General features: G+C 63.7%; 418 protein-coding genes, 1 tRNA gene, 17 pseudogenes and 2 riboswitches (1 of these 438 only partly in view). Of the genes and pseudogenes, 182 read left to right on the top strand and 254 right to left on the bottom strand.

Annotated features, from left to right (window positions below):
• The 6 genes from allB to BACI348_RS19560 all read right to left on the bottom strand — a co-directional run.
• Positions 1-869, bottom strand: the 5' portion of a protein-coding gene (gene allB / locus BACI348_RS19585; RefSeq protein WP_159829358.1) for an allantoinase AllB. It extends 475 nt beyond the left edge of the window; the window shows 869 of its 1,344 coding nt (coding positions 1-869); its start codon is at positions 867-869; its stop codon lies beyond the left edge, outside the window.
• Positions 862-2,076 (bottom strand): glycerate kinase, encoded by a 1,215-nt coding sequence (locus BACI348_RS19580; protein WP_159829357.1) that lies wholly within the window; start codon positions 2,074-2,076, stop codon positions 862-864. The genes allB and BACI348_RS19580 overlap by 8 nt, the downstream gene beginning before the upstream one ends.
• A 31-nt stretch (positions 2,077-2,107) precedes the next feature.
• A complete protein-coding gene (gene gcl / locus BACI348_RS19575) occupies positions 2,108-3,886 on the bottom strand; it encodes a glyoxylate carboligase (RefSeq protein WP_159829356.1) in 1,779 nt (592 codons plus the stop codon).
• A gap of 131 nt (positions 3,887-4,017) precedes the next feature.
• Positions 4,018-4,896, bottom strand: a complete 879-nt coding sequence (locus BACI348_RS19570; RefSeq protein WP_159829355.1) for a 2-hydroxy-3-oxopropionate reductase — start codon at positions 4,894-4,896, stop codon at positions 4,018-4,020.
• 69 nt (positions 4,897-4,965) lie between these two features.
• Positions 4,966-5,766, bottom strand: a complete 801-nt coding sequence (locus BACI348_RS19565; protein ID WP_159829354.1) for a hydroxypyruvate isomerase family protein — start codon at positions 5,764-5,766, stop codon at positions 4,966-4,968.
• Between the two features lie 245 nt (positions 5,767-6,011).
• Positions 6,012-6,503: a hypothetical protein gene (locus tag BACI348_RS19560; protein ID WP_159829353.1), complete on the bottom strand. Its 492-nt coding sequence runs from the start codon at positions 6,501-6,503 to the stop codon at positions 6,012-6,014.
• A 460-nt stretch (positions 6,504-6,963) separates the two neighbouring features.
• Here BACI348_RS19560 and BACI348_RS19555 point away from each other — a divergent pair, with 460 nt between their 5' ends.
• The 4 genes from BACI348_RS19555 (at position 6,964) to BACI348_RS19540 (ending at position 10,663) form a co-directional block, all read left to right on the top strand.
• Positions 6,964-7,362, top strand: a complete 399-nt coding sequence (locus tag BACI348_RS19555; protein ID WP_159829352.1) for a cupin domain-containing protein — start codon at positions 6,964-6,966, stop codon at positions 7,360-7,362.
• A 341-nt stretch (positions 7,363-7,703) separates the two neighbouring features.
• The gene (locus tag BACI348_RS19550; protein ID WP_159829351.1) at positions 7,704-9,167 is read left to right on the top strand and encodes a cation:dicarboxylate symporter family transporter; all 1,464 of its coding nucleotides are present in this window, start codon (positions 7,704-7,706) and stop codon (positions 9,165-9,167) included.
• Between the two features lie 39 nt (positions 9,168-9,206).
• On the top strand, positions 9,207-9,506 hold the full coding sequence (locus BACI348_RS19545) for a putative quinol monooxygenase (RefSeq protein ID WP_159829350.1): 300 nt from the start codon (positions 9,207-9,209) through the stop codon (positions 9,504-9,506).
• 215 nt (positions 9,507-9,721) lie between these two features.
• Positions 9,722-10,663: a Rieske (2Fe-2S) protein gene (locus BACI348_RS19540; protein ID WP_159829349.1), complete on the top strand. Its 942-nt coding sequence runs from the start codon at positions 9,722-9,724 to the stop codon at positions 10,661-10,663.
• 68 nt (positions 10,664-10,731) lie between these two features.
• Here the strand turns inward: BACI348_RS19540 and BACI348_RS19535 are convergent.
• Positions 10,732-11,427: pseudogene (locus BACI348_RS19535) on the bottom strand (HNH endonuclease signature motif containing protein); the annotation flags it as partial.
• Between the two features lie 2 nt (positions 11,428-11,429).
• Here BACI348_RS19535 and BACI348_RS20855 point away from each other — a divergent pair.
• Positions 11,430-11,543 (top strand): annotated as a pseudogene (locus BACI348_RS20855) (IS481 family transposase); the annotation flags it as partial.
• A 277-nt stretch (positions 11,544-11,820) separates the two neighbouring features.
• On the opposite strand, the gene BACI348_RS19530 reads toward BACI348_RS20855, so the two are convergent.
• The 10 genes from BACI348_RS19530 to BACI348_RS19485 all read right to left on the bottom strand — a co-directional run bounded on the left by BACI348_RS19530 (position 11,821) and on the right by BACI348_RS19485 (position 21,083).
• The gene (locus BACI348_RS19530) at positions 11,821-12,837 is read right to left on the bottom strand and encodes an IolE/MocC family protein (protein ID WP_159829348.1); all 1,017 of its coding nucleotides are present in this window, start codon (positions 12,835-12,837) and stop codon (positions 11,821-11,823) included.
• Positions 12,838-12,984: 147 nt separating this feature from the next.
• Complete coding sequence (locus tag BACI348_RS19525; RefSeq protein ID WP_159829347.1) at positions 12,985-14,007, bottom strand: Gfo/Idh/MocA family protein; 1,023 nt, start codon at positions 14,005-14,007, stop codon at positions 12,985-12,987.
• Positions 14,008-14,056: 49 nt separating this feature from the next.
• Positions 14,057-15,196 (bottom strand): alpha/beta hydrolase family protein, encoded by a 1,140-nt coding sequence (locus BACI348_RS19520; protein WP_159829346.1) that lies wholly within the window; start codon positions 15,194-15,196, stop codon positions 14,057-14,059.
• A gap of 46 nt (positions 15,197-15,242) precedes the next feature.
• The gene (locus BACI348_RS19515) at positions 15,243-16,289 is read right to left on the bottom strand and encodes a sugar phosphate isomerase/epimerase family protein (RefSeq protein WP_159829345.1); all 1,047 of its coding nucleotides are present in this window, start codon (positions 16,287-16,289) and stop codon (positions 15,243-15,245) included.
• Positions 16,289-16,690 (bottom strand): C-glycoside deglycosidase beta subunit domain-containing protein, encoded by a 402-nt coding sequence (locus BACI348_RS19510; protein WP_159829344.1) that lies wholly within the window; start codon positions 16,688-16,690, stop codon positions 16,289-16,291. The genes BACI348_RS19515 and BACI348_RS19510 overlap by 1 nt, the downstream gene beginning before the upstream one ends.
• Positions 16,691-16,806: 116 nt before the next feature.
• On the bottom strand, positions 16,807-17,634 hold the full coding sequence (locus tag BACI348_RS19505; RefSeq protein ID WP_159829343.1) for a beta-keto acid cleavage family enzyme: 828 nt from the start codon (positions 17,632-17,634) through the stop codon (positions 16,807-16,809).
• A complete protein-coding gene (locus BACI348_RS19500; RefSeq protein ID WP_159829342.1) occupies positions 17,631-18,089 on the bottom strand; it encodes a nuclear transport factor 2 family protein in 459 nt (152 codons plus the stop codon). Before BACI348_RS19500 ends, BACI348_RS19505 begins: the two co-directional genes overlap by 4 nt.
• A complete protein-coding gene (locus BACI348_RS19495; protein WP_159829341.1) occupies positions 18,086-18,862 on the bottom strand; it encodes a cyclase family protein in 777 nt (258 codons plus the stop codon). The genes BACI348_RS19500 and BACI348_RS19495 overlap by 4 nt, the downstream gene beginning before the upstream one ends.
• A complete protein-coding gene (locus tag BACI348_RS19490) occupies positions 18,859-19,896 on the bottom strand; it encodes a VOC family protein (RefSeq protein WP_159829340.1) in 1,038 nt (345 codons plus the stop codon). The genes BACI348_RS19495 and BACI348_RS19490 overlap by 4 nt, the downstream gene beginning before the upstream one ends.
• Before the next feature lie 17 nt (positions 19,897-19,913).
• A complete protein-coding gene (locus tag BACI348_RS19485; protein WP_159829339.1) occupies positions 19,914-21,083 on the bottom strand; it encodes an FAD-dependent monooxygenase in 1,170 nt (389 codons plus the stop codon).
• A 146-nt stretch (positions 21,084-21,229) separates the two neighbouring features.
• On the opposite strand from BACI348_RS19485, the gene BACI348_RS19480 reads away from it, so the two are divergent.
• The 11 genes from BACI348_RS19480 to BACI348_RS19430 all read left to right on the top strand — a co-directional run bounded on the left by BACI348_RS19480 (position 21,230) and on the right by BACI348_RS19430 (position 31,333).
• Complete coding sequence (locus BACI348_RS19480; protein ID WP_236557650.1) at positions 21,230-22,138, top strand: LysR family transcriptional regulator; 909 nt, start codon at positions 21,230-21,232, stop codon at positions 22,136-22,138.
• 150 nt (positions 22,139-22,288) lie between these two features.
• On the top strand, positions 22,289-23,599 hold the full coding sequence (locus BACI348_RS19475; protein WP_159829337.1) for an ABC transporter substrate-binding protein: 1,311 nt from the start codon (positions 22,289-22,291) through the stop codon (positions 23,597-23,599).
• Positions 23,600-23,741: 142 nt separating this feature from the next.
• A complete protein-coding gene (locus BACI348_RS19470) occupies positions 23,742-24,605 on the top strand; it encodes a carbohydrate ABC transporter permease (RefSeq protein WP_201298464.1) in 864 nt (287 codons plus the stop codon).
• 1 nt (position 24,606) lies between these two features.
• On the top strand, positions 24,607-25,443 hold the full coding sequence (locus tag BACI348_RS19465) for a carbohydrate ABC transporter permease (protein ID WP_159829336.1): 837 nt from the start codon (positions 24,607-24,609) through the stop codon (positions 25,441-25,443).
• A 342-nt stretch (positions 25,444-25,785) separates the two neighbouring features.
• Positions 25,786-26,088 carry a thioredoxin domain-containing protein gene (locus tag BACI348_RS19460; RefSeq protein WP_159829335.1) on the top strand — a complete coding sequence of 101 codons (303 nt, stop codon included), beginning with the start codon at positions 25,786-25,788 and terminating at the stop codon, positions 26,086-26,088.
• Positions 26,063-26,401 (top strand): DF family (seleno)protein, encoded by a 339-nt coding sequence (locus tag BACI348_RS19455; RefSeq protein ID WP_159829334.1) that lies wholly within the window; start codon positions 26,063-26,065, stop codon positions 26,399-26,401. Before BACI348_RS19460 ends, BACI348_RS19455 begins: the two co-directional genes overlap by 26 nt.
• Positions 26,398-27,933, top strand: a complete 1,536-nt coding sequence (locus BACI348_RS19450) for a GMC oxidoreductase (RefSeq protein WP_159829333.1) — start codon at positions 26,398-26,400, stop codon at positions 27,931-27,933. Before BACI348_RS19455 ends, BACI348_RS19450 begins: the two co-directional genes overlap by 4 nt.
• Positions 27,934-27,936: 3 nt before the next feature.
• Complete coding sequence (locus tag BACI348_RS19445) at positions 27,937-28,338, top strand: C-glycoside deglycosidase beta subunit domain-containing protein (RefSeq protein ID WP_159829332.1); 402 nt, start codon at positions 27,937-27,939, stop codon at positions 28,336-28,338.
• Positions 28,335-29,432 carry a sugar phosphate isomerase/epimerase family protein gene (locus tag BACI348_RS19440; RefSeq protein ID WP_159829331.1) on the top strand — a complete coding sequence of 366 codons (1,098 nt, stop codon included), beginning with the start codon at positions 28,335-28,337 and terminating at the stop codon, positions 29,430-29,432. The genes BACI348_RS19445 and BACI348_RS19440 overlap by 4 nt, the downstream gene beginning before the upstream one ends.
• A 246-nt stretch (positions 29,433-29,678) precedes the next feature.
• Entirely contained in the window at positions 29,679-30,848 is a 1,170-nt protein-coding gene (locus tag BACI348_RS19435; RefSeq protein ID WP_159829330.1) for an acetyl-CoA C-acyltransferase, read from the top strand.
• Positions 30,849-30,931: 83 nt separating this feature from the next.
• Positions 30,932-31,333 carry a hypothetical protein gene (locus BACI348_RS19430; protein WP_159829329.1) on the top strand — a complete coding sequence of 134 codons (402 nt, stop codon included), beginning with the start codon at positions 30,932-30,934 and terminating at the stop codon, positions 31,331-31,333.
• A 276-nt stretch (positions 31,334-31,609) separates the two neighbouring features.
• Here the strand turns inward: BACI348_RS19430 and BACI348_RS19425 are convergent, their stop codons facing one another.
• The 3 genes from BACI348_RS19425 to BACI348_RS19415 all read right to left on the bottom strand — a co-directional run bounded on the left by BACI348_RS19425 (position 31,610) and on the right by BACI348_RS19415 (position 34,573).
• Positions 31,610-32,434 (bottom strand): alpha/beta fold hydrolase, encoded by an 825-nt coding sequence (locus tag BACI348_RS19425; RefSeq protein WP_159830347.1) that lies wholly within the window; start codon positions 32,432-32,434, stop codon positions 31,610-31,612.
• A 177-nt stretch (positions 32,435-32,611) separates the two neighbouring features.
• On the bottom strand, positions 32,612-33,238 hold the full coding sequence (locus BACI348_RS19420; protein ID WP_159829328.1) for a MarR family winged helix-turn-helix transcriptional regulator: 627 nt from the start codon (positions 33,236-33,238) through the stop codon (positions 32,612-32,614).
• Between the two features lie 27 nt (positions 33,239-33,265).
• On the bottom strand, positions 33,266-34,573 hold the full coding sequence (locus BACI348_RS19415) for an MFS transporter (RefSeq protein ID WP_159829327.1): 1,308 nt from the start codon (positions 34,571-34,573) through the stop codon (positions 33,266-33,268).
• Between the two features lie 132 nt (positions 34,574-34,705).
• On the opposite strand from BACI348_RS19415, the gene BACI348_RS19410 reads away from it, so the two are divergent.
• The 3 genes from BACI348_RS19410 (at position 34,706) to BACI348_RS19400 (ending at position 40,009) form a co-directional block, all read left to right on the top strand.
• Positions 34,706-37,771, top strand: a complete 3,066-nt coding sequence (locus BACI348_RS19410; protein ID WP_159829326.1) for a glycosyl hydrolase — start codon at positions 34,706-34,708, stop codon at positions 37,769-37,771.
• 337 nt (positions 37,772-38,108) lie between these two features.
• Positions 38,109-38,591, top strand: a complete 483-nt coding sequence (locus tag BACI348_RS20960) for a LacI family DNA-binding transcriptional regulator (protein WP_159829325.1) — start codon at positions 38,109-38,111, stop codon at positions 38,589-38,591.
• Positions 38,592-39,703: 1,112 nt separating this feature from the next.
• A complete protein-coding gene (locus tag BACI348_RS19400) occupies positions 39,704-40,009 on the top strand; it encodes an 8-oxoguanine DNA glycosylase OGG fold protein (protein WP_159829324.1) in 306 nt (101 codons plus the stop codon).
• Positions 40,010-40,187: 178 nt separating this feature from the next.
• On the opposite strand, the gene BACI348_RS19395 is transcribed toward BACI348_RS19400, so the two are convergent.
• Both BACI348_RS19395 and BACI348_RS19390 read right to left on the bottom strand, forming a co-directional pair.
• On the bottom strand, positions 40,188-41,624 hold the full coding sequence (locus BACI348_RS19395; RefSeq protein ID WP_159829323.1) for a hypothetical protein: 1,437 nt from the start codon (positions 41,622-41,624) through the stop codon (positions 40,188-40,190).
• 9 nt (positions 41,625-41,633) lie between these two features.
• Positions 41,634-41,972, bottom strand: coding sequence for a hypothetical protein (locus BACI348_RS19390; protein ID WP_159829322.1), 339 nt, complete (start codon positions 41,970-41,972; stop codon positions 41,634-41,636).
• Between the two features lie 465 nt (positions 41,973-42,437).
• Between BACI348_RS19390 and BACI348_RS19385 the strand changes: the two genes are divergently transcribed.
• Positions 42,438-42,818, top strand: coding sequence for a hypothetical protein (locus BACI348_RS19385; RefSeq protein WP_159829321.1), 381 nt, complete (start codon positions 42,438-42,440; stop codon positions 42,816-42,818).
• 53 nt (positions 42,819-42,871) lie between these two features.
• On the top strand, positions 42,872-43,864 hold the full coding sequence (locus BACI348_RS19380; protein ID WP_159829320.1) for a hypothetical protein: 993 nt from the start codon (positions 42,872-42,874) through the stop codon (positions 43,862-43,864).
• A 219-nt stretch (positions 43,865-44,083) separates the two neighbouring features.
• Here BACI348_RS19380 and BACI348_RS19375 read toward each other — a convergent pair whose 3' ends face one another.
• Positions 44,084-45,169 carry an ATP-binding protein gene (locus tag BACI348_RS19375; protein ID WP_159829319.1) on the bottom strand — a complete coding sequence of 362 codons (1,086 nt, stop codon included), beginning with the start codon at positions 45,167-45,169 and terminating at the stop codon, positions 44,084-44,086.
• A 969-nt stretch (positions 45,170-46,138) separates the two neighbouring features.
• Here BACI348_RS19375 and BACI348_RS19370 point away from each other — a divergent pair.
• Positions 46,139-47,179: an alpha/beta hydrolase gene (locus BACI348_RS19370; RefSeq protein WP_236557648.1), complete on the top strand. Its 1,041-nt coding sequence runs from the start codon at positions 46,139-46,141 to the stop codon at positions 47,177-47,179.
• Positions 47,180-47,388: 209 nt separating this feature from the next.
• Here BACI348_RS19370 and BACI348_RS19365 read toward each other — a convergent pair whose 3' ends face one another.
• Positions 47,389-47,808: a hypothetical protein gene (locus BACI348_RS19365; RefSeq protein WP_159829317.1), complete on the bottom strand. Its 420-nt coding sequence runs from the start codon at positions 47,806-47,808 to the stop codon at positions 47,389-47,391.
• Between the two features lie 416 nt (positions 47,809-48,224).
• On the opposite strand from BACI348_RS19365, the gene BACI348_RS19360 reads away from it, so the two are divergent.
• Complete coding sequence (locus BACI348_RS19360; RefSeq protein ID WP_159829315.1) at positions 48,225-48,905, top strand: hypothetical protein; 681 nt, start codon at positions 48,225-48,227, stop codon at positions 48,903-48,905.
• Between the two features lie 131 nt (positions 48,906-49,036).
• Here BACI348_RS19360 and BACI348_RS19355 read toward each other — a convergent pair whose 3' ends face one another.
• Positions 49,037-50,092, bottom strand: coding sequence for a zinc-dependent alcohol dehydrogenase family protein (locus tag BACI348_RS19355; protein ID WP_159829313.1), 1,056 nt, complete (start codon positions 50,090-50,092; stop codon positions 49,037-49,039).
• Positions 50,093-50,243: 151 nt separating this feature from the next.
• Between BACI348_RS19355 and BACI348_RS21180 the strand changes: the two genes are divergently transcribed.
• On the top strand, positions 50,244-50,759 hold the full coding sequence (locus BACI348_RS21180) for a DUF6920 family protein (RefSeq protein WP_442858518.1): 516 nt from the start codon (positions 50,244-50,246) through the stop codon (positions 50,757-50,759).
• A gap of 53 nt (positions 50,760-50,812) precedes the next feature.
• On the opposite strand, the gene BACI348_RS21205 is transcribed toward BACI348_RS21180, so the two are convergent.
• From BACI348_RS21205 to BACI348_RS19340, 3 genes are all read right to left on the bottom strand, one after another.
• The gene (locus BACI348_RS21205) at positions 50,813-51,907 is read right to left on the bottom strand and encodes a PspC domain-containing protein (protein WP_503487634.1); all 1,095 of its coding nucleotides are present in this window, start codon (positions 51,905-51,907) and stop codon (positions 50,813-50,815) included.
• Between the two features lie 548 nt (positions 51,908-52,455).
• Entirely contained in the window at positions 52,456-53,061 is a 606-nt protein-coding gene (locus tag BACI348_RS19345; protein WP_159829309.1) for a hypothetical protein, read from the bottom strand.
• Between the two features lie 52 nt (positions 53,062-53,113).
• The gene (locus BACI348_RS19340) at positions 53,114-54,019 is read right to left on the bottom strand and encodes a universal stress protein (protein WP_159829307.1); all 906 of its coding nucleotides are present in this window, start codon (positions 54,017-54,019) and stop codon (positions 53,114-53,116) included.
• Between the two features lie 177 nt (positions 54,020-54,196).
• Here BACI348_RS19340 and BACI348_RS19335 point away from each other — a divergent pair, with 177 nt between their 5' ends.
• Together BACI348_RS19335 and BACI348_RS19330 are read left to right on the top strand one after the other, a co-directional pair.
• A complete protein-coding gene (locus tag BACI348_RS19335; RefSeq protein WP_159829305.1) occupies positions 54,197-54,967 on the top strand; it encodes an SDR family NAD(P)-dependent oxidoreductase in 771 nt (256 codons plus the stop codon).
• Between the two features lie 73 nt (positions 54,968-55,040).
• Entirely contained in the window at positions 55,041-56,450 is a 1,410-nt protein-coding gene (locus BACI348_RS19330; RefSeq protein ID WP_236557730.1) for a DUF5129 domain-containing protein, read from the top strand.
• 201 nt (positions 56,451-56,651) lie between these two features.
• On the opposite strand, the gene BACI348_RS19325 is transcribed toward BACI348_RS19330, so the two are convergent.
• The 4 genes from BACI348_RS19325 to BACI348_RS19310 are packed head-to-tail and all read right to left on the bottom strand — an operon-like array spanning position 56,652 to position 60,238.
• On the bottom strand, positions 56,652-57,818 hold the full coding sequence (locus BACI348_RS19325; RefSeq protein ID WP_159829301.1) for an ABC transporter permease: 1,167 nt from the start codon (positions 57,816-57,818) through the stop codon (positions 56,652-56,654).
• On the bottom strand, positions 57,815-58,987 hold the full coding sequence (locus tag BACI348_RS19320) for an ABC transporter permease (protein WP_236557647.1): 1,173 nt from the start codon (positions 58,985-58,987) through the stop codon (positions 57,815-57,817). Before BACI348_RS19320 ends, BACI348_RS19325 begins: the two co-directional genes overlap by 4 nt.
• A 1-nt stretch (position 58,988) precedes the next feature.
• The gene (locus BACI348_RS19315; protein ID WP_159829299.1) at positions 58,989-59,951 is read right to left on the bottom strand and encodes an ABC transporter ATP-binding protein; all 963 of its coding nucleotides are present in this window, start codon (positions 59,949-59,951) and stop codon (positions 58,989-58,991) included.
• On the bottom strand, positions 59,948-60,238 hold the full coding sequence (locus BACI348_RS19310) for a YegP family protein (RefSeq protein ID WP_159829297.1): 291 nt from the start codon (positions 60,236-60,238) through the stop codon (positions 59,948-59,950). The genes BACI348_RS19315 and BACI348_RS19310 overlap by 4 nt, the downstream gene beginning before the upstream one ends.
• 254 nt (positions 60,239-60,492) lie before the next feature.
• On the opposite strand from BACI348_RS19310, the gene BACI348_RS19305 reads away from it, so the two are divergent.
• Together BACI348_RS19305 and BACI348_RS19300 are read left to right on the top strand one after the other, a co-directional pair.
• The gene (locus BACI348_RS19305) at positions 60,493-61,005 is read left to right on the top strand and encodes a DUF1003 domain-containing protein (protein WP_159829295.1); all 513 of its coding nucleotides are present in this window, start codon (positions 60,493-60,495) and stop codon (positions 61,003-61,005) included.
• Positions 61,006-61,204: 199 nt separating this feature from the next.
• Positions 61,205-62,011 carry a hypothetical protein gene (locus BACI348_RS19300; protein ID WP_159829293.1) on the top strand — a complete coding sequence of 269 codons (807 nt, stop codon included), beginning with the start codon at positions 61,205-61,207 and terminating at the stop codon, positions 62,009-62,011.
• Here BACI348_RS19300 and BACI348_RS19295 read toward each other — a convergent pair.
• Entirely contained in the window at positions 61,914-62,696 is a 783-nt protein-coding gene (locus BACI348_RS19295) for a DUF4386 family protein (protein ID WP_159829291.1), read from the bottom strand. The two genes, BACI348_RS19300 and BACI348_RS19295, sit on opposite strands and share 98 nt — an antisense overlap.
• A 478-nt stretch (positions 62,697-63,174) precedes the next feature.
• Between BACI348_RS19295 and BACI348_RS19290 the strand changes: the two genes are divergently transcribed.
• Positions 63,175-63,747, top strand: coding sequence for a flavodoxin domain-containing protein (locus tag BACI348_RS19290; protein ID WP_159829290.1), 573 nt, complete (start codon positions 63,175-63,177; stop codon positions 63,745-63,747).
• 42 nt (positions 63,748-63,789) lie between these two features.
• Here BACI348_RS19290 and BACI348_RS19285 read toward each other — a convergent pair whose 3' ends face one another.
• The 4 genes from BACI348_RS19285 to BACI348_RS19275 all read right to left on the bottom strand — a co-directional run bounded on the left by BACI348_RS19285 (position 63,790) and on the right by BACI348_RS19275 (position 65,722).
• Positions 63,790-64,263 carry a GyrI-like domain-containing protein gene (locus BACI348_RS19285; RefSeq protein WP_159829288.1) on the bottom strand — a complete coding sequence of 158 codons (474 nt, stop codon included), beginning with the start codon at positions 64,261-64,263 and terminating at the stop codon, positions 63,790-63,792.
• 72 nt (positions 64,264-64,335) lie between these two features.
• Positions 64,336-64,422, bottom strand: a complete 87-nt coding sequence (locus BACI348_RS20955; protein WP_268892384.1) for a hypothetical protein — start codon at positions 64,420-64,422, stop codon at positions 64,336-64,338.
• Positions 64,423-64,720: 298 nt separating this feature from the next.
• On the bottom strand, positions 64,721-65,191 hold the full coding sequence (locus tag BACI348_RS19280) for a pyridoxamine 5'-phosphate oxidase family protein (RefSeq protein ID WP_159829286.1): 471 nt from the start codon (positions 65,189-65,191) through the stop codon (positions 64,721-64,723).
• A 66-nt stretch (positions 65,192-65,257) separates the two neighbouring features.
• Positions 65,258-65,722: a flavodoxin family protein gene (locus BACI348_RS19275; protein WP_159829284.1), complete on the bottom strand. Its 465-nt coding sequence runs from the start codon at positions 65,720-65,722 to the stop codon at positions 65,258-65,260.
• Positions 65,723-65,886: 164 nt separating this feature from the next.
• Here BACI348_RS19275 and BACI348_RS19270 point away from each other — a divergent pair, with 164 nt between their 5' ends.
• From BACI348_RS19270 to BACI348_RS19240, 7 genes are all read left to right on the top strand, one after another.
• A complete protein-coding gene (locus BACI348_RS19270; protein ID WP_159829282.1) occupies positions 65,887-66,342 on the top strand; it encodes a pyridoxamine 5'-phosphate oxidase family protein in 456 nt (151 codons plus the stop codon).
• 65 nt (positions 66,343-66,407) lie between these two features.
• Positions 66,408-68,354: a heavy metal translocating P-type ATPase gene (locus BACI348_RS19265; RefSeq protein ID WP_236557646.1), complete on the top strand. Its 1,947-nt coding sequence runs from the start codon at positions 66,408-66,410 to the stop codon at positions 68,352-68,354.
• Positions 68,355-68,400: 46 nt separating this feature from the next.
• The gene (locus tag BACI348_RS19260; protein WP_159829278.1) at positions 68,401-68,862 is read left to right on the top strand and encodes a universal stress protein; all 462 of its coding nucleotides are present in this window, start codon (positions 68,401-68,403) and stop codon (positions 68,860-68,862) included.
• Positions 68,862-71,417 (top strand): cation-translocating P-type ATPase, encoded by a 2,556-nt coding sequence (locus tag BACI348_RS19255; protein WP_159829276.1) that lies wholly within the window; start codon positions 68,862-68,864, stop codon positions 71,415-71,417. The genes BACI348_RS19260 and BACI348_RS19255 overlap by 1 nt, the downstream gene beginning before the upstream one ends.
• Before the next feature lie 80 nt (positions 71,418-71,497).
• Positions 71,498-73,912, top strand: coding sequence for a phosphoenolpyruvate synthase (gene ppsA, locus BACI348_RS19250; protein WP_159829274.1), 2,415 nt, complete (start codon positions 71,498-71,500; stop codon positions 73,910-73,912).
• A 42-nt stretch (positions 73,913-73,954) separates the two neighbouring features.
• The gene (locus BACI348_RS19245) at positions 73,955-77,146 is read left to right on the top strand and encodes an HAD-IA family hydrolase (RefSeq protein ID WP_159829272.1); all 3,192 of its coding nucleotides are present in this window, start codon (positions 73,955-73,957) and stop codon (positions 77,144-77,146) included.
• The gene (locus tag BACI348_RS19240; protein ID WP_159829270.1) at positions 77,143-78,168 is read left to right on the top strand and encodes a 6-phosphofructokinase; all 1,026 of its coding nucleotides are present in this window, start codon (positions 77,143-77,145) and stop codon (positions 78,166-78,168) included. The genes BACI348_RS19245 and BACI348_RS19240 overlap by 4 nt, the downstream gene beginning before the upstream one ends.
• A gap of 3 nt (positions 78,169-78,171) precedes the next feature.
• On the opposite strand, the gene BACI348_RS19235 is transcribed toward BACI348_RS19240, so the two are convergent.
• The 4 genes and pseudogenes from BACI348_RS19235 to BACI348_RS19225 all read right to left on the bottom strand — a co-directional run bounded on the left by BACI348_RS19235 (position 78,172) and on the right by BACI348_RS19225 (position 82,480).
• Positions 78,172-78,894 carry a zinc-binding alcohol dehydrogenase family protein gene (locus BACI348_RS19235; protein ID WP_442858517.1) on the bottom strand — a complete coding sequence of 241 codons (723 nt, stop codon included), beginning with the start codon at positions 78,892-78,894 and terminating at the stop codon, positions 78,172-78,174.
• 17 nt (positions 78,895-78,911) lie between these two features.
• Positions 78,912-79,142 (bottom strand): annotated as a pseudogene (locus BACI348_RS21175) (alcohol dehydrogenase catalytic domain-containing protein); the annotation flags it as partial.
• 103 nt (positions 79,143-79,245) lie between these two features.
• Positions 79,246-81,702 (bottom strand): HAD-IC family P-type ATPase, encoded by a 2,457-nt coding sequence (locus BACI348_RS19230; RefSeq protein WP_159829268.1) that lies wholly within the window; start codon positions 81,700-81,702, stop codon positions 79,246-79,248.
• A 316-nt stretch (positions 81,703-82,018) separates the two neighbouring features.
• Positions 82,019-82,480, bottom strand: a complete 462-nt coding sequence (locus BACI348_RS19225) for a pyridoxamine 5'-phosphate oxidase family protein (RefSeq protein ID WP_159829266.1) — start codon at positions 82,478-82,480, stop codon at positions 82,019-82,021.
• 254 nt (positions 82,481-82,734) lie between these two features.
• Here BACI348_RS19225 and BACI348_RS19220 point away from each other — a divergent pair, with 254 nt between their 5' ends.
• Positions 82,735-84,390: a GAF domain-containing sensor histidine kinase gene (locus tag BACI348_RS19220; RefSeq protein WP_159830343.1), complete on the top strand. Its 1,656-nt coding sequence runs from the start codon at positions 82,735-82,737 to the stop codon at positions 84,388-84,390.
• Positions 84,391-84,433: 43 nt separating this feature from the next.
• On the opposite strand, the gene BACI348_RS19215 is transcribed toward BACI348_RS19220, so the two are convergent.
• Positions 84,434-85,114: a response regulator gene (locus BACI348_RS19215; protein WP_159829264.1), complete on the bottom strand. Its 681-nt coding sequence runs from the start codon at positions 85,112-85,114 to the stop codon at positions 84,434-84,436.
• A 258-nt stretch (positions 85,115-85,372) separates the two neighbouring features.
• On the opposite strand from BACI348_RS19215, the gene BACI348_RS19210 reads away from it, so the two are divergent.
• Positions 85,373-85,813, top strand: a complete 441-nt coding sequence (locus BACI348_RS19210; RefSeq protein ID WP_159829262.1) for a universal stress protein — start codon at positions 85,373-85,375, stop codon at positions 85,811-85,813.
• A gap of 18 nt (positions 85,814-85,831) precedes the next feature.
• Here BACI348_RS19210 and BACI348_RS19205 read toward each other — a convergent pair whose 3' ends face one another.
• The 3 genes from BACI348_RS19205 to BACI348_RS19195 form a co-directional block, all read right to left on the bottom strand.
• A complete protein-coding gene (locus BACI348_RS19205) occupies positions 85,832-86,359 on the bottom strand; it encodes a hemerythrin domain-containing protein (protein WP_159829260.1) in 528 nt (175 codons plus the stop codon).
• Entirely contained in the window at positions 86,356-86,604 is a 249-nt protein-coding gene (locus BACI348_RS19200) for a DUF3040 domain-containing protein (protein ID WP_159829258.1), read from the bottom strand. Before BACI348_RS19200 ends, BACI348_RS19205 begins: the two co-directional genes overlap by 4 nt.
• Before the next feature lie 112 nt (positions 86,605-86,716).
• Positions 86,717-86,974, bottom strand: a complete 258-nt coding sequence (locus BACI348_RS19195; protein ID WP_159829256.1) for an SHOCT domain-containing protein — start codon at positions 86,972-86,974, stop codon at positions 86,717-86,719.
• A 194-nt stretch (positions 86,975-87,168) separates the two neighbouring features.
• Between BACI348_RS19195 and BACI348_RS19190 the strand changes: the two genes are divergently transcribed.
• Complete coding sequence (locus BACI348_RS19190) at positions 87,169-87,810, top strand: hypothetical protein (protein WP_236557645.1); 642 nt, start codon at positions 87,169-87,171, stop codon at positions 87,808-87,810.
• 45 nt (positions 87,811-87,855) lie between these two features.
• Here BACI348_RS19190 and BACI348_RS19185 read toward each other — a convergent pair whose 3' ends face one another.
• From BACI348_RS19185 to BACI348_RS19175, 3 genes are all read right to left on the bottom strand, one after another.
• Positions 87,856-90,528, bottom strand: a complete 2,673-nt coding sequence (locus tag BACI348_RS19185; protein ID WP_236557644.1) for an HAD-IC family P-type ATPase — start codon at positions 90,526-90,528, stop codon at positions 87,856-87,858.
• Between the two features lie 109 nt (positions 90,529-90,637).
• A complete protein-coding gene (locus BACI348_RS20835; RefSeq protein WP_236557643.1) occupies positions 90,638-91,243 on the bottom strand; it encodes a polysaccharide deacetylase family protein in 606 nt (201 codons plus the stop codon).
• A 401-nt stretch (positions 91,244-91,644) separates the two neighbouring features.
• On the bottom strand, positions 91,645-92,103 hold the full coding sequence (locus tag BACI348_RS19175) for a universal stress protein (protein WP_159829252.1): 459 nt from the start codon (positions 92,101-92,103) through the stop codon (positions 91,645-91,647).
• Positions 92,104-92,331: 228 nt separating this feature from the next.
• On the opposite strand from BACI348_RS19175, the gene BACI348_RS19170 reads away from it, so the two are divergent.
• A complete protein-coding gene (locus BACI348_RS19170; protein WP_159829250.1) occupies positions 92,332-92,799 on the top strand; it encodes a hypothetical protein in 468 nt (155 codons plus the stop codon).
• On the opposite strand, the gene BACI348_RS19165 is transcribed toward BACI348_RS19170, so the two are convergent.
• From BACI348_RS19165 to BACI348_RS19150, 4 genes are all read right to left on the bottom strand, one after another.
• The gene (locus BACI348_RS19165; protein WP_159829248.1) at positions 92,789-93,145 is read right to left on the bottom strand and encodes a hypothetical protein; all 357 of its coding nucleotides are present in this window, start codon (positions 93,143-93,145) and stop codon (positions 92,789-92,791) included. The two genes, BACI348_RS19170 and BACI348_RS19165, sit on opposite strands and share 11 nt — an antisense overlap.
• On the bottom strand, positions 93,142-94,674 hold the full coding sequence (locus BACI348_RS19160; protein WP_159829246.1) for a DUF4389 domain-containing protein: 1,533 nt from the start codon (positions 94,672-94,674) through the stop codon (positions 93,142-93,144). Before BACI348_RS19160 ends, BACI348_RS19165 begins: the two co-directional genes overlap by 4 nt.
• A 116-nt stretch (positions 94,675-94,790) precedes the next feature.
• Positions 94,791-95,255, bottom strand: a complete 465-nt coding sequence (locus BACI348_RS19155; protein WP_159829244.1) for a pyridoxamine 5'-phosphate oxidase family protein — start codon at positions 95,253-95,255, stop codon at positions 94,791-94,793.
• A 35-nt stretch (positions 95,256-95,290) separates the two neighbouring features.
• Positions 95,291-96,175 (bottom strand): universal stress protein, encoded by an 885-nt coding sequence (locus BACI348_RS19150; RefSeq protein WP_159829242.1) that lies wholly within the window; start codon positions 96,173-96,175, stop codon positions 95,291-95,293.
• A 231-nt stretch (positions 96,176-96,406) separates the two neighbouring features.
• Here BACI348_RS19150 and BACI348_RS19145 point away from each other — a divergent pair, with 231 nt between their 5' ends.
• Both BACI348_RS19145 and BACI348_RS19140 read left to right on the top strand, forming a co-directional pair.
• Positions 96,407-97,237, top strand: coding sequence for a hypothetical protein (locus BACI348_RS19145; protein ID WP_159829240.1), 831 nt, complete (start codon positions 96,407-96,409; stop codon positions 97,235-97,237).
• The gene (locus BACI348_RS19140; RefSeq protein WP_201298462.1) at positions 97,234-97,872 is read left to right on the top strand and encodes a hypothetical protein; all 639 of its coding nucleotides are present in this window, start codon (positions 97,234-97,236) and stop codon (positions 97,870-97,872) included. The genes BACI348_RS19145 and BACI348_RS19140 overlap by 4 nt, the downstream gene beginning before the upstream one ends.
• A gap of 210 nt (positions 97,873-98,082) precedes the next feature.
• On the opposite strand, the gene BACI348_RS19135 is transcribed toward BACI348_RS19140, so the two are convergent.
• From BACI348_RS19135 to BACI348_RS19125, 3 genes are all read right to left on the bottom strand, one after another.
• Positions 98,083-98,553, bottom strand: coding sequence for a pyridoxamine 5'-phosphate oxidase family protein (locus BACI348_RS19135; protein WP_159829238.1), 471 nt, complete (start codon positions 98,551-98,553; stop codon positions 98,083-98,085).
• Between the two features lie 58 nt (positions 98,554-98,611).
• Positions 98,612-99,112, bottom strand: coding sequence for a pyridoxamine 5'-phosphate oxidase family protein (locus BACI348_RS19130; protein WP_159829236.1), 501 nt, complete (start codon positions 99,110-99,112; stop codon positions 98,612-98,614).
• A 254-nt stretch (positions 99,113-99,366) separates the two neighbouring features.
• A complete protein-coding gene (locus BACI348_RS19125; RefSeq protein WP_236557642.1) occupies positions 99,367-100,359 on the bottom strand; it encodes an alpha/beta hydrolase in 993 nt (330 codons plus the stop codon).
• Between the two features lie 334 nt (positions 100,360-100,693).
• Here BACI348_RS19125 and BACI348_RS19120 point away from each other — a divergent pair, with 334 nt between their 5' ends.
• The 3 genes from BACI348_RS19120 to BACI348_RS19115 all read left to right on the top strand — a co-directional run bounded on the left by BACI348_RS19120 (position 100,694) and on the right by BACI348_RS19115 (position 102,728).
• Positions 100,694-101,089, top strand: a complete 396-nt coding sequence (locus tag BACI348_RS19120; protein ID WP_159829234.1) for a hypothetical protein — start codon at positions 100,694-100,696, stop codon at positions 101,087-101,089.
• 171 nt (positions 101,090-101,260) lie between these two features.
• Positions 101,261-101,392: a hypothetical protein gene (locus BACI348_RS20950; protein WP_268892369.1), complete on the top strand. Its 132-nt coding sequence runs from the start codon at positions 101,261-101,263 to the stop codon at positions 101,390-101,392.
• A gap of 502 nt (positions 101,393-101,894) precedes the next feature.
• Positions 101,895-102,728 carry a DUF998 domain-containing protein gene (locus tag BACI348_RS19115; protein ID WP_159829232.1) on the top strand — a complete coding sequence of 278 codons (834 nt, stop codon included), beginning with the start codon at positions 101,895-101,897 and terminating at the stop codon, positions 102,726-102,728.
• 402 nt (positions 102,729-103,130) lie between these two features.
• On the opposite strand, the gene BACI348_RS19110 is transcribed toward BACI348_RS19115, so the two are convergent.
• From BACI348_RS19110 to BACI348_RS19100, 3 genes and pseudogenes are all read right to left on the bottom strand, one after another.
• Positions 103,131-103,640 carry a hypothetical protein gene (locus BACI348_RS19110; protein ID WP_159829230.1) on the bottom strand — a complete coding sequence of 170 codons (510 nt, stop codon included), beginning with the start codon at positions 103,638-103,640 and terminating at the stop codon, positions 103,131-103,133.
• 499 nt (positions 103,641-104,139) lie between these two features.
• A pseudogene (locus tag BACI348_RS19105) lies at positions 104,140-105,095 on the bottom strand (IS481 family transposase).
• 156 nt (positions 105,096-105,251) lie between these two features.
• Entirely contained in the window at positions 105,252-106,280 is a 1,029-nt protein-coding gene (locus BACI348_RS19100; RefSeq protein WP_159829228.1) for a DUF4192 domain-containing protein, read from the bottom strand.
• Positions 106,281-106,796: 516 nt separating this feature from the next.
• Here BACI348_RS19100 and BACI348_RS19095 point away from each other — a divergent pair.
• The 4 genes from BACI348_RS19095 (at position 106,797) to BACI348_RS19080 (ending at position 112,589) form a co-directional block, all read left to right on the top strand.
• On the top strand, positions 106,797-108,125 hold the full coding sequence (locus tag BACI348_RS19095; RefSeq protein ID WP_159829226.1) for a 3'-5' exonuclease: 1,329 nt from the start codon (positions 106,797-106,799) through the stop codon (positions 108,123-108,125).
• Between the two features lie 479 nt (positions 108,126-108,604).
• The gene (locus BACI348_RS19090; RefSeq protein ID WP_159829224.1) at positions 108,605-109,024 is read left to right on the top strand and encodes a hypothetical protein; all 420 of its coding nucleotides are present in this window, start codon (positions 108,605-108,607) and stop codon (positions 109,022-109,024) included.
• Positions 109,025-109,996: 972 nt separating this feature from the next.
• Complete coding sequence (locus BACI348_RS19085) at positions 109,997-111,319, top strand: hypothetical protein (RefSeq protein ID WP_159829222.1); 1,323 nt, start codon at positions 109,997-109,999, stop codon at positions 111,317-111,319.
• Between the two features lie 709 nt (positions 111,320-112,028).
• Entirely contained in the window at positions 112,029-112,589 is a 561-nt protein-coding gene (locus tag BACI348_RS19080) for a hypothetical protein (protein WP_201298461.1), read from the top strand.
• 229 nt (positions 112,590-112,818) lie between these two features.
• On the opposite strand, the gene BACI348_RS19075 is transcribed toward BACI348_RS19080, so the two are convergent.
• Entirely contained in the window at positions 112,819-113,475 is a 657-nt protein-coding gene (locus BACI348_RS19075) for a hypothetical protein (protein WP_159829220.1), read from the bottom strand.
• Between the two features lie 279 nt (positions 113,476-113,754).
• On the opposite strand from BACI348_RS19075, the gene BACI348_RS19070 reads away from it, so the two are divergent.
• Positions 113,755-115,044 (top strand): lipase family alpha/beta hydrolase, encoded by a 1,290-nt coding sequence (locus BACI348_RS19070; RefSeq protein ID WP_159829218.1) that lies wholly within the window; start codon positions 113,755-113,757, stop codon positions 115,042-115,044.
• A 380-nt stretch (positions 115,045-115,424) separates the two neighbouring features.
• Here BACI348_RS19070 and BACI348_RS19065 read toward each other — a convergent pair whose 3' ends face one another.
• The 5 genes from BACI348_RS19065 to BACI348_RS19045 all read right to left on the bottom strand — a co-directional run bounded on the left by BACI348_RS19065 (position 115,425) and on the right by BACI348_RS19045 (position 119,056).
• Positions 115,425-116,186 carry a DUF922 domain-containing protein gene (locus BACI348_RS19065; RefSeq protein WP_159829216.1) on the bottom strand — a complete coding sequence of 254 codons (762 nt, stop codon included), beginning with the start codon at positions 116,184-116,186 and terminating at the stop codon, positions 115,425-115,427.
• Between the two features lie 622 nt (positions 116,187-116,808).
• Complete coding sequence (locus tag BACI348_RS19060; protein WP_159829214.1) at positions 116,809-117,423, bottom strand: DUF6789 family protein; 615 nt, start codon at positions 117,421-117,423, stop codon at positions 116,809-116,811.
• 140 nt (positions 117,424-117,563) lie between these two features.
• The gene (locus BACI348_RS19055; RefSeq protein ID WP_159829212.1) at positions 117,564-118,265 is read right to left on the bottom strand and encodes a PASTA domain-containing protein; all 702 of its coding nucleotides are present in this window, start codon (positions 118,263-118,265) and stop codon (positions 117,564-117,566) included.
• Between the two features lie 431 nt (positions 118,266-118,696).
• Complete coding sequence (locus tag BACI348_RS20830) at positions 118,697-118,750, bottom strand: hypothetical protein (RefSeq protein ID WP_236557728.1); 54 nt, start codon at positions 118,748-118,750, stop codon at positions 118,697-118,699.
• 114 nt (positions 118,751-118,864) lie between these two features.
• Complete coding sequence (locus tag BACI348_RS19045; protein ID WP_159829210.1) at positions 118,865-119,056, bottom strand: hypothetical protein; 192 nt, start codon at positions 119,054-119,056, stop codon at positions 118,865-118,867.
• Between the two features lie 424 nt (positions 119,057-119,480).
• Between BACI348_RS19045 and BACI348_RS19040 the strand changes: the two genes are divergently transcribed.
• The 4 genes and pseudogenes from BACI348_RS19040 (at position 119,481) to BACI348_RS19025 (ending at position 128,237) form a co-directional block, all read left to right on the top strand.
• Entirely contained in the window at positions 119,481-122,939 is a 3,459-nt protein-coding gene (locus BACI348_RS19040; RefSeq protein ID WP_236557641.1) for an IPT/TIG domain-containing protein, read from the top strand.
• Between the two features lie 899 nt (positions 122,940-123,838).
• Complete coding sequence (locus BACI348_RS19035) at positions 123,839-126,352, top strand: 3-keto-alpha-glucoside-1,2-lyase-like domain-containing protein (protein WP_159829206.1); 2,514 nt, start codon at positions 123,839-123,841, stop codon at positions 126,350-126,352.
• 89 nt (positions 126,353-126,441) lie between these two features.
• Positions 126,442-127,077, top strand: coding sequence for a DUF4913 domain-containing protein (locus BACI348_RS21170; protein ID WP_442858516.1), 636 nt, complete (start codon positions 126,442-126,444; stop codon positions 127,075-127,077).
• Between the two features lie 577 nt (positions 127,078-127,654).
• Positions 127,655-128,237 (top strand): annotated as a pseudogene (locus BACI348_RS19025) (recombinase family protein).
• 87 nt (positions 128,238-128,324) lie between these two features.
• Here BACI348_RS19025 and BACI348_RS19020 read toward each other — a convergent pair.
• Positions 128,325-129,437, bottom strand: coding sequence for an FAD-dependent oxidoreductase (locus BACI348_RS19020; protein WP_159829202.1), 1,113 nt, complete (start codon positions 129,435-129,437; stop codon positions 128,325-128,327).
• Positions 129,438-129,807: 370 nt separating this feature from the next.
• Between BACI348_RS19020 and dprA the strand changes: the two genes are divergently transcribed.
• The 3 genes from dprA to BACI348_RS21165 all read left to right on the top strand — a co-directional run bounded on the left by dprA (position 129,808) and on the right by BACI348_RS21165 (position 132,595).
• The gene (gene dprA / locus BACI348_RS19015; protein ID WP_159829200.1) at positions 129,808-130,722 is read left to right on the top strand and encodes a DNA-processing protein DprA; all 915 of its coding nucleotides are present in this window, start codon (positions 129,808-129,810) and stop codon (positions 130,720-130,722) included.
• Between the two features lie 325 nt (positions 130,723-131,047).
• Entirely contained in the window at positions 131,048-131,296 is a 249-nt protein-coding gene (locus tag BACI348_RS19010; protein WP_442858515.1) for a DUF7793 family protein, read from the top strand.
• A gap of 834 nt (positions 131,297-132,130) precedes the next feature.
• The gene (locus BACI348_RS21165; protein ID WP_442858514.1) at positions 132,131-132,595 is read left to right on the top strand and encodes a GNAT family N-acetyltransferase; all 465 of its coding nucleotides are present in this window, start codon (positions 132,131-132,133) and stop codon (positions 132,593-132,595) included.
• A gap of 46 nt (positions 132,596-132,641) precedes the next feature.
• Here BACI348_RS21165 and BACI348_RS20945 read toward each other — a convergent pair whose 3' ends face one another.
• From BACI348_RS20945 to BACI348_RS18990, 3 genes and pseudogenes are all read right to left on the bottom strand, one after another.
• Positions 132,642-132,827: an EAL domain-containing protein gene (locus BACI348_RS20945; protein WP_159829194.1), complete on the bottom strand. Its 186-nt coding sequence runs from the start codon at positions 132,825-132,827 to the stop codon at positions 132,642-132,644.
• Complete coding sequence (locus BACI348_RS20940; protein WP_268892368.1) at positions 132,824-133,612, bottom strand: EAL domain-containing protein; 789 nt, start codon at positions 133,610-133,612, stop codon at positions 132,824-132,826. The genes BACI348_RS20945 and BACI348_RS20940 overlap by 4 nt, the downstream gene beginning before the upstream one ends.
• Positions 133,613-133,849: 237 nt before the next feature.
• A pseudogene (locus tag BACI348_RS18990) lies at positions 133,850-134,118 on the bottom strand (IS3 family transposase); the annotation flags it as partial.
• A gap of 234 nt (positions 134,119-134,352) precedes the next feature.
• Between BACI348_RS18990 and BACI348_RS18985 the strand changes: the two are divergent.
• Entirely contained in the window at positions 134,353-134,943 is a 591-nt protein-coding gene (locus BACI348_RS18985) for a hypothetical protein (RefSeq protein ID WP_159829190.1), read from the top strand.
• Positions 134,944-135,865: 922 nt separating this feature from the next.
• On the opposite strand, the gene BACI348_RS18980 is transcribed toward BACI348_RS18985, so the two are convergent.
• The 6 genes from BACI348_RS18980 to BACI348_RS18955 form a co-directional block, all read right to left on the bottom strand.
• A complete protein-coding gene (locus BACI348_RS18980) occupies positions 135,866-137,005 on the bottom strand; it encodes an aryl-sulfate sulfotransferase (protein WP_159829188.1) in 1,140 nt (379 codons plus the stop codon).
• A 273-nt stretch (positions 137,006-137,278) separates the two neighbouring features.
• Complete coding sequence (locus tag BACI348_RS18975) at positions 137,279-138,661, bottom strand: amidohydrolase family protein (protein ID WP_159829186.1); 1,383 nt, start codon at positions 138,659-138,661, stop codon at positions 137,279-137,281.
• 19 nt (positions 138,662-138,680) lie between these two features.
• Positions 138,681-140,318 carry an ABC transporter permease gene (locus tag BACI348_RS18970; RefSeq protein ID WP_159829184.1) on the bottom strand — a complete coding sequence of 546 codons (1,638 nt, stop codon included), beginning with the start codon at positions 140,316-140,318 and terminating at the stop codon, positions 138,681-138,683.
• Positions 140,315-141,118 (bottom strand): ABC transporter ATP-binding protein, encoded by an 804-nt coding sequence (locus BACI348_RS18965; protein ID WP_201298460.1) that lies wholly within the window; start codon positions 141,116-141,118, stop codon positions 140,315-140,317. Before BACI348_RS18965 ends, BACI348_RS18970 begins: the two co-directional genes overlap by 4 nt.
• On the bottom strand, positions 141,102-142,151 hold the full coding sequence (locus BACI348_RS18960; RefSeq protein WP_159829180.1) for an ABC transporter substrate-binding protein: 1,050 nt from the start codon (positions 142,149-142,151) through the stop codon (positions 141,102-141,104). Before BACI348_RS18960 ends, BACI348_RS18965 begins: the two co-directional genes overlap by 17 nt.
• A gap of 17 nt (positions 142,152-142,168) precedes the next feature.
• Complete coding sequence (locus tag BACI348_RS18955) at positions 142,169-143,080, bottom strand: nucleoside hydrolase (protein WP_159829178.1); 912 nt, start codon at positions 143,078-143,080, stop codon at positions 142,169-142,171.
• A gap of 171 nt (positions 143,081-143,251) precedes the next feature.
• On the opposite strand from BACI348_RS18955, the gene BACI348_RS18950 reads away from it, so the two are divergent.
• Positions 143,252-144,268 (top strand): substrate-binding domain-containing protein, encoded by a 1,017-nt coding sequence (locus BACI348_RS18950; protein WP_159829176.1) that lies wholly within the window; start codon positions 143,252-143,254, stop codon positions 144,266-144,268.
• Positions 144,269-144,564: 296 nt separating this feature from the next.
• Here BACI348_RS18950 and BACI348_RS18945 read toward each other — a convergent pair whose 3' ends face one another.
• The 6 genes and pseudogenes from BACI348_RS18945 to BACI348_RS21160 form a co-directional block, all read right to left on the bottom strand.
• Complete coding sequence (locus tag BACI348_RS18945) at positions 144,565-144,789, bottom strand: hypothetical protein (RefSeq protein ID WP_159829174.1); 225 nt, start codon at positions 144,787-144,789, stop codon at positions 144,565-144,567.
• Positions 144,790-145,423: 634 nt separating this feature from the next.
• Entirely contained in the window at positions 145,424-145,642 is a 219-nt protein-coding gene (locus tag BACI348_RS18940; protein WP_159829172.1) for a hypothetical protein, read from the bottom strand.
• Positions 145,643-145,986: 344 nt separating this feature from the next.
• Positions 145,987-146,169, bottom strand: a complete 183-nt coding sequence (locus BACI348_RS18935) for a hypothetical protein (RefSeq protein ID WP_236557639.1) — start codon at positions 146,167-146,169, stop codon at positions 145,987-145,989.
• Positions 146,166-146,804, bottom strand: coding sequence for a hypothetical protein (locus BACI348_RS18930; protein WP_159829170.1), 639 nt, complete (start codon positions 146,802-146,804; stop codon positions 146,166-146,168). The genes BACI348_RS18935 and BACI348_RS18930 overlap by 4 nt, the downstream gene beginning before the upstream one ends.
• 133 nt (positions 146,805-146,937) lie before the next feature.
• On the bottom strand, positions 146,938-147,669 hold the full coding sequence (locus tag BACI348_RS18925; protein ID WP_159829168.1) for an SDR family NAD(P)-dependent oxidoreductase: 732 nt from the start codon (positions 147,667-147,669) through the stop codon (positions 146,938-146,940).
• Between the two features lie 238 nt (positions 147,670-147,907).
• Positions 147,908-148,467, bottom strand: a pseudogene (locus BACI348_RS21160) (AMIN-like domain-containing (lipo)protein).
• 970 nt (positions 148,468-149,437) lie between these two features.
• On the opposite strand from BACI348_RS21160, the gene BACI348_RS18915 reads away from it, so the two are divergent.
• A complete protein-coding gene (locus tag BACI348_RS18915) occupies positions 149,438-149,665 on the top strand; it encodes a hypothetical protein (protein ID WP_236557638.1) in 228 nt (75 codons plus the stop codon).
• Between the two features lie 40 nt (positions 149,666-149,705).
• Here the strand turns inward: BACI348_RS18915 and BACI348_RS21155 are convergent.
• Together BACI348_RS21155 and BACI348_RS18905 are read right to left on the bottom strand one after the other, a co-directional pair.
• Positions 149,706-149,780: pseudogene (locus BACI348_RS21155) on the bottom strand (DUF2510 domain-containing protein); the annotation flags it as partial.
• A 271-nt stretch (positions 149,781-150,051) separates the two neighbouring features.
• The gene (locus BACI348_RS18905) at positions 150,052-150,975 is read right to left on the bottom strand and encodes a phosphotransferase family protein (RefSeq protein WP_159829166.1); all 924 of its coding nucleotides are present in this window, start codon (positions 150,973-150,975) and stop codon (positions 150,052-150,054) included.
• A gap of 596 nt (positions 150,976-151,571) precedes the next feature.
• Here BACI348_RS18905 and BACI348_RS21035 point away from each other — a divergent pair.
• Positions 151,572-151,748 (top strand): annotated as a pseudogene (locus BACI348_RS21035) (IS1096 element passenger TnpR family protein); the annotation flags it as partial.
• 347 nt (positions 151,749-152,095) lie between these two features.
• Here BACI348_RS21035 and BACI348_RS18895 read toward each other — a convergent pair.
• Both BACI348_RS18895 and catA read right to left on the bottom strand, forming a co-directional pair.
• Positions 152,096-152,656: pseudogene (locus BACI348_RS18895) on the bottom strand (sugar phosphate isomerase/epimerase family protein); the annotation flags it as partial.
• A gap of 3 nt (positions 152,657-152,659) precedes the next feature.
• Positions 152,660-153,541, bottom strand: a complete 882-nt coding sequence (gene catA, locus BACI348_RS18890; RefSeq protein ID WP_201298459.1) for a catechol 1,2-dioxygenase — start codon at positions 153,539-153,541, stop codon at positions 152,660-152,662.
• A gap of 326 nt (positions 153,542-153,867) precedes the next feature.
• Here catA and benA point away from each other — a divergent pair, with 326 nt between their 5' ends.
• The 5 genes from benA to BACI348_RS18865 all read left to right on the top strand — a co-directional run bounded on the left by benA (position 153,868) and on the right by BACI348_RS18865 (position 161,237).
• On the top strand, positions 153,868-155,253 hold the full coding sequence (benA, locus tag BACI348_RS18885) for a benzoate 1,2-dioxygenase large subunit (RefSeq protein ID WP_159829162.1): 1,386 nt from the start codon (positions 153,868-153,870) through the stop codon (positions 155,251-155,253).
• A gap of 35 nt (positions 155,254-155,288) precedes the next feature.
• Positions 155,289-155,825, top strand: a complete 537-nt coding sequence (gene benB / locus BACI348_RS18880; protein ID WP_159829160.1) for a benzoate 1,2-dioxygenase small subunit — start codon at positions 155,289-155,291, stop codon at positions 155,823-155,825.
• 121 nt (positions 155,826-155,946) lie between these two features.
• Positions 155,947-157,518 carry a benzoate 1,2-dioxygenase electron transfer component BenC gene (benC, locus tag BACI348_RS18875; RefSeq protein ID WP_159829158.1) on the top strand — a complete coding sequence of 524 codons (1,572 nt, stop codon included), beginning with the start codon at positions 155,947-155,949 and terminating at the stop codon, positions 157,516-157,518.
• A complete protein-coding gene (locus BACI348_RS18870) occupies positions 157,518-158,345 on the top strand; it encodes a 1,6-dihydroxycyclohexa-2,4-diene-1-carboxylate dehydrogenase (protein ID WP_159829156.1) in 828 nt (275 codons plus the stop codon). Before benC ends, BACI348_RS18870 begins: the two co-directional genes overlap by 1 nt.
• 60 nt (positions 158,346-158,405) lie before the next feature.
• Positions 158,406-161,237: an AAA family ATPase gene (locus tag BACI348_RS18865; RefSeq protein ID WP_159829154.1), complete on the top strand. Its 2,832-nt coding sequence runs from the start codon at positions 158,406-158,408 to the stop codon at positions 161,235-161,237.
• Positions 161,238-161,242: 5 nt separating this feature from the next.
• On the opposite strand, the gene catC is transcribed toward BACI348_RS18865, so the two are convergent.
• From catC to BACI348_RS18845, 4 genes are all read right to left on the bottom strand, one after another.
• Positions 161,243-161,521: a muconolactone Delta-isomerase gene (gene catC, locus BACI348_RS18860; RefSeq protein ID WP_159829152.1), complete on the bottom strand. Its 279-nt coding sequence runs from the start codon at positions 161,519-161,521 to the stop codon at positions 161,243-161,245.
• A 28-nt stretch (positions 161,522-161,549) separates the two neighbouring features.
• Positions 161,550-162,650: a mandelate racemase/muconate lactonizing enzyme family protein gene (locus BACI348_RS18855; RefSeq protein WP_159829150.1), complete on the bottom strand. Its 1,101-nt coding sequence runs from the start codon at positions 162,648-162,650 to the stop codon at positions 161,550-161,552.
• Positions 162,647-163,567: a LysR substrate-binding domain-containing protein gene (locus tag BACI348_RS18850; protein ID WP_159829148.1), complete on the bottom strand. Its 921-nt coding sequence runs from the start codon at positions 163,565-163,567 to the stop codon at positions 162,647-162,649. The genes BACI348_RS18855 and BACI348_RS18850 overlap by 4 nt, the downstream gene beginning before the upstream one ends.
• 76 nt (positions 163,568-163,643) lie before the next feature.
• Positions 163,644-165,017, bottom strand: a complete 1,374-nt coding sequence (locus BACI348_RS18845; RefSeq protein WP_159829146.1) for an MFS transporter — start codon at positions 165,015-165,017, stop codon at positions 163,644-163,646.
• A gap of 329 nt (positions 165,018-165,346) precedes the next feature.
• Between BACI348_RS18845 and BACI348_RS18840 the strand changes: the two genes are divergently transcribed.
• Positions 165,347-166,045 carry a maleylpyruvate isomerase family mycothiol-dependent enzyme gene (locus tag BACI348_RS18840; protein WP_159829144.1) on the top strand — a complete coding sequence of 233 codons (699 nt, stop codon included), beginning with the start codon at positions 165,347-165,349 and terminating at the stop codon, positions 166,043-166,045.
• 644 nt (positions 166,046-166,689) lie between these two features.
• Here the strand turns inward: BACI348_RS18840 and BACI348_RS18835 are convergent.
• The 6 genes from BACI348_RS18835 to BACI348_RS18810 all read right to left on the bottom strand — a co-directional run bounded on the left by BACI348_RS18835 (position 166,690) and on the right by BACI348_RS18810 (position 172,506).
• Positions 166,690-167,148: a sensor histidine kinase gene (locus BACI348_RS18835; protein ID WP_236557637.1), complete on the bottom strand. Its 459-nt coding sequence runs from the start codon at positions 167,146-167,148 to the stop codon at positions 166,690-166,692.
• A gap of 23 nt (positions 167,149-167,171) precedes the next feature.
• Complete coding sequence (locus BACI348_RS20810; protein ID WP_236557636.1) at positions 167,172-168,356, bottom strand: 13E12 repeat family protein; 1,185 nt, start codon at positions 168,354-168,356, stop codon at positions 167,172-167,174.
• Between the two features lie 51 nt (positions 168,357-168,407).
• Positions 168,408-169,679, bottom strand: a complete 1,272-nt coding sequence (locus tag BACI348_RS18825) for an N-acetylglucosamine-6-phosphate deacetylase (RefSeq protein WP_159829142.1) — start codon at positions 169,677-169,679, stop codon at positions 168,408-168,410.
• Positions 169,679-170,413: a copper homeostasis protein CutC gene (locus tag BACI348_RS18820; protein WP_159829132.1), complete on the bottom strand. Its 735-nt coding sequence runs from the start codon at positions 170,411-170,413 to the stop codon at positions 169,679-169,681. The genes BACI348_RS18825 and BACI348_RS18820 overlap by 1 nt, the downstream gene beginning before the upstream one ends.
• A 2-nt stretch (positions 170,414-170,415) precedes the next feature.
• On the bottom strand, positions 170,416-171,192 hold the full coding sequence (gene nagB, locus BACI348_RS18815) for a glucosamine-6-phosphate deaminase (protein ID WP_159829130.1): 777 nt from the start codon (positions 171,190-171,192) through the stop codon (positions 170,416-170,418).
• A gap of 63 nt (positions 171,193-171,255) precedes the next feature.
• The gene (locus BACI348_RS18810; protein ID WP_159829128.1) at positions 171,256-172,506 is read right to left on the bottom strand and encodes a PTS transporter subunit EIIC; all 1,251 of its coding nucleotides are present in this window, start codon (positions 172,504-172,506) and stop codon (positions 171,256-171,258) included.
• A gap of 228 nt (positions 172,507-172,734) precedes the next feature.
• Between BACI348_RS18810 and BACI348_RS18805 the strand changes: the two genes are divergently transcribed.
• Both BACI348_RS18805 and BACI348_RS18800 read left to right on the top strand, forming a co-directional pair.
• Positions 172,735-172,965, top strand: a complete 231-nt coding sequence (locus tag BACI348_RS18805; RefSeq protein WP_159829126.1) for a PTS sugar transporter subunit IIB — start codon at positions 172,735-172,737, stop codon at positions 172,963-172,965.
• Complete coding sequence (locus tag BACI348_RS18800) at positions 172,965-173,429, top strand: PTS sugar transporter subunit IIA (protein WP_159829124.1); 465 nt, start codon at positions 172,965-172,967, stop codon at positions 173,427-173,429. The genes BACI348_RS18805 and BACI348_RS18800 overlap by 1 nt, the downstream gene beginning before the upstream one ends.
• On the opposite strand, the gene BACI348_RS18795 is transcribed toward BACI348_RS18800, so the two are convergent.
• Complete coding sequence (locus BACI348_RS18795; RefSeq protein WP_159829122.1) at positions 173,430-174,188, bottom strand: GntR family transcriptional regulator; 759 nt, start codon at positions 174,186-174,188, stop codon at positions 173,430-173,432.
• A gap of 291 nt (positions 174,189-174,479) precedes the next feature.
• Between BACI348_RS18795 and BACI348_RS18790 the strand changes: the two genes are divergently transcribed.
• The 3 genes from BACI348_RS18790 to BACI348_RS18780 all read left to right on the top strand — a co-directional run bounded on the left by BACI348_RS18790 (position 174,480) and on the right by BACI348_RS18780 (position 176,733).
• On the top strand, positions 174,480-175,340 hold the full coding sequence (locus BACI348_RS18790) for a hypothetical protein (protein WP_236557635.1): 861 nt from the start codon (positions 174,480-174,482) through the stop codon (positions 175,338-175,340).
• Positions 175,341-175,538: 198 nt separating this feature from the next.
• Positions 175,539-175,799: a hypothetical protein gene (locus BACI348_RS18785; RefSeq protein ID WP_159829121.1), complete on the top strand. Its 261-nt coding sequence runs from the start codon at positions 175,539-175,541 to the stop codon at positions 175,797-175,799.
• 1 nt (position 175,800) lies between these two features.
• Positions 175,801-176,733, top strand: coding sequence for a threonine/serine dehydratase (locus tag BACI348_RS18780; protein ID WP_159829119.1), 933 nt, complete (start codon positions 175,801-175,803; stop codon positions 176,731-176,733).
• Positions 176,734-176,769: 36 nt separating this feature from the next.
• On the opposite strand, the gene BACI348_RS18775 is transcribed toward BACI348_RS18780, so the two are convergent.
• A complete protein-coding gene (locus BACI348_RS18775) occupies positions 176,770-177,108 on the bottom strand; it encodes a hypothetical protein (protein WP_159829117.1) in 339 nt (112 codons plus the stop codon).
• A 199-nt stretch (positions 177,109-177,307) separates the two neighbouring features.
• On the opposite strand from BACI348_RS18775, the gene BACI348_RS18770 reads away from it, so the two are divergent.
• The gene (locus BACI348_RS18770; protein ID WP_159829115.1) at positions 177,308-178,246 is read left to right on the top strand and encodes an SMP-30/gluconolactonase/LRE family protein; all 939 of its coding nucleotides are present in this window, start codon (positions 177,308-177,310) and stop codon (positions 178,244-178,246) included.
• Between the two features lie 130 nt (positions 178,247-178,376).
• Here BACI348_RS18770 and BACI348_RS18765 read toward each other — a convergent pair.
• Positions 178,377-179,017, bottom strand: a pseudogene (locus BACI348_RS18765) (NADPH-dependent F420 reductase).
• A 225-nt stretch (positions 179,018-179,242) separates the two neighbouring features.
• Between BACI348_RS18765 and BACI348_RS18760 the strand changes: the two are divergent.
• Positions 179,243-179,443 (top strand): annotated as a pseudogene (locus tag BACI348_RS18760) (rhamnogalacturonan lyase family protein); the annotation flags it as partial.
• Positions 179,444-179,579: 136 nt separating this feature from the next.
• Here BACI348_RS18760 and BACI348_RS18755 read toward each other — a convergent pair.
• From BACI348_RS18755 to BACI348_RS18740, 5 genes are all read right to left on the bottom strand, one after another.
• Positions 179,580-180,533: an SRPBCC family protein gene (locus tag BACI348_RS18755; RefSeq protein ID WP_159829113.1), complete on the bottom strand. Its 954-nt coding sequence runs from the start codon at positions 180,531-180,533 to the stop codon at positions 179,580-179,582.
• 164 nt (positions 180,534-180,697) lie between these two features.
• The gene (locus tag BACI348_RS18750) at positions 180,698-181,129 is read right to left on the bottom strand and encodes an SRPBCC family protein (RefSeq protein WP_328699999.1); all 432 of its coding nucleotides are present in this window, start codon (positions 181,127-181,129) and stop codon (positions 180,698-180,700) included.
• Positions 181,042-181,341 carry an SRPBCC family protein gene (locus tag BACI348_RS21030; protein ID WP_328699998.1) on the bottom strand — a complete coding sequence of 100 codons (300 nt, stop codon included), beginning with the start codon at positions 181,339-181,341 and terminating at the stop codon, positions 181,042-181,044. Before BACI348_RS21030 ends, BACI348_RS18750 begins: the two co-directional genes overlap by 88 nt.
• A 159-nt stretch (positions 181,342-181,500) precedes the next feature.
• Complete coding sequence (locus BACI348_RS18745; protein WP_159829111.1) at positions 181,501-184,155, bottom strand: exo-rhamnogalacturonan lyase family protein; 2,655 nt, start codon at positions 184,153-184,155, stop codon at positions 181,501-181,503.
• A 207-nt stretch (positions 184,156-184,362) separates the two neighbouring features.
• On the bottom strand, positions 184,363-184,512 hold the full coding sequence (locus tag BACI348_RS18740; RefSeq protein WP_201298458.1) for a hypothetical protein: 150 nt from the start codon (positions 184,510-184,512) through the stop codon (positions 184,363-184,365).
• A 213-nt stretch (positions 184,513-184,725) separates the two neighbouring features.
• Here BACI348_RS18740 and BACI348_RS18735 point away from each other — a divergent pair, with 213 nt between their 5' ends.
• Positions 184,726-185,337: an NADPH-dependent FMN reductase gene (locus tag BACI348_RS18735; protein WP_159829109.1), complete on the top strand. Its 612-nt coding sequence runs from the start codon at positions 184,726-184,728 to the stop codon at positions 185,335-185,337.
• Positions 185,338-185,409: 72 nt separating this feature from the next.
• Here the strand turns inward: BACI348_RS18735 and BACI348_RS18730 are convergent, their stop codons facing one another.
• Complete coding sequence (locus tag BACI348_RS18730) at positions 185,410-185,883, bottom strand: sensor histidine kinase (protein WP_159829107.1); 474 nt, start codon at positions 185,881-185,883, stop codon at positions 185,410-185,412.
• Between the two features lie 229 nt (positions 185,884-186,112).
• Here BACI348_RS18730 and BACI348_RS18725 point away from each other — a divergent pair, with 229 nt between their 5' ends.
• From BACI348_RS18725 to BACI348_RS18710, 4 genes are all read left to right on the top strand, one after another.
• Positions 186,113-186,868, top strand: a complete 756-nt coding sequence (locus BACI348_RS18725) for a ZIP family metal transporter (protein WP_159829105.1) — start codon at positions 186,113-186,115, stop codon at positions 186,866-186,868.
• Positions 186,869-186,966: 98 nt separating this feature from the next.
• Positions 186,967-187,119: a VOC family protein gene (locus BACI348_RS18720; protein WP_236557634.1), complete on the top strand. Its 153-nt coding sequence runs from the start codon at positions 186,967-186,969 to the stop codon at positions 187,117-187,119.
• Between the two features lie 140 nt (positions 187,120-187,259).
• Complete coding sequence (locus tag BACI348_RS18715; protein WP_159829103.1) at positions 187,260-187,448, top strand: hypothetical protein; 189 nt, start codon at positions 187,260-187,262, stop codon at positions 187,446-187,448.
• A gap of 764 nt (positions 187,449-188,212) precedes the next feature.
• Positions 188,213-188,968, top strand: a complete 756-nt coding sequence (locus BACI348_RS18710; RefSeq protein WP_159829101.1) for a hypothetical protein — start codon at positions 188,213-188,215, stop codon at positions 188,966-188,968.
• Here the strand turns inward: BACI348_RS18710 and BACI348_RS18705 are convergent.
• The 5 genes from BACI348_RS18705 to BACI348_RS18690 form a co-directional block, all read right to left on the bottom strand.
• On the bottom strand, positions 188,943-189,515 hold the full coding sequence (locus BACI348_RS18705; protein WP_159829099.1) for a GNAT family N-acetyltransferase: 573 nt from the start codon (positions 189,513-189,515) through the stop codon (positions 188,943-188,945). The two genes, BACI348_RS18710 and BACI348_RS18705, sit on opposite strands and share 26 nt — an antisense overlap.
• Positions 189,516-189,560: 45 nt before the next feature.
• The gene (gene bsaP, locus BACI348_RS21150; RefSeq protein WP_442858513.1) at positions 189,561-189,830 is read right to left on the bottom strand and encodes a biotin synthase auxiliary protein BsaP; all 270 of its coding nucleotides are present in this window, start codon (positions 189,828-189,830) and stop codon (positions 189,561-189,563) included.
• Positions 189,827-190,879: a biotin synthase BioB gene (gene bioB / locus BACI348_RS18700; RefSeq protein ID WP_159829097.1), complete on the bottom strand. Its 1,053-nt coding sequence runs from the start codon at positions 190,877-190,879 to the stop codon at positions 189,827-189,829. The genes bsaP and bioB overlap by 4 nt, the downstream gene beginning before the upstream one ends.
• A gap of 97 nt (positions 190,880-190,976) precedes the next feature.
• A complete protein-coding gene (locus BACI348_RS18695) occupies positions 190,977-191,981 on the bottom strand; it encodes a LacI family DNA-binding transcriptional regulator (RefSeq protein WP_159829095.1) in 1,005 nt (334 codons plus the stop codon).
• A gap of 146 nt (positions 191,982-192,127) precedes the next feature.
• Complete coding sequence (locus tag BACI348_RS18690; protein WP_201298457.1) at positions 192,128-193,480, bottom strand: MFS transporter; 1,353 nt, start codon at positions 193,478-193,480, stop codon at positions 192,128-192,130.
• A 203-nt stretch (positions 193,481-193,683) separates the two neighbouring features.
• Between BACI348_RS18690 and hisD the strand changes: the two genes are divergently transcribed.
• From hisD to BACI348_RS18675, 3 genes are read left to right on the top strand one after another with little or no spacing between them, the layout of a single operon-like run.
• Positions 193,684-195,030, top strand: a complete 1,347-nt coding sequence (hisD, locus tag BACI348_RS18685; protein ID WP_236557633.1) for a histidinol dehydrogenase — start codon at positions 193,684-193,686, stop codon at positions 195,028-195,030.
• A gap of 10 nt (positions 195,031-195,040) precedes the next feature.
• Positions 195,041-195,787, top strand: a complete 747-nt coding sequence (locus BACI348_RS18680; protein ID WP_159829093.1) for an SDR family NAD(P)-dependent oxidoreductase — start codon at positions 195,041-195,043, stop codon at positions 195,785-195,787.
• Positions 195,788-195,839: 52 nt separating this feature from the next.
• Positions 195,840-196,829, top strand: coding sequence for a 3-hydroxyacyl-CoA dehydrogenase family protein (locus BACI348_RS18675; protein WP_159829091.1), 990 nt, complete (start codon positions 195,840-195,842; stop codon positions 196,827-196,829).
• Positions 196,830-196,849: 20 nt separating this feature from the next.
• Here the strand turns inward: BACI348_RS18675 and BACI348_RS18670 are convergent, their stop codons facing one another.
• The gene (locus tag BACI348_RS18670) at positions 196,850-197,356 is read right to left on the bottom strand and encodes a methyltransferase family protein (RefSeq protein WP_159829089.1); all 507 of its coding nucleotides are present in this window, start codon (positions 197,354-197,356) and stop codon (positions 196,850-196,852) included.
• A 122-nt stretch (positions 197,357-197,478) separates the two neighbouring features.
• Positions 197,479-199,770 (bottom strand): catalase/peroxidase HPI, encoded by a 2,292-nt coding sequence (gene katG / locus BACI348_RS18665; protein WP_159829087.1) that lies wholly within the window; start codon positions 199,768-199,770, stop codon positions 197,479-197,481.
• Positions 199,771-200,117: 347 nt separating this feature from the next.
• On the opposite strand from katG, the gene BACI348_RS18660 reads away from it, so the two are divergent.
• Positions 200,118-201,473 carry an MFS transporter gene (locus tag BACI348_RS18660; RefSeq protein WP_159829085.1) on the top strand — a complete coding sequence of 452 codons (1,356 nt, stop codon included), beginning with the start codon at positions 200,118-200,120 and terminating at the stop codon, positions 201,471-201,473.
• Positions 201,474-201,564: 91 nt separating this feature from the next.
• Here BACI348_RS18660 and BACI348_RS18655 read toward each other — a convergent pair whose 3' ends face one another.
• From BACI348_RS18655 to BACI348_RS18610, 10 genes are all read right to left on the bottom strand, one after another.
• Positions 201,565-202,851, bottom strand: coding sequence for a metal-dependent hydrolase family protein (locus BACI348_RS18655; protein WP_159829083.1), 1,287 nt, complete (start codon positions 202,849-202,851; stop codon positions 201,565-201,567).
• 33 nt (positions 202,852-202,884) lie between these two features.
• A complete protein-coding gene (locus BACI348_RS18650) occupies positions 202,885-203,340 on the bottom strand; it encodes a GAF domain-containing protein (protein WP_159829071.1) in 456 nt (151 codons plus the stop codon).
• Positions 203,324-204,871: a PucR family transcriptional regulator gene (locus BACI348_RS18645; protein WP_236557632.1), complete on the bottom strand. Its 1,548-nt coding sequence runs from the start codon at positions 204,869-204,871 to the stop codon at positions 203,324-203,326. The genes BACI348_RS18650 and BACI348_RS18645 overlap by 17 nt, the downstream gene beginning before the upstream one ends.
• A complete protein-coding gene (locus BACI348_RS18640; protein ID WP_159829068.1) occupies positions 204,864-205,946 on the bottom strand; it encodes a DUF917 domain-containing protein in 1,083 nt (360 codons plus the stop codon). Before BACI348_RS18640 ends, BACI348_RS18645 begins: the two co-directional genes overlap by 8 nt.
• Positions 205,943-207,262: a hydantoinase/oxoprolinase N-terminal domain-containing protein gene (locus BACI348_RS18635; protein ID WP_159829065.1), complete on the bottom strand. Its 1,320-nt coding sequence runs from the start codon at positions 207,260-207,262 to the stop codon at positions 205,943-205,945. The genes BACI348_RS18640 and BACI348_RS18635 overlap by 4 nt, the downstream gene beginning before the upstream one ends.
• Before the next feature lie 83 nt (positions 207,263-207,345).
• A complete protein-coding gene (locus BACI348_RS18630) occupies positions 207,346-208,329 on the bottom strand; it encodes an ABC transporter permease (RefSeq protein WP_159829062.1) in 984 nt (327 codons plus the stop codon).
• Between the two features lie 10 nt (positions 208,330-208,339).
• Entirely contained in the window at positions 208,340-209,866 is a 1,527-nt protein-coding gene (locus BACI348_RS18625; protein WP_159829059.1) for a sugar ABC transporter ATP-binding protein, read from the bottom strand.
• A 97-nt stretch (positions 209,867-209,963) separates the two neighbouring features.
• A complete protein-coding gene (locus tag BACI348_RS18620; protein ID WP_159829056.1) occupies positions 209,964-210,986 on the bottom strand; it encodes a sugar ABC transporter substrate-binding protein in 1,023 nt (340 codons plus the stop codon).
• 23 nt (positions 210,987-211,009) lie between these two features.
• Positions 211,010-212,683, bottom strand: a complete 1,674-nt coding sequence (locus tag BACI348_RS18615) for a hydantoinase B/oxoprolinase family protein (RefSeq protein WP_159829053.1) — start codon at positions 212,681-212,683, stop codon at positions 211,010-211,012.
• Between the two features lie 10 nt (positions 212,684-212,693).
• A complete protein-coding gene (locus tag BACI348_RS18610; protein ID WP_159829050.1) occupies positions 212,694-214,745 on the bottom strand; it encodes a hydantoinase/oxoprolinase family protein in 2,052 nt (683 codons plus the stop codon).
• Between the two features lie 408 nt (positions 214,746-215,153).
• Here BACI348_RS18610 and BACI348_RS18605 point away from each other — a divergent pair, with 408 nt between their 5' ends.
• Together BACI348_RS18605 and BACI348_RS18600 are read left to right on the top strand one after the other, a co-directional pair.
• The gene (locus BACI348_RS18605; protein WP_159829047.1) at positions 215,154-216,887 is read left to right on the top strand and encodes an ABC transporter ATP-binding protein; all 1,734 of its coding nucleotides are present in this window, start codon (positions 215,154-215,156) and stop codon (positions 216,885-216,887) included.
• Entirely contained in the window at positions 216,884-218,902 is a 2,019-nt protein-coding gene (locus BACI348_RS18600; protein WP_159829044.1) for an ABC transporter ATP-binding protein, read from the top strand. The genes BACI348_RS18605 and BACI348_RS18600 overlap by 4 nt, the downstream gene beginning before the upstream one ends.
• Positions 218,903-219,221: 319 nt before the next feature.
• On the opposite strand, the gene BACI348_RS18595 is transcribed toward BACI348_RS18600, so the two are convergent.
• The 8 genes from BACI348_RS18595 to BACI348_RS18560 form a co-directional block, all read right to left on the bottom strand.
• Positions 219,222-220,058: an alpha/beta fold hydrolase gene (locus BACI348_RS18595; RefSeq protein ID WP_159829041.1), complete on the bottom strand. Its 837-nt coding sequence runs from the start codon at positions 220,056-220,058 to the stop codon at positions 219,222-219,224.
• Positions 220,059-220,935: 877 nt separating this feature from the next.
• Positions 220,936-221,928, bottom strand: coding sequence for a DUF4862 family protein (locus BACI348_RS18590; RefSeq protein WP_159829038.1), 993 nt, complete (start codon positions 221,926-221,928; stop codon positions 220,936-220,938).
• Positions 221,925-222,719 carry a fumarylacetoacetate hydrolase family protein gene (locus tag BACI348_RS18585; RefSeq protein WP_159829035.1) on the bottom strand — a complete coding sequence of 265 codons (795 nt, stop codon included), beginning with the start codon at positions 222,717-222,719 and terminating at the stop codon, positions 221,925-221,927. Before BACI348_RS18585 ends, BACI348_RS18590 begins: the two co-directional genes overlap by 4 nt.
• On the bottom strand, positions 222,720-223,469 hold the full coding sequence (locus tag BACI348_RS18580; protein WP_159829032.1) for an amino acid ABC transporter ATP-binding protein: 750 nt from the start codon (positions 223,467-223,469) through the stop codon (positions 222,720-222,722). It lies immediately after the preceding gene.
• On the bottom strand, positions 223,466-224,167 hold the full coding sequence (locus tag BACI348_RS18575; RefSeq protein WP_159829029.1) for an amino acid ABC transporter permease: 702 nt from the start codon (positions 224,165-224,167) through the stop codon (positions 223,466-223,468). The genes BACI348_RS18580 and BACI348_RS18575 overlap by 4 nt, the downstream gene beginning before the upstream one ends.
• A 6-nt stretch (positions 224,168-224,173) precedes the next feature.
• Positions 224,174-224,974 carry a transporter substrate-binding domain-containing protein gene (locus BACI348_RS18570; protein ID WP_159829026.1) on the bottom strand — a complete coding sequence of 267 codons (801 nt, stop codon included), beginning with the start codon at positions 224,972-224,974 and terminating at the stop codon, positions 224,174-224,176.
• Between the two features lie 169 nt (positions 224,975-225,143).
• Positions 225,144-226,568 (bottom strand): amidase, encoded by a 1,425-nt coding sequence (locus BACI348_RS18565; RefSeq protein WP_159829024.1) that lies wholly within the window; start codon positions 226,566-226,568, stop codon positions 225,144-225,146.
• Positions 226,565-227,236, bottom strand: a complete 672-nt coding sequence (locus BACI348_RS18560) for a GntR family transcriptional regulator (RefSeq protein ID WP_159829021.1) — start codon at positions 227,234-227,236, stop codon at positions 226,565-226,567. The genes BACI348_RS18565 and BACI348_RS18560 overlap by 4 nt, the downstream gene beginning before the upstream one ends.
• Positions 227,237-227,369: 133 nt before the next feature.
• Between BACI348_RS18560 and BACI348_RS18555 the strand changes: the two genes are divergently transcribed.
• Complete coding sequence (locus BACI348_RS18555) at positions 227,370-228,395, top strand: bile acid:sodium symporter family protein (protein WP_159829019.1); 1,026 nt, start codon at positions 227,370-227,372, stop codon at positions 228,393-228,395.
• Between the two features lie 410 nt (positions 228,396-228,805).
• Here BACI348_RS18555 and BACI348_RS18550 read toward each other — a convergent pair whose 3' ends face one another.
• A complete protein-coding gene (locus BACI348_RS18550) occupies positions 228,806-229,246 on the bottom strand; it encodes an SRPBCC family protein (RefSeq protein ID WP_159829016.1) in 441 nt (146 codons plus the stop codon).
• A 366-nt stretch (positions 229,247-229,612) separates the two neighbouring features.
• Positions 229,613-229,828, bottom strand: coding sequence for a hypothetical protein (locus BACI348_RS18545; RefSeq protein ID WP_159829013.1), 216 nt, complete (start codon positions 229,826-229,828; stop codon positions 229,613-229,615).
• Between the two features lie 1,004 nt (positions 229,829-230,832).
• Here BACI348_RS18545 and BACI348_RS18540 point away from each other — a divergent pair.
• The 6 genes from BACI348_RS18540 to BACI348_RS18515 all read left to right on the top strand — a co-directional run bounded on the left by BACI348_RS18540 (position 230,833) and on the right by BACI348_RS18515 (position 234,707).
• Entirely contained in the window at positions 230,833-231,636 is an 804-nt protein-coding gene (locus BACI348_RS18540) for a hypothetical protein (protein WP_236557631.1), read from the top strand.
• Positions 231,633-232,064 carry a phage holin family protein gene (locus tag BACI348_RS18535; RefSeq protein WP_159829010.1) on the top strand — a complete coding sequence of 144 codons (432 nt, stop codon included), beginning with the start codon at positions 231,633-231,635 and terminating at the stop codon, positions 232,062-232,064. Before BACI348_RS18540 ends, BACI348_RS18535 begins: the two co-directional genes overlap by 4 nt.
• Complete coding sequence (locus tag BACI348_RS18530; protein ID WP_159829007.1) at positions 232,061-232,756, top strand: DUF3618 domain-containing protein; 696 nt, start codon at positions 232,061-232,063, stop codon at positions 232,754-232,756. The genes BACI348_RS18535 and BACI348_RS18530 overlap by 4 nt, the downstream gene beginning before the upstream one ends.
• Before the next feature lie 95 nt (positions 232,757-232,851).
• Positions 232,852-233,457, top strand: coding sequence for a MarR family winged helix-turn-helix transcriptional regulator (locus BACI348_RS18525; RefSeq protein WP_159829004.1), 606 nt, complete (start codon positions 232,852-232,854; stop codon positions 233,455-233,457).
• Complete coding sequence (locus BACI348_RS18520) at positions 233,394-233,855, top strand: DUF4383 domain-containing protein (protein WP_159829001.1); 462 nt, start codon at positions 233,394-233,396, stop codon at positions 233,853-233,855. The genes BACI348_RS18525 and BACI348_RS18520 overlap by 64 nt, the downstream gene beginning before the upstream one ends.
• Positions 233,856-233,906: 51 nt before the next feature.
• Positions 233,907-234,707 (top strand): YsnF/AvaK domain-containing protein, encoded by an 801-nt coding sequence (locus tag BACI348_RS18515; protein ID WP_159828998.1) that lies wholly within the window; start codon positions 233,907-233,909, stop codon positions 234,705-234,707.
• 772 nt (positions 234,708-235,479) lie between these two features.
• Here BACI348_RS18515 and BACI348_RS18510 read toward each other — a convergent pair.
• Positions 235,480-235,725: a hypothetical protein gene (locus BACI348_RS18510; RefSeq protein ID WP_159828995.1), complete on the bottom strand. Its 246-nt coding sequence runs from the start codon at positions 235,723-235,725 to the stop codon at positions 235,480-235,482.
• Between the two features lie 164 nt (positions 235,726-235,889).
• Between BACI348_RS18510 and BACI348_RS18505 the strand changes: the two genes are divergently transcribed.
• A complete protein-coding gene (locus BACI348_RS18505; RefSeq protein ID WP_328699993.1) occupies positions 235,890-236,837 on the top strand; it encodes a GAF and ANTAR domain-containing protein in 948 nt (315 codons plus the stop codon).
• A gap of 568 nt (positions 236,838-237,405) precedes the next feature.
• On the opposite strand, the gene BACI348_RS18500 is transcribed toward BACI348_RS18505, so the two are convergent.
• The 10 genes from BACI348_RS18500 to BACI348_RS18455 all read right to left on the bottom strand — a co-directional run bounded on the left by BACI348_RS18500 (position 237,406) and on the right by BACI348_RS18455 (position 245,620).
• Complete coding sequence (locus BACI348_RS18500; RefSeq protein WP_159828992.1) at positions 237,406-237,876, bottom strand: DUF4870 domain-containing protein; 471 nt, start codon at positions 237,874-237,876, stop codon at positions 237,406-237,408.
• 87 nt (positions 237,877-237,963) lie between these two features.
• Complete coding sequence (locus BACI348_RS18495; RefSeq protein ID WP_159828989.1) at positions 237,964-238,755, bottom strand: hypothetical protein; 792 nt, start codon at positions 238,753-238,755, stop codon at positions 237,964-237,966.
• A 126-nt stretch (positions 238,756-238,881) separates the two neighbouring features.
• On the bottom strand, positions 238,882-240,354 hold the full coding sequence (locus tag BACI348_RS18490; RefSeq protein WP_159828986.1) for an esterase/lipase family protein: 1,473 nt from the start codon (positions 240,352-240,354) through the stop codon (positions 238,882-238,884).
• A gap of 624 nt (positions 240,355-240,978) precedes the next feature.
• Positions 240,979-241,236: a hypothetical protein gene (locus tag BACI348_RS18485; RefSeq protein ID WP_159828983.1), complete on the bottom strand. Its 258-nt coding sequence runs from the start codon at positions 241,234-241,236 to the stop codon at positions 240,979-240,981.
• Between the two features lie 111 nt (positions 241,237-241,347).
• Entirely contained in the window at positions 241,348-241,515 is a 168-nt protein-coding gene (locus BACI348_RS18480; protein ID WP_159828980.1) for a hypothetical protein, read from the bottom strand.
• A gap of 20 nt (positions 241,516-241,535) precedes the next feature.
• Positions 241,536-242,273: a hypothetical protein gene (locus BACI348_RS18475; RefSeq protein ID WP_159828977.1), complete on the bottom strand. Its 738-nt coding sequence runs from the start codon at positions 242,271-242,273 to the stop codon at positions 241,536-241,538.
• A gap of 13 nt (positions 242,274-242,286) precedes the next feature.
• Positions 242,287-242,550, bottom strand: a complete 264-nt coding sequence (locus tag BACI348_RS18470) for a hypothetical protein (protein ID WP_159828974.1) — start codon at positions 242,548-242,550, stop codon at positions 242,287-242,289.
• A gap of 200 nt (positions 242,551-242,750) precedes the next feature.
• The gene (locus BACI348_RS18465; protein WP_159828971.1) at positions 242,751-243,752 is read right to left on the bottom strand and encodes a DUF8320 family protein; all 1,002 of its coding nucleotides are present in this window, start codon (positions 243,750-243,752) and stop codon (positions 242,751-242,753) included.
• Positions 243,749-244,894 (bottom strand): sensor histidine kinase, encoded by a 1,146-nt coding sequence (locus tag BACI348_RS18460; RefSeq protein WP_159828968.1) that lies wholly within the window; start codon positions 244,892-244,894, stop codon positions 243,749-243,751. Before BACI348_RS18460 ends, BACI348_RS18465 begins: the two co-directional genes overlap by 4 nt.
• Before the next feature lie 54 nt (positions 244,895-244,948).
• Positions 244,949-245,620: a LuxR C-terminal-related transcriptional regulator gene (locus BACI348_RS18455; protein ID WP_159828965.1), complete on the bottom strand. Its 672-nt coding sequence runs from the start codon at positions 245,618-245,620 to the stop codon at positions 244,949-244,951.
• A 262-nt stretch (positions 245,621-245,882) separates the two neighbouring features.
• On the opposite strand from BACI348_RS18455, the gene BACI348_RS18450 reads away from it, so the two are divergent.
• Together BACI348_RS18450 and BACI348_RS18445 are read left to right on the top strand one after the other, a co-directional pair.
• Entirely contained in the window at positions 245,883-246,227 is a 345-nt protein-coding gene (locus BACI348_RS18450; RefSeq protein WP_159828962.1) for a hypothetical protein, read from the top strand.
• Positions 246,228-246,622: 395 nt separating this feature from the next.
• Positions 246,623-247,459 carry a hypothetical protein gene (locus tag BACI348_RS18445; RefSeq protein WP_159828959.1) on the top strand — a complete coding sequence of 279 codons (837 nt, stop codon included), beginning with the start codon at positions 246,623-246,625 and terminating at the stop codon, positions 247,457-247,459.
• 231 nt (positions 247,460-247,690) lie between these two features.
• Here BACI348_RS18445 and BACI348_RS18440 read toward each other — a convergent pair whose 3' ends face one another.
• Positions 247,691-248,461 carry a hypothetical protein gene (locus BACI348_RS18440; protein ID WP_159828956.1) on the bottom strand — a complete coding sequence of 257 codons (771 nt, stop codon included), beginning with the start codon at positions 248,459-248,461 and terminating at the stop codon, positions 247,691-247,693.
• Positions 248,462-250,088: 1,627 nt separating this feature from the next.
• On the opposite strand from BACI348_RS18440, the gene BACI348_RS20805 reads away from it, so the two are divergent.
• A complete protein-coding gene (locus BACI348_RS20805; RefSeq protein WP_236557630.1) occupies positions 250,089-250,430 on the top strand; it encodes a DUF7793 family protein in 342 nt (113 codons plus the stop codon).
• A 323-nt stretch (positions 250,431-250,753) separates the two neighbouring features.
• Positions 250,754-250,912 carry a hypothetical protein gene (locus tag BACI348_RS18430; protein WP_159828950.1) on the top strand — a complete coding sequence of 53 codons (159 nt, stop codon included), beginning with the start codon at positions 250,754-250,756 and terminating at the stop codon, positions 250,910-250,912.
• Positions 250,913-251,625: 713 nt separating this feature from the next.
• Here BACI348_RS18430 and BACI348_RS18425 read toward each other — a convergent pair.
• The 4 genes from BACI348_RS18425 to BACI348_RS18410 form a co-directional block, all read right to left on the bottom strand.
• The gene (locus tag BACI348_RS18425; RefSeq protein WP_159828947.1) at positions 251,626-253,473 is read right to left on the bottom strand and encodes a hypothetical protein; all 1,848 of its coding nucleotides are present in this window, start codon (positions 253,471-253,473) and stop codon (positions 251,626-251,628) included.
• A 57-nt stretch (positions 253,474-253,530) separates the two neighbouring features.
• The gene (locus BACI348_RS18420; RefSeq protein ID WP_201298456.1) at positions 253,531-254,481 is read right to left on the bottom strand and encodes a carbohydrate ABC transporter permease; all 951 of its coding nucleotides are present in this window, start codon (positions 254,479-254,481) and stop codon (positions 253,531-253,533) included.
• A 2-nt stretch (positions 254,482-254,483) separates the two neighbouring features.
• A complete protein-coding gene (locus BACI348_RS18415; RefSeq protein WP_159828944.1) occupies positions 254,484-255,353 on the bottom strand; it encodes a carbohydrate ABC transporter permease in 870 nt (289 codons plus the stop codon).
• Positions 255,354-255,539: 186 nt separating this feature from the next.
• Positions 255,540-256,910, bottom strand: coding sequence for an ABC transporter substrate-binding protein (locus BACI348_RS18410; RefSeq protein WP_159828941.1), 1,371 nt, complete (start codon positions 256,908-256,910; stop codon positions 255,540-255,542).
• 364 nt (positions 256,911-257,274) lie between these two features.
• Between BACI348_RS18410 and BACI348_RS18405 the strand changes: the two genes are divergently transcribed.
• The 6 genes and pseudogenes from BACI348_RS18405 to BACI348_RS20790 all read left to right on the top strand — a co-directional run bounded on the left by BACI348_RS18405 (position 257,275) and on the right by BACI348_RS20790 (position 263,578).
• Complete coding sequence (locus BACI348_RS18405; RefSeq protein ID WP_159828938.1) at positions 257,275-258,348, top strand: LacI family DNA-binding transcriptional regulator; 1,074 nt, start codon at positions 257,275-257,277, stop codon at positions 258,346-258,348.
• 172 nt (positions 258,349-258,520) lie between these two features.
• Positions 258,521-259,414: a sugar phosphate isomerase/epimerase family protein gene (locus BACI348_RS18400; RefSeq protein ID WP_159828935.1), complete on the top strand. Its 894-nt coding sequence runs from the start codon at positions 258,521-258,523 to the stop codon at positions 259,412-259,414.
• Complete coding sequence (locus tag BACI348_RS18395) at positions 259,407-260,462, top strand: Gfo/Idh/MocA family protein (protein ID WP_159828932.1); 1,056 nt, start codon at positions 259,407-259,409, stop codon at positions 260,460-260,462. Before BACI348_RS18400 ends, BACI348_RS18395 begins: the two co-directional genes overlap by 8 nt.
• Positions 260,459-262,771, top strand: a complete 2,313-nt coding sequence (gene yicI, locus BACI348_RS18390; RefSeq protein WP_159828929.1) for an alpha-xylosidase — start codon at positions 260,459-260,461, stop codon at positions 262,769-262,771. Before BACI348_RS18395 ends, yicI begins: the two co-directional genes overlap by 4 nt.
• 222 nt (positions 262,772-262,993) lie before the next feature.
• A pseudogene (locus BACI348_RS20935) lies at positions 262,994-263,134 on the top strand (LacI family DNA-binding transcriptional regulator); the annotation flags it as partial.
• Positions 263,135-263,401: 267 nt separating this feature from the next.
• Complete coding sequence (locus BACI348_RS20790; protein ID WP_236557734.1) at positions 263,402-263,578, top strand: hypothetical protein; 177 nt, start codon at positions 263,402-263,404, stop codon at positions 263,576-263,578.
• Between the two features lie 802 nt (positions 263,579-264,380).
• On the opposite strand, the gene BACI348_RS18380 is transcribed toward BACI348_RS20790, so the two are convergent.
• Complete coding sequence (locus BACI348_RS18380) at positions 264,381-265,244, bottom strand: fumarylacetoacetate hydrolase family protein (protein ID WP_201298455.1); 864 nt, start codon at positions 265,242-265,244, stop codon at positions 264,381-264,383.
• Between the two features lie 137 nt (positions 265,245-265,381).
• On the opposite strand from BACI348_RS18380, the gene BACI348_RS18375 reads away from it, so the two are divergent.
• Both BACI348_RS18375 and BACI348_RS21145 read left to right on the top strand, forming a co-directional pair.
• Complete coding sequence (locus tag BACI348_RS18375; RefSeq protein ID WP_159828926.1) at positions 265,382-265,756, top strand: dienelactone hydrolase family protein; 375 nt, start codon at positions 265,382-265,384, stop codon at positions 265,754-265,756.
• Positions 265,705-265,953, top strand: coding sequence for a dienelactone hydrolase family protein (locus BACI348_RS21145; protein ID WP_442858512.1), 249 nt, complete (start codon positions 265,705-265,707; stop codon positions 265,951-265,953). The genes BACI348_RS18375 and BACI348_RS21145 overlap by 52 nt, the downstream gene beginning before the upstream one ends.
• Positions 265,954-266,023: 70 nt before the next feature.
• On the opposite strand, the gene BACI348_RS18365 is transcribed toward BACI348_RS21145, so the two are convergent.
• The 12 genes from BACI348_RS18365 to BACI348_RS18310 all read right to left on the bottom strand — a co-directional run bounded on the left by BACI348_RS18365 (position 266,024) and on the right by BACI348_RS18310 (position 276,979).
• On the bottom strand, positions 266,024-266,290 hold the full coding sequence (locus tag BACI348_RS18365; RefSeq protein WP_201298454.1) for a hypothetical protein: 267 nt from the start codon (positions 266,288-266,290) through the stop codon (positions 266,024-266,026).
• A 67-nt stretch (positions 266,291-266,357) separates the two neighbouring features.
• Positions 266,358-267,104, bottom strand: a complete 747-nt coding sequence (locus tag BACI348_RS18360) for an SDR family NAD(P)-dependent oxidoreductase (protein WP_201298453.1) — start codon at positions 267,102-267,104, stop codon at positions 266,358-266,360.
• Positions 267,101-267,874, bottom strand: coding sequence for an SDR family NAD(P)-dependent oxidoreductase (locus BACI348_RS18355; protein ID WP_159828917.1), 774 nt, complete (start codon positions 267,872-267,874; stop codon positions 267,101-267,103). Before BACI348_RS18355 ends, BACI348_RS18360 begins: the two co-directional genes overlap by 4 nt.
• A 4-nt stretch (positions 267,875-267,878) precedes the next feature.
• The gene (locus tag BACI348_RS18350; RefSeq protein ID WP_159828914.1) at positions 267,879-269,354 is read right to left on the bottom strand and encodes a gamma-aminobutyraldehyde dehydrogenase; all 1,476 of its coding nucleotides are present in this window, start codon (positions 269,352-269,354) and stop codon (positions 267,879-267,881) included.
• 58 nt (positions 269,355-269,412) lie between these two features.
• Positions 269,413-270,489: a proline racemase family protein gene (locus BACI348_RS18345; RefSeq protein ID WP_159828911.1), complete on the bottom strand. Its 1,077-nt coding sequence runs from the start codon at positions 270,487-270,489 to the stop codon at positions 269,413-269,415.
• Positions 270,486-271,403, bottom strand: coding sequence for a dihydrodipicolinate synthase family protein (locus BACI348_RS18340; RefSeq protein WP_159828908.1), 918 nt, complete (start codon positions 271,401-271,403; stop codon positions 270,486-270,488). The genes BACI348_RS18345 and BACI348_RS18340 overlap by 4 nt, the downstream gene beginning before the upstream one ends.
• 63 nt (positions 271,404-271,466) lie before the next feature.
• Positions 271,467-272,729, bottom strand: a complete 1,263-nt coding sequence (locus tag BACI348_RS18335; protein ID WP_159828905.1) for an NAD(P)/FAD-dependent oxidoreductase — start codon at positions 272,727-272,729, stop codon at positions 271,467-271,469.
• Between the two features lie 48 nt (positions 272,730-272,777).
• Positions 272,778-273,650, bottom strand: coding sequence for an amino acid ABC transporter ATP-binding protein (locus BACI348_RS18330; RefSeq protein ID WP_159828902.1), 873 nt, complete (start codon positions 273,648-273,650; stop codon positions 272,778-272,780).
• Positions 273,647-274,390, bottom strand: coding sequence for an amino acid ABC transporter permease (locus tag BACI348_RS18325; protein ID WP_159828880.1), 744 nt, complete (start codon positions 274,388-274,390; stop codon positions 273,647-273,649). Before BACI348_RS18325 ends, BACI348_RS18330 begins: the two co-directional genes overlap by 4 nt.
• Positions 274,391-274,411: 21 nt before the next feature.
• Positions 274,412-275,260: a substrate-binding periplasmic protein gene (locus tag BACI348_RS18320; RefSeq protein ID WP_159828877.1), complete on the bottom strand. Its 849-nt coding sequence runs from the start codon at positions 275,258-275,260 to the stop codon at positions 274,412-274,414.
• A gap of 452 nt (positions 275,261-275,712) precedes the next feature.
• Positions 275,713-276,306 (bottom strand): short chain dehydrogenase, encoded by a 594-nt coding sequence (locus BACI348_RS18315; protein ID WP_159828874.1) that lies wholly within the window; start codon positions 276,304-276,306, stop codon positions 275,713-275,715.
• Positions 276,307-276,313: 7 nt separating this feature from the next.
• Positions 276,314-276,979: a GntR family transcriptional regulator gene (locus tag BACI348_RS18310; protein WP_236557629.1), complete on the bottom strand. Its 666-nt coding sequence runs from the start codon at positions 276,977-276,979 to the stop codon at positions 276,314-276,316.
• A gap of 588 nt (positions 276,980-277,567) precedes the next feature.
• Between BACI348_RS18310 and BACI348_RS18305 the strand changes: the two genes are divergently transcribed.
• Positions 277,568-279,073 carry a CoA-acylating methylmalonate-semialdehyde dehydrogenase gene (locus BACI348_RS18305; RefSeq protein ID WP_201298451.1) on the top strand — a complete coding sequence of 502 codons (1,506 nt, stop codon included), beginning with the start codon at positions 277,568-277,570 and terminating at the stop codon, positions 279,071-279,073.
• Between the two features lie 78 nt (positions 279,074-279,151).
• On the opposite strand, the gene BACI348_RS18300 is transcribed toward BACI348_RS18305, so the two are convergent.
• Positions 279,152-280,750: a PucR family transcriptional regulator gene (locus BACI348_RS18300; RefSeq protein WP_159828871.1), complete on the bottom strand. Its 1,599-nt coding sequence runs from the start codon at positions 280,748-280,750 to the stop codon at positions 279,152-279,154.
• Positions 280,751-280,878: 128 nt separating this feature from the next.
• Between BACI348_RS18300 and BACI348_RS18295 the strand changes: the two genes are divergently transcribed.
• The 3 genes from BACI348_RS18295 to BACI348_RS18290 all read left to right on the top strand — a co-directional run bounded on the left by BACI348_RS18295 (position 280,879) and on the right by BACI348_RS18290 (position 283,438).
• Positions 280,879-282,225: an aspartate aminotransferase family protein gene (locus BACI348_RS18295; RefSeq protein WP_159828868.1), complete on the top strand. Its 1,347-nt coding sequence runs from the start codon at positions 280,879-280,881 to the stop codon at positions 282,223-282,225.
• A gap of 104 nt (positions 282,226-282,329) precedes the next feature.
• Positions 282,330-282,722: a CBU_0592 family membrane protein gene (locus BACI348_RS21140; RefSeq protein ID WP_236557628.1), complete on the top strand. Its 393-nt coding sequence runs from the start codon at positions 282,330-282,332 to the stop codon at positions 282,720-282,722.
• 71 nt (positions 282,723-282,793) lie between these two features.
• On the top strand, positions 282,794-283,438 hold the full coding sequence (locus tag BACI348_RS18290; protein WP_328699990.1) for a LysE family translocator: 645 nt from the start codon (positions 282,794-282,796) through the stop codon (positions 283,436-283,438).
• Positions 283,439-284,130: 692 nt separating this feature from the next.
• Here BACI348_RS18290 and BACI348_RS18285 read toward each other — a convergent pair.
• From BACI348_RS18285 to BACI348_RS18240, 10 genes are all read right to left on the bottom strand, one after another.
• The gene (locus BACI348_RS18285; protein WP_159828862.1) at positions 284,131-284,328 is read right to left on the bottom strand and encodes a hypothetical protein; all 198 of its coding nucleotides are present in this window, start codon (positions 284,326-284,328) and stop codon (positions 284,131-284,133) included.
• A gap of 51 nt (positions 284,329-284,379) precedes the next feature.
• Positions 284,380-284,640 carry an RES domain-containing protein gene (locus tag BACI348_RS20930; RefSeq protein WP_159830308.1) on the bottom strand — a complete coding sequence of 87 codons (261 nt, stop codon included), beginning with the start codon at positions 284,638-284,640 and terminating at the stop codon, positions 284,380-284,382.
• A 51-nt stretch (positions 284,641-284,691) separates the two neighbouring features.
• Positions 284,692-285,666 (bottom strand): alpha/beta fold hydrolase, encoded by a 975-nt coding sequence (locus tag BACI348_RS18275; protein ID WP_159828859.1) that lies wholly within the window; start codon positions 285,664-285,666, stop codon positions 284,692-284,694.
• Between the two features lie 66 nt (positions 285,667-285,732).
• Positions 285,733-286,044 (bottom strand): Dabb family protein, encoded by a 312-nt coding sequence (locus BACI348_RS18270; RefSeq protein ID WP_159828856.1) that lies wholly within the window; start codon positions 286,042-286,044, stop codon positions 285,733-285,735.
• Between the two features lie 38 nt (positions 286,045-286,082).
• Positions 286,083-286,850 carry an SDR family NAD(P)-dependent oxidoreductase gene (locus tag BACI348_RS18265; protein WP_159828853.1) on the bottom strand — a complete coding sequence of 256 codons (768 nt, stop codon included), beginning with the start codon at positions 286,848-286,850 and terminating at the stop codon, positions 286,083-286,085.
• 40 nt (positions 286,851-286,890) lie between these two features.
• Positions 286,891-287,211 (bottom strand): 2Fe-2S iron-sulfur cluster-binding protein, encoded by a 321-nt coding sequence (locus tag BACI348_RS18260; protein ID WP_159828850.1) that lies wholly within the window; start codon positions 287,209-287,211, stop codon positions 286,891-286,893.
• An 11-nt stretch (positions 287,212-287,222) separates the two neighbouring features.
• Entirely contained in the window at positions 287,223-288,482 is a 1,260-nt protein-coding gene (locus BACI348_RS18255) for an NAD(P)/FAD-dependent oxidoreductase (protein ID WP_159828847.1), read from the bottom strand.
• Positions 288,475-288,660 carry a hypothetical protein gene (locus BACI348_RS18250; protein WP_328699988.1) on the bottom strand — a complete coding sequence of 62 codons (186 nt, stop codon included), beginning with the start codon at positions 288,658-288,660 and terminating at the stop codon, positions 288,475-288,477. The genes BACI348_RS18255 and BACI348_RS18250 overlap by 8 nt, the downstream gene beginning before the upstream one ends.
• Positions 288,661-288,712: 52 nt before the next feature.
• A complete protein-coding gene (locus tag BACI348_RS18245) occupies positions 288,713-289,738 on the bottom strand; it encodes a cytochrome P450 (RefSeq protein WP_201298450.1) in 1,026 nt (341 codons plus the stop codon).
• Between the two features lie 196 nt (positions 289,739-289,934).
• A complete protein-coding gene (locus BACI348_RS18240; protein WP_159828845.1) occupies positions 289,935-290,723 on the bottom strand; it encodes an IclR family transcriptional regulator in 789 nt (262 codons plus the stop codon).
• 209 nt (positions 290,724-290,932) lie between these two features.
• Between BACI348_RS18240 and BACI348_RS18235 the strand changes: the two genes are divergently transcribed.
• A complete protein-coding gene (locus BACI348_RS18235) occupies positions 290,933-292,249 on the top strand; it encodes an MFS transporter (RefSeq protein WP_159828843.1) in 1,317 nt (438 codons plus the stop codon).
• A 400-nt stretch (positions 292,250-292,649) separates the two neighbouring features.
• Positions 292,650-293,664: pseudogene (locus tag BACI348_RS18230) on the top strand (ABC transporter ATP-binding protein); the annotation flags it as partial.
• 91 nt (positions 293,665-293,755) lie between these two features.
• Here BACI348_RS18230 and BACI348_RS21135 read toward each other — a convergent pair.
• The 4 genes from BACI348_RS21135 to BACI348_RS18210 are packed head-to-tail and all read right to left on the bottom strand — an operon-like array spanning position 293,756 to position 298,662.
• Positions 293,756-294,898, bottom strand: a complete 1,143-nt coding sequence (locus BACI348_RS21135) for an N-6 DNA methylase (protein WP_159828842.1) — start codon at positions 294,896-294,898, stop codon at positions 293,756-293,758.
• An 8-nt stretch (positions 294,899-294,906) separates the two neighbouring features.
• Entirely contained in the window at positions 294,907-295,881 is a 975-nt protein-coding gene (locus BACI348_RS18220) for a hypothetical protein (protein WP_159828840.1), read from the bottom strand.
• Positions 295,871-297,796, bottom strand: a complete 1,926-nt coding sequence (locus BACI348_RS18215; protein WP_159828838.1) for an ORC-CDC6 family AAA ATPase — start codon at positions 297,794-297,796, stop codon at positions 295,871-295,873. Before BACI348_RS18215 ends, BACI348_RS18220 begins: the two co-directional genes overlap by 11 nt.
• Positions 297,769-298,662 carry a phosphoribosyltransferase-like protein gene (locus BACI348_RS18210; RefSeq protein ID WP_159828836.1) on the bottom strand — a complete coding sequence of 298 codons (894 nt, stop codon included), beginning with the start codon at positions 298,660-298,662 and terminating at the stop codon, positions 297,769-297,771. Before BACI348_RS18210 ends, BACI348_RS18215 begins: the two co-directional genes overlap by 28 nt.
• 469 nt (positions 298,663-299,131) lie before the next feature.
• Here BACI348_RS18210 and metH point away from each other — a divergent pair, with 469 nt between their 5' ends.
• Positions 299,132-302,773, top strand: a complete 3,642-nt coding sequence (gene metH / locus BACI348_RS18205) for a methionine synthase (RefSeq protein WP_159828834.1) — start codon at positions 299,132-299,134, stop codon at positions 302,771-302,773.
• Between the two features lie 21 nt (positions 302,774-302,794).
• On the opposite strand, the gene BACI348_RS18200 is transcribed toward metH, so the two are convergent.
• Positions 302,795-303,916, bottom strand: coding sequence for an L-dopachrome tautomerase-related protein (locus BACI348_RS18200; protein WP_159828832.1), 1,122 nt, complete (start codon positions 303,914-303,916; stop codon positions 302,795-302,797).
• 309 nt (positions 303,917-304,225) lie between these two features.
• Between BACI348_RS18200 and BACI348_RS21130 the strand changes: the two are divergent.
• Positions 304,226-304,426, top strand: a pseudogene (locus BACI348_RS21130) (vitamin B12 dependent-methionine synthase activation domain-containing protein); the annotation flags it as partial.
• Between the two features lie 12 nt (positions 304,427-304,438).
• Here BACI348_RS21130 and BACI348_RS18190 read toward each other — a convergent pair.
• The 3 genes from BACI348_RS18190 to BACI348_RS18180 form a co-directional block, all read right to left on the bottom strand.
• Entirely contained in the window at positions 304,439-306,142 is a 1,704-nt protein-coding gene (locus tag BACI348_RS18190) for a S8 family peptidase (protein ID WP_201298449.1), read from the bottom strand.
• A 213-nt stretch (positions 306,143-306,355) separates the two neighbouring features.
• A complete protein-coding gene (locus tag BACI348_RS18185; RefSeq protein ID WP_159828830.1) occupies positions 306,356-309,211 on the bottom strand; it encodes an ATP-binding cassette domain-containing protein in 2,856 nt (951 codons plus the stop codon).
• A complete protein-coding gene (locus BACI348_RS18180) occupies positions 309,208-309,768 on the bottom strand; it encodes a hypothetical protein (RefSeq protein ID WP_159828811.1) in 561 nt (186 codons plus the stop codon). The genes BACI348_RS18185 and BACI348_RS18180 overlap by 4 nt, the downstream gene beginning before the upstream one ends.
• A 225-nt stretch (positions 309,769-309,993) precedes the next feature.
• Here BACI348_RS18180 and BACI348_RS18175 point away from each other — a divergent pair, with 225 nt between their 5' ends.
• The gene (locus tag BACI348_RS18175) at positions 309,994-310,467 is read left to right on the top strand and encodes an SRPBCC family protein (protein WP_159828808.1); all 474 of its coding nucleotides are present in this window, start codon (positions 309,994-309,996) and stop codon (positions 310,465-310,467) included.
• Positions 310,468-310,575: 108 nt separating this feature from the next.
• On the opposite strand, the gene BACI348_RS18170 is transcribed toward BACI348_RS18175, so the two are convergent.
• The 5 genes from BACI348_RS18170 to tcuA all read right to left on the bottom strand — a co-directional run bounded on the left by BACI348_RS18170 (position 310,576) and on the right by tcuA (position 316,702).
• Positions 310,576-311,562 carry an aldo/keto reductase gene (locus BACI348_RS18170; RefSeq protein WP_159828805.1) on the bottom strand — a complete coding sequence of 329 codons (987 nt, stop codon included), beginning with the start codon at positions 311,560-311,562 and terminating at the stop codon, positions 310,576-310,578.
• A gap of 135 nt (positions 311,563-311,697) precedes the next feature.
• Positions 311,698-312,471: a matrixin family metalloprotease gene (locus BACI348_RS18165; RefSeq protein WP_236557627.1), complete on the bottom strand. Its 774-nt coding sequence runs from the start codon at positions 312,469-312,471 to the stop codon at positions 311,698-311,700.
• Positions 312,472-312,738: 267 nt separating this feature from the next.
• Positions 312,739-313,842: a type I restriction endonuclease gene (locus BACI348_RS18160; protein WP_159828802.1), complete on the bottom strand. Its 1,104-nt coding sequence runs from the start codon at positions 313,840-313,842 to the stop codon at positions 312,739-312,741.
• A gap of 601 nt (positions 313,843-314,443) precedes the next feature.
• Entirely contained in the window at positions 314,444-315,136 is a 693-nt protein-coding gene (locus BACI348_RS18155; RefSeq protein ID WP_159828799.1) for a GntR family transcriptional regulator, read from the bottom strand.
• 72 nt (positions 315,137-315,208) lie between these two features.
• On the bottom strand, positions 315,209-316,702 hold the full coding sequence (gene tcuA, locus BACI348_RS18150; RefSeq protein WP_201298448.1) for an FAD-dependent tricarballylate dehydrogenase TcuA: 1,494 nt from the start codon (positions 316,700-316,702) through the stop codon (positions 315,209-315,211).
• A 233-nt stretch (positions 316,703-316,935) separates the two neighbouring features.
• Between tcuA and BACI348_RS18145 the strand changes: the two genes are divergently transcribed.
• The 3 genes from BACI348_RS18145 to BACI348_RS18135 are packed head-to-tail and all read left to right on the top strand — an operon-like array spanning position 316,936 to position 320,068.
• The gene (locus tag BACI348_RS18145) at positions 316,936-317,916 is read left to right on the top strand and encodes a Bug family tripartite tricarboxylate transporter substrate binding protein (RefSeq protein ID WP_159828796.1); all 981 of its coding nucleotides are present in this window, start codon (positions 316,936-316,938) and stop codon (positions 317,914-317,916) included.
• Positions 317,913-318,560, top strand: coding sequence for a tripartite tricarboxylate transporter TctB family protein (locus BACI348_RS18140; RefSeq protein WP_159828793.1), 648 nt, complete (start codon positions 317,913-317,915; stop codon positions 318,558-318,560). Before BACI348_RS18145 ends, BACI348_RS18140 begins: the two co-directional genes overlap by 4 nt.
• Positions 318,560-320,068 carry a tripartite tricarboxylate transporter permease gene (locus BACI348_RS18135; protein ID WP_159828790.1) on the top strand — a complete coding sequence of 503 codons (1,509 nt, stop codon included), beginning with the start codon at positions 318,560-318,562 and terminating at the stop codon, positions 320,066-320,068. The genes BACI348_RS18140 and BACI348_RS18135 overlap by 1 nt, the downstream gene beginning before the upstream one ends.
• Before the next feature lie 119 nt (positions 320,069-320,187).
• On the opposite strand, the gene BACI348_RS18130 is transcribed toward BACI348_RS18135, so the two are convergent.
• Positions 320,188-321,660, bottom strand: a complete 1,473-nt coding sequence (locus BACI348_RS18130; protein ID WP_236557626.1) for a phospholipase D family protein — start codon at positions 321,658-321,660, stop codon at positions 320,188-320,190.
• Between the two features lie 359 nt (positions 321,661-322,019).
• Here BACI348_RS18130 and BACI348_RS18125 point away from each other — a divergent pair, with 359 nt between their 5' ends.
• Positions 322,020-322,454 (top strand): PI-PLC domain-containing protein, encoded by a 435-nt coding sequence (locus BACI348_RS18125; RefSeq protein ID WP_442858511.1) that lies wholly within the window; start codon positions 322,020-322,022, stop codon positions 322,452-322,454.
• Positions 322,455-322,546: 92 nt separating this feature from the next.
• On the opposite strand, the gene BACI348_RS18120 is transcribed toward BACI348_RS18125, so the two are convergent.
• A complete protein-coding gene (locus BACI348_RS18120) occupies positions 322,547-323,053 on the bottom strand; it encodes a GNAT family N-acetyltransferase (RefSeq protein WP_159828784.1) in 507 nt (168 codons plus the stop codon).
• 189 nt (positions 323,054-323,242) lie between these two features.
• Between BACI348_RS18120 and BACI348_RS18115 the strand changes: the two genes are divergently transcribed.
• Positions 323,243-324,163 (top strand): patatin-like phospholipase family protein, encoded by a 921-nt coding sequence (locus BACI348_RS18115; protein WP_159828781.1) that lies wholly within the window; start codon positions 323,243-323,245, stop codon positions 324,161-324,163.
• Positions 324,164-324,329: 166 nt separating this feature from the next.
• Here BACI348_RS18115 and BACI348_RS18110 read toward each other — a convergent pair whose 3' ends face one another.
• Positions 324,330-324,650 carry a hypothetical protein gene (locus BACI348_RS18110; protein WP_159828778.1) on the bottom strand — a complete coding sequence of 107 codons (321 nt, stop codon included), beginning with the start codon at positions 324,648-324,650 and terminating at the stop codon, positions 324,330-324,332.
• A gap of 122 nt (positions 324,651-324,772) precedes the next feature.
• On the opposite strand from BACI348_RS18110, the gene BACI348_RS18105 reads away from it, so the two are divergent.
• Positions 324,773-325,498 carry a GOLPH3/VPS74 family protein gene (locus BACI348_RS18105; RefSeq protein WP_159828775.1) on the top strand — a complete coding sequence of 242 codons (726 nt, stop codon included), beginning with the start codon at positions 324,773-324,775 and terminating at the stop codon, positions 325,496-325,498.
• Positions 325,499-325,658: 160 nt separating this feature from the next.
• A complete protein-coding gene (locus tag BACI348_RS18100) occupies positions 325,659-326,042 on the top strand; it encodes a DUF2267 domain-containing protein (protein ID WP_159828772.1) in 384 nt (127 codons plus the stop codon).
• A 99-nt stretch (positions 326,043-326,141) separates the two neighbouring features.
• Here BACI348_RS18100 and BACI348_RS18095 read toward each other — a convergent pair whose 3' ends face one another.
• Positions 326,142-326,426 carry a DUF427 domain-containing protein gene (locus tag BACI348_RS18095; RefSeq protein ID WP_159828769.1) on the bottom strand — a complete coding sequence of 95 codons (285 nt, stop codon included), beginning with the start codon at positions 326,424-326,426 and terminating at the stop codon, positions 326,142-326,144.
• A gap of 167 nt (positions 326,427-326,593) precedes the next feature.
• Complete coding sequence (locus BACI348_RS18090; RefSeq protein ID WP_159828765.1) at positions 326,594-326,953, bottom strand: VOC family protein; 360 nt, start codon at positions 326,951-326,953, stop codon at positions 326,594-326,596.
• A gap of 47 nt (positions 326,954-327,000) precedes the next feature.
• On the opposite strand from BACI348_RS18090, the gene BACI348_RS18085 reads away from it, so the two are divergent.
• Entirely contained in the window at positions 327,001-327,312 is a 312-nt protein-coding gene (locus BACI348_RS18085; RefSeq protein ID WP_159828762.1) for a hypothetical protein, read from the top strand.
• A 65-nt stretch (positions 327,313-327,377) separates the two neighbouring features.
• On the opposite strand, the gene BACI348_RS18080 is transcribed toward BACI348_RS18085, so the two are convergent.
• A complete protein-coding gene (locus BACI348_RS18080) occupies positions 327,378-329,252 on the bottom strand; it encodes a Na+/H+ antiporter (RefSeq protein WP_159828760.1) in 1,875 nt (624 codons plus the stop codon).
• Between the two features lie 211 nt (positions 329,253-329,463).
• A riboswitch (glycine riboswitch) is annotated at positions 329,464-329,561 on the top strand.
• A 1-nt stretch (position 329,562) separates the two neighbouring features.
• Positions 329,563-329,666: riboswitch (glycine riboswitch) on the top strand.
• Positions 329,667-329,718: 52 nt separating this feature from the next.
• Between BACI348_RS18080 and gcvP the strand changes: the two genes are divergently transcribed.
• The 8 genes and pseudogenes from gcvP (at position 329,719) to BACI348_RS18040 (ending at position 337,851) form a co-directional block, all read left to right on the top strand.
• Complete coding sequence (gene gcvP, locus BACI348_RS18075) at positions 329,719-332,580, top strand: aminomethyl-transferring glycine dehydrogenase (protein ID WP_159828758.1); 2,862 nt, start codon at positions 329,719-329,721, stop codon at positions 332,578-332,580.
• A 10-nt stretch (positions 332,581-332,590) separates the two neighbouring features.
• Positions 332,591-333,712 carry a glycine cleavage system aminomethyltransferase GcvT gene (gene gcvT, locus BACI348_RS18070; RefSeq protein ID WP_159828756.1) on the top strand — a complete coding sequence of 374 codons (1,122 nt, stop codon included), beginning with the start codon at positions 332,591-332,593 and terminating at the stop codon, positions 333,710-333,712.
• Positions 333,713-333,817: 105 nt separating this feature from the next.
• Positions 333,818-334,201 carry a glycine cleavage system protein GcvH gene (gene gcvH, locus BACI348_RS18065; protein ID WP_159828754.1) on the top strand — a complete coding sequence of 128 codons (384 nt, stop codon included), beginning with the start codon at positions 333,818-333,820 and terminating at the stop codon, positions 334,199-334,201.
• Positions 334,198-335,520 (top strand): serine hydroxymethyltransferase, encoded by a 1,323-nt coding sequence (glyA, locus tag BACI348_RS18060; protein WP_159828752.1) that lies wholly within the window; start codon positions 334,198-334,200, stop codon positions 335,518-335,520. Before gcvH ends, glyA begins: the two co-directional genes overlap by 4 nt.
• A 99-nt stretch (positions 335,521-335,619) precedes the next feature.
• A pseudogene (locus tag BACI348_RS18055) lies at positions 335,620-336,033 on the top strand (serine dehydratase beta chain); the annotation flags it as partial.
• Position 336,034: 1 nt separating this feature from the next.
• The coding region (locus tag BACI348_RS18050) for an SDR family oxidoreductase (RefSeq protein ID WP_159830300.1) at positions 336,035-336,263 on the top strand (229 nt) is incomplete at its 5' end.
• The gene (locus BACI348_RS18045) at positions 336,263-337,330 is read left to right on the top strand and encodes an L-idonate 5-dehydrogenase (protein WP_201298447.1); all 1,068 of its coding nucleotides are present in this window, start codon (positions 336,263-336,265) and stop codon (positions 337,328-337,330) included. The genes BACI348_RS18050 and BACI348_RS18045, both read left to right, overlap by 1 nt.
• Positions 337,327-337,851, top strand: coding sequence for a gluconokinase (locus BACI348_RS18040; RefSeq protein WP_159828750.1), 525 nt, complete (start codon positions 337,327-337,329; stop codon positions 337,849-337,851). Before BACI348_RS18045 ends, BACI348_RS18040 begins: the two co-directional genes overlap by 4 nt.
• A gap of 6 nt (positions 337,852-337,857) precedes the next feature.
• On the opposite strand, the gene BACI348_RS18035 is transcribed toward BACI348_RS18040, so the two are convergent.
• Both BACI348_RS18035 and BACI348_RS18030 read right to left on the bottom strand, forming a co-directional pair.
• Positions 337,858-338,061 (bottom strand): helix-turn-helix transcriptional regulator, encoded by a 204-nt coding sequence (locus BACI348_RS18035; protein ID WP_159828748.1) that lies wholly within the window; start codon positions 338,059-338,061, stop codon positions 337,858-337,860.
• Positions 338,062-338,544, bottom strand: a complete 483-nt coding sequence (locus BACI348_RS18030; RefSeq protein WP_159828746.1) for a hypothetical protein — start codon at positions 338,542-338,544, stop codon at positions 338,062-338,064.
• Positions 338,545-338,873: 329 nt separating this feature from the next.
• On the opposite strand from BACI348_RS18030, the gene BACI348_RS18025 reads away from it, so the two are divergent.
• Positions 338,874-339,668 (top strand): oxygenase MpaB family protein, encoded by a 795-nt coding sequence (locus BACI348_RS18025; RefSeq protein WP_159828744.1) that lies wholly within the window; start codon positions 338,874-338,876, stop codon positions 339,666-339,668.
• A 114-nt stretch (positions 339,669-339,782) separates the two neighbouring features.
• A complete protein-coding gene (locus tag BACI348_RS18020; protein ID WP_159828741.1) occupies positions 339,783-340,595 on the top strand; it encodes a phosphatase PAP2 family protein in 813 nt (270 codons plus the stop codon).
• 18 nt (positions 340,596-340,613) lie between these two features.
• Here the strand turns inward: BACI348_RS18020 and BACI348_RS18015 are convergent, their stop codons facing one another.
• From BACI348_RS18015 to BACI348_RS17985, 7 genes are all read right to left on the bottom strand, one after another.
• Entirely contained in the window at positions 340,614-341,645 is a 1,032-nt protein-coding gene (locus BACI348_RS18015; RefSeq protein ID WP_159828738.1) for an aldo/keto reductase, read from the bottom strand.
• Entirely contained in the window at positions 341,642-343,012 is a 1,371-nt protein-coding gene (locus tag BACI348_RS18010) for an LLM class flavin-dependent oxidoreductase (RefSeq protein WP_159828735.1), read from the bottom strand. Before BACI348_RS18010 ends, BACI348_RS18015 begins: the two co-directional genes overlap by 4 nt.
• Positions 343,012-344,403 carry an LLM class flavin-dependent oxidoreductase gene (locus BACI348_RS18005; protein ID WP_159828732.1) on the bottom strand — a complete coding sequence of 464 codons (1,392 nt, stop codon included), beginning with the start codon at positions 344,401-344,403 and terminating at the stop codon, positions 343,012-343,014. Before BACI348_RS18005 ends, BACI348_RS18010 begins: the two co-directional genes overlap by 1 nt.
• Before the next feature lie 91 nt (positions 344,404-344,494).
• Positions 344,495-345,274: an ABC transporter ATP-binding protein gene (locus tag BACI348_RS18000; RefSeq protein WP_159828729.1), complete on the bottom strand. Its 780-nt coding sequence runs from the start codon at positions 345,272-345,274 to the stop codon at positions 344,495-344,497.
• Positions 345,250-346,113 carry an ABC transporter permease gene (locus tag BACI348_RS17995; RefSeq protein WP_159828726.1) on the bottom strand — a complete coding sequence of 288 codons (864 nt, stop codon included), beginning with the start codon at positions 346,111-346,113 and terminating at the stop codon, positions 345,250-345,252. The genes BACI348_RS18000 and BACI348_RS17995 overlap by 25 nt, the downstream gene beginning before the upstream one ends.
• Complete coding sequence (locus BACI348_RS17990; RefSeq protein ID WP_159828723.1) at positions 346,110-347,234, bottom strand: ABC transporter substrate-binding protein; 1,125 nt, start codon at positions 347,232-347,234, stop codon at positions 346,110-346,112. Before BACI348_RS17990 ends, BACI348_RS17995 begins: the two co-directional genes overlap by 4 nt.
• Positions 347,235-347,783: 549 nt before the next feature.
• Positions 347,784-348,665: a helix-turn-helix transcriptional regulator gene (locus BACI348_RS17985; protein ID WP_159828720.1), complete on the bottom strand. Its 882-nt coding sequence runs from the start codon at positions 348,663-348,665 to the stop codon at positions 347,784-347,786.
• A gap of 307 nt (positions 348,666-348,972) precedes the next feature.
• Between BACI348_RS17985 and BACI348_RS17980 the strand changes: the two genes are divergently transcribed.
• Entirely contained in the window at positions 348,973-350,013 is a 1,041-nt protein-coding gene (locus tag BACI348_RS17980) for an NAD(P)-dependent alcohol dehydrogenase (protein WP_159828717.1), read from the top strand.
• A 78-nt stretch (positions 350,014-350,091) separates the two neighbouring features.
• Here BACI348_RS17980 and BACI348_RS17975 read toward each other — a convergent pair whose 3' ends face one another.
• The 7 genes from BACI348_RS17975 to BACI348_RS17945 all read right to left on the bottom strand — a co-directional run bounded on the left by BACI348_RS17975 (position 350,092) and on the right by BACI348_RS17945 (position 356,353).
• Positions 350,092-351,495: an MBL fold metallo-hydrolase gene (locus tag BACI348_RS17975; protein WP_159828714.1), complete on the bottom strand. Its 1,404-nt coding sequence runs from the start codon at positions 351,493-351,495 to the stop codon at positions 350,092-350,094.
• A gap of 68 nt (positions 351,496-351,563) precedes the next feature.
• Positions 351,564-352,169 carry a GNAT family N-acetyltransferase gene (locus tag BACI348_RS17970; protein WP_159828711.1) on the bottom strand — a complete coding sequence of 202 codons (606 nt, stop codon included), beginning with the start codon at positions 352,167-352,169 and terminating at the stop codon, positions 351,564-351,566.
• Entirely contained in the window at positions 352,159-354,270 is a 2,112-nt protein-coding gene (locus tag BACI348_RS17965; RefSeq protein ID WP_236557625.1) for a penicillin acylase family protein, read from the bottom strand. The genes BACI348_RS17970 and BACI348_RS17965 overlap by 11 nt, the downstream gene beginning before the upstream one ends.
• A 129-nt stretch (positions 354,271-354,399) precedes the next feature.
• Positions 354,400-354,825 (bottom strand): nuclear transport factor 2 family protein, encoded by a 426-nt coding sequence (locus tag BACI348_RS17960; protein WP_159828708.1) that lies wholly within the window; start codon positions 354,823-354,825, stop codon positions 354,400-354,402.
• Between the two features lie 12 nt (positions 354,826-354,837).
• Positions 354,838-355,113, bottom strand: coding sequence for a hypothetical protein (locus tag BACI348_RS17955; protein ID WP_159828705.1), 276 nt, complete (start codon positions 355,111-355,113; stop codon positions 354,838-354,840).
• Between the two features lie 47 nt (positions 355,114-355,160).
• The gene (locus tag BACI348_RS17950; protein WP_442858533.1) at positions 355,161-355,976 is read right to left on the bottom strand and encodes a CPBP family glutamic-type intramembrane protease; all 816 of its coding nucleotides are present in this window, start codon (positions 355,974-355,976) and stop codon (positions 355,161-355,163) included.
• Between the two features lie 26 nt (positions 355,977-356,002).
• Positions 356,003-356,353, bottom strand: coding sequence for an ArsR/SmtB family transcription factor (locus BACI348_RS17945; RefSeq protein ID WP_159828702.1), 351 nt, complete (start codon positions 356,351-356,353; stop codon positions 356,003-356,005).
• A gap of 96 nt (positions 356,354-356,449) precedes the next feature.
• On the opposite strand from BACI348_RS17945, the gene trxB reads away from it, so the two are divergent.
• On the top strand, positions 356,450-357,454 hold the full coding sequence (gene trxB, locus BACI348_RS17940; protein WP_159828699.1) for a thioredoxin-disulfide reductase: 1,005 nt from the start codon (positions 356,450-356,452) through the stop codon (positions 357,452-357,454).
• Between the two features lie 98 nt (positions 357,455-357,552).
• Here trxB and BACI348_RS17935 read toward each other — a convergent pair whose 3' ends face one another.
• From BACI348_RS17935 to BACI348_RS17915, 5 genes are all read right to left on the bottom strand, one after another.
• Entirely contained in the window at positions 357,553-357,750 is a 198-nt protein-coding gene (locus tag BACI348_RS17935; protein ID WP_159828696.1) for a hypothetical protein, read from the bottom strand.
• Between the two features lie 333 nt (positions 357,751-358,083).
• A complete protein-coding gene (locus BACI348_RS17930) occupies positions 358,084-358,851 on the bottom strand; it encodes a GAF and ANTAR domain-containing protein (RefSeq protein WP_159828693.1) in 768 nt (255 codons plus the stop codon).
• 249 nt (positions 358,852-359,100) lie between these two features.
• Entirely contained in the window at positions 359,101-359,820 is a 720-nt protein-coding gene (locus BACI348_RS17925) for a GAF and ANTAR domain-containing protein (RefSeq protein WP_159828690.1), read from the bottom strand.
• A gap of 155 nt (positions 359,821-359,975) precedes the next feature.
• Positions 359,976-360,305, bottom strand: coding sequence for a hypothetical protein (locus BACI348_RS17920; RefSeq protein WP_159828687.1), 330 nt, complete (start codon positions 360,303-360,305; stop codon positions 359,976-359,978).
• A gap of 8 nt (positions 360,306-360,313) precedes the next feature.
• Positions 360,314-361,033 carry a GAF and ANTAR domain-containing protein gene (locus tag BACI348_RS17915; RefSeq protein WP_159828684.1) on the bottom strand — a complete coding sequence of 240 codons (720 nt, stop codon included), beginning with the start codon at positions 361,031-361,033 and terminating at the stop codon, positions 360,314-360,316.
• Between the two features lie 239 nt (positions 361,034-361,272).
• On the opposite strand from BACI348_RS17915, the gene BACI348_RS17910 reads away from it, so the two are divergent.
• Complete coding sequence (locus BACI348_RS17910) at positions 361,273-362,007, top strand: GAF and ANTAR domain-containing protein (protein WP_159828681.1); 735 nt, start codon at positions 361,273-361,275, stop codon at positions 362,005-362,007.
• A 65-nt stretch (positions 362,008-362,072) separates the two neighbouring features.
• Here the strand turns inward: BACI348_RS17910 and BACI348_RS17905 are convergent, their stop codons facing one another.
• Complete coding sequence (locus BACI348_RS17905) at positions 362,073-362,801, bottom strand: Type 1 glutamine amidotransferase-like domain-containing protein (protein WP_159828678.1); 729 nt, start codon at positions 362,799-362,801, stop codon at positions 362,073-362,075.
• Positions 362,802-362,892: 91 nt separating this feature from the next.
• Between BACI348_RS17905 and BACI348_RS17900 the strand changes: the two genes are divergently transcribed.
• The 3 genes from BACI348_RS17900 (at position 362,893) to BACI348_RS17890 (ending at position 364,497) form a co-directional block, all read left to right on the top strand.
• Positions 362,893-363,225: an ArsR/SmtB family transcription factor gene (locus BACI348_RS17900; protein ID WP_159828675.1), complete on the top strand. Its 333-nt coding sequence runs from the start codon at positions 362,893-362,895 to the stop codon at positions 363,223-363,225.
• Between the two features lie 14 nt (positions 363,226-363,239).
• Positions 363,240-363,737, top strand: a complete 498-nt coding sequence (locus BACI348_RS17895; protein ID WP_159828672.1) for an SRPBCC family protein — start codon at positions 363,240-363,242, stop codon at positions 363,735-363,737.
• Between the two features lie 163 nt (positions 363,738-363,900).
• Positions 363,901-364,497: a DnaJ family domain-containing protein gene (locus BACI348_RS17890; RefSeq protein ID WP_159830292.1), complete on the top strand. Its 597-nt coding sequence runs from the start codon at positions 363,901-363,903 to the stop codon at positions 364,495-364,497.
• Here BACI348_RS17890 and BACI348_RS17885 read toward each other — a convergent pair.
• Both BACI348_RS17885 and BACI348_RS17880 read right to left on the bottom strand, forming a co-directional pair.
• Entirely contained in the window at positions 364,494-365,060 is a 567-nt protein-coding gene (locus tag BACI348_RS17885) for a GNAT family N-acetyltransferase (RefSeq protein WP_159828669.1), read from the bottom strand. The genes BACI348_RS17890 and BACI348_RS17885 overlap by 4 nt on opposite strands.
• Before the next feature lie 121 nt (positions 365,061-365,181).
• A complete protein-coding gene (locus tag BACI348_RS17880) occupies positions 365,182-367,356 on the bottom strand; it encodes a transglycosylase domain-containing protein (RefSeq protein WP_159830290.1) in 2,175 nt (724 codons plus the stop codon).
• Positions 367,357-367,534: 178 nt separating this feature from the next.
• Here BACI348_RS17880 and BACI348_RS17875 point away from each other — a divergent pair, with 178 nt between their 5' ends.
• Positions 367,535-368,158: a PadR family transcriptional regulator gene (locus tag BACI348_RS17875; RefSeq protein ID WP_159828666.1), complete on the top strand. Its 624-nt coding sequence runs from the start codon at positions 367,535-367,537 to the stop codon at positions 368,156-368,158.
• Between the two features lie 86 nt (positions 368,159-368,244).
• On the opposite strand, the gene BACI348_RS17870 is transcribed toward BACI348_RS17875, so the two are convergent.
• The 3 genes from BACI348_RS17870 to BACI348_RS17860 all read right to left on the bottom strand — a co-directional run bounded on the left by BACI348_RS17870 (position 368,245) and on the right by BACI348_RS17860 (position 371,152).
• On the bottom strand, positions 368,245-369,588 hold the full coding sequence (locus tag BACI348_RS17870; RefSeq protein ID WP_159828663.1) for an ammonium transporter: 1,344 nt from the start codon (positions 369,586-369,588) through the stop codon (positions 368,245-368,247).
• Positions 369,589-370,031: 443 nt separating this feature from the next.
• Positions 370,032-370,826, bottom strand: coding sequence for a carbon-nitrogen hydrolase family protein (locus BACI348_RS17865; protein WP_159828660.1), 795 nt, complete (start codon positions 370,824-370,826; stop codon positions 370,032-370,034).
• Positions 370,827-370,915: 89 nt separating this feature from the next.
• The gene (locus tag BACI348_RS17860; protein ID WP_159828657.1) at positions 370,916-371,152 is read right to left on the bottom strand and encodes a DUF2630 family protein; all 237 of its coding nucleotides are present in this window, start codon (positions 371,150-371,152) and stop codon (positions 370,916-370,918) included.
• Positions 371,153-371,207: 55 nt separating this feature from the next.
• Between BACI348_RS17860 and BACI348_RS17855 the strand changes: the two genes are divergently transcribed.
• On the top strand, positions 371,208-371,606 hold the full coding sequence (locus tag BACI348_RS17855; protein WP_159828654.1) for a hypothetical protein: 399 nt from the start codon (positions 371,208-371,210) through the stop codon (positions 371,604-371,606).
• An 11-nt stretch (positions 371,607-371,617) separates the two neighbouring features.
• On the opposite strand, the gene BACI348_RS17850 is transcribed toward BACI348_RS17855, so the two are convergent.
• From BACI348_RS17850 to lhgD, 3 genes are read right to left on the bottom strand one after another with little or no spacing between them, the layout of a single operon-like run.
• Positions 371,618-371,953, bottom strand: a complete 336-nt coding sequence (locus tag BACI348_RS17850) for a DUF202 domain-containing protein (RefSeq protein WP_159828651.1) — start codon at positions 371,951-371,953, stop codon at positions 371,618-371,620.
• A gap of 4 nt (positions 371,954-371,957) precedes the next feature.
• Complete coding sequence (locus BACI348_RS17845; protein WP_159828648.1) at positions 371,958-372,362, bottom strand: YidH family protein; 405 nt, start codon at positions 372,360-372,362, stop codon at positions 371,958-371,960.
• 29 nt (positions 372,363-372,391) lie between these two features.
• On the bottom strand, positions 372,392-373,594 hold the full coding sequence (lhgD, locus tag BACI348_RS17840; RefSeq protein ID WP_236557624.1) for an L-2-hydroxyglutarate dehydrogenase: 1,203 nt from the start codon (positions 373,592-373,594) through the stop codon (positions 372,392-372,394).
• Positions 373,595-373,787: 193 nt separating this feature from the next.
• Here lhgD and BACI348_RS17835 point away from each other — a divergent pair, with 193 nt between their 5' ends.
• The 5 genes from BACI348_RS17835 (at position 373,788) to BACI348_RS17815 (ending at position 378,722) form a co-directional block, all read left to right on the top strand.
• Positions 373,788-374,822 carry an LLM class flavin-dependent oxidoreductase gene (locus BACI348_RS17835; RefSeq protein WP_159828642.1) on the top strand — a complete coding sequence of 345 codons (1,035 nt, stop codon included), beginning with the start codon at positions 373,788-373,790 and terminating at the stop codon, positions 374,820-374,822.
• A gap of 235 nt (positions 374,823-375,057) precedes the next feature.
• Positions 375,058-376,155 (top strand): ferredoxin reductase, encoded by a 1,098-nt coding sequence (locus tag BACI348_RS17830; RefSeq protein ID WP_159828639.1) that lies wholly within the window; start codon positions 375,058-375,060, stop codon positions 376,153-376,155.
• A 13-nt stretch (positions 376,156-376,168) separates the two neighbouring features.
• Positions 376,169-377,350, top strand: coding sequence for a fatty acid desaturase family protein (locus BACI348_RS17825; RefSeq protein ID WP_159828636.1), 1,182 nt, complete (start codon positions 376,169-376,171; stop codon positions 377,348-377,350).
• 244 nt (positions 377,351-377,594) lie between these two features.
• A complete protein-coding gene (locus BACI348_RS17820) occupies positions 377,595-377,792 on the top strand; it encodes a hypothetical protein (protein ID WP_159828633.1) in 198 nt (65 codons plus the stop codon).
• A 93-nt stretch (positions 377,793-377,885) separates the two neighbouring features.
• Positions 377,886-378,722, top strand: coding sequence for an alpha/beta fold hydrolase (locus tag BACI348_RS17815; protein WP_159828630.1), 837 nt, complete (start codon positions 377,886-377,888; stop codon positions 378,720-378,722).
• A 137-nt stretch (positions 378,723-378,859) separates the two neighbouring features.
• On the opposite strand, the gene BACI348_RS17810 is transcribed toward BACI348_RS17815, so the two are convergent.
• The 7 genes from BACI348_RS17810 to BACI348_RS17780 all read right to left on the bottom strand — a co-directional run bounded on the left by BACI348_RS17810 (position 378,860) and on the right by BACI348_RS17780 (position 385,428).
• Positions 378,860-380,461, bottom strand: coding sequence for a carbohydrate-binding domain-containing protein (locus BACI348_RS17810; RefSeq protein ID WP_159828627.1), 1,602 nt, complete (start codon positions 380,459-380,461; stop codon positions 378,860-378,862).
• Between the two features lie 66 nt (positions 380,462-380,527).
• Complete coding sequence (locus tag BACI348_RS17805) at positions 380,528-381,313, bottom strand: polyphosphate polymerase domain-containing protein (protein WP_159828624.1); 786 nt, start codon at positions 381,311-381,313, stop codon at positions 380,528-380,530.
• Entirely contained in the window at positions 381,310-381,984 is a 675-nt protein-coding gene (locus BACI348_RS17800; protein WP_159828621.1) for a DUF4956 domain-containing protein, read from the bottom strand. The genes BACI348_RS17805 and BACI348_RS17800 overlap by 4 nt, the downstream gene beginning before the upstream one ends.
• A gap of 76 nt (positions 381,985-382,060) precedes the next feature.
• Positions 382,061-383,155: a bifunctional glycosyltransferase family 2/GtrA family protein gene (locus tag BACI348_RS17795; RefSeq protein WP_159828618.1), complete on the bottom strand. Its 1,095-nt coding sequence runs from the start codon at positions 383,153-383,155 to the stop codon at positions 382,061-382,063.
• A gap of 7 nt (positions 383,156-383,162) precedes the next feature.
• A complete protein-coding gene (locus tag BACI348_RS17790; protein WP_159828615.1) occupies positions 383,163-384,146 on the bottom strand; it encodes a phosphodiester glycosidase family protein in 984 nt (327 codons plus the stop codon).
• A gap of 22 nt (positions 384,147-384,168) precedes the next feature.
• The gene (locus BACI348_RS17785) at positions 384,169-384,591 is read right to left on the bottom strand and encodes a response regulator transcription factor (protein ID WP_159828612.1); all 423 of its coding nucleotides are present in this window, start codon (positions 384,589-384,591) and stop codon (positions 384,169-384,171) included.
• Between the two features lie 93 nt (positions 384,592-384,684).
• Positions 384,685-385,428: a GAF and ANTAR domain-containing protein gene (locus tag BACI348_RS17780; protein WP_159828609.1), complete on the bottom strand. Its 744-nt coding sequence runs from the start codon at positions 385,426-385,428 to the stop codon at positions 384,685-384,687.
• Positions 385,429-385,831: 403 nt separating this feature from the next.
• Between BACI348_RS17780 and BACI348_RS17775 the strand changes: the two genes are divergently transcribed.
• The 8 genes from BACI348_RS17775 (at position 385,832) to BACI348_RS20770 (ending at position 392,600) form a co-directional block, all read left to right on the top strand.
• Positions 385,832-386,290: a hypothetical protein gene (locus tag BACI348_RS17775; protein WP_159828606.1), complete on the top strand. Its 459-nt coding sequence runs from the start codon at positions 385,832-385,834 to the stop codon at positions 386,288-386,290.
• An 85-nt stretch (positions 386,291-386,375) separates the two neighbouring features.
• Positions 386,376-387,215: a COG1470 family protein gene (locus BACI348_RS17770; RefSeq protein WP_236557623.1), complete on the top strand. Its 840-nt coding sequence runs from the start codon at positions 386,376-386,378 to the stop codon at positions 387,213-387,215.
• Position 387,216: 1 nt separating this feature from the next.
• The gene (locus BACI348_RS17765; protein ID WP_159828603.1) at positions 387,217-387,720 is read left to right on the top strand and encodes a hypothetical protein; all 504 of its coding nucleotides are present in this window, start codon (positions 387,217-387,219) and stop codon (positions 387,718-387,720) included.
• Positions 387,717-388,982, top strand: coding sequence for a hypothetical protein (locus BACI348_RS17760; RefSeq protein WP_236557622.1), 1,266 nt, complete (start codon positions 387,717-387,719; stop codon positions 388,980-388,982). The genes BACI348_RS17765 and BACI348_RS17760 overlap by 4 nt, the downstream gene beginning before the upstream one ends.
• Positions 388,983-389,128: 146 nt before the next feature.
• Positions 389,129-389,722: an adenylate kinase gene (locus BACI348_RS17755; protein ID WP_159828600.1), complete on the top strand. Its 594-nt coding sequence runs from the start codon at positions 389,129-389,131 to the stop codon at positions 389,720-389,722.
• Entirely contained in the window at positions 389,719-390,591 is an 873-nt protein-coding gene (locus BACI348_RS17750; RefSeq protein WP_159828597.1) for an NAD-dependent epimerase/dehydratase family protein, read from the top strand. The genes BACI348_RS17755 and BACI348_RS17750 overlap by 4 nt, the downstream gene beginning before the upstream one ends.
• 168 nt (positions 390,592-390,759) lie before the next feature.
• Positions 390,760-391,983, top strand: a complete 1,224-nt coding sequence (locus BACI348_RS20775) for a S8 family peptidase (RefSeq protein ID WP_236557621.1) — start codon at positions 390,760-390,762, stop codon at positions 391,981-391,983.
• Entirely contained in the window at positions 391,980-392,600 is a 621-nt protein-coding gene (locus BACI348_RS20770) for an Ig-like domain-containing domain (protein ID WP_236557620.1), read from the top strand. The genes BACI348_RS20775 and BACI348_RS20770 overlap by 4 nt, the downstream gene beginning before the upstream one ends.
• Before the next feature lie 6 nt (positions 392,601-392,606).
• On the opposite strand, the gene BACI348_RS17740 is transcribed toward BACI348_RS20770, so the two are convergent.
• Positions 392,607-393,017 carry a YhaZ family DNA alkylation repair protein gene (locus BACI348_RS17740; RefSeq protein WP_159828594.1) on the bottom strand — a complete coding sequence of 137 codons (411 nt, stop codon included), beginning with the start codon at positions 393,015-393,017 and terminating at the stop codon, positions 392,607-392,609.
• 138 nt (positions 393,018-393,155) lie between these two features.
• On the opposite strand from BACI348_RS17740, the gene BACI348_RS17735 reads away from it, so the two are divergent.
• On the top strand, positions 393,156-393,968 hold the full coding sequence (locus BACI348_RS17735) for a phosphatase PAP2 family protein (RefSeq protein WP_159828591.1): 813 nt from the start codon (positions 393,156-393,158) through the stop codon (positions 393,966-393,968).
• Positions 393,969-393,987: 19 nt separating this feature from the next.
• Here the strand turns inward: BACI348_RS17735 and BACI348_RS17730 are convergent, their stop codons facing one another.
• Complete coding sequence (locus tag BACI348_RS17730; protein ID WP_159828588.1) at positions 393,988-394,308, bottom strand: MerR family transcriptional regulator; 321 nt, start codon at positions 394,306-394,308, stop codon at positions 393,988-393,990.
• A gap of 137 nt (positions 394,309-394,445) precedes the next feature.
• Between BACI348_RS17730 and BACI348_RS17725 the strand changes: the two genes are divergently transcribed.
• The 4 genes from BACI348_RS17725 (at position 394,446) to BACI348_RS17710 (ending at position 397,478) form a co-directional block, all read left to right on the top strand.
• The gene (locus BACI348_RS17725) at positions 394,446-394,871 is read left to right on the top strand and encodes an Hsp20/alpha crystallin family protein (RefSeq protein ID WP_159830284.1); all 426 of its coding nucleotides are present in this window, start codon (positions 394,446-394,448) and stop codon (positions 394,869-394,871) included.
• A 78-nt stretch (positions 394,872-394,949) separates the two neighbouring features.
• The gene (locus BACI348_RS17720; RefSeq protein ID WP_159828585.1) at positions 394,950-395,339 is read left to right on the top strand and encodes a J domain-containing protein; all 390 of its coding nucleotides are present in this window, start codon (positions 394,950-394,952) and stop codon (positions 395,337-395,339) included.
• A gap of 36 nt (positions 395,340-395,375) precedes the next feature.
• Positions 395,376-395,753, top strand: a complete 378-nt coding sequence (locus BACI348_RS17715; protein WP_159828582.1) for a hypothetical protein — start codon at positions 395,376-395,378, stop codon at positions 395,751-395,753.
• Positions 395,754-395,915: 162 nt separating this feature from the next.
• Positions 395,916-397,478, top strand: coding sequence for a glycoside hydrolase family 1 protein (locus BACI348_RS17710; RefSeq protein ID WP_159828579.1), 1,563 nt, complete (start codon positions 395,916-395,918; stop codon positions 397,476-397,478).
• Positions 397,479-397,568: 90 nt separating this feature from the next.
• Here BACI348_RS17710 and BACI348_RS17705 read toward each other — a convergent pair whose 3' ends face one another.
• Together BACI348_RS17705 and BACI348_RS17700 are read right to left on the bottom strand one after the other, a co-directional pair.
• Positions 397,569-398,660, bottom strand: coding sequence for an App1 family protein phosphatidate phosphatase (locus BACI348_RS17705; RefSeq protein ID WP_159828576.1), 1,092 nt, complete (start codon positions 398,658-398,660; stop codon positions 397,569-397,571).
• A 67-nt stretch (positions 398,661-398,727) separates the two neighbouring features.
• Positions 398,728-399,459, bottom strand: coding sequence for a DUF72 domain-containing protein (locus BACI348_RS17700; protein WP_159828573.1), 732 nt, complete (start codon positions 399,457-399,459; stop codon positions 398,728-398,730).
• 78 nt (positions 399,460-399,537) lie between these two features.
• On the opposite strand from BACI348_RS17700, the gene BACI348_RS17695 reads away from it, so the two are divergent.
• From BACI348_RS17695 to BACI348_RS17685, 3 genes are all read left to right on the top strand, one after another.
• Complete coding sequence (locus BACI348_RS17695) at positions 399,538-401,346, top strand: glycoside hydrolase family 15 protein (protein ID WP_159828570.1); 1,809 nt, start codon at positions 399,538-399,540, stop codon at positions 401,344-401,346.
• 116 nt (positions 401,347-401,462) lie between these two features.
• On the top strand, positions 401,463-401,753 hold the full coding sequence (locus BACI348_RS17690; protein ID WP_159828567.1) for a hypothetical protein: 291 nt from the start codon (positions 401,463-401,465) through the stop codon (positions 401,751-401,753).
• The gene (locus tag BACI348_RS17685) at positions 401,753-402,460 is read left to right on the top strand and encodes an HAD family hydrolase (RefSeq protein ID WP_159828564.1); all 708 of its coding nucleotides are present in this window, start codon (positions 401,753-401,755) and stop codon (positions 402,458-402,460) included. Before BACI348_RS17690 ends, BACI348_RS17685 begins: the two co-directional genes overlap by 1 nt.
• 6 nt (positions 402,461-402,466) lie before the next feature.
• On the opposite strand, the gene BACI348_RS17680 is transcribed toward BACI348_RS17685, so the two are convergent.
• Positions 402,467-402,715 carry a hypothetical protein gene (locus tag BACI348_RS17680; RefSeq protein ID WP_159828561.1) on the bottom strand — a complete coding sequence of 83 codons (249 nt, stop codon included), beginning with the start codon at positions 402,713-402,715 and terminating at the stop codon, positions 402,467-402,469.
• 162 nt (positions 402,716-402,877) lie between these two features.
• Between BACI348_RS17680 and BACI348_RS17675 the strand changes: the two genes are divergently transcribed.
• The gene (locus BACI348_RS17675) at positions 402,878-404,053 is read left to right on the top strand and encodes a zinc-dependent alcohol dehydrogenase (protein ID WP_159828558.1); all 1,176 of its coding nucleotides are present in this window, start codon (positions 402,878-402,880) and stop codon (positions 404,051-404,053) included.
• Here BACI348_RS17675 and BACI348_RS17670 read toward each other — a convergent pair.
• From BACI348_RS17670 to BACI348_RS17650, 5 genes are all read right to left on the bottom strand, one after another.
• Positions 404,050-405,201 carry a serine hydrolase domain-containing protein gene (locus tag BACI348_RS17670; RefSeq protein ID WP_159828555.1) on the bottom strand — a complete coding sequence of 384 codons (1,152 nt, stop codon included), beginning with the start codon at positions 405,199-405,201 and terminating at the stop codon, positions 404,050-404,052. The two genes, BACI348_RS17675 and BACI348_RS17670, sit on opposite strands and share 4 nt — an antisense overlap.
• A gap of 88 nt (positions 405,202-405,289) precedes the next feature.
• Entirely contained in the window at positions 405,290-406,102 is an 813-nt protein-coding gene (locus BACI348_RS17665; protein ID WP_159828552.1) for a bifunctional allantoicase/(S)-ureidoglycine aminohydrolase, read from the bottom strand.
• Between the two features lie 13 nt (positions 406,103-406,115).
• Positions 406,116-407,393: a DUF6986 family protein gene (locus tag BACI348_RS17660; protein ID WP_159828549.1), complete on the bottom strand. Its 1,278-nt coding sequence runs from the start codon at positions 407,391-407,393 to the stop codon at positions 406,116-406,118.
• Positions 407,394-407,396: 3 nt separating this feature from the next.
• Positions 407,397-408,995, bottom strand: coding sequence for a malate synthase A (gene aceB / locus BACI348_RS17655; RefSeq protein ID WP_159828546.1), 1,599 nt, complete (start codon positions 408,993-408,995; stop codon positions 407,397-407,399).
• A gap of 37 nt (positions 408,996-409,032) precedes the next feature.
• The gene (locus BACI348_RS17650; protein ID WP_159828543.1) at positions 409,033-410,475 is read right to left on the bottom strand and encodes an NAD-dependent malic enzyme; all 1,443 of its coding nucleotides are present in this window, start codon (positions 410,473-410,475) and stop codon (positions 409,033-409,035) included.
• A 234-nt stretch (positions 410,476-410,709) separates the two neighbouring features.
• On the opposite strand from BACI348_RS17650, the gene BACI348_RS17645 reads away from it, so the two are divergent.
• Positions 410,710-411,465, top strand: coding sequence for an IclR family transcriptional regulator (locus BACI348_RS17645; protein WP_159828540.1), 756 nt, complete (start codon positions 410,710-410,712; stop codon positions 411,463-411,465).
• A gap of 149 nt (positions 411,466-411,614) precedes the next feature.
• On the opposite strand, the gene BACI348_RS17640 is transcribed toward BACI348_RS17645, so the two are convergent.
• Together BACI348_RS17640 and pucL are read right to left on the bottom strand one after the other, a co-directional pair.
• Positions 411,615-413,120 (bottom strand): nucleobase:cation symporter-2 family protein, encoded by a 1,506-nt coding sequence (locus tag BACI348_RS17640; RefSeq protein ID WP_159828537.1) that lies wholly within the window; start codon positions 413,118-413,120, stop codon positions 411,615-411,617.
• 174 nt (positions 413,121-413,294) lie between these two features.
• Positions 413,295-414,203, bottom strand: coding sequence for a factor-independent urate hydroxylase (gene pucL / locus BACI348_RS17635; RefSeq protein ID WP_159828534.1), 909 nt, complete (start codon positions 414,201-414,203; stop codon positions 413,295-413,297).
• 351 nt (positions 414,204-414,554) lie between these two features.
• Here pucL and BACI348_RS17630 point away from each other — a divergent pair, with 351 nt between their 5' ends.
• The gene (locus BACI348_RS17630; RefSeq protein ID WP_159828531.1) at positions 414,555-414,740 is read left to right on the top strand and encodes a hypothetical protein; all 186 of its coding nucleotides are present in this window, start codon (positions 414,555-414,557) and stop codon (positions 414,738-414,740) included.
• A 117-nt stretch (positions 414,741-414,857) separates the two neighbouring features.
• Here BACI348_RS17630 and BACI348_RS17625 read toward each other — a convergent pair whose 3' ends face one another.
• Positions 414,858-416,216 carry an 8-oxoguanine deaminase gene (locus tag BACI348_RS17625; RefSeq protein ID WP_159828528.1) on the bottom strand — a complete coding sequence of 453 codons (1,359 nt, stop codon included), beginning with the start codon at positions 416,214-416,216 and terminating at the stop codon, positions 414,858-414,860.
• A 408-nt stretch (positions 416,217-416,624) separates the two neighbouring features.
• Here BACI348_RS17625 and BACI348_RS17620 point away from each other — a divergent pair, with 408 nt between their 5' ends.
• From BACI348_RS17620 to BACI348_RS17590, 7 genes are all read left to right on the top strand, one after another.
• Positions 416,625-417,119 carry a nucleoside deaminase gene (locus tag BACI348_RS17620; RefSeq protein ID WP_159828495.1) on the top strand — a complete coding sequence of 165 codons (495 nt, stop codon included), beginning with the start codon at positions 416,625-416,627 and terminating at the stop codon, positions 417,117-417,119.
• Between the two features lie 9 nt (positions 417,120-417,128).
• The gene (locus BACI348_RS17615) at positions 417,129-418,649 is read left to right on the top strand and encodes an NCS2 family permease (RefSeq protein ID WP_159828492.1); all 1,521 of its coding nucleotides are present in this window, start codon (positions 417,129-417,131) and stop codon (positions 418,647-418,649) included.
• A gap of 101 nt (positions 418,650-418,750) precedes the next feature.
• Positions 418,751-419,974, top strand: coding sequence for an XdhC family protein (locus BACI348_RS17610; protein ID WP_159828489.1), 1,224 nt, complete (start codon positions 418,751-418,753; stop codon positions 419,972-419,974).
• Entirely contained in the window at positions 419,965-420,915 is a 951-nt protein-coding gene (locus tag BACI348_RS17605) for an FAD binding domain-containing protein (protein ID WP_159828486.1), read from the top strand. The genes BACI348_RS17610 and BACI348_RS17605 overlap by 10 nt, the downstream gene beginning before the upstream one ends.
• A gap of 2 nt (positions 420,916-420,917) precedes the next feature.
• Positions 420,918-423,764, top strand: coding sequence for a molybdopterin-dependent oxidoreductase (locus BACI348_RS17600; RefSeq protein ID WP_159828483.1), 2,847 nt, complete (start codon positions 420,918-420,920; stop codon positions 423,762-423,764).
• 82 nt (positions 423,765-423,846) lie between these two features.
• Entirely contained in the window at positions 423,847-424,827 is a 981-nt protein-coding gene (locus tag BACI348_RS17595) for an aldo/keto reductase (protein ID WP_159828480.1), read from the top strand.
• Between the two features lie 79 nt (positions 424,828-424,906).
• Positions 424,907-425,413, top strand: a complete 507-nt coding sequence (locus BACI348_RS17590) for a uracil-DNA glycosylase family protein (RefSeq protein WP_159828477.1) — start codon at positions 424,907-424,909, stop codon at positions 425,411-425,413.
• Here the strand turns inward: BACI348_RS17590 and nboR are convergent.
• From nboR to BACI348_RS21200, 4 genes and pseudogenes are all read right to left on the bottom strand, one after another.
• Positions 425,410-426,063: a nicotine blue oxidoreductase gene (gene nboR, locus BACI348_RS17585; RefSeq protein WP_442858532.1), complete on the bottom strand. Its 654-nt coding sequence runs from the start codon at positions 426,061-426,063 to the stop codon at positions 425,410-425,412. The genes BACI348_RS17590 and nboR overlap by 4 nt on opposite strands.
• 91 nt (positions 426,064-426,154) lie before the next feature.
• Entirely contained in the window at positions 426,155-427,630 is a 1,476-nt protein-coding gene (locus BACI348_RS17580; RefSeq protein ID WP_159828471.1) for a transketolase-like TK C-terminal-containing protein, read from the bottom strand.
• Between the two features lie 100 nt (positions 427,631-427,730).
• Positions 427,731-430,199: pseudogene (gene aceE / locus BACI348_RS17575) on the bottom strand (pyruvate dehydrogenase (acetyl-transferring), homodimeric type); the annotation flags it as partial.
• Positions 430,153-430,326 (bottom strand): pyruvate dehydrogenase E1 component-related protein, encoded by a 174-nt coding sequence (locus BACI348_RS21200; RefSeq protein ID WP_503487629.1) that lies wholly within the window; start codon positions 430,324-430,326, stop codon positions 430,153-430,155. The gene BACI348_RS21200 and the pseudogene aceE, both read right to left, overlap by 47 nt.
• Positions 430,327-430,640: 314 nt before the next feature.
• Here BACI348_RS21200 and BACI348_RS17570 point away from each other — a divergent pair, with 314 nt between their 5' ends.
• The 4 genes from BACI348_RS17570 to BACI348_RS17555 all read left to right on the top strand — a co-directional run bounded on the left by BACI348_RS17570 (position 430,641) and on the right by BACI348_RS17555 (position 434,930).
• Positions 430,641-432,209, top strand: a complete 1,569-nt coding sequence (locus BACI348_RS17570) for an NCS1 family nucleobase:cation symporter-1 (protein WP_159828468.1) — start codon at positions 430,641-430,643, stop codon at positions 432,207-432,209.
• A 24-nt stretch (positions 432,210-432,233) separates the two neighbouring features.
• A complete protein-coding gene (locus tag BACI348_RS17565) occupies positions 432,234-432,977 on the top strand; it encodes an aspartate/glutamate racemase family protein (RefSeq protein ID WP_159828465.1) in 744 nt (247 codons plus the stop codon).
• A 43-nt stretch (positions 432,978-433,020) separates the two neighbouring features.
• Entirely contained in the window at positions 433,021-433,782 is a 762-nt protein-coding gene (locus BACI348_RS17560; protein ID WP_159828462.1) for an SDR family oxidoreductase, read from the top strand.
• A gap of 302 nt (positions 433,783-434,084) precedes the next feature.
• Positions 434,085-434,930 carry an endonuclease domain-containing protein gene (locus BACI348_RS17555; RefSeq protein WP_236557618.1) on the top strand — a complete coding sequence of 282 codons (846 nt, stop codon included), beginning with the start codon at positions 434,085-434,087 and terminating at the stop codon, positions 434,928-434,930.
• Positions 434,931-434,990: 60 nt separating this feature from the next.
• On the opposite strand, the gene BACI348_RS17550 is transcribed toward BACI348_RS17555, so the two are convergent.
• On the bottom strand, positions 434,991-435,371 hold the full coding sequence (locus tag BACI348_RS17550; RefSeq protein WP_159828459.1) for a sterol carrier family protein: 381 nt from the start codon (positions 435,369-435,371) through the stop codon (positions 434,991-434,993).
• Between the two features lie 105 nt (positions 435,372-435,476).
• Between BACI348_RS17550 and BACI348_RS17545 the strand changes: the two genes are divergently transcribed.
• Positions 435,477-435,875 (top strand): VOC family protein, encoded by a 399-nt coding sequence (locus BACI348_RS17545; RefSeq protein ID WP_236557617.1) that lies wholly within the window; start codon positions 435,477-435,479, stop codon positions 435,873-435,875.
• Positions 435,876-435,911: 36 nt separating this feature from the next.
• On the opposite strand, the gene BACI348_RS17540 is transcribed toward BACI348_RS17545, so the two are convergent.
• Positions 435,912-436,928, bottom strand: coding sequence for an asparaginase (locus BACI348_RS17540; protein ID WP_159828453.1), 1,017 nt, complete (start codon positions 436,926-436,928; stop codon positions 435,912-435,914).
• 36 nt (positions 436,929-436,964) lie between these two features.
• Complete coding sequence (locus tag BACI348_RS17535; RefSeq protein WP_159828450.1) at positions 436,965-438,542, bottom strand: molybdopterin-dependent oxidoreductase; 1,578 nt, start codon at positions 438,540-438,542, stop codon at positions 436,965-436,967.
• A gap of 93 nt (positions 438,543-438,635) precedes the next feature.
• Between BACI348_RS17535 and purD the strand changes: the two genes are divergently transcribed.
• Entirely contained in the window at positions 438,636-439,952 is a 1,317-nt protein-coding gene (gene purD, locus BACI348_RS17530; protein WP_159830280.1) for a phosphoribosylamine--glycine ligase, read from the top strand.
• A 1-nt stretch (position 439,953) separates the two neighbouring features.
• Positions 439,954-440,919 carry a phosphoribosylaminoimidazolesuccinocarboxamide synthase gene (locus BACI348_RS17525; RefSeq protein WP_159828447.1) on the top strand — a complete coding sequence of 322 codons (966 nt, stop codon included), beginning with the start codon at positions 439,954-439,956 and terminating at the stop codon, positions 440,917-440,919.
• Between the two features lie 51 nt (positions 440,920-440,970).
• Here the strand turns inward: BACI348_RS17525 and BACI348_RS17520 are convergent, their stop codons facing one another.
• Positions 440,971-442,236 (bottom strand): helix-turn-helix domain-containing protein, encoded by a 1,266-nt coding sequence (locus tag BACI348_RS17520; RefSeq protein ID WP_159828444.1) that lies wholly within the window; start codon positions 442,234-442,236, stop codon positions 440,971-440,973.
• A gap of 131 nt (positions 442,237-442,367) precedes the next feature.
• Here BACI348_RS17520 and BACI348_RS17515 point away from each other — a divergent pair, with 131 nt between their 5' ends.
• A complete protein-coding gene (locus BACI348_RS17515; protein ID WP_159828441.1) occupies positions 442,368-442,616 on the top strand; it encodes a hypothetical protein in 249 nt (82 codons plus the stop codon).
• Positions 442,617-442,761: 145 nt separating this feature from the next.
• Here the strand turns inward: BACI348_RS17515 and BACI348_RS17510 are convergent.
• From BACI348_RS17510 to BACI348_RS17490, 5 genes are all read right to left on the bottom strand, one after another.
• Positions 442,762-442,838, bottom strand: a tRNA-Pro gene (locus BACI348_RS17510).
• 84 nt (positions 442,839-442,922) lie between these two features.
• Entirely contained in the window at positions 442,923-444,749 is a 1,827-nt protein-coding gene (locus BACI348_RS17505) for an ABC transporter ATP-binding protein (RefSeq protein WP_159828438.1), read from the bottom strand.
• Positions 444,746-446,554 carry an ABC transporter ATP-binding protein gene (locus BACI348_RS17500; RefSeq protein WP_159828435.1) on the bottom strand — a complete coding sequence of 603 codons (1,809 nt, stop codon included), beginning with the start codon at positions 446,552-446,554 and terminating at the stop codon, positions 444,746-444,748. The genes BACI348_RS17505 and BACI348_RS17500 overlap by 4 nt, the downstream gene beginning before the upstream one ends.
• A gap of 139 nt (positions 446,555-446,693) precedes the next feature.
• Entirely contained in the window at positions 446,694-447,638 is a 945-nt protein-coding gene (locus tag BACI348_RS17495) for a metallophosphoesterase (protein WP_442858531.1), read from the bottom strand.
• A 9-nt stretch (positions 447,639-447,647) separates the two neighbouring features.
• Positions 447,648-449,963, bottom strand: coding sequence for a transglycosylase domain-containing protein (locus tag BACI348_RS17490; protein ID WP_159828429.1), 2,316 nt, complete (start codon positions 449,961-449,963; stop codon positions 447,648-447,650).
• 37 nt (positions 449,964-450,000) lie between these two features.
• On the opposite strand from BACI348_RS17490, the gene sp36 reads away from it, so the two are divergent.
• From sp36 to BACI348_RS17475, 3 genes are read left to right on the top strand one after another with little or no spacing between them, the layout of a single operon-like run.
• Positions 450,001-450,156 (top strand): Sp36 family protein, encoded by a 156-nt coding sequence (gene sp36 / locus BACI348_RS17485; protein ID WP_159828426.1) that lies wholly within the window; start codon positions 450,001-450,003, stop codon positions 450,154-450,156.
• Position 450,157: 1 nt separating this feature from the next.
• On the top strand, positions 450,158-450,691 hold the full coding sequence (locus tag BACI348_RS17480; RefSeq protein WP_159828423.1) for a RidA family protein: 534 nt from the start codon (positions 450,158-450,160) through the stop codon (positions 450,689-450,691).
• A 15-nt stretch (positions 450,692-450,706) separates the two neighbouring features.
• Positions 450,707-451,618, top strand: coding sequence for an NUDIX hydrolase (locus BACI348_RS17475; RefSeq protein WP_159828420.1), 912 nt, complete (start codon positions 450,707-450,709; stop codon positions 451,616-451,618).
• Between the two features lie 10 nt (positions 451,619-451,628).
• Here BACI348_RS17475 and BACI348_RS17470 read toward each other — a convergent pair whose 3' ends face one another.
• Together BACI348_RS17470 and BACI348_RS17465 are read right to left on the bottom strand one after the other, a co-directional pair.
• The gene (locus BACI348_RS17470) at positions 451,629-451,811 is read right to left on the bottom strand and encodes a hypothetical protein (RefSeq protein ID WP_236557616.1); all 183 of its coding nucleotides are present in this window, start codon (positions 451,809-451,811) and stop codon (positions 451,629-451,631) included.
• Positions 451,812-452,119: 308 nt separating this feature from the next.
• The gene (locus BACI348_RS17465) at positions 452,120-452,797 is read right to left on the bottom strand and encodes a Crp/Fnr family transcriptional regulator (protein ID WP_009359192.1); all 678 of its coding nucleotides are present in this window, start codon (positions 452,795-452,797) and stop codon (positions 452,120-452,122) included.
• Positions 452,798-452,835: the final 38 nt, after the last annotated feature.

Here is a 452,835-nt window from a genome sequence, read left to right as displayed (position 1 = left end):
CGGATGGGCGGGCAGCACTTGTAGGCGGTGGCGCCGTCCGGGATTTCCTCTGCCATCAGGGTGAGGTAGTGCGGGCACGTTTCCACGGTGAGCTTTACGCCGTCGCGCTTTGCGGAAGCGATCATGGGCAGCGCGTCCGACGACGAGAGGTGCAGGATGTGCGCCCGCGCACCGGTCCAGCGGGCCCGTTCGATGACCTCGGCGATCGCCTTGTTCTCGGCGCCGCGGGGGCGGGAGGCCAGGAACGTTGAGTAATGTGCGCCGCCGGGGTGGGGCGCGTGGTCGATCGCGTGCGAGTCCTCGGCGTGGACGATCATGAGGGAATCGAAGGACTTCAGCTCTGCCATGTCCTCCTCCATCTCGTCCGCTTCCAGGTGCGGGAACTCGTCCACGCCGGAGTGCAGGAGGAAGCACTTGAAGCCGAAGACGCCCTCGTCGTGGAGGGCCCGAAGGTCGCCTTTGTTGCCGGGGATGGCACCGCCCCAGAACCCGACGTCGATGAACGCCTGGTCCTCGGCCACTTCGCGCTTGAGCTTCAGGTTCTCCACAGTGGTGGTGGGCGGGACGGAGTTCAGGGGCATGTCGATGATGGTGGTGACGCCGCCGGCTGCCGCGGCCCGGGTGGCGGAGGCAAAGCCCTCCCACTCGGTGCGGCCGGGCTCGTTGACGTGGACGTGGGTGTCCACGAGGCCGGGGATCAGGGTTTCGTCGTCGGCGAGTTCGATGACCTCGGCGCCGGCCAGGCCGTTGCCCAGCGGCTCGAGGGCCACGATCTTGCCGCCGCGGACGCCCACTTCGCGGGGTGCCAGGCCGGCGGTGGTGAGGATGCGCTGGCCGCGGATGACCAGGTCAAAACGTTCTTCAGACATGGAGGTCCTCCTTGGTGGTGGCGGTGCGCGGCAGCCCACTGGCTGCCAGTCGTCCGCTGATCTGGGTGCCCAACTGCTCCAGAAGCTGCGCTGCCTCTGTTATGCACCTGTTTACATTGCTTTCGAGTCCGGTCAAAGCGTAGACGTCCTCGAATCCGGCGGCGGTGGCCTGGCCTTGGCCGAGGGTGGTCCGGCCGCACACCGCGATCACGGGGATGCCTTGGGCTGCTGCTGCCCGGGCGACGCCCATGGGGGTTTTGCCGAGCAGGCTTTGCTCGTCCAGGCTGCCTTCGCCGGTGATCACCAGGTCCGCGCCGGCCAGCCGGTCTGCCAGTCCAGTGAATTCGAGGACGACGTCGATGCCCGGCCGACGCGTGGCGGCGAGGACGGCGATGGCTGCGTAGCCAACGCCTCCCGCGGCTCCGGCGCCGGGGGCCTCCGCCGCTTTGATGGCCCTGTTGCGGGGGCCTTCAGGTCCGATTTCCCTGGCCAGGACTTCGACAAACCTGGCCAGGGCGGCGTCGAGCAGGTCGACGTCTTGTTGTGTGGCGCCCTTCTGCGGGCCGAAAATCGCCGCGGCGCCCTGGGTGCCCAGCAGGGGATTGTCGACGTCGGACGCCAGCACAAAGCGTGTGTCCTTCAGCCGGGGTTCGAAGCCGCTGAAGTCGATCCGGTCCAGGTGGGCCAAAGCGGCGCCCCCGGGCGGAAGTTCGTTGCCCCCGTTGTCGAGGAACCTGGCGCCGAGGCCCTGCAGGACTCCGGCGCCGCCATCGGTGTTGGCACTGCCGCCCACGCCGAGGACGATGCGGTTGCAGCCGGCGTCCAGGGCCGCCCGGATGAGCTGCCCGGTGCCCAGACTCGTGGCGGTGCGGGCCGCCGTCGGGCCTGGCCGTCCCCCAACCAGTGCTCCGGCCGGGAGCAGGGCCAGGCCCGAGGCGGCCCCCATTTCGATGACGGCCTCATTGCCCCGGACGGCGAAGTCGGCCGTGACCCGTACGCCTGTTGGCCCGGCCACCACCGCACTGCGGCGGGTGAAGCCGGAGCCGATCGCGGCGTCGAGGGTGCCCTCTCCGCCGTCGGCTACCGGGATCCGGAGGACTTCAAGGTTGCCGCCGGCCCCGCGCTGCAGCCCCTTTTCCAGGTGGCTGCAGACTTCGGGGGCGGACAGGGACCCTTTGAACTTGTCCGGGGCAATGACGATCCGCATGGTTGTCTTTCCTGTTCTGGGCGGGCAGGTTTTAGGCCTGCAGCGCCAGGATGGCGGTGGGGGCGTCGGCTGCGGATGCGGCGAGTTCCTCGAACTCGTTGATGGCGTTGATTTCCACGCCCATGGAGATGTTGGTGATCTTTTCCAGGATCACTTCCACCACCACGGGAACCTGGAATTCGCCCATCAGTGCCTTGGCCTTGTCGAAGGCTGCGGCGAGGTCGTTGGGGTCTTCCACGCGGACGGCCTTGCAGCCCAGGCCCTCGGCCACCTTGAGGTGGTCCACGCCGTAGCCGTTTGTCTCGGGGGAGTTGATGTTGTCGAACGCCAGGGACACGTTCTGTTCCATGTTAAAGCCCCGCTGGGACTGGCGGATCAGGCCCAGGTAGGAGTTGTTCACCACCACGTGGATGTATGGGAGGTTGAACTGGGCACCCACGGCCAGTTCCTCGATCATGAACTGGAAGTCGTAGTCGCCGGAGAGGGCCACCACGGTCTGCTCCGGGTTGGCGCGGACCACGCCGAGGGCTGCCGGGGCGGTCCAGCCCAAGGGGCCTGCCTGGCCGGCGTTGATCCACTTGCGCGGGCCGAACACGTGCAGCATCTGCGCACCGGCGATCTGGGACAGGCCGATGGTGGACACGTAGGTGGTGTCGCGGCCGAAGGACTTGTTCATCTCCTCATACACGCGCTGCGGCTTGATGGGGATGTTCTCGAAGTGGGTCTTGCGGTGCAGGGAGGCCTTTCGTTCGGCGCATTCGGCGACCCAGGCGCTGTAGTCCGGCAGGGACCCTGCTGCCTTGCGCTCCTTGGCGAGCTCAACCAGCCCGGCCAGCGCCGCACCGGCGTCGGACGTGATGCCCAGGTCAGGCGAGAACACGCGGCCGATCTGCGTGGGCTCGATGTCGATGTGCACGAACTTGCGGCCGGCCGTGTAGGTGTCCAGGCCGCCGGTGTGGCGGTTGGCCCAGCGGTTGCCGATGCCGATCACGAAGTCGCTCTGCAGGTAGTTCTCGTTGCCGTAGCGGTGCGAGGTCTGCAGGCCCACCATGCCGGCCATGAGCCGGTGGTCGTCCGGAATGGTGCCCCAGCCCATCAGGGTGGGGATGACCGGGATGTTCAGGGTCTCGGCCAGTTCCACCAGCTGCGCGGAGGCGCCGGCGTTGATGATGCCGCCGCCCGCCACGATCAGCGGGTGCTTGGCCGCGGTGAGCATGTCCAGGGCTTTTTCCAGCTGCTTGCGGGAGGCGTTGGGCTTTTCGACGGGCAGCGGCTCGTAGGTGTCGATGTCGAATTCGATCTCGGCCAGCTGCACATCGATGGGCAGGTCCAGCAGCACGGGACCGGGGCGGCCGGAACGCATCAGCTGGAAGGCTTTCTGGAAGGCGCCCGGAACCTGGCCGGGCTCCAGGATGGTCATGGCCATCTTGGTGACGGGCTTGGCGATGGACTCGATGTCCACAGCCTGGAAGTCTTCCTTGTGCAGCTTGGCCACGGGGGCCTGGCCGGTGATGCAGAGCATGGGGATGGAGTCTGCCCAGGCGGCGTAGAGGCCGGTGATCATGTCGGTGCCGGCGGGGCCGGATGTGCCGATGCAGATGCCGATGTTGCCGTCCTTGGCGCGGCTGAAGCCGTCGGCCATGTGGCTGGCGCCTTCCACGTGGCGGGCCAGCGTGTGGCGGATGCCGCCGTGGGCGCGCATTGCGGAATAGAAGGGGTTGATCGCGGCGCCTGGCAGGCCGAACGCCTCGATGGCGCCTTCCTTTTCCAGGATGGCCACCGCTGCATCAACGGTACGCATCTTGCTCATGGTGTGCTCCTTGTTGCGCCCCTTTGGGGCGAAGTCTGGTGTTTTTGGGTGTGGTGAGGGGGCCGCCGTCGTTTTCATGTACGACGGCGGGTGGCCTGCTCGTGTTTCTTGGGCGCCTTGGGCGCTGGTGTCTATTTCCTGCCGCTGAGCTGGAGGACCTGCTTGAAGAGTCCGGAGTGGTCCAGGCCGCCGTCGCCCTGGTTGACGGTGGCGGCGACGAGTTGTGCGACGACGGCGCCGAGGGGGACGGCGACGTTGGCTTCGCGGGCGGCGGAGGTGACGATGCCCAGGTCCTTGTGGTGCAGGGCGAGGCGGAAGCCGGGGTCGAAGTTGCGGTCGAGCATCTTCTGGCCCTTTTGGTCCAGGACCTTGGAGCCGGCCAGGCCGCCGCCGAGGACCTTGAGGGCGGCGTCGGTGTCCACGCCGTACGCCTCGAGGAAGGCGATGGCCTCGCCCAGGACTTCGATGTTGACGGCGACGATCAGCTGGTTGGCTGCCTTGACGGTCTGGCCGGAACCGGAGGGGCCGACGTGGACGATGGTTTTGCCGACGGCGTTCAGGACGTCCGAGGCTACTTCGAAGTCGTCTTTGTCGCCGCCCACCATGATGGAAAGGACGGCGTCGATGGCGCCCTGTTCGCCGCCGGAGACCGGTGCGTCGAGGGGGCGGATGCCGGCTTCGCGGGCGTCGTCAGAGAGGCGCTTGGCGACGTCGGGGCGGATGCTGGAGGCATCGATCCACAAAGTGCCCTGCTTCGCGTTGGCGAAGACGCCGTCGGGGCCACTGACGACGCCCTCGACGTCGGGGGAGTCCGGCACCATGGTGATGACGACGTCGGCATCCTTCACGGCATCAGCGATGCTGGTGGCGCCCTTGCCGCCTTCGGAGACGAGCTTGTCGATCTTGTCCTGGCTGCGGTTGAAGCCGGTGACGGTGTGGCCGGCCTTGACCAGGTTGATGGCCATGGGCAGGCCCATGATTCCGAGTCCGATAACTGCAACGTTGCTCATGATGGTTCTCTTTCTAAGTCTGGTGGTGGTGCCGGTGGTTGAGCGGATTTCGACGGGCTCAACCACCGGTCAGCGGGAAGCGTGTTCGCGGATGGCCCAGCTGAAGGCCGTTTCCTGCGGTTCCTTGTATTCGAGGCCGATGTAGCCCTCGTAGCCGAGTTCGCGGCTCCGGGCGATCCATTCGCCAAGCGGGAGGGTGCCGGTGCCGGGGGCGCCGCGGCCAGGGTTGTCGGCGATCTGGATGTGGCCGAAGTCCTTGGCATGGTTCCCGATGACGGACTCGACGTCGTCGCCGTTGATGGACAGGTGGTAGAAGTCCGCGAGGAGTTTGATGTTCCCGACGCCTGCCTCCGCCTTCACGCGGGCGATAACCTTGAGTGCGTCGTCGGCGGTGAGGAGCGGGTACTTGGGTGCGCCGCTGACGGGTTCCAGGAGGACCGTGCCGCCGATCCGGGCAACGCCTTCAGCTGCTGCGGCCAGGTTCCGGGCTGCCAGTTCGTCCTGCTCTTCAGGGGTGGAGCCGTCCTGCCGGTTGCCGTAGAGGGCGTTGAAGGCCTTGCAGCCCAGGCGCTCCCCGATGCCGGCGACGACGTCGATGTTGTCCTTGAACTCGGACTCCCGTCCCGTCCAAGAGACCAGGCCGCGGTCACCGCCGGGCATGTTGCCGGCATTGAAGTTCAGGCCTGTGAGCTGAACGCCGGCGTCCTTGATGGCATTCTCGAACTTCGTGATCTCGGAGTCGGCCGGAACGGAGGCCTCAAAGGGCCACCAGAACTCGACGGCGTCAAAGCCTGCTGCCTTGGCTGCGGCCGGGCGCTCCAGCAGGGGCAGCTCCGTGAGGAGGATAGAGCAGTTCACTGTGTACGTCATCGTAGGTCCTTCCAAGGAGGGCTTTGATCTATCTTCCCCTGCTTCCCGGTTTACTACCGTTTCCGCTTTGTGGAATTTAGATTCTGCTTTATGAAAAGTGTAGGGAAGGTGCGGGGCAGGAGTCAAGGGGAACGGTCGAGGCCGCTGGCAAACGAGCGGCGGGTGGCTGCGGAACAGGTGGCTGGGGAACAAGAAGAGCCAGGGGTGTGTACCCCTGGCTCTTCCGGGCGAACGCTGGTGAGCGCCTAGTAGTGCACGTTAACGTTCCTCAGGACCTCGCTTGTCTTCCATTCAGACCAGCGGGACAGACGGCCATTGTCATTCTCAACGGCGAACGAGATCTTGTGATAAACCTCTTCGCTGCCGTGCCGGTCGAGGTTCTTCTTGACCTGGTCGAGGCTGTCTATGACCTTGTAGCGGTCGTGGCGGTCGAGGTGGCGCACGAAGTAGCTGTCGCCCAGGAATGTATCGCGGCCGCGGTCAGCCTCGAAGCGTACCTGCCTGATGTGCACGGTCCTCTTTCCGTCTTCACATTTCACACTGATCTTGAAGTTGACCCAGTTGCCTCGCTCGTCGGTCGGCTTCAAGGGTGTGACGGTACAGCCTCTGATGGACTCGTCATATGCCTGGGCCGGGGCAGCGACTGCCACGGAACCCACGAGGAGACCCAATGAGAGGAGCGGAACCAGGGCGATCCTTGACCTGGTTGAACGGGTTTTCATTGTCGGGGTGGACATTTTTTTGCTCCTGTAAGGATGCGATTCACCATTTTCTGAGGGTGCGGTTTCCCATTTTTGGCAGCCTGAGGCCGACGGGCTGAGTATCGTCGCAGTTGATCAGTGTGGCGGCCCGCAGCCTGCCAGTCCCATTTTTCGATCAGCGCACCCCCGGTTGGACGGGGGCGTGACAATCCGGATCCATGCTGATGTGGGATCCGATAGTTCAATCCTGCGCCTGCTGTTCGCCCGGGCGCTAGGGCCCAAACTACCTATTACCGGCGGGTTTTCGCCATTGACTTCGGGGGCCGTAGGGCTACGGTTAGAGATACGCCAGCAACGTCTGGTGAACGCGTGTGCGCCGGAGGCAGGGGCGCATACGGCTGATGGTCTCAACTATTCTTAGCCGCTTGTCGGTACCCGAACCCATCGTCTGGTTCGCAGCCAGGCGTCCGCATATTGATCAACAGGCTGTGTCCATATGAGCGCAAATTTCATCCGAGCGTTGGCAGTCAAGTCCTTCGATGATCCAGACAGAAAGCGCTGCCCGGACAAGGCGGAGTTCGACCTTGTCACGGTTGATGACTACTCGGTGGCGCGGTTAATCCTGGCGCCCGGCTGGCGATGGTCGGTGTCCGCCAAGCCCGCCGAGTTGACTGCCTCCTGTGAGCACCACCATCTCGGCTACTGCATCTCCGGGCAGTTGGAGATTGAAACGGTCGACGGCGGGAGGTCAACCATCCATGCCAACGATACCTATGCGCTTCCTCCCGGGCATGATGAGTGGGTGGTGGGCGATGACCCGTTCGTCGCCGTCGAGTTCCTCGGTGCCGCCTCCTTCGGCAGGCCCCGCAGCTTCGGTCTGCACGCGCTGATCTGAGCTATTCCCCGGCAGCGAGGGTCGCCTTGCCTGTGGCTCTGTCCCGGAGCCTCCGGCGTACTTGGAGCGCGCCGTTCCGGCCAGGCCAACGGCCACCGCCAGCGCAGCGAGGGGTCCTGCTCCACCGTCCGGTCCGCGGGTGGCTGCCAGCATCTGGCGCGCCATCATGGCCATCTCGTCAAAGTCGCCCAGGTGGACGCAGGTCCCCAGGACATAGTTTTCGATCGACTTAATAGTTCCGCATTACGGATTTATCTTTCCGGAAACATGTTTTTCCTAGCGTTGCTCCTGACCTTGCGGCATCCAGCGTGCCGTCCGTCCTTCAACGAACAGGCACTGGCATGAATGTCACCGTCACTGCAGCACCCTCCCCGCAACCGGACCCCGCGACGAAAAGGAGACCCGTCTACAGATCCCTCTTCTTCCAGATTCTGGTGGCGGTGCTGGCCGGGATACTGATCGGCCACTTCTGGCCCGACGCCGGCGCGGCGCTCCGGCCGCTCGGGGACGGGTTCATCCAGCTCATCAAAATGATCATCGCGCCCCTGATTTTCCTGGTGATTGTCACCGGCATCGCTGCGGTCAGCGACGTCAAGGCCGTGGGCCGGGTGGGAATCAAAGCCCTGGTGTACTTCACCGGGGCCACGCTCTTCGCCCTGGTGTTCGGACTGGTGGTGGGGAACCTGGTCCAGCCAGGCGCCGGACTGAACGTCGATCCGGCGTCGCTCTCCCAGGACGCCCTGAACGCAAAAACCACCACTGCGCCGCCCAAGGATGCCGGTGCTTTCCTCCTCGGGATCATCCCCACCAGCGTGGTGGGGGCCTTTGCCAGCAACAGCCTCCTGCAGGTGTTGTGCTTCGCGGTGTTCTTCGGTGCGGCAATCGTCGTCGTGGGACGCGACCGTTGCCTCCCGGTGATCACGCTGATGGACACGGTCCTGGAACTGTTTTTCAAGATCATGGCGTGGGTAATGCGGGTGGCCCCGGTGGGTGCGTTCGGTGCCATGGCCTTCATCATTGGCCAGTACGGGTTGGAATCGCTGGGGACGTATGCCCTGCTGATCGCTGCCTGCTATGGTGCCGCCCTGGTGTTCATCGGGCTGCTGTTTGTGGTGGCCTGGGCGTATCCGCGGGTGCCGCTCTGGCAGTTCATGAAGTACACGCGGGAGGAATTCCTCCTCGCTCTGGGCACCGCCTCTACCGAATCGGTGTTGCCGCGCATCATGACCAAGCTGACGAATGCCGGCTGCTCCCGTGCCACCACCGGTCTGGTGGTCCCCACCGGATACTCCTTCAACCTGGACGGCGCCGCGCTGTACCTGTCCATTTCGCTGCTGTTCCTGGCACAGGCTTTCGGCCACAACCTGGATATTGGCCAGCAGTTGGCTGCCCTGGGAGTGCTGATGTTGACGTCGAAGGGTATGGCCGGGGTGCCGGGTTCCGCCTTCCTGGCGCTCTCCGCGACGGCGGCTGCGTTGGGGATCTTCCCCGTGGCGGGCGTTGCACTCCTCCTTGGTGCCGACCGGCTTATGGACTCCATGCGCGTAGTAGTAAACCTGTTGGGGAACTGTGTGGCCACGTTCGTTGTGGCCAAGTGGGAAGGCCAGTTCGACCGGGAGGCCATGGTCCGCGCCTTTGCCGGTGAGGGCGCTGGCGATGGTGAGGGCAAGGCCGCCGTCGAGGGCTCTGCCGGCGCTGAAGTCCCGACGTCGGACGCGGCCGGCGAGGTGATCGGCACCAAGGTGCCGTCCGGCGTTGCCGCGGGGCCCGCCGTCGAAACCTCACCCACGGCGGCCACGCGGTAGGTTCACGATTGTGTGGCTCCCGTGCTGCACACTGTCCCCATGACCTTTGCGAATGTGGGAAGCCTCGGGACCAAGCCCGGCCATCGTGACACCGTTGTATCCATCCTTCTTCGGCCCATGCCGGGGCTGAAGGAAGCCGGTTGCCTGCTGTACGAGGTGGGTGTAAATGACGAGGCCCCGGACACGGTGTTCGTGTGCGAACTGTGGGAATCGCCAGCGGCGCACAAGTCCTCGCTGCAGCTCGACAGTGTCCGGGCAGCCATCGCCGAGGCGATGCCCATGCTCTCCGGTGAGATGGGCGGGAACCAGTTCACGGTGCTGGGGTCGCCGCTGCGCTGACCTGCTCCCTTGCCGCGGCTGGACCGCTGGCCCTGTGCCTCCCGTCCGCCAGCGGCTAGGCTGACCGGCATCGAGTGGAGAGTGCCGACTGCGCAGTTTCGGAGCACCGATTCGGAGCACTGTTTCGGAGCACTGTTTCGGGTGCGGACTTTCGACTGCACTGGTTCGGCTTCACTGGTTCGACTGGGCACCGACGAACGGGGTAAGGGAGACACATGAAACCGCTGCCTGCACTTGAGCTTGTTACCCGGCTGGAGGATGCCGACTGGCTGGATCCCCTGGCCAAGAAGGTCCGAAAGCTGGTCAAACGCACCATCCGACCGCAGTGGGCCCGGGACGTCCTGCACGGAGTCCCCATCGGTCACCCGGTTCATCCACTGGCCGTGCAGGTGCCGCTGGGTGCCTGGATTTCTGCTGCGGTCCTCGATGCGCTTCCTGGGAACGGCAAGGCATCCGCTGTGCTGATCGGCGTGGGAAGCGCCTCCGCTGTGCCGTCCGCCGTGGCCGGGTTTATGGATTGGTCGCAGCTGCACCCCCAGCAGCAGCGCGTGGGATTGGTCCATGCGACAGCCAACATCACCGCTGTGGGCCTCTACACGGCGTCGTTGGTGGCGCGTACCCGGGGGCGGCAGGATGCGGGCAAGGCGCTGGCTTATCTGGGCCTGGGAGTGGTCAGCTTTGGCGGCTTCCTGGGCGGGCACCTCAGCTACCGGCAGGCTGCCGGCGCAAACCACACCGAGGATGTCCCGCACCGGTTCCCGAGTGGGTGGCAGCCCCTCGGGCCGTTGGAGGACCTGCCGGACGGGAAGCTCCACCAGCGCGTTGTGGCAGGGATTCCGCTGCTGGTGTTCCGCGAGTCGGAGTCGGTGAGTGTCCTGTCCGACGTCTGCAGCCACCTCTCCGGCCCACTGCACGAGGGCAAGCTCAAGGGCGGCAGCCTGGCAGCGGGCAGCCCGGCGCATGGCTCAGGCAGCGGTGGCGGTGGTGCCGATGGTGCCGGTGGTGGCGAACCTTGTGTGGTGTGTCCTTGGCACGGCAGCACCTTCTCCCTGCGATCGGGCGAGGTACAGGCAGGTCCGGCCACCTCCCGGCAGCCCCGGTTCGAAACCCGTGTCACCGGCGGCCTCGTGGAAGTGAACCTTCCCGGAGCCGATTGAGTGTTCGGCGGCGTAGATGTCCCGTTGGGCCGGTTTGTACCCTGAACCCGGAGTGTGCTCCGGCCCTCTTAGACGGGCGCCAGGTTCCACTCCCATTCTTTGAGCGGGTCCTGGGGCAGGTTCGGGGGCGTGGCGTAGAAGTCGTCCCAGATGGGGTGGTCGGGTGGGAAGTCGTGGGGGTCTTCGAGGTTGTCGTCGAGGAGCCAGGGCGGTGGTTCCGCTTCCACGAAGCCGGGTGTTTCGTTTGTGGGGAGGAGTCCGGGTGGCCAGTGTGGTGGTTCCCGGTCGGGGTGTTCGGCTGTGTAGTGGCGGCCGGTGGGTGAGGTCCAGCCGGGTGGTTCGGCGTGGCTGGCGGGGGTGGGTTCCCAGTGGCTGTTGTGTTTGAGGTGGTGGTGTTTGGGGCAGAGTTGGGCGAGGTTGGTGATGCCGGTGGTGCCGCCGTGTTCCCACGCGTGGAGGTGGTCTGTTTCGTTGTCGGGGGAGGGGTTGTTGCAGCCGGGGAAGATGCATCTGCCATCCCTGAGCTGCAGGGTCTTTTTCATGGCCTGGGTGAGCCGGTAGCTGGTGCGGCCGATTTCCAGCGGGGCACCGTCGCGAGGGTCAACGAGGACCCGGTGGAAGGAGCTGGCGCCGTTGGTGATGAGTTTTCTTGCCATGGAGGCGGGGATGGGCCCGTAACCGTCCAGGTGGGCGGTTTCGTTGGTGAGGCCGAGCAGGGCGAACACCGGGACGGTGACGAGGACGTCGGCCTTGGGGGCCGGGACTCACCAGCAGCACCCACCGCCAAACAGCACTTGCGCCCTGGCTCCAGCACTACAACACTGAACGAATCCACACAGGCATCGGAACCACACCCCTCACCCGGGTGTCACCAACCTGATGGCGCAGTACACCTAGGTTCCTTTGGAACGCCGATAATGGAGATTCCGTCAAGCGAAACTGCCGGTGTCACGTTGGGTGCAGCCAACGTGGCGCAGAAGGTCGAGGCCGTTGCTGCCTAAGGCTCCTAAGGTTCCTAAGGAACTGATGATGGCGACATTGGCAGTCCTTCGGTCAGGTGCATGGCAAAGGAGACGAACTCGGACTCCTCCCCAAATTTTGTAGACGGGACAAAGTGGCCCAGCACTGGAAGTGGCCGGCAGGATTACAGGGAGAAACTAGTCCGTGGCGAACAGAGATGCGTCGTACAGGGCACGATGCCCTAGGGACATTTCGATTGGGGTACCGTCTTCAGGGCTGGACCATTCGTGGCCGCCCCATTCGCTTGTGACAATCCCTTTATAGTTAATCGCTCCGAACTCACGCCGTAAGTCGGCTATGGGCTTGGAGACCCGATGGTCTTCATCGAACAAGTCCCAGTACTTCAGATGAATGGCGCTGAATCGGCCGAGGTGTTCCCGCCAGTCGCTGACCTGGGAATGCCCGAACCTGCCAAAAGGCATCCCAAGGCGTGCCATGGTGGCCGCGTTGAGGTTCAGATCTGCTGTCAGACGCTCCAGGCGTTCCTGTACTCGTGCTGCCGGTTCCGTGTGCCATGCCTGTTCCAGGTAGGTGACGACGTTTGTGGGGATACCCTCACGGCGAAGACTTTCAAGGTAGGTCACGGGAAGGCCCGCCATGCAGGCGCTGAGGTCGAAAACGAATCCGAGTTTGTCGCTACCGATTTGATCGAGGGTTTCAATTTGCCGTACAAATTCGGGCGAATCTGGCCTGATCACGCCCTGGACCTCCTGCAGGACCGGTAAGCCGTAGCTTTCGGCATGAACTGCGATCCGTTTCAGGAGGGGGGCGTCCACGCCGAACATGATGCGGGTGGCCCTGAAGCCCATTTCCGAGGCTGCACGGATCTGATCCGCCAAATACGCCTCTGCTTGGTCGAGCGTGAAACGGTAGTCTTTTCTGCTGCCTGCATCGTTGTATATCCCTAATATGCTCAAGCGGGCCTGACGGCGTTCCATGAGTCGGCGCAATTCCGAGGCTTCTGTGGCATTGATGCGGGGGTAGCTGACAAAGTGCTGCGGAGCATCAATTTCAATCTGGTCGGTGACCTGTGCATCGAGCAGTGCTTCGACGAGCTGCAGAGGGGTTCGCTCTCCTCGTATGAGCTCATTAGTGAAGGAGAACATGGTGACAGCCCAATCCGGGGCTGCCAAGGTGTTCGGGGTCGGAGTCATCGGTCCTCCTGGAACAAGGGTTTGTTGTAGCTCGAAGGCGCGCGCCCCGAACTTTGAAGGCGGCCGGGTATGCGGTCAGTGCAAGGGCGTTCAATGGCAGGGGATAAGCGGTGGCTGGTCGGACTGGTGTAGAGGAGGCGCCGGGACTCAGACGCTCACGACTTGACGGGTTCGCTCGGACAAGGCCCCCGCTTCCAGGACTTCCAGCGAATGGACGACTTCGCTCGGATCCACGAGGAGCGAATGATCCCCTTCAAGGGCGCCGACCAACCCTACATAGAATTGACGCCAATCACCGTGCTCGGAGGGAAGCAGGGTCCTCTTCCCGTCAATGGTCAGGTGGCCCCAACAGTCTTTCGCCTCCTGGCCCCAATTCTTACTCAGCGGATCCCTGCCCTGCATGAGGGACTCCTGCTGACCGTCAAAGCCGAATTTGGTGAAGGATCCCCGCGTGCCTTGGAGCATGAAACGCGGGCGTTCACCGCTCAGGGCAGTGCCCATGATCAGGTGGCTGCTAACTCCACTGGCGTGGCGGAGGGCGAGAAAGACATCATCGTTGACAAGGGACTGCCGGTGCCGTGCAGCAACCTCGCCGTAGACGTGCTCGACCCGGCCGAACGCGGCAATCATCTGGTCCACCAGGTGGCTGCCAAAGCCGCCGAGGCTTCCTGCCAGCACCCCATCGGTTGGTCTTCCCCGCCAGGTGGAGGCATCCGGCACGAACCAGCGGGCCAAGCTCGATTCGACCCGGGTGATGTCTCCGAGGACCCCGCTGTTGATGACCTTCAGAACCGTCCGGTAATCGGAGTCCCACCGGCGGTTCTGGAAGGAGGTAAGCAGGACCCCTGCGGCCGCTGCTGCGTCTACCAACCGTCGCCCGGCAGCGGCCGACGTCGCCAAGGGTTTGTCGACGACGACGCCGAGTCCACGCTCAATGAGGACCGCCGCCAGCGTTGAATGGGTTGCGTCCGGGGTTGCGACTACGCCGAGCACAGCCCCGGAAGCCTGGAGCTCATCGATGTTTGAAACAACCGTGACCTCCGGATGCTCTGCCTTTGCTTGAGCTGCGGCGTCTGGGGTCCGGGTCATGATGGCGCACAGCGTCAGACCCTTCGTCGCCTTAATGAGGGGAACATGAAAACGTCGCCCGCTCATCCCGTAACCGATCACCCCTACGGGGACTGTCATGGGAAACTGATCTTCGGCTGTGTTTTCGTTGTCATAGCCGGGCGGCGACCCAGTCAGCGATGATCGAGGAGGCAGCCAGCATGTTGTCCCCGCCGACGTGCTCTATGCCGCCTTCGCGTTCCGTGAGGATCTTCAGCTCACGGTCAGGGCTTTTCACGGCCCCCTCATACTGGGCGTAGGCGTATTCGAGCGGGATCTGCCGGTCCCCGGAGCCATGGGTGACGAGGAATGGAACCGTGATTTCGGATACGACGCCCTCGAGTGTCACAGCCGGTGCGAACTTCATGAAGTCCTCGAAGGAGCCTTTGCCCCAGACCCACTGGACGTGCTCCCAATAGTGGGGTACAGGGTTTTCACCTTCGCGTTCGGCCCGCCTGCGCTGCAGTTCGCCCCAGTTATAGTTGGCTCCCCAGCATGCGCACAGTTTGAAGCGTTTCTCGAAGGCTGCGGCGCGCGGCGCGTAGTACCCGCCCAGGGACCAGCCTACGATTCCAATCCGTTCCGGATCAACGTCACGGCGTGACTCAAGGTAGTCAACGCACGCCCCGCCCCATGCTTCGCTTTCCACTTGGGCGGTCAAGCCGCGCAGGCGGAGGGCTTCCCCGGTACCCGGGTGATCGACCATGAGCATCGAGATTCCGCGCCGGGCAAGTTCGTTCCGTAGCGGTGCGCCATAGATCATTTCCTTGGTCGAGTCCAGACCGTTGACATGCACGATAACGGGGGAGCGGTCCCCGGCCAGCGGTGAGCGGTAGAAGATGCCTGGGAATGCTGTGTCGCCGAAGGGGATTTCCACACGTTCGGCCGGGGCGTCGGTGTGGGCGAGGAACGCATCGAAGGAACTGAGCATCTTGTCGTAAACCCGTTCGCGTGGTGCGTAGCCGATCCGCTGCATGCGTTCACCGGTGAGGTAGTAAACGGCGGCACGCTCGTATTTGTCCGAGGCTGACAAGGCGTTTCCGGCGAGCAGGTCTTCGTCGGCGAGTTCGGCGATTCGATCGCCGAGCCGCTCGTAGGCCTCAAGGTAAGCCTCGGTGGCGTCGTCCCCCTCGGATGCCCGCTCGATGACAGGACGGATCGCATCCAGTACTTCGTTGAGTTGCGCTCCGGTATTTAGCGCGATATTGGTTGACAGGTTCCAGACATAGTTTCCGGGGAACGGTTCAAACACGGTGGTGCCCTTCGGGTTGGTTTCAGTCGTTGGACGACGTGGTCTCCTAGGCGGAGACCTGGTGTTTTTGCTGCTTTTGCAGTGCCGCTTCGATGCCGCGGCGTTCAAGGCGGTGGTGTCGTTGGATCAGTTCGATCGGATCGACCTCGTTGGCCTCGCGGAAGACGTGGCCTTCCCACTCGCTGGAGACGTAGCCGGTGTAGCCACCGTCTACGAGGAGCTCCATGATGCGGGGGACATCGATGGAAGGCTCGTTTCCGGCTTCGTCGATTTCGTAGAACTTGCTGTGTACGTGCACGACCTGGGGCAGGATGTCCTGCCAGGATTCGACAGCTTCCCGCCCGAACATGTTGAAGCCCATTTGGACGTGGGCGATTGAGTTGCGGCGATAACCTTTTGCGGCGGCTGCCTCGGCGAAGAACTCGAACCTGTCCAGCGGTGTTCCTTCCAGGCGCCACGCAGCGTTCAGATCTGCAACGAGTTCGCGCGCCATGCCGTCGCGGATGAACGCTTCGATTTGCCCTGGCGGCAATGAGTGCATGGTTGAACTGAAGTCGGGAGTGAATCCGAGCACGGGCGAGCCGATCTTCTCGTAGGCCTCGCGGACGCGCAAAACGCTCGGGCTGGCGGCGCCTTCAGGTGCGTGGATTTCCATGCCCATCTTGATCCCGTACTTCTCAGCAGTGGGGACGACCTTGGCAATGACTCCGGGTGTTGCGCCCATCTGGGTCCGAACCGTTGGGAACCCCAGCTTATGGGCGGATTCAAGCTGGCGGAGCAGATAGTCTGCCGCCTCGTCCTCGGTCAGCATCCGGTCCCGTCGCAGGGCACTGTCGATGTTGATTGCCAGGCACGATGGCTCCAGCTCGTACTTGTCCAGGAGATCACGCCAGGATTTGACGAAATCGCTGGACACTTCGGGGAAGCTGCGGATCGTGGCGAAGCCGACAATTTCCACACCTGGGCCGATGCCGGCCTCAGCGACTCTCTTGACGAGGGACTCAAGATCGTACTTCCCGCTGACCCATTCGTTGGTCAGGGAATAGAAGGTCAAGCCGAGCTTTGGCTGCTGGGGGGGCTGGGTGGTGGCCATCAGTTGGCTCCCTTCACCGGGAAGGTGGTGGTGACGTCAGTGTTGGTGATCAGGGGCTGGTCCGGGGCAACCATGATGTACGGGCTGCGCAGGTTGATCCGGGTCCGAACCTCGACAGCGTCGCCGAGTGCGGGATGTCCCTCAATGAGGATGGTGGCGTTGTCCTGGACGAACCAGTATTCGTCCCAGAGCGGCTCGAATTCCTCCAGGGATAGAATCTTGCCGTTCAGTTCCACTCGGAGGTTTTTGCTGTCGACGGGGACTCCGTCGAGTCCGACCTCAAGGTTGGTGACGGAGGACAGCGGAAGGCTCCGGTACCAGGGCAGGCGGATCTTGTATTTCAGTTTCTGATCGTCGGCCTGGAGCGAGTCCTCGACGATGAAGGTGCCAGCGAACGTCATGGGCGCCGTCCTTTCGGGTAGGTGGAACTGCAGAGGTCTGTGGGCCGTGCCCCTGTTCACCATCCGGGCCCCGGTCCCACAGGTTGGTTGGGGCCGGATGGTGAAAGTGGCGGTGGTCAGACTTCCGCCGGGGTGCGGTTTTCGAGAAGCGTGACGGTGGCTTCTTCGACGGTGGATACCTCCCGGTCCAGTGCACGGACCAAGGTTGCGGCGCGTTCGATCAGGGGATTGTTTCCGTCCGCGAGTTGCCGGTGACCCACGTGGAGGGTGTCTTCCAGCCCGGCGCGTGCATTTCCACCCAGGGCCAGGCCCATGGCCGTCAGCTCAAGGTTTTTCCTGCCGATGGCGATGACCTGCCAGATTGCGTCGTTGGGGAGCCGGTTGACCATCGTGACAAGGTTCTCGGCGGTGGCGGCCATCCCGCCGCGCACTCCGAGGACGATGCTGAACTGGGGGCGGCCGCTGATCAGCCCACGGTCACGTAACCGCAGACACTCCTCCAAGTGGCCTGTGTCGTAAATTTCCAGTTCGGGCTTGATGTCCAGTTCCTGCATCCGGCGGGCCAGGTTCTCAACATCTTTGGGTGGGTTACGGAACTCCGCTGCCCCGAAGGACATGGAGCATGGGTTCAGGGTGGCCATGGCTGGCCGCAATTCGACAAGCCCTGCCCTGTCTTCAAACGGCACCGACAGGCCAACGCCTGTGGAGAGCTGGATGAGGATGGGACAACGTTCCTGGATCAGGTCTATGACCCGCCGGGCGATGGCCGGATCAGCGGTGGGCCGGTCCTGGGCGTCGCGCACGTGGATGTGGGCCACGGCGGCGCCGCGTTCGTAGGCCGCGGCTACCGCGTTGGCGATCTCCTCGGGCTGTGTGGGCAACGCTGGATTGTCGGCTTTGGTCGCAATCGGGCCTGTGGTTGCCACTGTCAGGATGACGCTCATTGTGATTCTTCCTGTTCTGTGGTGGGGGAGGTATCAAACCGCCAAGTTGGGTGGATCTCCACGACCCGGAGTTTCCAGGCACCGTCTATGCGTTTGAGGTTTATGTCGTAGTGGCCTCCGACGCTCCAGAACTCGGTGCCCGTGTCATTCGTGACGTGGGTGGCCAGCAGCGTCGCGCGTACTTGGGCGGTATCACCGTCGACGTCGATGGAGTGGCCTGCGCTGACATGGTGCAGACCCTCATACTTGCCGAGGTCGCGGCGGACGTGCTCGGCCAGGCCTTCACGGCCGCTGTGTCCGCCCCAGGGGGTGCGGAGCTCACCATCTGCGGCGTACAGTTCGGCGTACTTTTCAAAGTTCTTTGTGTCGATGCAGCGGGAGAACCTGATAAGCAGACGGGAGATTTCCCGTTCGTCCAAGAGCAGCTTGAACAGTTTTTCGTCGTGCTGGTTCATGCTGTTTCCTCCACAATGGCGACAGCCCGGGTCCAACCCGCGGAAGCCCGCTTGAGCTTCGCGGGAAAGCAGGACACGGTGAAGCCGGTTGCTGGCAGTTGCTCCAGGTTGTGCAGCTTTTCGATCTGGCAGTAGCCCGCTTCCATTCCGGCTTTGTGGCCTTCCCAGATGATCGAGGGGTCCTTTGTTTCGGCGTATCGGGCAGCGGTGAAGCTGAAGGGTGCATCCCAGCTCCAGGCGTCCGTGCCGACAACGCGGATGCCGCGTTCGGTCAGGAACAGCGTGGCCTCACGCCCGAAACCGCAGCCACGGTTGATGTAGTCATCGTCGCCGTAAGCAGCTCCTGCGGCGGTGTTCATCAGGACGATGTCGTACGGTTTGAGCTGGTAGCCGATCCGGTCGAGCTCGCGCTGCAGGTCTTCGCCGGTGACGACGTACCCGTCGGGCATGCTGCGGAAATCGAGTTTGACGCCGGGACGGTAGAACCAGTCCAGCGGGAGTTCATCGATGGTGGCGGCAGGTTCGCCGCCATTCATCGTCGGGTGATAGTGCCAGGGTGCGTCGACATGGGTGCCGTTGTGCGTCGAAAGGGTCACTTTCTCCACGGCCCAGCCGAGTGCGTCCGGAAGGTCGGTCGTCTCCAGCCCGGGGAAGAGGCCGGCGATGGCCTCGGCCCCTTCCTTGTGGTGGGTGTACTCGATGTTCAGCCGCTGGAACGGCGGGTCTGCCGGGATCTCGTTGTCCATGGAGATGGACAGGTCAATCAGTTTCATCGGTGGGTCACTTTGGCATCCGTTGTCGTCGACCAGGGGTTGAGGAGTTCTTCGGTGAGTTCGGGGGAGGCACCCTGTTCGGTTGCCGTCTTGCCCGCGGCGGCCGGGAAGGCTTCCATCATGGAGTCGGGCATGTTCCAGTTGCGGAAGAAGTTGTTCGATCCCTGTGAGGGCTTCCATGTGCGGGCTTCCCAGTCGGGAACATAGTTGCGGTAGCCGCCGGAGTTCAGTTCCACGCGCAGGGTGCTGGGGTCACGGAAGTAGAGGTAGTGCTGTTCGCCGATGCCGTGGATGGAGGGACCGTATTCGATAGGCACGCCGTTTTCGGTCATCAGGTCGGCAGTACGGACCAGGTCCTCGGGGTGGTCGACCCAGAATGCGATGTGGTGCACGCGCCCGGCTGTGTCGGAGGTATCCAGCACGATGCCCAGGTCGTGGGACTTTTCGTTGGTCGTGAGGACACCGAACACTGTGATGGGTGCTTCTTCCAGTTCGGTGAACGCCATGATGCGGAAGCCGAGGGCCTTCGAGTACCACTCGGCGAAACGCTTTACGTCGGTGGCGGCGATGGTGACGTGGTCCAGGAACCGGGGGGCTGCGCCGTGGCTGCTGCGCTTTTCGGGACGGTCGGGGAAGACCGACCGGTGCTCTTCGTCGGCCTCGTAAACTTCGAAATCCCAGAGCAGGGTCATGTTGTGCCCGAGGGGGCCATTGAAGCTGTAGGAACGACCGTGGCTGACGCCGGCGTCCGACCACTGGCCTGTGACGTCGCCCATGGCTTCGATGCGTTCAACGGCTTCGTCCAAAGCAGCGGCGCTGGTGGTCCGCCACGCCATGGTCTTCAGAGCAGCGTCTTCGCCGGGGCTGATGACGAGGCTGTAGCGGTGGTGGTCTCCCCAGCACCGGAGGTAGTACGTGTCGTCGATTTGGTCGACGATGCGCATTCCGAACTTCTCGGTGTAGAAACGTGCGGAAAGTGAAGTGTCCGGGCTCGCAATTTCAAGGTACGCGATCTGGCTCAGCGGGGTGTTCATGGTCTTGGGTGCTCTTTCTACTGGTGTTGTAAAGCGCGGAACGGCTGGTTCAAGACGGCTTCCACATGGGCGGTCTGTTCCGCAAGGTGGGCCCGCATGCCATCAATGGCAAACGGAAGTGTCTCGGCTGTGATGGTTTGCTCCTGGGCCAAAATGCCGTGGGATGCCTGGAACACGAGTTCGGTGCGCGGGTGGCGAAGCTGTTCTATGACCTGCAGGGATTCTTCGAGGGGCCGGTCCCGCTGCAGTTCATCGGCGAGTACGACGGCGTCCTCGACAGCCATCGCAGCGCCCTGTGTCAGGTGCGGGACAGCGGCGTGGACGGCGTCGCCCAGGACGATGACCCGTCCCCGGTGCCATGGGAGTGGAACATTCATTTCAACGAGGGGGCTATAGACGATTCCGTCCGGATCTTCATCGAGCGAGTCACGGATGTCTCCCAGCAAGCCCTTGAACCCGCTCAGGCGCTGTTTGAGCAGCGGGGCCAGGTCCTGCTCCGGATGCCGGACATCACTCGGCTCGACGGTCACCAGAAGCATGTACATGTGGGTTTCCGACAGCGGAATGACTCCGCCCTTGACTCCCTCACCCTGCCAAAGCATGGTACGAGTAACGCTTGCCGGACGCGGGACCTGCTTACGCCAGACTGCACTTCCGGTGTAGCTGGGCACTAGTTCCTGGCCAAGGACCCGGCGGCGCATGGGGGAGCGGATGCCGTCGAAAGCAACGACGAGATCGTAGCGGCCGTTCTCTCCGTTGCTGAACGTGGCGTCCACCCCATCAGCGTCTTCACTGAAATCGGCAACTTCAGCTCCGTATTGGATGGTGGCCCCCGCGCTTTCGGCGGCCTTCAGCAGGATCGCGTGCAGGTCTTTTCGGGTCAGGCCGCAATTCGCCGGCACATCGTCCTGTCCCAGGGACGAGGGCACCAGCACGATGCGTTCGTCGTCGGCGTCGCGGTAGTCGTTGCCGTCGAAGGTGAACCCGGCCGCCAGGACCTCGTCGAGGACGCCCAGCTCGCGCAAGGCGCGCAGCGAGTTGCCCGGCTGATTGATTCCTACTCCCAGCACGGTGGCCGTTTCACGGATCTCTACTACGTCGACTTCAACACCGCGCTGTCCCAGGGCCGCTGCTGCTGCCAGGCCGCCTATGCCGGCTCCCACGATGAGGACCTTGTTGATCGTCATGCTGACTCCTTCGTCGCTTCTCGGAACGACACCGTCCCGGGTGGACCACTGTTCGTCCGGATTTCAGACTATGGTTTCCGCTTTGGTTGATCGACCCCCTAATACGCATACAATTCATCGACCAGATCGATAGAAGGGAGCGGGCCTTGGAACTCGCTAGTTTTGACATGAACCTGCTGGTCGCGTTGGACGCGCTGCTCGCGGAAGAAAGCGTTAGCCGGGCCGCAGAGCGCCTGCACATCGGCCAACCTGCCATGAGCGCAACGCTGTCGCGGTTGCGCACATCCTTTCGGGACCCCTTGCTTGTGCGGTCGGGCCGGGGACTGCGCAAAACGGCGTTCGCCGAGTCCCTTCAGGAGCCCCTTACCCAAGCTCTCAGGGATGTCGAACAGTTGCTTCATTCGACGGCAGAGTTTGATCCCGGGAGGTCGCAGCGGGTCTTCTCCATCGTCACGAGCGACTACGTCTCGCTGGTCCTGTTGCGCAAACTCATTGAACGGCTTGCCGTTGTGGCGCCGACGGTGAGCGTCCGGGTGTCACCTATTGGAGCTGAGTTTCTGGAGCAGTTACGTCAAGGGTTAGTCGACCTTGCGATCTACCCCGCAGAGCTGCTCCCAATAAACGCCCCGTTCCACCGGGAACGTCTTTTTGAAGACGACTTCGTATGTGCCACGGATATCGGAAATAAGGAAGTGGGCGATTCTCTGACAGCCGATCAGCTAAGCACGTTGCCTTACCTGGCCGCGAGCCAGGGGGCGCTGCCGTCGCTGGCAGACCAGCGCCTGGACGAGGCCCATATTCCCCGCAACACATCCATGGTTGCCCAATCCTTCGTGGTGGCGCCCTTCCTGCTGCCGGGGACACGCATGTACACCATCATCCAGCGGAGGCTCGCGGATCTGCTCCTACCGGACGCCCACTTCAAGATTCTCCAGCCACCCGTCCACATCGCTTCCATTCACGAACTGATGATCTGGTCGCCCCGAGGCGGCGCGGACGCCGGCCACACCTGGCTCCGCAGCCAGTTGAGGATAACCGCCCAACAGCTGAGTTGAGTCATATCGACCCGATCGATACTTCCTATCGTTGTTCGGCAATGGACGCGGTGGTCCTCATCACAGGAAGCTGATCTGGACGGCCCGCTCAGTTCAGCCGGCCCTTCGGTCCCAGATGACCGTGACAACGAAGTCTCGAAAGGCATTCTCATGACACAGCCAACCTTGGGCCGGTTTTGGCGGCAGGCCGCAGCCATCGCCGCCATTCCGGTCGCCGGATCAATCCTTCTCACCGGCTGCTCCTCAGGTAGCAGCGCTGGCTCAGGAGCAAACGGGGGGCCCGTTACCCTCAAAATCGCCGTCCAGACACAGACAAACGAAACCAAGCCGTACAGCACGATTGTCGACGAATTCAACAAGCAAAGCGACGACATCAAAGTAGAGCTGACGGAATACCCGAACGAGCAGTACGCGCAGACGATTAAGACCCAGCTGCAGGCCGGCAACGCCCCTGACCTGATCTATGGTTCTCCCGGAACGGGCAACCCGAACTCCCTTGGCCTGTATGCACAGGCCGGGCAGCTCGTCGACCTCTCCGGAGAAGATTGGGCTGCCGCAGCTGTTCCCGACAGCGCCAAGAACATCTACTACGTCGACAACCAGCTCGTCGGAGTCCCGTTGGATGTGGCACCGATCCCGTCTATCATCAACGAAACCGCGTACCAGGAGCTCGGTTTGGAGCCGGCGACGACGTTCGCCGACGTTCTCAAACAGTGCAAAACCGTGCGCGATGCCGGTAAGAACAGCCTGATCACCCTCTCGGGAACGACACCTCCCAACACGGGCATCATGGCCCTTCAATTGGCCGCGACCCGCGTCTACGCGCAGGACCCTGACTGGAACACCAAACGAACTGATGGCAAGGTGAGCTTCGCTGACACCCAGGGTTGGAAGGACACGCTGCAGGCCATCCTCGACTTGAAGACGAACGAATGCTTCCAGGACGGGGCTGAGGGCGGCACGTTCGACACGCTCTTCAATGAAGTGTCCTCCGGAAAGTCGTTGTCCTTCTTCGGCCCTGGCGGCTCAGCCGCGGACCTGGCAAGCATCAACCCCAACGCGGAATTTGGTACCGCTGCATTCCCGGGGAAATCCGCCTCCGATGAATTCGTTTTCGCTTCACCCACCAACGCGCTCGGCATCAACGCGGCCAGCAAGAACGTTGATGCAGCCAAGACCTTCCTCAAGTTCTGGGAGCAGAAGGACCAGCTCAACAAGTTCGCATCCTTGACCGGCAACGTGTCCCTGGCCAGCGTCCAGTCCGGCGAAGCTGTCAGCAATGAGCGCTATTCCCGAATTGAGGAGTACCTGACTGACCCCAAGAAGAACGCGCCGCTGGCCAACCTGTTTTGGCCGAACGGAGACGTCTACACCGCGCTCGGCGTCGGTGTACAGGGGCTGCTGACTGGGCAGGCGTCCATCGACCAGGTCCTGCAGTCCATGGACTCAGCCTGGGGCTAAGCACCAACTCCTTTCAACGCAGTAGGGAATACTTCACGTGTCTGCTCCAGAAATAACCAAGAAGCAAGGCCCTGCCAGCGGCCTGCCCGGATCGACGAATCGGTCCGGGCAGGCGCCCCGGCCTGCAACCCGCCGTCCCCGCATGGGACGCGTCGCAGTATGGTGGTGGGCAGCCCCCGCCGTCCTCCTGGTCCTCGGAATGCACTACGGGGGAATCGCCGCAGGATCGATTTACGCCTTCACGGATTGGCGCGGCATAGGACCCTTCAAGTTCGTGGGCCTGGACAACTTCATCAATATTTTCCGTAATCCCAAGGCAAGCCAGGCCCTCTGGAACACGCTCTTGCTCGCCGGCGGGTTCCTCGTTCTGACCAACGTCATCGGTATGGCGTTCGCCGTGGCTCTGAACCGGCAGCTCAAGTCCCGCCATTTGCTGCGCACCCTGCTCTTTATGCCGGTCGTGCTGAGCCCGCTGGCGGTCTCCTACATCTGGAAGTTCATCTTCCAGCCGCAGGGCCCGCTCAACGACCTGCTTCGGGCGGTCGGGCTCGAGGACCAGACCCGCGCCTGGTTGGGGGACCCCTCCTCAGCGATCTGGACGATCCTGATCGTGATGGTATGGCAGCACATTGGACTGACGATGGTGCTCTACCTTGCCGGCCTGGCCAACGTTCCCATGGAGCTCGAAGAAGCATCAGCGGTGGACGGCGCGGGAGCTTGGCGCCGATTCTTCCACATTGTGTTGCCGCTGCTGCGGCCCACCATCGTGGTCGCTTCGACCCTGATCCTTGTTCAGGGTCTCCGGGTGTTCGACCAGGTGCAGGCGATGACCGCAGGCGGCCCCTTCAACGCCACAGAGACGCTGTCCACCCTCGTCTACAAAGAAACCTTCGTCAGTGGCCGCTACGGATACGGTGCTGCCCTGTCGCTCCTGCTGACAGTGCTCATCGCGGTATTCGCAGTGCTGCAGATCGTGCTGTTGCGCGGAAAAAAGGAAGAGAACTGACATGAATCGCTACGACAAGAAGACCCTGGCCAGAGAAGGCCTGGTAGTTCTCGCCGCCCTGCTGTTGATGCTGCCCTTCTACTTCCTGGTCAACACCGCATTGAAAAGCGACGTGGACGCGCTTAATACCTCGGCAATGGCTCTTCCGCCCCAGCTCTCAATGGAGGGCATCGAAGCGGCGTGGTCAGGTTCGCCGACCCGGAACATCCCCGCCGGCGTGCTCAACAGCATCATCATCACCGGCGGCAGCCTGCTGACACTCATCGCGTTCGGATCGATCGCCGCCTACACGATCACCCGTATTCCCGGACGCATCACCGGACTGCTCTATGGCATGTTCGTCCTGGGAATTATCCTCCCCTTCCAGCTCGGTATGGTTCCGATCTATGTAGTGATGCGCAATTTCGGTCTCGTCGGGACGCATCTGGGGATGATCCTTCTGTACAGCGGACTCCTGATGCCGTTGTCGGTCTTCCTCTACACCGGCTTCACTAAAGCATTGCCAAGGGAATACGAAGAAGCCGCTCAAATGGACGGCAGCACCCCGTTCCAGACGTTCCGGCGGATTGTCTTCCCTTTGCTGAGCCCTGCCACCGGAACCGTCGCGATCCTGTGCGGAATGATCATCTGGAACGACTTTTTCACGTCGTTGATTTTCCTGAGCGGGTCCCAAAACGCCCCACTCCCGGTTGTCGTGTACGGGTTTGTGGGGGAGCAGGTTTCCAAATGGAACGTCATCTTCGGTGCAGTGATTCTTTCCATGATTCCAATCCTGGCGTTCTACCTGGTTGCGCAGAAAAAGTTCATCCAGGGCTTTGCCGGCGGGATCAAGAGCTAATTATCGACGCAATGCGGCCGGCGGGTCTGCGACCGTTCGTCCCCGCCCGTCCCGCATGGAGAGTGCATTAATGACTTCCAATGAAGTGACGTACCGCCATTACCAGGTCGGGGAGACCGTCCAGCCGTTCACCCTTCCCCGTGCAGGGGGCGGGAACGTGACGCTCGACCCCTCCGCGGCGCCGGCAACGGTCCTGGTGTGGACATGCAACCCCTGTCCCTACGCACTGGCATGGCACGACCGCATCCAAACAGTTATTGGGGATTACTCCCCTGTGGGGTCACCTTCCTGCAAATCAATGCCAATGATTCTGAAAAGTACCCGGCCGATTCTCTCGCCGCAATGGACAAGAGGGTCGTCGCCGGCGAGATGGCCAGCCACTACCTGCGCGATAAAGACCAGATGGTTTCGAAAGACTGGGGAGCCAAAGTCACCCCTGACGTCTTCGTTCTCGACGGCTCCGGCACCCTGGTCTACCGCGGTGCACCCGACGCCGACCACGAAGTTCCCGAACAGAATGCCCAATGGCTCAGGGACGCCCTCGACGACGTCCTGGCAGGGCACCGGGTGCGCCGTTCATGGACACGATCGCTCGGTTGCTCCGTGAAATGGAAAATCAATGACCAACCCAACCCTCATGAGTGAGCGCCTGGAGCTGCTGAGCTGGTCAGGATGTCCGTCCCACCACGCAGCCCTCACACGGCTCGGCGAAATCCTGACTGACATCGGGCATCAGTCTGAGCCAATACATGTTCGATGGATCGAAACAGAAGAAGACGCCAAGGAATACCGCTTTATAGGCTCACCCTCAATCCGGGTGGACGGACTTGAAGTCATACCCGCCTCTGACCCGACTGGCTTTGGGCTGGGCTGCCGTGTCTACCGCACACGCGAGGGCAGGTTTTCGCCGCTGCCTGACCGCGATGAACTGCGCGAACAACTGGAGAAGATGCTATGAATGCCATAACTGAATACGACGTGGTCATCGTCGGAAGCGGTCCCGCCGGATCGACGTTTGCCCGCGTACTTCATGACGAGGTCCCGGGAATCAGGCTCGCGATGTTCGAGTCGGGCCCGCTCATTGCGGAGCCGGCGGGGCGCCATGTGAAAACGATCAGCGACCCTGAGGAATTCAAGGCAGCACAGCTGGCCTCTCAAGGCGGCAACACCGGACCCACCGGTGTCATGTCTCCCTTGGCAAACACCTCGGACGCCGAACCGGCCATTGAGGCAAGGCCGGGGACATTCCTGGTCGGCGGCGGCAGTCCTTTAGAGGACATGCCGGCTGCTGCCATGTCCACCAACGTGGGCGGAATGGGAGCCCATTGGACATGCGCGTGCCCGGTCCCGGGGGACGGGGAACGTATCGAATTCATCCCCCGTGATGAATTCGACAAAGTCTTTGCAGACGCCTGGAGGCTACTTCACGTCACCCAGGATGCCTTCAAGGGTGCTCCCCTCGGTGAGGAGGTCCGCGCCGTCCTCGCCCGGGAGGTGGATGCCGGCCGCGCCCCTGATCGCAAGGTTCAGCCGATGCCGCTGGGAATCCGGGTCGGCGAAGACGGGAACCGGTACTGGACAGGCACCGACGTAATCCTCGAAGGAGTAGGCGATGGATTCGAACTGCACCCGGGACACACGGCCCTGCGAATACTCGTCGAAAATGGCAGGGCATGCGGCATCGAGGTCCGGGATGAAACGACAGGCCAGGTTCGGCAAGTGCACGCAAAAGCAGTCGTGGTTGCCGCAGACTCTTTCAGGACCCCGCGGCTGCTGCACGTCTCCGGTGTCCGGCCCTCTGCACTCGGACACTACCTCAACGATCACCCCCAGATCCTTGGACTGGCCCGTCTGGATGAGCGGTTCGTACCGGACGCTGCCCGCGCACGGCGCACCCAGGGGCCCGCACTGGACCAGTTGAGCGGGGTCAGTTGGATCCCCTACGACCAGGAAAGGTTCCCTTTCCACGGCCAGATCATGCAACTGGACACCTCCCCGGTGCCCTTGGAAGGAACTCCCGAACCATGGCCAGGATCCATCGTCGGTGTCGGTCTGTTCACGTGCAAGGACATTCAATTCGAAGACCGGGTCGAATTTGACGACACTGTCTTGGATGGAAGCGGGTTTCCTGCCATGCGGATCCACTATCAACTGACAAGCAAAGACCGGCAGGCACTTGCCGAGGGCGTAACGGCCGTTAAGTCCCTGGTGGCAGCACTTGGTGAGCCGGTGAACGGACGGCCTCCAGTGATCATGCCCAACGGCAGTTCCCTCCACTACATGGGCACGGTCCGCATGGGACCGGCCGATGACGGCACATCCGTATGCGATACGTACTCCGCCGTGTGGGGACTCGACGGACTCTACGTCGCAGGCAACGGGGTCATTCCCACCGCTACAGCATGCAACCCCACCGCCACCTCTGTTGCCCTTGCCATCCGGTCGGCACGCGCCATCGCTCGGCGCCTTCGATCCATTGATGAAAGCTGAAAAATGTTAGCCAGCCAAATTATTGAACCCGGCACCCTGGTCGCCACCAACGACCGCGTGTCCGTATCTGTGCGAATGCCGTGGTACCGCTCCTTGCCCTTGTCCTCGCTGACGGGCATTGCACTTTCAATCGACGGCGTGGACGTACCCCGGGAATCGATCACCTGGAAAACTACAGACGGCGGCTCATATCTGCTGGACGAGCTCGCGCCACGGCACGACAAATGGTGGTTCGTCCTTGACTCAGCACGCATTGAAGGCGACCTGCCGGATCTTCCCCACGGGACGGAATACGAGGTCCACGTCCACATCGGGCTGCACATCCCCTATCTCCCGGTCGGGGAAGGTTTCATCACGATCGAGGAACAGGACAAGAAAACAATGGAAATGCAGATGGCCTTATGAGTGACACGACACTGGGCACGCCCATTCAGGGAACAACCCTTTACTCTTTCACCCGATTCTGGCACGGGCGCCAGATGACCTTCGAGGATCTCGTCCGGGAAGTTGCCCGGCGCGGCCTCGGCCCGGGACTCGAAATCGTCGGCTTCCAGTCGATTCGCAACTTCCCGGACGTTGACGAAGCGTTCGTGAACCAGTTCAAGACCCTCATCGATGAGACGGGGCTGATGCCGACAGCGCTCGGCGCCAACGCCGACCAAGGCCTGCGCCGCGACCGGCGACTCACCAACGACGAACTGGTCGAATACATGGCCGCACAGATCGACGTCGCCCGCCGCCTGGGCTTCCCCATCGTCCGGGTCCAGTACTCACTGACCCCCGATGACATGGAACGCCTGCTTCCCATTGCCGAGCGCGCCAACGTCACCCTCGGCATGGAGATCCACGCCCACCACACGCCGTGTCACCCCGTCATGCAGGCACTGCTGGAACGGTACGAGAAGTTAGGGTCTCCCCGGCTCGGCTTCATCCCCGACTGGGGCGCCACTATGGTTCAGGTCCCTCGCACGCTCCTGGATACCTACCGCCGCCGGGGCATCGCTCCTGAGCTGATCGCTGCTGTGGACGACTACTGGCACTCACAGCACGGCAACGGCGGCCCCGACGATGCGGCCCAACACAAGCAATTCGAGGAGTTCGTGGAACTCGCACGACGTCACGGTGCGGAGGACATCGCCGTTGAACTGGCCGTCAACGCGACAGGGCTGTTCGGCCACGGCGAGATCGAGGAATGGACCGAAATCCTGCCATGGGCCGTCCATACCCACGGCAAGTTCTACGAGCTCGACTCCGATGGAGAAGAACCCTCCGTGCCGATCCGGAGCATCATCAGCGCTTACGTCAACGGCGGCTATTCACGGACGATTTCCAGTGAATGGGAAGGATTCCACTGGAACGACTGGGAAAACTCCTTCGACGTTATCGCCGCCCAACAGAAACTGTTGCGGGACTCGGCCGCCAAGAGCGGTTCCCGCATGGTCACTGACCTCTCCGAGGCCCGGGCTCTCCTTGGCAGCCAAAGCGTAGTAGCCCGATAGACCACGACGTCCCGGCCGGACATTGAATGACCGGGCCCGGGACCCCGGTCTGACGGCTCCATCCGGTCTCCCAACTGCACCTTGGTTGTCCGCCCTTGGAACCACCCGTTCCGCGCCCAAACCTACTAACGCCGTGGTTGTGCCGCCCCTGTACGAAATCCATCCACGTAACCGTCACCGTCCGAAGGAGCCTGACATGCCCCCGTCCACACTCTTCACCAGCCAGTGGGCTGACCTCCCCTTCGCATGAGCGCGCTGATCGCCGGCTACGCCCGCACACCCTTCTCCCGCTTCAACGGACGCTTCACAGGCATCCCCGCCACATCCTTGGGCGCCCACGTCATCACCGCGGCCCTCCAACGGGCCGGAGTGACACCATCGCAAGTCCAAAACGTCATAGCCGGACACGTCCTGCAGGGCGGTGCCGGCCAGAACCCTGCAAGGCAGTCCGCTGTCAGTGCCGGCATCCCATTAACCGTCCCTGCACTAACACTCAACGCGGTGTGCCTCTCTGGAATGGAAGCCGTCGTCGCCGCGGAACGCTTGATTGACCGTGGCGACGCCGACGTAGTTGTGGCCCTCGGGCAAGAGTCAATGTCCTTGGCCCCTCATGTCTTCAACGCGCGCGCCGGGCAGAAATACGGTGCACTGGAAGTTGTCGACACGTTGGAGATTGACGGTCTCACCGACGCATTTGCAAGGCAGTCGATGGGCGCTTCAACGGAAGGCGGTAATCGAGACCTTGGGCTGGACCGGGAAAGCCAGGATGCGTGGGCCGCTTTGTCCCACCAGCGCGCGCAGGAGCACGCTACCTTTCATGCGGGGGAGATTGCGCCCTACACGCTTGTCTCCCGCGGTGGAACAACCGTGATCGCCGACGATGACGGGATACGGGCTGGGACGACGAAAGAATCACTCGCCGGCCTCCGGCCAGCTTTCAGCAAGGACGGCACAATTACCGCCGGTAACTCCTCACAGATTACCGACGGGGCCGCGGCATTGGTGCTGGTAAGCCCTGCCGCTGCAGAGAAATTGGGGCTCACCCCAATCGCCGTAGTGCAGTCCCACGCCCTCGTGGCCGGACCCGACGTGCGCCTGCATGACCAGCCCGCTAACGCCATCCTCGCCGCGCTCAAGAAAATCGGTGCCACAGTGGAGGATCTGGACGCCGTGGAAATTAATGAGGCCTTTGCCGCCGTATCCGTACAATCAGCTCGGACCCTGGGTATCAGCCCGGACATCATCAACGTCCACGGCGGGGCAATCGCTCTTGGCCACCCCATTGGCGCCTCAGGAGCACGCATCGTCGGCACACTGGCCCGGCAACTCGCTGAAATAGGACCCGGCAAACTTGGCGCCGCAGGAATTTGCGGCGGCGGGGGACAAGGATCTGCGGTCGTCATCCAGTCGCTGTAGGAAGTAGGCCCAGGGCTGCCCCATGCAAGCTAACCCGAGCACAGCTGAATAGGCCCACCCAGTACGGATACCGACGATCAATCGTGGAAAACTGGATCGAACTTATCCCGAGTGACACCGTGGTGTTAATCAATCAGGAAACCTCGGAAAGACACAAGGGGAACGTGGACGCGGTATCCGATGACGGTTCCAGCCTGTGGTTGATCCTTGAGAACGCAAGAGGACGCAAGAGAACGCAAGAGGACGCCAGCTCCTTCTGCACTCTGACGGATACCAGACCTTCGCCGATCACCAGGCCAACGATGAAAGCCGAGTGGGTGGCGGAGATGACCGGTTCGGCTGAGCCACTTGATCCCGCCGTTGGATATTCCAGTCGTAAACCAGGCGCTGGCTTCGCTTTTCTGACCTCCAAGTTCAGAGCGAAATGCCATCACATCAGGGTGGGGGAGCAGCCCCTTTCGGGGCTTCTCCCCCGCCAATATTGAAGAGCCGATAATGGTGATTCCGTCACTCTGTTCGGCCGGGTAAACCCATGCTTGCTATCACGCGGGGCCTGTACTGATAGTGACTTTGGTCCATCTGGCTGGGGGGGCAGTTTGGGTTATCCGCGCTGGAAGTGGGAGCTGTTGGGGTAAGCCTTGCAGCCGACGAAGGTCGTTGACGGCGCTTTTGCGGCCCTCATCATCTGTTGTCAGGCACCTGCGGGGTGCTCGATGAAAGAAGGCTTCAAAATCGGGCGGGGGAGAGGCTGGCGGCGTCTGTCACGAGCGGGTGTCGAGGTAGCGCAGTATCGCCCGGGCCGTTTCCTCCGGGGCGCTGACGTGGGGGCAGTGTCCGGTGGCCTGAAGTTGCACCAGGGTGCTGTGTTCCACATTCTTGTGCAGGTAGGCGCCCACTTCCGGCGGGGCAAGCCGATCGTTGGAGCACTGCAGAATCAGGCAGTTGGTGCGTAACTTTGTCAGTTTAGGGCGGGTGTCAGAGAAGAAAGTTACCCCGGCGAAGTGCCGTGCGATGGACGGATTTGTCCGGCAGAAACTGACGCGCAGGTCCTCCGCTAATTCCGGCTCCTGCGGGTTGCCCATAACCATGGGCGCCACGGCCGCGGCCCAGGCGAAATAGTTGCTGTCCAGAGATGCCAGCATGCCCTCGATGTCTTCCCGCGAAAACCCGCCCACGTAGCCGTCGTACGGGTCATCAGTGTGACGGGGTGAAGGAGCAAGCAGGATCAGGTGGGCAAAACGGTGGGGGTCCTGCACTGCGGCTATCACGGCGATCATCGTGCTGACACTGTGGCCCACTAGGATGACGTCCTCAAGGTCAAGGGCGGCGCAAATCTCCAGCAGGTCCGACGCGTACCCATCCAGGGACCCATACTTCTCCCAGTCATAGGCGCTGATGTCGGAGTCTCCTGCGCCAACATGATCAAAAAGCACCAGCCGGTAATCATCAACGAAATAGGGCAGCAGCTTCCGCCACATAGTCTGATCGCAGCCAAAACCGTGAGCAAACATCATCACAGGACCATCGCCCCGGCCGATTACGGTGACATTGTTTCGGCCGGTTACCGCAGCAACTGCTTCAATCACGTTCTTACTGACCCCTCTGACGTAGGGCGGCGTCCTATCCCAGACTATCCACGGGAAATAGAGAATCCTAGGGATCCTCCCACCATGACGTTCAAGGGGCTTCAGCTTCAGCACAACATTTGTGGGGGCCTGGCTCTCCGGCCATGGGCCGGGAGCAGCTCGACCCCCTTCGCGTTTTCACGCGTTGCTGGGCTGGTCCAAGTCAGCGGTGGCCGCTGCGGTAAGCCCGGGCGGAGTGCTTATCTCACCGGGGTGTGTGGGGGACCAGGAGTAACCGGAGACGCGGCTTAGGCTTTGGGCGGAAGCGGCGTCGATGCTGTGCGCAAACTTAACTATGAGCCGTGTGAATTCGGCGCGTTCACCGTCCGGCCAGTCGGCGAATATGCGGTCGAAGAGGCTTCGGCCGCATTCGACGATGCGCAGTCCAGCGGATCGTCCGGAGTCGGTGAGCCCGACGATCACTGCGCGGTTGTCATTAGGGTCGGGGGCGCGGAGGACCAGTGCGGCATCTTCGAGCCGGGCGATGATCTTGCTGACGTGCGAGGTGGTTATTTCCAGGGCTTCGGCCAGGTCGGTTGGTCGGGCCGCTCCCCGGTACACGAGTTGGTTCAGGATGAGAAAGGCAGGAAGGTCATCGGCCAGGGGGAATGCGCTGTCTCGCATGAGGCTGCGTCGGGCTTCCAGGGAGTTGGACCAGACGGCGAAGGACGCCAGTGCCGATGACAGGCCTTCGGCGGGGACCAGGGCGACGTATGCCGAGGCGGGGAGTGTCGGGCGCGCGCCCACGTTTTTTTGCCTCGGCATACGCCGTCCTTTCTAGATTTGTCCAGTTTAGTCTGCGTGTTGGTTGGCCGAAGTCATGGCGGCTTCACCATCTTCGACCTTTCCTGACTCGACGTCGAATACGCTGACGGTGCGGCGGTTGAACCCGAGCCACCCGGCCAGAAGGCCTACTGCCACCGTAGCGGCCAGGAGTCCGTAGGTGAGCTGTGGCGTGGCCAGGAGCGCTGGAGTCACGAGGGCGAATCCCGCAGCGGCAAACCGTGCGACGGCTATAATGGCGCCCTGCGCGGAGGCTCGCAGCAGCGTTGGGAATGACTCCTGGGACCAGACTTTCATGATGGCCTCGAATGCGAAGGCACCACCGATTGCCGCGCCCGCCAGGGTGAGGAAGTAGGTTGTGAGCGAGAATCCGAAGATTGCGGGTGCGGCGAAGCTGATGATGAAAGCGATGGAGCCGATGAGGTAGTAGGTCATGCGGTGGGGGCCGTCTACGATGCGCATGAACCAGAACCCCAGCGCGATCCCCACGGGCAGGGAGAGCAGCCCGATGAGGGAGAAGACCTGCACGTCGATGCCGATGATGTTCACGGCTACGTACGCGCCGAACTGACCGCCGGTGTTGGCGCCGAGGTTGGTCAGCGTGTAGAAGACCAGCAGAGCCAGGAGCGAAAGCAAGTACCCCCGGTTTTTGACAAGGTCCCTGATCCCGCTGACCTCGGCGCTTAATGTGTGCACACCTGCCCGGCCCTCAGTGCGCGCTGCCTGCCAGGCCGGGGATTCCGGTACGGTGAGGCGCAGGAGCAAGACTATCGCCGCCACAACGCCAACGTGGCCGAAGAGGATTTGGCCACCGAACTGACCCTGGCCGCCAACGACAGCCGAGATCCCCATGGTCGTCAAAATGCCGACCATCCAAAGGATCTGCGAGAATCCGACCAGCTTCCCCCTGTTGTGGTCTTCGGCCGCTTCTGCGATCGTGGCCAACGACACGGGAAGGTCCGCTCCGGTGCCTATGCCAACCAGAGCGATGCCGATGAGCAGCGGCACGAACCCTGAGGCGACAACGAGCAAGCCTGAGCCAACGACGATCATGGCCATGGTCAACAGGAACACCGCACGGCGGCCAAAGCGGTCCCCCAGACGTCCGCCGAAAAGGGCACCCAGCGCCACTCCAAGGGTCAGCATCGCCGAAAGGCCACCGATTTCGCCCTCGGTCAAGCCAATGGAGTGCTGGTACAGCACGAAAGCAATGCCCGAGCTCACTATCGCGGCCGCGTCAATGTACGACGCCATCCCCGCAATCGATGCCACCCACCACGCCCGCGCTGCGCGGGCCGTCGGCTGCTGTGTACTCATTTGTTCTCCTTTGAACAAGGCCGTGCAGACTTGCCCGGCCTTCTGATATCGTCCTAATAACGATTGATATTGTCATCGTAACGATAGTTTAGGAATTGCGCCACTGGTGCTTGTGCTGTTCAAAGGAGAACCATGTCGATTGACAGAATCGCAGACGTCATTGCCCAACCATCAGTGGAATACCGCCCTGAAGTGCGTTGGTGGCTTGCCGAAGGCCTGCATACGGATGAGACACTTCGCCACGAGGTGGAGAGCGCGCACCGCCTTGGTTTTGGCGGCATGGAGTTTCTTGCGATGGACGAGGGCCCTGTCGATCACGAGCGATACGGCTGGGGATCCGAGGAGTGGGTACATGACTCCCAAATCGTGGTTGAGGAAACCACAAAGCGTGGCATGGCAGTGAGCTTTACCTCAGGAACTAACTGGTCCAACGCAAATCTTCCAACGATCCATCCCGACCATCCAGCCGCCGCCCAGGAACTGAATGTCGTGGAAGAGGAGCTGGCCGATGGAACGTCCCGACGCGGTCCGCTGCCGAGGATAGATCTGGGCGCAATAAGCGTGCCGACAGAGATGCCGATGCACCGGTCTCACGCGCATGAACAGCACCTGGCCGCTGTCATCGCGGCCCGCGTGGCCGGCTCTACCGACGACGGCAAGACAATCCTGGATCCGGAGTCAGTCCTCAATCTCACCACCGCCGTTCACGACGGGAAACTGGAGTGGACCGCGCCATCGGGGGTGTGGCGCCTGTTCGTCTACTGGATGCACGGAACGGGACAGACCGCGTCCCCGTCCGCATCGGTCAATTACACCGTAAACTACCTGGACCGGGACGGCGTAGACGCAGTGATCGACTACTGGGACTCGGTCGTGCTCACCCCGGAACTGCGGGAGCAGATCGCGCTGAACCCGCGCACCCAGATGTACATGGATTCCCTGGAACTGTGGACGTTCGGTGAAGGCGGCCTGTTCTGGGGCCACAGTGTTGCAGAAGAGTTTCACCGTCGTCGGGGCTACGACATCGCCCCGTGGCTGCCTTTCCTCACCCGGAAGGTGACCGTCATGGCATCCTCAACCGTCTATGACCATGAGGCCCCGGAAGAACACGCGATCACGGTCGAGAAGGTTCGGTTCGATTACGTCAAAACCCTTACGGACCTCTACATCGAGAACATGCTGCGCCCGTTCGCGGATTTCCTTCACAACAACGGCATCGGATTGCGGGCGGAAATCAGCTACGGATTGCCGTTCGAACTGACCAGGCCCGGGCCGGAGGTCGACGGGATCGAGAACGAATCCCTCGAATTCGCGGCACAAATTGACGCGTACCGGCTCATGGCCGGCCCTGCCCACCTGTTCGGCAAGCAGTATTCGTCCGAAACCGGGGCAACCACCCGCAACCACATGCTTGAACACCGGTTTTACGATCAGATCATCGCGACCCAGCTTGCAGCAGGCATCACCAAAACCGTGCTGCATGGCTGGGCGAGCACGGCAGGCGCCGAGGACCTGACCGAATGGCCAGGGCACGAGGGAATGCTGTCCTACTTCTCCGAGCGATTCGATGAAAGACAACCCGCAGCGGAGTTCTATCCTCTGTGGAACGACGCCATCGCCCGCCTGCAAGGCGTGTTGCGCCAGGGGAAACCGCGGATCGACGTTGGCATCCTCCGCACAGACCACTTCACCGACAACCAGTCCGGGATGGCACTGATCGACGATGAAGGCAACCGCATCCCCGACGAAGTCGCATACGCTCAGATGTGGATGCGCAACAGGGAAAATCACTGGTGGCGCGACCTCGGAATGCAGGACGCCGGCTGGACCTACGAATTCTTCGACGGGTCACTGCTGTTGCGCGACGACGTCACCCTTGACGGCGGCCTCGTTCAACCCGCCGGGCCCGGCTACCAGGCGCTCATTGTCTTTCAGACAGCACTCGACGCAGACGTGGCCCAGCAGCTGCTGCGCTGGGCGCGGCAAGGGCTTCCGGTCTTGATAGTGCATGAAACATCCGAGCTGAAGCTACTCTCAGAGGGCCTCTACACCCACCACCAGCGCGCAGCATCCCGCACGCCGGGACTCGACGGGAGGGACGATGAGCTGGCCGCCACCGTGAGGGAGCTGTTGGCACTGCCAAACGCGAGTGAAATCCACGACCAGGCCTCGACAGTGGCGGCGCTGCGCGCACTGGGCGTGCGCGGCCGGGCCGAATTCGTAAACGAGAATCAAAATATCCTCACCCACCTACGCGAAGACGGCGATCTCCTGCACCTCTACGTCTACCACTTCCTCTACGAAACAGGTGCCCCAACCACAGTCGAGCTGTCACTGCCTGGCACCGCAGCAGCACACCGCATCGATGCGTGGACCGGAAGCATGCAACCTCACCAGCAAGCCTGGAACGATGGCGACCGGACCTGCCTCGAAGTATCACTCGCACCAGGAGAAGTGGCCCTGTTCACCCTCGACCGCTCAGAAACCGCCCCTACCGTGCGGGCAGCGCAGCGGATCGACGTGGTCGCCGAACCGGCATCCTGGTCTATCACCGTTGAGAGCTGGGACGCCGGTGAGAACGTGCTCATCACCGAAGACCGCGGCCTGGGCTATGAGACACGGGAAGTCCGTCCAACCACAGCGATCACTCGAATCGAAGTCCCCGACGGCCAACTGCGGTCCTGGCGGAACATCCCCGAGGTCGGCGACGAAGTGTCAGGGGTCGCTAAATACACCACCACCATCGAACTCGATTCCGTATCCGACGGCGATAACATCGTCCTCGACCTAGGGTCGACAGCAGGCGGGCTGGGCGCGGCCAGCATCAACGGCGGACCGTGGCGCGGGTTCGACACCTCCCACCCCCGTGTGGACGTCACCGCCGACATCCGAGTTGGCACGAACAACATAGTCGTCCGCGTCGCCAGCTCCCTCAACAACCGCCTGATCGCCCGGGGCTACTACGAGGCATCCGAGGACTTCCTCACCCAAATGCTGACCGGCAAATCCGCCCCGCAACACACCACGATCAGAGACTACGGACTCCTTGGCCCGGTGCGCCTTGAGCGAATTGGGGTCGCCCTGGAAGCGAGTACTCCTGAAGCCTCTCCTCACGACACGAAGGCAGCGTATACGACCGATTCGCCGGCGGGCCGTGACGACGTGCTCGCTCACTCAAGTGTCATGGACACGGTCTAACTATCACCTACCGAGGTTCCGGACGCTCGGCGTATTCGGTGACCTGAAAAATCCGGGTGAGGGGCACTCGATTCCAGTTCAACCAACAAAGACTTACCAAAGACCTGCAAGAGTCAAAGTTAGGCGATCTGGCCCAGACCTCTTCTGCCGCTCCCCATCATGACCGGGTTCTTGCCATCGACATGACCTGCCCCCGCCAACCTGAAAAACAAGCGTGGGGGCAGGTCATGCCCCGAAGACCCACGGAACCCGAAGACCTTGTGTAGGAACGCAGACGACTCGCAAGAGGCACCAATTAAAGAAGTGAAAGGGACTTGGTTTGAGGAACCGCGTAAGCATGAAAGATGTTGCTGCAGCGTCTGGCGTGTCGGTCAGCACTGTTTCGAACGTGCTGAATCATCCGGAGACCGTTTCTTCCCGCACACGGAATGCAGTAGAAGTCGCCATCCTTCGCCTGAACTTCGAGCCTAATCAGCATGCGGTTGCCTTGCGAAAAAAACCCGCAACGGTGCCACTTGAACGACTTGAACAGACAATGCCCTCCTTAGCTGCATGCGGAACCGACTCTTCACCACACGCGAGTGAGGGTCACAACGCGATTAGCATCGGCGAGCAGGAACAGACATGGAGCACCCTCGAAACAGGCGATCAAGTCCAGATCCTACGCGACGGCGCAGTTATTGATAAGGGGACCATCGATGTAGTCACCCCGGACGGCACTGTCGTTTGGCTTTGGATGGCTAACGGCATGGGCAGGGCAATGCTTCTGGCAAGTGACGGCATAACACTGGAAATTGCGTCTGCAGCCACGGAAAAATAATCAAATGCGCGCCACCCGCGGGCGGCACGGACCTCGGGCACATAAACTCCAGTGACCGTAGAAGCTAGCGTCCAACCTTCATCCTTCAGCCTCCCCAGGTACTGCTCCCTCCGACCATGTTCGACCGCCGATAATGAAGATTCCGTCAGGTAGCGATCGGGTCTCCGAGAGCGCATCGCCGTTGAGTTGCGTGGGACGAGGATGGGCAGAGCGAGGCAACTTGTGGCCGCCGGTCTGCCGTCTTCGTCTGATGCGCCAAATCGAGGTCAACACCTGATCGGCGTCAGAATGACGCGGAACGCCGTTTTACTGACAGTGGCTCACGTCGTTCTCAGATCTCACCCTGACAGTGGGAGGGACGTGAAATCAGGATTGATTCGACAGCTCGAGAATCATCGAAATAGCCCGAAGAATCTGGTTCTGTCAGGGGCAGTGCTGGGATGAGATCCCTGCGACTCTGCGGGAGTCCTAAAACAAGACCTACCTCGGCCGGCAGGGTGAATCATCCCTGGTCAGGCGGCCCCGATGTCAGGTTGGGGTGTGCCTTATCTATGCGGACAGGCGCCGAGTCGAAGGGCGTTGCTTCGGGAATATGCATTCTCAGTTCGTTCTCCGGCTGTGAGTCGCTGAGACGATCGCTCCTCGCACCACTGGGAGGAACTTCGGTTGGCAACCCACCTGTCGAAGGTGGGTTGGAAGATTCAACCAAGGAAGGGGAAGCCGGAGCCCCTTCTCCAGGACTACCTGAGGAGAGGACGAGCTCCGCGTACACGGGAACTCGCCTTAGCGGCCTACCGCTCATACCATCGATAACGAAAACGGCCAACCTCGATTGACTAAAGTCACGAACCAGCAACATAGTGCCCCCCTTAACTCAACCGACTGGGTGCTCAATTTACTCGCCCTAAGCAGTCCTGCCTAGCACCACCCCCTTCCCGGGCCTCTCCCCGCCGGTTTTGGACAGCCGATAACCGGCCTTAAGTCATGCTAATTGCTTGAAGCAACGCTTTTCCGGTCATCGTAGAAGTGCTAGGTAGATCCAAAGGGCGCAGCACGGCTGTTACGCGACGCAGCACTTCTGGCGCGGACAGACGCGGAGGCCGCTTTTCAAGGTGCTGCAGCCAAACCGGCCTGCGCTAAAGTCTTGGGGCCCCAACTTTTTCACCAAGTACTTGTACTTCTCCGGAGCGGGCGCTCTCGATCATCCGGCTCTCATCGTCGACGCACGGGTGCTGGTCACGCTCTTCGAAGCAACAAAAAACCCGGTGTTCAAGCCTCGCTCGACAAGTTATCCGGTGACCACTTATCTCGCAGCCTGTGACGTGATGGAGTCTTGGGCGGAGCAGTTGTCTTCATCCGAGCGTGTCGTGGGCGCGGACGAAGTCGAGCGTTGGGCATTCCACGCTGGTAAGGGGTGACGGAAGCGGCAGACAGCCCTGTCTTCCGCCGTCCACGCGGAGCACTGAGCCCCCGCGCTGGCTAACGGCTCAAACCCTTCTGCGCCTGTTTGACGGGTCCTGAAGTTCCTTGCACAGCTCAACGACCCAACCCTGAGTCCGACGTCCATGGATCTTCGCCCGTCGTCCGGGACGTTAGTCACGTACCGTCTAAGTCGCGATGTTTAATTCCAGCGGCTTGCAGCGCTGGTAACTGTTCCAGTGCGTAAATGACTACCTGCGTGATCGCCTTAGGCGGTACCCCCACTTTGTGAAGAAAGTGAGCATTCAAGTCAATAACGTCCTCTATCGTCATGGCCCGGAGCAAATCCTTATCCTTGTGACCCGCCGCTCGCTGAAGCTCCGTGACCATGGCGTGTTGTGACGGCGTCAGCAGGATAGCTGCGTTATAGTCCATGCGTTCTTGTGTGACACCGTGCGCTACCAGGTATGCCTTCGGGATGAGTTCATGGCCGTCAAGACCATCTCCCACACGGGACTTGTGGTTTGCTTCTTTGTAGTCCGTGACCATGTACTCGTATGTCTCGATAGGCTTGCGCTTGCCCCCTTTTCGCTTGTTACTCCTGTTACTCCCGTCATGGGTGCCGGAGTCCTTCGGTGATTCCTTCGCCTCCCGCAAATAGCTTTCTGCCGCCATTGACCAGTTTTGCGGTGAGAACAGTTCCGGGTGCGTTTCCCGCACGCGTTCATACTGCCTCGCCTCGATCTCCCGAACGATGTCGCGCTGCCTGTCCTCCCGCGCGTTGTCCCGCTCTCTGTCCTCTTGTGCGAGGTCCTGGCGCCTCATCATTGGCCAGAACCCGGACACTGGGTTCCACCAGTAATCCCAGTCAGCCTTAGCATCCTTTTGTCGGTTGGCATCCGCGGAAACTTCCCCGTCTCGTAACTTGCGGTCCAGGTCAGCCATGGCTGCTGAGCGCAGAGGTTCACTACGTTCAGCCTCCCGGTACTCGTTCAGGAGCCTGTCCCTCCGCTCGTCAGTTGGCAGAGCCCGGTAGTCCTGAAGCGGGTCGGGTTGGCGTACAGTGTCTCGGTACTCGCCCAGCAGGCTGTCCCTCCTCAACTCGTCCCTGTCTAGCGGGGGAATCGATGGTAGTTCCTTAGGCCCTTGCCTCCAGTCATCGGTCCGCGGCTCGTCCGTGTCGAGGGCTTTGCCCGATGTCGGCTCTTGAATCCGTCCCTCGGGTCGCTCAAACATGGAGGGGTCATGCGCACTTGACTCCGGCTCAGTGTGGAATGCCTCAACGACATCAGACAGCCGCTCTCTCCATGACCGAGGCTCGATGTAGGAGAACGTCTCAGACCGGCTGGAGGCCTCCAAGGACCTCCGGAAGGCCTCATCCTGGTAGCGCTGCGCATCGGCGGCCAGATCCCGTTGCCGTTGTTGTTCCGCCATCATGTCCTGGTACGTCTCATCGCGCTTTCGGTCCTGCTGGGCCATCGTCGCCCAGAAACCGGTAGGTCCCCACCAGTACAGGTATTGCTCTTGGCTGATCCGCCTCGCATCCTCTTGGTTACGCAGGTCCCTGTCCCGATCCTGTTGCTTCCATAGCTCATTGTTCCAACTGTCGCCCATGACAATGGCCTATTTGAGCCAGCGTCCAGCGGGGCCGGCTGCATCGACGTAAAGAGCGAGGGGCACCGGGCGCTGGCCGTCCTGAACCTGAACCCAGGACTCGAATGGCAAATCCGTCAATCTGAATCGCAGCGCGCGTTCTGCCTGGGCGAACGGTGTTACGACAGTGACTAGGCCGCCCTGCTCAAGGTTGTACCAAGCAATGTAGCCCTGGTAGTAAGGGTGGCTGTAGGGGAAAACTGCCTGCGAATCGAATCGGAACGGTGACAACGGGTCAGGGGCTGGCTGGGGTTGGACAAAAGCCATTCCTCCTTGGGCCCGGGCGGTCTTCTGCTTGCGCGAGAACATTCGTTTGCTCCCTTTTGACGAAACTTATTCTGAGGGATGCCCCAAGGGGGTGTTTTTCGCTAGAGACCTGAGCGGGCGAAGGCTAAGTTGCGTGGGATACTTTAGCCGATTTGTTCCTGCAAGAGTATGTCTCTTTTAAGCGCGTCGTGGGACAATATAGCCACTTCTCTCGGGTCCCCTGCACTACACCACACAGCCGCAGATCCCCTTTGGGACCCAATTCAACCCGAATATTCCACGAGCCCGAAATCAGGTACCGTGATGTCCGTTTTCCGCCGCCGGCGCCCCCAAGATCAGGCCGCAGGAGCGGCGCAGCCCGCTGTGGGCGTGGGACGAAGCAACTTGCCCACCGTCACTCCCAGCGTTCCCTATGGACAGGCAGCCCCTATTGGAAATGCCGATCCCCAACTGATTCACAAAACGTTTGCGGAGGCTCGGGATGCCGACGACCGTAACGAAACCAGCATGGCGGTACGCCTTTACGAGATGGTCGCAGCACCCTACCTCACCAGCCGTGACACCTCACTTCTGACTCCCGAGCTCGCCGTTGCTCTCGCCCGAACCGCAGAGCTGGCGGAACAGGACGGATCATACCGGTTCGCCGCGGAACGATTTAATGAGGCCTCCCGCGTTTTTACCGCGATTGCCGCGACGGCTGCCAGGCAGGGAAACCAAAAGGCCAGCAAAATGGCCGAAGCCGAGGCCGACGAGACACAGCAGCGCGCCAAGCGTGCGGCCAGCGAGCAGTCAAGGCTACAAGAAAAGCAGGACCGGATGCTGGCACAGGAGGGACAACTCAAGGCCAGGCAGTTCGAAGACTTCGCGAGGCACCTTGGAAGATCATGACTTCCCCAGGTCGATGACGAGCCAGACACATCCCGTGAGCTAGGACACCAACCATGAATCAATCCGGTTTTCAAGCACTGAAGCTCCTCACAGAAGCCGGACGCCTCTGGAACACGTGGCGCTCTCTTGATGACAGCTCGAAACAGGCGCTCAAAGTGGAAGGCATTGAACTGAAGGAGGCTGTGTCTGACGCCCGAAGAGCATCCACGGCTGCTCTTCAAAGAACACGAACTTCCCTGAGGCACAAGGGACTAAGTAAACGCCGCGCTCAAGCTCTGGACCCGTCGTCATCAAGCCAGCGTTTCCAGAAAATCTTGGAGGTTATGGGACGATCACCACACTGGTATTGGTCAACTGAGGAAATTAGTCAGGCGATATCCGGCCAACCTAAGACTTTGTCGCTGACTCTCACTCTGGCCCTTCTGCGTCAGCGCGGCTTACTTATCCAAAATGCGCAAAAGAGGTACAAGTACAAGACACGAACAGACCGGCTAGGCAGAAATCCAGATGCCCACGCAGACAAGATGGTAACAACCTTTCTCCAAGAGTACGTTGATGCTTGCATTGCGGACGGGTTTATCGAAATTGATGAGAAAGGGCTCCCAACGCAAAAAACCCTGGGTCTCGACGAGGAGCTCTTGAAGTCGGTCGTCGGATCCGCCCTTGAACAGGGGTTCCGGGAAGGCCTCCTCTGCCTATACGACATAAAAGGTGCCTCGAAAATCATTATTGGACTGCCGCCGGAGTCACTGGAGAGCTTCGAGCCGACAACGAACGTAGTTGGGCAGGAAGCCCCATCGCTCACTGAGGCAGCGTCCCGGTTGGCCAAGGCCAGCCAAAAGCTCACCTTGCACCTCCGCGAACTGCAAGGGACCCAAGGGCTAGGTTTCGGTAAACCCATGCCGGAGATATGGAATCAGCCACAAGGGAATTTGGACTGGTCGCCCGACAGGCAAACTCCACAGACTCAAAGCCAGTTTTCTTCAGACTGGGAACCACCTTTTAGGGCCGGCCCGTTACCCCCGACGAAGTCATGGAAGCCCTAAGCAGAAAGATCTGGCCATCCACCCCACTGATGAGCGGCTCCAAGAGGTAAGCGAGCCATACACCCCCTTCTGGATCGTCCCTTAGAGAGCCGATAGTGGATATTCCGTCAAGTAGCTGCCACGTATCTGGCGAGGTGTACAGGTGGATGACCGCCAGCCGGCAGTCTCTTCCAGTGGACTCCCGCCGCTGTTTAGGTGGCGATGGGGGATTCGGTCGCTTCATTGCCGAAGGTATTGGCGGAGTCCGGGGATTGCGAAGTCGACTTTTCCGTAGCCTGCGGACTCGATGAGTCCGGAGGCGATGAGCCTGTTGCGGTACTTGGACACCACGTTGGGTTTGGCTTTAAGGACAGCTCCGATCTGCCCGGCGGCCGAGGGGCCGTCCTGGGTGGCCATGGCGTCGAGGAATTCGCGGTCTCTGTCGGAGATGTCGGAGAGTGCTGATTCGACGACGACGAGGGTGTTGCGGCGCTGAGCTGCGGTGATGGCGCGTCCGACGCTGGCCTGGTCCAGCGTCCATCCTGCTTTGTCGGCTTCGAGCCAGAGGTAATAGCCGACCAGTTGAATCAGGAACGGGTATCCCTCCGTGGCTTCTGCCGCCTCGCTGACGAGGTCGGGGGAAATCGTGATGCCTCCCAGGCTGAACAGTTGGCTGTACGAGGCGGTGACTTCGGCGATGGCTGCTTCGTGAAGATTGATCCTGTCGGCGCGCCGGAGGAAGGTTGCGACGCCTTCGTTGAGGAGGTCGGACACGGCTGACGGCAGACCGGCGAAGATCAGGCCGATGGGTAACCCGTCGCGGATGAAATGCTGGACATCGGCCGCCAGCTGTGAGATCTCCGTGCGGTCGACGGCGTGAATCTCGTCAACGGTAATGACCAGTCCTGTGCCCTTCGAATCTAGAACACGCAGCAGCTCATTTCCTGTGCGGCGCCAGTCCCCGGCCCGTTCGGGAGGAAGCTGGGTTGTCAGCCCGAATCCGGCTGCGGAGAAGGCGGTGATTTTCCGGGCGGGAGGACCGTCCCCAAGCTCCTCGAGGAGCCGGAGCATGTCGTCACCGACCCGGGCCAGGAACCCCGGGGTTGCTGTCCGTGAGACGACGGCCCACCCGTGCGTTCGGGCGATGTCTTCGGCAGCGCTCAACATGACTGTCTTGCCGATGCCCCTGGATCCCGTGATGATGGTCAAAAGGCCAGGGGCCCCGGAACCTTGCTGCAGGCCGTACTCGAACTCGTCCAGAAGGCCCGCCCGCCCCACGAGCTCCGGTGGCGTCGCTCCGGCAGTGGGCTTGAAAGGGTTCTGCACGTGGCCTCCTGGCGAGTCCTAGGTGAAACTAGGTGAAACCGGTGAAAGTGGTGAAACTCCTGCCACGATACGTCCAACTACCAGTGCTGAGCAAAGGCGGGAGCGTCAACGGGATCCGGGTGCTGGGAAAGAAGTCGAGCGACGTCAGATTAGGCCGGAATTTCCCAACAACTGACAGCGGCTCAAGGAACTCTCTGATCCCACTTTCACGCACAACAGACGGAAATCGGGTGCAGCAGCCTGCTAACAAGCCGCCAGTCCCTCGGGGCGCAGACCCTATTGCATCTTAACAGTCCAAAGAATTCGGACTCTATGAATTCCACTGAGGACAAAGGCTTGTGGTGTCGCTGTGTTCGGGCTCGTCGGCGGTGGGAACAAGACCGGGACCTACGCCATCATGCCGAATACTCCCTTGTCAGGCGCCCTGACGTCAGGTTGGGGTGTGCCCCAATTGGACGGGCTCCTAGACCGCGCATCCATGCTCTAAGTCGTTGGGCTTTGGCTCCCGTGAGCACGGTTACTGGCGGTGCCAGGCTGTGGCCAAGGCGTATTGGATCCGGCGGTGGTGCGCACGACTATAGCGCGCAGAACAATAATTTCGTCATACTCGGGACCTTTAGCCCTACAAGTACGTCACTGTGGGCGGGATTCTCAAGTATGCCCTCTGGGTGCTTACACAGCCCTCATCCTTCCAAGGCTTTCCCCTATGCCATGAACTCCCACTGGACATTATCAAGCCGCCGGAGAACCGCCCCTGAACGGCTGGCCTCGTCCCCGCGCCGTCGGGCTGTTGCGTGGAAAACGGCCCTCGCGCTGGTCGCTGCAGCCGTCCTGCTCCTGCCGGTGATGCTGCTGCCCCTTACCACCCGGGTCCCACTTCCGGTCTGGCTGTCTCTGCTCCTTGTGGGGTTGGCGGGGGTAATTTGGCTGGCGGTCCGTCGCCGGCAGAGATTCGCCCAGCTGGCTGGCGTGGGGATTCTGATAATTGTCGCGGTGGCGGCGGTCATCGCGTCACAGGTGATGACGACGACGGCCCCGATTACCGGCATGGACGGACGGCGCCTTCCCGGCAGCATCACGAGCGTGGAGAAAGTAGAGCTGAACGGCACAGAGCAGTGGATCATGATTCGGGGCAACGACGTATCCAACCCGGTGCTGCTCAACCTGGGCATGGGCGGCCCGGGAGGGGGAGGATTCTTCAACGCCACGGAGTTCCGGCCGCTGGAGGAGCACTTCACGGTAGTCAGCTGGGATGAACCAGGCACGGGCAAGTCTTACGGCGCGGTGCCTTTCAACGAACTGAACAGGGAACGGTACGTGGCAGACGCCGTCGCCCTCACTAACCTGCTGCGGGAGCGGTTTGGGCAGCAGAAGATCTTTGTCTATGGTGTGTCATGGTCGAGCATCCTGGGCATTTGGCTAGCTCGGGAAAACCCGGAGCTGTATCACGCCTTCGTCAGCAGCGGCCAGATGGTAAACACCACCGAGAATGACCGCATGGGCTACGAGCTGGCGTTGCGGCATCTCGACGAGCAGGGTGACACCCGGCGGGCGGAGGAGCTGCGACGCAACGGCCCACCGCCCTATCACGGCAACAATGTCGTCTCCCCTTATGTGGCCTTCCTGGATGTGCTTAACGAGATCATGGGAACTCCGCGTTTCTCACTCATCGTGCCCGTCATTCCATTCTTCGTCCCCGAATATGGCTACGTGGATAAGATCAACCACACGCGTGGGCTGATCGAAACTTTCAACGTCGTATACCCGCAACTGGAGGGCCTGAACTTCAAGGAACAGGCGCAGGAACTGCAGGTGCCGGTGTACTTCTTCGTAGGCCGCCAAGACGTTAATGCCATGGCATCCCTGGTTGAGGAGTACTTCAACTCCCTTACGGCCCCGGGCAAGAAACTGATCTGGCTTGAGGGCGGACATGGGCTTGGCAGCGCTGAAAACCAGAATGTGTTCATCGACGAAATGATCACCCAGGTGCGCCCTCTATCCCGGCGCTAGCCGGAGGCCGAGGACGCTTCAGCGATTTAGAGCCGGGAATCCCTGCCCTGGGAGGTAGAGGTATGCGTGCCGCACCCCGACCTTCCGGCGGCTGCTGGGACTGCACTGAATCAGCGCTCTCTTAGTTTGCACCTCAGTCATGCTACGCCGCAGGGGCCGTTCCTCCTCGGCTCACTTTCAGGGAGGGCAGCCCCGGTCAGTTCGGATGCTCAAGCGTTGGCATGTCCGGGTAAGTGCCTTTGACTGGGGATGCCTGCTTTCGGGGGCAGCATCCAACCCAGGATAGTGATAGCGATCCCGACGCCGCCGATGAGAGGGTGCATCATAGGGTGGAAGACCTGCATCCACAGCAACTGCACGAGAATCCACGCCACCAGTCCGAGTCCGGAGAAGATCGCCAAGGGCCGGGCGTAACGCCAGCGCACCAGTACCGCCGCGGCGGCCAAGAGCTCGCCAACGCCAGGAAGCAGGAGCAGCGCGATCCCGGGAATCGTCCAAGCAGTGAAGGGGGTTTTCTGCAGCCACATCTGATCCAGCTCCATGTTCCCGCTTAGCATCAACAAGCCCCCGGCCACGGCTAAACCTCCAACCAGCAGCTGCAGACCGACGAGTGGCGCCTTGATCTTCATGGTCCCTCCAAATGTGCTGTCTCGGCTCTCACATTTTTACGTTCGCTGTTGCCCAGGACCTCGTGGAAGGGTCGAAGGTCCTCGTAAACGTCTTACTCGAACGGTTAGCACTCCACGCCGCCTGAGTACTAGGCCCTATGAGGACGTCTCCTGACGGTAGCGCCGCCGGGCGGCGCCCCATTAGCCCGAGGGTCCCGGCGTAAGCCTTGGGCGTACCGGCGGACAATTGTGCTCCGACACGAACCATATCGTTGCGTCACGCCCTGATCGTGTTCCGCTTTAGGCATTTTGGCCCTTACAACCTCTGGATTTCCTCGTGATGATCGTAGTGGTGGGTCATCTGCATCCGAAGTAGAGATGAGGCTATGCTCATGTCCAAGTCTTCGCGACCGGAGTCCGGGAATACTAGGGGGGCGTTGTTCCCTTCCTGGAACGGCATTTTCACAGTCGGAGGGGTCGCCGCGTTCGGTTACGTCCTGCTGGGGATCGTGGCGCCGGCGCTTTTGTACTTTCCTGTCGGCTACCCGCGGACCTCTAATGGGGAAGCGTTGCTTACTTTCATCGCCGACCACCGGGGGTGGTGGCTGGCTCTCCAGACGTTGACCCTTGGGCCGGGTTTCCTTGCCATTCCGGTATTCGCGGCCATCTTCGTGGCCTTGTCACCGGTGGAGAAGGGTTATGCAGCCGTTGGATCCATTCTTGCGATCTCGTGCCAAATCCTGTTCGTTTCCTTTTATCCAGGAACGCTTGGAATGTTGTTTCTCAGCGATCAGTACGCCGCTGCGGATCCTGAGCGACGGCAGCACCTCGTCGCTGCAGCGGAAGCCGTCACCGCACCCCTGGATGCATACAATCCTTTGTATGAGACCGTTTTCGCTGTTAGCGTGCTGATCCTGTCGCTGGTTATGCTTCGGGGCGTGTTTTCGAAGTGGACGGCCTTTTTGGGCATCGCTGCGGCCGCGTCGGAACTTGTGGGCGTTAGTCTTCTGTCGCTGATTGGTATGGGCTACTTCTGGTGGTGGCTGGTCTTTGCGGTCTGGTTCCTCGCGGTGGGGTGGAACCTATGGCACATGCGTTCAGCATCCTCCGTTGGGTAGACCCGCTTAATCAGGGCAGGCGGTAACGGGCCCGACGGCTTTTGACGGCCTAACCTTTTGATGGCCGGTCAACTGCTGGCCGCTTTCACGCCAACCCTCCTGCCGGCGTGCACCTGCGGACGGCGTTATGACTACCGGGAGATCACTACTTTCAGAGCGTCTGTCTCTGCTGCACGGCCGAACGTGTCATAGGCGTCCATGAACTCGTCGAACCGGAAATGATGGGTTGCGAACTTTTCGGCTGGGAGCTTTTTCTGTGCGACCAGTTTAAGCAGCATGGGTGTTGTATTGGCGTTCACCAGGCCCATACTGATGTTGACGTTCTGGATCCAAAGCTTTTCCAAGTGCAGTTCGACTGATTTGCCGTGCACGCCGACGTTGGCTACCGTGCCGCCCGGCCGGACAATTTCGGTGCACATGTCAAAAGTGGCGGGGATTCCAACGGCCTCAATGGCCACGTCCACTCCCTGCCCGTCCGTGTGGGAGAGCACCTGGTTCTTCCAGTCAGCCTCTCCGGACAGAACGATGTCGGTGGCGCCAAACGCCCGCGACTGCTCCAGACGGTTACGATCCAAATCGATGGCGATAATGGTGGCTGCTCCGTAGAGGCCTGCAGTAGCGATTGCCGCCAGCCCCACGGGACCTGCACCAACCACCGCTACGGTGTCTCCGGGTTTGACCCGACCGTACTGGACCCCGATTTCGAAGCCTGTGGGGAGGATGTCCGAGAGCATCACGGCCTGTTCGTCGCTGACGCCTTCGGGTAGCAGATGAAGGGAATTTTCGGCGTACGGAACGCGGACGTATTCGGCCTGGGTGCCGTCGATCAGGTGACCGAAGATCCAGCCGATGCCTGCTGCGCCTTCATCGCCCAGGCAGTGTGAATAGAGCCCGGTCTTGCAGTTGGCACAGTGGCCGCAGGACTTGATGCAGGAGATGATGACCCGGTCCCCGGGTTTCAAGGTGGTGACGGAAGAGCCCACCTCGGTAATGGTTCCTACGCCTTCGTGACCGAGGATTCTCCCTTCCTGCACGGCCGGCACATCCCCTTTAAGGATGTGCAGGTCTGTTCCGCAGATGGTGGTGGTGTCGACCTTGACGATCGCGTCACTGGGATTGCGGATCGATGGATCCGGGACTTCGGTCCAGGACTTTTTCCCGGGTCCGCCGTAGACGATGGCCTTCACTGTTGCTCCTCACTTGACGGTGCTGGACAATGCATCCCCTCAAGAATGGTGGATGGGAGTTTGCCTCCGACAGGGTCCTAAGTCCCCGGATTGAGAAGGGGCCCCCAGAGGAAATGTCCTCGCTGGCAGAGAACCAGGTAATGCGTATCCAGTGCGGGGCTTTATATGGGTGGCTCGGTCACGTCTGTTTGGACTCCCAATACATGGCTTTGACCGGCTCGCTTCCGGGGAGGGCGAAATGCGCTGGAGACTCCTGAACCTTCTGCCCGTCATGACCGTTGCCGGGACGGATGTTACACGCAGTGCGCGGGGACGGCTGGCGGCGGAGGCAGCATTGCTCCCGACCGCTTTTCGCGGCGCCCGCTGGTCAAAAGGCCCTGGGCGTGACGTTGTCACAATGAGCAGAACCATTAACGGGGAAGATGAAAACGTGCATATGAAGATCACTCCCCAAGGGCGAGTAGACCAAGTCTGGATGATGAGGTGGGGTAATCCGGACGGGTCCGCGCACGGCAGATGCCCTTTCGGCGTGTCTATTGAAGAGGAAACCCGGTTTTCAGGTGTGCTCGTGCCCTCTGTGACAAGGGCAGGGTGGTGGTGGGGGACGGACAGGCGGCCGGAAGGCGAGTTCTTCCATGCACGAATCAACCGGATCCGCTTCTTCTGACTCCGTGTAGCGGCAAAGCGTCTGCGCCCGGGACTCCAGGCCTCGTGTGTGTTCTATGGTTCGGCGATGTTGATCGTAGACAATGCACCTTGAAGGTCAAGGGTCAGGGTTCCGCCCGGGGCGCCGCTGTTGTAGCTATGTTCATCCGGATTCCAGGTCCCGGTGCTGCTGTCGCCGATGTACTGAACGGTACCCAGCACCAACCGGCTGTTGACCCGAACAGGAACGTCCGCCGGGATGATAATGCTGACGGTACTCGCAGCCGCGTTGATCGGTACGGTGATGTCAGCAGCCAGTGGACTTATTGAACTCAGGGACCGCAGGTCGAGCCTGCCGCTTCCCGCCACTAGGTTGTAACCGTCGATGATTTCCGTCGCTGAACCCGGCGCCCAGTCCACCGTCCGCCCCATCGCTAAGTTGTTGGCGTCCGCATTGCCCAGGCCGGTCACCAGAGCCGAGACCAGTGCCACCACACCGAGGAAGCTGAGGAGCCCGGGGTGCCGGCCTCTTACTCCTGCGACTACGATTCCCAATCCCATACCGGCCGCAGCGGCGGCCCATGCGATCGCAGCCACTTGGGCACTAACCCCGCCGACCTCAACGGAGCCAATGAGCAGCGTAATCCCTGCCAGGACGATGGCCAGCCCAGTTACGACTGCCACAAAGGGCATTCCGGCGTAGTCCGACGGCTCTTGCCGCATCGGGAGGCTTCCGCTCCCCACAGTGCCGGAGTGGTGTGTTTGGTTGCCCAAACGATTATCACTTTCGGGGCGGACTTCTTTCGCGGGTTGACGCAGACCGCGAGGATTGGACCCTTTACTGGTCACGAGCGAACGGCCATGGTTACTGAGCAGGTACACAACCGTTCCGACAACGGCCAGCCAGGCCAGGGGCCAAAGGATCCACCAGTAACCGGACTGTGGGTTGAGCAGGATCAGGCCGCTGCCTGTAAAGCCCAGCAGGATCATGGCAGCGGCGCCGGTCATGCCAGTGGACCAGCGTCCGCGGAGGGCTTCTTCGGCATGTATGCGGTCACCATCTTCTTCAGGCAGAAGCGCCCAGGCGAGACCATAGGCGACGGGACCCACGCCCGTAAAAAAAGCAAGAACGACGAAGACAAACCTGACGGGGAGCGGATCAACGCCCATTCTGTCTGCGATCCCGCTGGCCACTCCGCCCAGCCAGCGGTTTTTCCCGCGGCGGATGCCCTGCCTGCGGGCATCATCGAACAGTTGCTGTCGTTGGCTGGGATTCAGCATGCCGCCGGCAGCTGAAGGCTGGGCCCGGACCGCAGGGCTGTTCAACGGTAAAGCCTGTCCTGATCCGTGATCCTCGGCCACAGGCCTGGTACTGCCGTCGTGTGCGTGGCATGGATCCGGGGCTCGGCCATGCTCGATCCCTCCACCGGTGCTCATGGCTTTCCTTCCGTTCGATCTCTGGTCATCTCAACATGCCTCCTCAGACGGCTGCTGGTCAGAGTCGAAAGTCACCGAAAATTCCGTGGTCAGGCGCCAGCAACAGTCCGGCGCCACCTACCTACGGTGAACGGGCCGGAAGAGCAAGCTGCACTCACCGCCGGTCCATGATCCAGCTTCTGATCGAAGGAAGGAGGGTCGCAGCGACCGTACCGGCGCTTCCCAGGACGTGCGTCCACACGTTGATTTGTTACCCAAAATCGCCACGCCCGATGTCCAGCTCAGCGGTTGGTTGGTTTCTTTTCAGCCCGCTCGCGCAAACCGGTCAGCATCTTCCGGATCATCCAGAAATCCGCCACCTCCAGGAGCAGGGAGAACAAGATGGACATCGGTGCCCACCTCATCCGGGAGCGGATCCGGGTGATCAGCCTAGTTGTGCCGTTCGCAACCTCGTCAAGCTGCCAGACCCAGCTCGCGTCGCCGGGGGTGCCCCAAATCACCGAGCTGGGGAAGTCAAGCGAGCGAACTCTTATTCCGTGCTTCCCGTCCGGGCTCATTGGCACGACGTCTCCCGGTGCGAGGTGCTGCCATTCGGGAAGAACCCGTGATGCACTGGGCCGTCCGAGGTTGTCGAGCAGGTCATAGCTGTACCATCCGGCGCGGCCTAGTCCGACCTGGACCAGCCACGGCCATACCTGTTCGGGAGGGGCCGCAATGGAGATGGCACGGGTGGCGTTGAAGGTCGGGAATGGCACCAGGTCATCGCCGGGCAAAGGCCGGGCGACCTCTTCGGAAGTTGCTCCCCACGTCAGCTGCCAAGGCCGCCACACTGCCCCGTAAATGGCAGCTGCCGCCAGGCCGGCCGCGCCCAAGGCCGTGGCCGCCATCCGCTTTGCCTGTTTTTCCGCTGCCGGCCGGCCGGCAGCGCCGTCACTCTTGCTACCGTTGACCAACGCGGGCCTGCTCTTCGCTGTCCGGACCGGCGTTACCGGCGCCGCGGCGGGAGATAAGGACAGGGCCACGCGCCTGGTGCAGCACGGCGTGGGCGGTTGAACCGATGGTCTCCCTGACGAACCCGTGGCCTTTGGTTCCCACCACCAGCATCCGCGCCTCTGCCGAGGCCTTGAGCAGAGCATGGGGGACCGAAGTGTCGGTAAGGATCCTGCCTTCGACGTGCACACCGGGAGCAAAGCTGCGGGCGTGATAAACGGCGGAGTTGATGATTTCTTCGGCGGCTTCCTCGACGGTCACAGCGTGGTTCGCGTCCCCCGGCCGGTAACCGGCAGACGGGTGGCGGACATGGACGATGTTGAGGCGGGCCTGGAAGGCGGCAGCCACGGCATGCGCGTCTTCGACTGCCGTAGGGGAACCTGATGCATCGACGGCGGCGATGACAGGACCGGTGGGATGCAGATCAGACCTGATGACAGCAACGGGGCAATCGGCGCTGGCTGCCAGCTCCAGGCTTACGGACCCGACGAGCAGTCCAAGAAAGCCACCTAATCCCCGGCTCCCCACGACCAGCATCCGTTCACCGGCAGAGATGCGCGCGAGGTGCGATGCGGGCAAACCGTGCAGCAATGTACCCCCGGTGTCCAGGTCCGGCACGGCCGCCCGGGCCTGGTTGACTCCCTCTTCGAGGATTACTTCGGCGGACCGTTCCAGCCCGCTGTCAGCAACGCCCGGTACCGGACCCAAGTTCCTGGTCAGCAGCGGCCATATAGAACAGTGCACCACTTTGAGGGCACAACGGCGCAGGTGCGCCTGCTGCGCTGCCCACCGGACGGCCGCCCCAGCTTCATCCGAACCGTCGTAGCCGACGACGATGGATTCCGGTTCCTGCATAGGTTATTCACCTCTGATTCGAGGGACCTTTGACCCTGTCACGGCTCCTTCCGGGACAGCATTCTGAGGGAATGGAAGGCGTTTTGCATCCACCCAATCAGCATGTACCCACGCCGCCAAGCACAGCACCACAACGCCACGGATGCAATGGCTGCTTTATCGACCTAGGAGCAACCAATGCCCGTCTGGCAGGAAAACATCACCCCTAACCGGTTCGAGGGCCAAACGGTCATCGTTACCGGGGCTGCTTCCGGCATAGGCCTTGCCACCGCTTTGCGCGTTGCCCGCGAAGGCGGCCGGGTGATTGCCAGCGATCTCAGCGAGGAGGGCCTGGACAAGCTGGTGGCCGAGTACGGGGAGTTGGACTTCATGCCCGTCACCGGCGATATCAGCAAAGAAGATGCAGTGCAGCGTGTGGTGTCTGCCGCCGAGGGACGCATTGACGCCTTGGCGAACGTGGCTGGCATCATGGACATTTTCCAGCCCGTGCATGAACTCGATGACGCCACATGGGAGCGCGTCCTAGACGTCAACCTGACCTCGATGATGCGCCTCATGAGGGCAGTGGTGCCCGCCATGCTGGCCTCGGGACACGGCTCCATCGTGAACGTCTCATCGGAGGCCGGCCTGCGCGGATCCGCGGCAGGTGCCGCCTACACCGTCTCAAAGCACGCTGTCATCGGCCTGACCCGCAGTTCAGCTGTTATGTACGGGCGGCGGGGCATCCGCGTCAATGCGGTCGCTCCGGGCGGGACCAAGACGAACATCCATGCTGAATTCAAGTCCCAGCTTGCAGCTGAGGTACTCGGTCCCTTCATGCAAGTGAACGTGCCGGCCATTGCTGAGGCCGGTGAGCTGGCCGCCGCAATCACCTTCCTGCTGAGCCGGGACGGCTCGAACATCAATGGCGTGGTGCTTGCATCCGATAATGGTTGGAACGCCATTTGAGCCAACAGTCGCAGGAGACACGAAAGGCAGCACAGTGCGCAGAACTATCGGTTCGCTGCTGGCCCTGGTTGGGATGCTGCTCGGCGGCGCAGCCACCGCCTTTGCAGTTCTGCCTGTGTCCATCGAGGTTCAGGACACCGCAGGGGTGTTGGACCAAAACACTTTGGTCCGGGCGATTGAGGACATTGAATTCTACGAACCCACCCGGGTTGTTGTGTATACCTACAACGGCAGGACCGGGGACAACCTCAATGAAGAGGTTCTGAGGTTTGCCCGAAGCGAGCACCCGGGGTGGATCAGCACAGACGGGCAGAAGTGGACAGATGGTATCTTCATCTTTGCCCTTGATCCGGTGGGACGCCACGTCGGCACCTACATGGGCGAAGACCGCAAAGTGTCCCTCGAACAGCGGAATGACATCCAGGACGCGGCAAAGGAACTCCTCCAGGATGCGCAGTGGACGGATGGAACCATCGCGGGTGTCCGGCGTGCCGCCGAGCTGATCAACCAGCCCTGGTACCGTTCTGCTGCTTTCCTGATCACTGCCTGGGTGGCAGCGGGAACAGCAGCCTTGGGTGCGGGAGCATGGATCATTGTGCGTGCTCTCACCAGGTCTGCCAGCCGGAAAGAAGTTAAGCGCGGGGACCAGAGTTATGCCAACGTCAGCATGGACCTTGAAGTGACGGAGCTCAACGCCGGCACGATTCCTGAATCATCGAGGTATGGAAGCCACGTGCTGGAGAAGCACCACACCTTCCTGAAGCGCTATAAAGCAGCCAGCGAGCTCTCAAACAAGGTGCACGCGTTGTCAGGACGCCAGCTGAGCCGCCGCAAGAACCTTAAAATCGCCCGGGACTACGCGGACGCCGCTGCCGAACTCGACGCACTCGACGATGTCATAGCGGACACAAACGCCCTGCTAAACCGCGCCAACACCTGGCCTACAGCGTGGGACCGTCAGCTGGCACCCTTCCGCAGCGATCTTGCCGGACTGGAACAGCTCCTCACCAAGCGCCATGCCCAGGGGGACTCAACAACCGCGGCGGCACTTAGGTCCTTCCGGGACCAAAGCCTAAGGGAAATCGAGCGGTGGACCGCGGAGCTGGCCGAAGGCAGAATCACTCCGGAGAAGGCGCTGGACCGCCTTTACGACGCCCGGTCCCACCTCGCCGTGCTCCTGGAAAACCACGCTGAGACCGTCATTGAAGGCTATGCAAAGAACGAACGGGAAGCACAACTGATGCGTAAGGAGATGGAAGCGGCCCAGGATGCCCCCAACCACAAGCGCCGCCGTACTTACGAGCCAAGCATTCTGGGCACCGTATACCCGTCCTATAACTTTTTCTCGGTCGCGACCTTCAACTCCGGGCTCAACACGGGGGTGAGCAGCGTCAGCTCGGCCCGGGGCGGTGGCGGCAGTACCACCGGCTACGGCAGCAGTGGCGGCAGCTTTTCCGGTTCGGGCAGTTCGTCCAGTTTTTAGGGCATGTAAGTAACGCGTCGGCTTTGTGGTGCCCTATGACCGTCTCCGGCCCGAACTCAGCCCGAGGCAAGGAAAGTGGCGGGGCGCTTGCCGGGACATCGGGGGGCAACGATGAAATCGACGCAACCATCATCACCGGCGTCATCCTGATGACGGGTCGGCGTGCTGTTGCTTGTGGACCGGCTTGATTCCCCGGTTGTCTCACAAGGCCCGGCTGAGGCTGCGCTGAAGCAGGAATGATCCAAGCGCCAACAGGGCAAGTGCCATGGCGGCGAGGACGCCCAGCTGCGGAAGGATGTCGGCCAGTGTGCCGTTGTGCCGTTGGATATCGGCAAAGGCGTCGTACGCCCAGCGGTGCGGGGTAAAACGGGACACCGCCTGGAGCGTGTCGGAGAAGAATTCCGGCGGCACCATGGACCCACCCAGGCCAGCCAGCACCAAGCCCAGACCTACCCCCACACCCGACGCGGCGCCGTCGTTATCCATCACCGCACCAATTACCATTGCTGCCGCGGCGCAGACTGCGCAGAAGAGCACCAGGACCAGCCCGGCCAACAGGGGGTCTCCCCAGTCCACCCCGAACAGCACGGCAGTTCCGATCATGATGTAACCGCCTTGGACGGCGGCGATACCGAACCGTCCCAGCGCCTGCCCGGCCAGCGCCTGCCAGCTTGAAACCGGTGCAGCCATAACGCGTGCAATGACACCGAGCCGGCGGGCCTTGATCAGGGTGGCTGCACCTGTGAGGGAGCTCAGAAAGACGAACAGCAGGAGCTGCTGTGCGGCACCAAGGTCAAACCGGCCCAGTCCCTGGAACGCCTGCGTCACATCGTTGGTGTCCACCACCTCCACGCGCGGCGGTTCCACAGAATTCCTCGACTGCTCCAGCGCTGCCACCGCCTCCGGTACGCCCACACCGGCGGATTCAAGGACGGACTGTTGCCGCCGTTCGGTGCTGACCACCTGGACGGAGGCGCGCACCTGCTGAAGCACGGCCTGGGCGGCTGACTGCGAGGCCGCTACCACGTCCAGGGCGGCCGGCTGGCCACCGGCGTATGCCGTGGCGTCGTCGTCGTGAATGAAGATCCCGACGTCGGTCCTGCCCCGGCTCAGCTGGTCGCGCACGGCCTCGGCTCCGGCTTTGGAGACCTGGATGCCGTCCTCTTCCAGTTGGCCTGCGAGGGCCTTCTCGAGTTCTGTGCCGGTGCCACCGGAGAGGGCTACGCGTGCCTGACCGCTGTTCGCACCGAACTGGGAGCCGAGCAGCAGGATCAGGAGGAGGGGGAAAATGAAGACGAAAAAGATGTTGGACCTGTCCCGCAGGAAGCGGCGCACTTCCACCCTGGCGATTCCAAGTATGCTTCTCATGGCCGGGCGCCCCTGTCCGGAACCAGGCGCGATGCCAGCGTTGCGACTGCGGCGAAACCCAGCATGATGGCGAGGGGGATTGCGACGTCGGGCAATCCGCCGCCGCCTGCCGTAATGCCCAACCCTCGAATGAAGGCGGCAACGGGGTTGAGATCCATCAGGGTGGCGAGGAACCCCGAGGCCTCGATGGGAAAGAACGCGCCGCCGGCAATGCCAAGCACCATGCCCAGTATGGACTGGGCGATGTTCGCCTGTTCCGCGCTGTGGACCAGGCGTGCGACGATGAACGTCAGGCTTGTAGCCGCCGCTGCTACTGCCAGGACCAGGAGTCCGACGACCGCGGGGGAGCCAAAGGAGACGCCGAACAGCAGGCTGCCGGCGGTCAGCAGGATTGTCGTGGCAACGACGCCGAGGATGAATCCAACAAGGGCCTTGGCTGTAATGATGGTCCCGGGGGCCACTGGTGTTGACTGCAGCCTGGCCAGCGTGCCCTCCTCCCGTTCAGCCAGCAGCCCCAGGACGCCGAAACCGACGGTGAAGAGCAGGAAGAGCCCGGCCTGGCCCGCCACGAGAGTCCCTTTAAGCGAGAGTTGTTCCGCGGAGGACTGGCCCTCGGTCAGCGTCAGGGCAGGGTTTCCAGCTGCAGCCTGCTGGGCAAGACCACCGAGGACCTCGTGGGGGAGCCCGGCCATCTCGCCTGCCCCTGCAGTAACGGTCCCCGCCACGAACTGCTCCAGGAGGCCGTCTACGACGGAAATCAGGACGTTTGTTTCCACGCCTGCAGAATCCCCTTCAACGACCTGGACGGAAACGGCACGTCCTGACACCACGCCCGCCGTGAAATCCGCGGGCAGGATGATGCCCAGGTCCGCTCGGGTGTCCCTGGTCTCCCGGCCGACGTCGGCTGCAGGCACCTTTCGCACGGTGACATCCATGATGGGCAGCGAGTCCACGGCATCCAGCAGCGCGGTACCAAGCTGTCCGCTGTCTTCCGAACTTGCGACAACGATGGCGGGCTTCAATTCGACGCTCCCGCTGTCGAAGCCCCCGAAGGATAGGTTCAGGACGCCCATGAGTGCCAGCGGGACAACGAGCGAGAAGATCAACACACTCTTGTCCCGGATCCGCTGCCTGAGGTCGTTGCCGATCATCGCCCAGAGCCCGCGCATTTCAGTCCCTGAGGGCTTTGCCGGTCAAGTGCAGGAAGACTGATTCAAGGTCGGGCCGGACGATCTCCACGGACGTCAGCGTCATCCCCATTCTGCCGGCTTCGGCCACGATCGGGGCCAGCAGGCCCGGCCCGTTGAGTACGGTCAGCGTCAAACCCGACCCGCCGCCGTCGACGTGCTGCACGCCTGGGAGCTGCCGCAGCGCGGTTGCAGTAGCAGTGGTGTTTCCGCTGCCGCGCAGCTCGATGCGGTCCACCCCTCCGGTCAGCTCAACCAACTGGTTCCTTGTGCCTTCTGCCTGGATCCTGCCTTCGTCAATGATGGCGATCCGGTCGCACAACCGCTCGGCCTCTTCCATGTAGTGCGTGGTGTAAAGGACTGCCATTCCTTCCGTGGCGAGTCCTTCCACGGATTCCAGGATGGAGTTCCGGGACTGGGGGTCAACCCCTACCGTAGGTTCGTCCAGGATCAGCAGGGTTGGCCGGTGCAGAAGCCCGATGCCGATGTTCAGCCTGCGCTTCATTCCGCCCGAGAATTTTTTGGTCTGCTCCCGCGCCCGGTCACCGAGGCCGAGGAGGTCAAGCACCTCCCCTGTGCGCTTCTTCAAGTCCTGGCCGCTGAGGCCCTGGAGCCGTCCGAAGAACAGGAGGTTCTCCCTCGCTGACAGGCAGGGGTAAATGGCCAGTTCCTGGGGGACCAGCCCGATATGTGCCTTGGCCTTGGTGGTCGTCGGGGTCATGGCGAAGCCAGCCAGTTCGATGGATCCCTGGTCCGCCGGTATCAGCCCCGCCACCATAGAGATGATGGTGGTTTTGCCCGCCCCGTTGGGACCCAGCAGCCCGTAGGTTTCGCCCGCCTCGATGTGGAAAGAGACGCCGTCCACGACCGTGTGTTCTCCAAAGCGCTTGATCAAGCCCTCGACACCCAGAACCCGCGCCTTTCGGGTCTGAATCTCCGTGGTCACAGGGCTGCCGGTTTTCTAGACCGCACCAAGGGAACCAGCCGTGCGGGAAACGGATGGCCGGAACTGGGTGCACAACCGTGGGGCCAGGCACGGGCAAGGCCGGCAGCAGGAGCAAGATCGCGGATCAAACCTGTGCCAGCGCATTCGCGCACGTCCTCGATGGCCTTGGCGGCCTGATGCTTGTCGGCGTATGGTCCGGACACCGCCAGCACCCTTCCATCGACCGCTGTCAGCCTGAACCTGATCTGCGCATCCTCATCAACAAACAGTTCGAACATTCCAGCCATATGTCATGGTCTCCTTCAAGCCTCTTGCCCCCGGACGTGCAGCACGTGGTCCCACCAGTTCCCGGTCGGTGCAATTGCCTCGACACAACGCCTGACCATGGTGCATTCTTCGTAGCTCCCCTCTACCCTGCCAGAGGGCAGGGCCAGTCATTAGGGGCCAAAGTCCCGCAATGGTTACTCCCCGGATAAGCTGGCGGCGCCCTTGGTTTTATGCAGTTGGGGAGCCGGGTTCCAGGTGCCAATACCCTAGGCACATGAGCGAGCGAAGAAGTACTTGGCATGCGCGGCACAAGGAGGGCTTAAACCGGGGTGAGCGGGCGGCAGACGTCCTCCGCAACGGGATGGGCAGCTGGACCTTTGTGGGCCTTTTTATCGCGTTCATGGCGGGATGGGCCATGGTCAATTCGTTTGTCCTGGCATCGGAGGCCGCTTGGGACCCGTATCCCTACATCCTCCTCAACCTTTTTCTCTCGATGCTGGCCGGACTTCAGGGCGCCATCCTCTTGATTGCCGCCAAGCGCCAGGACGCGATTGCGGCGGCCATGGCACGGCACGACTACGAGACGGATGTGCAGTCAAAATTGGAAATTGACCGGCTGATGGCCATCAACAGCCAGCAGCTTGAGCTGCTGGAGGAGTTGCGGAGCATGCTCTCGCAGCCAGCTGCAGTTGAGCCCGGCGGGCTGCCTCCTGACACGCGTTTGCAGGGGGATGCCATCGGCAGGGACCACAGCGGAAACGCGGAGCAGCCGGGAGCCAGCGGGTAGCGGCAAACCCGGCAGCGGGCCTTCCGGGAATTTTCAGAGCCTTTTGGCTCTATCCGGTGCTGAATGCCCCTGCCTATCCTCGCTGCTGGAGGTGCTATCAATGAATGACACTGTCGGTTTAGCTACAGGGAAAGCCCGGAGACGGCAGCAGATAATGAGACAGGCGCTGGCGCTTGTTCTGGTTTTCTTGGGATTGGGCATGGCCGCTGCATCGCTGGTGGGGCCGTTGGGCTTCGGCTTCATGCAGTACCGGACCTCGGATACGACAATCAACCAATTGCTGGGCAGTGACGCCGCAGCGCTCTTCGTCGTTTTCCCGGCCACGATCCTGGCCGCAGCGCTCGTCTTCCGCGACCAGCCTGCCGGGCGGCTTCTTGGCAGCGGCATTGGCGTCTATGCCATCTACACCTATGCGCAGGTGGTTATCGGGCAGGAGTATCTTCGGCTTCCGGGGAATGTGGAGTATTGGTTCCCGCTGCTGTTGGCCGTCTTTGTCCTTGCCGAGGCCGCGGTTGTTCTATCGCTTCTTGCAGTCCCCCGGGAGCTGCCTTCCCCTCCTGGCGCAGTCCGAACAACAGCCGGCGTTTCGCTGCTGCTGGTGGCGGCGTTTCTGGTGGTGGGCCAGCATCTGCGGTCCCTGCTCACGGCGTGGGCCAACCCCGCTGCATTGACCGAGTATTCGTCCAGCCCCACTCCCTTTTGGATGGTGAAGTTGATGGACCTTGGAATCATTGTGCCCGTGGCCGTGGCATCAGGTGTTGGCTTGCTCCTGGGTGCGAAGTGGGCCTTGAAGATTATGTATCCGCTGCTGACCGGCTACGCGTTCCTGGCCGCATCGGTGGCGTCCATGGCCGTGGTCATGTTCGTCAAGGAAGACCCGGATGCGTCGCTTACGCTGATGGCTGCGTTCATGGCCTTCGCCCTGCTGTTTGTGGGGCTTGCCCTGATGATTTACCGCCCGTTCTTTGCGCGGACAGCCGGATCAGGGCAATACCGACTGCAATAAACCAAGCCCAGAGCAGGATGCCGTAGCCCCAATAAAACTCAGGGACGGCATGGCGGAGGATTTCGCTTGCCACGCCCAGGGCCCCTGTTGCGACCCCCACCCAGGCAACCCACCGGGGGAAGAGGGTCTTGGGCCCCTTGCTCATCGCAATTGCCATCAGCAGAATTCCGAACGCTGAAAAGGTTCCTACGATCGCGGGGGTGTTGTTCTCGGCGATCATTGCCTCGGCGGCGGTGGCATATATTCTGCGTCCCTCTTCAGTGGCCGCCTCCATGTAGCGGTCACTGAGATAGACAAGATTAAGCGATCCGCGGCTGCTGACGGGGACGGCCAGGATAAGCGCCCACGGCAGGGCACCAAAAATGAGGGCAATCAGCGCGAGGCTTCTTTGCGTGGGGGCAAGGGCGACAAAGAGGGCGGCAAAGACCAACACCGGAAGGATGTTGGGCAGGATCCACAGAATTTGCTCCGCAATGTAGTTCACCTTGTTGGCGGCAATAAAGTTCAGGGTTTCCGCCCCTCCGTGCACCGGCGGAGGCGCGAGGAAGTCAAGTATCAGTGCGGCGATCAGCAGGAGCACGAAAAAGATTGAAGCAAACCCTGCCCACCGGAAAAGTGGCTTCCACGGATGAAGGCTGGCCAAAGAGTCTGACTGGTGTGGCGCAAACGGTTCAACTTCAGGCATGAACGAAGTGTCCTGCACCCAGTGCCGGGTCGGTAGTGCCGTTGGACCCCGTTTTCGGGCCGCACAGCGTCCTCCCTACCTGGGGAAGAGATGACCTAAGTCTCTAGTTTGGCCTGACGTCCGTTTTCTAGGGTGTTTCCATGGAAGAAACACTGCAAATTGAGCTCGAGGATGCTGCGTCCATCTCCTGGTGGGCCCGCATCCTCCTCACACTCGGCTCCCAATACGGACGGACGCAGCTGAGGTTTGTTGGGAAGACGGATAGCAATCCACGGCTCTATGTCAGCGACACTTTTCCGGGGCCATCTTTGGGAGCCACCCCTCCCGAAGAACAATGGGCCCCGGGGATGGAGGCAAGCCTCGCCGAGCTCCGCCAGCAGATAGCCCGGGACGGGTGGTCGCAAACCAGCAGCGGCCGGAAACCTTGGGACCTGACTTTCACGCGCCATGACGGTGCTCAAGCAGAGGCAGTCTAAACATGGAAAACAGTAAAGCAACACACGCTTTGGTCGTCTATGAGTCGATCTACGGCAACACCCATGAGGTAGCGAATGCTGTCGCGGAGGGGCTTCGGGAATCTGTTGATGCAGTGGTTGTCCGCGCGGCGGATGTCCAGCGGGAGAATCTGGCCGGCATTGCACTGATTGTGGCCGGGGGACCCACTCACGGCCACGGATTAAGCCGTCCGCAACTACGCGAGGCCGGAGTGAAGGGAGCGGTTTCCGCCGGTGAGGAGGTCGACCCCGGCGCCGAGGGACCCTGGTTGCGTGAGTGGCTGACCTCGCTGGACCCCCGAACCGCATGGGCCACTTCTTTCGACACCCGCTATGACGCCCCCGAACTCCTCACAGGCCATGCCTCCAAGGGAATCATGCGGAAACTCGAACAAAAGGGCCTGCGCAGGCTCGCCGAGCCGGAGAGCTTCCCCGTGACCGGCCAGAACCAGCTCCTGCCCGGGGAATTGGAGCGCGCGCGTGTGTGGGGCCGGACCCTGGGACACAAGCTGCAGCAAGCCGCCCCCAGTTCAGTACGCCCCTCCTATGGCAGTTAGTACACAGGTACTTTCGGGGGCGGGGGTGTCTGTGATGGTCAGTCACGCACGCGGCCAGATGACCCGTGTTTGCCACTTCGCGGGGTCGGGTTCCGACTCCGGGTCACTCAGATAAAACTCCCACATCACGTCGGCCGGCGTCATCCCGTCCGCTGCCATCTGCTGCTGGATTGCCCCGTACGTCTGTTGCAGCGTGTCGTACGGCCCGAAATGGATAGCTTCCAGGGCATCGGTTTCGGGTAATGTCCGCAGGTCCACTCCTTCCACGCCGACAAAATTACCGGTGATCGGGAATCCAGCTTCCACGTCAACAGTGTCGGTGGGCGTGCCCCGGTAGAGCGCGAAAGGGGGTCCTGCAGGGTTCACACCCTGTTTTTGAGCTGCAGCCATGACGGTTCCGAAAGCTCGGGCGAAGAAATCCGTGAGTGAATCCATGGGGACGCGTTCGCGAACCACGGCGACGGACTGCTGAGTGAGGTGGACTTTCCTGGGGTGCTGGGCAACGTCGTCAGTCATGGCCTAAGCGTGCACCGACGGCGCAGCGTGTCATAGGGTCGTAGGACTCTAAACCCTGTTGCCCCGGCGTCTTTAGCCGGCAGCCTCATAGGCCCGTCGGATCCAGTCCGCCACCTCACCGTCCAGTTGGCTGCTGTCCAGAACCTCAAGATGGTGCATCCACAACCCGGGGGAGGGTGCGCGATCTCCTTGAAAAGTGGCGACGCCTCTTCACAGGGCAGCGCCAGCGACAAAACGACAGGAACCGCCGACCTTACATAGGCGCCAGGGCGCCAGACGTATGCAAAGCCGCGCCGGCGGCGGAAAGAAACCTGGCTCTTCGTAACGCGGACTTCCACCGGGCCCAGTCCGGACACCACATGTTCTGCCGCGCGATAGATGTCGTAGGCGGCGGGAGAGCCTTCAAAAAAGTGCGCGACAGTCCACGTGTCGGCACCGTCAGCTGAGCCGGCCGTGGCTATTCGAGCCCGGCGCGGGTGGCCTCATCCAGAGGGGTCCGCCACGTACCGGCAGTCGACAGGGTGAATCTCCTGCCCGTCACCGACTGTGGCACGATCCGGATGAGATGGTCCTGGCCCACACCCTGCCAGGGGAAGAGCCCGCGGCGGGTCTCGTTCAGTGCCGGCCCGGCGGCGTCATCCTGGACCGCTTTGCCTTTGACCACAACGCTCCACGCCAGGCCAAATTCGGCGCTTACACTGTCAGCTTCCAGGGCAACCAGCGAGTTGGCTTCCATGGCCTGCAGCTTCTTCCCCTCGCCGGTGCGGAAGAGGAGGTCTTCGCCGTCAAGCTTGAAGCTCACCGGAAATACATCGGGCTGGCCGTCGACGACGACGGCTAAGCGTCCCACGCTGGTATGTTCTAGCAGTTTCCAGCATTCGCTTGAGTCGAGAACTTCTGCTTCTGGCACCATATTCTTGTCGGTCATGCCCAGATCCTATGGTGGGTGCTGCTTCCGTAAAAGGGCCCAAAGACCTTGGACCCGTCTGTGGGATCACACTGTTCCGGGACTGCCCCGGTCCTTCAGCGAAGCGATCAGATCCCCGGCCCAGCTTGCTGCGCGCTCCGTTTCGCCCCCGAGCAGGGGGCCTTCGCTTCCTTTAACATAGAAGGCCATGGGGCCGGTGACGATGCTGGCGCCCGCGGCCTTCAGAGTGCGGGTTATCTTCTTGGCTGCGTCCCCGTGGATGAACAGCTTGACGCGTGTATCGAAGGCAGCGGCCCTTACCCCGCTGAGTCCACGGGCTGCCAGTTCGACGAGCGCCTTCGTGATCTTGGGAGTAGGGCGCCAGCCATTGATGGGGCTGCCAATAACGAGGAGGTCTCCGGCCCGGATTTGTCTGGCATCGAAACGGTCCACGGGAACAGCGGTGGCTTTGCTTCCCAGCCGTGAGACCAGAGTATCTGCGATGGCTTTCGTGTTGCCGAAGGCCGAGTCGTACACAATGACAGTTTTCATGCTGAGTGCGTCCTTTCCTGGAAGTAGCATGGCTGGACTCTTCGAGCATGGGGTCTGCTGGCCTTCGCCGGGCAGGGCCGAAAGTCATGCAGGTGCCGGTTCGGGTCCCGCCCCGGGCCTAAATGCCCTAGTGCGGCCCCTTCCGCCGCAGTACGTTCAGCTGTATGGGCAACGATTCCCAGGACGGGGAAGCAATACCAGCTGTAGAGGTCTTGAGTTCCAGCGAATGCTGGGACCTCCTGCGCGGGGTTTCGGTGGGTCATCTCGCTGTGGTGGTGGATGATCATCCGGAGGTCTTTCCCGTGAACTACAAGGTTGATCAGGGAGCGGTGGTCTTTCGTACCGGAGAAGGAACCAAGCTTCGCGCAGTAACCGGGCCCTTCGCCGTCGCTTTTGAAGCTGATGGCACGGACCAGGAGCGGGGGACTTCATGGAGTGTCGAGGTGAAGGGCCAGGCTGCTGTCCTTGAGCCCTCCCCGGATCTTATGGCAGGCGTTGGCCTCACTCTTTTTCCCTGGCAGGCAGGACAAAAGGATCACTTCGTGAGGATCATTCCCACAGCGGTAACGGGCCGGCGTTTCAGGGTCACTTCGCCTTTGACCTGGTGGAGCCATGGATGATCCCACATGGGCGGGTTTTGCCTGAGGGAAGGCCGGCGGGGCCCGCCGGGCACAGCCCTGCAGCCATGGCCGACGTCGGCAGCGAAGACGTCCGAAAGCCGCCGTGGGGAAGGCTTACCGGCTTTATCCGGCTCTACCCACTGGTGGCGGTGACGTGCCTGGTGCTCCTTCTGACCGGCATTCTGCTGCAGTACGGCCTGGAACAGCCGGTCCGGCTCGGAGCGTCCGCCTATGCCTGCGTCGTCGCCGTCACCCGTGCGGTATCCATGTTCCGCTCCTTGGGGGAGGGCCGATGGGGAATAGACGTCCTGGCGCTGATGGCCATCGCCAGCACGGTCTGGGTGGGGGAGTACCTCGCCGCGCTGGTGGTGATCCTCATGCTCTCCGGCGGGGAAGCGCTGGAAACCTTCGCGCAGGGAAGGGCTGCACGCGAACTCCGGTCCCTGCTGGACCGGGCCCCCCGGTTCGCCCACCGGGAAGCCACAGGATCAGTGCTGGAAGACGTCAAAGTCGGCGACGTTGTCCCAGGTGACGTGCTGGTGGTGCGGCCCTCTGAGCTGATACCCGTCGACGGAACCCTCCTGTCAGATGAAGCCAGCCTTGATGAATCCTCCCTGACGGGGGAAAGCCTGCCTGTGGAGCGGGCACGGGGCGAACTGCTTCTCAGCGGCTCCGTCAACGGTGAGGCGGCAGTCAGGATGCGGGCCGCCGCCACCGCCGCGGATTCCCAGTACAGCCGCATCATCGCCCTGGTCGAGGAAGCTTCCTCCAGCCGGGCCCCGGTGGTCCGCCTCGCTGACCGCTACGCCATTCCCTTTACTGTGCTCGCGGTCGTCATGGCTGGGACCGCGTGGCTTCTCTCCCAGGATCCGGTGCGTTTCGCCCAGGTCCTGGTGGTGGCAACGCCCTGCCCGCTCCTGATCGCCGCGCCGGTGGCGTTCCTTGCCGGCACCAGCCAGGCTGCGCATAAGGGCATCATCATCAAGAACACCCGGACGCTCGAACAGCTGGCCAAGGCCAGGACGGCCGTTTTTGACAAGACCGGAACCTTGACCTCCGGACGGCCTGTCCTGGACGTAATCCAAGCGGCACCCAGCCAGGGACCAGGCACCGGTGAAGCCAGCGACGCCGAGCGGATCCTGCAGCTTGCTGCCTCCGCCGAACAGTACTCGTCGCATGTGCTGGCGGCCTCGGTCATCGAAGCCGCTGCCCTGCGCAACCTCGAGCTCCTTCCGGTAACACAGGCCACCGAACACGCTACGCAGGGGGTGGAGGCAGTCTGTGGCGGTGACAGGGTGGTGGTCGGCAAAGCAGGCCTGGTCCGGAAGTCATCCACAGGCTTCCGGGAGGCGGCCTTGCACACCGGCGAGCTTGCTGTCTATGTGGCTGTCAACGGCGTGTATGCCGGTGCCCTCATCATGAAAGACCCCCTGCGCGCCGAGGCCGGCGAGACACTGGCGCGGCTGCATCACCTCGGAGTCAAACACACCATGCTGCTCACCGGAGACGCAGCCGGGACCGCCGCCCACATCGCACAGCAGGCCGGGATCCGGTACGTGCAGGCCGATTGCCTGCCCGAAGACAAGGTCAAAGCGGTAGCGGCCGTGCGGGAGCGCCCAGTCGTGATGGTGGGTGACGGCATAAACGATGCCCCTGTCCTTGCCGCCGCGGACGTCGGGATCGCCATGGGGGCCAAAGGTGCCACCGCTGCCAGCGAATCAGCAGACGTTGTCGTGATGCTCGATGATTTATCCAGAGTTGCGCTGGCAGTCGAAATCGGCAAACGCACCATAGCAGTTGCCCTTGTGAGCATTTGGACGGGGATAGGACTGAGTGTGGGATTGATGGCGGTAGCCATGACGGGCTACATCCCTGCGGTCACGGGAGCCCTCCTGCAGGAACTCGTGGACTTGGCCACAATCATGAACGGACTAAGGGCACTCCACGGGTCCGGACATACCGCCCATGGAACCGCGGGCTACAAGGAAGTCAACGTACGGGCTGCCGCATGACTTTCGGCCCTTCCCGCTGCCTCCGGCAAAAGGGAGTGTGGTGGGTATGAACTCAGAAAAAGTCTCCAAACCCGTGATTGTGGGCGTCGACGGTTCGGAATTCTCCTCAACCGCCCTCCGTTACGCTGGCATGCTGGCCGCGCGGCTGGGCGCCCGGCTGGAAGTCATCACATGCATCGGGATGCCCGACTATCTGGTTGTGGCGCACCTTGAAGGCGGTGAGCACCCGTTGACTGCCCGGCTGGAGGACACGGCCGCCCGCCTGGTGGGGGACGCCTTGGCCAGGGCATTCCCCGGCAACCGCCCCGAAAAAATTGACGTCACCGTCAGGTTTGGTCCGGCAGGAAAGGTCCTCGTGGAGGAGAGCCGGCGGGCGCAGCTGCTGGTGGTGGGCAGGCACGGTGAGGGAGGGTTCCTGGGAACATCCATGGGCTCGGTCAGCAAGGCATGCGCCGCGCATTCTGCCTGCCCGGTGGTCCTGGTGGGCCAGGAGGCGGACGAAGTGTGATGAGCGTGGCCGGCCTGACCTCCCACCAGGCTGCGGAGCTCCTGAAACAGGCAGGTCCCAACCTCCTTCCGGAGGAGAAACCCCTACCGCAGTGGCGGAAACTCTGGGGGGAGCTGACCCACTTCTTCGCTCTGATGCTCTGGTGCGCCGCAGGCCTGGCCTTTCTCGCAGACATGCCGCAACTCGGCGTGGCGATTATCGTCGTCGTCATTGTCAATGGCGTCTTCGCCCACATCCAGCAGGAACGGGCCCAGCACGCTGCGGCTAAACTGCGTGGTTTGCTGCCCGCCGACGTCCGGGTGCGGCGGGAAGGACATTTCCTCACCGTTCACGCCAGTGAACTGGTGCCCGCGGACGTCGTCCTCCTGACGGCCGGGGACCGCGTCCCGGCCGATGTCAAGCTGATTTCGGCGGCTGCCTGCGCTGTGGACGAGTCGATGCTGACCGGTGAAAGTGATCCGGTGCCTAAAGCGACAGGTGATTCTGCATGGGGTGGCACGTTCCTGATCAACGGCGACGCTGAGGCTGAAGTGACTGCCACGGGCGCCCGGACCCGTCTGGCCGGGATCGCAGCCCTCACCACGGGAGCAGCTTCCCCACCCACACCGCTGTCTTCGGAGCTGCGCCGGATTGTCCGGGTCGTGGCATCCGTGGCCCTGGCCATTGCCGCCCTCTTTTTCCTGGTGTCACTCCTGGTGGGCATTCAGTGGCGTGATTCCTTCCTGTTCGCCATCGGTGTTGCCGTCGCGCTTGTCCCGGAAGGCTTGTTGCCCACTGTCACGCTGTCTCTGGCCATGGGAGCTCAGCGCATGGCGTCCCGCAACGCGCTTGTCCGCAACCTGGAGGCCGTGGAGACCCTGGGGTCCACTACCTTTATCTGCACCGACAAGACCGGGACCCTCACTCAGAACAGGATGAACGCCGTCGAGGTTTTCACCCCCGAAGGCTCTGTCCGGATATTGGGAGAGGGATACAGCCCTGAAGCGACGGTGCAGGGTGAAGCAGCAGTTAGTGCTGCAAAGGTCGCGCTGGCGGCCCGCGCCGCCTCGCAAGGCCGTGCTGAACTGCACCACGGGCAATGGCGGGCGTCGGGGGACCCCATGGAAGCGGCGATCGACGTGTTGGCGCGGCGCCTCACTGGTACGGAAAGCGCAGGAAAGCCCCCCTCTCGCCGCCTCGCCTTTGATCCCGTACGACGGCGGGAATCGGCAATCGTGGGAGATGAACTTTTCTGCAAGGGCGCCCCGGAAGCTGTTCTTCCCCTGTGCGAAAAGCTGCCGGGTCCTTTGAAGGGCCAGGTCCAGCTGATGGCGTCCCGGGGCCTGCGTGTCATTGCCGTGGCCCGAAGGCGGCTGGATGGTCCGGCGGACGCCTGGTCATCCCACCCTGCGGAGGACCTCGAATGCCGCCTGGAGTTGCTGGGTCTGATCGGGCTCCATGATCCGCCACGGCCTGACGCGGGCGACGTTATCCGGGATGCCCGCAGGGCGGGGCTGAAACTGGGCATGATCACCGGCGACCATCCGGCGACGGCGGCGGCAATAGCGCGTGAGATCGGGCTGATGGGCGTACCGGAGTGCGTGGTGGAGGGTGCTGACCTGCCGGAGGATGAGCAAATGCTTGGAGCCCTCCTGGACCGGGACGGAGTGGTGGTCAGCAGGGTATCCCCTGAGCAAAAGCTGCGGGTGGCCAAGGCGCTGCAAGCCCGGGGGCACGTTGTGGCCATGACAGGCGACGGCGTCAACGACGGCCCGGCCCTGCGTGAAGCGGACATTGGTGTGGCAATGGGGCTGAGCGGGACGGACGTTGCACGCGAAGCGGCCGATCTGGTCCTCCTTGACGATCATTTCGGAACCATTGTGGCTGCCATCGAGCAGGGCCGGGCCACCTATTCGAACATCCACCGCTTCCTGACGTACCACCTCACGGACAACGTGGCCGAGCTGACCCCCTTTGTTGTCTGGGCCCTTTCCGGCGGCCAGTTTCCGCTTGCCCTCGGCGTCCTTCAGATCCTTGCCCTGGACATTGGCACCGATTTACTTCCTGCCCTGGCCCTGGGTGCCGAGCAGCCGGGCAAACGGGTGCTGACCCGGCCGCCCGAACGGCGGCACCTGATGGACCGGCAGCTCATGGTGAGGGTCTTCTGTGTGCTTGGCCCCATTGAGGCGGCAATCGAAATGGCGGCCTTCTCGGCAGTTCTTTTCGGCGGGGGCTGGAGCCGCGGCGAGCCCGTGGGCCCGGAGCTTCTGATGGCGGCATCGGGGGCTGCTTTCGCAGCCGTGGTGTTGGGACAGTTGGCCAATGCCTTCGCGTGCCGAAGTGCCACGGTGCCGCCGTGGCGGCTCGGCTGGAGTACGAACAGGCTCCTGGTGTGGGCGGTGCTGGTTGAACTGGCCGTCCTTGCTGCGTGTTTGTATATTCCGCAGATCGCTGCACTTTTGGGCCAGGCTCCGCCTCCGGCATCCGGCCTGATCCTGGCCGGGCTCGCAGTGCCGGCTGTACTGGCCGCTGACTGGGCCTATAAGGGCATCCGAAGCCATTGGGGCCGGATGTAGCTGAGCTGTCGCTCGTGGCGTGTTCTGCTTAGGACCTAAGACTCTGCCCGGCACCTTCCGTCACGGCCCACAATCGAGGCATGACTGCTCCCGCGAGGTCCTTGACCAATGCCCACGTCAAGTGGATCGAAAACACCGGAATAGGCGACATAGCGTCTGTGGGGGGTAAAAACGCCTCCCTGGGGGAGCTCAGCCGGGCCCTGCGGTCAGCGGGGGTGAGAGTTCCGGAAGGGTTTGCCACTGCCGCTTCGGCCTATCGCGCATTCCTTGAATCCAATGCGCTGGAGGCCCGCATCAGGGCTTACATCGAAGAGTACCGTGCAGGGCGTGCAACCTTGCGGCAGACCGGTGCCGCCATCAGGGAGCTGTTTCTTGCTGCTGAATTTCCCGACAGCATCGGGGAGTCGATCCAGGAGCACTATCGTCTCCTTTCCAGCCGAGCCGGCCAGAACGAGGTGTCGGTTGCCGTCCGCAGCAGTGCCACCGCCGAGGACCTTCCGGACGCGAGTTTCGCGGGCCAGCAGGAAACATTCCTAAACGTTGCGGGGGAGCGTCCGGTTCTCGAAGCGTGCCTGCGCTGCTACGCCTCGCTGTTCACAGACCGAGCCATCAGTTACCGCGAAATGAAGGGTTACGACCACCTGGACGTCGCCTTGTCCGTCGGTATCCAACAGATGGTCCGTTCCGATCTGGGCGCCTCGGGCGTCATGTTCTCCATCGATACTGAATCCGGGTTTCCCCATGCTGTGGTCATCAGTGCCGCCTGGGGCCTTGGCGAAACAGTGGTCCAGGGAACCATCAACCCGGACAAGTACCAGGTCTTCAAGCCGCTGCTGGCCGACCAGCGCCTCACCCCAATCATTCAAAGGGAACGGGGCGCAAAGGAACGCAAGATGGTCTACAGCCAAGGGGGAAGCGCGCGGACCAGGACAGTGGAAACGAGCGAAAGGGAGCAGGGCTCCCTGGTGCTGAACGACCAGGAAGTTGTCCTGCTGGCACGCTGGGCCGTTGCCGTTGAAGAACATTACGGCCGGCCCATGGACATGGAATGGGCAAAGGACGGGATAACCGGCGAACTGTTCATGGTGCAGGCCAGGCCGGAAACGGTGCAGGCACAACGCAGCGGCTCGACGTTCCGCATCTATCATCTTCGCCAGCCGGGGCATGTACTGGCCGTGGGGGCTGCGATTGGGGATGCCATTGCCAGTGGACGGGCGTGCGTCATCAGGGATGCCAAGGACATCGAATCGTTCGTCGATGGTGCCGTGCTGGTGACCCGGATGACCGATCCGGACTGGGTTCCGGTCATGAAGAGGGCCGCCGGCATCGTCACCGATCACGGCGGGCCAACAAGCCACGCAGCCATCGTCAGCCGGGAGCTTGGCGTGCCCGCGGTGGTTGGGACCCGGAACGCAACGGAAGCCCTGCCCGATGGTGGTCCCATCACCATCTCCTGCGCAGAAGGCGAAGAAGGACGGGTCTACGAAGGCCTGCTCGATTTCAGCGTGGAGGACGTGGACATGACGGCGCTTGCCACCACACGCACAGATGTCATGGTCAATATCGGTAGTCCTGCCGCAGCATTCAAGTGGTGGAGGCTGCCGGCCGCGGGAGTGGGCCTGGCCCGGATGGAATTCATCATCAACAACCTCATCCGCATTCATCCCATGGCGCTGGTGCAGCCGGAAAGAGTGACAGACCCGGAGGAAGCAGCGCTCGTCCGGAAGCTCACCAGCGGCTATAGCGACCCGCAGGAGTACTTTATCGACGTGCTGGCCACCGGAATCGCCAAAATCGCCGCACCCTTCCACCCCAAGCCCGTGATAGTCCGGCTCAGCGATTTCAAGAGCAACGAATACAGCCACCTGATCGGCGGGGGTTCCTTTGAGCAACCGGAAGAAAACCCCATGCTGGGATTCCGCGGCGCCTCTCGTTACTACAGCGAGCACTACCGCGAAGGTTTTGCCCTGGAATGCAAAGCCCTCAAGCGGGTCCGGGAAGAAGTGGGTTTTTCCAACGTCATCGCCATGGTCCCCTTCTGCCGCACCGTCCGCGAAGCGGACCTGGTGATCAAAACGATGGCAGAGCACGGCCTTGCGCGGGGCACCGCCGGTCTGCAGATCTACATGATGTGCGAAATCCCCTCCAACGTGGTCCTGGCCGAGCAATTCGCGGAACGCTTCGATGGTTTTTCCATCGGCTCCAACGACCTCACACAACTGGTCCTGGGTGTGGACCGCGACTCCGAGCAGCTGGCCGGGCTGTTCGACGAAAGGGACCCCGCCGTGATCTCCATGATTGCCCAGGCCATCGACAAGGCCCACGAGGCGGGCATCAAAATCGGAATCTGCGGGCAGGGCCCCAGCAACCACCCGGACCTTGCCGAATTCCTGATCAGCCGGGGCATCGATTCCATCTCTTTGAACCCGGACACCTACCTGAAAACCCTGCCCATCATCGCCGCTGCCGAGCAGCGGCCGGGCAGACAGGCCTAACGGCACTGTCAGCGGTGAACCTCCTGCTGATAGCACTGTGACATGAGCGACTCGCCCACTGCAGCTGCCGCCAGGCCGCCTTTTGATGCCGTCATCTTCGACCTCGACGGGGTAGTGACCAACACGGCACTGGTCCATCAGGCCGCCTGGAAGGAGGCCTTCGAGCGGACCCTGGAGGACCCCCGGATACCAGACACCGCCGACAGGTCGCCCTTCTCCAAAGCCGACTACCGGACTTACGTCGACGGCCTCCCCAGAGAGGAAGGAGTACTGAAGTTCCTGTCCTCCAGAGGAGTGGAGATTGAGCGCGGGTCTGACAGGGACGGGCCCGAAGCCTGGACAGCCTTCGGGCTCGGTGCACTGAAGAATCATTTCTTCCTCCAGCGCCTGAGCCAGAACGGAGTCCAGAGTTATCCCGGAACCTTGCAACTCCTGCAAAGGCTTACCGACGCGGGAGTCCCCACTGCAGTGGTCACATCCAGCCGCAACGCCTCCTCGGTTCTGAACGCGGCCAGCATTCCGGAAGTCTTCAGCGTCATCCTCGACGGGACTGCTGCAGCAAATCTCGGACTGCGGGGAAAACCTGCTCCTGACGTATTCCTTGCCGCGGCATCCCGGCTGGGAGTATCGCCATCCCACGCGGTGGTCATCGAGGACTCGGTCGCGGGAGTACAGGCAGCCCACCGCGGAGGATTCGGACTTGTGGTGGGGATTGACCGCAGCGGGACCCGGCGGGAACTCGAGGCTGCCGGAGCCGGCACAGTCCTGAACGATGTCGGTGAACTGGACCTGGGCCTCGTCCTTGGCGATCCCTGGCAACTCATCTACGAAGGCTTCGACGCCTGGCACGAAGGACACCGCGAAGCCCTCACCACCCTGGGCAACGGCTACCTGGCCGTACGGGGCGCATCCCCCGAGGGGGGCGGACACTTCAGGTACCCCGGCATGTACCTGGCGGGCGTCTATAACCGCGTACCTGCCGAAATCGCCGGGGAAGTGCTGGTGGAGGAACATCTGGTCAATGCCCCGGACTGCCTTTGCCTGGACTTGCGGATGGCCCACGGACAGTGGTGGTCGGCAGGAGGAATGATCCTGCTGCGCGAACGCCGCACCCTCGATCTTCAAAGGGCCGTCCTGGAACGGAGACTGCTGCTGGAAGATCCGGACAAGCGCCGGATGGAAATTATCCAGACCCGGTTCGTGTCCATGGCCGACCCCCACCTGCTGGCCCTCGAAACGAAAATCACAGCGTTGGGCTGGAGCGGTGCAGTGGAAGTGCGCAGCGGCGTAAACACCGGGGTCAGGAACGCGAACATTCCTGAACCGGCGTCCAGCCCCGGAATTCACTTGGAAGACCGAACACCGGCCGGGAACGGCGCCGGGGCCGCGGCCTTGGAGGACATTTCAGTCGTGGAGGCTGAAACCACGCAAAGCCAGATTCGGATTGCTGCGGCGTTCCGCACTTGTTTGGCCGGGCAACCAGGCGCAGGACAGCCAGGCAGGGAGGGCGGTTTTCACTTCCGGACATTCCCTGTACTCCTGGTGGATGGAGTGCCGGCAAGGATCAGCAAGACGGTGGCTGTGGTGACATCACGGGACCGGGCGATCTCCTCCCCGGCCTCTGCTGCCCGGGCCGTCCTGGAACAGGCTGGCGGTGACATCGACGCCCTTCGGTCTGCCCACGAGGAGGCCTGGCGCCGTGAGCTGCGCCCGTTCCTGGTGGACATTGATGCTCCGGTTCAGGTGCGCCTGGTCCTCAACCTCCATATCTTCCACGTGCTCCAGACTCTGACCCGCCATACGGCGGAATTGGATGCGGGAGTCACTGCCCGGGGACTCCACGGCGAGGGATACCGCGGCCATGTCTTTTGGGATGAACTCTTTGTGTTGCCGCTCCTGACCTCCAGAACGCCCGAAGTCGCCCGCTCCCTCATCGACTACCGGTGGCGCAGGCTTCCGTCCGCCCGGCACGCGGCCGCGCTCCAAGGCTATTCAGGGGCGAAATTCCCGTGGCAAAGCGGCAGCGACGGCAGGGAAGAAACTCCGAAGTGGCTGTATAACGACAGGTCCGGACGCTGGGTGAAGGACCACTCGCACCTGCAGTTGCACGCCGGCCTGGCGGTAGCCTTCAACGCCTGGCAGTACTACCAGGCCACCAACGACAAAGCCTGGCTTCTGCGGAAGGGCTCCGAACTGGTGATGGATGTTGCCCGTTTCTTCGCCTCACGGGCCGAGTACAGTCAGGACGCCGGACGCTATCATCTGCGCGGTGTTGTGGGGCCGGACGAGTATCACACGGGATATCCCGGCACTCCGGATCCGGGGCTGGACGACAACGCCTATACAAACGTGATGGCAGCCTGGGTTTGCCTTCGCGCGGGGGAGATTATCTCCACTTTCCAAGGTGACGATCTGAGGGGACTGCTGGAGCGTCTGGACATCAGCAGCGAGGAGATAGCTGGCTGGGAGCAGGTAGGCAAGGCACTCTTCGTCCCCTTCCACACCGACGGAGTCATCAGCCAGTTCGCCGGCTACGAACAGCTCGAGGAACTCGATTGGGAACGGTACCGGGAGGCCTACGACAGCATTGAGCGGCTGGACCTGATTCTGGAAGCCGAAGGAGACGAAACCAACCGCTACAAGCTCGCCAAACAGGCCGATGTCCTGATGCTGCCCTACCTTCTGGGCCATGAAGGTCTCATCATTCTGCTGTCGGAACTGGGATACGACTTCACAGCCGACCAGTTGAACGCAACCATCGAGTACTACCTCTCCCGGACAGCTCACGGATCCACACTGAGCCGTGTTGCCCACGCCTCCGTCCTGGCCGCGCTGGATGCCGACCGTGCTTGGGACAGTTTCCGTGAAGCGCTCGACGCGGACCTCGACGACACCCAGCACGGAACCACGCGGGCCGGCATTCACCTCGGCGCGATGGCCGGCACCATCGATGTCATCCAACGAAGTTTCGCAGGGCTGCGGTTCGCCGGTGACACGATCGTTTTCGCCCCCAACCTGCCCACAGGTCTCCAAACCGTCGGCTTCAATGTCCGCTACCGGGGACATCACCTGAAAGTGGAACTCAAGGACGACGGTCACCTGAATATTGCTTCCGGTCCTGGAGATGCCGACCCGATCAGCGTGCGGGTCAACGGCAGGGAAACCGTACTGCAGGCCGGTCAGGCCAAGGCGTTCCTCCTGCCTGCCACAACGCAGGGGTTGGCCGCATCATGAAGCGACTTGGAATCCTGACAAGCGGGGGTGACTGCCCCGGTGTGAACGCAGTGATCCGCGGAGCTGTACTGGGAGGTGAGGTCGTCCACGGATACGGTTTCCTGGGTTTCCGTGACGGGTGGCGGGGAGTCCTGGAACAGGACCTGTTTCCCTTGCCCCGGCGCAGCGTCCGGGGCATCTCCCGGCTGGGCGGAACGATCCTGGGCACATCCCGCACCAATCCGCTGAAGGAGGGCGGGATCGACGCCGTGCGGGACAGCTTGCGGCGCAACGGTCTCGAGGGTCTTATTGCGATCGGCGGCGAGGGAACGCTGGCGGCCGCAAGAGAGCTGTCCAATCAGGAAATCAACGTAATTGGTGTGCCCAAGACAATCGATAACGATCTCGGCGCCACGGACTACACCTTCGGGTTTGATACCGCCGTCCAAACCGCAACGCAGGCCATCGACAGGCTGAGGACCACAGGGGAGTCACACCACCGGTGCATGATCGCCGAGGTCATGGGCCGGAACGCCGGCTGGATCGCGCTGCACGCGGGGATGGCCTCAGGTGCCCATGCCATCCTGATTCCCGAACACCCGGTGTCTTTGGACCAGATCTCGGCCTGGGTACTGTCAGCACGCGACCGTGGGCGGGCGCCCCTGGTCGTGGTCGCTGAAGCGTTCGCACTGGAGGGGCAGGAGGCACCGTATGCGCCGCGGGGCCTTGACACCTTTGGCCGACCCCGGCTCGGCGGCATCGGCCGTTTACTGGAACAGCAGCTGCAGGAACGGACGGGCATTGAAACGCGGGCCACCGTGCTGGGTCATATTCAACGAGGCGGGGAGCCCACCGCCTACGACCGGGTGCTCGCCACGCGGCTGGGACTTGCCGCTGTTGAAGCTGCGGCGACCGGCAGTTGGGGAACCATGGTGTCCCTGCACGGCACGGACATCGTTACTGTTGGGCTGGAGCTCGCTCTCGGAAACTTGAAAGTGGTCCCGGAGGCGCGGTACCGGGAGGCTGCAGTGCTTTTTGGCTGATCCTCATGGGCGCACACGCAGCACGGCCGAGCCGGTGATTTTGTCTGAAGCGAGATCGGCAAGAGCGACGTCTGCGGCGTCGAAGGGGTACACGGTGGTCATGGGACGCAACGGAATTTCAGACGCCAGGGCCAGGAATTCACGCCCGTCAGCCCGGGTGTTTGCTGTAACGCTGCGCACTTGCCGCTCATAGAAGAGATGCGCGTTGTAATCCAGGGCCGGTATGCCGCTGAGGTGGATGCCGGCAATCGCCAGTGTCCCGCCGCGGTCAAGGGCCTGAAGCGCCACCGGAACGAGATCGCCCACCGGAGCAAAAAGAATGGCAGCATCCAGGAGTACCGGCGGACTGTCATACGCGCCTCCGACATATGCTGCCCCGAGCTGCCGGGCAAGGGCACGGGCCTCCTCTGAGCGGGTCATGACGAAGACCGACGCGCCCTGGTACATCGCCATCTGAGCGGTCAAGTGGGCTGAGCTGCCGAATCCGTAGATGCCCAGGCGCCCCCCGGCCGCGATGTTCGCCCGTTTCAGTGCCCGGTAACCGATGATGCCTGAACACAGCAGCGGCGCTGCTTCAGCATCGCTGAATGCCTCCGGAATGAGGTAGGCGAAGTCCTGGGAGACGGTAAGTTGCTGTGCATAGCCGCCGTCCTTGTGCCATCCGGTGAAGACGGGCGCCGAACACAGGTTTTCGTCACCCCGGCGGCAGTAGGGACATGTGCGCACACGCCGCCCAGCCAGGCAACGCCAACCCTGTCACCCGGTTGGAACCTGGAACTGCCCGGTCCGCTGTCAACGACCACTCCCACCGCCTCGTGCCCCGGGATAACGGCAGGCCGGCGGGGCTGGAGGTCACCTTCGGCCAGATGGAGGTCTGTCCGGCATACGCCGCAGACGCTCACATCCACCAGGAGTTCATTGGACGTGGGCTTTGGGTTCTTACGGGTACCCGTGACCAGGGGACGGGTGGCCATGGGGCCGGGTTGGCCCACCCACCAAGCAATCACCGTTCCCTCCTCCTCTTTCTCTATCTAACGCAACAACGGCAGGGCTCGGGACAACTCCCCGGAGCGAAGGTCACCTTCCCCTGTCGCCCTCCTGCTGACCGGTCAGGCGACGCTGGAAATAGCCGATCACTTCGACGGCAAGGCTGCCCGCTGCGGCCACCAGGACGGAAGCGGCCAGCAGGTCCGGAGGCGGCCAGTCGAGCCTGAAGAAGTCTTTCACCGCCGGGACGGTGAACAGGAGCACCAACCCCCCGTACATGCCAGCCAGAATGAGGGCCTTGGTCCGGTTGAGCGGCCGCGATGCCATCACCAGGATCCACGACGCCACCAGTGCCAGCGTCATGATGCTGACCGACTGGGAAGCCTCGGCACTGTGCTGTCCGGGGAAGCGGGCATAAATGCTCACTGCCAGCACGCACAGCGCGGCACAAAATCCAGCCGGCACCGAAAACGCCAGGGAGCGTCGAAGGAAACCAGGCGCGTAGCGGCGTTCGCTGGGCTGCAGCGCAAGGAAGAAAGCCGGAAGTCCGATGGTCAGTCCGTCAAGTACGGACAACTGGCGCGGAAGGAACGGAAAAGGCGACAGAAGCAGGGCAAACGTCAACGATATAACCGTTATGTACACGGTCTTGCTGAGGAAGACCAGGGAAACCCGCTCGATGTTGCTGATTGCCCGGCGCCCCTCCGCTACGACCGCCGGCAGCCTGTCGAAGCGTCCGTCCAGGAGGACAAGCCTTGCCACGGCCTTGGTTGCCGGCGATGCCGTATCCATGGCGATGCCAAGGTCGGCGTCCTTCAAAGCCAGGACATCATTGACCCCGTCTCCGGTCATAGCCACCGTATGCCCACACCGCTTCAGGGCTTGAACCATGTCACGTTTCTGGGCGGGGGTTACGCTTCCGAAAACGTGATGCCGCTCCACCGTTTCCTCCAGCAGCAGCGGATCTGTGGGAAGATTCCGGGCATCATAGGCCCCACCCTGTCCCAGCCCCACTTCCTGTGCAAGGACCGCTACGGTACGGGGGTCGTCTCCGGAGATGATTTTTAGGGCGACCCCCTGTTGCCGGAAGTATCCCAGGGTTTTCGGCGCTTCCTTCCGGATCTCCTCCCGGAAGGTCAGCACTACTACCGGTAGGAGCTCAGAGGGCAGGCTGCCGCTGCTCGAGGATGCGGTCAAGGGACCTGGAAGGTGGGCGAGAACCAGTGTCCGCAGCCCCGTGGATGCCAGCTTTGCGGCGACTCGGCGAGCATGCGCGCCGGATGAGGTCTTTCCCAGAACGAAGTCCGGAGCTCCGAGAATCCATGTGCCGGCTGCCGTCGATCCTGCCCGGAATGTCACGGCGCTCCATTTCCGGGCAGAGGCGAACGGCACTGACGATTCCTCCGACAGGAGCGCCTCAGCGGCAAAAGCGTCACCAATGGCCTTGGCGGTGGTGCTCGCTTCCGCTCTGGCGCCGAACCACTCCAGGGCCTTCCGCCATCCATCCGCCGGTGGTGTGCCAACGCCGTGGACGGCGTCGAATGTCAGGGAACCCGAGGACAGTGTGCCGGTTTTGTCCAGACACAGGACGTCAACTCTGGCCAATACTTCAACCGCCGCGAGCTCCTGGACCAGGACCATGTGGCGGGCGAGCCGGACGCCGCCCGCTGCAAAGGCGACACTGGTGAGCAAAACGAGGCCGAGCGGGATCATTGACATGATGCTGGCCACCAGGCCTACTGCCGCGGGTACCCAGCGGCCGGAGTCGAGAGCTTCAGCCCAGCCCCCGGCGTTCTGTATCTGGGCGTGGGTGACAAGTACCGCGGTCGGCAGGAGCAGCCACGTGATGACGCCTAGGACCTTGTCCAGGCCGGAGCGGATTTCGGAGGTGACCAGGGCGAATCGTTTGGCCTCCGCTGTCATCTTGTGAACCATGGTGTCCGTCCCCACACGCAAGACCAGTGCGCGGCCAGTGCCTGCCATGATCAGCGACCCGGACAGGAGAACCGCTCCGGGAGGCTTGGGCACAGGTTCGGACTCCCCGGTCAGGAAGGACTCGTCTGCCTCCACGAACCCTCCGTCCAGGAGGCGCACGTCGGCGGTGACCTGTTCCCCGGCGCTGAGCAGGACGATGTCGTCGGGGACCAGACTCTCCGCGGGGAGCTGCTGCGTTTTGCCGTCCCGAATAACCCTGCTTCTGGCCGCGTGGAGAATTGCCAGCCGGTCCAGGGATTGCTTCGCGTGGTATTCCTGAATGATACCGATCAGGGAATTTCCAAGCGCCGAAAAGCCAAAGAGCGCATCCCGCCACTGACCCAGCACCAGCAGCAGAATGAAGCACGCTGCCACGGTGCCGTTGAAAAGGGTCAGCACGTTCGCACGGACAATATCCCAGATGCTGCGGCTTGTGGCACCCGGGACGCTGTTGATCCGTCCGGCGTTCGTTCTTTCCAGGACCTCTGCGGAGGTAAGACCTAAGAGCACCGGCGGTGCCCCGGCGGCGTCGGACGCCAGTTGATGCTCGGTGGTTTTTCGCGCTTCAGACATCACTCAACCGACGAATTCCGTCCGTTATGGATCACGCCGGGCCTTGACCCAACGGACAGTGCAAGTGAAGGCGCACGCATAGGACAGTGAGGTCCGCACTCAAAGCATCAACCTCCGCCGGGAAGTCCTACGCTCTGCCTCGCCTCCTGGGACCCGTACTGCCGATGACCGCACCTTGGACCGGCGGGCACGGGAGGCTGCCGAGGGCAGAGCGGCATTGGAAGGGGAGGTGTCGTTGATGCCGACGGTGATGGGCTCGATGGCCTCCATTGCTTACCTTCCTTGGTGCCGGTGTTCGACTGTCCCGTCCTGTTCCTTACGCCTTCTCAGCCGGTTCCAGCGGGGCCCACCAGTGTGTAGGCGGGGCGATGACAAATCTCCGCCCGGTAACTTCCTCGGGTGTTACCCGGATGAGACTGTTCTTGGCTCCCGCCTGCCAGGGTGACAGCCCTGCCTCTGCCGCGTCCTGGATCTCTTCGGTGTCGTCCACGACGGCAGCGTGCCCCTTCACGACGACGCTCCAGGCGATGGTGCCGTACTGGTTCAGCCCGTCGGCCTCCAACGAGACGACCTGACGGCCGGCCGCTGCTTCCAACTTCGGTCCGCCACCCGTCCGTACCAGTAAGGTGCCGTTGCTCGGAACGTAGTTGACGGGGAAGATTTCCACTGTGTCGCCGTGCGTGAAGGCTATCCGGCAAAGGGACGTTGACCTGAGGTGTTTCCAGCATTCGTGAAGGCCGAGGGTTTCCGTTTCCGGTTCTGTTGCTGCTGTGTCCATGGCCGTAGCCTAGGCCGGGAAATACAGGCGAGGTAGGGGAGAAGGTCCCGCAGCGTCGAAAGGGGTCACAGCTGCCCGTCCCGGGCCTTGACCTCATCTTTTAGACTGGTCGCAGATATTCCTTCCCGCTCAGGCGAAGGTGACGTTGCCGGGGAAGCAACCTCCCCGGCCCATTGACACTGCTGAGGGCCTGCAGGGAAGCGGGCAGTTTCACAGGAGGTTCGGACGTGAGCACTGAGCCATGGCGCTCCCCCATGAAGCAAAGGGCGGAGGACCTCCTGCGGGACTTTGTGGCCCGCGCAGACGAACTGCTGCAGACCCAGGACCGAATGAACGGGCTGCTGTCGGCCGTCGTGGCCCTCGCCGAAGACTTGAGCCTGGAAGCCGTTTTGGACCGCCTGGTGCAGTCAGCCTGCGAACTTGTGGGCGCCAGATACGGGGCAATGGGCGTCATCGGTGAGGATCAGCAACTGAGCCATTTCATCACTGTTGGCATTGATGACGAAGGCATCCGGTCCATTGGGGATTTGCCAACAGGACACGGCGTCCTGGGCCTCCTTATCAGAGAGCCGCATCCTCTGAGGCTGCACGACCTCGGTCAGCATCCCATCGCCTCAGGCTTCCCCCGCAACCATCCCCCCATGAACACCTTCCTGGGCGTACCGGTGAGGGTCAGGGACGAAGTATTCGGCAACCTCTACCTCACGGAAAAGAAAGGCGGCCAGGATTTCACACCGGAGGACGAAGACCTGGCCATGGCCTTGGCCGCCGCTGCAGGTGTGGCCATTCAAAATGCCCGCCTATTCGAAGACAGCAAGCGGCGCCAGAAGTGGCTCGAAGCCGGAATGGAGCTGAGCAGCCGGCTGATCATGACGCCCCAGCCAGGGGATGCGGACAACCTGGAGCTCGTTGCCGAAACGGCCCTAAGAGTGTCCGGCGCCGCGCTTGCTGTAATTGCTGTCCCTGCGGGAGACGGTGTTTGGAGGTCCCGGTCCTCCCTCGGAGTCCAGGGCCTGCCTGCCGGGCAGGAAATCGCGGCTTCCGGCGTCGTGGCCGACGTCATCGAAACAGGGGAGTCCCGGGTGGTGCGGGATCCAGGCCAGGTGTTTGGTAACGAGGTCGCGGAAAAGCTGGGGTCAGTGTTGCTGTGCTCCATGGGCCACAGCCATTCTGAGAACGGAGTCTTGCTGCTTGCCCGTGCCCAGGGGGCAGCTGGCTACAACCAATCCGAGGTGGAATCCAGCTCGCTGTTCGCAAGCCGGATTGGGCTGGCACTGGACTTGGCCCGTGTCCATGCCCTCCGTGAACAAAATCTCCTGTTTACGGACCGGGAACGAATTGCCCGGGACCTGCACGACCTTGTAATCCAACGGCTGTTCGCCGCCGGGCTCAGCATCCAGAGCCTGCGCCGCTATACCTTGGACCCTGTTGCCCATGAACGGATTGCGGCCGTAACTTCTGAGCTGGACGACACCATCAAGAAGCTACGGGACACGATTTACTCGCTCCGGACAGGAGAGGAAGACCGCGAGCCGCTCACCACCCGCGTATTGCAGGTGGTCCAGCATAATTCCCGCAACTATGCGGTGGAACCAACACTGGCTTTTGCCGGGCCAGTGGACGATGCAGTCCCGGAAAATGTGGCCGGGCATTTACTCTCGGTTCTCTCTGAGGGACTGAGCAACGCTTCCCGGCACTCAGGGGCGAAGGAGATCCGCGTGACCTTATCGGTCGCGGAAAATCAGGTTGAGCTGGTGATCCAGGACAACGGCTCCGGGTTTGAAGAACCGGTACGGGTCAGCGGCCTGGCCAATATGCGGCACCGTGCAGAGTTGCTGGGCGGCGGCTTCACTATTCAAAGCGATTTAGGGGAGGGCACCCGGATTAGGTGGTCCGCCGATCTTCGTTGACCTGAACCGGCAGGCAACGTGCGCTGCCGGTCCCGGCGTCCGTTTATTGCGCGTCCTCGGCATTTCTGGTGACGTAAACGGCAGCCTGTGTCCGTCGCTCAAATCCCAGTTTCGCCAAGATGGACGATACGTAGTTCTTCACTGTTTTTTCGGCCAGGAAGAGTTCATCTCCGATCTGGCGGTTGGTCAGTCCTTGGCCGATCAACGCCAGGACCTTTTTCTCCTGGGCGCTGAGACCTTCGAGCCGAGGGTCGGTCCGGGCCTTGGTGATGCCCTCGATAATCCGCTGTTCAACTCCGGGTTCAAACAGTGATTCACCCGCCGCGGCCCTGCGGATCCCGGCGAGGAGGTCATCGCTGCGAATCTGTTTCAGAACATAGCCGGACGCACCTGCCAGCACTGCGCCGCGGATTGCCTGCTCGTCGTCATAGCTGGTCAGGATCAGGCAATGCAGGCTGGGATCGAGGGAGCGCACGTCCCGGCATACTTCGATTCCGGTGCCGTCGGGGAGCCGTCCGTCCAAGATCGCGATGTCCGGATGCAGAGCAGGGATACGCCTCGTCGCTTCTGCCGCCGAGCCGCTTTCTCCGACCACCACAAATCCTTCACCCTCAAGCAGGTCCTTCAGTCCCTGCCGGACAAGTTCGTGGTCATCGAGAATGTAAACCCGTATCGGTTCCCGGGGATCGGCGACTCCATCCGATACCGAATCATGCCTTTGCACTCAACGCTCCTCATTCGATCAGCCCCCAGCCTGCACGGTGTGCGAGGCAGCCCTTGTGAAGGGCCTGTTGCTCATTCTTCCGTGGCAGGGTCTCCGCTGCTAGGGACCAAAGACCGGAAAACGGGCATTGCCTCACTTTGGCCTGGGCGCTCCGGGGCCCTGTTCTCGGTTCCCCTCATGACTTTCGGCCCTGTCCACGGCAACACAGAACGTTTCATTCTGGGAGCAGAGACCTCTAAAGAGAACGGAGCGCGAGGTATGGCGCCGGAACCACCAAAGATTCTGGTGGGCGTCGATGGTTCTGACGCTTGCATTGAAGCCCTCCGGGTAGCCGGGGCACTGGCTGGTCCTCTTGGAGCGCCGGTGGAGGCCTGGGCATGCTGGGACGTTCCCCCGGGTTACGGGATCTATCTCATGGTGGGGACCGAGGGATTCAAATACGCCGCCAAAGAGGTTCTCGAGCACACCCTTCAGACGGCATTCGGCGGGGAACGCCCGGAATCTTTCCGGGCCCGGCTGGTGCAGGGCAAGGCTGCGCCGATCCTGATCGAGGGCACCCGGGACGCCTCACTGCTTATCGTGGGAAGGCGCGGGCACGGAAGCTTTGTGCCCGGTTCCGTCAGTTCAGCCTGCGTCAGCCACGCCCATTGCCCTGTTCTGGTGGTGCACGATACCGGGAAAGATGACGGCAGAGAATAGATTGCCGGGGGCGGCGAGTCAGCGATGGTGTGTGTTGTTGCCGTCGTGTCCTTTGGCATGACTGGCGCCTTCCCCTGTCAATTCGTGCAGCCCCGCCACTGCTTCGGCGAGGGACAAATCAGGGGAATCGACGATAAATGGCATCAGGAGGTTGTTTTCCTTATCCAGGTGCAGGGCGAAAATCCGTTGGATGGCCCCGCCTGCCACTGCCGACGCAAGACCGTTGGATGTGCGCAGTTCCTCCACAAGGTCGACTATCACACGATGCTCAGCCAGCATCCCTTCCACCAAGAGCCTGCCCTCGGGCTTAGCACCCGGTCCTGCGTATAAAGGTCCCTCTTCGGCCAGCGCATGGGGAACAAGGTCCCTGTCGCACCAATCCAGAAGCGCCGCCTGGGCTTTCTGTTCGGCAGCCGCATCGTCTTCTTGAACAGCATCGGTCAATCGCCCGACAAGGCCGTTCAGCTGCCTGAGCATGTCGGCATGATGCTCCTGAACTGCCTGCAGTGACCGTGCCTCGGACGCGGCATTCTTGCCATGGTTCATGATTCCCGAGCTCCTTGCCTGCCCCCGGCCAAAATTCGGCACACGTCCGTTGTGCTCCAATACCCGGCAGCGCTCATGACAGCAAATCCGGTAATCCCCAGCAGCGGAGCCTTGAGCATCAGACCGACCACCAGGATGAGCATGAAGGCATCCTGGCCAAGCAGCACGGCAAGCCGGGGATCGTCCTTCCCGAGGCCATTGCTGATTCTTTCGAGCTCCCGTTTCTCGAATTCCGAAAGCGGCACGGTGGCCTCCAGTGTGTATGTCTTCTTGTGCTTTGAATTGTCACGCCGCTGGAGCGGCCGGTTCCCGCCAGGCCCCCCAGCGCCATGACCGGACGCTGGCCCAAAGCGGTAGCTATGTGCCCGGACGCCGGCGCAGGACATTAAGTCTGTCCTGATATTCCGTGGCGTCGATTTCCTCACGCGCGAAGCGTTCAGCCAGCAGGTCCTCGGCCGTCCTGGGGGAGGGGAACTGCTGGTTCTGCTGGTTTGGGGTGCGCAGGGAACGTGCCAGCAGGATGATGCCCGCTATGATCGCCCCCCACACGACCAGCATGCTGATACTCATCATCGTGTAGCCCCAAACGCCCATGTCGCCATCCCAGCTGTGCATCGAAATTGCCCTTCGGCCTTGGCGGCAGTCCGTTGGCCGCCTATGCCTTCTCAGTATCAGCGTGAACGTGGCGTGGCGGCAGAGCCATTGGTCCCAACAGTGCTGGAAGTTGCATCCGCCGGGGCTTTCGGCACTGTTGGCGGGACCGGACACTGCCGACCATGAGAGGGAACGATGGGGGCGCTGGGGTTGGCGTGCGCGGGCAGGTGGAGGAAGGTAATGCCGTGACAGACCGGAGCGCGTTCCTGGGCCGCTGGGTCCGTTGGGTGGGTCTCGGGGAGAGCCTGGGCTTCCTTGCCCCTGCTCTTGCCCAACTCGTGGCGGCCGCGGTATGGCCAACTGGGACATTTCCGCTGCTCGTGGTGGCAGGCTTTGTCGAGGGCGCGGTGCTGGGGTGGTTTCAGGGGTGCGTGCTCCATCACCGGCTTCCTGCTGTTTCCACTCCCCGTTGGATCCTGCTGACAGGTGGTGCAGCCGCAGCGGCCTGGACTCTTGGTTTGCTGCCGTCCGCAAACAATTCCTGGCGGGACTGGCCGGTAGCTGCGCAGATTGTGGTAGGAACTTTAGGTGGCGCGGGGCTCCTGGGTTCGATCGGCTTCGCCCAATGGATGGAACTGCGGGCCCACGTGCCTCGCGCCTGGCGCTGGATCGCCGGCAGTGCGGCAGCCTGGGCTGCTGGTTTGGGTGTATTTATGGCGGTCGCGACTCCTTTGTGGCAACCGGGCCAGGCGGTGTTGCTTTCAGCTGTCATCGGGATCGGCGCAGCGGTTTTGATGGCGGTGACCATGGCTGTTATTACCGGCCTGGTCATGGTTCGGCTCCTGCCAAAGACTTGATGCAGCGGCCTCTGGGTGTCCGTATACGGGGGAGACGGTCGCAGCTTAGAAAGCGCTGCGGCGGAAGCGTTTGTCCACTGCCACAACCAGGGAAGCGAGTACGGCAATGCCCAGGATCCGCACCCATGATTCCAGGCTTATGGGTGCCGTGTGAAAGAGCTCGTTCATCACCGGGATGTAGGTGATGGCCAGCTGGCCGGCCGTCTGGACCAGAACGCCCAGAATGACCCAACGGTTGCTGAAGAAGCCAATCCGCCATGGCGAGCGGGTGAGGGAACGGCAGCTGAACAGATAGAAAAGTTCGACCGCGACAAAGAGGTTGACTGCGGCGGTCCTGGCTTCTGCAAGGGACGCACCGCCGACAAGTTCCAGTTCGAAAATCCACCATGTGCCCGCTACGAGAAGGGTGGAGACCAACATGATGCGAAGAGTGAGTGTCCACGTCAGGAGCGGGCGATCAGGCGCCCTGGGCGGACGTGACATCAGGCCTGGTTCCTTGGGTTCGAACGCCAGCATGAGGCCGAGGGCAACGGCGGTGGTCATGTTGATCCACAGGATTTGGGTGGGCAGGATCGGAAGCGTGGCTCCAATCAGGATCGCCACCAGGATGACCAGACCTTCTCCCATGTTGGTAGGCAGCGTCCAGACGATGAACTTGGTCAGGTTATCGAAGACGTTGCGGCCTTCTTCGACGGCGGCTTCAATGGTGGCGAAGTCATCGTCGGTCAGGACGATGTCCGCGGCCTCTTTGGCCACTTCCGTTCCTGACCGTCCCATGGCGATACCAACGTTCGCCTGCCTTAGCGCCGGTGCGTCGTTGACACCGTCGCCCGTCATGGCGGCCACGTGGCCGAGGGACTGCAGGGCACCGATCAGGCGAAGCTTCTGTTCCGGAGATACGCGCGCGAAGACGGTGGCGTGCTCAACGGCCTGAGGCAGTTGAGCAGCCGGGATAGCGTCCAGTTCTGCGCCCGTCAGTGCCGTCCGGTCTTCACGGTTCGCGGTCAGGCCCACGGCTTCGGCGATGGTCGCCGCAGTTCCCACATGGTCTCCGGTAATCATCTTTACGGCCACTCCAGCCTGATGGCAGGCACGTACCGCTGCTGCCGCTGCTTCCCTGGGCGGATCGAACATCGCCTGAAGTCCCGTGAGAGTCATCTGGCGCAGGGTTGCCCCTTCAAAGGCGGTCTCGGGCGGTAGTTGCATAGTTGCAGTGGCGAGTACTCGCAGGCCCGTTTCCGAGAAATGGTGAACTGCGTTAAGGACCACCTGTCTGGCGAGGGGCCGGCTTCTGCCATCGCTGTCCATCTGCGACTCACAGAGCTCAAGTACCCTCTCCGCCGCGCCCTTTACCAACACAACACCGCTGCCGCCCGTGGATCCTGCAGAGTGGAGCGTGGCCATGTACTGCAGCTCGGACGTGAAGGGCCGGGTATTGATTCGAGGGTTTGCGGAAAGGAACGCAGCTACGTCCACGCCCCCTTTTCCGGCTGCCACCAGCATCGCTGCTTCGGTAGGGTCGCCCTGGGCCTGCCAGACATGTCCTTCCCGGATGACCTTGGCATCGTTGCAGGCGCCTCCTGCCAGCAACGACCAGTACAGGGCAGCGTCATGCTCTGCCTGCGGCGCCCCAGCCCCGGCATCTTCCCCTGGCAGAAGAATGTGCCCCTCCGGGTCGTACCCGGAACCTGTCACAACGTAGTTGGCGGATGGAGTCCACAGCGACCGTACGGTCATTTGGTTCTCGGTGAACGTACCGGTCTTATCGGAGCAGATGACAGTGGTGCTGCCCAGCGTCTCAACCACCGGCAGGCGGCGGACAACGGCACGACGACGTGCCATCCGGCGGACGCCGATGGCGAGGGTTACGGTGACTGCTGCCGGCAGACCTTCCGGGATCGCCCCCACCGCAAGCGCAACGGCGGCGGTAAACATCTGCGCGGGCGGCTGGCCGCGTGCCACTCCCGCAGCGAAGCTCACAGCGGCCAGGGCAAGAATGGCAACGGTAAGCGTCATGCTGAATCGGGCCAGCTTTTGGGTCAGGGGTGTGGCCACCGGCCGCACAGCTCCCATGAGCCGATGAATCTCACCGAGCTCAGTCCCGCCACCGATGGCGACGATGACGCCAGCGCCCGCACCGGCAGTCACCAGCGTCCCGCTGTAGGCCATGTTCCGGCGGTCAGCCACAGGTGTTGTCGGGGGAAGCACCACCTCGTCCTTCGCTACAGATTCCGATTCCCCTGTTAGCGCAGATTCATCCACCCGCAGCCCGGACAGGCGGACAAGCCGGATGTCGGCCGGTACTTTGTCACCTGCTTCCAGCAGGACAAGGTCTCCCGGGACAAGGTCCTCGGATGGAACCTCCAGCCGCTGGCCAGTCCTTATGACGACGGCGCGGGTACGGACGAGGTTGTGGAGGGCGTCCAGGGCTGCTTCCGCCCGGACCTCCTGGACGAAGCCAATCAGAGTATTGATGAGCACCACGGCAAGGATGACGCCGGAATCCAGATACTCGCCAAGAACCGTGGTGACGGCGGCCGCGGCCAGCAGCACGTACACGAGTGGATTATTGAACTGACGCGCGAGCTTGCGTGCGATGCCCCCGGATCGCGAACGGGGCAGGATATTCGCTCCGAACTGGGCCTGCCGGCGGGTCACCTCTTGGGCAGCGAGGCCTTGTCCGGGGTCGGTTTCAAGCAGCAGGACAACTTCGTGCAAGGGCAACCCATGATGTGCTGGTCCTTCGGTTCCGTTCTGCCCCGGAGGCTGCCTGGTGCCGGTGGTCCTTGTCTGCCTGGTCTTTTCCATGGTCCTGGCTCTTCTCTGTCTACCGGGCGAGCAGCGCGTCGAGGGTGACGAAGCCGTAACCGGCAGCGCTGATCCGGTCAATGGCTTCAGGCAGGGCGTCCGCGTCCAAAGTGGTGCCGTCCTCGGGATTGGAACCGAGGTGCATGAGGACTATTTCGCCCGGCTGCAGACCCGCCATGATGCGGTCAGTGACGATCTGTACGCTGACACCGCCGCTGGTGCCCTTCCAACCCATAGTGTCCACGGTCCACCGGACGGTAACGTAGCCAAGGCTATTAATGGCTGCGACGGTGCGGGGATCCCGATCGCCAAAGGGAAAACGGAAGAAAGGCCGGGGGTCACCGCCGGCAGCAAGGATCACCTGCTCTGCCCCGCGTACCTGCTGCACGATCTGGCTGTCGGTAAGGCCGGTGAAAGCGGGATGCGTCGTGGAGTGGTTCGCGACCCGATGGCCTGCCGAAATGATCAGACCGACTCCTTCCGGATTGGCCTCCGCCCAGTTCCCGGTCAAGAAGAAAGTGCCCGCGACTCCTTTGGCGGCCAGGGCGGACAGGATTCTTGGAAGTCCTGCTGCGTTGGCGCCCGCATCAAAAGTCAGTGCCACCACGCGACCTGCGCCAGGCATGACCGCCAAATCCTGGCCACGGAGTGGGGCGGGGAAAGGTGCTGCCGGCGGAACAGTATCCGGCTCGGACGGCGGTGTGAAGGGGATTGGGGGTACGATGACCGGTGGCTGGACGGGGTTCTGGCCCGCTTCCGGTGTTTCGGTGGAGACTTCTACTGGCTGTGATGGTGAGGGAGTATCACTGGACAGTGCAGGGCTTGGGCCGGTGGTCGCCGGAGTCGACGGTGATGCCGACGGTGGCGGGTTCGCCGCGGGGGACCGGAACAAGAGGACCAAACCTATAGAAAGGACCAGCAGGGCGAGGATTGCCACGATGACCCCCACCCGCCGTCGCCCGCCTTGCAGCATTGTTGTCACCGGTACACGTCCGCTGTAGTCCTTCCCACCGCAGTTGCCCTCCTCTAGGAAGCTTCCGGACGTTGCTCGGGCGTGTGAACCACCAGTACCGGACAGTGAGCGTGTGCCACCAGGGCAGAGCTGACTGAGCCCAGCAGCAGGCCGCCAAAGCCGCCATGCCCGCGCCGCCCCACGACGATCATGCCGGCGTTGCGGCTGGCTTCGATCAGCGATTCCCGCGGGTGCCCGCGAACCAGGTTGGAAATAACGTTCGATGGCGTTTCGTCACCGAACGCCGTCCTGATCGTTTCATCAAGGATCTGCCCGGCGCGTTCCTCAAAGCCCTCGATGCCCATCATCATGTAGCCCGAATAGACCTGTGGGTAATCCCAATACGCATTGGCCAAGACCTTGGCTCCGAGGGGTACTGCCAGACGCTGGGCCTGCCGCAAAGCCTCGATGGACGCCTCCGATCCATCCACCCCCACAACTATCTGGGCGAATGGTGCTCCAGCAGTAGTCATCTCAGCTCCTCACGTAACCGGTGCGGTCACACGTAATGATTTCCCGCCGAAGCAAGGCAGGGTAGGGCCAAAAGTCACTGCGCACTGGGCCAGGATTTCCGAGGTCCTTCAGCCCTTGCTGTCAGCTTTGCGCTGGGGACACCATAGGCAAATGACGGGGACCCACTGGATTGCCCCCGCCCGGATGGCGAGATCGACCATCGATAACTTCTATAGACAGGGCAAACCGTGGAGCAGTTGATCCCGTGGCTGGTATTTTGTGCTGCCTTCCTGTTGTTCAGTCTTGTCAGGCCGTACGGCGCACGCATCTTTATCGGCATCTTCTTCATCGTCATGGCGCTGGGAGTCAATGCGTTACTCAGCTTCATTGCCCCGGAACTGTTCGTCTCATTAGGAACAGACAAGCCGCTGATCCCCTTCTACGCCTGGATTTTTGAAAATGTGGTGGCGGCTGCCCCTCCCGTGGTTGGCATTGTGGCAGCGGCAGGAGAAATAACGGTGGGCCTGTTGATCCTCAGCCGTGGGCGCCGGGTGAAGCTGGGACTTATTGGCGCAATCGTCTTCCTGCTCATCATCACTCCTCTGGGCGTATGGACCCTGCCGAATCCTCTGATGGCCGCTGGACTGGCCCGGCTGCTGACCAAGGAATTTCCACATGCCCTTTGGGACAGGCGGGTCCGAGGGGCTAGCCGCTAGCCGAAACAACCCAGATGATGGCGGTGTTGATCAACAGATTCAGAGAGAGCCAGCGGTGAAACACCAGTACGGTGAGCGCCAGCGACACGCCCGCGGCAACGATGGCTACTGCTCCAGCCCAAGGGGCATTGGCGATAACCGACAGACCGGAGATCACAAAAAGTATGGCCGCTGCCAGTGCCAGCATCACTGAAACGCGGCGGGCGGGCCCGGCCAGGCCCAGACGTGCCGCAAGCCATGAATGCCTGGGGTCGAACGGGGCTTTCGCCGGATCGAACGGTGTGCACCAGATGCCCGCATGAACCAGTCCATGGGCCACAAGGAACAGTCCGGCCAGCCAATTCATGGCCGTGGTGCTGGTCCGGCCTCGGGGAGCACCGCTCCATCGAGCTGCGTCCCCACCGCCGGATGCGGGACCTCATCAGGGCCCTGATCGAGCCGAAACGGCGGATACTCATCACGCATCAGCGCAGTGTAAGCGAGGACCCGGTAGATCCAGCGGTTGATCCCCATGATCAGGCCGAACAGGGGACGCAGGTACCTGCCGGTAAAGAGCAAGACCACAACGGCAATCAGGACAAGCAGGCCCAGCAGGGAGAGCCCTGTCCCACGCTCATAGGTTGTACCCAGATCATCGGTTTCTGCCTGCCAGGTCCAGGTGGTCCCGGCGAAGGCCGCGACGACGAGCAGGTGCGGGATGGCCAGGAGCCACCATTTCACCAAGACCAGGCCGCGGGAGAGTCGCTCGGGGTAGTCCACCTCAAAGTCCGCGGGATAGTTGGTGCGTGCCAGGGTAAAAGGCGGATAAAGGTCGGTGCCTGCGGCGGCGTAGGCGTAGAAGGCCACCCTCCAGTTCCACCGCAAAACGCCGACATTGAAAGTGAACAGTGGGCGCGGATAGCGGCCGGTAATCAGGATCGCGAATCCGGCAACGATTGTGGTTACGAGGAACGCGAACCAGAGGAAAGCCAGCACGATGAAATGCGGAATGGCTAAGAACCACTTCACCAGCCACATCCATCGGGACAGGGCCGGATCCAGTCTGCCGAGGAGCCGGGCAGGGTACGGAGCGTTTTCGGCAGGTGTCAGCGGGTCGGCCTGTGAAGCAGGCGGTGTTCCCTGCATTTCCGGGGCAGACGCCAGTCCCGGGGCTCCACCGGGGAACTGGGGAAGCGGTCCACGGGGCCCCCGGGAAGGCGGTTCTGCATGCCTCCCGAGTCCGACAGCGCCCGAAACGAGCAGGGGAACCCCGATAGCCAATCCGATGGCCCCTCCAATCAGCAGGCCGGTGGCCGCCGGCCAAATCAGGTCGGACCTGAATCCGGCCTGCACGTCAGCATCGACGCCCGGGCTGGCGTCGGCATTCATGACGACGATTGCCCAGCTGCCGGTAGCAAGATCCCAGGTCAGCTCCTGCTCGCCGGTACCTGACACGGATGTGTTCCAAAAGGTCTGCTCTGCAGGCGGGGCGGGAGTGGTGGTGCCCGGAATGTCACGGTATTCCGCCCGGAAAGGACGGCTGTTTACCTCGAGCAGCTCGGTGTGATGAACGCCCAAAAGATACCGCTCGATGTCGGCCTGGGGAGCGATGCCTATAAAAATCTCCCTGCCGGGCTCCGCGGAGGCCGCACGGAGCCTGAGCGTACCGATATCGAAAGGCAGGCGGGGCGGGACACCCTCGCCTACGGCGTCGAGCCGGGGCGTAGTCAGTGCGTGGGACGCGACGGAAAACCGCGCGCTGCCCGAAGTGAAGTATCCGTCGCCCTGTGCGGTTCCCAGCACGGATGCGGCAATGCCTCCGGCCAGTGCGGTGAAGCCAAGGATCGATAGCAGGATCCCGACAACGAGCATTATTACGGAGCCTGCTTTTTTCATGATGCCAAACCTGTTGGGTCGGAGGCAGTATTAGCCTCTAATGGACATGGGTTTTCTTGAGCGTGCCAGGTTCAACGGCTGTCTGACAGGGCCTAAGCCAGTTTTGAACGCACGGTTTATAGCCAGTCTGCCGAGAAGTCCTGGGGCGGCCACCAACGTGCGCGGGACCGCACTGCGAATCTGCGCCCGCTGATCTCCTTAGGGTCAATGCAGATCAGATGCTCCTTCAGACCGGACTCCCAGGGGCGGCGGTCAGGATCAACGTCAGCGAAGTCTGCGTCGTCACCCTCAAACAGCACGGGGATACCTTTCACCACGACACTCCATACTTCCGTGGCGTAGGTGTTGAGTCCGTCCGCTTCCAGTGCAACCGCATTGCCGGTCAAGAGGGCCCGAAGTTTTGTCCCCGGCGCCGTGCGGAAGACCAGCTTCCTCCCAATAACTGTGAAATTTACGGGGAAGATTTCGGGGTTGGAGCCGTCGATGACAGCCAGACGGCCAATATAGGACGACTCCAGGTACTTCCAGCAGTCGTGGGCTGCCAGAAATTCGGTTTGCGAGCTTGAGGAGTGATCGTTCATGGGCGTCGTCGATCCTTATCTGATGTTCCCGCCGGCTATTTCGATGTGCCAGCAGTCATCTTGTTCTTGAGAGGCTGGAGCCGGGTGATGATGGTAGGGCAGGGCAGATGCTTGAGGACGCCATGTGCGGTGGATCCGAGCAGGAGCCGTTTGATGGCGCCCCTGCCCCGGCTCCCGACGACCAGCATCCTGGCGCCTGCGGCTGCATCCACCAGCGCATCCACCGGCCCCTTATCTGTTTCCAGTACCTGGCGCACCTGCAGGTCCGGATAGTCTTCCCTGGTTCCGGCCACGGTCTCTGCCAGAACAAGCCGTTCCTCTTCGACAATTAATTCGGCCAACGTGGTGGGGGTGAGACCTGCATCCACAACGGGGTCAGGGGCACTGATGGCATAGACGACGGTGAGTTCCTCATCTGTTCTGTCGGCCTCCGATGCAGCAAAGGCAACCGCTTCCGTCGATTCCTTGGACCCGTCAACGCCGACCACCACGCCGGAACGGCCTTCCATTTCCTGTGTTCCTACTACAGCAACAGGAACTTTGGCAGATGCGGCAACCTGAAGGGCGCGGTCTGCCAGGGAACCACCAAGATGACCGCTGCCCGAGCCGACAACTACCATTGAGGCCTTTCCCGAGTACTTCGCCAACGATCCACCGACGCTGCCGGTCAGGAGCTTGGTGGTGATAGTGATGGGAAGGGCGCCCCGGACACGATCCGCCGCAATCTCGAGGAGTTGTTCGCCCGCCTCCTCCAACGCTCCAATCCACGGGTATGGTTCAGCCACCCAGCGGTCGTCCACGACGTGAAGGACTACCAGCGGCACCTTGGCCTGGTCGGCGCGACGCGCCGCCCACAGCACCGCTGCCTGGCTCTGTGGCGAATCGTTGGTGCCGACGGCGATTGGTTTACGGGTTGTCATGGCTGGACCTTCTGGTTGCTCGGGAGTGGTCACTTCAAGACTGGCCCGGGGCTCCCATGAGATATAGGGCCAAAGGTCACGGCAAGGAAATGCTTCGCGGTGGTAACGGAAGGACTTAAGCCACTTCAATGGAGTCCGCACGCGTGCAACCCTGTCGGATAAGGGCTGAAGGAGTATGAAGATGAAGGAATCTGCGGCAGGCGCGGGAGGGCGCTCTTTGCAGGACCCCCAATGGGGGAGCGGGATATCTTCAGGCGCGCGTCGTGGGTACTCATTGCGCTGCTGACGCTCGTTGCGGCCGGGACAGGAGTTGCTTCCCCTGCCGTCTATAACGGCCTTGTCGAGGAGCCCTACCTGCCGGGCGCCTACTCGCAGGATGGGATGTCCGTTGCGGCTGCCCTGGCGCTGCTGGTTCTGGCCCTGACAAGGAAGGCTTCCCGGCCAAGGCTGGAGCTGATAGTCCTTGGCCTCTTGGGCTACCTCGTGTATGCCTATGGCATCTATACCATTGAACGGGTCTACAACTGGCTTTACCTGGTTTACATGACCATCTTCGCGGCGGCTTTGTGGGCCGTGGTTTATGAAACGGTGGCTTTGTGCCGCAGGACCGTGCAAGTGAGCCTGCCAAGGGGCGTCCGTCTTCTGTCGGCGTCCGGAGCACTCCTGCAGCCGGTGATGTTCTATCCACTGTGGATCGCCATGCTTCTGCCACTTATGGCGGCACGGCAGAAAATTGAGTCGATCTATTCGGTCTTCATCCTGGATCTGTGCCTCATCATGCCTGCTTTCCTCATCCTGGCTATCGCCGCCATGCGCGGACAAAAGACAGGGCTCCTGCTGCTTCCGGCCGCCTATGTGCTCGGCTTCTCCCTGATACTGTCCCTGGCGGCAGCAGAACCAGCCAAGGAGGTGTTCGGTTCGCGTTTTGACCCGGTAGCGTTCTGGCTTTGGTTGGCACTGTCACTGTTCTTCCTGGTCCTCGGATCCCTGCACTTGCGGCTGCTCCGCGTGACCACAACTGTCCCTGCCCGGGGACCCGTCATGGCCGGGGAAAACCAGTGAAGCCAGGCTGGCGTACGCTGCTGCTGCAGGGGGCAGAAGCTGTGGCAGTGCTGCCCGTATTCGTCACCGCGCCACTGTTCAGGTCCTGGCATCTGCGGTGGGGAGCAACTGAGGTGGAGGTTGCCTCGCCGCTGCCCGGCGACGGCCTGGTCACCACGTCGCATTTCACGGCCACACGGGCCATAACGGTCAACGCCCAGCCAGAGGAGGTATGGCCATGGGTCATACAGGTGGGCATCAACCGGGCGGGCTTCTATTCATACGATCTGCTTGACTCCCTGGGCATACCCAGCTCCAACACCGTTCTTCCGGAATGGCAAAACCTGCGTGTAGGCGACGTGGTGGCCCCGATGACGGCCAAGCCCAATCCCGCAACATCTTTCGTTGTCGCCGAGGAGAAATTCCCGGTGCAGCTGGTGTGGGCGAAACCGGATTCCTCCTGGTCCTGGCGTTTCACCCGGCTTCCGGGCAACAGGACAAGACTGGTTACCCGGCTCAAACAGCATTACCGGCCCGGCCGGTCTCTGCTGCTCACCGTTCCACTGCTGGAACTCGCGGACTTCCCCATGATGAGAAAGATGCTCTACGGCATCAAGAAACGAGCCGAAGGCAATAGCATGCCCGGGACTCGATAGCCGGCGGTACCACGATGACTATGCAGCAGGGTGCTCTGCAGCAGGGTGCTCTGCGGCAACAGAGACGGTGCCCTCCGCCGGGAAGAGTCCATGGGTGCGGCCCGGGCCCCTCATCTGTGTGGCGGTCAGGCAGCTGTACGGCGGTCATGCAGCGCCCCACGGTAGCCAGGACGCTAAGCCCCATGGTAGCCAGGTGCGCTAAGGCACGGCCTATTCGGGGGCTGCCCGTTTTGCCGTTTGCATAACATTCCACCAGATATTGGGAGGCGCAACGGTGAAGCGACGTCCTGAGATGGAGTTTGGCACTACCCGTACAAATTGATCTTTATGGCCTGCTTCCCACGGAAACAATGGAAGCGAGAAGGACTCGAGGACGTCATCGGTCTTTGTCAGGAGTTGTGCTTTGCCCCGAATCACGACGCTCCACGCCACTCCGGTGTCCGGGTCGACTCCGTCTGCTTCCATTGCCACGGGAGATTCACGTTGCAACGCGTCGAGTTTCGTTCCTGTCCCGGACCGAAAGACGAGCGTTCCGTGGTCTGTGACGTAGTTGACGGGAAAAATGTCGGGGCCGTCTTCCAGCAACACTGCCAGGCGGCCCACGGACACTTGCCGCAGCAAAGCCCAGCATTCCTGACTTTCCAGCACCTCCGCCGGCGTCACCTTCTGTTGGTTTTCCATGTAACTGATCCTGACCTCTTCTGTCTCGATGGATTGGTGGAAAACAACCACCCGGGTCCTACTCGAAAGAAGCCCGGCGTGCATCGTTTGGCCTGGTTGTCCACACATCAGGTGGGTTTACCTTGAACCTGCGGCCGGTCAGGACACGAGGTGTCAGGCGTATGTAGTGGTCTTTGGACCCGGGCTGCCAGGGTTGCAGGCCCTGAGAATCCACACGCGCCACTTCGTCATGATCATCGATGAGCTGTGTCTCGCCACGGACTACGACGCTCCAGGCTTCCTCGCTTGGCGGGTCGTACCCGTCGATTTCCAGAACTGACGGCCGCGCTGCCATCGCGCCCCACAGCTTCCGTCCGCGGCCGGTGCGGAAGACAATGGTGCGGTTGTCCAAGACGTAATTCACCGGGAAGATCTCCGGATGGTCATCCACAACCAGACCCAAGCGACCAACTGTTTCTGAAGCCAGCAGGTCCCAACACTGGTCGAAGGACAGACGCGGGTCATCGCCCTGGGCGGACTGATTGGTGTCAGCTGCGGGCCCATTTGCCGTAGATGTCATGAGCAGATCCTCTCGAGCCAATCCTGAGTCCGCGTGACCGGAAAGGCGTGTGCTGTGCATTCTTCGTGACTCCGGGAAGGTGCACGCTCCCTGGAGCCAGCGTCCGGGCCGGCAGTGTCTTGCATGCCTTCCCGTCGTCAGGCAATGCCTTGGCCTATCCGGTCTGCTGGTGCTTTGATTCAGAATGACGTGGATTATCCGGCCGGAACAGGGCCGAAGGTCACGTGTACATGGCTGGGGCTGAGAGCTGTGTCTTAGTCGCAGTTGTTGAGATAACCGCCAAGCCAGCGCTCTATACCCCGGTATGCGATTTTTCTCACCGGGGCGGGGGAGAGAAAGATGTCGTGCACGGCCTTCGGTATCCGTAGCACGGTGACGTTGTTACCGAGGGAAAGCGCGCGATGAGCAACTACGTCGACGTTAAGGGCAACGTCGGCTTCCGTGGCCGTTTCGGTCCACCGGGGCTGCAGATAGTCCCGGCTCGAGAGCAGGGTCAAGACCGGCACATCGATGCTGAACCCGGCATCGACCGCGTTCTGGGCCTGGAATACGGCGTTAAGGAAGGAACTGGTGACCGGGAACCCGCGGTAAGGGCGCCAACGTTTGTCGTAGGTCCACTGCCCGCCGAACTCGGACGACAAGGAGCGCGAATATATCCCCGGATCCTGAACAGGCAGCGGAGCCAGCGGATGGCGGTGCGCCTGGAGCTGGACCAGCGGCGAAATGGCGCGGCGGCCTATCTCGGCGCCCTGGAATTCCAGCCACGGGCTGTTCAGGATCAGCGCTGTTGCGATTCCGGGATGCCGGTGCACCCACCAGCTCAGCGTCAGCCCACCGGCGGAATGGCCAAGCAAAATTAGGGGCCGACCGGAGCCGCAGCCGATTACCTCCAATGCTGCAGCTATATCCGGATCATAGTCGCGAAGGTCCCTGATAAAGCCCGGGGTGTTCCCCGGACGGAGGCTTCGGCCGTAGTTGTGCAGGTCCAAGGCATAAAACCGTGCACCGTCGCGGTGCCAGAACCGGGCCAGTTTCTGTTGAAAGAAATAGTCTGACCAACCGTGGACATAGAGAACGTCTGCTCCTGCCGCGACAGGGTAGTGATCCGGTTCCTCGGCTGATTCGTATCGGATAATGGTTGCCACGGCGCCATTGGGGAGGGCGAGCTCGCGCTGTTCAAAGCCGGGGCCAAGAACATCCTTCTTCCACAACGTATCCACCCACTGATTATTTAGCAGGCTGAACACGGGGGCGATTCGGGACTGAGGCAGACCAGTTCAATGCGCTGATTCGGGGATGGGCTACCAGGAGGACGTATGCCCGGTGGCCGCGCTCAAGAAATGCGCATTCCAAGCGGCATCACCGCCTCGGCCCCCCCGAGACGACACAGCCCCTGCGTCCACCTGCTTCACCGGTTTGATACTCAGACTGTGAGTCCCGCGCTCACACCCGCAGCGGCAATATCCGTCCCCCAGTACGCTGTCCGGTCACGGGACGGGTCATTCGACCCTAGGGCTCTTCCTGCGCAGCTGAAAGGCTGGATCTGCAGTGCTGGAAATTTGGAATGGAGGAGGCCGGAATATGTTCACTCTTCGCACCATGGGGGGCATCGCCTTGCTAATGGCCGGCAGCAGTTGGCTTTGGCTCACGCCCACCTTCGCTACCAGAGGCCTGGATACCTCCGGGATCTTGTGGAGCATCACGATGGTTCTTTCCCTGGTAACCATTCTCGGTTTCTGTGTCGCCACATGGGCATTGTTTGCCAAATGGGGGTGGTGGGAATACGCCGCCCTGGCCTCGGCGGGGCTCGGGCTTCTTACGCTTTTACCCTACTGGTTCGCCGCCGTCCGCTCCGGTGAGACGGTAGGGACAGCTACCTGGAACGCGTTTGTGCACGTGCTGATGGTCGCCGTCGTGGCGGTGCTGCTGTTGGTGCCACCGTTGGAGCGGTGGGTCGACCAACAGGTGATGGGCTGATCGAGGAAGGAGGTGGATGGGATGACCATTTCCGGCCATTCTGGTCCTAGCGCCGAGTCCTCCAGCCACCACCGTCAGCCGTCGGGCCGTGTCGTCCTCGGATTCTAGGCGGCGACCGCGACCGCCGTCACCTACATCGCCTTCGACGTCGGGTTTCTCCTGGACCCCATCATGCCCGCACCATGGGACGTGTGGGTCCCTATCGGCGCCTCAGCCCTCATCGCGCCGGCCCTGGTGCTGCTGACGGTGAAGATCCATCATTCCGCGCCGGCAGATCCCGGGTGTGGACCCACAGCGCAATAGGTGGCAGTGAGAGTGTAGCCCGGGTAAAGGTGGGTGCTACCATCTCGTTGGAAAAGACCCAGATGACGGGGGCTGCGACACCTGCGGTGAGTATCTTCCGTTCCATCGACCGGGCGTGACGGCGAACTTCCTGCCGCGAGAGAACCTTTAGAAAACGAGCTTTGTACCTACGAACGCGAGTACCAAGGGGCACTCTCGGCCTGAAGTGGCCAGCAAGCGTCTGCCTGGGCGAAGGTTCACACGGCACAGGAGTATTACCAATGGCGGGCAACCTTCAGCCGGCGGCTCATCGAGGAGCACAATTTCAGCTGGGCCGGGTGGAGGGTAGCTGGCCGGACTGCTAGCGCATCAACGCTGGCTCCGTGGCCCAAATCAAACGGCGGGGCAGTTCGGCCCTACCGGTGTCCCGAGACCAGGCCCAAGCTTAACTGGTAACAGTGTGTGGGCCGGGGCCCGCGGGTCCTGCACATTTGCCACACTGCGGGCTCTGAGGACTTCTAACATGTCAATTGCACGGGGACGGCTCCCTCAGCGCCGCCTGGGCGCCGCGTTTGCAAGCGCGCGCCGGGACGCCGTACGCAGGGCCCTCCTTACCGCCGGGCCACTGTCGTCACTGCTTTACGTGGTGTTCACCGACGGCTTCGCGGCGTCCAGGTGGGACGGTTACCGCCGCATGGAGCAGATGGTGAGCGAACTGTTCGCCGTCGGCTCTCCTGGCCGCGACGTCCTGCTCCCCTTTACGTGGTTCTACACGGTGCTGTTCACCGCATTCGGAGTGGGCGTCTGGATCTCAGCATCCGGCCACCGCCCACTGCGGATCGGCGGCGCGCTGCTCACCGCGTACGGTCTATTTAACATCGTGGGAGCCTTATACCCGCTCACGCTGGGCGACGATACGTCTATTCCGATGCACATCGTCGCCACCAACATCACGCTCGCCCTCATGGTTGCTGCGATGTGCTTCGTGGCGGCCGGGTTCCACGGCCGGATGCGTGTCTACTCGATCACCTCGCTTGTTGTTTCTGCGCTCATGGGCATGGTCGCGTTTATGGCGGCCCCAGGACCGAACCTCGTGCTGGGCGTCGGCGAGCGAATCAGCATCGGCGCGTTCCTGCTGTGGGTGGCGGTCCTCGCCGTCGCGCTGTGGAACGGGTCGACGGCGAGGACCGCCACCGGGTGCCTCATGCGGACGGGGATCAGGACTGGCTGCCGGGAACGAGCCGGTAGGCGTCCGTCCAGGCCGTCGCTTGGGGCCAATACAGCAGGCACGGAAATGGCCACACGACCCGCTTGTTGCATCCCGGGAAGGTTAGAAACTCGCCTCCGAGATTCATAGCTAAAAAGCTCTGGACATCTGAGAGTCGATGAGCGATTCTCTCGCCTAAGAGTGGCCCCACTCAAACGCCGATAATGAAGATTCTGTAAAAGCTGGTCGAGCAGGGGAGCGGTCCCCCCGCTGCTCCCCTAAACATCGGCTCGAACGGCTGCCGGAACACCAGCGAGTTCTCCTGAATCTAGCGAGGCTGTGATAACAGCCCAGGGATCCCTCCGCCCGAGGGCTCAGAGTTCGGGCACGAGCGGCCAGGGCACTTGAATCCGGACGGAACCCAACGCCCGCCCACGTCGGCCGGCGATTTTACGTCTGCCCATCGGAAAAGCAGCCGGCGTCCGCACTCAGGGCACCGCGGCGCAACGAACTTGTTTTTCGTCTGGTCCGTGTAGACCTCTCCTGTTGGCATCAGCGTGAAGTCCTCCCAAGGTCCCTCATGAGAGAGTCAAATGCGTTACTAGTACTCCCGTCCATCTGTGACGAGTACCGCGGCATGCCGACGACCATTGGCGGCATGCCATCAAAGGCGGCGGTGAAGGACACGTAGTCAGGCGTACCTTCGTCGTCAGCTGGCTCAACGTGGTGGAGAGTCAGGCTTTGGATCTTGGAGCGGTGAACCACCGTGACATCGCCCTGATGCGGGTAAGGAGCTCTGCCGGAGTCCTCCGGAGCTTGTATTTCGCCATGAATCACCAGTTCGTCCGTCAGGATCGTGGCTGAATAGCGTGCTCGGCCGCCTCCGCGCCCGTCTTCCACGGTGGAAGATAGAAACTGGACTTCGGAGTCACCTACTACCCGTGCCAGACGGTGCTCCAGCCACGTCGCCACCTTCTCCGACATCATGAAGTGATCCCGTGGCCAATTGTTGTTGCTGCTACGCAGGTGCTTCTGTACCCGCTCCAAGGCTTCCTTGGACATAAACTACCCCCAGTCAACGCGCCTGGCCCAGCGCCAGTGGAGAATACGTTACCGCCCACTCCTGACAGCTCGTATAGGCTCCCCAAAGTCCCGACAGGGCACACCTGACGAGGTAGCGAACGCGCCAGTCTACGTAAGCTTCCGCGTGTGACCAGTCCAGGGCGCGAGCACGTCGTCTTACGCATGGCAGGCTACGTCCGAAAACGTCCGATTCGTCGATCTACGGGAGTTCTCGCAGCTACTTCTACTCCCGCTATTTAAACGCCGATAATGGACGTTTCGTAAAGCTGTGCTCAGCAGGTGGAGTTGCTGGTAACACCGGGAGGGCCGAAGAAGCGTCACCGAGAGGCCTCAGCTAAGGCATGTCGTCCTGCAGTCTCCCCATACGAAGCCGGTGCTCCTCAACCGCGATTGTCCGGCAGCCTGTTGGACAATCGGGTGCCCTTTCGAGTTGACGCGTCGCGGTAAACCTCTCGCGGAACCTAGTTGTACTGGGCCATTAGGTTGGTGACACCCGGGTGAGGGGTGTGGTTCCGATGCCGGTGTGGATTCGTTCAGTGTTGTAGTGCTGGAGCCAGGGCGCAAGTGCGGCTTGGCGGTGGTTGCTGCTGGTGAAGATCTGCCGATAGGCCCATTCGCTTTGCAGGGTCCGGTTGAAGCGTTCGGCTTTGCCGTTGGTCCAGGGGCAGTGGGGCTTGATGAAGCGTTTAACTGCTCCGAGATCGGTCACGGCCTATGGAACGCGGTGGAGTTGCGGTAGGCGAAGGCGTTGTCGGTGATGACGCGTTCGATCCGGTGGATGCCGTGGCCGGCGAAGTATCCTGCGGCGCGGGTGAGGAACCCGGCCGCGGTGGCACCCTTCTCGTCGGGAAGGACTTCGGCGTAGCCGATGCGGGTGTGGTCATCGATCGCGACGTGGACGTAGTCGTAGCCGATCCCGCGTGCCTTGACCTGCTCCGAGCGGCCGTGGGCACGCCAGCCGCCGCCGTCCGGGATGCGTCCGAGCTTCTTGACGTCCAGATGGACCAGTTCCCCTGGCCGGGCCCGTTCGTACCGGTTGGCCGTGGTTCTGGCCGCTCGGATCGGGGCACCTGTCAGCGGATCGCAGTCCGCCAGCCGCGGAACCCCGTGCCGGTGCAGGATCCGCGACACGGTCCGGGCCGGGACGCCGGTGAGGGCAGCGATCCGCAGGGGCCCGAACCTGACACTGCGCCGGGCGGCCAGGACGGCTTGCTCACGTTCGGAACTCGTCCGGGTCGGTGAAGACTTGGGCCGGCTTGAACGGTCTGGCAGACCAGCCGCGCCCTCGGCCCGGAACCGTCTGATCCACCGGTAGGCGGTCTGCCGGGAAACGCCCAGCTCTGCAGCGACATGAGCGACCGGACGGCCTGCGGCGACACGGTCAACGATCAGGCATCTTCCATGAACTGTCAGACGGGCATTAACGTGGGACACGAGGACCTCCGAGCGCAAAGTGTGTGAACTAGACAGCTCCACTTAGCCCGGAGGTCCTCCTCGTTTTCAAGCCCTACATGTCAACAACGTCCCGGCTCAGTACACCTAGTCCGGGGCACACGCGGTCAGAGCTATTGCGTCGCTGATGTTCTGTGGCTAGTCGAAGGGCAGTGCTTTGTAGGCGGTTTTTTTGTTCATGTTCCAGCCGGCGACGAGGCCGGAGCCGATCATTTGGTCGCTAAGGCGGGCGAGGCGGTAGGCGGGGTCGGTGTCGAGGGCGAGTTGGAGGAATTGGTGGGCTTTGCTGCCTTTGCCTTCCCACCAGTTGATGTAGCCGATGGCGGTGAGGACGGGTGCTGCGTGTTCTGCGCTGGTGTGCGTGTAGGCGTGCAGGAGCAGTTGTTGTGCCCATTCGATGCGTGACCATCTCGGGGCTGATTGGGTCTGGGCGAACAGGATGTGCTGCATAGGTTCGTCCACGCCGGGGATGTCTGCGATGAGCCGGTCCCGGATTGCGGGGAACTGAAGATGCGCGACCAGGGCGTGGCAGTCCTCATCGCTCGGGAAGTTCTTGGAGTCGAGCATGTCTGACCAGAGTTCCCGGCCCTGCTGCAGTGCGTCGGCGCTCCGCTGCGACCTGATGGTTTCCATGTAGTTTTCGACAGCGGTTGCCTTCGCTGCTGCCTCGTGGTTTGTTGGGAGCGTGATGCGGTCGGTGGGTTGGATGTAGCTGCCGCGGTAGATGAATTCAGCGTTAATGGCGCTGGTCTGGGTAGAGCTGACGGGCAGCGCAATGCTGGTGCCAGGTTCGCCGTCATAGGGGGAGAAGGTTGTGTCTCCTACGAAGAGGCCGTCCCTGATGGTGATGCCTTGTTCGGCGAGAACGCCGGTGAGCGCGGCGATGGTGGCGGCGTGGGGTTTGGCTGACCCTTGTTCGCAGGGTTCGCTGCTGTAGACCGCGAACAGGACGGAAGTGGCGGTGGTATCGCTGGTGAGGTAGTGGGCGACCGTTTTCGCGTAGGAGAGTTCCTGGCCGGGTTGGCGGGGAAGGTCGATCCTGAGGGTGGCGCCGATGCTGTTGTCATTCAGGGTGATGCAGACGAGGCTTTCCTGGGGCCAGAAGCCGAGTGTGTGCCCGATGAAGCTGAGGGCATCCGATGGTGTCTTGATTGTGAGCTTTTCCATGATCCCATTCCCTTTCAGACTTGTCATTGCGTTTGTTCTGCGGTTGTTGGTTGTGGGCGTCGTTCTGGTAGGGGACCATCCGCTGGGTTGAGGGGCCGGAGTGCAACTTGGGGTACCGGCGCCGGGACTGAAAACTTCGCTGCGGACAGCGGGTTCCGTTGTTCTGGCAAGTTTTCGGTTCCGGGGTCGGCGCGGTAGCGCCCTGGTTGCGTGGAGGACCCGCCCAGCGATCATTGGGACATATCAGAATGACGAGCAGAGAGGTTGCGTTTTGCTCATTCATCGTTGCGGACGGCTCAGGCGGCATGACTTTCGGCCGCCATTTACCTGGTCCGCGTCATGCTTTGTTGTTGTCAATATTGTCCGATGAAGCTTCCTAAAGTGCGGCACAACGCATCCCGCGAAGATGGCGGGCAAAGTCGGAAGGTCGATGACATCGTTTAGCAAACACGATTTGTTCGGAAGGCGGTGAATTGCGGTGATAATATCGGGCTCTTGCCGCGATGAAGGGTTCCCATGGAAGTTGTAGTTGGTCTGCTATTTGTCGTCGCCTTTTTCTGGTGGAGGGGTCGCAAAAAGAAGCGTCAGGCTGGAAGTAGTTCGGCTTCTGCTCGGCCTGAACCTGCCAAGCTGGAAGTGCCCAACACGCCACTGACTTATACTCAGCCGCGCGTTGAGCGGCCGGTTCGTTCCCAGCGGCCGATGCGCTTTGCCGAACCGGGTCGCGTTGGCGAGCTGTTCAGCTATGGAGGCCCTTCCTCAGGAAGGGGCTATAGCCACGACGGTCCCTTCGCTGTGATAGATGTGGAGACAACGGGTTTCTCTCCAGGCAATGGTGACCGTGTTATTGAACTGGCGATTGCCCGGGTTGATAAGAATGGGCGGATCGAAGACGAATACGCCACGCTGCTCAACCCGGAAGGTCGTGACACGGGTGCAGTTTTTGTCCATGGAATCACCAATGACGCTGTCAAGAATGCGCCGCTTTTCTCAGATGTCCTGCCGGAGGTCTTGGCGCGTTTAGACGGGGCAGTGATTGTCGCGCACAACGCAGTTTTCGAGGAGCGGTTTTTCGCTGCTGAATTTGCCCGTGCTGGCGTCGCTACACCACCTCTGCCCGCCCTTTGCTCGCTATGGCTGGGACAGCAAACTTTTGATACTCCGAACCACAAGCTGGGTACACTCGCCCAGCACGCCGGGATACCTCTCGTAGACGCCCATGCTGCTCTCGGTGATGTCAGGGCCACGGCTGCTTTGCTTCCCCTGATGCTTGACCGGTATCAGGCAGCCATTGAATTCGGACACGACCCGTCCCGCGGGCTCTTCGATCCATACAAGCTCGGAGCCGTCAGCCCGGTAACCCGGGCAGTTGCCTTGAGGAAAGGCACCGAGGGTTGGATGTCTTCGCTGATGTCCCGACTACCCATCAGCACAGGCGATGTAAGTGACGCGGCCGCCACCGAGTACCTTGAGTTGCTGGCTGTCGCTTTGGAAGACGGCAAGATCATCGGCGACGAAGCTAAAGCACTGGCAAAGGTCGCCGGTCGTGGCGGCATGGGCGCGGAACAAGTGCGGGGCCTCAACGAGCGCTTCCTGGAGATGATGCGAGAAGCCGCCTTCGCTGATCAGACACTGACAGCCGCAGAGTTAGGGGAGCTGAAACGAGCAGCAGACGCTTTGGCTGCACCTGGCTATTTCGACGACCTGCAGCCGAGTACAACGCCTTCGAACCAGGCCGTCGAACAGGGATTGGATGAGCCAATGGGAAAGGACGTCAAGGTCCGAAAGTGCGGACACTGCCGAACCCCTGGCCACTACCGTTCGAAGTGTCCTGAGCTGAATTAGGGGGTGTGGACATTGTCCACACTTTCCGTCTCAGATCCCGTCCTACAGGCCTCGAACTAGGCCGGTTTCCCTATGTTTTCGCGGGTTCCCAGTATTTTCAAGGGCGGGAATGTAGTTCGAGTCCCACCTCGGGCACAACAAATTGCCTCGTCAGAGGCGATTTTGCTTGGACGTGTGTACAAAGCTTGTGGTTGCTTCGCTCTGACGGCTGGGTCGCGGCTCTAGCCTGGCTGCCGTTCTATTCAGGTGTGTGGGGCGGCGGGGTCAAGTCCCTGGCTGATGGTCCTTCCGCCTGCTTTAGGTGAGTTCTTGCGTTTTCTCGTTCCGGTTATGTTGAGTAGGCCGGTAGTGGCTTACACCTATTCATGGGCCGGGGGAGCGGGGAAAACATGACTTCGGCGATGTCGCTATAGGACGCGAGACCCAGGATAAGGTGGCTGTTCAAACTGTTTGGGGGAACATTGAAATACCGCGTGTTCATGACTACGGCCGCTGTCCTTCTGGCAGTTACCGGCTGCTCCAGTTACTCAGGGATCACCGCAGTCCAAAGGCCTGCAGAAGCCAAAGACGACTTTCCTGACGACATTCTGCTCTCAGACCCAGACATGCCTTCCGACTTCCGACTCCTCACTGAGGACGGCCGGGTCAAGTATTTCGCAGCGGAAAGCTCCGACCACGCCATCGCCTGCGTCGCCGCCTATCCACTGGACAAATTAGACCAATGGGTTAGTAGCTGCAGCGACGGGATTACAGGTGACCGGGAAATCGTTACCGTCACCCATATCGGACAGCCGACGGTAAAGTTCGTCACAACCGGCTTTGACACTCGGGCTCTCGAATTTGAGGGTTGGCGCAAGGTTCACGCCAGTGTTCTCGTCGGGGCAGTGCCGCGCCCGTAACGCGATGGGAAATCAAGACGCAGCACCGACACGTCCCCACCTTCTCTGAGCCAGGTCGGGGAGATGGCCCTGATGCCTGACGCTGCCACGCTTTCTTTATTTACCCTCACGTATTTGGGAACGTTGGCGGTGGGCGCTCCGGGTGGCCGGTTCGAAAGAGGCCTGTCCGTCCATCGTCGCGTTAGCCGGTACATGGCGGGGTCGCCGGAGAGTGACGCTTCCAAAACGACCGTTTCTGACCTCGTGGCGACAAGTCTCCGAAAAGGCCGGAGTGTGACTTCTGGCGGTAAATGGCGGTCTTTTTTCGGCGTTATTTGGCGACGGGTGCGGCCCGCAAGGGATCCCCTGGCGGGCCGCAAAACGTCCGGTGATCGACCGGCTACTGGGACAGGGCCATGACGCCGCGCATCGGTGTTTAGCGGCGGACGCCGATCGGGAGCCGGTGACCCCGGTATCGTCGTCAGTACAGAGGGTGGAGGGGGAGCGAATGAGCAATGGCAAGACGAATGGTGGACGTCTGCGCCAATGGTGGCACGAGTTCAATTCGAAGACAGTCCCGTACCCGACGGACCCGGGCCGCGCCGCGGTGCCGTACCCGCCGTCCAGGCGGGGTCAACGGCATGCATTCGCAAAATGCGAGGAGTACCTCCTGCGCGAGATCGTACACGTTGGCGGCTGGGCCCGGCACGTGAACGTCCGCGGCGCCCTCTCGTTCGTCGCCCCGTGGCTCATCCAGCCCTGGCGGATACACGCTTCGCTCATGACGACACAAAGGGCCGCGGACCCAGTAGGGCTTAGATGCCGAAGGTGGTGGACTGGCTTGCTAGTCACGGAGCGCTCCGGGCGCTCGGGTACGAGCAGCGGAACGCTAGCCCATTCGTTTATCGGACGCTGCTCTTGCCCACGGGACGAACGCCCATCAGTCGACCCTAGGGGTGAGAAACTTCCCGGCGGCAGGAGGCTAAAAGACGCGTGAACGAAGCAGCTGGGCTTGAAGCTGAGAGGACCAAAATGGAGAACGCAGGGGAGTCCCCTCCGGCTAAAAATCAGGATGAGTTGGCAAGTGACGGGGGAACCGTTGATAAGAAGAGCCAAGTGGCTGCACTTCGCGCTGAAGTCGCTCAGAGGAAAGCCGAGATTGCATCTCTAAGAAGCGCGATCGTCAGTGCTAAAGGCCAAAGCATCCGGAGTGAATTTGGCGAGTTTGTTGGAATCATTCGCAAAGAGTGGGTAACTCTTGTTGCTTGTATTGCTCTCGGAGCCATTTTGACTTTAGCCGCAGCTTTTCTGCTAAACGTCGGCGATCAAACTTTTAAAGCCTTCATAGTTCAGCAAACTGAGCAGCGGGTCCAGTCATATCTCGGACGGCTCTTTGTAAGCCCAGCAGTGGGAGGAGTTGCAGCTCTACTCGCAGCCGTCATCACAGCCGCGGTCGTGTTCGCTCAACTAAAGCATACAAAGGCAAAGGATCACGCAGAGAACTGGTGGGAAAGATACGAGTGGATAACTGAGCGAGCCTTCCCCTCGAAGGCAGAAAATAAGGACAATGCGATATCTGAGGGTTTTGCCACAATTCTTTTGAGCCAACTTGAAGTTGAGGCAGTATCCGACCTTCAGAAGAAAGCGTGCTCAAACTTCATGTCCCTCTTAGTGCGGGAACTGCCTGATAAAACTGAGGAGGTCCCGGTCGAGGCGGAGGTCCCGGCGGATGCGGAGGTCCCGGTTGACGTTGCGATTCCACCCACCACGACTGACGGTCCGGTGGATGTGCAAGAGCAAGGCCCAGGCCGGGTGTCGAAGAATGCGTCCAAGAATTCGACCGCCCTGGCGCTCGGCACTTTGTTCACAGAAGTTGATCGTGCGTATGAAGCAGCCTTGGAGTACGTCGAAAAGACCGAGGGGACGACCAGCAGTTCAACAGATGCAGAGATTTACGTTCTCAAACGTCAGATCGTGGACGCTCTCACTGAAGAAGGTATAAAATATCGAAAAGTGCTAGGTGGTAAAGATGACGAGATTAGCGTCCAATATGGTGCCGCTGGCCGACTTACGCTCGTTGCGCTGCCTCGCAATCCGAAAGCAGCGGAGAAACGTATTTCGAATTTGCGGCTATCGGGAAGACCAGTGCTTGCCCTATCTGCAACGCCGCTGCGGGAGGGCTTCAGAGAAAACGTTGCGGCGATGCATTGGCGCCCAAGCATGGGTTCAGGGAGTCTGATCAAAGCAATCTCCGCTTTCTCGCTTTATATGTATCAGAATAAACTTGTTGATAAAGGTGAGTCTCCGCGGCACTAGTAGGTCGGGAGACTGGGATGAGCGATAGATGGCGGCGTTTTGGGGAAAGGTCGCGTCACTCTAAGCTCTCCAAGAAAGCTTGATGTCCAGGCGAAGAGGGAAGTCTTGACGGACCTCGTCTCGTACTTCACACCCGTTGCTGTCGTCATGTTGCCCAATCAGCAGTGCCACGCGAGGGGAAGCGGTCCGGGTACTTAGGGTCCCGTCCGTGTCCGCGCCAGTACTCGTCCCGCTGCCACAATGAGAATCTGGTGACTTGGACGCAGACTACGACGACAGCGACGCCGAAGAGAATACTCCGGGTCCAGAACCACGCCTCCGAATCGATACCAACGAGACTTAAAACGGTTGAGATCAGCATGATGATCATTACTGGAAGGAACCAGCGCAAGATGCGTTGAAGCCTTCGCTGCACTTCTTCCTTCGTTGCCATCTTGCCTCCGTTAGTCGGGATGCTGGCCGGTTCCAAATCGAATAGCTCTAAGGAGGGGCTTTGGATCTATTGCGATGGTGTCAGTCATTATCCGCACCGCCCGGTTCCATGGGTAGCGTGACCATGGCTCGGTCAAACGGGCATTGAATGGATTGCCCGGTGGCGGATCCCTCATCGCACAATCTCGGACTATCCCGGAGCCGTGATTAGCAGAGGCTCGATGCGAGGTGCGCACGATGCCCGATAAAGGGCTTCTCCGCGGCAGAGACGAAAACCATGAACGCCATTGCAACCGACACCGCCACTACGGCCGACACCAACGAAGTAATCGAGGCAGTATCCGTCCTTCGTGACTACCACGAAAACGGCGGCTGCGACTGGATGGAGCTGATCGATGCCGAGGGCTGGGCAATCCTTGGTGTGTGGGGCTGCGAGGGCTGGGACTTAGGCCAATGGCCCTACGTCATGATCGCTGTTACCCGCCACGTCCGACACCATCGGCAACCTTTTCGGTGTCGCCTCCTACTGAGAAGAACGTACGGCAGCATTAGCGGAAAAGCCCAAGCCGACCAGCTCCTCGCGGAAGCCGAACGGGCCGACAAGGCCCGTCGCCGAAACGTCGAAGCTGACAACGCTAAGCCCGAACAGCCAGCGGATGAAACTGCAGCGACTTACGACTTAGCAGAACGACGGAAAGCCGTGCAGGCTCGACTCAACGCCGATCGGAACCACGCAACTCCACCAGCAGCAGCTGTCTCGTCTTCGCGCGGTAAGGCCACAAAGGCGCGGACCGTGCGCACGGCCTTGGCGTTGCGAAGCAACCGCAAAAAGACCTGAGCAGATAGGGTTGCCCGTTGAGGTCTTCAGCACCCCGCTGGGTTTGGCATTTACGTGCCGTCATCACACAGGCGTGGACCGGGCTTGTCTCAGCGGGCTAAATGTGTGAATGGGGGCGCCGTACACCGCACCTGCCAGGGGAAACAGTTGCCGCAGCAGACCGCCCGACTGCTCGAGATCAGATTCGGCTCGCGCGACCAAGCTGCACGGGCAGCGTAGCCCCCCAACTTCAGTAGATGGCGGCGCGTCCGAAAACGACTTCTACGGAGGTTTGCCAGTCGAACGCCTCGTCTCCTCTGATGGCCCCGTCGAGAGCAAAGCTCGTTACGAGAATGCTCCCTGCTGACCTACCGCTACGAGGCGCCGGTTCGTACCACGAGGCAAGTGTCATTCCGCGACCATCGTAATCGGCTACTTCCTGATTCTTGGTTGTGAATAGCGTGGGGATGTCGCCGGTTCCAGTTACTACAGTGACCGGAACTCCCGTAACCAACACATCGTAAGGAACCACATCATTTCTGCCGCCCACATTCCCATCCGGCCAAGGATGTATACCCTTATGCATGGGCCTGCCCCCTCTGACGGCACGAAGCAGATCGTCCACGTCAATAAACGCCTGCCCCAAAGAATCAGTTTGGCTACTCCCTGAGCCCAGCAGCATATAGGTGCTGTAACTGCCTCGTATTTTCCCCAAGAGGTCTTCATGGCGGTGCGCGGGTACAAGAGCTATGCGGTACCTCAAGGTATTTCGCTCTGTGAACACCTCGGCGAACCCCTCGGGAAGTTTGTAACTAGGCGGCAGGCTGGCAAGCAGGTCCGCAGCCCTCGCGATACTTTCTTGGTCTAACGCGCTGTCCGCTGCTGACGAATCATCGGTATTTTCCAACGAAACCTCCTGGCTCGGCTGAGAACCCCCCGTGACGGATTCTGATAAAGGACACATATCTCACGTGGCGTTACTACAGCGTTACTGCGGGATTCCAGGGTGCCATTTGCAATTCGCGTCCGATGCTTTTGTCAAGGTTACGGACAATGAGGTCTAACAGCTCCTGGGGAAGCTACCAGTCGGACGGTAGGAACTGGCCCCCAAGTAACGGCCCAGTAACGGCCACGCACTTATCCTCAAGAAGAAGATTATGTCCCTGCGAACCGGAGGAGGTCCCCATTGACCAGCTTGGGGAGGGAATTCGGCTATTTGCAAGTACATCCTTCTACGCCTGAAGCTAGACGCAGTGATCGAGAAGTAGTTCTCCTGCTTCACGGCCTTGGCGGAAGCATCAATGATTGGAGACAGCCGCAATGGCGCGGGCTCCATTGGCAGCATCGAACGCCGCGAGACCGCCACGACAATGACAACTTCATTCCACCTCCGACCGGATTCCTCCTTCCTCCGTCCCTAGCCGACATGCGCTCGGATATCCGATGTTGGGCCGGAGTCCTGCGCGGCATGGGTCATACCGTCATCAACTACAGCCAAGACGGTAACCAGGAAACCGTCGACGTCCCGCTCCGTCAGCTTGAGTCTCACATCATTCCCTTTATCAGGCAGCAGGTCCTGCAGGGGCCTCTCGCGAACAAGAGGGTCGTGGTGCTGGCGCACAGTCGCGGGGGCATTCTCGTTCGTCGATACCTCGCTGATCATTTACAAGATGGACCGGACTGGATCAGTAAGGTGATTACGGTAGGAACTCCCCACGGCGCCACTAACGCCCCCTTGGCGAAAGGGAAAATTGGGGACATGGTAGACGCTCTCCTGGGGAATTTCTTGCCCATTCCGGAGATCGACTTTCTAAGTCCACAATTTCTGATCAGATATGCACTTGATCGTATTTTTGACTGGTACGACGTGACGCCGGGTGCCCGCCAACTCCTGCCAAACAACCCAATTTTCAACAGTCTGTCGATGCCAGCGGACACACCATCGATTGATTTCCACACTTTCGGCGGTTCATCTGTAAGGTTCTCCGGCCTGTTCTTCTGGAGGTATACCCTTTCGAGCTATCTTCCCGGTGGCTTTCCAGACGTGCGCTTTGACTGGACAGAGGAAGCCAGCGAGCTGCCGATCATTTCACCGTTGCTGGACTCGGTTCCGGACGGTCTACTTTTTGAGGAACAGGTGGAGGGAAGGGGTGACTCTTGCGTTACCGTGAGGAGCTCACAACTTACAGGCGCTTCCCATGAGACGCTTCCGTTCAATCACGCAGAAGCTCTTTGGGATGAAATGCTCTTCGAAAGAGTAGGGCAGATCCTCGGAACGCCAGTAAGAAACGTTACGGCGGTAGGGTGTGGCGCCGGGTTCCTCGGTAATGATTCAACTCACGAATTTCATGACCTTGCCCGAATGAGTGCTAACTGCCAAATCAACGAAATACTGCGAGTCGTTCTTTTTGACACACCGTTAGAAGCAAGAAAGTCTGGATTTGATGCTTGTGGTTGGTGCCGACCGGACGCCTAGGTAGGTTGAACCGGAATTTGCTGCAGCCGCATCAGCAGCAACTGATGCCGTCGTCTATAGCCGACAGCTTTGAAGCGCCACCTTGAGAGTGCGCCGGATCGAGGCGGCGGGACGACAGCTCAATTTCTGCGGGGAAACTCGAAGCTGCTAGGGGGTGGACCTGACATTGAGCTGTAGTCAAATTTTGGCGCTGGACGAACAAAACATTTCCACCTGTGCATCGGACGGGCTCGAGGGAGTGTTCTTGCCGGCCCAGGTTTACTCAGCCAATAGGTTGGTTGCACCTGCTGACGGGTAGTTGCTGGTGAGTTGCGAGGGCGGAAAGCAGGCGCTCCTACCGATGAACTTGCGCTATCGCATCACGAAAATTTATTGCCCTGCTATGAAATGCCAGGGGGGCAGTTCAGTCGTACGTCACGACCGCCTACAGCAGATTGATTGCGGCCATGATCAGTGGTTTCATCGTAAGACTTTGAAACTTCATCCAACTGGTCTTTGGACTCGGCCATGTATTCATCAAGTTTCCGTTGCAAGTCCGCTTGGGCCTCCTTCCGAGTCCCACCCTCGCCTGTGATCGTTTTTCCGTTTCTTGACATGAAGTCAATGGCTCGCTCATGATGGCCCTCTTCATGAGCTCGAAGCGCATCAGAGTACTCCTGTACGGCTGCCTTGTCCGCTTCCGACATATTTGGCCACTCAGGAACTTCCATGACCGTGGCCGTCTTACTGGGGTTCAACTTCCAAGTAACGTCTACCGACACTTCGTATCCGTCACCGTTGTTTCCTGCTAACTGTGGCTTCCCAAGCACGGGAGTGAATCCCGTCGCAGCACTGCCAGTCTCGACGCCCGAATTGAGCCAGTCACTAGCCGTTCCGCAGTTTTTAAACTTTCTCTTTTTGACCTTCGGCTTAGGGCTGCCCTTGGAAGCGGCGGCAATAGCCGCGGCCGCGGCGCCCCCTGCTGTAGCGATGATGCCGATGGTCCACCCAGTATTCTGACAATCCTGCGGGGAGACGAAAATATCGCAGTTGTCGGCAGCAGCAGGGCCCGCAACTAACAAGATGAACATCGCAGTAAGAACACCACTGACAGCCATCTTGACGAGATGCGAGACTGTTGCGCCGGCGAGGGTGTTGGTCAAGAGGTCCCCCGTTCGCGAATCAGCAGCACTGAGAACGCGCTAGCGATCAAAGTGGCGAGAAAGAAGCGTCCGTCCAACCCCACTGGCGAACGAGGCGTCAATGTAGCGCCACCAAATAGTGCAGGTAAGTCAAGAATTGAACCGTGCACTATAGCGAAAGCCAGAACGATAGCCACCGCCGGGGCCAGAACCAAGCGAAGCCATCGGGGGAGCAAGGCGTCTCGCCGCAGGTAGTAGCGTTGTAGTAAACGGTCTATTTGGTCACCCATGAGTATGACTGGCACGGCGACAGCGGCGGCGCCTAAAAGTACAGCACCTCCTGCCCCCGAGGTTCCCTGGCCACGGAGTAAAAAGTAGAGAAGCGGCGTTAGCGCCACCAGTGTCCTTCGCATCTTCCAAGGAAGCACCAACCAGCCGTTCACGAATCTATTTGTCCACCCTGAGGTATCTCTTAGGGACATCGCCTGTATCGCACCACCGATTCGGGCTCGAAATAGTGCTCCAAGGATAACCGCCCCTCCAACGAACACAATAAAAGGAACGCTTCGGTGGGTCATCCAGTCTAGCCATGCGAAGAATATGACGTAGGCAATGAAGCCCCAAAGGCGCCGCAGGTTCTGAATCATCTCAGCACCGCTGTGGCTGGCAATGAGCATCGCCGCTGAACATAAAGCCCTATAGCCACGCCGTACGACGCGTGGGCAGCGAGACTAATGGTGACAAACGGCATCAGGGCAGGCGGCCGCAAGAGCGTGCTGGAAGGATAAATTGCTAGCATTGCCACCTCCAATGCCAGACCCCAAAGAAGCCCGTAGTGCCACCGCGCAGCTCCTGCAAATAGGGCATAGATGATCGCGAAAGTTATTCCATTGCTTATGTGATATGCCCAGCCAAAAAGAATTGAAAGGCTTGAATTGGGCGTTTTTCCCGTAATTAGAGATCCGAAAATGTAGATGGAATAGAATGGTGACAAGTCCGCTGCAAGTAGCAAACCAATAATCCAACGGACAAGGTTGTAGGCACCAAGGCCAAGAATTCCACCAACGAATCCAGCACTCAAGCGCTGTACTATGATGTCGCGTCCCGCATGGCCTGCCCTGATTCGAATGCCCAACAAGATGACCATCCCAGGGAGTGTGACGAAGGACAAGGTGTAAGGCATGCGAATGAAATCAGCCAGATGGAGTAGAAGGGCAGCAATTGAAGTAATTGCCGCCGTGAATGCAAGAAAAAACATTAAAGGGTCTTCTTGCCAGCCAGCTCTGGGGTTGGGCAGTCCGCCCCCTGAGACGGGAAGGCGCCGCTCCATAAGCCATCACTCCCTGATCCCATTACCGTACGACGGGTGAGTTTCTCGAATGGGTAGGCATATCTAAATCATTCACACGTTGCCAGTTGTTCAGCCACTTCATCAATTACCTGGGTGTCCTGCACAACTTGGAACTGATAACTTGCAGTGACTCCACGTTCGAATGTAACTTCACCGTAGATTGGATGCTGTGTTTGCGGTTCAAGATTCTGCAGTCCTTCATGGCGACTGAAATCGAGTGTAAATCTGGAACTATCTTGATCGCGCATCTGCACATGACCCGTGACGTTGATCCTATCTGCTGTCCTTGATAAATTATTAAAGACAGTGACGACGATCTGGCAATTAGCAGCCGGTGGTATCCTGATGAATTCGACACCTGTAATAGTAAGGTCCCCAGGCCGGACTGGCGTGGAGGGAGTTCCATCTTTGGTCTTTCCAACTATCAGGTGAATCCTGTCATTTTCTCTAAGCACTGTCCCGGCGGCCGGTTCCACCCTGACCACCCTGCCGACCTGAGATTCTTCAGCTTCCTCTAAGAGTGTGGTGAAGAGGATTCCGGCGGCCAAAAGTTGTGCGCTGGCATCCTCAACGGTCTTATTGACCAGATCTGTTGGAACCCTCAGCGTTGCGTCCGGAGTGTCTGTGCCCGATGGGGCAGGGGTTTGGACTCCAGTATTGCTGCCTGACGTTTCCGGCGTAGGTGCTGACGAGGATCCAGTGTTGTCTGTTTGAGATGAGCATGAAGCGGTTAACAGGTTGACCGCCATTGCCCCCGCTACCACTGGCATCCAAAAGCCTAGCTTCCTTGTCGACTGCGACATCCGCCTCACCTCCTCAAGAGCTTGCGACTGTTGCTCCTTTGTTCCAAGCACCGCGTCTGAACTATTTGCGCCCAAGCACGAAACCTGGATAACGCGAAAGCTTCAAAGCCAAAGTAGGCCCTGACCACCTAGACCTCCCTGATTTGCACGTTTCTGAATGAGGCGCGCCCCCCATGGGCTTGAAGCCCGATATAGCTCGTAGCGTCATGGCTCCTCCTAGCTATCGTTTCCGTTCAGCGTTACTGCTCCGTTACTGGTCCATCACCTCGGCTAAGGGCCGGCCCACTGTCTGGTACGGGAACCCTGCGATCTTCAGAAGAGGCCTTCGGGGGGCCGCTCACACGGGAGAGCTTTGAGCTTGTTGGTCGTGCCCGCCACTAACGGGGCTTGCATCCCTTGAATGGACCGTCCGCGGAAAGTAGGACTCCCATGTGGTGGTCTGCGTGGTCTCGCCACCAGCGGCTTCTTCTGCTTCAGACTCCCCAGCTTCCAGTGGCCCGGCAGGTTGGTTGGGGACTTCAGGTTCGTCGTCTCATTCGCCTAGGTCAGTCGTCGGCTGTGCCCTTGCTGGATGCTACGGCGGTAACCCAAGGATTCATCGTTTCAGTGGCAGCGGTCTCCGCGGTGGCTCGCTGCCTGGAGGGGTCGTGGGCTTCGACATTGATTCCGGCGTCGTGCTTGCCGCCAATCCACGGCACTGTTTCGAGCAGCGCTGCGGGGGCGCCGGAGGCGAACATGATGGCGCGGCCGTCAGGCGCAAGGCAAAGACCGTCAGAGTAGGTCGGAAGGCATGGAGAGGCTGTACAGCCTTCCCTTGGACCGGACGAACTTTGCCGGGTCCAACTGCGGCCGGTGATCAGCCGGGCCCTAAGACACCTGAGTAGGTAAGTTCTCTTCACAGGACACTTGCCGGGAAAACACATCAACCCGGGCTACGTAAGGCAACAAACGGAAAATTCACACTAATCTGAAGGGCTCCTTGTCCATTGCAGGAACGCAAGGGACAGCGTCGACCAGACGGGTGAAACTCAATAACGCGTCAGTAACGACATCAGCTGGACACTTGCAGGACCAGCGAGCCAAATGACGCGCTCCTTGAGCTAGCGGACCGGTCATGTGTTCAGCCCTGGAAGTATTCGCGGATGGATGCAGGAGGCAGCGATGGTTGTGGGTTTGACGATTGCAGATGGCTTGACCCCGACTAGCGGATGCCGCTATAACCCGATCGATGACAGGGTCTATGTCGCGGAAATCTCGGGCCGAGTCACGAGCCTCGGTTTAAACCGCTCAGTGCAAGCAGTGACCCGCGACCTGCGGGGCGCCGTGGATCTGGCGATCACCAGTGATGGTCTCACCGCGTTCGTCGCCATCCGGGACGGCCGTCTCTACCTGCTCGACCTGTCATCGCCAGATTCGGCGCCCCAGCTCGTCTCTAAAGACCTCGGTGGGGTCGCACAGATCGCCTGGATTCAGGCGCGATCTGCCGTATGGGCAGTGCAGACGGGATCGGAGGGATGCCTCATCGAAATCGCACCCGCGACCGGCGATGTCTCGCGTTTGTCGGGTGCGCTCAATAACGGAGTGGGCCTTGCCGCCCGTGCTGACGGCTCGCTTGCCTTCGTCTCGCGTCCCAACGAGATCCTCGCGGTCGATGTTTCGGCCGGACCGATCTCGTCGTTAACAAACTCGTTCGAGAGCCCGGGCCGCCTCACCTGGACGGACGACAGCGAAACGGCGCTGCTGCACGCTGAGCCCAGCACAGGTGGCAGAGTGGAGCAGATCGACTCGGCCGGTGTGACAACAGTGCTGTTCGACGCAGGGGATGTGCAGCCGGCAAGCATTGGCATGGTGCGGGATCAGGTGGTGATCAGCGGCCTGCGGGAGGTCATCGTCTACGACCTCTCCCCCGTGCCGCCAGGACCGGTTGTCACCAACGTCTCGCCTCTGCTCGGCCATGGTGGCGACGTGCTGGTACTTTCGGGCAGCGGGTTCGGGGTCTGGGCGACGCCCGTTACCGTTGAGGTTGGCGGTACGCCAGCAACCGTCCTGGAGCACTCGGACCACCGGCTGCGTGTGCTTACGCACCCCGACACACGGGACGGCTCTCTCATCGTTGAGGTAGGGCCCGATGTGCTCGATGCGGGTAAGTTCACCTTAAACGCGAGCCCAGGGTACTTCGACGACGGGCCGCCGCTCGTGCTGGCAGACATTGCACCCACACCCGCGCTCGGCGAGCAGGGTCTGCCGAAGTCAGGCGGCGCGGTCTTCGTAGCATTGGTGACCCCGTCCGACCTGTCATCACCGCTGACGGGCGCGCGCACAACGATCGACGACCGTTGGAACGGCACCGGAGGTTCGGTCGCCACGTACTACGATCAGGCCAGCTACTCGAAGAGCGCTGTCAGCGGTGCCGTGACAGCCGGTTGGAAGACGCTCAGCGGCAATCTGCTTGACTACCACTGGACGTCAGAGCTGAAACAAAAGGTCGACGCCAGCGGCAACCCGGTTTACGACGCGAACGGCCACGCAGAGTTCGAGACAGACGCATCTGGAAATCCCGTGGCTCAAACAAACCCCGACGGCACCATCAAGATGTACAACAACTTCTGGAACAATCCGCGGCTGGTCGCCGAGGCAGTCCAGCTCTATAAGACCGAGATCGCCGCGGCGCAGCCCGACATGATCGCCGTGACGTGCTACACCGGCGGAAAGTTCACGCGTGGGTGGGGAAACATGAGCGCCAAGACCTTCGCCTTCTCCGCGGCGGGGCTAAGCATCAATGAGACGCTTAGCAAGGACACCCCGTACATGACGGTAAACGAGGACGCCGACTGGGGTCGTCTCGCGCATGAGACCGGGCACAACATCATCGACCCGAAGTTCGTGGCGGGAGCGCACCTCGGCGAGGACATCTACGGGTCCGATCTTATCGACCCGGCCGAGGCGACCGCTGCGGCTTTCGACATAATGGGCTCCCACGACGCATTTCACCCACTGTTCAGCGGCTCGAATATGGAGAATCTGGGCTGGTTAACCGACGCGCACGCGGCAAAACCCAACGACGAGAACCTGGGAGGGCAGACAAACATCGGGCGCGTTAAGTGGGACCGGAATCCCCGCGCCCTTGAGGTCGAGCTGGAAGCACACGGCACGACCGAAAACACGGTTCAGGGTAGGTATCACGTACTGAAGATCATCATCACACCCTCCCTGGCGTACTACGTCGAGGTACGGCAGCGTCCGGGCACGACCGGTCTGGTCTTCGACCCGAATCTGCCTCTCGGCAGCGGGGCCAACCCCAACCAGGGCGGAGTTATCGTTACACGTGTGCTGCTCGATTCCGTCAATAACAATCAGCAGACCCGCTTCATCACCCTTGCCCATGCCTCGAACGTATTGCGCACCGGCGGCGTCGTCGTTGATCCGCTGCGCGACCTCAAGATCACCGTTGTGAACGACAACGTCCAGGCATGGCCCCTGATCTGCAGGGTGAAGATCGAGTGGGCACAGAACATCCCGAACGATCCCAACGGCAAGTTCGACTTACGCATCCAGCCGTGGGACGACAGCTACCAGACACCGGACGTCTGGATCGACCGTAAACAGGACGGCGTGTACGACCAGCCCCTAGACGCTGAGGGCCGGCCGCAGGGAAGCGGGGACAAACCCCTCGTCAAGGCCAAGAACGACTTCTATTGCCGAATCCACAACGATGGGACAGATGCAGCAGCCAACGTCCTAGTCACTTTTTACTCAGTAACACCCCCAGGTGTGGGCGACAACGGCAGCTGGACGCCAATCAAAACAGCTACCGTGAACTCCATCGCCAGCGGCTCCTTCTTTGACGCAACGACGGTGTGGGTGCCCCAGATCGGTGAGCACACCTGCCTCAAAGTCGCGGCAACACATCAGCTGGGAGAGATAACTGGCGGCAATAACCAAGCACAGGAGAACATCTCGGAGTTCGACCTGTCGGCCGGGAGCCCGGTGCACCCGCTCACCTTTCCGGTCGCGGTTCGCAACCCGTCCGCCAACCGCCAGCGGATCCACTTGCGTACCCGGGTCACGGGGCGTTCCAAGGGTTACCTGGCGCAGATCCCACACCAGTGGGTCTGGGTCGACGGACACGACGAGCGTGTCATCGAAGTCATTGTCGCGGCACCCAACGACGTCGGGCGGTATGTCGAGCAGCCCGCGATTGATGTGCAAATCGACGGATTCCTCGAACGACGCTACACCGAGACCGCAGATGGGATCGAGCCAGGCGAATTCCTCTCACCCATAGGCGGGCTTACCGCCCGATGCAAGGCCAAGTTCACCGGCAGCGTGCGCATCTGGGCGGAATCCGGTGAAGGGACAGTTGCGGTGGGCGGGGACGTCAGCCCCGGAGGCTCGGGAACTCCCGTGCTCATCGTCATCACGGGAGGACCCGAAGGCGATGTAGTAGTGGACGAGACCGTGACGGGGCCGTCTGGCGCATTTGATACACAATTCGACCTGCGCGCGGTAATCGACCGCAACCCCGAGCTGGACGGCCGGGCAATCGACGTTGTCGCCGTGGTAGACCACGCCGAATTCGTCGCGGGCCTACGCTCGAACTCGTTACGTATTCGACCCTGAGCAGCTAAGGAGAGGACCAGGCCATAGTGTTCCCACGGGGTGCGAGACTCCTAATTTTCCCTGGAAGAAGTGTCCCAGTTCCCGAGCGGGCAAGAGCCGAATTCAGAGTCACCGCACGAGGCTCCTACACGCGCTTTACACACACGATTCGATCAGCCGCTGCTCATCATTTTTGAAGGAATGTCAAATGGTTGTTGTCCGCCTGTTAAGCGCCGTGAAAAAGCAAGCGACTGGAACTCCAGGTTCGAGCGCCGTTCAACGTGGATTCGACGTTACAGTACAGACCCTACCGAACCTTCGGGCCTACCGAGTCGTAGTCGTGTGGACACCGGATCGATGGCAATCAGTTCAGCGCACGGTGTGTGGTCTGAGCGATATCCAAAATGACTCTGACATCTGGACCGGCAGCATAAGCTACTTCACGACGCCCCCGATCACTCTGCACTATGCCCTGGCTGCAGCAAGTCCTGACGGTATTTCTTGGGACAACAACTCTGGATGGAATTACATGATCTAAATCTGGACCTGCGTCTGGTCAGAAATGCATAGTGTAGACACGGGGACCGGTATCCCTTCCAGGTATGGGGAGCCAATCCTTCCCGACTCAGCCCGCCCATGCACGAGGAAAGTCGCCGGTGTGCACTAGCGGGGGTCTAATCCTGCCGACGACCTACGGGCCGAAGCTTAGATAGCGCTTCCAACCGCCCCAATCTTGTAACGGAGCCATCGAGTATTCGATCTAGAGGGGGCAACTGCGTGGACTTCTTGAGATGAGCCCCGGTTCCGACAAAGGCCGGACAGGTCGCAACCAGATTTGTCTGACGGGGTAACGCACCAGTAACGCGCTCTCGTTCATGCTGTTCTAGCGACGTCCTATAACTCGTGTGAGGAGAACCGCTGTGCCGACATCGCCGATTCCTACGCCCGACACCTTATTTAGCCGCGATGTTCTGGGCCGATATGTCTGCAACACCATTGACGAAGCCAAGGCAGCCCAAGATGAGGCTTTGAACGCAGATGCTCGACCATTTGACGTCATTGTCGTTGGAGGCGGCAGCTTTGCTGGCACCTTCGCTCAGCACCTTTTGACAGTAGACACTGGTCGTCGGCACCGTGTCCTGGTTCTGGAAGCGGGACCGATGCTTATCGGTGAACACGTTCAAAACCTGCCCATGATTGGCCTCGGGGATCCCGGACCCGGCGGGGCCACCACGCTGGACGCTTTACAGGCGGCCGGAAAGGCTGACAAACCTCGATTCGAAGTGTGGGGTTTGTCTTGGCGGTCCAACGTTGCTTTCCCCGGATTGGCATACTGTGTTGGAGGCAGGTCACTGTATTGGGGTGGGTGGTCCCCGCGGCCGCTGCCGGAGGAACTAACGGGCTGGCCGCAGGCCGTCGTAACTGACCTTTCATCACCCGACGGATTTGATGCCGCGGCGCGGCAGTTAGGCAGTGATTCCACCAACGACTTCATCTATGGTCCGTTACAGAACGCCCTGCGGCGGGTCCTCACCGACGCCAACGGTGGCATCACTCACGCCATTCCGTCTGCTACGTTGCCGGATCATCCTGCCGTTGCCGCACTCGGGCAGGCCCCTTCTGCTGATGACATTGCTCGAGTACTCGGCCTGGAAAACGCAGGCGGACGTACTGCTAAGCAGCTTCAAAATGAGGCGAAACTAGAGGCTCCACTTGCTGTTCAGGCAACTGCTCGTACTGGCTTTTTTCCCGGTAACAAGTTCAGCTCCGGACCTCTAATTGTCAAATCTTCCCGTACAGCCTGGGGCGAGTGGCCGCGTGAGGATAACCTGCGACGCCGTCTGATGCTTATTCCGAACTGCCATGTCCAGCAGCTGGTCCATGACGGATCACAAGTGACGGAGGTACGTACGAACCTAGGCAATGTTCCTGTGAAACGGGGCGCCGTTGTTGTTATTGCCGCAGGAACCATTGAGAGCACCAGGCTTGCCAAGAATTCCTTCCAAGGACTACCCCAAACCGGTGCGATAGGAACCGGGCTGACCGCGCACCTGCGATCAAACTTAACGATCCGCATCCCGCGCACGTCCTTGCCCACCAATCCACCCGTCGCCGAACTCTCTGAAGCTGCGTTGTTCCTGAAAGGCCTTCACACTAAACAGACGGACCGTTACTTCCACCTGCAGATTACAGCCGCTGGACTGGGCCCCCAGGGCAACTCTAGTGAGGCTGAACTCTGGCAGAAGATCCCGGACATCGACACCCTAGACCGCTTCAAAACAGCCAGCGACTCTCACGTCGTCATTACCATCAGAGGCATTGGAGAGATGGACACCGACAACGCCGCCAGCTTCGTCGGGCAAGATATGGGAGATCCTGATTATGGGACCCCTAGAGCCCTTGTCGGTATAACGGCCTCCGCCCGGGATCAAAAACTGTGGACGGCCATGGACGAATGCAGTGATGACGTCGCTCTGGCTTTTGCAGGAGGCAACGATTACGAGGTGCTGGCGGCCGGCCGCTGGCAAACAGTCTCGGCCAATGCTGCTCCCTCGACGGTGCAGCCGCATGCGTTCCGCCATGATGGGCTGGGCACCACTCACCATGAAGCCTCCAGTTTGCGCATGGGATCAGATCCAAACACTTCCGCAGTGAACAGCGATGGGCGCTTGCATGCTATCTCTAACACCTACGTCTTAGGTCCGGCTGTCTTTCCGCGGCTGGGCAGCCCCAACCCAATGCTCACGGGCGTAGCACTTTCCAGACGTCTGGCAGAACACCTGGCACCGAAGCCTGGTCCCCAACCAGACAATCAGCTGGGAGAAGCACTACCCTATGTGGCAGAAGCCGGCTACCAAACATTGTTTGATGGATTGGATAACAGCAAGTGGCGCTTCGCGGGGAGTGGAGCTTTCCCACTTGTGGACGGGGCTTTAGTGAGCGAACCCGGCGACGACCTCGGATTGTCTTGGTGCACAACGCCAACCCCAGCAAACTACCGCCTTCGTCTTCAATTTCGTCTGTCCCGACATGACGACAACGCAGGTGTTTTCGTGCGATTCCCAGACCCAAACAGCAAGGGCTACAACAATCCCGCCTGGGTGCCTGTCCACTTCGGATACGAGATTCAGATTGATGACTTGGCCAGACCCGATGGAGGCGACAACCACCGGACTGGGTCCCTCTACGGCATAGCAAATCCAAACTACAACCAAGTAGCCTGCCAGCCGCCCGGTCAGTGGAATGATCTGGAAATTGACGTCATGAACCATACGTACACCGTTCGACTTAACGGGGTTCAGAGCACGCAGGTTACGAGCAACATCGCGGGTAGAGGTGTCGCGAGTAGCGCGGCGGTTCCAAGCTTCATTGGCCTGCAGTCGCACGGGGGGCGGGTCGCCTTCCGCCACATGAGGATCAGGACTCTACCCTGACAAAAATTGGGTGCCTTGCCGACGGGCATTTGATTCATTCAGGCATTTGAGGCCAGCGGCCTGGTGCATGCAGATTACCTCGACCTCCCTTGTCCCAAAGTTGGGACAAACCGATACTGTCCCAACGTGGGACGAAAAGGGTCCATTGCGTTGCCCCAGGTGCGCACGGTGCCGGTCGACGGCATCCCTTGGAAGCCAGCGGGCCGGAAGCAGAAGATGCTCCTGAGCCGGAGCTCTTCTACAACGATCTGGTCAGCTTCGTAGAGGAACACCTTCCACCGTCCTACCGGCGCAGCCTTAGCGGAACCCCCCGCACCTGGTGCCCCTCCTGGTGGAAACACGAAGAAGCCATAAGCCGGTCTTGGAGGATTGTCCGAATGCTTGGGACCGTCGTCCCATTCGCCGAGGTCACTCATCGGCTGCGCTCCTGCTGGATGTTGCGTGACAACCCATGGATGCGCTGTTTCAGCAGCAGCGGTAGACGCCGCTGGCCGATTGGAGGGGTCGTGGGCTGCGATGGAGGCCAGGATCTGGGCGTCGTGCTTTTGCCCATCCAAGGCACGGTTTCGAGCAACGCTGCGGGGGCTCCGGAGGCGAACATGATGGCGCGGCCTCGGGGGAAGGCTGAGAGGTCGCCCACCGGGAGACTTGCCGGTTGGTCAGGCAGGAGGCCATCTGCAGAGCGGTGCCGTAAATGCCGCCGCGTTGTTTGTCGTGTAGGTTGATGACACCTCGGACGGCGTTGCCGGTCTGGGTAAAAGCCGGCCTCCATCAGGATCGGGACGGCGGCGTCGTCGGTGGGGTCGGTCAGCCAGGTGTGAACCTGGGTGATGTGAAGGTCGGCCAGGCGCGGCGGCGAGCAGGTCCTGTCCGGCAGGGTCGAAGTACGCGTCGGTTTGGGCTCCGGGCCCGCGTGTGCCGGAGGCGAAGTGGTCAGCGAGGCGGGCGGCCCGGACTTCGTCGGTGACGTAGGACAGCGGGTTCCACCACCAAGAAGGTTCTTCCATGGCGATGGCCTGCGGGTCAAAGACCATACCGGGCCCTCAACGGCCCGGACGTCCCGCGGCCCCGGGGAGCGTAGCCCCTAGTTGATGTGTGCAGCGGATCAAGAAGTGTTCCACGCGCCTTTGGTAGATGGCGTGAACCATCTGTCTTGGAATACAACAGCTTTCTGAGACAGACCTCGCGGCCCTGCTCCAACTCTTCAAAATGAGCGGTAAGACTGGGGCATCTGCGTCTCGCAAAGACGTCTCACCGCATTTCGTCTCGTCCTGGGCGCATCTGAGCCTTTTCGAGTCGAACTTGACTGGTGAGGCAACTGGGCTACACGGCTACACCCGAGTCAGCACTTCCAGCCAGGACGCCCAGCTCGAATTGGACGCGCTGGTTGCCGCTGGTGTGCAGAAACGAGATGTCTTCGCCGACCTCCGGTAGCAAGACCGCGATCGAACGGCCGGGCATGAAAAAGCTCCTCGAGTATGCCGAGGAAGGCGACATCGTCGTTGTGTGGCGTGTCGACCGGCTGGGCCGGTCGCTGATCGACGTGCTGAATACGGTCGCCCTGCTCCGCGGTCGTGGTGTCCAGGTCCGGTCCATCTCCGATGGCATCGACCCGGCAACCTCGACCGGCCGGCTGATGCTGAACATGCTCGCAACCCTCGCCGAGTATGAGCGCGAGCTGATTGTCGAGCGGGTCAATGCCGGCATCGCAGCCGCCAGGCAAAACGGCACACGCTTTGGCCGACCGGTGTCGGATTCGGCCCTCATTGCGGAGAAACTGGCGATCATCAAGGAAGCCCGTTCCAAGGGGCACACGGCGAAAGAAGCCGCTCGCCTCGTTGGCTGGAGCCGTGCAACGCTCTACCGCCACCAGCAAAACCGCTAACGTAACGTCACGGCGTGTTCCTCCGCGACAGAGCGACTAACCTCGGACCGGCCGGTTGACCGTCCCAGTGCTTGCCATCTGTAAACCTCAGTGGGGGAGCAGTGCCCCGCTGAGGTTCCGGGCAGTGAGCCCTGCCTGAGTGGCCGGGACTAGCCATGCCGCAGCCAGACTGTATCCCCACTGACGGGAGGTTGCCGCCTTGCGGTGGTGTGTTTCGTAGCGCTTCAGCGCAGCCGCTAGCCTGTTGGGGTCGTCGGCCAATGCTTCCGCGAGGGTGAAGGCACCGCTCATAGCCAAGCTGGAACCGTCGCCGAACAGGGAGACGCAAGAAGCAGCGTCACCGAGCAGCGTTACCCGCCCTCGTGACCAGTGCGGGAGCTGCACCCGGCTGATGGCATCAAAGTACAGGTCATCTGCCCCCTCAACCTGGCCACGAAGGTCCGTTAGTTCCGGTACCGCCCAGTCGGTCACGCCGTAGGCGTTCAGAACGACCTGTTTCTGAACTCTAATGTCCCGGTACGCGGCCTTCGGGTGGGGCGGGGCGCGGAAAATGAAACCGGCACCCGCGGTCCCATTGACCGGATGCACCGTCAAGGACCGTCCGGGCCGGTTGTACATGACCACCGAAGCGGGGTCCGCTGCCGGGCGTCCAAGCGACATTGTCGCTATGTATAGACCCAGGGGGTGGACTAAGTCCTGTTCTGGTCCGAAGACCATCTCTCTGACGCTTGAGTGCAGCCCGTCCGCCCCCACGACCAGGTCAAAGCGCATGCGGGGAGAGCGGAGAAAACTGACATCGACGCCGGCCTCATCCTGCTCCAAGGCCGTCACCTCGTCCCCGAAGATGAAATATGCCTGGTCCTCGACAGCCGACCGAAGGATCGCTGCCAGGTCCGCTCGGGCGATCTCCACATCATCTCCGCGCGGCCTGCCGAGACGGAGCGGGCCTACCCGCCGCCCCGATGGTGTCACCAGTGTCAGCCCGGGAGCGTGCGTAGCACTGTCTTGCAAGCCCTGCAGAACACCCATCCTTCGGGCCACCTCCGTGGCGGCACCATGGACATCAACCGGGCCACCGCTGGATCGTAGCCCGTCTCCGCGTTCAACGACTGTCACCCGCATGCCGTGCCGGGCCAGCCAGTAGGCGAGGGTTGCTCCGGCGATTCCCGCACCGCACACCAAGACGCTATAACGCCGCATGCTGCCAGAGTAGACCCAGGCAATTTGACCGGGCGGCGTTGGCCAGCGCCCAGGTCTACTGCACGGGCCTCGCTTCGCTCGGGCGGTAGAAGCGTTTTTCTGTTTTTTGCTGCTGTCCTGCGGATCGTACGTGCCCACTCCACCGGCTCAACCGTCCTGCGGACGGCTGCGCAGCCGATGCCTTGTGTCGGCGCTTCGCTTATTTCCTCTTACAACCCATCCACTGCTTGCCCTTCGGGTTGCCCCGGCTCCGTCGGGCACAGCTACGCGATGCTCCGCCAGCAGGCAAAAAACAACCGGGGGAGAAGGGAAGCTGGCCGGTCACCAAAGCCGCCCCACCCACCGGATCCTCAGCAAAGGACAGAAAACCATGACTGACTACAACCGCATCGCTCGCGCCGCCCTGACCCGCCTCTTCGAGCCCGGCGACCTTGTGGGCCGCGCCCTGGTGGCCAAACACGGCGCCTCCGAGGCGCTGAAGATCGCCACCGGCTCCCTTCCCGCCGACCCCTTTTGGGACGTCACCGCCGACGCCTTGACCGAGGGCCTGCGGCGGTGGGCGCGTCGAATTCCAGACCTGCAGCCCGAAAATGACCTGGCAACGATCGAACGCTTGGGTGGGGGATTCCTCGTTCCCGATGATGAGCTGTGGCCGGTAGGGCTGGACGACCTGCCGGACGCACCGTGGGGGCTTTGGTACCGCGGCGTCATTGGGGACGGGATCCTCGGCCCGTCCCGGTGCGTGGCCGTGACCGGCTCACGGGACTGCACGACCTACGGGGCGGCCGTCACCGGGGACATGGCCTATAGGCTGGCCAGGGGTGGCCTCTGCATCATCTCCGGCCTCGCCTATGGCATCGACGCGCACGCGCACCGGGCCGCATTGGCAGGAACCCAAGGGAACGGACCAGCGACTATCGCCGTGCTGGCCGGAGGCCTTGACCGGGACTACCCATCCGGGAACGCGGACCTCGCAGCCGCGATCCGCGCCAACGGCGTGACGCTCTCCGAACTGCCCCCGGGAAGCGCCCCAACCCGATACAGGTTCCTGCAGAGGAACCGCATCATTGCCGCCCTCGCCGGGGTGACCTGTGTGGTGGAAGCCAGGTGGCGGTCAGGGGCGCTGAACACAGCGCATCACGCCGAAACAATCGCCCGGCATGTCGCAGTAGTTCCCGGCAGTATCCACAGTGCGAACTCGGCCGGATGCCACCGGCTGCTGAAGGAAGGCGGTGCCGTGCTTGTCACCGGCCCTGAGGACGTGACCGAACTGCTCGCCAGCTAGACCAAGCCGGTGACCGGTCCTTCGGGACCGGTCACCGCGGGCGGTCCGCCGTCGTTGGTTGACTTGCGCCGTGGGTTGCGAGCGGCGGACCGCCCAACGCCCACAGCATCCGCGGCTTACGAGGGCAGCGCGTCCCACCGACTACCGTGCGAACCCGGGAGGGCGAGGGGTGCTGGATGGGTGTTCGCAGAGCTCACACGGGATCGGACGTCCGCTGGCGCGGCCGGCTGTTGGGGCCAGGGCGTGCCGCCGCAGAGCTCCGGACCCCCTGGCCCTGATTGTCTGCGACGATGCTCCTATAGTCGTCAAATTCCCCTGATGAGCCGTGCCACCGAACTTTCTTTCAGGGCGCACCCTTCCCATGCTGGTCGAAATGACCAGCATGAAATGGATCGATCGCCGTGCCAAGGAAGTCTTCGCCGCACCCTGGCCGCTCGCAAAGATCGCACTCGTCGGCGCCTCACCTGTGGACGAAGTCATAGCCAGCTTCTACACGGCAAGGCACACCCCCACGTGCCCCACCCGGTTCTTCACCTCAGTGGATAAGGACATGACCTGGCTGACGCAAGAATAGCCAGCAGACGCAAAGGACATCAAGCCTCCAGAGGCGGTGGTAGTGTCGATCGAATCGGTGAGGCAAACAAAGGCAAACGCCGCGCCCGTTCACCTGCCGGCGAAGTCCAGAAGGTCCTTCACGCTGCAGCTAAGCCGGGCTGGACGCGAAGTGGACCATAAGTTTTCCACACGGCGCGGGCTCTACATAGGAAAATGACGTCGATGAAACCGCCGTGCAACATCGGAGGAGCATCCTGATCTAAAGGGTCTACCTGCCAGGAAAAGGAGCCGCCCATGCCTACAGCTCGGGAACCAATCGTCCGGACGTGTGATGCGCTTACGAACGGTGACCACATTGAGGCCCGGCGTGACGCCAAGCTTTTGCACCGAGAAAGAGCGAGCGAGACCGTGCCCGCCGTGGGATGTTCTGGATCATGTGCGCAAGAACCGGGGTGCGCAAACTCGTGGATCTGGAAGCCTCCGAGATTATCCGGGTTGCCGCTTCCCCAAACCCGGGTCGGGCGAGACCGGAGGTGACAGCTACCTTGGGTCGACGGCGCAGCCCTTCATGTCACCGGTTCTCCTTGCCTGGGTGCAGCTTGCCAAGGACGATCCCGGGATAGGCCCCGGGATCGAAATCAGGGTGTCCTGGGCAGAGCATCTGGGCAGTTACCGGGCAGTGAGCTTTTCGTCGGCGGGGCCCGCACGGTCGCTGATGCGTGGCGGAAGAGGGTCCGACAGGGACCCTTCCCCCGGAGTACAACATGACCCACACTTGAGTTCAGAATTTTGTCTCTACATCTGGGGAAGGCAGGACAGATCATGGTCTCTTTGATCTCATTGTCGGCACTTATTGAACCGCAGAATCTCAAAGCTGCCGTCCACTCTCCCCGCAACATTGAAGCCACGGACCTACCGAAACTCTCAGACCTCTACCTGCTTGCCTACGGCGACGGAATCCCATCCGGACAAAGAAAAGGCCGCCGGCAGGTTCAGTGCCGTCACCGAAGGCGCCCACGGGACCCCCATCCCGCAAGCTTCCTTATTAACTGCTGACCGGGAAGGCCGCGTCACCGCAGCTATCATCACCATAGAGAAGGCTCTCGGGGGCGACGGACCTGGAACTGCTTTCATCGCTGACCTTTTCACCCACCCCGATCACCGCAGACAGGGTCTGGCCGAAGAACTCCTCAGCCACGCCATGAATGCCCTGCACGAAACGGGCCACAAGACCCTGGCCGTAACCGTAAACAGCTCCAACCCCCCGCGATCGCCCTCTACCTCTCCCGCGATTTTCGCCGCCTCACTCAGCCGTTAGAGCACGACTAAAAGCGGAAAGGCTGGGCAAGCTGCCGGGCCTATCTCTAGGCCGATGCTGTCTCCGTCTGCAGGACCCACGCGGACCAGTCCACTGGATGCACGGAGGGCCGACCCAGCAGGTAGCCCTGCCCGGCTGTCATGCCAGCGGCGATGACGGCCGCAAGCTCTGCTTCTGTTTCAATTCCCTCGGCGGCCAGGACCGCGCCCACTTCCTGGGCAAGGCCTATCACGGCCGGCTCGTCCTGATCCGGCCCAGCAACAATGTTGTCGATGAAGCACGGTCAAGTTTGATGATGTCCGGTTCGAGGCTGAGAATCTGCTCATACGGGGTGAAGCCCGGGCCGGAGCCATCCACCGCTACACGCAAACCCAATTCGCGCAGGGGTTCCAGCGCCCGGATGAGAGACGTCCACTGCTCACTCGATGCCCGACCCCTGAATTCAATGATGATCTTGTCCATCCCCAGGCCGCAGCCCTGCAGTACGTCTTGAACACGGTTGTCCGTGAATGTTGCAGGGCTGAGGTTGAACGCGACGAAGAGATGCGGGGGAATCTCCCGCGCCGCGTTTAAAGCGCATTGCAGCGCCGCGATCTCCAGCTCGGGTCCCAGGCCGATAGCCGCCGCTTCCCGGAACCATACATCAGCGCTGGCACCGTCCCTGCTGACGAAGCGGGTCAGCGCTTCGAACCCTCTAGTCCTTCCGTCGGGTAGCTCGCGCACCGGCTGGAACGCCGTCAGCAACATTCTGTTGCCCAGTACCGATTCGATTTCCTTCCTGCTCCCCACGCCCGTAGGACGCTGAAGGAAGGGAGCTTCAGGTGACTCCGCGATGGCCGACCCGCCGGGAGCAGGAAAGGAATGCTGCCGGGTTGCCGGTTCCCTCGTCACGACAAGGTGCTCAAGGAATGCACGTTCCGGCTCATCCGGGTGCCTTGCCAGATGGCTCCGAAGCTGCAATCTCGCCCAATGCCGATCAGGATCAGGGTCATTCAGGACGTCGTTAATCAACTCCATCACCTGACCGCGCAGAGTAGAACTCCCCGCCCCCTGCGGCAGTAAAGTAGACCACCCCGGTACCGGTATCTCTTCTGCGCCCGTGACTGCTGGAAGGGAAGACTCATCCCGAGACATCGGCTATTCCTTTTTGGCTGCTGGCACCGGCTGAGCCCGGCACCGGGCCTCGCCCGCATCGCTCTTGATTTGCAGCGTGCAGTCTCGACCTTGAACAAAGAGTACAACCACGCAGCACCCATTGATGTCCTTGGCCAGATAGGCAGCTGCCCGGCGCGGGATCTCATTCTCCTGCTCCAACAGAGGGTTGCGCTTCTTCAACTCCCCCATCTCGGCCGACTTCGTCGCCGCGGGGCCGGCCCCGGGTTCTTTACGTTCGGCGATGGCGAGCCACCGCTTCAACGTCGTAACCAAAGCCCGAATCCTTCAATCTGCGCCAGCGGCACCTCGCCCTTGCGGGCCACATCAATAACATCCTGGCGGAACTCCGCCCCATAAGCCGTGGGCATGGTCAATATCCCTTCCACGAGCACCAGCTCGCTAGGTTAAGGAGTCAACAAAACCGGAGGGCAGGCCAGGACAGCTTTTGCTCGGAGTGAACTCCTCTGTAGCTCTCAGGATGTGCTGAGCGGCTGACATGCAGTTCTATGACCGCCGCCTGGTGCCACACACCCAACTCGGTCTAAACAGCTGCGCTAAGTAGCTGCCCCGGCGAGAATAGACGAATCTATACAGAATTCGCGATGCTTGACTTTCTTGGAGCACTACCGGACGAAACTTGGGGAAATCAAATGGTAAATGTAGCTTCCAATGAAGATTTTGAGCACATGGTTCAGGCTTCGGTAGACCTGGCAACCGAACACCCTGAAATTCAGGATTGGGAAGGTAGTCCTTTTGAGTGGATTCTAGCTGTACCGCCTGGAACACGCGGCAAAGTGGGACGGCAGTTGGTAGCAACTTGGGCTAAAAAGTCCGGTTTTCCAGTTCGGATGGTGACTGAGGATAAGCAACTGTACCTGCAGATCGGCGGACAGCTAGTCCAAGTAAAGATGTCCACGCTTTGGAAGAGCGGGATCTATAGATTTCAACAAATCCGCGATAGGGACTACGACTACTGCCTATGTCTCGGAATCTCCCCGAGAGACGTGCACGTTTGGTTGCTCCCCAAAGAAGCGTTAGGCCTGCACATAATCGGCCAACTCGGGCAACACACAGGGGCAGATTCGCTCGAAACGTACTGGTTTGATACGGGCCCTGGCGCGGTTCAGCCATGGTTAGAGCCATACGGGAACCAGCTATCCGATGCACGTGAGCAACTGGCTGCTGTAATTTGACCCAATCTTTATCGGCGGCTTGTACCCCGATGACGCTAGAACGCCCCCGTAACAGCGCACATGTTCAACGAATGCCCTTATGACCTCCTCCCACCGGAACCAGGTCCGGCTCTGATGGACAGGGAATCCTGGCAAATCGTTAAAATCGCTTGCCGCGCACGTATTGACCCTGAGGGCACTCGAAGTGGGGTTTTGACCACTCCTTCGAACGATCATGTGGTGGGACCAGCTGATCAATTCTGCCGGCTATCGACTCATATGGTGCTCGGCCCAAAGCCTTCGGCGCTCTCATCCGTCTGTGCATTGGGTTTAGAGGGCAATGTGGTGGACGCCAGGATCCCGGGAGTTATGAGCATAACGGCGGCCACGGTTAGTGCGCTGCCGTAGCTGGTGACAGGCGGGGTCGGGCTTCCTGCTCGGCTTCGCATCGCTCTGCGCCATTATCACCAGCTTCACCGCAATCGTCCGTCCCCGACCACCTGCTGGCCGGCCAACTGGATGTATTCACTCATAGTCGGGCCTTTCCGCCGCCTGCACCTGCGGCCCATTAGAGAGGCCATACGGAGCGGTCATGACCACGCCGTTCCCTCCGTTTGTCTATCGCCCGTTGACGACGATTTTTGGCTGCTGTCTCTAGTTGTTACCGGGCTCAGTTCCGCGGCCGTCGTAGGGGCGTGGCTACCAGGGGAGGCGGGTATGGCTTTGGTTGCTGGCCGGCCCCAAGGGGGCCGGCCTCAAACCCGTCGTGTGATACCGCCTGTTGAACCAGGAGTAAATCGCCGCGGTCGCACAAAGCGGTAGCTCGTACCTTTACGCGACGCGAAGGGCAGTACCTCGGGCTCAGATCCGGGTCGACGTTGGGCTGCCATGGAACCGTGTGAAATTGTCCGGGTGGATGTGCTGATCCGGATGACTGAGGAGGCTAGCTCAGCCAGGGGACCTGGTCGGGGGAGTAACGGTAGGCGCGGAAGACTGAGTTGTTGGGGCCTTGGGATGAGTCGTGGCCTACCCCCTCTCCAAATGATCCGAACCACGGGACCACGTATTCCCACGCCAGGGTCCCTTCGCGATTGACTTCGAAGATGCGTCCGAAAGTGCCTTCCGCGATGAGTGTGTTGCCGTTCGGGAGGCGGCTTGCGCTGGACATATAGGGGCTGTAGAAGTTTTGCGGGGGATTATCTTTGTATTCCCAAACCACTTGATTGGTAGCAGGATCAACCTCAATGGCGCGGGAGTACGGGAAGCTGACGCCCTCGCGGAATGATCCGTTGTCGAAGACCAGGATGTTTCCATTGTCCAGTTCGTGCGGGTAGTGCTGCTGCGAAACAACGGGGGCATTGAGCGTCCAGTTGATGTTGTTGGTGTGACGGTCGATGCGTATCACCAGGGAGGCGCTGCGGAAGCCAACGATAATGTCACCGTCGCGTGTTTGGTTGACGGTATTGGCCATCGGCCAGTGCTCCCGGGCGTAGTGCGGATCCAGCGGGGCATCTGCGAAGGCAAGGTGGTCGGCCGCCGCCCATTTCCAGAGGATTTCGCCTTCCCAGGTCATTTCAACAATGACGTCCGCCCAGATGGTTCCGCCGGGGGCTTCGGTTCCAGGGGTACCGCCTACGACGAGGTTGGCTTGGTCGGAGGGCAACGGCTCGACTGTGAGCAGAATGAGATTGCCGTTATCCAGAATTGTGGCGTCATGATGGTGACGGGGGTGGTGGGCCTCACGCACGATTTGTCCTGATGGGGTGACCTCAAGGAAAACACCGCCGTGGTAGACCTCCCAAATAGGAAACAGGGGTTCGTCGCCGGTCAGCTTGCCCTGGTAGAAGAGGTTGCCGTTGGGCAGGAGGCGGGCATGGCGTCCCGGAGGGTATGGCAAGTGCCATTCGTGGACTACGTTGCCGTCGGTATCGATGAGGTATACGTCGCCCCTCTCGGCGATGGGAGTGATAAGGGTGTAACCCTCTGAGATGGCTGCGCGGTCTATGGCCAAAAGGCCAGTGCCGCGGCGAGAAATAGTGTTTTGGGAGACATGGGTGGACGTTCCGGAAATTACGGTGGTCATTGGTCCTCTTCGGTTGTTTTGCCGTGACTGTTAGTGGATGTATTGAGGCACAAGCAGTTGATCGTCAACTCCTCGTTCCAGGGATTGAACTCTCCAGCCCATTGGCCGAGGGGTCGGTGCTGGACGGCAGGGGTCTGCAGATTCACGTTTCCCTGACCCGGGCCTGGAGTATGCCCGTTTTTCGTACAGTTGCGCAGTTCTCGCTTTTGACCGGAGGGGTTTCCTGCCCGTCTGGCAGGAACTCTCCTGGCTCCGCAAGGCAGAGCTGCTGGCTCAGGCGATGGCCCCCATGAGCTGCGGTTGCCGGCGGGCGACCTGGTCTCTGATGGCGTGAAAGTCGACGTTTTCAAGCTGGCCGGCGGAGACAGCAATGTTCCCGTCCACCAGGACGGTATCGACGTCGCGGCCGCTGGCGCATTCATAAAGAAAAGCTTCTGGCGAAGCGTAACCGGCGGCATCCGGGCCATCAGTGCGCAGTAGCACTATGTCCGCGCGCTTGCCCTTTTCTAGGCTGCCCGTGTGCGCTGCTAGCCCCATGGCTCGGGAACCGCCGATGATGGCCATCGATAACGGCTCTGCTGCGGCCACACCGTTGCGGTTGTGGGTAGGGGTCGCCTCGACGAGCTGTTGGCCTACCCGGGCCAGCATGGCAACGCGGAACAGATCAAGCGTTCCGAGCGAGGCTACACCGTCTGTTCCCAGACCGATGGCTACGCCGCGTCGCCACATTTTTAGCGCCGGTGGATGGCCGATCGAGTAGTTTCCCTTGGCGCAGTGGCAGGCCGTGGCGCCGTAGTGGCGGAAGTTATCGATGTCTTCGTCTCCTACCAGGATCGAGTGGGCGCAGTGCAGCGTCTCGGTAAAAACGCCTTCGTTGATCAAGTACTCCAACGGACGCATCCCGTAGCGTTCCAAGCTGAAGTCGATTTCGTAGGTTCCCTCGACCAGGTGTGTGTGGACTTTTACACCCCGGTTTTGAGCTTCCTTGTGGATGGAGCGCACAAGTTCGGGCGTGCAGGTAATAATTTGGCGAAGAGACATGCCGCCGGTGACCCGGTTGGAGCCGTCAACCGCGGCCGGCAGGGCCTCAACTACATCTATGTTTCGCTGGATCGCCTCATCAGTGCTCATGCGCATCGAAGCCGGAATCCTGTCCCCGCCGTCCATGGTCGATTGAGAGACGATGCCGCGGATGCCGGTTCGCCAGGCTGCGGCGGCCATCCGCTCCGGGTGGGGACCACCCGCTTCGAAGAAGGATGTCGTGCCCGTCAGCAGCATGGCGGAATAGGCTAGCTGCCCGGACAGCTCCACGTCTTCAGGGGTCAGTGCCGCCTCGAACGGGACCAGGTATTCGCGCCATGTAGGTACCCGCAGGTTGCTTGAAGCGCCCACGGTGGTTAGCAGACCGCGCATCATGGTCTGTGCCGTGTGGATATGAGCATCGGTCAGTCCGGGGATGGCGATCTGTCCGCTGCCGAATATCCGGCGGGCGGGGTCCCACGCAGCCGTGACCTCACTGGTAGGTCCAATTCCAACGATTACGCCGTCCTTGATGGCGATGGCGCCATCCGGAATTACAGTGCCTTGCTGGTCGAAACTGATGATGTAGAGATTCTGCAGAATCAAATCCGCTTGTTGTTGCATGTTTTCTTCCACGGTGATGGGTCCTGACCTCTTAGAGTGCTATGCCGAGGCGCCGTGAGACGCCCTTATCGATGAGTCCGATCAGTGTGTACAGAGCCAAGACGAAGATGACTAGTAGCGCTCCCGAGCTCCATAACGCCAGATACTCGGCATTCGCGGATGCCATCGTAATGACGCTCCCCAGGCCTTTGCCTGTGGCTAACCATTCCGCCAACGTGGCTCCCGACACTGCGGCCGGAACGGCGATGCGGGCAGCTGAGGAGATAGACGGGATGGCGTACATCAGCCGTACGTGAAGGGCTGCCTGAAGCTTTGTGCCACCGGTGGCCCGCACTACGTCGATCGCGGCCTCCGGCGTGCTTCGCAGACCCAGTGCCACTGTCACCAGGGTGGGGAAAAACGTCACCAAGGTCACCAGCAGTGTGACTCCCAGTAGCCCTCGCCCGAAAATCAGCACCAACAGCGGCGTAAGCGCCACGAGCGGCACCGAACGCAGCATAATGGCCATCGGCATCAGTACCGTGGCCAGGCTGGGCACGGCGACAAAAAGGACCGAGGCTGCTATTGCGGCCAGCATGCCGACCAGGAATCCGGCAGTCGCATCTACAATCGTCTGGCCCAGGCCGACCATAAATTCGCCAAAGAACATCCCCGGGCCTTCGCCGGTGACCGGATTGCCGACGATAAGGAAGTTCAGCACCTCTCCCGGGGTTTTGACAAAGTATTCATCAAAACCGAACACAGACCTCAGACCTTGCCAGAAACCCAGGATGAGGATCAGGGATGCGGCACCGGCCATCAGTGTGCCGGCCCGGCCCACCTTAGCGGTTTCCGTTCCGGCCACTGCCGCGCTCACATCGGTTCCCTGCCCGGCCCACGGCACAATGAGCTGTGAGAGCCCACGGATTAAGCCGTACCCGGCCGCTGCTATTGCCCCGATGAAGACCGCGATGCACCAGGTTCTAGCCATCATGAGCGAGTCCTGCGCGTTGACGAGGATAGCGCCAAGACCCCGGTCTGCACCGAAGAACTCACTGATCAGTGCGCCCAGGACGGCCGCCGGAACAGCGATCTGGAGCCCGGAAACCAAGCTGGGAATGGAAGAGGCCAGTCGGACAAAGCGTAGCTGCGCCCATCCGCGGCCGCCGCTGGCGCAGACTACATCAAGTGCTCTTTCGTCGGTTGTACGCAGGCCCAGCAGCAGGCCGATCATCAGGGGGAAATAGACCTCCAGGGCGGCAATGACAATCCGTGCCATGTCTCCAGGCAGGGCCACCACGATGATCGGGGCTATCGCCACGAACGGGATGACGTGGACTACCACTGCGAGCCGCATGATGATGGGTTCGGAGACCGGAAACAGCAGGCACAGGACGGCTAGCGGAATGACGGCGGCCACGCCCAGTCCGAAGCCCTTGACTGCGGTATCGAGGGTGTAGGCGGCATTGGAAAGCAGCAGGGACCGGTCGGCGACGAACTGCTCCAAAAGCGTCCATGGGTAAGGAACGATGTGTCGGCCGTCGAAGACGACGGCGAGCAGCATCCAGGCCGCCAGCAGCCCCGACACCACCAGTACCGGGCCTCTGGCCTTGGCGGGCGCGAATTTGCCTTGATCCCCAGTCGGGGGCGCTTGGGCTGTTTGCGCACCGGGATCGGCAACGGTGATCACGATGCCGCCGCAGGCAGGGAGGAGGCCCGTGCTGAGAACAGCCGATCAGAGAGCCGGTCGGCGTATGCGTGGAACTCGGGCGACTGCTGGACTTCAGGCTTCCGCGGCCGGGCCAGCTCGATATCCACCTCGGCCATGATCCGACCCGGTCGGGCCGCCATAACGTAGACGCGGTCGGAGAGAAATACTGCCTCATTGATGGAATGGGTCACAAGCAGGGTCGTCGTGGGCCGCTCGGTCCAAATGCGCTGCAGTTCGATATTCATTTGCTGGCGCGTCATGTCATCTAAGGCACCGAAGGGCTCATCCAGCAAAAGGACTTGCGGCTCCAGGACCAGCGACCGGGCTATTGCCACCCGTTGGCGCATCCCGCCAGAAAGCTGCGCGGGCCGTGCCTTTTCAAAGCCCTGCAGTCCCGTAAGCGCGATTAGGTCCTCGATAGCTTTACGGTTGATTGTTTTGCCGGCCACCTGCAGTGGCAGCGCTATATTTGACTCCACCGAGCGCCACGGCAGCAGTGCGGAGTCTTGGAAAGCAACGCCGATGGTGTGCCGGGACTGGACGGCCGCCGGGGCCTCGCCGAGCACAGAGAGCACGCCCTCGGAAGGCTCTTCAAGGCCGGCGAACATACGCAACAAGGTGGACTTGCCGCACCCGGAGGGACCAATCAATGCGACGAAGGAACCCTGTGGTGTGCTCAGCGATGCATCCGTCAGGGCCTTGACCGTGGATTTGTGGGCTGTGAACGTCTTGCTGACCCTGCGCGCATCCAGGCCTGGCGGTCTAGTTGCTGCCGTCATTGAAGACCCTTTCACCGACCGAGAGATCGAACATTTTGCTCGCGTCCGCCTGAAGGCCGATGCTGTCGAAGAACTTCTGCTGGGATGCGACACCCTCATTTGTCACCTGCAGCAGCTCGGATGATTCGGACGCAAGACCAGCCCAGACCTTGGCTCCGGCGATCTGGGGCTCGAGCTTGAGCCCCAGCTGTTCACCGTAAACGTCGTACACGGTTTGCCCGGCCGTTTCAGGGTCCTTCACTGCGTTTTCGAGTGCGCGGTGGGTTGCCTTGAGGATTGCTTCAATGGCCGACCGCTTTTCCGGATTCTCCAAAGAGTCCGCGCGGACCACCAACAGGCCGCTCCACCGGTTGTAGCCATAGTCCGAGAGCCGGATTTCGCGGGTTTTCAGTCCCTGGCTCTGGATAGCAATGGGCTGGTTGGGTAATGTGCCGGACATGGCATCCACTTCTCCGGAAACCAGCGAGGCTGGATCAGCGCCGGTGGTTACCAGCTCAATCTTGTCAATGTCCACGCCCGCCATTTTGAAAAACGGCTTATAGACCCGCTCATCCGTTTGCGCGAAACCAAAGCGCTTGCCCTCAAGGTCCGAGGGCTCAGTGATGCCGCTGTCTGCGAGGGTCACTATGGCGGAGGAAGATGTCTGGTAAGTCGCGCCCACGGCCACCAGCGGGGCGCCTCCCTTGACAGCGTTAGCCAATGTCTCGCTATTGAGAATGCCCATGAGCGCATTCCCACTTACAATCTGCGCGTCGGCGACCACGTCCGGGCCGCCAGGGAGCAGTTTTACCTCCAGTCCCTCCTCCTCGTAGTACCCCTTGGCCTGGGCCACGATAGGCGCCATACTCTCGACATTCGGAACCCATCCCAATTGGATGCTGGCCTGCTGGAGCTGGCCACTCTCGGCGGCGGGTTCGCCGGCTCCGGCCGAGCAGGCGGAGAGGGCCAGCGCCGCAGCCGCTACGGCCGCAAGGACGATCCTCTTGCTTTTTGTCTCCTGAAATCGGCGCTTGAACGGCGAATTGATGGACATGGTAGGCATGTTGTCTCCTAAAGGGTAAGGGCTTTGATGAGGGCAGGACGGTCGAGGTCAAGGACGAGTTCGAGCTGGTCCCGGCCGGTCGTCTCGTTCCGCCAGTCCACGACAGTGGCGCCATGGGCGAGACCGCCGTCATAACCGACGCGGATGCGGTGGCCCGCCGACCGCCGAATCACTCCGGAATCCAGAGCCACAGCCATCGCCAGCGGGTCGGCACGGCCGAAATCGCGGCTTTGCGCATAACCGGAATCCAGGGAAATACGCTGCTCGTGCAGCCCCCGGAGCAGATCCGACGCCGCGTTTTTCGAAACCCAGAATGACTCGATTTCGTCCCTGCTGAATCGGGTCTGCAGGGACAGGTCCCAAGTGATCAGGGTCACGTTGTGCATACGTTCAAAAACAATGTCCGCCGCCACGGGATCGGCAAAAACATTGAACTCAGCGTTGGGGGAGGCGTTGCCGAACCCGGCCGGACTGCCGCCCATGACCACAATTCTGTCGATCAGCTGCGGGAGTTTAGGCTCCAATTGGAGAGCCAATGCCACATTAGTCAGAGGGCCCAGAGCGACGATGGTCAGATCTTTGCCGTGCTCCCGTGCCGCCTGAACGATGGCCTGCGCCGCGTGAACTTCCTGGACGGGAACCGGGCGCCGGGGGACTCGTTTCATGTTCATAAGTCCGTCTTCACCGTGGATGTGCACAGCTTCAACGGGCTGGCCGAGCAGCGGCGCCGCCGCCCCGGCGTAGAGCCTGACCTCGGGCGCCAACATCCCCAAAATCCAGGCGGCGTTGCGGGTCACGGCATCCAGTCCGGTATTACCGGCCACAGTGGTGACAATAACTTCCTCGGCCGGCAGCCGGGTAAGCGCCATGGCCAACGCGTGGGCGTCGTCAAGGCCCGGGTCCGTATCAATGAGCAGCATCGTGGTTTCCTGAAGGTTGCTGAATCGGTTTAGCATTGAACGTACAGGGTAAAAGCGATGCTTTTCGCCGAGGAAACAGGATGTTTACAAGAAGCTAACCGAATGGATACGGGGATGCCCAGTGGCCGGTCTTGGCGCATTACAAGATGGAGTAGAGGAGGGTCGGTCAGCATGGTGAAGGGAAGTGGCAGACCTACAATTGCCGACGTTGCCGAGACGTCGGGTTATTCACGAGCGACGGTATCGATGGCGCTAAGCGGGAAGGGGCGCATTGATTCCGGCACCCGGGCCAAGGTGCGAGCCGTTGCGGAGGAGCTTGGCTACCGGCCCAGTGTTCGCGCGCAGCGGCTGCGAGGAGGCAGGTCTAACACCGTCGCCTTGATCACCGCCTTACCGGCTCCCATTGTGGCCGAAGCGTCCAATTACGGGTTTCTGCTGGATCTGGCATTACCAATCGCGCAGGAATGCCTGCTGCACGGCTACTCCCTGCTGCTCGTTCCCCCCTTGACCTCACCCAACGATCTAGCCCTGATGGATATTGACGGCGCCATTGTTGATGACCCCCGCACGGCAGACCCGATAACAGCTGAGCTGAGGGCTCGTGGAGTGGTGGTAGTAACCGTTGGTCGCTCCGGAGGAACCATGGCGAACGGGTTCGTTGACCGTGGACACAGCGGCGGGGACGTCATGATTGACCACTTCCGCGAACGCGGTTCAAAATTTGTGGCTGTGCTCCTTAGCGAAGAACCGCACTCCGTCGCCGTGTCCGTTTCCGCGTATGTATCGGCTCTCCCACCCTCCTCCATGCGCGTCGTAACAGCCCATGCACGCGCCGTCCAGGGGGAAGAAGCCGGCTATAAAGCAACCGTGAAGCTTCTTCGGGAACATCCCGGCATCGATGCCATCTATGCTTCCCTCGACGCGTTCGCGACGGGGGCGCTTCGTGCAGCGGTGGATCTGGGTTACGACGTCCCCGCCGACATCATTATCGGAACTAATTACGATGGGCGTCGATCCAGCAACTCTGTACCGCAACTGACATCGCTAAATCTGAACTTCCCGGATCTTGCCAAAACCGCGGTGGCCTTGCTGCACCAATTACTCACCGGCGATACTGCTGTTCAATCAGCAACGGCTCCTACACCATTGCTCATCACCCGTGCTTCAACATCTCGGCCAGTGCCGTAACTACATGCGGGCAGTCAGCACACCCCTGCCGCCATCCTTCGGGACCGGTCACCCCGGGAGGTCCGCCGTCGTGGTTGGCTTGCGCCGTTGGTCGCCGCGGCGGACCGCCAACCGCCGAGGCCATCCGTGGGTTAGGAGGGCAGCGCGTCCCGCCGACGTCCGCCCGAGCCCGGAAGGGAGCGAGGGGTGCTCATGGATGGTTCGCAGGCCGCGCCCCAAGGAGAGGGCGTCCGCTGGCGCGGCCGACTGCTGGGGCCGACGCTCACCGTCGCAGAGCTCCGGACCCGACCCTGTGTCTACGCAGTCTCGTGGCGGCTGTTCTGCTCAGCGAGCCGCCGCCACAGCACGGCGGCAACAACGCTGTTGAGGACAGCGATGAAAACATCACCCCCCGCAGGCCGGCCAACGAGCAGGTCCAAGGCCACCACTGCTAGCGATCCGGCTGCGGCCAGCACGAACACAACAACCAGGATCCACAGGGCAACCTGAGGGCGGCCAGCACGCGCGGCAGGATCACTCATTCTGGAATACCCCGCCGCTGCACGCCTCCAAACAGGTACCCATCGCCGAGCGTGCGCGGCCCCCGACCTGTACCTGGGCGGAAGCTTACTTCGGCGACGAATCACCATAACCGCCACCGTCACTGCAACAGCGGGTATCAAAAGCACGACAGCCACCGGACTCATAAACGCCCCCGCGCTGACGGACGCCAACAGCGAGAACGCTCAGGTAAGAACCGCGGCATACTCTGCGACCACAGCTATCGAACCCCCCACTGCGGGATCGCCGAAGGAAAGAAAAGCACCACTTGCAGTGTTGTCCATGATCACTCCTTGCGGTATCAGCGATGACGTGGAGTATGACACCACGATTGCACCGGGCATGCCAGAGTCGGTAGGTGTGCCAGCGCAATCTGCCGTGGTAGAGATGCGTGTTCGCAGAGCTCACAGGATCGGGCGACCGCTGGCGCGGCCGGCTGTTGGGGCCAGGGCGTGCCGTCGCAGCGCTCCGGCCCCCCTGGCCCTGTTCTGTCTACGACGATGCTCCTATAAGCGTCACATCGCAGCGGGACGCCTCAAGCTGCAAGTGACGTACCAGATTTCGGGAAGATGCCGCCTTTGCCTTCCGTCGGACTGAACTAAGCGTCCTGCGAATTCAGCGGGTCAGCAGCACAATCGCTATCGCCACGCCGATGAGGACGGCACACAGTCCGACAACGACCACGTACACAGGCTCTGGCCGGCCCATCAACCTGGTGCCCACTTGGCCGAACGTTGATCGCTGAGAGTCTTCGATGAATTTGCTAAACGCTTTGCGCTTTACGATCAAAATGACACCGATAAGAAGGGCGAGTCCGGCAACAACACTTCCCACGAGTAGCTCCATGGTTCTGGTATCCCATCCCTAGATTCCGGCCAGCCTAGCCCGCAATCTCGCATGTCTGCCCATTTTTCAAACCGCGGACTCCGGTCTCCTGCTCTTTTAGCCACTGGCGGTAATCGGCCGCTAGGGAGTACAGTCGACGCGAGAAGCGATTGACGGGGCCGAAGCCTGGTCCTTGCGACGGCGTGTCGAATTCGACCCCTCGCGGGTACGGGCCCTGCCCGCCCTGCTGGAAACTAAATAGCGCCGGAGGAATCAGCGACCTGACGGGCGTCGCTTGGCAGCTCCCCGACGAGCAGAGGCCCAGCTGCCGGCCCAAAGCAGGACGACGAGAATCAGGGTCCTCCGTGCCATTCGGAGCCAGCCCGAACATCGCCAAAACGTAAGAGAGCCTCCTGCCGCCGTTCGTCCGCCTGGAGGATGCCATCGCGGACTGCGCCGCGGATGACTCCATAGAGGACGTAAAAGAAGACCGCCGCGAACACCACGGCCAGGACCGGGTTATCGATGCACATCATCTCTGCCCGCCCGCTTCCGGCCAGTACTTCTCTGCACCGGCCGCGGTCTCCCGGAGCCGTTTGCCGTCCAGCATGATGGAGCCTTCGCTCATGCCCATGTCCGTCCACTGGGCGACAAGGCGGAGGTCACCGGCCGATGGAAGCGGCCATAGCCAGAGAAAGCCTGAGCCTGACAGTTCGTCATCTCCACCGCCGCCCCCGCGGTTCTGGAGATAGAGAACGGGAGACGTGGGCTGGTAAGCCGGATCGTGGGGGCCGACGGGCATATGCATCACCGCCGTACTGGCCCTGGAGCCGTCAGAAAACTCCACGCCGAAAAGCAGGCCCGTGCCACTTGCCGCGTGCCTCGGGTCATGTCCATGGCTGAAAAAGGCGGCGTTGAGCGCCGCCCAGTCCTGGTCGCTCTCATCGGCACGCCGAATGAACCAGGCCACGTCTAGGGTGCAACCAGTCGAGTAGATCTGGGCGCTTCGAATGGCGAGGACACGGTTGGAGCTTCGGTACAGGAACTGCCCCAGATGAACGACAGCGGGCAGTTCGTCATCTGGCGCACCAGACCATTCCGGACGGATCGGCTTTGGCGTTCTGGGCCTTGGTGGAAGTTCTGGTACGGGAAAATCGCGGAAGAAGGTCATGATCATCCTAGGTTCGCTGGCTGCGACCGACCAGCGGGACAGCGGCGCGGGCCGCCCTGGATCCCCCAATCCGTCCTAACCGTGCCAGTCTAGCTTCGACCCGGCTGCCTAAAGCAGTTCCACGTCGGGCATCTCAATCTGAGGGCTGATCCTCCTTCTTCATGTAGTAGTCGACACCGCTGTATCCGCCGTCGGCAACGATGGATGCCCCGGTGATAAAGCCCGCCTCGGGGCTCAGGAGAAAGCCGACGACGGCCGCGATGTCTGCCGGCTTACCGTTAGGGCCCAGGGGAGTGGCGCTTGCTGCCTCGTAGGACTCCGGCAAAATGCCTGAGTCAATCCAGCCCGGGGTTGCTGCGTTGACGCGGACACCGCGGGGACCCAGGACGTTGGCGAGGCTCCGGGTTACCGAAATCAGCGCAGCCTTGCTGGCCGAGTAGGCGATTCCCCTGTAAGAGCCGACGAACGCGTCGCTGCTCGCAACGTTGACGATGCTCCCGCCTTCCGACATGCGGAGGCCGATGGACTGAGCCAGGATCAGGGGAGCGGTGACGTTGACCTCCAGTGTCCTGTCCCAAGTTTCAAGCGTCATAGAGTCGAAGGGGTCCCTTTCGAGGATCCTGGCGTTATTGGCCAGGGCGGTCAATGAAAATTCCTCGCTGATCTGCCTCGCGAACCCGACCGTTTCCGATGGGTCTGAAAGATCGACCTGGCGTATCTGGGCGTCATGGGTCCGGGCTAGTTCTTCGGCTTCGTTGCGGCCGGTGAGGTAGGTGGCAACCACATTCCACCCTGATTCGGCCAGGTGTTCGGCGATTGCCCGGCCGATTCCGCGGGCGCCGCCCGGTAACCAGGACCGTGCCACCTGCCATCGATGCCTCCCGGTGCTCTCTGCGGAGCGGTAAACATACTCTGGGCCACTCAGGCGCGGAAAGCCAGCCCCTCCAGACCAAGGGTTCCTTTAACAGCGCAGTCGTTACGCCGTAGCCTCCGGCAGCCTATGTACGCAGGCCATGAACGGAAACCGTTGGGGCTTTAGGTGGGCCACGCGAAGAAGGTGCCGCACTCCGAGCCAGGTGCGTACGGCACCTCCTTGCACTTCGTCACCAGTAGTGGGCGACGTCCACGATCAGCCGGGAATCGGACCCTGGCCCGTCAAGGGTGAAAACCATGTGCGGCAGCCGGGCACGGGCGCCCAGGCCAACGTCGGTGGAGCCTTCGAAGCTTCCGGCGTAAACAACCTGCCAGAAGGTCTGGTAGCCGGCCACGTTGGACAACTCTGCCTTCGCGGCCGGGTTGTACGTCAGGTTGCCGTTGTTGTCATAGGAGGGTGCGTTCACGGTAACCTGCAGACGTGCGCTGCCGTACACCGGGATCGTGAAGCCGGTTGGGTTCTGGAAGATTTCCGGGACGCAGCCGACCGTGTAGCCCTTTCCGGGGCCGTTGAGGCCAACCACCATCCGGTCGAAGCACGGTTGCTGCCCGTCCGGACATTGGTGGCGGAGGCCGTGCTCATCCGGGGCGCGGTTTTAGCCTGAGATCCCATTCGAGACCGCAATACGAAGTGGCTGGCGAAGCGGGCCCCTGAGCCAGAATGCCCAGCCCAACCGCGGCAAGAAGCGGTGAGCCAGAGAAGAAGTTTTTCATTGTGGGTGCCGTCCAGAGAGGTGGTGCGGTTGGATAGCTCAAGATTAGGGACTTCCCGGACATCCCCGCGTCGTGGCTGATCGCCAAGACGGCGCTTGGAATCCTCTTCGTCATTGCCTTAGGAACCCACGTCATTCGGTTCTCGCTCGGGCAGCGCGACGAATACCGGCGTGAACGGGGAAAGGACCCTAAGCATCCAGAACGACTCGCCGGCGACCGGCGGGACAATGGCCTGAACTAGGGGCTCATTCCTGGCCGCTCACCGAGCCTGGAAATTTCATGTCGTCAGCTGCCCCCGGTCACACGGACTCCACCGACCGCTCCTGTCCATGGGGTGTCGCCCGGAGCAGTCAGTAGCAAATGCGCAAAAACATACCCCTGGTCAAGGGTAATGACTTGTGAAGTGGGTCCCCCGCAATCCAGCACAAGCTCCGTGGGCCGGAAGGGCTCACCGGGATGCTCTTGTCCTACTGCGACCGTCGCCCCGGAAGCTCCAACGCAGGCCGCTGTCACTGTGTAGGCCCCGGTCGCCGGCACGTTAGCGGCCTTGCCGAAACCCCTGAAGGGTCCGTCCAGTGGTCCCTTGTCGGAAAGAAGGACTGGCCCCGGCGATGTCTCGAGAAGCCGGTCCAGCTCAGCATAGTTTTTCGCTTCCCGCTCCAGGACCAGCGGATCACTGTGTACCTGGACGGACGCTGTTTCGGGCACGGGATTAGCTGCAGGTGGAGGCGATGGCTCGGGGTAGTCATAGGAGCACCCCGACGTTGCACCAGGTGGAATAAGCAGGCACAGGGCAAGCCCAAGCCGTTGGCATATGCCCTTCGTTCCCACGCTTCCATGGTGGGCGCCCGTTCGGTTCAAAAACAATCGTCTTTGGAGACACGGTGCCCGGCTCCGCAAAGCAGTCAGTGCCCGGGAGGACCATGGTCCTATAACGGCTCCAACAGTGGAGACGGCGATCCACGAGCTGATGGATCTCGCCTGGAATGTCGTCTTCCATCTGCTCAGAGCGGGGACTGCTCGGCGACGGGTTGTTCGTCGAGGAGTTCACGGGGATCCACTCCTGGCTCGACGGGCCCACTAGGTACACCCTCGTCCACTCGAGCGAAGTCGCCGACCTGTTCATCGACACCAGGCCGGTGGACGCCATCGCGTTCCATCACGACCTGCTCGGCGCCGACGACCCGGCCAGCTTCTTCACAGTCCCAGGGTGACGCGTAATGGCGCTGTAAAGGGTCGCGCCGGGCAGGCAGCCTATCCGGGGAAGCTGTTCGGATCAGGCCTGGTTTCGCCGGTCCAAGCCTGACCGTCCCAGTACCCAAGCACGCCCGGTGTGGACGGCGGACATCATCCAGCCGGTGACATTGGGGGCTGCTGCGGCAGTTGTACCGGCTCCGGGGCTGGAATCTGGGCCGAAGTTGCTCGCGGCTCTTCAGCGATCGCTGGCTCCGCCTGTTCGATGTCTTGTCGGCGGCCCTTGTAGTCCTCACCGGAAAGCCGCTGCACGAGCTCTTTGGCTTTTGGCGTGACGCTGGTACTGGTAGACCGCTTCTCTGCTGACCCGTAGTTAGGCCTTTCGGCACGCTGTCGGCGCAGCATGTCACACGAGCAACGCTTCGAGCTCCGGAATTCGGCCGAACAGGTCGGGGAGGCCGCGCATCCCGTTGCGCACGGACTCGTGCGACAGTGCGAGGTCAGGGCCTGTGCTTGCCTCGACACCGGTGAGGCACCGGAGGATGTTCCACCTCGTGTGCCCCAGCCAGGCGCCGATCATGAATACAAACCAGCTTGGACCTGACGGCGGCAGCGCTCCGCCTCCTGCGACATAGCCGTCGAGAACCGAGCGGAAAATAGCGGGCTTGATGTCATTGAAGCCTGGTCCCTTCGCGAGGCTCAGCGCGGTCGAGCCGAGCTCACCGGACAGGTCGAGCATCCCCGAGAGCTCCCAGTCGAGCACCACCGGCCGACCTTCGCGAGTGAGCAGGTTCCACGGTTGGATGTCCCTGTGGGTCAGCACGACGGGGCCTGGTCGTTCGCAGGTATCGACGAAGTGCGCAATCGCGAGGAACGTCTCGACCTGAGAGGCGAGCTCGTCGGCCCACGGCTGCCTGGTCGCCGCCGCCCGCGCGGCGAGCGCGGGCCAGTCCCGTGACGCCGGGTCCTCGATCGACGCAGGGGTCCAGGCGACGTCGAGCGCGTGGATGCGCGCGAGGATCTCACCGATCTCAAAGGCGTACGCCGCCGGCACCGGCGCTTCGGGCACCGTCTCGCCTTCGACCCATCGGTGAACGAGCGTGCCATGGCCCGCCGAGACCGGCGCTGGCATCGGAATGCCGGCAGCGAAGGCCGCCCGCTCAAACCTGAACACGTCCTCGACGTGATAGGTCCAGCGGCGGTCGACGAGGTTCAACTCCTTCACGGCGAACGACCCGTGGTCGGTGTCGATCCGGTACATTCGGTTGGCAAACCCGCCGTGGACGCGGATCATGGGCCCGATCGGCGCGCCGAGATGCGAAAGGTCCATCAACTCATTCTAGGAGCGGCAATTCATCGATGCCCAGAACTTTTCCGGCGATGCATGCTCACGATCCACCCACACCGACGAACGGTGACAACCCGACCACTTGCCCAACACGCTTCAGGTCCAATAGGGATTCTCCCCACCTTCTTTTCAATGCCCGATAAAGGACTAGCTATGGGCCGCGCAGGGGGAGAGGCCACCCTTCGTGGTAAGGCGTTGAAGCCTGTAAATATGGGTGGCATGGACAAATTGGCAGCCGGGACCAAGGTGGGACAGGACTCGTGTTCTGGAGGTCCGCGTGGAGCTGGTCGACAGCGAGCCTGAGATTTGGCGCCGCTTCGAGCTCCGGGGCTCGCTGGTGTTGAGTCAGGTACATCAAGCTGCTATTGGCTGGGGGACGAGCATCTGCACGGGTTCACTTCGAGTGATCCGTTCGCCCCGCGGCGGCCGGTCGACGGAAAGGTTCCGACTGTCCTGCAGTGGCTCCCCCTACAGGGATGTGAGGAACCGGGCGACAGGCCCGAGGAGGACTGTTCCCTGGACCAGTTGCTCGCGCTGGGTTCAGGCGGAGCCTTTTACGAGTACGACATCGATGACAGCTGACTTCACCGGCTCAAGCTTGTATCCCGGCGGTCCGTGAAGAAGGCGCGCCGTCGGCCCGGCTGATCGATGGCGCCCGACGCGGCCCGCTCGAAGACGCCGGCGGATTTCCGGGCTATGAGGAGATCCTGGACGCCCTGGCCAACCCGGACCATCCTGACCACGCCGAACACGCTGCCTGGGTGGCCGAGATGACCGGTTCCGATGACCAGTTTGAACCTGCCTTCCTGGACATCGCCTACGTAAACCGGATGCTGGCTAAGCTGTTGTGACTCACCGGATTTTCCGAAAAACGCTACGAGCGACGGCCCGAAGCAGCCCCTTTTGCGGAACCTCCCCCACCTGCTTTAAACGGGCCGACATTGGACCTTCTGTAAAGTTTTTGATGTTTGTGAGACGGCCTGCACGCGCGTTCGCAGAGTTCTTGGCCAGATTTACTTTCCGGGGTGCAACTCTTGTGACTCGATAACTCCTGGCGCGTGCACTCGCCACTACGCCACTACGCCACTACGCCACTACGCCGCTACGCCGGTGCGGCGGTGCTGGCCACGAGGTTGGCGAGGGCTGAGGGGGTGCCGTGGAGGCGGTCCATGCCGGCGTCTTCCCATTCGATGTTGATGGGGCCGTTGTAGCCGATGACGGCGAGGGCGCGGAAGGACGTTTCCCAGGGGACGTCGCCGCGGCCGGCGGAGACGAAGTCCCAGCCGCGGCGGAGGTCGCCCCAGGCGAGGTGGGAGCCATGAACGGTGTTCCGCCTGGTTTGGCCGGATCTTGGTGTCTTTGCGGTCCCCGTGGAAGATCCGGTCTGAAGTCACAGATGAAGGAGACGGGGTCGATGCCCTGCCACGTCATGTGTGGGAGGGGTCTCAGTTCGGGCCCTACGCTTCCGCGGTGGCCGTTGACGACGTCGATGGTTCGCTGGGTAGGTCCTGTCGTCGCAGGTGGTTTCGGTGGGATGGACCTCGTGGGCGAAGCGGGCGCCGCGTTCGGGATATGGGACAGGCCCAGGTCTCGAAGAAAAACCGGAGGCGCTCCGAAGCATCAGCTCCGGAGCGCCTCCGTGCGTGGGTATCTCCCAGATTGTGTGCTACTTCTTCTGGCCCTGCTTTGCCAGGACGTAGTCATAAACTACTTCCTCGCCCTTGCCGTCGGTACGGGGGCGGGGGTCCAGCATCAGTTCAGGCTTCACGGCCGAAGCGATGTCGTCAGCGTTGTGGGGATCGCCGGGGAAATAGAGCTGCTGGGTGACCGGCTCGTAGCCCGGGGCGGACACCTTGATGTGGATGTGCGCCGGACGCCAGGCGTGCCAGCCCGCGGCACTGATCAGCTGCCCACAGGCCCCGTCCGTGGGGATCTGGTAGGGGGCCGGACGCATCGTGTTGATCTCGAACCGGCCGTCGTCCGAGGCCTTCACGGTGGCGCGGAAGAGCCACTCGGGCAGGCCCGGGGCGTACTGGGAGTAGAAGCCGGCGGCGTCCGCGTGCCAGATTTCCACCTGGGCCCCTTGGATGGGGTTGCCGTCGGTGTCGGTGAACTGGCCGCTGAAGCGCAGCGGGGTGCCCTCTTCGCCGTCGCGCATTTCCACGGTGGCGGGCGTCTGGAGTTCCGAGGAATTGGGAACGTAGTAGGGGCCCTCAATGGTACCCACGGTGCCGGGGCGGTCCTGGGAGTTGACGTCCTCAACGGTGTGCTCGAGCCAGACGTCGAGGAACAGCGGCCATTCACCATCCGTGCCGACCTTGATCAGCCAGGCTTTGAGCGCGTTGTATTCCTCGTAGGTGACCTGGTGTTCCTCGACGATGTCGTTGGCCGCCTTGATCAGCGCGCCGGCCAGAAGGCTCACACGTTCCTTGGATACGTCCACCCTGGAGAGCTTGCCCGACGCTGCGAACCGCTCGGTTGCCTTGGTGCCTGCTTCGACGGCGGTGCCTTCGTTTTCCGTGCGGCTGTCCGTTGGGGTTTGGGTCATGACAATGTCCACCTTCCTCATTGAATGGGGACAGGAAGGGCTCCTGCACCCGACGCGGGCCGCGGGGCGAATCGTTCTGCCCTGCGCCGCACCGCGTGATGTCGGACTTAATCGTAGGCCGGCAGATAAGGACGCTACAAATATCAACTAGGCCGGTTTTGAGTCATTATGAGTACATAAATACACCCTTGGTGGAACCTAGGCATTTGCCTGATGTGAGGCCAGTCACGAGCGGCAAGAATTGCTGGACAACGTCCGCCGCCTAAGCCTTTTCCCGAGTGGACCTCCGCCCATCCGTCCAGCAATCTCCAATGAAGGAGCACGCCATGACCGAGAACCTGATCCATGCCCGCGAGGTCCTTGCCGACGCCGTGATCGACGACCGAGAGAACGGCGTCATCCGGGCCAAGCGCGAGATCTTCACCGACCAGGAGATCTTCGAACTCGAGATGAAGCACATCTTCGAAGGCAACTGGGTGTACCTCGCCCACGAGTCGCAGATCCCCAACGTGGGCGACTACTTCACCACCTACATCGGCCGCACCCCGGTGATGATCACCCGGGACAAGGACGGGAAGCTGAACTGCCTGGTCAACGCCTGTTCGCACCGCGGCGCCATGCTGTGCCGCCGCAAGACGGACAACCGCACCACCTTCACCTGCCCGTTCCACGGCTGGACGTTCAAGAACTCCGGGGAGCTGCTGAAGGTCAAGGACTCCCGGAACGCCGGCTACCCCGAGACCTTCAACAAGGAAGGCTCGCACGACCTCACCAAGGTGGCCCGCTTCGAGTCCTACCGCGGCTTCCTGTTCGGCTCGCTGAAGGCCGGCGTGCTCCCGCTGGAGGAGCACCTCGGGGACGCCACCAAGGTCATCGACTCGATCGTCGACCAGTCACCCGAAGGCCTGGAAGTGCTGCGCGGCTCCTCCACCTACACCTATGACGGTAACTGGAAGGTCCAGGCCGAGAACGGCGCGGACGGCTACCACGTCACGGCCGTGCACTGGAATTACGCGGCCACCACTGCCCGCCGCAGCGCCGGAGACTCGGCCAACAAGACCAAGGCCATGGATGCCGGCAAGTGGGGCAAGGTCAAGGGCGGCTTCTACTCCTACGACCACGGGCACCTGCTGCTGTGGCAGGAATGGACCAACCCCCAGGACCGTCCGCTCTGGGACCGCCGCGACGAGCTTGTGGCCAAGTACGGCGAGGAGATGGCGAACTTTATGATCAATATTTCCCGCAACCTGTGCCTGTACCCGAACGTCTACATCATGGACCAGTTTTCCTCGCAGATCCGCCACTTCCGGCCGATCTCCGCGGACCAGACCGAGGTGACCATCTACTGCATCGCTCCAAAGGGGGAGTCCCAGGAGAACCGTTCCAAGCGGATCCGCCAGTACGAGGACTTCTTCAACGCCACGGGCATGGCCACGCCGGACGACCTGGAGGAATTCCGCTCCTGCAACAAGACCTACTGGGCCACCAGCGCCCCGTGGAACGACATGACCCGCGGCTCCACCCACGAGATCACCGGCCCGGATGAGCAGGCGCAGGCCCTGGGCATGACCCGGGTGATCGCCTCCGGCGTGCGCACCGAAGACGAAGGGCTCTATCCCATCCAGCACGGGTACTGGAAGGAAGTCATGGACCGGGCCCTGGCAGGGGAAGAGGAGCGTTCCGCCCTGGAATCCGTTCCCGTCACCGCCTGAGAGAGCCCGCCGGAACCACAGAGAGCGCAGAACCCATGACCAACCTGACCCACACCGCCCCGGCCCTGAAGACCGCGGAGGAGATCGCAACCCTCGAAACCGTCCGGGCGTTCCTCTACCGGGAAGCCCGCCTGCTGGATGACCGCCAGTTCGATGAATGGCTGGAGTGCTACCACCCGGACTCCGAATTCTGGATGCCGGCCTGGGACGTGGACGATCAGCTGACGCAGGACCCCCAGAATGAGATCTCCCTGATCTACTACGACAACCGCGGCGGCATCGAGGACAGGGTGTTCCGGATCAAGACCGACAGGTCATCGGCCACTTCCCTCCCGGAGCCGCGGACCGGCCACAACATCACTGACGTCGAGGTGTTGGCGAACGACGGCGTCAAGGTGGACGTGCGCTTCAACTGGTTCACCCTCTACTTCCGCTACAACACGACGGACACCTACTTCGGCACCAGCTACTACACGCTGGACCTTTCCGGCCCGCAGCCGGTGATCCTGAAGAAGAAAGTGGTCCTGAAGAACGACTACATCCACCACGTGGTGGACGTCTACATGATCTGACCTGCCCGCAGCCGGCGCCCGGGACGTACGGGCGCCGCGGCAGCTTCCACCCCTGTGCCCGCCGGCACGCCACAACTTTTCCCGGGCCGCGATGGCGAGCCCGGCCAGTCAGGAGGACCCCATGGGCCACAAAGTAGCCCTCAGCTTCGAGGACGGCGTCACCAAAGTCATTAAGGTCGGCGACTATGAGACCGTCATGGATGCCGCCTACAAGGCGCGCATCAACATTCCGTCGGACTGCCGGGACGGCGCCTGCGGCACCTGCAAGGCCTTCTGTGATTCCGGTTCCTTCGACCCGGGCGACTTCATCGACGACGCCATGACGGAGGAGGAACTCGAAAAGGGTTACCTGCTCACCTGCCAGGCAGTGCCGGAGTCGGACCTCGCCATCCAAATCCCGGCCACGTCCGAATCTGCGAAGACTGCAGCCGCGTCCTTCACCTCCACCATCAAGGAACTCAACCGGCACACCGACACCACCGTGTCCTTCACCCTTGAGGTGGACAACCGCGACGCGCTGGCTTTCCTCCCCGGACAGTACGTCAACCTCAAAGTCCCCGGCACCGACGCCCAGCGCTCCTACTCCTTCAGCAGCGGCCCCGAGGTCCAGGACGCGTCCTTCATGGTCCGTGTGACTCCGCAGGGCGCCATGTCCGAGTACCTCCGCGACCGCGCCGCCGTGGGCGACGCCATCGGCTTCACCGGCCCGTACGGATCGTTCTTCCTGCGCGAGCCCAAACGGCCCCTGCTGCTCCTGGCCGGCGGCACCGGGCTGGCCCCGCTCCTTTCCATCCTCGAAAAGCTCACCGAAAACCCGCCCTCCAGCCCGGTCCACTTGATTTATGGGCTCACCCGCGAGGCCGACATCGTCGGCCTCGACTGGCTGCGCGCCTACGAGGCGAAACTGCCCGGCTTCACCTGGGATTACATCGCCTCCGAGCCCGGCACCTCCGCCCCGCACACCGGCTACGTCACCCAGGTCATCGAACCGAAGCACCTCAACGACGGCGACGTGGACATCTACCTCTGCGGCCCGCCGCCCATGGTCAATGCCGTCTCTAAATGGCTGGACACCGAAGGCATCAAGCCCGCCAACTTCTACTTCGAACGTTTCGCACCGAAGGACACCACCGGCGGCGACGCCGAAACGGGCGCCCCGGCTCCGGTTGAGAAAATCCAGGCCGACGGCGACACCATGACCCGCGGCGAGGCCGTGTCCTCACTGGAGACCGGCCGGCTGGATTTCCGCAAGGAGGACAGCTTCGCCCAGCTGGACGCCCGCATGGGCCTGGAACTCGCGGTCAGCGAACTGCTGCTCGGAAGGCTCAGCGAGGAGCAGCTGCGCCAGTTCCGCCGCCTGGCCGAAGCCACCACGGGTTCGGTGCAGGAAGGGAACATCACCGATCCCGACGAGTTCGCACGCACCAACGAGGAATTCCACGAGTACCTCTTCATGGTCTGTGACAACCCGATGCTCCTGGAGTCCTACCGCCGCCTGGACGTCCACGCCCAGATGGCCGCGGCCTTCGAAGCCGGAACGCCGATCTTCGAGCGCGTCACGGAGGACCACCTTGACGTCGTCGACGCCTTTGAACGCGGGGACAAAGCCAGGCTGCGCGAAGTCATCATGGCCCACGCCCAGGATGCCAAGGGGACCATGGTCGGGGCCATCGACGCCAAGGCCGCACACTGATGGCTGCGCCGTACGCCGGGCAATACGTGACCCCGGGCAGGTTCGGGGGCAAGGTCGCCGTCGTCACCGGTTCCGCCCAGGGGATCGGCCAGAAGGTGGCCGAACGCATCGGCGCCGAGGGCGGCGCCGTGGTTTTGGCGGACCGCGCGGACCTGGTCCACGACGTTGCCCGCGGCATCGAGGAGGCCGCCAAGGCATCGCGTTCGGGTGGCTCGGCCACGTCCGTCACCGCGGACCTGGAGACCTTCGCCGGCGCCACCCAGGCCATCAAGGCGGCGCTCGCGGCCCACGGGCGGGTGGACGTCCTGGTCAACAACGTGGGCGGGACCATCTGGGCCCGCCCCTACCAGGAGTACGACGAGGACAAGATCGAGAAGGAAATCCGCCGCTCGCTCTTCCCCACGATCTGGACCTGCCGGGCAGTCCTGCCGGCCATGATGGAGCAGGGCTCAGGCACGATCGTGAACGTCTCCTCGGTAGCCACCAGGGGAATGCACCGGGTGCCCTACGCCGCGGCGAAAGGTGGCGTCAACGCCCTGACCCAGTCGTTGGCCATGGAGGTGGCCGGGCACGGCATCCGCGTGGTGGCCACCGCCCCGGGCGGGACGGAAGCACCGCCGCGCAAGGTCAAGCGCGGGCCGGAAGCCGAATCCGCCACCGAGAAGGACTGGTACCAAACCATCGTTGACCAGACGGTGGAGTCCTCGTTCATGAAGCGCTACGGCACCCTGGACGAGCAGGCGGCGCCCATCGTCTTCCTTGCCTCGGACGAGGCGTCCTACCTGACCGGCAGCATCCTCCCGGTGGCCGGCGGCGACCTCGGGTAGGGGCCGGTGCTGGACGCGCGGCACGAGGGGCGCCCGGGCCGCTCCGGTAGGATGGCGGCCATGACAGCGGGCTCCACCCAGAACGAGATGGCGGAGGACTTCCCGCTGGCGGGCCGGGCCGCGGCGTTCGAGCAGCTGCTGGAAATCCTCCGCACCGTCCGCAAGGGCAAGGTGGGAACCGTGGTCCTGTCCGGCCCGTCCGGGTCCGGTAAAACCGCGCTCCTGGAACTCTTCCTTGACCACTGCCGGACGGCCGCCCGTGGCGTCCGCGTCCTGTCCGCCATGGGGGACCACTGGGAGGCGCAGTTCGCCCTGGCAGGCTACTCCCAGCTCATGCGGACCCTGCCGCTCCGGACGGCAAAGGATTACGACGGCGGCCCGGCCCTGGCGCCCGGGCCCGTCGCCTCCCTGACCCCTGACCAGGTGGTCAATTACGCCTCCACCCTCAGCACCCATCTCGAAGGCCTGCAGACGCACGGCAGCGTGGTGGTCGCCGTCGACGACGTCCACAAGCTCGACGAGGAGAGCCTGCGCATCCTCACCTTCGTCATCCGCAGACTGCACGACAAGCGGATCCTCTTCCTGCTGACCCTGAACCCTGTTGACGCGTCCCGTGTCCCCGCCGGCGTGCTCGACTTCCTCACCGGCCACCAGGTGGTCCGCATTCCGCTGGAGCCCCTCTCGCCGCAGCAGGTCCAGGACCTGGCCCGGAGCCTGTTCGGCCTGGACCTCAGCGCGACGGCGGCGCACGGCCTGGTGACGCACACCGGTGGGACGGCTCAGTCCGTCGTGGAGCTGCTCCGTGAGCTGCCCCCGGAGACCTGGCAGTCGTGGTTCCCTTCCCTGCCGCCTACTTCCCGGGTGCGCGCCAGGGTCCGCACCGTCCTCGCAGCCGCGTCCCCGGCCCTGGTGGCCGCCGCTGAGGCCGCAGCGGTGCTCGGGCCCGGCGCGGGCCTGGCTGAGGTGGCCGGGGTGGCCGGCCTGGAATCCGTCATGCCGGCACTCGATGAGGGGCATCGTGCCGGGCTGCTGGGACTGTCCGTGGACCAGTCCCGCTCCGCCGTCGCCTTCCTGGAACCCGGCACCGCGGAAGCCGTCTACGAACAGATCGTCCCCAGCCGGCGCATGGCCTTGCATTGGAAGGCCGCCGAAGCGGTCCAGTCCGAGGGTGACCAGCTGGGCCACCGTGTTGCCGCCACCCCGGCCGCAGACGAAACCCTGGCCGCCGAACTGGAAGGGTTCGCCCGGCGGCAGGCCACGGTGGGCGCATGGCAGGATGCCTCCACCGCACTGTTCTCCGCGTCGCGGCTGTCCCCCGATGTCCGCGCCCGGAACCTCCGGCTCCTGAAGGCCGTCGACGCCCTGGTGGGCTCCGGCAATGTTGCCCAGGCGCAGGCCTGGGCCGGGGCGGTGGATGCCCTGCCGCCGTCGCCCCTGCGTTCCTCGGTGCTGGGGTACCTGTCCACGGTGTCCGGCCAGAATGACAGCGCCCAAAGCCAGTTGGAGATGGCCTGGCGGACCAGCAATCCGCAGCATGAACCCGCGGCAGCAGCGCAGGTGGCCCAGCGTTTCGTCCTCCACGGGGTGGCCTCGTGGGACGGTCCGATGATCACCGGCTGGGCCGAACGCGCCATGGCTCTGACCGAGCCCGGAACTCCGGCGCACATCGAGTCGGAGGCCATCTACGGCCTGGGCCTGTATGCCCAGGGCCGGATAGCGGACGCCGAGGCCACCTATCAGCGGGCCTCTGCCCAGGCGGCCGAGAATGCCCAGAAGCAGCGGGTGCAGATGGGTGCCGGCTGGCTGGCCCTGCGCCTGGATAACGCCGAATCCGCGCTGGTGAATTTTGAGTCGGCCGCCCCCACCGAGTACCGCGGGGGATCGCTGCGGATCTCCCTGTGGGCCGAGGCCTGGCTGGCCCGCACCCACCTTGTGCTGGGCAACTGGGATGCGGCCGCCGCCACCATCTCCCGGGCAAGCGTCCGGCTGGAGACCTCGCGGATGCCGCTGATCCGGCCGCTGCTGTACTGGACGGCCGCCGAGCTGTGGTCCATGCGGGGCGACTGGGACCGGGCGCGCTACTACGTTTCGCAGGCCGCGGTGCAGCCGGGAACCTACCGGGCAATGCAGGTCCCGGCCAGCCTGGCGCGCGCCCGCTTCCACGAGGCGCGGGCAGACTACGAAAGTGCCCTGGCTGCCATGCAGCCGCTGGCGGAGCTGGACCCCTGGACCGATCAGCGGGTGTCCTTCTGGCCGTGGCAGGACACCTACGTCAATGCGCTGGTCATGACCGACAAGCTCGATGCCGCGGAGACGTTCCTCACCGCCTTTGAGCGAGTGCACCGCGAGCGGGAGGTCCCCTCGGACCTGGCCCGCGTGGCCTGGGCCAGGGGCCGGCTGCTCGCAGCGCAGGGGGACCCGGACACGGCAAGGGAGTACTTCGAGGCGGCGCTGGGTCACCTTCGAGGGCTTAACCGCCCCTATCTGCGCGCAAGGATCAGTTTCGCGTTCGGGCAAAGCATGCGCCGGGCCGGGAAGCGGCGCCTGGCCTCATCGGTGTTGCGGGTGGCACGGGACCTGTATGACACCCTCGGCGCGGCAACGTACGTGGAACGGTGCGACCGTGAGCTGAAGGCTACCGGCCTGGACGTCGGGAACCTGCCGGACCCGGCGGACCCGGTGCTCTCCTCGGTGGGCAGCCACCATCAACAGCTCACGGCCCAGGAAGGGGCCGTGGCCGAGCTGGTGGCTGCGGGGGCAACCAACAAGGAGGCGGCCCGGGCCCTGTTCCTGGCCGAAAAGACGGTGCAGTACCACCTCACGCGGCTGTACCGGAAGATGGGAATCCGGTCACGCAGCGAACTCGCGGCGGCGTTCCGGGCCAAGGACTGAACCGGCTACTTCACGTCCGAGGGGTGCTTGGCCAGCGGGATCACAGTGATGTCCATGTATGGGAACAGGGGAAGGTCCTGCAGGATGCCATGCAGTTCGTCGTTCGATTCGACGTCGAAGATGGAGTAGTTGGCGTATTCGCCCACCACGCGCCAGATCTCAGGCCACTTGCCGGAGCGCTGCAGTTCCTGGGAGTAGGCCTTCTCCTTTGCCTTGATTCCGGCGGTTTCTTCGGCGGGCATGCCGGCGGGCAGTTTGACGTCCATGTGGACCAGGTACTTCATGGTGACCTCTCGGTGGAAGGGATGGGTGTCAGTCGGTGCGGTAGTGGGCGAGCTTGACGTCGTCCACGTCGGTGCCCGCGCCGGGGCCCTCGGGAACGTGGATCCGGCCGTCCGTGATGGCCAGCGGCTGGGCCAGCAGGTCATCGGCCATATCGAGGTAGTTGGACAGCTCCGCCGCCCGCTTGGCGGTGTGGGCGAAGGCTGCGCCGAACACCACGGAGGCCACGGTGCCCACCTGGGTGTCGATCTGGTTGCCAATGTAAATGTCGATGCCCATGCCCTCGGCCATGCCAACGATCTTGGCGGCTTCGGTGAAGCCGGACCGGGCGGTCTTCACGGACAGGAGGTTGGCCCCGCCGGTGAGGATTTCGCGGGCAGCCTCGCCCAGGTTGGCGGCGGATTCGTCCGCGGCGATGGGGATGGGGGAGTTCGTGACCAGGCGGCGGCGGCCCAGGACTTCGCGGGCGTCGTCCGGCTCCTCAAGGAACTGCAGGCCGAGGTCGGCGGTGCGGCGCAGCACCTCGGCGGCCTCGTTGGCTGTCCAGCCGCGGTTGGCGTCCATATACAGTTCGGCGTCCTCGCCCAAGCCTTCCCGAAGCACCCTGGCGGCCTCGATGTCCAGGTTCAGCGGACGGCGGCCGGTCTTCAGCTTGAAGGTGTTGATGCCGTAGGTTTCCCGGAACTCCAGGGCCAGGGCAAGGAGTTCCTTGGCGGGTTTGAAGCCGAGCATGTGGGAGACGCGCAGGGAGTCCGTGTAACCGCCCAGCAGCTTGGTTACGGGCTGCCCCAGGGTCTTGCCGATGACGTCCCACACGGCAATGTCCACCGCGCCCTTGGCCGTCTGGTTGTGGATGGTCCGGGCCAGCACGGCCTGGATCTTTTCCCGGTCAAAGATGTCGATGCCCACCAGCTGCGGGGCGAAGACATCCTGCACTACCGCCACGATGGATTTCTGCGTCTCACCGTAGGTGTAGGGGCGGGGCGGGGTGTCGGCGGTTCCCACCACGCCGTCGTCGGTGTGGACGCGGACCAGGACGTGGTCGGCCTCGTGCACCGAGCCGGAGGCAAAATGGAGCGGGTGGCGGTACGGGATCGAGTAGGGGATCGCCTCGATGGCTGCGATCTTCATGATGTGAGGAGCCTTTCATCAGGGGGAGCGGGGGTGGCGGCATCAGCGGTTGCCGTCGCCACGATGTCCAGGAAGTTTTGCAGCAGTGCGGACCGGTGGCCGCGCAGCCAGGCGACGGCGAGTTCCACCGGGGGAACATTGTCGATCTCCCGGTACGCGACGCCTTCGAGCTGGAAGGCGCGCACACTGGACGGCATGACCGCGATGCCGCCGCCCGCGGCCACGAACGCCAGCATTGTGGAGGTCTCACCAACCACTTGCGTGATCCGCGGCCGGAAGCCTGCCCGGCGGCAGAGGTCCGAGGTGATGCGGTTCAACACGGACTCCGGCGCGTAGGCGATGAAGTCCTGGTCCTGCAGTTCGTGCATGGCGACGGGCCGGTCCACCGCCAGGGCACTGAAGGAAGGGATCGCGACGACGAGTGGCTCCTGGGTGACCACGCGGTAGTCAATTTCCTCGGAGGCGACGGGGGGACGCAGCAGTGCCGCGTCCAGGGTCCCGTTCCGCAGCCCCGCTTCCATGGACGGCGTCAGCATCTCTCCGTTCAGCGCCAGAGACAGGCCGGGAAGGACCTGTTTGGTGAGCCGGGCGATCCGGGGCATGACGCCGTAGGTCGCCGAGCCCGAGAACCCCACCCGGAGGACGCCGGTGGCGCCCTTGCCCACCTGGTAGACATCCGCGCGAAGCGTCTCGACGTCGTTGACGATCTGGCGGCCGCGGTCCAGCAGGAGCTGGCCCGCCGCCGTCAGGTCCACCCGGCGGGTGGTGCGGTTGAGGAGTTGGACGCCGAGCTGCTCTTCCAGCTGGCGGATCTGCTGGGACAGGGGCGGCTGGGCCATGTGCAGGCGCTTGGCCGCCCTGCCGAAATGCCGCTCCTCCGCGACCGCGATGAAGTAGTTCAGCTGGCGGATTTCCATCCGGTGCCACCTTTCCAGCGGGTCGGGGGAGGCGCAGCGCCGCCCCCATTGATTCATAGAGTAACCATAAAAAGCCTTACTTAGATACTTTACCGACGTAATCTTGCGGCTCTTCGACTACGGGCAGGGCTTGCTCCAGCCTTTGCTGGGGCGGTACCAGGATGGTGACGGCGCCGCCGAGCAGGGCCACCGCGCCGTAGATGTAGAAGGCTGTTGCCCCGCCGATCCCCGCCGCTGCCAGCCAGCCGCCGATGATCGGCCCCAGGACCCCGCCCAGCCGGCCCACGCTGGCGCACCAGGCGACGCCGGCGGCGCGGGCATTGGTGGTGAAGTAGTTGGACTGGAAACCGTAGACCAGAACCTGGGTGCCCAGGGTTCCCACCCCTGCGGTGGCGATGAAGGTGAAGAGCAGCGGCAGCGGGAAGCTGAAGGTCATTAGTCCCAAGGAGATGGTGGCGAGGGCAAACGTGGCAGCGATGACCCGCTGCGGTCCGTTCCGGTCTGCCATTCGGGAGGCCACCAATCCGCCCACCACGGCGCCGAGGTTCAGGGCCAGCGGGAAGAAGAGGGCGTAGGTCCTGCCGTAGCCGTAGCCTTCCATGATCTTGGGCAGCCAGGTGTTGAGCCCGTAGGTCAGGAGGAGCCCGCAGAAGGACATCAGGCCCAGCAGGATGGATGCCACGGCGAACTGGCGGGAGAAAACGGCGGCGAACCCTGACTTCCGCGGAGCGGCGCCGGTCTCCCGGATCACCTGTTCTTCCGCGAGCGGCACTCCGGTGCGCCATGCAGCGGCCAGCGCATCCTCTTCCCGGCCCCGCGCCAGCAGCCACCGCGGCGATTCCGGAAGCTTCCGCCAGGCAATGGGCAGGACGATCAGGAGGGGAAGGGATCCAATGATGAAGAGGCCCCGCCAGCCTATGCTGTCCAGGAAGGCGATGCCCAGGACGGACGCCAGCACACCGCCCGCGGGGACCCCTGAGTACACGATCGCGTTGTAGAACTGCCGCCGTCCCGCGGGTGCGAACTCGGCCATGGTGGCGCCGGCGCTGGCGATGACGACGCCCAGGCCCAGCCCGGTGGTAAACCGGAGGGCGCCGAAGGCGGTGACGTCCGTGGCCAGGGCGGTGGCGAACATGCCCAGGGAGAACCAGGCGATGCCCGCGAGCATCAGCCGGCGGCGGCCGAAGAAGTCACCGATGGCACCGCAGGCCAGCGACCCCACCAGCACGCCAACAAGGGCCCAGGACCCCAGGAGCCCGGCGGTGGCCGCATCGAAATGACCTATTTGGCCCGCGTCCGCGAGCAGTCCCGGAAGGACAGTGCCGTAGACCACCAGGTCGTACCCATCAAAAATGAGGGCGGCGCAGATGACGAAGGCCACCCAGTTGGCTGTCCGGGTCTCCTTTCCCGGGCTTCCGGAGATTGTGGATTGGGGGTGCGGCAGCGTCATGGCGCAGGTCCTTTCAGGGGGCGGGTGTGGAGGCGTTGCGGTATTCGGATGGATCCGCACCGGGGCCTCGGCAACCCAGCCTGACAGCCAATGTGACGCACGGCATATGAGGGGAATACCCGGTTTCCCGCCGGGGGTACATTGTGCTGTTTCCGCATATCAAAGGGGCTGTATTTGCGATGGATCCAGCAGGAACAGGCCCAATCCGCCCGGCAGCAGCGGCTTTCTGGCGGTGGCGGGAGGACCAGTCTTAGTCCATACGCGGCCGGTATTAACCAGGCCGGCCGTAACCATGGCCGGGGGCAAGACGCCCCGGTTAGGCTGGCGGAATGATCAATCCAGCACGGCTGCACTCAGACCTGTCCCGCCTGGGCCGGGAGACGGACATGTTCCTTGCCACACTTTCCTCCTTGTCCGATGAAGAGTTGGCTGCGCCTTCGCTGTGTAAAGGGTGGACCCGGACCCACGTCATCGCGCACGTCGCATCCAGCGGACGTGCCCTGGTTGGGCTGATCGACTGGGCCACCTCCGGGGACGAACGCCAGCTGTACGCGTCCACTGAAGCGCGCGCGGAGGCTGTTGCCGCCCTTACGGCCCTGCCGCGGGAGGAGCTTCTGGCTGAAGTGCGGGACTCGGCCGCCGCTTTCGCCGGTGAAGCCCAGCGGTTGACCGGGGAACTTGCGGCGCCGGCAGTCAAGGTGGGTGGCCGGGAGCTGCCGGCCACGTCCATTGTGGCGCTGCGGATTGCCGAGGTGGTGGTGCACCACCACGACCTGGAAACCGCCTGGACCATCGAGGAGGCCGACCCCGATTCGCTGTTGAATGCCATCGAGGCCGTGGTGCGTGCCATGCGTGCCAAGGGGGCGCCTGGGATGACACTGGTTACCGAGGAACGCGACGAGTGGGTCATCGGTGACGGTGCCCTGCGGGTTGAGTCGGACCGGGAGGGCCTCCTGACATGGCTGGCACGCGGCGACGTCGGTGACCTTGAATTCACGGGCCCGGTTCCCGAACTGCCAGCTTGGTAAAACGGACGCAAGATCTCGTCCGGTCTGTATCTGATGCGGATCCGAACAACGCCAGGCGGCCACATTTTCGGCAGGCCGGTCGATGGACTTGGCCTCAGGAGTCCAGCGGTCCAAGAGGGCGGCGTAGGCGCAGTCCTCCACCGGCGTGACGAAGCAGTAAGCCGGGCCAGGGCTTAGTACTGACGTTCTTTTATGGCTGCAGCCTGAGACCAAGCAGACTTGACTTGTGCTGTTGTCCGCCCCCTGCAGCCGTAAGGTCCCGGTCAGGCATGCCGTCATGCTATCCCGACTTGTTCACGGAGCGCGCCGCCCGCAGCCGGTCACACCGCTGCCCGGATGGAAGCGGGGTCGGTGAGGTCCAGGGCGAGGGGCACGGTGCGTCCGTCGTCGCAGGTTCGGGGTTTCGCGCGGTGGCGTAGACCTTGAGGATTCCGCCGCTTTGAAGTCAGGTGATAGTGATGGCGGTCACGCGGGGAGGATGGCTGCTACCTGGTCCCGGATATCCAGGATCAGTTCGTCTATGGACCGGGAACATTCGTGGCGGCTGCCATGGTGAGGAACATGATGGCGGAGACGGTGCGGGCAAGAGTTCCCAATCTCTCTTCGACAGGAAGCAAATTCTTAGCTGTGGATTCCTCAGTGTGTCAGGGGCTTGGATCTGTGCCTGCCTTTGGAAGTGTGAACTGAACGGTGGTTCCATTTCCCGGGCTGCTGAAGAGGCTGATGGTTCCTTTGTGGTTTTCAATGATGGTTTTGGTGATTGCCAGTCCAAGGCCGGCGCCGGGAATGGTGGAGGAGTGCGCGTTGGCGGCACGAAAGAATCGAGTGAAGGCCTGGTTGAGTTCTTGCTCGCTCATGCCGATCCCGGTGTCGGTGATTTCACAGTTGATCCTGTCTGCGCTCGTCCCAGCCCGAACTTTGATCGTCCCGCCCTCGGGGGTGTATTTGATGGCATTTGAAACCACATTGTCGATTGCCTGGCCGAGACGGTCCGGATCAAATATTCCTCTAACAGGCCTGCCCGTTTCCAACTCCAAAGTGATATCGGCGGCCTTGGCTCGGGGGCGGGCTGCTTCGACACTGTGGCTAAGGACTTCGGCCAAGTCTGCTGGCCGGGGATTGATGGTCAGGGCATCTGAGGCGACTGTGAGGAGGTCATCAACCAGGTTGAGTGGAGGCCGCGGGCGAGGGCGGTGGTGCGGTTCCAGATGGCGTTGGCGGTGTCTCCGGGGAGGTAGAGGGAGAGCCAGGCCATGCCGTCGCGGTCGGGGCTGTATTCCATCCGACGGTCGGCGGCGCATTTGATGTGGCGTTTTTCCAGGGTGTCGGGGTGGTGGCGTTCGCGCCAGGTGCGGACTTTGGCGCGGAACCGGGATGGGACGAGGTCACCGGGCGCGGCTCCGCGGGCGGGGTGGGGTGCGTCCGGGTCGAGGAAGTGCGCCACCAGGGCGGTGGCGCCGGCGGGGCCGAGGGTGTCGGTTTCGTCGGCGAGGATTTTGGCGTGCTGCCAGGTGATGGTCCCGGCGGTGAGGGCTGCCAGGGCCGGCGGCAGGGAGCAGATCTGCCGGGCCTGGGTGATGAGTGCGTTGGCGGCGGGGGAGCTGATGGTCAGGATGCCGGCGATTTCTTCGACCGCGGACATCTCGGCGTAGGTCCGTTCGTGGGTGGGTGCTTCGGGTGGGGTCATGGCGTGTTGGAGGTCGATGGCTTCGGCGGCGTCCTGGGCCTTGACCGCTGCCAGCCGGGCTTCCAGCTGCTTGGTGACCGCCATCCGTTCCAGGCGGATCTCGTACCGGCGCTGCAGCACATCCACAACATCACCAACACCGGTATTAGCACCGGTTTTGAGGCCGGTATTTTCGAGGGCGGCGTCTTCGAGGAACAGCGCGTTCAGGCGCGCGGTGGAGGCCTGGATGCCTTCCATCGCTGTTGCCGTGCCCGCGCCGTTGCCCATACCCACATCATCCAGCGAGGCACCGACAATTCGACCGGGAATGGATGCGGGTGCGACCGACGGGCGGACGGGAGCGGGCAGTTCGGCGGGAAACAGCGCAGCCGCACAGGACTCACCGCCTGTCTTGCCCGCGCCGTTTCCCATACCCGCATCATCCAGCGAGGCACTGACAATTCGACCGGGAATGGATGCGGGTGCGGCCGAGGGGCGGACGGGAGCGGGCAGTTCGGCGGGAAACAGCGCAGCCGCACAGGACTCACCGCCTGTTTTGCCCGCGCCGTTTCCCATACCCGCATCATCCAGCGAGGCACTGACAGCAATGATGGTATTGGCTACGTTGCGGTGTGGCTCTGGCACTCACAATCTCCTCGGCCAGGGCCAGGGCCAGGGCAGGGCAGTGGGCTACGACTATAAGGCCGAAGTCACCCATTCGCCCCGGCGCAGCACCCCTGCCAGCTTCAGATCAGGACCGACAACAACGACGTCGGCCGGCATCCCGGGACGCAGCTCACCCGCCTGCTGTGAAAGCCCCAGGACCGCAGCCGGGACTGCGGTGGCCGAAGTGACGGCGTCCTGAAGGGAAACGCCGGCGGCCACCGCGGACCGGACAACGTCCAGCAGTGTGGCCGTCCCGCCGGCGATCGCCCCGGTGTTGTCCACCCGGGCCACGCCCCCTTCAACCGTTACCGCCAGCGTGCCGAGCCGGTACTGGCCATCCTTGAGGCCCGTCGCTGCCATCGAGTCCGTGACCAGTGCGATGTTCTGGGCGCCCACCAGTTCGAAGACCGTCTTAACCGTCTCCGGGGCGAGGTGGACGCCGTCGGCAATGAGCTCCACCACGGCATTCCCGGCGCGCGCTGCGCTGAGGCACGCGGAAACCGGTCCGGGAGCCCGGTGGTGCATGGTGGGCATGGCGTTGAAGAGATGGGTCACGGTGGGTCGGCGCCCTACGGAAACGGCTGTGCCCCCGCCGGAAGAAACAGGGTCTGGCCCATCCGCTCGCCCACCTGCGAGCCCACCCGCAAGGCCGACGGCGGCACGTTCCAGGAAGGCGGCAGCCCCGGCATGGTCCGCTGCAGTGTGCCCCAGCGAGGGAATCACGCCGCGGCTGGTCAGCAGATCCACCAGTTCGGACGCGCCCGGGAGCTCCGCGGCGAGCGTCATGGAAGCGAGGGAAGGGCCCGCAGCATCGATGAGCCCGGCCATCAGGCCGGCGTGGGGTTCCAGCAGCAGCGCGGGGTCGTGGGCGCCGCACTGGTGGCCGGAAAGGAAGGGGCCCTCCAGATGCGATCCGGCAACCAGCCCCTCCTCCGCCAGTGCCCGCAGCACCTTCAGGTTCCGGACAAGGTCCGCCGGCGCTCCGGTGACCACACTGGCCAGCAACGTAGTGGTGCCCCTGCTGTGCAGGTAAGTGGCTGCAGCCCGTGCGCCGTCCTCAGAGCCCTCGGCGAAGTCGGAGCCATGGGCGCCGTGGCAGTGGAGGTCCACCAGGCCCGGCAACAAGACCCGGTCCGGCGCCGCGGAAGTGTCGCCAAGGTTGCCAGTCTCACCAAGGTCGCCGGAGTATTCAGACGCCGGCCCGGCATAGGTAATCCGGCCACCCGCCACGGCGACCAGCCCGTCGCGGATGTCCATGCCCGCTGCAACGATGCGGCCCCGAAGTACCAGTTCCTTGCCCATCATGCCGCCTTTCGGAGAGCCGCTGCCATGCCGGCAGCGAGTACGGGGTCCGCCGCGCGTGCCCTGGACCCAGTGAAAGCGTCCAGGCCGCGGGCCGACGTGTGCACGGCGTGCACACCGCTGTGGACCAGCTCCGGCATGAGTTCGAGCCGTACACCGCCGCCGGCCATGATCTGTACCGACGGCGCGTGGTTCCGTCCCAGCTCCACCAACCGCGCCAGCATCGCCAGCCCCGCGCCGCAGTCCGGGCTTCCGCCGCTGGTGAGCACGCGGTCAACGCCGGCCCGTTCCAGCCTGGCCAACGCATCGGCAGGATCCACGCCCGCCGCGAGAGCCGCGTCGAACGCCCGGTGGAACGTCACCTCTGCAGCGGGATGACGACGGCGGGCCACCTCAGAAAGGTGCCGAAGCGCCGGAACGTCCGGGCCGCCGTCAGCCCCTAAGACGCCCACAACCACGCCCGCGGCACCGGCGTCCAACGCCGCTTCCACGTCGCGCTCCACTACCTCAAGCTCCGCGGCTGTGTAGCTGAAGTTGCCGGGACGCGGGCGAACCAGTACATGGACAGGCAGGCCAACCCGGCATGCCTGCTCCACCGTACCGATGCTCGGCGTGATGCCGTCCGTCTCCGCGAGGGCGGCGCACAGCTCCACCCTCGCGGCCCCAACAGACGCTGCCAGGCGGACGCCCTCGGCATCCTCCACCGCCAGCTCAAGCTGCGGTGACGCTGCCATCCTCAGAGCCCCTGCCACGCGGGCTTGCGCCCAAACGTGTCCTGGTAGTACTCCCGGTGCGCCAGCCTGGACGCGGCCGCCTCATCCACCAAGACCGTGACGTGCGGGTGGAGTTGGAGCGCCGAGGCGGGGCAGGCTGCAGCCACCGGTCCCTCGACGGCTGCCGCTATAGCCTCCGCCTTGGCCTCACCCATCGCCAGCAGCAGCAGGTGCCGTGCCTCCCGGATGGTGCCCAGGCCCTGGGTCAGGACGTGGTCCGGCACGTCCGCGGGGTCTGCGAAGAAGCGGGCGTTGTCCCGGCGGGTCTGCTGGGTGAGTGTCTTGATCCGGGTGCGGGAGCCCAGCGAGGACATCGGCTCGTTGAAACCCACGTGGCCGTCCGTTCCGATGCCCAGGATCTGGAGGTCCACTCCACCCGCGGCGGTGATGGCAGCCTCGTACCGGGCGGCCTCGGCTTCGAGGTCCTCCGCCACCCCGTCCAGCCCGTGCACTGCGCCCGCAGGAAAGTCCACACCGTCCACGAATTCCTCCCGGATCACCGAGTGGTAGGACTGCGGGTGCGCGCTGGGCAGGCCCACGTACTCGTCGAGGAGGAAAGCCTGCGCCCCGGCAAAGCTCAATCCGTTCCGGTGCCGCTCGGTGAGCTCCTGGTACGTGCCAAGGGGCGTTGACCCGGTGGCCAGTCCCAGGACTGACGGGCCGCTGCGGACCTGCTGCTCGATGGCGTCTGCGGCCGTGCGGGCTACGTCTGCAGGGGTGGGGAGGATGACGATTTCCATAAGGTGCGCGTACTTTCGGTTGCGGTTATCCAAGGTGCTGTTGGCTGAGACGGGTGGAAGAGGTTACTTCGCGGCGTCGGTCTCCACGGTGACCTCGTCGTCTTCGCGGCCCGGGGTGCGCAGGTTCCAGCGCTTGATCACGAAGGAAAAGAGGAAGTAGTAGACCACTGCGTAGCCCAGTCCAATGGGGATGAGCAGCCAGGCGTTCTGGGCTTTGCCGAAGTTGAGGACAAAGTCGATCAGGCCCGCGGAGAACGTGAACCCGTGATGGATGTCCAGCGCATTGACCAGGGCCATCGAGGTGCCGGTCAGGGCCGCGTGGACGATGTAGAGCGGGAAAGCCACAAACATAAAGGAGTACTCGAGCGGTTCGGTGATGCCGGTGAAGAACGCGGTGAGGGCGGTGGAGAGCATGATGCCGCCCACGATTTTCTTCTGCGAGGGCTTGGCGTGGCGCCAGATGGCCAGGGCTGCGGCGGGAAGGCCGAACATCATGATGGGGAAGAACCCGGTCATGAAGATGCCCGCGGTGGGGTCGCCGGCGAAGAAGCGGTTGAGGTCGCCGCGGACCAGGTGGCCGGAGGCGTCGGTGTAGTCACCGATGAGGAACCAGACAGCGGAGTTGAGGATGTGGTGCAGGCCGGCAGGAATGAGCATGCGGTTGGCGAAGCCATAGATGCCGCCGCCGGCTACGGCGTTGCCGGCCACGGCCTCGCCTACTGCGGACAGACCTGCGTTGAAGAACGGGTAGACCAGGGCAAGGACGACGCCCACCACCAGGCTGGTCACGGAGGTCAGGATGGGAACGAGGCGACGGCCGCTGAAGAAGCCGAGGAAGTCAGGCAGTTTGGTGCGGTAGAACCGCTGCCACAGCGTGGCGGACAGCAGGCCCACTACGATGCCGGCCAGCACACCGTAGTTGATCACGGCGGGTTTGCCGGCGGGATCCAACTGCCCGGCGAGGACCAGCGGGGACATTGCCTTGAAGACTCCGTCGATCACCATGTAGCCCACTACGGCGGCCAACGCCGTGGAGCCGTCCGCCTTCTTGGCCCAGCCGATGGCAATGCCCACGGCAAAGATTAGCGGCAGCCACGTGAAGACGGCGTTACCCGCGGCGGAAATGACGGCTGCGCCGCCCTCAAACCCGGGAATGGCGCCCAGCAGGTCGGCCTGGCCGATGCGCAGGAGGATGCCCGCGGCCGGGAGGACAGCGATGGGAAGCATCAGGCAGCGGCCAAGGCGCTGCAACGTGGCGAAAACCCTGTTTGGCTTCTTCTCTGGAGCCAGGGCGGTGGTCTCAGGTGTTGACATGGTTGCACCTCTGCGGGGATTTGTGGGCTTGTGGAGTGAAGGGTCCAGCCGGTACTGTCTGGTTATGACCAGTTCAGTGTGATCCATCCCACGAGCGGCTGTCAAGGCAACCGCAACCCGCGCGGCCCTTCAAACGGCCGGCAGTGGAAGCCATAATTGGTCGCACTTGGGCCGCCGGCCCCGGTGAGGAAGCAGTGCTCCGAGCGGGCACCGTCAGAAAGGGCAGCCATGTCCAAAGCAGAAAAGATCATTGAAGGCCTGGGCGGAGCCGGCAACATCGTGGAAGTTGAAGCCTGCATCACGCGGCTGCGCACGGAAGTCAAAGACGGCTCGCTCGTCAACGAGGCCACACTGAAGGCCGCCGGAGCCCATGGCGTCCTGGCTGCCGGAACCGCCGTCCAGGTGATTGTTGGACCCGAGGCCGACACCCTCGCCGAGGACATCGAGGACCTCCTCTAGTGGCGCTGTCCCTGGTGGTCCTCGCACCCATTACCGGCGCCGTTGTTCCCCTTGCCGAGGTCCCGGATCCGGTCTTCGCCGGGCAGATGGTGGGTTCCGGCGCAGCCGTGGAGCCGCCGGCAGGAGAGATGTTCGACGTCGTGTCCCCGGTTGCGGGCAAGGTGGTCAAGCTCCTGCCGCACGCCTTTGTTGTGGTCGAGTCATCAGGACGCGGCGTCCTCACCCACGTGGGCATTGACACGGTCAAGCTCAAGGGTGAAGGTTTCAAGCTGCTCATCGCCCAGGGCGACACCATCGACGCCGGCGCCCCCGTGATGCGCGTGGACCCCGCCGCCGCCCTGGCGGCCGGCTACTCGATGGTGAGTCCCGTCGTCGTACTCGATACCAAGCCGGACACCGCAATCCTGGTTGCCGCGGGCACTGTGGCCGCCGGCGAAGAGCTCTTCTCGCTGGACCAGGGCTGACTAAAGCCGGACTTCCATGTTCAGGGAGTAGCGGTCGGAGCGGTACCAGGAACGCGAATGCTCGATGGCCAGCTGGCCTGAATAGGAAACACGGTCGAACGCCAGCACCGGCGCTCCCGTTCCGGTGCCGAGGAGCGCCCCGACGTCAGCCGGGGCGCCCTCGGACTTGACGCTTTGCCGGGCCCGGTCGATCTGGTGCCCGAACTGCGCTGCGAGGGCCTTGTAAACCGACCCCGTCAGGTCGATATCCAGCAGCCCCGGGGCGTGTTCCGGGTTGTACCAGGCATCGTCAACGCTGACCGGCCGGCCGTCCGCCAGCCGCAAGCGCTTGAGGTGGATGGCCTCGGCTCCCGGGGCGAGGCCGAGCACCTCAGCGGTGTCCTCGGGGGCCGGAGCGGCCTCCGCCATCAGGACCACCGTGCTGGGAACGTGGCCCATGGCCTCCATTTCCTGCGTGAACGAGGCCAGGTGCAGCGTGGACTGCACGGGAGAATCCGCCACAAACGTGCCCTTGGCCGGAACCCGGACCAGATGCCCCTCGTTGACCAGCCGGCCAATCGCGGCGCGCACGGTGATGCGGCTGACGCCGTAGGAGTCCATCAGGGTGCGCTCGCTGGGGAGCCGGGCGCCGGGTTCCAGCTCCTCCTTGGCCAGCTTGAGGATGATCATGCGCAACTGCTCATGCTTGGGGACCTGGGTGTTGTTGATGGGCGCGCTTGCCGCCGGAGCGCTGCTCCTTGATGGTGCTGTGGCTGGCACGAAAGGCCCCTTCGATCCGTGGAGCGGTCCGGTAAGGACCACTGCTTCGGATTATTCCACACAGGGCAGGGCCGGCAAGGGGGCTGGTCAGGCAACCAGACCGACCGCGCAGGCAAGCATGGCCGCCGGGAACGGGAATTGGTCGGCGGAGGCGGGCGTCCAGCCGGCGGGACGGCGCCGTGAGGCGGGGCCGCAAATAAAAAGTCAGGCTCAGTTGTTTCCCCAACCCCTCGGCAGGCCTTAGGCTGAAAACGCTAAGCATGCTTTCTATTTTCTAAGGGGTTGTGACTAATGCGGAAAGTTCCTGCACTTGGACTGACGGCGGCGGCAATGATCGCGCTCGCGGGCTGCACGGGCGGCGGTGGTGGTGCAGCAAGCCCCACGGCCACCCAGACTGCCAGCGCGTCTGCCAGCAAGGCCGCGGAAGCGAAGGTCTACACGGAGGATGAGCTCCGCAACCTGATCTCCGGAATGAAGGACGGGGACGGCAATGAACTGAAGCTGTATTCCAAGGAGCAGGTGGACCAGGGCGGAAATATTGCCAACCTGCTCCTCAGTACGGCCACCGTAGATCCATCAGACTGCAAGGACATCGCCACCGCGGGCCTGCTGGACAAGGTGGAAAGCGGGGACATCTCCGTCGCGCTTTCCGAGGGCGACCAGCCCCGTACCCTGTCCGCACAGTCCGGCAGCGAGGGAAAGTCCGCCGTCGAGGTCCTGGACGGGATCAGCGGCAAGATGGACCAGTGCGACAAGTTCTCCGTCACGGCGCTGGGGAAGACGTACGAGGTCACCAGCGAGGAACTCCAGGCTGACACGGACGCCGACAAGACGTTTGGCACCCTCAGCACCCGCAGCGGCGAAAACGGACAGAAGCTGATGCAGGTCTCCGCGGCCGAGGGCAGGCTCCTGGTGGTGGCCACCAAGGGCGGCGCCAACCTGGGCGATCCGGACCAGAAGGAACTCGAGGACCTGATCAATGACGTGCTGGAGAAGGCCGACGGCGGCAGCTCAACTTCCAGCCCGACGTCCACCAGCACCTCCGGTTCCGGAAGTACGTCGTCACCGCGTAGTTCAGCGTCACCAACAGCGACTTCGACAGGGAGTGAAGATGCCGTGACCTCCTCGGCCTCGCCCACCGCCTCCCGCTAGCACCGGCGGGCTGCACAAGAGCGGGCAGCAGAAAGGCGGGCGGGACCTGCTGGTCCTGCCCGCCTTTCCGGTTGTCCCGGAGTGCCGGAGATTGCAGCTAAAAAACCATTTGTGACCGGCCGCACCGTAGGCTGGAGTCCTGGCCCGGAGACCTGTTCGGGCAGCGAGCAGCCGGTATCCAGGTGAAAGGCAGGACCCATGACCACGTCCAATGAGGAGCCCAGGAACACCGCCGACCTTCGCGGTCCGGGCGATCCCGACGAAGCCAAGCAGGCCCCGCAGGCCCCGCAGGGCGGGATGCACCCGGAACTGCCCGGCGCCGGCAATATCCGCGAGGAGCAGCAGGCCCACGCCGCCGGGACCGTGCCGGCGTCATACACCGGAAGCGGCGAACCGGCGACGGAGCACAAACCTGAGGAAGCCCTGGAGGAGCCGGGAACCTGGGACGACGAACTCTGACGTGATTACCCGCGCAGACGTAGATGACGCCGCCCGCCGGACTACCGGCCTCACCCGGGTGACGCCGGTAGTCCGGGCGGACCCGGAGGCGTTCACGGCAGAGGTCTGGTTCAAGTGCGAATTCATGCAGCACGCCGGCACCTTCAAAGCCCGCGGTGCCCTGAACCGCATCCTGGCGAGCAAGGAACGTGGCGAGCTGGACTCCGGGGTGGGTGTGGTGGTCGCTTCGGGCGGCAACGCCGGGCTGGCCAACGCCTATGCGGCCGCCCAGCTTGGAGTGCCGGCAACCGTGTTCGTGCCGGCGGCTGCTCCGGCCGTGAAGGTCAAGAAGCTCAAGGCGGTCGGCGCCACCGTGGTCCAGGGCGGGGCAGAATATGCCGACGCGTACCAGGCTGCAGTGGAACACGCCCGGCGCACCGGGGCGGTCTATTGCCACGCCTACGACCAGCCGGAAATCGCAGCCGGCGCTGGAACGGTGGGGACCGAGCTGCTGGAGCAGGTTGCCGGCGTGGACACCGTTCTGCTGGCGGTGGGCGGCGGCGGACTGATGGCGGGAATTGCGGCAGCGGTGGAGGGCCACGCCAAAGTGGTGGCCGTGGAACCATCCAACGCCCCCACGCTCCATGCGGCCCTGGCCGCGAAGGAACCCGTCGACGTCGCGGTATCGGGAGTTGCGGCAGACTCCCTGGGGGCGCGCCGCATTGGCGAGATCGGCTACTCCGTTGCGGTCCGCACCGGCGTCGAAAGCGTCCTGGTGTCAGACCACCACATCGTGGCCGCGCGCTCAGCACTCTGGAACGAGTACCGGCTGGCGGTGGAACACGCCGCCGCCGCGGCCTACGCTGCCCTGACGTCCGGCGCCTACGTGCCGGAACCGGGGGAGCGCGTGGCAGTCATTCTTTGCGGGGCAAACACGGACCCGGCCACCTTGTAGGCGGCCGGGTCCGGCATGCAGGAAAAGCGGGAGGTCCTAGCTGCAGAACTTGCTGTAGGTGCTGCCGGCTTCTTCGTAACCGGCCTGCAGCTCCGCAAGCTTGGCTTCGTCCGGGGTTTCCTTGGCCTGCTCGTCAGTGTAGGCAAGGATCGATTCGAGGGCGGGCTTGAGGTCATCGGAAGCCACTGCGTGAATGGGGCGGATCTGGTTGGCGAGGCGGTTCATGCCGGTCTTGCCGGCATTGTTGGCCGGGCTGGAGACCACGCTCTGGATCCGCTCGCAGGTTTCCGCGGTGGTGAGCTGGTTCGAAGCGGTGCAGGCCGTGGCGGAAACAACGAGTCCGGCGGCGATCAGGGCTGTGGCGAGTTTCTTCATGGGTCCCTCAGTAGTTGATTGAGGTTTCGATTGTAAGCAGAATCCGGAGGCGAATGCCGGTCCGGGGGCCTTGCCCCCTCCTCTATGAAGGGGGCGCCAGGCTCTGGCGGGTGATTTCGCGGGCGCTTAAAATGGCAGCACCATCGTGCGGAGCTGCCGCAGATTGGCCCCGCGCACCAGTCCATATCCAGGAAGCATCATGCGCCGAACAGTACAACGCCGTGCAGCGGTCGGATTCATCGCCCTTCTGGCCCTGTTGTTACCCTCGGCGCTGCCGGCAACGGCCTCGCCGCCGGGCCGGGACCACGTGATAGTGCTCGACGGCGCCGGCTCCGCCGAGGGCATCGCGGCCGGGGACGGAAAGACTTTCTATGCCGGGGAACTGATGACCGGCGATATCTTCCGGGGGGACATCCGTGACGGCAAGGCCAAGCGTTTTATTGACGTGCCCGCCGGCCGGTTCGCCGTAGGCATGAAGGCCGACGTCCGCAACGAGCTGCTCTTCGTGGCGGGCGGGCCCGCGGGCAAGGCATTCGTTTACAGCACCGATACCAAGGCCACGGTCGCCGAAATCACGCTGACCACGGCGGCGAACCAGTTCATCAATGACGTGGCGCTGACCGATCACGGCGCCTGGTTCACGAATTCCGCTGCTGCCGAGCTGTACTACGTCCCTGTGGGCAGGCACGGCAAGCTGGGAGGCGAGGTGCAGACCCTGAAACTGAGCGGACCGGCTGCGGAACTGCCGGGGCCCTTCAACCTCAACGGGATTGATTCTGCCAGGGACGGGCGCGTCCTCATTGTGGCGCACTCCGCCAACGCAGCGCTCTACACCGTTGACCCGGATACCGGTAAAAGTGCCAGGATCGAGGGGGCGGGCCTGCCCAATATCGACGGCATCCTGGTCAAGGGCCGTACCTTGTGGGCAGTGCAGAACATGTCCAACCAGATCAGCCGGCTCAGGCTGTCCGGTGACCTGTCGTCCTTCAAGGTCCAGGACGTGATCACCAGCAAGGACTTCGACATCCCGACGACGGTGGCCAAGTTCGGCGATACCCTCGCCGCGGTCAATGCAAAGTTTGGCCAAGAATCTCCGGCAACCAAGTACGAGGTGGTCCTGGTTCCGGCCCGTGACTAGCTGAAACCCCAACTGGCAGCAAACGTCCCCGCAACGCGGTTTCGGGACGTCTGCTGCCAGCCAGTTTTATGCCCGGGTGCCGGAACCGGTCCGGTGCCGGGCCGGCATGCGAACAGGCCGGGTAGATGACTTAGACGGTCCTTGTCGCCTTGGCCAGGTTGTCCTTCAGTTCGTGCGCGTTCTGCCGCACCACGTAGGCCGGCCGGTCGCGTTCAACGCGCCAGCTGTCCTCCAGCAGCCCGATGTTCACGGTGTCGAAGCCGAATTCGTCGTACAGGCGTGTGACCAGTTCGGCAGCCTCCGGGTAGTCGCTGGCCGTTGCGAGCGCCCGCCGGTTTTCCGTGCCGGCGGCGTTCCGTCGGTGGCGATCTGGGCGGCCATGATGTGGTTAAAGCCCTTGGCCACCTTGGACTCGGGCAGGTGCTCCTGCAGGAGCCCGGAGGTGGTGGCCTCGCCGTTGTCCAGCGCCGGGATGCGGCCGTCCCGTTCCCAGTAGTAGTTGTTGGTATCGATCAGGATCTTGCCGGCGAGCGGCTCCACCGGGATGTCCTTGTAGTTCTTGAGCGGCACAGTCACCACGGCGAAATCGCCCGCCCGTGCCGCCTCGCCGGCGGAGGCCGCCCGCGCCTTCGGGCCGAGTTCCGCTACGAGGTCCGCCAAGGTCTCCGGGCCGCGGGAGTTGCTGATCACAACGTCGTAGCCCAGTTCCACCGCTTTCCTGGCAACTGCGCTTCCAATGTGTCCTGCACCGATGATTCCGATTGTTGTCATATCGGCCCCAACAGCCGGTCCTCCGGAGATATTTCAGGGGAGTTCCAGGAATAAACAGTGCCCAAAAAGCGTACGACGCCGTCCTGCCGCGTCCTGCGCGCGGCGGCAGGACGGCGTCGCGGTTCCGTGAGCCGACGGGCACCTTGCCCCACACGGACGTAACGTAAAAGAACAATTCCTCCCATGAACTCACGGAAAACCCTTGACCAATCTTGTCAACCGCTCAGCACGGAACTGCGGATTTACACCAGCACTTCGCCCACGGAGGTGCGGCTCCGCACCCTGATGCACGACCCCGTGTACCGGACGGGCGTTGCCCGCGAAACCGTGGACTACAACCAGCCGCCGCACCCGAGCTTCTTCATCGGTGAGGGCATGGAGACTCCCGCAGCACCGTCCGTCGTGTACACCGGCGCAACCAAGTAGGGCACGGGCAGTAGCAGCAAGCGCGGCAAAGCGCCGCCCGCCTCGGGGGAGAGGCGGGCGGCGCTTTGGTTTGCGGGACGTCCGGCGATCAGGAAATACCCGACGCCGGGACGTCCTTCAGGCGATCAGGTTTCCCTTAGTGCTGGCCGAGGTTGCCGCCAATGGGCGGCAGGCCGCCGTCGGGCCGGCGCTCGTCTTCGCGCCGCTCGCCGGCACTGAAGTTCTCGCCCTCAGCCGTCTCGTCCGACTCGCCGCTGGTGTCCACCAGGCCGTTGGTCTGGTCGAAGGCGTGGCCGATCCTGTCATCGCCCAGGTCGGCGACTGTTCCGGTGGAGCCGGCTGCCGCCGTCGTGCCTGTAGCTGTAGTGCCTCCAGAGAAGCCGGTTGTGGCATCCGTGGTGGTTGTGTCGGTCGTCAGCGGGGTAACCGTCACGGGCTCCCCGGGAGCAACGGGAGTTACCGTTTCGTCGGCCGCCTCGGTGGTGCCCTTGTTCGTGCCGGCAGCCATAGCTGCGGCTGCGCCAGCTGCCGCCGCAACACCAACGCCCGCAGCGACCTTGCCCGATACGCCGGCCTTGCCCGAATCGCCGCGAGATCCTGCGGCGTCCTCGACGCCCGGGGTGCCGACGGGTGCCCCGGAGCTGACGCTGCCGCGCCATGCGCCGCTGGCGTAGCCTTCGTCCTCGATGAATTCCTTAAACCGCTTCAGGTCCGCCTCGGCCTGGCGTTCGACCACATTGAGCTTGTCGCCCACCTTCTCGATAAATCCTTCGGGCTCGTATTCGAGCGTCAGCTGGAGGGAGGTCTGGCCGCCGCCCACGTCCTCGAACTCGACAGCACCGGCGTTGGTGGCGCCTTCCGTGGCGGCCCAGGCGACCTTGCGGTCGGGAACCTGCTCCAGGATCTTGGCTTCCCACTGCCTGCGGACACCGCCGATTTCAGCCACCCATGCCAGACGGTCGTCGCTGAGCTGCGTCACGCTCTTGACGCCGCCCATGAAGTGCGGGAACTCCTCGAACTGGGTCCACTGGTTGTAAGCGGTGCTCACCGGAACGTTCACCAGAATGCGTTTTTCCACCTTCGTGCTCATAACGTCTCCTTCGCTGTGTTACCGGAAGCTGATGAGTCGGTCGAAATCATCAGCATGCTTACCAACATACCTTTTGGGCGGGCCGGTTTCCAGAGCAGAAGTACGACGGCGGCACCCGGCGCCCGGAGTGCGGGGTGCCAGGTGCCGCCGTCGGGCGGGGCGGGTCAGTGCGTGCCCAGGCTGCCGCTGAAGGGCGGGATCTTGCCCTCGCCATGCCGGCGGCTCCGGCGTTCGGCGGAACTGTAGTTCTCGCCGTCGGCCGTTTCGTCCGATTCGCCTTCGAAATCGACCAGCCCGCTGGTCTGGTCGAACGGGTGCTCGAACCTGTTGTAGGGACGTTGCTCCGAGGCGGCGTCCGCCGGTGCGGTGGCTGCCGTTGCCGGGGTGGCCTTCCGGCCGTGCTCGATGAAATGCTTGAAATCCCTCAGGTCGTGTTCCGCCTGGCGGCCCACCACGTGCAGCAGGTTGCCCACCCTTTCCACCACGCCAGCAGGCCGGTACTCAATGGTCAGGGCAAGTTCGGTCCTGTTGCCGCCCGCATCCTTGAAGTCAACGGCGCCGGAGTTGGTGATGCCTTCGATGGCTGCCCAGGCCACCCTCCGGCGGGGATCTGCTCGAGGATCTTGGCTTCCCACTCGCGGCGTACTCCGGCGATATGGGCCACCCACCTGAGGCGGCCGTCGCCCACCTGTGTCACGCTCTCCACGCCGCTCATAAAGTGCGGGAACTCCTCGAACTGCGTCCACTGGTTGTAGGCGGTGCCCACCGGTACATCGACCACAATCCGCTTCTCCACTTTCGTGTTCATGACGTCTCCTTTGACTGAACCGAATCCGATGAAGAACTGAGGTCATCAGTAGTTAAATTCTGCTCCGCCTGCGCGCACGTCACCACTCCTTTCCGGGAGGGCAACGGGCGACGGCGGCACCCCGGGTGGGTGCCGCCGTCGTGCTGGGTGCGTGAAGCATCAGGGCAGGGAGTGGCCGATCAGGGCCAGGTTCTGGATCGCCGCGAGGCCGAACTGCGAGGTGTCGTTCGTGGAGACCGTGGGCGCCTCATCCACCGGCAGCAGCACGTACGGCGGGTGGATTTTCCGCAGGGTGAAGGCCGACTCGTGGTTCAAATGCTCCCCGCCCTCGGCGAAGCTCTTCCAGGCCCGGGCCGCCAGGTCCGGATCCTCCAGCCGGGCAGCCGCATAGGCAGTCAGCCGGCTGTGCGCCTGGGTGAGGTAGATGCCGTCCAGTGGCTGGCCCACGGCTTCAACCTGCTCTTCCTTCGTAGCCAGGAAGAGCCGGCAGTACTGCAGCCAGGCCCGCTCGAAGTCCGGGTCCTGCACCAGGTCCACCAGTTCGCTGCAGATTTCCACCAGGCCAAAAACGGCGCTCAGGTGCGAGACCTGGATGAGTTCCCGGCCGGTATCGAACCGGCCTTTGTCGAGGTCGTACAGCGCTTCACCGGTGAGGAAGCCGTACTTGAGGGCGCCGATGTCCGCCATGGTGCCGAGGAGCCGGTCGCGGGACCGCGGGTTGCCGGTGCGTTCCCAGTCGGTGAGCCAGGTGGCGGCCAGCGAACCCCAGTCGGTGCCAAGCCCAACACCCAGCGCGTTCCGGTTGGGCCGGTAGGTGTCGGCGTCCGGCCGGACCTTGCGCACGGGGTCCAGGCCCAGGAAGTTCTGGTCGCTGTCCACAAGTTCGGTCAGGAGGTCCCCGGTGCGCTCGTCCGCCGTCAGGTAGTAGTAGAAACGGCGGTAGGCGGGGGTGCTGATGCGGAGCTGCTTAGCACTGCAGCCCCAGTGCTGGACGTTGTGCCGGGAGCCCAGGCCGCGCCAGTGTCCCAGGTGGTAAACATCCACCTCGCCGGTGTGCCGGGTCATGGCCTCGGCGAACCGGAAGATGTCCGCCCGGCCGGAGCGGAGGTAGGAGTACCACAGCCAGAGGTCCGGGGAGAGCTCGGAGTTGTCCCAGGCGTAGCCGCCCACATCGTACCGCCACACGTGCCGGTCGTGATCGTAGGTGTGCATCACGTCGCCGTAGTTCCAGAAGCCGTACCAGCGCCGCTGCTCCACCTGCCCGGCGTAGAAATCGAAGAGAAAGTCCAGGTGGTCCTCGAGCTCTGCGCGCGCCGGTGTGCTGCGGTCCACCGGGTCCCAGTCGCCGAAGACACCCATCGAATGCAGATACTCGGGGGTGGCCTGCAGCAGGGCGGGGGTGGACACGGCTGCCGCGTCCGCCGCCAGGATTTCCGTTGCCGGGGTGCCCTCGTAAGCGAACAGGGTTAACTCATGTGTGCGTGCGATTCCGCTGGCATTGCCAAAGCCGGGTTCATAGTCCTCATACGTGATTTCGAGCCCCTCGAGCTGTTCCTCGAACGTGTCCTGGCCCAGGCCGTCATGGTAGAAGCGCAGGTCCATCGGCTGGGCCTCGGGCGAGTACAGCCAGGCGGTTACCGAGGCTTCGGCGGTGGCGGCGCCGCGGATGTCCAGCTGGCCCGGGTGCGACTGCCAGAAGTCCTTGATGCCCACTCCGAAACCGCCGCGGGTGTCGCTGAGGGAGCAGAAGCCTGCGGCGCGGGTTCCGCCGGAGATGCCCACCCAGGCGTGGCCGGCCCCAGTCCGCTTCCGTAGTTCGAAACCGTCGGCGCTGAGCTGGCTGAGGGTGTAGTCGCTCCACGCGGGGATCAGGTGCAGCCGCTCCGACACTTCGGGATTCCACTCTGCCGACGGTGGGGTGGCGCGGCCGTCCAGTTGCGCGCGGCGGACATCCTCGCCGGGATCCCGGCGCAGGCCGGTCAGTCCGCGCACGCCTTCGAGGAGGAACCCACCGTCGGCCCCGGCAATCCGGACGTGCCGGTCATGGAGCTCCGCGGCCAGCGGCACAGTGAACCGGACCCCGAGCCCCGCCAGGAAATCCTGCCCCGCATCGCCGTCCCAGATGAACGAGTGCACCATCCGCACGCTGCGGGCGTCGGCGTGGAAATAGAATCGGACCACAAACGGCAGCCAGTTCCGCCTGCTGCTCCCGGGGGCGTCGGGGCGGTGGTGCCCCTCCAGCCGGACCACCGCCCGCACCGGGCCGTGCTGTTCAAGCACCACGGCGTTCACCTCGCCGGTGAACGCTTCGCGGCTGAACGTCCCGGCGCCGCCGGACCCCTCCGGGATGGTGTCCTGCAGGAGGCTGACCAGGCACCCGTCCCGGGCCACTTCGGTTCCGCCGCGGGTGAGGCTGCTGAAGAGGTGGGAACCGCTGCGGTTGATCACCATCTGCAGGGCGCCGGTGTCCACCGTGAGTGCCCCGGCAGTCTCGCTGACCGTGACGTTGGTGACGCCCGACGGCGGGAGGTTGCCTTCGCGGGGTGACGCGCCGGCGTCGGCCGTCACCTGATAGGCGCGGGAGGGCGAATCCGTGGCCGGAAGGGCGATGCCGGCCCACTTGAGTGATCCGTCAGGCCAGGTGGCCAGGGGCCAGGACTGGCTGGGCACGACATCCCCGTCCGCAGCGCGGACCGAGAGGTGGCCTGAATCCGCGACCGTGCCGCGGGCAAAAGGCATGCCCCACGTGGTACCGCCGCTGATCCCCGCAGGTGCCTCGCCGTCGATCCACCTGATGAGGGTTTTGTCCGTCATGTGATCCAATTCGTCGTTTCCGGGTCTGCTGCTCCGCTGCCGCAGGCCGCACACGGTCATGCGGCAGCCTGGAGGGGTGAAAGCGCTTTCTGATTCGTTTCAAAATAGACCCGTCAACAGCGGACCGCAAGGGGCACCCATCATGTGGAGGATGTTTCAGGGGTGCTCCGGGCGCGGACGAGCACCCGGCCGGCTGGCGCCGCCCCGCTAATTGCCAGCCTGCGAGGTGACGTCTGTGTCCGGCCCCTCCGCGGGATCCTGGCTGTGGGCCCGGACTTCGGTGGCGTCCGCGTCCGGGTCGCCCTCGGCGGGTGCCTCTGTGTGTACCCGCTCATCCTGCATTGGATTTTCGCTCATGCCTGCTCCTGACCGCGCCGGGATTTCGGTACAGATCATTCAGCGCTCCCCGGCGCGCACTGTCAAGGACGTGCGGTTCTGCTCTGGCCGGGGCACGTCTTCTGTGCTGGACTGGTGGGGCAGTGGGCATCAACCGCGGCCCGGCTACGGGTGGCACCTTTTCCAAGCAGGACATCATCGGCCGGCGTTGGCCGGCCATTGGAAGGAAGACTCATGGCATCGTTCAAGATCGGATACTTCGTGGGGAGCCTCGCTACCGGCTCCATCAACCGGACCCTCTCCAAGGCACTGATTAAACTGGCTCCCGAGGACCTGGAGTTCACGGAGATCCCCATCAGGGACTTACCCCTGTACAGCTATGACTATGATGCCGACTTCCCGCCCGAAGGCCGGGCCCTCAAGGAGGCTGTCGAAGGGTCCGACGGGATCCTGTTCGTGTCCCCGGAGTACAACCGTTCCATTCCCGGTGCCCTGAAGAATGCGATTGACTGGGGCTCCCGGCCTTGGGGAAGCAATTCGTTTGCCCGGAAGCCTACCGGCATCATCGGCGCCTCCGTGGGCAGCATCGGCACTGCGGTGATGCAGTCTTCGTTCCGCAGCGTCCTCAGCTTCCTCGATGCCCCGCAATTGAACGCCCCGGAGGCCTACATCCACTACAACGCCTCGGTGTTCGGTGAGGACGGCGAAGTCAAGGACGAGGGGACCGCCAAGTTCCTTCGCCACTACATGGACGAATACGGTGCCTTCGTTGCCCGTGTCCTGGCCGCGAACGCACCCGGCCATATCGGCGACCTGGAACCGGATGCGGAGAAGCTGTCCCGGTAGCTGTCCCGGGAGGAACCGGCTCGAACGCACGGATGCCCGCCGTCCCGGCGACGGCGGGCATCCGGGGGTCCCTTAGTCCAGCGGCAGGGTGACCGTCACGCTGGTGCCCTGGCCGGGGGCGGAGCAGATGTCCACCGTGCCGCCGGCTTCGTGGACGGCGACGGACATCAGCCGGAGGCCATAACCGTGGTGGCGCCCGCACGTGGCGAGCTCGCTGTCAAAGCCCGTGCCGTCGTCGGACACCACCAGGCGGATCCCATGATCCACGGCGGCGAGCTGGACATTGAGCTGCGACGCCTCGGAGTACTTGAATGCGTTGCTGAGCGCCTCGCGCGCTGACTGGTACAAAAGGGACGCGCAGTCCGCCGGAATCTCGATGCCCCAGTGCGGAGTATCCCAGCGGACCGCGGTCCCTCGCTGCCGGAGGGGCGCCGTGAGCCGGTCGATGCAGCCGGCCAGCCCCAGGGTGTAGAAGTCGAGCGGGTGCTGATCTGTGAGCACGCCTCCTACTGCTGCTACCTCATCAAAAACGACGTTGTTTCCCATGACGTCCTGCTCCCCACAAGCTGGTTGGTCCGTTGCATCGGTTGGTTCGATGCCTCCAGAGTGAACCCGCAACGTCAACGGGCAGTAAGGTTTTCCGCAAGATCCGATCAATTCTTTGTGGCGGACCCGCTGGACTAGTCTGGCTGCTTGGGCCCGGACATTATTTCCGGTTTTTGGGCTGGCTTGACGGTTGAAGGCTCCCTCCAGGGGAGCCGGGAAGCGGGAAAACATGCCGGTATGGGTGCAGGCGCTGCTGTGGGGAACGGCTGCCGGGGCAGCGCTGGTTTTGGGCGCCGCCATGTCGTGGCGGTGGTCCCTCCCGCCCAAGCTGGTGTCCTCCATCATGTCCTTCGGCGCCGGGGTGCTGATTTCCGCGCTGGCTTTCGAGCTGGTGGACGAGGCTGTGCAGGGCGGCGGGCTGTGGCCTACCGTAGTGGGGTTCCTGGCCGGCGCCGTGGTGTACGTGGGTGCCAACATGATGCTGGCCCGGGCGGGGGCCAAGCACCGCAAGCGCTCTGGCGACCAGCAGCCCTCCGAATCCGAGGACCCCGGCAGCGGCACGGCCATCGCCGTGGGTGCGCTGCTGGACGGCGTCCCGGAATCCGTGGTGCTCGGAGTGGGCATGCTGGCGGGAGGCGCGGTGAGCCCGGCCATGATGGCCGCCGTGTTCATCTCCAACGTCCCCGAAGGGCTTTCCGGGACCGCCGGCATGAAGAAGGCCGGCAGGAGCGCCGGGTATGTCTTTGGCATGTGGGGCGGCATCGCGCTGCTCTGCGGACTGGCCTCACTGGTGGGCTATGCGGCCCTGGAAAACGCGCCCGGCGAGGTGGTGGCGCTCATTACGGCTGTGGCCGCGGGCGGAATCCTGGCCATGCTGGCGGACACCATGATCCCGGAGGCTTTCGAGCAGCACCACAACCTCACCGGACTTACCGCGTCCGTTGGGTTCCTGACCGCGTTCACGGTGCACCACATCGGGGGATGAGGCTGGGGTTGAAGGCGCGACGGCGGTCCAGGCGTGCCTTGAACGGCTGCAGTTGGCTGCCAGCCAGGTGTGTTCACAGCCGGGTCTGTCCGGAGGACGTGGATGAGTTTCACCGCAAAGCCGTTGCGGCCGGCGGGACGTCGGTGATTGAGCCGGAGGACACGGAGTGGGGCAGCAGGCGCGCCCGGGTGCTCGATCCCCAGGGGCAGGAATGGAGCGCGGGAACCTATCAGCCGGGCGCCAGCTGGTAGTTGTTTTTGTGCTCTGCCTGCTGAGCAGGCCGCGCGATCACAGCAGGCCACACCGCCGATTGTCATAAATTCACGGCCGCACAGGCGCCATTCGTGGTGTGGACTGTTAGCGTGGAGGCCCGGCCAATGAAGGAGGAGCAATGACCATCAACTCACCTGATTCACTGCCTGAAGACGAACCCCGGGACGGCGCTGAGGGTTCCAGGGGCAAGGACGACGGCGGTATCCCCGGCGGTGCGGACGGCGTGGGAATCGGAGCCGGTGGAGAACCGAACACGTTTGAGCCCGAGGAGGACCCCGACGCAACGGACGGCTCCGAGACCGACTGAACTGCCCGATGCCGGCTGCGGGCCCGGCGGGGTGACATCCTGGCTCAAGGTTCAATCAAGATTCGCGCAGGCGGGCCCGAACCGGCTCTTTTGAACGTTACCAGCCGGTAGATTTCTCTCTGTTTCCACGTTTATTTCCCCTAACACGGAAGCGCAGAAAGCCCCCGCGCTGGAGTTCAACTCGCGCGGGGGCTTTCGTCACCTTCCGGCGGACACCGGACCCGCTACTGTCATTCCATGACGAGGCTCATTCGTTGGAAAGACGGACTGTGGGCGCTGCTGGTGCTGCTGGCGGCGTCCGTCATGGCATGTGGCCTGGCGGACAGTTTCACTTTCCTGGTGCGGCCGCCCACCTACTTCGAGGGACATCGCCTGGTCCTGCTCGGCGCGCCCGCATTTGCTGCGTCATCGGTATGGGCCGCACTGAAGGGCCGGTCCCTGCGGGCGGTCATTGCCACGGCGCTCCCTGCCGTTGTGGTTGGAGGGCGGTCCAACTGCCCGACAGCATGTTTCCGCATGTTGCCGGGCTGGTGCTTATCCCGCTCGCGCTGGCGGCGATGCTGCTGGAGATACCGGCTGAGACGTACGTGACTGTCCCTCGAAGCTGATCCACCCGGGTAACGCTGGATAAGCGGACGCCGGCGCGTCCGGACTCCGTTCGTTATGAGCTGCAACAGTTCGGCGCCAACCGGCTGTGTGGCCTACCCGCGGCAGCACTGCGGCTCCACAATTGAAGGACCATAACGGCTTCCAAGGAGGCAGTCATGCGACGGTCAGTGTGGCCCGGCGCAGCAGTCCCGGCAGTACTCTTTTCACTTTCGCTGCTCATCGCCTGCGGTGGGCCGTCCAGCCCGCCGCAAGGGACGACGTCGGCCCCTTCTTCCACGGCGACGCCAACCACCCCGGCGACTACGACGGCGTCCGCGTCAGCAAGTGTCACTGGCAACGCATCCAGCGCACCGCCGTCGGCCCCCTGGACCACGTACACCACTGCCGCCGGTGACCTGGCCTTTGATCTGCCGTCCACGTGGAACGTCAAGGACCCGGCGGGGGAGCTGGCCGAGGGCGGTGGCGCATTCGCCGAGGTGAGCAGCGGGGATGGCCGGCTGCTGGCGACGCTGCGCACCAACATGGCCACGGGTTCCACCTGCACGGAGAAGTACACCTATTCGGTGCTTGAATCCCAGGAACTGCCGCAGCTGGCGCAGCACGGCACGGTGCCGCGGTACACGTTTGAGACCCGCGGAAACGCCACCGCTGCCGGGCCGCCGGACACCCCCGCAGCGGCATATGGCATCACGTCCGCACCGCTTCCCGAGGGGGACTCGGCCTGCTACATCTTCCACTTCTTCACGTGGCCGCCCAATGCCGCCACCTTCGGGGCGTTCTATAACCCGGAGCTCAATCTGACACCTGGCGATCCCAATTTGCCGTACCTGGAGAAGGCGAAGCTGTATGCAGGGACCGCCGAGTACCGGGACATCAAGCGGATGGTTACGTCGCTGCGTCCTGCGGGTTAGCGTGCCAGGCGTTTGCGGGGGCGTTCCGCTGGAAGGTGTCGATCCAGTAGCGGCGCTTCCCGTTGCGCGAGTCCTCGTAGACGCCGCCGTTCTTTTCGATGGTGGCCCGGGAGCCGGCGTTGTCCTCATCGCAGGTAAGGAGCGCCCGGGTGATTCCCAGGTCCCGGGCTATCGGCAGCGCGGCGGCGAGGGCTTCGGCGGCGTGGCCGCGTCGCCTCGCGGACGGCCTGACGCTGTAGCCGATGTGGCCGCCCTCGTTGAGGAGGTACCCGTTCAGCTCGTGCCTGATGGCCAGCGACCCAAGGAAAGTGGCGCCGTCGACCATCCACAGGTACGTGCAGGGCACATGCCCGGGCTTCCTGGGAGTCTCCGGCAAGGCGTCATTGATGAGTGTCTGGACGAAGCGGCCAAATGCCTGCAGGTCTTTGAGATCCTCCTGGGACCAGCCGTCTGCTCCCGCCCCGTCCTGCCGGACACCGGCGAACTCTGCGGAGGCTTCGAGCCAGGATGAATGGAACTTTACGTTCGGAGCGACGAGTTGGGCCATCACAAGATCCTATGAGACGACGCCCGCTACGGCTGCTGCCCGCGCTCAGGAGGCCAGTACGCCGTGACGGGAGCACTCAGCGGTCCAGCCCAGCGGTGTCACCTGGACTTTCATACGGCGCCGGCAGGCGGCGCAGTAGCGCGGAGGCTCCATGGCCAAACGCTCGCGGCACCTTTGGTGAGCGTACGACGGCGGGCACTCGCCGCCGTCGTACGCCTCGCCGCAGTGCCCGCAAAAGTCCTCCGTGGGTAGGGGACCCCCGGCGGTTGAGCCTATTGTCGCTTCGGGGGTTGAGCCCGTCGAAACCGCGCTCATAGCGTCTTCTGGAGTTCCTTGATGGGCATGTTGAGGTCCACGAGCAGGTTCAGGTCTGCGGTGGCGGGGCGGCCGAGGGTGGTGAGGTAGTTGCCGACGATCACGGCGTTGATGCCACCGAGCAGGCCCTCGCGGGTGCCGAGGTCGCCAAGGGTAAGTTCGCGGCCGCCGGCGTAGCGGAGCACGGTGCGGGGCATGGCCAGGCGGAAGGCGGCAATGGCGCGGAGGGCGTCCTTGCCGTCCATAATCCCCTGGTTTTCCAGCGGCGTTCCGGGACGCGGGTTGAGGAAGTTCAGCGGCACTTCGTGGGGTTCCAGGGCTGCGAGCTGGGCGGCGAGTTCGGCCCGCTGCTCCAGGCTTTCGCCCATGCCGATCAGGGCGCCGCAGCACAGTTCCATGCCGGCGTCCTTGACCATGGCGCAGGTTTCCAGCCGTTCCTCGTAGCTGTGGGTGGTGACCACTTGCGGGAAGTAGCTGCGCGCCGTTTCGAGGTTGTGGTTGTAGCGGTGGACGCCCCAGCTGGCCAGCTGGTCCACCTGGCGCTGCGTGAGCATCCCCAGCGAGCAGGCGATGTTGATGTCCACCTCTTCTCTGATGCGGTCAATGGCGAACTTGATCTGGTTCATCAGCTTGATGTCGGGTCCGCGGACGGCAGCGACGATGCAGAACTCGGTGGCTCCGGTAGCGGCTGTTTCCTTGGCCGCCTTGACCAGCTCCGGGATGTCCAGCCACACGCCGCGGACTGGGGAGTCGAAGAGGCCGGACTGGCTGCAGAAGTGGCAGTCCTCGGGGCAGCCGCCGGTTTTGATGGAGATGATGCCTTCGACCTCCACATCCTCGCCGCAGTGCCGGAGCCGGACCAGGTGCGCCAGTTCGAGGGCGGCGGGAAGGGCCTCGTCCGGGAGGCGCAGGACCTCTTCGAGCTGGGCCTGGGTCAGGCCGATGCCGTCCTCCAGGACCTGTTGGCGGGCGGTCTCCAAGATTGGGTGGCCGGTTCCGTTGGTGGTTGTGCGGTCGTCGTTGGTGGTGCCGCTCGCCTGGGTCGTCATCGGTGGGTCCTTTGCGCTTGCCGGGAATGCCTCACAGCAGACGCTAGTTCCCTATGGCTACCGCCATTTTGTGGGGATCCAACAAGAATTTTCTGGATCAGGCGTGCGTGCTGCCGTTTTCCCGGGCGCTTCCGCGGACAATCAATTCACAGGGGAAGATCACTTGGCGCGTGGGCTGCCCGGGACTGATGATCCTGTCCACCAGCATCCGGGCTCCTATACGGGCCATCTCGCGGCTCGGTTGCCGGACCGTAGTGAGGCTGAAGGAATCCCAGGCTGCCATGTCCACGTCGTCGTAGCCAATGACCCAGCAATGATCGGTCGAGACCTTCTGGGCATGCAAAGCGTCCAGGGCGCCGAAGGCCATGAGGTCGTTGGCGCAGAACACGGCCTGCGGGCGGTCGGAACGGGAAAGCAGCCGGTTCATGATTTGTGCTGCGATGTCGTGGGAAAACTGGCCATTGAAGCGGAGATGTTCAGGCACTTCGTATCCCTGCTCTGCCATCCTGCTCAGGAAACCCCGACCGCGCTCACGGGTGGTGCTGGCGCTATCGGGGCCGCCGATGAAAGCCACCCGTGCCTTGCCGTGGGACAGCAGGTAATCCGCGACGGCGGCACCGCCGTCGGCATTGCTGCTGGTGACCTGATCACAGTCCAGGCCTTCCACCACCCGGTTGATCAGGACGATGGGGCTGTTTTTTTCGATGGCCGCCTGCAGCTCGATGGAGTCTTCCGTGGCGGTGGTGAAGATGACGCCGTCCACGGCACGTTCCCGGATGGCCTTCAGGGCGTCCTGGTGGCTGCCGCCGCCGGCGTTCCAGATGACCACCCGAAAACCCGATGTATCGAGTTCCCGGGTGAGTTCGTCCACAGCTTCCGAATAGAAGGGGTTGTTCAGGTCAGCAACCACCACACCGATGGTGTTGGTGCGCCGGGTTTTCATGGCCTGGGCGCCGGCGTGAGGGACGTAGCCCAGGGTTTCCATGGCGGCCTGCACCCGGGCCTTAGTGGCCGGGGAAAGCTTCGGGGACGAGGACATGACCCTGGAAACGGTCGCTTGCGAGACACCGGCGAGTTCTGCGACGTCGCGGCTCGTTACCATCGGTTGCCTTCTCTTTCCTTGCTGCGGTCAATCTGCTTTTGCCCGGGGCTTGTGCGGGCTTTCAGACTAACCAATCATTGGTGCCGGCACCCTCCGGGCACCTATTGCGGTACCAGGTGTCGGAGGGTGCCGGCGGGATCAGGTCCCTACCGGGTTGTTGTGGGATCGTGTTCTGCGCTGAGGCCCTTGCGCAGCCGGACCCGCGGAGCGGTTTCGGGTGCCCACAGGGCCCCCACGATGGTGATGATTGACGTGACCACCATGTACAGGGCCACAAGCCAGTAGCGGTCGAACTCCGGGCCGATAAGTGCGGTGGCGATCAGCGGAGCGAAGCCGCCAGCGAAAACGGCTGCCACCTGCGGACCCACGGAGGCCCCGGAGTAACGCAGCTTGGGTTCGAAGAGCTCGGTGAAGTAGGCCGGTTCCACGGAGTAGCAGAGGTCGCGTCCCACGTTGCAGGTGAGGATCAGGACGAGCAGAACCATAAAGAAGTCACCGGTCTGGACAGCCCAGAAGAACGGGAATGCCATCAGCAGCATGGTGGCGGCACCGGCGATGACGGTGTAGCGGCGGCCCCAGCGGTCTGATACCCAGCCCCAGAAAGGGATGGAGAAAACGCCCAGGCCGGCCATGATCATGGTTGCCAGCAGGATCGTGTTCTTTTCGAGCAGCACTGCCGGACCGTAGGCGAGCAGGAACGTGGTGTAGATGTAGTAGTTCGCGTTCTCGGCAAACCGCATCATGATGACCTTGAGGATGGTCAGCGGACGGGTCTTGATGACCTTGACCACTGGCATTTTCTCGATCTCGCCCTTGCGCTTGATCTCCTCGAACGCCGGGGATTCATCCACCTTGCTGCGGATGTAGAAGGACAGCACCACCAGCAGGATGGACACGAGGAACGGGATGCGCCATCCCCAGGCCACGAAGGCCTCAGGTGAGATCAGGTATCCCATCACGTAAAAGGCTCCATTGGCCAGCAGCGTTCCTGCCGGTACGCCGATTTGCGGCCACGAACCGAAGAATCCGCGCCGTTTTGCGGGGGCGAATTCGGTTGCCATCAGGGCTGCACCGCCCCACTCGCCGCCGACGCCAATGCCCTGGACGATGCGCAGGAGCACCAGCAGGGCGGGGGCGGCGATGCCGATGGCATCGAAGTTGGGCAGGCAGCCGATGAGGAATGTGCCGCCGCCCATCAGGCCAAGGGTCATCATGAGCATCTTTTTGCGGCCCAGGCGGTCGCCGAAGTGGGCGAAGATGATGCCGCCGATGGGGCGGGCCGCGAAGCCGATGGCGTAGGTGCTGAACGAGAGGAGGATGCCCACGAAAGGGCTCGCGTTCGGGAAGAACTGGCTGTTCAGGATGATGGCGGCTGCGACGCCGTAGACGTAGAAGTCGTACCACTCGATGCAGCTGCCCAGGACGGATGAAACGAGGGCCTTGCGGCGCATTTTCGGATCAATGGCAGGTGGTGCTGCGGTTGCCGCGGGGGTGCTCACTATGAGACTCCTTTGTCTTCGACCGGACAGTGACGGCAGCCACATCAGCTGCCTCGTGACAAGGAGTGTATACGTAAACATCTTCAATCTTCAAGGGGTTGCAGGATCAAAATGTATACGTATACACTCGATGCACATCCAGGCGCTGGCCTGGCCCGGGGCGCTCCGAAGTCGCCCATCGACGAAGATGGAAGGTATTGCTCATGACCGCCACAACAGCAATCAGCTCGGCCGTTAGCTCCGTAATGCTGAAGGAGCCGGCGCAGAACAGTGTTAACCGGGGCAGCACGCCCGAGGTGCGCGCCACCGTCGAAGGCGTGATCGCGGACATCCGTGAACGCGGTGATGCTGCTGTTCGCGAATACTCCGAGAAGTTCGACAAGTACGCGCCCGAGTCGTTCCTGCTCAGCCCGGAGCAGCTGGAAGAAATCATCGCCCGCGTGCCGGAGCAGACCATCGCGGACATCAAGTTTGTCCAGGAGCAGGTCCGGACGATGGCGCAGAAGCAGCTGGAGTCACTGAGTGACTTCGAAATCGAAACCCTGCCGGGTGTTTTCCTCGGGCAGAAGAACGTGCCGATCCAGGCTGCCGGTGCCTACATTCCCGGTGGGAAGTACCCGCTGCTGGCCAGCGCGCACATGACCATCATCACCGCCAAGGTGGCCGGCGTTGAACGCGTTGCCGCCTGCACGCCGCTGATCCAGGGCGAGGTTCCCGACGCCACGGTAGCCGCCATGTACCTCGCCGGCGCGGACGAGATTTACCTTCTCGGCGGCATCCAGGCAGTAGCGGCCCTCGCAATCGGCACTGAGACCATCAAGCCGGTCAACATGCTGGCCGGGCCCGGCAACGCCTTCGTCGCCGAGGCCAAGCGGCAGCTCTTCGGCGAGGTAGGCATTGACCTCTTCGCCGGCCCCACCGAAGTCCTGATCGTGGCCGATGAGCACGCTGACCCGTTCATCGTGGCAGTGGACCTGCTGTCGCAGGCAGAGCACGGTCCCGATTCTCCCGCCGTCCTGATCACTACCAGCGAGGAGCTCGGCCGGAAGGTCATCGAGCACATCGACACGATCCTCGTGGATATGCCCACCCGCGACTACGCAGGTGCCGCATGGCGGGACTGGGGTGCCGTCCACGTGGTCGAAACCCTCGATGACGCCTACGTCCTGGCCGATGAGTATGCCTACGAGCACGTTCAGATCCTCACGGAGAATCCCCGTGAAGCGCTGGAGAAGATGCACGACTACGGTGCACTGTTCCTGGGCGAAGGCACCTGCGTTTCCTACGGGGACAAGGTCATCGGAACCAACCACGTTCTGCCCACCCGCGGTGCTGCCCGCTACACAGGCGGCCTCTGGGTTGGCAAGTACCTGCGTACCGTTACGTACCAGGAAGTGACCAACACCGAATCCAGCGCCTTCTTTGGTGAACTCTGTGGACGCGCGTCCCGGGTGGAACGGTTTGAAGGACACGCGCGGTCCGGCGATGTCCGTGCCGCAAAGTACCGGGGCACCAGCCTGCCCTGGTCCGACCACACCTTCGGCAACTAAGGGAATACCAGTGCCTGACTTCCGCCTCGATGGCAAGAAAGCACTGGTCACCGGAGCAGCCCGCGGACTCGGCAAGGCCATCGCCGATGGCCTTGCCGAGTCCGGCGCGACCGTCTACGGAACCAGCCGCGACGCCGAAAGCGCACGCCTGATCAGCGAACGCTACGGCACTCCTGCCTTGCCCGTTGACATCACGGAACCCGCTCAGATAGTCCAATTCGCCGAGGAACTGACGCAGGAGAGCGGAGGGATCGATCTGCTCGTCAACAACGCCGGCGTCAACGTACCCAAACCCGCGCTGGAACTGACCACCGAGGACTGGGACACCGTCTTTGACACCAATCTCAAAGGCAGCTTCTTCCTGACCACATCGCTGGCCCGGCACTGGATCAAAGGCGGAACCCAAGGGGCCATCGTCAACGTCGCATCGCAGGCAGGAATCGTCGGCATCGAGGAACGCGCCGCCTACGGCACCAGCAAGGCCGGCCTGATCCACCTCACCAAGATCCTGGCCCTGGAATGGGCCCAGTCCGGAATTCGCGTCAACGCAGTGGCACCCACCTTCGTCCGCACGGAACTGACCGCCCCAACCCTCAGCCGCCCCGACTGGGCAGCCGAGCTGCTGTCCAGAATCCCCATCGGCCGCTTTGGCGAGCCGGAGGACATAGCCGGGGCAGTGGCATTCCTCCTCAGTGACGCCGCGTCACTGATCACCGGGCATACCTTGGCCATTGATGGCGGCTACACCATCCGGTGACCCCCGGATCTTGCGTTCCGCAGCCCAGACACCTTTCCCGAGGAGCACGTTCATGACCACCAAAGACACCATTTCAACCACCGCCGTCGTCGGGTCCGGATACATGGGCGGCGGGATAGCCCAGGTGCTGGCTTTGCACGGCTATAAAGTTTTCCTAGGCGATATCGACGGCGAAACAGCAGAACGTGCCCGGGTCAGGCTTGTTGAACAAGCCCGGGATTTTGAGGCCCAAGGGCTCCTGCCTGGGGGCGCCTCGAAGATCATCGAAGAGAATCTTGCGGCGGCCGCAAGCATCGAGGAGGCCGTGACCGCTGCCGACTACATCGCCGAAGCAGTCCCGGAGAAACCGGATCTGAAGGCGGCCATCCTTCGCAGGGTCTCGGTTGCCGCGCCACCACACGCCATTATCGGGACAAACACCTCCGCCATCCCCATCGGCGAGCTGGCCCTGTCAGTGACAGGCCCGGAGCGGTTCCTCGGCGTCCACTGGATGAATCCCGCCCCGTTCATCCCCGGCGTCGAGCTCATCCCCGGCGAGGAGACGGACCAGGCCGTCCTCGACCGCGCCGAGGAGCTCATCCGCAGCCTTGGAAAGACCCCGGCCAGAGTTGCGGACACGCCGGGGTTCGTCGCGAACCGGCTTCAATTCGCCCTGTATAAGGAAGCAGCCAAAATCGTTGAAGAAGGAGTCGCCACGCCGGAACAGATCGACGCAGTGGTGAGCACTACGTTCGGATTCCGCCTGGCACTGTTTGGGCCCTTTGCCATCGGCGACATGGCAGGGCTAGACGTGTACGAATCCGCATACCGCACCCTCGAGAAGGCATACGGCGAACGGTTCGCCGCCCCGGAAGCCCTTGTGGCCACGGTCAATGAAGGAAATATCGGGCTAAAGAGCGGACATGGCTTCCTCGACATCGACCCCCTCGAGCGGGATGCCCTCCTCGCCTACCGGGACGTCGCCTACGCCCGCCTGGCGCAGCTCCGCGCAGAACTCGGCAAAGCGCCGGGACTGTCAACGGCCCGCGACGCACGCAACTAAGAAGGATTCCTCGTTTCCCCTCATCCCCGCCACGGCGTTAACCGCGGCCACCATCCCGGGACGTTGCGCTTGTAGTCAAGGTACTGCTCGCCGTACGTGCTGGTGAGCGTGGGTTCCTCGTAACCCTTTACGAACGTGACCACCGCGGTGAGGGCAACCGCGGCGTAGAGCACCAGCCACCAGCTGCCGAACAGCAGTGCCTGGCCGAGGATGATCGTCAGCACCGCGAGGTACATCGGGTTGCGCACAAACCGGTAGACCCCGGTCACCACGAGCGTCTCAGTCGGAGCCACCGGCGCGGGCGTCCCGCGGTGCAGGGCAAACAGTGCGAAGGCGTGCAGGAGGAAAGCCACCCCGAGAACGATGGCGATCCAGGCCACCGGCACCACCCAGGCGGCGCCTCCCCAGTCATGCGGCCGCCAGCCGGAAATGAGCATTGGAATGAATCCCGCCACGATGCCGGGCGCAAGGAACAGGAACACGCCGGTGCCGATCCATGCGCGTGCGGAAGAGGCTGACTGCGCCATGACTGTCAGGCTAATCCGCTTCCTCAAGCCACGCGAGGGTGCGTTGAAGTTAAAGGAGGAGAACTGTGTCCGGGCCGGCTGCGCAGTGCAGCCGGCCCGGACGTTGCCTTACTGCAGGAGGCTTACTTCAGGTCGAAGCGGTCCAGTTCCATAACCTTTGCCCAGGCCGCCACGAAGTCGTTGACGAACTTCTCCCGGGCGTCGTCGCTGGCATAAACCTCGGACAGTGCCCGGAGCTGGGAGTTGGAACCGAAGACCAGGTCCACCGGCGTCGCCGTCCACTTCAGTTCGCCGGTGGCAACATCGGTGATCTCGTAGACGTTCTCCTCCGACTCCGATGCCTTCCACTTGGTCCCGGGGGACAGGAGGTTGACGAAGAAGTCGTTCGTCAGGACCTGCGGCCTATCGGTGAGGACGCCGTGGCTGGAACCTCCCACGTTGGTGCCCAGGGCACGCATGCCGCCGATGAGGGCCGTCATTTCCGGCGCCGAGAGGTCCAGCAGGTACGCCTTGTCCAGCAGAAGGGTCTCCGGCTGGAGCTTCTCGCCGGGGCGCACGTAGTTCCGGAATCCGTCCGCGCGCGGCTTCAGGTACTGGAACTGCTCGACGTCGGTCTGTTCCTGGGCGGCATCGGTGCGGCCTGGACGGAACGGCACAGTGACGGGGAACCCGGCGTCGCTCGCGGCTTTCTCCACCGCGGCACAGCCGCCGAGGACGATCAAGTCCGCGAGCGAAACCTGCCCGTTGTCTTGGGCGGAGTTGAACTCCTGCTGCACTCTCTCGATGGCCTGCAACGCCGTCGAAAGCTGCTCGGGCTCGTTCACCTCCCACCCGCTCTGGGGCTCCAGGCGGATGCGGGCACCGTTGGCCCCGCCGCGCCTGTCGGTCTTGCGGTAGGTGGACGCCGCCGCCCAGGCGGTGCTGGCCAGCTGGGAGACGGACAGGCCCGAATCCAGGAGCTTTGCCTTGAGCGAAGCGATGTCCTGCTCGCCGATCAGCTCGTGGTTCACGGCCGGGATGGGATCCTGCCACAGCTGGGCTTCGGGGACCCAGGGCCCGAGCATGTGCGGGCCGACAGGTCCCATGTCGCGGTGCAGCAGCTTGTACCAGGCCTTGGCGAAGGCGAGCTGGAACTCATCCGGGTTCTTCAGGAAGCGTCGGCCGATCTCCTCGTAGACCGGGTCGAAGCGCAGCGACAAGTCCGTGGTCAGCATGGTGGGCCGGTGCTTTTTCGCGGGGTCGTGCGCGTCCGGGATGATCTCCGGGGCATCCTTGGCAACCCACTGGTGCGCTCCGGCCGGGCTCTTGACCAGCTCCCACTCGTACTCGAACAAGATTTCCAGGAAGCGGCTGCTCCACTGGGTGGGGCGGTCCGTCCAGGTGACTTCGAGGCCAGAGGTGATGGTGTCGCCGCCCTTGCCGCTGCCGTAGGTGCTGAGCCAGCCCAGCCCCTGGGCTTCGAGGTCCGCGCCTTCCGGCTCGGGCCCGACGTGGGCATCGGCGTCACCGGCGCCGTGGGTCTTGCCGAAGGTGTGGCCGCCGGCGATCAGCGCGAAGGTCTCTTCGTCGTTCATCGCCATGCGCTTGAAGGTTTCGCGGATGAACGCCGCCGCCAGTTTCGGATCCGGGTTGCCCATCGGGCCCTCGGGGTTGACGTAGATCAGGCCCATCTCGGTGGAGCCCACTTCTTCAGCCATCTGGCCTTCGCCGATGTAGCGTTCGTCGCCGAGCCAGGTGTCCTCTGGCCCCCAGAAGATCTCTTCGGGCTCCCAGACGTCCTCGCGGCCGAAGGCGAAGCCAAAGGTCTTGAAGCCCATGGACTCGAGGGCCACGTTGCCCGCAAGGACCAGCAGGTCGGCCCAGGAGAGCTTCTGGCCGTACTTCTGCTTGACCGGCCACAGCAGCCGCCGTGCCTTGTCCAGGTTGGCGTTGTCCGGCCAGCTGTTCAACGGGGCGAAGCGCTGGCTGCCGTCACCGGCACCGCCACGGCCATCGTGGACGCGGTAGGTGCCTGCAGCGTGCCAGCTCAGCCGGATCATCAGGCCGCCGTAATGGCCGAAGTCCGCCGGCCACCAGTCCTGGGAGGTGGTGAGGACCTCGGTGATGTCCTGCTTGAGGGCCTCGACATCGAGCTTTTGGAACTCCTCGCGGTAATTGAACGAGGGGCCCAGGGGGTTGCCCGCCGGGTGGTTGGAGTGCAGCACGGAGAGGTCAAGCTGGTTGGGCCACCAGTCCGCGACCGTCCGGGGCCGGTGCCCCTTGGGCTGCGGGGAGTCAATGGCCGGGTTTTCACTCTCGCTGCCGTGCGAGGTGACGCTGCCATGATCCACCGGGCATCCGCCCTCGACCTTGCTGTCCAGGCCTTGGGCGCTTCCCGGGGTGGGGACCGGAGGGTGGTCCTGTCGATCGGTCATGTGCTTCCTTCCCTATGGCCGAGGCCGTGGTCGGACTCGGGCAGCCGGTTCAACCTTCCCATTTGACCATGAGGGGGTGTCCGGGGGTGAGCCCCTTACGCCATGTGAGAACGGGCGGATTTCTCCTTGCGTGAACCGTGAAAGCCCTTAGGCCTGCTGTGGCCCCGGCCACAGGTGGAGGCTTTGACGTGTCGCCCATCACTCGCTAGAATTTATGAAACGATTCAAGAAACGACCGGCGCAGACCATCACCGGGTCTCCGGCCGCCCACCAGCATCCATGCTGAAAACCACGCCGGAATGGAAGAGTTCCGGTTCCTTGCCAAAGACGCCGAAGGAAACCAGCGCATGACCACCATTCCCGCCGCGGACACCCCTCGCAAGCTTGATCCAGCCCACCCGGGCAGGGATCCGAAGAAGGCCGCGATGAGCGGCTGGATCGGAGGCGCGCTCGAATATTACGACTTCGCCCTGTACTCGCTGGCCGCAACGCTCATCTTCCCGGCCATCTTCTTCCCCTCCGGAAACCCCACGATCGCAATCATCGCCTCGCTGGCGACCTACGCCGTCGGATATGTGTCCCGTCCCGTGGGCGCAATCGTCCTGGGCGCCATCGGCGACAGGCACGGCCGCAAGAACGTCCTCGTCTTCGCGATGCTGCTGATGGGTTTCGCCACCTTCGCAGTGGGGCTCCTGCCAACGTACGGCCAGGTGGGCATCCTGGCGCCCGCCCTGCTGGTGATCCTTCGCCTGGTCCAGGGCTTCGCCGTCGCCGGTGAACTGGGCGGTGCCAGCGCAATGATCGTTGAGCATTCCCCCGACGCCCGCCGCGGCTTCTTCGCCAGCTTCAGCCTGCAGGGAACCCAGGTGGGTTCCATCCTCGCCACGGCTGTGCTGCTTCCGCTGTCCGCGCTTCTCCCCAAGCACCAGTTCGAGACGTGGGGCTGGCGCATCCCCTTCCTGCTCAGCGCCTTCGTGATCCTCGCCGGCTACATCATCCGCCGCCGCGTCCAGGAGCCACCGGCCTACCTGGCACAGTCCGAGGCGGGCAAGGAGAAGCGCCGTTTCCCGCTCGTTGACCTCATGCGCTCCCACCCGCGGGTCCTGATCCGCTGCATCATCATGACCTTCACGAACGTGGTGGGCATGGCCACCCTGATCTTCGGTGTCTCCTACGCCACCCAGAAGGGATACGGCATCGGATTCTCCAGCAGCGAGTTCCTCTGGGTGACGCTCGTGGCCAACATCGCTGCCGTCATCACCATCCCCGTCTTCGGTGCCTTGTCAGACAAGATCGGCCGGAAAGCCCTGATGCTTGCCGGGGGCCTGGGCGGCGGCCTCCTGACCTGGGGCTACCTGTGGGCCATCGACCAGCGGAGCCTGTTCCTCGTCTTTGTGTGCGTCCTGATCGTGCAGGGCATCTTCTTCCAGATGTGGAACGCCACGTTCGCTACGTTCTTCCAGGAGCAGTTCCCCATGCGGATCCGGGTGACCGGCTTCGCAGTGTCGCAGAACATCGGCCTGATGCTCGCCTCGTTCTTCCCGAGCATCTTCACGGCCGTGGCTCCTCCGGGCTCCACCAACGTGCCGATGGTCATCGGCATGATCACCTTCGGCATTTGTACCGCCGCGGCCGTGGCCACCTTCCTGTCCTCCGACACCAAGGGCAAGTCGCTGGAGGACCTTGAGACGCAGAAGGCCTGAGAGAAACTTACGACGCCGTTGCCCGCCTGTGCGGGCAACGGCGTCTTTGCGTAGGTGCTCTCGTGTGCGCGCCGCCCCACGCGGCAAGCGGTCAGACGTTGGCGCCGCTGAGGGCCTCGTCCATTGCGGCAGGATCGGCCGCAAGACCGGGGGAGGGGACAACGCGGCCCGCCTTGATGACGGTGCGGTGCCGGCTTCCGTCCCAGAGCACTGAGGGCTCCTCGAAGGGATCACCGTCCAGTATCACCATGTCCGCGCAGGCCCCCTCCGCAATGCGGCCCAGGTCTTCGCGCCGGAGCAGTGCCGCGTTCGTTGAGGTCGCGGAGCGGAGTGCCTCGTAGACGCCCAGCACTTCGCACTGCAGGCGAAGCCCGGCCAACTGTTCATCCTCAAGCTCACCCATGAGGTCGGTGCCGAAGCCAATGCGGACTCCGGCATCACGCGCCAGTGTGACGGCGTTCTTGCCGGCGGCCAGGACTTCCTGGTTCTTGGCGGCGCCCACCTCGGTAAGTCCGATTTCCGTTCCACGGCGGCCCATCGCGTCGTACGTCACCAACGTGGGCACGAGGTAGACGTCGTGCTCCGCCATGAGCCGGGCGGTTTCAGCATCCAGCAGGTTGCCGTGTTCGATGCAGCGGACTCCGTTGAGGACTGAATGCCTAATGGCTTCCGGCGAGTAGGCGTGCGCGGTGGCGTAACTGCCCCGCCGCGATGCCTCTTCCGTGACCACGCGGATTTCAGCTGCGGTGTACTGGGGCACACGGATCGGATCGACCGGGGAGATCACTCCTCCGGAGGTCATGATCTTGATGGCCGTGGCTCCGGTTCGGAACCGGTGGCGCACCGCCAGCAGCAAGTCCTCCACGCCGTCCACCACCTCGCACATGTGGCCGCCATGGAAGCAGCTTCCGTCGTTCGCAGCGCGGATGTCGCCGTGACCGCCGGTCTGACTCAGCGCGGGACCGGTAAAGAAGTAGCGGGGACCGGGACACAGACCTTCCTCGATGGCCGTTGCAAGGCCTACGTCACCCCCAGCCACGTCCCGGACCGAGGTGAAGCCCCGGCCGAGCGCGGCCTCAAGCCTGCGGGCACCGGCCAGCGCGGAGTAGCTCAACGGCCCGGTTTCGTTGACGGCGGAAGTGAGGCTGAGTGCGTAGGCATGGAAGTGGGCATCGATGAGGCCGGGAATCACCACCCGGCCCTCCGCGTCGAGCACGGTACCGGCGTCGGGCCCGGCGCCGGTACTTTCCACTGTGCCGCCTACGGCTGTGATCCTGCCATCGCGGATACTGATGGAGCCTTCAACGAGTGCAGGTGATTCGCCGTCGAAGATCCTGGCGTTCCGTATGGTCAGGTTTCCCTGGGAGTCGGGGGTCATATGCAGTGTTTCCTTCCTTTTCCAGGACGCAAGCTAGCTGGCGGCTGCCAAAGCGTCTTCGAGGAGCCGGACAGAACGCGCCGCGACCTCTACGGCGGCGTCTACGGAGGACTGGTCATAGCTGCCTTCAGGCGCCAGGAAGTTCATGGAGCCGATGGTGCGGCCGCCGCTCACTACCGGAACATTGACGATCGCGCCACACCCCAGCGATTCGATGGTTCCGGAGTCGAAGAAGAAGGCCCTGACAGCTTCCCGGTCAGCGCCCAGGAACGGCTGCTGGCCGATGAGGACCTGCTCCAGCCAGACCGGATTGGTGTCTCCCGCAAGGGTCTTCTTTCCGCCCACCGGGTAAACCTCGGGGTGCGTGGTGTAGATGCGCGCCATGCTGGTGCCGTCGTCGGCGATGACGGAGGCGGTGAAGAGACGAACGCCTACAGTGTCCCGGGCGGAAGCGTAGACGTCGTCGAAGGATTCAAACTGGGAACTCATGGGAGTCCTTTCTGGTTTCGTGGGGATCTTTGGAAGTTGGTTTCTCAGGTGCGCCGGCCCGCAGTACGTTGAGGACCAGGTGGACGGACAGCAACTCGGACGGATTGTCCAACGGCACGCCCAGCTCCCGGGCACGGCCCAGCCGGGCCTGGAGGGTGTTGCGGTGCACATCGAGCGCCGCCGCAGCGAGGCTGACCGAGCCGCGGTGGTCAAGGAAGGCCGCTACCGCCGCCACTATCGCGTCCCTGCCCGGACTGGCCATCAGCCGCGGCAGGGTCAGCTCAGCCACCAGTGCCACGGCGTCCTGATCGACGAATGTGGTTGCGGCCGCTACGCCCAGGCCGGCGAAGCCCAGCACCGTGCCCTGTCCAGCAGACTGGGCGGAGACAGCAGCCAGCCGCGCCTCCTGAATGACGGACGGAAGCGGCGGAGCCTCCTCCACCCAGCGGGACAGCCCGGCCACCAGGCCAAGCTCGGCCAGGGCAGGCCGGAGCCGTGCCTTGAGCCGTAGTTCGAGCTGTGTCACAACTGCCTCGTGGGCGGCCGGAACAAGAGCCAGCCAGCCGCCGTCGACCTCCGCCAAGGGACTGCGCGCAGCTACCTTCCGCCAGAGCAGCCTCAGCACAGCTGTCAGGTCGGGACCAGATGCGTTGGAGTCACCAGGGCAGATCCACACGGCCACGTAGCGTTCGTGCCGGCGCCACCCCAGCTGGGAGAGGAGGTGCCGGTGGTCTTCCTCGAAGGCGCCGCCGGAAGAACCGCGGCTTTGGTTCAGCCCGGCCAGTGCCGCAGTGGGGACGGCACGGACCGCGTCCCGGGAGTCGCCCATCAACCATGCGGCCTTCACGGAAGGGGCAGCCACCTCCAGGATTGAACGAACCAGCCGCAGGTTAAGGACACTGGAGGCGGGTACGCGCGCGGTGAGGGCGGAAGGGACGGCGGCGTTGGCAGCGCCCACGTCAACCGTGATGACCTCTGCCTGGTCCCGCGGGGCCATGCCGGCTGAGGCGAGGACCACGCCGTCGTATTCCAGCGAGACGCCCACCCCGTCCAGTTCCCCGGAGATGGTGCTGAGCACGTCAGTCAGCGTGCTGTCCTTGGCCACCGCACGGGCGAACCGGGCGAGCTCGGCATCCACCACGGACAGGGCGGCGCCGATTTCGGCGGCCAGCGCCAACGCGACTCCGGCAGGGTTTCCTTCCGAAGCCAGAAGGGTGATGCCCAGCCGTTCAGCCAGGCCGATCACGGCGCTGGAATAGGTGCTTCCGGCCACGACGACGGCGCTGGCCCGCCGTTCCCAGGCATGCCTGAGGGCGGCGGATACGAGCCATCCACCAGAGCCCATTTCCGCAGAGAGGACCACAACCGTGTTCGGCCGCACCCGCTGGATCGCCTCAAGCTGGGAGACCAGAACAACGCTTTCGATCACTGCGCTGGCGGGGGTGAGGTACAGCGGGGTGGTGCCGCGCAACGACCCGTGCGCCAGCAGCCCCGCAACGTCGAGCCGGGTGTCCTTCATCGGCCTAACCATGACGCCGCCTTGGATGCTTGAGCGGGATGCCGAACGCGGCCGGTTCGGCCAGGTCCAGCCCCGCCTCCGAATACCATTGCGGGGCGGCATTGAGTTTGAGCACATCCACCACGTTGCCCACCCTGAGGTCTTCCAGGCTGGCCACAGAGCCGTGTTCGGAGTTGAGCAGGGTCACCATGTCGGGGACGGCTGCCGCTACGGCACCGTCCACGAGCACCAGCAAAATCTCATTCTGGATCTCCAGCCGGATGATCTGCCCGGTGGTTTCATCCACCAGCGTCACACTGGAGGGTTGGGCCGGAAGGCCCAGGTCGGTTGGGCGGGAAAGGCCTTCGATGTGGCTGACCCGCGCGCGTGCAATCCGGGTCACGCCCAGGAAGTCGGAAAGTGACAGGAATTTGCTCTCAGCCGACGTGTCGGCGTCGAGGATCTGACCTATGCGGATCATGCGGCTGACGGATCCGTGGACCCCGTGCTCTGCCAGCTGCCGTGCAGAGCATGGATACATCACGGTGGCGGCCCAACCGCCAAGCTCGGTGACGAGTGCGCGGACCAGAGTCTCGGCGCGCTGCGGATCACCTGCCTCCACCACGGCGCGCTCGCCGGTTACTCCCATAAGCGCTATGGGGCCGATAGCCACCCCACCGATGTTCAAGGTTGTCTGGCTGATGAGCGGAAAGACGCGCCCCATGGGATCGGAGTCGATCACAGGAAGGGACGACTGAAGCCCCACCATAAGCGGAATGATTCCGTTGATGTTGGCAGCGGCGAGTGAATAGATCGCCCGCACCTTGCGCCCGAGCCTGGTTTCGATCGCCTCGATACAGCCCGTGAATTCGTCACCCACGGGTGGCATATCAGCAATGAACAGGCCTTGGGTCACCATGCCGACAGCCACCACCAGGTCATCCGATGCAAGCTCATCCACGGTGATGAGCTCCACGGACCTGTCCTGCATTGCCTCCTGGATCATGCCGGCGTAGACGTGGATGGCGGTGGGATCGATGGCGCAGGCCAGGAAATGGGCGCCGGTCCGCAGGTGCCCCACGTCTTCGGCCGTGAGTACGGTGCTCATGCCGTGACCCCCAAGGCTTGGGCTGCCAGGGTATTTTCCTCCGAGTTGGACGTCCCACCAGCAGCCCGGACCCGGATCCGAACGATTCCGGGGTTCCCATAGGGCATGGCGAAGACGTTTGATTCGATGATGCGGGTGTCTGTGGGGCTGGCACCCAACTGCACTACCGCCGAGCTGGCTTCCTCCTCCGCCCGGTGCTGCACCCGCTGCAGTTCGGCCTGTCCGCTGACCCTTTCGAGCCTGTCGATCCACGCTGTGAGCGGTGTCGCGGCACAGCCTATGAGGCTCAGGTCCCGGACACCCGGAAGTGTTGGCAGCAGGCCGTGTTCGGGCAGGGTGTCCTGGCTGGTGCGGATGTCGGCGACCACTGACGGGATGTCGGGCCGGACCGGATGGTTGGCCGTGTATGGTTCCACGATGGCGGCGTTGGTGGCGAGGCTGGCTTCATATCCTTGCCGGATAAGGCTGTGCGCAACAGGAAGGCCACTGCGGATGGTACCCACGCTCACACCTTCATCGGCGCAGACAACCACTTCGCCGTCGCACAGCCCGCCCAGCGTTGCCACGCCGAGGATCGCCATGGCAGGTTCCGGACGGAGCGCATGCACGGGGGCTACCGCCAGCCGCGCAAGGGGCGCCCGGCCGCCGTCGTTCCTTGCATAGGACAGAGCGGCGGCGGGGAAGTGGCGCTTCCCGGCCTCCTCCAGCATTGCCGCCAGCTCTTCGCCCGATTCCATCAGGGCGCTGTTAAGAACGGCTGTGTAGTCACGGTCGCGGAACACGCTTGAGTAAAAATCACTGGAGATGCTGATCCGCATGTCGCTGTTGTTGGACAGGATGGCATCCGCGATGCGGGTTTCGTGCTCGGCAGAGGCGGTGGAGCCGACGGCGGTGATGGCGACATTCCGCACGCCTCCAGACAGGATGGAGGGCAATTCCAGCCGGAATGCGCTCAGGTCCAGCGGCGCCAGCGGCCGTCCCCGCAGGTCGTGGCCGCCGCGGACATGCACGGTCCTGGTGACTGCGGGCTCAATGAGCGCCGGCAACCTCGTGTTGTGGAACTGGTCAGCCGGAGGGCGGGGAGAGATGCGGACAGCCACGACGTCCCCTGGCTGGGCAGCGGCAAGGACGCGTCCGACGTCGGCCGTTACGTCTGTGATCAGGCTTCCGAACTGCAGGGCCAACGAGGACAGGACACTGTCCAGTGCGTCAGCCAGGCTGCTGGCCTGCCGCTGTTCGGCCACCGAGACGACGGAGCGTCCCTCCAGGACGAGCGCCCGGCAACTGCTGCCCTGGAGCATCAGTCCTATCCGCATTGCCGGGCCTCCTGTTCAGCTTCCTGCCGGGCCCCAGCCCCGCGATACATCGATGTCATATCTCTAGGGTCCACCCTGGACAGTCATCTGGTGGATTTGCGGAAGAACAATCCGTCGGCTGCTACGGCCACCAGGATGAGGACGCCTGTCACCACCTGCTGGTAGGTGGTATCCCAGTGCAGCAGGTTGAAACCGTTGCTGATGACGGTGAGGATCATGACTCCCACGAAGGCCCTCCACATGGCGCCTTGTCCGCCCAGGATGCTGGTGCCGCCGATGACCACAGCGGCGATGGCGGTGAGTTCGATGCCGATGGCCATGGCCGGCTGCGCCGAGCCGGCACGCGAGGCCAGGATCATTCCAGCCATTGCAGAGCAGAGGCCACTGATAGCGAAGACCGCAACGTGGATTGAGCCGGTACGGATGCCGCTGAGGCGGGCCGCTTCCTGGTTTCCGCCTACTGCGTAGATCCTGCGGCCGAAGGTGGTGCGCCACAGAACGATGCCCAGCACTATGGTCATCGCCAGCATCAAGACCGAACCGGCGGTGAGGCCGAAGAGGCTGGGCCACGTCCAGGTCTGGAAGGAAGCGAGCTGCTCAGGCAGCGGTGCGACAATTGCGCCGCCGGTGATCACGATCGCCAGGCCCCGGTAAATGATGCTCACCGCCAGTGTCCCGATGAACGAGTTGACCTTCGTGCTGACCACAATCAGCCCGGTAACCGTCCCCAGCAGGGCACCCACCAGCAAAGCCCCGAAGAAACCGGCCGCAACACCGAAATGCTGGGTGAGCATCACGCCCGAAATGGAGGAGACCGCGAGGGTGGCGGTGGAGGAGAGGTCAAAGACCCCGCTGATGATGCACAGCGTGGCCGCCGCGGCGAGCAGCCCCACCACGGCTGCCTGGTCGAACAGGTTGATGAAGTTGCGGCCGGTGAGGAATGTTCCGGTGTTCAGGGCCAGGAACAGCATGATGGCCGCCAGGCCAAAAACGATCCCGAAGTCTTTGAGGTTCAGGTTGAATTTTTTCCCTGCCGTCGAGGGCACGGCAACTGTGGTTGTGGTCATGTGGATTCACCTATTTCAGAAAAGCGGAAGTCATGACTTCGTCGCGGGAGGCGTTTCGGTCGAACTCGGCAACAATGCGCCCGTGCCTCATGACATGGATGCGGTGGGACAGGCCGAGCACTTCCTCGAGCTCGGAGCTGACCACGATGACTGCTGTACCTTTCGCAGCCAGTTCAACGATGATGCTGTGGATCCTGGCCTTGGCGGCAATGTCCACTCCCCGGGTGGGTTCATCCACCAGCAGTACCGCCGGAGGGTTCAACAGCCATTTGGCGAAAAGTGCCTTCTGTTGGTTCCCGCCGGAGAGGTTGGCTACGGGCTGTCCCGGGCGGGCGCCGCGCAGGTCAACGGACTTGCTGACGTCCTTGACCGCCGTCCTTTCGCGCTGTGCCCTGACGAACCCGGCCCATGAGCGTGCGGGCAGGGTGGAGAGGGCGATGTTCTCGGCCACCGGGCGGGACATGACCAGACCCTGTTCTTTCCGCGACTCCGGGATGAGGGCGATGCCGGCCTTGATGGCGTCCCTGATGGAGCCGGGTCGGATGCGGCGGCCGTTGATTTCGACGTGGCCGCCGGTGGTCCGGTCTGCACCGAAAATGGCGAGCAGGGTTTCGCTGCGGCCGCTGCCCACCAACCCGGCGATGCCCAGGATTTCTCCCCGGCGGACCTCGAGAGATATGTCTTTGACCTTGGCGCTGGTCAATTCGGCTACCCGGACAACTGTCCCGGCTTCGGAGGAAACCTGCGGCACGTCCGGGACGAGGAAGTCGACTTCCCTGCCCACCATCAGCCGCACGAGCGACTCGGGCGTATGGCCGGCGGCGTCTTCGGTGATGATGTGCTGTCCGTCGCGCAGAATGGTCACCCGGTCCACCAGACCCAGGACTTCCTCGAGGTAATGGGAGACGATGAGGACTGTGGTTCCAGTGCGGGCCAGCCTTTTGATGACGTGCAGGAGTTTTTCCTTTTCGGCCTCGTTGAGGACCGCCGTGGGCTCGTCCATGCACAGCACCTTCGCGCCGCGGGCGAGGGCCTTCAGGATTTCCACCTGCTGCTGTTGTCCGATGGGCAGGTTCCCCACGGTTGCCCTCGGGTCCAGCTCAAAACCGGTATCTTCCAGCAGCCTGGCAAAGTGCTCGCTGTCCCTGTTGGGGGAGAGGAGGCTTCCCCTGTTCGACCAGCGGCCCAGGAAGACGTTCTCCAGCACTGAGAGGTTGGGGATCAGCGCCAGTTCCTGCGAGATGAGGGAAATCCCATGGGAGATGGCGTCCCGGGGTGTTGTGATCCTGACCGGATGTCCGTCCAATTCCATGGTGCCCGTGTCGGCCATGATGGCTCCGCCCAGGATTTTCAGCAGGGTGCTCTTCCCTGCGCCGTTTTCCCCCATGATGCCGTGGATTTCCCCGGGCGCGACCGACAGCGTGACGTCCTTCAGCACCGTGGTGGCGCCGTACCGTTTGCCGATTCCGGAGACGGTGATTTCGGGGGCGGTCCTCCGGCTGGCGTGCTCGTGTTTTTCCAACTGTTGTATAGCCATGTTGACCTCTGGAGATGGAAGGGACTTTAGGGCCAGGGTCCCCGGGGCCGAAGCGGTCAGGCTCCGGCCCCGGGGTTGCCCGCGGGAGGTGGCTGGACTAGTCCGAGTACTTTGAGACGTAGTTCAGGGAGTCCAGTGCCTCTTTGGTGCCCTTGCCGTTGTTGGGAGAGAGGCTGGCTTCGTCGATGGCGGTTTCCACCTGCTTGCCCCGCGCCTTGGCGAGCCCCAGTTCGGTGGCCTTGGCTCCGTTGGCCACCACGTCGCTGACGTAGATGGAGAACCATTTACCGGAGCGGACCGCTTCCACGTTGGACACGGATGCGCCGTTGCCGATGAACTTGATGTCACTGTTCCCGGCGGCCGCGGCGGCTCCGGTGATGGCCTGGGATGCGCCGATCACCACGTCCACATCAGGGTTGGCCTGGGAGACGTTCTGGAAGGCCTGGCGGCCGGTGTCCTGGGTGTAGCCGCCTTCAACGCTGGCCACGAGCTGGATCCTTGGATCGGTGGCCAGTTCTGCCTTCACGGCATCGGTCCGGGCGTTGTCCAGGGGCAGGGACTTGAAGCCTTCAAGGTAGGCCACCTTGCAGGTGTCGCCCTGCACCGTGGCGCAGGCTTCCTTGCCCATCTCGCCGAGCACCTTGCCGTTGCGGGTGGGCAGGTCCACGATGCTGATGGCGCCAGGCACTTGCGGCTGGATGGTGTCGAACTTGGGCCCGATGACCGAGAATTCAACAACCACCGTGATGCCTGCCTGCACGGCCTGCGTCAACGGTGCGATGAGGGCCTGGTTGTCATTGGCCTGGACAACGATCACCTCGAACTGCTTGGAGGTGACGGCGTCCTGGATCTGCTGGACCTGCGTCTGTGCACTGAAGTTGGAGTCCACGAAGGTGGCGCTCGCGTTGTTGGCTTTGGCCGCCTGCTCCACGCCGAGGTACGTGCCCTGGGCAAAGCCGTTGGATTTGGCAAAACCGAAGAAGCCGACGTTGAGCTTCTGGTCTGCAGCGGCGGCCGTGGCTTCCGTGCTGCTGCTTTGGGCGGGCGGGCTGCATGCCGAGGTCAGCAGGGCGAGGCTCAGGAGGGCCATGGCTGCGGCTGGACGCTTGGTGATTTTCACGGTCAGTCCTTTCTATGCGGCGTTTAGTAGCCGTAGTGGGTTTTGGCGAAGTCCTCGGTGATGAAACCGTTGACGATGTCGTACTCGATGTCTTCACGGGAGCGTTTGGCGACATCGCCGAAGCCGCCGCCGCCCCCGACGGCCAGGCGCACAACGTCGCCGGCCTTGATTTTCCTTGCGTTGGCCTTCAGCGTCCGGACCTCATCGTGGCGGCCCGGGTTGATCACTACTTCCGGACCCTGGGCGTCGGATCCGCCGAAGAGGCCCCAGGCCGGCGTCTTGGACCTTTCGAACCAGAGGCCCACCACGCAGTCGGCGAGGAACTCGTATTCACGGACAACACCGTTGCCGCCGCGCCACTGCCCGGGGCCGCCGGAGTTCGGGCGGATGGAGTACTCGTTGATCCGCAGCGGGTAACGGGTTTCCATCATTTCGATGGGCAGGTCCTTGAGGGAGCCGTTGACGTTGTTGATCATGGCGGATTCGCCGTCCGTGCCCTGCCAGGCGCCCCAGCCGCCCAGGGTGGCTTCCATGCTGACGAAGTTCCGGCCGAAGCGGGGATCGAAGCCGGCGGCGGTGATGATCATGGAGTCGCCGTGGCTGGCGCTGGCCACGCGGTCGGGCATGGCGGGTGCCATGGCCTTGGAGACGAGGTCGATCAGCAGTCCCAGGTGGGAGAAGTACCACTGGCAGGGTGCCGGTGCCACGGCGCCGAGCACCGAGCCGGAACGCACCTGGGTGGTGAGCGGGCGGAAGGATCCGCCGTTGGAGTTGGAGTCAGGGCTGACCAGGAGCTTGTATCCCACGCGCAGGGCCGAGACGGCCTGGGCTGCACCGCAGTTGACCGGGCCCATGGTCTGGTCGGCGGAGCCGGTGACGTCGAAGTCCACGGTGTCCCCGGCGACGGTGATCTTCAGCCTGATGGGGATGGGGGTGTCCAGGTTGATGCCGTCGTTGTCCAGCACGCCCTCGGCTTCGTACACGCCGTCGGGGATGTTACGGACGGTTTCGCGCTCGATCTCCTCGGTCTGCCGGAAGATCTCATCGCGGGCGGCATCGAGCTGCTCCATGCCGTACCGGCCCACCAGTTCCTTCATCCGGGTGGTTCCCATCCGGAGTGCGGCGATCATCGCGTGCATGTCGCCGATGGTCTGGTAGGGGAAGCGCACGTTGGTGCGGATCAGGTCCACCACGGAGGTTTCGATGCCGGCTTCAATAAGCTTGACCGGCCCCATGCGGAAGCCTTCCTGGAAGATGTCCGTGGCATCCATGGAGCCACCCACATCCTTGGATCCCATGTCCATCCAGTGCGCACGGGTGGCGGCGAAGCCCACCACCGAGCCGTCATTGAAAATGGGCGCGAAGATGGTGACGTCGTTCAGGTGCGTTCCGCCGAGGTAGGAGTCGTTGAGGATCCACACGTCCCCTTCCTGCCAGACTTCGCGGCCGTAGAGTTCCTCCACGGCGATGGAGCAGGTTTCCAGGTTGCCGAGGAACAGGGGGAGGCCGGCGGACTGTCCGAGCACACGGTGTTCGGTGTCCAGCAGCGCCACCACGCAGTCCCCGCCCTCGTAGAGGATGGGTGAGTAGGCGGAGCGGATCAGGGTGGCGTTCATGTCATCCGCGGCGCTGGTGAGCGCATTGCGGATGATTTCCACGGTTACGGGGTCCAGGGTTTTGACTGCGGTGATTGTCATTGGTGGTACCTCAATTTCCTTCTGCGTCTTCGGTGCGGATGACCAGGGAGCCGAACTCGTCCACGGTGACGTTGAACCCCGGCGGCACTACGGTGGTGGCGGTCTGTTCCACGATGATGGCGGGGCCTTCAAAGGCGTGCCCGGCGGCCAGGTCGTCGCGGCGCACCACGGTGGTGTCGTGTTCTTCGTGGTCAAAGACCACCCGGCGCACTTCGTGCTTGAACTCCGGGCTCTGTGCGGTGGCGAAGAGCGGTGCCTCGAGCCGGCCGAGGTCACCCACCGCCTGCGTCCGCAGTGCGACGATTTCGATCGGGGCGCCGAGGTTGGAGTGCCCGTAGCGCTCGTGGTACATGGCGGAGAAGCGGGTGGCCAGGTTGGCGACGAAGCCCTCTGACTCGGGTTCGTCGGCGGACGTCAGGGGAACGTTCAGCGAAAATTCCTGCGACTGGTAGCGCACGTCCACGGAGGCGCTGGTGCCGCGGCTTTCCTCGGGGACGCCCTCGGAGACGAGGGACTTCAGGCCCTCAGCTTCCATCCGTCGCAGGACACCGGCCATGTCAGTGACGTCGATGTCCTCATCGAGGAAGAAGTACGGCTCGGAGAAGTCCTTGCGGATGTTGGTCTGCAGCATGCCCCATGCGGAGAACGCGCCGGGGAACCGGGGAACCACCGTTTCGGGGATCCCGAGCTCCTTGGCGAGGAAGACCGCGTGCATCGGTCCTGCGCCGCCGAAGGCGACGAGGGCAAAGTCGCGCGGTTCGATGCCGCGGGAGATGGTGATGGTGCGGATGGCCTGGGCCATCTGGGAGTTGGCGACGTCGCAGATGCCTTCGGCCATGGCGATGGGGTCCAGGCCGAGCTGGTCTCCCACGGTTTTGAGGGCAGCGATGGCTGCTTCCCGGTCCAGGGCGACCTGTCCGCCGGCGAACCAGTCGGGGTCAACACGGCCGAGCACCAGGTTGGCGTCGGTGACGGTGGGTTCGGTGCCGCCGCGGCCGTAGCAGGCCGGGCCGGGGGTGGCGCCGGCGGACCGCGGGCCAACCCGGAGGCCGCCGGCTTCGAGCCATGCCACCGAGCCGCCGCCGGCTCCCACGGTGTGGATGTTGACGACGCTCATGAGCATCGGCAGGCCTTCGAGGTGGGCCTCGGTGGACACGTCGGGTTTCCCGTCCACCACCAGTGAAACGTCGAAGGAGGTGCCGCCCATGTCAACGCCGATGAGGTTGCGGTTGCCGGACACGCCGGCCAGTTCGACGTCCCCCATGGCGCCGCCGACCGGTCCGGACAGCAGCGTCTGAAGGGGACGTTTGCGGGCGGACTCGGCGGTGAGCACGCCGCCGGAGGACTGCATGATGTGCAGCGGGGCCTCCACGCCGCGGTCGGCAAGCTTCTCTTCCAGGTCCAGGAGGTAGTTGCGGACCACGGGACCGGTGTAAGCCTCGACGACGGCGGAGGAGGTGCGCTCGTATTCGCGCCATTCCTTGGCTGCTTCATGCGAAAGGGAGATGGTGAAGTCTTCGCCCAGTTCTTCGAGCAGGATTTCCCGGGCACGAAGTTCGTGGGCCGGGTTCTTGTAGCTGAAGAGGAAGGCAACGGCCACGGCGCCGTATCCTTCGTCCACTGCCCGGCGGGCGGCCTGGCGGACGGCCACTTCGTCGAGCGGCCGGATCTCGTGGCCCTGGCCGTCGAGGCGTCCGCCGACGCCGATGACGTCCTTCCGCTCCACCAGGGGAGCGGGCTTGCGGTATTGGGCGTTGTAGAGCTCCAGGCGGGGTCCGCGGGCGATGTGGTAGGAGTCCTCGACGCCGGCGGTGGCCAGCAGCAGCACGCGAACGCCGCGGCGCTCGAGGAAGGCGTTCAGGCCCTGGGTGGTGCCGTGCACCAGGAATTCGATGTCGGACAGGTCGGTAACAATCGATTCCAGACCGGCGATGACGCCGGCGCTCAGGTTGCCCGGCGTGGTGGAGGCTTTCGTCGCCTCATAGGTCCCTGCGGCCTGGTCGTACGCCACGATGTCCGTGAACGTCCCGCCGATATCCATCGACACCCTGTAGTTCGGCATGTGTATCTCCTCATGGTTCTGGGGTGGAACTTGGTGTGTGGGAAGTCACGTTAGGCGGGAGGGCTGCCGGGCATGAGTGCGCGGTGCACAAATGGGATGAAGGAAAAAGGGCTTACTGCCCAAGGAGGCGCAGGGAAGGCCCGTTTGGCGGGGAGTTTTGGCGCCCCGGAAATTGGAGAATGGAATTGGCTCGTGGTTCTTGACGCGGCCACAACAGCTTTGTGAGCCTGGGCCCGCCCGCAGGGAGGCGGGACAAGCGGCAAAGCTGCCGAGTGCCCCCGCCGGTACCTAATACGCCCTGCGAGAACCGCCCAACTTCCTCACGATTCAGAGGTTCCCCTCCAAGCCACCGGACGTAAACTGACCCTCGCACCACGTTTGTGGACACTGCGTCAGGCGGGAGCCTCCATGCTCTGGAAGTTGCTTGTTGAATACCTGCGGCCGCACCGGCAGCTGCTGATCGCCGTCGTCATTTTCCAGCTGGCGCAGTCCATTGCGTCGCTGTACCTGCCCACGCTGAACGCGGACATCATCGATGAGGGCGTGGCCAAGGGCGATACCGGCGTCATCCTGAACCTCGGCGGGCTCATGCTGGGGATCACGCTGCTGCAGATTGCCTGCGCCGTCACCGCTGTCTATTTCGGGGCGAAGGCGGCAATGGGCACGGGCCGGGACCTGCGCGGCGCCATCTTCTCCCGGGTGGGGGAGTTCTCCGAGCAGGAGGTCACCAAGTTCGGCGCCCCCAGCCTGATCACCCGCTCCACCAACGACGTCCAGCAGGTGCAGCAGCTGGTGTTGATGGGCGCCACCATGATGGTGGCCGCGCCCATGCTGGCCATCGGCGGGGTGATCATGGCGGTCCAGCAGGACGTGCAGCTGTCCTGGCTGATCGCCGTCGCCGTGCCCGTGCTGCTGGCCGGCGTGGGTCTCATCATCACCCGGATGGTGCCGCTGTTCCGCAAGATGCAGAAGCGGATCGACACCGTGAACCGGGTCCTGCGCGAGCAGCTCACCGGCATCCGCGTGGTCCGCGCCTTCGTCCGCGAGGACATCGAAGCCGCCCGCTTCGCGCAGGCCAACGAGGACGTCACGGACACCGCACTCCGGGCCGGCCGGCTGATGGCGCTCGCCTTCCCCGTGGTGATGCTGGTGATGAACGTGTCCAGCGTGGCGGTGATCTGGTTCGGCTCGTTCCGGATCCAGGACGGGTCCATGCAGGTGGGCACCCTCATCGCGTTCCTGAGCTACCTGATGCAGATCCTGATGTCCGTCATGATGGCCACCTTCATGGCCGTGATGATCCCGCGCGCGTCCGTCTCGGCGGACCGGATCGGCGCGGTGCTGGGCACGGAGTCGAGCGTCCGGCCGCCGTCGCGCCCCGTCAGCAGCAACGTGCGGCGCGGCGAGCTGGAAATGGCCGACACCGGATTCGCCTACCCGGGTGCCGACCAGCCTGTCCTCTCCGGGATCAGCTTCACCGCCAGGGCCGGGCAGACCACCGCGATCATTGGCAGCACCGGCGCCGGCAAAACCACCCTGGTGAACCTCATGCCCCGGCTGTTCGACGCCACCACCGGGGCCGTGAAGATCGACGGCGTGGACGTTCGTGAGCTGCACCCGGACCTGCTCTGGGGACACATCGGCCTGGTCCCGCAGCGGCCCTACCTGTTCAGCGGCACCGTCCGCAGCAACCTGCAGTACGGCAAACCCGACGCCACCGACGACGAATGCTGGCAGGCCCTGGAAATCGCCCAGGCGCGCGGCTTCGTGGAGGAGATGGAGGGCGGGCTGGACGCGCCCATCTCGCAGGGCGGCACCAACGTTTCCGGCGGGCAGCGGCAGCGGCTGGCCATCGCCCGTGCCCTGGTGAAGCGGCCCGAGCTGTACATCTTCGACGATTCGTTCTCGTCCCTGGACACCGGCACCGACGCCCGGCTCCGCCAGGCCCTCAAACGCAGCACCGCCGGCGCCACGCTGGTGATCATCGCCCAGCGGGTGTCCAGCATCGTGGATGCGGACCAGATCCTGGTGCTCGACGACGGCAGGATCGTGGGGCGCGGAACGCACAGTGACCTGCTGGAGACGTCGGAGACGTACCGTGAAATAGTGAACTCCCAGCTGGCGGCGGAGGAGACGGCATGAGCCCGGAACCCACTTCCGAAGCCGGCACCAAGGCCGCACCTGCCTCCAAAACTGCACGTGCCGACGTCGTACGCATTCCCCGTCCGGCAGGCGGTCCCGGACGCGGCGGGCCATTTGGAGGGATGAACATCCCGGCAGAGAAGGCGATGAACTTCTGGCCATCGGCCAAACGGCTGCTCGGGAAGCTGCGGCCGGAACGGGCGTGGCTGCTGCTGGTGCTGGCGGCGTCGGTAATCAGCGTGGCGCTGCAGGTGATCGGGCCGCGGCTGCTGGGCGAGGGCACAAACCTGATTTTCGCCGGGGTGGTGTCCAAACAGCTGCCCGCCGGGGTGACCAAGGAGCAGCTGGTGGCGCAGCTGCGGGCAGCGGGGGAGAACCAGAAGGCGGACATGCTGGGACCCATGGCGCTGACGCCGGGGCAGGGGATCGACTTTGCCGCGCTGGGCAGTGTGCTGACGTGGGCGCTGGTGCTGTACGTGCTGGCGTCGGGGTTTATGTGGGTGCAGGCGTACGTGCTGAACGGGGTGGTGCAGCGGACCGTGTTCGGGCTGCGCGAGGAGATTGAGGCGAAGATCCACCGGCTGCCGCTGCGGTATTTCGACTCGATTCAGCGCGGCGAGCTGCTCAGCCGGGTCACCAACGATGTGGACAACATTTCGCAGAGCCTGCAGCAGAGCATCAGCCAGGCGGTGACGTCGGTGTTGTCCGTGGTGGGTGTGCTGGTGATGATGGTGATCCTTTCGCCCACGCTGGCGCTGATCGCGCTGGTGACCATTCCGCTGACGCTGGGGATCACGGCGCTGATTGCCAAACGCTCGCAGAAGCTGTTTGTGGCGCAGTGGAAGACCACAGGGGAGCTGAACGGGCAGATCGAGGAGACGTACACCGGGCATGCGCTGGTGAAGGTGTTCGGCCGGCAGCGCGAGGTGGAGGAGCGGTTCCGGCAGAAGAACGCGGAGCTGTATGACGCGAGTTTCGGGGCGCAGTTCATTTCCGGGCTGATCATGCCGGCCATGACGTTCATCGGGAACCTGGTGTACGTGGGGATCGCGGTGGTGGGCGGGCTGCAGGTGGCGTCCGGGGCGATGCAGCTGGGCGATGTGCAGGCGTTCATCCAGTACTCGCGGCAGTTCACCATGCCGTTGGCGCAGCTGGGGTCCATGGCGAACCTGCTGCAGTCGGGGGTTGCGTCGGCCGAGCGGGTGTTCTCGCTGCTGGATGAGGACGAGGAGTCTGTGGAGCCTCCCGCTTCTGCTTCGCCGGTGTTTGGCCGCGGGCGGCTGATGTTCGAGGACGTCTCGTTCTCGTATTCGCCCGACAAGCCGCTGATCTCAGGGCTTTCGTTGGTGGCGGAGCCGGGGCAGACGGTGGCGATTGTGGGGCCAACGGGTGCTGGCAAGACCACTTTGGTGAACCTGATGATGCGGTTCTACGAGCTGGATGCCGGGCGGATTACGCTCGACGGCGTTGATGTCACCTCGGTGCCGCGGCGCGAACTGCGCTCGCGGCTGGGGATGGTGCTGCAGGATACGTGGCTTTTCGGCGGGACCATCCGGGACAACATTGCGTACGGCCGGCCTTCCGCTACGGAAGACGAGATACTGGAGGCGGCGCGGGCGACGTATGTGGACCGGTTCGTGCGGTCGCTGCCCGAGGGGTACGACACGGTGCTGGAGGACGAGGGTGGCAACGTGTCTGCGGGGGAGAAGCAGCTGCTGACGATTGCGCGGGCGTTCTTGGCGCGGCCTTCGGTGCTGATCCTGGACGAGGCTACTTCGTCAGTGGATACCCGGACCGAGGTGCTGGTGCAGAAGGCGATGAGTGCGCTGCGGTCCGACCGGACTTCGTTTGTCATTGCCCACCGCCTGTCCACGATCCGCGACGCCGACCTCATCCTGGTGATGGAGGCCGGGCAGATTGTGGAGCAGGGGACGCACGCTTCACTGCTGGCTGCGGGCGGGGCTTACGCGCGGTTGTATGAGGCGCAGTTCGCGGCTCCTGTGGCGGAGGTTTGAGGGGCGGGCGCATGAGACGTCCTGTCAGAAGAACGTAAAGTTGAAATCTAGGACCTTCCCGAAGACGCGCCCAGAAATTGCCATTAGACCCTATTCTGACGGCGCTGCTGGGGATAACTGACGTCAGGTTGGGGTGTGCCCTAAACCGAAGGAATAGTTTCTTCCCTCGCTGGGAATGGTTTGAAGTCGAATGTGGTCGCTTACCAGTGCCGGTCGTCTTGGCGTGAGGCTAGACCGGCAGGGAGGGCTTCACTCCGGCATGCGCGGCGCAGCTGGGAAGGAGGCTGCAGGTTGCGAGGGGTGGGGCCGGTTGCGTCTGTTACAAGTGGACATTGAGGTAGTCCAGAATGGCCCGGGCCGTTTCTTCCGGGGCGCTGACGTGGGGGCAGTGTCCGGTGGCCTGAAGCTGCACGAGGGTGCTGTGTTCCAGATTCTTGTGTAGGTAGGCGCCCACCTCCGGCGGGGCAAGGCGATCGTTGGAGCACTGCAGAATCAGGCAGCTGGTGCGCGTCTTTTTCAATTCAGGGCGGGTGTCGGAAAAGAAAGTTACCCCGGCGAAGTGCCGTGCGATGGTCGGATCTGTCCGGCAGAAGCTGAGGCGCAGGTCCTCCGCTAATTCCGGCTCCTGCGGGTTGCCCATCACCATGGGTGCCACGGCCGCGGCCCAGGCGAAATAGTTGCTGTCCAGCGATGCCAGCAGACCCTCGATGTCTTCCCGCGAAAACCCGCCCACGTAGCCGTCGTAGGGGTCATCCGTGTGACGGGGCGAGGGAGCAAGCAAGACCAGGTGGGAGAAGCGGTCGGGGTCCTGCACTGCGGCGATCACGGCGATCATCGTGCTGACGCTGTGGCCCACCAGGATGACGTCCTCAAGTTCAAGGGCGGCGCAAATCTCCAGCAGGTCCGACGCGTACCCGGCCAGCGACCCATACTTATCCCAGTCGTAGGCGCTGATGTCCGAGTGTCCGGCACCAACATGATCAAAAAGCACTAGCCGGTACTTATCAACGAAATAGGGCAGCAGCTTTCCCCACATAGCCTGATCGCAACCGAAACCGTGGGCAAACATCACCACTTGCGCACTATCCCCGCCAGAGATGGTGACATTGTTCCGACGGATAACCGCCGCGTCTGCCTCACTTGATGCTTGGACCATACTCTTATTGTTCCCTCTGACGTAGGGTAGCGTCCCGTCCCCGATACTTTCGTCCGGAAAATAGAGAATCCCGGACCGGCGGAGGTCCCTTTGAAACCCCCTCGTAACGGATCCGTGGCGTGCAAGCGAAACCACAAGGGCCACGGTTGCGCCGTCAGCGGTCAGGGCCGCTTTTTTCCGCAGGTTCGGCCTGGCACGGGCTGGGTTTACGTGTCTGGTGTTTGACGGCGAGGTCGTGGATGATCTGCTGCACTTCGCGTTCAAGGCCCTGGGAGGGTACGGCTTGGGGCGCGGAAGGCGTTTCGCTGGGAGGAGCCGGAACAGCTGAGGTTTTTTCGGCGGTGCCGTCCCAGGCGGCTCGCCATTGTCCAACGGGTCAAGAAAATACATTCGTTCCCCCATCCCTGCTCCTCGGTCGTTACGAGTCGTGCCCACCATTAGATAGGCAGTTCTTCACAGGCCGCAATGCCCGGTGGGCAACCGGGCTCCCCGAGACCGATTTCCCCTCGCCGCAGCCGGGAAGCTGCCGCATGGGTCCGCGCCCGTTGCGGCTTTGTGCCGGCTCCTACGGCTTCTACATTGAAGGTGTGGGCAGGTTGCAGAGGGTTCCGTCGCGGAGCATGGCGTACCGGGTGTCGCTGGCTCTTCGGGAGGGCTGTGGGGCATGGTGGTGTCGTTTCCTCGGCGCGTTTCCTGTCGTGTAAGTCCGGAAGGTGGGTCGCTGAGTGAGACGAAGGCGGAGAGGAGCGCGACCCCGACACTGGGGTGCTGGGGCGGTGGCCGTCCCTCGGAGAGCACAGGGGACGCGGCCGGCCGGTAGGTCTAGAGCTCCGCAGTTTGACGCGGACGGGTTCGGGTTCGGTGACCTCGGCAGCAGTCAGAAACCGGCGCCCCGAACGACTCTGATCGAACGAGCTAGGAGATCCACGCGCCGTGATACCAAGGACCGCGGGGGCGCGGATACCTTCAGCCCGCGGTAAACGTCGCTCCCCTTTGCAGCGGAAGCGGTATCCAGGACAGCAGCTAGTGACCGGACGTGCTGCGGCGTAAGCAGCGATGCTGGTTCCACGGGCGCTGGCGGCAGGTGGCAGTCATCCCATCCCTCGCCGAAGCCGGTGGCCTCTGGCGAACTGCCGGACAAAACAGCCCCGGCCAGCACGCCCTCCCGCAGGGCCAGCTCAACGTGCTGCACAGGTGCGCAGGCGTCGCGGGTCTCTATTACCGTGCGGCCCCAGTTTACGGCTATCCCCGCCCCAGTCCCGGAGCGAAGCACGGCCTCGACCTCGGCTTCGAGCGGGAGGAAACCCTTCACGGCGGGCCAGCGGTCAGTCGCAACGTCGCAGTGTTCGAGTACTGGCTGCGCCCCGTCCCAGTCATAGTCCGCCACCTGCTCCAGCGACGACGCCAGTGCTCGAACGCCGGCAACGAAACCGGAAGTCGCATGACCAGCCCCGTAGCGCGGAGCGCTGAACAGATGCACCGCGCGGACCGCCTCTTTACCCCCGAGCGCAGCATTGAGCGTCCGGACCGCCGCGGCGGCCACAGAAACCCGTGACAAGGCAGCACGCTTTCCCGCCGCTGTCGTCGATGCCAGTCCAAAGTCCGCCGAGGTGCCCAGCCGGTCCATGGTGTCTGGGATGGTGGTGATGATGTAGCTGAAGTGATCGGGGAGGTGCCGGACCTGTTCAAGGAACCATCCGCCGTCGTATTTGTGCAGTTCTCCCGTGGCGTACAGGGGAATCTCCAGCCCGGCGACGTGCGGCAGTGCCGCAGCCGCGGACAGGAACGCCGCCTCACGCTTGGGATCCCAGCCGTCCAAGGCAGGGGCGGCCGCGTAGGCGCTAACGATGAGGCCGGCACCGCCACTCATGCCGGGCTCGCCGCATTGGACACTACAGGATTCGTCAGCGTTCCTACACCCTTAATTTCCACCGAGACGGTATCTCCTGGGTGCAGCTTCAGGACTGATTCGTCAGCTGTCCAGGGTGTTCCGGTCAGGATCACATCACCGGGGTAGAGGGTCATGAACCGGGAGCAGAATATCAGCAGTTCCGCCACGGAAAACACCATGCGTGATGTGCAGGACTCCTGGACCACGGCCCCGTTGATCCTGGTGATCAGGGGGAGGGCCTGCAGATCCGGAACCTCGTCCAGGGTCACGAGCTCAGGGCCGAGGGGGCAGTATGTGTCCAGACTCTTGCCCCTCGTCGACTGGATGTCTGCGGCCTGCAGGTCCCGGGCCGAGACGTCGTTGGCCACCGTCACACCGGCCACCGCCCGCAGCCCTTCCTCAGCATCGCGGGCATCCTTCAGCACGCTCCCCATCACGACGGCGAGCTCACCTTCGCAGACCACCGGTCCGGTCACCGCCGGGGTAAGGATAATCGGGGCGTTACTCGCGGCCAGGCTGCCGGAGAACTTGCCGAACACCAAGGGGATACGTCCCGGTGCCCGCCGGTCTGGGGCTGTGTTTCCGGCGGGCCCGAGGGACAGTGGCCCGGAGGAAAGGGGGACCAAGGATCCTCCCATGGGGTGGGGCCAGTAGTTTTCCCCGATGCCGATCAGCTGCCCTGGAAGGCGGACCCCAGGCAACAGGGGACAACCCAGGGACGGCCGCAGGTCCGGGCCGGGCGCGGCGGGGGTGAGGGGGAAACGCGCCATTTAGTGGCTCAGGTGCGAGGCGTACACGCGAAGGCGCGGGTGCTGGAACACCTCGTCCGGCGGGCCCTCCGCCACGATACCTCCGTGCTCCATGAAGATCACGCGGTCCGCCACCTCACGGGCAAACTTCATCTCGTGGGTGACAATCACCATGGTCATGCCGGTTTTAGCCAGCGTGGCCATGATGTCCAGGACCTCGTTCACCAGCTCCGGGTCCAGGGCGGACGTGGGCTCATCGAACAGGATGGCCTTGGGGTCCATCATCAGTGCCCGGCAGATGGCCACTCGCTGCTGCTGCCCACCGGACAGGTCCGCAGGATAGGCATCCGCCTTGTCCTCCAGGCCCACTGACCGGAGTTTCTCCAGGGCCCTCGGCACGGCGTCGGCCCGTTTCTGCTTTTTGGAGATCACTGGGCCTTCCAGCAAGTTGTCCAGGACTGTGCGGTGCGGCCACAGGTTGAACTGCTGGAACACCATGGAGATCTCACGCCGCAGCCAGGTCAGCCGGAACTGGTCCACCACGCTGAGCTTTCCCCGCGCGTTGGGCGTGTAAAACACCTGCCGGCCATCCACATGTATCCGGCCGGCGTCCGGGACCTCCAGCATGTTGATGCAGCGCAGCAGGGTGCTTTTCCCTGCCCCGCTGGGGCCGATGATGGCCACCACTTCGCCGGGCAGGATGCGCAGGTCGACGTCCTTCAGGACTTCACGCGAGTTGTAGCTCTTGGTCAATCCGGTGATGCCGATCATGCCATGCTCCCTACGGCCTCGCGGAGTTGTTTGGTGGTGCCCATTTTGCGGCCCATTTTCTTTTCGATGATGATTTGCAGGACCATCAGCAGGCTGGTCATGATCAGGTACATCGCCGCTACCACGCCCAGGGTTTCCATGACGTTGTAGGTGGAGTTGTATGCCTTCTGCCCCTGCAGCATCAGGTCCGGCACCGTGATGACCGAGATCTGCGCCGATTCCTTGAGCATGATGATGCAGTTGTTGATGTACGGGGGAGTCATGAGCCGGATGCCCTCCGGAGCCGTCACCCGAAAAAACTTCTGCAGTGGGTTCATGCCAACGGAGTCGGCCGCTTCCAAGTGGCCGACATTGACCGATTTGAGCCCTGCCCTGATGATCTCGGAAAAGAACGACGCCGAGTTCAGGCTCATGGCGATCAGGCCCGCCGTGAATGCGTCCATGGTCAGCCCGAACGGCTTCGTGTAATAGAAGAAGAACAGCGAGAGCATGAGCGGCAGTCCGCGGAAGAACCACACATAGGCGGCGGCGAAGATCCGCAGGGCGCGGATCCGGGAGAGACGCAGGACGGCGATGACGTAGCCAAGGACGGTGGCGCAGACAATGGCTGCGGCAACAATTCCCAGGGTCGTCAGCGCCCCGGCCAGGAAGATCGGGAAATACTCGGCTGCTACAGAACCGGGCTCATAGGTGTTCATGGTCGGTCAGGCGGAGGGAATCTCGACCGTGAATCCGAACCACTTCTGGTTCAGTTCCGCCAGGGTACCGTCGGCCTTCAGCTCCTCGATGATTTTGTCTACCTTGGGCTTCATTTCGGTGTCGTCCTTGGGAAGGCCGACACCGGCGGGCTTGGTGCCGTAGACGTCGCCGACGATCTTCAGTTCCGTGGCCAGCGGGGAGTTCTTCATGAAGTTCTCCGCCGCGATCCTGCCGGTGGCGAAGACCTCGATCCTGCCGGCGGCAACGTCTGCGAATCCTTCCGGCGCGCCGGGGTATGCCTTCAGTTCCGTGAACCCGCCGATGCCCTTGACATCAGACTCCGTCCCGGAGCCGCCAATCGCCCCCACCACGAGGCCGTCCAGCTTGTTGAGCTGCTCCACCGTGGTGTTGTCCTTCTTGACCACAGCAACGGCACCGTCGGCCAGGTAGGGGGTGGAGAAGGTGATGGACTGCTTACGGGCCTCCGTCATGGTCAAACCTGACATCACGGCGTCGAATTTTCCGCTGTTCAGGCCCGGGAGCAGCCCGGTTAGCTGCCCCTCGACGAACTCTGCTTCCATGCCAAGCTTTTCCGCGATCAGCGTGCCCACTTCAATGTCGAATCCGGTGAGCTTGCCCCCTTCCGAGAAGGTGATGGGCCGGAAGGTGCCGCTCGTGGCGATGGTGAACTTTTCCTTCGGGGCAGAACCGGCAGAGGCGGGGCTGCTTGCTGCGCAACCGGTGGCAGCGAGGGTTAGCGCTGCCAGGGCGGCTACGACGGCGGCTTTACTGGTGCGTGAAAACATTCGGGCTTCCCACTTTCGATGATCCATTGCCAGTGATGTTTGCTGACAGGGATGACGCTATGGGCTTCATATGTCCGGGAATCGCCTGCTTCGTTTCAGAAACGTTAATTCTGAATTCTGTAGACACTTTGCTGGACGTGTCTGTCGTTGGACGACTGCGGGGCCCGCACTAGCGGTGGTCCGCTGTCAGTTTCTCCAGGAGCTCAGCGAACGCGAGAGCGGCCATTTCGCCGCCTGGCGGAGCTACTACCTGTACGGATAGGGGGAGCCCTTCGGTGGAAAGCCCCACAGGCAGGGAGACCACGGGGCAGCCCGTCAGGGTCACAGCCCGGCATTGGCCCATAATCTCCCACCCATGCAGGCGTTTACCGTCCACGTCCAGCGTTCCGTCCAGTCCCGCGGCGGGGCCGGCGGCCACCGGAAGCAGGGCGATATCAACAGCGCTGATCTGGCGGATTGCCCTGGCACGGGCAGCCTCGGCGGCGGTGCGGGCCTCCGCTGTTTCCGGGGGCGATGCGGCCAGCGAATCGCGGATAGTTTTCAGGTTGGCTTCGGAGATGTAGTCCTCCCTGCCGGCGATCGCGGCGGCGTGATCCAGCATGGGGTCCAGCTCGCGCAGCCGGTTGTAGGTAGGCAGGCATTCGGCAAACAGATCCGGTTGCTCTTTTACGGCGTGGCCCTCGGCGGCAATTGCCGTGGCCAGCCGTGTCATCAGGGCGGCGACCTCCTTGCGGACAGGACCGAAGGCTCCGCCGTCGCTCCAGGCAACACGAATAAGTGGGCGCAGATGGGGCCGTGGGTACGCGACCGCTTCCGCTCCGGACATTACGTTATAGGCCGTCCTGAGGTCACGAACCGAGCGGGCCACGGGGCCCACCGTCTGGAATGATCCCTGCATGCCTGGGCTCACAGCCGGGAGCACGCCCTCGGATCCGAAGTTTCCATCAAGTCCGGGCACCTGCCCGTCGCCGGGCAGCGCCCCGATCCCCGGGCGCAAGGCGACTATTCCCACGCATTGGGCCGGCCAGCGCAAGGAGCCGCCGAAATCCGTGCCGACTCCGAGGGCGGAAATTCCTGCCGCAACGGACGCCGCCTCGCCTCCGCTGGAGCCGCCGGGGGTAACGGCGGGAAAGCGGGGGTTAGTCGTCCTGCCCAGCAACGGGCTGTCGCAAGTCATTCCGAAAGCGAATTCGGGGCAGTTGGTCTTGCCCACCAGGATGGCGCCGGCATCCAGGAGCCTCTGCACCGCCGGTGCCGTGGTGGTTGCGATTGTGCCGGCGAACGCCCGGCTGGCGGCGGTGACGGGAAAGCCGGCGACGGCGATCACGTCCTTGACGCTGATGGGAACCCCGGCCAGCGGGCCAAGCGCCTCACCGGCTGCCCTGCGGGCATCGAGGGCGGTTGCGGCCCGCGCGGCACCGTCCCAGTCCTCACTGATGAAGGCGTTGAGGGCCTTGCCCTGCTCGGATCCGGCGCGGGTGCGAGCTTCAGTAAGGACGGCAAGGGCCGATACCTCACCTGATCGGACGGCTTCGGCAACGGCCGTCGCGTCTGCGTACCCGGCATTCAGTCCCGCCAGCAGTGAAGGGCTCATTCCCCTGCCGCCTTCCGGTCAGCCGAGCCCTGCCGTGCCAGGTAGTCGCGCTCCCCGTGTTCCTCGAATTCACGCCGGATCCGGTCCGGCTCCCCTGAACGGAGGCGCTCCAGCAACTCGGCGTGCCGGTCGCACCCCTTGGTGAGGTCACCTTTCGTCCTTTCCTCGTTCAGGACGTTAGCGGCCATGGACAACTGCATCTGCACCATCAGGGAGCGGTAGGTGTCGCTGAGCCTCCGATGGCCGGCGGCGTCAACTACTGCTGTGTGAAAGTCGATGTTCGCCTGGACCACGGCGGCCCGGTCGCCGCGCTTGGCTGCGGCGCGCATCGCTTTCATGATCGGATCGAGTGCAGAGTATGCCGAAGGGTCATTGGCGGCGAGGAGTAGGTCCAAAGCGAACATCTCCAACACGCGGCGCAGGGAGTAGATCTCGTCAATGTCCGAGTCCGTCATGGACACCACGCGGTAGCCCCGCCGAGGAGACTGTTCGAGGAGCCCCTCGCTTTCGAGGGTGCGCAGCGCCTCCCGAAGCGGTGGCCGGGAGATGCCCAGCCTTTCGGCAAGGGGAGGTTCATTGAGTTTGTCGCCGGGCACCAGTTCGCCGGTGACAATCATCTTCCGGATTTCTCTGGCCGCCAGGGAAACAAGGCTCTCTTGCAGAATCATGCCTCCAGACTACTGTCTACAGTTTTGGCAGGGGCAGTTCCGGGGCGAGTTTACCCAGGGTTTACATGCCCGACGCTTTCGTATAGATGTCTACAGTATTCTTTAATCCTTACGCACCTAAGGACGTACGCACATGGGAAAAAAGACTGCCCTCCCCGGACCACATCGGCACTGGCCCCGCTGGGTGGATCTCTTTGTCCTCCTGCTGTTGGCCACTCTTATCGGAGGGGCGCTGCTTCCGCCGGGCAGGGAGGCGATGCCTGCGCTGTCCACCGCCAGCGGAATCGCGGTGGCGGTGCAGTTCTTCATCAGTGGACTGCGGCTACCGGCCGCGGCGGCCATCCGTGGGTTGAAGGCCTGGCGGCTGCACCTGGTGATCCTCGCCTCGACCTTTGTCCTTTTTCCGCTGCTGGGGCTGGGAGTGGCTGCCGGATCGGCCTGGTACCTCACCCATGAACTGGTAGCCGGGCTGCTGTTCCTAGCGATGCTCCCCACTGCCGTGCAGACGGCGACGGCGTTCACCGCGATTGCCCGGGGAAACACGGCAGCGGCGGTCTGCGCAGCGTCCATCTCCAACCTGCTCGGGGTGATAGCCACGCCGCTCCTCGTGGCCCTGGTCCTGGGCACCTACAGCGGCATGAATCTCTCATCGGTGGGCAAGATCGTCCTGCAGATCGTGGCACCGTTTGTCCTGGGGCAACTGCTCCACAAGCCCGCGGCCCGCTGGCTCGACCGCTGGGCCACCGGGCTTAAGGCAGTGGACCGCGGCGCCATTCTCCTGGTTGTATACGCCGCGTTCGGCGGAGCCGTGGCGGATGGCCTGTGGCGCAGGCTACCGCCGGAACAGCTGGTGGTGACGGCCGGAATCTGCGCGGCGATGCTGGCACTGATGCTGTGGCTTACATCGCTGGCGGGCCGGAAGCTGGGCTTCACCCCGGCGGATTCAACGGCCGTCATGTTCTGCGGGTCGGAAAAGAGCCTAGCCACCGGACTGCCGTTGTCCGCCATCCTGTTCCAAGGGCCGCTCGGCGGGGTGGTGATCCTGCCGGTGATCATATACCACGCGCTGCAACTGATCGTCTGCGCGGCAATCGCCCGCCGGCTGGCCCGGCGCCAAACCGAACCAGGAACGGTCGTGCCGGAGCCTGCACGCGTATAGCTGCCTTTGCCCAAGAATGCGAGCCGCAAAAATGTTCCGGCGACAAGCATGAATATAGGCGAAACAAACCGTCAGGCAAGGGCAAACGCACCCACTCCTGCGGCCGCTCCCCGCCGATTCCCAACGCCCATAATGAAGATTTCGTAAAGTAGCTCGCGAGAGCTAAGGCACGGGATTTTGCACAGTAGTACGAGTAACTGCAGGGAATTCCTGCGACCCTCACTCCGCGCCGGATGAGGACCTGGACCAGGGCGCGCAGGTCGTCCAGGTTCCGGCGTGCCGGTCCATGCTGTGCACTCTGCAAACTGAGCCGCCGGTTCGGTGCCGTCATTTATGTCCAGCACAAGTGGACATGGGGGCAAGGCCTGAATGAAACCAAAAGATCTCCGGTCTGGTCCGCTCTAGTGAGCCTACCCGGGCCAGTCTCCGGTTTGGGTGCCATTGTCTTCAATGAATTCCTTGAAGCGCCGCAGGTCTGCCCGGACCTGCATGTTGTCGAATCCGAGCAGGGCGCCGACCTTATCGGTGAAGGTTTCCGGTGCCCATTCAAGACGGACCCATAGACGTGTGGCCCCGGTCTCCAGCGGGGTGAAGGAGACGGTACCTGCGTGGGTCTGGCCGTCGGTGCTGCGCCAGGCAATCCGCTCGTCGGTGCGTTGTTCAATGATTTCGGTGTCGAATTCACGTTGAGCTCCGCCAATGTTTACGACCCAGTGGTTCATCCGGTCAGTGAGACGGGCTACAGAATCAACCCCGGACATGAAACTGGGGAAGGACTCGAACTGGGTCCACTGGTCGTAGGCCGTGCGCACCGGGACCTCAACATCAATCGTCTCTTCGACTGTTTGCATCTGCTCCTCCTCCCGACGATAACCTCTTTACGGCCGGCACCCGCGCTGGGCCTCGCCCCCCCCGTCTAAGCCGGGCCCGCTACAGAATCCACAGCGTCGCTCTCACGGCCGGCCGCGGGCACCTCTCCCGGTCTCGGTTTCGGGTGCCCATCGCCACACCAAAATACTCCGGCAGCCGCTGCTGCAAGGTCAAGGACCAGCCCCACTAGGGGTACATGAGAGCCCTGACCATCCGGACCGGCCACGAAGTCACCATGTGAGCACGAGTGATCCCGTCAAAAAATCCGGGCAAAAGACGCCCTGCCACGGTCTGCGACGGGCCTGCCCTGCTCACGCAACATCTACTTGCCGAGCACCTGGACGGGCTTATTGTTGTACGTCCCCGTCAAGCCGGCGGAGGCTTTCAAGCCGTTTCCTTGCCAGTTCGACATCCATGGAATTGATCAGTACCGCCTCTCCGGACCGGCCCGGGGAGCGCCGCAGCTGTCCGCAGTTGAGCAGTGCCAGTACCTCGTTGACGCTGATGTGCAGCGCTTCGGCGGCCTGTTCGACAGTGACGTAGTGGTGGTAGCGGCGAGTCATCTCACTCCCGGATGGGATAGTTCGCAGGGGGCTGGGCGCGGAAAGGGCCTGAACAACAGCGACGAGATCGCTAAGTGATCCCGATCAGTGGCTTAGAGCTTGCCGCTACTTCCGGAGGTCACTGGGCAGGGCTGATGGTGTGCGGCCGATGGTGTGCCGCCGGTTCTTTATGCGGAGCCTGCGGCACACCATCCGGACTTAGGCTGGCTTCCGTTCTGCTACAGAAGTTGCCCCTACAGGCCAAGCACCGCAGCTGCTTCACGGGCAGCTTTATGATCCCTTCTGCGCCTCAAGATCGGATCAAGATTCCGCCACGTCCAAGGCAATATTGAGAACCCGCAGGCAGCGGAGAGCGGTGGGGTTATCGGACCCGGAAGAGTACCCCTGGCGGGCCACCGCTGTGCGGAGTTCGGGTTACCCACGGCCGCAAACGGGGAGGCGTTCGCGGAGGCCCCCCCCAGTAGCAGGGCTGGATAACCACTGAGACTTGTCCCCGGTTGTGGCCGGGGGGAGTCCGCGCACGCCGCACTCCTTCCTGGAGAAGTTGAGGGGGTCCCTCGAGGGTGCGGGGGTGTTCTCTCACTGAACGAACGATCATCAGCGAGGTCCGGGGCATGGGTCCGGGCTTCCACGGCGGCCGTGACCAGCGTGTGGCACGACGAGCGCCTTGAGGCCCCATCGAACCGGGGCCGCGCAGCTCCGCGCTCCGGGCGTCCTGGTGTTCCTAGCCCCGACTCCTGCGGAAGTCTCTGGGATCTGCTGGGCATGAGCAAGTACACGGCCCCCGCAGTGCTTCTAGCTTGGGGAAGCCGGTTGGACGTTCTCTTTTGAAGACAGCCGACCCGCAGGCTTTGCCGGGGTGATGTTCCCGGGGTTTCGAGGGCCTCTGGCCTGTGGTTCACCGACAAAGTAGCAAGGGTACTTACTATTTATTAGTAACCATGCTTACTATTGCGTGGAGTGCTGGTCCCAACGACAGCAGCTGACTTTGAAGAAAGAGAGCCATGATGACGGAAAATCAGTGGACCAACGTCGCCGGGTCCTCCTCGCAGGACACCGAGGCGACCACCGCAATCCCGACGACCCCGGTCGCGACGCCGGCTCCCGGGGCCGGGACGAAGAAGGACGCTGCGAAGGAAGAAGCTTCGAATGTGGCAGGTAAGGCTGCTGAAGCGGCGCAGGGTGTAGCGCAGACCGCGAAGGACGAAGTCGCCAACGTCGCTGCCGAGGCGAAGTCCAGCGCGAAGGATTTGTTGTCCCAGGCCAAGTCGGGCCTTTCCAGCCAGGCCGGTACTCAGCAGCAGAAGGCGGCGGAGGGGATTCGTACCATTTCCAGCCAGCTGCAGAGCATGGCCCAGGCGCCGGATCAGCAGGGGATCGCCAGTGACCTGGCCCGGCAGGCTGCGGAGCGGGCGTCCTCGGTTGCTTCGTGGGTTGAGGGCAAGGACCCGGCGGCGCTTTTGACTGATGTCCAGTCGTTCGCCCGCCGCAAGCCGGGCACCTTCCTGCTTTTGGCAGCAGGGGCCGGTATCCTCGTGGGCCGCCTCGCGCGCGGTCTGCAGGCAGGGGCCCCGGTGTCTCAGGGCGCGGCCGCAACCTCACCCGTGGGCCGGGCCGGTCAGGCTGCCGGGACCGCTCCGGGCCGGCAGGGGACCGTCGTCGCAGCCGGTGGCGCTGATCTTTATGACGAGCCCGTTGTCAGCGGCGCTCCGGTGTCCGTGACGACGTTGCCGTCGGGAACTGCCGAAGATACGCCGCTGCGTTTTGAAGATGATCTGGAACAGTCAAAGGAAGGACGCCACCTGTGAGCAGTCAGATTCCCGAGCCCCCGCCGAGCGAGGCGCATGTAAAGGCGGACAACACCTCGCTGGGGGACTTGCTGGGCGAGGTAACCCGGGACTTGTCCACGCTGATGCGTCAGGAAGTGGAGCTGGCGAAGGCCGAGGCGAAGCAGTCCGCGACCAAGGCGGGCAAGGGCGCCGGGATGCTCGCCGGTGCCGGTGTGGCCGGGCACTTCGTCCTGTTGTTCCTGTCCCTGGGGCTGATGTTTGCCCTGGGCGCCCTGATGCCGTTGGGCTGGGCCGCGCTGATTGTCGCCGTCATCTGGGGCATCGTAGCGGCGGTCCTGGCCTCGATCGGCCGCAAGGAACTCAAGCAGATCAAGGGCATGCCCCAGACGGGCGAGACACTCTCTGAAATTCCCCCAACTCTAAAACCAGGTGAGGTAAACCGATGAGCGATAACCCGGATGCAATCCGTCAGGAAATAGAAGAAACCCGCGCCCGCCTGGGCACCAATGTGGATGCCGTCGCGGACAAGGTTACCCCGGCCAACGTCGTCCAACGCCAGACCGAAAAGGTCAAGGGCAGCGTCAGGGACGCCGTGGCGGGGGTAAAGGACAAAGTTATGGGAGTCGCCGATTCGGCGGCCTCCACCGTCCAGGACAAGGCTTCCACTGTGCAGGACAAGGTTTCCTCCGGCACTGGGCACACCGGTAACGCCGTGCACGCCACCGGCGATACCCTGCACGGGGCAAAGGACACCGTTGCCACGAAACTCTCGGATGCCGGTTCCGCGTTCAGCGCCGCCCCGTCCCAGGTCAAAGCCCAGGCCCAGGGCAACCCCCTGGCCGCCGGGCTGATCGCGTTCGGGGCCGGGATGCTGATCTCGTCCCTGATCCCGGCCAGCCAGAGGGAACGCGAGGCAGCCCAGCAGCTCAAAACGGCTGCTGAGCCCTTGGCGAGCCAGGTCACCGACGCCGCCAAGGACATGGTCCAGGACCTGAAGGAACCAGCCCAGGAAGCCATGGAAAGCGTGAAGGCAACCGCTGCCGAGGGCGTGCAGAACGTCAAGACTGAAGGCCAAAGCGCCGTCACCGACGTCAAAGACCGCGCGGCAGATGCCAAGGACAACGTCCAGAGCACATGAGCGCCCAGGACAGGGCCCCCAGGTCTCCCCGGAATCTCCCGGGGAGACCGCAGGGCCCCGACCAGGAACCATCCATTGCCTGCGGGCCGCGGCACATGAAGCCGGCACCGGGCGCCGTCCCGGAGCGGTGGGCCACCCATCGGCTTGTCAGCATCGCAGCGCGGCTGGATGAGCGGCGTCTCAACCGACGCCTCGCCAGGCTCGGACTGACCACCGGATCACTGGACGCACTCGAAACAGCGGCCGAACGTGAACCCACCACCGCGACCGACCTTGCCGAAACGCTCTGCGTGAGCAGGCAAAGCCTGGGCAAGGTGCTGAGCCGGCTTCAAAGCCTCGGGCTTCTGACCAAGGTGGCCGGCAGGGACGGCCGGAGTGCGGACATCCACCTCACCAGCAAGGGGCGGGACATCCTTGCCACCGCTGAAAACCTCATCCGTGACGGGATCGAGTCGGGCGCCGCTGACGAAGGCTTGTTCCGCCGGCATCTGGAACAACACATCCTCCGCCTCAGGAACGCCGAGCAGGGCGCCACAACACGACACCTGGGCCCCGACATCAACGCACCGTCCGCCCCAGGCGGCGGCCACCGGCGGGATCGGCAAAAGACACATTACAACGCAACAGGAGTAACACCATGGCGACAACCAACCGGGCTGCCGGAACCAAAACTACCCTCCAAAGAGCAGCCCAGGCAGTAGGGGCCGTCTTCCTGCTGGTAGGAGTCCTCGGCTTCATCCCCGGCATCACCAGCAACTACGAAGCGCTCTCGTTCGCAGGGCACGGCTCCGAAGCGCTCCTGCTGGGCATCTTCCAGGTCTCGATCCTGCACAACATCGTCCACCTGCTCTTCGGCGTCGCCGGGATCCTCATGTCCCGCACCAACCCCCAGGCCCGGAACTACCTGCTCTACGGCGGAGTCGTCTACCTGATCCTCTGGCTTTACGGCCTCCTCACCGGCCACGACACCCCCGCCAACTTCGTCCCGGTCAACAACGCCGACAACTGGCTGCACCTGATCCTCGGCCTCGCCATGATCGCCCTGGCCATCCTGCTCTCCCGCAACAGCACCCGCACCGCAGGCTCGACCAGCCGCTAAACACCGCTGCCCCACACATCGATTCATCAACAGCACAGGAAAGAGAACACCATGATCAGCACTGAGAACCTTTCTGCACTGACCACCGCCGGCGGCAACGTCATCGGCTCCGACGGAACCAAGATCGGAGGCATCGGACAGATCTACGCCGCTGACGACACCTCGGAACCGACCTGGGTCACCGTCAAGACCGGCCTGTTCGGCACCCACGAATCCTTCGTCCCGCTGGACTCCGCGACCCAGGACGGCAACGACATCGTCGTCCCCTACACCAAGGACAAGGTCAAAGACGCGCCCCGTGTCGCCCCCGACGGCCACCTTGAGCCCGAAGAGGAAGACCAGCTCTACACCTACTACGAACGCTCCGGCGGCGCCGCCTACACCGGCGATCGAGCCACCACCGACCGGAGAACCACCGATCGGGAAACAACGGCAGCCCATGGCGCGGTGGGGCACGACACCTCCGGTCCCACCACCGATGACGCGATGACCCGCTCCGAGGAGCAGTTACACGTAGGCACCGAAAAGCAGGCCACCGGGCGTGCGAGGCTGCGCAAGTACGTGGTCACCGAGAACGTCACCACCACCGTCCCGGTCCAGCGCGAAGAAGTCCGCCTCGAACGCGAGCCCATCACCGAGGAGAACCGCGGAGCGGCGATGGCCGGTCCTGCCATCAGCGAAGAAGAGCACGAGGTCATCCTCCACGAGGAACGCCCCGTCGTGGAAAAGGAAACAGTCCCGGTCGAAAGAGTCCGCCTGGACAAGGAAACAGTAACCGAAGAGCACACCGTCACCGAAGAAGTTCGCAAGGAAAACATCGAACTCGACGACGACGGCCGCACCAACCGATAGGGCTGATACCAGTCCGGAGCGCCTCCGGACCCATCGAAAAGATGCCATGGTCCGCTTTCCATTGGGGGCGGACCATGGCCGTTGCACACCCAAGTCGCCCACTGGCGTCCGCCCGGCTTCTCCTCAGCTGCGGCATCCGGCCCCCGCCTCCAGTGCCGGAAGAGGCAGGTACGACCCCGCGACGGCCTTTGAAAATCCTTCTATCCGTTGCTTTTGACCGCTGCGGGGGCGGTCATCGCTCGTGGCCGCGAGACTGCAGAAGCCCCGCAAAAATAGGGGACACGCGCAGTCGCTGCGCGGCTTACACTCAGTCATGGATACGATCCCGGCGTTGATCCTGGTACTCGGCACAGCAGTGGCCTGGATCGGTTTAACGGTATTCATACTGCTGAGGCTGAGGCGCCGCAGGAAGGGATCCTCGGTCGTGGCTTCGGCTCCGAGTGCGCCTGATCCGACCAGCAACCGTCCGCACAGGCCCTGGCGACGCGTCCGCCCGGTAATGGGCCAAACCCCGGCCCGTCGGCACAGGTTGCACCTCAGGAAAGTTCGCGGCTGACGGCTCCAACCCCTGAAGTGCCGTCCATGAGAAGCTCTGCCAATACCGAAGCGGCCAACAATTCAACAGGTATCATCCGTTGAGGGTGAAGGCTCCCTTGCGGACCCAAGCATTAACCGGCCTCGCGCAGGGCACCTCCGAAACAGGATGAGGGGCCGTACTACAAGTGGCTGGCAAAAAGGGACAAGGGCAAGGATAAGTCTGCTGTCGGCAGCGTCAACGGGAGGATTCCGCGTCGAGGTCTTCCATCACCCACGCCAGAACAGCGAGTTCATACTCCGGGAGTACCTGGGCTTCGTAAAGGCATGCCTCGAAATTGAAGGCATCCGCGATCCCGCCATTACCCCAATACCTCAGCCAAAGACCTTCAACACTGATGATGTTCAGTTCTACGAGGCTTCGCGCTCCATGCCGTGGATCATCCATCCCTGCCACCTCATCGCGGTAGGCGACTGCTCCCAAATTGATCAGCCTACTTACTGATATCCACGGTACCGGACGGCACCTTGCCGGCCAACCGGGAACGGGAGCCTGTTTCCGGACAGTGGGCTGCTCGTCAGTCGGGACGCGGGGCCGGCCAGCACATAGAGGTGACGTGGGGCAGGGTTGTTCCTACGATTAGGCTCATGGACTCCACCGGACACGCCGAGCACATCATCAGCCTGCACGGGCTGGTAACCGGCAGCGCCGACATTCAAAGTATCTTGAACGGCGTGACCCGTTTCGCGGCGGACGCGATGAGCAAAGCCGCCAGCGAAACCATCGACTGCGCAGTGACCTTGCGCCGGCGCAGACGCACCGCCACCGTCGCGGGCAGCAGTGAGAAGGCAGTCATGCTTGACCGCATCGAACAGAGCCTCGGCCAAGGCCCATGTCTGGAGGCCCTGAACGTGGGCCATCCGGTGCTCCTGGCTGACGTGTCCACCGATACCAGCTGGCCTGACTACAGCCGCGCCCTGGCCGCCGAGGGGTGCCGCAGCGCTTTGGGCGTCCCGATGGATTTGGGGGAAACGTCCGAAGCCGTGCTGAACTTTTTCGCCACCGCCACCGGCGTTTTTACCGCCGAGATCATCGACGAAGCCTCCGACTTCGCGCACGTGGCCGGCAGCACCCTGCGCCTGGCCATCCGGATCGAAACCGTCGAACAACTGAACGCCGACCTGAAAACAGCCATGGCCACCCGCACCGTCATCGATGCTGCCTGCGGCGTCATCATGGCCCAAAACCGCTGCACCCACGACCAAGCATTCGAACTCCTCGCCACAGCCTCCAGCCACCGCAACCAAAAACTCCACGACGTCGCAGCAGAGATTATCGCCCACCTCGGCGTAACCCCGACAAGTCCCTGCGCTTCGACGACTGAAACCAGCCCCAAAGCCCCTTCCAGGGGGTACTCCCCTGCCCATTTCAAAGAGCCGATAGCGGATATTCGGTCAAGTAGTCGGAGGATCTATCCAAGCCGAAAGAGGGTACGGTACCCGCCGCATCTGGCGAGGTTTCGTGGACGTCGCCTCGCCGAAATGCCGGCTGTCAGAATAGAGTGCAATTCCGTTTCATTGACACTAACTCGATGATGATTCAGATTCCATCCTGACAGTCCGAAGGGCAGGAAACTGAGGGGGCGGTCCGTCCCGAGGATAGCGAAAGAGCCGAAATGTGGGCTTATGGGGAATCGCTCCAGGGCAGGGGATGGCGAAGTCACCTCACGCGGCTCGGGACGTGTCTGAGAACAAGACCCCGACTCCGACGACGGCAAAACCTCCCTGGTCAGGCGGGCGCGGCGTCAGGTTGGGGTGTGCCCTATCTGGACGAAGTGCGGCTTTGCCGGTGCCATCGCCTAGCTCGACAGCGAGGACGCTCATTTGCCCGGTGTAGAAGCGGAGCTGCTGGGCAGAGCGTTGACCGTTCTGAAGGCTTCCCGCCGCGCCCGCACGTCCGGGTAGGCATGAAGTAGACCATCCAGGGAACATTCGTTGAAGCTTCAACCGAACTCCCTAGCAAAAAGGTCCACTATCAGCTCCGGGTGAAATGCAGTGTTGCAGAGTAGGAAGGTAAGCTATCTAACTCAATTGGACTTTATTCCCGGCCGCAAACGTTACGCGGATGAAGAGCTACCCCAATATGTTTGAGTCAGCGCGGGCTTTAGTTAATGACCCGGAACAGGATGGGGTAGCGGTAGGGGTTGCCTCTGGCGGCAGAGATTCCGGCCAGGATCGAAAAGACCATGACGGCGATCCACAACCCGAAAAGTGCAAGGCTGAACAGTAACCCGATGATGGGGATGAGCGAGAAGACTAAGAAGAGGATGTTTGCAGCAGCGAGATTGATGTGGAAGTTGAGGGCTTCCGCAGACTCTTGGCGGGCAAAACGGCCTCGATCCTTAAAAACGAGGTAGATAACGAGAGTGGGGATGAAGCCTGCCAGCCCCCCGAAGTGAGCGAACGTTCCCCATTGCTTGTCGTCGAGGGGATGCAGCTGGTACTCGGACGGAGGCACCGGTGGCCTATAGAGCGTGGGGCTCCCTGTTGAAGGAAGAGCGCCGTGTGGCATGTTGTTGACGGCGGGAGGACCCACAGGCTTTTCCGGATACGGGCTGGCTTCGGGTTGGCTCATGTCTTGTTCCTGTTCTGTTCGATATCTCACTAAATGTGTGCGTCATTTTTCCAGCCCAGGTCGTTGGGCTGGTGTTCGCGGTTCCGGCTACCGGGGTGTAGCAGAAAAATTTCTGTTTGCAGTCGAAGTCGCCGGGAGCTCCGCGAAACGGTCGAGGGCGTCTTGGATGATCAGGGACAGGTCCTGTAGTACGGCGGGCTCGTCAAAATTCGCGGTTGAGATGGCCGCCCCGCTGAGGAGAACGCTGCCTGTGTTGGCGGTGAAGCTCACCATGTTGAGCTCTGTTCCGGCCATCGTTCCAGTTGCACGTACCGCCAAGGAATTTTCCGATTCAATTTCGAGCGGAACTTCAGTCATTGTCAGTTTGGCCTCCTGACCGGCTATTTTCAGGGTGAGGTTCCCGCACTCCTGTATCAATGAGGCGTTATTCTCTGCGCGTTTATCATGGCCGTTGACGGGGTCCACGGCGGCCATGATCATCGTCGTCATTCCTGTAGGGGACGAGAACATAGCAGTCCCGGTAGTTAGGCCGTCCTCCAAAGTGGGCGCGAGATTGACAAACGGCGTGCAGCTCTCCGGGTCGATTTCGGGTGTGAGCGTCGTGGGCATCGTCTTCGCTGCGTTGGCATCGGACTGCGCCACCATGGCTTGATGGCTTAGCAGTTGGGCGGGTTTGGTGCCTTCCGAGTCCCGTAATCCTTCGAGTACCTGGAGTATTTGCTCTGCGGTGTAGTTCCGCAGCGGGACTCGTGGGTTAGGGGTGAAGGCTTCCGTGGTTAGTGCCGCCCCAGCAGTCTGTGCTGCTTCCGGTCCTTGAGTTGTGCACCCTGTCAGCCCCAATACTGCTGACAGGATAGTTATGGTCATTCGTTTTTTCATGTTTTTTCCATCGGTAGAGCTGGGTAGGGACGGGCTCCCGGTAGATGTCCTAGCTGCTGTGATCCGCAGAGTTAATCCCTTGGAAGAGGGTTGTCTGACGCCGGCGGTGCTGGAACGGACTCGGAATTATTGCCTAACGAGGTCGGCCTCTATGAATCCGACGATGCCTTTTATCCGGATGTGAGGACCTGCGGAAGTTTTTGTGAGAGTGACATCTACTCGTTTTACGCAACGGTTGTTTTTGTCGTTGTCTATTCGTTCTTCAAATCGTGCTGACGTGCCGGTCCGGTCCGTTTGGGTCCATGTTCCGCTGCAGTTCAGCTGCGGGTAGTCAACAGTTGCCGAAAGGGTGCCGTTTACGTGGTTTAGCTCGAGCACGAGATCGTAGCCTTTTTGAGCTCCGTAGACAGGACCTTGCCACCGCCCGGATAGGGCGGAAAGATCGCCCAGGTCTTGGCCTTCATCAGTAGAGGGGCCGGACCCATTCGTGGTGCTGGTGATCGCCGGCTCCATCTTCTTCAAGTAGCCCACGACTGCGGTTATCGCCTTTTCGTTTTCGGGGAGCGCGTTGTGAAAGCAGTCTGAGAAGACGCCGTGGATGAGGAGAGGTATTTGAGATGCATCGGCTTTGCCCTCCCTCATCATGTCCAGAGCGCGCTGGTCTCCCAGCGCTTCAATGGTGGTTCCGATAAGTGAAGCAGCAGTGCCTGCGACAGAGCGGGTCCGTAGTAGCTGCTGGGAAAGATATCCGGCCGTGTGTTTACATTCGACGATTGTCTCGCCCCAAAATTTGCCCGATGGGCGGGTGTTTGCGGATGTATCGATGTATCCGGTCGCTGACAATTTGGGGACGATGGCGTCCCCAAAGAGGGGTATGTCGGCTGACATGAATCGGAGCCCGAAAAGGCGCCTTTCGATGATGATCTGGGATCCGACCATGGCGTATTTTGTGTTGGCGGGGAGGTAAGGGAAAGTCGCACAGTTGCTTGGAAGGGGAACGGCTAGACATGTCGCGGCAGAGGTTTCCGCCTTGGGCATTCCAACCTTTGCAGGATCAAGGCCAGCGCTGTCAGTTCCTTGGAGCATGTCAGCATAAGCCGTCCCGCCCCATGGTGATCCGGCATATGGCGTACCCAGGCTCACTGCCCCGCCCAGGATGCTGCCCTGACCGGATTGAGCGAGAACACCGGCAGCGGCACGGATGACGATCCCGCCCATTGAGTGGCCGACCGCAAGAACTTTCCGGTCGCCCTCGGGCATGGCGGAGGAGAGTTGGCGAATATAGTCGGCAAGACAGGAGGCCGCCTCTCCAGAGCCGCCCCATATCGTGTTGGCGAAGGAGTAGTCGAAAGCGAAAACCTTGTAGCCAGGGCCAAGACCCTGTTCCAGCAGCTCGGGGCCGTCCTCGTGGTGCGAGGCCGATCCCAGCCACCCATGTACGTAAACGACGGGGCGAGCAGTGATCTGGGCTGGAAGCGGGGAAGGTTGGGTGTGGCGACATTCAGTTTGCGTAGACGTTTTTCCTTGTGCGTTAGCCGGGGACGCCGGCACCGTGATCATTAGAACAAGGGCAATACTTGCGAACAGTAGTTTCTTCATCTCGTAGCCTCTTCAGCGGAAAACATGCGGAGCTGCCCGTCCGTGCGGACGAGGCCTATAGACCAGCGCTGGCCGCCGGAATCCGTAGCTGCGACTGACCAAATGTCCGTCGCGGTTTCCGCGAGCGACGAGGAATCTACAGTGAGCCCCAGTGTTGCCAGACGGGACGCGAAGCTACTCTCTGCACTCTGGCCAGGGCTAAGGGGCAGGTAGGGAGCAAGCTCCGACGTGTCGGCTGATGCCATGGCTGCTTCAAGGTCGCTAAGCTCCCTGCCAGAGGGCGTAACCGCGTTGTTGTCTCCTCCGGGCACTCGGGGAGGTGGTGGGGCGGTTTGCGGATCCGCTGCTGGTTCTTGAGTTGGTGCTACTGGAGCTGTTTCGGGTCCGGGGGATGATTTGACCGTCCAAAGCGCGAGAGCAGCGGCCAGCAGCAGTCCGGCCACGATGGTGACCAGGATTATCGCTTTGCGTCGACTCATGCGTCCCGCCTGGTTTCCATTTTGTTCGCGGCTGTTGGGAATTTAGGCGTCTGCGTTTCGCTCGGAATTGCTGGTGCCCGGTTTTGGTGGCAGGTGTCCGCGGAAGAGGGGACATCCTTTTCGGGTTGCAGTTGGTCGGGGACGCTCACCACCGCTTTGCCGACCAGTCAACGGCTTTGTCAAGGGTGCTGCTGACGTTCTTGGAGGAACTGCCAGGCTGGAAACCGCCAGTGAGTCCGCAATAGGAGTCGAGAGCCTTGCTGAGGCCTACGGTGTTTCCGACGTCGTTCGGTTCCAGGTCGTGTTCCTGAAGGAGTGCCTTGGAGGTGTTTTGTTTTTCCGAGTACGTCTTCGCTGCGTACTCGGAGCACGTGGTGGCCCCGGCATTTGAGCAGCTTGCCAAGCAGGCTGCGCTTAGGACGAGGAGGGCTGCACATGCCTTGGGGCGACGATTGGACGTGGTTGATGACGGATGGCGCATGGTGTTCCTCACGTTGGGGAGAAAAGGGGCCTGCTATTTGGAGGGGAGCTTGTGGCCGATGAAGGCACAGATACTGCCAATGGCCAGGATGCCGATGAAGATCGGTGCTTCACGCGGGTAGTAGCCCAAAACAGAGACTTTGAAGATTCCGATGGCGAGTAGAACGAGGCCGATTACTGTCAAGATTTTTTTGGCGTTCATTGCAAACCTTTCGGTGGGGCTTAGTGCAGACTTTCTGGCGGTTCGTCGCCCTGTCCCTTCCGTGGGGCGTATTGTGCGGCTGTGCCGGCGGGCCAACTGGTGGGGATTCGGTAGGCGCCCATGGTGCCTTTCTGGGGAAGCGGTGCAGGGCCGGCAGCAAGAAGGGCGTTGAGGGCCGCGGTTTCGTCTCTGTCGAGCGGGTGAGTATCTCGACGTCGATAGGCGATTGTCCGCTGCATGATTTCGTGTGCCAGCGCAGTGGCGTCGGTCGTTTTGTCCAAAGTCAGCTGGAGATACATGGGGGTTCCGTCTGAATGGAACGCCAGCCTCAGCGTTTCCGCGCCAAACAACCCGTCCTTGGGTTGGAACAGAATGGAGTCCAGCCAGGGGTAGCGGAGGTGGCCTGCCAGGGCTCTGCCGCGGCTGCGGCCCGCAGCGAGTAGCTTGCTGCCGGCGTTGAGGAGAAGTGCTGCGCCGCCCCCGACCCACCCCCCGCCTTTGTCGTAGTTAGTGCAGATCATCGCGAAGCGCGCAGTGGTGACGTAACAGTCCATCCGGATGTCACTGATGGTGGATTGTTGGCGGTACTCGCCACGGGCGGTGTCGTACTGCCGAACCTCAGCGTGGGAGGCGTGGATGGGGCCGATTATGTCCCCGTCCAGGTCGTCCCAGATGAGGCGCATGGAAGCGTCGATGCTGGCATAGGCGAAGGATTCGGGTTCCCCGGGTTCTGTTACTGCCAGAGGGTTGTACGTCATGGGTTGCTTCCGTTCAGCGCTTGATGAAGGGGTTGGGACGTACCCTTGGGTCCTGTACTTGCCTCCGGTTGGCGAGCATCCGCGGCAGGACGCCGATGAGGAAGGCGGCGTCCGCGAGAAGTCCAGGGATGCACAGGAGCCCGGCGACGGCCATTAAGGTGAGCCAAAATCCACGGTTTCTGTCAGCGGCCAGCCATGTGCTGCTCGGCCGTGTTGCGGCCAGGATGAATACGGCGGCGTTTAGAAGATAGAAGCTGACGGTCAAAGTCGTTGACATCCCGGATCTCCAAGGCTTGAGAGACTGCGCGCCGGTTGCCACAGTCCATGTATGGGTCAGCTGGGCTGCAGCAGCCTCGCCTGATCCATGCTGGATGTTAGGCATGCGGAAGGTTGGCGTAGAAGCCTTTGGGTGCTGGCAAAGGGCAGGTGTACGCGGAAGGGCGTACAACTAAATCAACTGTGACAGCTGGCCTGTTTTTAGGGTTCCGGTGGCCGGTCACTGAACTCAACGAGGGTGGCCTCGTCAGGATTTTCCGGGGCGGCGTAGATCGTCACGGCCAGCTTTCCGCCCTGGGGTCTGGCGCGGGCAGTGACCGTACCCGTGCGCGCCTGGTTGAGGATGCTTACGACATGTTCGGAGACAGCGGCCAGCATGCGCGGGGTGAGGTTTTGACGCCGGTCATCAAGGAGCTGAACAGTGATCCCGCGTTGACGCGCGTTGCGGGCGGCTTCAACCACCTCTGCCGTCGCCAGGACGCGGCCGCGGATCTCATCACGGAACTGAGCCTCCGCGAGCTGCAGCTCCAGCCGGTGACTTTCCGTAATGTCCCGGTTCGGGTCAGCGATACGTTCAAGCGCCGGCCCGGCAATTTCGCGGACGTGGTGCAGCCACTGAGTTCGGGCCACATGCAGTGCGTGTTCAGCTGCGATCCAATCGGCGGCGGCTTCGGCGTCGGCCCGGTACTGGCCCACCTTGCGGTCGTTGGTGCGCAGTAGATGCCCGATACCTGTGCTGACAGTTACCCAGCCGACCGTAGCGATGTTCAGCATAAGACCGCCAACAAATCCCATGGTTGTTTGTGAGGCCCACAGTGTGTTCATGATGATGGAGAGCATCACACCGACCCACGACAGGAGGAACCGTCCGCGAATGTTGAGGGCGACCAGCAACGTGTAGGTCGCAGCGAGGTGCCACGACGCGTATCCCGGCCACCTGTCGGTCGGCAGGACACTGGTGACCAGCAGGGTGAGGGCCGCAATTGCCATGAGTACACATACGCTGGCGCGTAGCCGTAGCCGTAGCCGCCCCGGGCTTGGCCTGAGGACGACGATAACGGCAGCGATGTAGATCGTCATGGCAAGCAACACGGGCCAGACGCTGGACACTACGTCCAAGGAGAGCAAACCCAATGCGATGTGCACGGCGACGAAGGCTACACACAACGCGGCCATGATTTTGGTGGAAATCGCGCGGATCATGCCTCCGGCCCTTCCCATGCAAGTCGAACTTCGGTGCCGGCACGGGGCGTGGTGATGATCTTCGCGGAGCCCTCAACTGCTTCCATACGACCCACTATGGACACCCTAATGCCGAGGCGTCTGTCCGAAACCAGCCCCGGGTCAAAACCGGAGCCGTTGTCTTTGATGAAAATGCCAACTTTCGCGTAGCCGTCGGCACGGTTACCAGTCAGGCTGACCTCGCAGCGGCCGGCCCGGGAATGCCGCACTGCGTTTCGGACTGCTTCGGTTGTGGCCTCAGTAACAGCCCTGACAACGTTTGCCGGCAGCAGCAGGCGCTCCGGGGACTCGCAGGTGACGTTGACAATTGGTTCTGCCGTGCCGGAGCCGACAGTAAAACGGATCCGTGCAGCAATTTCAGTAAGAGTGGCCGGGGTTGATTCTGAAGCCGCTGTCCCTTGCTGATCTAAGCGCTCCAATGCGCTTTGCGCCAGTATCGCGCTGGCCATTCGTTCCTCTGACGAGCCTGCATGGGCCGCTGTCAAAAGGGCGGTCATCACACTGTCATGCAGTAGACCATCCAGGCGAAGCCTCTCATTGCTCAGCGCAGTAGCTGAGGCGGCTTCCCTGTACTGCTCAATGGCGTCGTCGGCAGCCCTGTCGGCGCGCTCCGCAGCGCGGCGGAGGATCCCGATGGTGACACAAATGATGAGCCCCAGCACGGTCGCGAAAGTTGCGTCCTGCAATGCAAGCAGCAACGTGCCAGATCCGCCCTGGGCGGTGGTCCGGACTGCGCTGAACACGCCACCGATAATCAGAGTGTAGATGCACCCTATGCGGGCTCCGAAGCTGAATGCGCACCAGGCTGCGCCGACGTTGATCATTGCCCACATCCAGGGCGTTCCGAAGGTTTCCGGCACGGTCGGCGGCACGGCCCCAGGCCAAAGCGCCAAGCCGACGAGGACCAGAACGGCAAGCGCTCCGGACGTCAGGGACAATCCCCGGCCCTTCAAGGAGGCAAGGGTGAAAACCGCGACCAAGGCCAGGAACAGCCACAAAAAGACAGCGTTCCACCAGGTGGCCGCGTAGGGTGTTTGGCTTACCACGGCGCCGGCAGCCTGAAACAGCAGGAGAAGCGCGAAAGCAGCTATACCCCGGGCCATTAAGCGGTGCGTATCCCTAGCCGAAATTCCACTGCCCAAGGATGCCAACACGAGTCACCGCTTCCGCAGAGGCAGCAGCGGTGGAAGAATGCCGTCCTCAACGGCCCGGCGGTAAAGGTCGATCTTAGTGCTGGCCGGGCGGCCTGCGGCCTCATATTTTTCGCGGATCCGGTCAATATTCTTCTTGACGGTGCTTTCGGCAATACCCATCCGCCGTGCAACCTGGTATTGACCAAGACCCGCCGCGTATAAGGCGATGCACTCGCGCTCCCGATCCGAGAGGTTGGCTTCGACGAAGTCCGTGTCGACCTCGATGGCCGCCGCCAACTCCTGGCTGTCAATCGTTTCCCCAACCGCGATGCGCCGAAGTTTGGCGAACGTATCGGCGATGGGCTCGGATTTCAGGGACACCCCCATTGCCCCATTGGCGATGGCGTCCTGGATTTGCCCGACGTTGTCCCCAAGCGTGAAGACGAGGATCTTGTAACCAGCGGCTGTGAGTTTTGAAACGTTGTCACCAGGATGAGAACCGTCTGCAAGGGAGAGGTCAAGGGCGACGACATCGCAGATACCTTGGCCGGCACCAAGAAAGGCGTCCGCGGTCGGGGCACCACCGATAACCGTGACATGCGGCGTCTTGCTACTGGCTTCACGCGTAGCCGAGGCGGCGAAACCGAGTCGCACCGCTTCGTGATCATCGATAATCCCAGCACGTACTGTTTCCACCCGTTGCCCCCTTTTGTCTGACAGGCATCAAAGAAGATCAGTTTGGGGTTCCACCCGAAATGTTCCAACTGTGACACGCCACATTTCTCCTTTGCGTCATAGAGCTAAGTGGTGTCCACACTTCCGGGGACATGGAGACCTTGCTCCGCTCCTGGCTCGTTCCATGTGCTTGCGCTGCCATTAGGGTCGACCTAATTCACTCGGCGAGGGTCCATCCGGCGAAAGGCAGATCGTGGCCAATATAAGAAAAGCAGCAAGGATAATGGCAACCGCCACGGTACTCATTGGAAGTGGAGTATCACTGGCTTCATGCAGCAGCGCACCGGACATAACAGGCAATTGGTCGGCGGACGACGGCACAGGCACCAAGGTCATTAACGAAGCCGGAGCATGCAGGGGGATGCTTTATTCAGGCGGTAAGCCGCTGGACATTGGCGGGGGCATGTCCTGTTCCCTGTCGGAAAAAGAAGGACCCAACGGCCGCTACTCACTTATTGTGACCCAGCCTCCCAACGAAGCATCCTATCAAGTCCAGTTCGAAGGTAACGACGCAGCCACCATTTACGACAGCAAAGGAACCAAGCTGTACTCGATGACCCGTCTATAAATGCAGCCACCCAAAAACTGCGGGATTCAGCGGCGCAATTGGGGGGCCGCCGCTGAATCCCGCCCTGGGACAGATATTCATCGGAAAAGACCACTATGAAGGCGTGCGAGGGAGACCCGCACGCAGGCCCGGGAATCGAACCGTGCCGGACAGGGGCAACAGTGAAACGTCATCTATCATTTTTTGCTTTGGCGGCACTTTGCTTATTGACTGCCTGCGGAACTTCCGCAGGGACTAATTCACCCCCGGCCACTCCTCCAAGCGCCAGCGAGACGTCGGCCGCTCCTGCGCCCACGGAAACTTCACAAGAAACAGAGCCCATTGAAGGGTACTCGGGGCCTACATCCGGGCCGGTTCTCCTTTTCTGCGACGAGACCAGCTACAGCATCAACGTGATGAATACCGAAACCCTCGGCAGCTCAACCCTGCTCAGCTTCTTTCCGGCGGAATCGCCCACGTTCGATTGCAAGACTGGTTCCTACGACGGTGCGCAAATGGCTGGGCCCCGATACCGCCAAATTTTCTCCGACGACTTCGTGCGTTTAGCCGTGAACTGGACAGACCCTGCCACCAACTCCAAACGGGTTGGGTATGTCGATAGCACCTCAGGCACCACAGTGGATGTGACATCCCTACTGTCCAAAATTGGTGATTTTGTTGCTGCCCCGCAGCACGACAACGCGCTATTCGCGCCCGATGGTCGCTTCTTTTTCCACGACATCAAGGCAAAAACCCACAACTGGATCGATCTTAAAACTAAAGAGCTCCAAAGTAGCCCCGTCGAAGGCAATGGTTCTTCCTGGTGGATCGGCCTCGATGGTCTTCCGGAATCCACCTACAACATGACCGGGATGGGCTACGCCAAGGAGATTCGCACCGCGGATCCAAAACTCGTCATCGACCTTTTCAACGACACTCAGGTCAACAACTGGCTCGACTCCAGTCGGGCTTTGGCGGTCGTGGACGGTCGGCTAGGGGTACTGAGTCCGCTACCGGACGACGTGAACCACCAGGGCGGCGCAGACTTCCTGCCCATCACACCCGAGTCGGACTTCAGAATCCGCAGCTACATTGCCGATCCATCGCTAAAAACAGTATTCTTCACAGCAATGCGAGGGGCTGAAAGATTCTTTTTCACAGTGCCCTCTGACGGGTCCGCGGCACCTACTCGCCACAACCCGCTCAACCCTCAAGAGGACCCGGTCTTTATTGCCTACTTAGAGAAGAAGTGACCACCAGGTTTGCTTTAAAATTTGCTTCCAAACCAGGGCTGTCTTGTCGAGAGCAACAAGTGGTATCTGTGAGTGCTGATGATGCGGCCATTCATACATTCCAGCAGGGCAGCGGGCCTCGGCGACTCCGGCCGGTAGCGCTGACGCTTCCTGTGCCCACGCCAAGCACCGTCGCTGTGTAGGGGCGGTACGGTGCCCTTGCCGGCAGACTGAACGGCACCGGCATACCGACTAGCGGTAGTAGCAGCCGTAGTTGGTTCCAATGAGTGCAGCGCTGTTCAGGAAAGTGCAGAAATCAGTTGGGGTCCGTGCTCCAGGATTGAGCAGGACCTCGCCGATGGTCGTCAGCCCGTGCGGGCTGACTGGAATCTTTCCATGATCAATGATGATGTTGGTTCCGCCAGTGCCGGTAACCACGGGCGTCCTGTTGTGTACTGCCGGATCTGTGACCACTTGATCCAAGACGAAGTCCTCATTCAAGTCCTGCACCCAAAAATCAGGCATGGCGTCCGCGTTGCTGTCGCCACCGTATTGCTCAGGGATCGAGTTTTCATTGGTGTCGAACAACCAGATAAGAACTCCATTCAGCCCTGACACGATATTTTGATCCAAGAACCCATTGCCGTCGGTGTCGGCAACATACGGATCATAAAATCCTTCGCCATCGATGTCGTACATGGTGGGCTGGTACTGGCAGTTAGCCACTTCCGGCGTGCAGGTTGCCGAGACTGCTGCGTTCGCCTCAGCGGCAGCCCTAGCCGACTCCTCCGGTGTTGGCCGCGGTGGCAACACGCAATGCGACTCCCCGGCCACGGTGCTGTCTGAGCACTCATCAGTGGCCGTCTCGTCGAGCATTTTGCAAACGTCTTGAACGTTTTGAGCGGAGTTATGGGTGATGTTGAGGGAAACGATGGAAGATTGGGCCGCGTCGGAAAAGACGATTTCGGCTGCTAGCTTCCCGGACTCGAAGTAGAGGAATGGTGGCAGACCTTCTTTGGCCAACGCCGTAACTTCCGCGTCGTCAAGCGCCGAATTATGGACGGCCCCCGTGCTTTAACAGCTAGGTTCAGGCCATCGGGCGCATAGTTCTCCGAGAAGCGTCCCGAAACGTCGAGATTGTCAATAGCCGCGCCGTCGGAGGGGCGGGTAATATCCACAGTTGCGTGGCCCCGGTAGGCCACGTTTATGGTGCCGTCGTCTTTGTGAGTGGACCGGTACTTGATGTCCTGAGCTTCTCCGCTGGTCACTTGAACAGTAGTGCCGCAGGCGGGGACTTCGTAGGGCGCGTAGAACTCTTCCGGGACTGGAACGAACTCGCCGTTTGTGTCCGTCGGCGGCCATGGGCCAACCGGTGAAGGCTCCTCGCCCTGTGTTCCAGCTGCTGCTGTAGTAGAGCCGCTCAACAGCGTGAGCGCAGCGATTGTGGGCGCGCAAAAGTGCCGCAGAAGTTTTCTCATAGTGTTCTCCGATTGGAGGCAGAGGCCCGTCGCTGAACATCGGGCCCTGTCAGAAGTGGCTTTAACGTGTGTGCCGGCACGGCGACCAGACTATTCCCGGACGGCAAGCGAACGCCGCAACTACCCCCAAGCAACCACAACGTAAGCCCGGCGAATGACCAAGTCAACGCATATCGCGGATTCAGGTAGAAATAGGGTAGGGGAGTCGTGTTTGTGGCCGATCTGCTGACGGCAGAAGTTCCGTCGCACATCCTGCAGGCTGACCTTGAAGTTGGCTAGCCCTGATCCGTGTCGAGCCGGTACACCCGGTTGGCAAACCCGCCATCGACGTTGGCGAACCCGCCATCGACGCGAATCAACGGCCCGATCGGCGCGCCCAAATGCCAAAGGTTCATCCACTAATCCTAGGAGCTGGCGGTTCGTCCATGCATCGAACTGGCCTGAAGTCGGTTCTCCCCCGCCTGCTTTAAAAGTGCCGAGAATGGATATTCGGTCAAGCGGCCATTGGGGCGCCGCCGAGGGAACCGAAACCCTAGGAGGGTCTGATACGTGTCCCGCCCATTAACGTGTGCGCCAGAATAGGGCGAAATTCAGTTTCACTGACAGTCACTCCATGGCGCTCTCAGACTCCACCCTGACAGAAGGCAAGGGCAGGACACCCGGGTGCGGTGAACCGGGAATCGTTGAAATCGTCCGCGAAATCGGGGCCTGACGGAAAATCTCCTGGGACAGGGACTGGCGATGTTACCTCTCGCAGCTCTACAGCTACAAGAAGAACAGTCCTGAACTCCGCCGACAGGCACATCCTCCCTGGCCAGACGTCCGTGCCGTCAGGGTGGGGTGTGCTGCATTGCGACGCGGTCCTCGAATGTGACCAGCAACCGTAGAAGCCCGGTTTCGGCCCTTCGGCGTTGACCATGAAGCCCCGCCCCCAGGCTCGTATGCTGGCCTCAATACGAAGGTTTACGCAAGATCCGCTGAAGACAAAGACTTGACGCTATATGGGACATAGCCTCATGACATGGTCATTTCATCAGCACCACAGCGATCGCCGGGCGGCAAGAATCCAGCCAATGCACTTTCCCAGTAGCTACGTGACGTGGAGCGCGGCTATCTGTTTGCCAGGTTGTTGAGGAGTTGTCGTGGAACTGGATGGGCCAGAAAGTGACATCGTGACTATTGATCTTTCCTGTCACGGTTACCTGCATGTGCGATGGACACCCGGAGCAGTGGTCACTGAAGTCGAAGCGACCGCTCTGAAGAGCCGCGCGGCTGAGTTAAGTTCAGGGCAGGCCCTTCCAATGCTGGTGGAAATGGCCAGCATGAAGTCGATCCATCGCCGGGCCACAGAGATTTTCTCAGCCCCGTGGCCGCTCGAGCGGATGGCCCTCGTGGGTGCCAGTCCCGTAGACGAAGTCCTAGCCTGCTTTTATGCCTCCCGGCATACTCATTCGTGTCCGACGCGGTTCTTCACATCACTGGACGAGGCGATGACCTGGCTGACCGTCTTTTAACACGAAGCTCTCCAAGTGCACGCATACATCCGAGCGCTCAGAACCTCGGAGGCCCTCGAGCTCCTCACTGACCAAGACTCGTGGAAGCGATCATTTGAGGGCATAGCCGAGGCCAGTGGATTCAAGAATCTGCAAGCCATGCGTCGGGCCGTCCGGGAGTCAACCGGACTATCCCTCAGAGACTCGCAAGGAAATCCAGAACTGTCGCGGATCCATGCCGCCGAGCTCAGAAAGCTGACCGAACCATAAGGCCCGCAGTACCAAGAGAGTGACACTAGGAATAACGGTGTGTGGCGTCTGGCCTGATGCGAGAGGAGACGGCCGTGTCTAAGCCCACGACTGAGATGGCAGGGGTGATGATCGATCCTGTGACGGGAGAGATCATCGATTCGAAGGAGCTTGCGGAGCGGTTGCTCGCGCAGGCCAAGGAACAGGCCGTGAGCCCGGTAGGTCCCTGCGGGCATGCCGTTGCTGAATCCTAGGGGGCAGAAACGACAACAAGGCCTGCTTCACGGTCCGCCAAGACTTTTGAAGTACGGACGCTAGCGTCAGAGTAGAGCGAAATTCCGTTTTCTGGACAGTGGCTCATGCTGCTCTCAGATCCCACCCTGACAGTCGGAGGGGAAGGAGACCGGGTCGGGGAGCCCGAGAATAGGCGAAATAGTGCTTGGGACAGCGACGGCCAACTCACATGTTGTGCCTGGGCGGTCGTCGGAGAACATGCCGGAGCTCGGCCGGTAGCCGAGATCCTCCCTTGTCAAAAGCCCCGTACGTCAGGTTGGGGTGTAGTTCAGCTTGTGACCCGCCGCGGAACTCTGCCCTGTAGTAGGGATTGGGCGAACAGGTTGCAACTATTCAATCGTCTGGTTCCCCGGTTGAAACCAGGCGCCGTCGGGCTCCTGACTGCTGTGAGCCAGCAACCGCATGAGGCGTCTACTGCCCTATCTCTTAATAAGCCAGGTCATCGTGGACCAACGCGATTAATTCCGAGATCGGATATGGCGAATGACGCCACTCCATCAATGGAGGGCGTCATTCGTCACGGTCACGGCTGTTCCGTCAGGTGGTAGTGGCGTCCTCTACTGCGAGATCTTCAATGATGTCCTCGAGGACGAGCATGCCCGCTGTGTTGTGGTTGGCGCCACACATGCGGGCACACGACCACCGATGCTGGTGAGCGGTGGCGAGGAGGTCGTCAGCGAAGACGGCTTATCTTGTAATTCACAGCGCCACGGCCTTGAAGGTCGAGTCTGACGAGCCCCACCAGGCCGTGTCGGGATTCGTATCCGTGTGCAAGATGGACGGCCTTTTCAGTCGGTCGATCTGCAGTAATCCGGAGCACTTCATCACCGGATGTGAGGGTAACTTCGCTTCCGTGTATTTCTACCTCGGTTTGAAACCCGTCCCCGCGGTCACGCAGGTAGGGGATGAACAAGCTGTGAGGATGGTCACCAATTCCCTCCTCGACGATGACGGAGTCGTCCGCGAGGGACAGGTTGATTTGATAATCGAACAGAACCGCCTCGCTTTCCCCTCCAGTCCAATAGGTGCGGATTTCGGCTGCGACTTTTGCTGTGCCTGTCAGGGACGTCCCGTCACTTTCGAAAGAACGTTCCTGGGTGGGTTTCATGGCCGAGACGGGGTGAATTGATCCGTTGTCGGTTCGGTACCCCACGCCAAGTGTGAAGGGTGTTTGGTTGGAAAGACGGTGCGCCTCTGGGTCACCGTCGGGGCGTCCGTAATGAGTTTGTCCCCCGAAGCGTAGCCTGCGGCCAACACCTGTTGTTATGTCGGCAATGCCGAGTGGGTCGTAGCCGGGGAAGGGTGCGAGGTTGACGTGCACGGACCAATCCTCGCCATGGATTAGTGAACGATAGACGGGGCTTTCTTCCACATGTGTTCGTGTCGTCTTGTTGTTCTCAGGGGTACCGGAGCCGGTAAAGCCCTCTAATACAGCGGTGGCAAGGTAGCCCAGTGGAAGGCTCACATAGTGCGCGTCCATGGTGTAGACCTCGTGACCTATGCGCCAGTTTGCAGGGAAGGCGTTTTCAACGGGACTGAGGCTGCCGTCCTGCCTTAGGCATGCTTGTGCTGCGGCGAAGCTGCGCAAGGATGCTGCTGTTGCCTCTGCTGCAAGTTCCGGTTCGCTGTCGGCCAGGAGCAGGCCGGCGTGGTGGAAGTACCAGGTCTGTCCAGTGAGGTTCCACAGATGAGCGGTGCTGCGGTAAGCACTGGCCAGTGAACCGGAGGAAAGCTGGACTCCCAGGCTGCGTTTGGTTCCGCTGGACAGGAGGATTCGAAGGTCCTTTTCGTATACCCCGTCGTATCCTTCCACCAGGAGTTCGAGGAGGTGGACTCTGCACCACATATCGTAAGAGTTGGGTACGCCGGGCTCCCGGTAGAAGCCGTTTTCAAGGTCGATGGCGCTGGTCCAGTCGATTTCGACTCCTGTAGCTTCTCGGAGTTCTCGGTAAAAGCCGTGGTCGACGTCAGCGTTCTCGCTGAAAAATGGTTCTAGCCAGGCATCGATGTCCAGGATGGAGTGGGGGGACATCCCTTCTTTAATGCGCTGCCATTCCCCCAGAATCCATACTGCTGCCCAGTTCACGGGCGGCATCTCTGAAAATGCCCGGGGAACGTCAACGGCGCGGATCTTGTCCTCAATATCCTGAAGTCCCGGTGTGCCAAGTTCCTTCAACAGACGGTAAGTGCGCATGACCGGTGGCCACATGAAGTCGCGAAGGTTTCGGAAGCTGGGGCTACCGACTCCGTGCGTGTAATCTGCGGCGGCCGGATGTGGGTCGTTGTCATCAAGAAGGTGCTTGAGTGTTGCTTCTAAGCCACGTTTGGCACGATCAGCCCATACTGCGGTTTGGTCATCCGCCGCTGTGCTTGCAAGAACAGCGCTTACGTAGGCGTAGTAGGGAGTCCCGTACTGCGTTGGCTCGTGGAAAACCGGGTCATTGAGTTCCCCGGAGGGCTGGAAACCGGGGGCGAGGGCAACCGCGCCCTGGTGCAAGAGCTTCAAAGCTGGGCTGTTCACTATTTCTCCTATTCAAATGGTTTGGCACACCCATCAGGGTGCTGTGAGGCAGGCACTTTAGACGCCGGTCATTGATCCTGCGCTTAGCCCCTGCACCATGCGTCGTTGCAGCAACAGGTACAGCAAGACGACCGGGACGGAGCTGACAACCCCGGCTGCCATGAGTTGGCCGTAGAGGGGGATTCCTGTCCCCGCGGCATTGTTGGCAAACTGCTCGACCGCGACAGCAAGGGTGTGAGTCTCAGAGCGGGTGAGGACGCTGGCAAAGAGGACGTCGTTCCATCCGACGAGGAAGGCGAATACGAAAGCAACAACCATGGCTGGTGCTGCCAGGGGGAGGATGACGCGGAAAAGCGCGCTCACCCGCGTGCAGCCGTCGACAAAGGCTGCTTCTTCAAGTTCTCGCGGGATGGTTCGCATGTAATTGACCATGAGCCAGGTCGAGAGTGGAAGTCCGAATGTCATGTAGGTGAGGATGATGGCGTGGTAGCTGCCGATGAATTGAATGCCCACGACGGTCTGGATCCACGAAAAGATCACGAACAGTGGCAGGAGGATGGTGGTTCCAGGCACGGTTTGCGTGCCAATAAGTGAGTAGAGGAACGTTTTTTGTCCCCGGAATTTCCAACGGGCAAGCGGGTATGCGGCGAGCGATCCCAGCAGAACCGAAAGTAGTGATGAGGTTCCGGCGATCAGAATTGTGTTCAACAAGCCAGAGGCCAAGGGGGCTTCAGCCCACATCGTGACGTAGTTGCCAAATGCGAGGTTGGTGAATCCGACCTCGCCCAGGGCAACTTTAGAGTCGGGAGTTACGGAGAGCAACAGCATGTATCCGACCGGTATGAGAACGGCCCCAAGACAGGCGATGACGACAAGGCGGCTGATCCATGCGGGCAGCATTCGGTCGACATCTTGCGGCTTCCACCGGCGGCCTCGGGTTGAGGCGGGTACGTGCTGGTCTTTTGTGGCCTTCCGGGCGGATTCGGAAGGTGATTGAAGCGTGGTCATGGCTACTCGATTCGGTTAGCGATCCGCGTCATGCGGATGTAGAAGTAACCCGGAACTATCAGCACCACCATGGTGAGGACGGCTATCGCGCTGGCAAGCCCGTATTCGAAGGAAGTGAAGGCGTAGAAGTAGGTGGCCAAAGGGAGCACTGCGGCAGAGTCCGGGGGCGGGGAGGAAAACATCACGAAGGCGAGGGTGAAGTTTCCAAAGTGGTTAAGCGTCGACAGCAGCACAGCAAGGGCTAGCACGTTACGCAGTTGCGGGAGCACGATGCCGAAGAGTTTGCGGAATGGCCCGGCGCCATCGATTGTTGCTGCTTCGAAATGTTCCCGGGGCACTGTTTGCAGGCCGGCGAGGACCATCAAGTAGATGAAGGGCCAGGTTGCCCAGATATCTGTAAAGGTGAGTGCCCAAAAGGCGTTCGGCCCGATCAGCCAGTATGTATCGATGCTGGAAAGGCCTAGGGCAGCGAGGACCTGAGGTACGAAACCCGTGTTGTTCAGGAACATAATGCGCGCAAGCAGTGCTACCGCAAAGGTAGGGATCACGTACGGGATCAAGAATATTGCCCGGACAATGCCCCGTCCCCGGAAATGGCGATGAGCTGCGATAGCGGCCAAGATCCCGATTGGAGTCACGGCAGCCGTTGTGAGAAGTGAAAATCCGAGGCTTACGCCCAGCGACTGTAGTGCACTCACCCCCAAGACATTGTTGGACTCAAAGGCGGCGGCGAAGTTGGCCAGTCCGATGATCGGCGCGGTCACCCATTCGCGGAGAGTGGAGATATCCAGATCAAGGATGCTCAGGTAGAGCGTGGCGATGACAGGAAGGAAAACGATGACAATCAAGGCCAGGGCGCATGGGATGAGCATCCAGAGGGGTTTATCGGCCCATAAAGCAATTGTCCGCCGGCTCCTGCTTAGGGGGCTCCTATTGGCTGCAGGCGGCGACGGCTGCATTGCCGGTGGAGCTTCTTTGACGGGCACTACAGATCTCTTTTCATTTCGGTGTTCTGATAAAGTACGCGGCGGCCGCAAAGGCGGCCGCCGCGCTGGGGGCTACTTGAGTGCCGACTGGACCGCCTGGTCAGCGTTACTCAGCTGCTCATTGAGGAAGCCTTCGTTCCACTGACCGGAGGTGGCGAGGTTTTCTGCAACCTTATTGACGGTGACGCTTAGCCCAGTCTGGATCTGTGTCCACGCCGGGCTGAACTCGGTGGCTTCCATGTTCGCCTGAATTTCGAGGAATGGCCTTGATTCAGGATGTGACTTGGAGAGCTTTTCGATGCCATCTTTGGTAGTCGGAGCCCACCCCAGAAGCTCGTACTGTTTTTGAATGACGACATCGTTGTTACTCACCTTGGCCAGTTCAAGGGCCAGGTCCTTATTCTTTTCCGCGTATTTGAAAACAGCCCAGAACTGTCCCGAGACAATACTGGCCGCGGGCGTTCCGCCCTCGGGGCGCTCCGTCATACCTTCCGGAACTGAGGGCAGCTGAGCGAAATCGATCTTGCCTTCCACGGGTGTTCCCTTGGCAGCAGACAGAGTGCCGCGGGTGGCGATAGGCAGCATCGCTACCTGGCCCGACGTAAAAGCGGACAGCATCTGGGCACTGTTCCAGCTGAGGGACTCCGGCGGAACAATTTTGTGCTCATAGAACTGCGAGAAGTAGAAGTCCGTGGCCTTCTTTACCTCATCGGTGGAGAGCTGGGCATCCTTGCCATCCTCGGAAACCATGGCCCCACCGAGTTGGTGCGTATAGGACCACACAAATTTCCACGGATCCAGTGGGTCTGCAGGGTCAAAACCAGCGCCGTAGACCCCCGGATTGGCATCCTGAACCTTCTTCGCGGTTGTAATCCATTCGTCCCAGGTCTTGGGAGGCGCAGAAATGCCTGCCTTCTCGAAATATTCCTTGTTGTAGGCAATCACGAAGGGGACACTGAACGATGGGATACCGATGCTGTTATCGGCACCGGCGCCGGATGCGCTGAGCGTCGAGTCGTTCCAGGCTTCCCGGCCGCCTACCCTTTTCCAGTCCTCGGCTGACAGGGTAACAAAGCCCTTTGTTGCTGCCAGGGTGCCTCCAACGGAGCTGCCGTAGCCGATAACGTCCGGTCCTGATCCCGACACCAGTGAAGTCTGAACAATAGTGTTTTGCTGAGCACCCCCGCTATAGAACTGAAAGTTCACAGTGGCTCCGGTGGCCTTGGTGAACTCATCGGACAGGGTTTTGTAGTACTCATCGTACTGAGCTTTCGATCCGGCCCCGGCTGCTGCAACGAGCGCCGTGATGGACCGACCAGCATAGGCGTCGGTACCTGAAGCAGCCGGTTCCGGTGTTGCAGTGCTGCCCCCGGAACATGCCGCCAGGGCTGCTGAGAGCACACCGGCGGTGACAACCGCCAGCACTCCTTTTCTACGGAACACTTATCCTCCAAAAGTAGTATTCGCGGCCCCCTACCCTCATTGGTGGGAGCTCCGCGGCCGCTGTAACGAACGGAAAGCAGCCTCCGGACGCGTCACCTCCTCCTAGGAAGTGGTAAGCGCTTTCCATAACTTATCGACGATCGGGCTCTGTAGCAAGACTTTTTTTGTAGGTTCTTTTGAACTATCAGCGAAAGCCACGGCCAGTCGCCGGTAAACGTTGTCCAGCGTGGAGAGCTAATGACAGAATGACCCAGAAGGTTAGCTCCCCCAAGGCGCTCCCCGGAACCGGCCCCAGAAGGTTCTTTTGCGGCGCAGGTTCACTTGATCCTCATGCCGTTCTTGGCATCACCTGAAAGGCATCCCGTTGTCATCACCTCAGTCATCGGCACCGACGCTCCTCGAAGTCGCTAAGGAAGCTGGAGTTTCCATTGCCACCGCCTCCCGGGTGCTAAACGGCGGCCCCAGGACGCCGAGCGAGGAGAACAGGAAGAAGGTCCTGGAGGCGGCAGCCCGAATGGATTACAGGCCTAATGCTGCAGCCCAGGCTGTTGCCAAGGGACGCGCCAATGCCATCGGCCTGATCGTGCACGACATTACTGATCCGTACTTTGCGGCCGTTGCAGCCGCGGTCCTGGAAGCTGCGGAAACCAAAGGAATCACGACAACCGTTGCGGATACGCGAAGGCAGCCAGCACGCGAAGCGACCCTGATCTCCGATCTCCATGAACAAAGAGTGCGGGCGGTAATAATTGCCGGCAGCCGGACCACGGACAAAACCATTCAGCGCGTTGTTCACCGCGAGGTAGAGGCGTTTACCGCTGCGGGAGGAAAGTTGGTGATGATCAGCGAGCCGCAGCCAAACGTCAGCACAGTAACCGTAGAAAATCGGGCAGCATCACGGGAACTGGCACAAAAGCTCGTAGCTCTTGGCCACCGCGAATTTGCGGTACTTGCGGGGCCTTCCCAAGTCCGCACATCAAATGACAGGGTGGCAGGTTTTCGACGTGGCCTCGCAGACTTCGGCATCGAACTTGCCCGGCGGCAAGTGTTCATCAACGCCTTCGATCGCGATGGCGGCTATGCAGCAGCGACGGAATGGGCGCAGGCAGGAGGTCGCGGTACCTGTCTGTTCGCAGTCAACGACGTGATGGCGATTGGAGCTATGGCCGCACTCAGAAACCTGGGGTATACCCTCCCCGAAGATGTTTCCGTCGCAGGCTTCGATGACATCCCTTCCATCAGAGACTTCACCCCTTCCCTAACCACGGTGCGCATCCCCCTGGCCTCCCTTGGAGCCGAAGCCGTCAGGCTTGTGCTCCGACCCGAGGATGGATCCGCTGTAGTCACCACCTATGGGGGCGAGGTCGTTCTGCGAGACAGTACGCGGCCGATATCTGGGGCTGATAGGCCGGTCCCCTTTGCTGGCAGGGCGTCTTAACCGCCAGCTCCTGGCCCCGCAGTAAGGGCTGCCGGACGCCATTTCTAGTTTCCGGGTTCGTGCTCGGGAACCATGGCCTTCCAGCTTGCCGGACCCTTGGCACACTATTGACACCCCTTCCCAAAATATGCCATTTTGGGTGGTAAGCGCTTACCAAGAAAAGAGAACACTGATGGCATACAAGCTGGGCTCCTTTAGTGACGACCTCCATTCGCAGTTTGAACCTGCGGCACAGATAGCGGCCGCGGAAGGCCTGGACGGGGTCGCCATACGCAACGTAGGTGGTCGAAACATCGTCGACCTGCCCCCAGAGGAGGTAAGGCGAATCGGCAAATACGCCCGGGAGGTCGGACTCGAAGTCGCGTCTTTAGGTACACAGTATGGGCGCGGGTTCTACCTAGACGACGCGGATGCGCAGCGCCACGCTGAAAGCATCCTCGCCGCCGCGATAGGTCGTGCGGAAATCTTGGATACACCAAACCTTCGCGCTTTCGCACTTTGGCTTCCCGGACAGGACGATCTCAGCGAGTGGGCCCATCGTCCTGCACTTGAACAGTCCATTGACCGGTTGGTTCAGCGTTTGGCTCCTTCTATAGCCATGGCAGAACGAGCAGGGATGACGTTGATGTTCGAACTCGAAGGAGCAAGCTTCGTTGGACGGGTTGCCGAAGCCCGTTACCTGTTCCAAGCCTTGGATTCGCCGGCCGTGGCTTTGTGCTGGGATGTCTGCAACGGATGGTGGTCCGGTGAAAACCCCCTGGATGGTCTCGCCGCCCTTCAAGGCCTTAGAACTGTGGACGTCCAAACGAAGGACGTTCCGGCACTGGCCGGCGATGCCAGCAAAGCGTCATTCGGCAGAGCGGTGGTTGGCTCTGGCGATGTTCCCTATGACGTCATTATCCCCGCCCTTATCGACTCCGGCTACGAAGGCTATTTCACCGTCGAACGCGTTTATCACCCCCAAAAACCCGAGGATCATCCCCAGCTCCAGCAGGACACCATTTCGGATATCCACAACTTGAAGCGGATTGCCGCTGCCACAACACAGAAGGAAAAGAATGACTGATCAAATCGGCTATGCCATCGTCGGGCTGGGTTACGGAGGTACGCGCTGTGAGATGCTGCAGCAGACCCCGAATTCAAGGCTCGCTGCCGTCGTCGATCGCAACGAAGATCGGGCCAGAGAGTACGGCGAAAAGTATTCCGTGCCGTGGTTCACCAATACAGAGGATGTGCTGTCACGAGATGATGTCGACGTAGTCGGTATTTACACTCCCAGCGGTCTTCACCTGGAGACTGCTCTTCACGTCGCCGCCGCCGGAAAGCATCTGCTGCTCACCAAACCGATGGAAGTGTCTCTGGAACGTTGCGACGAAATTATTCGGGCCTGCGAGAGCGCCGGGGTGGAGCTCTTTGGCGAGTTCTACCTTCGCTACCATCCTGACAACTGGCGCCTTAAGCGGGCGATCGACCAAGGTCACCTCGGACAACCGATTTTGGGGGAATTCGGGTTCAAATGCTTCCGCCCCGCCGCCTACTACACGGCAGACGGCGCCTGGCGCCAGACCTGGGAGCTCAATGGTGGGGGAGTGGTCATGAACCAGGCCCTGCACGCCATCGACATGCTCACCTGGTGTCTTGGCGAAGTCGCCTCCGTGCAAGCAGTCACCGGAACCTACTCGCACGAGATCCCCGTGGAGGACACAGCTGCCGCTATTTTCACCATGAAATCAGGGGCGACCGCAGTATTAGTTGGCACCACGACCTTCCAGACCACGAGCGGAATGGATGACGTTTACGGTGGTGGGTTCACCACCCGTGCCGAAGTCAATGGCCAGCGCGGAAGCCTCAGCTTGATTGACGACGAGATCAAGATGGAGAAGCTTGAGCAGGGTCACCTAGGGGAGTACCCCGGTCGGCCGGCCAACGTTTTCGACGACGTTTCGTCCTCGCTGCTGGGCCTGACGCAAAAGTCTCCCACGCTGGCCCGGGCTCGAGAATCCCGGCGGGTGGTAGAGATTGCCCAAGCAATCTACCAATCGGCCGAGTTGAAGCTGCCTGTCGATCCCGGTCAATCCGAGGGACTAAATCAGCCTGCAGGAAATCGACGATGAGGTTCAGTGATGGCTACTGGCGGCCAGCGCCGGGCACAAACGTCCAGTACCCGCAGTCCGTTTACAGAACAGTGGCAACCGACCGGTCGGTCACGGCATATGCTCCACTGCGGGCCATCAACAATCGCCGTAACACGCTAAACAATCCGCTGTTGACAGTCGTCGCATGGTCCCCCCAGCCGGGCATCATCGGGATACGGACCACCCACCACTCCGGCGGTCCGGACCGTAAACCGCGGTTCGAGTTGAATACCCGTGATGACCACGCAGTCACAGTAGACATCGGGACGGATGCCGCCACCCTTACAACAGGTGATCTTTCAGTAACTCTTGGTACCTCTGGAGCCTGGAATCTGACTTTCAATTCCGAGGGCAAACTCCTGACTTCCACGGACAGCAAATCTCTGGGTTATGCCACCGGCGCGGACGGGCGGCACTATCTTCACGAACGGCTCACTATTGACGTTGGCGAGACTCTCTATGGCTTCGGAGAGCGCGCGACGGCATTCGTAAAGAACGGGCAAAGCGTCGAAACCTGGAATAGCGATGGTGGCCCGAGCAGCGACCACGCTTACAAAAGCGTCCCCTTCTACATCAGTAGCAAGGGCTACGGTGTGTTCGTAAATTCTCCCGACAGGGTTTCCTTCGAGGTTGGTTCTGAATTCTCTTCACGCACGCAGTTCAGCGTGCCAGGCCAGGAACTCGAGTACTTCGTCATCGGTGGTGGATCGCCTAAGGAAGTGCTTTCCCGATACACCGCCCTAACAGGTAAGGCCCCTGTGCCACCACCGTGGTCATTCGGGCTATGGCTCAGCACCTCGTTCGTGACTACATACGACGAGAACACCGTGATGCACTTTGTTGACGGGATGAAAGACCGGGACATCCCCATGAGTGTCTTCCATTTTGATTCCTTCTGGATGAAAGAGTTTCAATGGTGCGACTTCGAGTGGAACCGGGATGCCTTTCCGGACCCAGAAGGCATGTTGGAACGCTTAAAGGCCAAAGGCCTCAAGACATCAGTGTGGATTAATCCCTACGTGGCCCAGCAGTCCGCAGTCTTCGATGAAGGAAAAGCGAAGGGATACTTCGTCCGCCGGGCCGACGGAGGCGTTTGGCAGTGGGATACCTGGCAAGCAGGAATGGCCATTGTGGACTTCACCAACCCAGAAGCCTGCGAATGGTTCTCGGGTAAACTGCGGCATTTGCTGGACATGGGCGTCGACTGTTTCAAAACTGATTTTGGTGAGCAGGCCCCCCTGGACGGCGTATTCCACGACGGCTCTGACCCATCCGCAGCCCACAACTACTACAGCTACCTGTACAACAAGACCGTCTTCGAGACAATCACCGAGATGAAAGGCTCAGGGGAAGCTGTCCTCTTTGCGCGATCAGCAACAGCCGGAGGACAACAATTCCCCGTGCATTGGGGCGGTGATCCGGAACCTACATACGTCTCCATGGCCGAAAGCCTTCGCGCCGGGCTGTCTCTGGGTCTATCCGGATTCGCCTTCTGGAGCCACGATATCGGCGGATTCGAGGGAAACCCCACACCGGAACTTTTCATGCGTTGGGCTGCGTTCGGGCTCCTCTCATCACACAGCCGGCTTCACGGGAGTACAACATACAGAGTCCCCTGGGAATTTGGTGACACCGCAACTGAAGTCGTGCGCTCCTTCGTGAAACTGAAGATGAAGTTGATGCCCTACATCTACGGGGCAGCAAAGGAGGCTGAATCAGGTCTTCCACTCATGCGCGCCATGATGCTCGAATTCCCCGAAGATCTGAACTGCCGGTCGCTGGACCGACAGTACATGCTGGGCAGCAATCTCCTCGTAGCACCCGTCTTTTCCGACGCAGGCGAAGTCAGCTATTACGTTCCAGCAGGAGTATGGACCAACTTCTTTACAGGCGAGACCGTGACCGGACCAGCCTGGATAGAAGAGGTCCACGGCCTCGACAGCGTTCCTCTCCTTGTTCGACCCGGCACGGTCATCCCGGTTGGCAGTGTCGACACAGCCCCGGACTACGACTACCGTTCGGACGTAACGCTGGAAATCTATCAACCGGCAGAGGGTTTTACGGACATAAGGGTTCCTTCCGGAGGTGCCGATGAAGCCGGAGCTTTTGCCATCACACGCAAGGGAAAAAGGTTGACCCTAGAGGCCCGGACTCCCTTGAACTGGCGGGTACTCCTGGTCAACAACAGCAAAGCGCAACTGCTCACCTCGGGCAGAATCGAAAATACTCCCCGCGGAGCTTTGGTCACTCCCGACTTGGGAGCAAAGGCGATTCAAATCGAACTTTGATACTTCGGTCGACAGTTCCCAGGACTAGTACTGCCGCTGGTAAGGGTGGCTGGGCATTGAATCAACTGCCCGGCCACCTCCACCTACTGGGCTTCGTCCCCGTCCAGGTCTTGGCGGTGGCTCCAACGCAGTCTAATGGTCGCTTGGGAATTGACACCGAATCCCGAAGCCCTCTCACAAGATCCTTCCTTGCCTTTTCCTACGTAGAAAGGAAGTTGCCCCATGTCCCATGAGTGGCGGATGGCAGACGTAGCGGCTGCCGCCTCTGTTTCTGTCGCAACCGTTTCAAACGTCCTAAATGCGCCCCAATTAGTGAGTGAACGAACGCGGAGAAGAGTAGAAACAGTTATCGCGGATCTCGGATACCGGAGGAACGAACACGCCTACGGGCTCAGACGCAAACGTCGGGAAATGGACGCAGATCCCGCGGGGACTTTAGCGGAGAGCCCTGAAACAGCAACTTCGGAAACTGAGGCTACGCACCCTCCTATCTCCGGCCCTGAGGGCCCCATAACCAACGAAAAACGGCCTGGGGAACACACAGGAAAGCGAGCGGACTGGTCCGGGTATGCTCCACGAAGCCGCGTTGCGCTGTCCATAGCGGGACAAAAGACTGGCGGCGTTGTGGACATGACCATGCGCGATGGCTCGGCAATTTGGGTCTGGGTGGACGGCGGTCGTGGACGCCGACTAATTCATTGGGCCGATGACATCGATGTCAAAGCAGCTCCTAACCCGCTTCGTTCAGATGGAGGCATTGAAGATGATGCACCTATGAAAATGTTCATAAGGGAAAATGGACATTGATCACAACATGAGCCTTGTGGCACTCGCATCCGCCGGGAAACGCGAGCCATTCCCGAGAAGCCTGGCCCAGCAGCCCGGCATAGTGAGCACCGAATCTTCATCGTCCTTAACCATGCCCTCAAGTTTCGCGACGAGCCTCCCGTCGTGCCGAAATCCGGCGAGGAACTCGCTGCTAGTGCCTTATTACTAACACGAAGAGCCGATAACGGATATTTGGTCAAGTGGCCATTGGAGCATGCCCGAGGGAACAGAAACCCTAGGAGGCCCAGATACACATCGCGCCCAACAACGTCGGCGTCAGAGTAGGGCGAAAGTCCATTTCTGCGACAGTCACTCCATGGTGCTCTCAGAATCCATCCTGACAGTCGGGAGGGGAGGACACCTGGGCGCAGTGAACTAAGGATCATCTAAATAGTCCGAAAAATCGGGGCCTGATGTAGATCTCTTAGGACAGGGGCTGTCGATGTTACCTCTTGCAGCTCTACAGGTACCTAAGAACAGCCCTGAACGCCGCCCGAGAGGCGAATCCTCCCTGGCCAGGCGTCCGCGACGTCAGGTTGGGGTGTGGCCTAATTACACGCACATAGCTGTAGCTAGGCTCTCCGGAATTCAACATGCTTCGGTTCCGCTAACTAATGCTCGCGCAGGCCCAATCTCGGCACGCTGCTGTTCAGCCTGATCCTTACAGGGGACTGCCCCCTGGTTTTGTTGCTCCTTGATCTAACGAGCTTGTGATCCCGTGTTTTGCCCAACAACTGCCCCGCGAATCCGGGTCCCCGGCGGAGCGGGCAGGCCATAGCGGCTAAAGCTTTGCGGTTTTTTTGGAGTAGAACTGCTGCCTCAGTTCACCGATGAGGTCCGCCCGGCTGGTGAGTTCGTCTCCATCTGTGAGGTACCTTTTAGGGTTCCGGCCCATGACAACTCCCGGAGGGGTGCCAGTGAAGATCAGGTCGCCCGGATAGAACTCGACGACTTGGGATAGCCGGCTGATGATTGCCGGGGTTGAGAAGATCATGTCGCGGGTTTGACCGGTTTGCACCTCCTCGCCGTTGACGGTGCAGCCGAACGAGATGTCATTCATGTCTTCAAATTCGTCTGGTGTGACGATTTTCGGCCCCACTGGCGCGAAGCCAGCGAAGGACTTACCTAGACTGAACTGGGGTAGAGATCCAGCCAGTTGGCTGTTCCGCTCAGAAATGTCCTGGCCGAGCGTCAGCCCCGCCACATGGCCCCAGGCGTCCTCTTCGCTGATAGCGCGGCCACCGACACCGATAACAGCGACGATTTCAGCCTCCCAGTCCACACCGTTGTCGTCAGGGAGTTCTACACGGGAAATAGGGTCGCACAGTGATGATGCGAACTTGGTGAAGACCATCGGCTCGTCCGGCAACGTCATATTGCTCTCAGCCGCGTGATCGATGTAATTCAGTCCGATGGCGAAGATCTGCCTTGGCCTGGGGACGGGATTCGACCAACGATCAGAACCTTCCGACGCACCCGCGACAGCAGGCCCGTCCGCAGTGGCCGCCCACTCCTTAAACTCGCGCCAGTAGCCGAAGAGCAACGACCCATCCTCGGCGACAAAAATGTTCCCCGCCAGCTTTGGCGACATCGATAAAGGCACCGTTGCCGTTGGCCACCACCAACCGGTGTTCCAGAATTCCAATTCGCATTGCTCGGTCGCCTTTCGCGCTCCACTAAACCTCGGACTGAAGCCATCCTCCCGTTCGATGTGAACCCCATCCTCATCGGACTTGACGGCACGATCACTGCCGTAGATGCCCGCGTGGAGCGCCGGGTGTGATGAACCAAGAGATCGGTATTACGTTTTCCGATTCAGCGAAAGCAAATTACCGCGCTGCGAATGCCGAGGGCCGACCTGCCCTCGGCATCGTCGTCCTGGGCAGCGTCACTGGTCCCAGCCAGTACCTTGATTCCGTGCAGGAATGGCTGTCAGAACTCGGTCACGCGAGTCTGGTCATCGATTACTACTCGGCCGTGGACCGGCCCAGCCTCATGAGCTATGAGGAAAAACTTGCCGGCGCCGCAGCCCTATACTCCTCGGCCACGGTCGGACTGGTCGATGACGCCTCCCGATACCTTCAGAAGCGCTGCGGTCTGTTGCTGTGCTTGGCTTTTGCGTGGGCGGAAGTCTTGCTCTCGCCTGCGCTGCCTTGAACAAGCGGCTCGTTGGCGTGGCAGCCTTATACGGCCAACTGGAGTACCCATTGAAGAACGAGAAGGGGGACGCCATGCCCAGTCCGCTTGCATTGGCGCCGGACATTCAGATTCCAGTCACCGCGCATTTCGGAACGGCTGATCCGGTTCTAGGCTTATCCTGCACGTACGTTACGCCTTCCCGCAGCGTCTGTTAGCTGGGCTGTAGCTCAGTCAGACAGCTTTAGGGTTCAGTGGCAAGTTCCTACGCCTGGGTGAGGAACGAAATTAGGCTGGCTGAAGCTCTAAACGGTCGGATGAAGCAATCGATACTTCTTCGTTCCGGCTCACCTTGTAATGAAAGCCGGCGCATTCTTCGGTCGCCCAGGCTTGGTATAACTCGGTCTTCTCGAAGAGTCGTCTGCCTTCCACCGGTGATTGGACCCAAAGGATCTGGCCGTCTTCGGTGACGGTGTCAACTATGCCGCTACAAATAACGGTACGGTCTTGGCGGATTTGGACGTTGGCCCCCACGAGGGTGCGCCAGTCCTTCACGTGACGGTAAGACATATCTAGCGGCCTTCCAGTTCTTCAAGGGGCATAACGTATTGGCTGGCTGGAATCAGCGCACGTAGTCGGCACCGGTGATGTCGATCGTGGCCCCGGTCGTGTGCCGGGACCGGCCCGAAGCAAGGAAGGCGATGACTTCGGCGACGTCCTGCGGGGGAGTGACCTCGCCCAGGGGCAGGGTTTCCAGCAGGGTGGGGTCTGAGGCCAGGTCCCCGGAGATGTCAGTTGCCACCCAACCGGGGGCGACGGCGTAGGCGAGGATATTCTCCGCGGCGTAGCCGCGTGCGATGCCCTTGGTCAGTGCCAGCAGGCCGCCCTTAGCGGCACCGTAGGCGAGGTGTTCGGCGTCGTCCCCGCGGTGCGCGGAGCGGCTCGTGACGTTGACGATAATGCCGCCGCCCCGCTTCCGGAACCCCAGGATGGCTTCCCGGCAGAGGTCAGCGGGGGCGAGGAGGTTCAGCTGATAGTTGGCCTGCCAGCCGCGCTGCCAGTCGCCGTCGTCATCGATCTCTGACGGCAGCCACGCGCCGGCATTGTTGACGAGGACATCGACGCCATCCCGCCACTGAGCGGCTTCACTCCAGACGCGATGGCGTTCGGCGGGTTCGCGGAGATCGCCCTGGACCAGCGTCACGCGATCACCGAGGCGGTCCGCGGTTGCCTGGGCGGAGTCCTTGTCGTTGCCGTAGTGCAGCGCGACGTTCGCTCCCTCCCTGTGCAGCACCTCGACGGTTGCCCGGCCGATGCCCCTCGAGGCGCCGGTGACCAGGGCCGTCTTTCCATCCAGCATGCCGCTCATGCCACGGCCTGCGCGCCGGTGATCTCGATGACGGAACCGCAGATGTATGGCGCCTCGTCGGAGGCAAGGAAGGCTACCAGTGCGGCAATTTCCTCGGGCTTGCCGATGCGTCCGAACGGCACCAGGGCGTCCAGGTCTGCCACGGTGCGGCCGCTGCGGGCAAGGCCCGCCTCCAGCATTGGAGTGTGCACCTCACCTGGGGCGACGGCGTTGACCCGGATGTTGTTGGGCGCATAGTCGCGGGCGAGGTTCTTGGTGAAGGCGACGACGGCGGCCTTCGAGACGTTGTAGGCGATGTGGGCAGGTGCCGGGTACAGGCCCCACTGGGAAGCAGTGTTGACGATGGCACCTCCGCCGGCTTCGATCATGTGCGGCAGCACGGCCCGGCAGAGGTGGAACAGCGAGTCGACGTTGACGGCGAAGGAGAGGTCCCAGTCGTACTCGGTCAGTGAGAGCAGGTCGCCGCGCCGGTTGATGCCGGCGTTATTCACCAGGACATCGATCCGGCCGCGGCTGCTGACGATCTGCTGGACCGCCGCGGTGGAGGCCTCGGGGTCCAGCAGGTCGAAGACCAGCGCTTCGGCGGAGAAGCCTTCGCCAGCCAGAGCATCCGAAATCTCCTTGGCCGCCGTCTCGTTGGCGTCTGCCACATAAACGTGGGCGCCTTCGGCGGCGAGCCGGCCGCTGATGGCGGAGCCGATGCCGCCGCCGGCTCCGGTGACCAGCACGGTCTTGCCGTTGAAGCGGCGGGCGGTTCCCGTCGTCGTCATGTGTCTAGTCCTCGAGGGAGAAGATGGTGCGGTGCCAGCCTTTGGCTTGTTCGCCGGTGAGGTCGAACATGACGTGTTTGACCACGGTGTATTCATCGAAGGAGTAGGTGGACATGTCTTTGCCGAACCCGGACTGCTTGAAGCCGCCGTGGGGCATTTCGCTGATGATGGGGATGTGGTCGTTGACCCAGACGGCGCCGGCGCGGATTTCGCGGGTGGCGCGCAGGGCGCGGTAGACGTCCTTGGTCCACGCCGAGGCGGCCAGGCCGTACGGGGTGTCATTGGCCAGTTGAATCGCTTCGTCGTCGGTGTCGAACGGGGTGACGGCGAGGACGGGACCGAAGACTTCGTCCCGGAAGATCTCACTGTCCGGGGTGGCGTCGGCCACGAGTGTGGGCCGGTAGTAGGAGCCGTTGGCGAGGTCACCGTCCGGGATGCCGCCGCCCAGGACGCGTGCGTAGCCGCGGGCCCGGTCCACCATGCCGGCCACTGTCTCCTGGTGTTTCCGGGAGACGAGCGGGCCAAGGTCCGTTGCGGGGTCCGTGGTGGGGCCGAGCTTCACCTTGGCGTAGAGGTCGGCGACGCCTGCGATGAACTTCTCGTAGAGGGAGCGGTGGACGATGGCACGGGTGGCGGCGGTGCAGTCCTGTCCGGTGTTGATCAGCGATCCGGCTACGGCGCCGTGGATGGCCGCGTCGAGGTCGGCGTCGTCGAACACTACAAAGGGTGCTTTGCCGCCGAGCTCGAGATGGACGCGTTTTGCCGTGGTGGCGGCGGCGTCCAGCACGGTGCGGCCAACCGAGGTGGAGCCGGTGAAGGAGAGCATGTCCACGTCGGGGTGGCGGAGCAGTTCCGCACCGACGGTGGAGCCGCGGCCAGTGAGGACGTTCACGACGCCGGCGGGTAGGCCGGCCTCGGTTGCCACTTCAGCGAACAACAGGGAGGTGAGCGGCGTGATTTCGGCGGGCTTGAGCACGATCGTGTTGCCGGCGGCGATGGCGGGCAGGATCTTCCACGCGGCCATCTGCAGGGGGTAGTTCCAGGGCGAGATGGAGCCGATCACACCGATGGCTTCCCGGCGGATGGATGAGGTGTGGTCCGGGGAGTATTCGCCGGTGGCTTTGCCTTCGAGGTTGCGGGCGGCGCCAGCGTAGAAGGCGATGTTGTCGATGGTGCCCGGGACGTCGAATTCACGGGTGAGGCGGATGGGCTTGCCGGCCTGGCGGGATTCAAGTTGGGCGAATTCTTCGGCGCGCTCTTCCATGAGGGCGGCGAACTTGGTGAGCACCGCCGAGCGGTCGGCCGGGGTGGCGCGGGACCAGGCCGGGAAGGCGTCGCGGGCGGCCTGGACGGCGAGTTTGACGTCGTCGCTGCCGGCGAGGGTGATCGTGTCCACGGTGGTTCCGTTGGACGGGTCGATTACGTCCACGGTTTCTCCGCTGGTACCTTCGACGCGCTTGCCGTTAATGAACTGGCTCACAACTCCTGCTTTCAGTAGTTCTTAAAGAATGTGGGGGGCAACGGCCCCGGGGTGGCGGTCAGGCGCCGGGGGCCCAGATGTCGCCGACGGTGTAGCCGGTGGGGAAGGGGTCGGTGGGATCCAGGACCCACTGGCTGCGTCCGGTGACCCAGCCCCGGCCGGTGACGGTGGGAAGGACCGCGTCGCGGCCGCCCGCCGTCGTCGTGCCTGTCAGGCGGCCGATGAATTCGCTGCCGATGATGCTGTGGTGGGAGAAGTTCTCGCCGATGGCCAGCTGGCCGCGGGCGTGGAGCGCGGCCATCCGGGCGGAGGTGCCGGTGCCGCAGGGGGAGCGGTCCAGGGCTCCGGTCCAGGTGGATGGGTCGGACGGGACGAGCTTGCCGTTGGACAGGACCACGGTGTTGCGGTCCTGCCGGCCGGGCACGCGGTCGCCGGTGTGCAGCATGATCAGGTTGACGCCGGAGACGAGCGGGTTGTCCGGGTGCGTGACGTGGATCTGCTCGAGCGCGGCCATCTTGATCAGGGCGCCGGCCCGCGCCAGTTCCTTGCCGTTGTCCGGGTGCAGGTCCAGGCCCAGGTCTGCTGCCTTGGCTTGGGCGAAGAACTGGCCGCCGAAAACAACATCCACCGGTACGGTGCCGAATTCGGGCACTTGCAGCGGGAAGTCGAGTTCGACGACGAACGCCGGGACGTTCACGACCGTCACCGAGAGGACCTTGCCATCCTGGACCTTGGCGACCGCCTGCACGGTGCCTACCGCAGTGTCAATGGTGACCCCTGTTTCGGGTCCGCGGACCGGGATGATGCCCTCCTCCAGTGCCGCCGTGACAGCGCATATGGTGTTGGATCCTGACATGGGCGTGAAGCCGCCCTGCTCGAGCACCACCATGCCAAAGTCCGAGCCTTTGCTCACGGCGGGCAGGAGGATCACGGAGCAGAGGCCGGGGTAGCCGCGCGGCTCATGAAGCATGAGCCGGCGCAGCCAATCCAGGTTGTCCTTGCAGTACTGCAGGCGCTCCGCCATCGTCTCGCCCTGCACGAGGGCCGCGGCGGAGGTGAGGATCCGGCCGGGTTCGCCTGCCGCATGGACTTCAATGGCGTCCAGGGCGATCGTGCCGGCGGAGCGCGGGGTCATGCTGCTACTGCCGGGAGGACGCCGGCGTTGTGCAGGATGCCCGCGAAGCGCTGGCGCTCCTCTTCGGGCAGGGGCAGGATGGGCAGGCGTGCCGGGCCCACGGGGTGGCCCAGTAGTTCCAGGCCTGCCTTGATGCCGGCCACGTAGTTGACGGACTCGAGGAAGTCACTAATCGCCCAGAGGTGCTTCCACAGCTGGCGGGCACGGTCCAGGTCCTTCTGTTCGGCCAGGGCTTCCCAGAATTCGACGGCGAGTTCGGGCACGACACCGGCGGTGCCCCAGACGGAGGCTTCGGCGCCTGAGGCGATGCCGAAGAACGTCAGGGTGTCCCAGCCGTTGAAGGCCTTGATGCTGTTCGTGTGGTTGGCGAGCAGTTCGGCCAGGCCCACGGCGTCGTCGGAGGTGTTTTTGATGTAGTCCACACCGTCAATGCTGCCCAGTTCGGCGAGTTCGGCTGCGGTGAGCGAGATGCCGGTGGCGCCCGGAACGTTGTAGTAGACGATCGGGATGTTGATGGACTCGGCTACTGCGGACAGGAATGCCTTGAGGGCGCGCAGGTCCAGCGGGTCGTAGAAGGGCGGGACCAGCATGATGGCGTCCGCTCCGACTGCTTCGGCGTGCTGGGCCAGCTCGATGGCGCCCTGTGTTGAGAGCGCGCCGATCCCGGCGACGACCGGGATGCGGCCGTCGGCGCCTTTGACGTAGAGCTCGATGACGCGGCGGTATTCCTCCTGGGAGAGGGTGGTGAATTCGCCGGTGGTGCCGGTGGGGACGATGCCGTGGATTCCGGCGGCGACCAGGCGTTCGACCTGGGCCTGCAGGGTGGCCTCGTCGATGGCGGAGCCGTCCTCGGTGAACGGGGTGGTGACGGCGGCGAGGATGCCGCGCAGTTCCTTCTTGGTGCGTGAAGACATGTTGGGTTCCTTTCGGGGAATGCTGGTACCGCGTGACACTGCGGCCAAAGTGGTGGGCTGTGGTTAGTGGGCCGGGACCGGCTGGCGTTGGACGCCGCGGAAACGGTCTGCCCTGAAGGGCTGAAGCGTAGGTGCCATGCGGCCGCGCAGGATCAGGTCGGTGAGGGCTACAGCAGTGCCTGGCGCGAGGGTGATGCCCATCATTCCGTGGCCGCTTGAGACATAGGTGTTTTGCAGGTGGCCGAGGTGGCCGATGACGGGCAGCCCGTCCGGTGTCATGGGCCGCATGCCGGCCATAGGCGCCGGCTTTGTGGCGGGCGGCTCCCAGTTGCGGAAGTACTTGGCGGGAGCACGCAGGATCGCATCCACGCGGACCTGGTTGATCTTCTCGTCCAGCCCGCCGAACTCCATGGTGCCGGCGATGCGGAGGCGTTCGTTGAACGGTGTCACCGCGACCTTGGCGTCCCAAAGGTTGACCGCGCTGCGCAGACCCAGCGCGGGGACCTCAACGCTGTAGCCCTTGCCCGGGCGCACGGGAAGTGCAACCCCAAACTGCTTGGACAGGTTCCCGCTCCACGCGCCGGCGGCGAGGACGAAGTTGTCGGCGGTGTAGCGGTTTCCTCCGCTTTGCACTGCTGTGACCTTGTCACCGTTGCGTTCAACAGTGTCGATCGGCGAGTTCTCCACGATCTTGACGCCCATGGCGAGCAGCCTCTTGCGAAGCGCCGCGGCCATCGCTCCCGGGTCAACGTGGCGCTCCTGGGGGAAGTAGATGCCCCCCAGCACGCCATCGGTGAGCAGCGGCTCCTGTTCATGCACGGCGTCCCGGTCGAGCACCCGTGGCTGGCGTCCATACTGTGACGCGAGATCCAGGTTGTCGATGTGGTGGTCGAAGTTGTCCTTTTCCATGAACGCCATGAGCAGGCCGTCCGTGTGCATTTCGAAGTCCATGCCGTCGGCACGATATTCATCGAAGATCTGCAGGGTGTCAGCGGCAAGGCGGAGGTGGCCCTCGAAACCTGCGCGCTGGTCACGGGCGTTGGACTTGCGCCACATGCCCAGCATGAACCGCACGAAGGCAGGGTCCAGTGAGGGGCGGATGTAGAGCGGGCTGTCCGGGCGGAGCATCCATTTCATGGATTTGAGGACGACGCCGGGTCCTGGCACGGGTGCCGATTCCGCCGGGCAGATCCACCCGGCGTTGACCTTCGACGCACCAAGCCCGGTGGCTCGGGCGTCAATGACGGTGACGCTCTCGCCCTCCCGGGCGAGGTGGTAGGCCTGGGTCAGGCCGATGACGCCGCCGCCGATTACAACGGTGTGCACAATATTTCCTTTCTTGGTCCGTTTTAGTTGCCCTCATGAAAGGCTGAACTAGAAACGGACAGCGTCCACGAACTTCTTGAGGTCTTCGTTGTCGCAGTTGTCGAATGCAGCTTCCGGAGTGGCGTTGACGGCGATCTCGCCTTCGTGGAAGAACACCACCCGGTCCGCGGCCTTGGAGGCGAACGCCATGTCGTGGGTGACCAGGGCTACGGCGATGCCGTCCTCCTCCTTCAGGCGGCGCAGGACGTCCAGGACCTCGGCTGCGACGGGCGGATCCAGCGCGGAGGTGATCTCGTCACAGAGCAGGAGCTTGGGCTTCATCATCAGGGCACGGGCGATGGCCACGCGCTGACGTTCACCGCCGGAGAGCTGGGTGGGCCTGCTGAGGATGTGGTGGGCCATGCCAACTTCGGCCAGGGCCGCCTCGGCACGGTCACGCCCTTCAGCGGCGCCGACACCACGCGTCTTGCGGGGAGCGAGGACGAGGTTGTCCAGGACGTTCATGTGCGGCCACAAAGTATAGGTCTGGAAAACCATGCCCACCTCGGAGCGGATATTTTCCCATTCTTTAGTGCGCTTCTGCTCGGCGAATACCGTGTGTCCGTCCACGACGATCTCACCCTCGTCAGGATCGGTGAGCCCTGCCAGTGCCCGCAACAGGGTTGACTTGCCGGAACCGCTCTTGCCGATGATGACGGTGATGTCGCCCTTGTTCATGGTGAAGTCGACGTTGCGGAGGATCTTCCGGATCCCGAAGCTCTTCTGGAGGCCGCGGGCCTCCACGAGGACCTGCCCGGCTCCGAACTGACCAGGCGTCTGCTGGGGGGCTGTCACTTGGGTGCTGCCCTTCTGTTCGCTCACTTCATTGTCCTTCCGGGCGGGGCTGGTGGGAAGCTGCGGGGTGAGTGCGGAGTGGCTCATCGTGACGCCACCACCACGCGTGCTCCGGGCATCATCCGGGCCCAAATGCTGGTCCGCGAAGCTCCGCCGAGCGCCGCGTTGTTCTGCATACGGCGTTCGATGGCGCTGGTGATCAGGGAGACCGGGAACGCGATGGCGAAGTAGATGAACGCTGCCAGGGTGAAAATCTCCAGAGCCCGGTAGTTCTGGGCAGAGATCGTGTTCGAGATGAACATCAGATCCGAGACCGCGATGGTCGAGACCAACGCTGTGTCCTTGAACAGTGAGATGTTCAGGGACAGGATCACCGGAAGCTGCTGGCGCATCGCCTGCGGGACGATGATGTAGCGAAGCTGCTGGAAGCGGTTCAGCTGCAGCATCCTGCCTGCCTCGACCTGCTCGACCGGAACCGACTGGAAGCCGCTGCGGTACGTCTCAGCCATAAACGCAGTGAGGTTGGCTGTGAGGGCGATGACTGCGGAGGCGTAGCCTGGCAGGGTCACTCCTGTAAGGGCCGGCAGTGCGTAGAAGATCCAGAAGAGCTGAACCAGCAACGGGGTGCAGCGGAAGATCTCGATGTATCCCTGGGCGGCCCAGCGGATGACCTCAATCTTTGACATCCGGCCCACGGCAACAGGGATTGCCAGGATCATGCTCAGGACGATGGTAATCACCGTGATCTGAAGCGTCAGCCCCAGGCCCTGCAGCATGCTGGGCAAGGCGTTGGCGACCACGTCCCAGTCGAACTTGTATCCATTCATGTCGTGCTCCTAACGGAGGGCTTACTTCTTGCGAAGGTCGCCGAGGTTGTCGATTTCGACGTAGCCGACCTTCTCGTAGGCCTGGGTGAGCTGTCCGCTCTTCTGTGCACGCTCGATGGCGATGTTGACGATCTGCAGGGACCGGGGGTCGATGGTTGCCGGGACGCCGTAGGCGGCGGAGGCGGAGTAGAGCTCCGGTTCGGGTACCAGAATTTTCAGGCTCGGATCGGCCTGTGCCTGGGATTCCGCGGTGGGCAGGTCAGTGAACTCGGCAATGGTGCGTCCGGCCTGGACGGCTGAGATGGCGTTGGAGTAGCTGTCCACCGGCATGATGTTGGAGGTGTGGCCCTGAAGCGCCTTTTCGGGCGAGGAGCCCTGGGCGGTAGCAATCTGGCCGCCGTTGGCCAGCAGGTCCTCCACGGTCTTGAAGGGGGAGTCGGCCTTGACCACGAAAACGCCCTGGTACTGGTAAACCGGGTCGGTGAAGCCAATCGCCAGTGAACGCTCCACGGTGTAGTCAAGGTTGGCTGCGAAGTCGTAACGGTTGGCCTGCAGGCCGGCGACGATGTTCTTCCACTCGGCGGCAACGGGCACGAGCTTCACGCCGAGCTGCTTGGCCAGTTCCTCCAGCGGGATCAGGTTCGGACCGCCCAGCGTCCCATCGGGCTGCTGAACGGTCATGGGCGGTGCGATAGCCACGCCGACGCGCAGTTCACCCCGCTTCTTGATGTCCTCGAGCAGGGAGCCCTGAGCAGAGCCGGAAGTAGCGGAGGCGCTCTCGCCTCGGAAACCGGCGCCGACATAGCCGCCGCCGATGGCGACCAAGAGTACGGCCAGGACTGCAAGGACGATCTTGCTTGTTTTGGTCATTGTCTAAAACCCTCTTTACGGGAATGGGTTACGGGGCTGGCGGAGAAGGAGTGCGGTGCTGCCAGCTCGAAGGGAAAATTTACGGTTCTGGCCTGGGCGAGTGCCCTGCAGCGCCAGGAGGTTGAGCTTCAGCGTGGGTAGCGTCATTCTCAGTGGTTTGGTTGTTTTATTGTCAAACAATCAGCGACGTGATTCAACAGTAAACCTGTGACTGGGACCACGTCCAGTACTTTTTGGAAAATCTCCAGGTCTCCACGAAACAGTCCGGTAACGTTTGGCCCGCGTGTAGTCGGGGGAGTAGCTGTCGAAGCGGTTAGATTCCGAGGAATGTAAATTCCGCGTAACGCCGGTAATCGAAGGCTTGTCCGGAGACGGAAAAGAGCTGGTCCTCCACTTGTGAATGGAAGACCAGCTCTCTAGTACGGACCTGCAGCTGCTGGCGGATGCCCGACTTAATCCAGGGCGTATACCTGTCCCGTTTGAATGCCCTCGACCGATTTTACGTAGGCCCGCCCCACGGTCTGGGCGGGGACCTGAGAGAAGCCGGGGAAGTAATCGTGGTATCCGGTGGCTTCGGCCAGCACTGAAGGACTCACGGCGTTGATGCGGATGCGCCGCGGCAATTCGGCCGCGGCGGCCATGACAAAGGACTCCAGGGCGCCGTTGGCGAGCGAGGCAGCGGCGCCGGTAAGGATGGGTTCGCGCGCAAGCACGCCTGTCGTCAGCGTGAACGACCCACCATCGGTGATGTGGCTGGCGCCGATCTGTACCAGGTTGACCTGTCCAAGGACTTTGTCCTCGAAGCCTGCCCGAAAGTCCTTGTCTGTGAGGTCCGCAAGTGGCTTGAAGGGAACCGATCCGGTACAGGAGATGACAGCATCGACCGTGCCGACCTCATCAAACATGCGCTGGATGGAGTCCGGCTCGGACAGATCTACCACCACGTCGCCGGAACGGGATGCTTCAATCACCTCATGACGGTCTCGAAGTGCGGAGACCGCCGCGGAACCGAGCAGGCCGTTGGCGCCGACAATCAGGATCTTCATACGGTTGTTACTCCTTGGGGGATTCGGTGTTCAGCAGGGGAATGAGTTCCTCAGCGCTACGGACCGTGTGTTCGCTGAAGGCCTTCCTGATGATCTCCAGATCCTTGGTCCTGATGGCGTCAACCAGCTTCTCGTGAACACGGTGGGCACGTGCCGGGTCCGCCCGTGCTGCCTGGTCCTGCGCGAGGATGATGGTCAGATGTGCTTCAGTGACTGGCCAAAGGCGCAGCAGGAGTGCGTTTTCGGACGCGGCCCACAGTTTCCGGTGGAAGGCGACGTGGCTTTCGTGCCGAATGACCGGGTCCGGGTCCATCTCCACCTGGCTGTATTCGGCCCAGCTTTCTTCAACCATGCGCATGCGCCGGCCCGAATCGTCTTCAACGATGGCGGTGGCGGCGAGCATATCCAGGGCCATCCGTGTATTGGCCAGGTCCATGATGGCAGCCGCGTCAAGGGTGGCTACCCGAAGTCCGCGGTAAGGTTCCTGGACCAGAAGGCCCTCCTGCGCCATCTGGTTGAGGGCCTCACGAACGGTGGGACGGCTGACGTTCAACCACTCCGAAAGCTGCACCTCGGTAAGCTTTTCTCCCGGCTTGATGGTGCCAAGCACCACGGCCCGGCGGATCTCATTGATCACGCCGTCCCTGCGGGAGACCGAGGCTACGGGGGACATCCTCAAAGGCAGCGACATCGACTCTGGTGACAGGTGCGTTTCCGCCATGGGCTTCCCCAATACTAGAAGTCAGCTCTGCTTGATGCAGATTGTCAGACAAGACTATCGGGTTTACGCGCGCGCGTAAATGGCCGCTCTACCTTGCAGGCACGCCGGACCTCACAACCCCCGCACCTGCACTGGCCCGCGCCGATTCGTGAGGAAGCCACAGGACGGGGGCGCCCTCGGAGGCTGGCATGACGCTTCCTTCGCCGATAAATCTTGGCGCAGACGCAGCCTCAGTAGCCGCAGTCGACGGCTGCCACCATCCACTCTCCGGGCAATGTTCACCCGTCCGCACAGCGGGGTGCTCCGCAGAGGCTGGAGGCGAGGGGAAGGTGCGGCGTCGTTTCATTAAGACTCCTGGTATGCGGGGACGCGGGCTGTAGTACACACCGTATTAGCGCATCCTCCAGTCCTGGGCCTGTACATATGTCGTAGCAACCTGCTGACAGGCGCCATATGTATGGTCGGGAACCTGGGCTCGGGGAGCTAACGTTGCAGCCAAGCCACTCCTGGCAAGCCCCCATACTAGAAGCGAGAAGAAGCGTGTCCGTAAACCTGGAACTTCCCGTGCTGTCCCACTGGATCGGTGGAGCCGAAGCGCTCTCCTCTGGAGACCGTACCTCCCCTGTCTTCGATCCCGCCCGCGGCATCGAAACCAAGCGCGTGGCTTTGGCCAACGCCTCGGATATCGAAACTGCGATCTCCTCTGCTCAGAAGGCGTACCCGGCCTGGCGGGACATGTCCATCACCAAGCGCCAGCAGATCATTTTCCGCTTCCGCGAGCTGCTGAATGAGCGCAAGGGCGAACTTGCGCAGATCATCACCTCCGAGCACGGCAAAGTAGTCTCTGACGCACTCGGTGAGATCACCCGGGGCCAGGAAGTCGTCGAACTCGCCACCGGGTTCCCGCACCTGATCAAGGGCGAGCACTCCGAAAACGTCTCCACTGGGGTCGACGTTTACTCCACCAAGTCCCCCCTCGGCGTCGTCGGGATCATCAGCCCGTTCAACTTCCCGGCCATGGTGCCCCTGTGGTTCCTCCCGATCGCCATCGCCGCCGGCAACACCGTGGTGCTCAAGCCGAGTGAAAAGGACCCGACGGCCGCTAACTGGCTCGCCGAGCTGTTCACTGAAGCAGGCCTGCCCGATGGTGTCTTCAACGTCCTGCACGGCGACAAGGAAGCCGTTGACGGGCTTCTGGAGCACAAGGACGTCAAGGCCATCTCCTTCGTCGGTTCCACCCCCATCGCGCAGTACATTTACGAAACCGCGGCCCGGAACGGCAAGCGCGTCCAGGCCCTGGGCGGCGCCAAGAACCACATGCTGGTCCTGCCCGATGCCGACCTCGAACTGACGGCCGACGCCGCCATCAACGCCGGCTTCGGCTCCGCCGGTGAACGCTGCATGGCCATCAGCGTGCTCGTCGCCGTCGAACCCGTCGCAGACGCGCTGATCGAAAAAATCACCGCCCGGATGGCAACACTGAAAATCGGCGACGGCCGCCGCAACTGCGACATGGGGCCCCTGGTCACCAGGCAGCACCGCGACAAAGTCGCCTCCTACATCGACGTTGCCATCGAAGACGGCGCCAAAGTCGTCGTGGACGGCCGCGGCATCAACGTCGACGGTGACGAAAACGGCTTCTGGCTCGGCCCCACCCTGATCGACGAAGTCCCGGTCACCTCCCGGGTCTACACCGAGGAAATCTTCGGCCCCGTCCTGTCAGTGGTGCGCGTCCGCAGTTACGAAGAGGGCCTGGACCTGATCAACTCCGGTGCCTTCGGCAACGGCACGGCCATCTTCACCAACGACGGCGGCGCCGCCCGCCGCTTCCAGAACGAGGTCGAGGTAGGCATGGTCGGCATCAACGTGCCCATCCCCGTCCCCGTCGCGTACTACTCCTTCGGCGGATTCAAGGACTCCATCTTCGGCAGCTCCAAGGCCTACGGCCTGCAGGGCTTCGAGTTCTACACCCGTGAAAAGGCCATCACCTCCCGCTGGCTCGACCCCAGCCACGGCGGCATCAACCTGGGCTTCCCCCAGAACTAGAGCCAATAACAGATTTCAGGAACCCGGCACTGGCTCCGAACATGAAAGCCTCCGGCGTACGCCGGAGGCTTTCATGTTCTATAACCCTTGGTGACCACTTCCGTCTTCCAGGAACTGGACAGCCGCGAAAAGCTCCAACCGGTCCCGCATCCCGTCCAAATTCAACCCGAGGATCTTTCCGGCCGCACCGATCCGGTTACGCAACGTATGCCGGTGGACGCCCATTCGCCGGGCCGTCTTATCCCAGACGCAATTGTTCGCAAACCACTCCCGCACAGTCTCCAGAAGCTCCGTTCCTTCAGCCCTGTCGTGGGCAATCAGCGGCTGCAGCAGGCCGCGGGCCACAGCGCCGGCCTCGTCCTCCCGGAGCAGGCCCAGCATGCCGCCTTCGGACAGCTCAGCGAATGCGACGACAGGTCTTCCCACTTCTACAGCCCGGCTCAGAGCACGCGTAGCCTCTTTCAGGCCAACGGAGATCCCCTTCAAGTCCGTCTCGGACGAAACACCGGACACCGAGCCGTGGCGCTGCAGAACTTCCAGGACCTTCTCCTGATGGGCCCTGCCTGCCAAAACCACCAGAAACTCACCGTACAAGGCATAAAACACCGCCCCCCGGTAGTCGTCCGCCAGCAGTTCCAACGCTTCGAGCAGGTTCGGAGCTTGGTTCTCCTGCCGCGAGGCCGTCACCAAGAGAGGCTCGCGGGGGAGTTGGCCCCAGACCTGCCGGGCCGTCCGCGTCGCCACATCAGTACTGCCGGCCAGCAGCTGTTCGAAAACCCCCGCACGCAGGTGCCGGCGTGCCGTATCGAGGGTACGGGCCTGCTCGAGCGCCAGGCTCGCGAGGCCGATAACGCTGTTGACAATATCCGCCCTCGCCGGGTCCAAAGGCTCCATGGCACCCAGCACCAGAGCGCCCCGAAGATTCCCCTTCCGGCCCAGGGTCTGCAACGTGACAGGCTGACCGCCCACATCCAGGTGCGAAGCGGACCGCGTGCCCAACTCCAGGGCGGTTCGTACCCTCGCGGTCACCTCAGCGGTGATGCCAGACGGGACTGGACGGTTCCTGGGCATGCGAACGTAATTACCGGCAGCGTCGTAAAGAGCCACCCAGCTGTGCAACTGCCGCTCAAGCTCACCGAGGATCGATGTGAGGCCGTCCGGCCGCAACGCTGCGCGGGAAATAGCCCGCTGCGCCTGCAGGGACCACTCAGCCCGCGCGTGCTCCTCCCGGGCAATGTAGTCGGCAACCAGGCGGATAATCGCGATAAACGGGGTCCGGTCAGGCACCTCCAGCAACGGCAGGCCCTGACTCCGGCAAGCCGCCTCCAGCCCCGGCGGCAGCGCCCCGTGGATCACCTGCGTCGCGAAGCCCAGGCCCACGATGCCATGGTCCACCAGCCGGCGTACATACTCCTCGTAGCCGCGGCCGTGGTGCGCTGCCAAAGGCCGGCCCCCGTCGCCCGCTTGGGCCACTGTCGCCCCCTCGGGGTCCAGCGGAAACTGCGTACCGTCTGTCAGCAGCAGCTGCCCGGCGTCCAGGAAAGGCGTCGGGTCCTCCAAGTCCGAACTGTGGACCCAGCTGATCGGCTGCTCCAGCAGCGGAGCGCCCAGATCGGGCACAACAAGCCGCAGCTTCAGGGAACGGCTGCGGAGAAGGACATTCAGGCTTGGCGGCACGCGCACCCCTCGTCATGTGAAAACGTCGATCGGGATCGAATTGATTGTACAAACGTATACCGCAATCCAGGGCGCAGGAACCGGATGATGGAAGGAACTTCCCCCTTCATCCACCGAGAGGAACCGTCATGGTCGTCAGCCCGGTCGCCCTGGACCCAGCAGCAACAAGCACAGATCTCAGCAACGCCGATGTCGTTGCTTTGGACCGGAAGAACGTCTTCCATTCCTGGTCCGCCCAGAAGTCATTGAACCCCATGGCAATCGCCGGCGGCTCCGGCAGCACTGTGTGGGACCACGACGGCAACACCTACCTGGACTTCTCCAGCCAGCTGGTCAATACCAACATCGGCCATCAGCACCCCAAGGTCATTGCAGCCATCGCCCGGCAGGCGACAAGCCTGGCAACGGTGGCACCGGCTGCGGCAAACCACGTCCGGGCAACGGCCGCCGCCAAGATCCTCTCGCACGCACCTGCCAACATGGAAAAGGTCTTTTTCACCAACGGCGGTGCCGACGCCAACGAAAACGCCATCCGGATGGCGCGCCTGCACACCGGCCGCGACAAGGTCCTCTCCCGCTACCGCTCGTACCACGGCAATACCGGCTCGGCGATCGCGGCCACAGGGGACTGGCGCCGCATTCCGAACGAATACTCCCGCGGCCACGTCCACGTCTTCGGCCCCTACCTGTACCGCTCCGAATTCTGGGCCGAAACCCCAGAACAGGAAACCGAGCGGGCCCTGCATCACCTGCGCCGCGTCATCCAGGCCGAAGGCCCTCAGTCCATCGCCGCGATCCTGCTGGAAACCGTCCCCGGCACGGCCGGTATCCTCGTCCCTACCCCCGGCTACCTCGAAGGCGTCCGGGCGCTGTGCGACGAATACGGCATCGTCATGATCCTCGATGAGGTCATGGCCGGCTTCGGCCGCACCGGGGACTGGTTTGCCTTCGACGCCTTCAACATCACCCCGGACCTCATCACCTTTGCCAAGGGCGTGAACTCCGGCTACGTCCCCGTGGGCGGGGTCATCATCTCCGGCGAAATCTCCGCAACGTTCGACGAACGCGTCTTTCCCGGCGGGCTTACCTACTCGGGCCACCCCATAGCCGCAGCCTCCATCGTCGCGTCGATCGACGCCTTCGAAGAAGAGGACATCATAGGCAACGCCGCACGGATCGGCCGCGACCACCTCGAGCCGGGCCTCACAGCTTTGGCCGCCAAGCACAACGTCATCGGAGAAGTCCGCGGACGCGGCGTCTTCTGGGCGCTCGAACTCGTCCAGGACCGGACAACCCGAACCCCGGTCAGTGCCGACTACATGGGGCGGCTCAAAGTTGAAATCCTGCGCCTCGGCCTGTTGCCCTTCCTCGCAGACAACCGCATCCACGTAGTGCCGCCAGCAGTCGTCACCCCTGAAGAAGTAGCCCAGGCATTGCGCATCTACGATCAGGCTCTGACGACCGTGACCATGTAGCCGGATCATTTGGGGCAATGAGGAGGGCGTGACCGCGCATCGACCCGGTCACGCCCTCCTCACTCCGACGTGGTGGCAGGCGGGCAACATCTGAAAGGGGAAACATGGAGCCTTTGTGGGAATTCATCGGGTGGACCGGTGCAGCAGTGATCCTCAGCGCCTACCTGGCTGTCTCCATGAGCTGGATAAGAACTGGCAGGGCCTTCCAGACCGCTAATCTGCTCGGCGCTTGCGCCTTCATAGTCAACGGAGCAGTTCACCAGGCCTGGCCCTCAGTTGCAACAAACATCGCGTGGTTCCTCATCTCCGCCATCGCGCTACTGCGCCTGCGTGCAAGTCGACGGACACCCCAACCAGTCCTCGATCCACCACAGGTTCAATTCCCTGGCGTCCCCGATACAACCTGCCAACTCGCTGTGGTCGAGATTCTCACTTCGCCTACGGGCGACGTCGACCAACAGCGTTCACTGCACCAATCCCGGCAGGAGTTGTCGTGACGCCTTCTATCGCAGCAGGCGCATTCTTAACCCTGCAGCTTTGCCCCAGCTACCCTTGAACGGTGACTCTCATGACAGCTGTTCTTTCCTTCGCACTTGTTGCCGGACTTCTGACACTGGTCCCCGGCCTGGACACCGCCCTGGTCTTGAGATCATCCATTTCCAAATCGCGAAGCTTCGCCTTCGCCACAGCGCTGGGCATCAACACCGGTGCGATGATCTGGGGCGTAGCCGCCGCCGTCGGCGTATCAGCACTGCTGGCGGCCTCGGAGCTCGCCTACCGCGTGCTCACACTCGCCGGAGCGGCCTACATGGTCTGGCTGGGAGCGTCACTCCTGTGGAAGAGCCTACGAAAAGAACAAGTCTCCGCCGCGCCGAGCGATGCAGCGGGAGAACTCATTTCCGGAAAAAAGGACCTGATGAAAGGCTGGCTGACCGGTACCGGAACAAACTTGCTCAATCCCAAGGTCGGTGTCTTCTACATTGCCACCATTCCCCAGTTCATCCCCGCAGGCGCCTCGCCCCTGCTGACGGGCATAGTGCTCGCCGGGGTCCACTGCCTGTTGGCCATGGTTTGGTTCACTTTGCTGATTTTCGGCACAGGATACGCGGCTCGCTGGCTTAAAGGTGCCCGCAGCGTGCGCATCATCGACAGCATCACCGGCACAGTCCTGGTGGGTTTCGGCGTGAAACTAGCCCTCCAACCCGGCCACTAGCCTTCTACCTGCTGTTTCAATATTCAGAGAGCCACGGCGAACGGCTTTGACTAGCTCAGCCTGCTTAGGGAGGCTGTTCCTGGCCGCAAGCGACCAGGGCGTTACAGCGGAAGGATCTCCGACATGCCACCGCTCCGGGAGGAAGCGAACCTTGCTGCTGCACTCACCCAGCCAAAGGCGGCTCGAGGCGGTGCATCTCAGCCGTGGCGAAGCAGACCTCAGCCTGATCTGGGCGTGCTGAGTTCTGCATCCTTGCGAAAGTCTGGCGAAGCCGGCCCTTGGTATTCTCATCGCAGCCCGTTGCCCGGGGCTGGCCGGACGCAGAAGTACACGAGAGTAAGGCGAACCTCCGAAACGCCGCCCGGCCGTCGCCGCCGGGAAAATGCTCCGGAAAGCACTCTCTGACGCTGTTACCCGCCCTGAGCAACGCGAGTGGGGAAACGCTTCGAGGGAGTGCGGGAAAGCCCCGTAAGAAGTCCCCTCCCAGCCTTTGAAACGCCGATAATGAAGATTCCGTCAAGCTAGGGCGACGAGGGGCTAGGGGAGGGGTCCTATTCACTCCACGTCAGACCGAGCGTCCGGAAGGTGTCCTTGATCGCATCGCTGTCGCGTTGCAGGTCCCCTGACCTGGCGTGCGTTAGCTTCGGGCTGATGTACGGGTCGCCGGGTCGTTCGAAGATGGCCCAGAGTCGTCAGTCGTCGCCATGGCGGGATGCGAAGGAAATCCCGTCGAGGTCTGTTGTCTCGTAGATCCAAGCGGCGATGGCCTGGGTTAGTCCGCGCGGCCTAGTGTCCTTCAGGGCTGCGACGTCCAGGTCTAAGAGTCCGAGGCTGAGAGCCACCCCGACGAAGTGCGGATGAAGGACAGCGATGGAGCGCGAGTCCGTCACGGCGCAGTAGGAGCCGGTAGGTTCGGCTGACGTCGCTGCGCGGACGTCAAGTCACTCCCGAGGCACCTGCCCGGATACCAGGGTCGGGTGCAGCACCGCATCTTCGTCATCCTCGGCGATCTCGTCCAGCTCCGCGGCCAGGCGGGCATCGCGCCGGAATCCGGCGAGCACCTCGAGCAGGCATGCCCTGAGGCTGGAGCCGGCGTAGACGGTACGGAAGTTTCCGTGCAGGTCATCCCACCGGCCAGGGAATCTGCCGTCGGTTGCCCATTCCCAGCCACTCCACGCCCACGGATCGGGGCGGAAACCAATGCGCCATACCCGGGTCGTGCGTTCCCGCTGAGCTGCTTTCCTCCGGGACCGTCAGGCCGTTGCCGGCGGGGCGGGGGAGTCCTGCCGCTGCACGACGCGCTGAATGAACTCGACCGTCTCGCGTTCCGTGTCGGCGCGGGTGGTGGGTTCGTTGTGCACCTCGTGCCGGACGCCGGGGAAGACGCGGGTGCGGACGTCCGGGTGGCCCGAATCGGCAAGGCGGTTCGCCACGTGATAGGCGCCTTCGCCGTAGTTGGTCACGGGGTCCTGGTCGCCGGCGAGGATCAGCACGGGGAGGTCGGCGGGGAGCTGTTTGTACCAGTCGTCGGAGTTGACCTGGTCGTAGAGGTCCACGAAGCCCTGGAGGAAGCGCGCGCTCAGTGGGGTGCCGAAATTGTTGAAGGGGTCCCTGCCGTGGTCGGCGACCACGGCAGCATCCAGCGCCACCCAGGCGGTGGGGCCGGCACCTTCGCCGAAGCGGCCCAGGAAACCGTCGAACAGCTGGCCCACCAGTTCCTCGGGCGCGGGGTCCGCCGCGCGCTCGCTGGAGGCAAGCCGCGCCAGTTCGGGCCGGTTGATCATCTTCTCGATGCCCCGCATCTGGGCGGCGATGCCGCAGAGGATCAGGCCGGAAAGCTGAGCCTGTGGGGTTGTGGCCAAACCGCGCGCGATCATGGAACCCCAGCTGTGGCCGAAGACCACGTAGGGAAGCGACGGGAGCTCTTCCCGGGCCTTGGCTTGGAGGGTGACCTCATCCGCGACCACCACGCTGGCGGCCTCCTCGCCGGCGTCACCCCAGGTGCCCTGCTGCATGGCCGTGCGCCCGTGCCCGGAATGGTCGCCCGCCACTACGATGAATCCGGCGTCCACCAGGGTGGAGATGAGGTGGAGGTAGCGGCGGGAGTGCTCACCGAGCCCGTGGATCAACTGCACGATGGCCTTGGGCTGACCGATGGGTTCGTACACCCAGGCCTGGATGGTGTCCCGGCCGTTGGCGGACGTGAACTCGATTTCCTGCAGTGACATGGCTTCCTCCTCTGGCGGCGCCGTCGCCGATCCGAGGCGAGCCTAACCCGGGCCAGGGCAGTGCCGTCAAGGGCGCAGGGCAGCCGACTCATAGTCGACGCTGATGATCAGGTCGCTGTTCGGAAACGAGAATTCAGTCAGGGCCCGGTGGGACGGATGGACGTAGTAGTCCTTTACATCCTCGGTGTTCTCGAACTCGGCGATGATGGTGTAGTCGGCCGATGACTGGCCTACCACGATGCCGAGGTCCGGGCCGTGGGAGATGCTGCGCAGGGCCGGGATATGGTCCGGAAGCTGCGACAGCGCCTGCCTCCACGCGGCGAGGCCTTCAGCGGGAGTATCCGGCTTGAATTTGAGAATGGTGACGTGGCTTATCACGGTTGGTCCGTTCGGGTTGTGCGCGGGTGATGGACTGGTCAGATGGACGTGTAGCCGCCGTCGATGACCAACTCGGAGCCGGTGGAGAATGCGGACTCGTCGGATGCCAGGTACAGCACGCCCTGGGCAACCTCCATGGGTTCGCCCTGGCGTTTGATGGCATTTGAGCCAAGGAGTTGGGCGTAGTACGCCTCGGGTCCCACAGCGGAAGCGTTCGCGGCTGATGAGCTCATGGTGGTGCGCATCGAACCGGGATGGATCGAGTTGAACCGGATGCCGTACTCGCCGTAGGTGTGGGCGTCAGCCTTGGTGAGCAGGCGGACGGCGCCCTTGGTTGCGTGGTACAGGGGCACGCTCTTGCCGCCGGTGATCCCGTGCGTTGAGGAGAAGTTGATGACGCTGCCCCTGCGGAGCTCCATCATGCCGGGCACCACGGCGCGGGTCATCAGCCAGAGTCCCTTGACGTTGATGTTGAAGATGCGGTCGAACTCTTCGGGCGTGGATTCGTGGGACGGTGACGGGCGGCCGATGATGCCCGCCGCGTTGACCAGCACATCGATGGGGCCAAGCTCCTGCTGGACCCGGCCGACTGCCTGGTTCACGCCGTCTTCGTCGGTGACGTCGACGTCGTATTCACGGATCCGGTCGTGATCCGGGAACCGGCGCTCGCCGCTGACGTCGAAGCTCGCAACCTGTGCACCCTCCCGGGCCAGAAGCTCTGCGCAGGCGCTGCCCAGGTCCCCCCTGCCGCCGGTGATGACGGCGACCTTTCCCTTAACCCGGCTGCCGCCGTCGTCCTTTGTCATGATTTTCTCCTTTGAAGCGTATGGATGCTGATGGCGCGGCTCAGTCTTCGGGCGCCAGGGTGACCGTCATGCCGTCCAGCTCCGGGGCAAACCCGATCTGGCAGGAGAGCCTGGAGCATTCCTCATCGAAGCCTTCAGCCTCGGCCAGCACCTCAATCTCGTCCTCGCTGCGTTCCCCCAGGGACTGCACCACATTTTTAGGAATGTAGACGTGGCAGGTGGCGCAGGAGGCGGTGCCGCCGCAGGATGCCAGGACGGGGAGGTCGTTGTCCCGCAGCGCCTCCATGAGCGACTGCTCAGGCTCCCATTCGAGGGGCTGGGCGTTGCCTTCACGGTCTATGACGTTGAGTTTGTTGTTCATGGCGGTTCCTCTTAGTGAACGGGGACGGGTGTGGAAGGAACGACGGCGTCTGCCAGGCCGATGTGCGGATTGGCGACCAGCTCCGCGTCGAGGCGGGCACTGTCCAGGATGAGCTTTTTTGCGGGCCGGAAATCGGACAAGCCTGCGACGGTGTCCACCGCCGCCAGCCGCCCGTCCCGCAGGTAGGCGACGGAGAACTTGCCGTCAGCAGGCGTGCCGCGCACGATGACGTCGTCGTCCGGCCGGCGGACCCCGGCGGTCTGCAGGCGCACACCGTGCTGGACAGTCCAGAACCAGGGGACCTCGGTTTTGGTCCCGGCCGGCGTTCCCGTGAGCGCGTCGGCCACGCCCTCGGCCTGGGCCATGGCGTTCTGGATGCATTCCAGCCGCTGGCTGAAACCGTCGATGGGGCTGGTGAAACGGGTGACGTCGCCAGCCGCGAAAATGTGCGGATCGGAGGTCCGGCCGCTGCCGTCAACCAGGATTCCGTCGGCACAGTCCAGCCCGGCCCGTTCCGCCAGCTCCTGGTTCGGCAGCACACCGATCCCGGTGACCACCACGTCGGCGTCGTAGGTTGACCCGTCCGCTGTCCTGACCCGTTCCGCCTTCATGGTTCCTTCAACGCCGGTGACGGCGGCGCCGAAGACAAACCGGACACCTTGGGTTCGGTGGAGTTCCTCGAAGTGGCGGGAGACCGGCTCCGATGTCACGCGGCTCATCACCCGGTCCTGGAACTCCAGGACGGTGACGCTGCAGCCGAGTCCGACGGCGGCCGCAGCCACTTCCAGCCCGATGTAGCCTGCCCCGATAATCACCACCTTCGCTCCGGGTACCAGCGCACGCTTGAGGTTGAGTGCGTCGTCCCGGCTGCGGAGGGCCTGGACGCCGGGGAGGCCGGCGCCGGGGACGGGCAGGTCCCGGGCGCGGGACCCGGTGGCCAGGACCAGCTGGTGGTAGGGCTGCAGGGTGCCGTCCGAGAGCTGGACGGTGCGGGCTGCCGGCTCGATGGCGGTAACGCCAACACCTGCAACGCGGTGGATGTCTTTGTCCTGGTAATACGTTTCCTTGCGCAGCAGGGTTGTCTGCTCCGGGGCGCCCGGCTTGAGCAGTTCCTTGGACAGGGGCGGCCGTTCGTAGGGGACGGCGTGTTCTTCGTCGAACATCGTGATGGCGCCGGTCCAGCCGCGGACTCGAAGCCCCGCCGCGACGGCAACTCCTGCATGTCCGGCGCCGACGATGATAACGGGGTGCACGGGATGCTGTTCAGTCATTGATCTTCTCCAGTTTCACGATAAGACGCTCCGGGCCGGAGTTGCTGAGGTTGTTGCCGCGGACATATTCGATGGGTTCATTGGGGTCCAGCCGGACGGCGGCGAGCTTTTCGGCCAGGACCTGCGCGGCCACCGTCGTCTCGAGACGGGCCAGCGGAGCCCCGAGGCAGGCGTGCACGCCGTGGCCGAACCCCAGATGGCCGTCAGTGTCGCGGTCGATGTTGAAGCGTTCACCGTCCGGGAACTTCCCGCTGTCCCGGTTGTGCCCCGGGAAGCAGCCGCACGATGGCGCCCTGCGGGATGACGGTCCCCGCCACTTCCACGTCCTCCGTGGTGACTCGGCTGGCGCGCTGGATGGTTCCCCGGAAGCGGGCCAGCTCCTCGGCGAACTTCACCGCATCCGCGGGGTTCCGGCGGATCCGGTCCAGCAGGTGGGGCTGTTCGCTGTAGGTCAGGAAGGTGTTGGCCAGCAGGATGGTGGTGGTGTCGTGGCCGGCGACGAAGACGAAGGCGCAGAGTTCCTTGGCTTCCTTCTCCGTGAGCGTGCCCTCTTTCCACATGCGGGCGATATGGCCGCCGATGGACTCGTTCCCCTCGAGATGGAGCCGCTCCATGTTCTCTTTGAGGTACTCGAAGAGTTCCAGGGTGCTCTGTTCGTCGGTGGCGGTTCCGGGGGCGTTGCGGGCCAGCCGGCCGAAGTAGCTGAAGGTTTCATCCGACCAGAACTTCATCTTCTCGAAGTCCTCCGCCCGGACGTCCAGCAGGGCGCCGATGGTGGAGATGCTCAGCGGGATGGCGAACTCTTCCACCACGTCGCCGCCGCCGTTGGCGATGAGGCGGTCCAGGGAGCGGTGCGCGTTGGCCCGGACCAGGTCCTCGAAGAGGTTGATGGCCTTGGGTGTAAAGGCCTTGGCCACCACCTGGCGCAGCCGGGCATGGTCCGGCGCGTCAATGATGGTCAGGAAGTTCAGGGGGACCGGCTTGACCACTTCCGAGGAGAAGATCTTCGGGGCGCGCATGGCCTTGCGGACGTCGGCGTAGCGGGAGATGAACCAGACGTCGGACACGGGGGACTGTGCCCGCAGGACCGGCGCGTTCTCCCGCATCCAGGCGTAGTGCTCGTAGGGATCGCCCTGAGAGCCGTCGTCGACCACTTTGAAGGGCGCAAGGTGGGCCGGCCAGGGCAGTTCATGGGAGTACGGGGGCAACTCCGCAGCTGCTGCGGGGAGCGCTGTTTCTGTCTGGGATGACATCATTGTCCGTTCCTTTTGCGGTTGGTTCCGGCCACGCGAAGCACGGGCTGGATGGTGGAGGGTCACTCCCGGGTTGTGGCGCCGGCTGATTGTGCTGGCGGGTCCCGGTGGAGTGATCTGCGTCTCCACCAACTATGGCGACATGACCGGATCAGGACACACGCCATTTCCGATGAACGGATGTGCCTTTTTCGGAGCCTTAGCGGCGCCGCGGCCCGGATGGCGCGCCGGCGCCGAGGGCACGCGAAATTCCGTGCGCGGCCGTGAGCAGTGCGGGCACAGTGAAGGGCACGTTGGTCTCACCGCTGGGAACCGTGGCGTTCAGGGCGGCGGCGATGGTGTTGCCCGAACTGAACACCGGCACGGCGATGCCGGTCCAGCCCTTGACCGCAATGCCGGGGAGTGCCGCGTAGCCGCGCTGCCTGATCTCGGCAAGGTGGCGCCGGATGGTGGGCGGATCCGTGATGGTCTCTTCGGTGACCTTCTCCAACGGGGCCGCCAGGACTTCCTGCTGCAGCCACGTGGGCGAGTAGGCCAGCAGGACCAGCCCGGAGGACGTGGCATGCAGGGGCGCCCGCTGGGCGATGTGGGCTGCGTCGAGCGCGCGTTTTGCGGCCGAGTCCGGGGCGGAAAGGCGTTCCAGGTAAAGGACCGAGCCGTGGTCCAGGACTGCCAGGGTTGTGTACTGGTGGACCGCCGCCTGGACGTCTTCCATATAGGGCAGGGCAATCTCGCGCAGCGACAGGGCCTGGGAGCCGCGGGCGGCCAGTTCCCAGAGGCGTACCCCCACACGCAACTGCCCGTCGGCGTCCCGTTCCATGAGGCCGTGCTTCAACATCTCCTCCACCAGGCGGTGGGCGGTGGTCATCGGCAGTCCGGCGCGCTGCGACAGCTCGGACAGGGACATCGACGGCACCTGCCGGTCGAAGGCAGCCATCAGCCGCACCACACGGCTGATCACCGACTCACCAGTGGGGGAATTGGCCATGGGGAAAGTTTGCCACGCCATGCGGCGCCGGGGTTGTCCTCCGGCACGGGCGTGCTTATCGGCTTTCCGATCATCGGAAAAGCGGGGGCCGCACACGGGAGGGCGTTCCTAGAGTGTGACCATCCTCATATCTTCTGGCGTCCCCCACCGCGCTGCCAACGCCGGCATCGTGCTGAACGGGCAGACCCAGTCCTCCCTAGGAGAACCACATGACAGCACTGACTGAAGTCCCCACCAGGAGTAAAAACACTCTTTCCCGGGTTATTGCGGCCTCCATGGTCGGGACCGTGATCGAGTGGTATGACTTCTTCATCTTCGGTTCCATGGCAGCGCTCCTGCTGGGGCCGGTCTTCTTCCCAAGTGACAACAAGGCACTGAGCACCATGGCCTCCATGGCCACGTTCGCCGTCGCGTTTCTCATCCGGCCCCTTGGGGCCGTGGTGCTGGGGCACTTTGGGGACAAGTTCGGCAGGCGCTCCACGCTGGTGCTGGCGCTGCTCCTGATGGGCGGGTCCACCCTGGCGGTGGGCCTGCTGCCCTCTTACGCGCAATGGGGTGTCGCGGCGCCGGTCCTGCTGATTCTCTGCCGGGTCCTGCAGGGTTTTGCCCTGGGCGGCGAGTACGGCGGGGCGGTACTGATGGTCGTAGAGAACGCGGATGCCAAAAACAAGAAGGGCTTCTACGGCGCGTTCCTGAGTGCGGCCTCACCGGTGGGATTCCTCCTGGCCACCGGCGTCATTGCCCTGACAGCCCTGGCCACCACCGACGAGCAGATGGCCGCATGGGGCTGGCGCATCCCGTTCCTCACCAGCGCCATCATGGTGGGCATCGGCCTGTACATCCGGCTCATGCTCGAAGAGTCCGATGCGTTCAAGGAGCTCCAGAACAAGGCGGAGACGCAGGAGAAGCCGCAGCAGAAGGTGCCCTTCCTCGATATGTTCCGCAAGCACCCGGTGGAGGTGCTCAAATCCATCCTTGTACCCATTGGCGTGCAGGCTGCCTATTACATGACCACGGTCTTCCTGCTCTCCTTCGCCCGGAACTCGGGCGGCTTCAACGTGGACCAGGCCAACTCGATGGTCATGATCGCCGCGGTGGCATTCCTGCTGTTCATCTTCATCGGCGGGTACTGGTCGGACAGGGCTCCGCGGTGGGTGCCGATGTCTGTTGGCCTGGGCGGATACGCCGTCTCGATCTTCCTGATGTTCCCGATGGTCCAGTCCGGAAATTACCTTCTTGCCGCGGCGGCCTTTGTGCTGGGGCTGGCATTCGTCGGACTGCTCTACGGGCCCATGAGCATCTACATGGCTGAGCTGTTCTCGGGCAGCGTGCGCTACACCGGCGTCTCCTTCGGGTACCAGATGGCATCGGCCATCACCGGCGGCCTGACGCCCGTCTTCTCCGTGGCACTTCTTGAGCAGACCGGATCACCCGCCGCCGTCGCAGGGTATGCGGCGGTCATGATGGCCATCGCGTTCGCGGGCCTGATGCTGCGCCGCACCCGCACCAACTGGAGCAAGGCCTGACATGACCCGCCACCATCACCCTCTGCGCCGTCACCATCACCTGCGCGCCCTGACATCAGAGCGGACGACGGTCTCCGCTCCGCCGGAAGCAGTCACCCGGGATTGGGGTACTCAGGTGGATCCCGGACCTGCGAGGGGTGCTGTGGTTGCCACCGCGGAACAGCCTGCAGACCCGCGGCCGTGGTGTGAGTTCGCCGCTTCCCCCTGGGTTGGCCTCTATTACGTGACCGAGGCCTAACCGCCCCTTCATTGGGCGCCTGGGAGAACACACTGATTCATCAAACGGTGGAGGAGTTCTCCAACCGCGGAGTGCACTCGCCGGCCTGCGTGACCGCCTTTGGTACGGGGCCGGCAGCACGAAATCAGTTGTGTGGGCTGGAGCGAACAGCTTCAACCTTTTCTCATGCCGGCCATGACGTTCATCGGGAACCTGGTGTACGTGGGGATCGCCGTGGTGGGAGGCCTGCAGGTGGCGTCCGGGGCGATGCAGCTGGGCGATGTGCAGGCGTTCATCCAGTACTCGCGGCAGTTCACCATACCGTTGGCGCAGCTGGGGTCCATGGCGAACCTGCTGCAGTCCGGGGTGGCGTCGGCTGAGCGGGTGTTCTCGCTGCTGGATGAATCTGAAGAGTCGGTGGAGCCTGCCACTTCTGAAGGGCCTGTGTTTGGGCGGGGGCGGCTGGTGTTCGAGTCTATTTCGTTCTCGTATTCGCCGGACAAGCCGCTGATTTCTGATTTGTCTCTTGTCGCGGAGCCGGGGCAGACGGTGGCGATTGTGGGGCCCACGGGGGGCGGGCAAGACGACGCTGGTGAACCTGATGATGCGGTTCTACGAGCTGGATGCGGGGCGGATAACGCTCGACGGCGTGGACGTCACCTCGGTGCCGCGGTGTGAGCTGCGCTCGCGGCTGGGGATGGTGCTGCAGGATACGTGGCTTTTCGGCGGGACCATCCGGGACAACATTGCTTACGGGCGGCCTACTGCTACGGAAGACGAGATTCTAGAGGCTGCGCGGGCGACGTATGTGGACCGGTTCGTGCGGTCGCTGCCCGAGGGGTATGACACCGTTTTGGAGGATGAGGGCGGGAACGTGTCCGCGGGGGAGAAGCAGCTGCTGACGATTGCCCGGGCGTTCCTGGCCCGGCCTTCGGTGTTGATTTTGGATGAGGCAACGTCTTCGGTGGACACCCGGACCGAGGTGCTGGTGCAGAAGGCGATGAGCGCTTTGCGGTCGGACCGGACTTCATTTGTGATCGCCCACCGCCTGTCCACGATCCGCGACGCCGACCTCATCTTGGTGATGGAGGCCGGCCAGATTGTGGAACAAGGGACACACGCTTCACTGCTGGCCGCCGGTGGGGCTTACGCGCGGCTGTACGAGGCCCAGTTCGCGGCTCCTGCGGCGGAGGTATAGTGAACGCGTATAAATGGCATTCGGCCGACTGTCCTCTGAGTACCCATAAGCGGAAGCTCTGCGTTCCGGCCGGGACTACAACCAAGAACTATTAACTGGCGCTCTGAGAGGTCGCAAACTCGGCCCCGCAAAGGCATGTGAATGATTCTTCAAGGTTCGTTATGTGACGAGGGTTAAGTCCTGCGGATTCCAGCAGTGCCATGACGTCGCGGACTGTTATGTAAGGCGCACCTGTACCACTATATTGGCGGGAAAGCCCTGTCGCTGGATGAAGCAACGTTGACTTCAGCGCAGACAAGTTCGATGGCTCCTTGACTCGGAGGGCAATTACGCAGTCACTCAGTACGAGTTCTTCCGACTCCACCATGACAACCTTTTCCGGATAAAAACGTCCGACGCGGGGCAACAACACCATGGGGCCCCGCGTTGCAAGTTTCGGTGACTGAAATCGCTCGACCCGGGAAATCCGGCCGTTCAACAGGTTGCTTGTATGCACGAAACGTGCGCCAGCATCCGGGTGCTCCCACAACCGCGAATTATGAATGCGTCCTCTGACAACGTCTACACACCGACAGGCTCTCGAATAAGAGGTTCCTCCTAATCTGGTCGCCGGTGGACTCACGGTTCGTAGTGACTTGTCCCGCCCGCGGATTGTCAAGAGAACGGACGATGCCTTTGCGTTGCGGAAAGAGCCACGCGGAAGTTTTTGGACCAGATCAACGTCGAAATTTGTGTGTATACCCTGCCACACTTCTTCATTAATCTCGCCGTGGAAACTCCCCTCAGGAAGAACAACGCCCACACCCTGGGAAGTCTTCACTTCGTCAAGTACGATCGCTAATGCCGCAACCGCCGGAGTAGCTCGATACGAGGAGCCCAGTAAACTGATCGTTCTGCGTTGCTTTCCTCTGTATGAGAAAGGCGGATTTAGGACCACGAGGTCCACTCCTTGCCGCGCGGTTCGCCAAACCGGACTGCTTACCCGGGATGCCTTCGAATATATGTCGGCTCGGCCAACCCGCCACCCCGGATGCCTTTCTTGAACTCCCTTGACAGTCAAGGGATCAAGATCGCAGCCCATCAATTCAACCGAGTTCCCGGCACCACCTTCCTCGGCAGCGAGTAGTAATGCGCCTTCACCCATTGTTGGATCGAAAACTCTTGTACCAGAAACTAGATCGAATGGCTCGCATAAAGCTTGAGCCATCCAATTAGGAGAATAAAAACGGTCCAAACTAATCCTCAAGCCGTGCCCATGAGAAGGGGTTTGAATGACTGGAACTTCTCAATATCATAAATGCAAAGTCTTCCAGAGCCACTTGTCCGACCCTGGGAACGTATGGGGTGGTCGTATAAAAGCGCTGCTTGGTGTGGACGTGACATCACGAATAATGCGGCGCCCAGTGCGTGGGGTTTCGTGCCAAGAACTGCGATCTGAATAAGACGGTCGGGAAAGTATGAAGCTAACTCCGACAACAGCGCATAAAGACTGAAGGGACAATTGGCGCGGGCAAAACGCATCTTTGACATTGAACGTTGTTCATCCAAGTAACGAATGTTGCTTTCGATGGTGTGAAAGGGGTACTCCGGCCGAAAGCCCGGAAGGCCGACCACCGGGTAGGTGGAGGAATCTGAAGGCTGAACCTCTTCAAAGATTCGCGCTAATCGATCCCCCTCGAATCCCAGCAAAGGCACAAGTATGTCCCCACCAGAGCGGCGTGCTCTGGCAAGTCGAGCAAAGCCCGGCAAAGGTGAGATTCCGTCCGTCCTTTCGGATAGGTTGTACTTCAAACTCCCAACAGGCGAATCCGCTCTCATGTAATCTTTTGGTTCGACGTAAAGTACCTTGAGATCAAGTTGTGAGGTCAACGCAGCTCGAACCAAAACCGCCCAGGTGCCAAATGCGGCACCTGTTATGTCAATATAAATTGGTTGGGGTAGCGGCTTCAGATATTCCTGGACCTCGGCAAGGTTGAAAAGAGAAAGTTCCACGTTCTGACCGCCCGACTGATGCCGGAACGACGCAGACTCTTTCGTCTCAGCTGAAAGCTCCACGATGTTTACTCCGCGGCTAGCCTGGGTTTCAAGCCAGGTCGCGTCGACAAGTGCTCGCTCCTCCGCTCCAGCGCATTTGTAGAGGTAAGAAGAACCGGCGGGCAGCAGGAAATTCTCACGCCGCAACTCCTGGGTTAGGCCAGGATATATTTTAGCCACCATTGAAGAACTCCGAAAACAGTGACAGCTGCGCTGGCGGCTCGCTCTCGATTTCTCTGTTTGTTCGCGATAAAAGTTTCCGGATGTACTTTGTAGAATCAGTGCTAGCAAGGCCCAAAAAGTCTTCCGAGCGAAGATTCATGCGTCTCTTGCGTCTTGGGCTGTACACGAAAAATGGAGACACAATTGGATGAAGCTGATAATCGAAGTCTTTCGTTTCCGGAGAAACTGCGGCCATCTTATCTCCAGTAAATCTAACTAGAGCATTATGCATAACGCCGGCTGTCAGCAATTCCTTAATTTCCTCGTTGGACTTGTTGTCGGTGATTCGAAACTGCGAGACTTCGGGTGCGTGACCGTGTGGTTGCTTTGCCATCACTCCAAATACTCGACCGAGACCAAGAACAAGGCGTGTCAACTGGGTGCCGCGCTTATGTAAACCAGCGAGCTCGAATACCACTCGTTCACCAACAGCCTGCGCAGCGACGGTTTGGTTATGTGCGGAAACGGGCGACAAGAGATCGCCACCCTGCTTTACATGTTGTATTAGTGCCTCTGTCACGAGGTACAGAAGGTAACGTATATTGCCGTCCGCAAGCATTAGGAATGTGGACCAGCCGCAGTAGTACTTGGATAGGCCCGTGCGCCCAGGTCGGAGCGAAAAGAGCATGGCGTAGCCATGATTCCCTACACGCGTTTTCCACTCGCCAGGCTTCGCTAGTGCCTCTGTAAGTACACTTGAAAGGGATGTGTCTTGGGACTCAGCCCAGAACCCAACGAAGCAAGCCTCAAGATCATCCATAGAGTCAAAGCGGCGCAGGTCTTCGGCTGCCACGCCTTCATGGAGTAGCTGATTACGCGCATCGTCTCTTATTCTGCTTGCACCCAACAGTGATGCTTCTGACGCAAGTGACATCTCTGGCAGGAGGTCCTGCACGGTGAGGAGTCGGAGTGCTGAGAACTCGCGGTCTTCAAGGGACATTTTGACTAGTCGATCATTGCAGACGGACGCAGCGAAACGGCCAAAACCGTTCTGCTTGATCTCATCTTCAATGTTGATTTTTACGAAATCGGCGGGTTCTACCAAGAATTCTGATGAACTGAGAGTTGCGCGTTCATGTAGGCCGTTTTGACGCATGCCGATTTTGAACGTGAAGCCTCCATCGCCAACATGCTTTATTAACGTATTGATAACGCGTTGCTGATACGGTTCTAAATTTTCGTATTCATCAAGACAAAAAGCTATGTCTGACTGCCCAATTGATTCGTCATCCAGGATAGCAGCTACCATTGAAGCTACTGGGCGGCCAAGAACTGATAGGTCCAAATCGGAAAGAGGCGTGCCTAATCCGTTTATTGCCGATTCGAATCGGAGGATCTGGTCACTGACTTGGTCGGCAAATGCCGAAAAATCGGTAGTCTCGTCCATCCTGAGGGCAAGACAGGTCCTGCGTAGCTCGCGCGGATTGAGTCTTGTAGCTTCCCCCAAGGTGGACTGGCGCCAAGTGACAAATGAAACGAGCATATCTACGAATTGCAGATTGATGTAGTGAGAAAACGTGCGAATCCAGTCTGCTTCGGAAAGCCTTGTCCCTTGAAAGGTTGCAGTTAGATTTGTTTCGATTCGCCAGTAAAGTCCCAAAGCACTCCAGCTAGCAATATCCGATCCGTGAAGCCGATATTGACCCTCATAAGCGAGTTGCCGAAGCGTTGTTGTTTTTCCTGTTCCACGACCACCAACAATCAGACAGGGCTTTGTATCCGACAAGCGGTCCCAGTAGGCAGGTTCAGAGAAGAGGTCAAAAATTTTGTCGCGTAGGTACTCGGCACGGTACTGACCCAAATACCGTTGGATCCTGGCGGAAACGTCAGCCGACCCCTCCCGCGCCATCAGTTTCTTCTCCTGAGCGGCTTCCAACCCTCCGCGGTTGACCAAATCAAAGGCAGAGTGAGATCCGGTGTCGAGTGGCCGAAGGCGAGGTTTAGCCCGAACCGCCCATGTCCAAAGGCCTCGTCCTCCGAAAAGCCTATGCGAAGTGCATACTTGATGACTACGTCCTTCAACTGCTTGCGTAAGATCCCGGGCACCAAGAGAGTGTGCTCGCTCAGAGCAGAATACTCTTGGCCGAGAGTGTGAGCCGCACGGACACGCATGAATGGTAGGTCTTCCCCCAAGCGCCGTTTAGCTTCCCAAGTCACAACGGGAGCGATGACGTACACGGCGTCGATCTTCTTTTCCTCCCAATGGGCGGCCAAGGATGTATATCCGCCGCTTCGCAGTGGATAGTCACGATTCCATGAGGCTACGAGCTGGTCTCCGCTGCCGATGATGTCATCGACCAATATCAAGGAGACGGAATTTTGTTGGTGCTCAATCCGATTCGCCATTCCTTGGGGGTCGAGAATCCGATCCTCATCGAACCCGAATTGTCGCATTTTTCTTACAAAGTGGTATCCAGAGTCAGTGGGGCTAGGTTCTTCACCCGTCGGGAACGATACAAGCACTTGATCTAAGAAGCCCTCCCAAGCAGCTATACCGGCTTCAAAATCTGGATGGCTTGCAATTGAGGCCAGCGCAGAACGCAAGAGCGATGAGACCATTTCGTCATTGAAGAATACGAAAGACTCCAGAAGAGCTGCCGCCACTGGCCTGTCTTCCTCGTCAAAGTTGCTCATCCACCCCGCCGGGTCGATGTCCATCGGCTGCATCGGCCAGATATTGGAATCGGAGAACTCGCTTCTCGACTCGAGTAATAACTTGACGTTGATGGGCTCCGCGATCATGCCTCTAACTTACTGGGTAGGGGAGGCCACACTTCGCTTCTCAAGCGTAGGGAAAGGGGCGAGCATCATTTGCTCCGCGCATTGGCTGGCTTCGGTTTGGTGCATGGCAGGTCTTCCGCCTAACTTCGCGGAAGACCGCCTGCGTAGTGGCGACAAGGAGCGTCCGCGATGGTTACAAGCAAGAGAGCAGGAGTAGGGGAGAGAGCGGGTGTAAGTCGAACGGGCTGAATAGTCGTGGCAAAACCTCCACTCTGAGTTCTTGGATAGGAGAGCACTTGACTGACCAACGAGCTTATCGTGGCTTGCAGAGGCTCCGGCTGCCGGAATCATCGTTGACTCTCAACGGGCTAAGTCCTTCCGGCGGTCATGCCTGGGCGAGCCTCACGACCGGCGCTGGTGACAATCCGCCCGCACGTAGCACACAGAAACACTAAGCAATGTACTTGGCCCCGCCGCGTAACCTTGTTTGATGCCCCGTTTTGCGCTCGACATCGAATCCGTGCCCCGCCCTGCCCGCGCGCAGGAGCTCCTGGACGCAGTGAACCACCGGGTCGTCATTGCCGACGGCGCGATGGGCACAATGCTGCAGGGCCGGGACCTCTCCCTTGAGGAGGACTTCCTGGGCCTCGAGGGCTGCAACGAGATCCTTAACGACACCCGCCCGGACGTCCTCGCGGACATCCACGACGCCTACTTCGCAACGGGCATCGACGCCGTCGAGACCAACACCTTCGGCGCCAACTGGTCCAACCTCTCCGACTATGGAATCGACGACCGTATCGAGGAACTCGCGCGCAAGGGCGCGGAAATCGCCCGCGACCGCGCGGAAGCTGCCGAAGAAACAGACGGCCGCATGCGCTGGGTCCTCGGCTCCATGGGCCCCGGCACCAAGCTCCCCAGCCTCGGCCACACCAGCTACGACTACCTCAAACAGACCTTCGCCCTGCAGGCCGAGGGCCTCATCGACGGCGGGGCAGACGCCTTCCTCATCGAAACCAGCCAGGACCTGCTACAGACCAAAGCCGCCGTCAACGGCTGCAAGCAGGCCATCGTCGCCCGCGGCATCCGCCTCCCCATCTTCGTCGAAGTCACCGTCGAAACCACCGGAACCATGCTCATGGGCTCCGAAATCGGCGCCGCACTCACCGCCCTGGAACCGCTCGGCGTCGACGCCATCGGCCTGAACTGCGCCACCGGTCCGGACGAAATGAGCGAGCACCTCCGCCACCTCTCCAAGCAGTCCTCCGTCGCCATCGCCTGCATGCCCAATGCCGGCCTGCCCATCCTCGGCGCCAACGGCGCACACTACCCGCTCACTCCCACCGAGCTCGCCACTGCGCACGAGCAGTTCGTCCGCGAATTTGGCCTCGGCCTGGTGGGCGGCTGCTGCGGTACGACGCCGGAGCACATGGCCGCCGTCGTCGAACGTCTTGCCCCCTTCCGCGCCAAAGCCGTGGTCACCAACAGCGCAGCGCCCGCCCGCGTCCCCGAGGAACGTGAAGCCGGCGTCGCCTCCCTCTACCAGCACGTGAACTTCGACCAGGACGCCTCCTACCTCGCCATCGGCGAGCGCACCAACGCCAACGGCTCCAAGGCGTTCCGCCAGGCCATGCTCGAAGAGCGCTGGGACGACTGCGTGGACATCGCCCGCGAGCAGATCCGCGTCGGCGCCCACCTGCTGGACGTCTGCATCGACTACGTGGGGCGCGACGGCGTCGCGGACATCAAGGAGGTGGTGAGCCGTTTCGCGTCGGCCTCCACCCTTCCGCTCGTCATCGACTCCACGGAACCGCCCGTGCTGCAGGCCGGGCTCGAACTCATCGGCGGACGCCCGGTGGTCAACTCCGTCAACTACGAGGACGGCGACGGCCGGGACAGCCGCTTTGCGCGCATCATGCCGCTGGTCAAGGAACACGGCACCGCCGTCATCGCCCTGACCATCGACGAGCAGGGCCAGGCCCGCACCACCGAGGGCAAGGTGGCCATCGCCTCCCGCCTCGTGGACGCCCTGGTGGGTGAATGGGGGATGCGCGTCGAGGACATCATCGTCGACTGCCTCACCTTCCCCGTCGCCACCGGCCAGGAAGAAACCCGCCGGGACGGCATCGAAACCATCGAGGCCATCCGCCAGATCACCGCGAAGTACCCCGGCATCAACACCACGCTCGGCGTGTCCAACGTGTCCTTCGGCTTGAACCCCGCAGCGCGCATCGTCCTGAACTCCGTGTTCCTCCACGAGGCCGTCCAAGCGGGCCTGACCAGCGGCATCATCGACGCTGCCAAGATTGTCCCCCTCGCCTCACTGCCGGAAGAACAGCGCAAGGTGGCCCTGGACCTCGTCTACGACCGCCGCGAATACGACGCCGAGGGCAACACCACCTACGACCCCCTGGCCATCATGCTGGACATGTTCGCCGGCGTCGACACCGCAGCGCTCAAGGACCAGCGCGCCGCCGAACTCGCCGCCCTGCCCACCGGCGCGCGCCTGGAACGCCGCATCATCGACGGCGAAGGCAAGGGCCTCGAAGACGACCTGGACCTGGCGCGCAGCGAGGGCATGACACCGCTCGGCATCATCAACGACCACCTGCTCGAGGGCATGAAGGTGGTGGGCGAGCGCTTCGGCGCCGGTGAGATGCAGCTGCCGTTCGTGCTGCAGTCCGCCGAGGTGATGAAGAATGCCGTTGCGCTGCTCGAGCCGCACATGGAGAAGTCCGATTCCTCGGGCAAGGGCACCATGGTGATCGCCACCGTGCGCGGCGATGTGCACGACATCGGCAAGAACCTGGTGGACATCATCCTCACCAACAACGGCTACAAGGTCATCAACATCGGCATCAAGCAGGGCATCGCCGAGATCATGGCCGCAGCCGAGGAGCACAACGCCGACGTGATCGGCATGTCCGGCCTCCTCGTGAAGTCCACCGTGGTGATGAAGGAGAACCTCGCGGAGTTGCAGTCCCGCGGCTTGGCGAAGAAATGGCCCGTAATCCTCGGCGGCGCCGCCCTGACCCGCGCCTACGTGGAGCAGGACCTGGCGGAGCAGTTCGACGGCGTGGTCAGGTACGCCAAGGACGCCTTCGAGGGCCTGGCCCTCATGGAACCCCTGGTCCGCGTTGCCCGCGGTGAGTCCCCGGACGACGTCGGCCTGCCGCCGCTGAAGAAGCGCATCCACAAGGGCGGCCCGAAGTTCACGGTCACCGAGCCGGAGGCGATGCCGGGCCGGTCCGACGTCGCCTCCGACAACCCCGTTCCCGCACCGCCGTTCTGGGGCACGCGCATCGTGCGCGGCGTCTCGCTCCACGACTATTCCGCGTTCCTCGACGAGCGTGCCACGTTCATGGGGCAGTGGGGGCTCAAGCCCGGCCGCGGCGAGGACGGCGCCTCCTACGAGGAACTGGTGGAACGCGAGGGCCGGCCGCGCCTGCGCTACTGGCTGGACCGCATCCTCGGCGAGGGCATGCTCGACGCCTCCGTGGCCTACGGCTACTTCCCAGTGGTCTCCGAAGGGGAGCAGGTGGTGGTGCTGCACCACGGCGAGGATGCCGACGGCGTCCTCGGCACCGCGGGACTGCTCGCCCCCGATGGTGGTTCAGGCGGCCCGATCGGCACCGACCGCCTCCGTTTCGACTTCCCGCGCCAGCGCCGTGACCGGCACCTGTGCCTCGCAGACTTTGTGAAGTCCCGCGAATCCGGGCAGGTCGACGTGCTGCCCGTGCAGCTGGTCACGGCGGGCTCGAAGATCGAGGAGTTCACCTCCAAGATGTTCGCCGCCAACCAGTACCGCGACTACTACGAGCTCAACGGCCTGGTCATGCAGCTCACCGAGGCACTCGCCGAATTCTGGCACGCCCGTATCCGCAAGGAGCTGGGCTTCGGGGCCGAGGAGCCGAAGGACACGGCAGGATATTTCAAGCTTGACTACCGCGGTGCGCGGTTCTCGCTCGGCTACCCCGCCTGCCCGGACATGGAGGACCGCCGCAAGGTGACGGAACTGCTCAAGCCCGAACGGATGGGCGTGATCCTCAGCGACGAGCTGATGCTGCACCCCGAGCAGTCCACGGACGCGTTCGTGTTCCACCACCCGGAGGCGAAGTACTTCAAGGTGTGAGTTGGACTTCGGATGATTGAGTCAGCGCAGTAGCACCGGCCCGGCATCAATTCGAATCCGGAACAGTGTGTAGGGCTTAACCCGCTGGTCTTTACCGCCTTGGTAATCCGCCTGCCGGTGCAGCTGGTTGGCTGTGACATAGAGATGTCCGTCGCGGGCCACCGAGAGCGTGTCCGGCCACAGCAGCCGGGGATCGTGTGCCACCGTCTCCCAGGCTCCGTCAGAACCGGAAGCCCAACGGAGGACGGCATTGTGCTCGTAGTTCGTCGCATAGATATAGCCTGCAGCATCCGATTCGAGCCCATCACCGGCGCCGCCCTTGTCCCCTTCCTCGGTGACGGTGGCAGCAGCGGCAGCATCGTCGACTGACCGGTCCGCGAGCGCGTCAGTGGCCACGCTGTAGAGCCGCCGGCTGACGAGCGGACAGTAGTACAGCCGGGCGCCGTCGCTGCTGATGGCAATACCATCGGAGCCCATCGCTAGCGCCCGCTGCGCAGAACCGTCCGGTTGGCGGTCGAGCAAAGGCCGCCCTTCGACTACCGGCACGAACCCGGACAATTCCTCGGCCTTCGTCGAGGGGTGGTCGTGCAGCCGCCGCCAACTTTCGCCGGTGGCAAGGTCGGCAACCACGATTCCGTTTGGTCCTTGGTCTGAGGAGTCGGTGATGTACGCAATACCCTCTTGCCCGCGCCTGAGATCGAAACGGACATCGTTGAGATAGCTTGTGGACAAGGCAACATCCTTCGGAAACACGATGGTCTTAACCACCGTGTCAGTTGCCAGGTCGACGCAAACCAGCTTCGGCCCGCCGTACTCCGTCGGTTGGAACAACGGACTTCCGGTGTCCAGGATCCATAACCGGTCAGCCGGATCAACCACCACGCTTTGCACCGAGATCAGCGTGCCCGCCAGATTATCCGCATCACTGCGGTTAATCTCCTCATTGGGATAAGCAACCGTGTCCCCATCCACCACTTCGGCAACGCTGTACTTCACGTCGTCGCCCCATTTTGGAAAATTCACAAAGATCCGGCCCTCGTGCGACACCGTGACGCCCGTGGGCATCGCCCCATGGAAGTGGGCCACCGCCTCGAGCTCGCCCAGCGGTTGTTCCACGGGAAGCCCCCGTGCCTGATCAGTCATGACATACCTCTTCCGTTCTCTTCCTGTGCCCACCCGGCAAGCCGCGCAAAAGGTCCTTCAGGGCGCACGCCACCCAGGTACGTGGACGTGCGTTGCGACGGAGTGGGATATGAATCGGACCCCCACCCCTTAGGGGCGTGAGGCCCCGTGGATATAGGGCGACTGGCTGTTCCGGAAGACCCGGCTGGCCAGTCGTTCACGAAATAGCACCGGCCGAGCCTTAATGCTAAGTACCCTTACTAGGGATGTCGAGGGGTGGTGCTAAATGCTGCAAAACTTCGTGGTGCACAAAGACGCCACCGGTAGTATTTCAAGCTCGACTACCGCCGTGCCCGGTTCTCTCTCGGCTACCCCGCGTGCCCGGACATGGAGGACCGCCGCAAGGTGACGGAGCTGCTGAAAGCCCGAGCGGATGGGCGTGATCCTCAGCGATGAGCTGATGCTGCACCCCGAACAGTCCACCGACGCGTTCGTGCTCCACCACCGGAGGCGAAGTACTGCAAGGTGTGATGCCAGGATCTGTCAGCTCACGGCCTCTTCCGCATCGACGATGCCCTCGCCGTACAGGCCGTTGTTCTCCGCGGTCCCTTCGCAGGTCGCGTTCCAGTCCGTCGTCCGCCCTTCGTCGGTGTAGTCCTCCACACCGCCCACCGGGCAGGCACGGTCATCCGCCGTCCCCAACATCACGCGGGCCACGGCCTCCGGGTCGAGTGCGTATCCGCCGTCGCCGGTGGACTTGCCGCGCTCCTGGATGATCAGCGCCGCGACGCCGACCGCGTGCGGCGACGCCATCGAGGTGCCCTGCAGGTAGGTGTAGAAGCCGCACTTACCGTCGTCGCAGTGCTTGATCGAGAATCCGTCCACCGGGTTGCCCGCAGCGTCGGCGAGTCCCTGCTCGATCGCCGCCTGGAGCGGATATGACGAAAGGATGAGGTTCCCTGGGGTCTGAAACTGCGGCGTCCCGAAGTAGTCCTTGAACCAGCCGCCCGGGGCGGCGACCTCGACCTCACCGAACCCGTAGTTGGAATAGTCAGCCTTGGTCCCCGACGGACCGACCGATGACACGCTGATGACCTCCGGAGCCTCGCTGGGCAGGTCGAGGCAGGTGTTCTTCACAACCCGCGGCTGGGCGGTGTTCGGCGGGTAGTCCGGGCTGGTCGCGTCGCTGCGGGTGGGGGCAGCGAGGTCGGTGTGCTCGTTTCCGGCTGCCGCCACCAGGGTCACGCCGCGGTCGGAGGCGTACTTCACCGCGCCCAGCACCAGTTCGCTGATGAGCCGCTGCTCGGTCAGTTGCGCGTCGCTCACGGTGCCGCTGACGTACTCGTCGCGCGAGGTGCAGTTGTAAAGCCACGGGTCGGTGTAGAAGCTCATGTTCACAACGTCGAGGTCGATGTCCCCCGCGTACACGAGCGCCTTGACCGTCTCGTACAGGAAGAAGTAGCCGGAGTCCTGTCCTGCGCGCACATTCACCAGGGTCGCCTCGGGCGCCACCCCGCCGATGCCGAAGTCGTTGTCGGCCGCGGCTACGATGCCGGCCACATGCGTTCCGTGCCCGTCGTTGTCGACGTCCGCCGGGTCCTTGCAGTCCGTGTACTCGCAGGGCCCGTCAATATCCGGGATATCGGTGGTGAAGTTCCGCGACCGCTCTGCGTCGAAGTTGGGCGCGATGTCAGGGTGGCTGGCGTCGATCCCCGTGTCCATGATGCCGACGTCAACACCCTTACCGGTGGCCTCGTCCCAGGCGCCGTCCGGCGTTGCGCCGATCATTTCCATGTCCCATTGAAGGCCGGACAGCGGCTCGGCGTGGGGCCCGGGCGAGGACGTGGACGGGTTCCCGGCTACCCCTGCGCTGCGTGCCTGCGCCCGGTCGGTCGCGTCGAGCCGCTCACCGGCGTAGTGGTGCGGCATTCCCTGCCGGCTCACACCAACAGAATGGTTCCGGGCGGCACCGCGGATGCCGCTGCCGCTCCTTACCTCGTCCATGAATTCGCCGTCGGCGGCCGTGACCAGGGCGACGCCGATCTGGGAGATAACGTCCTCCACAGTTCCGCCGGCGGCCTCGATCGCGGCGGTGGCGGCTTCGGGGGTGCCACTGAAGGAGACGACGAATTTACCCCCGGCCGCCGTCGATGCTGCTGCCGCGGATGTCACCACCGTGACGGCGGGCCCGGCCGAAAGGACCATCGCGGCGGCGAGACAGGCAGCGAGCGGGAATTTTTTCTTCATTTGGGTTCTCCGGTTGACGCCCTTGACGGGCCGGACAAGGGACCTCGCTAGAGGACAAAAAATCGGAAACGTTGGCCCAGACTATGCCTGCAGAGCGACGATGTGGCCGTTGACTGCCCCCTATTCCGCCCCTATTTTGTCCCCCAACGGGAACCCCCTTTGGCCAGGACCGGGCTGTGAACCAGGCGGACCACGCGATGGTGTGGGGCGTTCTCAGACTTCGAGTTGAAGCCGGTCCCTGGCCTGGGCGGAGTGGGCTGTCCCGGTTTGCCCGCCCGCGCTGGAGACCGGCTTCACCCGCCGGAGTGCGGCGAGGATGGCCCTGCCCACCACCGCGATGCCAATGATGGTGGTGATGGCGCGCAGGGTGTCCCAGCCCGCCGTCGACGTCACCAGCGAGTAGAGCAGGAAACTGCTCAGGTTGGTACCCAGCGGCGCGCCCGGCACGTAGGAGATGCCCGTGCCGGCGCCCACCGCAAAGGGCCAGAACCACAGGTTGGTCAGCAGGCCGAACAGGTACGACGCCACGACGCCGTAGCCGCACAGCATCCACAGTTCGGCCTTGCCCCGGACCCGGCGGGGGAGCAGGCCGGCGCCCGCGCCCACCCACGCGCAGGCAAAAATCTGGAACGGCGTCCACGGCCCTATGCCGCCCCACAAGGCACTGGACACGGCGATGGTCCCGGCCCCGAGCAGCAGACCGAAGCGGGCACCGAACGCGCGCCCGGCCAGGATCAGCAGGATAAAGACTGCTTCGACGCCCCCGACGCCGGTGCTCGCCACCCGCACCGCGGAACCTACCGCAGCCAGGACACCGAGCAGTGCCACCGTGTGTGCCGAGCTCACCGATCCGTCCAGGGACACCACGATGGCCACCACGGCAACGGGTGCGATAGCCAGCGCCGCGTAGGGGAGTGCCGCGGCGGCATCCTGCGGGAGGGCGGCGGCGAGCAGCGGCCAGCAGAAGGCGCCGAGGGCCAGGATGTTCGCGGTTGCGAGGACGGCGAGTTCCACACCGCGGGGCATCCGAAGGCGGTGTTTTCTTTCCGGCCCGTGGGCGTCGAATGGTTGGTCGGTGAATCCCGGTGCCGCGACGCGAGGTGCTGTGGCGGGCTGTGCAGGGACGACGTCAGCCTTGCTGGCTTCCGTCTCGAAAGAGGGCGCGACGCCGTTACTCATCGGCAGGATCCGGGCGCCGAGGCCGTGGGCAAAAGTGCGGTCGTGCGTGGCGATCAGGACTGCCGCGCCGGCGTCCGCAGCGGCCCGGAGTGCCGCGGAGACTGCCCTGCGTGCGGCAGGATCGAGGCCGCGCGTGGGCTCATCGATGAGGAGCACCTGTGGATCGTCCATGGTCTGCAGCGCGATTGCGAGGATCCTGCGCTCTCCTGCGGAAAGGTCCCGGGGATGCTCGGTCCCGATGGGAATCGCGTCTCCCCGAAGACGGGCCAGGTGTGACGCCGCCGAACCGGGCGCAGGCGTTGCGCCCTTTCGGCGGGCCTGGCGCCGCTCGGCGGCGCGGAGTTCACCCGCGACGGTGTCGCGGGTGAAGAGGTCGTCCGAGGCATCCGGCACCAGGGCGACCCGGCCGCGGCCGTCCGTGCCGCCGTCGTACGTTCTGAGGCTTCCCGTCCCCTCACCGCTGCCCTCGCCCAACGCAAGCGCCACCAATAGGGATGACTTCCCGGCCCCGTTCGGACCCACCAGGGCCACCACCTCGCCGCGGTGCAGGGTGAGGGTCGCGTCGCGCACGAGCGGCTGGCCCTTGCGGTGCACGGCGATGTTTGCCGCCTCCAGCACGAGTGGGACGTCCACTGGTTCTGCCGGCGGTTCGGGGATCTTGACCGGGGCAGAAGGGGAGGGCGCGCTGCCCGGCACCAGGGCACCGTCGCTGATGGTCCACCAGGAACCGGCTATCGGGACGAGCGCTTCCGCACGGTGCTCGGCAACGATGACGCAGACTCCGGAATCGCGGGCCAGGGCATCCAGTACAGCGATAACGCGTGCGCGGGCCGCGGTGTCGAGGTCGGCCAGCGGCTCGTCCGCCAGGAGCAGGGCAGGATGGTCCACCACCGCGGCGGCAATGGCGACGAGCGTGGCCTCACCGGCGGAGAGGGTGCTGAGGTTCCGGTCCAGCAACGCGGTCACGCCAATCCGGTCGGCGACCGCCAGTACGCGCGCCTTAATGGCGGCGGAGGGCAGGCCGCGCAGCTCAAGGGCGAGGGAGATCTCGTCCTGGACGCGCATGCTGGCGAAGGCGGCCCGGGGATTCTGCAGGACGACGCCGACGTGGCGGGCGGTGACGCGCGGCGGGGTGGCCGCCCGGTCCGCTCCGGCGACGCGCACGGTGCCGGAGAGTTCGCCGCCGTCAACGTGCGAGAGCAGGCCGGCAATACCGCGCAGGACAGTTGATTTGCCGGAGCCTGTTGGCCCGGTGATGACCGTGATGGTTCCGCTGGACGGCGTGAACCCCGCGACGCGGACGGCCGCGTCACCGATCCTGAATTGTGCGCCCCGGATGAGGACTGGAGCTTCGGGATGTTGGCCGGGCTGCTGTGAGGCCCGGCTCCCGAAGCCGCGCAGCTCCAAGGCGGCGGCAACGCGGCTGGCGTGTTCAAGGGTGCGTTCGAGCACGGGCACCAGGGCGCGGGGGCCAACCTTTTCGCCCCGCAAACGGAACGCCAGGCGGACGGAGGTGACGGCGTCGGCCAGTGCCGGCAGTGCCGCCCATGCCACCACGAGCATCCGGGCTATGCCCTGCAGAGGTCCTCGACGGGCCAGGTGCACAAAGCCGCGGCCAACGTCCACCCAAGCGTTGAGCAAGCCGAACGCGATGAACAGTCCGGCAAGCGGCAGGGCGGACAGGACCGCCGCCCACAGCCCGGGCCCGGTGACCGGACCGAGGAAGACCACGTGGGCGTACGGTGCCGGGAGCCGCATGGCCGGGAGGTCGAGCAGGATGGGCGAGCCGATGCCCGCCCCGTTGAAAAGGACGCGGTAGACGACCCGCGCCGCGACGAACACGACGGCGAGAGCAATGCCGGCGCGCAGCGGCGCGGGTCGAAAGGTCATGCCTTGGGAGCGGCCGGTTCGCCGTCAACGGTGTAGAGCAGTTCCAGGCTCTCTCCGGGCTTCACCTGAAGGGTGGCGAGGCCTTCCTGGGCGTAGGCCCAGTCACCGGAGGCCGGCTTGGTCCAGAGGGACCAGTAGGCGAAGGCGGCGGGCATGCCGGCGCATTCTTCCTTGTAGGTGCCGCCCTTGTGCTTGATCTCGAAGTCTGCGGCGGGAACGCCGTTCACGCGGCACACCAGTTCATTGGGGTACTGGGTGGTGCCCACGGTCTTCACGTCGGCTTCTTCGAGGACCTTGGAAGCGGCAGTCGGGGCGTCCACAGGAACGCACACGGACTTGTCGGCGGCAGCCTGCTTCAGGGCGCCGGAATCGACGATGACCTTCACACCGGTGCACGGACCGTCGGAAGCGCTGGGGGAGGCAGCAGCGGAGGAGGACGCCGGCGTGGAGGCAGTGGGCTGGGTGGTGGCCGGCGCGGAACACGCGGCGAGGCTGAACAGGAGACCGGCGGCGGCGAGGGAGCTCGGGGCGGCGGTGCGGATCTTAGTCAAAGTCACCTGTCAAGAGTAGGGCGTTGCCCATCTTCAGCGGGATGCCGTCGGCTTGTGTGACGTTAGAGCGGCCGCTGTGGTGGGGCGCCGGCGCCGACGTCCTGGCAATTCCTAGGGTCTGGACCCCGGCAGCGGGCGGATTTATCGTGAAAAGGTGGCGGCTGCCTGACCGGCAGGATGGCCAGTGCTGCCGGTCCGCTGTTGCGGCCGTCCGTCACGAGGAGGAAGCAGATGGAACACGTTGAAGAGACAGTTGAAGTTGCTGTCCCGGTGCGGACCGCGTACAACCAGTGGACCCAGTTCGAATCCTTTCCGCAGTTCATGTCCGGGGTGGAATCCGTAACCCAGCTGACCGATACCACCAACCACTGGGTGACCAAGGTGGGTGGCGTCCAGCGCGAATTCGATACTGAGATTGTTGACCAGGAGCCGGACGACCGGATCGCCTGGCGCAGCACCGACGGCAAGTCCCATGCCGGCATCGTCAGGTTTACGCCGCTCGATGCCAGCCACACGAAGGTCAAGGTCCACTTCGAATGGGCGCCCGAAACCGTCACTGAAAAAGCAGGCGCGGCACTGAAGATCGACGAGATGCAGGTAAAAGCCGACATGCGGAAGTTCAAGGACTTCATCGAATCGCGCGGCACCGAAACCGGCGGCTGGCGCGGCGAAGTCCAGGACAGCGGCCCCACCGGGCAGTTCTAGACGTGCCGGCATCCGCTGGGAGGCGACAGCTGACAAACGGAAAGCGGACGACGGCGGGACCTCCCGCCGTCGTCCGCTTTCTGTTTGAAGACTAAACAGTCAGGCAGGTCATCGCCCCACGAGACCCATATGCAGATCGTTGTAGCGGTTTCCCTGCACGCCGATCCGGGCGGCGACAGCGTTGAGGTCAGCCACTTCGTCGGCGGACAATGCAACAGCGGTGGCGGCTGCGTTCTCCTCGAGGCGCTCGCGCCGGCGGGTCCCGGGGATCGGCACAATCCACGGCTGCTGCGCCAGCAACCACGCCAGCGCGATCTGGCCGGGCGTGGCGTTTTTGGCGGCGGCCAGTTCCGCGACGTGCTCCACCAGCGCGTGGTTAGCGGCACGGTTCTCGGGTGAAAAACGCGGGATGGTGCCGCGGACGTCACCCTCGGAGAATTGAGTCGCCGTGTCCACCGCTCCGGTGAGGAAGCCCTTGCCGAGCGGGCTGAAGGGCACAAATCCGATCCCCAGTTCCGCCAGCGTTGGCAGCACTTCAGGCTCCGGGTCCCGTGTCCACAGCGAGTATTCACTCTGGACGGCTGTCACCGGAAAGACAGCATGTGCGGCGCGGATGGTCGCGGCCGAGGCTTCCGACAACCCGAAGTGGCGGACCTTGCCGGCCTGGACCAGCTCGCCCACGGCGCCGGCCACCTCTTCGATCGGCACATTGGGGTCCACGCGGTGCTGGTAGAAGAGGTCGAGCGTATCGACGCACAGCCGGCGCAGCGACTCCTCTGCGACGCGTTTGATCCGCTCGGGCGAACTGTCGAGCCCCACTGACTTGCCGTTCTCGATCCGCCACCCGAACTTGGTGGCGATGACCACCTGGTCCCGGACAGGCGCGAGTGCTTCGCCGACGAGTTCCTCGTTGACGAACGGGCCGTACACCTCGGCGGTGTCGAAGAAGTTGACTCCGACCTCCACAGCGTCGCGGAGCACACCGATCATGGCGTGGCGGTCCCCGGGGTTGGGGCCGTAACTCTGCGACATGCCCATGCAGCCAAGGCCGATGGCTGAAACCTGCAGACCCTGCCCAAGTGTTCGTGTATGCATCATGTCTCCCTTGCCGTTGATCGTCCTGCCGACGCCGATGTGCCGGGTCTTCCTCCAGTCAACGCCTTTCCGGACGCCTCAGGGAGTCCCTGCTGAAACGGGTACTGGCAGAGCCTCTTTGGCGCTGGCCGTCCTTCATAAACGCGGGACGCACTTGCCGGTTCCCAGCAGCGCAAGCCCAGCACGGTCGCCGTCGCCGAAGTCCAGTTTCCCGCTGTTCTCTTCATACATCAGCTGCGTGGGATCGTTCACGTGGTCCAAACCGAGAACGTGCGCCAATTCATGCATAATGATGGCCCGAACCAAAGCGTGACCATTCGGGAAGGCCATTGTTTCTGTCAGACCCGGCGCGTCGAGCTGTACCTGGCCAGTGACATACACATAAGGCTCACCCGGAACCTTGATCGAGGCGCTGCCGCCCGTTCCTGCAATTCTTCCCGCCAGGTCAGGTACCTCTTCCGGTGTGGACCACGAAATCAGGACCGGTGACCATTTTTTGCCGTAGAGATCAGGCTGGTAAGCCTCTCGATCCTCCGCAGGCGCTTCGGCCGTGATCCCGTCATACACGAATTGCAGTCCGGAAGCAGCGGAAACGGCGGACACTGCCTCCTGTATTAGCTGGTCCGTGCCGGGTGGCGCCAGATCCGGCCGGACGACGTAATGGATGGGACGGCACGGGTCGTAGGCCACAAACGGCTGGTCCGCGTCGGGTGACTCCTGCAGGACATACGCCGTAGAGCCGTTGTTGGCAGGAGGGACACCAAGCGGAGACGTACCGGCTTCAAAACCGGGCGGCGGGACATCAGAGCCGGGCAAGTGGGGCAGTGCCTGCGGCAAGATGTACCGATCGAACAGTGGCGGCGTGAAATAGAGTCCGACGACGAGCCCGAGGCCCAGAACCGTGGCCACCCCTGATCTCCACTTACGGGTGCGCCGTGCCTTGGTCGTCCGGAAGCCAGGCCTCTTTCCGGCAATTTGTGTGGGCGCCGCCCGCCAGGGCTCGGGATTCTCAAGCTTGCCGAGCGCCTCGTCAATCGCCCACTGGGGGATACGACCGCTCGGCGAACGCCTCACGCCTGGAATGTCGTGGCCATTGGCAGGCAGACGCGAAGAGTCCCTTTTACCAAAGCCCGATATCACCGGCGCCCCCTGTGCGGGTTTGTTCGTCGGATTCGATCACGACTGGGGCTGCAGGTAGCTCTTGACGCTCGCGCGCAGCGCTTCGGTGTGTTCGTAGATCTCCTCCAACGAGCCGATTGGTACGCGGGTTTCTTCCTTGTTCTCGTCGAAGATCCCAATGTACTTCTGCGTCCGGTTGAAGTGCAGGCGCGCAATCGGCTTGCGGTTGTTGTCGTCCAGTAGAACTGCGAAGTATGACTTGGCGTCGCGTTGCACTACACGGGCTGGCTTAACCTCGCTGCACACTATGGCCCGCACGATCTGGTAGCCCTCGATTTCTTCCAAGGTTGTCTCCAAGCCATCAGCCTCGGCAAGGTCTGCTTCGGCGACGGGAGCGCTGGTGACGCTTGCAGCCACGGCGGTTTCTTCGTTCTGCGGGAAGCCGGGTGCGCCGAGCGCTTTCTTCAGCCGTTCGTTGACCTGATCATTCAGGAACTGCTTTGACGCCTTGGACACCAGGGCGGTGAACTGTTCCCGCACCTTTTGCGTGTAGGGGCCCGGGTAAACGCGCCCGGTCAGGAACTTGACCCATTCATCCTCAGGCTGCTTGAACTGCACGGCCAGAGTCCTCTTCAGTTCACCGATATATTTCAGTTCGCCTGCTGCGCTGATTATTGAATCAAGGTCGAAGACGTCCTTGGACAGTTTTTGCAGTTCCGGGATCAGTGATTGGTCGATGTCGTTCAGATCGAGCACGAGGAAAGGCTTCGCATCCATCCGGTTGGGCGCATCCAGGTCCGTGAAAAACTGGTAGACCTCACCGTTGGTGAGAATTGAAATTCGAGCGTTGGTCACGGCAAAGTACCTGAAAAGCTGGGACGCGTGCTCAATTTTTACGGGCTCCGTCGATTTCTTGCACTCGATCAGGATCTGGACTTCGCCGTCCTTGACGATCGCATAGTCGATCTTCTCGCCTTTCTTGAGCCCCACGTCGGCAATGAACTCGGGTACGACTTCCAAGGGGTTGAAAACGTCATAACCGAGAATTGTGGAGATGAACGGCATCACGAATGCGTTCTTCGTTGCCTCTTCTGTTTGGATCACATCCCGCTGCTGGCGCACCTTTGCTGCCAAAGCGGAAAGCTTTTCTGCGAACTCCATCTGTCCCCTATAAGACTGTCGGTTGCTGCCACAGCAGGGCAGCATTTAACCAAGCTGATGAAGCAATAAAATACATGGCACCACCTCAATTGGGCTATAAGCCCTTCCTAAAATCACGGCATGTCGATTTCCGGCGCCATTGGATTGGTCGTTTTTGGAATCGCTTTTGGAGCACTCACCTTCATTACCGTCCGAAAGGCAGAAGGACAGCGAATGGAAGCTACGGGCGGTCGCTGAGGAACCAGACACGCACGCAGTCTTGGTTCCTTCCGGTTCACCCGCCCCATGCCTTCAAAGATCATCAAAATGACGACGGCGGCAGCGGTCCTGGCGCTCGGCCTCCTTGCGTCGCAATCCCCTCAGTAAGAAGGCAACAAAGCAAAGCGTACGACGGCGGGAGGTCCCGCCGTCGTACGCTTCCTTTTGTATGGAGGAGGTGGGGAGGCCTTTCGGCCACCCCGCCTCCCTCGCGCCGGCCTTGTCCTGCGCCCGACTTTCGGGTTGCTGTTGCGAAGGCATGCAGGATTAGGGCCCACGCATGCCGGAACGGATCCGGCGGTCGGGGAAATAGTTGTGCCGTCGACGGCTTCTGCGCTGGTGGCTACCGCTGGGAACGGTGGCTTGTCAGCGGATGCTGCAGGGCTGTCTCCCGGAGAAGCTGCAGACGCAGGGCACGCGCCGTTTCCATGTGCTTTCTGGCAATTTTGCCGGCGGCGTCGCTGTCCTGCTGTTCGATGGCTCGTATCAGGGCTTCGTGTTCGTCAAGGGATTCCGTCCAGCGGTTTCCGGTAGACAGTGTGGACCGCGGCGCGTGGATCAGGTGCGTGGACAGGCGGTCCAGCAGGTCCTGAAGAACCCCATTGTGGGCGGAGCTCCAGACGGCGGCATGGAACTCCAGGTTTGTGGTGATCCTGGTGTGGTCATCAGGATCCTCAAGCTGCCGGTCTCGCTGGAGCAGGGCCTCAAGCCTCATGAGGTCCGGGAACTGGCGGGACTTGGCTGCTTGACGGGCCGCTTCCTCTTCAAGAAGTATCCGCATGTCATAGATCTGAATGACTTGTTGGGGGTCTACCTGCGGAACCTGCAGCCCCCTGGCCACCCGTTCAAGGAGACGCTCCTGCTGGAGGCGGGACAGCGCCTCCCGGACCGGGGTCCGGGAGACTCCGAAGCGTTCGGCAAGTGATGTTTCACGAATGGCTGTGCCGGGCTGGTGGACTCCGGACAGGATCTCGCCCCGCAATGCCAGGAAGATGCTCTCGCCATCCGCTCGTGGGGTTGATGCTGTATCCGTCACTTGACTGGTCCTTGAAGAATATGGGCTGTGCTTCGTACTCGTAGCGCAGGGGCGGCGGGTTCGAAGCAAACTTTACGCCAGGGTTCCTGCCCGCCGGCCGAAGACGCATCCGGCAGCAAGTCCGCTGCCTCCCGGATAGTTGGCGCTGAACAGGCCGCCGAGCATTTCGCCTGCCACGTACAGGCCCTGGATGTGCTTACCCTGGCCGTCGAGAACCCTGCCATGCGTGTCTGATTTGATGCCGCCGAACGTGAAGGTGATTCCGCAGGTGACACCGTAGGCGTAGAAGGGCCCGGTTTCGATGGGTGCTGCCCAGTTGCTCTTCACCGGCTGTGTGGCGGCAGAGCGCCCGTCTTTGATATTGGGATCGAAAGCGATGCTGCGGTCGATTGAGTTGTTGAAGTCCGTGACAGTCTTTGACAGCTTTTCGGGATCGACGCCTATCTTGGCTGCCAGTTCTTCCAGCGTGCCGGCCACTTCCTCTGATATGCCGGGCATGTCGTACTCTTCGGTGCGCAGCATGGGGCGAAGGGTTGCGTCAAAAATCTGGTAGGCCACGGATCCGGGCTGCTTCAGGATCTCCTTGCCATACTTCGCGTACGTATAGTTCCGGAAGTCGGCCCCTTCATCCAGGAACCGTTCACCGTTGGTATTGACGATGATTCCAAACGGGTAGCTCTGGCGGGTCAACCGGTTGGTAAGTTCGCGGTTGCTCTCGTTCGTGGCGGTAAAGGCGTCCCACTGAACACTGTGGCACGTTCCCCAGTCGCCTCCCCGTGCTGCGCCGATCTTAAGGGCGGCGGCGATCATGTCGCCCGTGTTGTTCGGTGTGCCCCTGACCTTGGCGTTTTCCCAGCCTTCGCCCAGATGTTCCCTGCGCAGCTGAGGATCGGATTCGAAACCTCCTGCCGTGAGGATGACGGATTCGGCGCGCAATGACAGTTCCCCCGAGGGCGAATCGGTGACGATGCCAACCACGCGCCCGTCCTCAACGATGAGGCCTTTTGCTGCATGGCTGTACCGGACATCGATGCCCAGCTCTGCGGCTACCCGGGTGTGGTCCTCCATCAAGCCTTCGCCTCCGCCGACGTTGCCGACGTGGAGTCCGCCCCAGAACAGGTACGAGCCATCAGGACGTTCGAAGGCCTGGCGCTCGTACATGAGGCGGTACTTCAGGCCCAGGCTGTTGAGCCAACGCAGCGTGGGCTGGGATTCCTCCACCAGAACCTTCGTCAGTTCCGGGTCGTTCCGGCCTTCCGTGACCTTGGCAAGGTCGGCGGCGTATTCCTCGGCTGAGTAGGGCGGAACTTCAGTGCGGCCGTGCCGCTCGTCAGGTTCCACCCAGTCCACTAGATCAGAGAGGCCACTGTGGGCGATGCGTGTGGCGCCGGCGGTGTAGAAGCTGTTGCCGCCAGCCAAGTCTTCACTGCCCTTTTCAAGCAGCACCACTTTGCGTCCGCGGACCGCGGCTGCGTGTGCTGCGGTGAATCCTGCGTTCCCGCCGCCAACCACTACTACGTCAACAGCCTCCATGCCTTGAGGCGCCGACCCATTTCCGTTAGACATTTTTAGTCCCTCCGTTGCTGTTGCACTCGACTGTATACAAGCGTATCCAATGTACGCAAGAGGCGTTTTAGGTGAAGCGGCTTGCGGGTGAGGACCATCACAGATATAAATGTATTTCATTGTGTACAAAGGTATCCGTGCGCATGCCGCGCCTGTTTCCCCTACTGCGCCTCAACCTTGGCCCGGCAAGTTACTTTCGCACCGCCCAACAACGTCGTTACGGAACGAGAAATATGAAGAATCCCCTACGCAATGCCCTGTTCGGCCTGGTCGTGGCAGTCGTGGCTGCGCTTGCATTCGTGAACGCCGGCACTGCCGGTGGAACGAGTACCGCACGAAATAAGCTCACCCTGATTGCCCCGGCGGCACCTGGTGGCGGCTGGGACGGTTTCGCCCGTGAAGGGCAGCAGGCCCTGAAGAGCGACGGCGTCGTCAACAACCCGCAGGTGGTCAACGTCCCAGGAGCCGGCGGAACAATCGGTCTGAGCCAGTTCGTACAAACCCCCGGACGCGAAGACGCACTCCTGGTGACCGGTGGAGTGATGGTGGGGGCCATTGAACTGGGCGACAACCCGGAGTCGATGGCCGACGTTGTTCCCATTGCCCGCATGGCCGATGACTACGCGTCCCTGGTGGTTCCGGCCGACTCGCAGTTCCAGACGCTGAATGACTTCCTGGATGCCTGGAAAAAAGACCCGGGAGGAACCTCGATCGGAGGCGGTTCCCTGGGCTCCATCGACCACCTTCTCAGCGCCATGGTGGCTAAGACGGTCGGGATTGATCCGAGGGACGTTAACTACATCGCCTATTCCGGAGGCGGCGAGGCGCTGACCTCCCTGCTGTCCCACACTACTGCCGCCGGGATGTCCGGCTACAACGAGGTCAGGGACCAGATCGAAGCGGGAACCCTGCGGGCACTTGCCATTTCGTCGCCGGAGCGGCTGGAAGGCGTTGACGTTCCCACCTTCAAAGAACAGGGCGTCGACGCGGCAATGTCCAACTGGCGCGGTTTCGTTGCCGCACCCGGAACAACCGAAGAGGCGAAGGCGGAATTCATCAAGATCATCACCGAGATGCGAAGCACCAATCACTGGCAGGAAGCCCTGAAACGCAACAGTTGGACGGACACATTTTCCACCGGTGAGGAATTCGAGCAGTTCATCACCAAAGAAGTTGCAACGGCCCAAGAAATCGTAAAGGACCTCGGCCTATGAGCATCACCCAGCACCAACCCGACGCAGGATCCACCACGGGGCCCCACGGCAAACCGAAGCCCAGTTTCAGAACCGGCCGCAGCGAATTGGTTGTCGTAGCCCTGCTCTACGCAGTTGCCATCTTCCTCACCATCGGCACAGCCACAATGAACGTGCAGGGCAAATCTGCCCCGGGGCCGCAGTTCTTCCCCATCCTGGTGTGCATCGTCCTGTACCTGGCCGCGACGCTGCTGGCCATCCACATCCTTCGCACACCGAACGTCCCGGACAACACCATCCACCCCGGGCATGGCCAGTTCTCCGCTGACATGTTGCACGATCTCGGCCACCTGGGGAAGGAAGAAGGCGCCGCGTACGAAGACGCGCCAGCCCAAACCCCCGGCAAGACATGGAAGACCTATTCCGATTGGCGCACCGTCGGCCTGCTGGTTGGAGGCGTGGTGGCCTTTGTCCTGCTGCTGGAACCGCTGGGCTGGATCATCAGCGCCGCAGCGCTGTTCTGCCTCGTCGCCTACGCCCTCGGCAGCCGCCGCCCGATCTTCGATGCCGGTGTCGGCCTGCTCTTTTCATCCATCATCCAACTGGCCTTCGGCGCCGCCCTGGGCCTCAACCTGCCCTCCGGCCTGGTAGGGGGAATCCTCTAATGGAACAACTCGAACTCCTTATGGGCGGCTTCGCCAACGCCCTGACACCCATGAACCTCCTCTGGGTGCTGATCGGCGCCCTCCTTGGCACTGCGGTCGGCGTCGTCCCCGGGCTGGGCTCCGCCATGGCAGTCGCTCTGCTGCTGCCCATCACCTTTTCACTCGAGCCCACTGCAGCCTTCATCATGTTCGCCGGCATCTACTTCGGTGGGCTCTTCGGCGACTCCACCTCCGGGATCCTGCTCAACACTCCAGGCCACTCCTCCGCCATTGCGTCCACGTTCGAGGGCCACCGCATGGCCAAGAGCGGACAGGCCGCCAAGGCTCTGGCCACCTGCGCAATCGGCGCATTCATCGGAGGGCTGATCGCCACAACCCTCGTGGTGTTTTTCGCGCCAACCCTGGTCAAGATGGCCACGGTCTTCGGCCCGGCCGAGTACTTCGCCTTGGCAGTATTCGCCTTCCTGGCCATCTCCGCCGTCGTGTCCGAATCCGTGATCCGCGGCATCGCAGCCCTCGGCATCGGCCTCGCCCTGGCCCTCGTGGGCATTGACGGCCCGAGTGGCACCGCACGTTTCACCCTGGGTGCCCCCCAGCTCTTCGACGGGATCTCCGTCATCGTCATCACCGTCGGGCTCCTGGCCCTCGGCGAGGTCTTTCATATCGCCTCCCGCATCCACCGGGACCCTGTAGTCACCCGTATCCACACCAAGGGTCGTGCCCGCTTGGGCCTGGCCGATTTCAGGAAGGCACTGCCCGCATGGTTGCGCGGCACCGCGTTCGGCGTTCCGTTCGGGCTGATCCCTGCCGGCGGCGCCGAAGTGCCCACCTTCCTGGCGTACGGCACCGAAAAGCAGTTGGCCAAACGCAGGAACGATCCGGAGTTCGGTACCACCGGCTCAATCCGCGGCCTGGCCGCGCCGGAAGCGGCCGCGAACGCCACCGCCGGCACTGCCATGGGAGCGCTGCTTGCCTTGGGGCTGCCGGTATCAGCCACAGCCGCCATCATGCTTGCGGCGTTCCAGCAGTACGGAATGCAGCCAGGGCCCCTGCTCTTCGAACGGAGCGGTGACTTGGTCTGGGCCCTGTTGGCTTCATTGTTCATCGGCCTTGTGATCCTGGTGATGATCAATATTCCGTTCGCCTCGGTCTGGGCCAAGCTGTTGAGCATCCCCAAGCATTACCTGTACGCCGGCATCACGGTCTTCTCCATGCTCGGCGTCTACGCGGTCAGCTCCGCAGTTCTCGACCTGTGGCTGCTCATCGCCATCGGCCTCGTCGGATTCCTGATGCGCCGCTACAACGTCCCCCTGGCACCCGTACTGATTGCGGTAATTCTCGGGCCCATGGCAGAAACCGAACTCCGCCGTGCCCTCGCAGTCTCCGAAGGGGATCTGGGCATCCTGGTGGACAGCCCCATCACCATAACGCTCTACCTGGTCCTGGCCGCCGCCCTCGCCCTCAGCGCCGTGCAGCACCTGCGGCACCGGGCCGGCCGCAAGGCCTAATCACCCAAGCAAAAGAAAAGCGGGACGACGGCGGGAGGTCCCGCCGTCGTCCGCTTCCTTTTGAGGAGGGGGCAGGCAGGGACGTCAGCCTTATTGCCTCCCTCTTGCCTTGTCCTTGCCTAGAACTCGGTGGTGCCGCGCATCTTGCGGGGGCGGCCGTCCGGGTCCACCAGAAGGCGGTTGACCGGGTTCGCCCAGAGCCGCTGGAGCCGCGGCACCGGTTGCGGATTGTGCTGCCGCACTTGTCCCCTCGGGCGGTCCGGGCTCCCTCCGGTTTTGTGCCACTGGTCCAGGGCGCCGGCGGTGGCCTTCCACAGGCCGAGCCCGGCTGCCGGATCGTTGAGCTGGGGATCCGTCTGGTCCAGGCCCAGGTGTTCGGCCCAGAGCTGGAGCCGGAGTGAGTGGGCCAGCGAGCGGGAAGCATCAGTACCCGCACTGGTGTCGAAGACCGCGCAGGTAAGCTCGCTGTCCGTGGTCCAGGACCGGCGGTTGAAGTTGTCCGACCCGATGGTGAACCAGGTGTCATCGATGATGCAGATCTTGGCGTGCACATAGATCGGAGTCCCGGCCTTGTTCTCCAAATTGAAGACGCCGAACCGGTCCGGGGCAACGCGCCGCATCCTTTCGATGGCGCGCAGCTGCCCCACCCGCTTGGGCGGCCCTCCGAGCGGACCGTCCGAGTCCGGGTAGCGGGGCACGACGGCGATGACGTTCAACTCCCGGTTCTGTTCGAGGGCCGCAGCGATTCCGTCGGCCACCTCCGAGGACCACAGGTACTGGTCCTCGATATAGATCAGCGAGCGGGCCTGGCCGAAGGCCTTGGTGTAGGCCCGGGCAACGCTCCGCTCACCGCCCGGCGCGAACGGGAACGGCGGGTGCTTCACACCGTAGGTGCGCAGCAGCTGCACGGCATGGGGGCCGGCCGGTGGCGGTGGCGGCGCCGTCTCCGGCAGGGGTTGGGGGTGCCGGGGCATATCGGCCAGGCGCTGCAGCAGCATCCGGTACGGTGTGCGGCGGTCCAGGGGATGGGGGTCATTCCACCGTTCCGCGAACAACTCCAGCACATCCGCCACCACCGGGCCGCGCAGTTCCAGTGCGGCATCGTGCCACGGGGGCTGTTTCCCGTACCGGGGATCCATGTCCACCGCCTGCGGATCTCCCGCATGGTCGGCGTCGTCCCGGCGGCCGTGCGAGAGGTCGATTCCGCCCACGAACGCCACGTCCCGCGAGGGGTCGTCACGGCGGCGGATGACCACCAGCTTCTGGTGATGGCAACCGAAGAGGCGCACCCGCTGATCCAACAGCACCTCACCACCGGCATCATTGATCTGGCGGCTCAGGAGTTCATTGGACCGGTTGCTCATCGGGGCCGAGATCCGCTCGCCATGGGATCTCCAGATCAGGCCGCGCACCTCTACGCCGGCCCGGGCCAGCCGGGCCAGCAGCTCACCGATCGTGGGTCCGTCCGCCGTGAGCCGCTCGTCGCCGTCGCCACGCCAGTCGGTGAACCATACACGGTCACCCGGTTGCAGTGCCGACAGCTCTTCCTGCAGCCGCGCGAAGTAGGTTGCGCCATGAACCAGAGGCCGCACGAGATTTCCCTCCGACCAGGCCGGCGATTCCTCGCCCCCCGCGTGCACGCTGGTGGCGGCATGCCCCCGCTCAGCACCACTCAAGAACCAGTAACCGGCACTACTGTCCACTCGATGTCCCCTTCGAGGCCCGAGGCCGTCCTCATTGTCCGGCCTCCTTAGTAGCCTACGACCATGGCGCAATGTCGGGTTTGAATCATCGCTGCGCCGTGGTCCGCTTTGTGTGTAAGGGGTTCACCTACAGTAAACCCCCACGCTCTCTACCGTTCTCCCTCGGCCAGCAGTCTTTTCACGCACCCCTTCTGCCCCGGCACACCCCACAGCCGGGCAGGCATCCCCGAGGTACCAGGAGTACTCCCGTGTTCGTGAAAAGCACCCTCGCCGCCGTCGCCGCCGTCGCCGCCGTCGCCGTCCTCGCCTCCCTGGCCGGGACAGCCATAGCCCCCGCCCAAGCCCAGGCCGAGGCATCCAAACCTGCGCCCGTCGTCGTCGGCCAACCCCTTGCCGGCACCGACGCCCACAACGACTATGAGCACGACCGCCCGCTGTTTGACGCCCTGGAGCATGGCTTCACCAGCGTCGAGGCGGACGTCTGGCTGGTGGACGGCGAACTGCGCGTGGCCCACGACCTCGCGGACGCCAAGCAAGGCGTCACCCTCGAAAGCCTCTACCTCGACCCGCTCCAGGTGGACGGCTCCAACGACGCCACCAACTACGTCCGGTTCACCGTTGCCGGGAACGGCGCCCAGGGCGGCGACATCCTGAGCTGGGAGAAAGTCCCCTTCAGCTCATAGGCACCAAAGAAGAGCGGACGACGGCGGGTGCGCACCCGCCGTCGTCCGCTTTCCTCATCAGGTCCGGGTCACTTCCGGCCCCCTATCGGCGATTATTGGGCCGGAAGTAACCCCGCGTGGTTCGCCTGGAGGCGCAGTTCCATAAACACGCTGTTGGGGTCCAGGACGTAGCCGGCGAACGGCGGGCATTCCGTGAAGCCGTGGCGCGCGTACAGGCGGCGTGCCGGAGCGAAGTAGTCCTCCGTGCCGGTCTCGAGGTAGACGCGCTCGAGGTTCCGGGCGCGGGCGTCGGCGAGGATATGCCGGAGCATCAGGGTGGCCACGCCACGTCCGCGTGCGCTTGCCGTGGTGCGCATGGACTTGATCTCGCCGTGCACGGGGGACCCGGCCGGGGAGTCCAGCAGCTTGAGCGCGCCGCAGCCCAGCAGGCCGCCGTCCTCACGTGCCGTCCAGAACGTGATCGACGGGACGGACAGCGCTGAGTGGTCCAGGGCGTGGACGCTTTCGGCGGGGGAAGTGGCGAACATGTCTGCCAGGTGTTCGCTCAGGAGCTGATGGACATCGCTGCGTGCGGGATCGTCCCGGTCAATGGAAATCATCCCTTCAAATTTACCGGTTGCAGACGTCTGAACGCGTGTGCGAGTATTCGGTACATCGTGACATTTGAGCAGGAGGTGAGACCCATGAACGCAGTATCCGTAATGGGCGCTCCCCTGCAGCCCACGATCGTGCGGCTGACCTAGCCGCCGCCGGGAGCGTCATCAGGCAATTCGCGAAAGGCGACTCCCATGAACACCACACCCTATTCAACTCCGCACGTCCCTTCGACGGCGGCTTCCGGCCGTGCCCTGGTTCTCGGCGGCGGCGGTTCCACAGGCAACGCCTGGCTGATCGGTGTCCTCGCCGGCATGTCCGACGCCGGGCTGGACGTGACCGGCGCTGAACTGATCATCGGGACATCTGCCGGATCCACTGCCGCCGCACAGATAGCCGCTGCGGCCCCCGCCGATCTGCTCGCCGCCATCCTCGACGCCGCTCCGGCGCCCCAGGCGCCGCCGGCAGGATCCGGCGGCGGACCGGCTTCGGTCCGGCCGGTGACTGACCATCTGGAACGGACGGGCAGGATCATTGCCGAATCTCAGGATGCGGCGGACATGCGCCGCAGGATGGGCGCCGCGGCACTTGACCTGGTCTCGGCGTACGACCCTTCCGAGCGGTGGCGCGCCACCGTCGCCGCGCGTTTCTCCGGCCATGACTGGCCGCAGCACCGGCTGCTCATCACCGCAGTCGATGCCCACACCGGTGAACCGGCGGTGTTCGACAGCCGCAGCGGCGTGGACCTGGTGGACGCCGTCGCCGCAAGCTGCGCCAGTGGCTTCGCCTACGGGATCGGATACAAGCGCTACATCGACGGCGGCTACCGGCGCAATGAAAATGCCGACCTCGCAGCCGGATACCGGCGGGTGCTGGTTCTCTCGCCGTTCGGCGGCAGGACACGGACGCCGTTGGACTGGGGCATGCAGCTCGCAACGCAGGTAGACGAGCTGCGCGCCGCCGGCAGCCACGTCGAGACGGTCTTCCCGGACAGCGGCTCCGAGCACATGTTCGGCGCCAACGCGATGGACCTGTCGCTCCGTCCGCCCGCCGCCCGGGCCGGCTTCAACCAGGGCAAAGCCCTTGCCGGGAAACTCACCGGATTCTGGTGCTGACCCTGCCGCGGCCTACTGGCCCGGCAGCCCGGTGAGAAGGACGACGGCGGTGCGTGCCGCCGTCGTCCGCCCACCTTTTGTCCGGGCTGCTACAGCCGCGCCAGGAAGTCCTCGGGCTGCCAACCGCAGGGTGCAGCCTGGAGCCGAACGTCCCTTCAGTTAGTGGCTAAGAGCTGAGGTTCCAGTGCGCTTTGATGGCTTCGGCGATGGGGCCTGCGGCGACGTCCACCTGGAAAGCAACTGGCGCGGTCCCCGTCTCCTCAATGACGGCATCGCGGTACACGCGGCCGCAGCGCGGGCACAGCGTGTAGAGGTCCTCGTCCTCAGGCCAGGGCGCCAGACCCGCCGGGACCGGGGAATCTCCGCCTGCAATGGGGACCCCACGGGAGTTGGCCTGGATCAGTCCATCCTGGCTGACCGTGTTGCCGCAGATGCAGGTGATGGTGGTGACATCGTGGCCGGTCACGCTGGCGGTTTCAGGGCCCATGATGGCCTCCCGGGATGCTGAAAAGACGGACCTGCTGGTATCAGCTTAAGCCTGCGGACAAAGTGAAAAGCAGGGTACTCCGGGCAATTGCCGCCGCCGTCCAGCGGGCGCACCATATTGCTATGAACGCGGAAATACCGACGCCACCGGAGCTGAGCCTTCCCCAGGCTTTCCTGCTGCTGGCCACCAATGACATAAGCGGCAAAGCCGAGGTCCCTGTGTTCGCGCTCAGGACCACCGTGGCGGGGGCAACCCTGGCTGAGCTGAACTTGCTCGGGGCCATTGAGCTGCGGGGCAAGTACGTCAGACCCACCGACAGCGTCCCCGAGACGCACCTCCAACGCGAGCTGGAGCTGATCCGCGGCAAGTCCCGGCCGCACACTCCCAAGTGGTGGGTGTCCGCGCTGGAGGGCCGCGTCCAGGTGCTCCGCGTGTATGAGGGCCTCGTGTCGCTCGGCATCGTGGAGCACGTGGGTGAAAAGCACCTGGGCCGCTTCCGTGCCGTGCGCTACCCGGAAAAGGACCACGCCCCTGAGGCGGCTCTGCTGCAGAGGATCCTGGCCACGCTCGTCGACTCGCCGGAGCCGGAGGTCCCGGAACCCACGGCAACCGAGGGGCCGGCTGATGCTGCGACGCCTCCTGCCGCCAAGCACGATCCCAAGAAGCTGGACGCCCGCGTACTTGCCCTGATCGCCCTGCTGGAGTCGGCCGGCATGTTCGGGAAGATCTTCCCGGACGCAGACAGGGTTTGGGCCGACGAACTGGCCAAGGACTACTGGCCTGCCCGTGCGGTTGAGGACGAACTTCGCTTAATCAGGCTGGCAGAGGAGGAAGCAGCGACCCTGTGATTCTCCATCCTGCCGGTAACTGCATGCGGGCTGAATACGCGTCCGTCCGTCACCTGGACAGCGGCACCCCGCGGGCGGAGAATTGGACGAGCGCAGCCCCACGTCCGGCGCCACTCTAAGCGCCCTCCAGACAACCGCCTTCCACCCTGAGGGGACAGCCATGCAATTCGACCAATTCGTCGACCTCGTTGCGAAACGGGCCAATGTACCGCCCAGCCGCGCCCAGACCCTTACCTATGACACCCTGAGGACTCTGGCGGAGAGGATCAGCGGCGGCGAGGCCCGCGACCTCGCCGCCCAATTGCCGGCAGAACTAAAACCGATGCTGTCCGAATTGGTGGAGGAGAACGCGGAAGACTTCGATGTGGATGAGTTCGTCCGCCGTCTTGCCGAACGGGCGGGGGTGAACGAGGAAGCCGCTCGCGAGGCGGCCCGGGCGGTGATGGTGACGTTACGCGAGGCGGTGTCGCCCGGTGAGTGGGACGAGATCACATCCCAACTGTCCGCGGACTACAACGAATTGGTTGGCCCGGCCGCCACCTGAGCAGTCGCGCCCAACCGGCCAAATCGTCTTTCCCGGAAAACCAGTCAGATGCCGGTTACCCCGGAGGAGGGTTCTGCCGTCATCCGCTGCTCCCTGGTCTTAGGCCTCGATGGTGACCCCGCGCCAGAAAGCGATCCGGTCCTGAATTTCCTTTGCCCGCGGCTTTGTCTCCGGGTAGTACCAGGCGGCGTCCATATTCAGCTTGCCGTCTACTTCGAGCGTGTGATAGCTGGCCTTGCCTTTCCACGGGCAGATGGAAGAGAGGTCGCTGTCCCTGAGGTAGCCGGCGTTGACGGCGTCGCGCGGAAAGTAATGGTTACCCTCCACCACCACGGTGTCCGTGGATTCTGCGATGACTTTTCCGTTCCAGATAGCCCTGACCATGAGGTTCCGTTCTGTTGGGTGCCGCTGCACTCGAAGTGCGGGTCGTAGGGATGCCAACGGCCTGGCGGGCCCAGATGTTCCCGGGCTGGTCAACACCGGTTAGGGCAGTGTCACCGCACGACATCAGGCTTCATGAAGTGTGCCTGGCGGCGGGCTCCGCCGCTTTGTCAGCCGGCGCTTTTGTCGATGACGCAGAACAGGTTGCCGTCCGGGTCGGCGAGGACAATGAAGTCCGGGTCCTCCGGGTACAGGTCCCAGTCCACGCGCCGGGCGCCGAGGGACACCAGCCGCTCCACCTCAGCGTTCTGGTCATCCGCATAGAGGTCCAGGTGGATCCGCGGGCGGTCCTGTACAGGCGTCTCACTCAGCATGAGTGACAGCAGCGCCCCGGGACCCGACGCCGGTGCAAGGGTTGCCCAGGTCCCGTCGCCAGGTTCGCGGGGGACATAGCCGAGGGCGGCGTGCCAGAACTCGGTGGCGCGGGCGACGTCGTTGACGCCGAGGACGGTGGTGCCGATGGTCAACATCCGGCAAGCCTAAACCCGTCCATGCAGGCCCGGCTAGAATCGCCTGCATGGGGGACAACAACACGCCTGATGAACGCCAACCGCGCAAACGCGCCACAGTCCGTGCCGCCGTCGTGCCCCTACTGGGTTTGGCCGTGGTGCTGGTTGGCTGCATTGTTGCGTGGAACAGCAACGCCACTGAAAGCTTCGGCTGGTTCGCCTACGCGCCGCTGAGCAACCAGGTCTTCAGCGGAACCGGGACGGCCTTCGTTTCGCAGGGAACCCGGATCGGCCTGGCAATCGCCGTCGTGGGCCTGCTGCTGCTGGCGTTTTGGGCAGGTTACAGAACCGGCAGAAACAGCAGTCCCAACAACCCGTAGCGGACGTTACGCCACAACAATCCAGTACTGCGTTCCGCCGCCGTTTCCGTCACCTCAGGGGTGCCTCACCCCAGCAGGTCGTCCCGGTAGCACCAGCGCCAGTCCTCGCCCGGCTCGATGCTCCGCATCACAGGGTGCCCTGTCGACGCGAAGTGCCGGGACGCATGGGTGGCGGGTGAGGAATCGCAACACCCAACGTTCCCGCAGGCCAGGCACATGCGCAGGTGGACCGGCGTCGTGCCTTCCCGCAGGCAGTCCTCGCAGAAGGCGCCCGCGGGCGCCTCCCGGGGCCGGGCCGACTCCAGGTGCCCGCAAACGCCGCCCGGCCGCGCGATGCCTTCGCCGCCGCCCTCGCCGGCCGTGTCCACCTCGTCCAGCGCCACGTCCAGCATGGATTCCTCAACATCCAGCCGCTCCAGGACATCGCTGAGGACCTCCTGCGCGTACTCGCCGCCGCGCCGCAGCTCCAGCACTTTGGCCCGTTCGGCCTCCAGCATGGCAAGCCGCAGCTGGGCGTAGCGCGCACTGGGCGTCGATGTCTCTGCAGACGGCCGGCCCAGCCGTTCCCACGCCGCCAGGCCCCGCTCCTGGGTGCGGCGCTTCAGCATGGCCAGGACCTCGGGCGGATCGTTCTCAGTGCCCAGCTCCTGCAGCCGCGCCACTCCGGCGGCCGTGGCAACCTGCATCAGCGACGCCTTGTTCAAGGCATCCTCGCGCTGGTCCGGGCCTTGCACCCGCAGCGCCCGGACCAGCGCCGGGAGGGTAAAGCCCTGCAGCGTCAGGGTGCCGCCCACCACCACCAGAGCGGCGAGGATCAGCACTGAACGGTGTTCCAGGTCCTCGGGCAGCACCAGCACCGCGGCCAGGGTGACCACGCCGCGCATCCCGGCCCAGGACACAATGGCCGGGAATTGCCACGGCGGTGGCGGATCGTTGCGCCGCACCGCCGGAATTAACCGGGGCAGGTATGTGACCGGGAAAACCCACACCGGCCGGAGGATCAGCACCGCCAGCAGGATCACCACGCAGCCGATCCAGATCCGGCCGGCACCCAACGAATCGTCCTGGACGCCGTCCACGATGCTGCGCACCTGCAGCCCGATCAGCAGGAACACCGCGTTCTCGAGCAGGAACTGCACCGTGTTCCAGTTGCTGCGCTGACTCAGCCGGGCGGCACCGTTGGGCATCGACGGCGCCTTGGTGCCCATGATGAGCCCGGTAACCACGACGGCGAGGACACCCGACGCGTGGATTGCCTCCGCCGGCAGGTACGCCACCAGGGGTGCCACCAGTGAGGTGGAGGTGTTGATGGGGACGTTGCGGATCCGCTTGCGTAGTTCGGTCAGCACGTAGGCGGCCGCGATGCCCACCGCCAGTCCGCCGCCCACCGCGAGCAGGAAGTCGCCGACGATTGCGGCAACGGATACTGTTCCCGAAATCGCGGCGATGGCTGCCCGGAGGCAGATCAGCGCCGTCGCATCGTTGACCAGGGATTCGCCCTCCAGGATGGTGACGATCCGCCGCGGCATCCCCACCTTCCGGGCGATGGAGGTGGCGGCGACGGCGTCGGGCGGCGCCACCACCGCGCCGAGCGCGATCGCGGCGGCCAGCGGGATCTCCGGGAACAGCCACCACACCACATAGCCCACGGTGATGGTGCCGAAAATGACGTAGCCCACCGAGAGCAGGCCGATGGAGCGGCGGTTGGAGCTGAAATCGAACAGCGAGGTCCGCAGCGCCGCGGCGTACAGCAGCGGCGGCAGCAGTCCCACCAGGACGAGCTCGGGGTTCAGCTCAATCTCCGGGACGAACGGGAGGAAGGAGCCCACCACCCCGGCCAGCACCAGCAGCAGCGGCACCGAAATGTTGAGTTTCCGTCCCAGCGCACTGCCGGCGCAGACCACCGCAACGAGAACCAGAAGTCCCAGGGCGATCTCCATGGGGCCATTCTCTCAGGCGCCCTGTCCTCGGGCACGGGATCCTCGGACAGGCTGGGGTTTTTCCGCTGGAGCCGCGCGGCACCTTGGCGGGACGGACGACGGCGGCACGTCCCGGCGTCGTCCGCTTGCCTTGTTCGGACGCATAATTTTGCGTTCAGCAACTCTACAAGGTAAGGTGTGAGCCGTGTCACCCACCAGTGGCACGTGCTTATGATCTGCGGCGGGAGAGTCCTGCCGGTACGTTCTGCAGGCGCCGTAGGAGCAAATCCTCCCCAGGAATCTCTCAGGCCCACGTACCGCCGCGGCAAGGCAACTCTGGAAAGCAGTCCGGGCACCCGGGCTCACCGACGGTGCAAGTGGCGTCCTGGCATCAGGGCAACGCAAAACTCTCAGGTCCAATACAGAGCGGGGAGGAACCCGAATCAACGTGGTGCTTCGGCATCACCTGAATTATGGAGTTCCTCTTATGACGGTTCAATCGTCCCCCACCACCTTCGCAGACCGCCATATCGGCGCGCGCCGCCAGTCCGACATTGACACCATGCTCAAGGCCGTCGGCTACGACACCCTTGATGGCCTCGTGGACAGCGCGGTGCCGGATTCCATCCGCCAGGACAAGCCCCTCACCCTCGAGAGCGCCCTCAGCGAAGTCCAGGTCCTTGCCGAGCTCCGCAAGCTCGCCGCCAAAAACAAGACCGCGGTCCAGATGATCGGCCAAGGCTACTACGACACTGTGACCCCGCCGGTGATCCGCCGCAACATCCTCGAAGCCCCCGCCTGGTACACCGCCTACACCCCCTACCAGCCTGAGATTTCCCAGGGCCGGCTTGAGGCGCTGCTGAACTTCCAGACGATGGTGCAGGACCTCACAGCGCTCCCGGTGGCCAACGCGTCCCTGCTCGACGAAGCCACGGCTGCCGCCGAGGCCGTGCTCCTGATGCGCCGCGCCAACAAGAACAAGAGTGCCAAGGACGGCAAGACGGTCCTCGACGCCGACCTGCTCCCGCAGACCATCGCCATCGTGCTGGGCCGCGCCGAAGCCCTCGGCTTCGAGGTGGAAATTGCCGACCTCACGGCCGGCCTGCCCGAGGGCGACATCAACGGCCTGGTCCTGCAGCAGCCCGGCGTTTCCGGCCGCGTCTGGGACCAGTCCGCCGTCATCGCCGAGGCCAAGGACCGCGGTGCACTGGTCACCGTCGCCGCCGACCTCCTGGCCCTGACCCTCATCACGCCTCCGGGCGAGCAGGGCGCTGACATCGCCGTCGGCTCCACCCAGCGCTTTGGCGTGCCGTTGTTCTTTGGGGGACCGCACGCCGCCTACATGGCCGTCCGCGAAGGCATGGAGCGCACGCTTCCCGGCCGCATCGTGGGCGTCTCCAAGGACAACGCCGGTGTTCCCGCCTACCGCCTGGCCCTGCAGACCCGCGAGCAGCACATCCGGCGCGAGAAGGCCACCTCCAACATCTGCACAGCGCAGGCCCTGCTGGCCATCGTCTCCTCCTTCTACGCCGTTTACCACGGCCCCGACGGCTTGAAGGCGATCGCCGAAACCGTCCACAACAACGCCCGCGCCCTGGCCGCCACGCTTCGGGTGGCAGGCCGCGAACTGGTCAGCGACACCTTCTTCGACACCATCACGGTCCGCGTGCCCGGGAAGGCCCACAAGGTCATCACGGCCGCCGAAGCCCGTGGCATCAACCTGCGCCTCATCGACGCGGACACAGTTGGCGTGTCCGTCGATGAAACCACGACGCCGGAGGTCCTCTCCGCGGTTGTTGTCGCCTTCGGCGCCGGTCCCGTGGTGGAGGGGGCCGGTTTCGAGCTGCCGGAGCCGGTGCTGCGCACCTCCACCTACCTGCAGCACCCGGTGTTCAACACCCACCGCTCCGAAACCCAGCTGCTGCGCTACATCCGCCGCCTCTCCGACCGGGACCTGGCGCTGGACCGCACCATGATCCCGCTGGGCTCCTGCACCATGAAGCTGAACGCCACGGCAGAGATGGAGGCCATCTCCTGGCCCGAGTTCGCCTCGATCCACCCGTTCGCCCCGGATTCCCAGACTGCCGGTTGGCGTGAACTGATTTCCGGACTGGAAGCCGACCTCGCCGAGATCACCGGGTACGACCAGGTGTCCATCCAGCCCAACGCCGGTTCGCAGGGCGAGCTCGCCGGCCTGCTGGCCATCCGCGGCTACCACCACTCCCGGGGCGAGGCGCAGCGCAACGTCTGCCTGATCCCGGCGTCCGCCCACGGCACCAACGCGGCGTCCGCTGTCCTCGCCGGCATGAAGGTTGTTGTTGTGGCTACCGCTGCCGACGGCACCATTGACCACGCGGACCTGCAGGCCAAGATCGAGGCCCACAAGGATGTCCTCTCCGCGATCATGATCACCTACCCGTCCACTCATGGTGTGTACGACGCCGACGTCCGCGAAGTCTGCGATGCCATCCACGCAGCCGGCGGCCAGGTGTACGTTGACGGCGCCAACCTGAACGCCCTCGTCGGCCTGGCGCAGCCGGGCAAGTTCGGCGGCGACGTCTCGCACCTGAACCTGCACAAGACGTTCTGCATCCCGCACGGCGGCGGCGGGCCCGGCGTGGGCCCGGTCGCTGCCAAGGCACACCTGGCGCCGTTTATGCCGGGCGACGCCAACAACGCTTCTTCCGAAAACGCTGAGGCCGGCCACGGCGTCGCGATTTCCGCTTCCCGTTTCGGTTCCGCCGGTGTACTGCCAATTTCCTGGGCATACGTAAAGCTCATGGGCGGGCAGGGCCTGACCGAGGCCACCAAGTCCGCGCTGCTCGCCGCGAACTACGTTGCCGCCCGCTTGGACGAGCACTTCCCGGTCCTGTACACGGGCACAAGCGGCCTGGTGGCGCACGAGTGCATCCTGGACCTGCGCGACCTGACGGCCAAGACCGGCGTCACCGCGGAGGACGTGGCCAAGCGCCTGATCGACTTCGGCTTCCACGCCCCCACGCTGTCGTTCCCGGTGGCAGGCACCCTGATGGTGGAACCCACCGAGTCCGAGGACCTCGCGGAGATCGACCGCTTCATCGAAGCCATGATCACCATCCGCAATGAAATCGACCAGGTGGCCGCCGGCGACTTCACCGTAGAGCAGTCCCCGCTGCGCAACGCACCCCACACGGCTGCCGCCACCATCTCTTCCGACTGGAACCGCTCCTACCCGCGCGAGCAGGCCGTCTTCCCGGTGGCCTCGCTGCGGCAGGACAAGTACTTCCCGCCCGTGGGCCGCATCGACGGAGCGGCAGGAGACCGCAACCTGGTCTGCTCCTGCCCGCCGCTTTCCGAATTTGAGAACTAAGGATTCCGTGATGACTGAGAACTACACCGCGCTGTACGAGCAGCACAAGATCGCCGGCGCCTCCTTCACCGACTTCGGCGGCTGGCAGATGCCGCTGAAGTACAGCTCCGAACTGGCCGAACACCACGCCGTCCGCAACGCCGCCGGGCTGTTCGACCTCTCCCACATGGGCGAAGTCTGGGTCACCGGCCCCGACGCCGCCGCGTTCCTGGACTACGCCCTGGTGGGCAAGCTGTCCGCCGTGGCGGTGGGCAAAGCCAAGTACTCCCTGATCTGCCAGGAAGACGGCGGCATCATCGACGACCTCATCTCCTACCGCCGCGGCGAGCAGAAATACCTCGTGGTCCCCAACGCCGGCAACGCCGCGGTGGTCGCCGCTGCCTTGGAAGAGCGGGCCGCCAGCTTCGACGTCCGTGTGGAGGACGTGTCCGCAGAGACCTCGCTGATCGCGGTGCAGGGACCGAATGCCGAGGCCATCCTCCTGACGCTGGTCCCCGCTGAGCAGCACGCACTGGTGACTGAGCTGAAGTACTACGCGGCTGTGAACGTAGAGATTAACGGGCAGGAACTGCTGCTCGCCCGCACCGGCTACACCGGCGAGGACGGCTTCGAAATCTACATCCCGAACGAGGACGCCGCCGGCCTGTGGGACGCACTGCTGGAAGTTGGCGCCGGCCACGGGCTCATCCCCGCCGGGCTCGCGTGCCGCGATTCGCTCCGCCTCGAAGCCGGTATGCCGCTCTACGGCAACGAGCTTTCCCGCGAAGGCAACCCGTATGCTGCCGGGCTCGGCCCTGTGGTGTCGCTCAAGAAGGAATCGGACTTCGTGGGCAAGGCTGTGCTGGCCGAACTCAAGGAACTGGGCGCCGGGTCCACCTCCGGCCGCAAGCTCGTAGGCCTCAGGGGCATGGGCCGCCGCGCCGGCCGCAGCCACTACCCGGTCCTGAAGGATGGCAACGTGGTGGGCGAGGTGACCTCCGGCCAGCCAAGCCCCACCCTCGGCTACCCGATCGCCCTGGCCTACGTCGACGTCGAACACTCAGCCCCCGGCACGGCCCTGGACATCGACCTCCGCGGCAAGCCCGAGCCGTTCGAAGTAGTCCAGCTCCCGTTCTACAAGCGCCAGAAGTAACGCTCTCTCACTTGATGTCGGTTCTAACCAGACGCTCTCTCACTTGATGTGGGGTTTGGGCTAACCCTCTCTCATTTTTCACACACGAAGCTAAAGGAAATACACATGGCAAAAGTTGTTGCTGAACTTAAATACTCGGCCGAGCACGAGTGGATTGCTGTTGACGGATCCGGGCCTACCGGCGTCGGGATCTCCGCTGTGGCTGCCGAAGCCCTCGGCGACATCGTCTACGTGGACCTGCCCGAGGTTGGCTCCACGGTGACCGCGGGGGAAACCTGCGGCGAGGTGGAATCCACCAAGTCGGTCTCCGACCTCTACGCCCCGGTCACCGGCGAAGTGGTGGAGATCAACGACGAAGTGGTCTCCGACCCCGCCCTGATCAACAACGACCCCTACGGCGCCGGCTGGCTCTTCAAGGTGGCCGTCACCGAAGAGGGCCCGCTGATGTCCGCCGAAGAGTACGCAGCAGCCAACGGCGGCGAGCTGTGAGCGCCACCGCCGCAACCGCTGCCTACGAGCAGGTAGTCTCCGCGTCGCTGGACGCCGACCTGTCCGCCCTTGACCCGGAGATCGCCGCGAAGATCGACGACGAACTCACCCGCCAGCGCGACGGCCTGGAGATGATCGCCTCCGAGAACCACACCGCCGTCGCCGTGATGCAGGCGCAGGGCTCGGTGCTGACCAACAAGTACGCTGAGGGCTACCCTGGCAAGCGCTACTACGGCGGCTGCGAGCACGTGGACGTCATCGAACAGCTCGCTATCGACCGGATCAAAGCACTCTTCGGGGCGGAGTTCGCCAACGTGCAGCCGCACTCCGGCGCGCAGGCCAACGCCTCGGTGATGCACGCGCTGATCAAGCCGGGCGACACCATCATGGGCCTGAACCTGGCCCACGGCGGCCACCTCACGCACGGCATGAAGATTAACTTTTCCGGCAAGCTCTACACCGTGGTGCCGTACGGCGTCCGCGAGGACACCCACACGGTGGACATGGCCGAGGTGGAGCGCCTCGCGCAGGAGCACAAGCCCGCGCTGATCGTGGCCGGCTGGTCCGCCTACGCCCGGCAGCTGGACTTCGCCGAGTTCCGCCGGATCGCCGACTCCGTGGGCGCCTACCTCATGGTGGACATGGCCCACTTCGCCGGACTGGTGGCCGCAGGGCTGCACCCGTCGCCGGTGCCGCACGCGCACGTCACCACGTCCACCACGCACAAGACCCTCGCCGGTCCGCGCGGCGGCATCATCCTGACCAACGATGCCGACATCGCCAAGAAGATCAACTCGGCGGTGTTCCCGGGCCAGCAGGGCGGCCCGCTGGAGCACGTGATCGCGGGCAAAGCCGTGGCGTTCAAGATCGCCGCGTCCGCGGAGTTCAAGGAGCGGCAGGAACGTGTTCTGGCCGGCGCCGGGATCCTGGCCGAGCGACTGGTCCAGCCGGACGTCACCTCCAAGGGCATCAGCGTGGTCTCCGGCGGCACCGACGTGCACCTGGTCCTCGTTGACCTGCGCAACTGCGAACTTGACGGGCAGCAGGCCGAGGACCGGCTCGCGGCCATCGACATCACGGTCAACCGCAACGCCGTCCCGTTCGACCCGCGCCCGCCGATGGTCACCTCCGGCCTGCGCATCGGCACGCCCGCCCTGGCCACGCGCGGGTTCGGCGAAGCTGCCTTCGGCGAGGTGGCGGACATCATCGCCGAGGCATTAACGGCCGACGCCGATGCGGACCTTTCGGGCCTGCGTCACCGCGTCGAGGCTCTCGCTTTGGCGCATCCGCTCTACCCCGGCGTCGCACCACTCGCCTAACCACGGAGTTTTTGTCCAGATAAGCCGAGTTCGGGGGCGTTTAAGTCTGCATATCTGGACAAAAACTCCTGACCTTCAAACCAGTTAGGAAACACGCGCATGGCTGTTGGAGTCTTTGACCTTTTCTCGATTGGGATCGGGCCTTCGTCTTCCCATACTGTGGGGCCGATGCGGGCTGCTGCCGTTTTCGCGGAGGAGCTTAAGGGCCTGGGCAAGCTCGCGGACGTGGCGTCGTTGCGGGTGGACCTGTACGGGTCGCTCGCGGCGACGGGGCATGGCCACGGCACCATGACGGCGATCCTGCTGGGGCTGGAGGGCTTCCACCCGGAGGTGATCCTGCCCGAGGAGGTGGAGGAGCGCCTGGCGTCGATCGCCGAGACCGGCAGGCTTCAGCTTGCCGGTGCCGTGCCGTTGCCGTACGGGGTGAAGGACATGGTGCTGCGGCCGCTGACCGTGCTGCCGCGGCACACCAACGGCATGACCTTCACCATCTTTGACGTCGAGGACGAGATCNCGGGCTGCAGATCAACGGGATCGCGCCGGGGTACATCCACACCGAGATGACGCAGAACCTGGTCGATGATGAGCAGTTCAACTCCTGGATCCTGGGCCGCACCCCGGCCAACCGGTGGGGGACCGTGCAGGACCTCGCCGGACCGGCCGTGTGGCTGGCTTCCAGCGGTTCTGACTTCGTGAACGGGCAGACCATTTTTATCGACGGCGGAATGACGGTGGTGGTCTGATGACACTGGATACAGCTCTCCCTATTACGGGCCCGGCGGTGGTGGCCCATGCCGCCAACGACCTCCGGATCGACGAACTGACCCTCGCGGCTCCTGCCTCCGACGAGGCCGTGATCGAGGTGCACTACGGCGGCATCTGCGGTTCCGACCTGCACTACTGGCTGCACGGGGCCGCGGGTGAATCCATCCTGAAGGCCCCGCTGGTGCTGGGACATGAGATTTCCGGGACCGTGGTCCGTGCCGCAGCTGACGGGACCGGCCCCGCTGCCGGCACCCCGGTGGCGGTCCACCCGGCCACTCCCGGTCCGGGCGCCGCGCGGTACCCGGAGGACCGGCCCAACCTGTCTCCTGGCTGCACCTACCTGGGCAGCGCCGCGCGGTTCCCGCACAAGGACGGCGCGTTCAGCCGGTACGTGAACCTCCCCACCCGGATGCTCCGCATCCTGCCGGACAGCATCGACCTGCGCACCGCGGCGCTGATCGAGCCCGCCTCCGTGGCATGGCACGCAGTGGCGCGGGCCGGGGACGTCGCCGGGAAGTCCGCCCTCGTGATCGGCAGCGGCCCCATCGGCGCCCTTGCCGTCGCGGTCCTGAAGCGGGCCGGCGCAAGCCGCATCACCGCCGTCGACATGCACACCAGGCCGCTGGACATCGCCCAAGCGGTGGGGGCGGACCAGGTGATCACCGCCGGCGATGCGGAGGCGATCGCCGCCGTGGAGGCCGACATCGTGATTGAATCCTCCGGCAACCATCACGGCCTGGCGTCCGCCATCCAGGGGGCAACCCGCGGCGGCACCGTGGTGATGGTGGGGCTGCTGCCCACCGGGCCGCAGCCGGTGCTGATTTCGCTGGCGATCACCCGGGAGCTGGAGTTGAAGGGCTCGTTCCGGTTCAACAACGAGATCGACGACGTCATCGCCGCACTCGCCGACGGCTCACTGAACATCGAGCCCGTCATCACGCACGAATATCCGGTGGAAGACGCGCTGGAGGCCTTCGGCGTGGCCCGGAACTCCGCAGAATCCGGAAAGGTCCTGCTGAGCTTCGGCGCCGGCAGCACGTCATGAGCACGCTGCCGCCGCTGGTGGTGATGGGTGTTTCCGGGTGCGGAAAGTCTACGGTCGGTTCCCTGCTGGGAGAGCGGCTGGGCGTTCCGTTCTTCGACGGCGACGACTTCCACCCGGCCGCCAACAAGGCCAAAATGGCCGGCGGCATTCCGCTGGACGACGACGACCGGGCGCCCTGGCTCGCCGAGATCGGAGCCGCCCTGGCCAACCCGGCCGGGGGAGCGGGCTCCTGCATCATCGCCTGCTCCGCGCTCAAGCGCAGCTACCGGGACCTGCTGCGCAGTTTCGCCCCGGACACGGTGTTCATCCACCTCGCCGGGGACGCTGCCACCATCTCGGACCGGCTGAGCACCCGGGAGCATGAGTACATGCCGGGCAGCCTGCTTGCTTCCCAGCTGGCGACGCTGGAGCCGCTTGGTGCCGACGAGGCGCACATCGCGGTGGACATCCACGAGGACCCGGCGTCGCTGGTGGACCGGATCGTCCAGAAACTGGCAAAACTCGACAGCCCGTCAACCTAGTGCTGACTATCCTTCGGGCTCAGCGGGTGTGAAGATGTCCTCGATCGGGCGATCGAAAAGTGCGGCAAGCCGGAAGGCCAGCGGGAGGGACGGGTCGAAGCGGCCCTTTTCGATGGAGATGATGGTTTGCCGGGAGACGCCCAGGGCGTCGGCCAGCTTCTGCTGGCTCCAGCCATGGTCCTTGCGCAGTTCCGGAATGCGGTTGTCCACCTAGCCTCGCCTCTTATTCACGGCATACCGGACCCCCACGGACAAGGCGCCTGCGATGAGCATGCACACAAGGGCAGTCGAGCCGTCCATCTCCAGGGGCGTCAGGAAAAGCACCGCCGTGGCCAGGCCGACGACGATCAGGAGATCGTGGAACGCGCCAGCGGCGGATGCGCCGTACCAGCGCGACTCAACGGATTCCTCCGGGCGGGCCGCCGCTCCCCGCAGGGTGTTGCGGTCAACCAGGACGGCCCAGGCGAGGCCGGTCAGGGGTGCCACCGTAGCCCCTGCCGCGACGGCCGCACCCAGGAGCGGCTGCTGCTGCGAGAAGCCCGCCAGCAGGGCGGCGCCCGACGCCAGCACGGCGAGGATTACTCCCACCGGGATCGCCAGGGCCAGGGCGGGCACGGAACGCGAACCGAATCGTGTCCGCCCCCATGTGCTGCGTGCAGTTTTCGTCGCAGTTTTGCTGCCGTTGCCGTTCATGCCATCCCCCATTTGTCGTTTTGTCTCGATCTCGTGAGTGTAAAGGACGCTTGACTGTAAAGCGAACTTTACTGTCCGGGTGGCCGGCGTCTGGATCGTTTCCAGCGTCTCGCTGCAACAGTTACGGTGGGTGGTGGATTGCTGCCGCTTTTTCAACATAGTTGCGAAAAATCGTTGACGAGGAGATTCTCGGGGCCAGTGGCTGTCGTCCTCGAAGTAACCGACTGCGAAGCCGGACGCTGCGGCTTGGAGCCCAGCCCGGGAGCCCCGCGGGGACGACGGCGGTAGGGACTTGCCGCCGTCGTCCCCTCCTCCGGTACCCTTTTGAAATGGTGGGTGGAATAGCCGATTTGGGCGCAGAAGGCATCCTGCTTGCGGGAGCAGGGCGGGCCATCCTGCTGCAGCTTGCCGATCCGGGGGTGGCGCGCGGCGTCGCGGAGCACAGCACCTTCACCGGCCGGCCGGTCAACAGGCTCCAAGGCACCCTGACCTACGTCTACGCCATCGTGTACGGCACTGATGAACAGGTCAAAGAGGTCCGCCGCAGGGTGAACCGGGCCCATGTCCCCGTGCGGGGGACTGCCGACGGGAAGTCGACTGCCTACAATGCCTACGATCCGGAGCTGCAGCTGTGGGTCACCGCCACGCTCTACGACACTGCCCTGACCATCATCGAGAAAATCTACGGACCGCTCGACGACGAATCCGCCGATGCCATGTACCGCGACTATGCGAAGCTCGGCACAGCCCTGCAGCTTCCCGAGCGCATGTGGCCTGAGAACAGGGCCGCGTTCGGCCGCTACTGGGACGAACGGATCCGCACGTTGCGCGCTGACGAGATCGGCGTGCGGTTCGGGCGGGGCCTGCTGTACCCGAAGCACACCGCCCCCTGGTACCGGGCCATCATGCCCGCCGCCCGGTTCCTCACGGCGGGCCTCCTGCCGGACCAGCTGCGCCAGGACTTCGGCCTGCCCTGGGGCGACCGGCATGAGCGCCGTTTCAACCGCACGTTCAAGGTCCTGGCCGTCGCCTATCCGAAGCTGCCGCAGGGCATTCGGCACTGGTTCAAGAACTATTGCCTGAACCAGCTCCAAACGCCCTCGCGCCGGGCGGTGAATGCATAATTCCGCCCCGCTGGAACAGCGCCTGGAGGATGCGGGAGACAAGGAGGAAACCCCTCCGAGCAAGGTAAGCTTGCTTACTAATTGTTTCGCATACTGCAGGGAGGACTCAGGGACATGGTTGCAGGCAACAAACCGGCCGAGACCGGGGTTACCGGTGAAGTCCAGCAGGACCGCTTCGTCGGGGGCCAGGACCTCACCCGGTGGGACACCAAACCTGGCCGGTTCCTGGCTTCAGTCGTCAAGAGAGTCAGCGGCCTTCTGGGATCCCACGCCGCTCTCGTCCTCACCCTGGCGGTGGGGGCGGTGCTGGCCGTATCGCTGGCGGCCGTTTTCTCCCAGGTCTATGAGTCCGTAGTCGAAGCCGATGGCGTGGCAGGGCTGGACCACCCGGTCCTGGATGGTGCCAAAACCTTGCGTTCCCCCACCCTGGATCTCCTCATCACCGCGTACACGGATGTGGGCGGAACCGTTGGAATGCCGGTGCTGGCCCTTGCGGTTATGGTCCTTCTTGCCTGGCGGCGGCGGTCCTGGACGCCCGTCATCCTGATGCTTGTTGCCGGACTCGGTTCGCTGCTGATGACCATCGCCGGCAAGGAACTCGTGGGCAGGACCCGGCCGGACCTGGCGGACGCGGTGCCGCCCTACGAATACTCCGCCTCGTTCCCCAGCGGACATTCGCTGAACTCCGTGGTGATCGCGGGGATCGTGGCGTACCTGATCATCCTCCGCCTCAAATCCGCACGGGCCCGCGCCTGGACGGCAGTGGCAGCGGCGGTGTTCGCCGCCACCATGGGGCTCAGCCGGGTGTACCTCGGCCACCACTGGCTCACCGACGTGCTGGGCGCCTGGGCCCTCGGTGCGGCGTGGCTGTCACTGGTCATCACCGCCCACCGCCTCTACCTCACCACCCGGGTACACCCCGCCTGATTGGCCGAACGTTAAGGACTAACGGCTGCGGCGCCGCAGCAACGGGTCAGTCAGCGACGGAGGCCGGTAGCCGGCGTCGGCCTGGTTCAGCGTGGTGCCTGGCGGGACGATCTCATCGATCCGGTCCAGCACGTCCTTGGACAGGATCACCTTGTCCGCGCCCAGCGCCCCCTCGAGGTGCTCCAGCGTCCGCGGTCCGATGATCGCAGACGTGACGGCCGGGTGTTCCAGCACAAAGCCGAGCGCCAGGTGGATCAAGGACAGGCCCGCCTGGTTGGCGAGTTCGGTCAGCTCCAGTACCGCCTGGGTCTTGCGGGCATTTTCGGACGACGACGGGTCGTGGCGTTCCGGCTGCCGCGCGGCCCTGCTGGAGGTGATGTGCGCGCCGTCGGGCTTGATCCTGCCGGACAGCCAGCCGCCGGCCAGCGGGCTCCATGGCAGGACGCCGAGCCGGTGCTTCTGCGCCAGCGGCAGCACTTCCCGTTCAATCCCGCGGGCCAGGATGGAATATGGCGGCTGCTCCGTGACCGGCCGCTCACGGTGGCGCTCGCGGGCCACGTACTGCGCCTCCACGATCTGCCCCGGGTCAAACGTGGACGTGCCGATGTAGCGGATCTTGCCCTGCCGCACCAGGTCGGTGAGGGCGCCGAGGGTTTCGTCTATGTCAGTGTCCGGTTCCGGCCGGTGCACCTGGTACAGGTCGATCCAGTCGGTCTGCAGCCGGCGCAGGCTGTCCTCCACCTCGCGGATGATCCAGCGGCGCGAGTTCCCCGCCTGGTTCACATCCTCACCGAGCCGGCCGTGGACCTTGGTGGCCAGCACCACCCCGTCACGCCGGCCTTTGAGCGCTTTGCCCACGATCACCTCGGACTCGCCCTTGGAGTACACGTCGGCGGTGTCCACCAGGTTGATCCCGGAGTCCAAAGCGCGGTGGATGATGCGGATGGAGTCCTCGTGGTCCGGGTTGCCGATGGCTCCGAACATCATGGTGCCCAGCGTCAGCGGGCTGACTTTGAGGCCGGTGGACCCAAGGTTGCGGTATTCGGTCATGCGGATGCTCCCAGGAGATGGTGGTTGTTCCGGGTTGCGGGGCCGTTCTGGCCCGCCTTGCTGTACTGGCTTCCGGGGCGGTCCAGGCCGAAATGTTCGCGGAGGGTCCGGCCGGTGTATTCGGTGCGGAAGAGGCCGCGGGACTGCAGGATGGGCACCACTTCATCGGCGAAGGCCTCAAAGCCACCCGGAAGCCACGGCGGCATGATGTTGAAGCCGTCCGCCGCGCCGTTTTCGAACCAGCGCTGGATCTCGTCCGCCACCTGCGCCGGGGTCCCGGCGAAGACATAGTGCCCGCGGGCGCCGGCAAAGCGGTGCAGCACCTGGCGCACCGTCAGGTTCTCCCGGCGGATGAGGTCCAGGACCAGCTGGCTGCGGCTGCCCGCCTTCCCGGCGGAAGCCAGCAGTTCCGGAGGGAAGGGCTCGTCCAGCTTCACGCCGTCCAGGTCAACGCCCAGCAGTTTCCGCAGGATCCCCAGCCCGTACTCCGGCTGCGTCAGCTCGTCGAACTCCTGCTTGAGTGCCTTCCCTTCCGCCTCGGTGGAACCCAGGTAGGGGCTGATGCCGGGCAGGACCAGCAGCTGCCCCGGGTCCCGGCCGTTCGCCGCAGTCAATGCTTTGATGTCCGCGTAGAACCCCTGCGCGCTCTCCAGGCTCTGATGGGCAGTGAAAACCGCTTCGGCGTGCCGGCCCGCGAAGGCCTTGCCGTCGTCGGAGGACCCGGCCTGCACAAACACCGGCCTGCCCTGCGGGGACCGCGGGGTGTTCAAGGCGCCCTCCACGCGGAAGTACTCGCCCTCATGCTCAATCGGGTGGATCCGGGACGTGTCGGCGAAAACCCCGCTGCCGGCGTCGGCCACCACGGCACCGTCCTCCCAGCTGTCCCACAACTTCCCGGCCACCCGGACGAACTCGTCCGCCCGGGAGTAGCGCTCGGCATGCGGCGGGTGCTCGTCCAGCCCGAAGTTCCGGGCCGCCCGCTCCGCGCCGGTGGTGACGATGTTCCAGCCCGCCCGGCCGTTGCTGATGTGGTCCAGCGAGGCGAACAGCCGGGCCGCGTTGTACGGCTCCAGGTACGTGGTGCTGGCGGTGCCGATCAGGCCAATCCGTTCGGTGGCGACGGCGATCGCCGACAGCCAGGTGAACGGCTCGATCCGGAACCTGGTGGCATACTGCACGTTGTTCTCCAGCGCAGGGCCGTCCGCGTAGAACACAGCATCCAGCTTCGCGGCCTCCGCGCGCTGGGCCAGCTCCTGGTAGAAGCGGATGTCCAGCAGCCGGTCCGTGTGGGATTTCGGGTGCCGCCAGGCGGCCTCGTGGTGGCCGCCGGGATAGATGAACAGGTTGAGCTTCAGCTGCTTGCCCATCAGAACGCCGAACCGATCGAGGCGAGCTGAGGTGCAACATCGCCGGCGAACCGGTTGTCCGGGCGTCCCAGGCCGTAGTGCTCGCGCAGCGTGCGGCCGGTGTACTCGGTGCGGAACAGGCCGCGCTCCTGCAGGATGGGCACCACCTGGTCTACAAACGTCTCCAGGCCCGAGGGCAGCACCGGCGGCATGATGTTGAAGCCGTCTGCCGCACCGCCGTCGAACCATTCCTGGATGGCGTCCGCCACCTGGACAGGTGTGCCGGTGAACGTGCGGTGCCCGCGGCCTCCTCCGAGGCGGCCGATCAACTGGCGGACCGTGAGCTGTTCGCGGCGGGCGAGCTGGACGATCAGGGTGTAGCGGCTCTTGGCGCCCTCGATCTCGTCCTCGCTGGGCAGGTCCTCCGGCAGCTGTCGGTCCAGGGGCAGGTCCTCCGGTGCCACCCGGAGCGTCTTGGCCAGCTGGATCCGTGCGTACTCGGGCTTGATCAACCGGTCCAGTTCCCGCTCCAGCTCCAGCGCCTCCTCCTCGGTGGCGCCGATCACCGGCACGATGCCGGGCAGGATCTTGATGGTTTCCGGATCCCGGCCGGCCGCGGCGGTGCGTGCCTTCAGGTCGCGGTAGAACTCCTGCGCATCAGCAAGGGTCTGGTGGGCGGTGAAGACGGCGTCGGCGTAACGTGCCGCCAGGTCCTTGCCGTCCTCGGACGATCCGGCCTGGACGACCAGCGGGTGCCCCTGCGGCGACCGGGGCACATTCAGCGGGCCGCGGACCTTGAAGTGTTTGCCCTCGTGGTCGATGACGCGGATCTTTTCGGAATCGCCCCAAACTCCCTCGGCCTTGTCAGCAAGCACGGCGTCGTCCTGCCAGCTGTCCCACAGCTTCTGGGCAACCTCGATGAATTCGGCCGCACGCTCGTAGCGGACAGCGTGGGCGGGCTGGTCGTCCACGCCGAAGTTCCGTGCCGCGTCAGGCCCGGCGGTAGTCACCACGTTCCAGCCGGCGCGGCCGCCGCTGACCCAGTCCACTGAGGCGAAGCGGCGGGCAAGGTTGAACGGCTCGTTGTACGTGGTGGACGCAGTGGCGATCAGCCCGATGCGCTCGGTGGCCCCGGCGATGGCGGTCAGCAGGACGGTGGGCTCAAGCTTGCCGGCCGGGCGGCGGCCCACCTCCCCGAAGAGGACGGGGGAGTCGGCGAAGAAGATGGAGTCCAGCTTGCCGCGTTCGGCCGTGCGGGCCAGCTGTTTGTAATGCTCAATGTTGGTGCTGGACTGCGGGTCACTCTCGGGCAGCCGCCACGACGCCTCGTGGTGCCCGGTGCTCATCAGGAAGGCGTTGAGGTGCAGTTTGCGCTGCCCGGATGGGTTTTCGGATGCGTTTTCGGAAGTCATGGGGTGCTCCTGTTCCAGGATGTGCGGGTGGGGGAGTGTGCGGGTTTCGGCGAGTTCAACCGCCGGGGCTGGGCACGGCGGCGGTGGCCGGTCAGCGGCTGGCTGCGGGTTCCACGCCGAGGTCGTTGAGCAGTTCGCGGCGCAGTGCCTCATGGCCGGCGGCGTCCGTAGGGGTTCCGGCAGCGGATCCGCCGATCTCCGGCGCGACGGTGCGGACGGTGGCCACCCGGCCGCTATCCAGGACCACGATCCTGTCGGCGAGGGCGATGGCCTCGTCCACGTCGTGGGTGACCAGCAGGACGGCGGGCCGGTGGGCGGCCACCAGGTCACGCAGCAGGCCGTGCATCTTGATCCGGGTGAGGGCATCGAGGGCCCCGAACGGTTCATCCGCCAGCAGCAGCTGCGGCTCGCGGACCAGCGACCGGGCCAGCGCCACGCGCTGCTGTTCGCCGCCGGACAGTTCGTGCGGCCAGGACTTCTCGCGGCCGGCGAGCCCCACTTCGGCGAGGGCCTTGCGCGCCCGGGTCTCGGCGTCGTGCTCTCTGAGCCCCAAGGTGACGTTGCCCAGCACCGTGTCCCAGGGCAGGAGCCGGGAATCCTGGAAGACCACGGACACCCGCTCGGGGACGCTGATCACGCCGCTGCCGCGGACATCGTGGTCCAGCCCGGCGAGGGCCCGCAGCAGGGTGCTCTTCCCGCAGCCGCTGGGGCCGAGGAGTGCCACGAATTCACCCGGTGCGATGTCCAGGTCCACGCCGTTCAGCACACCTTTCGGGCCGAAGCTGCGGATCAGGTCCCGGACGGAAACTGCGCTGGAAGGGGCGGTGCGGAAAGGGGCGACGGCGGTCAGCCCGCCAGGGTGCGTTGCCATGTGAGGGCCTTTCGTTCGAGGAAGCGGACGGCGCCGTCGGAGATCAGGCCGAGAATGCCGTAGACGGCCAGTCCGAGGACGATGATGTTGGTTTGGCCATAGGTGCGGGCGAGCTCCATCATGTAGCCGATGCCGCTGGTGGCGTTGATCTGTTCCACCACCACCAGGGACACCCAGGCACCGGTGACGGCGAAGCGCAGGCCGAGGAAGAAGCCGGGCAGGGCGCCGGGGAGGACCACCTTGCGGATGAAGGCTGCGCGGCTCAGGCCCACGGTCTGGGCGAGCTCCACGTAGCGCAGGTCGATGCCGCGCAGCCCGGCGTGGGTCTGCAGGTAGATGGGGACGAAAACGCCGAGGGTTATGGTGAGGACCTTCATGGTTTCGTCGATGCCGAACCAGAGAATGAGGAGCGGGATCAGGGCGAGGCCGGGAATGGCGCGCTTGATCTGTACGGGCCCGTCGATCAGCGCTTCTCCCACCCGGCTCAAGCCGGAGAACAGGGCCAGCAGGGCGCCGACGACGATGCCGAAGAAGAGCCCCAGGCCGGCACGCTGGGCGGAGATGGCGAGGTTCTCCTGGAGGCGGCCGTCGGCGAGCAGTTCGCCGGCGGTGGCCACTACCGTCCAGGGTTCGGAGAGAACGCGCGGATCCAGCAGTCCGGTGGCGGAGGAGACGGTCCACAGCGCCAGCAGCACGCCAGGCCCCAACAGCCACGCCAGCCGATGCCGGCGGCCCGGTCCAAGCCGCCGGCCGGTGGGCCGGACGTCGTCGCGTCCTGCAAGGGCCGGGTCCTGGTGGGGTTCGACGGCGGGACGGTCCAGCACGGCGGCGGCGCTCATACCGCACCTGCCTTGGCGGCTTCGGCGAATGCGGTGCCGGCAATGGCCTCATACCGCGTGTCGTACAGGTTTGCCGCGGTCAGCTCCGGCTTCTTCTGTTCCTTGGACAGCAGGTCGATGGTCAGTTGGTGCCGCGCAATGCCCTCAGCCCAGGAAGTGGGAATGTCCCGCTTGCCGGCGGCCTCGATGAGGTACTGGCCGTCCTCGCGTGACAGGCCCTGGTCCTTGACGTAGTAGCCCTCGAGCCATTCCTCCGGGTGGTCCTCGATCCAGCGCTGGGCCTTGCCCCACACCTTGACGTAGGCGGCCAGGGCTGCCGCCTTGGCCGGGTCTGCGAGGACTTTGGCCGGGGAGTAGAGGTGCCCCGGGTCATCCCGCAGGCCATGCCGGAGGGTGGTGCCGCCGTCGGCCTTGTACTTGGCGAGGTAGCGCTTGATCTGCACCCCGCCCAGCGGGGCGGCGTCCACCTGCTTGCTGGACAATGCTGTGGAGTACGTGTCCCCGGTGCTGGGCAGCTCGATGAGCTTGACGTCGTCCTGCGAAAGGCCTGCCTTTTGGAGGATCCGCAGGACCAGCGCGCCCTGGGCCTGGCCGGGGCTGTAGGCGATCTTCTTGCCGCGCAGCTCTTCCAGCTTGGTGACGCCGGCTCCGGGGGCGATGCCCAGCTCATAGATCGGGTGATTCACGGCGTCCTGGCGGTAGGCGCTGGCGATGATGCGCACGTCCAGGCCGGTCCAGGTGGCGTGGATGGGCGGGATGTCCGCCACGGAACCGACGTCAAGGGCGTTGGCGCGGAAGGCTTCGGTGGTCTGGGGTCCGCCGGAGATGTTGGCGAACTCCACGGTGAAGCCCTCAAGCTCCTTCTTCAGGCCGGAGAGTTCCAAGGCGACTTTTACGGTGGGGTCGCCCACCTTGATGGTGGTCCCGGCAGGAACGGACGTGGCCAGCGGTGCCAGGGAGGCCTGGTCAACAGCGGGGTTGCCGGCTGTGGCAGATCCGCCGCACGCGGTGAGGAGGCCCAGTGCCGGCAGGGCCAGGAAGGCGCCCAGGGCGCGGCGCCGGGTGAAGGTTGAAGTGCCGCCGGTAGCGGACGGGGGCGGGGAGGATGCGGCGAAGGTCATGGTTGGCCTTTCGGAGGATTGGCGTGGGAAAAGTGGCAGGCGGAGCGGAAGAAGGCACGGCCGAGCCGGCCCTCGAAGAGAGCCCGGAGCCGGGTTGGGGAAAGAGGTGGTGCGTGCTGCCAGCAGCAGGCAGTCAGTAGCGGGTGAGCCGCCGCTGCCGGGCAGTGCGCATGCCGCGCATTCGGTGCGTGGGACAACAGGCGGAACCGGGAAGGCGGGTGCGTGGGCGTCGAATGATGGTTTCCGGCATCGGGTCCTCCTGTTCGTTCTGCTTCGTTCAGTGGGCTGTTCAGTGCTGTCCGGCTAAGACCGTTGACATACCTAAGCACGCTGGTCACACCGTTGGCCAGCATCCGGCACAAGACGCTCAACGTAAGGAAACGGCACTACTTATGGCGCCATCCGAAGGACAAACCGGGCAACGCGGCGCCATGATCCGCAACGGTGGTTAATGTGACTGGACGGGCGCCCGGAACTGGTTGCCAGGTGCCGGCTCCACTGGCTCAGCGGTTGCGAATACGCGCCGGAGGCAGTGGAACCGGGCACCAGCTAGCCCGCGTGCGCCTGGGCCAGCTCGGCGATCTTCTCTGTTGCCGCCCAGGAAGCGAGGAGCTTGAGGCTTTGCTCTGAAGGGCTGCCGGGGGTGGCGGGGTAGACCGTGAGTGAGTGCCCGGGGTCCTCTTCGAGCCCCAGGACCTGGTAGTTCAGTTCGAGCAGGCCCACCACAGGGTGCTGGAAGAACTTTGTTCCGGCATAGTGCCGCCGGACGTTGTGCGCTGCCCAGCGGGTGCGGAACTCGTCGCTGCGCATGGACAACTCGCCGATGAGTTCCGCAATGCCTTTGTCATGCGGATTACGGCCCGCTTCGCGGCGCAGGACGGCCACATTGGTGCTGGCTGCGCGCTCCCAGTCCGTGTAGAAGTTGTGCGCCCGGGGATCCAGGAAAATGAACCGCGAATGGTTGGCCGGCCGTGCAGGGCCCCGGTACATGTCCGAGTACAGGGCGTATCCAAGGGTGTTTGCGGCCACGATGTCCAACCGGTTGTTTCCTATGAACGCCGGCGCCCCCGTGATGGTGTCCAGGAGGTACTGCAGTTCCGGGCGCACGCCCACCGGCGCCGCGCTGACGGCGCGCTTACGCCCCGAACTGTTGGCCGTGCGCGCCAGGTCGTAGAGGTGGTCGTGTTCCGCGCGGTCCAGCTCCAGGGCCCGCGCGATCGCGTCCAGGACACTGTCCGAGACACCAGTGAGGTTCCCGCGCTCCAGCCGGGTGTAGTAGTCCACGCTGACTCCGGCGAGCCGGGCCACCTCTTCCCGGCGCAGCCCGGGCACGCGGCGGCGCCCGCCGTACGGTTCGATGCCCGCCTGCTGGGGCGTGATGCGCCCGCGGCGGGTGGAGAGGAACTGCCGGACCTCGGCTCGGTTATCCATAAGGACACGTTACGACGGATGCCGGATTCCTAAGGAGGGTCTGCCAAAACCCGTTTCAGCAGGGCCCTCGCTACGCCTTCGTGCACCGGGTTTGATGGAAGCGCGGCGGGGGCCAGGGTCCACTTCGTGCCCGCCGCAACAACCACCTGGGCTGAGCACATGACCGATGGCCAGTTCGAGGGCCGCCAAGGGTAGGACTGGCAGTCCCAGTATCAACAGGGCTACCCCTGCAGGCCCCATATGCCGGTTTCCAGGTCTTCGGCCCCGCTAGCATTCTAGAGAACCCCCAAGACACCACAGGAGAGCCATGACTACCGTCAAAGCCTACGCATCCCCGTCCGCCACAGAGGACCTCTTCGCCACCACCATCGAGCGCCGCGAAGTGGGCCCGCACGATGTCCTGATCGACATCAAGTTCGCCGGCATCTGCCACTCGGACATCCACACCGTCCGCGGCGACTGGGGCCCGCAGCAGTACCCGCTGGTGCCCGGCCACGAGATCGCCGGCATCGTCACCGAAGTTGGCAGCGCCGTGACCAAGCACGCCGTCGGCGACCGCGTCGGCGTCGGCTGCATGGTCAACTCCTGCAAGGAGTGCGCCAACTGCCTGAAGGGCGAGGAGCAGTACTGCCTCAAGGGCAATGTGGGCACCTACGGTGCCGTGGACCGCGACGGCACCATCACCCAGGGCGGCTACTCCAGCCACGTCGTGGTGACTGAAGACTTCGTGGTGCGCATCCCCGAGGGCCTGGACCTCGACGTCGCCGCCCCGCTGCTGTGCGCCGGCATCACCACCTACTCCCCGTTGCGGCACTGGGGTGCCGGACCCGGCAAGAAGGTTGCCGTCGTCGGCCTCGGCGGCCTCGGCCACATGGCCGTCAAACTCGCCCACGCCATGGACGCTGAGGTGACGGTGCTGTCCCAGTCGCTGAAGAAGCAGGAAGACGGGCTGCGCCTGGGCGCCGACCACTACTACGCCACCAGCGATGAGAACACCTTCCAGGAACTCGCCGGCAGCTTCGACCTGATCATCAACACGGTCAGCGCCTCGATCGACATCAGCTCCTACCTGCAGCTGCTGAAGCTGGACGGCGCACTGGTGAACGTCGGCGCCCCCGCTGAACCGCTCCCGGTGAACGCGTTCGCCCTGATCGGCGGCCGCCGGTCCTTCGCCGGATCCATGATCGGCGGCATCCGCGAGACCCAGGAGATGCTGGACTTCTGCGCGGAGCACGGCCTCGGCGCGGAGATCGAGGTCATCCCGGCCGACAAGATCAACGACGCCTACGAGCGCGTCCTCGCCTCGGACGTCCGCTACCGCTTCGTGATCGACACCGCCACCTTCTAGGGCAGCACGCCCCAAACAGAAGCGTACGACGGCGGGCCGCCCCTTCGCGGGGGTGGCCCGCCGTTTGTGCGGGGCGCTTCAGCTCTTGGACACGGCTTCCCGCGCCTGCTGCCAGGCGAGCCAGCCGGTGTAGCTGCCATCCAGCTCGGCGACGTCGTACCCGGCCCGGCGCAGCGCGCTCGCAGCCACCGAACTCCGTGTTCCGGTCTGGCAGTAGGCCACGATGCTGCCCCCGGCGGGAAGTTCATCAAGATGCCACATCAGGCGGCCCCCGCTGAGCTGGCGGGAGCCGGGGATGTGCCCGGCCGCGTGCTCGGTGCGGTTGCGGACGTCCAGCACCACGGCGTCCCGGGCTGCCAGGTCCCCGGGGTGGATGAGCTCCGGGGTAGCTGCCGGGAGCCCGACAAGGCTGGTGAGGTAGCCCGCAACGTTGTTGATGCCCACGCGCGCCAAGTGGTCCCGGAGGTCCTGGGCCTGTTCCTGGTCTTTGGCCAGGAGCACCAGCGGGTTCCGGTTCTTCTCCGGGTCCACTACCCAGGCGCCGTAGCTGGCCATCGCTCTGGCTGGAATGTTCAGGGACCCGGCCACTGTGCCCTGATGGACGTGCCGGCTGGTGCGGGTATCGACGAAGGTGACCCGCTCCGCGGCAAGGCCGGCGGCCACGTCCGCGGCGTCCAGCTCCCTCAGCGGCGGACGCTCTCCGAGCACCGATGGGCCGTCCCGGTTTTCGCGCTTCATCCGCCCGAAGTACGCGTGGGCATCGGGCTGTCCTTGAAGGAGTTCGGTGGTGAAACCCGTTTCATCATTGGTGGCGAGATAACGGCTCCACCAGGCATATCGGCGCTCATAGCCCACCGTGGAGGAGGGGACGGCGCCGATGGCTTTGCCGCAGGCGCTGCCGGCGCCGTGGGCCGGGTAAACCTGGACGTAGTCGGGCAGGGTGAAGAACTTGTCGCGGAGGCTGGCGAAGAGTTGCTTGGCTCCCACAAACCGGGTGTCGGTGCCGCCTGCCGCTTCATCCAGCAGGTCCGGCCGGCCCAGGTCGCCGGAGAAGACAAAGTCACCGGTGAACAGGTAGCCCGGCTGGTCGCTGAAGGCGCCGTCGGTTACGAGGAAGGAGAGGTGCTCCGGGGTGTGGCCAGGGGTATGAATTGCTGTGACGGTGATGTTGCCCAGAGTGATGGTGCCGCCGTCGAACAGCCGCTCGGCGTCGAAGTTGTAATGCCATTCCGGGCCGCCCTCGCCGGACACATGAACGGTGGCGCCGGTGGCTGCGGCCAGTTCCCGGGTGCCGGAAAGGTAGTCGGCGTGGATGTGGGTTTCGGTGACGGCCACGATTTTCATGCCGTGTTTCTTCGCGAGCTGCTGGTACACGGCGGTGTCGCGGCGGCCATCAATAACCAGCGCGGTTCCGTCGGCCTGGCACCCGATCAGATAGCTGGCGTGGGCCAGGTCATCGTCGTATATCCGCTCAAGAAGCATCGCAGCACTCCTTTGAAAAGGGCGTTCCGCCGGGCCCTAGACCGATCCTAATCCCAGGGGTTGCTTTACTACAGGGGGCTTATCCGGCCCCTGCCTGACTCGAACTTCGCCCGCGTGAGGAACACCAGCTGCGCTTCCTTTTCCGCCAACTGCACCTTGGCGCCGGCCTCGAAGCCGAAGCCCACCAGGCGCCCCACCGCCTTGGCGTTGCGGGCGTCCGGTTCTGCCACCACCCGGTCTTTGGACGGGTCTGACAGCAGGAAGCGGATCAGTCCGGACAACAGGGTGGCGGTGAAATTCTGCACCGGCCGTTCCGTCGGGGCGAGGAGCAGGTGCATACCGGTGTCCTCCGCGCGTGCCGGGTAGGCCTCGCCCACCGGATCGTGCTGCGGCTCGTAGGTCTGGAAGATGCCTGCCGGCTGTCCATCCACCACCATGAGGTACCCGTGGTGGGTATCCAGGCTGTCCAGGAAGCTGTAGATGTCCCGCACTTCGTCCCGGCCCATCGAGCCCATGCCCCAGAACCGGGCGCGTTCCTCCCGCACCCAACCGTGGATCAGGTCCGCATCAGCCTCGGGGGCAATGACCACCAGCCGCAGCCGGCCCAGGCCCGGGAGCTCTTCTTCGTACACGGCGTCCCTGGCATCGAGGGGGAGGGCTGTCTCAGTGGTCATGGTTCTCCTTGGTGAGCTGGTCCCAGTCGGTGACGACCGGGATGAGGTCGCCTGCTGCCCAGAGAGGCAGCTGGCTCGCGAAATGCCTGTTTTTCGGGTCTCCCGGAGCGCCGAACGGGACGATCCACCGGCTCCGTGTCCGGTCCGAGAGGTCCCAGACATACCGTGCCACGGGCCCGCGGAAGGAGCTGTCCGTCACGCCGGGCAGGCTTTCAGTGGACAGGACGCAGTTGGTGTCCCCGGACAGCGGAGTGACCGGCAGGACGGGTGCGGCGGTACCGGTGGACGGGTAGTCCGCCAGCCCATGCAGCGGCAGCAGCGTGTGCCGGCTTCCCCAGGTTTCAGCGTGGTGGGCTGCGGCGACTTCTTCCAGGGCCTGCCGGGCCGCGTCGCCGGCATCGAGGCCGTGGCGGTGTCCCTTGGCAATGATGGTTTCGACGGCGAAACCCACGCGGGCGGCCGGGTTCAGCCAAGGTGCGAACAAGGGTGGGTGCCCGTGCGGTGCTGCGATTGGAGCCAGGGCCGGACTCCGGGTCAGTGCGAGGACCAAGGCCGAACGCCACGCCGCGAAGGCTGCGGCAGCGCTGCTGTTCCCGCTCATCCGGCCGTCCCAGCCCAGCAGCCGGTTCCGCAGATCCCCGGCAGGACCGGAGGGCAGGTCCAGCCCTTCCAACAGCGCCCGGAAGGCCGGCCACGATCCCAGCAGGGAGTCCATATGGATGCGCTGCATGGTGTCAGCGTCCAGGCCAGGCCCTGCCTCTTCGAGCAGTTGCCGGATGCGGCGGGCACGGTGGGGCGGGGCAAACTCCAGGCCGGTCAGGTCCCCGCCGCCGGCAGCACGGTCGTTGGCATTGACGGCCAGCCCGTCCACTCCGGATCTGGGCAGGTCCGCCCATTCGCCGGTCCACTGATGTTCTGCGGACCACGCAGGAACAGGCCGGACCCGGTTCTCCGGGTTGCGGACCGGAACCTTGCCGGCAACGATCCGGCGCACGTCCCCACCTGAATCCGCGGCGAGGACGCAGTTCACCGGCTCCACCCAGGAGCCCAATGCCGTTTCAACATCGGCGGAGGTGCGGCTCCGCAACAGCGGCAGGAGGGCCTCGAAACCAAGAGAACCGGAAGAACGCGACGGCGTGCGCAGGCTCAGCGCGCCGCCCTCGGGCCCACCGGAAATCACCGGACCCCGCGCAGTCTCGATCACCTCCGCCGTCACGGCCGCGCCGCCGCGCACCAGGACCTCCTCCTGGTGGTGCGCCGGCACGGGCTCCCAGCCGTCCGGCCCCAGAGCCTGAAGACTGCCGGTGTGATAACGCAGCTGCTCAACGTACAGGTCCTGGTAGTCGGCCATGGCGTTGGTGACCGCCCAGGCGGCGGTCCCGGTGTGGCCGAAGTGCGGCAGCCCGGGGACGCCCGGGAAAGCCAGCCCGACCACGTCAAACTCCGGGCAGGCGAGGCGCACCTGCTGGTACACGCCGGGCAGTTCCATCAGCCGGTGCGGGTCCCCGGCGATCAGCGGAAACCCGGACGACGTGAGGTTCCCGGCCGCGGCCCAGGCGTTGCTGCCGGCCCACACCGGAGCCTCGATGCTGAAGAGTTCCACGGCTTCGGGGCCGAGTGCGGCAGCCACGTGCTCCCGCCAGAGCTTGTTGGGAAAGGTGCTGAAGAGGATGTGGTGGACCAGGAAAACGCCCAGCGGAGTCCACGGATTCCACCGTTCCGGGGCAGTCCCGGTGTCCCGGAACTCGGGCGCACCGCGGTGACCGGACTCCAAGGCCTTGTTAACGCCGTCCACATACGCGGCACACCAGCCTTGGGTGGCCGCGTCGAGGGTGGCGAAGCAGCGCCGGGCGGTGTGGTCGAGGCGTGCCTGCCGGGCGAACCGGTCCCACACCACACCTTCGGCGCCGAGGTGTTCCGCCGTCCGCCCCTCGGACCGCCATCGCTCCAGCTCGATCTGCCACGAACGGTCCGTGGCGGCGTTGTACCCCTGCAGGAAAGCCAGTTCGCCGGCAGAACCGGCGCGCAAGTGGGGGATGCCCCAGGCGTCGCGGAACGTCTCAGGGGCATGGCCCGGACCTGGCAGGGGAGTGGGATGCACTGTCAGTCCTTTTCTTAGGTGAACCTAAGTAAGGCTAGGACGCCAGGGCGGGTGGCCCAAAACGGCAGTGAAACAATGAGGCTCCGCCACGGCGCGGCCTTCGTGGCGCCGCTTGCTGCGCCAGGTTTCCTAGTCTCGCTTGCGCCAGGATTCCGGCCGCTGTCCCGAGAGGCTCTCCACAGCGTCTTCGATGTTCCTCCCGGCCTTGTCGACATCCTCCATATACAGCCTGCCGGCCACGATCTGGCCACCCTTTATCTCAAACAGCGTTACCCCGCGGACTTGGAAGTCCTGGCCGTCCGCCCGGGTTCCGGTCCAGGACCACTCGCTCCACGTAGTGTCGTCATCGTCCACCGAGCGGACCAGTTCCGCATGGAAGTCCGGGATGCCGGAAAGCATCGCCTGCCAGTTGGCATGCATTTGGGCCCGCCCAACGAACGCTTCGCCCGGGTGTGCCGGTTGTTCGCTGTGGTAATCCTGATGGATCAGCGCCGCCGCGGCTTCGAGGTCGTGGGCATTCAGGGCGGCCACCAAGCTGTCTACAACTGCACTCATGGGTTCCCCGTTCTAAGAACCGCTTTCCTCTTCGAGCTCGGCCAGCACATCGGCGGCGTCCTGGTTGCCGGACGCCGCCAGCCGCCGAAGCTCAGCAAGGTCGCCCTGTTCACCGGCGGTTTCGACCAGCTGGTCCAGCGCGTCCCGGCTGCCCGCATCGGACAGCCGACGCAGTTCGTCCAGGTCCCCGCGCTCGGCGGCATGCTCCACGAGTTCGTCGACGGCGTCCGGGTCACCGGCGGCGGCACGCTGCCTCAGTGCCTCAAGTTCACGGTCAGGTGTCTGCACGCTTCAACTATGGGCGCGGCATCAGCGCACGTCCAGACCACAAGAAGTCAGTACAGGAAGATATCGATCCACTCGCGGTTGTGGGCGTGGATGAGCACCAGGAACAGCACGAAGTCGAACAGCAGGTGCACGGTGACGATGTAGGACAGCGATTTGGTGATGGTGAACAGCCGGGCCTGGAGCAGCGCAAACGGGAAGATGAAGAACGGCGCCCACGCATGGAAACCCAGTTCCCACAGGAACGATGTGAACAGCACCGCCTGGAGGAGGTTGGCCTGCCAGTCGGGGAGGTGCCGTCGCAGGAGCGTGAACGCGGTGCAGATGAAAAAGAGCTCGTCCCAGATGCCCAGCACGTTGGTCCCCAGGAACAGCCGCGCAATGCCGTCCGGGTCGCTGACGGCCGGCCAGTTGTTGTAGACGCCGGTCCGGATCATGTAGACGGGCATCAGCGCGTACCCGATCACCAGGACGGCGGGCAGGTACCATTTCTCGGCCCGCGTCCACGGCTGGCCGGTCCGGACCGGGAACCGGATGGCGTGGTCCTTGGTAACGAACCGTGAAACGGCATACGGAATCCCGACAGCCAGGATCATCGCTGTACCCATCACTGCCATGTGCTCGGTGCTGATGTCAGTAGTGATCGGCACCAGGCTCATCGCGGTCAACCCCACGCCGATCAGTGCCAGGTCGATCAGCAGCCGCCGGTTGATGATTCCCGCCACCACCAGGGCCGTGGCCAGCAGCAGGAAGCCGGACAGCCGGTCTTCCCGGACAAACAGCAGAAATCCCGACGCCGATACGAGCGCCGCCGGGATCGCGTTCAGTGGCGTGCGGGTCAGCTTGGCGGGCCGCGGCCCGCGCAGCTGGACTTCCGTTTCGGGCTGCTGCTTCACAGCGTGGCCAGGAGTCCGGCGGCGTCCTCGAGCGCGCCCGGGACCAGCGAATAGTAGGCCCAGGTGCCACGCTTTTCCCGGTGAAGCAGCCCGGCGTCCACCAGCACCTTGAGGTGGTGCGACACCGTGGGCTGGCCGAGGTCAAGCGGCTCGGTCAAATCGCACACGCACGCCTCCCCGGCCTCCCCGGCTTTGACGATGGACAGGAGGCGCAGCCGGTTGGGGTCGGCCAGCGCCTTGAACACCAGGGCCTTTTGCTGCGCTTCCTGGGCGCTCAAAGCACCGTTTCCCGAAGGAGTGCAGCAGGGGTCATCAACCACGGGTTCGAGGGTCTGCAGGGCGGTCATGCACCCCATTATGCAACAAATTGACATCCATCGATATGGCTGGACAGGGACGCCCAGTAGCCTGTTCATTAACAACCCAAGCAAAGGAATCCCGCTGTGACCATTGACGCGAACCACCAGCACGCCCCCACCGAGCAGCTGATCATTATCGGTTCCGGCCCGGCCGGATATACCGCCGCCATCTATGCAGCCCGCGCGGGCCTTGCCCCGCTGGTGCTTGCCGGCTCCGTCACCGCCGGTGGTGCGCTGATGAATACCACGGAGGTGGAGAACTTTCCCGGCTTCCCCGGCGGCATCCAGGGGCCGGAACTGATGGACGGGCTGCAGGAGCAGGCCGAGAAGTTCGGCGCCAAGGTAGTCTTCGACGACGTCACGGAGGTTTCGCTGAAGGGTCATGTCAAGACCGTGGTCACCGGCGGCGGCGAAACCCACCGCGCCCCGGCCGTCATTCTGGCCACAGGATCGGCGTACAAGGAACTCGGCCTCGCGGAGGAGAAGAAATTCAGCGGCCACGGTGTTTCCTGGTGCGCCACCTGCGACGGGTTCTTCTTCCGGGACCAGGACATCATCGTGGTGGGCGGCGGTGATTCGGCCATGGAGGAAGCGATGTTCCTGACCCGCTTCGGGAAGTCCGTGACCGTCGTCGTCCGCAAAAACGAACTCCGCGCGTCCCGCATCATGGCGCAGCGGGCCAAGGACAATCCGAAGATCACCTTCGCCTGGAACTCCGCCGTCAGCGCCATCCACGGCGACGGGAAAGTCTCCGGGGTGACGCTCACGGACACCCGCTCCGGCGAAACCCGGCACCAGGCCGCCACGGGTATTTTCGTGGCGATCGGCCACGTCCCGCGCACCGAACTGCTGACCGGCCAGGTGGACCTGGACGAGGACGGCTACATCAAAGTGGACTCACCCACCACGGTTACCAACATCTCCGGCGTCTTTGCCTGCGGCGACGCGGTGGACCACCGCTACCGGCAGGCCATCACCGCCGCAGGAACCGGCTGCGCCGCCGCCCTCGACGCCGAGCGGTACCTCGCCGCACTGGAGGACGCGGACAGCATCGCCACCGCCCTGGTGGAGGAACCAACCCACAGCTAACCCCCCGTCCCTGGTTGGGCGGGCGAAGGACCCGAGCAAAAGTAAAGCGGACGACGGCGGGAGGTCCCGGCGTCGTCCGCTTTCCTTCGCGTGGTTCCCTAGACGGAAGCCAGGGCGCGGTCTTCGCCGCGGACGCTCAGGGTGAAGGTGTTCGGGCCGCTGCAGGTGACCGCGATGCGGCAGGTGGTGGTGTTGTGGCGGGCGGAAAGGTCGCTGACTGCGGCATCCAGTGTGTGGTGGAGGGCAGACCTGTCCCAGATCTTGAGGGTCACGGATTTAGTGGCATCGAACGTCATTATTCAACTTCCATTTCGTGCGGTTGGCGGTCCGGAATCTTCTTTGCCCGGACCGTGTCCTCGTCGATGAGGACAGATTATGCAAGGCCGGAAAGCGTGTTCCCGTACTTCCATGGTGCAGGTCCCTGCAAGGGGATGGCAACCGGAAATGTCCTGATGTGACCAAACACACGGGCCAGTCCGGAGGTTCCCGCGAGGGTCGGCTCCTGCTTTCCCATAGTGCCCAGAGCGATGGAGGCGCCACAACCGATTGGACGCTTTGTTGCAAGTGAGTCTCATCACGTAGCCGGCGCGAGCCGCGTCAGCACGAGTATTTTGGGCCGCCGGCAAGGGTCATTCGTCGAAGTATGTGTCGATCTGATGCTCGCCGGAAATGGATGCAATCACAGAGATGGCCACGTCCCGGAGTTTGATGTTCCGCGAACTCGAGGCTTTGGTGAGGATGTTGAACGCCGTGTCCCGGCTGCACCGGTTCTCCGCCATGATCGCTCCCACGGCCATGTCGATTGCGGTCCGGGACTTCATGGCCACGGCGAGGTCGTTCCGCGCTTCACTGAGCTGGGTGATGCGAAGGACCAGCCGGAGCGAGCCGGCGGCCTGCTCCGCGAAGGCTTCCGCGGTGGAAACGTCGTCTGCTGTGAACTCGTTGGTGCGGCCACTGTAGAGGTTCAGGACGGCTTCTGCCTCACCGGCAAGATCCAGCGGCACGGCGAGGATGGAGCACACCCCCTTCTCCGCAGCGTCCACGATGTACTGGGCCCACCGGCACTCCTCTGCCAGGTCGGGGACCAGGACGGTTTTTCGGGTTCGGAGGGCTGCGAGGCAGGGACCGTCCCCGAACCCGTTCTGCAGCTCGTCCAGTGCATGGGCCGCGGCGTCGCTGCTGGCCACCGCTTGCGGCCGCTTCCGCCGGATGACGGTGACCCCGGCATGGACCCTGTTGGCCATGGAGGACAGGCTCGCGGAGGCCACCACTGCGAGTTCGGTCAGGAAGCCGGCAATATCCTGGCTGCCCAGCACCAGTTCCTGCAGCCGCGTTCCGGTGTCCGGGTCCCGGGCCGGTCTGGGAAAAGTTTCCGGGTCAGGTTCGTGGAGCGTCATAGTGGATCGCCTTCTGCGAGTTCAGTCATTGCGAGCGTCACCAGGCTCATTTGCGCGGGGGGATGTCCAAGGCCTCGTTGAGGCAGGCGTCCAGCGAAAGCTCGTCGATTTCGCCGCCGATGCCTTAGTAGTAAGTCCACAATTTTGCCAGCGTAAGGTCGGCGTTCCGGAAGCGCTGGGCCGCCCCGCGGCGCTGTTCGGAGGAACAGCCACGCTGTTCCGGACCTTCGGTTCCCTGGGCATACATGCCTACGCTCCGTCCAGCGTGGGGACTTCGGCGCCGCGCACGATGTCGCTGGCGATCTCGTGGATCCTGCGGCTGCTTGACTTGGCAGCGAGTTGCAGGAGGTCAAGGGCGTCCTCCCGGCCGCCCCGGTGCTGGAGCATGATCAGCGAAACCGCCGCGTCCACCACGGCGCGGGACTTCAACGCAGCACGGAGGTGCTCCGGATGCACGTCCGCCCCGTGAAGGCGGAGCGCGATCCGGAGGACGCGGGACATCGAGGCCGCATGCTTTTCCAGGAGCACCACAGTGTCCTCGGTGAAGGCTTCCAGGGAACCGGCGTAACAATTCAGGCCGGCCAGGGACAAGGGGTCGGTGGGAATGGGGACGGCCAGCACGGAGCGGACGCCCTGCCGAAGTGCTGCTTCGCGGTAGCCATTCCAGCGCCCGTCACGTTTGAGGTCCGGAATCCACACCAGGCGCTGCCGGCGTGCTGCCGTAAGGCAGGGCCCGTCGTCGAAACCGTACTGTGTCTCATCCAGCATGCGGGCTTCCTCGCTGCTGGCGGCGAACGTTACCGGTCCGCCGTCGCGCTCCACCGTGATGGTGCACCACACCGGTCCCCGGCCGTCCACCATGGATGCCGAAATGGTGGCCAGGCCCAGAAGAAATTCCGGAAATCCTGGACTCTCGAGGAGCAGGTCCTGCATCTGGTCGGCAGTGGCTATCTTGTTGTCCTGGCCCATCAGGCCTCGATCCCTGGATTCGCCGGGCGGGCAACTGCCGCCGCCGCTCTCTGCGCGGGCTGACCCGGTATTCAACCTCCGGATTCACCTGCCATCCCGAAATCTCCTACTACTGACACTACGCCCGTGCATCAGCTATTCATACGTCTGCGGGCCTACTCCTCCGCCTCTGTTTGCCGTTCACTTCCGTCCTCCCGGCTGTCCAGCGCGGGCTCCGAGCCGGGCCCGCGATCCAAATCATCCGAGTACGGTGCGCGGGGCCGGGGGATGTCGTCAATCAGTTCGTTGGCCGCCAGGGCGAGGAGGTCGCGCTGGACCGGAGGCAGGGACAGCAGCCCCTGCAGGTACGCTTCCACCTCGTACTCGCCCGCATCTCCGGCGAGCCCAAAGTATTTCAGCCACAGTTCGGATGCTGAGATGTCCGCAGCCTTCATCGCTGAGCGGAGCCTGCGGCGTTGTTCCGGTTCGTTGGGATCGAAGCCCATGGAGCGCCCTAGTCTCCGGGTGCCGGCGTCCCGGCGAGGACGCGTTCACTGACATGCTGCAAGGGCACTTTCTCGTCCCGGGCCTGCTTGATCAGCAGGTGCAGGGCGGCATCGTGGGGGAGTCCCTGGCGCTCCATCAGCACGCCGCAGGCCCGGTTCACGAGGTCCCGGGTGTACAGCGAGACCTGGAGTCCCTCGGTCATCCTGCGCGGAGCTTCGCTGGCCTGGATGTGCGAGAGGAGGGTGGCTGCCGGGCCGGCAAACAGCTGCAGCAGCGCGGCACTGGAATCGTCGTAGGCATGTGCGGCGGCGGCGTATAGCTTCAGGGTCCCGATGGACTCCTTGCCCGCGATCAGCGGAGCGCTGACAACCGCCCGCACGGGGAAGCCGGCGACGGCCTCGCGCCATTCGGGCCACCGCAGTTCGTCCCGGAGGTCGGTCACCAGGACCGGTTCCTCTGCCGCCCAGGCGGTCAGGCACGGGCCTTCTCCGCATTCGTACTGGGCCGCATCGGCCTCGCTGACGATCCTGTCCGTGTAACCGCTGCTGGTGCGCCGGCCGCGGGCATTAAGGAGTGAAACGCCCGCGCCGATGGTGCCCGGGACGGACTCCTTCGCGGCCTGGGCCAAAAGCCGCACAGCCGTGTTCACCTTTTCTTCCGTGAGCAGCAGCCCCTGGATGCGGGCAATCACCGTGCTGAGCTCGTCAAGCCGGAGGTGCTGTGCCATGCTCCCAGCATAGAGCCAAGGTTCTTCCCGGGCGCTGGCGGTTCCCGGCGTCTTGGGCCCTTTGAAATGAAGTACGACGGCGGGAGCCGGCTACTCCGCGGACGTCCAGTCCGTGCTTTGCAACATCAAGCTGCGGGATGTTGCAGTGGACGTCATTGAGTCAGTCTCACCGGATCCCGCCCTGCGCACCCACTTCGACGACGACCCCCGGCATTCAGGGGTGGTAATAGGATGAGGCCATGTCGATTGCATCCGAAAACGAACCGCTGGAACAGCTCCAGAGCATCCTGGTGGGCTCAGAAAATGCGGTTGAGTTCCTTTCGGGCCTTTCCGGGCTGGCTGCTGCGGCGGTCTCCGAGATTGCCGGTGACGCGGTCGAGTGCGCAGTGACACTCAAGGTGAGGCGCAAGCCCACCACCGCCGCCGGCAGCAGCCAGCGGGCGGTGGAACTGGACAGGCTGGAGCAGGAGGTGGGCGACGGCCCGTGCATCAAGGCGCTGCGGGACATGTCCCCGGTGATCATCGATGATGTCTCCACTGATACCCGGTGGCCCGAACTGAACCGGAAGTTCGGTGGCGCCGGAATTCGCAGCTCCTTGGGGGTTCCGCTGGAGATCAGCGGCGAGGCCAGGGCCGCGCTGAACTTCTTCGCGACCAAGCCCGGCGTTTTCACCCCGGAAGTGTACGAAAAAGCCCTTGGCTTCGCTGCTGCTGCCCACAGCACGCTCCATCTGTCGGTCCGCATCAACACCGCGCAAAACCGTGCGGAGGACCTGGAAGCGGCCCTGGAAAGCCGGACAGCCATCAACCTGGCATGCGGCGTGATCATGGCCCAGAACAGGTGCTCCCAGGCGGAAGCGATGGACATCCTCACCAAGGTCTCCAGCAACCGCAACCGTAAGCTGCGGGACGTGGCCACCGAGCTCATCGAACAGCTCCAGGGCGGCAGCATCAAGACCCACTTCGATTCGTAAGACCGGGAGCCTGCTCCGTAGTTGGCTCCTGCTGGGGAGCCTGCTCCCGTAAGGCGGACCCGCTCTCAGCTGCCGGCGGTCCGGACGGACACGCTGCAGCCGGTGCCGTTCCGGCGGATGTCCCAGCGGTTACCGGTGCCGATTACCTCAAAGTCCGGGCCGCCGTCGTGCAGAAGAATGGCCGTGTTCTCATCCACTGCCACTGCCCGCTCCACCAGCCCCGCCGCCACGGCGCCGACCGCCCTGCTGAGGGTCCCGGCCTGGGCGGCGTGGACGTCCACAGCGAAGGAAACCAGCCCCATCCCGCCACGGACATCCACCTCGTCAAGGTCCTCCGAGCACTCTTCCCCGCACACTTCGACGCCGCCAATACGGTAGCCGCCCATGATGCCCTCTGCGGGAGCGATCATGGCGCCGGCAGAGAACCCCAGGTAAGGGGCGCCGTCGGCCGTCCGGGCGGCTATGGCACCCGCGCAGGAGCGAAGCCCCGCCAGATAGGCCGGGGTCAGCCCGCCGCCCACCACAATGCCATCGGCGCCCTCGAACAGGGCCGGGTCCGCGGGCATTCCCGGCCGCAGCAGTACCGGCACCACGTCACAGGAAACCAAAGACTGCAGCGGCCCGACGTAGGCCGGGAGGATCTCTCGCGGGTTCCCGCCGCGGTGATGAACCGCCACGGCGATCCGGGCCGGGCGGCCGCTGCCCGGCTGAGCGGGCAGTGCCTGGACAAAGCGCTTGAACACATCGGGAAACGCGTCAAAGTCCGGGCCGGCCCCGGCGAGGAAGATGCTCATGGGCTTCAAGATACCGTGCGGCCGGAACGTGTTCCCGGCATCGGGAACAGAGCCTTGACAGCGCATCCGCGAGGGGCTATCGTACAACCAAATGGTTGTAGATCAGCTCCGCGAAAACGAACTTGACCGCCTGTTCCAGGCGCTCGCCGACACCACCCGCCGGGACATCGTGCGGCGGGTGACGGTGGGCGGGTATTCGGTCTCCGGCCTCGCGGGCCTCTACGACATGAGCTTCGCCGCCGTCCAAAAGCACGTGGCGGTGCTGGAGCGCGCAACCCTGGTGACCAAGGAAAGGCGCGGAAGGGAGCAGCTCGTGCGGGGGAACCATGAAGGCCTGCAAAAAGCCCGGCACCTGCTCGATGAGTACGAGGCAATCTGGCAAGGGCGTGTGGACCGGATCGCCGACATTCTGGCTGAAGGATAAGAAGGGGTTCTGCAATGACCGTTATCAGTTCCACCAAGAATCTTGAGGCGCTGAGCTTGATTCTCGTCGCCGAGTTCGACGCCGGTGCCGAGCGTGTCTGGCAACTGTGGGAAGACCCGCGCCAGCTGGAGCGCTGGTGGGGTCCGCCCGGCTACCCGGCCACGTTTGAACAGTTCGACTTCGAGGCCGGCGGAAAGGCCGGCTACTACATGACCACTCCCGAGGGTGAAAAGCCCCGCGGCTGGTGGCGCTTCACCGCCATCGCGGCCCCCGGCAAGCTGGAGTTCGACGACGGATTCGCGGACGAAAAAGGGGAACCCGTGGCGGAGATGGGCGCCGGCCACGTAGCGGTGATGATCGAGGAGGCCGGTGGCCGGACCAGTATGAGGGTAGCCACTACCTTCGACTCCGAAGAACAGATGGAGCAGATGGTCCAGATGGGCATGGAGGAAGGCATGCGGGAGGCCATTGGCCAGATCGACGCCATCCTGGCCGAACATGCCAACGCCTGAGCGGCTAAGTCTCTTCGGCACCAAACGGAGCGTACGACGGCGGGACGTCCCGCCGTCGTACGCTTTCCTTTTCCTCGGGCTGGCCGCGCACTGCAGGCGTTGAACCGGACGCAAAGCTTCTGAATACTGGAAGGAAGCATCATTTTCGAAGGCGGTGGCAGCGATGGGCGGCGGGGCGGAGGAACTCCGGAAGCGCCTGGAGCGTGCCGCGGAGGTCCGGTCCTACCGCGGAGCCGGCATCAGCGCGGAGGAGGAAGCCGCGCTCGATGCCCTTGATGCGCAGGAGCGCGAGAAGCGCCGGAAGGTCGGCGACGCCGCCCGGGCAGAGTACCTGGTCCGTGACGCGATGGCGCAGGGCAAGTTCGACAACCTCAAGTACGCGGGCAAGCCGATCCCGGGGCTGGGGGAGCGGTACGACCCCGACTGGTGGGTCAAGGGCCTCATCCAGCGGGAAAACATCAGCGGCCTGGGCCCCGCGGCCATCCTGCTGCGCACCGAGGACGCGGACCTGGACGCCAAACTCGATGCGCAGTACACCGAGCAGCAGGTGCGGGACATCCTGCAGGACTTCAACCGCCGCGTCATCGATGCCCGGCGACAGCTCCAGGGCGGTCCGCCTGTGATCACCAAAACGCGGGACGTGGAGGAAGAGGTGTCCCGGTGGCGGGAGCGCCGCGCCGCCCGAATCGCTGACGCGCCGCCGCCGGAACCTGAACCTCCCCGCCGGTGGTGGCAGCGGCTCTGGAAGGGCACGGGCTAGGGCCTGGCCTCGAAAAGCTCGCAGAGAGCGTTGTAATACCGGTCGGTCTGTCCCCGGTACGCCATCCCGATGCGCAGGCAGACCCGTTGGGACGCGGTGTTGGCGGGGGCCGTGACGGCCACAATCCTGTTCAGGCCGCTGCCCAGTCCGTGGGCCAGAACTGCGGCCGCCGCTTCCGTGGCGTAGCCGTTCCCCCAGCGGGCGGGGTGGAAATGCCAGCCGATCTCTGTGTCGCCTGAGGGCTGCAGTGGGAGTGCTTCGCCCGACGCCGGGATGGACTTGAGAAGCAGGGTGCCTGCGAGCGAGGGCGTGTTCCGGGGCCCGGCAGCGTTCTTCAGCGGGTCCTGCTCCTTCAGCTGGACTGCCCACACGCCATGCACCGGGTGGTCCATGCCTTGCCACACGCGGATGCGTTCCTCGGCTTCAGCCCGTTCCCTCATCACCTGAGGATGGTTGCCGATAAAGCGCTGCACCTCCCAGCGCGAGTAGAGGTCCAGCACGAAACCGGCGTCCTCCGGCTCCCAGGGACGAAGAATTAACCGCTCGGTTTCGAGGCTTTTCATCCCGCCAATCCTGCCACGGTGCTTTGCTGTGCAGGAGGGAATTCCGGTTTTCCACGTCGGGCGGGAGGGTCCGTGCTGTTGGTGTGGCCGGGGAGTGCACCTTGATATACCGTGCCTGCGGCTACCGACCCGGCGTAGGCGAAGGGCTGGAACCCAGCATGGAGGCGGGAGGTCCCGGGAACGGCGCGGCCGGGTAGAGCGGTCCCACTTTCACCATGTAGTTGGCCCACTGCGGTCCGGCGAGCATGTAACCATCCAAGCGGGGGTAGAACGTCCCATTGATGGTGACGTTCTGGCCGGCCCTCTTCTGGCCCTCCAGCGCGTCGCCGAAGAAGGAAGCTGTGGCCAGCCCTGTCGTGTAGCCGACAATCCAGGTGGCACCGTTGTTGTTGGAGGTGCCCGTCTTGGCAGCCGTTGGCCACTTGTCGTGGACTTTGGGGTTGACCCAGAAGCCGGAACCCTTCACCAGAACATCCTGCAGGACGGAGTTGACGCCGCGCGCCACATCAGGCTTCACGGCATCCCGGCAGGCCACGGGCTGCACCGGAATCTTCCCGCCGGTGGCGTCGGTAATCTCCAGCAGTGCGATCGGGTTGCAGTAGCGGCCGTCGTTGGCGAACGTGGCAAACGCGTTGGCCAGGTGCAGCGGAGCAACTCCGGTGGCGCCCAGCAGGTTGCCCAGTTGATGCATGTTGATGGGACTGCCGTCCAGGCCGCTGTGGAGACCCACACTATCCACCATTTTCTGGATCCCGCAGAAGTCCAGTTGGGTGGCTGAGGCGAAGGTGGCGGTGTTGATGGAGTTGTACAGGCCGTAGTTGACGGGCATGGGCCGGTAGAAGCCCTCCTCGGAGTTCTGCAGGTCATCCGCCGCCCCCAGCTCAGGGTTGTTCTGCGCTGTGCTGTAGGCGCCCAGCACCTTCCCGCAGCTTGAGCGCCACGGGAAACCCAGGGGATAAACCCGGCGGGAAGCGTCCACCACGGTGGTGATGGTCTTGCCCTCGTTCAACCACTCCGCGAACGTGAACGGCTTCATGGTGGAACCTGTCTGGAACCCGCCGGCACCGTTCAGGTCCTGGCCCTGGGGATCTTTGGCGTCCACGTTGAAGTTCAGTTGGGTGTCGAACTTGCCCGGCTCGGCAAGGAAGACAGTGTTCTGGGCCATCGCCAGGATCCTGCCTGTTCCGGGCTGCACCGTCACCAGCGCGGCACCCCAGCGGTCCGGGTTGGCTCCAGCCGTGGCGTCCACCTGCGCCTGGGCTGCGGCCTGCAGCCTGCTGTCCAGCGTGGTGGTGATGGTGAGCCCGCCCCGGTACAGTTTCCGCTCGCGTTCAGTCTGGTTGGGACCGAACGCGGGATTGTTCAAAATGAGATGCGAGATGTAGTCGCAGAAATACGGGGCCATAACAGCGTTGGCACAGCCCTGCCGCTCGGGACTGACCTTCAGCTCGATCGGTGTGGCAACGGCCTCGTCATGTTCTTGCTGGTTGATCTTCCCCAGCCGGAGCATCTCGCTGAGTACCTGGTTTCGGCGGGCCAGCGAGTTCTCTGGATTGATCGCCGGATTGTAGAAGGTAGGGCTGTTCACGAGCCCGGCCAGCAGCGCGGACTGCGGAAGGTTCAGGTCCTTGGCGGTAGTGCTGAAGAAGTACCGGGCGGCAGCTTCCACGCCGTAGGCGGCGCTGTTGAAGAACACGATGTTCAGGTAGCCCTCAAGGATCTGTTCCTTGCTGTACTTCTTTTCCAGTGCAATGGCCAATTTCATCTCCCGCAGCTTGTCCCCAACGTCCTTCTGCCCGCTGAGGGTCACCTCGTCCGGCCGGTCCTGCGAAAGCCGCGCCTCATTGATCACGTTGGTCACGTACTGCTGGGTGATGGTGGACGCGCCCTGCTGCTCGCCCTTGGTCAGGTTGGCCACCATAGCGCGGACGATGCCCTGGGGGTCGATCCCCGCATGCTCATAGAACCGGCTGTCCTCGATGGCAATGACGGCGTCCTTGATGTAGGGCGACATCTGGTCCAAGGGGATCCGGACGCGGTTCTCCGCATAGAAGGTGGCGATGGGCTGGCCATCGGAGGTGAGGACTTTGGTGGATTGCGACGGCGGCTGCACCGTGAGCTCCTCCGGCAGGCTTTCGAAAAAACCAATGGAGTTGCTGACTCCGAAACCGGCGGCTGCTACGGCCGGGACCACCAGGCTGGCCACCAGGACACCGCACGTAGCGCTTGCCGCGAGGAATCCCAGGAGCCTTCCCAGGGCAGAACCGCGCCTGCGCCTTCGCTTCTTCTTCGCCATGTCAAGCCCCCAAGCCTTGGAGAGTGCCACAAGACTACGTCGCCTTCGACGGGCGATCCAGAGGATGGGAGGTCATGATTTGATGAATTTTTCCATTGACTCAGCGATAGTTAACGACATATCGTTAACTATCGCCGGAGGCGGCGGTACCTCACCAGTATGAAAGGAAGATGCCACCATGAAAGGCATTCCAGAAGAAAATTTTCCAGGCCGGCAGCACGGCAGGGGCCGGTTTGAACGTGGCCGCGGACGGCGTGGCCCGCACGGACACAGGGGCGGGGGCTTCGGTCCGGGATTCGGGCCCGGTTTTGGCGGTGGCGGGCCGGGCTTCGGCCCAGGCTTTGGACCCGGTTTTGGCCGCGGTCCACGCAGGGCCAGCAGGGGCGACGTCCGTTCGGCCATCCTCTCGCTCCTGGCCGAGGCGCCCTCAAATGGTTACGGGCTGATCAAGGCCATTGCCGAAAAGACGGACGGGGCCTGGCGGCCCAGCCCGGGATCCATCTACCCAACGCTTCAGCAGCTGGTGGACGAGGAGCTCATTACTCCCCTGACCGAAGGCCGCGGTACCGAATTTTCGCTGACCGACACCGGAAGGGCATGGGTGCAGGAGCACGCCGAGGAGCTTGAGAACGCCTGGAACGCCGGGCCGGAGAACCCGGACCGGGACTTCCACCAAAGCATCGGAAAGCTGATGGCTGCTGTCCACCAGTTCCGCAGCGGCGTCACAGAGGAACAGCGGGCCGCGGCCATCGAGAAGATGGACGAGACCCGCCGCGCGCTGTATAAGATCCTCGCCGACTAGCAGTGCGGAGACGCAACGGGACAGTCCGGTCCGAATCCTCCAAGGGGAAAGGCTCCAAGGACCAGGCATGGAAAGCCTGGCCAGGTTCAGGCGAAGGAGTCTTCCTTGGCCTGCGGCGGGTTGGCCGCGGGAGTAGATCCAGCCGCGGAATGCGGTGCGGCAACTGCCTGCGGAACGCCGTGGCTCAACGGCCGGAAGCCGCCGCCGATTTCCCCGAAGGCGTAGGCGCTTTCGGCATGCTCGGCCAGGTCCACGCCGGCGGTCTCCGCCTCACGGCTGACCCGGAACCCGATGGTCCTGTTGATGGCACGGCCAATCACCAGGGTGCCGAGCCCGGAGAGCAGCACCGTGATGACCACGGCAACGGCCTGGGCGATGAGCTGCTGGAACCCGCCGCCATAGAAGAGCCCGCCGCCGTGGCCGTCCACCGGAAGGGCGATGAAGCCAAGTGCCAGGGTGCCGATAAGCCCGGCGCCCAGGTGGACTCCCACCACGTCCAGGGAATCATCCAGGCCAAAGCGGTACTTGAGGTCCACGAACACGGCGCAGGCGGCACCTGCCACCAGGCCCACGCCGATAGCGGCCACCGGGCTGATGTTGGCGCAGGACGGGGTGATGGCAACCAGGCCGGCCACAACACCGGACGCTGCGCCCAGGGACGTGGGGTGGCCGTGGCGGATCTTTTCCGTGATCAACCAGCTGAGCATGGCGGCAGCGGGGGTCACCAGGGTGTTGATCCAGATCAGGCCGGCCTGCTCCGCACTGGTGGCCGCGCCGCCGTTGAAGCCGAACCAGCCGAACCAGAGGATGGCGGCTCCCAACATGATGAACGGAATGTTGTGCGGGCGGTGGTTGGGGTCTTTCGCGAATCCGTGGCGTTGGCCCACGATCACGGCGAGGACCAGGGCCGCCGTGCCGGAGCTGATCTCCACCACAGCGCCGCCGGCAAAGTCGATGACCTGCCCGAAAACAGCCGTGACGGCTCCGCCGGCACTCATGAGGCCGCCGCCCCAGATCATGTAGGCGAGGGGGCAGTACACCACGGTAATCCAGATGGGTACGAACAGGGCCCAGGCGCCGAACTTGGCGCGGTCGGCAATGGCGCCGCTGATCAGGGCAACAGTGATGATCGCGAAGGTGGCGCTGAAGCCGGCCTTGATCAGGTCCGGCGATCCCATCAGGTTCTGCAGGCCGAAGTTGGCGAAGGGATTGCCGAAGATGCCGAGCACGCCGTCGCCGGTGGTCATGGAGTAGCCCCACAGCACCCAGATCACGCCCACAATGCCGGCGGAGATGAAGCTCATCATGATCATGTTCAGGGCTGCCTTCGCCCGTGTCATGCCGCCGTAGAAGAGGCCGAGGCCGGGGGTCATCAGCAGTACCATCGCGGCTGCAACCATCAGCCAGACGTGTTGGGCAGAAATCTCCACCGGAAGGTCCCTTCGCGTTGCGCCTCGAAACGAGGCGCTCTTAAGGCCCTCGCGTTTTCCCCCGCAGTCCATCTTTCGTTGTCTGTGTTTCGGGAAACGCGCCTGAAAGTTGCGCTCGCGTTACAGAAACGGCCGCTGTGTGAAGTCCCCGTGACGGAAATGTTTCAGCTATGTAAACAGCAGCCATCGGCCACGCGGCTCATTCCGGCCGGGAAGCGGCGCAAAGCCTTGGGGCACGGAGTCGGGATGAGGGACGAAGGTGAGATGCCGCCGTCGGCCGCAATCTCCCGCAGATGACAGGGCAATGAACGGAAACTCACCACTGAGTCCCGCCAACCCTTTCCTAAAGAACGACGGCGTCGCGCCGCTCAAAAGGTGCGGCGCGACGCCGTCTGTTGTTGCCTCAGCCGTGAAGGCTTAGCAGGGCAAGTTGCGTGAAGGGTTCAGAACTGGCGGGCGTTCGCCAGCACCGGGAGCTTGGCGCGGACCTCGTCCACGATGGCGGGATCGATATCAATGATGGCCAGTTCCGGCTTCCCGCCCAGCGCCACCACCGCCGAGCCCAGGGGAGTGATCACGGCGCTGTGGCCGATGCCGGTGGGGGCGGTGCCTGCAGGGCCGGCGCCCACGGTTTCGGGGTCGCCCTGGCCGCACGCCACCACAAACGTGGTGCTGTCCAGCGCGCGTGCCCGGACCAACAGGTCCCACTGCTCGGCCTTGCCTTCGCCGGCGCCCCAGGAGGCGCAGACGATGTTCACTTGGGCCCCGGCGCGGGCATTGGCCGTAAACAGGGCGGGGAAGCGGACGTCGTAACAGGTGGCCAGGCCGAAAACTGTGCCGTCGACTTCGAAGGTTACCGGGTCAGTACCGGCGTCCACCGTCTTCGACTCGGTGAAGCCGAAAGCGTCGAAGAGGTGCACCTTGTCATAGGAGGTATCCAGGCCCGGACCGGTGACCAGCAGGGTGTTGCGCACGCGGCCGTCCTTCCCTGGAGTGAACATTCCAGCCACGATCGCGATGCCCAGTTCGCCGGCCAGCGCCCGGACCTTCCCGGCCCAGGGACCGTCCAGCGGCTCCGCGATGTCCCGCAGGGAGTAGCCAAAAGCCCGCATGGAGGCCTCGGGGAAAACCACAAGCCCGGCGCCGGCTGCCTTGGCCCGGGTGGCGTAATCCCGGATCAGCTCCAGGTTGGCTTCAAGGTCTGCACTGCTGATGATCTGGGCGACTGCCAGACGCATGGGTGGCTCCGTTCTGTTCGCATGGCCCTATGGCTCAACGATCCCTTTGGCGCAACGATACCGCCAGAGCCGAACGGAACAGGGGCGGATTACTGCTTGTAGCCCTCAACCTCGGTGACCGGCCGGGCTTCGGCGTCGTTGGGGTTTTCGCCGGATTCCGCCTTGGCCCGGCGCTGGCGGAGCAGGTCCCAGGCCTGGTCCAGTCTTTCTTCGACCTGCCTGAGACGGTTCCGGTCCGGGGCCTGGCCATCTCCGGAGCCCTCACGGAGGGTGTGTTCCTCCTCCACAAGGGCCTGGATGCGGGCCAGAAGATCTTCGTCGTTCATGTCTATCCCTTCCGCCGGAACAATTCCCCCAGCCTACGCCTGTACCATCAAATTCATGCCCACTGTGCTTGATATGGCAGGTCCGATCCTGGAAATGCTCACCTGGTTGTGCCTGCCCGTCGGGCTGGGTCTTCTTTTCTACACAGGCTTCCTTCGGCGCTTTGTCCACCCGTGGGATGTGGCTGAAGCGGTGGTCTATTCGGACAGCACCGGCGTCGGCTTCCGTTGGTTCGACCGCAAGTACCAAGTGCACCACGCGCCGATGTCACCGCATGACATCAAGGACATGGCCGTGGGGGATACCCTCGCTGTCTATTACCACCCCAAGCGGCCCACGCAGTGGCAGACGACGGAGCCGGAGGAAGTGGGTAGAACAGCCTCGGTGCTGGGCCGTTGCCTCACCGCGATCGGCGCCGTGGCGCTGCTGGCAGGCTTCGTCCTGCCCATGTTTTAACCGGCGGAACGCTATGCGGCGAGGACCACGGCGATCCCGAGGCCGCCCAACGCAACGCCCGCGAAAGCCGTCCAGAGCACCGCGGTGATGTCGGCGTCGACCTTTTCCCTCGACAATCCGCGGGACCTGGCAGTGTACCGGCGCCGCTGGGTGAGGTAGATGGCCAGCGCGGCAGCCGCCGAGACGGCGAACAGCAGCAGGATGGGCAGGCCGTGCTGTGGTAGCCAGCGCAGGAAGATGGCGCTGACGGTCACCAGCGCCATCACCGTCCTGCCCCAGGCGAGGGTGGTGCGCTCGGGTTGAAGCCCGGGGTCGCCGTGGCTGCCGGCAGGGCGGGGGGCGTTCACAAGGTCAGCGCCAGAGGATAAAGATGAGCACGACGGCGGCGGCCAGCGCGCCTGCCCCGGCCAGCAGCGGGACGATGAGCGGCAGCGGCAGCGGGGCCTTGTTGCGCATGCTGCGCTCCACCCGCAGCCAGCGTACGGCAGAGCCGGCGCTCAGCAGCATTCCCAGCAGGAGCAGCACCACCGCCAGGCCCTTGCGGACCGGCTCCAGGAAGAGGTCGGAGGTGAACGCCTCCACAGCGATGCCGCCGGCCAGCAGGGCCAGGGATGTCCTGATCCACGCGAGGAACGTGCGCTCGTTGGCGAGGGTGAACCGGGGGTCGGGCTCCTCACCGCCGGGCAGGAGCCGCTCAGCGATTTTCCCGCGCGACGGCGGTCTGCCGGCATCGGCGCGCTGCTCGCTGTTGGTCACGGTGCCAGTCTAGCCACCGGCCCGCCGTGTCAGGCCGTGCGCAGCCGCACCGCCTTGGACGCCAGGTACTCGCCAATGGGAAGCGCCGCGGTGGCCGCCGGTGAGGGTGCGTTCAGGACGTGGATCATCCGGGCCGTTTCCGAGAGGAGGAAATCGTGAATGAGCGTGCCGTCACGGCGGACCGCCTGGGCCCTGATCCCTGCCTCGTGCGGCAGCAGGTCTGCCTTGGTGAGATCGGGGGCGTACTTCCGGCATTCCTGCAGATAGCTGCCCTTCAACAACGAATTCCGGACCTCGCGGACCGCCGTGGCTGCGTTGGCGCGGGCCACGCGCCAGAGGCCGGGGAACTTCAGGTACCGCCCCACATCGCGAAGGTCCACTGAAAACTTGGGGTATCGCTCCCGCGACAGTCCCAGGACGGCATTGGGCCCCATGGTGATGGTGCCCGCCATGGTGGGGGTGAGGTGGACGCCGAGGAACGGCAGGGCGGGATCCGGCACCGGGTAGATGAGATGGCGCACGTAGCCGGACTTGTCCGCGGGGAGCTCGAAGTACTCCCCGCGGAAGGGGATGATCTGCACGTCGATGTCCAAGCCGGCCAGCTCCGCGAGCCGGTCCGACTGCAACCCGGCGCAAGCAACCAACTGCCCACAGCTGTAGCGGCCTGCGGCGGTTCCCACTTCCACCCTGTCCGCATGTTCGGCGATGGAGGTGACCCTGGCCCCGGTGATGACCTGTCCGCCCTCCCCGGTGATCAGCTCTGCCAGCTTCCGGGCCACCGCGGTGTAGTCAACAATTCCCGTGCTGGGGATGAGCAGTGCGGTGAGCCCGGAGACGTTCGGCTCCCGCTCACTCAGTTCCGGCTGGTCCAGGCGCTCGCAGGCCAGGCCGTGGATGCCGGCCCGCTGTTCGAGCCGGCCCAGCCGTTCCTGCTCCGGCGGGGTGGTGGCGACGAGGAGCTTGCCGGGCTCCTGGAACGGGATGCCATGCTCCCGGCAGAACTCTTTTGTCTGTTGCGCGCCGGCCTTGCTGAAGCGGGCCTTGAGGCTGTCCGGGGCGTAATAGATCCCCGAGTGGATGACCCCGCTGTTGTGGGCGGTCTGGTGCGAAGCGAGGGTGTCCGCTGCTTCCAGCAGGATCAGCGAGGCTCCGGGCTCCTTTAACAGCAACTGGTAGGCAGTGGCCAGTCCTACGATGCCACCGCCGATAATGCAGTAGTCCGCCTGATCCACAGTCCGCCCCCATCTGATGAGTCTCTGGCCGCCAAGATTCTGCTTGTTCCGGTGATTCTGCAGCATCACCGGCGCCCCGGCCAGCGTAGGCGGTACTCGAATAGGGGCGGGTCACCACCGGGGGTGCTTCCGGGGGAACCCGGGGGCCGGGCATGCCGGGAATTCCCTGCGCAAGGGCGCAGTTGGGGGAGGTATGGAGCGTATCGGATTTCTTTCATTCGGCCACTGGGGCCCCGGCCAGGGTTCGCAAACACGGACGGCTGCGGACGCGCTGCTCCAGGCCATCGACCTTGCCGTCGCCGCCGAAGAGCTGGGAGTGGACGGTGCGTTCTTCCGGGTCCACCACTTCGCCCGGCAGCAGGCCTCGCCGTTCCCGCTGCTGTCCGCCATCGGCGCCCGGACCAGCCGGATCGAAATCGGCACGGGCGTGATCGACATGCGGTACGAAAATCCCCTCTACATGGCGGAGGAAGCCGCGGCGGCTGACCTTATCAGCGGCGGCAGGCTTCAGCTTGGCATCAGCCGTGGTTCACCCGAGCCGGCACGGCAAGGCGCGGCGGCCTTTGGCTACCGGCCCGAGCCGGGCGAAACCGACGCGGACATGGCCCGCCGGCACACCGCACTGTTCCGGAAGGCCATCACCGGCGCGGGTGTGGCTGAAGCGGACCCGCGCTATGCCGGCGGCGCCACCGGGCTGCTGCCCGTCCAGCCCCAGTCGCCGGGACTGGCGGACCGGATCTGGTGGGGAGCGGGCAGCCGGAAGACGGCCGTCTGGGCGGCGGAGATGGGGATGAACCTGATGAGCTCCACCCTGCTGACCGAGGACACCGGCGTTCCCTTCCACGAGCTTCAGGCGGAACAGATCCAGCTGTTCCGGGACGCCTGGGCGGCTGCGGGCCATAGCCATACGCCCAGGGTTTCGGTCAGCCGGAGTGTGCTTCCCATCGTGGACGCCGAGGACAGCCGCTACTTTGCCGGCAGCGCACTGCGGGACAGCCGTGACCAGGTGGGCATCATTGACGGCCTTACCGCCAGGTTCGGGAAGAGCTACGTGGGCGCCCCGGATCTGCTGGCCGAAGAGCTCGCTGCCGATACCGCAGTACAGGCCGCGGACACCCTCCTGCTCACCGTGCCCAACCAGCTTGGCGTCGATTTCAACGCCAAGCTCCTGGGCAACGTGGCTCGGCATATCGCGCCCGCCCTGGGCTGGAAGGCGGCCCGGCCCTGACTCCCTAAGTGCCTGCCGTAACCTGGCGGTCAACCCCGTAAAACATCAGTTCAGCGCCCTGTGCGCAGGTATGATAAGTATGCTTACTGAAATACCGGGGAACCTTCCGCATAACAAAGCCGTTACTCTTATAGTGCGGCTTTGGGGGCTTAGCGCCCTCATGACAGCGTGACTGCGGAACGGTCATATAACGGAGAGAGAGAAATATGGCCCGCGCCGTTTTAGGCTTTATCCCATGATCCGGCTACGTCAGCTGGCCCAGGCGGCCTCTGTGCTCACTACGCCTTTGGCGCCGGAAGACATCCTGGCCCTGTTCAACCCTGTCTACTCCGCCCGGCAGCTTCGCGGCGTCGTGACCCGGGTGGTCCAGGAGACCGCGCAGTCAGCCACCATCTTCTTCCGGCCCGGCCGCGGCTGGCACTCACACCTCGCCGGCCAATGGGCGCGGATCGGCGTCGAACTGGACGGAGTCCGCCACTGGCGGTCCTACTCCCTCAGTGCCCCGGCCGGCAAGGATCCGGCCATCACGGTTACCGACGTCGGTGCGGTCTCCGGCACGCTGGTCCGCACCACCCGCCCCGGCGACGTCCTGTTCCTGGCCCCGCCGCAGGGTGACTTTGTGCTCCCCGAGCACCCCCGCCCCCTGTTGATGGTCACCGCGGGCAGCGGCATCACCCCGGTGATGTCCATGATCCGCACGCTTGTCCCGCGGCGTCCGGATGCCGACGTCGTCCTGGTCCACTCGGCCCGCACCCCCGGCGACAGCCTCTTCCGTGAGGAGCTCGCCGAACTCGCCGACCAGTTCCCCAACTTCCGCCTGGCCCATTGGTTCACCGGCGAGCAGGGCCGCATGGACCTGACCAGCACGGCCCAGCTGGATGAGATTTGCCCGGACTGGAAGGAACGCGCGGCCTATGCCTGCGGCCCGGACAGCTTCCTGGACGACGCCGAGGCGCTGTGGAAGCGTGCGGCATTGACCACCGCCGCGCCCGGCACGGACGTCGCGGTTGCCGGCGGTGCCGGAAACCTGATGATCGAGCGCTTCAACACCGCTTTTGAAGGGGGAGTAGGGCACGACGGCGGCCTGGTCACCTTTGAAGCCTCCGATCGGGAGGTGGAATCCGACGGCGATACCCCCATCCTGGACGTCGGTGAGGACGCCGGGGTGCTGATGCCCAGCGGTTGCCGCATGGGGATCTGCCACAGTTGTCTCACCCCGCTGCTGTCCGGGCAAGTGCGCGACCTCCGCACGGGGGAAGTCCACGGCGAGCCCGGCCAACTGATCCAAACGTGTGTCTCGGCAGCCGCCGGACCCGTCAACCTCGAAATCTGAGGAGCACCACGGTATGTCTGTAATTTCACCCAGCAAGGCCACCCCCGCGGGCGGTTCCACGGGAACCTCGAGGACCCGCCCCGGGAAGCTGGCCGAATCCGGCAGCCCCACCGTCCGGCCCCCCGCGGCCGCCCACCTGAGCGATGAACAGGTGGCCGAACTTGGCCGGGAGCTCGACGCAATCCGCGACGAAATCCTGGCCAAGCGCGGCGCGGAAGACGCCGCCTACATCCGCCGCATGATCAAAATCCAGCGGGGCCTGGAAATCTCCGGCCGGGCCGCCCTGCTGGTCAGCAAGAACAAGGCCGCCTGGGTCACCGGGACCACCCTGCTGAGCCTGGCCAAGATCCTCGAAAACATGGAGATCGGCCACAACGTCCTGCACGGCCAGTGGGACTGGATGCGGGACCCGGACATCCACTCCACCACCTGGGAGTGGGACTTTGTGACGCCGTCGCGCTCCTGGCAGCACACCCACAATGACCTCCACCACCGCTGGACGAACGTTGTGGGCAAGGACAACGACGTCGGATACAACCTGCTGCGCATGGACGAGAACCAGCCGTGGAAGCCGATGAACCTCGGCAACCCGCTGTACAACGCCATCCTGGCGCCCCTGTTCGAGTGGGGCATCGCCATCTACGACCTTGAGCTCACGGAATTCAAGGAAGGCAAGAAGTCCAAGGAAGCGCTGCTCAAGGACCTCAAGGCCCTTGGCAAGAAGGTTGTCACCCAGTTCACCAAGGACTACGCGGCTACCCCCGCCGTGGCCATGCTGACCGGCTCCGGCAAGCAGGCGCTCTACGGGACCCTGACTGCCAACGCGGTGCGGAACGTCTGGGCCCACGCGGTGATCTTCTGCGGCCACTTCCCCGAAGGCACAGACACCTTCACGGAGGAAATGGCTGAAGGCGAAACCCGCGGCGACTGGTACATCCGCCAGATGATCGGCTCCGCCAACATCTCCGGGTCCAAGTTCATGCACATCATGACCGGCAACCTGTCGCACCAGATTGAGCACCACCTCTTCCCGGACCTTCCCTCCAACCGATACGCCGAGGTGGCGCCCAAGGTCCGCGAAATCTGCCAGCGCTACGGCCTGAAGTACACCACCGGCCCGCTGCTGAAGCAGGTGGGCTCCACTTGGGGCAAGATCTTCAAACTGGCCCTGCCGGGTAAGGCTGCACGGGCCTGATCCCGGCCCTCATCCAGCACTGACTGCACCTCCGGTACCGGGAACCAACCCCGGGCCCGGAGGTGCAGTCTTTTCTCCGCCGGATCAGACGTTCTCTCACTTAAAGCGCGTTTCCTACGGACGCTCTCTCACTTGATGCGCGTTTCCCACGAACGCTCTCTCACTTGATGCGCGTTTCCCACGGACGCTCTCTCACTTTCCGCGCATAATTGATCCCACAGCCGCCGCGGCCAATGGAGGAATCATGCGGATTGTCGGAGTACTTATCGTCATCTGGCTGATCATCGGCGGCGTGGCTGCCTGGCAGCGCGGCTACTTCGGCGCGGCGCCAGGGAATTGCGCCCAGGCCGGGACCATTGCCGTCACCATCGCGGCCGGCCCGCTGAACTACATGGGGGCCAATCCCCAGATTTCCTGCGAACTGCCACAGCCTTCCCAGTAGCGCAGCGCACGGCGGACCACCCTAGAGTAGGAACTGCGCGGGCATTGCACTGCCGGCCCGCACAGATCCCACTGTCTCGAAAGGACCGCCGCGATGGCTTTCATCACCGTTGGAACTGAAAACAGCACTGATATCGAGCTTTACTACGAGGACCACGGCTCGGGCCAGCCCGTAGTGCTGATCCACGGCTACCCCCTGGACGGCGCTTCCTGGGAAAAGCAGGCCGCGGCCCTGCTGGAGGCCGGCTACCGCGTGATCACCTATGACCGCCGCGGCTTCGGCAAATCAAGCAAGACTACCGAGGGATATGACTATGACACCTTCGCGGCCGACCTCAACACGCTCCTGACCTCCTTGGACCTGAGCGAAGCCGCGCTGGTGGGCTTCTCCATGGGCACCGGCGAGGTGGCCCGGTACCTGGGCAATTACGGATCTGCCCGGGTTGCAAAGGCCGCCTTCCTCGGCTCGTTGGAACCGTTCCTGCTGAAGACCGATGACAACCCGGACGGTGTACCGCAGGAAGTCTTCGACGGGCTGAAGGAAGCCGTCACGGCAGACCGCTATGCCTTCTTCACCGAGTTCTTCAAAAACTTCTACAACAGTGACACGTTCCTCGGCACGCCCCGCCTCAGCCAAGAGGCTGTCAACGCCAGCTGGAACACCGCCTCCAACGCAGGTGCCACTGCCTCCGTTGCGGCGCAGGCCACGTGGATCACAGACTTCCGCGGGGACATCCCGAAGATCGACGTTCCGGCATTGATCCTCCATGGAACCGCGGACAATATCCTCCCGATCGATTCCACCGGACGGCTGTTCGCCAAAGCTTTGCCCGAGGCCGAGTACGTGGAGATCGAGGGCGCCCCGCACGGCCTGCTGTTGACCCACGCGGCTGAAGTCAACGAAGCGCTGCTGCGCTTCCTCGCCAAGTAGCCCGCGCATAACGCGCAGACTTCCGGCGACGGCGGGTGGCCGCCGTCGCCGGAAGTGATGGAGCGTTGGGTGAAAGGCAACGTTAAGTGATGGAGCGTTGGGTGAAAGGCAACGTTAAGTGAGAGAGCGTTGGGGGGTTACCAGCGCGGGCCGCCGCCTCCGCCGCCCGGGCCCTGGGCTGCGGTGTACTCGCCCGCCGTAACTGTGCCCTGCTCCGTAGCGCCGTCCAAGGAGCCTTCGCCCAGGCCGGCGCTGACAGTTGCCGTGCCGCCGGTGTACACCGTGTAGTCCGCGCCATCGGTGATTGCCGCAGAGGAGAACACCAGTGACGCAGTGGCCTTGGTGGTGACAAACGCGGCCACCACGTTCCCTGAGGAGTCGGCCAGCTGGATCACCGTGCCGGCCGGAACCGACGATCCCAGCGCCACCTGGACCCCGGACTGCGTGGACGACGTGCCGGGCGTAACCACCATGCCGGCGCTTCCGGCAGCAGCCACGGTTCCGCCGGTGACGGCCAGTTCGCCGTTCACGTCCAGCGCCCCGTTGCCGCTGTCAGTGGGGCCGTTGACCACCACGGTGCCGCCCGAGATGCTGGCGTTGCCGTTTGAATCCAGGCCGTCGCCCTTGGAATTGATGGTCAGCAGGCCGCCGGTGACCTCCACCGTGTAGTCGCCCACGGTTTCGCCGCCGCCCATGCCGCCGCCCATTCCCTGGGCAGACGTGCTTGAGGTGGTGCTGCCGCCGGAGGCGTTCACGCCGTCGTCGTTGGAGGTGACGGTGGCGGTGCCGCCGGAAACCACGATGTGCTGGGCCTCGAGGCCCTCCTCCGATTCCGCAACGGTGGCCGTGCCGGCGGCGATGGTCAGGGTGTTGTAGGCCTTGATGCCGTCGTCGCCGGCGCTGACGTTGATGCTCCCGCCGTTGATGAGGAGCCAGCCGCGGCCCTCGTCCTCGTCGTTGTCCGACTTGAAGCCGTCACCGGCCGCGGTCACCTGGTAGGCGCCGTCCAGCAGGACCGCGTAGTCCTTGCCCACGATGCCGTCGTCAGCGGCGTCCACAGTCACTGTGCCGGCGGCGAGGACCAGGCCGTCCTTGGAGGAGATGCCGTCGTTGTAGTTGCCGTCCACGGTCAAGGAGCCGCTGCCGGCTATGGTCAGGTCAGCCATCGAGTACAGGGCTGCGTTGGGCGCGTCCGTTCCCTGGTCCGCGTAGTTGGCTGAGTCGGTCAGCTTGTTGGAGCTGCCGTCCTCGAGGTAGACGATGGCTTCGTTGGCGCTCTGCACCACAAACGGGGAACCGGTGGAGCTGGCGATGGCCGTTCCGTCCAGGATGATCCGGACCACGTCCTCTTCGCCCGCGGCCACCACCACCTGGCCGTCAGAGAGGGAGCCGCTGAGGCGGTAGGTGCCTGCGGCGGTGATGGTGACGGTGTCGCCGTCGACCTTCACGGCGTCCGACGACGAGCCGCCGGCGACTTTGCTGGCGCCGTCCGCCAATGTCACGGCTACTTCGGAGGCAGCGTCCCAGGTGAGGTCGTCGGCGTCGTAATGCGTGTCCTCGGCCAGCGTGTCCAGGGAAACCGCGTGCGTGATGCTGGAAGCAGTGCCTGAACCGGCGGCGGAGGGCGTGCTGCTGATGGCTGAGACTCCGGTGGGGGTGGTGCCGGCAACGGAGCAGCCGGCAAGTCCGAGAGCGGCGGCCAGGGTGGCGACGGAGAGGTATGTGCGGAGGCTTTTCATGGCAAGGGGTCCTTTGGAGGAAGTCGGGAAGCTGTGGGAGGGGGACTAATCGGGTAGGTGAGGGGGTTAAGCTGCGGGGCGGAGGGCCAGGCTGCGGCGCAGCGTCCGGTTCCAGCGGTTCGCGGGCAGGTCGGGGCAGAGCGCCGCCATGCCGGTGGCGAACTTGGAGATCCGTGAGGGCCGGACGCCGTGGGCCCAGAGATGCCGGTCGAGGGGACCGGCCGTGGAGCCCGACTTGGTCTCGAGGATCACCGCATCGTCCAGTACCCAGGCCTGCTGGCCGGGGCGCTGCCAGGTCACATCGGTGTCGATGGTGGCCCGGCTCCCGGACTGCGGCAGGAACAAGGTGGTCCGCTTGTACCTGGTTTCCAGCACCGGTTCCAGCCGGCCGGGCGGCATCGCGCCCACTGAGGCCGTCAGCGTTTCCCGGACGTAGTCCAGGCCTACGTCGGTGAGCCGTGCGCGGTCAGCCAGGTGGTAGGGAATCCGTTCCTTGACGGTGGCCTCGCGGGCACCTTCGGTCTTGACTTCGAGGAAGCTCACAGCGCTGTCCACATACGTCCTGGTGCGGATCTTGTAACGCCGGCGCCGGCCGTGGGCAGCCAGCAGGTAGCTGTCCAGGTTGACGGTGTCGAAGTACACGGAGTCGTAAGCGAAGCTGCGGGAGCCGTCCATCTCAAGGATTCGAACTCCCGTCTGGAAGGAGTCGAGGAGTTGCCGGGCGAGCCTTGCGGGAACCACGTACTTCCGGTCCACGCGGGTCTGGAGTGCGGCTTCGCTGTTGAGCTCCTCCAGCCCCACCGGGGGAAGGAAGCGAAGATTGCCCACAACGTCTGTTCCGCGGGCACTCATGCGGCACCTGCCTGGGAGTGGGCCAGGGGAGCGGGCGCCGTGTGCGCAGCTTCGGTTGGCGTGGGCTCGGTGAGACGGTGTGCCGGCGCCGTTATGGCGGGGATGGACGGCTGGGCGGAGAAAGCTACGGGGGAGTAGGCGAACCGGACGTCAACAATGGTTTTGTCGTTGACCAGGTCCAGTTCCTGGATGGTGGCGGAGTGGACCTTCCCGTGCAGGACTTCCTCGAGCCGGGCGTAGAGTTCGCCGTCCTCGGCCACGGCCCGGTCCAGGATGACTGTCTGGTGGCGGTAGGCGGGCAGGACGCGGGGGTGGTCTCCCACAAACATCACCATCACGATCAGGGCCATCAGCGAACCGGTCAGCCAGAGCGGCTCGATGCCCAGTCCGGCGATCAGGCCGAGTGCCAGCGCCGAGAAGTAGTAGGCCACCTCATGCTGTGCCAGCTCGGTGGAGCGGAGCCGGATGATGGACAAAACGCCGAAGAGACCCAGTCCAAGGCCCAGACCGGCGGCCGATCCGGAGAGTGCGGTGGCCACGGCCAGGACGCCGACGTTCATGCCCAGGTAGGACACCACCAGGTCGCGGCGGCGGTGCCGGCGGAGGTAGAGGGCGAAGGTCAGGATGCTGATGGCCGCGAGGTCGGCGAGGATGAAAATCAGTGAGTTCATGGGGTTCTCCGGGATATGTTTCGGTGGGCTGGTATTTACTTTCCGGGCCCAAGCTGTGCAGGCGCTGTGCGGGAACCTAGGCCCGAATATGAGAGTTTGCCGGGAGTTCATTCCCCGTTTTCCCGGCGCCCGGGGCTGCTTTGCTGGCAAAGAGCCAGCGTTGCTGGATGGTGAAGCTGCCCGCCAGCAGGATGACCTCGGCGAGGATCTTGGCCGGCAGGGCGGCGAGCCCGGCGGCTTCGAGCAGCCAGATCAGGCCGAAATTGGCGGCCAGCAGCACGGCAGCGAGGCTGAAGTAGCGCAGCCCGGTGGCACCGGCCGGTTTGTCCCTGCCGTGCTCGAAGACCACATTCCTGTTGACGAGGAAATTCACCGCCGAGCTGACCGCGCGGGCGCCGAGCACAGCCAGCAGCAGCGAATCGATGACCAGCGTGAGCACCACGAACAGGACGGTGTCCAGCAGGAAGGCCGTGAACGATGATGCCAGGAACTTCAACAGCGGGGCGTAGATCCGCACGGAGTCCGCAACGGGCCGGAAATGTGATCCGGAGTTGTGGTCCAGGTAGACGGTGGCAATCTCTATGGACCGGATGGAGTATCCGGCATTCCTGGCTTCCAGCAGTAGGTTCAGCTCGTACTCGTAGCGGTCGCCGCGGACCGACTTCAGCCACGGAATCATCGCGGCGGGGTAGCCTCGCAGGCCGGTCTGGGTATCGGGTATGCGCTCGCCGGTGGCCAGCGTGAACAGGGCCCTGGTGGCGCTGTTGCCGAGCCTGCTCCGTGCCGGGACGTTGCCAGTGAAGGCGCGGCTGCCCAGAACCATGGTGGCCCAGTTTTGCCCTGCCTCGTTCTCGCGCAGGGCCACCGCCACGCGAAGGATGTCCACCACCGTATGCTGGCCGTCGCTGTCGGCGCAGACCACGTCGTGGCCCGGGAAGTTGTCGGCGATAAAGCCGAAGCCGGTCTTGAGGGCAGAGCCCTTTCCCCTGTTGACCCCGTAACTGATGACGTGGCACCCGAGTGCCCTGACGCCGTCGAACACGTCCCGGTACTGCGGGCCGCTGCCGTCATCCACCACAAGGATGGGAACCCACGGTTCGGCGTCGCGAATGTTGCGGATCAGGGCGGGGAGCTGCTGGTCCGGCTCATAGGCCGGGATCAGGATGATCATGGCGGACCTACTGCGCGATGTAGAGGATGTCGGAGGTGCCGCGTTCCTTGTTTTCACCCAACGGGTTGTTGACCAGGCTGCCGTTGAAATACATGGTGGAGGAGCCGCCGCCGTCGATGTTGTAGGCAGTGGTGGCGCCCAGACCCTGCATGATTTCTGCCAGGCCCGTCATGGTCACGCCAGCGCTGTAACCGGGGCTGCGGCCGTCCACCACCACGAACACCAGGTGGTTCTCGTCGATGATCCCGACGGCGGTGCGCGGCTGTTCGCCCTGGATGGAGTGGTTGCCGAAGTTGGTGTCCACCTCAACGTCCTCGATGCCCGCGGCCACCTCGCCGCTGTCCAGCAGCGACGGGCCGAAGGAGAGGGTGTTCCAGACGCCGTCGGCAATCAGCTGTTCCGCGGTGGCAGTGGTTTCGTCGTAGACCTTTACCGTTCCGTCGCGGTAGAACGCGAGCCCCTGGCGGGCGCCTTCATCCCGGAACACCACGCCGTTGCGGATGACGATGCCGGTGTCGCGGAAGCCGTAGTAGTCGCCATTGATGGCGAACACCGCGTTGTTGGCTTCGGCGATGGCGGACGTGGTTTCGGTGATGTTCTCGCCGAAGCTGTCGTTGGCGAAGGCGGACTTCAGGGTGGTGGCGTCATCGAGTACGACGTCGGCTACGTAGTAGGTGACGGTGCTGTCGCCGCTGCCGGTGGTCACCGTGGAGATGGTGATGTTGGACGAATCGGAAACGTAAGAGGTGTCCGTGGTGACGGCATTGGTGGAGGCGGTGTCCGCCGTCGTGCTGGTGGACGAGCCGGCGGTGGTGCCCGGCTGGCTGGCCTCGTAGGCGGAGACGTCGGAGATCTCCACGTGCTGGACGACGAAACGGTCCAGGGCCCAGGCGGTGGCGCCGCCGGCTGAAATGGTGAGGGCAACGGCCCCCGCAATGACGGCGCGCCTGAAGCGGGTGCCTTTACCGGGTTTGTTCTGCTGAGGAGTCATTCCTCATTTCTAGGCAGGCAAACTAGCAGAGGGATTTGCCGGGTATGTGTGGAACCTGTGAAAGCGGAGCCGATGCAACGGGAGCAGGGCAGAGCTGCTCGGCCAGGTCCTGCAATTCCTTGGGGTGGAAGGGCTTGGTGAGATACGCGGCGGCGCCGGAGGCCATGCCTGCCAGGACGTCGTCGTTCTCAGACCTGGCGGTGAGGAACAGGATGGGCGCCTTGCTCAGTGCCCGGACGGCGCGGGCCACCACGTGTCCGTCCATGTCCGGCAGGCCCAGGTCCAGGGTGACCAGCGAGACGGCGGGATCCGCCGCGGCGGCGATGCCCTCCGCGCCCGTTGATACGGCCCTGACCTCGAATCCTGCGCGTTTCAGGACAAAAGTAATCAGTCCGCGGATATCGTCGTTGTCTTCAACGACCAGGCAGACGCGTGTGTTTTCCATGGGAGCCCCCCGGCGAAAGTTGGCATCAGTCTACCGGTGCACGGCGACGTCATGCCTGAAGTGCGCGGATTAAGACAATGCGGCCAGTCACCACTACCCGTCGTAGTGCGTGCGGGCAGGGCCCTGGCCAAGCGAGTTGACCACCGCGGTGGCCACCTCATGAAGTTTCGAATTCCGGGTGCTGGATGCCGTCTTGAGGATCTCGAAAGCGTCCTGCTGGCTGCACCTGTTCTGCGCCATGATGATGCCCACAGCCATGTCGATGACCGTCCGTGATTCCAAGGTGGCCCGCAGGTTCGCAGCGGTTTCGCTGTAGTGGGCAAAGCGGACTGCAAGCCTGAGCGCGAGGGAGGTCTGGCTGACAAAGTCCTCGGCAAACTCGAGCACGCGGGATTCAAAACGGTGGGGGCGGCCCGAGTACAGCAGCAGGGCCGCCTTGGTCTCGCCCTCCAGCTGGAAGGGTACGGCAAGGACGGAGCGGACGCCCTCGCTCAACAGCGAGGCAGAGTATTCGGGCCAGCGGTTGTCATCAAGGACGTCCGGCACGTGAACCGTCTCCTGGGACGTGGATGCCTCCATGCTGGGCGTCTGGCTGAACTCGTACTCAAGCCGCGCCACGGCCTCGGCGGCCGGGCTGCTGCTGGCCACCGTTGCGGCCTTCCGCTGCCTCAAGAGGGTGATGGCGCACAGCATCTCGTCGCCGGGCTCGGAAAGATTGCGGGCGGAGACCTGCGCCAGTTCGTTAAGGAAGTCCTCAACATCGGAGCTGTTGAGGACGAGTTCATGCAGGTGCTCGGTTATGGAGTTATCGGTTTTTGAAGTTGACTCGCTGGCCACGGTTTCTTAGTGCCATTCGCTCAGGTCAAAACGAGCCGGCGACACGCACCTTCCACCCGGAGGGGCAGCCGGCGGCTGAAGTCGCTGGATTCGACGAACTTTCCAACGGCCCGCTGCTAAACCGATATCCAGAAGTATATACAGCTCTGGCCAGTGGCAACGTCGCTTTTCGGCGCTGGCGCGGCACGTTGCGCACTGCTCGGAAAACTGAGTACTCAGCCCCCAATCCAAGAGGCCGGTTCCGCCACGGCTGCGAAAAGACCAGTACCGCTACGCGTTGTTTGCGCTCCCGGCGCCGGGAAGTATGGGCGTCATCGATCAGCCGGAAGCAAGTTCCCGTAGTGGTTCCCTATGGCTGTGCGTCTCAGATCAGCCCCTTATCTCAGCCAAAGGAGTCTCCCCCATGCGCAAAATGACGAAGAAAAACAAGGTCCTGGCAGCAGCCGGAGCACTGGCCCTGGTGGCCGGCGGCGGCGGAGCGGCCTACGCCTACTGGACCACCACAGGTTCGGGCAGCGGTGCCGCGACCAATTCTGGTGGCGGCGGCACCGTCACGCTGCACGCGAACTTTGAAGGTGGACTCACCCCGGGGAGCAGCGTTGCCGTGGGCTACACGGCGGACAACTCCGATGCGAACACCAGCACCAAGGTGGGCGCCCTGAGTGCCAGCGTGGCCACGAACGTCGGGGGCTGCCTGCCCGAGTGGTTCAGCGTCACCGCCGTTACGAGCAACACCACCGTGCCGAAGAACTCGACGGGCACGTCGGTTGGCAGCGGCATCCTGAAGTTCAACGACGAAGCAGAGGTGGACCAGAGCGCCTGCAAGGGTGCCATTGTGACCATCAACGTCAGCAGCCTGTAACAACGTCGCCGGCGGGGACGGACACCACCTCCCCGCCGGCGAATTCCACGTCCTCCCGTTCGAGCCAGGCCAGAAGGGCTTTTTCGTGCAGAACACATCCGGGCGCTTCCGCACAGCCATGCGAAGAACCACCAAAGCAGCGAGGGTGCTGCTGCTGGGGCTTTTGGTCATGTTCGTTTCGGCGGGCTCCATCTTCGCCGCCAGCCAGGGCGGGAACCAGGGCAACAAGACAGGCGTCACCATCCAGGTCAATCCCTCCAGCAGGACGGCCGACCAGGGCGGCACCGCCACCTACACTGTCTCCCTGACGTCCGCCAGCGGCTACAGCGGCAGCGTCACCCCCACAGCGTCCGGCCTTCCGGCCAGTACGACGGCGGCCTTCGCACCGGCCTCGGTGACGCTCGCCTCCGGGAAGAGCGCCACAGTCACCCTGACAGTGGCGACGCAGGCAACCACTCCCGAGGGCAAAACCGACCTGACCATAGCCACCGCGGCCGGCACCAGCCAGGCCACCGGCGTCGTAGTCCAGCTCATTGTCCAGGGCTCCAAAAAGACCTTCACCATCTCAGGGAACCTGGGCACGCCGTTGTCTCCCGGCGCCACGATTCCGCTGAATCTTTCCATCACAAACCCCAACAACAAGGGCCTGGCGCTGTCCAGCCTGGCTGTCTCCATTGCCAGTGTGACCAGGACCCAGGCTGCGGTGGCGGCAGGACTTTCCTGCACCCCGGCCGACTATGTGGTGACCAACTACAGCGGCCAGTATCCGTTGACGGCTCCGGTGGGGACCTCGACGCTCCAATCGCTCGGGCTTTCGCAGAATCAGTGGCCCCGGATCGCCATGCTGGACACCACTTCGAACCAGGACGGCTGCAAGGGCGCCAGGCTCCAGCTCGCCTACTCCGGAGCAGGGGAGGGGAACTGACATGACGTTCACACCGAAAAAGACCCGGCGGCTGGCTGCCAAGTCAGCGGCAGCAGCCGTCGGCCTTTGCCTGGCGACTGGAGCCGGCGGAGCCTGCGCCTATTGGGCCACCGTAGGAGCAGGCTCAGGATCGGCGGTCAACGGCACCATGCAATCCGTTACAGCTGTAGCCTTCGTAGCCGGCGACGGAACGCAAAACAGTCTCGTCCCGGGCGGCACCGCCGATGTTGCCGTCCGGGCGTTCAACCCCAACAGCTTCCCGGTCAAGGTGCAGGCCATCCGGGGCAATGGGACCGCGACGGCGGACGCCAACCATTCCGGCTGCATCACCACCGGCGTGACGTTTGTTGACCCTGCAGCCCCACTCGCGCCCGCTGTCGCCATCGCCGCGAACACCTCCGTGCTCATCACTCTGCCTGGAGCGGCGGCCATGTCACTCGCATCGTCGTCCGGCTGCCAGGGTGCAACCTTCAACCTGCCCGTCACCTTGGAGGCCCGGAAATGATCCACACCAACCAGGCCCCGCAGCCGGATGCTCCCGGGCAGCGCAACCAGCCTCGCAGGCGTAAGCTCACGCGCCTCGCCGGAGTGCTGGCCGCCGCCGTCGTCATTTCCTGGGGCGGTCCTGCAGCCAGCGCCTTCTGGCAAACGCTGGGAAGCAACGCCGGTGCCACCAGGGCCGACTCCATCCCTGCGGTAGCTGCCCCGGGCGCGTCCCTGGCCGGCGGTTCCGCGTCGGTCACCTGGAGGCAGGGCACGACGGCGGAAGGCCGCCCGGTTGCCGGCTACACCGTTGCGCGGTACTTGTCCGCCACGGGCGGAACCAAGGTTGGCGGCACCGGCGGCTGTGCGGGAACCATTACCGCCCTCGGGTGCACCGAAGCTTTCCTGCCGGCCGGGACCTGGTACTACACCGTCACGCCGGTCCTGGGTGCGTGGGCGGGCGTTGAGTCTGCACGCAGCGGGGGAGTCGCTGGCGATTCCACGCCGCCGATTGCGCCTACGCTCAGCGTTCCCACCACCGTCAACAGCGCCAACGCAGCCAGCGTTCCGGTCAGCGGCACCGCGGAAGTCGGATCGTCGGTGACCGTAACGGTCAAGGACGCCGGCGCGGTGCACACCTCATCCGAGACGATGACCGCCAACGGCTCCGGCCAATGGACGGCCCCGAACTTCGACCTGACCACGTTCGCCGACGGCACTATCAGCTACTCAGCCGTGGCTACGGATGCGGCAGAGAACCCCAGCGTCGCCGGGACCGCGACCTCGACCAAGGACACGGTGATGCCGACGGCTAAGGTGGCGCTGGTCAATCAAAACACGGCGGGCACCGTGGAAAAGGGCGACCAAGTCACGATTCAGTTCTCGAAGCCCATGAATCTGCCGTCCATCTGCAGTGCTTGGCTCAATGGCCAGAACCCTGCGGAAATGTCCGGCAACGGAGACATTGTGGTGACAATTGCCGGTACAGAGCTAACTGTCAGCAGGACCGGGTCCGGCTGCACGCTGAATATCGGGACGGTTTCGCTTGGTACGAGTTACGCCTCTTCGGGGATCTTGACATTCCAAGGAAACGGCAGTAATACCTCGAAGATCGCCTGGAACAACACCAGTCAGACGCTGACCATAACTCTCGGTGGGCGAACCGGAAGCGTCAAAACCAATGTCGCTTTGAGTTCGCCGACGGTGGCGCCTCCGCCGGGCGTGACTGACGTGAATGGCAACCAGGCTGTGGGCGCGCAACCAACGGCGCCGTCGAGGTTCTAACACCCCTTCAGCCCAATGCCAGCCTCTGGACCCCCTCCCGGAGGCTGGCATTGTGTTGCCCGTTGTGGGCAGAATAGGGCAGCGCCGGGGCTGCCGGCGGCCGGACCCGGAAACCAGCGGTTGCTGCGCCGCGGAGGGACAGAAACATGACCAGACTGCTCATTATCGGTCCGCCCGGCTCCGGCAAGGGAACCCAGGCCGAACAACTGGCCGGCCACTTCGGGATCCCCGCCGTCTCCACCGGGGAGATCTTCCGGAACAACGTCAGCAGCCGCACCGAATTGGGCATCGAAGCTGCCCAGTACCTCGACGGCGGGGATTTCGTCCCCGACCACCTCACCAATGCCCTGGTCAAGGACCGGCTCCAGGACGAAGATGTCCATGCCGGCTTCCTTCTGGACGGCTACCCCCGCACCGCGCCCCAGGCGGCGGAACTGGACAACTTCCTGGCCTCACAGGGACGCTCCCTCGATGCGGTGATCGAACTGCAGGCTCCCGACGCCGAGCTGGAACAGCGGATGCTGCACCGAGCCCAAAAGGAAGGCCGCAGGGACGACACCGTGGACGTGTTCCGGCGCCGCCTCGACCTGTATCACCGGGAGACCCACGAAGTGGTGTCGCTTTACGCGGACCGGGGATTGCTGGTGTCGGTCAACGGCAGCGGAGACCCGGGCCAGATCACCGCACAGGCGATTGCCGCCGTCGAACGCTTTATCAACGGAAGAGGAGAACGCTCATGAGGGTGGCCGTAACCGGGGGAAGCGGAAAGCTGGGGCGGCACGTTGTTCGGCGGCTGGTGGATGACGGGCACCAGGTGCTGAACCTGGACCGGGCAGGGGAGCGGAACCCCCAGCTCGTGGTGGTGGACCTGCGCAACTATGGCCAGGTGCTGGACGTCCTGCTGGGCGTGGACGACCGGCATCACGGATTTGATGCGGTGGTGCATCTGGGCGCGATTCCCGCGCCGGGCATCATCCCGGACGCGGCGACGTTCGAGAACAACATGCTCTCCACTTACAACGTGTTCCAGGCGGCCCGCCGGGCCGGGATAAAGAAGGTGGTGTACGCCTCCAGTGAGACGGTGCTGGGACTGCCGTTCGACGTCGACCCGCCCTACATCCCCGTGGACGAGGAATACCCGGCCCGGCCGGAAAGCACCTACTCCCTGGTGAAGCACCTCGAGGAGCAGATGGCGGTGGAGCTGACCCGCTGGGACCCGGACCTGAGCATCTCCGCCCTGCGGTTCTCCAACGTCATGGACCCGGAAGACTATGCAAAGTTCCCCTCGTTCGATGCCGACGCCATGCTGCGCAAGTGGAACCTCTGGGGCTACATCGACGGCCGGGACGGGGCCCAGGCCGTGGCCCGCGCGCTGGAGAATGGCCGGCCCGGGTTCGAGGCGTACATCATCGCCAACGCCGACACCGTGATGAGCCGGTCCAGCGCCAGCCTCGCCGCCGAGGTCTTTCCCGGCGTCAAGGTGACCAAGGAACTGGGCGAGCACGAGACCATGCTCTCCATCGACAAGGCCCGGCGGGTGCTTGGCTTCGACCCCGAACACTCCTGGCGGAACCATGATTCGGGGACGTCCGGAGGCACCGCAGAGTAAGGAATTCCGGGGCTGCGCAGGACTCGCCAAAGGTTGGCACAGGATCCTGCAAAGACCCGGAATCCCGCTGTTTTTGGGTCCTAATCTTTTGGTGGGGGCGGACGGATGTCCCGCCCCTGCAGCCCGCACCGCCAAAACGAGGAACCCAAAATTCGCACTTCATCCTTTGTGCCTGCCGTAGCAGTGCTGATTTCCGCCATCGCCCTCTCCGCTACGTCCGTACCAGCGTCGGCAGCACCGCCGGCTGATACCGGGACGGCCCGCTACATCGTCCGTTACGCCGCCAACGCGGACGTGGCAGCAGAGGCGGCCGGCCTGCGGGCGCAGGGCGTCGCCGTCGGCAGGACTTTTTCGCACGCCGTACGTGCCGCCGTGGTCACCGCCAACCAGGGCCAGGCGACGGCACTGGCACGTTCCGGCCGGGTGGTCTCGGTGGAAGAGGATGCCCGTGTCACTGTTTCCGCGACCGAGCAGCCGGCACCGTGGGGCCTGGACCGCGTGGACCAGAAAGCACTCCCCCTGTCCGGGTCCTACTCCTGGACTGCCAGCGGCGCCGGGGTAACAGCGTACGTGGTGGACACGGGCGTCCTCGCCTCGCACACCGATTTCGGCGGCCGGGTGGCCGCCGGCTGGTCTGCCGTGAATGACGGCCTGGGCTCCGGCGACTGCAACGGACACGGCACACACGTGGCCGGCACTGTGGCCGGCTCCACCTACGGCGTGGCGAAGGGTGCCACCGTGGTGCCCGTTCGCGTGCTGGACTGCAACGGTTCCGGGTACAACTCCGATGTCGTGGCGGGGCTCGACTGGGTCGCGGCCAACCATGCCGCCGGGACGCCGGCGGTGGTCAACCTGAGCCTGGGTGGAGGCGCGAGCACTGCCGTGGACGCGGCTATCCAGGCAGTCATCAACGACGGCGTCACTGCGGTGGTTGCCGCCGGCAACTCCGCCGCGGACGCCTGCACCAGCTCTCCCGCCCGGGTTCCCGGGGCCGTCACCGTAGCTGCCAGCGACTCCGAAGACCGGCAGGCGTCCTTCTCCAACTTCGGCTCCTGCGTGGACTTGTACGCCCCGGGTGTCGGCATCACCTCCGCCTCCTACACCTCTGCCTCGGCCACGGTATCCATGTCCGGGACCTCGATGGCTTCGCCCCACGTTGCCGGCGCGGCGGCACTGCTGCTGTCGCAGAACCCTGCCCTCACTCCGGCCCAGGTGGCCGGTGCACTGACCTCCAACGCCACCGCCGGGGTGGTCTCCGGCATCACCGGCGGAACGCCCAACCGCTTGCTGTTCGCCGGCGCGGTTGCTCCGGCACCGGCACCCGCCCCCGCACCTGTGCCCCCCCGGTGCCGGCTCCTGCCCCTGCCCCTGCGCCGACCGTCACGGCGGTGACGCCGAAAACCGACGCCACGGTTGTGTCGGCCGGAACCAACGTCACGGCCACCTTCAGCGCTGCAGTCCAGGGCGTCACCGGCGGGACATTTGTGCTCAGGAACGCGGCAGGCAGCACCGTCCCCGCAACTGTCAGCTGGAACGCATCCACCCGAACGGCCACCCTCGATCCGGACGCCGGCCTGGCCGCCGACACCCGCTACACCGCCACGCTGGTGGGCGGGACCTCGGCCATCCGCGGCAGCGAAGGTACCCCGTTGGCGTCCATCAGCTGGAGCTTCCTGACCGGGCCCGCACCCGTGGCCACCAGCACCATCCCCGGCAGCAACGCGCTGCTGGTGCGGCGGACCAACAACATCAGTGTCGCCTTCAACGAGGCCGTCCAAGGCGTCAGCGGGGCCACTTTCACGGTCAGGAACGCTGCCACCGGCGCTGTGGTGCCGGCCTCCGTTTACCGGAACGGCAGCACCAACCAATGGGTCCTGGACCCGCAGCAGTCACTGTCCGCCAGGACCAAGTACACCGTGACAGTGACCGGCGGTGCTGCCGCCGTGCGCGACCTGGCCGGAAACCCGTTCGCGGGCCGGACCTGGCAGTTCACCACCGGTTCGTTCTGATCCCGCCTAGACCGTCTCCAGCAGGAATTCGGTGCGCCCGTGGACGGTGCCGTTGGCCTTCCGGTAGTGGACCAGGTAGTCGACGGCGAGACGCACGTCCTGCGTGCCCGTGTTCGCAATCTCAAAGGCGAACCTCAGCTCACCCGGCAGGGTGAGTGTTGCCTGGTCCAGCCGCGGCCCGGAAACGGACAGTGCCGCACGGAAGCTGCGGGCCGCCGTCGTAAATTCTGTTCCGCCGCTGCTCTCCCTGAGATCTGCGGCCAGGGCCCCGGCCACCAGGTCTGTCCTGGCCCGGAGGTTCAGATCGCCGAGGCCGGCGGCCGCGGCGGCGGTCCGTTCCGACCGGACTCCCGGAGCGGTTTCCGTGAGGATCCCGACGAGGTTGGCCAGGGCCGGCGGGTCAATCAGTTCGTTCATCACACCCGCCCAGTCAGGCTACCGCCGGGGTGCCACAAGTCAGGCCGCCAAGCGCCGGCGCGGACCCACCGCCAGGTGCCGCGCCAACGCCGCCGAACGGGGATAATCTTTCACCCTAGGAAACTTCACTACCGAGGGATGGACGTGCCGGTGGGACAGCAGGAATCAGCAGGCTCCGGAACGAGCGGGAAGAGTACCGGCAAGTGGCGGGTCTTCCACGACAAGTTCGTGGTGGAAGAGCGCTTCATGGACCCGGCCGACAGGCGCAGCCTGTACCGCGCCGCCATGATCCTGGCGGTGGTGGGGCTGGCGCTCTTCCTTGCCACCCTGGTCAGCGTGGTGCATGCCGACGGGCTGTCGGCCGCCGATGAGCCTGTCCGTGACTGGCTGCTCGGGCTGAGGTCGCAGACCCTTACTGCGGTGATGATCTTCCTGGCCGTGGTCTTTGGTCCCATCGCCCTGCCCATCATCGTGCTGGTGGTGGTTGTCGCCTGGGGTTTCATGGCCAAGCATGCCTGGCGTCCCATTTTGCTGGCCTCCGCGATGATCTCCGGGGTGATCATTTCGCAGATCATCCTCCAGATTGTGCGGCGGTCGCGCCCGCCCGTGGAACAGATGCTCTTCGGGATCGATCAAACCTTCTCGTTTCCCTCCGGGCATGTACTGGGTGCCTGCGACTTCCTCCTGGTGGGCGCGTTCTTGATCTTCTCCCGGCGGAAAGACAGGAAGGCCGCCGTGCTGGGCTTCATTGGGGCGGGGATCGGCATCGTGCTGGCCGCCGTGAGCCGGTTGTACCTGGGATACCACTGGCTGACCGACGCCCTGTCCTCGGTCTCGCTGTCACTTCTGATCCTCGGCGGAGTCATTGCCCTGGACACCTGGCGCACGGCGAGGATTCCCGGCGAGCGGGTCACCGGCGAACTGTCGAAGGCTGAAACTCCGCGCAAATGAGCCGGCGTGGGGTCCCCGCTCATGCCGGCGGCCGCGACCGGGCCCGCTTCAAGGCGCGGTGGAGCTTGAGGTTCGCTTCCTCCAGTTCCAGCACCTTGGCGACCCCCGCGAGGTTCAGTCCCTGTTCCAGGAGCTCGCCGATCCTGAGCAGCACCGCAATATCCGCATCGCTGTACTGCCGCGTTCCGCCCGCGGTGCGCGAGGGCGTTAGCAGGCCCCGCGTCTCGTAGAGGCGGATGTTCTGCTGGCCCGTGCCCGCAAGTGTGGCCGCCACGGAAATGGCGTAGAGTGCACGTCCCCTGGCAGGCGCCGGCGGCCGTCCTGCTTCCTGCTCTGCCATCTGGTCTCCAAAATTTCTTGCACTGATCTTGCTTCAGTTTCCCACGGGTGCTATAAAAAATCTATATCCACCACCATAGATTAGGAGGTGGATATGGCACCGATCCAACATCTGGGAAGCTGAAGGAGTGGAAGATGATGTTGATGCGCACGGACCCGTTCCGTGAGCTGGACCGGCTCACGCAGCAGGTTTTCGGAACCGCCGCCCGTCCGGCTGCCATGCCCATGGATGCCTGGCAGGAAAACGGGGAGTTTGTTGTTGCCTTTGACCTCCCGGGCGTCAAGCTCGACTCGCTGGACCTGAACGTTGAGCGCAACGTCCTCACGGTCCGCGCCGAACGCCAGGATCCCACCCAGCCCAACGTGGAGCTGGTGGCTTCCGAACGTCCCCGCGGTGTTTTCAGCCGCCAGCTGATCCTGGGCGACACCCTGAACACGGACGACATCAAGGCCAGCTATGACCGAGGTGTCCTGACACTGCGGATTCCCGTGCCACAGCAGGCCCAGCCCCGCAAGATCGAGGTCCAGACCCAGCAGGGCGAAATGCACCAGATAGGAAGCTAGGCCGGTCCCGGTGGCGCAGCGCGGCCATGGCTGCTGCGCTGCGCCGCCTCCGGCCGGATCTGCAGGCGGAAGGCTGGCATGACCGACATCCCGGACTACTACGGCACGCTGCGCGTCCCGCGGGACGCCACCCAGCAGCAAATCTCGCGCGCCTACCGGACGCTCATGCGCAGCCACCACCCGGATCTGGAAGCGGGCAGGGCCCCGGTGTCCCCGCCCGAGGGTGATGCGGCGACGGGTCCGCCGCCGGAGGGGGAGCTGCTGCGGATCATGCACGCATTTGCCGTCCTCCGTGATCCGGCACGGCGGGCGGCATATGACCGTGAGTTGCTGGCAGCACTCCGCGCCGCACCGGCGTCCGGAACTGCGCGGGACGTTCCGGTCCGCAAAGTCCAACATCCCGCTGGTCCATCCGGCAACACCATCCGGATCAGTCCTGTGCACTGGGAAAGAGGCCCCTGGATGTAGGTCCAGTGCACTGCCGTAAGGAGGTTCGAAAGATTCATGAGCGATTGGCGCCGCTACGACTCACACCTGATCCCGGCGTTCCACGAGCGCTTCGAGCAGCGCTGGGGCAAAGACACCGCGCCGTTCCTGGACCCCGAAGCGCATGAGGAGCCCCTGCCCCGGGCGCAGTGGATCAACCCGGCAACCGGCGCGGCGCTGGCGGTGGTGCCCGTGTGGACCTCGGACGAAAAACAGCAACGTTCCTTTGGCGTCTTCTACCTTCCGCCCGCGGGCGACATCTGGGTCCTCCGGCCGGGCTATACCGGATACCTTGAGCCGGCGGACGGTGAAACTGAGCACCTGGTGACGCTGCGGAACGATGCCTTCCGCAAGGCCGTGGCGCACGCGAAGGACTTCCTGTTCGGTGAGCAGTAGCCCTCGGAGCCCGGCCGGAGGATGCGGCCAAGCCCATCCATTCCCGGACTATGGCAGGACGCTCACCGGAAATCCCGGAATCGTGCGAGGATATGGTCCTGATCACGCGCAGATCCACTGGTTGGCGCGGGAACTGTCCAGTCCGCAGTAAGGGTATTTTCGATGCATATTTCCGCCAGGGATCTCGCCGCACTCATTCCGCCGGGGTTCACGCTTGGAGTGGCCACAGCAGCGTTCCAGATCGAAGGCGCACTGGATGAGGACGGCCGCGGGCCCGCCGGCTGGGATGTGTTCGCCGCCAAGCCCGGCGCCATCGTGGAGGACCACAGCCCGAAGACAGCGTGCGACCATTACCACCGCATGCCTCAGGACGTGGCGCTCATGAAACAGCTCGGCGTGGACTCCTACCGGTTCTCCTTTGCCTGGCCCCGGATCCAGCCCACCGGCAGGGGACCGGCAAACCGGGCAGGCCTGGCCTTCTACGACCGGCTCCTGGACGAACTCCTTGCCAACGGAATCTCGCCGATGGCCACCATCTACCATTGGGACACCCCGCTGGCGCTGGACGAGGACGGCGGATGGCTGAACCGGGATACCGCCTACCGCCTGGGGGAATACGCAAGCATCCTCGCCGAGGCTTTCGGCGACCGGGTGGCCCGCTGGGTGACCATCAATGAGCCGGCCACGGTGAGCACCAACGGGTACACCCTCGGCCTGCACTCGCCGGGCAAAGAGCTCCTGCTGGGTGCCTTCCCCACCGTCCACCACCAACTGCTGGGGCACGGCCTCGCTGTGCAGGCGCTCCGCGCCGCCAAGGTGCCGGGCGAAATCGGGATGACCAATGTCTACTCACCCATGGTCCCGAATTCCATCAACCCGCTGGACTATATGAGCGCCGGCCTGATGGACCTGGCCCAGAACCGGCTCTACGCCGATCCCGTGCTGACCGGGAAATACCCGGACCTGATCCGGGCCGCCAAGTTCTTCAGCTCCTTCGAGCACCCGGAGGAGGACATGGAGCTGATCTCCCAGCCCCTCGATTTCTACGGCCTGAACTACTACATGCCCACCAAGGTGGCCGTGGGACCGGGCGGCGGGGCGGTTCCGGCGAGCATGGCCGAGGCCATGGGCAGCGACCTCAGCGCAGCGGGCAGCGGCGGCACGCCCTTCCACGTGGAAACCTGGCCGGAAGCGGACATCACGGCTTACGGCTGGCCCGTGAAACCGGAGTACATGGCCGTGGCGCTAAAGGAGATGGCCGAACGGTATCCCAACCTGCCGCCGGTCATCCTCACCGAGGGCGGCGCCAGCTTCGAGGACATCATTGTCCGCGACAAGTCCACCACCACCCGCTTCATCCCCGACGAGCGCCGCCTGAAGTACCTCTCCGACCACCTCGAGGCGGCGCTGCGGGCCACGGCCCCGGGCGGGGAAGCAGAATCGATCGACCTCCGCGGCTATTACGTCTGGTCGTTGATGGACAATTTCGAGTGGTCCGCCGGCTACAACCAACCGTTCGGGCTGCTGCACGTGGATCGCGAGACCCTGGAGCGAACTCCCAAAGCCTCCTACTTCTGGTATCAGGAACTCATCGAGGAACGCGACGTTGCTGCTGCCGCAGACATGGCCATTGCCGCGGCCGCGGCGCCCGAGCTCCTCGCCCCTGAAGGGCTGGATGTGGAATCGCCCGACGACGGCGTGACCCCGCTGGGTGCCAGCGCTTAGGCCGGGTGCTGCGCGGGGCAGCCGTTGCCGCGCCCGGGTGCCTCCGCAGGTGAGCTGCCCTTTAGGGTGAGGTACCCCTGGGGGCCGGGGTTACAGGACGCCCAGCATGCCCAGCTGCTTGGCAATGCCGGCGCCGTCCGGGGAGTAGATCCACGGCACCTGGGAGGTGGTGTGGTCCCCGTCCTCCGAGTGGCCGCCGGCGAACACGGACTCACTGATGGACAGCTGCCGGATGGCGATGGCTTTGACCCTGTCCGGGTTCTCCTGCGCGAAACGTGAATAGATGGCTTCGTCGTGCTGGCCATTGTCGCCGATGAGGAGCCAGCGCATGTCCGGAAACTCCTTGGCGAGCCGCTCCAGGTTACGCAGCTTGTGCTCCTGCCCGCTGCGGAACCAGCGGTCCTGCGTCAGCCCCCAGTCCGTCAGCAGCAGGGCTCCGGCCGGGTACATGTTGCGGCTCAGGAATCGCGCCAGGGTAGGCGCGGCGTTCCACGGCCCGGTGGACAGGTAGATCACGGGAGCATCCGGGTGTTCTACGGTCAGCCGGTCCAGCAGCACCGCCATGCCGGGTGTGGCCATGCGGGCCCGTTCGCTGAGCACAAAGGTGTTCCACAGGGCCAGGAAGGGCCGCGGCAGTGCCGTCACCATCACGGTGTCATCGATGTCGGAGACGATGCCGAACTTCACATCCGGCGCAATAACGTGGATCAGCGCTTCGACAGGCTCGGTGCCTTCGGCCCGCAGGATGGCGGTGTGCCAGCCGGGTGAAAGCTGGACGTCCACCTCCGTGTCAATCAGTCCGCCCCGGTCCGCCCGGACGTGGGTGACAACCTCGCCAATGGTGATTTCGACGTCGGTATACTGCAGCGGAACACCTGTGAACGCCCGCCAGCCGCGGACGTTCTGGTTGCCGTTGCGCGCGGCGTGCTCGGCTTTGCTGCCGGGCAGCGGCTTCTGCGTCAGCAAAACCCGGCCCAGCACCCGCACCTGGCTGGTGGAGCCGTACCCCTGATAGGCCACCGTCTGGGGCACGAAGTCCCAGCGCCGGGCCAGCCGGATCCGCAACGAGTTGACGGCGTCGGAGAGCCGGTGCGCCAGCCGGAACACCTGGTTCCCGGAGAGCGCGTCTGAAACCGCGGCGGGTGCTGTGTTCTGTGACGAATTCTTGGGAGCCGAGTCCATGGCTCCACTCTGCCACAGCGCGGCACGGGCGGCGGAGAAGCCCGGGGCCTGCTGACGGTTCGTGACGTTACCCTTCGCCCAGCATCCAGCGCAGGGTCTCGGCGTTCCGCACGGCGTTGCCGCCGCCGTCGTTATTGAAATAGGCGTAAACGTCCAGGCCATTGCCCGCCCACTCGCGGATCCGGTCCGCCCACCATTGCAGGTCCGCATCCGAGTAGGAACCGGCGTAAAGGTGCTGGTGGTCCGGCCCGTGCAGCCGAAGGTAGGTGAAAGGGGCGGTGGTGCGAAGGATGCACGGCAGGTTGGCGCCGCTCATGATGCAGTAGGCGGCCTGGTGCCGCTCCAGCAGGGCGAACACCTCGGCACAGTCCCAGCTCGGGTGACGGAATTCCACCGTGACCCGGATCCACTCCGGCACGGAACCGAGGAAGTAGTCCAGCCTGGCATCGTCCCGCTCCATGCCGGGTGGCAGCTGCACCAGAAGGACTGCCCTCTTATCACCAAGCTCATGCCAGCAGCGGGCGATGCGTTCAATCCACACCTCGGGACTGTATAGTTTCCTCGCGTGGGTCAGTCCCCGGGGCGCTTTCACGGACATGTTGAAGCCCTCGGGCAGCCGGCGGTTCCACCCGGCGAAGGTGGTGTCGCGCGGCCAGCGGTAGAAGCTGGCGTTGAGTTCAACGGTATGGAAACGGGCTACATAGTGCTGCAGCCGGTCCTTCGCGGGCAGCCCCGGCGGATAGAGGACGTTTTCCCAGTGGTCGTAGCTCCATCCGGAGGTTCCGATGTGGATTGCCATGTTGTTCTCCCCGTCACCGCTGCTGTTTTTAGAGGCTACACCGGCCCAATCCTGCGCCGGCTGTGGCAAGGTGAGGTCATGGCGCGAATTGAAGACTATGCGGTTGTCGGTGACCTCCATACCGGGGCACTGGTCAGCAAGGATGGCTCCATTGACTGGCTCTGCCTTCCCCGGTTCGATTCCCCTGCGTGCTTTAACGCGCTGCTGGACACCCCCGAAGCCGGACGCTGGCTCCTGGCGCCGGCAAGCGGCGGCTCCTGCACCCGCCGCGGCTACCGGGACGGCAGCCTGGTCCTCGAAACGGAGTGGGAAACCCCGGACGGCACGGTCCGGGTGATCGACTTCATGCCGCCGCGCGACTCGGTGGCGGACATTGTCCGCATCGTCGAAGGCGTCAGCGGCAGCGTAAAGATGCACGGCGAACTGACCTTGCGCTTCGACTATGGCCACATCATCCCCTGGGTGCGGAAGGACGAGTACGGCCTGCACGCGATCGCCGGTCCGGACGCCGTCTATTTTGTGACCCCGGCCCCGCTTCACGGCGAAAACATGCACACGGTCAGCGACTTCACCGTCAACGCCGGCGAACGGGTTCCGTTTGTCCTCACCTGGGCTCCAAGCCACGTGGGGCGGCCGCACACCGTGGACGCCGAAGAAGTGCTCGGCACTACGTACGCGTTCTGGCGGGGCTGGGCTTCGCAATGCACCGTGGAAGGCAAGTACAAGGAAGCCGTGCTCCGCTCCCTTGTGACCTTGAAGGCCCTCACCTATGCTCCCACCGGCGGGATCGTTGCGGCCGTGACCACGTCGCTGCCCGAACAGCTGGGCGGCCCCCGAAACTGGGACTACCGCTACTGTTGGCTCCGCGATGCCACCATGACGCTCCAGGCGCTCCTGGCCGCCGGCTACACCGAGGAGGCCGCAGCCTGGCGCGACTGGCTGCTCCGGGCCGTGGCCGGTGACCCCTCGGACCTGCAGATCATGTACGGGATCCATGGCGAACGCCGCCTGCCGGAAATGGAACTGCCCTGGCTGAAGGGCTACGAAAATTCGTCCCCGGTCCGGATCGGAAACGGCGCAGCCGAGCAGCTCCAGCTGGACGTATGGGGTGAAGTGCTGGACTGCCTCGCCCTGACCCGCAACTCCCTGCTGACACATTCGGATGAGGCGTGGGATGTCCAGATTGCACTGATGGAGCACCTGGAGACCATCTGGGACCAACCGGACAACGGGCTCTGGGAAATGCGCGGTCCGCAACGGCACTTCACGCACTCCAAAGTGATGGCCTGGGTGGCTGCGGACCGGATGGTCAAAGGCGTGCGGGAATCGGGACTGCCAGGTCCCGTGGAGCGCTGGGAGAAACTGCGCCACACCATTCACCGGGACGTGATGGCCAACGGCTTCGACGCCAAGCGCAACACCTTCGTCCAGTCCTACGGGCAGCCGGAACTGGACGCCAGCCTGCTCCTGATTCCCCGGGTGGGATTCCTGCCACCGGACGATCCCCGCGTCATCGGCACCATCGAGGCCATCCAGCGGGAGCTCACCGAGGACGGGTTCGTGCTGCGCTACCGTCCGGAGAAGAGCGATGACGGGCTGCCGGGGGACGAGGGTGTCTTCCTGGCCTGTTCCTTCTGGCTGGTGGAGGCGTTGCTGGGTGCCGGCCGCCACGAGGAATCCCGGCAGCTGTTCGAACGGCTGCTGGAGTTACGCAACGATGTGGGGCTCCTGAGCGAGGAGTGGGGCGTCCGCCTGGGCCGGCAGCTGGGCAATACACCCCAGGCCTTCAGCCACTTTGCCCTTGTGACTAGCGCTTTGGAGCTGCATCAGGATACGGTTCGCCGAAGTGACACCCCCATTCCGCCGGAAACGGCGGGAGCGCGCTGAGGCGGTGCGTCCCGGGGCCCGACTTCTCCTTCGCGTAATAGATAAGTATACTTACTAACACCTCATGGAGTGCTCCCAGGAAGCACGATGCGGTGACTGACGGAGGAGTGATTGCAATGGCCGGATATTTTGAGCTCGTGGACGCGCCCGATGGCGGCTATAGGGTCCGGATGATGGATGGAACGGGGAGCCTGATGGCTATCTCGGTCACCTTTCCCACCAAGAGGGCAGCCGTTGCCGGAGTGGCGATGGCGCGGGAGATCGCCGGAACAGGCCTCATCAGGGACAAAAGCCATGATGGCGCGGGCACGGTGATCAGGGAGCGCGTCCGCCCGGTGAACAGCGCCAAGGAAGAGGCTGCCCGGGCCAGGAAAGCCGCGGATGCCAAGCGGGCTGCGGTCAGCTGATGACGGCAATCAAACCGGAATCCCCTGACGGCGGACGCCGCCGGGGGATTCTCTTTGACGTGGACGGCACCCTCATCGACTCCTCGTACATCCATACCATCTCGTGGTGGGGCGCCTTCCGGCAGTACGGCTACGACGTCCCCATGGCGTCAATCCACCGCTTTGTGGGCATGGGCGGAGGCCGGCTCGTGGACAGCCTCCTCCCGGCCGGCCGGGACAAATCCCTCGACCCGGAGATCATGGCCAGCCATGGGGCGCTCTACGCGTCGCACTGGCCCGCGCTGCGCAGGTTCGACGGCGCCAAGGAACTGCTGGCCCAGTGCCATTCCGCGGGGCTCGCTGTTGCGCTCGCATCCTCGGCACGTGACCAGGACCTCCAGGTCATGAGGGCCACCCTGGACGCGGACGCGCACATCGACGCCGCCACCAGCGCCAACGATGCCAAGGAAAGCAAGCCTGCCCCGGACATCCTTGTTGCTGCACTGGAAGCCATCGGCGTGGAGGCGGCGGACGCCGTGTTAGTGGGCGATGCCGTCTGGGACATAAAAGCGGCGGCCGCGCTGGACATCCCGGCCATCGGGGTCACCTGCGGCGGGGTCAGCGCAGCTGAACTGCGTGACGCCGGCGCCGTGGAAGTCTATGAGGGGCCGCGCCACCTGCTGGAGAATCTCCGCTCAAGCGCCATCGGCCACCTGCTGGACTCCTGATCCTGCCTACAGGACCTGCCCGCCGGCCACGGAATCCTCCTCACCTGCGTTGGCTGGTTTGTCCCAGGACACCGCCACCCGGACCGAGCCGTCGTCGTTCCGGTCAATGTCCGTGACCACGTCGGTGACGCTGGCCCCCATCTCCACGATCCGCTGCCGGTAACTGTTGACGAGTTCCTCCAGGCTGGCCTCCGTCCATTCGCCGGGACGCATGCGCGTGGAAATTTCTACGGGTTCCGGCTGGTAAAGCGACATCTCGTTCCTCTTTCATTCGGCAGGTCCGGGCAGTCCGGCTCCTCCTACGCTAGGAGCAGCAGGCCGGGACGACAAGACTTTCATCAGCTTGCTTACTTTTTTCTCCGCCAGCGGATAGCGTCGAGGAAAGGGCGCCCAGCCCGGACCAACGAAAGGGAGACTGTGAAAGCATTGACGTGGCAAGGAAAACGCTCGGTAAGCGTGGCAGAAGTACCCGATCCGGTAATCCAGGAGCCAACCGACGCCATCGTCCGGATCACCTCAACGGCGATCTGCGGCTCTGACCTTCATCTGTACGAGGTCCTCGGCCCGTACATGCACAAGGGGGACGTGATCGGGCACGAGCCGATGGGCATCGTGGAGGAAGTGGGCAGCGGCGTCACCAACCTGCGAAAGGGCGACAGGGTGGTGGTCCCCTTCAACATCTCCTGCGGCCGCTGCTATTTCTGCGCGCAGGGCCTGCAGTCCCAGTGCGAAACCACCCAGGTCAAGGACAAGGGTTCCGGTGCCGCCCTCTTTGGCTACTCGGAGCTCTACGGCTCCGTCCCCGGTGGGCAGGCCGAGTACCTGCGCGTTCCGTATGCCGACTATGGTCCGATCAAGGTGGGAACGGAGCTGCCGGACGAACGGTACCTGTTCCTCTCGGATATTCTTCCCACAGCATGGCAGGCCGTGGAGTACGCGGATACGCCGGCGGGCGGCACCCTGGCAGTGTTTGGACTGGGGCCGGTGGGACAGTTTTCGGGACGTATCGGTGTCCAGCGCGGGCTGCGTGTGATCGGCATCGACCCTGTTCCGGAGCGGCGCGACATGGCCTCGCGGCACGGCATTGAAACGCTCGATTACACCAAGGACGTGGGGGACCAGCTGCGGGAGATGACGGCGGGGCGTGGGCCGGACGCGGTGGTTGACGCCGTCGGCATGGAAGCCCACGGTTCCCCCGTTGCCGGGTTCGCCCACCAGGCGCTGGGCCTGCTGCCGGACAAACTGGCACAAAAGGCAATGGAGACCGCCGGCGTGGACCGGCTCGCCGCGCTGCACGCCTCCATCGACGCCGTACGGAGGGGCGGGACGGTGTCGCTGAGCGGCGTCTACGGCGGGCAGGCCAGCCCCATGCCGATGCTGACCATGTTCGACAAACAGATCCAGCTGCGGATGGGCCAGTGCAATGTGCGGCGCTGGACCGATGACATCCTTCCCCTCGTGGAGGACGACGCCGATCCGCTGGGTGTGATGGACCTGGTCACCCACCGTTCGGGCCTGGACGGGGCACCGGCTCTGTACGAGAAGTTCCAGAAGAAAGAGGACGGCTGCATCAAGGTGGTGCTGAACCCCTAGCTGATGCCGCAGAGGCTGTTCAGGGCTTGCTGCGCCACGTCCTGCATCTCGTAGATCAACGGATTGAGCTCAAGGGTGGGCGGCGCGGGCGGGTAGGCAACGGACATGGTCAGTTGCCTGCTCCCGTCCTCGCTGGTCATGGAGATCATGCCGTAGCCGTCGGTGTCCCCGGGCAGGCCATAGTAGAAACGGTTGTTGCAGGTGTTGTTCCAGCGCCGCAGGGCAAAGCCGTAATACTGCGAGTAGCCGCCCTTCATGGCCGTGACGCTGTCCGGTTTGAGCAGCTGGCCTGTCAACAGTGCGGCGTAGAACCTGTTCACTTCCTCCACAGTGGAGACGGCTCCGGAGGACGGCGCCTCCGCCTGCCAGGCCGGCATGCTGGCGTCCCTGAGCCCGCCCTCGACGGTGATGTAGCCGTGCACCATGCCGTCGGGTGCAGGGCCGCCCAGCCGGGTTGTTGCGGCATCCAGGGGTCCGGCGACGTCCTCCGCCAGGACGCGGCTGATGGATTGGCCGCGAAGCCGCTCCACAATCAGTGCAAGGGCTGAATAGTTCGAGCGGGAATAATCGAAGATCCGTGCCAGCCGGCCGTCCCACGGCACGGTGCCGGCCAGGGCCAGCTGTTGTTCGAGGCTGAGCTGGCGGTTCATGGTTTCCTGCCATGGTCCGGAGGCCAGGAGGGGGACCAGGAAGTCGGGAAGCCCGGATTCGTGCGTCAGGAGCTGGCGCACACTGACGGGGCCGGGCGGATGGAGGACGCTGCCAAACTCGGGCAGGTAGCGGCTCACCTGGCTGTCCAGGTCGAGTTTGCCCTCGGCCACCAGTTTCATGACCGGCACAGCGATCAGGGATTCGGTGATGCCGCCTATCCGTACGGGATCGGAAATCCCGGCGGGTTCGCCGGTTTCGAGGCTCCGCACCCCGGCGGCATGCGTCCAGGTCTCACCCTGGTCCCGGACCGCTATCAGTACCGCGGGGGCGCCCTCGTCCAGCATCCGGGTGCCGAAGGCTTCGAGCAGGGCGAACGCGGCGGGCTTGTCCGGCTCAGGCCGCGGCTGTTCAGTGCACCCGGCTGTGGACGCCGCCAGCAGGACGGTGCACACCGCGGCGGCGATCCGCTTCCCTGCACGGCCCCGGCGTATGCCCATGTGACATATTTTCCCCCAACCAAGCAGCGCCAAGTGCCGTTTTGGAGCTTCAAAACGGCACTTGGCGCTAACTGGTGGGGCGGGGTGGTCAGGTGAGGCGCACCTGGCGGTTCATGTCCTTGTACAGCAGGTAGCGGAACTCGCCGGGGCCCCCGGCGTAGCAGGCCTGCGGGCAGAAGGCGCGCAGCCACATGAAGTCGCCGGCCTCCACCTCCACCCAGTCGTTGTTCAGCAGGTACATGGCCTTGCCCTCCAGGACGTACAGGCCGTGCTCCATCACGTGGGTTTCGGGGAACGGGATGACGCCGCCGGGCTGGAACGTCACGATGTTCACCTGCATGTCGTGGGCCAGGTCGCTGGAGTCCGTGAAGCGGGTGGTCTTCCAGGCGTCGTTCGTGTCCGGCATGGACGTGGGCTCCACGTCCTTTTCGTTGGTGACGAAGGATTTGGCTTCGTAGCCCTCAAGGCGTTCGTAGGCCTTGCGGATCCAGTGGAAGGACACGACGTCGTCCGAAACGTTCTCCAGGCCCCACTCCGCACCGGCGGCCAGGTAGGCGTAGCCGCCTTCCTCCAGCTGGTGCAGTTCGCCGTCGAGGGTCAGGTTGACCTTCCCGCGGGTCACAAAAACAACGCCTTCGACGCCGGTCTCGAACTCGGCCTTGGGGGCGCCGCCGCCCGGGGCGATCTCCACGATCAGCTGCGAGAAGGTGGTGGCGAAACCCGAGATGGGGCGGGCGATGATCCAGGAGCGCGTGTTCGAGAAGCCCGGCAGGTTTGACGTGACGATGTCCGTCATCACGCCCTTCGGGATCACCGTGTACGCCTCGGTGACGATGGCCCGTTCGGTGGTCAGGTGCGTCTGCGGCGGGAGTCCACCGGTGGGGGAGTAGTACTTTCCCATGAGAGATCCTTACTTAGGAGTTGGAAGTGGTGGCGAGCCGCGGGTGGGCCAGTCCGGTCAGTTGCGGAATTCCGACGCCGGCAAGCGCCTGGACTTCCTCGGCACCCACTGCGCCGCACTGGACGCCCCGCAGGACAAACGCTGCCAGGGCGCGGGCCGTGGCGGGTTCGTCCATGATGCCGCCCCCGGTCTGTTCCACGTAGTTCCGCAGGCGGGCCGCGGCGGCCGGAAGGCCCTGCCGGTAAAAGGCGTAGGTGGCAGCGAACCGGCTGGGCAACTGGGCGGGGTGCAGGTCCCAGCCCTGGTAGTAGCCGCGCTCCAGCGAGCGCCGGACCAGCCGGCCGTGCAGCTGCCAGGCGTTCTCCACGTTGTCGCCCACCGGGATGATGTTGGTGGATCCGTCCGAGACCCGGATGCCCGTGCCGGCCACGGCCAGCTGCATGACTTCCTTGGCGAAGTCGGCCACAGGGTGCTCCATGGACTGGTATTCGGCCGAAATCTGCAGCGACGCCGAGTAGTCATACGTGCCGTAGTGCAGGCCGCTGATCCGGCCCGGGACAGCGTGCGGGAGCTGCGCCACCGGTGATGTTCCGTCCGGCCCCAGGATGAGCTGCGGAGTCTCCACCTGCACCTCGAAGCGGAGCCGCCCGGCCGGGAGGGAGTGCACTTCCTCAAGCCGGGACACCGCATAATCCATCGCCTTGACCTGCGCCACGGTGGTGACCTTGGGCAGCGTCAGGACCAGCCCGTCCGGCAGCTCGCCGGCGGAGGCGAGACCGGAGACGAACAGGTCCAGGGTCCGCAGCCCGCGGGTACGGGTGGCCGCCTCGAAGCACTTGAAGCGGATGCCGATGAACGGCGGAGCGGACCCGGCCGCGGCTGCGGCGGCTACAGCGGAGGCCGCGGCAACCGCGGCGGCATCCTCGGCGTCGTCGCCCCTGTCCCCAAAGCCGTCCTCGAAATCGAGCCGCAGGTCCTCGATCGGTTCGCTAGAAAGCTTTGCCTCCACGCGCGCGGCCACAGCCTCCGCCAGCGCGGCGTCCTGGCCGAGCAGCGCACCAAGCTTTTCCAGCCCGCCGTGGGCGGTGGCCACCGCCAGCGCCTCGGCGCCCCAGTCGGCAGCGAACGACGGCGTGAACCGGTCCGCGGGCACGTACACGGTATGGACGGGCTGGCGTGAGCCGTCATCGCCCGGGTAGTTCTGTTCCAGCAGGCGGTCCGTGGCGGCCAGTTGCCCGTCGATGGCCGCCAGGTCCCCGGCGGACAGTGACGCTTTGGGTGATGCTGCCATGCCTCAGCCCACCAGTTCGTAGGCCGGGGTGGTGAGGAAGTCGGTGTAGTCCTCGGACAGGCAGATGTCCGCGATCAGTTCGCTGGCCGGCTGGTAGTAGCGACGGAAGGCTTCGTCGCCGAATTCGGTGCGGAGCCGTTCGGTTTCCTCGCCCAGGATGCGCTCCACGAGCTCGCGGGTGACCGTGTTGCCGGTGTCCGCCAGGACGGACTTGTTGCGGATCTGCTGCCACACCTGCGAGCGGGAAATCTCCGCGGTGGCGGCGTCCTCCATCAGGTTGTGGATGGCCACGGCGCCGTTCCCGGACAGCCACACCGCCGTGTAGGCAATGGCTACGTACAGGTTCAACCGCAGGCCCGCTTCGGTGACCTGGCCTTCTGCCGAGGTGACGTCCAGCAGCTGTTCTGCCGTCACGTTGACCTCGGGGCGCTGCTTGTCCAGCTGGTTCGGCTTGTCGCCGAGCACGGCATCAAACACCTCGCGGCAGGTTGGCACGAGGTCCGGGTGTGCCACCCATGAGCCGTCGAAGCCGTCGTTCGCCTCACGGGTCTTGTCGGCCCGGACCTTGGCGAAGGCTGCCTCGGTCACCTCGGGGTGACGCCTGTTGGGGATGACGGCCGCCATGCCGCCCATGGCGAAGGCGCCGCGCTTGTGGCAGGTCTTGACCAGCAGTTCCGTGTAGGCGCGCATGAACGGGGCGGTCATGGCAACCGAGGCACGGTCCGGGAGCACAAACTCCTCGCCGGCATCACGGAAGTACTTGATGATGCTGAACAGGTAGTCCCAGCGGCCGGCGTTCAGGCCGGAAGCGTGGTCGCGCAGCTCGTACAGGATCTCGTCCATCTCGAAGGCCGCCGGAATGGTCTCAATCAGGACCGTGGCGCGGATGGTGCCCTGGCCCAGGCCCAGGTGGTCCTGCGCGAAGACAAATACGTCGTTCCACAGCCGCGCCTCGAGGTGGCTCTCCATCTTGGGCAGGTAGTAGTACGGGCCCTGCCCGTTGAGCACCAGCTGCTTGGCGATGTGGAAGAAGTGAAGGCCGAAGTCCACCAGCGCCCCAACGGCGGGTTCGCCGTTCACCAGCAGGTGCTTTTCCTGCATGTGCCAGCCGCGCGGCCGTGCCACCACCACGGCAAGCGGCGCGTCAGTGCGGAGCCGGTATTCCTTGCCTTCGTCCGACGTATAGCTGAGCGTGCCTTGGGCGGCGTCGCGGAGGTTCAGGATGGCGTCGATGACGTTGCCCCAGGTGGGGGTGCTGGCATCCTCGAGGTCCGCGAGCCACACCTTGGCGCCGGAGTTCAATGCATTGATGGCCATCTTCGCCGGTGAGGCCGGCCCGGTCATCTCAACCCTGCGGTCCTGCAAAGCCGCCGGCGCGGGCGCAACCTTCCAGTCGCCGTCGCGCACGTCCTGCGTCTCCGGCAGGAAATCCAGCTTGCCGGTTTCCGCCACACGTTGCCGCTTGACGGCGCGGGCTTCCAGGAGTTCGTTGCGGGTGCCGGCGAAGCGGTTGTGCAGTTCCTCCACGAAGGCCAGGGCCTTGGGGGTGAGGATCTGCTCCGCGCGGTCGATGGGCCGGGGGTCTGTGACGGTGATGGCCATTTCTGGTCCTTTCCTTGTGCTGAAGTCAGGCGGTGAATCAGGCGCTGGCCAGGGCGGCTTCGGGTTCCCGGGCGGCAGAAGCCGCGGTTGCCACGTTCGCGGCGTGGGCTGCGGAGGCCACTGCTGAGGCAACATCGGCGGCCACGTGGGGATCGAAGACGCTGGGGATAATGTAGCTGGCATTGAGCTCCTCGTCAGCCACCCGCTTGGCGATCGCCTCCGCGGCGGCCACCAGCATTTCCGGGGTGATGTCCGAGGCTCCGGCGTCGAGCAGGCCGCGGAAGAAACCGGGGAAGGCCAGCACGTTGTTGATCTGGTTGGGGAAGTCGCTGCGGCCCGTGGCCACAACGGCGGCGTGCCGGGACGCGATGACCGGATCGATTTCCGGCGTCGGGTTGGCCATGGCGAACACAATGGCGTTCTCCGCCATGGCTGCCACCTGCTCCTCGCCGATCACGTGGGGGGCGCTGACGCCGATGAATACGTCCGCGCCGACGAGGGCCTCGTGCAGGGTGCCGGCAAAGCCTTCCTCATTGGTGTTCGCGGCGATCCAGCTGCGGTGCTCATCGCTGTAGGTCTCACCGGAGTGGATGGCGCCGGAGCGGCCGGCGGCAATGATGTGTTGTGCGCCCTGGGCCTTAAGGAGCTGGATGATGGCTGAGCCGGCGGCGCCCACACCCGAGACCACAATGCGGACCTCGTCCAGTTTCTTGTCCACCACGCGCAGCGCGTTGACCAAGGCGGCGAGGGTGACGATGGCGGTGCCGTGCTGGTCGTCGTGGAACACCGGAATGTCCAGTTCCTCGCGGAGCCGGTTCTCGATCTCGAAGCAGCGAGGGGCCGCAATGTCCTCCAGGTTGATGCCGCCGTAGACCGGTGCCATGGCCTTGGCGATCATGATGATTTCCTCGGTGTCCTGGGTGTCCAGGCAGACCGGCCAGGCGTCCACGTTGGCGAACTGCTTGAACAGGGCGGCCTTGCCTTCCATCACCGGAAGGGCGGCCGCGGGGCCGATGTTGCCCAGGCCCAGGACGGCCGAACCGTCGGTGAGGACGGCGATGGTGTTGCGTTTGACGGTCAGGTTGCGGGCCGCCGCGGGGTCCTCGGCGATGGCGAGGCAGACGCGGGCGACGCCGGGAGTGTAGGCGCGGGAGAGGTCGTCGCGGTTGCGCAGGGCTACTTTGGGGACAACTTCGAGCTTGCCGCCCAGGTGCATCAGGAAGGTGCGGTCCGAGACATGCTGGACCGTGACGCCGTCGAGCGTGTTGAGGGCGTCCTTGACGCGGGCGGCGTGTTCGTCGTCGGTGGTGTTGCAGGTGACGTCCACAACGAGGGTCTCGTGGTGGGATTCGCTGACGTCCAGGGCTGTGATGGCGGCGCCTGCCGCTCCCACCGCCGCGGCGAGTTCGCTGGTGGCGCTGAAGCTTGACGGTGCTTCCACGCGAAGGGTGATCGAATTTCCGGGGCTGGGGTTCGCCATTGAATGTCCTCCTGTTGGGCCTTGCATTGGGCCGTGTCCGGTCTGTCTTCTCGAAATCCATGTTTTCGTATTATGGATATTATTATCTGCAAGATGGAAATACAAGCCCTCTGTATGTGACCGGTGGGAGTGCATCGCGCGGTGAACCTGGGTGCTGTATCTTGGGTGTTCTAAGCAGCTCTTTTCACGATGCGGATAAGAGTTGTCAGATTCCGAGCCACAGGAGACAACGGAATGGCAGAAAAAGCGTCGGGCGGCGTGCAGTCGGTAGAGCGCGTCTTCGAACTGCTGGAGCTCATTACGGACGCAGGCGGAGACGTTACGCTCAGCGAACTGTCCTCATCCACCGACCTTCCGCTGCCCACCATCCACCGCCTGCTGCGGACGCTGGTGTCCCTGGGCTACATCCGGCAGCTGCCCAACCGCCGCTACGCCTTGGGTCCGCGGCTCATCCGGCTTGGTGAAGGAGCCAACAAGCAACTCGGCGCCGTGGCGAGGCCGCAGCTTAAGACGCTCGTGGACCGGCTGGGGGAGACCTCCAACATGGCCGTGCTGGACTCGGACATGGTGATCTATGTTGCGCAGGTGCCGTCGCTGCACTCCATGCGCATGTTCACCGAGGTGGGCCGCCGCGCCCACACCCATGCCACCGGCGTCGGAAAAGCCATCCTGGCCCAGCTCGATGACGAGACCGTCCGCGGCATCGTGGCCCGCGCCGGAATGCCTACGCCCACGCCCAAGAGCATCGGCGACGTGGATGAGCTCCTGGCCGACCTCAAGCTCATCCGGGAACGCGGCTACTCCATCGATGAGGAAGAGCAGGAGCTTGGCGTCCGCTGCTTCGCCATGGCGGTGCCCAACGCTCCCACGCCCACCGCGATCTCCGTGTCCGGACCGGTGTCCAGGGTAGACGAGCACTTCGCCGACAAGGCCGTGCCCGTCCTCCGCGAGGCGGCCGAGGCCATCTCGCTGGAGCTGAACCGCACCTGACCCATCTCCTTCAGAGTTTTTGTCCACGTATGCTGACTTAAAGTGCCATTTGCCCTGCATACCTGGACAAAAACTCCGGAAAACACGCACGACGGCGGCCCGCACCTTTCACAAAAGGTGCGGGCCGCCGTTGCTGTATGCAGGTGTTGTCAGTGCTCTGACGCCTTTTCGGACGACTCGACCCGGACTTCCTTGCCGTCGCAGTCGATGAGCTTGCCGCCTTCGTATCGGTCGCCGTCGGCCAGGCACTTCAGGTCCTCTTCCCGGACCACACGCTCGGTGCCGGCCACAAACACGGACTGGTTCTCCGAGTTGCCCGCTTTGAGGTGGTTGAAGAGCAGGTTCAGCAGGATGGCCATCACGGCGGCGGAACTGATGCCGGAGTGGAAGATGGTGCCGAACCAGGACGGGAAGTGGTCGTAGAACGACGGGGCGGCGATGGGGATCATGCCGAACCCGATGGACGCCGCCACGATGATCAGGTTCATGTTGTTTTTGTACTCCACCTTGGACAGCGTGCGGATGCCGCTGGCGGCCACCGTTCCAAAGAGTACGACGCCGGCGCCTCCGAGGACGGGCGTCGGCACCGCTGCGACTACCCGGCCAAGGACCGGCAGCAGCCCGAGGATCACCAGGATCAGGCCGCCGGCGCTGACCACGAAGCGGCTCTTGACGCCCGTGATGGCCACCAGGCCCACGTTCTGGGCAAAGGCGCTTTGGGTGAACGAGTTGAACAGCGGCGAGATGGCGCTGGAGAGCATGTCGGCGCGGAGGCCGTCGCCGATCCGCTTGGAATCGACCTTGGTGCCCACGATCTCACCCACCGCGATGATGTCCGCGGAGGTTTCGGTCAGGGTCACCAGGATGACGATGAGCATGGAGATGATGGCGGCGATCTCGAACACCGGCGGGCCGAAGGCGAACGGGGTGGGGAAGGCGACGATCTCGCCCTGGCCCACCTTTGAAAAATCGGCCATCCCGAAGGCGAAGGCGATCAGCGTGCCCAGGACCATCGCGAGCAGGATGGAGAGCCGGGAGATCGCGGCGCTGCCCACCTTGCTGAGCAGCAGGACGATGGCCATGGTGGCCGCCGCCAGGCCGATGTTGGCCATGCTGCCGTAATTCTCCGCCTTGCTGTTGCCGCCCATGGCCCAGTTGGCCGCCACGGGCATCAGGGTCAGACCGATGGTGGTGATGACGGTTCCGGTGACCACTGGCGGGAAGAAGCGGATGATCTTCGAGAACAGCGGTGTGATCAGTAGGCCTATCAGTGATGCGGCGATCACGGAGCCGAACACCGCCTGGATCCCGCCGCCGCCGTGGACGATGGCCACCATGGTGGAGACGCCGGCGAACGAGACACCCTGGACCAGCGGCAGCTGCGAGCCGAAGAAGGGGACGCCGATGGTCTGCAGGATGGTGGCCAGGCCGCCCACGAAGAGGCAGGCCGCGATCAGCAGGCCGATGTCCTGGGACGACATGCCGGCCGCCGCACCGATGATCAGGGGCGGGGCGATGATGCCGCCGTACATGGTCAGGACGTGCTGGAAGCCGTAGGCAAACGTGCTGGCAACAGGGAGGCGCTGGTCTTCCGGCCGTCGTGCCTGAGGGTCTTTTGCGGCTACGGCAGCAGCCGCTTTCTTTCGAATGTTCATGGCAGACTTTCTTGGTTCATGGCAGACGACATTGTCTGGCTAACGGGGTCTGGCTAACGGGGTTGAAAGACGTGGGTGCGGGCCCGGAGTTTTTGTCCACCTATGCGGACTTCAGGGGTGCTGAAGCCGTCTTTTCCGGACAAAAACTCCGGGCCTTTGGCTGTTAAGTGCGCTTTAGCAGAAGCCGGCGATACCGGACCAGGCGATGTCCGCGGGGGTGGCGTCGTCGCGCTTGACGGTGGCCTCGATCAGGCCGTAGGGGCGGTCGGCGGCGAAGAAGACCTCGTTGGGGTTGTCGAGGCCGAACGGCGAGAGGTCCACCAGGAAGTGGTGCTTGTTCGGCATGGAGAACTTGATCTCGTCGATCTCGCTGTGGGCCTCCAAAACCTTGGTGCCCATGTCGAACAGGGTCTGCTGGAGGGCGTGGGAGTACTTCTCCGTGAAGCCTTCGAGCAGGAGTCCCTTGACGTCGTCGTAATTCTTGTTGAAGTCCAGGGCGCTGAAATCGGTGCCGGTCTTGAAGCGCCACCGGGCCGAGACGTCAGTGGCCAGGATGCGGTCCGTGGTTTCGGGCAGGGTGGTGTACTTGTCCTTCGGGTAGCCCACGAAGCCTGACTGGGTGGACTTGAGGACGGTCAGGTCCTTGAGCCCCGAGATAAGGTGCGTGGTGGCGCCGTCGCGGACCAGGACCGCGGTGCGGACTTCCTGGCCGTTGCGGACGAAGGAGTGGTCGTGCTCCGTGCCGTGGGCCTGGATCCGGTCCCAGCTGTAGGACTCGGCTTCCCAGCGGCCGCCGGTGACCCAGTCGAAGCTGGAGGTGAAGTGCTCCCCGAGCCGAAGCAGGAACGCCTCGGGGGAGCCGACGCCGTCGCGGGCGAAGGCGTAGATGGTGTTCTTCTGGGTGTCGGTGGCCACCACGTGGGCGTTGTCGCCCTCGAGGTGGGCGGCCTCGAAATCGCCGCGCAGCTGCGAGGTGACGTTGAGGTCCTCGATTTCGTGGCGGTCGGTGTCGCGGGTGATCTTGACGACCCGGACTTCGGCCTTTCCGTACTGGTTTTCGCCGAGGATGATCTTGCTGCTCATGGTCTGTTCCCAATCTCCGGTAAGTGGAACTAGGTTCCATCACTGAAATTAAGCGCGCGTTTCGAGCGCGTTTCCGGTGGAGCCGACCCAACAAAAAAGAGCCGGCATCCATTGATGCCAGCTCATTACGACCCTGCCTGCTGCTCCCAGGTTACGTGACATACACCACGAATTGACATCCAGCGTACCCCCGGAAGCCGGTGGTGTACATCACAAATCCAAAATTCGTTTTGTGACCGTGCGGGGCCTGGACCATTGACGACGGTTCAGCGGGCCGCCTAAGCTATTCCACATAGCAAAAGTTATTTTCCATTTTGCGAAATATCCCCCACGACCTCGAAGGAGGATCAGATGTACCAGCAGGACAGCACGCAGGTTTCACCGGCAACCACGGCGGCACCGCCAGTCCAGGAGTTCTACCTCCCCCTCGGCGGCGGAACCGATCCGGACTTCTATCTCCCCGCCGACCGCGAGCACGTCCCCGGCCGCTTCTCACGCTGGGTCCAGGCGCTCCCGGGATTCGGTCGGCGCTCCTAAGGCGCGGGCCGGCGACGCGCATCGTCGGTTGCGCTGCGCCCGAGGGCTGGCGATACCCATATCCGGGTATCGCCAGCCCTTTTCCGCATCCAAATCGAATCTGATTGTCGAAAGCGGCTACCCGTTCACCAGCCGGCGGGCCGCCGCCGAGTGCTCGGCAATAAGACCGGCCACATCCAGCCCCGGGATCTGGCCGTCCACCACACGCCACTGACCGCCCACCATCACCCGGTCCGCCCGGTCCGCGGCGCAGAGCAGCAGCGCGGCCACCGGATCATGGCTGCCGGAGAAGCGCAGGTCATCCAGCCGGAAGAGCCCCAGGTCCGCCTGCATCCCCGGCGCCAGCTGGCCCAGCCCGGACCTGCCCAGCACGGCGGCCGAACCGCGCGTGGCCCAGGACAGCGCACGCTCCACCGGAACGTCCGCCCCGTACCGCAGCCGCTGCAGGTACAGCGCCTGCCGCGCTTCCAGGATCATGTTCGAGGCATCGTTGGACGCCGAGCCGTCCACTCCCAGTCCCACTGGCGCTCCGGCGTCCTCCAGTTCCAGGACCCGGGCAGTTCCCGACGCGAGGCGCATGTTGGAGGTGGGGCAATGCGCGACGGCGGTGCCCGCGGCTCCCAGCCTGGCGATCTCCGCGTCGCTGAAGTGGATGCCGTGGCCCAGCCAGGTGCGGTCCGTCAGCCAGCCCACGCTGTCCAGGTAGTCAACGGTCCGCAGCCCGAACATCTCCCGGCAAAAGTCTTCTTCATCCAGCGTTTCAGCCAGGTGGGTGTGCAGCCGGACGTCCAGCCGTACGGCGAGCGCGGCGCTTTCGGCCATGATCTCCTTGGTCACCGAGAACGGCGAGCAGGGAGCCAGGGCAATCTGGATCAAGGCATCGTCACCGCGCTCGTGGTAACGGCCAATCAGCCGTTCGCTGTCCGCCAGCACCACCTCGGCTGCCTGCACGGTTGACTGCGGCGGCAGGCCGCCGTCGTCCGTGCCCAGGGTCATGGACCCGCGGGTGAGGGTGGCGCGCATGCCCAGCCGGCGGACGGCCTCCACCTGGATATCGATCGCATCCTCAAGGCCCGCGGGGAAGAGGTAGTGGTGGTCCGCTGCCGTGGTGCAGCCGGAAAGCAGGAGTTCCGCCAGCGCCACTGTGGTGGCGAGCTCCAGGTCCCGCGGAGTGAGGCGCGCCCACACCGGATAGAGGTTCTGCAGCCAGGGGAACAGCGGCGCATTCGCCACCGGACCCCAGGCGCGTGTCAGGGTCTGGTAGAAGTGGTGGTGCGTGTTGATCAGGCCCGGCAGCAGCACGTGCTTTCCGGCGTCAAAAATCTCATCGCACGGCGCGGACGGCTGCTGGCCTGCGGCAAGAACCTCGGTGATAACACCGCCGCTGACCACCAGCCCACCTGAAGCGTCGAGGTGGTTGGCGGTAAAAGCTGCCTGCGGGTTTTGGATCCACAAACGGGAAACGGATGGCGTCATGGCTGTCCTTCTCTGAGCGCTGTTGGTGTCATTCCAGCTCAGTGAGGCCCTGTCTGCTGATCCAGGCGGCCGCGCCCTCGTGGTTCAGTGCTCGGAAGCGGCGCGGCTGGCACCTAGGCTAGAAGGCATAGGCTCCCGCGTCAACGCCACAGATTATGACCGCGGCAGGAGTGAACCCCGCGAAACACGGATTTCACATTGCGAAATTAAAATTCCAGAAAACTATGGCGCAGCCCACAATCCGGTGCTAATCTCGATCTTGCCAAAGGCGGGCACCCGGTCACCGGGAAGCTATCTACCAGGCGCAACTTAACCTTCACAGCACATGCTGAAGCCTGGTAACCGTCGCACCTGGTTCTACTGGTCCTGCAAGCGGCATCAGGCTTCCCGGCAAAAGGAAGTCGCATCATGAGTACCACCGTCACGGCCGAGCAGTTCCTGGCCAGATCCATCCGGTTGGCCACGGCCAACGTCCTGAACAGCGGCGGCCCCTTCGGCGCCATGATCGTCACACCGGACGGCAAAACGTTCGACGGCGTCAACCGCGTCACCGCGGACAACGATCCCACCGCCCACGCCGAGGTCACCGCGATCCGCACGGCGTGCCGCGAACTGGGCACCTTCGACCTCAGCGGCGCCACCCTCTACACCAGCTGCGAGCCATGCCCCATGTGCCTGGCCTCCGCACTCTGGGCCCGCGTGGACCGCGTCATCTTCGCCGCCGACCGGCATGACGCCGCCTCCGTAGGCTTCGATGACGCCGTCTTCTACGAATACTTCGAAAACCAGGACAGGAACTCCCTGATGCCGGTTTCGAAGCTGGTCCTGGACGATCCGCAGGCCCCGGCCCCGCTGGAACCGTTCAACACCTGGAACACCCTCGACACCAGGATTGACTACTAGGCGGCTGGGATGACCATCCTGGACAGCTCACACGAGGAGCATTCGGCTCCAAGCACCCGCAGCCAACGGCCGGCGAACAGCGCTCCCAAGCCGCCGGCGTCGGACTCTTTCCTTGACCGGTTCTTCCAGATCACCCAGCGGGGCTCCACCCTGGCCCGCGAATTCCGCGGCGGCCTGGTCACCTTCTTCACCATGGCGTACATCGTCATCCTCAACCCCCTGATCCTGGGCGGATTCAGCGCGGACAACGCTCCCACCGACGTCGCCGGGGGCTGGCTCTCCGCCGCACAGGTGGGCGCCGTCACCGGGCTCACCGCCGGTGTGATGACCATCCTCTTCGGCCTCATCGCCAACCTCCCCTTCGGCCTGGCCGCGGGCCTGGGCATCAACTCCTTCCTGGCCGTCTCGGTCATCCAGGAAGTTACCTGGGCCGAGGCCATGGGCCTGGTGGTGATCAACGGCATCCTGATCGTCCTGTTCGGCATCACCGGCGCCCGCACCGCCATCTTCCGGGCAGTGCCCAAGGAGCTGAAGGCCGCCATCACGGTGGGCATCGGCCTGTTCATCGCCTTCATCGGCTTTGTGGACTCCGGCTTCGTCAAAGCCACGGCCGGCGGACCTCCCGTCCAGCTGGGCAACGGCGGCTCCATCACCTCCGTCCCCACCCTGGTGTTCATCGTGGGCCTCCTCGCCATGGGCATCCTGGTGGCACGCAAGGTCCAGGGCGGGCTGCTGATCGGCATCGTGGCCACCACCGTCCTGGCCGCAGTGGTCGAGGCCATCTTCAGGATCGGCCCGGCCAGTGCAGGGAACCCCGGGGGCTGGCACCTGAACACCCCGGTCCTCTCCGGGCAGCTGGTTTCAGCACCGGACCTGGGCCTGGTGGGCCAGTTCGACCTGTTCGGCGCCTTCGGCCGGATCGGCGGACTCGCGGCCACGATGCTGGTGTTCACCCTGGTGTTCACCAACTTCTTCGACGCCATGGGCACCATGACCGGCCTGGCCAAGAGCGCCGGCGTCGCGCACAAGGACGGGACGTTCCCGCGGCTGAAGTCAGCCTTCATCGTGGAAGGCTTCGGCGCTATTGCCGGCGGGGCTACCTCGGGCTCGTCCAACACTGTGTACATCGACTCCGCCGCCGGCATCGGTGAAGGGGCCCGGACCGGCCTGGCCTCGGTGGTCACCGGACTCCTGTTCCTTGGGTCCATGTTCCTCACGCCGCTCACCAGCGTGGTCCCGCTCGAAGTGGCGGCTGCGGCGCTGGTGGTGGTGGGCGCGATGATGATGGCGCAGATCCGCGAGATCAAGTTCAGCAAGTTCACCGTGGCCCTGCCCGCCTTCCTCACCATCGTCACCATGCCGCTGAGCTACTCGATCGCCAACGGCATCGGCGTCGGCTTCATCAGCTGGGCCATCATCGGCGCGGCGTCAGGCAAGGCGAAGAAGGTCCATCCGCTGATGTGGGTGGTGAGCGCCGGGTTCCTGGTGTACTTCGCCCGCGGACCCATCAACCTGCTGCTGGGCGCCTGACCGTTTTTCCGGAACAGAGGGGCCGGGCCAAACCCTTGGCCCGGCCCCCGATAGGAACGACAATATGGACACCACCGCAGCGCGGAAGAAGGAGTGCCGCCATGCTTGACCTGATCCCAACACTCGGCAGTTGGGCCCCGGCCCTTACCCGCCGGCCCTTCGCGGTGGCCACCATCGTGCGCGCCAGCGGCTCGGTTCCGCGGCCGGTGGGCACGTCCATGCTGGTTTCCAGCGACGGTTTGGTCCTGGGCAGCCTCTCCGGCGGCTGCGTGGAAGGTGCCGTTGTGGCGGCCGCCTTGGACGCAATGGACGACGGCGTCACGCGCCTCGAGACCTTCGGCTTCAGTGCCGAGGACGCCTTCGCCGCCGGCCTCACCTGCGGGGGTGAGCTGGACGTGCACATCGAGCCGGCCAACCTGCACCGCGGGTGCCGGCTGGGTGAGGCCGTGCTGCAGTTGGCTGCCTGCGGGCCGGACCAGCCGGTGGCGCTGGTCCGCACGCTCACCCCCCACGCGGACGGCCGCGGCAGCAACGCCGTCGTTATTGCGGATCCTGGTTCCGCGCAGCCGAACGGGGACCCCGCCCTCGCAACGTTGCTGGATCCAGGCGCCGACGCAGGCGGGGCGCGGGCAGCGCAGCTCGAATCCTTCCTGCGCAGCGGCACCACCGGCGTCCTGAACGCGGCGGGGGCCGGCCTGTGCGCCGGGGGAGCGGACATTCTGGTGGAGTCCCGGCTGGCGCCGCCCCGCCTGCTGGTCTTTGGTGCCAACGATTTCAGCGCCCCGCTCCTCCCGGCAGCCAAGCCGCTGGGCTACCACGTCACCCTGGTGGACGCCCGCCAGGCGTTTGCTTCCCAGTCCAGGTTCACCGCCGCGGATGAGGTGGTTACCGCTTGGCCGCACACCTACCTCGCGGCCGAAGCTGCCGCGGGACGCGTGGACTCCCGCACCGTAATCTGCGTCCTGACCCACGACCCCAAGTTCGACATTCCCCTGCTCGACACCGCGCTGTGCCTGGATGTCGCCTTCATCGGGGCACTGGGTTCGCGGCGCAGCCACGCACAGCGGGTGGACGCCCTCCTGGACAGGGGAGTGCGTCCCGAGCGGATCGCCCAGCTCCACTCACCGCTTGGCCTGGACATCGGGGCAGTCACCCCGGCCGAAGTAGCAGTGTCCGTCCTCGCCGAAATCATCGCCGCGCGGAAGGCCGTATCCCACCAGCCGCTGCGGGAAACCTCGGGCCCCATTCACTCGGGCTCCCTCCACCAGCTGGCCGCCCCCGCCGCCCCCACAACCCTTTTGCAGCAGGAGATCGCATGGACATGAACACCATCGAGGCGGTGGTCCCCACCACCGACCCCGAACAATGGCGCGACGGCGACGCCTGGCTGGCCGGCGGCACCGTGCTGTTCTCCTACGGCAGCCTCGCGTTCGGGCCCCGGCCACTGACACGGCTCCTGGACCTGGGCAGCGCCGGCTGGACCCCCGTCACGATCACTGCCGAAGGGATCGACCTCGCCGCAACGTGCACCGTTGCGGAGCTGTACAGCCTGCCCGGAACGCCTGACGCCATCAGCCGGAACTGGCCCGCGCTTGACCTCGTCCGCCCGTGTTGCGATTCGTTCGTGGCCTCCTTCAAGGTGTGGAACATGTCCACGGTGGGCGGCAACCTGTGCACCTCCCTGCCCGCCGGCCCCATGATCTCGCTCTGCGCAGGGCTGGACGGAACGGCCACCATCCTCGGCCCCGGCGGCACCAGCCGCACCGTTCCGGTGGCCCAATTCGTCACCGGGGACGCGGCGAACTGCCTGGCCCCCGGCGAACTCCTGCGCAGCATCCACCTCCCGGCGTCGGCCCTTTCCGCCCGCGTGGCGTTCCGCCGCCTGTCACTGAGCAACCTTGGCAGGTCCGGGGTGCTGTTGATCGGACGGCTCGACGGCGGCACCTCCCTGGTCCTGACCGTCACCGCCGCCACCAAGCGGCCGGTGCAGCTGCGCTTCGATGCAGTGCCGGGTACCGACGCGCTGGCGGACGCCCTCGACGAAGCCATCCCCGCTGACCTGTACCACAACGACATCCACGGGCTGCCGGCGTGGCGCCGCGACATGACCTACCGGTTGGCGGAAGAGATCCGCGCTGAACTTGCGGTTCCCGAAGGCGCCCCCGGGCTCCGGGTTTCCGGCGACTTCTGGCCGCCGCCGGACCCCGGGCAGGACGTCCGCGGACACCATGCGCGGGGACTTAATGCACAGCAGGAAGGGGCCTGAGCATGGCCAGCGAGATCAACGGAGCCATCCAGATTAACGGCGTTCCGGCGGCCACGGCGCCCCGTCCCGGGCAGTGCCTGCGAACCTTCCTGCGGGAGGAGGGCAACCTGGGCGTCAAGAAGGGCTGCGACGGCGGAGACTGCGGCGCCTGCACCGTGCACGTGGACGGCACGCCGGTGCACAGCTGCATCTACCCGGCGGTCCGGGCGGAAGGGCACGCCGTCACCACCATCGAAGGCCTGGCCGCAACTGCCGGGGACGCCGGCCTCCACCCCGTCCAGCAGCAGTTCATGGAACGCCAGGGCTTCCAGTGCGGCTTCTGCACCGCCGGCATGCTGATGACGGCAGCCACGTTCGACGACGAACAAAAGGAGAACCTGCCCCGCAACCTCAAGGGCAACCTCTGCCGCTGCACCGGCTACCGTGCCATTTCAGACGCCGTCTGCGGGCACGCCGGGCATCCCGACCCGAAAGGGCAGGGCTCCGGCATTGCAGGGGAGGGACAGCCGGATCCCGAACCCGGTCAACTCGGCGACGACGTCCCCGCGCCTGCCAGCCGGGCCGTGGTGACCGGCGCAGCCCGCTATACCCTGGACGTCCCGGCGGACCAGCTGCAGGGCCTGCTCCATCTCAAGCTCCTGCGCTCGCCGCATGCCCACGCCCGCGTGCTGTCCATCATCACCGACGCTGCCTTGGCGGTCCCCGGAGTGGTGGCCGTCTTCACGCACCAGGACGCCCCGGAGCGGCTGTTCTCCACCGCGCAGCACGAACTGTTCACCGACGACCCGGACGATACCCGCGTGCTGGATGACGTGGTGCGGTTCCGGGGCCAGCGGGTTGCAGCGGTGGTGGCCGAAACGGTGGCGGCCGCCGAGGCAGGGGTGCGGGCGCTGGAGGTGGAGTATGAAGAGCTCCCGGCTGTGTTCTCGCCGCAGGAGGCACTCCTCCCCGGGGCGCCGCTGGTGCACGGGGACAAGGACGGAGCGGTGGCCCGCATTTCCCGGCCTGACCGCAACGTGGTGGCCGAGCTGCACTCCGAACTGGGAAGCGTCGCGGACGGTTTCGCGGCAGCAGACTTTATCCACGAACAGACGTACCGGACCCAGCGGGTCCAGCACGTGGCCCTGGAAACCCACGCGGCCATCGCATCTGTGGACAGCGAAGGCCGCCTGCAGGTCCGCACGTCCAGCCAGGTCCCGTTCCTGGTCCGCCGGACGCTGTGCCGGGTCTTCGGGCTGCCGGAGGAACAGGTGCACGTTGTGGCAGGCCGGGTGGGCGGCGGATTCGGCGGCAAGCAGGAAGTCCTCACGGAGGACATCGTGGCGCTCGCGGCCCTGAAACTGGGGCGGCCGGTCCAGCTCGAACTGACCAGGACGGAGCAGTTCACCGCCACCACCACCCGCCACCCGTTCACCATCAAGCTCCGCACCGGTGCCAGCAATGACGGCCGGCTGACTGCCCTGGAACTGGACGTCCTTACCAACACCGGCGCCTACGGCAACCACGGCCCCGGCGTGATGTTCCACGGCTGCGGCGAATCCCTGAGCGTCTACAACTGCGCCAACAAAAAGGTGGATGCCCACGCGATGTACACCCACACGGTGCCGGCAGGGGCGTTCCGGGGCTACGGGCTGAGCCAGATGATCTTCGCCATCGAGTCCGCCATGGACGAGCTCGCTGCCGGTATCGGGATGGATCCGTTCGAGTTCCGCCGCCGGAACATGGTGCGCGAGGGCGACCTGATGCTGTCCACGCAGCCCGAGCCCGAGGAGGACGTCCACTACGGCAGCTACGGCCTGGACCAGTGCTTGGGCCTGGTCCGTGATGCCCTGGCCCGCGGCCGGGAGCGTTACCACGCCGCCGGCCTGGACGAACTGGGACCGGAATGGCTGACCGGCGAAGGCACCGCGCTCTCCATGATCGATACCGTGCCCCCGCGTGGCCACTTTGCCCATTCCCGGCTCCGGCTCTTGCCGGACGGAACGTACCAGGCCGACGTCGGAACCGCCGAGTTCGGCAACGGCACTACCACCGTGCACGCCCAGCTTGCCGCCACGGCACTGTCCACGGAGGCTGCCAAGGTGGCCGTCCGGCAGTCCGATACCGACCTCGTCGAGCACGATACCGGTGCCTTCGGCTCAGCCGGAACGGTGGTGGCCGGCAAGGCAACGCTCGCCGCAGCGGAGGAACTCGCCGTCCGGATCCGCGCCTTCGCGGCGGGCATCCACCAGACGCAGGCCTCGGCCTGCGTCCTCGACGGGGACTCCGTTGTCATTGACGGCACCCCGGTGGCACTGGCTGAACTCGCGCAGGCGGGTTCGGAAGCCGGCGTCGAACTCGCAGCCGAGGGACGATGGGGCGGGACACCGCGCTCTGTTGCCTTCAACGTGCACGGCTTCAGGGTGGCCGTGAACCGCGGCACCGGCGAGCTGAAGATCCTGCAGAGCGTTCAGGCCGCGGACGCCGGAGTGGTGGTGAATCCGCGCCAGTGCCGCGGCCAGATCGAGGGCGGAATTGCCCAGGCCATCGGCGCAGCGTTGTATGAGGAGGTGGTGGTGGACGACGCCGGCCGCGTCACCACGGACATCCTGCGGCAGTACCACATCCCTACTTTCGCCGACGTCCCCCGCAGTGAGGTGTACTTCGCGGACACCAACGACACACTGGGGCCGCTGGGGGCAAAATCCATGAGCGAAAGCCCCTTCAACCCGGTGGCGCCCGCCCTGGCCAACGCGATCCGCAACGCCACCGGGGTGCGCTTCGCGTCGCTGCCCATCGCGCGGGACAAGATTTACCTTGGGCTGAAGGAGGCGGGGCTGGTGCCGAAGCTGCAGCACTCCGCCCTCTAAAGGACCAGCGCGGGGTCACATAATGCCCCCTCAAGCGACATCATTGGGCAGGATGTGACCCTGCGTTGCATATAGTCGAGGGATGGAACAGCGGATTTTAGGCAAGACCGGACGGAACGTCTCGGTGGTGGGACTGGGCACCTGGCAGCTTGGCGCGGACTGGGGCAACGTAGACCCGGCCCAGGCGCAGGCCATCCTTGCCGCCTCCGTTGAAGCAGGAGTGAACTTCTTCGACACCGCCGACGTCTACGGTGACGGCAAAAGCGAGCAGGCCATCGGCAAGTTCCTCGCCGATAACCCTGGGCTGGACATCATGGTGGCCACGAAGATGGGCCGTCGTGTGGACCAGAGGCCCGAGCACTACACGCTGGCCAACTTCCGCCAGTGGGTGGACCGGTCGCGGAAGAATTTGGGGACGGACACCCTGGACCTGGTCCAGCTGCATTGCCCTCCCACCCCTGTGTACAGCAACGCCGAGGTCTACGACGCCCTGGACACCCTGGTGTCTGAGGGGGCCATCCGCAACTACGGCGTCAGCGTGGAGCGCACCGACGAAGCCCTGGAAGCGATCCGCCACGAGGGAACCGCTTCTGTCCAGATCATCCTGAATGCATTCCGGCTCAAGCCCCTTGACGAAGTCCTGCCCGCTGCGAAGGCTGCCAGTGTGGGCATCATCGCGCGGGTGCCGCTCGCGTCCGGGCTGCTCTCGGGCAAGTACACCAAGGAAACCACCTTCGCCGAGAACGACCACCGGAACTACAACCGGAACGGCGACTCCTTCGACGTCGGCGAAACGTTCTCGGGCGTGGACTACGAGTTGGGACTGAAGGCCGTGGCGGAGTTTGAACAGCTGGTTCCGGCCGGTGCCGGCACGGCGCAGGCGGCCATCGCCTGGATCGCCGCGCAGGACGGCGTCAGCACGGTCATCCCCGGGGCGCGCAGCGTGGAGCAGGCCGCGGCGAACGCTGCCGCGGCTTCCGTGGACGTCAGCGAAGAGTTCGACGGCGGCGTCCGCTGGATCTACGACCACTACTTCAGGGACGCCATCCACCCGCGCTGGTAGCCGTTCGCCGCCTGCCCCATGCCTCGCTCCGCTCCCCACGGGGACGCCGGGCGGCTCTCTTACGCTTGGGAGCACGCTTGTGACTGCCGCCGTCAGTGACTTTGTGGAGCGGCTTGCTGCCGTGCCCACTGTTCCGGGGCGCAACAACTTCTTCGATCACAGCGTCCCGGGCAATGCGGTACGCCGGCGGAACCTTGAGCTGTATTTCGGGGAGCTCCTGGACCGTTCGCCCAAGGTGCTGCTGCTGGGGGAGGCCCCGGGCTTCAGGGGTATGGGAATCACCGGGGTACCGTTCACCAACCGCACCATGTTCCAGGGGCCGGCGAACAGCACCCATGTTCCCGGCAAGCCGCAGTCCAACCGCACTCCCACGGCTGCCGATGCCCGGCTCGGCGCGCCGTACTGGCAGTCGCTCGCGGAGCTGTTCGGCATCGAATCGGTCGTGGCGGTGGGCAACGTCGCACACCGCAGCCTGCAGCGCAGCGGCCTGGACGTTCCAAAGGTCCGGCACCCTTCCCACGGCGGAAGGAACGGGTTCAAGCGTGGGCTGGGGGAGTTGCTCGACGCCGGAGTGATCCGGAGCTAGCCCAACAGGTAAAGCTGCTCCGGGGTGTCAACGTCCAGTCCGCTGGACAGGTCGCTGCAGTCCACCTCGTCCACCAGTTCCGGATGGACGCGCAGGAAGCTGCGCGCCCCGGCGTCGCCCGTGACCGTTTCAGCCACAGCCTGGCGGAGGGTGACGTCGATGATCAGAGGATGCCCGCGGCGGAGCCCGCCGCCAGCACGGTTCGGTGAGGAACCCTCGGCTGCGGCAGCGCCGTCTTCGTACGCGGCAGCGGTGACCCGGCCCGGACGGTGGGCGGCGAGGAGCCGCCCCACTGTCCGGGGGGTCAGGCCGGGCTGGTCCACGAGCGCCACCATCAGGTGGTCCCCGGGATCCGCGGCGGAGTTGCCGAGCAGCAGGGAACTGCCCATCCCGGACTGCCATTCGCGGTTCACAACAGTCCGGTAGCGGTCCAGTTCTGCGATGGACGCCACGTCCGGGGCACCGGCGCCCAGCACCACCACCACCCCGCGGCAGCCGCCGTCGAGCAGTGCCCCCGCGACGGACTCCACGAGCGGCCGGCCGCGATACGGGAGCAGTGCTTTGGGACCCCGGCCGAGCCTGGTCCCGGCGCCGGCGGCAAGGACAATCCCTGTGGCCCGAACCTCATCCATGCCCGCTCCGCCGCCCATTCCCATAGCTGCACCCTAATCGAGTTTTTGTCCGGCCAGGCAGGGTTCCGGGGCGCGGAAGCGGCCGTATGTGGACAAAGCCCCGGATCCGTCAGGCGTCGCCGCCAGCCCCGCCGGTGGTACCTGCCGTCACGTCCAGGAGTTTGTACCGGTCCATGGCGTACGACGGCGAGCCCTCCTCAATCCCGCCCCTCGCCGCGAGCAGCTGGAGGGTTTTGACCACGATGGAGTGGGTGTCGTTCTTGAAGAAACGGCGGGCTGCGGCGCGGGTGTCGGAGAAGCCGAAGCCGTCGGCGCCGAGGGTGGCGAACTCGTTGGGCACGAACTGGCGGATCTGGTCCGGGACGGCCTTCATGTAGTCCGAGACGGCCACGACGGGGCCGGTGGCGCCTTCGAGCTGCTTGGCGACGAAGGGGACGCGGGCGGGCTGGCCGGGGTTGAGGAATGCTTCCTCTTCGGCTGCCATACCGTCGCGGCGCAGTTCGTTCCAGGAGGTCACGGACCAGACGTCGGCCGAGACGCCCCAGTCGTCGGCGAGGAGCTGCTGTGCCTCCAGGGCCCACGGTACCGAGACACCCGAGGCCAGGATCTGCGCCTTAGGTCCGTCAACGGCCGACGCCGACACCCGGTAGATGCCCTTCAGCACCCCTTCGACGTCGAGGTTCTCCGGCTCGCTTGGTTGGGTGATGGGCTCGTTGTAGACCGTGAGGTAGTACATGAGGTTCCGGTCTTCGGAGTCGGGCCCGTACATGCGTTCGAGGCCGTCGCGGATGATGTGGCCCATTTCGTAGCCGTAGGCGGGGTCGTAGGTGACTACGGCGGGGTTGGTGGAGGCCAGGAGCGGGGAGTGGCCGTCGGCGTGCTGGAGGCCTTCGCCGGTGAGGGTGGTCCGTCCTGCGGTGGCGCCGATGATGAAGCCGCGGGTCATTTGGTCTGCTGCGGCCCAGAAGGCGTCGCCGGTGCGCTGGAAGCCGAACATGGAGTAGAACACGTAGACCGGGACCAGGGGCACGCCGTGGGTGGCGTAGGCGGTTCCGGCGGCGGTGAACGCTGCCACGGCGCCGGCTTCGTTGATGCCGGGGTGGATCAGCTGGCCGGCGGGGGATTCCTTGTAGGCCAGGACGAGGTCCCGGTCCACGGACAGGTAGTTCTGGCCCTTGGGGTTGTAGATCTTCGCCGTCGGGAAGAAGGCATCCATGCCAAAGGTCCGGGATTCGTCCGGAACGATGGGCACAATCCGGTGCCCGAACTTTTTGTCCCTGATCAGGTCCTTGAGCAGCCGGACGAAGGCCATGGTGGTGGCGGCCTGCTGCTTGCCGGAGCCGCGCTTGGCGACGTCGAAAGTCTTGGCCTCGGGCAACTCCACGGGCTGGTGGTCCGGCCGCCGTTCCGGGACGGCGCCACCCAATGCCCGGCGCCGCTCGTGGAGGTAGGCGATCTCGGGGGCATCGTGGCCCGGGTGGAAATAGGGCGGGCTGTAAGGGTCCTCCTCCAGCCGGGCGTCCGAAATGGGAATGCGGAGGTAATCCCGGAATTCCTTGAGGTCGTCCAGGGTGAGTTTTTTCATCTGGTGGGTGGCGTTGCGGCCTTCGAAGTGGGGTCCGAGTCCGTAGCCCTTGACGGTTTTGGCGAGGATGACGGTGGGTTTGCCCTTGAATTCGGTGGCGGACGGCCACGACGGGGCCGGTGGCGCCTTCGAGCTGCTTGGCGACGAAGGGGACGCGGGCGGGCTGGCCGGGGTTGAGGAATGCTTCCTCTTCGGCTGCCATACCGTCGCGGCGCAGTTCGTTCCAGGAGGTCACGGACCAGACGTCGGCCGAGACGCCCCAGTCGTCGGCGAGGAGCTGCTGTGCCTCCAGGGCCCACGGTACCGAGACACCCGAGGCCAGGATCTGCGCCTTAGGTCCGTCAACGGCCGACGCCGACACCCGGTAGATGCCCTTCAGCACCCCTTCGACGTCGAGGTTCTCCGGCTCGCTTGGTTGGGTGATGGGCTCGTTGTAGACCGTGAGGTAGTACATGAGGTTCCGGTCTTCGGAGTCGGGCCCGTACATGCGTTCGAGGCCGTCGCGGATGATGTGGCCCATTTCGTAGCCGTAGGCGGGGTCGTAGGTGACTACGGCGGGGTTGGTGGAGGCCAGGAGCGGGGAGTGGCCGTCGGCGTGCTGGAGGCCTTCGCCGGTGAGGGTGGTCCGTCCTGCGGTGGCGCCGATGATGAAGCCGCGGGTCATTTGGTCTGCTGCGGCCCAGAAGGCGTCGCCGGTGCGCTGGAAGCCGAACATGGAGTAGAACACGTAGACCGGGACCAGGGGCACGCCGTGGGTGGCGTAGGCGGTTCCGGCGGCGGTGAACGCTGCCACGGCGCCGGCTTCGTTGATGCCGGGGTGGATCAGCTGGCCGGCGGGGGATTCCTTGTAGGCCAGGACGAGGTCCCGGTCCACGGACAGGTAGTTCTGGCCCTTGGGGTTGTAGATCTTCGCCGTCGGGAAGAAGGCATCCATGCCAAAGGTCCGGGATTCGTCCGGAACGATGGGCACAATCCGGTGCCCGAACTTTTTGTCCCTGATCAGGTCCTTGAGCAGCCGGACGAAGGCCATGGTGGTGGCGGCCTGCTGCTTGCCGGAGCCGCGCTTGGCGACGTCGAAAGTCTTGGCCTCGGGCAACTCCACGGGCTGGTGGTCCGGCCGCCGTTCCGGGACGGCGCCACCCAATGCCCGGCGCCGCTCGTGGAGGTAGGCGATCTCGGGGGCATCGTGGCCCGGGTGGAAATAGGGCGGGCTGTAAGGGTCCTCCTCCAGCCGGGCGTCCGAAATGGGAATGCGGAGGTAATCCCGGAATTCCTTGAGGTCGTCCAGGGTGAGTTTTTTCATCTGGTGGGTGGCGTTGCGGCCTTCGAAGTGGGGTCCGAGTCCGTAGCCCTTGACGGTTTTGGCGAGGATGACGGTGGGTTTGCCCTTGAATTCGGTGGCGGCCTTGTACGCGGCGTAGACCTTGCGGTAGTCGTGGCCGCCGCGTTTGAGGTTCCAGATCTGGTCGTCGGTGAGGTCCGCGACGAGGTCTTTGGTGCGGGGGTCCTTGCCGAAGAAGTGTTCGCGGACGAACCCGCCGGATTCGGCCTTGTAGGTCTGGTAGTCACCGTCGGGGGTTTCGTTCATGATCTTCACGAGCGAGCCGTCGGTGTCCTTGGCCAGCAGGTCATCCCATTCCCGGCCCCAGACGACCTTGATGACGTTCCAGCCCGCGCCGCGGAAGAACGCTTCGAGTTCCTGCATGATCTTGCCGTTGCCGCGCACCGGCCCGTCCAGGCGTTGGAGGTTGCAGTTGATGACGAAGTTCAGGTTGTCCAGGTTCTCGTTCGCGGCGAGCTGGAGCAGGCCGCGGGATTCGGGCTCGTCCATTTCGCCGTCGCCCAGGAACGCCCAGACCTGCTGGTCGGAGGTGTCTTTCAGGCCCCGGTTGTGCAGGTACCGGTTGGACTGGGCCTGGTAGATCGCGTTCATCGGGCCGATGCCCATGGACACGGTGGGGAATTCCCAGAACTTGGGCATCAGCCTTGGGTGCGGGTAGGAGGACAGGGCGTGGCCCTCCTTGGACTTTTCCTGCCGGAACCCGTCCAGGTCCTCCTCGGACAGGCGGCCTTCCATGAACGCGCGGGCGTACATGCCGGGGGAGGCGTGGCCCTGGAAGAAGACCTGGTCCCCGCCGCCGGGGTGGTCCTTGCCGCGGAAGAAGTGGTTGAACCCGACCTCGTACAGGGTCGCAGCCCCGGCATAGGTGGAGATATGCCCGCCCACGCCGATGTTCGGCCGCTGCGCACGGTGGACCATCACCGCGGCGTTCCACCGCATGTAGGCCCGGTACCGGCGCTCGTATTCCTCGTTGCCCGGGAACGGTGCTTCCTGGTCCACCGGGATGGTGTTCACATAATCGGTGGTGGTCACCATCGGCACCCCGACGCTCTGCGCACCGGCACGCTGCAGCAGGCTCCGCATGATGTATTGGGCACGCTCGGTGCCCTGTTCCCTGATCAACGAATCCAGGGACTCAACCCACTCGGCGGTCTCTTCCGGATCACGATCAGGCAGCTGGTTAGTCAACCCGCTGAGGATATGGGAGGTATCTTCTCCTGCAGCCACGGGTGCCCTGTTCCCTGATCAACGAATCCAGGGACTCAACCCACTCGGCGGTCTCTTCCGGATCACGATCAGGCAGCTGGTTAGTCAACCCGCTGAGGATATGGGAGGTATCTTCTCCTGCAGCCACGGCAGCCTCTTTTCATCGTCGAATGCTGGCTTTACGTTTTCGTATTGTGAGAAAACATTATTGCTATACGAGATTAGCTGCGGCGGAGGAAGCGGTCAAACAGGCTTTCCGGCGGTCGGGCGGAGCTGGCGGTCCTGGGCCAATCCAACCGTTTATGACCGGCCCGGCAAGCAGAACTCCTTGACTGAAGGTGATCCACGTCATAATCTGTTTTCACCATTCAATATCTTCATTTCGCGATGTGGAATAACAGAACCGGTCCTCCGACCATGAGCTCACCACCGCGGAATAACCCAAGAACTGGAGATCCCCCTATGCAGACCCCTCCACCGGCGGGCGTTGACGTGGCTCCTGACCTGACAGCGCCGTCAGGTTCTTCCGCCCACCCAGCAGTGGGTATTGACGCCCTGTGCGAATCCGCCAGCGCAGCATCAGGCCAGACCATCAGCCCCACCCTTTACAACGCAGACCTTGCCCCCACCAAGCGTGCCGGCCGCAGCTGGTCCGGCTACAGCATCTTTACCCTCTGGGCCAACGACGTCCACAGCCTCGGCAACTACGCCTTCGCCATCGGACTTTTCGCCCTCGGCCTCGGGGGCTGGCAGATCCTGCTGGCCCTTGGCATCGGTGCGGCGCTGCTGTTCGGCCTCCTCACCCTGTCCGGTTTTATGGGCGTCAAAACCGGCGTCCCCTTCCCGGTGATGAGCCGGATCAGCTTCGGCATCCGCGGAGCCCAGATCGCCAGCCTCCTGCGCGGCGCCGTAGCCGTCGCCTGGTTCGGCATCCAGACCTACCTCGCCTCCGTGGTCTTCCGCGTCATGCTTGTGGCAATGTTCCCCTCCCTCGGGGAGCTGGACCAGAACTCCATCCTCGGCCTGTCCACCCTCGGCTGGATCGCCTTCGTGATCCTCTGGATCGTCCAGCTGGTCATCGTCAGCTTCGGCATGGAAATGATCCGCAAGTACGAGGCGTTTGCCGGCCCCGTCATCCTGGCCACCATGGCGGCCATCGCCGTCTGGATCTTCATCGAAGCCGGCGGCGCCATCGCGTGGTCTTCGGACAACGCCCTGGAAGGGCCCCAGATGTGGCTCACCATCTTCGCCGGCGGCGCCCTCTGGGTGTCCATCTACGGCACGTTCGTCCTGAACTTCTGCGACTTCACCCGCTCGGCGGTCTCGAAAAAGGCCATTGTCCGGGGCAACTTCTGGGGCATCCCCATCAACATGCTCGTCTTCGGAGCCATCGTGGTGGTCCTGGCCGGCGGACAGTTCAAGATCAACGGCACCATCATCGAGAGCCCGTCGGACATCGTCCAGACCATCCCCAACACGCTGTTCCTGGTGCTGGCATGCCTGGCCCTGCTGATCCTGACCATCGCGGTCAACCTCATGGCCAACTTCGTGGCGCCTGTCTATGCACTGACCAACCTGTTCCCCAAGCACCTGAACTTCCGCAAGGCAGCCGTCGTGAGCGCCGTTATCGGACTGGTCATCCTGCCTTGGAACCTCTATAACAACCCGCTGGTGATTGTGTACTTCCTGGGCGGTCTGGGTGCCCTCCTGGGCCCGCTGTTCGGTGTCGTGATGGCTGACTACTGGCTGATCCGCCGCGGCAAGGTCAACGTCCCCGAGCTGTACACCGCCTCCCCGGACGGCGCCTACCACTACAAGAACGGCGTGAACCCCAGGGCTATCACCGCACTGGTGCCGGCCGCCGTCGTGGCCCTCGTCATCGCGTTCGTCCCTGCCCTGGCACCTGCGGCACCGTTCGCCTGGTTCTTCGCCGCCGGCATCGCAGCGGTGGTGTACTTCTTCATCGCGGACCGCTCACAGCGGCTGGAAGACCGCGACGGCGAATCCATCGCCGTCGCCAGCACCCACTAAGCCGAGCACCCACAAAGGAATCCCATGCGCATACTCGTCGCGAACGTCAACACCACCGGGTCCATGACGGACTCCATCGCCGCCCAGGCCCGCAGCATCGCGTCGGCAGGGACGGATATCGTCGGAATCACGCCGCGCTTCGGCGCCGATTCCTGCGAGGGGAACTTCGAAAGCTACCTCGCGGCCATCGCGGTGATGGATGCGGTGACCTGCTACGCCGAGCCGTTCGACGCCGTCGTCCAGGCCGGCTACGGCGAGCACGGGCGGGAGGGGCTGCAGGAGCTCCTGGACGTCCCCGTGGTGGACATTACCGAGGCGGCCGCCAGCACCGCCATGTTCCTCGGCCACAAGTATTCGGTGGTCACCACCTTGGACCGGACCGTTCCGCTGATCGAGGACCGCCTCAAGCTGGCCGGCCTGGATGCCCGGTGCGCCTCGGTGCGGGCCAGCGGCATGGCCGTCCTGGAGCTTGAGGAGGAACCGGACCGTGCGGTGGAGGCCATCATCAACCAGGCGATGCTCGCCGTCCGTGAGGACAAGGCCGAGGTGATTGTGCTCGGCTGTGGCGGGATGGCGGGCCTGGACGAAGAGATCCGGCAGCGTGCCGGCGTACCGGTGGTGGACGGTGTTGCGGCCGCAGTGACCATCGCGGAATCCCTGGTCCGCATGCGCCTGTCCACATCCAAAGTCCGGACCTACGCGGCGCCGCGGCCCAAGACCGTCATAGGCTGGCCGCTGAACAGCACAGACGTTCCCGCGTCCCTTTAGGGCAAGTTTCCAGGCGGGGCCATCGGTAATACAGGAGAAGAGTTTGAACCATTCCCAGGCCCCGGGCCGCGTCGCAGTGGTCACCGGTGCAGGTTCCGGCATCGGCCGGGCGGTGGCCCGCCTCCTCCTGGGCGACGGCTACGCCGTTGCCCTCGCCGGGCGGCGTGAGCCGCAGCTCGTGGAGACGGCGCACGGCCACCCCCACGCCCTCCCGGTCGCCTGCGACGTCACCCGGCCCGACGACGTCGAGCGCCTTTTCGAAGCCACCGGCCAAAAGTGGGGGCGGGTGGACCTTTTGTTCAACAACGCGGGCGTGTTTGGCCCGGCGGCCAGCGTGGACGAGATTTCGCTGGCCGACTGGGACGCCACCCTGGCGGTGAACCTCACCGGCTCCATGCTGTGCGCCGCGGCAGCCGTCCGGGCCATGAAGACGCAGGAACCGCAGGGCGGGCGGATCATTAACAACGGTTCCATTTCGGCGCACTCACCCCGGCCCCGGACGGTGGCGTACGCCGTGACCAAGCACGCCATGACCGGGCTGACCAAAAGCATCGAGCTGGACGGGCGGGGCTTCGGCATCACGTGCGGGCAGATCGACATCGGCAACACGGCCACCGACATCATGGACACCATCGGCGTGGGCGCCGGGGCGCTGCAGGCCGATGGCAGCCGCCGCGTTGAGCCCACATTCCCGGTGGAGGACGCAGCCCGCGCGGTCCTGATGATGGCCAACATGCCGCCGTCGGCCAGCGTGGGGTCAGTGGTCATCACGGCGGCAGGCATGCCGTTCATCGGCCGCGGCTGACCCCATCTGAGTTTTTGTCCACATATGCAGACCTCCACGCCCGGAAGTCTGCATATCTGGACAAAAACTCCGGTTGAGACGGGCGGGCCTGTGGACAAGTGCTAAGCCGTCCGTTTGGACTGGCTCAATGGAGCATGAGCAGATTGTCGCCCCTACCTGAACCGTTGGATTCCCGGCCCTTTGGTCTTCCAGAGGGCGAAGCTGCGGGTCTGACAAGGAGCCGGCTCGGAGGCCGGGACCTGCACCGGCCAAGCCGGGGAGTCCGCGTTCCAAAGGCCGGCCCGTCTGATCTGGCAGGCCTCGTGCGCTCCCACACCCGCCTCGATGCGGACACTTTCGCAAGCCTCGTCACCGCTGCGGAGATCCTGGAACTCCCGCTCCCGCCCTGGGCGGAATTCCGGCCTGACGACGGCGGCCCGGTCACCGCCGTCGTCGAGCCTGTTCCGTGGGGTAAGAAATCGGGTGCGCATTTTCGGGAACCCGGGAGGTTCCTGCACCTCTCCAGAAAAGGCGGCCTGACACTTCCACGGCGCAGGGGCGTGGCAGGGCACCGGCTTAAGGTCCGCGACGGGGACCTTATTGACATCGACGGGCTGCGGCTGACTTCGGTTGCCCGGACCTGGGTGGACCTCGGCTCGGTCCTGCCAATGGACGACCTCATTGTTGTTGGCGATGCGATCGTCAGCGAGCATGCAAGGTCTTTCGGCGAGCCAAAGCTGCCGATGATGCCGCTGCCCGAACTGCGTTCATTCGTGGCGGGCGCCAATGGGATTCACGGTGTCCGAAAGGCAAGGGAAGCACTCGAAAAGCTGCGCGTCGGCGTCGACTCACCTCCGGAAACCAGGCTGCGGCTGATGATGGACGACGCCGGGCTGCCGGAATTCGTCCCCAACTGCCGGGTGGACGATGCCTTGGGCAGGCCCGTGTGGACGGACCTGGGCTGCGCCCGCTTCCGTACCTGCGTTGAGTACGACGGCGTCCATCACCTCACGGCCGAACAGCAGGCTTTGGATTCCTACCGGGACCAGCGGGTGTCCGAAGCGGGCTGGCGGCAGGTGAAGATCAACCGGATCGACCTGGAGCGTGGACCGGAGTGGGTGGTATCCAGGGTTAGCCAGGCGCTCCGCAAACAGGGCTGGCACCGCTGAGTTTTTGTCCAGGTATGCAGGCTCCCGGGGCGTGGAAGTCTGCATACGTGGACAAAAACTCTAGAGCGGGAGGAGGGACGAGAGGTCCGCGCGCAGGCCCGAGGCTGCCACCCTGCCGGCGGCGACGGCCTCTGCCCAGGTCAACTGGCCGGTCACCATGCCAAGCCAGGTAGCGGCGTCGCACTCAATCACGTTGGGCGGGGTTCCGCGGGTGTGCCTGGGCCCTTCCACGCACTGCGTTACACCGAACGGCGGCACGCGCACCTCGACGGAGTTCCCGGGTGCCCGCGCCGTGACTTCCTCCAGCGTGTAGCGGACGGCGGTTGCCAGGAGAGCCCGCGGAACGGGAGGAAGGTCCGACGACGGCCCGGCGGCTTCCTGCCATGCCTTCACCGCCGCGGCGCCTTCGTGAACGTCGATGCGACGGCGGGCTACAGGCATGTTCCCGGGATCCTTTCGGCGAGGCATAGGGCAAAGGAAATCAGAGTACCGCGGACCTCCGCAGGGGAGGAATCCGGCGGGCCCGCGGGTAGCATCGATACAACATTGTCAGCCACAGAAACGGAGCCACCCGTGCAGCTCGGCGCTTTCTCGGTCAGCCTCAACGTCAAGGACATCGAAGCTTCCACCGCGTTCTACCAAAAGCTCGGCTTCACGCCCTTCGCCGGCGACATCTCCCAAAATTGGCTCATCCTGAAAAACGGTGAGGCGGTGGTGGGCCTCTTCCAGGGTGTGCTGGAGCGGAACGCCCTGACGTTCAATCCCGGCTGGAGCCAGGACGCCCAGGCACTTGATGCGTTCACCGATGTCCGCGAGCTCCAGCGGGAACTTAAGAGCCAGGGCATCCCCTTCGCCGCCGAAGCCGAGGAGGGGACCACTGGTCCGGGGAGCTTCATTGTGGTGGACCCGGACGGCAACCCGGTGATCGTGGACCAGCACGTGTGAGCTGCACGCTCCCAGCGGCGGACCCGGTAAACCCGCTCAGTCCAGGAGCGCCGAGACCGCCGGACCCAGCCGGATCTTGCCCACCGGCCGGCCGCCCCCCAGCACGGGCTCCACCACTTTCTCCAGCACACTGGCCACGCCGGGAATTTCCACGGCGCCTGCAGCTGCGAGCAGGGTCAGTGCCACCAGCGAGGTGGCCCGCAGGTTCCCGTCCAGCATCTTGACCGCCACGGAAACACCCTGCGGTGTTGCCATGGCCAGGACCCCTTCGGCTCCAATTTTGGCGATGATTTCCAGCTCGTCCATCACAACGGTGTTGGCCTCGTCGCGGCCCTGCACCGCCCACGGGTAGTCCAGCATGGACGTGGCGATGGTGGCAGCCCGGGCGTTGAAGCTCTGATCGCCGGGCGCCTTGGCCAGCTGCGAGAAGCCCCGCGCCAGCCCTCTCAACGAGACGGCGGCCACCGGCGCACCGCACCCGTCGATCCCCAGGTGGGCGATCTTTTCGCCCGTGTACTCCTCGATGACGCTGCGGACCCGCTGCTGCAGCGGATGGTTCGGCTCGAGGTAGCTGTGCGTGTCCCAGCCGTTTTCGGTGCAGGCCCACAGGAAGGCGGCGTGCTTCCCGGAGCAGTTGAACGCCAGTTTTGATTTGCCGCGTTCGGAACGCACCAGCCAGTTCCGGGCTGTTTCATCCTGCGGCCAGGCCTCGGGGCATTGGAGCTGGTCCTCGCGCACTCCTGCCGCCTTGAGCATGCCGGACACCACGTCCATATGGTCCAGTGACCCGACGTGGCTGGCGCAGGCCAGCGCCACCTGGGCGCCCCGGAGCGGAACGCCGGACTGCATTGCGGCCAGCGCCTGGAACGGCTTCAGCGCGGACCTTGCGTAGATGGGGGTGTTGATGTCGCCCAGTTCGGTAACCACCGACCCGTCGGCCGCGAGCAGCACGGCGGAGCCGATGTGCCGGGATTCCACAAAGCCGCTGCGCTCGATCACGGCCAGTTCGACGGCGGAGTCCACGGTAAAGGTGGCATGCGGGTTATGCGGCATGCTGCCAGTCTAGGGGCCAGCATCGCTGATGCCCGGCTACTCCACGGTGACCATCATCGACTGCCAGCCGGAGGCGCCGTCCGGGACGGGATCGGCGCGCTGCTCGGTCTGCACCTCGCCGGTGCCGTCCGTGGCGCGGACTTTGAGGTAGTGCGGGCCGGGCGTGGCGTCCCACTCGTAGGACCATTGGCGCCAGGTAGCCAGGGACGCCTCGGCGGAGAGGTCCACCTCCACCCAGTCCGTGTTGTCCACCTGGATTTCCACCTTGGTGATGCCCCGGGTCTGCGCCCAGGCGGTGCCGCCCACGGTGATCTTCCCGGCCGGTACCTTCGCGAAGGATTTGGGAACGTCCACCCGTGCCATGGTCTTGATGGGCCCCCGCTCGGACCAGCCGCGTTCCGTCCAGTAGGCCTTGCTGTCCGCGAATCGGGTGACCTCGAGGTCCACCACCCACTTGGTGGCGGAGACGAAGCCGTAGAGGCCCGGAACCACCATCCGCACCGGGTATCCGTGCTCGAGCGGCAGCGGTTCGCCGTTCATTCCGATGGCCAGGATGGCGTCACGGCCGTCCTGCAGGACCTCCAGCGGCGTGGAAGCACTGAAACCGTCAATGGACGTGGAGAGCACCATGTCCGCCCCGTCCTTGGGCCGTGCCCGCTTCAGGACCTCACGGATGGGCAGGCCCAGCCACTTGGCGTTGCCGGCGAGGTTGCCGCCCACTGGGTTGGAAACACAGGTAAGCGTGACGTGCGATTCGATCAGGTCGGCGTCGAGCAGGTCCTGGAAAGTGAGCCGGATTTCCTCCTCCACGAGCCCGTGCACCCGCAGCTCCCACTCACCGGCATTGATTTCCGGGACGCTGAGGGCAGTATCGATGCGGTAGAACTCGCCGTTGGGCGTCAGCCACGGCGGGACACCGGCCACCGGGGACTGGACGCCTGCCGGAACAGCTGGCGCGGCTTTGCCCGGCGCAGGCAACTGCAGCGCTTCGCGCGCCTTGGCGATGTTGCTGCGGGCGGTGCCCAAGAGCCGGCCCCCCGTGGCGGCAATGCCTGCTGCCGCCGCGGTGATGCCGGCAGCAGCGAAAAAACGACGGCGGGTGGCCCCCGGGTGCCGGGAGTCGCCGCCGGCCGCATCCGCCGGCGCTTCGGGCCAGGCTTTGAGTCCCCGCAAGGGAGTGATGAGAAAGCGCAGGACCATCAAGCCGGCAAGCGTCCCCAGCACCGACGGGATGGCATCGACCGGTTCCACACCTGCCCGGGTCACCACGCTGGCCACGATCACCACACCCATGAACACGACACCCAGCACGCCCAGGGCCCAACGCCGGTACGCCACCACACCCAGCACGCACGCCAGGGCGGCGATGGTCAGGCCCATGCCCACAAAAAGCGCGGCTTTGTCGTTGGTGCCGAACGTGGCGATCGCGAAGTCCTTCATCCAGGACGGCGTGAAGTCGATGAAGGTGGACCCCAGGGCAATCACAGGGGTGGCGCGGGCGGTGAAGAACGCACCAACCAGCTCGGCCACGGCGAGGACGACGGCCGCGGCCACCACGCCTGCCAGTGCGGCCAGGGCGGTGGGACCTTTGAGCCAGTTCAGGAGCTTTTTCATGACATTGGTTCGTAGCCGACCGGTGCCGGGATTGTTTTAGGCGGCTGAGACAGCTTAGGAGCGGGCTGGGTGCACAAAGTACCCTTGGAGACTGTGAAGGTACTAGTCATCGGCCCCGGAGGCCGCGAACACGCCATTGTCCGCTCCCTGCTCGCCGACCCCAACGTATCCGAGGTCCACGCAGCCCCCGGCAATGCCGGCATCAGCAAGCTGGTCCCCACCCACAAGATCAACGGCAACGATCCAGACGCCGTAGCAGCCCTGGCCGCCAAGCTCACTGTGGACCTGGTGGTGGTGGGTCCGGAGGCGCCGCTCGCAGCGGGTGTTTCCGACGCCGTCCGCGACGCCGGTATCCCGGTGTTCGGCCCCAGCAAGGCCGCAGCCCAGCTCGAGGCTTCCAAGGCATTCGCCAAGGAGATCATGGCCGAAGCCGGTGTTCCCACGGCCATGGCCCTGGTGGCCACCGATGCGGAGGAAGCAGCGTCCGCTCTGGATACCTTCGGCGCTCCCTACGTGGTGAAGGACGACGGACTCGCGGCCGGCAAGGGCGTAGTGGTCACCAAGAACCGCGATGAGGCCCTGGCCCACGCCCAGACCTGCTTCGACGCCGGGGGTTCAGTGGTCATCGAGGAATTCCTGGATGGTCCCGAAGTTTCCCTCTTTGTGCTTTGCGACGGCCAGAATACTGTCCCGCTGTCACCGGCCCAGGACTTCAAGCGGATCTTCGATAACGACGAAGGACCCAACACCGGCGGCATGGGCGCCTACACCCCGCTGGAGTGGGCACCCGAGGGCCTGGTCCAGGAAGTCATTGAGCGCGTGGCCCAGCCCACCGTCAACGAAATGGCCCGCCGCGGCACCCCGTTTGTGGGCGTGCTGTTCGTGGGGCTGGCCCTTACCTCGCGCGGCACCCGCGTGATTGAATTCAACGTCCGCTTCGGCGACCCGGAGACCCAGGCCGTGCTCGCCCGGCTCAAGACCCCCCTCGGTGCCCTGCTCCTGGCAGCCGCCAAGGGCGAACTGGACCAGGCAGAAGAGCTGCGCTGGTCCAAGGAAACTGCTGTCGCCGTCGTCGTCGCTTCCGAAAACTACCCCGACACGCCCCGCACGGGAGACCGCATCCGGGGGCTGAAGAAGGTGGAGGAACTCGACGGTGTGCACGTGATCCACGCCGGGACCTCCTTCGACGAGGACGGCAAAGTGATCTCCGCGGGCGGCCGCGTGCTCGCCGTCGTCGCGCTGGGCAGCGACCTGGTGGAGGCGCGGGAAAAAGCGTACGACGGCGTGGAGCTGGTTCAGCTGGAAGGCTCGCAGTTCCGCACGGACATCGGCCGCAAGGCCGCCCGCGGCGAGATCAGGGTATCGTCCGGCGCTACCGGGTCACTGCCCATCACGAAGACGAAGGCATAGCATGAGCGGGAATCTGCCCCAGGAAAGCCTGCCCCAGGATGGGCAGAAGCGCGGCTTCAGCACTGCCACGCTGGACCTGCCCGGCTGGAAGCACGTGTACTCCGGCAAGGTCCGCGACCTGTATGAGCCGGCCGACGAATCCATCGTTGAGCGGGTGGGCCAGGAATGCGTGCTGGTGGTGGCCAGCGACCGGATCAGCGCCTTCGACCACGTCCTCTCCAGCGAGATCCCGGACAAGGGCCGCATCCTCACCCAGCTGAGCCTGTGGTGGTTCGACCAATTGGACGTGGCGCACCACGTGCTCGCCTCCACGGTGGAGGACGGCGTGCCGGCTGCCGTGGAAGGCCGGGCCATGATCTGCAAAAAACTGGACATGTTCCCGGTGGAGTGCATCGCCCGCGGTTACCTCACCGGCTCCGGCCTGCTGGAATACCGTTCGTCCGGAACCGTGTGCGGCATCCCGCTGCCGGAGGGGCTGGTGGACGGCTCACGGCTCGAGCACGCCATCTTCACGCCGTCGGCCAAAGCGGAGGTGGGGGAGCATGACGAGAACATCACCTACGACGCCGTGGTGGCGATGGTGGGCGACGACATTGCCGGCCGCCTCAGTGAACTCACGCTGAAGATCTACACCACCGCCGAAAAGATCGCCCGGGAGCGGGGGATCATCCTCGCGGACACCAAGGCGGAGTTCGGCTACGACGCCGTCTCGGGTTCGATCACCCTTGGCGATGAAGTGCTGACGCCTGACTCCTCACGGTTCTGGGACGCCGCGACTTACAAGCCTGGACAGGCGCAGCCCTCCTACGACAAGCAGTATGTCCGGGACTGGCTCACGTCCGCCGAATCGGGGTGGGACCGGTCCTCGGATACGCCCCCGCCGGCGCTGCCTGCTGACGTGGTGGACCGGACGCGCAGCCGCTACGTTGAGGCCTACGAGAAGCTGACCGGGAAAGCCTTCGCCTGACAGCAGCCAACCCCGCCCGGAGCCCCGGTGGCTCCGGGCGGGGTGCAAGGCTCAGCTGACCTTGGTGGCAGCCGCAGCCCGCTGCTGGGCCAGCCGGATTTCCAGGACAGCGTCCAGGGCCTGCTGGACACGGTCCGCGGCACCTGCCGCGCTGAAGGCCTTTTGGGCTTCCTCCAGGTGGACCAGGGCTTCGTCGGCTTCGCCCGCGGCCTTCAGCGACTTGCCCAGGAGCAGTGAAACCTCCCCCGCCGTGTGCTTGGCGAGCGCGTTGCGTTCGGCGTGGATTTCCCGCAGCTTTTCGACGGCGGCCACAATGTCCCCGGTCAGGTACAGCCACCGGGCACGGATGAAGGCGACCTCCAGTTCGTCGCTCTTGGTTCCGCCCACGATGGAGAAGGCGAGCTCTGCCCGTTCGATGGAGGACAGGGTCTCCGGCTCGACGATGCCGGAGGACAGGCGCACCGCGGCGGATGCCTTGTTGAACCGCGCCCAGAGCTCAATGTCGTTGGCAGGGGACAGAAGCTTCGCGGCACGTTCGTGGTGCTTGACCCCTTCGGAGTAGTCGTGCCGCATGAAGGCCACGTTGCCCACCACCCAGGCGACCTCGCCGGCCAGCTGGGACATCGCGTGCTCGTCCACCTGGGCGAGAAGGTCCTGGCAGGATGTCCACGCTTCGTCCAGCCGGCCACTCTCCGCAAGGGCGCCAATCAGGACCCGCAGGGCACCCACGATGATGGTGGAGCTCCTGGGCAGCTGCCGCGAAAGCTCCATGGCCTCCTGGGCGTAATTGACAGCCATTGACAGCTGGCCCTGCCGCTGGCATACAGTTGCCAGCATCTGCCGGGCCCGGACGCCCAGGCCCACCGACTCGGTGGCCATGGGGTGCTCCAGCAGGCGCTGGATGATCTCCCGGCACTCCTGCAGGTCGCCGTGCTTCATCAGGCATTCGGCCTGCATATAGGACATGTTCCACCAGGCACTGGTGTTCTTGCCGTCAAGGGCGATCTGTGCGGCGGTAGCTGCATGGCTTGCGGCCAGCGGATAGTCCCGCAGGTCCCACGCCTGGCGCGCGTACAGGCCCGCCAGGACGTACTCGGCGTCGCTGACAGTGATGGGCTGGCTCCAGGCCTCAAGGGCCTTGGGGGCAAGCTCAAGCCTCTTCGCCAGCTCGTCGATCACCTCCGCGGTGGGTTCCCGTCGGCCGGTTTCAAGCAGGGAGATGTAACTGGGGGAGTAAAGATCCTTGCCCAGCTCAGCCTGTGTCAGACCGCGTTCAAGCCGCTCCGCCCGGAGCTTCTCCCCGAATCCGTTGCCCACGGGATTTCCTCCTTTTCCGGACACTCTTTGCATCAGAGGCTTGACAGCCTCTGTGGAAAACATTTTACAATGTATGTCAACAAGGACAGTGCTGGCTTTGTAACGAATCCGACTCGTATTGAGGAACACATATGTTGAAGAAGATTGCAGCTGCTGCCGTTCTGGCCGGAGCCCTGGCTTTCTCTGCTGCGGCTCCGGCCGTTCTGTCAGTGGGTTCGGTTGTTGACACCGGGAACGTCGCGGAAGCCCGCACAGGCAACTGGCCCGATCCGATGTCAAAGCCGGTCAAGGAGAAGCCCGCTAAGGAGAAGCCCGCCACGGACACGAGCGGCGAGGGCACAGTCACCACCTACACCGGCAACTGGCCTGATCCGATGTAACAGCTTCCTCAACAAAAGGGGGCGGGGAAGGCTCCGGAGCATCTGCTCCGGAGCCTTCCCCTTTGCCGGAAACTTCGGCTGTCCGGCAGGTAACAGTTCGGGCACGCAAAAAAGAGGGCCTCCGTTAGGAGACCCTCTTTTGTCGTGGTCGGGATGACAGGATTTGAACCTGCGACCTCTTCGTCCCGAACGAAGCGCGCTACCAAGCTGCGCTACATCCCGATCCGCTGCAAAAGCAACTTTACAAGGATAGCCGATGCGGGTCCCCGATGCGAAATCGAGGAGGCGGCCGGCGGTCTCCTGCAGTCAGACCAGCGAGTCCTTCCACGCGCCGTGAAGGTCGGCGAAGCGTCCGCCGCCGCCGATCAGCCCCGCGGGAGAGCCGTCCTCGACGATCCGGCCGTCCTGCACCACCAGGACCCGGTCCGCGGTTTCCACCGTGGACAGGCGGTGCGCAATGATCAGAGCCGTCCTGCTGGCGGCGTCCGTGTCCGCCAGCAGCCGGGCCAGGCCGGTCTGCACCAGCCGCTCGGAGGGGATGTCCAGCGACGAGGTGGCCTCGTCAAGGATCAGCACGGCCGGCCGGGCCAGGAATGCCCTGGCGAAGCTGATGAGCTGCCGCTGCCCGGACGAGACCCGGCCGCCGCGTTTGTTCACATCGGTGTCATAGCCCTCGGGCAATTCCAGGATGAAGTCGTGTGCGCCCACCGCCTTCGCGGCTTCCTCGATTTCGGCCCGGGATGCCTCCGGCCGGCCCAGGGCGATGTTGTCGGCAACGGAACCGCTGAACAGGAAGGCCTCCTGGGTGACCATTACGATGTTCCGCCTCAGGTCCGTGGTGCTGAGGTTGCGCAGGTCCACGCCGTCCAGGGTCAGGGAACCGGAAGAGACGTCGTAGAAGCGGGCGATCAGTTTGGCCAGGGTGGACTTCCCCGCGCCCGTCTGGCCTACCAGCGCTACCGTCTGGCCTGCCGGGATCCGCAGGTTCAGCCGGGGAACGATGAGCGGACCGTCCCCGTACCGGAATTCCACATCCTTGAAATCGACCGCTCCCTTGGCGCGGGGAAGGGCCACGGGATTCCTGGGCGGGCGGACGGTGGGAACTTCCTCGAGGAGTCCGGACACCTTCTCCAGCGCCGCCTGCGCGCTTTGGAAGGAGTTGTAGAACATGGCCATCTGGTCCACCGGCTGGAAGAACCGCTTGGTGGAGAGGATGAGCGCCAGCAGGACACCCACCGCCAGGTCGCCGGTGAGGACGCGGAAACCGCCAAGGAGCAGCACCACGGCCACGCACACGTTCCCGATCAGCACCAGCCCCGGCTGGAAGATGCCGTTGAGGTTGATGGACCGGACGGTCACCAGCCGGTAGTCCTCGGCGAGCTTTCCGTAGCGGTCAGCGTTCTCCTGCTCCTTGCGGAAAGCCTTCACTGCGCGGATGCCGGTCATCGTCTCCACGAAGTGCACAATCAAACGGGCGGACACCACCCGGGATTCGCGGAACGCGATCTGGGAATGCTTCTGGTACCAGCGGGCCAGGAAGAACATGGGGACACCGGCTGCCAGCACCAGCAGGCCGCTGCGCCAGTCGAGCGCGAACACCGTTACCGCGGTGAAGATCATGAACAGCATGCCGGAGGCGAGCGAGCTGACGCCGGAATCCAGGAGTTCGCGAAGGGCCTCCAGGTCCGAGGTCTGCCGGGCAATGATCCGGCCGGAGGTGTATCTCTCGTGGAACTCCAGGCTCAGCCGCTGCGTGTGGCGGAATACCCGCAGGCGCAGGTCCAGGAGCATGGCCTGGCTGAGTTTCGCCGTGGAGGTCACATACAGGGCGGTGAGTCCCGCCGTCGCAATGGCAGCAAGAAGATAGGCGACGCCGGTGAACACCAGGGGGAGGTTGTCTCCGGCCTGCAGGGCGGGCAGTGCGTGGTCGATGCCGAAGGCGATCAGGGCCGGGCCGGCCACGCGGGCCGCCTGCGAAAGGACCACCGTGGCAATCGTCAACCAGAACCGCAGCCGCACCGGCCGGATCAGGCTGCGCAACAAAGCCAGCGACCGTCGTCGTACCGCCCTGCTGTCGCTTTTGCTGAGGTGGGCGTTGTCCTCGTTGGCCGTGCCAAAGGTGGTGGTGCTCATCGGGTCACTTCCTCTGCCTGGTCCTCAAGGGCGGACAGTTCGGAGTCCAGGTCGCGGGGTTCCGGGTCCAGGCTGGCGATCACGTACCGGTAGTGGTGGTTGCCTGCCAGCAGTTCGGTGTGGGTGCCAACTGCGGTGATGCGGCCGTCCTCGAGCAGCGCCACCCGGTCCGCCAGCGCCACGGTGGAGGGGCGGTGCGCAACGATCAGCGTGGTGGTGTCCTTCAGCACGGCCCGGAGCCGCGTTTCCACCAGCTCCTCGGTGTGGACGTCCAGGGCGGACAGGGGATCGTCCAGGACCAGCACGCGGGGCCGCGCGGCGATGGCGCGGGCCAGGGCAATCCGCTGCCGCTGCCCGCCGGAAAGGCTGAGGCCTTCCTCGCCGATCAGCGTGTCCACGCCCTCCGGCAGGGAGTAGGCGAAGTGCGCCTGGGCCACGTCCAGGGCTTCGTCGAGGACAGCTTCAGAGCGCACGGGGGCACCGAGCAGGACGTTGTCCCGGACGGAGTTGGAGAACAGGGTGGTGTCCTCGAAGGCCACGGCGACGATCCGGCGGAGTTCCGCCACCTCGAAGTCCCGCAGGTCCACGCCGTCGATGGTGATGGACCCGCCGGTGACGTCGAACAGGCGCGGGACCAGTTGGATCAGCGCGCTCTTGCCGCTACCGGTGATTCCCACCAGCGCCATGGTTTCGCCGGGCCGGACGTCGAGGGTGATCTCCTTGAGGATGGGCTTGTCCGGTGCATCCTCGAAGGCGAAGGTGGCGTTGTTGAAGCGGAGTGCGCCGGCCAGTTGGTGCGGCCGTTGGGGTTCCGGAGGGCTGCTGATGGTGTTGGGAGTGTCCATCACCTCGAAGTGGCGGTCGACGGCGGTCTTGGCAGTCAGTGCCATGGCGAGCAGCATGCCGGAAAATTCCACGGGCGAGGCCATCACGGCGGCCGTGGCGAAGAAGGCCACCAGCGAACCAATGCTCAGCTGGCCGCTGGCGCACAGCATGACTCCCACCACCAGTCCGGCGCCGAGGGCGAGTTCGGGGAGCAGGGTGACCACCATGGTGAAGGTTGCCTGGTGGCGCGCCTTTTCAATCTCCGTCTGGCGGAGTTCCTCAGCCTGTTCGTTGAAGTTTTCCAGCGCCTCCCGGCTGCGTCCGAAGGCCTTCAGCACACGGATGCCGTGGACTGATTCCTCTACAGTGGTGGCGAGGTCGCCGGCCTGGTCCTGGCTGCGGCGCGCCACCCTGCTGAAACGGGTCCGGAAGCGGAAGCTGTAGGCCATGATGGGCGCGGCTGCGGCCAGAAAGATCAGGGCCAGCTGCCAGCTCATCACAAACATGACCGTGATGCCGATAATCACGGTGAGGGTGGTGACCACCAGCATGATGGCGCCGAAGGCCATCCACCGGCGCAGGAAGTTCAGGTCCGTCATGGCGCGGGACAGGAGCTGGCCGGAGCCCCAGCGGTCGTGGAAGGAGACGGTAAGGTCCTGGAGATGGTCATACAGCGAAACCCGCATGGCGGTTTCCACGGAGGTGGCGGGGTTGATCACGAACTGCCGGCGCAGGGCCACCAGTCCTGCCTCGGCTATGCCCAGTACCAGGATGACGCCGGCGGAAATCCAAACCGCTTCGGTTGCCCCGCCCGCCTCGAGCGATTCGTTGACCAGCACCCGGAGGACCTGGGGGATGGCCAGGGCAACAACGCTGGCCATCAACGCGCAGAGGAGTCCCAACAGAAGCCGGGGAATGATGGGCCGGACATGAGGGTAGAGGCGACTGATGGATCGAAAAAATGAAGTTTGCTTGGCCATGCCCGCTTCTCAAGCTCTAAAACGAATGTAGTTTCCCGTAGCAACTACCCTATGCCATGGCGTGAGGCGATTCACAGGGATCGGGACCCTTCAGCGGGCTTGCCAATTTATTGCATTGCGTAATGCATTCTGCTCGGACTCAGTTGGGCGAGGTGAGGGTGAGCAGGACGGCCTCGGGCCGGCAGGCGATGCGGACCGGGGCGAAGCGCGAGGTGCCGATACCGCCCGAAACATTGACCGGCGTCGTACTTCCATTGTTCTGCCAGTCGTTGAGGCCCTTGGCCCGCCAGGTGGGGAGGTCGCAGTTGGACACCAGGGCGCCATAGCCGGGGATGCACAACTGGCCGCCGTGGGTGTGCCCGGCGAGCAGCAGGTCGGCGCCGTCCTCAGTGAAGTGGTCCAGCACACGCTGGTAGGGGGCGTGGATCACGGCCACCCGGAGGTGCGGAGTGGAGTCCTGCCTCACGGTTCCCCGGGGCCAGCCGGCGTACCGTTCCCGGTTCAGGTGGGGATCGTCAACGCCGGAAAAGTCGAAGCGGATGCCCTTCAGGACCACCGACTGGTGCCGGTTGGTCAGGTCAATCCAGCCACCCATGCCAAAGCCCGAGCGCAGCCGCGGCCAGTCCAGCTGGACCGGTTTTGGCTTCACCTTGGACGGACCCAGGAAATATGATGCCGGGTTCTTCAGGCTGGGCGCGAAGTAGTCGTTGGAGCCCGGCACAAAGACGCCGGGGAACTCCAGGAGGGGGCGGAGTGCTTTCAGGAGCGGGTCCACGGCCTTGGCATGGCTGAGGTTGTCACCGGTATTGACCACCAGGTCCGGCTCCAGGCCGGCCAGCGATTCCAGCCAGGCAGCCTTCTTTTGCTGCCCTGGGACAAAGTGGATGTCACTCAGGTGCAGGACGCGGAACGGCTCCTGGCCCGGGGGCAGGATGGCCAGCGTTTCTTCGCGGAGGACAAACTGGTTTTTCTCCCACAGGCCGTACCCGAAGGCAGCCAGTCCCGCCGTTGCGCCCGCTCCGGCGGTGACGGCAAAGCCGCGCCCGATGGTCCGGGCGCGGCTTGCCAAAGCGCTGGTTGACATCATCGGCGGCTAGCCGTTCCCGTTTCCACTGCCGTTCCCGTTGCCGTTTCCGTTGTTGCTCGGCTGCGGTGCGGGCTGGGTGGCAGGTGCCGACGGTGCCTGGGTGGCCTGCGGCGTGGATGGGGTAGTCCGTGTAGTGCTTCCGCCGCCGTTCAGCAGGTTGCTTGGCGGGGCCGGGAACGGGTTGGTGCCGTAGGCCGGGGCGATCTTCGACATGAAGTTGGAGAACATGGGCCCGGCGATCATGTAACCATCGATGCCCTGGTAGAACTTCCCGTTGACGGTGATGTTCTGGCCGGCGCGCTCCTGGGCGCCCAGGGGGTCGCCGAACCAGGCAGCGGTGGCCAGGCCGGTGGTGTGGCCAACAACCCAGGTGGAGCCGTTGTTGTTGGAGGTACCGGTCTTGGCACCGATGGGGAAGCTGGTCCGGGTGGAGATCCGGGGCTGGATCAGGGAGCCGGATCCCCGGTTCAGGACTTCCTGCAGCGCGTAGTTCACGCCGCGGGCCACCTCGGGCTTGATCGCGTCCCGGCAGCTGGTGGACTGAGCCGGCAGGTCCTTGCCCGTTGCATCCTTGACGGAGGTGATGGCGATGGCCTCGCAGTACTTGCCGTCGTTCGCGAACGTGGCGAATGCGCTGGCCATGGTCAGCGGCGAGGTCTGGGTGGAACCCAGCAGGTTACCCAGCGTGGACATGTTGATCTTGGGGTTCGGCTCGCTGCCGTCCGCGGAGGGAAGGCCGCTGTGGAGTCCGACGGCGTCAACCACCTTCTGGATGCCGCAGAAGTCCAGCTGGGCTGCTGAAGCGAAGGTCACGGTGTTGATGGAGTTGTAGAGGCCTTCCAGGACGGAGAGGTTCCGGTACCACTGTGGTTCTGCGTTCTGCAGGTCATCCGCGGTGCCGAGGCCCTGGTTCTTTTGCGCGGTGCTGTAGCCGCCGGTCACCTTGCCGCAGGTGTTCCGCCAGGGGAAGTTCAGCGGATAGATGCGCTGGGCAGCGTTGACCACGGTGTTCATGGATTTGCCCTCGTTGAGCCATTCAGCGAACGTGAACGGCTTCATGGTGGAGCCGGGCTGGGCGCCGCCCATGCCGTTGAGGTCGTTGCCGTCCTTGTCCAGCTTGTCCACGTTGAAGTTCAACTGGGAATCGAAGCTGCCCTCGCCGGGCAGGAACGAGGTGTTCTGGGCCATCGAGATGATCTTGCCGGTGCCTGGCTGTACCGACACCATGGCGGCGCCCCATTTGTCGGGGTTGGCGCCGGCCGAAGCATTGACCTGCTCTTGTGCGGCGGCCTGGGCGTTCGGGTCCAACGTGGTGGTGATGGTGAGGCCGCCGCCGTAGATCAGGCGCTGACGCTCCTTGAGGTCCGTGCCGTAAGCCGTGTTGTTCTCCAGCAGGTGCAGGACGTAGTCGCAGAAGTAGGGGGCGGTGGACGCGTAGGCGCAGCCCTGCTTTGGCTGGGTCACCTTGGTTTCCACCGGCGTGGCAACGGCGGCGTCATGGTCAGCCTGGGTGATCTTGCCCTGGCTCAGCATCAGTCCCAGGACCAGGTCGCGGCGTTCCTTGGAACGCTCGGGGTTCGTGATGGGGTCAAACGCGGAGGGGCTGTTCACCAGGCCGGCCAGCAGTGCGGCCTGCGGCAGCGAGAGGTCCTTGGCGGAGGTGCTGAAGAAGAACCTGGACGCGGCCTCCACCCCGTAGGCGTCGCGGTTGAAGAACACGATGTTCAGGTAGCCCTCAAGGATCTGCTCCTTGCTGAACTCCTTCTCCAGGGCGATGGCCAGCTTCATCTCGCGGAGTTTGTCGCCCACACCCTTGTTCACACCGTTGAGCTTGATCTGGTCCTCGTTGCCCTCGGCGGCGAGGTTGGCGTTGAGGACGTTGTTGACGTACTGCTGCGTGACGGTGGAGGCACCCTGCTTGTTGCCGCGCGCGGTGCTGACCAGCGCACGGAGGATACCGGTGGTGTCCACGCCGCCGTGCTCGTAAAAGCGGCTGTCCTCGACGGCGATGACGGCATCCTTCATGAACGGCGAAATCTGGTCCAGCGCAACCTTGGTGCGGTTCTCCGTGTAAACGCTGGCGATCTCGCTGCCGTCCGCCGCCAGGATCCTGGTGGTCTGGTTGGGAGGGTCAACCTTCAGCTCCGCCGGAAGGGTGTCGAAGAACTCGATCGAACCACTGGCTGCGCTGCCGGAGACGGCTGCCGCGGGGACCAGCAGGCCTGCTACCAGGACACCACAAAGTGCACTCACGCCAAGGAAAACGAGGATCTTTCCAAGGGTGGTGGCAGTGTCGAATAATGGGTTCTTACGAGTCGCCATGTTTTCCACTTTACCGGCAAGGACTAGTCTTTCTCTCATGACCAAATGGGAGTACGCCACGATTCCGCTCATTATCCACGCCACAAAACAGATCCTGGACCAGTGGGGAGATGACGGCTGGGAGCTCGTCCAGGTAGTCACTGGACCCGACGGAAACGGTTTGGTTGCCTACCTGAAGAGGGAGAAGCAGTAGCATGAGCACCGCCGCAGAAGCCCAGTCCGGCGCCGCCGCCGCCCCCGTTTCCGCCGTTGAGCAGCGCCTGGCAGACCTCGGCCTGGCCCTTCCCGAGGTTGCCGCACCGGTGGCCGCCTATGTCCCCGCCGTGATTTCCGGCAACCACGTCTACACGTCCGGCCAGCTGCCTTTTATTAACGGCAAACTCCCAGCAACGGGCAAAGTCTCCGCCGGCACCGAAGGCTACGCCGACGAGCCCACCGTTTCCCCCGAAGATGCCCAGAAATACGCGGCTGTCTGCGCCGTCAACGCCCTGGCAGCCGTCAAGAGCGTCATCGGCGACCTTGACCGGATTACGCGCATCGTGAAGGTTGTGGGATTCGTCTCGTCGGACCCGTCCTTCACGGGACAGCCCGGAGTCATCAACGGCGCGTCGGACCTCCTGGGCCGCGTCCTGGGTGACGCCGGCCAGCACGCCCGCTCCGCCGTCGGCGTTTCCGTCCTTCCGCTCGACTCTCCGGTAGAGGTCGAACTGATCGCCGAATTCAGCTAGGACCGGTCGCTTCCCTTGCCTCAGCTTGCCCGACGCCTGTTTGCACTCCCTCAAGACCTTGAAGGGGCAGCGCAGAGCTGGCTTGAACACGGCGAGAGAAGCCCCCGTGCCGCTCGCCTCGCATCATCTGTTGTCCTGCTGCGTGATTCCCCCACCGGCCTGGAAACCTGGCTGGCCTACCGGCCCGGTTCCTCGCCGCTGGGGGTCCTCGCGTTCCCCGGCGGCTCGCTGGACGCCGCCGACGACGACCCCGTCGGCTGGCTGGGTCCCTCACCGCAGCATTGGGCGGAGCAGATGGGGACTGGCGACGTCGGGCTGGCGCGCCGCCACGTGGTGGGCGCCATCCGTGAGCTTTTCGAGGAAACCGGTGTGCTCCTCGCCGGCCCGGACATGTCGAGCACCGTTGAGGCCACGTCCACATCCGAATGGATGCGCGCGCGGCTCGCCGTGGCAGACCAGGAAAAGACCTTCCCGGAGGTCCTCGGCAAACGGGGACTCTCACTGCGCACCGATCTGCTGAAGTCACTAGTCAACTGGCGCAGCCCCGACTTCGCCCACCGCCGGTTCGATACCCGCTACTTTGCTGCCACCGTTCCTTTGAACCAGCAGCCCATGTTGCTGGAAGGCAAAGGTGTGTGGGGCCGGTGGGTCAACGCTGCCGACGTCATTGCCGGCCGCGACACCACGGCCCTGGGTGATGAGGTGGGCCAGGAGAACACGGAAGGCCGCACCCTCGGGGAACTCCTGGTGCCGGGCTCGGAGATCATGCTCGAAAAGATGGCGATGGCCAACGGCTGCATCGCGTACCTCAGCTACAAGCGCAAAGCCCACGTGTACCAGCCGCACCTCGTGGAGGAAGACGGGAAGCTGTTGCTCGAGGTCGAAGCGGCCAAGACCGTCGCCGGGGATCCGCAGCGCGAACGCTGATCCGGTTGCGCTAGATGCGCCGGAGCGTGGAGTAGGGGCGGCTGGGAAGGTTCCCTGCCGTCCATGGTTTAACGGGAGGTTCCAGCGGAATCTGCCCGCGGCCGTCCCGGATCACCAGGGCCACCGTGCCAACCATCGCGGCCACAGAAGCCAGGCCCAGCAGGATCAAAACAACCACAATAGCCACGGACATCGCCATGCACCTCTAAGCCAATTTTACCGCTGCGGTGCTCGAAACACGCGCTCTGATGTGGCCGCTTAATCCCCGACCCGCGCTCACATCCGGCGTGAATTTCTAGACGCCAGCGCAGCCCGGGGCAGCGGGAAGTGAGCTGGCGTTGCCTGGAGAGCGGCAGGATCTGATGGGGCGTTGCGTGGGAAGCGGCGGGATGTGAGCTGGCGTTTCCGGTGACACAAAGGCCCGGCCGGGCCTTTGCAACCACCAAACCACCGGGCATGCAAAAAGGCCGCCCCCAGGGGCGGCCTTTTTTGCGGTGAAGACTAGCGGGAGCGCTGGCGGAGGCGCTGCATGTCCAGGATGACCACGGCGCGGGCTTCCAGGCGGAGCCAGCCGCGCTGGACGAACTCGGCGAGTGCCTTGTTCACGGTTTCGCGGGAAGCGCCAACCAGCTGGGCCAGCTCTTCCTGCGTGAGCTCGTGGGCCACCAGGACTCCGTCCGTGGCCGGGCGGCCGAAGCGGTCTGCCAGGTCCAGGAGGGCCTTGGCAACACGGCCCGGAACATCCGAGAACACCAGGTCGGACAGGGAGTCGTTGGTGCGGCGCAGGCGGCGGGCAAGGGCCTGCAGCAGCTGAGCGGAAACTTCGGGGCGGGTGCGGAGCAGGTTGTTCAGGCTTTCGTTCTTCAGGCCGGCCAGGCGGGTCTCCGAGACAGCGGTGGCCGTGGCGGTACGCGGGCTGGGGTCAAACAGGGCCATCTCACCGAAGAGCTCACCCGGGCCGAGGATGGCAAGGAGTGACTCCCGGCCGTCCGGGGACGTGCGGCCCAGCTTCACCTTGCCGGAGACGATGAAGTAGAGCTGGTCGCCCTGGTCGCCTTCACGGAAAACCGAAGCACCGCGGGAGAGGTCCACCTCGGTGAGCTCGTCCGTCAGCAGACGGAATGCGTCGTCGTCGAGCGTGGCGAAAAGGGGTGCTCGGCGCAGTACCTCGATGTCCATAAAATCTCCTGAATAAAAGTTTCGGCTGTGGCGCTTGT

The organism is Arthrobacter sp. 9AX (genome assembly GCF_902506095.1).
In the GTDB taxonomy this organism is placed as follows: domain Bacteria; phylum Actinomycetota; class Actinomycetes; order Actinomycetales; family Micrococcaceae; genus Arthrobacter.
Note: the sequence above shows the minus strand (reverse complement) of the source record. Positions and strands in the feature narration are given on the sequence as shown.

What these genes read in the sequence shown, in the direction of transcription:
- BACI348_RS17565 (WP_159828465.1), top strand. Translation starts at nt 432,234, where the DNA reads ATGCGCATACTCGTCGCGAACGTCAACACCACCGGGTCCATGACGGAC.
- BACI348_RS19195 (WP_159829256.1), bottom strand. Translation starts at nt 86,974, where the DNA reads ATGCACAGCTGGGATGGCGACATGGGCGTTTGGGGCTACACGATGATG.
- BACI348_RS19320 (WP_236557647.1), bottom strand. Translation starts at nt 58,987, where the DNA reads ATGCGCGGGCTCTGGGCGATGATCGGCAACGACCTCAGGCAGCGGATC.
- BACI348_RS18870 (WP_159829156.1), top strand. Translation starts at nt 157,518, where the DNA reads ATGGCTGCGCCGTACGCCGGGCAATACGTGACCCCGGGCAGGTTCGGG.
- BACI348_RS17515 (WP_159828441.1), top strand. Translation starts at nt 442,368, where the DNA reads ATGTTGAAGAAGATTGCAGCTGCTGCCGTTCTGGCCGGAGCCCTGGCT.
- BACI348_RS18805 (WP_159829126.1), top strand. Translation starts at nt 172,735, where the DNA reads ATGTCCAAAGCAGAAAAGATCATTGAAGGCCTGGGCGGAGCCGGCAAC.
- BACI348_RS17730 (WP_159828588.1), bottom strand. Translation starts at nt 394,308, where the DNA reads ATGGCAGAGCAGGAAGCAGGACGGCCGCCGGCGCCTGCCAGGGGACGT.
- BACI348_RS17785 (WP_159828612.1), bottom strand. Translation starts at nt 384,591, where the DNA reads ATGGAAAACACACGCGTCTGCCTGGTCGTTGAAGACAACGACGATATC.
- BACI348_RS17705 (WP_159828576.1), bottom strand. Translation starts at nt 398,660, where the DNA reads ATGGACTCGGCTCCCAAGAATTCGTCACAGAACACAGCACCCGCCGCG.
- metH (WP_159828834.1), top strand. Translation starts at nt 299,132, where the DNA reads ATGCCCCGTTTTGCGCTCGACATCGAATCCGTGCCCCGCCCTGCCCGC.
- BACI348_RS19260 (WP_159829278.1), top strand. Translation starts at nt 68,401, where the DNA reads ATGAACTCAGAAAAAGTCTCCAAACCCGTGATTGTGGGCGTCGACGGT.
- BACI348_RS19095 (WP_159829226.1), top strand. Translation starts at nt 106,797, where the DNA reads ATGGAAGTTGTAGTTGGTCTGCTATTTGTCGTCGCCTTTTTCTGGTGG.
- BACI348_RS18105 (WP_159828775.1), top strand. Translation starts at nt 324,773, where the DNA reads ATGAACGCGGAAATACCGACGCCACCGGAGCTGAGCCTTCCCCAGGCT.
- BACI348_RS18360 (WP_201298453.1), bottom strand. Translation starts at nt 267,104, where the DNA reads ATGAGCGGCATGCTGGATGGAAAGACGGCCCTGGTCACCGGCGCCTCG.
- BACI348_RS18085 (WP_159828762.1), top strand. Translation starts at nt 327,001, where the DNA reads ATGGGGGACAACAACACGCCTGATGAACGCCAACCGCGCAAACGCGCC.
- BACI348_RS18660 (WP_159829085.1), top strand. Translation starts at nt 200,118, where the DNA reads ATGACCACCATTCCCGCCGCGGACACCCCTCGCAAGCTTGATCCAGCC.
- BACI348_RS18945 (WP_159829174.1), bottom strand. Translation starts at nt 144,789, where the DNA reads ATGAGTGATCCTGCCGCGCGTGCTGGCCGCCCTCAGGTTGCCCTGTGG.
- BACI348_RS19410 (WP_159829326.1), top strand. Translation starts at nt 34,706, where the DNA reads ATGTCGATTGACAGAATCGCAGACGTCATTGCCCAACCATCAGTGGAA.
- BACI348_RS18550 (WP_159829016.1), bottom strand. Translation starts at nt 229,246, where the DNA reads ATGCAAACAGTCGAAGAGACGATTGATGTTGAGGTCCCGGTGCGCACG.
- BACI348_RS18515 (WP_159828998.1), top strand. Translation starts at nt 233,907, where the DNA reads ATGATCAGCACTGAGAACCTTTCTGCACTGACCACCGCCGGCGGCAAC.
- BACI348_RS17855 (WP_159828654.1), top strand. Translation starts at nt 371,208, where the DNA reads ATGCCCACTGTGCTTGATATGGCAGGTCCGATCCTGGAAATGCTCACC.
- BACI348_RS17765 (WP_159828603.1), top strand. Translation starts at nt 387,217, where the DNA reads ATGACGTTCACACCGAAAAAGACCCGGCGGCTGGCTGCCAAGTCAGCG.
- yicI (WP_159828929.1), top strand. Translation starts at nt 260,459, where the DNA reads ATGAGGTTCAGTGATGGCTACTGGCGGCCAGCGCCGGGCACAAACGTC.
- BACI348_RS19300 (WP_159829293.1), top strand. Translation starts at nt 61,205, where the DNA reads ATGGCCGCTGCATCGCTGGTGGGGCCGTTGGGCTTCGGCTTCATGCAG.
- bsaP (WP_442858513.1), bottom strand. Translation starts at nt 189,830, where the DNA reads ATGAGCGCGGTTTCGACGGGCTCAACCCCCGAAGCGACAATAGGCTCA.
- BACI348_RS18115 (WP_159828781.1), top strand. Translation starts at nt 323,243, where the DNA reads ATGAACACCACACCCTATTCAACTCCGCACGTCCCTTCGACGGCGGCT.
- BACI348_RS18015 (WP_159828738.1), bottom strand. Translation starts at nt 341,645, where the DNA reads ATGACCGAATACCGCAACCTTGGGTCCACCGGCCTCAAAGTCAGCCCG.
- BACI348_RS19495 (WP_159829341.1), bottom strand. Translation starts at nt 18,862, where the DNA reads ATGAAACTGATTGACCTGTCCATCTCCATGGACAACGAGATCCCGGCA.
- BACI348_RS18000 (WP_159828729.1), bottom strand. Translation starts at nt 345,274, where the DNA reads ATGGCAACGCACCCTGGCGGGCTGACCGCCGTCGCCCCTTTCCGCACC.
- dprA (WP_159829200.1), top strand. Translation starts at nt 129,808, where the DNA reads ATGACTGACTACAACCGCATCGCTCGCGCCGCCCTGACCCGCCTCTTC.
- BACI348_RS17920 (WP_159828687.1), bottom strand. Translation starts at nt 360,305, where the DNA reads ATGGGCTTCGATCCCAACGAACCGGAACAACGCCGCAGGCTCCGCTCA.
- BACI348_RS17700 (WP_159828573.1), bottom strand. Translation starts at nt 399,459, where the DNA reads ATGGCAATCCACATCGGAACCTCCGGATGGAGCTACGACCACTGGGAA.
- BACI348_RS18745 (WP_159829111.1), bottom strand. Translation starts at nt 184,155, where the DNA reads ATGACGGACAAAACCCTCATCAGGTGGATCGACGGCGAGGCACCTGCG.
- BACI348_RS18190 (WP_201298449.1), bottom strand. Translation starts at nt 306,142, where the DNA reads ATGAAGAAAAAATTCCCGCTCGCTGCCTGTCTCGCCGCCGCGATGGTC.
- BACI348_RS19130 (WP_159829236.1), bottom strand. Translation starts at nt 99,112, where the DNA reads ATGACATCTACGGCAAATGGGCCCGCAGCTGACACCAATCAGTCCGCC.
- BACI348_RS18710 (WP_159829101.1), top strand. Translation starts at nt 188,213, where the DNA reads ATGCGACGGTCAGTGTGGCCCGGCGCAGCAGTCCCGGCAGTACTCTTT.
- BACI348_RS17820 (WP_159828633.1), top strand. Translation starts at nt 377,595, where the DNA reads ATGCGGATTGTCGGAGTACTTATCGTCATCTGGCTGATCATCGGCGGC.
- BACI348_RS19220 (WP_159830343.1), top strand. Translation starts at nt 82,735, where the DNA reads ATGAAGCAAAGGGCGGAGGACCTCCTGCGGGACTTTGTGGCCCGCGCA.
- BACI348_RS18585 (WP_159829035.1), bottom strand. Translation starts at nt 222,719, where the DNA reads ATGGCGCGTTTCCCCCTCACCCCCGCCGCGCCCGGCCCGGACCTGCGG.
- BACI348_RS19385 (WP_159829321.1), top strand. Translation starts at nt 42,438, where the DNA reads ATGGCGGTACGCCTTTACGAGATGGTCGCAGCACCCTACCTCACCAGC.
- BACI348_RS19115 (WP_159829232.1), top strand. Translation starts at nt 101,895, where the DNA reads ATGTCAATTGCACGGGGACGGCTCCCTCAGCGCCGCCTGGGCGCCGCG.
- BACI348_RS18475 (WP_159828977.1), bottom strand. Translation starts at nt 242,273, where the DNA reads ATGACGTACAACCCTCTGGCAGTAACAGAACCCGGGGAACCCGAATCC.
- BACI348_RS18465 (WP_159828971.1), bottom strand. Translation starts at nt 243,752, where the DNA reads ATGATCCGCGCGATTTCCACCAAAATCATGGCCGCGTTGTGTGTAGCC.
- BACI348_RS19210 (WP_159829262.1), top strand. Translation starts at nt 85,373, where the DNA reads ATGGCGCCGGAACCACCAAAGATTCTGGTGGGCGTCGATGGTTCTGAC.
- BACI348_RS18755 (WP_159829113.1), bottom strand. Translation starts at nt 180,533, where the DNA reads ATGAGCACGAAGGTGGAAAAACGCATTCTGGTGAACGTTCCGGTGAGC.
- BACI348_RS18675 (WP_159829091.1), top strand. Translation starts at nt 195,840, where the DNA reads ATGACCACCAAAGACACCATTTCAACCACCGCCGTCGTCGGGTCCGGA.
- BACI348_RS17805 (WP_159828624.1), bottom strand. Translation starts at nt 381,313, where the DNA reads ATGAGTGCCCGCGGAACAGACGTTGTGGGCAATCTTCGCTTCCTTCCC.
- BACI348_RS18315 (WP_159828874.1), bottom strand. Translation starts at nt 276,306, where the DNA reads ATGAAGATCCTGATTGTCGGCGCCAACGGCCTGCTCGGTTCCGCGGCG.
- BACI348_RS19230 (WP_159829268.1), bottom strand. Translation starts at nt 81,702, where the DNA reads ATGTCTGAAGCGCGAAAAACCACCGAGCATCAACTGGCGTCCGACGCC.
- aceB (WP_159828546.1), bottom strand. Translation starts at nt 408,995, where the DNA reads ATGGCCATCACCGTCACAGACCCCCGGCCCATCGACCGCGCGGAGCAG.
- BACI348_RS19305 (WP_159829295.1), top strand. Translation starts at nt 60,493, where the DNA reads ATGAGCGAGCGAAGAAGTACTTGGCATGCGCGGCACAAGGAGGGCTTA.
- BACI348_RS17605 (WP_159828486.1), top strand. Translation starts at nt 419,965, where the DNA reads ATGGACATGAACACCATCGAGGCGGTGGTCCCCACCACCGACCCCGAA.
- BACI348_RS19275 (WP_159829284.1), bottom strand. Translation starts at nt 65,722, where the DNA reads ATGAAAACTGTCATTGTGTACGACTCGGCCTTCGGCAACACGAAAGCC.
- BACI348_RS18020 (WP_159828741.1), top strand. Translation starts at nt 339,783, where the DNA reads ATGGTTGCAGGCAACAAACCGGCCGAGACCGGGGTTACCGGTGAAGTC.
- BACI348_RS18825 (WP_159829142.1), bottom strand. Translation starts at nt 169,679, where the DNA reads ATGGGCAAGGAACTGGTACTTCGGGGCCGCATCGTTGCAGCGGGCATG.
- BACI348_RS17790 (WP_159828615.1), bottom strand. Translation starts at nt 384,146, where the DNA reads ATGACTCCTCAGCAGAACAAACCCGGTAAAGGCACCCGCTTCAGGCGC.
- BACI348_RS21205 (WP_503487634.1), bottom strand. Translation starts at nt 51,907, where the DNA reads ATGGGCGTTGATCCGCTCCCCGTCAGGTTTGTCTTCGTCGTTCTTGCT.
- BACI348_RS18310 (WP_236557629.1), bottom strand. Translation starts at nt 276,979, where the DNA reads ATGTCCCCCGTAGCCTCGGTCTCCCGCAGGGACGGCGTGATCAATGAG.
- BACI348_RS18555 (WP_159829019.1), top strand. Translation starts at nt 227,370, where the DNA reads ATGGGAAAAAAGACTGCCCTCCCCGGACCACATCGGCACTGGCCCCGC.
- BACI348_RS18625 (WP_159829059.1), bottom strand. Translation starts at nt 209,866, where the DNA reads ATGGCTATACAACAGTTGGAAAAACACGAGCACGCCAGCCGGAGGACC.
- katG (WP_159829087.1), bottom strand. Translation starts at nt 199,770, where the DNA reads ATGACCGATCGACAGGACCACCCTCCGGTCCCCACCCCGGGAAGCGCC.
- BACI348_RS19515 (WP_159829345.1), bottom strand. Translation starts at nt 16,289, where the DNA reads ATGGCCACCACCCAGCCCCCCCAGCAGCCAAAGCTCGGCTTGACCTTC.
- BACI348_RS18705 (WP_159829099.1), bottom strand. Translation starts at nt 189,515, where the DNA reads ATGGCCCAACTCGTCGCTCCGAACGTAAAGTTCCATTCATCCTGGCTC.
- BACI348_RS17930 (WP_159828693.1), bottom strand. Translation starts at nt 358,851, where the DNA reads ATGACGCTCCACGAACCTGACCCGGAAACTTTTCCCAGACCGGCCCGG.
- BACI348_RS18200 (WP_159828832.1), bottom strand. Translation starts at nt 303,916, where the DNA reads ATGACTGATCAGGCACGGGGGCTTCCCGTGGAACAACCGCTGGGCGAG.
- BACI348_RS18330 (WP_159828902.1), bottom strand. Translation starts at nt 273,650, where the DNA reads ATGAGCCACTCCGCACTCACCCCGCAGCTTCCCACCAGCCCCGCCCGG.
- BACI348_RS18170 (WP_159828805.1), bottom strand. Translation starts at nt 311,562, where the DNA reads ATGCATACACGAACACTTGGGCAGGGTCTGCAGGTTTCAGCCATCGGC.
- BACI348_RS18210 (WP_159828836.1), bottom strand. Translation starts at nt 298,662, where the DNA reads ATGATCGCGGAGCCCATCAACGTCAAGTTATTACTCGAGTCGAGAAGC.
- BACI348_RS19445 (WP_159829332.1), top strand. Translation starts at nt 27,937, where the DNA reads ATGTTAGCCAGCCAAATTATTGAACCCGGCACCCTGGTCGCCACCAAC.
- BACI348_RS17885 (WP_159828669.1), bottom strand. Translation starts at nt 365,060, where the DNA reads ATGAAAAGCCTCGAAACCGAGCGGTTAATTCTTCGTCCCTGGGAGCCG.
- BACI348_RS18950 (WP_159829176.1), top strand. Translation starts at nt 143,252, where the DNA reads ATGGTGAAGGGAAGTGGCAGACCTACAATTGCCGACGTTGCCGAGACG.
- ppsA (WP_159829274.1), top strand. Translation starts at nt 71,498, where the DNA reads ATGACTGCTCCCGCGAGGTCCTTGACCAATGCCCACGTCAAGTGGATC.
- BACI348_RS18145 (WP_159828796.1), top strand. Translation starts at nt 316,936, where the DNA reads ATGAAGAATCCCCTACGCAATGCCCTGTTCGGCCTGGTCGTGGCAGTC.
- BACI348_RS19040 (WP_236557641.1), top strand. Translation starts at nt 119,481, where the DNA reads ATGGTTGTGGGTTTGACGATTGCAGATGGCTTGACCCCGACTAGCGGA.
- BACI348_RS19435 (WP_159829330.1), top strand. Translation starts at nt 29,679, where the DNA reads ATGAGCGCGCTGATCGCCGGCTACGCCCGCACACCCTTCTCCCGCTTC.
- BACI348_RS17625 (WP_159828528.1), bottom strand. Translation starts at nt 416,216, where the DNA reads ATGACGCCATCCGTTTCCCGTTTGTGGATCCAAAACCCGCAGGCAGCT.
- BACI348_RS18500 (WP_159828992.1), bottom strand. Translation starts at nt 237,876, where the DNA reads ATGAGCCAACCCGAAGCCAGCCCGTATCCGGAAAAGCCTGTGGGTCCT.
- BACI348_RS19145 (WP_159829240.1), top strand. Translation starts at nt 96,407, where the DNA reads ATGGGGGAGCGGGATATCTTCAGGCGCGCGTCGTGGGTACTCATTGCG.
- BACI348_RS17525 (WP_159828447.1), top strand. Translation starts at nt 439,954, where the DNA reads ATGAGCGGGAATCTGCCCCAGGAAAGCCTGCCCCAGGATGGGCAGAAG.
- BACI348_RS17500 (WP_159828435.1), bottom strand. Translation starts at nt 446,554, where the DNA reads ATGGCCAAGCAAACTTCATTTTTTCGATCCATCAGTCGCCTCTACCCT.
- BACI348_RS18135 (WP_159828790.1), top strand. Translation starts at nt 318,560, where the DNA reads ATGGAACAACTCGAACTCCTTATGGGCGGCTTCGCCAACGCCCTGACA.
- BACI348_RS18865 (WP_159829154.1), top strand. Translation starts at nt 158,406, where the DNA reads ATGACAGCGGGCTCCACCCAGAACGAGATGGCGGAGGACTTCCCGCTG.
- BACI348_RS18420 (WP_201298456.1), bottom strand. Translation starts at nt 254,481, where the DNA reads ATGACCACGCTTCAATCACCTTCCGAATCCGCCCGGAAGGCCACAAAA.
- BACI348_RS18820 (WP_159829132.1), bottom strand. Translation starts at nt 170,413, where the DNA reads ATGGCAGCGTCACCGCAGCTTGAGCTGGCGGTGGAGGATGCCGAGGGC.
- BACI348_RS17495 (WP_442858531.1), bottom strand. Translation starts at nt 447,638, where the DNA reads ATGTCAACCAGCGCTTTGGCAAGCCGCGCCCGGACCATCGGGCGCGGC.
- BACI348_RS20950 (WP_268892369.1), top strand. Translation starts at nt 101,261, where the DNA reads ATGCCCGCACCATGGGACGTGTGGGTCCCTATCGGCGCCTCAGCCCTC.
- BACI348_RS18275 (WP_159828859.1), bottom strand. Translation starts at nt 285,666, where the DNA reads ATGTCACTGCAGGAAATCGAGTTCACGTCCGCCAACGGCCGGGACACC.
- BACI348_RS17945 (WP_159828702.1), bottom strand. Translation starts at nt 356,353, where the DNA reads ATGACCGCCCTGCAGACCCTCGAACCCGTGGTTGATGACCCCTGCTGC.
- BACI348_RS18490 (WP_159828986.1), bottom strand. Translation starts at nt 240,354, where the DNA reads ATGAAGAAACTACTGTTCGCAAGTATTGCCCTTGTTCTAATGATCACG.
- BACI348_RS19490 (WP_159829340.1), bottom strand. Translation starts at nt 19,896, where the DNA reads ATGAACACCCCGCTGAGCCAGATCGCGTACCTTGAAATTGCGAGCCCG.
- BACI348_RS18445 (WP_159828959.1), top strand. Translation starts at nt 246,623, where the DNA reads ATGAATACCGAAACCCTCGGCAGCTCAACCCTGCTCAGCTTCTTTCCG.
- BACI348_RS18905 (WP_159829166.1), bottom strand. Translation starts at nt 150,975, where the DNA reads ATGGACCTTTCGCATCTCGGCGCGCCGATCGGGCCCATGATCCGCGTC.
- BACI348_RS18030 (WP_159828746.1), bottom strand. Translation starts at nt 338,544, where the DNA reads ATGAACGGCAACGGCAGCAAAACTGCGACGAAAACTGCACGCAGCACA.
- BACI348_RS17795 (WP_159828618.1), bottom strand. Translation starts at nt 383,155, where the DNA reads ATGATCATCCTGATCCCGGCCTATGAGCCGGACCAGCAGCTCCCCGCC.
- BACI348_RS19165 (WP_159829248.1), bottom strand. Translation starts at nt 93,145, where the DNA reads ATGAATTGGCTGGCCGGACTGTTCCTTGTGGCCCATGGACTGGTTCAT.
- BACI348_RS18325 (WP_159828880.1), bottom strand. Translation starts at nt 274,390, where the DNA reads ATGAATGGATACAAGTTCGACTGGGACGTGGTCGCCAACGCCTTGCCC.
- BACI348_RS17610 (WP_159828489.1), top strand. Translation starts at nt 418,751, where the DNA reads ATGCTTGACCTGATCCCAACACTCGGCAGTTGGGCCCCGGCCCTTACC.
- BACI348_RS17720 (WP_159828585.1), top strand. Translation starts at nt 394,950, where the DNA reads ATGACCGACATCCCGGACTACTACGGCACGCTGCGCGTCCCGCGGGAC.
- BACI348_RS18480 (WP_159828980.1), bottom strand. Translation starts at nt 241,515, where the DNA reads ATGAACGCCAAAAAAATCTTGACAGTAATCGGCCTCGTTCTACTCGCC.
- BACI348_RS17995 (WP_159828726.1), bottom strand. Translation starts at nt 346,113, where the DNA reads ATGAGCGCCGCCGCCGTGCTGGACCGTCCCGCCGTCGAACCCCACCAG.
- BACI348_RS17975 (WP_159828714.1), bottom strand. Translation starts at nt 351,495, where the DNA reads ATGCTTCTTGAGCGGATATACGACGATGACCTGGCCCACGCCAGCTAT.
- BACI348_RS18110 (WP_159828778.1), bottom strand. Translation starts at nt 324,650, where the DNA reads ATGGGCCCTGAAACCGCCAGCGTGACCGGCCACGATGTCACCACCATC.
- BACI348_RS19135 (WP_159829238.1), bottom strand. Translation starts at nt 98,553, where the DNA reads ATGGAAAACCAACAGAAGGTGACGCCGGCGGAGGTGCTGGAAAGTCAG.
- benA (WP_159829162.1), top strand. Translation starts at nt 153,868, where the DNA reads ATGACCGAGAACCTGATCCATGCCCGCGAGGTCCTTGCCGACGCCGTG.
- BACI348_RS17690 (WP_159828567.1), top strand. Translation starts at nt 401,463, where the DNA reads ATGGCCGGATATTTTGAGCTCGTGGACGCGCCCGATGGCGGCTATAGG.
- BACI348_RS18220 (WP_159828840.1), bottom strand. Translation starts at nt 295,881, where the DNA reads ATGGTGGCTAAAATATATCCTGGCCTAACCCAGGAGTTGCGGCGTGAG.
- BACI348_RS17685 (WP_159828564.1), top strand. Translation starts at nt 401,753, where the DNA reads ATGACGGCAATCAAACCGGAATCCCCTGACGGCGGACGCCGCCGGGGG.
- BACI348_RS18855 (WP_159829150.1), bottom strand. Translation starts at nt 162,650, where the DNA reads ATGAAGATCGCAGCCATCGAGGCGATCCCCTACTCGATCCCGTACCGC.
- BACI348_RS18260 (WP_159828850.1), bottom strand. Translation starts at nt 287,211, where the DNA reads ATGAACAACAAACTCAACGTCATAGACCGTGAAGGCAACGCCCAGCCC.
- BACI348_RS20940 (WP_268892368.1), bottom strand. Translation starts at nt 133,612, where the DNA reads ATGGAGTTGATTAACGACGTCCTGAATGACCCTGATCCTGATCGGCAT.
- BACI348_RS19580 (WP_159829357.1), bottom strand. Translation starts at nt 2,076, where the DNA reads ATGCGGATCGTCATTGCCCCGGACAAGTTCAAAGGGTCCCTGTCCGCC.
- BACI348_RS19205 (WP_159829260.1), bottom strand. Translation starts at nt 86,359, where the DNA reads ATGAACCATGGCAAGAATGCCGCGTCCGAGGCACGGTCACTGCAGGCA.
- BACI348_RS20790 (WP_236557734.1), top strand. Translation starts at nt 263,402, where the DNA reads ATGACCATGCGCGATGGCTCGGCAATTTGGGTCTGGGTGGACGGCGGT.
- BACI348_RS18140 (WP_159828793.1), top strand. Translation starts at nt 317,913, where the DNA reads ATGAGCATCACCCAGCACCAACCCGACGCAGGATCCACCACGGGGCCC.
- BACI348_RS19380 (WP_159829320.1), top strand. Translation starts at nt 42,872, where the DNA reads ATGAATCAATCCGGTTTTCAAGCACTGAAGCTCCTCACAGAAGCCGGA.
- BACI348_RS17570 (WP_159828468.1), top strand. Translation starts at nt 430,641, where the DNA reads ATGCAGACCCCTCCACCGGCGGGCGTTGACGTGGCTCCTGACCTGACA.
- BACI348_RS18245 (WP_201298450.1), bottom strand. Translation starts at nt 289,738, where the DNA reads ATGATGTCATCCCAGACAGAAACAGCGCTCCCCGCAGCAGCTGCGGAG.
- BACI348_RS18840 (WP_159829144.1), top strand. Translation starts at nt 165,347, where the DNA reads ATGATCAATCCAGCACGGCTGCACTCAGACCTGTCCCGCCTGGGCCGG.
- BACI348_RS19270 (WP_159829282.1), top strand. Translation starts at nt 65,887, where the DNA reads ATGGGCAACGATTCCCAGGACGGGGAAGCAATACCAGCTGTAGAGGTC.
- BACI348_RS17465 (WP_009359192.1), bottom strand. Translation starts at nt 452,797, where the DNA reads ATGGACATCGAGGTACTGCGCCGAGCACCCCTTTTCGCCACGCTCGAC.
- BACI348_RS18375 (WP_159828926.1), top strand. Translation starts at nt 265,382, where the DNA reads ATGAACCAAGAGATCGGTATTACGTTTTCCGATTCAGCGAAAGCAAAT.
- BACI348_RS17645 (WP_159828540.1), top strand. Translation starts at nt 410,710, where the DNA reads ATGGCAGAAAAAGCGTCGGGCGGCGTGCAGTCGGTAGAGCGCGTCTTC.
- BACI348_RS19420 (WP_159829328.1), bottom strand. Translation starts at nt 33,238, where the DNA reads ATGCCGAGGCAAAAAAACGTGGGCGCGCGCCCGACACTCCCCGCCTCG.
- BACI348_RS18645 (WP_236557632.1), bottom strand. Translation starts at nt 204,871, where the DNA reads ATGGTTAGGCCGATGAAGGACACCCGGCTCGACGTTGCGGGGCTGCTG.
- BACI348_RS18185 (WP_159828830.1), bottom strand. Translation starts at nt 309,211, where the DNA reads ATGACCTTTCGACCCGCGCCGCTGCGCGCCGGCATTGCTCTCGCCGTC.
- BACI348_RS18670 (WP_159829089.1), bottom strand. Translation starts at nt 197,356, where the DNA reads ATGGCGCAGTCAGCCTCTTCCGCACGCGCATGGATCGGCACCGGCGTG.
- BACI348_RS18240 (WP_159828845.1), bottom strand. Translation starts at nt 290,723, where the DNA reads ATGGCCAATTCCCCCACTGGTGAGTCGGTGATCAGCCGTGTGGTGCGG.
- BACI348_RS17630 (WP_159828531.1), top strand. Translation starts at nt 414,555, where the DNA reads ATGTACCAGCAGGACAGCACGCAGGTTTCACCGGCAACCACGGCGGCA.
- BACI348_RS20955 (WP_268892384.1), bottom strand. Translation starts at nt 64,422, where the DNA reads ATGCACCATCTTGAGGTTCTGGACAGCAGCCAACTGGACGGTGAGGTG.
- BACI348_RS18025 (WP_159828744.1), top strand. Translation starts at nt 338,874, where the DNA reads ATGGTGGGTGGAATAGCCGATTTGGGCGCAGAAGGCATCCTGCTTGCG.
- BACI348_RS17580 (WP_159828471.1), bottom strand. Translation starts at nt 427,630, where the DNA reads ATGAAAAAACTCACCCTGGACGACCTCAAGGAATTCCGGGATTACCTC.
- BACI348_RS19090 (WP_159829224.1), top strand. Translation starts at nt 108,605, where the DNA reads ATGACTACGGCCGCTGTCCTTCTGGCAGTTACCGGCTGCTCCAGTTAC.
- BACI348_RS17800 (WP_159828621.1), bottom strand. Translation starts at nt 381,984, where the DNA reads ATGAACTCACTGATTTTCATCCTCGCCGACCTCGCGGCCATCAGCATC.
- BACI348_RS17980 (WP_159828717.1), top strand. Translation starts at nt 348,973, where the DNA reads ATGACTACCGTCAAAGCCTACGCATCCCCGTCCGCCACAGAGGACCTC.
- BACI348_RS19310 (WP_159829297.1), bottom strand. Translation starts at nt 60,238, where the DNA reads ATGGCTGGAATGTTCGAACTGTTTGTTGATGAGGATGCGCAGATCAGG.
- catC (WP_159829152.1), bottom strand. Translation starts at nt 161,521, where the DNA reads ATGAAGTACCTGGTCCACATGGACGTCAAACTGCCCGCCGGCATGCCC.
- BACI348_RS17550 (WP_159828459.1), bottom strand. Translation starts at nt 435,371, where the DNA reads ATGCCTGTAGCCCGCCGTCGCATCGACGTTCACGAAGGCGCCGCGGCG.
- BACI348_RS19020 (WP_159829202.1), bottom strand. Translation starts at nt 129,437, where the DNA reads ATGCGGCGTTATAGCGTCTTGGTGTGCGGTGCGGGAATCGCCGGAGCA.
- BACI348_RS18340 (WP_159828908.1), bottom strand. Translation starts at nt 271,403, where the DNA reads ATGTCTTCACGCACCAAGAAGGAACTGCGCGGCATCCTCGCCGCCGTC.
- BACI348_RS19500 (WP_159829342.1), bottom strand. Translation starts at nt 18,089, where the DNA reads ATGAACCAGCACGACGAAAAACTGTTCAAGCTGCTCTTGGACGAACGG.
- BACI348_RS17740 (WP_159828594.1), bottom strand. Translation starts at nt 393,017, where the DNA reads ATGAACGAACTGATTGACCCGCCGGCCCTGGCCAACCTCGTCGGGATC.
- tcuA (WP_201298448.1), bottom strand. Translation starts at nt 316,702, where the DNA reads ATGTCTAACGGAAATGGGTCGGCGCCTCAAGGCATGGAGGCTGTTGAC.
- BACI348_RS19080 (WP_201298461.1), top strand. Translation starts at nt 112,029, where the DNA reads ATGAACGCCATTGCAACCGACACCGCCACTACGGCCGACACCAACGAA.
- BACI348_RS18545 (WP_159829013.1), bottom strand. Translation starts at nt 229,828, where the DNA reads ATGACTCGCCGCTACCACCACTACGTCACTGTCGAACAGGCCGCCGAA.
- BACI348_RS17990 (WP_159828723.1), bottom strand. Translation starts at nt 347,234, where the DNA reads ATGACCTTCGCCGCATCCTCCCCGCCCCCGTCCGCTACCGGCGGCACT.
- catA (WP_201298459.1), bottom strand. Translation starts at nt 153,541, where the DNA reads ATGACCCAAACCCCAACGGACAGCCGCACGGAAAACGAAGGCACCGCC.
- gcl (WP_159829356.1), bottom strand. Translation starts at nt 3,886, where the DNA reads ATGAGCAAGATGCGTACCGTTGATGCAGCGGTGGCCATCCTGGAAAAG.
- BACI348_RS19545 (WP_159829350.1), top strand. Translation starts at nt 9,207, where the DNA reads ATGACCTTTGCGAATGTGGGAAGCCTCGGGACCAAGCCCGGCCATCGT.
- BACI348_RS18400 (WP_159828935.1), top strand. Translation starts at nt 258,521, where the DNA reads ATGGCATACAAGCTGGGCTCCTTTAGTGACGACCTCCATTCGCAGTTT.
- BACI348_RS19055 (WP_159829212.1), bottom strand. Translation starts at nt 118,265, where the DNA reads ATGGCGGTCAACCTGTTAACCGCTTCATGCTCATCTCAAACAGACAAC.
- BACI348_RS18460 (WP_159828968.1), bottom strand. Translation starts at nt 244,894, where the DNA reads ATGGCCCGGGGTATAGCTGCTTTCGCGCTTCTCCTGCTGTTTCAGGCT.
- BACI348_RS17970 (WP_159828711.1), bottom strand. Translation starts at nt 352,169, where the DNA reads ATGACCACTGAGACAGCCCTCCCCCTCGATGCCAGGGACGCCGTGTAC.
- BACI348_RS19570 (WP_159829355.1), bottom strand. Translation starts at nt 4,896, where the DNA reads ATGAGCAACGTTGCAGTTATCGGACTCGGAATCATGGGCCTGCCCATG.
- BACI348_RS19470 (WP_201298464.1), top strand. Translation starts at nt 23,742, where the DNA reads ATGGGACGCGTCGCAGTATGGTGGTGGGCAGCCCCCGCCGTCCTCCTG.
- BACI348_RS19550 (WP_159829351.1), top strand. Translation starts at nt 7,704, where the DNA reads ATGAATGTCACCGTCACTGCAGCACCCTCCCCGCAACCGGACCCCGCG.
- BACI348_RS19120 (WP_159829234.1), top strand. Translation starts at nt 100,694, where the DNA reads ATGTTCACTCTTCGCACCATGGGGGGCATCGCCTTGCTAATGGCCGGC.
- BACI348_RS17595 (WP_159828480.1), top strand. Translation starts at nt 423,847, where the DNA reads ATGGAACAGCGGATTTTAGGCAAGACCGGACGGAACGTCTCGGTGGTG.
- BACI348_RS19285 (WP_159829288.1), bottom strand. Translation starts at nt 64,263, where the DNA reads ATGACTGACGACGTTGCCCAGCACCCCAGGAAAGTCCACCTCACTCAG.
- BACI348_RS17810 (WP_159828627.1), bottom strand. Translation starts at nt 380,461, where the DNA reads ATGAAAAGCCTCCGCACATACCTCTCCGTCGCCACCCTGGCCGCCGCT.
- gcvH (WP_159828754.1), top strand. Translation starts at nt 333,818, where the DNA reads ATGGCAAAAGTTGTTGCTGAACTTAAATACTCGGCCGAGCACGAGTGG.
- BACI348_RS18575 (WP_159829029.1), bottom strand. Translation starts at nt 224,167, where the DNA reads ATGAACACCTATGAGCCCGGTTCTGTAGCAGCCGAGTATTTCCCGATC.
- BACI348_RS19455 (WP_159829334.1), top strand. Translation starts at nt 26,063, where the DNA reads ATGACCAACCCAACCCTCATGAGTGAGCGCCTGGAGCTGCTGAGCTGG.
- BACI348_RS19365 (WP_159829317.1), bottom strand. Translation starts at nt 47,808, where the DNA reads ATGAAGATCAAGGCGCCACTCGTCGGTCTGCAGCTGCTGGTTGGAGGT.
- BACI348_RS18320 (WP_159828877.1), bottom strand. Translation starts at nt 275,260, where the DNA reads ATGACCAAAACAAGCAAGATCGTCCTTGCAGTCCTGGCCGTACTCTTG.
- BACI348_RS18960 (WP_159829180.1), bottom strand. Translation starts at nt 142,151, where the DNA reads ATGTCCATCAATTCGCCGTTCAAGCGCCGATTTCAGGAGACAAAAAGC.
- BACI348_RS19395 (WP_159829323.1), bottom strand. Translation starts at nt 41,624, where the DNA reads ATGGGCGACAGTTGGAACAATGAGCTATGGAAGCAACAGGATCGGGAC.
- BACI348_RS19510 (WP_159829344.1), bottom strand. Translation starts at nt 16,690, where the DNA reads ATGACGTTCGCTGGCACCTTCATCGTCGAGGACTCGCTCCAGGCCGAC.
- BACI348_RS17935 (WP_159828696.1), bottom strand. Translation starts at nt 357,750, where the DNA reads ATGACGTTCGATGCCACTAAATCCGTGACCCTCAAGATCTGGGACAGG.
- BACI348_RS18290 (WP_328699990.1), top strand. Translation starts at nt 282,794, where the DNA reads ATGACAGCTGTTCTTTCCTTCGCACTTGTTGCCGGACTTCTGACACTG.
- BACI348_RS17830 (WP_159828639.1), top strand. Translation starts at nt 375,058, where the DNA reads ATGATCCGGCTACGTCAGCTGGCCCAGGCGGCCTCTGTGCTCACTACG.
- gcvP (WP_159828758.1), top strand. Translation starts at nt 329,719, where the DNA reads ATGACGGTTCAATCGTCCCCCACCACCTTCGCAGACCGCCATATCGGC.
- BACI348_RS17505 (WP_159828438.1), bottom strand. Translation starts at nt 444,749, where the DNA reads ATGAGCACCACCACCTTTGGCACGGCCAACGAGGACAACGCCCACCTC.
- BACI348_RS19255 (WP_159829276.1), top strand. Translation starts at nt 68,862, where the DNA reads ATGAGCGTGGCCGGCCTGACCTCCCACCAGGCTGCGGAGCTCCTGAAA.
- BACI348_RS18090 (WP_159828765.1), bottom strand. Translation starts at nt 326,953, where the DNA reads ATGTTGACCATCGGCACCACCGTCCTCGGCGTCAACGACGTCGCCCGC.
- BACI348_RS18845 (WP_159829146.1), bottom strand. Translation starts at nt 165,017, where the DNA reads ATGACGCTGCCGCACCCCCAATCCACAATCTCCGGAAGCCCGGGAAAG.
- BACI348_RS18735 (WP_159829109.1), top strand. Translation starts at nt 184,726, where the DNA reads ATGGCATCGTTCAAGATCGGATACTTCGTGGGGAGCCTCGCTACCGGC.
- BACI348_RS18345 (WP_159828911.1), bottom strand. Translation starts at nt 270,489, where the DNA reads ATGACCCCGCGCTCCGCCGGCACGATCGCCCTGGACGCCATTGAAGTC.
- BACI348_RS17910 (WP_159828681.1), top strand. Translation starts at nt 361,273, where the DNA reads ATGTCGATTGCATCCGAAAACGAACCGCTGGAACAGCTCCAGAGCATC.
- BACI348_RS18600 (WP_159829044.1), top strand. Translation starts at nt 216,884, where the DNA reads ATGAGCCCGGAACCCACTTCCGAAGCCGGCACCAAGGCCGCACCTGCC.
- BACI348_RS19245 (WP_159829272.1), top strand. Translation starts at nt 73,955, where the DNA reads ATGAGCGACTCGCCCACTGCAGCTGCCGCCAGGCCGCCTTTTGATGCC.
- BACI348_RS19450 (WP_159829333.1), top strand. Translation starts at nt 26,398, where the DNA reads ATGAATGCCATAACTGAATACGACGTGGTCATCGTCGGAAGCGGTCCC.
- BACI348_RS18610 (WP_159829050.1), bottom strand. Translation starts at nt 214,745, where the DNA reads ATGCCGAACTACAGGGTGTCGATGGATATCGGCGGGACGTTCACGGAC.
- BACI348_RS19175 (WP_159829252.1), bottom strand. Translation starts at nt 92,103, where the DNA reads ATGACTACTGCTGGAGCACCATTCGCCCAGATAGTTGTGGGGGTGGAT.
- BACI348_RS18580 (WP_159829032.1), bottom strand. Translation starts at nt 223,469, where the DNA reads ATGATCGGCATCACCGGATTGACCAAGAGCTACAACTCGCGTGAAGTC.
- BACI348_RS18935 (WP_236557639.1), bottom strand. Translation starts at nt 146,169, where the DNA reads ATGATGTGCATCGATAACCCGGTCCTGGCCGTGGTGTTCGCGGCGGTC.
- BACI348_RS18635 (WP_159829065.1), bottom strand. Translation starts at nt 207,262, where the DNA reads ATGCGGATAGGACTGATGCTCCAGGGCAGCAGTTGCCGGGCGCTCGTC.
- BACI348_RS18695 (WP_159829095.1), bottom strand. Translation starts at nt 191,981, where the DNA reads ATGGTAACGAGCCGCGACGTCGCAGAACTCGCCGGTGTCTCGCAAGCG.
- BACI348_RS18775 (WP_159829117.1), bottom strand. Translation starts at nt 177,108, where the DNA reads ATGAAGAAACTCGCCACAGCCCTGATCGCCGCCGGACTCGTTGTTTCC.
- BACI348_RS18715 (WP_159829103.1), top strand. Translation starts at nt 187,260, where the DNA reads ATGACCATCAACTCACCTGATTCACTGCCTGAAGACGAACCCCGGGAC.
- BACI348_RS17615 (WP_159828492.1), top strand. Translation starts at nt 417,129, where the DNA reads ATGACCATCCTGGACAGCTCACACGAGGAGCATTCGGCTCCAAGCACC.
- BACI348_RS18810 (WP_159829128.1), bottom strand. Translation starts at nt 172,506, where the DNA reads ATGTCAACACCTGAGACCACCGCCCTGGCTCCAGAGAAGAAGCCAAAC.
- BACI348_RS17825 (WP_159828636.1), top strand. Translation starts at nt 376,169, where the DNA reads ATGTCTGTAATTTCACCCAGCAAGGCCACCCCCGCGGGCGGTTCCACG.
- BACI348_RS18930 (WP_159829170.1), bottom strand. Translation starts at nt 146,804, where the DNA reads ATGACCTTCTTCCGCGATTTTCCCGTACCAGAACTTCCACCAAGGCCC.
- BACI348_RS19565 (WP_159829354.1), bottom strand. Translation starts at nt 5,766, where the DNA reads ATGACGTACACAGTGAACTGCTCTATCCTCCTCACGGAGCTGCCCCTG.
- BACI348_RS18630 (WP_159829062.1), bottom strand. Translation starts at nt 208,329, where the DNA reads ATGACCACAACCACAGTTGCCGTGCCCTCGACGGCAGGGAAAAAATTC.
- BACI348_RS19335 (WP_159829305.1), top strand. Translation starts at nt 54,197, where the DNA reads ATGCCCGTCTGGCAGGAAAACATCACCCCTAACCGGTTCGAGGGCCAA.
- BACI348_RS18010 (WP_159828735.1), bottom strand. Translation starts at nt 343,012, where the DNA reads ATGGGCAAGCAGCTGAAGCTCAACCTGTTCATCTATCCCGGCGGCCAC.
- BACI348_RS18640 (WP_159829068.1), bottom strand. Translation starts at nt 205,946, where the DNA reads ATGAGCACCGTACTCACGGCCGAAGACGTGGGGCACCTGCGGACCGGC.
- BACI348_RS19440 (WP_159829331.1), top strand. Translation starts at nt 28,335, where the DNA reads ATGAGTGACACGACACTGGGCACGCCCATTCAGGGAACAACCCTTTAC.
- BACI348_RS19060 (WP_159829214.1), bottom strand. Translation starts at nt 117,423, where the DNA reads ATGTTTTTTCTTGCATTCACGGCGGCAATTACTTCAATTGCTGCCCTT.
- BACI348_RS17760 (WP_236557622.1), top strand. Translation starts at nt 387,717, where the DNA reads ATGATCCACACCAACCAGGCCCCGCAGCCGGATGCTCCCGGGCAGCGC.
- BACI348_RS19325 (WP_159829301.1), bottom strand. Translation starts at nt 57,818, where the DNA reads ATGAGAAGCATACTTGGAATCGCCAGGGTGGAAGTGCGCCGCTTCCTG.
- BACI348_RS17985 (WP_159828720.1), bottom strand. Translation starts at nt 348,665, where the DNA reads ATGGATAACCGAGCCGAGGTCCGGCAGTTCCTCTCCACCCGCCGCGGG.
- BACI348_RS18175 (WP_159828808.1), top strand. Translation starts at nt 309,994, where the DNA reads ATGGAACACGTTGAAGAGACAGTTGAAGTTGCTGTCCCGGTGCGGACC.
- benB (WP_159829160.1), top strand. Translation starts at nt 155,289, where the DNA reads ATGACCAACCTGACCCACACCGCCCCGGCCCTGAAGACCGCGGAGGAG.
- BACI348_RS19045 (WP_159829210.1), bottom strand. Translation starts at nt 119,056, where the DNA reads ATGTTCGCCTCCGGCGCCCCCGCAGCGCTGCTCGAAACAGTGCCGTGG.
- BACI348_RS17815 (WP_159828630.1), top strand. Translation starts at nt 377,886, where the DNA reads ATGGCTTTCATCACCGTTGGAACTGAAAACAGCACTGATATCGAGCTT.
- BACI348_RS19150 (WP_159829242.1), bottom strand. Translation starts at nt 96,175, where the DNA reads ATGACAACCCGTAAACCAATCGCCGTCGGCACCAACGATTCGCCACAG.
- BACI348_RS18005 (WP_159828732.1), bottom strand. Translation starts at nt 344,403, where the DNA reads ATGACTTCCGAAAACGCATCCGAAAACCCATCCGGGCAGCGCAAACTG.
- BACI348_RS18255 (WP_159828847.1), bottom strand. Translation starts at nt 288,482, where the DNA reads ATGACTGAACAGCATCCCGTGCACCCCGTTATCATCGTCGGCGCCGGA.
- BACI348_RS18525 (WP_159829004.1), top strand. Translation starts at nt 232,852, where the DNA reads ATGAAGCCGGCACCGGGCGCCGTCCCGGAGCGGTGGGCCACCCATCGG.
- BACI348_RS17480 (WP_159828423.1), top strand. Translation starts at nt 450,158, where the DNA reads ATGAGCACCGCCGCAGAAGCCCAGTCCGGCGCCGCCGCCGCCCCCGTT.
- bioB (WP_159829097.1), bottom strand. Translation starts at nt 190,879, where the DNA reads ATGACGACCCAGGCGAGCGGCACCACCAACGACGACCGCACAACCACC.
- BACI348_RS19345 (WP_159829309.1), bottom strand. Translation starts at nt 53,061, where the DNA reads ATGGCGGCCACGGCCTTGGGCGCGGCCGGCCTGGCGGCAGCTGCCATT.
- BACI348_RS19295 (WP_159829291.1), bottom strand. Translation starts at nt 62,696, where the DNA reads ATGCCTGAAGTTGAACCGTTTGCGCCACACCAGTCAGACTCTTTGGCC.
- BACI348_RS17775 (WP_159828606.1), top strand. Translation starts at nt 385,832, where the DNA reads ATGCGCAAAATGACGAAGAAAAACAAGGTCCTGGCAGCAGCCGGAGCA.
- BACI348_RS18790 (WP_236557635.1), top strand. Translation starts at nt 174,480, where the DNA reads ATGCGGAAAGTTCCTGCACTTGGACTGACGGCGGCGGCAATGATCGCG.
- BACI348_RS17665 (WP_159828552.1), bottom strand. Translation starts at nt 406,102, where the DNA reads ATGGGAAAGTACTACTCCCCCACCGGTGGACTCCCGCCGCAGACGCAC.
- nagB (WP_159829130.1), bottom strand. Translation starts at nt 171,192, where the DNA reads ATGGAAATCGTCATCCTCCCCACCCCTGCAGACGTAGCCCGCACGGCC.
- BACI348_RS18100 (WP_159828772.1), top strand. Translation starts at nt 325,659, where the DNA reads ATGCAATTCGACCAATTCGTCGACCTCGTTGCGAAACGGGCCAATGTA.
- BACI348_RS18850 (WP_159829148.1), bottom strand. Translation starts at nt 163,567, where the DNA reads ATGGAAATCCGCCAGCTGAACTACTTCATCGCGGTCGCGGAGGAGCGG.
- BACI348_RS17755 (WP_159828600.1), top strand. Translation starts at nt 389,129, where the DNA reads ATGACCAGACTGCTCATTATCGGTCCGCCCGGCTCCGGCAAGGGAACC.
- BACI348_RS17600 (WP_159828483.1), top strand. Translation starts at nt 420,918, where the DNA reads ATGGCCAGCGAGATCAACGGAGCCATCCAGATTAACGGCGTTCCGGCG.
- BACI348_RS19530 (WP_159829348.1), bottom strand. Translation starts at nt 12,837, where the DNA reads ATGACTCCGACCCCGAACACCTTGGCAGCCCCGGATTGGGCTGTCACC.
- BACI348_RS19225 (WP_159829266.1), bottom strand. Translation starts at nt 82,480, where the DNA reads ATGGACACAGCAGCAACAGAACCGGAAACGGAAACCCTCGGCCTTCAC.
- BACI348_RS19330 (WP_236557730.1), top strand. Translation starts at nt 55,041, where the DNA reads ATGCTGCTCGGCGGCGCAGCCACCGCCTTTGCAGTTCTGCCTGTGTCC.
- BACI348_RS17490 (WP_159828429.1), bottom strand. Translation starts at nt 449,963, where the DNA reads ATGGCGACTCGTAAGAACCCATTATTCGACACTGCCACCACCCTTGGA.
- nboR (WP_442858532.1), bottom strand. Translation starts at nt 426,063, where the DNA reads ATGGGCGGCGGAGCGGGCATGGATGAGGTTCGGGCCACAGGGATTGTC.
- BACI348_RS18160 (WP_159828802.1), bottom strand. Translation starts at nt 313,842, where the DNA reads ATGGAGTTCGCAGAAAAGCTTTCCGCTTTGGCAGCAAAGGTGCGCCAG.
- BACI348_RS17865 (WP_159828660.1), bottom strand. Translation starts at nt 370,826, where the DNA reads ATGCGTCTGGCAGTCGCCCAGATCATCAGCAGTGCAGACCTTGAAGCC.
- BACI348_RS17860 (WP_159828657.1), bottom strand. Translation starts at nt 371,152, where the DNA reads ATGAACGACGAAGATCTTCTGGCCCGCATCCAGGCCCTTGTGGAGGAG.
- BACI348_RS18415 (WP_159828944.1), bottom strand. Translation starts at nt 255,353, where the DNA reads ATGCTCATCCCATGCGCCCTGGCCTTGATTGTCATCGTTTTCCTTCCT.
- BACI348_RS17925 (WP_159828690.1), bottom strand. Translation starts at nt 359,820, where the DNA reads ATGGGCCAGGACAACAAGATAGCCACTGCCGACCAGATGCAGGACCTG.
- BACI348_RS19475 (WP_159829337.1), top strand. Translation starts at nt 22,289, where the DNA reads ATGACACAGCCAACCTTGGGCCGGTTTTGGCGGCAGGCCGCAGCCATC.
- BACI348_RS17905 (WP_159828678.1), bottom strand. Translation starts at nt 362,801, where the DNA reads ATGAGCATCTTCCTCGCCGGGGCCGGCCCGGACTTTGACGCGTTTCCC.
- BACI348_RS21140 (WP_236557628.1), top strand. Translation starts at nt 282,330, where the DNA reads ATGGAGCCTTTGTGGGAATTCATCGGGTGGACCGGTGCAGCAGTGATC.
- BACI348_RS18565 (WP_159829024.1), bottom strand. Translation starts at nt 226,568, where the DNA reads ATGAGCCCTTCACTGCTGGCGGGACTGAATGCCGGGTACGCAGACGCG.
- BACI348_RS17680 (WP_159828561.1), bottom strand. Translation starts at nt 402,715, where the DNA reads ATGTCGCTTTACCAGCCGGAACCCGTAGAAATTTCCACGCGCATGCGT.
- BACI348_RS17900 (WP_159828675.1), top strand. Translation starts at nt 362,893, where the DNA reads ATGGTTGTAGATCAGCTCCGCGAAAACGAACTTGACCGCCTGTTCCAG.
- BACI348_RS17960 (WP_159828708.1), bottom strand. Translation starts at nt 354,825, where the DNA reads ATGAGTGCAGTTGTAGACAGCTTGGTGGCCGCCCTGAATGCCCACGAC.
- BACI348_RS18470 (WP_159828974.1), bottom strand. Translation starts at nt 242,550, where the DNA reads ATGTCAACGACTTTGACCGTCAGCTTCTATCTTCTAAACGCCGCCGTA.
- BACI348_RS17695 (WP_159828570.1), top strand. Translation starts at nt 399,538, where the DNA reads ATGGCGCGAATTGAAGACTATGCGGTTGTCGGTGACCTCCATACCGGG.
- BACI348_RS18045 (WP_201298447.1), top strand. Translation starts at nt 336,263, where the DNA reads ATGACACTGGATACAGCTCTCCCTATTACGGGCCCGGCGGTGGTGGCC.
- BACI348_RS19390 (WP_159829322.1), bottom strand. Translation starts at nt 41,972, where the DNA reads ATGTTCTCGCGCAAGCAGAAGACCGCCCGGGCCCAAGGAGGAATGGCT.
- BACI348_RS18770 (WP_159829115.1), top strand. Translation starts at nt 177,308, where the DNA reads ATGCGCCGAACAGTACAACGCCGTGCAGCGGTCGGATTCATCGCCCTT.
- BACI348_RS18725 (WP_159829105.1), top strand. Translation starts at nt 186,113, where the DNA reads ATGCCGGTATGGGTGCAGGCGCTGCTGTGGGGAACGGCTGCCGGGGCA.
- BACI348_RS18560 (WP_159829021.1), bottom strand. Translation starts at nt 227,236, where the DNA reads ATGATTCTGCAAGAGAGCCTTGTTTCCCTGGCGGCCAGAGAAATCCGG.
- BACI348_RS17470 (WP_236557616.1), bottom strand. Translation starts at nt 451,811, where the DNA reads ATGTCCGTGGCTATTGTGGTTGTTTTGATCCTGCTGGGCCTGGCTTCT.
- BACI348_RS19240 (WP_159829270.1), top strand. Translation starts at nt 77,143, where the DNA reads ATGAAGCGACTTGGAATCCTGACAAGCGGGGGTGACTGCCCCGGTGTG.
- BACI348_RS18730 (WP_159829107.1), bottom strand. Translation starts at nt 185,883, where the DNA reads ATGGGAAACAACGTCGTTTTTGATGAGGTAGCAGCAGTAGGAGGCGTG.
- BACI348_RS18615 (WP_159829053.1), bottom strand. Translation starts at nt 212,683, where the DNA reads ATGACAATCACCGCAGTCAAAACCCTGGACCCCGTAACCGTGGAAATC.
- BACI348_RS18540 (WP_236557631.1), top strand. Translation starts at nt 230,833, where the DNA reads ATGATGACGGAAAATCAGTGGACCAACGTCGCCGGGTCCTCCTCGCAG.
- BACI348_RS18235 (WP_159828843.1), top strand. Translation starts at nt 290,933, where the DNA reads ATGACAGCACTGACTGAAGTCCCCACCAGGAGTAAAAACACTCTTTCC.
- BACI348_RS20835 (WP_236557643.1), bottom strand. Translation starts at nt 91,243, where the DNA reads ATGCCTGGCGCAGGTCGCGTGGTGGCACTGACTTTTGATGCGGGCGCC.
- BACI348_RS18120 (WP_159828784.1), bottom strand. Translation starts at nt 323,053, where the DNA reads ATGATTTCCATTGACCGGGACGATCCCGCACGCAGCGATGTCCATCAG.
- BACI348_RS19290 (WP_159829290.1), top strand. Translation starts at nt 63,175, where the DNA reads ATGGAAAACAGTAAAGCAACACACGCTTTGGTCGTCTATGAGTCGATC.
- BACI348_RS20960 (WP_159829325.1), top strand. Translation starts at nt 38,109, where the DNA reads ATGAAAGATGTTGCTGCAGCGTCTGGCGTGTCGGTCAGCACTGTTTCG.
- BACI348_RS18980 (WP_159829188.1), bottom strand. Translation starts at nt 137,005, where the DNA reads ATGACCACCGTAATTTCCGGAACGTCCACCCATGTCTCCCAAAACACT.
- BACI348_RS17875 (WP_159828666.1), top strand. Translation starts at nt 367,535, where the DNA reads ATGAAAGGCATTCCAGAAGAAAATTTTCCAGGCCGGCAGCACGGCAGG.
- BACI348_RS18985 (WP_159829190.1), top strand. Translation starts at nt 134,353, where the DNA reads ATGCTTGACTTTCTTGGAGCACTACCGGACGAAACTTGGGGAAATCAA.
- BACI348_RS17670 (WP_159828555.1), bottom strand. Translation starts at nt 405,201, where the DNA reads ATGGGCATACGCCGGGGCCGTGCAGGGAAGCGGATCGCCGCCGCGGTG.
- BACI348_RS18740 (WP_201298458.1), bottom strand. Translation starts at nt 184,512, where the DNA reads ATGAGCGAAAATCCAATGCAGGATGAGCGGGTACACACAGAGGCACCC.
- BACI348_RS19280 (WP_159829286.1), bottom strand. Translation starts at nt 65,191, where the DNA reads ATGACCGACAAGAATATGGTGCCAGAAGCAGAAGTTCTCGACTCAAGC.
- BACI348_RS17750 (WP_159828597.1), top strand. Translation starts at nt 389,719, where the DNA reads ATGAGGGTGGCCGTAACCGGGGGAAGCGGAAAGCTGGGGCGGCACGTT.
- BACI348_RS18590 (WP_159829038.1), bottom strand. Translation starts at nt 221,928, where the DNA reads ATGAGTGGCGGTGCCGGCCTCATCGTTAGCGCCTACGCGGCCGCCCCT.
- BACI348_RS18570 (WP_159829026.1), bottom strand. Translation starts at nt 224,974, where the DNA reads ATGTTTTCACGCACCAGTAAAGCCGCCGTCGTAGCCGCCCTGGCAGCG.
- BACI348_RS17880 (WP_159830290.1), bottom strand. Translation starts at nt 367,356, where the DNA reads ATGGCGAAGAAGAAGCGAAGGCGCAGGCGCGGTTCTGCCCTGGGAAGG.
- BACI348_RS18955 (WP_159829178.1), bottom strand. Translation starts at nt 143,080, where the DNA reads ATGCTGCTCATTGATACGGACCCGGGCCTTGACGACGCCCACGCGTTG.
- BACI348_RS18655 (WP_159829083.1), bottom strand. Translation starts at nt 202,851, where the DNA reads ATGACCCCCGACTCCCAGGGAAACCTGACCATACGGAACGCCAGGATC.
- BACI348_RS17620 (WP_159828495.1), top strand. Translation starts at nt 416,625, where the DNA reads ATGAGTACCACCGTCACGGCCGAGCAGTTCCTGGCCAGATCCATCCGG.
- BACI348_RS18605 (WP_159829047.1), top strand. Translation starts at nt 215,154, where the DNA reads ATGCTCTGGAAGTTGCTTGTTGAATACCTGCGGCCGCACCGGCAGCTG.
- BACI348_RS17640 (WP_159828537.1), bottom strand. Translation starts at nt 413,120, where the DNA reads ATGAACATTCGAAAGAAAGCGGCTGCTGCCGTAGCCGCAAAAGACCCT.
- BACI348_RS21030 (WP_328699998.1), bottom strand. Translation starts at nt 181,341, where the DNA reads ATGAACACGAAAGTGGAGAAGCGGATTGTGGTCGATGTACCGGTGGGC.
- BACI348_RS17835 (WP_159828642.1), top strand. Translation starts at nt 373,788, where the DNA reads ATGGAGCGTATCGGATTTCTTTCATTCGGCCACTGGGGCCCCGGCCAG.
- BACI348_RS19340 (WP_159829307.1), bottom strand. Translation starts at nt 54,019, where the DNA reads ATGCAGGAACCGGAATCCATCGTCGTCGGCTACGACGGTTCGGATGAA.
- BACI348_RS18530 (WP_159829007.1), top strand. Translation starts at nt 232,061, where the DNA reads ATGAGCGATAACCCGGATGCAATCCGTCAGGAAATAGAAGAAACCCGC.
- BACI348_RS19540 (WP_159829349.1), top strand. Translation starts at nt 9,722, where the DNA reads ATGAAACCGCTGCCTGCACTTGAGCTTGTTACCCGGCTGGAGGATGCC.
- sp36 (WP_159828426.1), top strand. Translation starts at nt 450,001, where the DNA reads ATGACCAAATGGGAGTACGCCACGATTCCGCTCATTATCCACGCCACA.
- BACI348_RS18080 (WP_159828760.1), bottom strand. Translation starts at nt 329,252, where the DNA reads ATGGAGATCGCCCTGGGACTTCTGGTTCTCGTTGCGGTGGTCTGCGCC.
- BACI348_RS18265 (WP_159828853.1), bottom strand. Translation starts at nt 286,850, where the DNA reads ATGACAAAGGACGACGGCGGCAGCCGGGTTAAGGGAAAGGTCGCCGTC.
- hisD (WP_236557633.1), top strand. Translation starts at nt 193,684, where the DNA reads ATGACCGCCACAACAGCAATCAGCTCGGCCGTTAGCTCCGTAATGCTG.
- BACI348_RS18095 (WP_159828769.1), bottom strand. Translation starts at nt 326,426, where the DNA reads ATGGTCAGGGCTATCTGGAACGGAAAAGTCATCGCAGAATCCACGGAC.
- BACI348_RS17725 (WP_159830284.1), top strand. Translation starts at nt 394,446, where the DNA reads ATGTTGATGCGCACGGACCCGTTCCGTGAGCTGGACCGGCTCACGCAG.
- BACI348_RS18520 (WP_159829001.1), top strand. Translation starts at nt 233,394, where the DNA reads ATGGCGACAACCAACCGGGCTGCCGGAACCAAAACTACCCTCCAAAGA.
- BACI348_RS19415 (WP_159829327.1), bottom strand. Translation starts at nt 34,573, where the DNA reads ATGAGTACACAGCAGCCGACGGCCCGCGCAGCGCGGGCGTGGTGGGTG.
- BACI348_RS18355 (WP_159828917.1), bottom strand. Translation starts at nt 267,874, where the DNA reads ATGACGACGACGGGAACCGCCCGCCGCTTCAACGGCAAGACCGTGCTG.
- BACI348_RS18295 (WP_159828868.1), top strand. Translation starts at nt 280,879, where the DNA reads ATGGTCGTCAGCCCGGTCGCCCTGGACCCAGCAGCAACAAGCACAGAT.
- BACI348_RS17890 (WP_159830292.1), top strand. Translation starts at nt 363,901, where the DNA reads ATGGGCGGCGGGGCGGAGGAACTCCGGAAGCGCCTGGAGCGTGCCGCG.
- benC (WP_159829158.1), top strand. Translation starts at nt 155,947, where the DNA reads ATGGGCCACAAAGTAGCCCTCAGCTTCGAGGACGGCGTCACCAAAGTC.
- BACI348_RS17735 (WP_159828591.1), top strand. Translation starts at nt 393,156, where the DNA reads ATGGACGTGCCGGTGGGACAGCAGGAATCAGCAGGCTCCGGAACGAGC.
- pucL (WP_159828534.1), bottom strand. Translation starts at nt 414,203, where the DNA reads ATGAGCAGCAAGATCATCCTCGGCGAAAACCAGTACGGAAAGGCCGAA.
- BACI348_RS19100 (WP_159829228.1), bottom strand. Translation starts at nt 106,280, where the DNA reads ATGGAAAAGCTCACAATCAAGACACCATCGGATGCCCTCAGCTTCATC.
- BACI348_RS19485 (WP_159829339.1), bottom strand. Translation starts at nt 21,083, where the DNA reads ATGACGATCAACAAGGTCCTCATCGTGGGAGCCGGCATAGGCGGCCTG.
- BACI348_RS17710 (WP_159828579.1), top strand. Translation starts at nt 395,916, where the DNA reads ATGCATATTTCCGCCAGGGATCTCGCCGCACTCATTCCGCCGGGGTTC.
- BACI348_RS17715 (WP_159828582.1), top strand. Translation starts at nt 395,376, where the DNA reads ATGAGCGATTGGCGCCGCTACGACTCACACCTGATCCCGGCGTTCCAC.
- BACI348_RS18040 (WP_159828750.1), top strand. Translation starts at nt 337,327, where the DNA reads ATGAGCACGCTGCCGCCGCTGGTGGTGATGGGTGTTTCCGGGTGCGGA.
- BACI348_RS17660 (WP_159828549.1), bottom strand. Translation starts at nt 407,393, where the DNA reads ATGGCAGCATCACCCAAAGCGTCACTGTCCGCCGGGGACCTGGCGGCC.
- BACI348_RS19465 (WP_159829336.1), top strand. Translation starts at nt 24,607, where the DNA reads ATGAATCGCTACGACAAGAAGACCCTGGCCAGAGAAGGCCTGGTAGTT.
- BACI348_RS17915 (WP_159828684.1), bottom strand. Translation starts at nt 361,033, where the DNA reads ATGGCACAGCACCTCCGGCTTGACGAGCTCAGCACGGTGATTGCCCGC.
- BACI348_RS18595 (WP_159829041.1), bottom strand. Translation starts at nt 220,058, where the DNA reads ATGGTCCAAGCATCAAGTGAGGCAGACGCGGCGGTTATCCGTCGGAAC.
- BACI348_RS18395 (WP_159828932.1), top strand. Translation starts at nt 259,407, where the DNA reads ATGACTGATCAAATCGGCTATGCCATCGTCGGGCTGGGTTACGGAGGT.
- BACI348_RS17535 (WP_159828450.1), bottom strand. Translation starts at nt 438,542, where the DNA reads ATGAAAAAGCTCCTGAACTGGCTCAAAGGTCCCACCGCCCTGGCCGCA.
- BACI348_RS17895 (WP_159828672.1), top strand. Translation starts at nt 363,240, where the DNA reads ATGACCGTTATCAGTTCCACCAAGAATCTTGAGGCGCTGAGCTTGATT.
- BACI348_RS18650 (WP_159829071.1), bottom strand. Translation starts at nt 203,340, where the DNA reads ATGAGTTCCCAGTTTGAATCCTTCGACGACGTCTACGCTTCCGCCCGG.
- BACI348_RS19555 (WP_159829352.1), top strand. Translation starts at nt 6,964, where the DNA reads ATGAGCGCAAATTTCATCCGAGCGTTGGCAGTCAAGTCCTTCGATGAT.
- BACI348_RS19110 (WP_159829230.1), bottom strand. Translation starts at nt 103,640, where the DNA reads ATGTCCAAGGAAGCCTTGGAGCGGGTACAGAAGCACCTGCGTAGCAGC.
- BACI348_RS18450 (WP_159828962.1), top strand. Translation starts at nt 245,883, where the DNA reads ATGGCAACCGCCACGGTACTCATTGGAAGTGGAGTATCACTGGCTTCA.
- BACI348_RS18965 (WP_201298460.1), bottom strand. Translation starts at nt 141,118, where the DNA reads ATGACGGCAGCAACTAGACCGCCAGGCCTGGATGCGCGCAGGGTCAGC.
- BACI348_RS18505 (WP_328699993.1), top strand. Translation starts at nt 235,890, where the DNA reads ATGGACTCCACCGGACACGCCGAGCACATCATCAGCCTGCACGGGCTG.
- gcvT (WP_159828756.1), top strand. Translation starts at nt 332,591, where the DNA reads ATGACTGAGAACTACACCGCGCTGTACGAGCAGCACAAGATCGCCGGC.
- BACI348_RS19155 (WP_159829244.1), bottom strand. Translation starts at nt 95,255, where the DNA reads ATGAACGATCACTCCTCAAGCTCGCAAACCGAATTTCTGGCAGCCCAC.
- BACI348_RS19560 (WP_159829353.1), bottom strand. Translation starts at nt 6,503, where the DNA reads ATGTCCACCCCGACAATGAAAACCCGTTCAACCAGGTCAAGGATCGCC.
- BACI348_RS18495 (WP_159828989.1), bottom strand. Translation starts at nt 238,755, where the DNA reads ATGAAAAAACGAATGACCATAACTATCCTGTCAGCAGTATTGGGGCTG.
- BACI348_RS17540 (WP_159828453.1), bottom strand. Translation starts at nt 436,928, where the DNA reads ATGCCGCATAACCCGCATGCCACCTTTACCGTGGACTCCGCCGTCGAA.
- BACI348_RS19460 (WP_159829335.1), top strand. Translation starts at nt 25,786, where the DNA reads ATGGACAAGAGGGTCGTCGCCGGCGAGATGGCCAGCCACTACCTGCGC.
- BACI348_RS17650 (WP_159828543.1), bottom strand. Translation starts at nt 410,475, where the DNA reads ATGGCGAACCCCAGCCCCGGAAATTCGATCACCCTTCGCGTGGAAGCA.
- BACI348_RS18785 (WP_159829121.1), top strand. Translation starts at nt 175,539, where the DNA reads ATGACCACGTCCAATGAGGAGCCCAGGAACACCGCCGACCTTCGCGGT.
- BACI348_RS19505 (WP_159829343.1), bottom strand. Translation starts at nt 17,634, where the DNA reads ATGAGCGTCATCCTGACAGTGGCAACCACAGGCCCGATTGCGACCAAA.
- BACI348_RS18915 (WP_236557638.1), top strand. Translation starts at nt 149,438, where the DNA reads ATGTCGTCTTCCATCTGCTCAGAGCGGGGACTGCTCGGCGACGGGTTG.
- BACI348_RS19160 (WP_159829246.1), bottom strand. Translation starts at nt 94,674, where the DNA reads ATGAAAAAAGCAGGCTCCGTAATAATGCTCGTTGTCGGGATCCTGCTA.
- BACI348_RS19265 (WP_236557646.1), top strand. Translation starts at nt 66,408, where the DNA reads ATGGCCGACGTCGGCAGCGAAGACGTCCGAAAGCCGCCGTGGGGAAGG.